At 72.9% G+C, this 343,269-nt stretch carries 320 protein-coding genes, 3 tRNA genes, 1 other RNA gene, 4 pseudogenes and 1 riboswitch (1 of these 329 running past the window's edge); of the genes and pseudogenes, 183 read left to right on the forward strand and 145 right to left on the reverse strand.

Features of this window, described 5'->3' with window-relative positions; genetic code table 11:
* Positions 1-131: the 3' portion of a vitamin B12-dependent ribonucleotide reductase gene (locus tag ACYVDA_RS04610; protein ID WP_460815384.1), read on the forward strand. Its footprint begins 2,803 nt before the window's first position; the window shows 131 of its 2,934 coding nt (coding positions 2,804-2,934); its start codon lies beyond the left edge, outside the window; the stop codon is at positions 129-131.
* Between the two features lie 109 nt (positions 132-240).
* On the opposite strand, the gene ACYVDA_RS04615 is transcribed toward ACYVDA_RS04610, so the two are convergent.
* From ACYVDA_RS04615 to ACYVDA_RS04630, 4 genes are read right to left on the reverse strand one after another with little or no spacing between them, the layout of a single operon-like run.
* Entirely contained in the window at positions 241-1,035 is a 795-nt protein-coding gene (locus tag ACYVDA_RS04615) for a hypothetical protein (protein WP_460815386.1), read from the reverse strand.
* Between the two features lies 1 nt (position 1,036).
* Complete coding sequence (locus tag ACYVDA_RS04620) at positions 1,037-2,212, reverse strand: hypothetical protein (RefSeq protein ID WP_460815387.1); 1,176 nt, start codon at positions 2,210-2,212, stop codon at positions 1,037-1,039.
* Positions 2,212-2,517, reverse strand: a complete 306-nt coding sequence (locus ACYVDA_RS04625; RefSeq protein WP_460815391.1) for a hypothetical protein — start codon at positions 2,515-2,517, stop codon at positions 2,212-2,214. Before ACYVDA_RS04625 ends, ACYVDA_RS04620 begins: the two co-directional genes overlap by 1 nt.
* Positions 2,514-2,792, reverse strand: a complete 279-nt coding sequence (locus ACYVDA_RS04630; RefSeq protein ID WP_460815393.1) for an SAV_915 family protein — start codon at positions 2,790-2,792, stop codon at positions 2,514-2,516. Before ACYVDA_RS04630 ends, ACYVDA_RS04625 begins: the two co-directional genes overlap by 4 nt.
* Before the next feature lie 194 nt (positions 2,793-2,986).
* Here ACYVDA_RS04630 and ACYVDA_RS04635 point away from each other — a divergent pair, with 194 nt between their 5' ends.
* Positions 2,987-3,766: a hypothetical protein gene (locus ACYVDA_RS04635; protein WP_460815395.1), complete on the forward strand. Its 780-nt coding sequence runs from the start codon at positions 2,987-2,989 to the stop codon at positions 3,764-3,766.
* Positions 3,767-3,775: 9 nt separating this feature from the next.
* Here the strand turns inward: ACYVDA_RS04635 and ACYVDA_RS04640 are convergent, their stop codons facing one another.
* Entirely contained in the window at positions 3,776-4,402 is a 627-nt protein-coding gene (locus ACYVDA_RS04640; protein WP_460815397.1) for a cupredoxin domain-containing protein, read from the reverse strand.
* 170 nt (positions 4,403-4,572) lie between these two features.
* On the opposite strand from ACYVDA_RS04640, the gene ACYVDA_RS04645 reads away from it, so the two are divergent.
* The gene (locus tag ACYVDA_RS04645; protein WP_460815399.1) at positions 4,573-4,779 is read left to right on the forward strand and encodes a hypothetical protein; all 207 of its coding nucleotides are present in this window, start codon (positions 4,573-4,575) and stop codon (positions 4,777-4,779) included.
* 80 nt (positions 4,780-4,859) lie between these two features.
* A complete protein-coding gene (locus tag ACYVDA_RS04650) occupies positions 4,860-5,759 on the forward strand; it encodes an alpha/beta fold hydrolase (RefSeq protein ID WP_460815401.1) in 900 nt (299 codons plus the stop codon).
* Between the two features lie 3 nt (positions 5,760-5,762).
* Here the strand turns inward: ACYVDA_RS04650 and ACYVDA_RS04655 are convergent, their stop codons facing one another.
* Genes ACYVDA_RS04655 through ACYVDA_RS04680 form a run of 6 tightly spaced genes read right to left on the reverse strand, consistent with a single transcriptional unit; the run spans position 5,763 to position 10,093 of the window.
* The gene (locus ACYVDA_RS04655) at positions 5,763-7,097 is read right to left on the reverse strand and encodes an FUSC family protein (protein ID WP_460815403.1); all 1,335 of its coding nucleotides are present in this window, start codon (positions 7,095-7,097) and stop codon (positions 5,763-5,765) included.
* A gap of 52 nt (positions 7,098-7,149) precedes the next feature.
* Complete coding sequence (locus ACYVDA_RS04660) at positions 7,150-7,407, reverse strand: hypothetical protein (protein ID WP_460815405.1); 258 nt, start codon at positions 7,405-7,407, stop codon at positions 7,150-7,152.
* Positions 7,404-7,706, reverse strand: coding sequence for a hypothetical protein (locus tag ACYVDA_RS04665; protein ID WP_460815409.1), 303 nt, complete (start codon positions 7,704-7,706; stop codon positions 7,404-7,406). Before ACYVDA_RS04665 ends, ACYVDA_RS04660 begins: the two co-directional genes overlap by 4 nt.
* Entirely contained in the window at positions 7,703-9,118 is a 1,416-nt protein-coding gene (locus tag ACYVDA_RS04670) for a hypothetical protein (protein ID WP_460815412.1), read from the reverse strand. The genes ACYVDA_RS04665 and ACYVDA_RS04670 overlap by 4 nt, the downstream gene beginning before the upstream one ends.
* On the reverse strand, positions 9,118-9,426 hold the full coding sequence (locus ACYVDA_RS04675) for a hypothetical protein (protein ID WP_460815414.1): 309 nt from the start codon (positions 9,424-9,426) through the stop codon (positions 9,118-9,120). The genes ACYVDA_RS04670 and ACYVDA_RS04675 overlap by 1 nt, the downstream gene beginning before the upstream one ends.
* A gap of 28 nt (positions 9,427-9,454) precedes the next feature.
* The gene (locus ACYVDA_RS04680; RefSeq protein ID WP_460815416.1) at positions 9,455-10,093 is read right to left on the reverse strand and encodes a hypothetical protein; all 639 of its coding nucleotides are present in this window, start codon (positions 10,091-10,093) and stop codon (positions 9,455-9,457) included.
* Positions 10,094-10,369: 276 nt separating this feature from the next.
* Between ACYVDA_RS04680 and ACYVDA_RS04685 the strand changes: the two genes are divergently transcribed.
* The 3 genes from ACYVDA_RS04685 (at position 10,370) to ACYVDA_RS04695 (ending at position 13,800) form a co-directional block, all read left to right on the forward strand.
* Positions 10,370-11,956 carry an amino acid permease gene (locus tag ACYVDA_RS04685; protein ID WP_460815418.1) on the forward strand — a complete coding sequence of 529 codons (1,587 nt, stop codon included), beginning with the start codon at positions 10,370-10,372 and terminating at the stop codon, positions 11,954-11,956.
* Positions 11,953-12,723 carry an SDR family NAD(P)-dependent oxidoreductase gene (locus ACYVDA_RS04690; protein WP_460815420.1) on the forward strand — a complete coding sequence of 257 codons (771 nt, stop codon included), beginning with the start codon at positions 11,953-11,955 and terminating at the stop codon, positions 12,721-12,723. Before ACYVDA_RS04685 ends, ACYVDA_RS04690 begins: the two co-directional genes overlap by 4 nt.
* Before the next feature lie 87 nt (positions 12,724-12,810).
* Complete coding sequence (locus ACYVDA_RS04695) at positions 12,811-13,800, forward strand: aldo/keto reductase (RefSeq protein WP_460815422.1); 990 nt, start codon at positions 12,811-12,813, stop codon at positions 13,798-13,800.
* A gap of 28 nt (positions 13,801-13,828) precedes the next feature.
* Here the strand turns inward: ACYVDA_RS04695 and ACYVDA_RS04700 are convergent, their stop codons facing one another.
* Together ACYVDA_RS04700 and ACYVDA_RS04705 are read right to left on the reverse strand one after the other, a co-directional pair.
* Positions 13,829-14,656, reverse strand: coding sequence for a formate/nitrite transporter family protein (locus tag ACYVDA_RS04700; protein WP_460815425.1), 828 nt, complete (start codon positions 14,654-14,656; stop codon positions 13,829-13,831).
* A gap of 83 nt (positions 14,657-14,739) precedes the next feature.
* Entirely contained in the window at positions 14,740-15,912 is a 1,173-nt protein-coding gene (locus ACYVDA_RS04705; RefSeq protein WP_460815428.1) for a glycoside hydrolase family 3 N-terminal domain-containing protein, read from the reverse strand.
* A gap of 223 nt (positions 15,913-16,135) precedes the next feature.
* On the opposite strand from ACYVDA_RS04705, the gene ACYVDA_RS04710 reads away from it, so the two are divergent.
* The 4 genes from ACYVDA_RS04710 to ACYVDA_RS04725 all read left to right on the forward strand — a co-directional run bounded on the left by ACYVDA_RS04710 (position 16,136) and on the right by ACYVDA_RS04725 (position 21,275).
* Positions 16,136-16,876, forward strand: coding sequence for a dihydrofolate reductase family protein (locus ACYVDA_RS04710; RefSeq protein ID WP_460816111.1), 741 nt, complete (start codon positions 16,136-16,138; stop codon positions 16,874-16,876).
* Positions 16,873-17,781, forward strand: a complete 909-nt coding sequence (locus tag ACYVDA_RS04715) for a dihydropteroate synthase (protein ID WP_460815430.1) — start codon at positions 16,873-16,875, stop codon at positions 17,779-17,781. Before ACYVDA_RS04710 ends, ACYVDA_RS04715 begins: the two co-directional genes overlap by 4 nt.
* A gap of 51 nt (positions 17,782-17,832) precedes the next feature.
* A complete protein-coding gene (locus tag ACYVDA_RS04720; RefSeq protein ID WP_460815432.1) occupies positions 17,833-20,208 on the forward strand; it encodes an SEC-C metal-binding domain-containing protein in 2,376 nt (791 codons plus the stop codon).
* Positions 20,209-20,318: 110 nt separating this feature from the next.
* Positions 20,319-21,275 carry a T3SS (YopN, CesT) and YbjN peptide-binding chaperone 1 gene (locus ACYVDA_RS04725; protein WP_460815434.1) on the forward strand — a complete coding sequence of 319 codons (957 nt, stop codon included), beginning with the start codon at positions 20,319-20,321 and terminating at the stop codon, positions 21,273-21,275.
* Positions 21,276-21,307: 32 nt separating this feature from the next.
* On the opposite strand, the gene ACYVDA_RS04730 is transcribed toward ACYVDA_RS04725, so the two are convergent.
* Positions 21,308-21,886, reverse strand: coding sequence for a hypothetical protein (locus ACYVDA_RS04730; RefSeq protein WP_460815436.1), 579 nt, complete (start codon positions 21,884-21,886; stop codon positions 21,308-21,310).
* A 98-nt stretch (positions 21,887-21,984) separates the two neighbouring features.
* Here ACYVDA_RS04730 and ACYVDA_RS04735 point away from each other — a divergent pair, with 98 nt between their 5' ends.
* A complete protein-coding gene (locus tag ACYVDA_RS04735) occupies positions 21,985-23,484 on the forward strand; it encodes a hypothetical protein (RefSeq protein WP_460815438.1) in 1,500 nt (499 codons plus the stop codon).
* A gap of 21 nt (positions 23,485-23,505) precedes the next feature.
* Here ACYVDA_RS04735 and ACYVDA_RS04740 read toward each other — a convergent pair whose 3' ends face one another.
* From ACYVDA_RS04740 to ACYVDA_RS04750, 3 genes are all read right to left on the reverse strand, one after another.
* Entirely contained in the window at positions 23,506-23,847 is a 342-nt protein-coding gene (locus ACYVDA_RS04740) for a transglycosylase family protein (protein WP_460815440.1), read from the reverse strand.
* 1 nt (position 23,848) lies between these two features.
* Positions 23,849-24,033: riboswitch (cyclic di-AMP (ydaO/yuaA leader) on the reverse strand.
* 80 nt (positions 24,034-24,113) lie between these two features.
* Positions 24,114-26,480, reverse strand: coding sequence for an MMPL family transporter (locus tag ACYVDA_RS04745; RefSeq protein ID WP_460815442.1), 2,367 nt, complete (start codon positions 26,478-26,480; stop codon positions 24,114-24,116).
* A gap of 61 nt (positions 26,481-26,541) precedes the next feature.
* Positions 26,542-27,156 carry a TetR/AcrR family transcriptional regulator gene (locus ACYVDA_RS04750; RefSeq protein ID WP_460815444.1) on the reverse strand — a complete coding sequence of 205 codons (615 nt, stop codon included), beginning with the start codon at positions 27,154-27,156 and terminating at the stop codon, positions 26,542-26,544.
* 117 nt (positions 27,157-27,273) lie between these two features.
* On the opposite strand from ACYVDA_RS04750, the gene malQ reads away from it, so the two are divergent.
* A complete protein-coding gene (malQ, locus tag ACYVDA_RS04755; RefSeq protein WP_460815446.1) occupies positions 27,274-28,686 on the forward strand; it encodes a 4-alpha-glucanotransferase in 1,413 nt (470 codons plus the stop codon).
* A gap of 18 nt (positions 28,687-28,704) precedes the next feature.
* Here the strand turns inward: malQ and cynS are convergent, their stop codons facing one another.
* Positions 28,705-29,139 (reverse strand): cyanase, encoded by a 435-nt coding sequence (gene cynS, locus ACYVDA_RS04760; protein WP_460815448.1) that lies wholly within the window; start codon positions 29,137-29,139, stop codon positions 28,705-28,707.
* 128 nt (positions 29,140-29,267) lie between these two features.
* Here cynS and ACYVDA_RS04765 point away from each other — a divergent pair, with 128 nt between their 5' ends.
* A complete protein-coding gene (locus ACYVDA_RS04765) occupies positions 29,268-30,605 on the forward strand; it encodes a threonine/serine exporter family protein (protein ID WP_460815450.1) in 1,338 nt (445 codons plus the stop codon).
* 274 nt (positions 30,606-30,879) lie between these two features.
* Here the strand turns inward: ACYVDA_RS04765 and ACYVDA_RS04770 are convergent, their stop codons facing one another.
* Complete coding sequence (locus ACYVDA_RS04770) at positions 30,880-31,677, reverse strand: matrixin family metalloprotease (RefSeq protein ID WP_460815452.1); 798 nt, start codon at positions 31,675-31,677, stop codon at positions 30,880-30,882.
* A gap of 154 nt (positions 31,678-31,831) precedes the next feature.
* Here ACYVDA_RS04770 and ACYVDA_RS04775 point away from each other — a divergent pair, with 154 nt between their 5' ends.
* Both ACYVDA_RS04775 and pcrA read left to right on the forward strand, forming a co-directional pair.
* Positions 31,832-34,480: a glucosidase family protein gene (locus ACYVDA_RS04775; protein ID WP_460815454.1), complete on the forward strand. Its 2,649-nt coding sequence runs from the start codon at positions 31,832-31,834 to the stop codon at positions 34,478-34,480.
* 77 nt (positions 34,481-34,557) lie between these two features.
* Positions 34,558-37,071 (forward strand): DNA helicase PcrA, encoded by a 2,514-nt coding sequence (gene pcrA, locus ACYVDA_RS04780; RefSeq protein ID WP_460815456.1) that lies wholly within the window; start codon positions 34,558-34,560, stop codon positions 37,069-37,071.
* Here the strand turns inward: pcrA and ACYVDA_RS04785 are convergent.
* Positions 37,068-37,916, reverse strand: a complete 849-nt coding sequence (locus ACYVDA_RS04785) for a M23 family metallopeptidase (protein ID WP_460815458.1) — start codon at positions 37,914-37,916, stop codon at positions 37,068-37,070. The two genes, pcrA and ACYVDA_RS04785, sit on opposite strands and share 4 nt — an antisense overlap.
* 105 nt (positions 37,917-38,021) lie before the next feature.
* Here ACYVDA_RS04785 and ACYVDA_RS04790 point away from each other — a divergent pair, with 105 nt between their 5' ends.
* Positions 38,022-38,408: a cobalamin B12-binding domain-containing protein gene (locus ACYVDA_RS04790; protein ID WP_460815460.1), complete on the forward strand. Its 387-nt coding sequence runs from the start codon at positions 38,022-38,024 to the stop codon at positions 38,406-38,408.
* A 90-nt stretch (positions 38,409-38,498) separates the two neighbouring features.
* Here ACYVDA_RS04790 and ACYVDA_RS04795 read toward each other — a convergent pair whose 3' ends face one another.
* Complete coding sequence (locus ACYVDA_RS04795) at positions 38,499-40,376, reverse strand: alpha/beta fold hydrolase (RefSeq protein ID WP_460815461.1); 1,878 nt, start codon at positions 40,374-40,376, stop codon at positions 38,499-38,501.
* 69 nt (positions 40,377-40,445) lie between these two features.
* Positions 40,446-41,363, reverse strand: a complete 918-nt coding sequence (locus tag ACYVDA_RS04800) for an alpha/beta fold hydrolase (protein WP_460815463.1) — start codon at positions 41,361-41,363, stop codon at positions 40,446-40,448.
* 128 nt (positions 41,364-41,491) lie between these two features.
* Between ACYVDA_RS04800 and sucC the strand changes: the two genes are divergently transcribed.
* Both sucC and sucD read left to right on the forward strand, forming a co-directional pair.
* Positions 41,492-42,652, forward strand: a complete 1,161-nt coding sequence (sucC, locus tag ACYVDA_RS04805) for an ADP-forming succinate--CoA ligase subunit beta (protein ID WP_460815465.1) — start codon at positions 41,492-41,494, stop codon at positions 42,650-42,652.
* A 16-nt stretch (positions 42,653-42,668) separates the two neighbouring features.
* Positions 42,669-43,565, forward strand: a complete 897-nt coding sequence (gene sucD / locus ACYVDA_RS04810; protein WP_460815467.1) for a succinate--CoA ligase subunit alpha — start codon at positions 42,669-42,671, stop codon at positions 43,563-43,565.
* 3 nt (positions 43,566-43,568) lie between these two features.
* On the opposite strand, the gene kynU is transcribed toward sucD, so the two are convergent.
* On the reverse strand, positions 43,569-44,771 hold the full coding sequence (kynU, locus tag ACYVDA_RS04815) for a kynureninase (protein WP_460815469.1): 1,203 nt from the start codon (positions 44,769-44,771) through the stop codon (positions 43,569-43,571).
* A gap of 84 nt (positions 44,772-44,855) precedes the next feature.
* On the opposite strand from kynU, the gene ACYVDA_RS04820 reads away from it, so the two are divergent.
* From ACYVDA_RS04820 to ACYVDA_RS04840, 5 genes are read left to right on the forward strand one after another with little or no spacing between them, the layout of a single operon-like run.
* The gene (locus ACYVDA_RS04820; RefSeq protein WP_460815471.1) at positions 44,856-46,214 is read left to right on the forward strand and encodes a cell division protein PerM; all 1,359 of its coding nucleotides are present in this window, start codon (positions 44,856-44,858) and stop codon (positions 46,212-46,214) included.
* A gap of 1 nt (position 46,215) precedes the next feature.
* Entirely contained in the window at positions 46,216-46,842 is a 627-nt protein-coding gene (gene purN, locus ACYVDA_RS04825; protein WP_460816113.1) for a phosphoribosylglycinamide formyltransferase, read from the forward strand.
* Entirely contained in the window at positions 46,839-48,428 is a 1,590-nt protein-coding gene (gene purH, locus ACYVDA_RS04830; RefSeq protein WP_460815472.1) for a bifunctional phosphoribosylaminoimidazolecarboxamide formyltransferase/IMP cyclohydrolase, read from the forward strand. Before purN ends, purH begins: the two co-directional genes overlap by 4 nt.
* 29 nt (positions 48,429-48,457) lie before the next feature.
* Positions 48,458-49,312, forward strand: a complete 855-nt coding sequence (locus ACYVDA_RS04835; protein WP_460815474.1) for a bifunctional methylenetetrahydrofolate dehydrogenase/methenyltetrahydrofolate cyclohydrolase — start codon at positions 48,458-48,460, stop codon at positions 49,310-49,312.
* Positions 49,309-49,638: a DUF3017 domain-containing protein gene (locus ACYVDA_RS04840; protein ID WP_460815476.1), complete on the forward strand. Its 330-nt coding sequence runs from the start codon at positions 49,309-49,311 to the stop codon at positions 49,636-49,638. The genes ACYVDA_RS04835 and ACYVDA_RS04840 overlap by 4 nt, the downstream gene beginning before the upstream one ends.
* A 10-nt stretch (positions 49,639-49,648) precedes the next feature.
* Here the strand turns inward: ACYVDA_RS04840 and ACYVDA_RS04845 are convergent, their stop codons facing one another.
* The 3 genes from ACYVDA_RS04845 to ACYVDA_RS04855 form a co-directional block, all read right to left on the reverse strand.
* A complete protein-coding gene (locus ACYVDA_RS04845; RefSeq protein ID WP_460815478.1) occupies positions 49,649-50,506 on the reverse strand; it encodes a PfkB family carbohydrate kinase in 858 nt (285 codons plus the stop codon).
* Complete coding sequence (locus tag ACYVDA_RS04850; RefSeq protein WP_460815480.1) at positions 50,503-51,498, reverse strand: nucleoside hydrolase; 996 nt, start codon at positions 51,496-51,498, stop codon at positions 50,503-50,505. The genes ACYVDA_RS04845 and ACYVDA_RS04850 overlap by 4 nt, the downstream gene beginning before the upstream one ends.
* Positions 51,499-51,652: 154 nt before the next feature.
* A complete protein-coding gene (locus ACYVDA_RS04855) occupies positions 51,653-52,642 on the reverse strand; it encodes a malate dehydrogenase (RefSeq protein WP_460815482.1) in 990 nt (329 codons plus the stop codon).
* Between the two features lie 93 nt (positions 52,643-52,735).
* Between ACYVDA_RS04855 and ACYVDA_RS04860 the strand changes: the two genes are divergently transcribed.
* The 3 genes from ACYVDA_RS04860 to ACYVDA_RS04870 all read left to right on the forward strand — a co-directional run bounded on the left by ACYVDA_RS04860 (position 52,736) and on the right by ACYVDA_RS04870 (position 57,257).
* The gene (locus tag ACYVDA_RS04860; protein ID WP_460815484.1) at positions 52,736-53,542 is read left to right on the forward strand and encodes a DUF1707 SHOCT-like domain-containing protein; all 807 of its coding nucleotides are present in this window, start codon (positions 52,736-52,738) and stop codon (positions 53,540-53,542) included.
* A 141-nt stretch (positions 53,543-53,683) separates the two neighbouring features.
* The gene (locus ACYVDA_RS04865; RefSeq protein WP_460815486.1) at positions 53,684-55,906 is read left to right on the forward strand and encodes an NADP-dependent isocitrate dehydrogenase; all 2,223 of its coding nucleotides are present in this window, start codon (positions 53,684-53,686) and stop codon (positions 55,904-55,906) included.
* A 76-nt stretch (positions 55,907-55,982) separates the two neighbouring features.
* Positions 55,983-57,257, forward strand: coding sequence for an MFS transporter (locus tag ACYVDA_RS04870; protein ID WP_460815487.1), 1,275 nt, complete (start codon positions 55,983-55,985; stop codon positions 57,255-57,257).
* On the opposite strand, the gene ACYVDA_RS04875 is transcribed toward ACYVDA_RS04870, so the two are convergent.
* Positions 57,244-58,374, reverse strand: coding sequence for a GNAT family N-acetyltransferase (locus ACYVDA_RS04875; protein ID WP_460815489.1), 1,131 nt, complete (start codon positions 58,372-58,374; stop codon positions 57,244-57,246). The two genes, ACYVDA_RS04870 and ACYVDA_RS04875, sit on opposite strands and share 14 nt — an antisense overlap.
* Before the next feature lie 115 nt (positions 58,375-58,489).
* Between ACYVDA_RS04875 and trpS the strand changes: the two genes are divergently transcribed.
* Both trpS and ACYVDA_RS04885 read left to right on the forward strand, forming a co-directional pair.
* Entirely contained in the window at positions 58,490-59,560 is a 1,071-nt protein-coding gene (gene trpS, locus ACYVDA_RS04880) for a tryptophan--tRNA ligase (RefSeq protein WP_460815491.1), read from the forward strand.
* Positions 59,561-59,590: 30 nt separating this feature from the next.
* Positions 59,591-60,103, forward strand: coding sequence for a 2'-5' RNA ligase family protein (locus tag ACYVDA_RS04885; RefSeq protein ID WP_460815493.1), 513 nt, complete (start codon positions 59,591-59,593; stop codon positions 60,101-60,103).
* Between the two features lie 297 nt (positions 60,104-60,400).
* Here ACYVDA_RS04885 and ACYVDA_RS04890 read toward each other — a convergent pair whose 3' ends face one another.
* The 6 genes from ACYVDA_RS04890 to ACYVDA_RS04915 all read right to left on the reverse strand — a co-directional run bounded on the left by ACYVDA_RS04890 (position 60,401) and on the right by ACYVDA_RS04915 (position 66,894).
* On the reverse strand, positions 60,401-61,144 hold the full coding sequence (locus ACYVDA_RS04890) for a succinate dehydrogenase/fumarate reductase iron-sulfur subunit (protein ID WP_460815495.1): 744 nt from the start codon (positions 61,142-61,144) through the stop codon (positions 60,401-60,403).
* On the reverse strand, positions 61,141-63,159 hold the full coding sequence (locus ACYVDA_RS04895) for a fumarate reductase/succinate dehydrogenase flavoprotein subunit (RefSeq protein ID WP_460815497.1): 2,019 nt from the start codon (positions 63,157-63,159) through the stop codon (positions 61,141-61,143). Before ACYVDA_RS04895 ends, ACYVDA_RS04890 begins: the two co-directional genes overlap by 4 nt.
* Positions 63,160-63,174: 15 nt before the next feature.
* Positions 63,175-63,876 carry a succinate dehydrogenase cytochrome b subunit gene (locus tag ACYVDA_RS04900; RefSeq protein ID WP_460815500.1) on the reverse strand — a complete coding sequence of 234 codons (702 nt, stop codon included), beginning with the start codon at positions 63,874-63,876 and terminating at the stop codon, positions 63,175-63,177.
* A gap of 96 nt (positions 63,877-63,972) precedes the next feature.
* Positions 63,973-65,106 carry a PP2C family protein-serine/threonine phosphatase gene (locus ACYVDA_RS04905; protein ID WP_460815502.1) on the reverse strand — a complete coding sequence of 378 codons (1,134 nt, stop codon included), beginning with the start codon at positions 65,104-65,106 and terminating at the stop codon, positions 63,973-63,975.
* Positions 65,107-65,213: 107 nt separating this feature from the next.
* A complete protein-coding gene (locus ACYVDA_RS04910; protein ID WP_460815505.1) occupies positions 65,214-66,164 on the reverse strand; it encodes a glycosyltransferase in 951 nt (316 codons plus the stop codon).
* A 148-nt stretch (positions 66,165-66,312) separates the two neighbouring features.
* Positions 66,313-66,894, reverse strand: a complete 582-nt coding sequence (locus ACYVDA_RS04915; RefSeq protein WP_460815507.1) for a GNAT family N-acetyltransferase — start codon at positions 66,892-66,894, stop codon at positions 66,313-66,315.
* A 132-nt stretch (positions 66,895-67,026) separates the two neighbouring features.
* Here ACYVDA_RS04915 and ACYVDA_RS04920 point away from each other — a divergent pair, with 132 nt between their 5' ends.
* From ACYVDA_RS04920 to ACYVDA_RS04960, 9 genes are all read left to right on the forward strand, one after another.
* Positions 67,027-68,793 carry a methylmalonyl-CoA mutase family protein gene (locus ACYVDA_RS04920; protein WP_460815509.1) on the forward strand — a complete coding sequence of 589 codons (1,767 nt, stop codon included), beginning with the start codon at positions 67,027-67,029 and terminating at the stop codon, positions 68,791-68,793.
* Positions 68,794-68,863: 70 nt separating this feature from the next.
* Complete coding sequence (scpA, locus tag ACYVDA_RS04925) at positions 68,864-71,056, forward strand: methylmalonyl-CoA mutase (protein ID WP_460815512.1); 2,193 nt, start codon at positions 68,864-68,866, stop codon at positions 71,054-71,056.
* A 4-nt stretch (positions 71,057-71,060) separates the two neighbouring features.
* The gene (gene meaB, locus ACYVDA_RS04930; RefSeq protein ID WP_460815515.1) at positions 71,061-72,128 is read left to right on the forward strand and encodes a methylmalonyl Co-A mutase-associated GTPase MeaB; all 1,068 of its coding nucleotides are present in this window, start codon (positions 71,061-71,063) and stop codon (positions 72,126-72,128) included.
* 10 nt (positions 72,129-72,138) lie between these two features.
* Positions 72,139-73,434, forward strand: coding sequence for an amidohydrolase (locus tag ACYVDA_RS04935; protein WP_460815517.1), 1,296 nt, complete (start codon positions 72,139-72,141; stop codon positions 73,432-73,434).
* A 105-nt stretch (positions 73,435-73,539) separates the two neighbouring features.
* Positions 73,540-74,643 carry a BMP family lipoprotein gene (locus ACYVDA_RS04940; RefSeq protein WP_460815520.1) on the forward strand — a complete coding sequence of 368 codons (1,104 nt, stop codon included), beginning with the start codon at positions 73,540-73,542 and terminating at the stop codon, positions 74,641-74,643.
* Between the two features lie 146 nt (positions 74,644-74,789).
* Positions 74,790-76,343 (forward strand): ABC transporter ATP-binding protein, encoded by a 1,554-nt coding sequence (locus ACYVDA_RS04945; RefSeq protein ID WP_460815523.1) that lies wholly within the window; start codon positions 74,790-74,792, stop codon positions 76,341-76,343.
* Positions 76,340-77,446 (forward strand): ABC transporter permease, encoded by a 1,107-nt coding sequence (locus ACYVDA_RS04950; RefSeq protein WP_460815526.1) that lies wholly within the window; start codon positions 76,340-76,342, stop codon positions 77,444-77,446. The genes ACYVDA_RS04945 and ACYVDA_RS04950 overlap by 4 nt, the downstream gene beginning before the upstream one ends.
* Positions 77,443-78,717, forward strand: a complete 1,275-nt coding sequence (locus ACYVDA_RS04955; protein WP_460815528.1) for an ABC transporter permease — start codon at positions 77,443-77,445, stop codon at positions 78,715-78,717. Before ACYVDA_RS04950 ends, ACYVDA_RS04955 begins: the two co-directional genes overlap by 4 nt.
* The gene (locus tag ACYVDA_RS04960; protein WP_460815531.1) at positions 78,714-79,115 is read left to right on the forward strand and encodes a cytidine deaminase; all 402 of its coding nucleotides are present in this window, start codon (positions 78,714-78,716) and stop codon (positions 79,113-79,115) included. Before ACYVDA_RS04955 ends, ACYVDA_RS04960 begins: the two co-directional genes overlap by 4 nt.
* A 30-nt stretch (positions 79,116-79,145) precedes the next feature.
* Here ACYVDA_RS04960 and ACYVDA_RS04965 read toward each other — a convergent pair whose 3' ends face one another.
* On the reverse strand, positions 79,146-79,709 hold the full coding sequence (locus ACYVDA_RS04965) for a hypothetical protein (RefSeq protein ID WP_460815535.1): 564 nt from the start codon (positions 79,707-79,709) through the stop codon (positions 79,146-79,148).
* Between the two features lie 158 nt (positions 79,710-79,867).
* Here ACYVDA_RS04965 and ACYVDA_RS04970 point away from each other — a divergent pair, with 158 nt between their 5' ends.
* A complete protein-coding gene (locus tag ACYVDA_RS04970; protein ID WP_460815537.1) occupies positions 79,868-81,052 on the forward strand; it encodes a cytochrome P450 in 1,185 nt (394 codons plus the stop codon).
* A 40-nt stretch (positions 81,053-81,092) separates the two neighbouring features.
* Positions 81,093-82,340: a glycosyltransferase gene (locus tag ACYVDA_RS04975; RefSeq protein WP_460815539.1), complete on the forward strand. Its 1,248-nt coding sequence runs from the start codon at positions 81,093-81,095 to the stop codon at positions 82,338-82,340.
* On the opposite strand, the gene ACYVDA_RS04980 is transcribed toward ACYVDA_RS04975, so the two are convergent.
* Positions 82,324-83,940 (reverse strand): serine/threonine-protein kinase, encoded by a 1,617-nt coding sequence (locus ACYVDA_RS04980; RefSeq protein ID WP_460815542.1) that lies wholly within the window; start codon positions 83,938-83,940, stop codon positions 82,324-82,326. The two genes, ACYVDA_RS04975 and ACYVDA_RS04980, sit on opposite strands and share 17 nt — an antisense overlap.
* A 285-nt stretch (positions 83,941-84,225) precedes the next feature.
* On the opposite strand from ACYVDA_RS04980, the gene ACYVDA_RS04985 reads away from it, so the two are divergent.
* Positions 84,226-85,512, forward strand: a complete 1,287-nt coding sequence (locus ACYVDA_RS04985) for a thymidine phosphorylase (RefSeq protein ID WP_460815544.1) — start codon at positions 84,226-84,228, stop codon at positions 85,510-85,512.
* Between the two features lie 40 nt (positions 85,513-85,552).
* On the opposite strand, the gene ACYVDA_RS04990 is transcribed toward ACYVDA_RS04985, so the two are convergent.
* Positions 85,553-85,867, reverse strand: a complete 315-nt coding sequence (locus ACYVDA_RS04990; protein ID WP_460815547.1) for an EthD family reductase — start codon at positions 85,865-85,867, stop codon at positions 85,553-85,555.
* A gap of 69 nt (positions 85,868-85,936) precedes the next feature.
* Positions 85,937-86,389 (reverse strand): MaoC family dehydratase, encoded by a 453-nt coding sequence (locus ACYVDA_RS04995; protein WP_460815549.1) that lies wholly within the window; start codon positions 86,387-86,389, stop codon positions 85,937-85,939.
* A gap of 67 nt (positions 86,390-86,456) precedes the next feature.
* Between ACYVDA_RS04995 and ACYVDA_RS05000 the strand changes: the two genes are divergently transcribed.
* The gene (locus ACYVDA_RS05000; RefSeq protein ID WP_460815551.1) at positions 86,457-87,569 is read left to right on the forward strand and encodes an adenosine deaminase; all 1,113 of its coding nucleotides are present in this window, start codon (positions 86,457-86,459) and stop codon (positions 87,567-87,569) included.
* A gap of 226 nt (positions 87,570-87,795) precedes the next feature.
* Positions 87,796-88,545 (forward strand): helix-turn-helix transcriptional regulator, encoded by a 750-nt coding sequence (locus ACYVDA_RS05005; RefSeq protein ID WP_460815553.1) that lies wholly within the window; start codon positions 87,796-87,798, stop codon positions 88,543-88,545.
* 81 nt (positions 88,546-88,626) lie between these two features.
* Here the strand turns inward: ACYVDA_RS05005 and ACYVDA_RS05010 are convergent, their stop codons facing one another.
* The 5 genes from ACYVDA_RS05010 to ACYVDA_RS05030 all read right to left on the reverse strand — a co-directional run bounded on the left by ACYVDA_RS05010 (position 88,627) and on the right by ACYVDA_RS05030 (position 93,067).
* Positions 88,627-89,250: an ATP-binding protein gene (locus tag ACYVDA_RS05010; RefSeq protein ID WP_460815555.1), complete on the reverse strand. Its 624-nt coding sequence runs from the start codon at positions 89,248-89,250 to the stop codon at positions 88,627-88,629.
* Positions 89,251-89,252: 2 nt separating this feature from the next.
* Positions 89,253-90,122 carry an aldehyde dehydrogenase family protein gene (locus ACYVDA_RS05015; RefSeq protein ID WP_460815557.1) on the reverse strand — a complete coding sequence of 290 codons (870 nt, stop codon included), beginning with the start codon at positions 90,120-90,122 and terminating at the stop codon, positions 89,253-89,255.
* 1 nt (position 90,123) lies between these two features.
* A complete protein-coding gene (locus ACYVDA_RS05020) occupies positions 90,124-91,560 on the reverse strand; it encodes an aldehyde dehydrogenase family protein (protein WP_460815559.1) in 1,437 nt (478 codons plus the stop codon).
* Complete coding sequence (deoC, locus tag ACYVDA_RS05025; RefSeq protein WP_460815562.1) at positions 91,560-92,540, reverse strand: deoxyribose-phosphate aldolase; 981 nt, start codon at positions 92,538-92,540, stop codon at positions 91,560-91,562. The genes ACYVDA_RS05020 and deoC overlap by 1 nt, the downstream gene beginning before the upstream one ends.
* Before the next feature lie 83 nt (positions 92,541-92,623).
* Positions 92,624-93,067 (reverse strand): OsmC family protein, encoded by a 444-nt coding sequence (locus ACYVDA_RS05030; RefSeq protein ID WP_460815565.1) that lies wholly within the window; start codon positions 93,065-93,067, stop codon positions 92,624-92,626.
* 130 nt (positions 93,068-93,197) lie between these two features.
* Here ACYVDA_RS05030 and ACYVDA_RS05035 point away from each other — a divergent pair, with 130 nt between their 5' ends.
* Positions 93,198-93,671 (forward strand): MarR family winged helix-turn-helix transcriptional regulator, encoded by a 474-nt coding sequence (locus ACYVDA_RS05035; RefSeq protein ID WP_460815567.1) that lies wholly within the window; start codon positions 93,198-93,200, stop codon positions 93,669-93,671.
* A 24-nt stretch (positions 93,672-93,695) separates the two neighbouring features.
* Positions 93,696-94,868 (forward strand): acyl-CoA dehydrogenase family protein, encoded by a 1,173-nt coding sequence (locus ACYVDA_RS05040; protein ID WP_460815570.1) that lies wholly within the window; start codon positions 93,696-93,698, stop codon positions 94,866-94,868.
* 7 nt (positions 94,869-94,875) lie between these two features.
* On the opposite strand, the gene ACYVDA_RS05045 is transcribed toward ACYVDA_RS05040, so the two are convergent.
* Complete coding sequence (locus ACYVDA_RS05045) at positions 94,876-97,395, reverse strand: hypothetical protein (RefSeq protein WP_460815572.1); 2,520 nt, start codon at positions 97,393-97,395, stop codon at positions 94,876-94,878.
* Entirely contained in the window at positions 97,392-98,393 is a 1,002-nt protein-coding gene (locus tag ACYVDA_RS05050; RefSeq protein WP_460815576.1) for a glycosyltransferase family 2 protein, read from the reverse strand. Before ACYVDA_RS05050 ends, ACYVDA_RS05045 begins: the two co-directional genes overlap by 4 nt.
* Before the next feature lie 170 nt (positions 98,394-98,563).
* On the opposite strand from ACYVDA_RS05050, the gene ACYVDA_RS05055 reads away from it, so the two are divergent.
* Complete coding sequence (locus ACYVDA_RS05055) at positions 98,564-99,076, forward strand: GtrA family protein (protein WP_460815578.1); 513 nt, start codon at positions 98,564-98,566, stop codon at positions 99,074-99,076.
* Here ACYVDA_RS05055 and ACYVDA_RS05060 read toward each other — a convergent pair.
* The 7 genes from ACYVDA_RS05060 to ACYVDA_RS05090 all read right to left on the reverse strand — a co-directional run bounded on the left by ACYVDA_RS05060 (position 99,063) and on the right by ACYVDA_RS05090 (position 106,765).
* Positions 99,063-100,661, reverse strand: a complete 1,599-nt coding sequence (locus tag ACYVDA_RS05060; protein WP_460815580.1) for a hypothetical protein — start codon at positions 100,659-100,661, stop codon at positions 99,063-99,065. The two genes, ACYVDA_RS05055 and ACYVDA_RS05060, sit on opposite strands and share 14 nt — an antisense overlap.
* Positions 100,661-101,413 carry an SDR family NAD(P)-dependent oxidoreductase gene (locus ACYVDA_RS05065; protein ID WP_460815583.1) on the reverse strand — a complete coding sequence of 251 codons (753 nt, stop codon included), beginning with the start codon at positions 101,411-101,413 and terminating at the stop codon, positions 100,661-100,663. The genes ACYVDA_RS05060 and ACYVDA_RS05065 overlap by 1 nt, the downstream gene beginning before the upstream one ends.
* Positions 101,410-102,729, reverse strand: coding sequence for an FAD-binding oxidoreductase (locus ACYVDA_RS05070; protein WP_460815586.1), 1,320 nt, complete (start codon positions 102,727-102,729; stop codon positions 101,410-101,412). Before ACYVDA_RS05070 ends, ACYVDA_RS05065 begins: the two co-directional genes overlap by 4 nt.
* On the reverse strand, positions 102,726-104,207 hold the full coding sequence (locus ACYVDA_RS05075; protein ID WP_460815589.1) for a UbiA family prenyltransferase: 1,482 nt from the start codon (positions 104,205-104,207) through the stop codon (positions 102,726-102,728). The genes ACYVDA_RS05070 and ACYVDA_RS05075 overlap by 4 nt, the downstream gene beginning before the upstream one ends.
* A gap of 120 nt (positions 104,208-104,327) precedes the next feature.
* Positions 104,328-104,933, reverse strand: coding sequence for a Maf family protein (locus tag ACYVDA_RS05080; RefSeq protein ID WP_460815593.1), 606 nt, complete (start codon positions 104,931-104,933; stop codon positions 104,328-104,330).
* 9 nt (positions 104,934-104,942) lie between these two features.
* Positions 104,943-105,173 (reverse strand): acyl-CoA carboxylase subunit epsilon, encoded by a 231-nt coding sequence (locus ACYVDA_RS05085; protein ID WP_460815594.1) that lies wholly within the window; start codon positions 105,171-105,173, stop codon positions 104,943-104,945.
* Entirely contained in the window at positions 105,173-106,765 is a 1,593-nt protein-coding gene (locus ACYVDA_RS05090) for an acyl-CoA carboxylase subunit beta (protein WP_460816115.1), read from the reverse strand. The genes ACYVDA_RS05085 and ACYVDA_RS05090 overlap by 1 nt, the downstream gene beginning before the upstream one ends.
* Before the next feature lie 141 nt (positions 106,766-106,906).
* Here ACYVDA_RS05090 and ACYVDA_RS05095 point away from each other — a divergent pair, with 141 nt between their 5' ends.
* Genes ACYVDA_RS05095 through purE form a run of 5 tightly spaced genes read left to right on the forward strand, consistent with a single transcriptional unit; the run spans position 106,907 to position 110,943 of the window.
* The gene (locus tag ACYVDA_RS05095; RefSeq protein ID WP_460815597.1) at positions 106,907-107,722 is read left to right on the forward strand and encodes a biotin--[acetyl-CoA-carboxylase] ligase; all 816 of its coding nucleotides are present in this window, start codon (positions 106,907-106,909) and stop codon (positions 107,720-107,722) included.
* A 7-nt stretch (positions 107,723-107,729) separates the two neighbouring features.
* Positions 107,730-108,269, forward strand: a complete 540-nt coding sequence (locus ACYVDA_RS05100) for a PH domain-containing protein (protein ID WP_460815599.1) — start codon at positions 107,730-107,732, stop codon at positions 108,267-108,269.
* Positions 108,256-109,215 carry an adenylate/guanylate cyclase domain-containing protein gene (locus ACYVDA_RS05105; protein WP_460815601.1) on the forward strand — a complete coding sequence of 320 codons (960 nt, stop codon included), beginning with the start codon at positions 108,256-108,258 and terminating at the stop codon, positions 109,213-109,215. The genes ACYVDA_RS05100 and ACYVDA_RS05105 overlap by 14 nt, the downstream gene beginning before the upstream one ends.
* A gap of 34 nt (positions 109,216-109,249) precedes the next feature.
* Positions 109,250-110,425 carry a 5-(carboxyamino)imidazole ribonucleotide synthase gene (locus ACYVDA_RS05110; RefSeq protein WP_460815604.1) on the forward strand — a complete coding sequence of 392 codons (1,176 nt, stop codon included), beginning with the start codon at positions 109,250-109,252 and terminating at the stop codon, positions 110,423-110,425.
* Between the two features lie 29 nt (positions 110,426-110,454).
* Complete coding sequence (gene purE / locus ACYVDA_RS05115; RefSeq protein WP_460816116.1) at positions 110,455-110,943, forward strand: 5-(carboxyamino)imidazole ribonucleotide mutase; 489 nt, start codon at positions 110,455-110,457, stop codon at positions 110,941-110,943.
* 13 nt (positions 110,944-110,956) lie between these two features.
* On the opposite strand, the gene arfB is transcribed toward purE, so the two are convergent.
* The 3 genes from arfB to ACYVDA_RS05130 form a co-directional block, all read right to left on the reverse strand.
* Positions 110,957-111,415: an alternative ribosome rescue aminoacyl-tRNA hydrolase ArfB gene (gene arfB, locus ACYVDA_RS05120; RefSeq protein WP_460815607.1), complete on the reverse strand. Its 459-nt coding sequence runs from the start codon at positions 111,413-111,415 to the stop codon at positions 110,957-110,959.
* Positions 111,412-111,828, reverse strand: a complete 417-nt coding sequence (locus ACYVDA_RS05125; RefSeq protein WP_460815610.1) for a CoA-binding protein — start codon at positions 111,826-111,828, stop codon at positions 111,412-111,414. Before ACYVDA_RS05125 ends, arfB begins: the two co-directional genes overlap by 4 nt.
* 394 nt (positions 111,829-112,222) lie before the next feature.
* Positions 112,223-113,560, reverse strand: a complete 1,338-nt coding sequence (locus tag ACYVDA_RS05130) for an MFS transporter (protein ID WP_460815612.1) — start codon at positions 113,558-113,560, stop codon at positions 112,223-112,225.
* Between the two features lie 101 nt (positions 113,561-113,661).
* Here ACYVDA_RS05130 and ACYVDA_RS05135 point away from each other — a divergent pair, with 101 nt between their 5' ends.
* Together ACYVDA_RS05135 and ACYVDA_RS05140 are read left to right on the forward strand one after the other, a co-directional pair.
* Positions 113,662-114,834 (forward strand): acyl-CoA dehydrogenase family protein, encoded by a 1,173-nt coding sequence (locus ACYVDA_RS05135; RefSeq protein ID WP_460815615.1) that lies wholly within the window; start codon positions 113,662-113,664, stop codon positions 114,832-114,834.
* Positions 114,835-114,920: 86 nt separating this feature from the next.
* Positions 114,921-115,382, forward strand: a complete 462-nt coding sequence (locus tag ACYVDA_RS05140; protein ID WP_460815617.1) for a PAS domain-containing protein — start codon at positions 114,921-114,923, stop codon at positions 115,380-115,382.
* Here the strand turns inward: ACYVDA_RS05140 and ACYVDA_RS05145 are convergent.
* On the reverse strand, positions 115,379-115,705 hold the full coding sequence (locus tag ACYVDA_RS05145; protein ID WP_460815619.1) for a hypothetical protein: 327 nt from the start codon (positions 115,703-115,705) through the stop codon (positions 115,379-115,381). The genes ACYVDA_RS05140 and ACYVDA_RS05145 overlap by 4 nt on opposite strands.
* 31 nt (positions 115,706-115,736) lie before the next feature.
* Positions 115,737-117,152, reverse strand: coding sequence for an NAD(P)/FAD-dependent oxidoreductase (locus tag ACYVDA_RS05150; RefSeq protein ID WP_460815620.1), 1,416 nt, complete (start codon positions 117,150-117,152; stop codon positions 115,737-115,739).
* Positions 117,153-117,240: 88 nt separating this feature from the next.
* Between ACYVDA_RS05150 and ACYVDA_RS05155 the strand changes: the two genes are divergently transcribed.
* Positions 117,241-117,579 (forward strand): TfoX/Sxy family protein, encoded by a 339-nt coding sequence (locus ACYVDA_RS05155; RefSeq protein WP_460815623.1) that lies wholly within the window; start codon positions 117,241-117,243, stop codon positions 117,577-117,579.
* A gap of 7 nt (positions 117,580-117,586) precedes the next feature.
* On the opposite strand, the gene ACYVDA_RS05160 is transcribed toward ACYVDA_RS05155, so the two are convergent.
* Together ACYVDA_RS05160 and ACYVDA_RS05165 are read right to left on the reverse strand one after the other, a co-directional pair.
* Complete coding sequence (locus tag ACYVDA_RS05160; protein ID WP_460815627.1) at positions 117,587-118,927, reverse strand: alpha-hydroxy-acid oxidizing protein; 1,341 nt, start codon at positions 118,925-118,927, stop codon at positions 117,587-117,589.
* A gap of 70 nt (positions 118,928-118,997) precedes the next feature.
* Positions 118,998-119,774, reverse strand: coding sequence for an ABC transporter permease (locus tag ACYVDA_RS05165; protein WP_460815629.1), 777 nt, complete (start codon positions 119,772-119,774; stop codon positions 118,998-119,000).
* Between the two features lie 59 nt (positions 119,775-119,833).
* Here ACYVDA_RS05165 and ACYVDA_RS05170 point away from each other — a divergent pair, with 59 nt between their 5' ends.
* The 3 genes from ACYVDA_RS05170 to ACYVDA_RS05180 all read left to right on the forward strand — a co-directional run bounded on the left by ACYVDA_RS05170 (position 119,834) and on the right by ACYVDA_RS05180 (position 123,180).
* Positions 119,834-120,730, forward strand: a complete 897-nt coding sequence (locus ACYVDA_RS05170) for a Gfo/Idh/MocA family protein (protein ID WP_460815631.1) — start codon at positions 119,834-119,836, stop codon at positions 120,728-120,730.
* A gap of 53 nt (positions 120,731-120,783) precedes the next feature.
* A complete protein-coding gene (locus tag ACYVDA_RS05175; protein WP_460815634.1) occupies positions 120,784-121,611 on the forward strand; it encodes an SGNH/GDSL hydrolase family protein in 828 nt (275 codons plus the stop codon).
* Between the two features lie 231 nt (positions 121,612-121,842).
* Positions 121,843-123,180 carry an HNH endonuclease signature motif containing protein gene (locus ACYVDA_RS05180; RefSeq protein ID WP_460815635.1) on the forward strand — a complete coding sequence of 446 codons (1,338 nt, stop codon included), beginning with the start codon at positions 121,843-121,845 and terminating at the stop codon, positions 123,178-123,180.
* 214 nt (positions 123,181-123,394) lie between these two features.
* On the opposite strand, the gene ppsA is transcribed toward ACYVDA_RS05180, so the two are convergent.
* Both ppsA and ACYVDA_RS05190 read right to left on the reverse strand, forming a co-directional pair.
* Positions 123,395-125,770: a phosphoenolpyruvate synthase gene (ppsA, locus tag ACYVDA_RS05185; protein WP_460815636.1), complete on the reverse strand. Its 2,376-nt coding sequence runs from the start codon at positions 125,768-125,770 to the stop codon at positions 123,395-123,397.
* Between the two features lie 27 nt (positions 125,771-125,797).
* On the reverse strand, positions 125,798-126,706 hold the full coding sequence (locus tag ACYVDA_RS05190; RefSeq protein WP_460815638.1) for a pyruvate, water dikinase regulatory protein: 909 nt from the start codon (positions 126,704-126,706) through the stop codon (positions 125,798-125,800).
* A gap of 143 nt (positions 126,707-126,849) precedes the next feature.
* Between ACYVDA_RS05190 and ACYVDA_RS05195 the strand changes: the two genes are divergently transcribed.
* Positions 126,850-127,221: a DUF427 domain-containing protein gene (locus ACYVDA_RS05195; RefSeq protein WP_460815642.1), complete on the forward strand. Its 372-nt coding sequence runs from the start codon at positions 126,850-126,852 to the stop codon at positions 127,219-127,221.
* A gap of 114 nt (positions 127,222-127,335) precedes the next feature.
* Positions 127,336-129,024, forward strand: coding sequence for a hypothetical protein (locus ACYVDA_RS05200; RefSeq protein WP_460815645.1), 1,689 nt, complete (start codon positions 127,336-127,338; stop codon positions 129,022-129,024).
* A 150-nt stretch (positions 129,025-129,174) separates the two neighbouring features.
* On the opposite strand, the gene ACYVDA_RS05205 is transcribed toward ACYVDA_RS05200, so the two are convergent.
* Together ACYVDA_RS05205 and ACYVDA_RS05210 are read right to left on the reverse strand one after the other, a co-directional pair.
* Complete coding sequence (locus ACYVDA_RS05205) at positions 129,175-130,014, reverse strand: FHA domain-containing protein (RefSeq protein WP_460815647.1); 840 nt, start codon at positions 130,012-130,014, stop codon at positions 129,175-129,177.
* 32 nt (positions 130,015-130,046) lie between these two features.
* Positions 130,047-130,274: a hypothetical protein gene (locus ACYVDA_RS05210; RefSeq protein ID WP_460815651.1), complete on the reverse strand. Its 228-nt coding sequence runs from the start codon at positions 130,272-130,274 to the stop codon at positions 130,047-130,049.
* A 60-nt stretch (positions 130,275-130,334) separates the two neighbouring features.
* Between ACYVDA_RS05210 and ACYVDA_RS05215 the strand changes: the two genes are divergently transcribed.
* Entirely contained in the window at positions 130,335-131,267 is a 933-nt protein-coding gene (locus ACYVDA_RS05215) for a DICT sensory domain-containing protein (protein WP_460815653.1), read from the forward strand.
* A 6-nt stretch (positions 131,268-131,273) separates the two neighbouring features.
* Here the strand turns inward: ACYVDA_RS05215 and ACYVDA_RS05220 are convergent, their stop codons facing one another.
* Positions 131,274-132,137, reverse strand: a complete 864-nt coding sequence (locus tag ACYVDA_RS05220; protein WP_460815655.1) for an SDR family oxidoreductase — start codon at positions 132,135-132,137, stop codon at positions 131,274-131,276.
* Positions 132,138-132,173: 36 nt separating this feature from the next.
* Between ACYVDA_RS05220 and npdG the strand changes: the two genes are divergently transcribed.
* Positions 132,174-132,929, forward strand: a complete 756-nt coding sequence (gene npdG / locus ACYVDA_RS05225; RefSeq protein WP_460815657.1) for an NADPH-dependent F420 reductase — start codon at positions 132,174-132,176, stop codon at positions 132,927-132,929.
* Positions 132,926-134,191, forward strand: a complete 1,266-nt coding sequence (locus ACYVDA_RS05230; RefSeq protein WP_460815659.1) for an acyl-CoA dehydrogenase family protein — start codon at positions 132,926-132,928, stop codon at positions 134,189-134,191. The genes npdG and ACYVDA_RS05230 overlap by 4 nt, the downstream gene beginning before the upstream one ends.
* Here the strand turns inward: ACYVDA_RS05230 and ACYVDA_RS05235 are convergent.
* From ACYVDA_RS05235 to ACYVDA_RS05255, 5 genes are read right to left on the reverse strand one after another with little or no spacing between them, the layout of a single operon-like run.
* Entirely contained in the window at positions 134,188-134,796 is a 609-nt protein-coding gene (locus ACYVDA_RS05235; RefSeq protein WP_460815662.1) for a rhomboid family intramembrane serine protease, read from the reverse strand. The genes ACYVDA_RS05230 and ACYVDA_RS05235 overlap by 4 nt on opposite strands.
* A gap of 22 nt (positions 134,797-134,818) precedes the next feature.
* The gene (locus ACYVDA_RS05240; protein ID WP_460815665.1) at positions 134,819-135,643 is read right to left on the reverse strand and encodes a glycosyltransferase family 2 protein; all 825 of its coding nucleotides are present in this window, start codon (positions 135,641-135,643) and stop codon (positions 134,819-134,821) included.
* On the reverse strand, positions 135,640-136,650 hold the full coding sequence (locus ACYVDA_RS05245) for a hypothetical protein (RefSeq protein WP_460815667.1): 1,011 nt from the start codon (positions 136,648-136,650) through the stop codon (positions 135,640-135,642). Before ACYVDA_RS05245 ends, ACYVDA_RS05240 begins: the two co-directional genes overlap by 4 nt.
* Positions 136,647-137,762, reverse strand: a complete 1,116-nt coding sequence (locus tag ACYVDA_RS05250) for a glycosyltransferase (protein WP_460815670.1) — start codon at positions 137,760-137,762, stop codon at positions 136,647-136,649. Before ACYVDA_RS05250 ends, ACYVDA_RS05245 begins: the two co-directional genes overlap by 4 nt.
* Positions 137,759-138,907 (reverse strand): glycosyltransferase, encoded by a 1,149-nt coding sequence (locus tag ACYVDA_RS05255; RefSeq protein WP_460815672.1) that lies wholly within the window; start codon positions 138,905-138,907, stop codon positions 137,759-137,761. The genes ACYVDA_RS05250 and ACYVDA_RS05255 overlap by 4 nt, the downstream gene beginning before the upstream one ends.
* Positions 138,908-139,004: 97 nt before the next feature.
* Here ACYVDA_RS05255 and ACYVDA_RS05260 point away from each other — a divergent pair, with 97 nt between their 5' ends.
* Positions 139,005-139,808: a dienelactone hydrolase family protein gene (locus tag ACYVDA_RS05260; RefSeq protein WP_460815675.1), complete on the forward strand. Its 804-nt coding sequence runs from the start codon at positions 139,005-139,007 to the stop codon at positions 139,806-139,808.
* A gap of 21 nt (positions 139,809-139,829) precedes the next feature.
* On the opposite strand, the gene ACYVDA_RS05265 is transcribed toward ACYVDA_RS05260, so the two are convergent.
* Positions 139,830-140,708: a crotonase/enoyl-CoA hydratase family protein gene (locus tag ACYVDA_RS05265; protein ID WP_460815677.1), complete on the reverse strand. Its 879-nt coding sequence runs from the start codon at positions 140,706-140,708 to the stop codon at positions 139,830-139,832.
* The gene (locus ACYVDA_RS05270; RefSeq protein ID WP_460815679.1) at positions 140,708-141,955 is read right to left on the reverse strand and encodes an LCP family protein; all 1,248 of its coding nucleotides are present in this window, start codon (positions 141,953-141,955) and stop codon (positions 140,708-140,710) included. The genes ACYVDA_RS05265 and ACYVDA_RS05270 overlap by 1 nt, the downstream gene beginning before the upstream one ends.
* Positions 141,956-142,063: 108 nt before the next feature.
* Here ACYVDA_RS05270 and ACYVDA_RS05275 point away from each other — a divergent pair, with 108 nt between their 5' ends.
* The 7 genes and pseudogenes from ACYVDA_RS05275 to ACYVDA_RS05305 all read left to right on the forward strand — a co-directional run.
* Positions 142,064-143,533, forward strand: a complete 1,470-nt coding sequence (locus ACYVDA_RS05275; RefSeq protein WP_460815682.1) for an LCP family protein — start codon at positions 142,064-142,066, stop codon at positions 143,531-143,533.
* A gap of 23 nt (positions 143,534-143,556) precedes the next feature.
* Complete coding sequence (locus ACYVDA_RS05280) at positions 143,557-145,431, forward strand: glycosyltransferase (protein ID WP_460815685.1); 1,875 nt, start codon at positions 143,557-143,559, stop codon at positions 145,429-145,431.
* A gap of 56 nt (positions 145,432-145,487) precedes the next feature.
* A complete protein-coding gene (gene glf, locus ACYVDA_RS05285) occupies positions 145,488-146,672 on the forward strand; it encodes a UDP-galactopyranose mutase (RefSeq protein WP_460815687.1) in 1,185 nt (394 codons plus the stop codon).
* On the forward strand, positions 146,665-148,677 hold the full coding sequence (locus ACYVDA_RS05290; RefSeq protein ID WP_460815690.1) for a glycosyltransferase: 2,013 nt from the start codon (positions 146,665-146,667) through the stop codon (positions 148,675-148,677). Before glf ends, ACYVDA_RS05290 begins: the two co-directional genes overlap by 8 nt.
* Before the next feature lie 5 nt (positions 148,678-148,682).
* Positions 148,683-149,693 carry an ABC transporter permease gene (locus ACYVDA_RS05295; protein WP_460815692.1) on the forward strand — a complete coding sequence of 337 codons (1,011 nt, stop codon included), beginning with the start codon at positions 148,683-148,685 and terminating at the stop codon, positions 149,691-149,693.
* Positions 149,693-150,487 carry an ABC transporter ATP-binding protein gene (locus ACYVDA_RS05300; RefSeq protein ID WP_460815694.1) on the forward strand — a complete coding sequence of 265 codons (795 nt, stop codon included), beginning with the start codon at positions 149,693-149,695 and terminating at the stop codon, positions 150,485-150,487. The genes ACYVDA_RS05295 and ACYVDA_RS05300 overlap by 1 nt, the downstream gene beginning before the upstream one ends.
* A 1,154-nt stretch (positions 150,488-151,641) precedes the next feature.
* A pseudogene (locus ACYVDA_RS05305) lies at positions 151,642-152,988 on the forward strand (FG-GAP-like repeat-containing protein); the annotation flags it as partial.
* A gap of 701 nt (positions 152,989-153,689) precedes the next feature.
* Here the strand turns inward: ACYVDA_RS05305 and cofD are convergent.
* Positions 153,690-154,451: a 2-phospho-L-lactate transferase gene (gene cofD / locus ACYVDA_RS05310; protein ID WP_460815697.1), complete on the reverse strand. Its 762-nt coding sequence runs from the start codon at positions 154,449-154,451 to the stop codon at positions 153,690-153,692.
* Positions 154,452-154,594: 143 nt separating this feature from the next.
* Between cofD and ACYVDA_RS05315 the strand changes: the two genes are divergently transcribed.
* Positions 154,595-154,852 carry a WhiB family transcriptional regulator gene (locus ACYVDA_RS05315; protein WP_460816119.1) on the forward strand — a complete coding sequence of 86 codons (258 nt, stop codon included), beginning with the start codon at positions 154,595-154,597 and terminating at the stop codon, positions 154,850-154,852.
* Positions 154,853-154,881: 29 nt separating this feature from the next.
* Here ACYVDA_RS05315 and ACYVDA_RS05320 read toward each other — a convergent pair whose 3' ends face one another.
* Positions 154,882-155,391, reverse strand: a complete 510-nt coding sequence (locus tag ACYVDA_RS05320; RefSeq protein WP_460815700.1) for a metallopeptidase family protein — start codon at positions 155,389-155,391, stop codon at positions 154,882-154,884.
* A 50-nt stretch (positions 155,392-155,441) separates the two neighbouring features.
* Between ACYVDA_RS05320 and ACYVDA_RS05325 the strand changes: the two genes are divergently transcribed.
* The 15 genes from ACYVDA_RS05325 to secA all read left to right on the forward strand — a co-directional run bounded on the left by ACYVDA_RS05325 (position 155,442) and on the right by secA (position 173,044).
* Positions 155,442-155,957 (forward strand): DUF3499 domain-containing protein, encoded by a 516-nt coding sequence (locus ACYVDA_RS05325; RefSeq protein WP_460815702.1) that lies wholly within the window; start codon positions 155,442-155,444, stop codon positions 155,955-155,957.
* 69 nt (positions 155,958-156,026) lie between these two features.
* Positions 156,027-157,403 (forward strand): phosphomannomutase/phosphoglucomutase, encoded by a 1,377-nt coding sequence (locus ACYVDA_RS05330; protein ID WP_460815704.1) that lies wholly within the window; start codon positions 156,027-156,029, stop codon positions 157,401-157,403.
* Entirely contained in the window at positions 157,400-157,570 is a 171-nt protein-coding gene (locus tag ACYVDA_RS05335; RefSeq protein WP_460815706.1) for a Trm112 family protein, read from the forward strand. Before ACYVDA_RS05330 ends, ACYVDA_RS05335 begins: the two co-directional genes overlap by 4 nt.
* Before the next feature lie 7 nt (positions 157,571-157,577).
* A complete protein-coding gene (locus ACYVDA_RS05340; protein ID WP_460815709.1) occupies positions 157,578-158,618 on the forward strand; it encodes a phosphoheptose isomerase family protein in 1,041 nt (346 codons plus the stop codon).
* A 50-nt stretch (positions 158,619-158,668) separates the two neighbouring features.
* The gene (locus tag ACYVDA_RS05345; RefSeq protein ID WP_460815713.1) at positions 158,669-159,643 is read left to right on the forward strand and encodes a cation diffusion facilitator family transporter; all 975 of its coding nucleotides are present in this window, start codon (positions 158,669-158,671) and stop codon (positions 159,641-159,643) included.
* A 124-nt stretch (positions 159,644-159,767) separates the two neighbouring features.
* The gene (gene ahcY / locus ACYVDA_RS05350) at positions 159,768-161,198 is read left to right on the forward strand and encodes an adenosylhomocysteinase (protein WP_460815715.1); all 1,431 of its coding nucleotides are present in this window, start codon (positions 159,768-159,770) and stop codon (positions 161,196-161,198) included.
* A gap of 16 nt (positions 161,199-161,214) precedes the next feature.
* On the forward strand, positions 161,215-161,934 hold the full coding sequence (gene mtrA, locus ACYVDA_RS05355) for an MtrAB system response regulator MtrA (protein ID WP_460815717.1): 720 nt from the start codon (positions 161,215-161,217) through the stop codon (positions 161,932-161,934).
* A gap of 37 nt (positions 161,935-161,971) precedes the next feature.
* Entirely contained in the window at positions 161,972-163,606 is a 1,635-nt protein-coding gene (gene mtrB, locus ACYVDA_RS05360; RefSeq protein WP_460815721.1) for an MtrAB system histidine kinase MtrB, read from the forward strand.
* Positions 163,603-165,390 (forward strand): LpqB family beta-propeller domain-containing protein, encoded by a 1,788-nt coding sequence (locus tag ACYVDA_RS05365; protein ID WP_460815723.1) that lies wholly within the window; start codon positions 163,603-163,605, stop codon positions 165,388-165,390. The genes mtrB and ACYVDA_RS05365 overlap by 4 nt, the downstream gene beginning before the upstream one ends.
* A 65-nt stretch (positions 165,391-165,455) precedes the next feature.
* Complete coding sequence (locus ACYVDA_RS05370; RefSeq protein WP_460815725.1) at positions 165,456-166,262, forward strand: ComF family protein; 807 nt, start codon at positions 165,456-165,458, stop codon at positions 166,260-166,262.
* Between the two features lie 214 nt (positions 166,263-166,476).
* Entirely contained in the window at positions 166,477-167,094 is a 618-nt protein-coding gene (gene hpf / locus ACYVDA_RS05375; RefSeq protein WP_460815727.1) for a ribosome hibernation-promoting factor, HPF/YfiA family, read from the forward strand.
* Between the two features lie 88 nt (positions 167,095-167,182).
* On the forward strand, positions 167,183-167,866 hold the full coding sequence (locus ACYVDA_RS05380) for a response regulator (RefSeq protein ID WP_460815729.1): 684 nt from the start codon (positions 167,183-167,185) through the stop codon (positions 167,864-167,866).
* Positions 167,863-169,095 (forward strand): winged helix-turn-helix domain-containing protein, encoded by a 1,233-nt coding sequence (locus ACYVDA_RS05385; protein WP_460815731.1) that lies wholly within the window; start codon positions 167,863-167,865, stop codon positions 169,093-169,095. The genes ACYVDA_RS05380 and ACYVDA_RS05385 overlap by 4 nt, the downstream gene beginning before the upstream one ends.
* 32 nt (positions 169,096-169,127) lie before the next feature.
* Positions 169,128-170,132, forward strand: a complete 1,005-nt coding sequence (locus ACYVDA_RS05390; protein ID WP_460815733.1) for a glycosyl hydrolase family 18 protein — start codon at positions 169,128-169,130, stop codon at positions 170,130-170,132.
* Between the two features lie 101 nt (positions 170,133-170,233).
* Positions 170,234-173,044 carry a preprotein translocase subunit SecA gene (secA, locus tag ACYVDA_RS05395; protein ID WP_460815735.1) on the forward strand — a complete coding sequence of 937 codons (2,811 nt, stop codon included), beginning with the start codon at positions 170,234-170,236 and terminating at the stop codon, positions 173,042-173,044.
* Positions 173,045-173,099: 55 nt separating this feature from the next.
* On the opposite strand, the gene ACYVDA_RS05400 is transcribed toward secA, so the two are convergent.
* Both ACYVDA_RS05400 and ACYVDA_RS05405 read right to left on the reverse strand, forming a co-directional pair.
* The gene (locus ACYVDA_RS05400) at positions 173,100-173,657 is read right to left on the reverse strand and encodes an Rv3235 family protein (RefSeq protein ID WP_460815737.1); all 558 of its coding nucleotides are present in this window, start codon (positions 173,655-173,657) and stop codon (positions 173,100-173,102) included.
* Between the two features lie 52 nt (positions 173,658-173,709).
* Entirely contained in the window at positions 173,710-174,675 is a 966-nt protein-coding gene (locus ACYVDA_RS05405) for a LysM peptidoglycan-binding domain-containing protein (protein ID WP_460815739.1), read from the reverse strand.
* A gap of 126 nt (positions 174,676-174,801) precedes the next feature.
* Between ACYVDA_RS05405 and ACYVDA_RS05410 the strand changes: the two genes are divergently transcribed.
* Positions 174,802-175,347, forward strand: coding sequence for a hypothetical protein (locus ACYVDA_RS05410; RefSeq protein ID WP_460815741.1), 546 nt, complete (start codon positions 174,802-174,804; stop codon positions 175,345-175,347).
* 29 nt (positions 175,348-175,376) lie between these two features.
* Here the strand turns inward: ACYVDA_RS05410 and ACYVDA_RS05415 are convergent, their stop codons facing one another.
* Positions 175,377-175,619, reverse strand: a complete 243-nt coding sequence (locus ACYVDA_RS05415) for a helix-turn-helix transcriptional regulator (protein WP_460815742.1) — start codon at positions 175,617-175,619, stop codon at positions 175,377-175,379.
* Between the two features lie 122 nt (positions 175,620-175,741).
* Here ACYVDA_RS05415 and ACYVDA_RS05420 point away from each other — a divergent pair, with 122 nt between their 5' ends.
* Both ACYVDA_RS05420 and ACYVDA_RS05425 read left to right on the forward strand, forming a co-directional pair.
* Positions 175,742-176,455: a CpaB family protein gene (locus tag ACYVDA_RS05420; RefSeq protein ID WP_460815744.1), complete on the forward strand. Its 714-nt coding sequence runs from the start codon at positions 175,742-175,744 to the stop codon at positions 176,453-176,455.
* Between the two features lie 2 nt (positions 176,456-176,457).
* A complete protein-coding gene (locus ACYVDA_RS05425) occupies positions 176,458-177,738 on the forward strand; it encodes an AAA family ATPase (RefSeq protein WP_460815746.1) in 1,281 nt (426 codons plus the stop codon).
* On the opposite strand, the gene ACYVDA_RS05430 is transcribed toward ACYVDA_RS05425, so the two are convergent.
* Entirely contained in the window at positions 177,722-179,095 is a 1,374-nt protein-coding gene (locus tag ACYVDA_RS05430) for a hypothetical protein (RefSeq protein WP_460815747.1), read from the reverse strand. The two genes, ACYVDA_RS05425 and ACYVDA_RS05430, sit on opposite strands and share 17 nt — an antisense overlap.
* Positions 179,096-179,488, reverse strand: coding sequence for a cupredoxin domain-containing protein (locus ACYVDA_RS05435; protein ID WP_460815749.1), 393 nt, complete (start codon positions 179,486-179,488; stop codon positions 179,096-179,098).
* A 60-nt stretch (positions 179,489-179,548) separates the two neighbouring features.
* Between ACYVDA_RS05435 and ACYVDA_RS05440 the strand changes: the two genes are divergently transcribed.
* The 4 genes from ACYVDA_RS05440 to ACYVDA_RS05455 are packed head-to-tail and all read left to right on the forward strand — an operon-like array spanning position 179,549 to position 183,219.
* Entirely contained in the window at positions 179,549-181,030 is a 1,482-nt protein-coding gene (locus ACYVDA_RS05440) for a WS/DGAT/MGAT family O-acyltransferase (protein WP_460815750.1), read from the forward strand.
* Positions 181,027-181,350 (forward strand): DUF6912 family protein, encoded by a 324-nt coding sequence (locus ACYVDA_RS05445; RefSeq protein WP_460815752.1) that lies wholly within the window; start codon positions 181,027-181,029, stop codon positions 181,348-181,350. Before ACYVDA_RS05440 ends, ACYVDA_RS05445 begins: the two co-directional genes overlap by 4 nt.
* 49 nt (positions 181,351-181,399) lie before the next feature.
* Entirely contained in the window at positions 181,400-183,031 is a 1,632-nt protein-coding gene (pruA, locus tag ACYVDA_RS05450; protein ID WP_460815754.1) for an L-glutamate gamma-semialdehyde dehydrogenase, read from the forward strand.
* A gap of 5 nt (positions 183,032-183,036) precedes the next feature.
* Positions 183,037-183,219 (forward strand): hypothetical protein, encoded by a 183-nt coding sequence (locus tag ACYVDA_RS05455; protein ID WP_460815756.1) that lies wholly within the window; start codon positions 183,037-183,039, stop codon positions 183,217-183,219.
* A gap of 25 nt (positions 183,220-183,244) precedes the next feature.
* Here ACYVDA_RS05455 and ACYVDA_RS05460 read toward each other — a convergent pair whose 3' ends face one another.
* Positions 183,245-183,730, reverse strand: a complete 486-nt coding sequence (locus ACYVDA_RS05460; protein ID WP_460815758.1) for a DUF2505 domain-containing protein — start codon at positions 183,728-183,730, stop codon at positions 183,245-183,247.
* A gap of 72 nt (positions 183,731-183,802) precedes the next feature.
* Here ACYVDA_RS05460 and ACYVDA_RS05465 point away from each other — a divergent pair, with 72 nt between their 5' ends.
* The 5 genes from ACYVDA_RS05465 (at position 183,803) to ACYVDA_RS05485 (ending at position 192,885) form a co-directional block, all read left to right on the forward strand.
* On the forward strand, positions 183,803-184,648 hold the full coding sequence (locus tag ACYVDA_RS05465; protein ID WP_460815760.1) for a tryptophan 2,3-dioxygenase family protein: 846 nt from the start codon (positions 183,803-183,805) through the stop codon (positions 184,646-184,648).
* A gap of 72 nt (positions 184,649-184,720) precedes the next feature.
* The gene (locus tag ACYVDA_RS05470) at positions 184,721-189,556 is read left to right on the forward strand and encodes an NAD-glutamate dehydrogenase (protein WP_460815762.1); all 4,836 of its coding nucleotides are present in this window, start codon (positions 184,721-184,723) and stop codon (positions 189,554-189,556) included.
* Between the two features lie 22 nt (positions 189,557-189,578).
* The gene (locus ACYVDA_RS05475) at positions 189,579-191,042 is read left to right on the forward strand and encodes an amidase (RefSeq protein WP_460815764.1); all 1,464 of its coding nucleotides are present in this window, start codon (positions 189,579-189,581) and stop codon (positions 191,040-191,042) included.
* On the forward strand, positions 191,039-191,953 hold the full coding sequence (locus tag ACYVDA_RS05480; protein ID WP_460815765.1) for an SDR family NAD(P)-dependent oxidoreductase: 915 nt from the start codon (positions 191,039-191,041) through the stop codon (positions 191,951-191,953). The genes ACYVDA_RS05475 and ACYVDA_RS05480 overlap by 4 nt, the downstream gene beginning before the upstream one ends.
* Before the next feature lie 83 nt (positions 191,954-192,036).
* Positions 192,037-192,885, forward strand: a complete 849-nt coding sequence (locus ACYVDA_RS05485; RefSeq protein WP_460815767.1) for a DNA-formamidopyrimidine glycosylase family protein — start codon at positions 192,037-192,039, stop codon at positions 192,883-192,885.
* Positions 192,886-192,892: 7 nt separating this feature from the next.
* On the opposite strand, the gene ACYVDA_RS05490 is transcribed toward ACYVDA_RS05485, so the two are convergent.
* The 3 genes from ACYVDA_RS05490 to ku form a co-directional block, all read right to left on the reverse strand.
* A complete protein-coding gene (locus tag ACYVDA_RS05490; protein ID WP_460815768.1) occupies positions 192,893-193,486 on the reverse strand; it encodes a class F sortase in 594 nt (197 codons plus the stop codon).
* A gap of 19 nt (positions 193,487-193,505) precedes the next feature.
* Positions 193,506-194,774: a hypothetical protein gene (locus tag ACYVDA_RS05495; protein WP_460815770.1), complete on the reverse strand. Its 1,269-nt coding sequence runs from the start codon at positions 194,772-194,774 to the stop codon at positions 193,506-193,508.
* A 110-nt stretch (positions 194,775-194,884) separates the two neighbouring features.
* Positions 194,885-195,829 (reverse strand): non-homologous end joining protein Ku, encoded by a 945-nt coding sequence (gene ku / locus ACYVDA_RS05500; protein WP_460815773.1) that lies wholly within the window; start codon positions 195,827-195,829, stop codon positions 194,885-194,887.
* Between the two features lie 179 nt (positions 195,830-196,008).
* Between ku and ligD (ACYVDA_RS05505) the strand changes: the two genes are divergently transcribed.
* From ligD (ACYVDA_RS05505) to ligD (ACYVDA_RS05515), 3 genes are read left to right on the forward strand one after another with little or no spacing between them, the layout of a single operon-like run.
* Entirely contained in the window at positions 196,009-196,947 is a 939-nt protein-coding gene (gene ligD / locus ACYVDA_RS05505; RefSeq protein WP_460816121.1) for a non-homologous end-joining DNA ligase, read from the forward strand.
* Positions 196,944-197,645, forward strand: a complete 702-nt coding sequence (locus ACYVDA_RS05510; RefSeq protein WP_460815776.1) for a L,D-transpeptidase family protein — start codon at positions 196,944-196,946, stop codon at positions 197,643-197,645. Before ligD (ACYVDA_RS05505) ends, ACYVDA_RS05510 begins: the two co-directional genes overlap by 4 nt.
* A 4-nt stretch (positions 197,646-197,649) precedes the next feature.
* Positions 197,650-198,561, forward strand: coding sequence for a non-homologous end-joining DNA ligase (gene ligD, locus ACYVDA_RS05515; protein WP_460815778.1), 912 nt, complete (start codon positions 197,650-197,652; stop codon positions 198,559-198,561).
* A 155-nt stretch (positions 198,562-198,716) separates the two neighbouring features.
* Here the strand turns inward: ligD (ACYVDA_RS05515) and ACYVDA_RS05520 are convergent, their stop codons facing one another.
* Positions 198,717-200,423, reverse strand: coding sequence for a serine/threonine-protein kinase (locus ACYVDA_RS05520; RefSeq protein WP_460815780.1), 1,707 nt, complete (start codon positions 200,421-200,423; stop codon positions 198,717-198,719).
* A gap of 285 nt (positions 200,424-200,708) precedes the next feature.
* On the opposite strand from ACYVDA_RS05520, the gene ACYVDA_RS05525 reads away from it, so the two are divergent.
* The 8 genes from ACYVDA_RS05525 to ACYVDA_RS05560 all read left to right on the forward strand — a co-directional run bounded on the left by ACYVDA_RS05525 (position 200,709) and on the right by ACYVDA_RS05560 (position 206,227).
* Positions 200,709-201,971, forward strand: a complete 1,263-nt coding sequence (locus ACYVDA_RS05525; protein ID WP_460815783.1) for a CpaF family protein — start codon at positions 200,709-200,711, stop codon at positions 201,969-201,971.
* A complete protein-coding gene (locus ACYVDA_RS05530) occupies positions 201,971-202,828 on the forward strand; it encodes a type II secretion system F family protein (protein WP_460815785.1) in 858 nt (285 codons plus the stop codon). Before ACYVDA_RS05525 ends, ACYVDA_RS05530 begins: the two co-directional genes overlap by 1 nt.
* Positions 202,825-203,751: a type II secretion system F family protein gene (locus tag ACYVDA_RS05535; protein WP_460815789.1), complete on the forward strand. Its 927-nt coding sequence runs from the start codon at positions 202,825-202,827 to the stop codon at positions 203,749-203,751. Before ACYVDA_RS05530 ends, ACYVDA_RS05535 begins: the two co-directional genes overlap by 4 nt.
* Positions 203,752-203,795: 44 nt before the next feature.
* A complete protein-coding gene (locus tag ACYVDA_RS05540; RefSeq protein ID WP_460815793.1) occupies positions 203,796-203,984 on the forward strand; it encodes a hypothetical protein in 189 nt (62 codons plus the stop codon).
* Complete coding sequence (locus ACYVDA_RS05545) at positions 203,959-204,366, forward strand: TadE/TadG family type IV pilus assembly protein (RefSeq protein WP_460815796.1); 408 nt, start codon at positions 203,959-203,961, stop codon at positions 204,364-204,366. The genes ACYVDA_RS05540 and ACYVDA_RS05545 overlap by 26 nt, the downstream gene beginning before the upstream one ends.
* Positions 204,363-204,815, forward strand: coding sequence for a hypothetical protein (locus ACYVDA_RS05550; protein WP_460815798.1), 453 nt, complete (start codon positions 204,363-204,365; stop codon positions 204,813-204,815). The genes ACYVDA_RS05545 and ACYVDA_RS05550 overlap by 4 nt, the downstream gene beginning before the upstream one ends.
* Entirely contained in the window at positions 204,812-205,240 is a 429-nt protein-coding gene (locus ACYVDA_RS05555; RefSeq protein ID WP_460815801.1) for a pilus assembly protein TadG-related protein, read from the forward strand. The genes ACYVDA_RS05550 and ACYVDA_RS05555 overlap by 4 nt, the downstream gene beginning before the upstream one ends.
* Before the next feature lie 243 nt (positions 205,241-205,483).
* Complete coding sequence (locus ACYVDA_RS05560; protein WP_460815803.1) at positions 205,484-206,227, forward strand: hypothetical protein; 744 nt, start codon at positions 205,484-205,486, stop codon at positions 206,225-206,227.
* 69 nt (positions 206,228-206,296) lie between these two features.
* Here ACYVDA_RS05560 and ACYVDA_RS05565 read toward each other — a convergent pair whose 3' ends face one another.
* Positions 206,297-207,091: an SDR family oxidoreductase gene (locus ACYVDA_RS05565; RefSeq protein WP_460815806.1), complete on the reverse strand. Its 795-nt coding sequence runs from the start codon at positions 207,089-207,091 to the stop codon at positions 206,297-206,299.
* A 132-nt stretch (positions 207,092-207,223) separates the two neighbouring features.
* Between ACYVDA_RS05565 and ACYVDA_RS05570 the strand changes: the two genes are divergently transcribed.
* Both ACYVDA_RS05570 and prfB read left to right on the forward strand, forming a co-directional pair.
* Complete coding sequence (locus tag ACYVDA_RS05570) at positions 207,224-207,511, forward strand: hypothetical protein (RefSeq protein ID WP_460815808.1); 288 nt, start codon at positions 207,224-207,226, stop codon at positions 207,509-207,511.
* An 11-nt stretch (positions 207,512-207,522) separates the two neighbouring features.
* The gene (gene prfB / locus ACYVDA_RS05575; protein ID WP_460815811.1) at positions 207,523-208,650 is read left to right on the forward strand and encodes a peptide chain release factor 2; all 1,128 of its coding nucleotides are present in this window, start codon (positions 207,523-207,525) and stop codon (positions 208,648-208,650) included.
* A gap of 3 nt (positions 208,651-208,653) precedes the next feature.
* On the opposite strand, the gene ACYVDA_RS05580 is transcribed toward prfB, so the two are convergent.
* Together ACYVDA_RS05580 and ACYVDA_RS05585 are read right to left on the reverse strand one after the other, a co-directional pair.
* The gene (locus tag ACYVDA_RS05580) at positions 208,654-208,983 is read right to left on the reverse strand and encodes a plasmid stabilization protein (RefSeq protein ID WP_460815813.1); all 330 of its coding nucleotides are present in this window, start codon (positions 208,981-208,983) and stop codon (positions 208,654-208,656) included.
* 49 nt (positions 208,984-209,032) lie between these two features.
* Positions 209,033-209,929 carry an MBL fold metallo-hydrolase gene (locus ACYVDA_RS05585; RefSeq protein ID WP_460815815.1) on the reverse strand — a complete coding sequence of 299 codons (897 nt, stop codon included), beginning with the start codon at positions 209,927-209,929 and terminating at the stop codon, positions 209,033-209,035.
* A gap of 120 nt (positions 209,930-210,049) precedes the next feature.
* Here ACYVDA_RS05585 and hrcA point away from each other — a divergent pair, with 120 nt between their 5' ends.
* The 3 genes from hrcA (at position 210,050) to ACYVDA_RS05600 (ending at position 213,075) form a co-directional block, all read left to right on the forward strand.
* The gene (gene hrcA / locus ACYVDA_RS05590; protein WP_460815818.1) at positions 210,050-211,072 is read left to right on the forward strand and encodes a heat-inducible transcriptional repressor HrcA; all 1,023 of its coding nucleotides are present in this window, start codon (positions 210,050-210,052) and stop codon (positions 211,070-211,072) included.
* 70 nt (positions 211,073-211,142) lie between these two features.
* Positions 211,143-212,321, forward strand: coding sequence for a molecular chaperone DnaJ (gene dnaJ / locus ACYVDA_RS05595; RefSeq protein ID WP_460815820.1), 1,179 nt, complete (start codon positions 211,143-211,145; stop codon positions 212,319-212,321).
* Positions 212,322-212,331: 10 nt separating this feature from the next.
* Positions 212,332-213,075: a 16S rRNA (uracil(1498)-N(3))-methyltransferase gene (locus ACYVDA_RS05600; protein WP_460815821.1), complete on the forward strand. Its 744-nt coding sequence runs from the start codon at positions 212,332-212,334 to the stop codon at positions 213,073-213,075.
* On the opposite strand, the gene ACYVDA_RS05605 is transcribed toward ACYVDA_RS05600, so the two are convergent.
* Positions 213,072-213,383: a hypothetical protein gene (locus ACYVDA_RS05605; RefSeq protein ID WP_460815824.1), complete on the reverse strand. Its 312-nt coding sequence runs from the start codon at positions 213,381-213,383 to the stop codon at positions 213,072-213,074. The two genes, ACYVDA_RS05600 and ACYVDA_RS05605, sit on opposite strands and share 4 nt — an antisense overlap.
* Before the next feature lie 50 nt (positions 213,384-213,433).
* Between ACYVDA_RS05605 and ACYVDA_RS05610 the strand changes: the two genes are divergently transcribed.
* The 15 genes from ACYVDA_RS05610 to ACYVDA_RS05680 all read left to right on the forward strand — a co-directional run bounded on the left by ACYVDA_RS05610 (position 213,434) and on the right by ACYVDA_RS05680 (position 227,804).
* Positions 213,434-213,808, forward strand: coding sequence for a histidine triad nucleotide-binding protein (locus tag ACYVDA_RS05610; RefSeq protein ID WP_460815828.1), 375 nt, complete (start codon positions 213,434-213,436; stop codon positions 213,806-213,808).
* 208 nt (positions 213,809-214,016) lie between these two features.
* Positions 214,017-214,955 (forward strand): PhoH family protein, encoded by a 939-nt coding sequence (locus tag ACYVDA_RS05615; protein WP_460816125.1) that lies wholly within the window; start codon positions 214,017-214,019, stop codon positions 214,953-214,955.
* The gene (ybeY, locus tag ACYVDA_RS05620; RefSeq protein ID WP_460815830.1) at positions 214,952-215,431 is read left to right on the forward strand and encodes an rRNA maturation RNase YbeY; all 480 of its coding nucleotides are present in this window, start codon (positions 214,952-214,954) and stop codon (positions 215,429-215,431) included. Before ACYVDA_RS05615 ends, ybeY begins: the two co-directional genes overlap by 4 nt.
* Positions 215,432-215,450: 19 nt before the next feature.
* The gene (locus tag ACYVDA_RS05625) at positions 215,451-216,731 is read left to right on the forward strand and encodes a hemolysin family protein (protein WP_460815833.1); all 1,281 of its coding nucleotides are present in this window, start codon (positions 215,451-215,453) and stop codon (positions 216,729-216,731) included.
* Between the two features lie 10 nt (positions 216,732-216,741).
* Positions 216,742-217,098, forward strand: a complete 357-nt coding sequence (locus tag ACYVDA_RS05630; RefSeq protein ID WP_460815835.1) for a cytidine deaminase — start codon at positions 216,742-216,744, stop codon at positions 217,096-217,098.
* A 52-nt stretch (positions 217,099-217,150) separates the two neighbouring features.
* Entirely contained in the window at positions 217,151-218,641 is a 1,491-nt protein-coding gene (locus ACYVDA_RS05635; protein ID WP_460815837.1) for an FAD-binding oxidoreductase, read from the forward strand.
* A complete protein-coding gene (locus ACYVDA_RS05640; RefSeq protein WP_460815840.1) occupies positions 218,638-219,933 on the forward strand; it encodes a class I SAM-dependent methyltransferase in 1,296 nt (431 codons plus the stop codon). The genes ACYVDA_RS05635 and ACYVDA_RS05640 overlap by 4 nt, the downstream gene beginning before the upstream one ends.
* An 88-nt stretch (positions 219,934-220,021) precedes the next feature.
* A complete protein-coding gene (locus ACYVDA_RS05645) occupies positions 220,022-220,801 on the forward strand; it encodes a siderophore-interacting protein (RefSeq protein ID WP_460815842.1) in 780 nt (259 codons plus the stop codon).
* The gene (gene era, locus ACYVDA_RS05650) at positions 220,801-221,727 is read left to right on the forward strand and encodes a GTPase Era (protein WP_460815844.1); all 927 of its coding nucleotides are present in this window, start codon (positions 220,801-220,803) and stop codon (positions 221,725-221,727) included. The genes ACYVDA_RS05645 and era overlap by 1 nt, the downstream gene beginning before the upstream one ends.
* Before the next feature lie 91 nt (positions 221,728-221,818).
* A complete protein-coding gene (locus ACYVDA_RS05655; protein ID WP_460815846.1) occupies positions 221,819-222,808 on the forward strand; it encodes an ABC transporter ATP-binding protein in 990 nt (329 codons plus the stop codon).
* Positions 222,805-223,611 carry an ABC transporter permease gene (locus tag ACYVDA_RS05660; protein WP_460815850.1) on the forward strand — a complete coding sequence of 269 codons (807 nt, stop codon included), beginning with the start codon at positions 222,805-222,807 and terminating at the stop codon, positions 223,609-223,611. The genes ACYVDA_RS05655 and ACYVDA_RS05660 overlap by 4 nt, the downstream gene beginning before the upstream one ends.
* A gap of 21 nt (positions 223,612-223,632) precedes the next feature.
* The gene (locus ACYVDA_RS05665; RefSeq protein ID WP_460815853.1) at positions 223,633-224,868 is read left to right on the forward strand and encodes a sensor histidine kinase; all 1,236 of its coding nucleotides are present in this window, start codon (positions 223,633-223,635) and stop codon (positions 224,866-224,868) included.
* The gene (locus tag ACYVDA_RS05670; RefSeq protein ID WP_460815856.1) at positions 224,865-225,479 is read left to right on the forward strand and encodes a response regulator; all 615 of its coding nucleotides are present in this window, start codon (positions 224,865-224,867) and stop codon (positions 225,477-225,479) included. Before ACYVDA_RS05665 ends, ACYVDA_RS05670 begins: the two co-directional genes overlap by 4 nt.
* A 68-nt stretch (positions 225,480-225,547) precedes the next feature.
* The gene (locus tag ACYVDA_RS05675) at positions 225,548-226,813 is read left to right on the forward strand and encodes a deoxyguanosinetriphosphate triphosphohydrolase (protein ID WP_460815858.1); all 1,266 of its coding nucleotides are present in this window, start codon (positions 225,548-225,550) and stop codon (positions 226,811-226,813) included.
* Positions 226,814-226,844: 31 nt separating this feature from the next.
* The gene (locus tag ACYVDA_RS05680) at positions 226,845-227,804 is read left to right on the forward strand and encodes a 2-hydroxyacid dehydrogenase (RefSeq protein WP_460815861.1); all 960 of its coding nucleotides are present in this window, start codon (positions 226,845-226,847) and stop codon (positions 227,802-227,804) included.
* Here ACYVDA_RS05680 and ACYVDA_RS05685 read toward each other — a convergent pair.
* From ACYVDA_RS05685 to ACYVDA_RS05705, 5 genes are all read right to left on the reverse strand, one after another.
* Positions 227,798-228,841 (reverse strand): YihY/virulence factor BrkB family protein, encoded by a 1,044-nt coding sequence (locus ACYVDA_RS05685; RefSeq protein ID WP_460815864.1) that lies wholly within the window; start codon positions 228,839-228,841, stop codon positions 227,798-227,800. The genes ACYVDA_RS05680 and ACYVDA_RS05685 overlap by 7 nt on opposite strands.
* Before the next feature lie 130 nt (positions 228,842-228,971).
* A complete protein-coding gene (locus ACYVDA_RS05690) occupies positions 228,972-229,310 on the reverse strand; it encodes a hypothetical protein (protein WP_460815865.1) in 339 nt (112 codons plus the stop codon).
* The gene (locus ACYVDA_RS05695; RefSeq protein ID WP_460815868.1) at positions 229,307-230,467 is read right to left on the reverse strand and encodes a YihY/virulence factor BrkB family protein; all 1,161 of its coding nucleotides are present in this window, start codon (positions 230,465-230,467) and stop codon (positions 229,307-229,309) included. Before ACYVDA_RS05695 ends, ACYVDA_RS05690 begins: the two co-directional genes overlap by 4 nt.
* The gene (locus ACYVDA_RS05700; RefSeq protein WP_460815869.1) at positions 230,464-230,700 is read right to left on the reverse strand and encodes a DUF3618 domain-containing protein; all 237 of its coding nucleotides are present in this window, start codon (positions 230,698-230,700) and stop codon (positions 230,464-230,466) included. The genes ACYVDA_RS05695 and ACYVDA_RS05700 overlap by 4 nt, the downstream gene beginning before the upstream one ends.
* Positions 230,697-231,110: a phage holin family protein gene (locus ACYVDA_RS05705; RefSeq protein WP_460815871.1), complete on the reverse strand. Its 414-nt coding sequence runs from the start codon at positions 231,108-231,110 to the stop codon at positions 230,697-230,699. Before ACYVDA_RS05705 ends, ACYVDA_RS05700 begins: the two co-directional genes overlap by 4 nt.
* A 127-nt stretch (positions 231,111-231,237) precedes the next feature.
* Here ACYVDA_RS05705 and dnaG point away from each other — a divergent pair, with 127 nt between their 5' ends.
* From dnaG to ACYVDA_RS05720, 3 genes are all read left to right on the forward strand, one after another.
* On the forward strand, positions 231,238-233,181 hold the full coding sequence (gene dnaG / locus ACYVDA_RS05710; RefSeq protein ID WP_460815873.1) for a DNA primase: 1,944 nt from the start codon (positions 231,238-231,240) through the stop codon (positions 233,179-233,181).
* Positions 233,178-233,729, forward strand: coding sequence for a hypothetical protein (locus ACYVDA_RS05715; RefSeq protein ID WP_460815876.1), 552 nt, complete (start codon positions 233,178-233,180; stop codon positions 233,727-233,729). Before dnaG ends, ACYVDA_RS05715 begins: the two co-directional genes overlap by 4 nt.
* A 38-nt stretch (positions 233,730-233,767) precedes the next feature.
* Positions 233,768-233,840: transfer RNA gene (locus ACYVDA_RS05720), tRNA-Asn, on the forward strand.
* Between the two features lie 65 nt (positions 233,841-233,905).
* On the opposite strand, the gene ACYVDA_RS05725 is transcribed toward ACYVDA_RS05720, so the two are convergent.
* From ACYVDA_RS05725 to ACYVDA_RS05735, 3 genes and pseudogenes are all read right to left on the reverse strand, one after another.
* A complete protein-coding gene (locus ACYVDA_RS05725) occupies positions 233,906-234,664 on the reverse strand; it encodes a PIG-L deacetylase family protein (RefSeq protein WP_460815878.1) in 759 nt (252 codons plus the stop codon).
* A gap of 9 nt (positions 234,665-234,673) precedes the next feature.
* Complete coding sequence (locus tag ACYVDA_RS05730) at positions 234,674-235,528, reverse strand: sensor histidine kinase (protein ID WP_460816127.1); 855 nt, start codon at positions 235,526-235,528, stop codon at positions 234,674-234,676.
* A pseudogene (locus ACYVDA_RS05735) lies at positions 235,447-235,815 on the reverse strand (PAS domain S-box protein); the annotation flags it as partial. The pseudogene ACYVDA_RS05735 and the gene ACYVDA_RS05730, both read right to left, overlap by 82 nt.
* Before the next feature lie 129 nt (positions 235,816-235,944).
* Between ACYVDA_RS05735 and ACYVDA_RS05740 the strand changes: the two are divergent.
* Entirely contained in the window at positions 235,945-237,642 is a 1,698-nt protein-coding gene (locus ACYVDA_RS05740; RefSeq protein WP_460815882.1) for a DEAD/DEAH box helicase, read from the forward strand.
* Between the two features lie 51 nt (positions 237,643-237,693).
* Here ACYVDA_RS05740 and ACYVDA_RS05745 read toward each other — a convergent pair.
* The 4 genes from ACYVDA_RS05745 to ACYVDA_RS05760 form a co-directional block, all read right to left on the reverse strand.
* A tRNA-Ile gene (locus ACYVDA_RS05745) sits at positions 237,694-237,767 on the reverse strand.
* 27 nt (positions 237,768-237,794) lie between these two features.
* Positions 237,795-238,580, reverse strand: coding sequence for an SDR family oxidoreductase (locus ACYVDA_RS05750; RefSeq protein WP_460815884.1), 786 nt, complete (start codon positions 238,578-238,580; stop codon positions 237,795-237,797).
* A gap of 113 nt (positions 238,581-238,693) precedes the next feature.
* The gene (locus ACYVDA_RS05755) at positions 238,694-240,835 is read right to left on the reverse strand and encodes a S9 family peptidase (RefSeq protein WP_460815886.1); all 2,142 of its coding nucleotides are present in this window, start codon (positions 240,833-240,835) and stop codon (positions 238,694-238,696) included.
* 32 nt (positions 240,836-240,867) lie between these two features.
* Positions 240,868-242,304, reverse strand: coding sequence for a CHAP domain-containing protein (locus ACYVDA_RS05760; RefSeq protein ID WP_460815889.1), 1,437 nt, complete (start codon positions 242,302-242,304; stop codon positions 240,868-240,870).
* A 140-nt stretch (positions 242,305-242,444) separates the two neighbouring features.
* Between ACYVDA_RS05760 and ACYVDA_RS05765 the strand changes: the two genes are divergently transcribed.
* From ACYVDA_RS05765 to ACYVDA_RS05775, 3 genes are read left to right on the forward strand one after another with little or no spacing between them, the layout of a single operon-like run.
* A complete protein-coding gene (locus ACYVDA_RS05765; RefSeq protein WP_460815891.1) occupies positions 242,445-243,254 on the forward strand; it encodes an HAD-IIA family hydrolase in 810 nt (269 codons plus the stop codon).
* On the forward strand, positions 243,251-244,534 hold the full coding sequence (locus tag ACYVDA_RS05770; protein WP_460815893.1) for an AGE family epimerase/isomerase: 1,284 nt from the start codon (positions 243,251-243,253) through the stop codon (positions 244,532-244,534). Before ACYVDA_RS05765 ends, ACYVDA_RS05770 begins: the two co-directional genes overlap by 4 nt.
* A gap of 39 nt (positions 244,535-244,573) precedes the next feature.
* The gene (locus ACYVDA_RS05775; protein WP_460815895.1) at positions 244,574-246,682 is read left to right on the forward strand and encodes an ATP-binding protein; all 2,109 of its coding nucleotides are present in this window, start codon (positions 244,574-244,576) and stop codon (positions 246,680-246,682) included.
* On the opposite strand, the gene ACYVDA_RS05780 is transcribed toward ACYVDA_RS05775, so the two are convergent.
* Together ACYVDA_RS05780 and ACYVDA_RS05785 are read right to left on the reverse strand one after the other, a co-directional pair.
* Entirely contained in the window at positions 246,679-247,725 is a 1,047-nt protein-coding gene (locus ACYVDA_RS05780) for a hemolysin family protein (protein ID WP_460815897.1), read from the reverse strand. The genes ACYVDA_RS05775 and ACYVDA_RS05780 overlap by 4 nt on opposite strands.
* A complete protein-coding gene (locus ACYVDA_RS05785) occupies positions 247,722-249,083 on the reverse strand; it encodes a hemolysin family protein (protein WP_460815899.1) in 1,362 nt (453 codons plus the stop codon). The genes ACYVDA_RS05780 and ACYVDA_RS05785 overlap by 4 nt, the downstream gene beginning before the upstream one ends.
* A 117-nt stretch (positions 249,084-249,200) precedes the next feature.
* Here ACYVDA_RS05785 and ACYVDA_RS05790 point away from each other — a divergent pair, with 117 nt between their 5' ends.
* Both ACYVDA_RS05790 and ACYVDA_RS05795 read left to right on the forward strand, forming a co-directional pair.
* Positions 249,201-250,106, forward strand: coding sequence for a PP2C family protein-serine/threonine phosphatase (locus tag ACYVDA_RS05790; protein WP_460816128.1), 906 nt, complete (start codon positions 249,201-249,203; stop codon positions 250,104-250,106).
* Between the two features lie 132 nt (positions 250,107-250,238).
* Entirely contained in the window at positions 250,239-250,742 is a 504-nt protein-coding gene (locus ACYVDA_RS05795; protein WP_460815901.1) for a DUF3145 domain-containing protein, read from the forward strand.
* A gap of 11 nt (positions 250,743-250,753) precedes the next feature.
* Here the strand turns inward: ACYVDA_RS05795 and ACYVDA_RS05800 are convergent, their stop codons facing one another.
* Positions 250,754-251,068, reverse strand: a complete 315-nt coding sequence (locus ACYVDA_RS05800) for a phosphopantetheine-binding protein (RefSeq protein ID WP_460815903.1) — start codon at positions 251,066-251,068, stop codon at positions 250,754-250,756.
* A 255-nt stretch (positions 251,069-251,323) separates the two neighbouring features.
* Here ACYVDA_RS05800 and ACYVDA_RS05805 point away from each other — a divergent pair, with 255 nt between their 5' ends.
* Positions 251,324-252,337, forward strand: coding sequence for an alpha/beta fold hydrolase (locus ACYVDA_RS05805; protein ID WP_460815905.1), 1,014 nt, complete (start codon positions 251,324-251,326; stop codon positions 252,335-252,337).
* 66 nt (positions 252,338-252,403) lie between these two features.
* Here ACYVDA_RS05805 and aceE read toward each other — a convergent pair whose 3' ends face one another.
* The 3 genes from aceE to ACYVDA_RS05820 form a co-directional block, all read right to left on the reverse strand.
* Positions 252,404-255,166 (reverse strand): pyruvate dehydrogenase (acetyl-transferring), homodimeric type, encoded by a 2,763-nt coding sequence (gene aceE, locus ACYVDA_RS05810; RefSeq protein WP_460816130.1) that lies wholly within the window; start codon positions 255,164-255,166, stop codon positions 252,404-252,406.
* A gap of 139 nt (positions 255,167-255,305) precedes the next feature.
* The gene (locus tag ACYVDA_RS05815) at positions 255,306-256,796 is read right to left on the reverse strand and encodes a flotillin family protein (RefSeq protein WP_460815907.1); all 1,491 of its coding nucleotides are present in this window, start codon (positions 256,794-256,796) and stop codon (positions 255,306-255,308) included.
* Positions 256,797-256,843: 47 nt separating this feature from the next.
* Positions 256,844-257,341 carry an NfeD family protein gene (locus tag ACYVDA_RS05820; RefSeq protein WP_460815909.1) on the reverse strand — a complete coding sequence of 166 codons (498 nt, stop codon included), beginning with the start codon at positions 257,339-257,341 and terminating at the stop codon, positions 256,844-256,846.
* 347 nt (positions 257,342-257,688) lie between these two features.
* Here ACYVDA_RS05820 and ACYVDA_RS05825 point away from each other — a divergent pair, with 347 nt between their 5' ends.
* The 7 genes from ACYVDA_RS05825 (at position 257,689) to ACYVDA_RS05855 (ending at position 261,710) form a co-directional block, all read left to right on the forward strand.
* Positions 257,689-258,108, forward strand: a complete 420-nt coding sequence (locus tag ACYVDA_RS05825; RefSeq protein ID WP_460815911.1) for a DUF3052 domain-containing protein — start codon at positions 257,689-257,691, stop codon at positions 258,106-258,108.
* A 27-nt stretch (positions 258,109-258,135) separates the two neighbouring features.
* The gene (locus ACYVDA_RS05830) at positions 258,136-259,824 is read left to right on the forward strand and encodes an AMP-binding protein (protein ID WP_460815913.1); all 1,689 of its coding nucleotides are present in this window, start codon (positions 258,136-258,138) and stop codon (positions 259,822-259,824) included.
* A gap of 37 nt (positions 259,825-259,861) precedes the next feature.
* Positions 259,862-260,371, forward strand: coding sequence for a peroxiredoxin (locus ACYVDA_RS05835; protein WP_460815915.1), 510 nt, complete (start codon positions 259,862-259,864; stop codon positions 260,369-260,371).
* 205 nt (positions 260,372-260,576) lie between these two features.
* Positions 260,577-260,651, forward strand: a tRNA-Val gene (locus ACYVDA_RS05840).
* A 97-nt stretch (positions 260,652-260,748) separates the two neighbouring features.
* Complete coding sequence (locus tag ACYVDA_RS05845; protein WP_460815917.1) at positions 260,749-261,051, forward strand: phage integrase N-terminal SAM-like domain-containing protein; 303 nt, start codon at positions 260,749-260,751, stop codon at positions 261,049-261,051.
* Between the two features lie 81 nt (positions 261,052-261,132).
* Positions 261,133-261,489, forward strand: a complete 357-nt coding sequence (locus ACYVDA_RS05850) for a hypothetical protein (protein WP_460815919.1) — start codon at positions 261,133-261,135, stop codon at positions 261,487-261,489.
* Between the two features lie 8 nt (positions 261,490-261,497).
* Complete coding sequence (locus ACYVDA_RS05855) at positions 261,498-261,710, forward strand: hypothetical protein (protein ID WP_460815922.1); 213 nt, start codon at positions 261,498-261,500, stop codon at positions 261,708-261,710.
* Here ACYVDA_RS05855 and ACYVDA_RS05860 read toward each other — a convergent pair.
* The 3 genes from ACYVDA_RS05860 to ACYVDA_RS05870 all read right to left on the reverse strand — a co-directional run bounded on the left by ACYVDA_RS05860 (position 261,707) and on the right by ACYVDA_RS05870 (position 263,198).
* A complete protein-coding gene (locus tag ACYVDA_RS05860; protein ID WP_460815924.1) occupies positions 261,707-262,051 on the reverse strand; it encodes a hypothetical protein in 345 nt (114 codons plus the stop codon). The two genes, ACYVDA_RS05855 and ACYVDA_RS05860, sit on opposite strands and share 4 nt — an antisense overlap.
* A 91-nt stretch (positions 262,052-262,142) precedes the next feature.
* Positions 262,143-262,331 (reverse strand): hypothetical protein, encoded by a 189-nt coding sequence (locus ACYVDA_RS05865; protein ID WP_460815926.1) that lies wholly within the window; start codon positions 262,329-262,331, stop codon positions 262,143-262,145.
* 240 nt (positions 262,332-262,571) lie between these two features.
* A complete protein-coding gene (locus tag ACYVDA_RS05870) occupies positions 262,572-263,198 on the reverse strand; it encodes a hypothetical protein (RefSeq protein ID WP_460815928.1) in 627 nt (208 codons plus the stop codon).
* A gap of 798 nt (positions 263,199-263,996) precedes the next feature.
* On the opposite strand from ACYVDA_RS05870, the gene ACYVDA_RS05875 reads away from it, so the two are divergent.
* From ACYVDA_RS05875 to ACYVDA_RS05885, 3 genes are all read left to right on the forward strand, one after another.
* On the forward strand, positions 263,997-265,526 hold the full coding sequence (locus ACYVDA_RS05875) for an AMP-binding protein (RefSeq protein ID WP_460815931.1): 1,530 nt from the start codon (positions 263,997-263,999) through the stop codon (positions 265,524-265,526).
* Positions 265,527-265,549: 23 nt separating this feature from the next.
* Complete coding sequence (locus ACYVDA_RS05880) at positions 265,550-266,392, forward strand: Nif3-like dinuclear metal center hexameric protein (protein WP_460815933.1); 843 nt, start codon at positions 265,550-265,552, stop codon at positions 266,390-266,392.
* 82 nt (positions 266,393-266,474) lie between these two features.
* On the forward strand, positions 266,475-267,242 hold the full coding sequence (locus tag ACYVDA_RS05885; protein ID WP_460815936.1) for a zinc ribbon domain-containing protein: 768 nt from the start codon (positions 266,475-266,477) through the stop codon (positions 267,240-267,242).
* A gap of 10 nt (positions 267,243-267,252) precedes the next feature.
* Here ACYVDA_RS05885 and yaaA read toward each other — a convergent pair whose 3' ends face one another.
* Positions 267,253-268,032 carry a peroxide stress protein YaaA gene (gene yaaA / locus ACYVDA_RS05890; RefSeq protein WP_460815938.1) on the reverse strand — a complete coding sequence of 260 codons (780 nt, stop codon included), beginning with the start codon at positions 268,030-268,032 and terminating at the stop codon, positions 267,253-267,255.
* Between the two features lie 107 nt (positions 268,033-268,139).
* Between yaaA and ACYVDA_RS05895 the strand changes: the two genes are divergently transcribed.
* Positions 268,140-269,603, forward strand: a complete 1,464-nt coding sequence (locus tag ACYVDA_RS05895; RefSeq protein ID WP_460815940.1) for an RNB domain-containing ribonuclease — start codon at positions 268,140-268,142, stop codon at positions 269,601-269,603.
* Between the two features lie 13 nt (positions 269,604-269,616).
* On the opposite strand, the gene ACYVDA_RS05900 is transcribed toward ACYVDA_RS05895, so the two are convergent.
* The gene (locus ACYVDA_RS05900; protein WP_460815942.1) at positions 269,617-271,485 is read right to left on the reverse strand and encodes a sensor histidine kinase; all 1,869 of its coding nucleotides are present in this window, start codon (positions 271,483-271,485) and stop codon (positions 269,617-269,619) included.
* Positions 271,486-271,616: 131 nt separating this feature from the next.
* Here ACYVDA_RS05900 and rnpB point away from each other — a divergent pair.
* Positions 271,617-271,998: RNase P RNA component class A (gene rnpB / locus ACYVDA_RS05905), an RNA gene on the forward strand.
* A gap of 31 nt (positions 271,999-272,029) precedes the next feature.
* Here rnpB and ACYVDA_RS05910 read toward each other — a convergent pair.
* The 4 genes from ACYVDA_RS05910 to map form a co-directional block, all read right to left on the reverse strand.
* A complete protein-coding gene (locus ACYVDA_RS05910) occupies positions 272,030-272,875 on the reverse strand; it encodes a transglutaminase family protein (protein WP_460815945.1) in 846 nt (281 codons plus the stop codon).
* The gene (locus ACYVDA_RS05915; protein WP_460815947.1) at positions 272,872-273,804 is read right to left on the reverse strand and encodes an alpha-E domain-containing protein; all 933 of its coding nucleotides are present in this window, start codon (positions 273,802-273,804) and stop codon (positions 272,872-272,874) included. Before ACYVDA_RS05915 ends, ACYVDA_RS05910 begins: the two co-directional genes overlap by 4 nt.
* Positions 273,798-275,384 (reverse strand): circularly permuted type 2 ATP-grasp protein, encoded by a 1,587-nt coding sequence (locus ACYVDA_RS05920; RefSeq protein ID WP_460816132.1) that lies wholly within the window; start codon positions 275,382-275,384, stop codon positions 273,798-273,800. Before ACYVDA_RS05920 ends, ACYVDA_RS05915 begins: the two co-directional genes overlap by 7 nt.
* Before the next feature lie 88 nt (positions 275,385-275,472).
* Positions 275,473-276,321, reverse strand: coding sequence for a type I methionyl aminopeptidase (gene map, locus ACYVDA_RS05925; RefSeq protein ID WP_460815951.1), 849 nt, complete (start codon positions 276,319-276,321; stop codon positions 275,473-275,475).
* 25 nt (positions 276,322-276,346) lie between these two features.
* On the opposite strand from map, the gene ACYVDA_RS05930 reads away from it, so the two are divergent.
* Complete coding sequence (locus ACYVDA_RS05930; RefSeq protein WP_460815953.1) at positions 276,347-276,532, forward strand: hypothetical protein; 186 nt, start codon at positions 276,347-276,349, stop codon at positions 276,530-276,532.
* A 27-nt stretch (positions 276,533-276,559) separates the two neighbouring features.
* Here the strand turns inward: ACYVDA_RS05930 and ACYVDA_RS05935 are convergent, their stop codons facing one another.
* Entirely contained in the window at positions 276,560-277,972 is a 1,413-nt protein-coding gene (locus tag ACYVDA_RS05935; protein WP_460815955.1) for a M15 family metallopeptidase, read from the reverse strand.
* 89 nt (positions 277,973-278,061) lie between these two features.
* On the opposite strand from ACYVDA_RS05935, the gene ACYVDA_RS05940 reads away from it, so the two are divergent.
* Entirely contained in the window at positions 278,062-278,322 is a 261-nt protein-coding gene (locus ACYVDA_RS05940; RefSeq protein WP_460815957.1) for a hypothetical protein, read from the forward strand.
* Between the two features lie 8 nt (positions 278,323-278,330).
* Here the strand turns inward: ACYVDA_RS05940 and ACYVDA_RS05945 are convergent, their stop codons facing one another.
* From ACYVDA_RS05945 to panB, 4 genes are all read right to left on the reverse strand, one after another.
* Positions 278,331-279,491, reverse strand: coding sequence for a PQQ-dependent sugar dehydrogenase (locus ACYVDA_RS05945; protein ID WP_460815959.1), 1,161 nt, complete (start codon positions 279,489-279,491; stop codon positions 278,331-278,333).
* Between the two features lie 40 nt (positions 279,492-279,531).
* Positions 279,532-280,836, reverse strand: a complete 1,305-nt coding sequence (locus tag ACYVDA_RS05950) for a DUF1501 domain-containing protein (protein WP_460815962.1) — start codon at positions 280,834-280,836, stop codon at positions 279,532-279,534.
* A gap of 8 nt (positions 280,837-280,844) precedes the next feature.
* The gene (locus ACYVDA_RS05955) at positions 280,845-282,581 is read right to left on the reverse strand and encodes a DUF1800 domain-containing protein (RefSeq protein WP_460815965.1); all 1,737 of its coding nucleotides are present in this window, start codon (positions 282,579-282,581) and stop codon (positions 280,845-280,847) included.
* A 129-nt stretch (positions 282,582-282,710) separates the two neighbouring features.
* Positions 282,711-283,568: a 3-methyl-2-oxobutanoate hydroxymethyltransferase gene (panB, locus tag ACYVDA_RS05960; RefSeq protein WP_460815968.1), complete on the reverse strand. Its 858-nt coding sequence runs from the start codon at positions 283,566-283,568 to the stop codon at positions 282,711-282,713.
* 106 nt (positions 283,569-283,674) lie between these two features.
* Here panB and ACYVDA_RS05965 point away from each other — a divergent pair, with 106 nt between their 5' ends.
* The 7 genes from ACYVDA_RS05965 (at position 283,675) to ACYVDA_RS05995 (ending at position 293,908) form a co-directional block, all read left to right on the forward strand.
* Complete coding sequence (locus ACYVDA_RS05965; protein ID WP_460815970.1) at positions 283,675-285,732, forward strand: NAD(+) synthase; 2,058 nt, start codon at positions 283,675-283,677, stop codon at positions 285,730-285,732.
* Positions 285,729-286,505, forward strand: coding sequence for a type 1 glutamine amidotransferase (locus ACYVDA_RS05970; RefSeq protein ID WP_460815972.1), 777 nt, complete (start codon positions 285,729-285,731; stop codon positions 286,503-286,505). The genes ACYVDA_RS05965 and ACYVDA_RS05970 overlap by 4 nt, the downstream gene beginning before the upstream one ends.
* Before the next feature lie 10 nt (positions 286,506-286,515).
* Positions 286,516-287,853, forward strand: coding sequence for a type I glutamate--ammonia ligase (gene glnA, locus ACYVDA_RS05975; protein WP_460815974.1), 1,338 nt, complete (start codon positions 286,516-286,518; stop codon positions 287,851-287,853).
* A 112-nt stretch (positions 287,854-287,965) separates the two neighbouring features.
* Positions 287,966-289,321, forward strand: coding sequence for a S41 family peptidase (locus tag ACYVDA_RS05980; RefSeq protein WP_460815978.1), 1,356 nt, complete (start codon positions 287,966-287,968; stop codon positions 289,319-289,321).
* Between the two features lie 160 nt (positions 289,322-289,481).
* A complete protein-coding gene (locus ACYVDA_RS05985) occupies positions 289,482-292,463 on the forward strand; it encodes a bifunctional [glutamine synthetase] adenylyltransferase/[glutamine synthetase]-adenylyl-L-tyrosine phosphorylase (protein ID WP_460815981.1) in 2,982 nt (993 codons plus the stop codon).
* A 44-nt stretch (positions 292,464-292,507) separates the two neighbouring features.
* A complete protein-coding gene (locus ACYVDA_RS05990) occupies positions 292,508-293,161 on the forward strand; it encodes a SatD family protein (RefSeq protein WP_460815985.1) in 654 nt (217 codons plus the stop codon).
* A gap of 12 nt (positions 293,162-293,173) precedes the next feature.
* Entirely contained in the window at positions 293,174-293,908 is a 735-nt protein-coding gene (locus tag ACYVDA_RS05995; RefSeq protein ID WP_460815987.1) for a hypothetical protein, read from the forward strand.
* A gap of 15 nt (positions 293,909-293,923) precedes the next feature.
* On the opposite strand, the gene ACYVDA_RS06000 is transcribed toward ACYVDA_RS05995, so the two are convergent.
* The 3 genes from ACYVDA_RS06000 to ACYVDA_RS06010 all read right to left on the reverse strand — a co-directional run bounded on the left by ACYVDA_RS06000 (position 293,924) and on the right by ACYVDA_RS06010 (position 296,703).
* On the reverse strand, positions 293,924-294,424 hold the full coding sequence (locus ACYVDA_RS06000) for a VOC family protein (protein WP_460815990.1): 501 nt from the start codon (positions 294,422-294,424) through the stop codon (positions 293,924-293,926).
* Positions 294,425-294,646: 222 nt separating this feature from the next.
* Positions 294,647-296,020 carry a sensor histidine kinase gene (locus ACYVDA_RS06005; protein WP_460815992.1) on the reverse strand — a complete coding sequence of 458 codons (1,374 nt, stop codon included), beginning with the start codon at positions 296,018-296,020 and terminating at the stop codon, positions 294,647-294,649.
* Positions 296,017-296,703 (reverse strand): response regulator transcription factor, encoded by a 687-nt coding sequence (locus ACYVDA_RS06010; protein WP_460815994.1) that lies wholly within the window; start codon positions 296,701-296,703, stop codon positions 296,017-296,019. Before ACYVDA_RS06010 ends, ACYVDA_RS06005 begins: the two co-directional genes overlap by 4 nt.
* Positions 296,704-296,879: 176 nt before the next feature.
* On the opposite strand from ACYVDA_RS06010, the gene ACYVDA_RS06015 reads away from it, so the two are divergent.
* Positions 296,880-297,413, forward strand: a complete 534-nt coding sequence (locus tag ACYVDA_RS06015; RefSeq protein ID WP_460815995.1) for a hypothetical protein — start codon at positions 296,880-296,882, stop codon at positions 297,411-297,413.
* A 39-nt stretch (positions 297,414-297,452) separates the two neighbouring features.
* Here the strand turns inward: ACYVDA_RS06015 and ACYVDA_RS06020 are convergent, their stop codons facing one another.
* Both ACYVDA_RS06020 and ACYVDA_RS06025 read right to left on the reverse strand, forming a co-directional pair.
* Complete coding sequence (locus tag ACYVDA_RS06020; protein WP_460815996.1) at positions 297,453-298,532, reverse strand: sulfite oxidase; 1,080 nt, start codon at positions 298,530-298,532, stop codon at positions 297,453-297,455.
* A gap of 29 nt (positions 298,533-298,561) precedes the next feature.
* Positions 298,562-299,563 (reverse strand): 5'-3' exonuclease H3TH domain-containing protein, encoded by a 1,002-nt coding sequence (locus ACYVDA_RS06025; RefSeq protein WP_460815998.1) that lies wholly within the window; start codon positions 299,561-299,563, stop codon positions 298,562-298,564.
* A gap of 191 nt (positions 299,564-299,754) precedes the next feature.
* Here ACYVDA_RS06025 and ACYVDA_RS06030 point away from each other — a divergent pair, with 191 nt between their 5' ends.
* Positions 299,755-300,636 (forward strand): serine protein kinase RIO, encoded by an 882-nt coding sequence (locus tag ACYVDA_RS06030; RefSeq protein WP_460816001.1) that lies wholly within the window; start codon positions 299,755-299,757, stop codon positions 300,634-300,636.
* A gap of 30 nt (positions 300,637-300,666) precedes the next feature.
* On the opposite strand, the gene ACYVDA_RS06035 is transcribed toward ACYVDA_RS06030, so the two are convergent.
* From ACYVDA_RS06035 to ACYVDA_RS06045, 3 genes are read right to left on the reverse strand one after another with little or no spacing between them, the layout of a single operon-like run.
* Positions 300,667-304,065: an error-prone DNA polymerase gene (locus tag ACYVDA_RS06035; protein WP_460816005.1), complete on the reverse strand. Its 3,399-nt coding sequence runs from the start codon at positions 304,063-304,065 to the stop codon at positions 300,667-300,669.
* A gap of 33 nt (positions 304,066-304,098) precedes the next feature.
* Positions 304,099-305,658: a DNA polymerase Y family protein gene (locus tag ACYVDA_RS06040; RefSeq protein ID WP_460816135.1), complete on the reverse strand. Its 1,560-nt coding sequence runs from the start codon at positions 305,656-305,658 to the stop codon at positions 304,099-304,101.
* Between the two features lie 8 nt (positions 305,659-305,666).
* The gene (locus ACYVDA_RS06045) at positions 305,667-306,344 is read right to left on the reverse strand and encodes a hypothetical protein (protein ID WP_460816008.1); all 678 of its coding nucleotides are present in this window, start codon (positions 306,342-306,344) and stop codon (positions 305,667-305,669) included.
* Between the two features lie 136 nt (positions 306,345-306,480).
* Between ACYVDA_RS06045 and ACYVDA_RS06050 the strand changes: the two genes are divergently transcribed.
* Positions 306,481-308,799, forward strand: a complete 2,319-nt coding sequence (locus tag ACYVDA_RS06050; RefSeq protein WP_460816011.1) for an acetyl-CoA hydrolase/transferase C-terminal domain-containing protein — start codon at positions 306,481-306,483, stop codon at positions 308,797-308,799.
* A 591-nt stretch (positions 308,800-309,390) separates the two neighbouring features.
* Here ACYVDA_RS06050 and ACYVDA_RS06055 read toward each other — a convergent pair.
* The 5 genes from ACYVDA_RS06055 to ACYVDA_RS06075 are packed head-to-tail and all read right to left on the reverse strand — an operon-like array spanning position 309,391 to position 313,339.
* Positions 309,391-309,906 (reverse strand): nuclear transport factor 2 family protein, encoded by a 516-nt coding sequence (locus ACYVDA_RS06055; RefSeq protein ID WP_347209135.1) that lies wholly within the window; start codon positions 309,904-309,906, stop codon positions 309,391-309,393.
* A 5-nt stretch (positions 309,907-309,911) separates the two neighbouring features.
* Positions 309,912-310,583 carry a CoA transferase subunit B gene (locus ACYVDA_RS06060; protein ID WP_460816015.1) on the reverse strand — a complete coding sequence of 224 codons (672 nt, stop codon included), beginning with the start codon at positions 310,581-310,583 and terminating at the stop codon, positions 309,912-309,914.
* 1 nt (position 310,584) lies between these two features.
* On the reverse strand, positions 310,585-311,355 hold the full coding sequence (locus ACYVDA_RS06065) for a CoA transferase subunit A (protein ID WP_460816018.1): 771 nt from the start codon (positions 311,353-311,355) through the stop codon (positions 310,585-310,587).
* The gene (gene pcaD, locus ACYVDA_RS06070; RefSeq protein ID WP_460816021.1) at positions 311,352-312,128 is read right to left on the reverse strand and encodes a 3-oxoadipate enol-lactonase; all 777 of its coding nucleotides are present in this window, start codon (positions 312,126-312,128) and stop codon (positions 311,352-311,354) included. Before pcaD ends, ACYVDA_RS06065 begins: the two co-directional genes overlap by 4 nt.
* On the reverse strand, positions 312,125-313,339 hold the full coding sequence (locus ACYVDA_RS06075; RefSeq protein ID WP_460816023.1) for an acetyl-CoA C-acetyltransferase: 1,215 nt from the start codon (positions 313,337-313,339) through the stop codon (positions 312,125-312,127). Before ACYVDA_RS06075 ends, pcaD begins: the two co-directional genes overlap by 4 nt.
* 78 nt (positions 313,340-313,417) lie before the next feature.
* On the opposite strand from ACYVDA_RS06075, the gene ACYVDA_RS06080 reads away from it, so the two are divergent.
* Entirely contained in the window at positions 313,418-314,302 is an 885-nt protein-coding gene (locus ACYVDA_RS06080; RefSeq protein WP_460816025.1) for a LysR family transcriptional regulator, read from the forward strand.
* On the opposite strand, the gene ACYVDA_RS06085 is transcribed toward ACYVDA_RS06080, so the two are convergent.
* Positions 314,296-315,123, reverse strand: coding sequence for an IclR family transcriptional regulator domain-containing protein (locus ACYVDA_RS06085; protein ID WP_460816027.1), 828 nt, complete (start codon positions 315,121-315,123; stop codon positions 314,296-314,298). The two genes, ACYVDA_RS06080 and ACYVDA_RS06085, sit on opposite strands and share 7 nt — an antisense overlap.
* A gap of 144 nt (positions 315,124-315,267) precedes the next feature.
* Between ACYVDA_RS06085 and ACYVDA_RS06090 the strand changes: the two genes are divergently transcribed.
* From ACYVDA_RS06090 to ACYVDA_RS06120, 7 genes are all read left to right on the forward strand, one after another.
* Positions 315,268-315,828 carry a flavin reductase family protein gene (locus ACYVDA_RS06090; RefSeq protein WP_460816029.1) on the forward strand — a complete coding sequence of 187 codons (561 nt, stop codon included), beginning with the start codon at positions 315,268-315,270 and terminating at the stop codon, positions 315,826-315,828.
* Between the two features lie 46 nt (positions 315,829-315,874).
* Positions 315,875-317,455, forward strand: coding sequence for a 4-hydroxyphenylacetate 3-hydroxylase family protein (locus tag ACYVDA_RS06095; RefSeq protein WP_460816032.1), 1,581 nt, complete (start codon positions 315,875-315,877; stop codon positions 317,453-317,455).
* 23 nt (positions 317,456-317,478) lie between these two features.
* Complete coding sequence (catA, locus tag ACYVDA_RS06100) at positions 317,479-318,330, forward strand: catechol 1,2-dioxygenase (protein ID WP_349804038.1); 852 nt, start codon at positions 317,479-317,481, stop codon at positions 318,328-318,330.
* A 71-nt stretch (positions 318,331-318,401) separates the two neighbouring features.
* Complete coding sequence (locus tag ACYVDA_RS06105) at positions 318,402-319,553, forward strand: muconate/chloromuconate family cycloisomerase (RefSeq protein WP_460816037.1); 1,152 nt, start codon at positions 318,402-318,404, stop codon at positions 319,551-319,553.
* 2 nt (positions 319,554-319,555) lie between these two features.
* The gene (gene catC / locus ACYVDA_RS06110; protein WP_347209108.1) at positions 319,556-319,837 is read left to right on the forward strand and encodes a muconolactone Delta-isomerase; all 282 of its coding nucleotides are present in this window, start codon (positions 319,556-319,558) and stop codon (positions 319,835-319,837) included.
* Positions 319,834-320,427 carry a hypothetical protein gene (locus ACYVDA_RS06115; RefSeq protein WP_347209107.1) on the forward strand — a complete coding sequence of 198 codons (594 nt, stop codon included), beginning with the start codon at positions 319,834-319,836 and terminating at the stop codon, positions 320,425-320,427. Before catC ends, ACYVDA_RS06115 begins: the two co-directional genes overlap by 4 nt.
* On the forward strand, positions 320,424-321,020 hold the full coding sequence (locus tag ACYVDA_RS06120; protein ID WP_460816040.1) for a flavin reductase family protein: 597 nt from the start codon (positions 320,424-320,426) through the stop codon (positions 321,018-321,020). Before ACYVDA_RS06115 ends, ACYVDA_RS06120 begins: the two co-directional genes overlap by 4 nt.
* A gap of 67 nt (positions 321,021-321,087) precedes the next feature.
* Here the strand turns inward: ACYVDA_RS06120 and ACYVDA_RS06125 are convergent, their stop codons facing one another.
* From ACYVDA_RS06125 to ACYVDA_RS06150, 6 genes are all read right to left on the reverse strand, one after another.
* The gene (locus ACYVDA_RS06125; RefSeq protein ID WP_460816043.1) at positions 321,088-322,278 is read right to left on the reverse strand and encodes a tyrosine-type recombinase/integrase; all 1,191 of its coding nucleotides are present in this window, start codon (positions 322,276-322,278) and stop codon (positions 321,088-321,090) included.
* Positions 322,265-322,456 (reverse strand): helix-turn-helix transcriptional regulator, encoded by a 192-nt coding sequence (locus tag ACYVDA_RS06130; protein WP_460816046.1) that lies wholly within the window; start codon positions 322,454-322,456, stop codon positions 322,265-322,267. The genes ACYVDA_RS06125 and ACYVDA_RS06130 overlap by 14 nt, the downstream gene beginning before the upstream one ends.
* 31 nt (positions 322,457-322,487) lie before the next feature.
* Positions 322,488-323,804, reverse strand: coding sequence for a hypothetical protein (locus ACYVDA_RS06135; protein WP_460816048.1), 1,317 nt, complete (start codon positions 323,802-323,804; stop codon positions 322,488-322,490).
* Positions 323,804-324,103 (reverse strand): hypothetical protein, encoded by a 300-nt coding sequence (locus tag ACYVDA_RS06140; protein WP_460816051.1) that lies wholly within the window; start codon positions 324,101-324,103, stop codon positions 323,804-323,806. The genes ACYVDA_RS06135 and ACYVDA_RS06140 overlap by 1 nt, the downstream gene beginning before the upstream one ends.
* A gap of 117 nt (positions 324,104-324,220) precedes the next feature.
* Positions 324,221-324,742: a hypothetical protein gene (locus ACYVDA_RS06145; RefSeq protein WP_460816053.1), complete on the reverse strand. Its 522-nt coding sequence runs from the start codon at positions 324,740-324,742 to the stop codon at positions 324,221-324,223.
* A gap of 19 nt (positions 324,743-324,761) precedes the next feature.
* Positions 324,762-325,361 carry a single-stranded DNA-binding protein gene (locus ACYVDA_RS06150; RefSeq protein WP_460816056.1) on the reverse strand — a complete coding sequence of 200 codons (600 nt, stop codon included), beginning with the start codon at positions 325,359-325,361 and terminating at the stop codon, positions 324,762-324,764.
* Positions 325,362-325,596: 235 nt separating this feature from the next.
* Here ACYVDA_RS06150 and ACYVDA_RS06155 point away from each other — a divergent pair.
* The 5 genes and pseudogenes from ACYVDA_RS06155 to istB all read left to right on the forward strand — a co-directional run.
* A pseudogene (locus tag ACYVDA_RS06155) lies at positions 325,597-326,435 on the forward strand (transposase); the annotation flags it as partial.
* Between the two features lie 122 nt (positions 326,436-326,557).
* Positions 326,558-327,568 (forward strand): IS481 family transposase, encoded by a 1,011-nt coding sequence (locus ACYVDA_RS06160; protein WP_460816058.1) that lies wholly within the window; start codon positions 326,558-326,560, stop codon positions 327,566-327,568.
* A 16-nt stretch (positions 327,569-327,584) separates the two neighbouring features.
* Positions 327,585-327,971, forward strand: a complete 387-nt coding sequence (locus ACYVDA_RS06165) for a Mu transposase domain-containing protein (protein ID WP_460816060.1) — start codon at positions 327,585-327,587, stop codon at positions 327,969-327,971.
* Between the two features lie 41 nt (positions 327,972-328,012).
* A complete protein-coding gene (locus ACYVDA_RS06170; RefSeq protein WP_460816062.1) occupies positions 328,013-328,171 on the forward strand; it encodes a hypothetical protein in 159 nt (52 codons plus the stop codon).
* Between the two features lie 105 nt (positions 328,172-328,276).
* A pseudogene (istB, locus tag ACYVDA_RS06175) lies at positions 328,277-329,053 on the forward strand (IS21-like element helper ATPase IstB).
* A gap of 385 nt (positions 329,054-329,438) precedes the next feature.
* Here the strand turns inward: istB and ACYVDA_RS06180 are convergent.
* On the reverse strand, positions 329,439-330,377 hold the full coding sequence (locus tag ACYVDA_RS06180; RefSeq protein WP_460816064.1) for an AraC family transcriptional regulator: 939 nt from the start codon (positions 330,375-330,377) through the stop codon (positions 329,439-329,441).
* A 138-nt stretch (positions 330,378-330,515) separates the two neighbouring features.
* Here ACYVDA_RS06180 and ACYVDA_RS06185 point away from each other — a divergent pair, with 138 nt between their 5' ends.
* The 5 genes from ACYVDA_RS06185 to ACYVDA_RS06205 all read left to right on the forward strand — a co-directional run bounded on the left by ACYVDA_RS06185 (position 330,516) and on the right by ACYVDA_RS06205 (position 335,063).
* Complete coding sequence (locus ACYVDA_RS06185) at positions 330,516-331,757, forward strand: cytochrome P450 (RefSeq protein ID WP_460816067.1); 1,242 nt, start codon at positions 330,516-330,518, stop codon at positions 331,755-331,757.
* A gap of 3 nt (positions 331,758-331,760) precedes the next feature.
* A complete protein-coding gene (locus ACYVDA_RS06190) occupies positions 331,761-332,819 on the forward strand; it encodes a 2Fe-2S iron-sulfur cluster-binding protein (RefSeq protein ID WP_460816069.1) in 1,059 nt (352 codons plus the stop codon).
* Between the two features lies 1 nt (position 332,820).
* Positions 332,821-333,117, forward strand: a complete 297-nt coding sequence (locus tag ACYVDA_RS06195; protein WP_349805675.1) for an EthD family reductase — start codon at positions 332,821-332,823, stop codon at positions 333,115-333,117.
* An 82-nt stretch (positions 333,118-333,199) separates the two neighbouring features.
* Positions 333,200-334,321, forward strand: a complete 1,122-nt coding sequence (locus ACYVDA_RS06200; protein ID WP_460816073.1) for an S-(hydroxymethyl)mycothiol dehydrogenase — start codon at positions 333,200-333,202, stop codon at positions 334,319-334,321.
* 61 nt (positions 334,322-334,382) lie between these two features.
* Positions 334,383-335,063, forward strand: a complete 681-nt coding sequence (locus ACYVDA_RS06205) for an MBL fold metallo-hydrolase (RefSeq protein ID WP_460816075.1) — start codon at positions 334,383-334,385, stop codon at positions 335,061-335,063.
* A gap of 142 nt (positions 335,064-335,205) precedes the next feature.
* On the opposite strand, the gene ACYVDA_RS06210 is transcribed toward ACYVDA_RS06205, so the two are convergent.
* Positions 335,206-336,519, reverse strand: coding sequence for an ISL3 family transposase (locus ACYVDA_RS06210; RefSeq protein WP_460816138.1), 1,314 nt, complete (start codon positions 336,517-336,519; stop codon positions 335,206-335,208).
* 674 nt (positions 336,520-337,193) lie between these two features.
* Complete coding sequence (locus ACYVDA_RS06215; RefSeq protein ID WP_460816078.1) at positions 337,194-337,505, reverse strand: putative quinol monooxygenase; 312 nt, start codon at positions 337,503-337,505, stop codon at positions 337,194-337,196.
* A gap of 108 nt (positions 337,506-337,613) precedes the next feature.
* Here ACYVDA_RS06215 and ACYVDA_RS06220 point away from each other — a divergent pair, with 108 nt between their 5' ends.
* Together ACYVDA_RS06220 and ACYVDA_RS06225 are read left to right on the forward strand one after the other, a co-directional pair.
* Positions 337,614-338,555: a GlxA family transcriptional regulator gene (locus tag ACYVDA_RS06220; RefSeq protein WP_003941078.1), complete on the forward strand. Its 942-nt coding sequence runs from the start codon at positions 337,614-337,616 to the stop codon at positions 338,553-338,555.
* A 559-nt stretch (positions 338,556-339,114) separates the two neighbouring features.
* Entirely contained in the window at positions 339,115-339,264 is a 150-nt protein-coding gene (locus tag ACYVDA_RS06225) for a hypothetical protein (RefSeq protein WP_460816080.1), read from the forward strand.
* Positions 339,265-339,306: 42 nt separating this feature from the next.
* On the opposite strand, the gene ACYVDA_RS06230 is transcribed toward ACYVDA_RS06225, so the two are convergent.
* From ACYVDA_RS06230 to ACYVDA_RS06245, 4 genes are all read right to left on the reverse strand, one after another.
* The gene (locus ACYVDA_RS06230; protein ID WP_460816081.1) at positions 339,307-340,458 is read right to left on the reverse strand and encodes a DUF262 domain-containing protein; all 1,152 of its coding nucleotides are present in this window, start codon (positions 340,456-340,458) and stop codon (positions 339,307-339,309) included.
* A gap of 3 nt (positions 340,459-340,461) precedes the next feature.
* Complete coding sequence (locus ACYVDA_RS06235) at positions 340,462-340,788, reverse strand: hypothetical protein (protein ID WP_460816085.1); 327 nt, start codon at positions 340,786-340,788, stop codon at positions 340,462-340,464.
* Positions 340,789-341,195: 407 nt separating this feature from the next.
* Positions 341,196-341,531 (reverse strand): hypothetical protein, encoded by a 336-nt coding sequence (locus ACYVDA_RS06240; RefSeq protein WP_460816087.1) that lies wholly within the window; start codon positions 341,529-341,531, stop codon positions 341,196-341,198.
* A gap of 293 nt (positions 341,532-341,824) precedes the next feature.
* Positions 341,825-342,667 carry a PIN domain-containing protein gene (locus ACYVDA_RS06245; RefSeq protein WP_460816089.1) on the reverse strand — a complete coding sequence of 281 codons (843 nt, stop codon included), beginning with the start codon at positions 342,665-342,667 and terminating at the stop codon, positions 341,825-341,827.
* Positions 342,668-343,269 lie beyond the last annotated feature (602 nt).

Here is a 343,269-nt window from a genome sequence, read left to right on the forward strand (position 1 = left end):
CCGAGCTGATGGAGAAGATCACCGGCAGCGCGATCGACTCCCCGCTGTGCATGACCTGCGGCACCAAGATGCGTCCCGCCGGCTCCTGCTACGTCTGCGAGGGCTGCGGCTCCACCAGCGGTTGCAGCTGACCGTCTGACGCTCGAACGCCGCCGGCCCGGTCCCTCCACACGAGGGGCCGGGCCGGCGGCGTTGGTGGTGCGGCGGCGTCCTCAGTGCGGGACGGACCTGGCAGGACTACTAGCGGCGCGGCCCGGCCGGCCACTGAGACCAGTCGGTGGAGACCGGTGTGCCGATCTGGGCCCGCAGGTCGGCGTCAGTGGCGCACAGGGCGATCACCCGGGCGAGCGACTCGGGGTGCACGGGCAGCTCCTCGGTGGGGATCGGGAGCACACCGGGGGGAGCGTCGGGGAGCTTGCGCCACCCCGGCCACCCGGAGGGCCGCGACGTGCCAGTCGTGCCCGTCCCGGTGACGGCGACGGGAGCGCCCGGGGTCATGGGCGGGACCGCGCCGCTCACGGCGCTCCAGGGGAGCTGCCAGCGGGCGCCGTAGCGCTCGGCGGCGATCCACTCGGGCGTCAGCTCGACCCGGGCGCTGCGCAGCCCGCGCGTCACGGGGACGAGGAGGTAGGCGAGCACGCCGAGGGCGATCACCACCAGCACGACCCCGGTCGTCGGGTTCCCGGAGCCGAAGGCGACGGCAGCACCGATCACCGTGCACGCCGCGACGAAGGCCATGGCGGCGACGGCGAGGACCAGCGTGGCGCGAGGAGCCGCCACCACCAGCATCGGCTGCCCGTCCGGACTCGAGCCGATCGTCGCGGTTCCCGGGGCCTGCGGCGAGGTCCTCCACCGCAGGACCTGCGTCGCGCCGGAGAGGAGGCCGAGGCCCAGGGCGAGCACCCCGAGGACCAGGACGGCGGAGGACCGGCCGATCGACCCGACGATCATGAAAGCGCCGATGAGCAGGAGGATCACGGCGCCCACCAGGGGCAGGATCCGGGGTCGGCCCGAGGAGAGTCTCGAATCGGTCACGTCAGTCAAAGAGACCACCGATGGCGCTGCCCACCGACTCGACACCGTCCACGATCGCACCGCCTGTGTCCTTGACCGCATCGACGCCGGCTGCTGCCGCGTCGCCGAGGTCTCCGCCCTCGAAGAGGTTGTCTACCATCCCGCTGGTGAAGATCCCGACGCCGGCGCCCACGATCGCACCGACCGCGGTCCCGACCACGGGCACCGGGATCAGCGTGCCGATCGCGGCACCGGCCGCGACCGAGGCGCCGAAGCCGAGTCCGCCGGAGACGGTGGCCTGCACGGGGTCCTTGCCGTTGTAGATGTCGTAGGCGATGCCCGCGACGGCCAGGACGCCGCCGGCCTTGAGCGGGATCGACTTGCTGCCCGCCTTGAGGTCGTCGGCCGACCTGATCAGGTCGTCCGCGTTCTGGCCCATCTTGGTGGCGTCGTCGAGGTCGGCGTACCACCTGGTCCTCCCGACCACCCCCGGGTCGGCGTTGCGCGCCCACTCGAGGTGCTGGGCGGAGAGCCCCTTGAAGTACTCGCCGGTGCCGCGCAGCGACGAGGCCTTGAACTCCATCACCCCGCCGGCGATGCCCCCGGAGATGTCGGAGGCGGTGAGCACCCACTGGGCGCCCTGGAGACCGCGGTACTTGTCGGTGATGGCCTTGCTGTGGCGCTCGTAGGCGTCCCAGATCTCCTTCACCCGGGTGCACGCGGTGTCGTACGCCGTGACGAGGACCTGGTGGTCGTCGTACGCCTTGAGGGCCGAGTTGTAGGTGTTGGCCTCCTCGATGGGCAGCTGAGTCCCCGGGGCGATGTACGCCGGCTTGGCCGGCCCCGGCCCCGGGTCGGTGATCGTGAAGCCGCTGACCGTCAGCCCGGCGGCGCTGGCCGTGGACCGCACGTCGGCCATGTCGTGCTGGGCCGTGCGCAGCTGGGCGCCGAACGTGCTCAGCGCCTGACCGGTGCTGGTGACCTCGCTGTGCAGCGCGGTCGTCTTGGTCGCCGAGGAGCGCATCGTCGCGGCGAACGCGGTGCCGGCGGCGCCGTCCCAGTCGGCCTCGGCGGTCGTGCGCGCCTTGGTGAGGGCGTCCACGGAGGAGTCGACCTTCGGGGCCAGGGTGGAGGTGAGCCAGGTCCCGGCCGCCTCCACGCTCGTGGGGTCGCCCTTGATCCCGGTGTCGAGGCCCATCAGTACGCCGCCCCGGCCGGCGGTCGGAACCCGGACGCCGCGCTCTCCTCGGCGGCGGTGTAGCTGGCGGCGTTGTCGCCGACCTTCTGCCCGGCGGCGTGCAGGCCCTCGGCCAGGCCCGCCGCCGACTCGGTCAGCGCGCCGATCAGGGCCGAGACGGGGCCGGTCATGTCGCCGGCGTCGACCGAGCCGGGGCTGGAGTCGCCGGTGCCGGCGACGTCGGTGGCAGCCGTCGTCAGGGCGGTGCGCGCCCGTCCGAGCGCCTGGTAGTCGACCCGCAGGTGGCTCCCGGCGCCGGCGCTCACGACGTCCCCCCGGCCGCGACCACGGGTCGCTGGTCGACGAGCAGGAGGTCGAACGGCACGTCGGCGTGGGCACGCTGCAGGTCGGCGATGGTGAGCAGCGCCCAGGGCGCGTCCGCGGCGTAGAACTCGGCGAGCCGGTCCAGGGCGGAGTAGGCGAAGACGGCCATCCGCCCGTCCGCCAGCGGCGTCATGGCGATGTGCGCGCGGCCGTCGTCACCGAACGGACTGGTCGGCACGTAGAGCACCGGCGGCAGGTTGGCGGGCATCTCGGACATCGTCACCGTCGCCTCTCGTCGGGAGCAGGACCGGCTCCGACGGGCGCCCGAGTCGGTGGGGAAGCCGCGACCGACCCCCTGGCGGCGATGCTATCGGGCGTGGCGCCGCACGGTCGGGCCCTTGGGCAACTACCGGTGGCGGCTCCTCGCCACCGGCCGGTCCTCGTGGTTGGACCCACCCGGACACTGGACCCATGCCGCGGATCCGCATCGTCGTGGGCCTCGCGGCGGTCCTGGGCCTCGTCGCGGTCCTCCTGGCGGTGTCGCGCTCGGAGGTCGGGGGCACCCTGGGGCGCATGACCGGGCTCGGCCCGGACTGCACCGTCACCGGTCTCCGCGGTGGTGAGGGCCGGGTCGTGAGCCTGACGCGCGACGCGGCCGAAGCGACCGCGACAGCCGCCGCTGCGGCGCGCACCGGGGACGGTCGCGCCCGAGCGTCCGTCCGCAGGGCTGCGGCCGGCAGCGGCGTGACGCTCACCGCGGCGGAGACCACGGTCGTGACCGACGCGCTCACCGGCCGCACCCGCGGTGCCCTGACCTGCGCGTCGCCCCGTACGCCGGGGGAGGAGCCCGACGCTCTCGACCGACGCGGGCTGACCGCGCGGGCCGCTCGGGTCCGGGCCGACCTGCTCGCCGCCTTCGGCCCGCAGCGTCTCGGCGGCTACGCCCCCGGCGGCGTCAGCACCGGCCACATGGAGGGCTCCGCCCACTACGAGGGCCGCGCGATCGACGTGTTCTACCGGCCGACGACGACGCCGACGCAGAAGCAGCGCGGCTGGGCGGTGGCGCAGTACCTCGTGGCCCACGCCGAGCGCCTCCGCGTGCGCACCGTCATCTACGACGCCCGGATCTGGTCGGCCTTTCGTGCCGCCCAGGGCTGGAGGACGTACGCCGTCGACACCACCGGCCGCCCCGCCGCGGTCGCCGACGTGCTCCTCCACCGGGACCACGTCCACGTCGACGTGGCCGACTAGTGACCGACCTCAGGTGACGACCAGCACCTGCCGCATCCCGTCGGCGTAGTGGTTCTCCAGGTTGCACACCAGCTCGTACTGGCCCGCCGGCAGGTCCACCGTCACCCACCCCGCCGAGCCCGCCGCGATGCCCTCGCCGTGCCCGGCCGCGCAGCTGCTCGAGGCCTCGGCGAGCGTGCCCGCCTCGTCGACCTTGCCGTCGCCTCCGACCTCGCGCTCTCCCGCGGCGCGGTCGGGCTCGAGGGGGAGTACGACGAGCTCGTGTACCCGCCAGCCGCGGTTGTACGCCACGAGCGTGATGGTGCCGTGGCGGACCATCATCGGCACCGCGCGCAGCATCATCTGGTCACCCGGCGGCGCCTGCCCGCCCATCATCTGTGCCATGCCCATGTCGCCGAGCATCACCGACACCGGCGTGCCCGGGACCGAGGTCGGGACCTCGCAGGTGGTCCGTGACCACCGGTAGCCACCCGCACCGTCGCCGGGCTCCATCATCGGGCCGGTCACCCCTCCACCGGGTGTCACCGTCGTCCCATCGTGCATCGGCATCGCGGTGGGCGACACCGAGCACGCCGCCAGGGAGAGGACGGCGAGGGAGAGGGAGGCGAGGAGAGCGCGGCGGCGGCGCGGGGGCATGCGTGCAGTCCACCTGGGACAGGGTCCTCGGGGGCAGGGCCGCCGGTCCCGACACGAGGTGCCCGCCGACCCGACGCTCCGTGTGTTCCGCTGCGCCCGTCCTGGTGCTAGACCTGACAGGGCCGACCGCCAGGCCGGCGTACGGACCGCTGGCGAGAGGGACGATCTGCATGGGTGACATCAGCGACAAGTTCGACAAGGCGTGGGAGACCAAGTCCATCTCCGAGCTGGCCGACGCCCCGGTGGCGGCGCTCGAGGGCGTCAGCGACTCCGACGCCGAGCACCTCCAGAGCGCGTTCGGCATCAAGACCGTGCGCGACCTCGGGACCAACAAGTACTTCCTCTGGGCCCAGGCCGTCTCCAAGCTCGCCGACTGACGGGTCCCGACATCACCGACGAGGGCGGCCGACCCAGGCCTCGCCTCCGCAGGCTGCGTCGAGTCGTCCTCGTCCTCGTCGTGCTGCTGGCCCTGCTGACGGTCGGCTCGCTGGTCTTCAACGCCGCCACCGACGGCCGCCGCAGTGCGCCGGCGGGGCTGCGGTTCGTCCAGGCCGGCGACGTGCGCACCCGCTACCTGCAGTGGGGGAGCAGTGGCTCACCGGTCGTGCTCGTGCACGGCTTCGTGGAGTCCGCCGACACCTGGCGGGCGGTGGGGGAGCGGCTGGCGGCCCGTGGGCACCGCGTCTTCGCGCTCGACCTGGACGGGTGGGGGTACAGCCAGCGGGTCGCGCCGTACGACGCCGCGCACCAGGCCACCCAGCTCCTCGCCTTCGTCCGGGCGCTGCACCTGCGTCGACCCGTGCTGGTCGGCCACTCCAGCGGAGCCGCGATCGTCGCCCTGGCCGCGCTGCGACGACCGTCGGTGGTGGGTGGGGTGGTGTTCCTCGACGGCGACGCGCTCGCCACCGGAGCCGGTGCGAAGTCGCCCCTGCGGCACCTGGTGGTCGAGCCGTACCGCACCACGCTGCTGCGCCTGGTGCTGAGCTCGGACTCGCTGATCCGGTCGGTCTACGGCTCGGCCTGCGGTGCCGGATGCCCCCGGCTCGACGCTCGCGGAGTCGACCAGTGGCGCCGGCCGCTCCAGGTGGTCGGTGCCGAGCAGGGACTGTGGGCGATGCTCGACGAGGGCGTCCCCGGCGTACCCCCATCCGAGCTGGCCCGCCTGCGCGACCTGCCGTTCCCCAAGCGGGTGGTCTTCGGCGGCGCCGACGACACGTTCGCCGCGTCGGCCCCGTTCACCACGGCCCGGCGGATCGGGGCGCCGGCCCCCACCGTGATCCCGGGGGCGGCTCACCTCACCCCGGTCAACAGTCCCGGGCAGGTGGCCGCGGCAGTCGACGCGCTCGGCGTGCGCTGAGCCTCAGAACTCCCCGCGGTGCGGCGGGTGGGGCCGGCGTACGTGCGGGGGCATCTGCAGCACCTGGGTCTCGTCGTCGGGGCCGGTGCCGGGCGGCGGCGGGGGAGGGGCGTCGTGGTGGGGCCAGTGGTGCGGCGGCAGCGGAGGGCGCTTGTGGGGGCGCAGGCGCAGCTGTCGGCGTACGCGCTGGTCCAGGTCGAGCTCGCGCAGCAGCCGCTTGACCGTGCTGCGCTGGGAGCTGCGCAGCTCGAGGACCTCCGTCGACGACGCCGAGGCGATCTCCTCGGCGAGCCGGTCCTTGGTGCGGTGCAGGTCGTCCAGGGCGGTGCGCACGCGGTCGACGTCGTGGCGCGACAGGTCGGTGCGGACCTGTCCCTCGTTGGCCACGAGATCGCCGAACGCGCCGATGCCGGCGGCCATCTCGCGCAGGGACTGGGCCAGTCGACGCAGCTCGGCGCTGCCCCCCGGCTCGGAGAGCCAGCTGCCGTCGGTGGCCTCGGCGAGGTCGCGCATCAGGCCGCGCAGGGAGACCGCGGAGTGCTCGAGCGCCTCGAGGCCCTGTCGCAGCCCGGGCTCGACGTGCGGCGTGCGCAGGCCGCGCAGGTTGAGCCGGCGGCCCTCCTCGGCCTGGAGCAGCGCGGCGCCGACCTGGGGGATGTCGTAGGTGATCTGGCGTGCCGCCCCCAGCCACCGGGCCGCCGCCGACCGCAGCCGGCTCGCCAACCGCTCGGGGTCCCCGTCGCCGGCGATGTCGTCCACCTCGGTGGCGGCGTCGTCGAGCATCGCGCGGATCCGGTTCGCGAGCCCGTCGATGGCCTCGCCGGCGTCGGCGACGGCGACCTTGGGCGGGAACAGCAACGTCATCAGCACCCCGCCCGCCGCGCCCACCAGCGTCTCGGCGATCCGCTGCCACGCGGCCGTCTCCGCGCCGATCGAGCCGACGCCGAGGACGAGCATCGCGCTGATCGCGACCTCGATCAGGTTGGAGCGGAGCCGGAGGTACTGCCCGATCGTGAGGGCGATCAGGATGAGCAGGCCCAGGCTCCACCAGCGCAGGGGGACGACGGCGGCGAAGCCGATCGCGAGCACGACCCCGGAGACGACGGCGACGACGCGGTCCAGGCCGCTGGCCAGCAGGGACATCGGGGTCACCTGGACCACGAGCATGGCGGTCAGCGGCGCGAGGAGCGGCTGGGTGCCGGGGAAGAGCAGGATCCCGACGACGTAGCTGGCCGTGGCCGCCACGGTGATCCGCGTCGACCACGCGACCCGCTCGCGGCCGTCTCGGCGTACGCGCTCCAGGTCGGCCGCGAGGACCCTCCGCCACCAGGTGTGCACGGGTCCATCATGGGACCGCCCGCGGACCTGGTCGAGCCCCGGACGGCGTGGCTCAGGACAGCGCGGAGGCGAGGCCCAGGGCCAGCAGGAGCAGCGGGAAGGTCAGGGCCGAGGCGACCAGGCCGATGCCGAGCTGCCGGGCCCGGCCGGGAAACGTCAGCAGGCCCAGGCCCACCACCGGTCCGCCGAGCCAGAAGGTGAAGGCGGCGGGCGCGGCCATCCCACCGACGGCGAAGGGCAGGGCCACCAGCAGGATCCCGAGAGCGGCGCCCACGGGGCTCAGAGGGCCGTGCAGTGCGCGTGCGTTCACGTGAGCAGCACCCACAGGCTCGGCAGGGCGCAGGCCAGGCCACCGGCCACGAGGCCGATCCCGAGTCCGCGTGCGTGCGCACCCGGGGCCCGGGTCAACCCGGCGCCGAGGAGCGCGATCACGACGGCCAGGCCCAGGCCGGCGGCGTACCCACCGGTCTCGGTCTCGCCGACCCCGGTCTTCCCCCCGACCAGCAGGAAGACCAGGACCCAGAGGGCGGGGACGACCGGCGTGACCCAGGTGGCGGCGGCCCAGGAGGTCGTGCGGACGACCGTCTCGGACGAGGTCGTGGTGCTCATACGTAGACACCCCCGGCCGGAGCCTCTTGACCGAAGGGGGGCCAGGGATCGATCTGGGTCGGGTCGCTGGTCCCGCCCAGCTGGACGCCGTGGCGGGGCGCGTACTCGTAGTAGGGACCCGAGATCGGACGTCCCAGCTGCCCGAACTGCTTGATGGCGTCCGAGTCGGGCCCGCTCCCCACGTCGTGGTGCTGGGGGAGCTCGAGCAGGGGGCCGAGCGACCCCTCGTTGTCGGCCGCGTCCTGGTCGAGCGTCGTCGTCGCGCCGCCGGCCGGGTCGTCGTGGTAGACCTCGAACGCCGGGTAGTCCCCGATGGAGCCGTCGAGGCCCCAGTCGGTGCCGTCCCCGCCGGGCGTGACGACGATGTCGCCCTTGACGGTGTGGGAGCCGGTGGGGTCGGGCGGGGAGAACGGGTTGGCCGCGTCGTACTCCACCCGCACCGCGCCCGTGGTCGTCTGCGACACCAGCACCTGCGGCGAGGCCACCCGGACCTCACCCTCGGTGTCGACCGACGGGTTCTGACGCGCCACGACCGTGCCGGTCTCGTAGTCGATGTAGAGCGACACCCGCGCCTGCTCGGGGTCGAAGTGCTCGTTGGGCCCCCGGTTGTCGCCGATGTCGTAGTTGGGCACGTTGAAGACCTCGTCGGAGGGGATGTAGAGCGCGAGCCGCACCAGCCCCTTGCCGGGCTGGGGGGTGATCCGGCCGACCTGGAGGACGGCGTCGGTGCCGGCGTTCTTGGGCTGGTAGGAGTGGGGGTCCAGCATCGCCGCCATGCTCCAGTCGGTGGTGCTCGTCGGCGGTCGGCCGTAGAAGGCGGTAAAGGCGGCCATCTGGTTGGCGTGCCGGTCGGCCTCGGTGGTCGGGCTGAACGGGAGCGTGCCGGCCTGGGCCAGCGTCCCGGTGCCGCCGTCGAAGGCACCGGTCCCGGCGGAGGTGAGCACGGACTGCAGGTCGTGGTCGGCCCGGTCGGCGCGGGTGAGGGCGTCGGTGATCTGCGTGGCGCACTCCACCAGGCGCGCGTGCAGGACCATGTCGGGGTCGCCCGAGGTGCTGCCGGGGTCGGAGACCACCACCTGGCCGCCGGTCTCGGTGACCTGCCACCCCTGCTGGCCCGCCAGGGCCCGGGCCGAGGCGAGGCTGGACTGAGCGGCCTGCACCTCGGAGGCGGCGGCGTCGAGCGCGTAGATGACCTGCGACAACGGTGCCGCCAGGTCGTTCAGGTCGTCGTGGATCGTGGTGAACCGCTGCCGCGCCCTGGTCGCGTCGTCGCTCTGCCAGTCGGCCGGTGGCTTGCCGCCGTCGATCTCGTCCTGGAGGGAGAGGATCGACGCGCGGTCGGTCGTGAGCAGGTCGGCGGCGGTGCTGAGGTCCGCGGGCTTCCACGAGGCAAGCTCGGAGATGCTGACCATCAGTACGCCGCTCCCCTCGGAACGGCGCGGCGGAAGTTGTCCGCCGCGGTGTTGTCGGTCGTGGCGTACGCCTCGGAGCAGGCCTCCATCGTCCGGGCGTACTCCGTCGCGTTCGTGTGCCAGGCGTCGAGATCGGTGCGCCAGCGGGTGCCGCAGCTCGAGGCGGCCCCGGCGCTGGACGACCCGGGCAGGGCCGTGGCGATGGTCGCGAGCCTGGTCTCGGGCTTCACCGGCACGATCTGCGCAGCTGCCGACTCCATCTGCGCCGACGCGCGCGTGACCGCGTTGTGGTCGATGCTGATCCCCACGAGACAACCCCCCGGTCGGTTCGAGCGCCTAGTGTTCCACGACCGGCTCGAGCGGCGTGGCATCTCGCATCGCCACCGGGTCCGACAGCCAGGACCAGCCGGTCGCGTCTCCCTCCGGGGAGTCCAGGTCGCCGAGCAGCCCCACGACGTTGCCGTCCACGGAGGCCAGCGCGGCGACGTCCCAGCGGTCCACGTCGTCCCACCGTGCGACCACCCGGAAGCGCTCGTCCTCCTCCACGGCCCACCGAGCTCGCGACTGGTCGACGGCCAGCGACGTCTGGACGCCGCCGGGAGCCGAAGCCGTCCACGAGCTCTGGGCGGACACGACGCGAGCCGTACGCCGTCCGCCGCGCCCCGGCGTCACCGTGCCGGGCAGCAGCCCGGTCTCCGTCGCGGCGACGAGCCCACCGGTCAGGAGGAGCGGCATGCCCCGGTCGAGCGCGATGGACATGTCGCCCAGCAGTGGCGCGCCGAGCCGCCACAGCTCACCCGGGTCGTCGTGCACCCAGACGGCCCCGACGCGGTGGAGGTCGCGCACCGTGAGGTCGAGCGCCACTGGCTCGTGGCCAGCGGCGCGCACAAGATCCGCGGCGGAGCCCGTCACTTCCTCGGGCTGCTCGAGCGGGACGTCGAAGCGGTCGGGGGTCCCCAGCAGTCCGATGCGCATCGGTGGAGGCTATCCCGAGGGCGCGACGTGGGCGGCGCAATCCGTCTTCGACGCTGGCGGGGCACCAGCGAGGTCGGGGCCAACAGCGGCTCGGCCACAGGCGCTCGCTGGCGAACTTCTATTCCGTAGCCAGAAGGGTCGATACCTGCGTGACGTCTGGGTTACCACCCGGCGTGTCAGGTGCGGACGGCGTACGCCGAGGAGGATCCTGCGCTCAGGTCGTCATCTCTCGGACCCACGGTGACGCAGCCCCCCGGCTCGAAAGGCACCCTCGCCATGGCTCGACAGGCACCGAAGAAGAACGCGCAGGAGCAGTACTCCGACACCGACCGGGACGACGACGTCAAGGCGCTGCACGGGATGGGCTACGCCCAGGAGCTCGAGCGCACGATGAGCAAGTTCTCCAACTTCGCGATCTCGTTCTCGATCATCTGCATCGTCTCCGGCGGCATCAACTCCCTGGGGCAGGCGACGGCCGGGGCCGGGGGAGCGGCGATCGGGATCGGGTGGCCGGTCGGTGTCGCGATCTCGGGCGTCTTCGCGCTGGGGCTGGCGCAGATCTCCTCGGCGTACCCGACGGCCGGCGGGCTCTACCACTGGGGCTCGATCCTGGGGAACCGGTTCACCGGCTGGCTCTCGGCCTGGCTCAACCTGCTCGGCCTGGTCACGGTGCTGGGCGCCATCAACATCGGCACCTACTACTTCCTCGTCGGTGCCTTCGGCGAGCGGGTCGGCTGGGACGACACCCTGACCAACCGGGTCCTCTTCATGGCCGTCATCACCGGCATCCAGGCGGCGATCAACCACTTCGGGATCCGGCTGACCGCCAAGCTCACCGACATCTCCGGCTACCTGATCTTCGCCACCGCGATCGCCCTGACGATCGCCTGCCTGGTCGCGGCGTCCGGGTTCCCGATCTCGCGGCTGTGGACCTTCCACGACTACACCGGCACCCCCGGCGCGAGCGGCGTCTGGCCGAACCACGTCGGCATCTTCATGGCGTTCCTGCTCGGCCTGCTGCTGCCCGTCTACACGATCACCGGGTACGACGCCTCCGCACACACCTCGGAGGAGACCGTGAAGGCCGCCCACAACGTGCCCCGCGGCATGGTGTCGTCGGTGTTCTGGTCGGGCCTGGGCGGCTGGATCATGCTGTCGTCGTTCGTGCTGATGATCCCCAACATGGACCAGGCCGCGAAGCAGGGCTTCAACGTCTTCTTCTGGGCCATGGACGCCCAGATGAACCACGGCGTGCGCGACGTGCTCTACGTCCTGATCTTCGTCTGCCAGTTCCTCTGCGGCCTGGCCACCGTCACCAGCGTCTCGCGGATGCTCTTCGCCTTCTCCCGCGACGGCGGCATCCCCGGAGCCTCGAAGATGCTGGCCACGGTCAGCCCCAAGCGCCGGGTGCCGGTCGCGGCGATCTGGACCTCCAGCGTGCTGGCCACGCTGTTCGTCTGGTTCACCTCGGCGATCACGATCAAGGGCACGCCGGCGTACAGCATCGTGGTGTCCTGCACCGTCATCTTCCTGTTCCTCTCCTTCACCCTGCCGATCGCGCTGGGCCTGCTCACCATCGGCGGGAACAAGTGGCCGCACATGGGTCCGTGGAACCTCGGCATCACGGCCTACCGCGTCGTCGCGGTGCTCTCGATCCTGGCCATGGCGCTGCTGCTGTTCATCGGCGTGCAGCCGCCCAACAACTACGCGCTGCCGATCACGATCGGGTTCATCGTGCTCGCGCTGGTCGTGTGGGTCGCCTTCGAGCGGCGGCGCTTCCAGGGCCCGCCGATGGGTGACGTCATCGCCGCCCGCGAGGCCGCGATCGAGGCGGCCGAGGAGCGGGTCGGGGGCGGATCGTGAGCGCGGGTCGCTTCGAGGGCAAGGTCGCGCTGGTCTCCGGGGGCGCGGGCGGCTGCGGCGCCGAGGCCGTGAAGCTGCTGGCCGAGCAGGGCGCGAGCGTCATCGTGGTCGACCGGCAGGAGGACCTCGGGCGGTCGCTGGTGGCCGAGGTCGAGGCCGCGGGCGGTCGCGCGTTCCTCGCGTTGGCCGACGTCAGCCAGCCCGACCAGGTCCGCGACGCGGTGGCGCGGGGGACCGAGGCGCTCGGCGTGCCGACGCTGCTGTTCAACCACGCCGGCACGCTGGTGGTGAAGCCGTTCCTGGAGACGACCCAGGAGGAGTACGACTTCCTGATGGACGTCAACGTGCGCTCCATGTTCGTGATGACCCAGGCCGTCCTGCCCGGGATGCTCGAGGCCGGCGGCGGCGCGATCGTGTGCACGTCGTCGATCTCGGCGGTCGCGGCGACCCCGGCCGAGGTGCTGTACGACGTCACCAAGGGCGCCGTCCACCAGTTCGCCCGCGCCATCGCCGTGGAGTTCCGAGACCGGGGAGTCCGCTGCAACGCGGTCTGCCCCGGCTTCATCGACACCCCGCACGGCCAGCGCGAGCTGGAGTGGCTCACCGCCGCCGGCGTCGACGTCTCGCCCGCCGCGATCAAGGAGCAGCAGGGCCGGATGTGCGAGCCGATCGAGGTGGCCAAGGCCGCGCTGTTCCTCCTCAGCGACGAGGCGTCCTTCGTCAACGGCGCGCAGCTGTTCGTCGACAACGGGTTCACGGCCGTCTGAGGCGCGGGGTCCCGTCGTCGAAACCCGCGGACGGGGTACGTGGGGACACAGTGGGCGACGACGTACGCCGAGGAGAGGACCGCCACGATGAGGACACGCACGCTGAGCCACGGCCTGGAGGTCTCGGCCCTGGGGCTGGGCTGCATGGGGATGAGCCACGGGCTCGGGCCGGCCGCGGACCACGCCCAGAGCATCGCGCTGATCCGTGGCGCGGTGGAGCAGGGCGTGACGCTGTTCGACACCGCCGAGGTCTACGGCCCCTTCACCAACGAGGAGCTGGTCGGCGAGGCGCTGGAGCCGGTGCGCGACCAGGTCGTGATCGCCACCAAGTTCGGCTTCGACGTCGACTCCGACGGCTGGCAGAAGCCCGGGCTCAACAGCCGGCCCGAGCACGTCCGTGAGGTGTGCGAGGCGTCGCTGCGGCGGCTGCGCACCGACGTGATCGACCTCTTCTACCAGCACCGGGTCGACCCCGACGTGCCGATCGAGGACGTCGCCGGCGCGGTCGCGGAGCTGGTCGCGGAGGGCAAGGTGCGCCACTTCGGGCTCTCGGAGGCGAGCGCGCAGACCATCCGCACGGCCCACGCGGTGCACCCGGTGACGGCGCTGCAGAGCGAGTACTCGCTGTTCTGGCGCGAGCCCGAGCAGTCCGTCCTGCCGACCCTGGAGGAGCTCGGGATCGGGTTCGTCACCTTCTCCCCGCTCGGTCGCGGCTTCCTCACCGGCGCGATCGACCCCAGCACGACCTTCGGCGAGGGCGACATCCGCGCCAACCTGCCGCGCTTCCAGATCGAGGCGCTCGAGGCCAACCAGGCGGTGGTCGAGGCGATCGGCGCCGTCGCCGACGGCAAGGACGCCACGAAGGGGCAGGTCGCGCTCGCGTGGTTGCTGGCGCAGAAGCCGTGGGTGGTGCCGATCCCGGGCACCACCAAGGCCCACCGGCTCACCGAGAACCTCGGCGCGGTCGACCTCGAGCTCACCAGTGCGGACCTGGCGGCGATCGACGAGGCGCTGGCGCGCGTCGAGGTCGTGGGGGAGCGCTACAACGAGGCGATGCAGGGGATGATCGACCGCTGAGGTCGGCGTACGCCGCGCGGACGCGGGCTCAGCCGGTCTGGCCCTCGTCGCGGCTCTCGGCGACGCGGTGGGGGACCCGGAGGAGCCGGAGGCCGGTCACGAGCACGAGCCCGCCGACCAGGTTGCCGGACGCGGACCACCCGAGCGCACCGAGCCAGTCGAGGTAGGTGTAGCCGGCCTGGCCCGTCAGCAGCCCGGTGAACATCAGGATCGAGTCGAGCACCGAGTGGAAGAGCTGGGCGCCCACGAGCACGAACGACATCATCACCGCGGCCACCAGGCGCACGCCGAGGTCGTCGGTCGCGTGCTGCATCCGGGTGAGCAGGGTGATCACGGCGCCCGCGAGGACGGCGAGGAAGAACGAGCGCCACGACACGCCCAGGTGGGCGTAGTGCGACCCGGACGTCACCGCCACCTCGTGCACGTCCGGGAGCGCGATGACGATCATCGCGGCCATGGCCCACCCCGCGACCAGGTTGGCCGCCAGGGTGACGGCCCACAGCCGGAGCAGCTGGGCCACCGTGCCGACCTTGCCGACCACGGCGATCACCGGCACCAGGAAGTTCTCGGTGAACAGCTCGCTGTTGGCCAGGAGCAGGGCCGCGAACCCGATCGTGAAGGCCAGCGAGGCCAGCAGCGGGTTGCCCGTCTCGGCCTTCACCACGAGGTACATCAGCACCCCCACGCCGACGTCGACCCCACCCAGCAGGCCGGTCGAGACCAGCGCCAGCAGCGGACGGTCGAGCCGGTCGTGGCCCTCCTCGACCAGCCGGTCGTAGGTCTCCTCCAGCTCCGGCTCCTCCCGAGCGCCCTTCGGGGCCGAGACGCGCCCGGAGCCTCCCGAGGAGCTGCTCACGCGGACAGCCGGACTCGACGCGGGGGAAGACGCATGCCTGCGACGCTAGCCGCAGCGGGACGCTGCGTGACCACCCCGTGGGGTCAGAGCAGGCCGTGGCGCTGCTTGAGCGTCAGCAGCCGCAGTGCGGAGGCGTCCACGCGGGCGCGGAAGGCGGGGTCCTGCTGGGCCCGGGCCAGGACGGCGCGGTACATCGCCGGCAGGGTCACCGGGTTCACCGTCAGCACCAGGTCACCGCCGGCGGCCAGGAAGCGCACTGCCCGGGTGCCGGGGCTCCACGGCGAGACCTGGTGGGCGTTGGCCAGGTCGTCGGAGACGACGACGCCGTCGAACCCGAGGTCGTGGCGGAGCACGCCGCCGATCACGGTCGGGGAGAAGACGGCCGGGTTCCGGGCGTCGATGCGCGCGTAGTACGCCAGGGACACCATCACCGCCGGCACACCGGCCTCGACCGCGGCCCGGAACGGCTGCAGGTAGGCGTCGCCGCGGGTGGTCACCCGGTCGGTCACCCCGCGGGTCGTGTCCGTGTTGGCCGTGACGCGCCCCAGGCCGGGGAAGTGCTTGACGGTCGGTACGACGCCCCGGCTCGCCAGCCCGCCAACCAGGGCCAGCCCGTGGGAGGAGACCCTGCCGGGGGTGAAGCCGAGCTCGCGCCGGAAGACCCCGATCGGCGGGTTGTGCGCGGCCGCACGGGCGCTCGGCACGGTGTCGAGCACCGGCGCGAGGTCCATGTTCACCCCGGCGGTCCGCAGCTGGCCGCCCCACGTCGCGGCGCTCGCCCGGAGGCGACCCGTGCTCCACCCGCCCTGGGTGAGCGCCGACGGGATCCGCGACAGGCCCGGACCCTGGAGCACCTGGACGAGACCGCCCTCCTGGTCGGTCGCCACCAGCAGCCCGACGCCGTCCGTCGCGGCACGGGTGGCCCGGGCCCGCACAGCGCGGCTGACCCGGGCCGGGACGCCGGTGCCGCCGTGGCTGCGCCCGGTGAGCATCACGTTGCCCACGTGCAGGGTCGAGATCTGGGACAGCACCTGCCGGTTCGCCGACGTCGCCGGGGTGCCGACCATGAACAGCTGCCCGACCCGTTGGGGCAGCGTCATCGCGTCCAGCACCGTCGCGGCGTCGCGGGTGACGCGGGCGGGGGACGCCGGCGGGGCGGCGTACGCCCCGGGGGCCGCGGCGGCCAGGGCCGCCGCGACGGTGAGGCCAGCGAGGAGGGTGACTGCGGCGAGCGGGCGGCGGGCGGGTCCGGTCACGGGACACCTGAGCTCTCGGGACGAGGGCCCCATCGGCCCCAGGAGCGGAACGTACCCCAGGCCGGAGGCTCCTGATCAGGGGATTCGGTCACGAGGTCGGGGGTCTCGACGACGGGCCGGGCGGCTCTGCTCGACCGGCGGATGGTCGGCTTCGCCCGTCGGGGTGAGGCGGACGGGGGGCGGGCCTGCTAACCGGGGTCTGACTATGTTGTCGGGCGTGGAGATGATCTTCGGCCCGAGGCGTGGCCCCGTGGAGTCCGGTGACCTGCCCGAGCACTACCCCTGGCCCGACCGCGGGGGGCGGGCCTGGGTGCGGGCCATGATGGTCGCGACCCTGGACGGGGCGGCCGCGGGCTCCGACGGGCTCAGCGGCTCGATCTCGGGCGACGCCGACGGCGAGGTGTTCGTCGCCGTACGCCGGTTCGCCGACGCCGTGCTGGTCGGGGGCGGGACGCTCAAGGCCGAGGAGTACGGTCCGCTGCGCTCCACCGACGAGGACGCCGCCCGGCGCCGCGAGGCCGGCCAGGCCGAGGCGCCCGTGATCGCCGTCGTCTCCGGCTCGCTGGAGCTGCCGCTGGGCGAGGACGGGTTCACCGGCTCGACCGTGCGGCCGCTGGTGTTCACCACCGCCGACCCCGACCCCGAGCGGCTCGCCGCGGTGCGCGAGCGCTGCGAGGTCGTGCAGGCGCCGGGCGACACCGTCGAGATCACGTGGGTGGTCGACCAGCTGGTCGAGCGCGGCCTGTGGCGGATCGTGTGCGAGGGCGGACCGTCCCTGCTGCGCAGCGCCGCCGACGCGGGCCTGATGGACGAGGCCGACCTGACCTTCTCCCCGATGCTGGTCGGCACCTCGGCCACCCCCCAGACCGACGTGCTGGGCGACCCGCGCCGCTTCGCCCTGGAGCACGTGCTGACGGCCGAGGACTTCCTGATGGGCCGCTACGTGCGCCGGGACGCGTCGTGATCGACCTCCGCACGCTGGCCGCGCTCGTCGAGGAGCACGGCGCCGACCTGGACCACGAGGTCGCGCCGTTCCTGCTGGGCGACCGCAGCCTGGACACCGACGCCCGTCCCGCGCTGATGGGGATCGTCAACCTCTCGCAGGACTCCTGGTACCGCGAGAGCGTCGCGGTCTCCCGCGAGCACGCCGTACGCCGGGGCCGGACGCTCGCCGCCCAGGGCGCCGACCTCGTCGACGTCGGGGCCGAGTCCAGCGACGCCTCCACCGACCGCGTCGCCGCGCAGCAGCAGACCGACCGGCTGGTGCCGGTGATCGAGGAGCTCGCCGCGCACGGTGTGGCGACCTCGGTGGAGAGCTACCACCCCTCGGTCGTCGAGGCCTGCCTGAAGGCCGGCTCCTCGGTGGTCAACCTGAGCGGGTCCGCGGACGACGAGGAGATGTTCGGCCTCGCGGAGCGGTACGGCGCCTCGGTGGTGATGTGCCACATCGTCGGCACCCACGCCCGCGACCTGCAGGACCCGACCGAGGTGCCCGTCGCCGACGACCAGTTCCCCGCCATGCTCGAGGGCTTCGGACGCCGTCTGGAGCACGCCCGCTCGGTCGGGGTGCCCAGCGTGGCCGTCGACCCCGGCATCGGCTTCGGCTTCTCCTGGCTGCCCGACCCGCTGGACCGGGCGCGCTACCAGTCCGCGGTCCTGCTGCAGACCTTCCGGCTGCGCTCCCTGGGGGCGCCGGTGTGCCACGCGCTGCCCAGCGCGATGGACATCTTCGGCGAGGAGGTGCGCACGGCCGAGGGCTTCTTCGCCGTGCTGGCCTCGCTCGGCCGCACCGGCATCTTCCGCACCCACGAGGTCCCACGGGTCTCCGCGGTGCTCGACGCGCTCGCGATCCTGCCCGTCCGGCTGTAGCCGGCCCCACCAGGCGTGCCCCCGCCGGGCGGGGCCGTTAGGTTGCCTCTCGTGAGCGAGGACATCGACCTGGCGGCGGCAGCCGAGCGGATCCGGCGCGACCAGGCCCGGGTCTGGCGCGACGCCATCGACGTGCTCGTGCAGATCGGCGCGGGCGTGATCGGCACCGCGCCGCCCGAGGAGGTGCTCCGCGTCGCCGAGGAGCAGCGCGCCCTGCTGCCCGCCGAGGTCCAGCAGCTCGAGCCGCTCGACGTGCTCACCTTCGTCGCCGGGCAGTCGCTCGGCGGGGCCGGCGTGGACGCGTCCTCGGGCGACCTCGCCCTGCCCGACTGGCTGGTGCTGATGTCGCTGCTGGTCCGCGAGGGGGCGGGCACCCCGTTCGACGCGGCCGGCTGGCTCGCGGAGCGGGCGGGCGTGGACAGCGGCACCGACGCCGCCGTGGTGGAGGCGGCGGTCGAGGTGCTGGGGCCGCTCTGGCGCGACCTGGGCCTGCTCGACGAGGAGCTGCGGCTCACCGAGGCGGGGCGCTGGGTGCTGCCGCACGCTCTGCTGGGGATCTGGGGCGCCCACGTCGACCAGCTCGAGGCCGACGCGGACGACCCGTCGGCCGCGGCCGACCCGCTGCCGGACGGGGTGGCGGACGCGGCCCTCGCGCTGCTCGCTCAGGAGCCGACGACCCTGGAGGACCTCGCCGACCGGCTCGAGGTCGACCCCGAGGTCCTGTGGGGCGGGCTGGTCTGGCGCCCGGAGGTCCTCGAGCTGGCGCACGGGGTGCTCGTGCACCTGCCGAGCGTCGTGGACGGCATGGTGCTGACGCGGAGGCTGACCGCGGCCGAGGTCGACCTCGGGGTGGTGGAGTGCCGCAGCGACCTCGGGCCGCTGGCCTACCTGGCGATGGACGGGATGCCGATGGTCGGCGGGGGCGAGGTCCGCTCGCAGACCCGCCGGGGGCCCGCGGACGAGGGGTTCCCGGCCGGGGCCTCGGAGGTGCTCCGCGGCCCGGACGGGTGGCTGGCCGGTCTCGCGGCCGGGGAGCTGGCGGCGTTCCGCCTCGTCGGCGACGCGCTCGAGGTGGGGCCGACCGACGCGGCCGACGACGCCGAGCTGACCGAGCGCCTGGTCGTCACGGCCGAGCGGCTCGCCCACGAGCGGCGCGACGACGACCCGGGGGTGGACTTCTTCGAGCTCGTGGTGGAGGTGCTGCACGAGACCCCCGGCAGCTTCCAGGAGCCCCACCCGCCCCTGACCGAGCTCCTGCGCGACCCGCGGCTCGCGGTGCACGACGACGGGATCGACCTGCCCGGGACGACGGTGGAGCCGGGCCCGGAGTGGCTCGAGGAGGACCAGCACCCGGCGTACGTCGCGTGGCGGGGGTTGCTCGCCGACGCCTTCGTCGCCCGCGACCTCGACGAGGAGCGCCTGACCGAGGTGGCCGGACAGCTGCACGGGACGCTGGCCGACGCGGTGGCCTCGGAGACCTCGGCCGACGTGGTCCGGGCCGCCCCCGTGGTCCAGGCGCTGCTGGTGCGGCACCCCGGCGCCGTCACCATCCACCTGGCGGCCCTGGTCGCCGAGGCCCGGGGCGACGGGTCGGCCTTCCGGACGCTGCTGGGCCAGGCCGTCGAGCAGGACCCGGGCCTCGTGGCGGCCCTGGCCGACCTCGGCGACGTGGCCGCGGTGGCGGGCGACGCGCGCGAGGCCCACCGTCTCTACCTGGCCGCCGGGGTCGATCCCCAGGCCCCCGAGCTGCTGGCTCTGCGCCCCGTGCTCGAGCCGCCGGAGGGGCCGGGCCGCAACCGGCCGTGCCCGTGCGGGTCGGGCCGCAAGTACAAGGCCTGCCACGGGCGCACCGACGCCCACCCGCTCCCGGTGCGCGGCGTCTGGCTGCTGGCGCGGGTCAAGACCTTCCTCCAGCGCGACCTCAACCGCCACGCCCTGGTCGACTGGGCCGTGACCCGGCTCGACGGGGGCGACGACGACGCCGACGAGCTCGAGGACCTGGTGGGCGATCCGCTCACCTGGGACCTCGCGGCGTTCGACGGCGGCGTGCTGCGACGGTTCCTGGACCTGCACGGCGCGTGGCTGGTCGACGACGAGCGCGAGCTGGCCGAGTCCTGGGCCTCCTCGCGACGCCGGCTGCTGGAGGTGCTCGAGGTGCGCGCCGGGGTCGGCGTACGGCTGGGGGACGGGGTGACCGGGGAGTCCCTCGAGGTCCCGGACCGCACCATGTCCCAGCACCTGCGGCGCGGCGACCTGCTGCTGGGTCGCCTGCTCGACGAGGGGGGCGGCGTCCTGCGGTTCTGGGACGACCCGGTCGGCGTGGACCGGCACGTCCACCAGCCGCTGCTGGCGCTGCTGCGCGAGGACGCCGACCCGCGCCTGGTCGCCGAGCTGATGACGCCGCACCGTCGGTCCCTGCTCGCCTGAGGGCGGTGCCACCGGGGGCGTGTCGGTGGGGCCGCCTAGGGTTGGACCCAGGTCGGGGCGCGACGCGCGAGGCGCGGGCGGTGGCCCCGGCCGGGGGAGGGGAGTGGCAGGTGAGCGAGACGTTCGAGGAGTCGGTCGAGCGGGCGTGGGGCCGGTTCGAGGCCGACCTCGGCGACCGCGTCCGAGCCGCCGCCGACGCCCAGGTCGCTGACTCCCGGGCCGCTGGCGCCCGGGCCACCGATGTCCAGCCCGTCACGGTCAGCGCCGAGTCCGCGGGCGAGTGCGAGCCCCACCTGCGCCTGGCGCTGTGGGACGACGAGATCGCCCTCGAGGTCGGCACGGACGTGTTCCTGGCCGACGACGACGACCTCGACGAGGTGCAGCGCGCCGGGCTGCTGGCCCTGGGCTGGTCGGCGCCCGACGGGGTCGACCACCCGACCTGGTGGTGCGACGTGGAGATCGGCGAGCTCGACGCGGTGCTGTCCCTGGTCACGAGCACGCTGCGCGGCGTCTTCGACGTCGTCGACCCCGCGTTCCTCGACGTCGCGCCGCGCCCCGTGCCGGCCGCCGTGGCCGAGGAGGACCACGACGACCTGGTGCTGGGCTTCCCCACGACGACCGGCGAGCTGGCCGCGCTGGTCACCCAGGTGCTCGAGGGGGCGTACGGCGACGGCATCGCGCGCGACGCCGACGGCGACTTCCCGATCTGGACCGGCACGGTGCCGGTGTGGATCACCGCGATGGGCCCCCGCCGGGCGCTGCGCTTCTTCAGCCACGTCGTCATCGAGGTCGGCAACCCGGCGCAGGCCCGGATCGAGGTCGAGATCCTCAACCGGCGCACGCCGCTGCTGAAGTTCCACCTGGCCGGCGACGTGCTGATCGCCTCCTACGAGCTGCCCGCCAGCCCCTTCATCGGACCCACGGTGATGGGCACGCTCGACGAGATCGCCGACATCCTCGACGACCTCGCCCAGGACCTGGCCGACCGGGTCGGGGGCCGGTTGTTCTTCGACGCCGTCCACGAGTCGCACGAGACCCACGAGGCGCACGAGGACGACGGGGCCTGAAGGGTCCCGACGCGCCCGACCGGGAAGGGGCGCTAGGAGGCGAAGTGGCCGCGGTAGTGGTCGCGGTACTGCTCGGCGACCAGGTCGAGCCGGTCCTCGGGGCGGCCCTGGAGCCGGCGTACGCGCAGACGGCCCGCCAGGCAGGACTCCTCGGAGTCGGTGGGGTCGTGCTCGTCGAGGGCCAGCAGGCCGATGTTGAACCAGCGCTCGGCCTCCTCCAGGCGCTCGGCCTGCTCCAGCACCTCGCCGACGACCTCGTGGAAGCTGCCGCGGACGTCGCCCGCGGCCGAGGCCTTGCGCAGCGTCTCGAGCAGGCTCTCGACCTCGTCGTCCAGCCCGAGGGACAGGAAGCAGCCGAGAAGCTCGGCGCGAGGATCGATGGTGACCTCGCCGGGCTCGGCGGCCGAGCGCTCCAGCCAGGTGCGGGCCGCCACCGGGTCGCCGGCCATCAGGGCCTTCTCACCGGCGAAGAACAGCGCCTCGGCGCGCCCGGGGGCGCCGGGCGGGAGGCCGGCCACCAGGTCCTCCACCGCCGTGAGGCAGGCGTCGGGCGGGAGCGTGGACTCCCACTCCTCGAGCTGGTCACAGACATCGTCGAAACTGCCGGTCACCGGGACATGGTGCAACAGATCGCGTCCGATTTCATCCTGCGTGAGGCCTCTCGGGGTTCGTGTCGAGTGTCCTCGAGGGGTTCGGGCACCATGAGGCCATGACGAACCCCGAGCAAGCCGACCGCCGCGGACTGGTCTTCCCGACCGACGCCGAGGGCCGCCGCAGCACCTCCTCCACCGGACGCGCGGTGGTTGCCGACGCGTTGCGCGGGGTGGACGCGACCGGCGCGCGGGCGGCCGAGCAGGCCACGGCGTGGCGCTCGGACTACCTGACGCACATGCGGCGCCTGGTCGAGGCGGGGCTGTCCTCGCCCGACGACGCCGTCACCATCGCCCGTGACGGGCTGGCCTCGCTCAACCGACGCATGCGGGTCGCCGACAAGGCCGGCGAGCACCCGCTCCCGGAGTGGCCGGAGGTGGCGGCCGGCGTCGCGGGCGACCTCGGCGCCGGCCCCGTCAGCGGCGTGGAGGTGATCGGCAACGGCGAGCCGGTGCGCGAGCTGGTGCTGCCCTACCGCGGCGAGCGGCTGCGCGGGCCCGGCGTACGCCGTCGGGTGGAGAAGTGGGTCGCCGCCGGCGTCGTGGAGCCGAGCGTCGGTGAGGCCGTGGAGGCCGTCCTGGACAACCCCGACTGGCTGCGGCTCGAGGGCCGCACCGTGGCCGTCCTCGGCGCGGGCTCCGAGATGGGCCCGCTGCCCGCGCTGATGCGGTGGGGTGCCCGGGTCGCGGCCGTCGACCTGGCCCGCCCCGACATCTGGCGGCGCACCCTCGAGCTGGCCAAGGACGGGGCCGGCAGCCTCGTGGCGCCGGTCGCCGGGGGCGCCTCCGGCCCGCTGGACGAGGTCGCCGGCGTCGACCTGCTCACCGCGGTGCCCGCCGTCGCGCGGTGGCTGGCCGAGCAGCCCGGCGAGCTCGTGGTCGGCAACTACGTCTACGCCGACGGCGCGGTCAACCTGCGGCTCTCCGCGGCCGTCGACGAGCTCACGACGCGGCTCCAGGACGCCCGCGACGACGTCGCGCTCGGGTTCCTGGCCACGCCGACCGACGTGTTCGCCGTGCCGGGGGAGGCCGTCGCCGCGTCCACGGCGGCGTACGAGGGTCGGGGGGCGCGGTCCAAGGTCGTCGGGCGCCCGCTGCGCACGCTGACCGGGGGCCGTCTCCTGCGTCGCCAGTACGTCGCCGGCAGCGACCCCGGCGTCAACGACTCCCTGGTCGCCCAGCAGGGCCCGAACTACGCCCTGGCCAAGCGGGTGCACCGCTGGCGCGCGACCGTGGCCCGCGCCGAGGGGTCGACGGTGTCGATGAACGTCGCCCCGCCGACGCGGACCCGCTCGGTGGTCAAGAACCGCGCGCTGGCCGCGGCGTACGCCGGGGCGCACCGGTTCGGCGTCGAGGTCTTCGACCCGTCCACCTCCAACGTGCTGATGGCCGCGCTGCTCGTGCACGACCTGCACACCGGCGGCGGCCCGCGCCACGAGCACCCCTGGCAGGACGAGGCGTACGCCGCGGCCCACGGGGGTCTGTGGCGCACGGCGTACGCCCCGCGGAGCGCGCTGGGCCTCGCCGCGGTGCTGGGGTACGGCGCGGCCCGGGGCTGAGCGGTCTGCTGGACCGAGGGGTCAGCGGACGCCGATGCGGCGCGAGCAGGAGGGCCAGGCGCCCCAGCCCTGGTTGTTCCTGATCCGGGTGGCGATCTTCACCTGCTGGTAGCGGGAGGCGGCGTGGGCGTCGCGGGCGTACCGCTTGCCGCCGTAGGCGCGCCAGGTGCCGCTGGAGATCTGGAGGCCGCCGTAGTAGCCGTTGTGGGTGTTGATGTGCCACCGGCCGCCGGACTCGCAGTTGGCCAGGCGCTGCCAGGTGCGCATGGTGGCCGCGTCGGCGGAGCCGGCGAAGGAGAGGGTGACCAGGACGGTGGTGACCAGGGCGACCGCGAGAGCGGACGCGAGGGTGCGCAGGCGCATGAGTGTTCCTCCGGGCGCCTGCGGGGTTAGCTGTCGGGTTCGGGCTGGAGTTGCCCGGCCACGTGTGTGGCCTCACCCCAGGACCGGCGCGGTGGGCGCTGGTCCGGTGGAACGTGGGTTCCCCGCTCCTGTCCGCGTGTGATCCGTGGGCCCCTCGCTCCGGACAGGATTGGGCGACGACGGGGGGCGCCCCGGTGCTCCGGGACGCCCCAGACCCTAGACGGGCCACGCGCCGGGCGGCAATGGCACACGCGTGCCATGTGGACCTAGGCGTGCGTGAGGTCGGGCTCGCGCTCGCCGGTGGGCTCGTCGTCGGGCTCGTCGGGCTCGTCGGACTCCTCGGTGGGGTCGGCGAGGTGGGTGCCGACGTACTCCGTCTGCAGGCGCTCGCCCTCGACGTCGACCGAGGGCAGCACCCGGTCCAGCCAGCGGGGGAGCCACCAGGCCTTGTCGCCCAGGAGGTACATCACCGCCGGGATCAGGGCCATCCGCACCACGAAGGCGTCGAAGAAGACCGCCGCGGCCAGTGCGAAGCCGATCGACTGGATCAGCGGGTCGGGCTGGAGGATGAAGGCGGCGAAGACCGAGATCATGATGGTCGCGGCCGCCACGACGACGCGGGCGCTGTTGCGGAACCCGTCGACCACGGCCTCGCGCGCCGACATCCCGTGCACGAACGCCTCGCGCATCCGGGTCACCAGGAACACCTGGTAGTCCATCGCCAGGCCGAACACGATGCCCATCACGATGATCGGCATGAAGCTCACCAGCGGCTGACCCTCGACCAGGCCGAGGTGGCCCTCCTGGAAGATCAGGACCGTGGCCCCGAGCGTGGCCAGGACCGAGAGCAGGAAGCCCAGCGTCGCGGTCAGCGGGACCAGGACCGAGCGGAACACCAGCATCAGCAGCAGGAACGCCAGGCCCACGATGATCAGCAGGTACGCCGGGAGCGCGTTGGTCAGCCGGTCGGAGACGTCGGTCTGGATCGCGACCACGCCGGTGACGCCGACGCTCGTGCCGGAGCGGGCCTCGATGCCCGACTGCCCCGACCGCAGCGTCGAGAGCAGGTCGGTGGTGGCCTGGGCGTCGGGTCCGGTGCGCGGAGTGACCAGCACCTGGGCGCCCGTGCCGGCCTGGTTCATGGCGATGACCTGCGCGTTGGTCACGCCCTTCTCCCGCGCGGCCCAGGAGACGACCTGGCCGATGGCCTTCGAGCGCTCGGCGCGCGAGCCGGCCTCGCGGGCGTCGACGACGACCAGCAGGGGAGCCTCGCGGCCGGGGCCGAAGGCGCTGGAGATCAGGTCGGAGGCCTGCCGCTGGGTGGTGCCCTGGGCGGCGGTGGAGTCGGTCGGCAGCGCCAGGTGCAGGTCCTTGGCGGGCACGGCCAGCGCGCCGAGGCCGACCACGACCAGCAGGAGCACGACGACCGGCGCGCGACCCACGAGCCGGGCCCAGCGGACGCCGTTGTTGAGCGCGAGCCCGTGGGCGTCGTGCTTGTCCTCGCGGCGGCGCACCCGGCCGGCGAAGGCCTTCTCGCCGAGCATGCCGAGCACGGCGGGCAGCAGGGTGAGGGCGACCAGCACGGCCATGAACACGGTGCCGGCGGCGGCCAGGCCCATGCTGGTCAGGAACGGGATGCCGACGACGCTGAGGGCGGCCAGCGCGATCAGGACGGTCAGGCCGGCGAACACCACGGCCGAGCCGGCGGTGCCGACCGCGCGGCCCACGGCCTCGGAGCGCTCGCGGCCCCGCCGCAGCTCGTTGCGGTAGCGGGCCAGGATGAACAGCGTGTAGTCGATCCCGACCGCCAGGCCGATCATCGTGGCCAGGATCGGGGTGGTGGTGCCGATCGTGGTGAAGGCCGTGGCGCCGGTGATGCCGAGGATGCCCAGCCCCACGCCCACCAGGGCGGAGAGGATCGGCAGGCCGGCGGCGACCAGCGAGCCGAAGGTGATCATCAGGACGACCAGGGCCACGCCGATGCCGACGAGCTCGCTGGTGCCGCCGGTCTCGGGCACGGCCTGCATGCCCGAGCCGTTGACCTGGGCGTCGAGGCCGGAGGCGCGGGCGTCGGCGAGGTCGGCGAGCAGGGTGTCGCGGGTGTACGTCGTGACGTCGGCCACGGACCCCACCGCGAAGGTCCACGTGATGGTGCCGGTCCGGCCGTCGGCGCTCAGCGGGAGCAGGGCCTTGGCGTTGGCCTGGGCGACCGGCTTCGGGGTGCCGCCCTTGACCGACTCGCTGACGGCGCGCTGGTACTGCGCGTCCGAGGCGCGCACCGGGTTGACCAGCCGCACGTCGCGCGGCATCTGGGTCAGCCGGGAGAGGTCGGCGACGAGCGCGTCGACCTTGGCGGCGTACTCCTTCTCGCGCAGGGTGTGCCCCTGGGGCGCCGCGACCACGACGGTGAGGCTGGCCTGGTCCTGGGCATCGGGGGTGCCGGGGAACAGCTCCTTCTGGAGGTCCTGGGCCTTGAGCGAGGGGATGCCGGGGATGGAGAAGCTGTCGACCATCGGCTTGGAGATCGACGTGGCGACCACCCCGATGCCGATCAGCGCGATCAGCCAGGCGGCGACGAAGACGGGCCAGCGGCGGAACGCGGTGCGGCCGAGGCGGTAGAGCAGGGTGGCCATGGGGGGCTCCAGGAGGTCAGGGAGGGGAGGCGCAGGGGGAGGGCGGGAGGCAGGGACGGGGTCAGCGGAGCAGGTCGCGGGCGGTGGCCAGCGAGTCGAGGAAGAGCGGGGCGAGGTCGGCGCCGTGGTCACCGGTCAGGAACCGGTCCATGGACAGGTGCAGGCAGGCGACGACGACGGCCAGGGCGACGTCGAAGCGCCCCCGGTCGTACGCCGACCCCTCGCGCTGCTGGACGAACTCCTGGCAGGACTCGACCAGCTCCTGGAGCCGTTGCAGCGCCAGGGCGAGCAGGCGGGGGTGGGCGTGCAGGGCCTCGCGACCCAGCGCGACCTGCTCGGGGGTCTCGGGGTTCTGCTGCAGGATCTCGACCACGAGGGTGGCCAGGTCGTCGACCAGGCTGCCGTGGGGGCCGCCGGCCACGAAGGTCTCGAAGAGCTCCGGGGTGGGGCTGGGGAACGGGCCGAGGACGGCGTCGTCCTTGCCGGGCACGTAGTTGAACAGGGTGCGCCGGGAGACGCCGGTCTCCTGGGCGAGGTCGTCCATCGTGAAGCCGTCCAGGCCGTGCTGGACGGTCAGGCGGCGGGCCACCTCGGTGATCCGCTGCGCGGTCTGCTGCCGCTTGGCCGTGCGCAGGTCGGGCGCGGCGTTCGGAGCCGTGGTTGCACTCTGGGTCACGAAGTGCAGTTTTGCACTCAGGTGGGCGTGAGTGCAAAAGGTCGGGTGGTGGTGTGCGTCACGCCCGGGTGGGCCGGCGCCCGCGGGGGCGGGTCGGTGAGCCCTAGGATCACGGGCATGTCTGAAGGCGCCGTCGGGTCCGGTCCGCTCCAGGTGCGTCGCGCGGGCGTCCTGCTCCACGTCACCTCGCTCCCCGAGGGTGACCTGGGTCCGGGGGCGCACGCGTTCGTGGACTTCCTGGCCGACGCCGGCGTGAGCGTCTGGCAGGTGCTGCCGCTGGTGCCGGTGCACGAGGACGAGGGGTCGCCGTACAACTCCCTCTCGGCGATGGCCGGCAACCCGCTGCTGATCAGCGCCGAGCTGCGCGACGAGGCGGGCCTGGGGTCGGTGGCCGAGCTCAGCGAGGAGCAGCGCACGCAGTTCGAGGTGTGGTGCGAGCAGCAGCCCTGGCTCGAGGAGTACGCCGAGTTCACCGTGCTGCGCGAGCTGGCCGGGCGCACCTCGTGGCTCACCTGGGAGCCCGGCCTGCGCGACCGCGACCCCGAGCGGGTCGCCGAGGTGCTCGCGCCGGTGGCCGACCGCGTCGAGGCGGTGCGCCTGGAGCAGTGGGTCTTCGCCGAGCAGTGGCTCTCGCTGACCACCCACGCCGCCGCGCGGGGCGTCCTGCTCTTCGGCGACCTGCCGATCTTCGTGGCCCCCGACAGCGCCGACGTCTGGGCGGCCCGGGAGCTCTTCCAGCTCGACGACCAGGGCCGGCCGACCGAGGTGACCGGGGTGCCGCCGGACTACTTCGCCGTGGACGGCCAGCGCTGGAACAACCCGCACTACGACTGGGAGGCCATGGCCGCCGACGGGTTCGCCTGGTGGCGCCGACGGATCGCCCGCCAGCGCGAGCTGTTCGACCTCGTGCGGATCGACCACTTCCGCGGGTTCGAGGCCGCCTGGCACGTCCCCGTCGACGCCCCCACCGCCAAGGACGGCCACTGGGTCACCGGGCCCGGCCACGCCGTGCTGGAGGCGCTGGTCGAGGCCGCCGGCCCCGGGACGCTCGTGGCCGAGGACCTCGGCGTGATCACCCCCGAGGTCGACCGGCTGCGCACCGACTTCGGCCTGCCGGGGATGAAGGTGCTCCAGTTCGCCTTCGACGGCGACGCCGAGAACCCCTACCTGCCCGAGCGCCACGGCGTGAACGCGGTCGTCTACACCGGCACCCACGACAACGACACCACGCTCGGCTGGTGGCGCTCGATCGACGAGGACACCCGGCGGCGCACCCGCGAGCACCTCCAGGACCCGACCGAGGAGATGCCGTGGGCGCTCGTGCGGCTCGCGACGGCCTCGACCGCGCAGCTGGCCGTCGTGCCCGCCCAGGACCTGCTCGGCCTGGGCAGCGAGGCCCGGATGAACACCCCCGGCGTGCGCGACGGCAACTGGGGCTGGCGGGCGCCGGCCGGCTCCTTCACCCCCGCGCTCGCCGAGCGGCTCCGGGGCCTGGTCGAGGACGCCGAGCGGGCGCCGCACCGGCGCTAGCGAGGGGCGCGCGGCGCCTCACCAGCGGTAGTCGAGGAACTTCCCGTCGAAGGTCACCACGACCCGGTCGCCGTCGGGGTCGGGCCGGCGCGAGACGTCGAGCCTGAAGTTGATGGCGCTCATGATGCCGTCGCCGAACTCCTCGTGGATCAGCTCCTTGATGGTCGGGCCGTAGACCTGGAGCGCCTCGTGGAAGCGGTAGATCGTCGGGTCGCCCAGCAGCTCGGGCTCGGCGGTCCGGTAGGGCTGGCGCTGCAGCCGGGCCACGTCGTCGGCCGTCAGGTCCAGCAGGGCGCCGGCCTTCTCGGCGAGCTCGGCCGGGACCGGGTGCTGGCCGAACAGGGCGGCCACGGTCCACTCCTTGGGTCGGCCGAGCGCCTCGGCGATCTCGGCCCAGGTGAGGCCGGCGGACTGCTTGGCGGCGAGCACGCGCTCGCGGAGGTCGGAGGTCATGGCTGCCACCGTAGGGCCGCCGTGTGACGGTCCGGTGACGCGGGCTCCCGACCGTCCGCGGGGTCCCCTGTGAATCGCCTCACCGCGCTCGCACGAGGGGCTGGGGGAGGCGGTCGCGGAGGCCCACAATGGCGGGCGTGACTGACGCCCGTGAGACCTACAAGGTCCTCGACCTCGCCCTGCGGATCGGGGAGATCCTGCTCTCCTCCGGCGCCGGGGCGGCGGACGTCACGGCGACCATGCTGGGCGTCACCCAGCACCTCGGGCTGCGCAACGCCGACGTCGACGTGACCTTCACGCTGCTGCGGATGAGCTACCAGAGCGACCCCGACGAGGTGCCGGTCCTGCTGACCCGCAACGTCGCGGTGCGCGACATCGACTACGACGACCTGACCCGCGTCCAGGAGCTGGTCGACGACGTCCTCACCGACCGCGTGGACGTCACCGAGGCGCGGGCCCGGGTGGCGCGGATCAACTCCACCGGCCACTGGCTGCCCCGGTGGGCGGTGACGCTGGGGTCCGGCGCCGTCGGCGGGGCGATCGCCCCGATCCTGGGCGGCGGCCTGGTGGTGACGGTGGTCGCCACGGTCGCCAGCGTCCTGATCACCCTGCTCATGCAGGTGCTGAGCCGCCAGCAGTGGCCGATGTTCTACCAGCAGGCGGCCGGCGGGCTGCTGGCCACGCTGCTCGCGCTCGGCACCGGCGCGCTCGAGCAGCAGCTGGACCTCGACGTGGACACCTCGCTGGTGATCACGGCGAGCATCGTGATGCTGCTCTCCGGGATCGGCTTCATGGGGGCCATCCAGGACGCGCTCAGCGGTTTCTACCTGACCTCGGGGGCACGGGTGATCGAGGCGCTGCTGGCCACCGCCGGGCTGATCGCGGGCGTCTCGGCCGGTCTGGCGATCGGCACCTCGTTCGGGGTCGACCTGGCCGGCGTGCGGCCGGGGGACAGCGGGCTGGGCGCCCCGCCGCTCGTGCTGGTCGGGGCGATCATCTCGGCCAGCGCGTTCGCGTTCTCCTGCTACGCCCCGTTGAGGGCGCTGCCGGCGGTGGCGATGAGCACGTTCCTGGGCCACCTGGCCTACCTCGGCGTGCAGAGCCCGACGCAGTCGATGCCGTGGGCCGCGGCCGGGGCGGCGGTCGTGATCGGGCTGGTGAGCTACACGATCGCCGGACGCGTCGGGGTGCCGCCGCTGGTCGTGGTGGTCCCGGCCCTGGTGCCGATGCTGCCGGGCCTGTCGATCTACCGCGGCCTGAGCTTCATGTCCCAGGGCGACAGCCAGGGCGTCGTGCAGCTCTCAGCGGCCGCGGCCACCACGATCGCCCTGGCGGCCGGCGTGATCCTGGGGGAGTACGTCGCCCAACCGCTCAAGCGCAACGCCCGCCGCCTCGAGACCCGGCTGGCCGGGCCCCGGATGGTGGGCGTCATGCACGGTCACCTCAGCCGCGGCGGCCGGGGCTGAGCACGTCGGGGGCGTTGAAGGCCCACAGGGTGTAGCTGTTCAGGGTGCTGGCGAAGCGTCGGATGGTGCTCATGGTGTCCTCCACGGGATCGATGTCATCGGTCGGTCGGGTGGATCGCATCGGATTGGAACGATCCAAGATTCACTGTGCCCAACGACGGTGACGCCGAGATGATGCCCCGATGACGTCCTGGTTTCGGGTGTGCCGTGTCACGAGACGGGCGTCACGCCGCAGCGGCGTCCGCGGGTGCGGCCGCTCGTGGCCGGGCCCTTCCTAGGAGCGGCAGGGACCCCGGCCGAGCGCGGCCAGCCCGCGGAGGTCGCCGGGGCCGAACGTCGTGCGACCGAGGTTCTGGGCGTGCATCAGCTCGCCGGTGTCCTCCACGTGGTCCAGGCCGACCACGTGGCCGAGCTCGTGCATCACGATCGCCCGGGCCTCGTCGTGCGCGTCGGGACGGTCGGCGATCTCCTCGAACGCGCCGGCGTCGAGGGTGACCTGGCCACCGACGTAGTGGCTCACCCCGCCGGGCACGCCCACCCGGGTGCTGCCGCCGAGGCCGGCCACCGGGCCCTTCAGCCCGGGCACCTCGGCGGGGGTGGCGAAGGCGACCAGCACGCGCGGGTCGCGCCCGCCCACCAGGCCGTCGCCGAGCGGGTTGCCGACCGCGCGGTCGGCGGGTCGGGCCGAGGTGCGGCCGTCGAGGACCAGCCGCAGCCCGGTGGCCCGGCGTACGGCGTCCACGGCCTCGGCCACCACCGCGTCCGTGCCGCCCGGGAGGTCGGGACCGCCGGCGGGGTTGAGCAGCACGTGCAGCGTGCGGCAGCGGTCGTAGGTCACCGGACGGTCCGGCGCCCCGGGCTGGTGGGCGATGAAGCGGAACGTGCCCGCGCCACCACCAGCGCCGCTGCCGGTGCCGGACCCGATGCCGGACGCCCCGGCACCGCTGGTCCAGGTCGAAAAGCCGCCGGGGGAGAGGCCCACGCGCCAGAACACCGCCGCCATGACCGCGAGCGCCACCGACACCACGACGACACCCCTCAGGGTGTCGCCGAACGAACGTCCCCGAGCCACCCGGCCGATGCTAGACGCGTCCGGTGACGTGATGTCCGGTTCGCACCGACTGCCGGGTTCTGCGGCCCCGGGACCGTCCCGTGCGGACGATGTGACGCAGGACACGCCGGGGCGGATGCGACGCGACGCGGGGCGCGGGGGGTCCGATGGGCACATGCGTCGTACCCGTCTCGGGAGCCTGCTGCTCGCCGCCACGTCCGTCCCCACCGTCCTGGCCACCGCCGTGACCGGCGTCGCCCCGGCGACCGCCGCCGGCTCGGCCGTCACGCCCCGGCCCCGAGCCGTCGCCGCCGACGACACCGGGGGACTGGCCACCTCACCCGAGCTGGCCACCAGCACCCGGCTGGCCGACCGCCGCAGCCTGGTGACGGGCGACCGGTTCTGGTCGATGGGCACCGAGGACGGCAGCTACCCCGCCACCGGGTTCCACACCCGCGGCGAGATGGGCGGGTTCTGGACGCCGCCGATCAAGCTGCTCGACGGGCTGTGGTTCAAGGCGGGCGGGGCCTGGCTGACCGCGCAGAGGTACACCAGCGGCTGGGGCTACTCCCGGATGGACCTCGGCACCCACGACGGCGTCGCGATCACCCGCACCGACGTGGCCCCCGACGGCCTGCGCGCCGGCCTGGTGGGCCTGCGCCTCGACAGCCCGACGGCCACCACCGTCCAGCTCGCCGTCGACGCCCACTCCGAGCTGATGAAGGCCTACCCCTGGGGCGAGACCACCCCCAGCCAGAAGACCTACAACCTCCCCGACACCGGCGCGGTCTCCGGCAAGGACCTGCTGTTCACCGAGCAGGGGACGCCGCCGGTGGCCAACGCCGAGCGGCACGACTACGCCGCGGTCGTCGGGTCCTCGCTGACCCCGACCGGCACCGAGCTCGGCCCCGACCACCGCGGGCCCCAGGGCGACGTGGTCTGCCCCGCCTCCGGGCCCGGCACCCCGACCCCGCCCGCGCGGTGCGACGACACGGCGTACGGCAAGGGGACCGGCGGCCAGCTGCAGTACGCCGTCAGCGTGCCGGCCGGCGGCACCACGGTGTGGTTCGCGGTCGGCGGGTCCGACCACGGCGTCGCCGACGCGCGTCGCCAGCGGGCCGCGGCGCTGGCCGACCCGGCCCGGCTGCTCGCCCGCAAGGTGGCCGCCCGGCGCGCGGTCGACTCCTCCACCCGGGTCAGCCTGCCCGGCGACAAGCTGCTCGAGCAGAGCGTCACCTGGAGCAAGCAGAACCTCGCCGACTCGGTGCAGGAGGCCCGTGACCTGCAGGTGCGGGTGACCAACGGCGGGACGGCGTACCCCCCGGCGCGCGGCAGCGTGGCCCGGGCCCGCTGGTTCGGCGCGGGCTTCCCCGACTACCCCTGGCTGTTCGCGACCGACGGCGAGTACACCGGGTTCGCGGCCGTCACCAGCGGCCAGTTCGCGGGCATCGAGAACCACCTGCGAGCCCTGCGCGACGTCTCGCTGGTCGCCAACGGACGCAGCGGCAAGGTCGTGCACGAGGTGACCCCCGACGGCCAGGTCTACTTCGGCGCCACCACCGACGCGGGCAACACCGACGAGACGGCCAAGTTCCCCTCGCTGGTGGACCTGGTGTGGCGCTGGACGGGCGACAACCGCTTCCGCGACCAGATGTACTCCTTCGCCAGGAGCAACCTGCGCTACGTGTTCGCCAAGCTCGACCAGGACGGCGACGGCTGGCCCGAGGGCCTCGGCAACGTCGAGCGCGACGGGATGGGCGAGGAGAAGCTCGACAACACCGTCTACACGATCCGTGGCCTGCGCGACCTGGCCGACCTCGCCGCCGGCAAGAACGACCGCGCCACCCGCCGCTGGGCGACCACCCGGGCGAAGCGGCTGGAGCGCCGCTTCGAGAAGGCCTGGTGGAACGGCCCCACGAGCAACCAGTACGCCGACTCGCTGGACGACCCGGGCAACAAGCAGGTCTTCCAGCGCCACTGGACCGGCGTGACCCCGGCCGAGGTCGAGCTGCACCGCCCGGGCCGCCCCGACGGGCCGCTGGCCTCGACCGCCCACGCCCGCGCGCTGCTCCAGGGCCGCGAGGGCCCCTGCTACACCGACACCTTCGGCCTGTTCCACACCGGGACGGGCGCGACCACCGCAGCCGGCGGCAACAAGGGGGCGACCTGTGACAGCGCGACCTCGAGCGTGCAGTCCGAGCGCTCGGTGTTCACGCTGAACTCCTCGATCATGGCCGCGGCCGAGTCGGCCCTGGGTCGCACCGCCGCCGACCAGGCCGGGCACTACACGACCGGCAACGCCCGCACCCAGCTCGACCCGTCGGTGTGGGAGCTCCCCGGCTCGATGCCCGAGATCGCGCCCTCGCCCGACTTCGGCGCCAACATCGACAAGCCGCTGACCGAGCGCTCGATGGTGGTCCAGGCCTGGGGCACCTACGGGATCCTGTGGCCGGTCGTCCACTACCAGCTCGGGGTCTCGCCCGACCTGGGTCGTGGTCGCCTCGCGGTGGTGCCGCAGGTCCCGACCGGACAGACCACGGTGTCGGGCAGCCACGTGCGGCTGGGCACCGGGCGCGGCGCCGGCTGGGTCGACGTCAGCGCCCAGCAGTCCACGACGACGCTGCGCACGACCGTGCGGCAGACCCGGCGCTGGCGGCTGCAGATCGGCGCGGTCCTCCCCGCCGGGGCCCGGGTGTCCTCGGTGCGCCTCGACGGCCGGCGCGCCCGCGCCTTCCGCGTGGTCAGCACCGCCCGCGGCCGCCAGGTGCTGGTCGACGGCGGCACCGGGCGCGGCACGACCCGGCTGGTGGTCCGGCTGCGCTGAGTCGGCCACCCGCCCGCGCCGCACCCGTGTGGAGCGGGGCCGGGGATGTCGGGGCCCGGACGTAGGGTTGGAGCCCTATGAGCATGCAGTTCCCCCTCCCCGGCCTCCCGACCCGCACCGACGACGGGCCCGGCGCCGGGACGGCTCCCGGGAGCGCCCGTGGAGGCGGCCGCGGGGACGGCGACGCCCCGCGTCCGCGTCGGGGTCAGCCGACGCGGGAGGACCTGCTCGACGGGCTCAACGAGCCCCAGCGGGCCGCGGTCGTGCACGAGGGTGCGCCGCTGCTCGTGGTGGCCGGCGCCGGGTCGGGCAAGACCCGGGTGCTGACCCGGCGGATCGCCTGGCTGATCACCGAGCGCCAGGCCCACCCCGGCTCGATCCTGGCGATCACCTTCACCAACAAGGCCGCCGCCGAGATGCGCGAGCGGGTGGCCGACCTGGTCGGGGGGCGCGCCAAGATCATGTGGGTCAGCACCTTCCACTCCTCGTGCGTGCGGATCCTGCGCAAGGAGGCCGACAAGCTCGGGTTCAAGTCGAGCTTCACCATCTACGACGCCGCGGACTCCAAGCGGCTGATGACCCTGGTGTGCAAGGACCTCGACCTCGACGTCAAGCGGTTCCCGCCCCGGGCGGTGCTCAACTGGGTCAGCAACGCCAAGAACGAGCTCCAGGACCCGGAGGACGCGGCGCGCGACACCCAGAACGCGCAGGAGGAGCAGTACGCCGCGGCGTACGCCGAGTACCAGCGTCGTCTGCGCCAGGCCAACGCCCTCGACTTCGACGACCTGCTGATGATGACCGTGCACCTGTTCCGGGCCTTCCCGGCCGTGCGCGAGGGCTGGCGCCGCCGCTTCCGCCACGTGCTGGTCGACGAGTACCAGGACACCAACCACGCGCAGTACGCCCTCATCCACGAGCTCTGCGCGCCCGACCGCGAGCAGCCGACCGCCACGCTGGCCGCCCAGGACGCCGTCGCGCCCGCGGAGCTGATGGTGGTCGGTGACGCCGACCAGTCGATCTACGCCTTCCGGGGCGCCAACATCCGCAACATCATGGACTTCGAACTCGACTTCCCCGACGCCTCGACGATCCTGCTGGAGCAGAACTACCGCTCCAGCCAGACCATCCTGACCGCCGCCAACGCGGTGATCAGCCGCAACGACAGCCGCAAGCCCAAGAACCTGTGGACCGACGCCGGCACCGGCGAGCGGATCGTGGGCTACGTCGGCGACGACGAGCACGACGAGGCCCGCTTCGTCGCCGAGGAGATCGACCGGCTCACCGACGCCGGCGACGCCCGCTCGGGCGACGTGGCGGTGTTCTACCGGACCAACGCCCAGTCGCGGGTCTTCGAGGAGATCTTCATCCGGGTCGGGCTGCCCTACAAGGTGGTCGGCGGGGTGCGCTTCTACGAGCGCCGCGAGGTGCGCGACGCGCTGGCCTACCTGCGGGTGCTGGTCAACCCGGCCGACTCGGTCTCGTTGCGGCGGATCCTCAACGTGCCCAAGCGCGGCATCGGCGACCGGGCCGAGGCCTGCGTCGAGTCGCTGGCCCAGCGCGACCGGCTCACCTTCTGGGAGGCGCTCCAGCGCGCGGAGCACGCGCCCGGCATCGCGACCCGGTCGCTGAAGATGATCACCGGCTTCGTGGAGATCATCGAGCAGCTCCAGTCCATGGTCGAGGCCGGCGAGCGGGTCGACGTCGTGCTCGAGCAGGCGCTCACCCGCAGCGGCTACCTCAAGGAGCTCGAGGACTCCGAGGACCCCCAGGACGACACCCGGGTGGAGAACCTCGCCGAGCTAGTCGCGGTCGCGCGGGAGTTCGCCGACGATCCGGTGCTCGGGCCCTCGGCCGATCCCGCGGACGCCGACGCCCCGGCCGACCCGCCCGGGCTGGTCGACTTCCTCGAGCGGGTCTCGCTGGTCGCGGACTCCGACCAGATCCCCGACGCCCCGGGCGAGGGCGAGGAGGGGGAGCCGGCCCCGTCACCGGGGATGGTCACGATGATGACCCTGCACACCGCCAAGGGCCTGGAGTTCCCGGTCGTCTTCCTGACCGGGCTGGAGGACGGCGTCTTCCCGCACCTGCGCTCTCTGGGGGACAAGGTGGAGCTCGAGGAGGAGCGCCGGCTGGCCTACGTCGGCCTGACCCGCGCCCGCGAGCGGCTCTACGTCTCCCGCGCGGTGGTCCGCTCGGCGTGGGGTGCCCCGTCGCACAACCCCGCCTCCCGCTTCCTCGACGAGCTGCCCGGCGACCTGGTCGACTGGCGCCGCACCGAGGCCGCGATGTCGTCGTGGAACCGCCCGTCGTACTCCGTGGGGGGCAGCTCCGGTGGCGGCTACTCCGGGGCCCGCGCGCCCCAGCGGCAGTTCGGCACGGCCGCGGCGCGTCGCGACGCGACCTCCAAGGCCAAGGCCGGCCGCGCGATCCCCTCGCTGGACCCGGGCGACCGCGTGCAGCACGACACCTTCGGCCTGGGCACGGTGGTGGCCCTGGAGGGGGCCGGCGACAGCTCGGTCGCCTCGATCGACTTCGGCAGCGACGGGGTCAAGCGGCTGCTGCTGCGCTACGCCCCGGTGGAGAAGCTCTAGGGCTGCAGGCCGTGGTGGACCAGCGCCTGGAACGGGTCGACCGGGTCACCGCCGCCGGGACGCACCTCGAGGTGCAGGTGGGGGCCGGTGACGTTGCCGGTGGCGCCGATCAGCCCGATGCGCTGGCCGGAGGTCACCTTCTGGCCGGGCTTGACCTGGATCGCGCTCTGGTGGCAGTAGTAGAGCTCGGTGCCGTCCTCGAGCGTCTCCACGGTGCGGTTGCCGTAGGCGCCGGCCCAGCCGGTCTGGGTGATGGTGCCGGGCGCCACGGCCACGATCGGGGTGCCGGTGGGGGCCGCGAAGTCGAGCCCCGTGTGGTTGTTGACCCAGCGTCCGCCGGCCTGGCCGAAGCGCGCGGTCAGGTGGTAGCCGCTGGTGGGCAGCACCCAGGCGTCGGTGGCCATCGTGGCGGCCTTCTCCTCCGCCGCACGGCCCAGCGACTTCAGCGCCGCGTTGGTCTCGGCGCCCTTGTCCTCGGCGGCCTTCTGCACGGGCTGGGCGGCGGCGTCGGACAGGGCCTGCCGCTCGGAGTCGCGGCTGACTGCCCGGCCCCGGTCGCCGACGACGTAGCCCACGGCGTCGGTGCCGTCGGATCCCACGGGGCCCAGCGAGCCGCTGCTCGTGACCGAGGAGGAGAGGGCGGCGCCCGGGCCCACCGGGGCGGCGCTTCCGGCGGCAGGTGTGCCGGGTGCCGACGACGTCACGACGGCGAGGACCGCGAGCCCGGCCAGGGTGCCGGCCAGCCCGACGGCCCGCACGGCTCGGGGCACCGGCAGCGACGAGCTCGGGCGCGGTCGGGGCGCAGCGTGGCGACCGCCACGTCGGGCGGCCCGGTGCTGGCTCATGCGTCGTCCTCGCTGCAGGTCGGTCGGTGCGGCCCATCGTAGGGGTCCCACGATGCAGGTTGTGGTGGTTGTCACCAGTCTGTGGACGAGCGGTAGCCTGCCCCCATGTTGCGCATCGTGGTGGCCAAGCCCGGACTCGACGGCCACGACCGCGGCGCCAAGGTGGTGGCCCGCGCCCTGCGCGACGCCGGTCACGAGGTCGTCTACACCGGCCTGCACCAGACGCCCCAGCAGATCGTCGAGACCGCGATCCAGGAGGACGCCGACCTGATCGGGCTCTCCGTCCTCTCCGGCGCCCACATGACGCTCTTCCGCACGCTCCTCGACCTGCTCCGCGAGCGCGACGCCGCCGACATCGTGGTCTTCGGCGGCGGCATCATCCCCGAGGAGGACGTCGCCCCCCTCGAGGAGATCGGCGTCGCCAAGATCTTCACCCCGGGCGCCACGACCGGCGAGATCACCGGCTGGGTCTCCGAGCGCTTCCCCGACTAGAGGTCACACGACGAGACCTGGTTTCGTGGAGGATCGCACCCACCTGGTGCGTGCGATCCTCCACGAAGTCGGGTGGACTCGGGGTGCGGGTCAGGAGCCCCCGCCGGGGGAGAAGCTCAGGCCGCCGACGACCGGGAGGGTGAGGCGGCCGGGGGCCGCGGCGGACGTGGTGACCGAGACCTCCTGGGGCGTGTCGTTGTTCGCGTAGGCGAGGTCGCCGGCGGCCAGCACGAGGCGGATCCGGTGGCCGGCGGCGAACCGCTGCGCGACGCCCGGCAGCTCGATGGTCACCGGCTTGGTCACGTCGTCGACGCGGACCGGGGAGATCAGCCGGTGCTGGAGCTTCTCGGTGCCGTCGGGGGCGACGTCGTACAGCTTGGCGAACAGGACGAGGTGCCCGGCGGGCCCCGAGGACTGGGCCGCGGCGGCGACCGGGGCGGAGATGTTCACCGTCAGGCGGGGGGAGCCGACGACCACGGTCGAGCGGGGGAGCACCGGGGTGGTCCACGCCGCGAAGGTGCCGGGGGTGTCGCGGACGTCCTGGTTGACGGTGCTGCCCTCCAGCCCGGATGTCTCGGAGTACGACGTGCCGAGCGGGGTGGCGGCGAAGGTGTCGGTGCCGTAAGCGACCGGGAAGCTCGAGGGCACCAGGGCGTCCTGCCCGGAGAGCAGCAGCGTGGTGTTCGGGGTGCCGGTGTAGACGCTGTTGGTGCCGGTGTAGGCCTTGTCGACGGCGCGCCCGGCGCCGGCGGCGCTGGTGTCGTAGGAGACCCAGTCGCGGAAGTACTCGAACTCGCGGCCGGTCGAGACGCGGCGGTCGCCCCGGACGTAGCGGTCCATCCAGGCGATCCAGCGCCGACCCTGGTGGCTGGCGTCGACCCCGCGGGAGAGGTCGAGGTCACCGGCCGCGGCCGGGCCCGAGTGGCCGCCGGAGAACCACGACATCTTCACCGGGGTGCCCTGCTTCTGCAGCGCCTTGTAGGTCGCGACGGCCTCCTGGAGGTTGAACAGGGTGTCGTGCTGGCCCTGGACGAGCAGCGTGGGCGCGCGCACCTTGGACACGTAGGAGGAGACCGAGGCGTGCCGGGCCAGCGCCAGGGTGGCGGGGTCGGGGTAGCCGGCGGTCTGGAGCTGCGCCGCGGAGAGGCAGGCCTGGTCGGCGAAGTTGGGGCAGCCGACGTTGCGGGTCGGGTCGGCGGGGGCGTACTGGAGACCGTCGGCGATGCCGATGCCGAAGAACAGCCCGACCCACTCCTTCTTGGCCACGCCGGGGGTGCGGTAGGTGACCCCGCGGGTGAAGCCGGTGTTGTTCGGCGCCAGGGAGTAGGAGAGGTCGTTCCAGGTGATCTCGGGGATGATCGCGTCGACGCGGCGGTCCTGCTCGGCGACCGCGAACTGGATCTGGCCGCCGTAGGAGCCGCCGATCATGCCGACCTTCGGGTCCGGGCCGTGCGAGGAGCGGTTGCGGGCGACGTAGTCGATGCGGCCCGTCCGGCCGGTCCCGTCGTCGCGGGTGTAGCTGCGGGTGCCGGCGAGCACGTCGACCAGCTGCTTGCCGGCGACACCGTCGTAGTCGGGGTCGTCGAGGGTGATCTTGCAGCCCGAGCCGCCGAAGCCGAGCCCGGAGTAGGAGATGACGACGTAGCCGGCCTTGGCGAACGCGCTCGCCCCGGCCGACTGGCCGGCGTCGTCCTTGGAGCCGCCGAACCCGTTGGTGGTCAGGATCGAGGGCGCCTTGTGGCGCGCGCTGACGCCGGCGGGCCGGTAGAGGTCGGCCTTGACCGTGCACGGCACGTCGCGGTTCGGCCCGACCTTGACGGCCACGGTGATCGCGGTCTTCGTGAACGACTGGTGGTGGGAGATCCGCGCTCCGGCCGGGCCGGCCGCGGCCGTGCTCGGTGCACCGGTCAGCAGGGCGGCGGGGAGGGCGAGGGACACGGCGGCGACGAGCGCTCCTGGGCGAGGCATGCGGTGATCAGACACCCACCACGTGGCGTCCGTCACAGGAATCGCGAGTCGTCCCGAGGGGTGGCCGCCTCAGGCGGTGGGCGCGGGGTGCCGGCGCACGTGCTCGGCGACCAGCGCGGCCAGCTCCGCGGGTCGCGCGCGCGGCACCCAGTGACCCTCGTCGAGCTCGATCCGGGTCAGGTCGCGGCATCGGGCCTCGAGGCCCTCGGTCGAGAGCGGCAGCACGAAGCCGTCGCGCTGCGCGACGACGAGCAGGACCGGCAGCGAGGTGCGCCAGCGCGGGGCGGGGCCGCGGAGCCGGCGTACGACGTTGGCGCGGTAGATCTCCAGCGCCGGCACCGCGTCGTGGGCCAGGCCCGGCCCCCACGGCAGCAGCGCCAGGGTGGGGTCGAGCCGGCGCAGCAGCGGCCGGAGCACGCGCTGCAGGCGGCGCCAGGTCAGCTCGGGCAGCCGGGGGAGCAGGAAGAACCAGACGTACCAGCTGTGCACGAGCTGCGGCAGCATCCGGCGTACGCCGCGCCAGCCCGCGGTCCGCGCCGCGAGGTGGTCCAGCGAGGGCCCGCTGACCGAGGTCCAGGTCAGCAGCCGCCCGGCCAGCCGGGCGTCACCGACGGCGGCGGCCGCGACCGCGTCCCAGCCGGCGATCGAGCCCCAGTCGTGCCCGACCAGGTGGACCGGGTCGCCCGCCGGCGTCGTGGCGTCGAGGACCGCGACCAGGTCGTCGACGTGGTGGTGCAGGCGGTAGTCCGCGCGGGCGGTCGGCCGGGTGGAGCGACCCGCGCCGCGGGAGTCGTAGGTGACGACGTGCCAGTCCGCGGGGAGCGCCGCGACCACCGGGTCCCACATCGTCTGGTCGTCGGGGAAGCCGTGCATCAGCACCACGTGGGTGCCGGCGTCGCGAGCGCCGTGCTCGCGCACCGCCAGCGTCACGGGGGTGGCGTCCGGCCCGGTCGGCACGGGCGTGACCTGCGTCTCTCCGGCCCTCACGTGGGGGACCTTACGTGGCCGACCGGCGCGTTCAGGTCTAGGGTCGGGCAGCGGACGAGCCTGGTGTCCCCACCAGTGAAGTTGCGCGTCCCTCTCTACCGACACACCACTAGAGGAGCGGTCGACCCGTGGACCTGATGGAGTACCAAGCGAAGGAGCTCTTCGCCAAGCACGGCGTACCGGTGACCGAGGGCATCGTCGCCACCACGCCCGAGGAGGCCCGCGCGGCCGCCGAGAAGCTGGGCGTCGTGGTCGTCAAGGCCCAGGTCAAGGCCGGAGGCCGCGGCAAGGCCGGCGGCGTGAAGCTGGCGAAGACCCCCGACGAGGCCTTCGAGCACGCGTCGAACATCCTCGGCATGGAGATCAAGGGCCTCACCGTCCACCGTGTCCTGATCGCGCCCGGCGCGAGCATCGAGGACGAGTACTACTTCTCGTTCCTGCTCGACCGCGCGAACCGCCGCTACCTGTGCATCGCCTCGGTCGAGGGCGGCGTGGAGATCGAGGAGGTCGCCAAGACCAACCCCGACGCCGTCAAGCAGATCGCGATCGACCCCGGCACCGGTGTCGACGAGGAGAAGGCGAAGGCCATCGTGGCCGAGGCCGGCTTCCCCGCCGAGCTCACCGACCAGGCCGTGCAGACGGTCCTGGCGCTGTGGAAGACCTTCGTCGAGGAGGACGCCACCCTCGTCGAGGTCAACCCGCTCGCCCGCCTGACCGGCGACAAGCTCGAGGCGCTCGACGGCAAGGTCTCGCTGGACGAGAACGCCGAGTTCCGCCACGAGGACCACGCCGCGTTCGAGGACAAGGACGCCGCGGACCCGCTCGAGGCCAAGGCCAAGGGCATGGGCCTGAACTACGTCAAGCTCGACGGCGAGGTCGGCATCATCGGCAACGGCGCGGGGCTGGTCATGTCGACCCTCGACGTCGTCGCGTACGCCGGTGAGAAGCACGGCTCGGTCAAGCCGGCCAACTTCCTGGACATCGGCGGCGGCGCGTCCGCCGAGGTGATGGCCAACGGCCTCGACGTGATCCTCAACGACCCGCAGGTCAAGAGCGTCTTCGTCAACGTCTTCGGCGGCATCACCTCCTGCGACGCCGTGGCCAACGGCATCGTCGGCGCGCTCGACATCCTCGGCGACGAGGCCAGCAAGCCCCTCGTGGTGCGTCTGGACGGCAACAACGTCGAGGAGGGCCGCCGGATCCTCGAGGAGAAGAACCACCCGCTGGTCACCCTCGTGGACACCATGGACGGCGCGGCCGACAAGGCCGCCGAGCTGGCGAACGCCTGAGGACGAGGAGAACACCATGTCGATCTTCCTGAACAAGGACTCCAAGGTCATCGTCCAGGGCATCACCGGCGGTGAGGGCACCAAGCACACCCGCCTGATGATGCGCTCGGGCACCCAGGTCGTGGGCGGCGTCAACGCCCGCAAGGCCGGCACCACGGTCACCCACGCGGACGCCGACGGCAACGACGTCGAGCTGCCCGTCTTCGGCTCGGTCGAGGAGGCCATGAAGGAGACCGGCGCCGACGTGTCGGTCGCCTTCGTCCCCCCGGCCTTCACCAAGGACGCCTGCATCGAGGCCATCGACGCCGGCATCGGCCTGCTCGTGGTCATCACCGAGGGCGTGCCCGTGCAGGACACCGCCGAGGTCTTCGCCTACCTCGAGGGCAAGTCCACCCGGATGATCGGGCCCAACTGCCCCGGCATCATCACCCCGGGTGAGGCCCTGGCCGGCATCACGCCCGCCACGATCGCCGGCTCCGGCCCGGTCGGGCTGGTCTCGAAGTCCGGCACGCTGACCTACCAGATGATGTTCGAGCTGCGCGACCACGGCTTCTCGACCGCCATCGGCATCGGCGGCGACCCGGTCATCGGCACCACGCACATCGACGCGCTCGAGGCCTTCGAGGCCGACCCCGACACCAAGGCGATCGTGATGATCGGCGAGATCGGTGGCGACGCGGAGGAGCGTGCGGCGGCGTACATCAAGGAGCACGTGACCAAGCCGGTCGTCGGCTACGTCGCGGGCTTCACCGCCCCCGAGGGCAAGACGATGGGCCACGCCGGCGCCATCGTGTCCTCGGGCGCCGGCACCGCCCAGGGCAAGAAGGACGCCCTCGAGGCCGCCGGGGTCAAGGTCGGCAAGACGCCGTCCGAGACCGCTCAGCTGATGCGCGACATCCTCAAGGACCTCTAGTCCCTAGGTGACCGCGTTGCGCGAGGAGTACGCCGGGTCGGCGTGCTCCTCGCGCTGCATCACGACCTCGAGCCGGTCCAGGGCCGTCTCCACGTCTGCCAGGGTGTTGTAGAGCGGCGCGAAGCCGAACCGGGCGATGTCGGGGTCGCGGAAGTCGCCGACCACGTCGCGCGCGATCAACGCCTGCACCACGCCGTACGCCGACGGGTGGCGCAGCGAGACCTGGGACCCGCGCCGCTCGTGCTCGCGCGGCGTGGCCAGCTCGAACACCCCGGGCAGCCGCTCGTCGACGCCGGCGATGAACGCGTCGGTCAGCTCCAGCGACCGCGTCCGCAGGTCGGTCATCGAGACCCCGTCGAAGGCCTCGAGCGAGGCCTCGAGCGCCGACAGCGCCAGCACCGGGGGAGTGCCCGAGGCGAAGGCCCCGACCCCCTCGCGCGGGGTGAAGTCGCGGGCCATCGCGAACGGCGTCGCGTGCCCCATCCAGCCCGTGATCGGCTGCCGCGCCGCGGCCTGGTGCCGCGGGGCGATCCACAGGTACGCCGGCGACCCCGGCCCGCCGTTGAGGTACTTGTAGGTGCAGCCCACCGCCATGTCGGCGCCGACGGCGGTCAGGTCGACCGGGACGGCGCCGGCGGAGTGGCACAGGTCCCACTGCACGAGCGCGCCACGCGCCTGGGCCTCGGCGGTGATCGCGGCCATGTCGAACATCGCGCCGGTGCGGAAGTCGACGTGGGTCAGCGAGAGCAGCGCGACGTCCTCGTCGACCGAGGCCAGCGGGTCGGCCGGGTCGCACCAGCGCAGCTCCAGGCCCATCATCTCGGCGACCCCGGCGGTCACGTAGCCGTCGGTGGGGAAGGTCGAGGGCTCCACGACCAGCACCCGGCGGTCGGGGCGCAGCCGGGCGGCGGCGACGGTGGTCTTGAACAGGCTCACCGAGGTGCTGTCGCCCAGGTGCAGGTCGGCGCCCTCGACCCCGATCAGGGGCGCGATCCGGCTCCCGATGCGCCCGACCAGCTCCATCCAGTGTGCGTCGTTCCAGGACCGGATCAGCCCCTGGCCCCACTCGCGACGCACCACGTCGGCCAGCCGGTCGGCCACGCCCGCGGGCAGGGCGCCCAGGGAGTTGCCGTCGAGGTAGACCAGCCCCTCGGGGAGGTCGAAGGTGGTGGGGGCGGCGGAGGCGGGTCCTGCGGGTCGGGTCACGAGACGAACCTAACCGCCCCCAACTGCCCGGGCCCTCCGCGAGTCTCCTCGGACCGGCGTGGGCGAGGGTTCAAGATGGTGGCGATGACCGACCTGCTGAGCCGTCCCGCGGAGTCCTCGCGCTCCTCCCGCCCCCGGGGGGAGCGCCGGCCCACCCGCGGCGGCCCCCTGCGACGTCTCGGCGCCCAGGTGCTCGGCCCGGCCCTCGGGCCCCTGCTCGGCCGCCCGTCCGACGACGTCCCGGAGCGGCCGCTGGTGCTCTCCGCGGCCCTGGCCGGCCTCGCCGCGGCCGTCGGCACGATGCTCGGCTGCATGCTGCTGGCCGTGGTGGGGTGGTACGCCGCCGACGCCGGCGCCCACGGCACCACCAACGACGCCCTGCGCGTCGGCGCCGACCTGTGGCTGGTCGGCCACGGCTCACGCCTGAGCCTGGGCGGGGTGCCCCTCGGCCTGGTCCCGCTGTCGCTGACCGCCCTCCTGGCCTTCGTGGTCTGGCGCTGCGCCCGACGAGCGGGCCGGACCTCCGAGCCGGCCCACGACGACCGCAGCGTGCTGGTCGCGGCGGGCGTGCTGACGGGGGTCCACCTCGTGGTCGCCGTCGTCACCTGCGTGGCGGTCACCTCCGACGCTGCCAGCCCCGGCCTGGGCCGCACGGTCATCGGCGCGCTGCTGGTCGCGGGCGTGCCCGGGCTCCTGGGTCTCGCGGCCGGCACCGATCGCCTCGGCCCGTGGGTCGACCGGGTGCCCGGCTGGATCCGCGCGGTCGCCAGCGGCGCCGCCTCCACCGTGCGGCTGCTCCTGCTCGCCGCCCTGCTGCTCGTGGTCGTCTCCCTGGTGCTGCACGCCGGCGACGTGACGCGGCTGTTCCAGCGGCTGGGGATGGGGGCCGGCGACGTGGTCGTCTACGCGGTCGCCTGCCTGGCGCTGGCCCCCAACGCCGTGCTGCTCGGCGCCTCCTACCTGCTCGGCCCCGGCTTCGCGGTCGGCACCGGCACGATCGTCTCCCCGGGCGCCGTCGCGCTCGGTCCGCTCCCGGCCTTCCCGCTGCTCGCGGCCCTGCCCTCCACCGGCCCGACGCCGTCCTGGCTGGTGGGGGTCCTCGCGGTCCCCGTGCTGGCCGCGGTGGTCGGCGCGGTGCGCTCCCAGCGGGCGTACGCCGTGACGGCCTACGACTCCGCCGCCCTGCGCGGCTTCGGCGGCGGGTTCGTCGCCGCGCTCGCGACCACGGTGCTGGTCGCGCTGGCCGGCGGCCCGATGGGCACCGGCCGGCTCGCCGACATCGGCGCCTCGGCCGGGGAGGTCCTGGTCGCCGCGGTGGCCTCGATGAGCCTGGCCGGTCTCGTCGCGGGCCTGGTCACCGCGTTCCTCCAGCGCCGGTCCGCGCGACGGGCGCCCGCACCCACTCCTGCTCCGGGTTCACGTCGCGGGGCGGGTTCTCGGTAGCCTGTCCCGCGTGCCAGCCCCCGCCCCTCGACTCGTCGTCCTGGTCTCCGGCGCCGGCACCAACCTCCAGGCCCTGCTCGACGCCGCCACCGACCCGGCGTACGCCGCCCAGGTGGTCGCCGTGGGCTCCGACCGCCCCGGTGTCGAGGGCCTCGCCCGGGCCGAGCACGCCGGGCTGCCCACCTTCGTGCACCGCCTGAAGGACCACGCGACCCGGGCCGACTGGGACGCCGCGCTGACCGAGGAGGTCGCGGCCCACGAGCCCGACCTGGTCGTCCTGGCCGGCTTCATGAAGCTGGTCGGGCCCGCGTTCCTCGCGCGGTTCGCCGGCCGCGTGGTCAACACCCACCCGGCCCTGTGCCCGTCGTTCCCGGGCACCACCGGACCCGCCGACGCCCTGGCGTACGGCGTGAAGGTCACCGGCGCCACCCTCTTCGTGGTCGACGCCGGGATGGACACCGGGCCGATCGTGGCCCAGACGGCCGTGCCGGTGGAGGACACCGACGACGTCGAGACCCTGCACGACCGGATCAAGGTCGCCGAGCGCCGGATGCTCGTCGACACCGTGGGCCGCCTGGCCCGCGAGGGATTCACCATCACCGACAGGAAGGTGCGGATCGGCGCATGACCGAGAGCACGCAGCCCACCCACCCCGACCGGATCGCGCTGAAGCGCGCGCTGGTCTCCGTCTACGACAAGGCCGGGCTCGAGGACCTCGTCCGCGGCCTGCACGACGCCGGGGTGGAGCTGGTCTCCACCGGCGGCTCGGCCAGGCTGATCGCCGACCTCGGCCTGCCGGTGACCAAGGTGGAGGACCTGACCGGGTTCCCCGAGTGCCTCGACGGCCGGGTCAAGACGCTGCACCCGCGGGTGCACGCCGGCATCCTGGCCGACCGCCGCCTGCCGACCCACGTGGCCCAGCTCGCCGACCTCGGCGTGGAGCCCTTCGACCTGGTGGTCTCCAACCTCTACCCCTTCACCCAGACCGTCGCCTCCGGCGCGAGCACGGACGAGTGCGTGGAGCAGATCGACATCGGCGGGCCCTCGATGGTCCGCGCCGCGGCCAAGAACCACCCCTCGGTCGCGATCGTCACCTCGCCCGCGCAGTACGCCGACGTGCTGACCGCCCTGGGCGAGGGCGGCTTCTCCTACGACCAGCGCAAGCGGCTGGCCGCCGAGGCCTTCGTGCACACCGCGTCGTACGACGTGGCCGTGGCGAGCTGGATGAGCAGCGTGCTGACCGACACCGGTGCCGACGAGGGCGGCGCCGGCTTCCCCGCCTGGATCGGCGGCGCCTGGGAGCGCGAGTCGGTCCTGCGCTACGGCGAGAACCCCCACCAGAGCGCCGCGATCTACCTCAGCAGCGAGGGCTCCGGGCTGGCCCAGGCCCAGCAGCTGCACGGCAAGGAGATGTCCTACAACAACTACGTCGACGCCGACGCGGCCCGGCGGGCGGCGTACGACTTCGACGAGCCGGCCGTGGCGATCATCAAGCACGCCAACCCCTGCGGCATCGCCGTCGGCAGGTCCGTCGCCCAGGCCCACCGCCGCGCCCACGAGTGCGACCCGGTCTCGGCCTTCGGCGGCGTGATCGCGGTCAACCGCCCGGTCTCGGTCGAGATGGCCCGCCAGGTGGCGGAGGTCTTCACCGAGGTGGTCGTCGCCCCGGCGTACGACGACGGCGCGGTGGAGGTCCTTGCACGCAAGAAGAACGTGCGCCTGCTGGTCGCCGAGCCGCTGCGGCGCGGCGGCGTCGAGATGCGCCCGATCTCCGGCGGCCTGCTGGTCCAGGAGCGCGACAACGTCGACGCCGACGGCGACGACCCGGCCTCGTGGACGCTCGCGACCGGCGAGGCGGGCTCGCCCGAGGTGCTCGCCGACCTGGCGTTCGCCTGGAAGGCCTGCCGGGCCGCCAAGTCCAACGCGATCCTGCTGGCCAAGGACGGTGCCTCGGTCGGCATCGGGATGGGCCAGGTCAACCGCGTCGACTCCTGCAAGCTGGCCGTCGACCGGGCGGGGGAGCGGGCCGCGGGCTCGGTCGCCGCCTCCGACGCGTTCTTCCCCTTCGAGGACGGTCCGCAGATCCTCCTCGACGCCGGCGTGGCCGCCATCGTGCAGCCCGGCGGCTCGGTGCGCGACGAGCTCACCATCGAGGCCGCGAAGAAGGCCGGCGTCACGATGTACTTCACCGGCACCCGCCACTTCGCGCACTGACGAGACCAGCGACCAGGAGGATCCACGACGTGACTGCACAGAGGCTGGACGGCACCGCCACCGCGAAGGCGATCAAGGGCGAGCTGAAGGCGCGCGTGGACGCGCTGCGCGAGCAGGGGATCACCCCCGGGCTCGGCACGATCCTGGTCGGCGACGACCCGGGCTCGACGTGGTACGTCAACGGCAAGCACAAGGACTGCGCCGAGGTCGGCATCGCCTCGATCCGCGAGGACCTCCCCGCCACGGCCACCCAGGACGAGGTCCTGGCCGCGGTGCGCCGGCTCAACGACGATCCCGCGTGCACGGCGTACATCGTCCAGCTGCCGCTCCCCCGAGGCATCGACGAGAACCTGGTCCTGGGCGAGATCGACCCGACCAAGGACGCCGACGGCCTGCACCCGACCAACCTCGGCTGGCTGGTGCTCGGCAAGGAGGCGCCGCTGCCGTGCACGCCCGCCGGCATCGTGGAGCTGCTGCGCCGCCACGACGTGGAGGTCGCGGGGGCCGAGGTCGTCGTGGTCGGCCGCGGCGTGACCGTGGGTCGCCCGCTCGGGCTGCTGCTGACGCGCCGCTCGGAGAACGCCACCGTCACCCTGTGCCACACCGGCACCCGCGACCTGGCCGCCCACGTGCGCCGGGCCGACGTCGTGGTCGCCGCCGCCGGCGTGCCCGGCATCATCCGCGGGGACATGGTCAAGGCCGGCGCGGCCGTGCTCGACGTCGGCGTCTCCCGGGTCGACGGCAAGATCGCCGGCGACGTGGCCGACGACGTCTGGGACGTGGCGGGCTGGGTCTCGCCCAACCCTGGCGGCGTGGGCCCGATGACCCGCGCGATGCTGCTGTCCAACGTCGTCGCCAACGCGGAGGGCCGGCTGTCCCGGTGAGCCCCGAGCTGCCCCCCGAGGCGCCGCCGCAGCCGCCCCTGGGGCCGCACCGGGTGCCCTCGACGTACGGCGGGCTGGTCTACCTTCTCGTCGTCGTCGCCAACGCGGTCGGGCTGGTCGTGGTCGCGCTCGGCGCCTGGCGCCGGGGCGTGACGGTCATGGGGGTGGCGCTGCTGGTCGGCGCGGTCGCCCGCCTGGTGCTGCCCGACCGCGACGCCGGCATGCTGCGCGTGCGCCGGCACCGCTGGATCGACGTGCTGATGCTCGGCGGGGTCGGCGCGGCGATGGTCTTCCTCGCCGTGGTGATCCCCGACCAGACCCCCTGAGGGACCAGCCCTACGCGAGCTCGGGGTCGGCCTGGGCCCCGTGGCGCTGGACGGCGTCGGCGCCGGCGGCGAGGGCGGCGTCGAGCGCCTCTGCGCGGTCGGCCCCGCGGGCCAGGGCCGCGGCGAGCGCACCGCAGAACGCGTCGCCCGCACCCGTGGTGTCCACGACCTGCTCGACGGCCGCCGCGGGCACGACCAGGTCGTCCCACCGGGCGCCCTCGGCCCCCAGGGTCACCAGGAGCGACCGGGCCCGCAGACCCGACCCGGCCAGCTGCGCGGCCTCGTGCTCGTTGGCCACCAGCGGGTCGGCCAGGGCGACCACGTCGGCCGGGAGGTCGGCGTACGGCGCGGTGTTGAGGACCACGCGCACCCCACGCTCCGCTGCCGCCCGGCACGCCCGGGCGACGAGGTCGAGCGGGACCTCCAGCTGCACCAGCAGCACGTCGTCCTCGCGCAGGTCGGCCACCAGGGCGTCCAGGGTCTCCCCGTCGAGGGTCGCGTTGGCGCCGGGCACGACGACGATCGTGTTCTCCGCGTCCTGCCCGACGACGATCAGCGCGGTGCCCGTCGGCGCCTGGTCCCGCACGCCGACCAGGTCGGTGCCGATCCCCAGCCCCTCGAGCCGCGCCAGGTAGGCCCGACCCCCGGCGTCCTCGCCGACGGCGCCGACCATCTGCACCGCCGCGCCGGCCGCGGCCGCGGCGACCGCCTGGTTGGCGCCCTTGCCGCCCGCCAGCCGGGACAGCCCGCCGCCCAGCACGGTCTCGCCGGGGGAGGGGTGCCGCTCGACCCGGGTGACCACGTCGACGTTGAGCGAGCCGAGCACGACCACGCGGCCGGCCTGGCCTCCCTGCGCCGGGGCGTTCACGGGGCCACCGTCGCGAGCCACAGGTCGGCGTACCTCTGGCCGTCGACCTCGAGCCCGACGTCGACCACCGCGCGGGCACGGCCGTGCGGGTCGTGCTCCACGCTGGTGGACCGCTCGCGCCGGTCCACGACCGTGCGGCCGCGCGACCACGTGCCGGCGAGCTCGACGCGCACGGGCAGCCGCTCGGTGCGCAGCCCGTCGGGGTCGATCACCGCGCAGACCGCGCCGGCGTCTCCGATGGTGGCCGAGGGCTCGGCGAACCGCTCGCACTGGAAGGCCACCAGGCGCCCGGCCAGCCCCGCGGGGCCGGAGTCGTGGTCGCGGGTGAGGGCGCGGGCCTGCTCGTGGGTCACCTGGGGACCGTAGAACACGTCCAGGCCGTACATCACCACCTCGATGCCCAGCTCGGCGCAGGCGTCGAGGGTGATGGCGGTGGCCTCGGGGTCGTGGAAGACGTTGAACTCCGCCGAGGCGGTGGCGTTGCCGACGTGGGCCGCCCCGCCCATGAACACGATCCGCCGCAGCCCCCGCGCCACCTCGGGGTGGGTGCGCAGGAGCAGCGCGACGTTGGTCATCGGGGCCAGCGGCACCAGCGTGACGGGGTCGCCGTCCTCGGCCGCCGCCAGCAGCACGTCGCGCAGCAGCTCCACGGCGTGCCGCGGGTCGGGGCTGCGCTCCGAGCGCGGCCAGTCCAGGTCGCCCATGCCGTCGTCACCGTGCACGTGGTGGGCGTTGACCGGCTCCTCGAGCAACGGCCGGGCCGCGCCGGCGGCGACCGGCACGTCCGCGCGGTCGCAGGTGTCGAGCACGGTCAGGGTGTTGCGCACGACGTCGGCGAGCGGGGCGTTGCCGCCCACGCACGTCACCGCGAGCAGGTCCACGCGCGGGTGCAGGGCCGCGAGAAGCAGCGCGCACGCGTCGTCGACGCCGGTGTCGACGTCGAGCACGAGCCGGACGCGGGGGCCCTCGGGCGGGGTCTGGTCTGGGCTCACGTGCTGCTCCGGTGGGGTCGTCGGGCACGAACGACCCCCGGGAAGGTTCGCCGGGGGTCGTTCGCGGCCGTGCGTGGGTCCTGCGTGGGTGCGGTCACCCGGGTCTCGACGACGGGCCTGGCGGCCCTGCTCGACCGACGGGTGGCCGCCGCTCTCAGATGAGCCCGAGCCCCTTGACGGCCTCGCGCTCGTCGGCCAGCTCCGCGGTGGAGGCGTCGATGCGCCCGCGGGAGAAGTCGTCGATCTCCAGGCCCTGGACGATCTCCCAGTCCCCGTCCTTGGTGGTGACGGGGAAGGAGGAGATCAGGCCCTCGGGGACGCCGTAGGAGCCGTCGGAGACGACCGCCATCGAGACCCAGTCGTTCTCGGCGGAGCCGGTCAGCCAGTCGCGGGCGGCGTCGATGGTGGCCGAGGCGGCCGAGGCGGCCGAGGAGGAGCCCCGGGCCTCGATGATCGCGGCGCCGCGCTTGGCGACGGTCGGGATGAAGTCGTTCTCCAGCCAGGCCTGGTCGCCCACGGTCTCGGCGGCGTTCCGGCCGGCGACCTCGGCGTGGAACAGGTCGGGGTACTGCGTGGCCGAGTGGTTGCCCCAGATCGTCATCTTGGTGATGTCGGTGACGGGGGCGCCGGTCTTCGCGGCCAGCTGCGAGATCGCCCGGTTGTGGTCCAGGCGGGTCAGCGCGGAGAAGCGCTCGGGGGCGATGTCGGGGGCGTTGGTCATCGCGATCAGCGCGTTGGTGTTGGCCGGGTTGCCGGTGACGCCGATGCGCACGTCGTCGGCGGCGACGGCGTTGAGGGCCTTGCCCTGGGCGGTGAAGATCGCGCCGTTGGCCTCGAGCAGGTCGCCGCGCTCCATGCCCGGGCCACGGGGACGGGCACCGACGAGCAGGGCCAGGTTGACGCCGTCGAAGATCTCGTTGGCGTCGGCGCCGATCTGCACGCCGGCCAGGGTCGGGAACGCGCAGTCGTCGAGCTCCATGACGACACCCTCGAGGGCCTTCAGGGCCGGCTCGATCTCGAGCAGGCGCAGCTCGACGGGGCGGTCGGGCCCCAGCAGCGCGCCGCTGGCGAGACGGAAGAGAAGGCTGTAGCCGATCTGACCGGCAGCACCGGTCACGGCGATCTTGAGGGGAGCAGGGCTCACGAGGACTCCTGGTTCGACGGCTGGGTAGGGCAAGGAGCCCCGACGCTAGCAACCCCGTGCCCTTCCTGGGCAGTGGGCCTACGCTGGGACGGCATGGACCCCGTCCACCCTCGTGACCTGCGGATCTCCGATGCCGACCGGCACCGGGTGGCCGAGCACCTGCGCGAGGCCGCCGGCGAGGGCCGGCTCGACCTCGAGGAGCTCGACGAGCGGCTGGAGGCGACGTACGCCGCCCGGACGTACGCCGACCTGGTCCCGCTCACCGAGGACCTCCCCGGGCACCGCGACCTGACGCCGGTCGACCGCCCGCGGCCCTCGCCGCTGCCACCGGGGCCCCCACCCGGTGGCCGGCCCGGTGGTCAGCCCGCGAGCCCCTTCCCGCCGCCGTCGCCCACGCTGGCCGACCTGCTGTCCTCCTTCTCCGCCGGTCCGCGCCACGCCCCGCCGGTCCCGTGGAGCGCGCCCGCGCCGGCGCGACCGGGTCCGGCCGGTCCGCCGCCCGGTCCCGCTCCCGGCGGGACGCTCGCGATCATGGGCGACGTGCGCCGCCGTGGTCCTTGGCAGGTGGGGGAGCGGCACCCGGTGCTGGCACTGATGGGCAGCGTGACCCTCGACCTGCGCGAGGCCGTCCTGCCGGCCCCTTCCGGCGAGGTCACCCTGGTCGTCACGGCGGTGATGGGCAGCGTGGTCGTCGTGGTCGAGCACGACACGGTCCTCGACGTGCAGGGCCTCGGCGTGATGGGCACGTTCGACGAGAGGACCAGCCGGAGGGACCGGGCCGACGCAGGTGCCGCGGTCGGTCCCGCCCCCACCGGCCCCGTCGTCCGGGTGCGCGGCGTGGCCCTCATGGGGAGCGTCGTCGTGCGTCGCAAGGGTCCGCGCGTCGGGCCTGACCGCTGACCCGGGCGCCCGTCCGGCCGTCCTGTTGTGCCTCGCCGCCACCGCTGAGAGGCTGGGCCGCGCGGACGGCCTGGGTTCCAGGGTCCGCGTGCGATATCTTGACGTGAAGATAAATCCGACGCGACGTCCAGGAGCTGTGCAGTGCCCGACTCGAAGATCATCTACACCCACACCGACGAGGCGCCGCTGCTGGCGACGTACTCGTTCCTCCCGATCATCGAGGCGTACGCCGCGAAGGCCGGCGCCGAGGTCGAGACCCGCGACATCTCCCTCGCCGGCCGCATCATCGCCCAGTTCGGCGACCGGCTTCCCGAGGACCAGCGGATCTCCGACGACCTGACCGAGCTCGGCGAGCTCGCGAAGACCCCCGAGGCCAACATCGTCAAGCTGCCCAACATCTCCGCCTCCGTGCCGCAGCTCAAGGCCGCGATCACCGAGCTGCAGGAGCAGGGCTTCGACCTCCCCGACTACCCCGACTCCCCGAGCACCGACGAGGAGAAGGACACCCGCGCCCGCTACGACAAGGTCAAGGGCAGCGCCGTCAACCCGGTCCTGCGCGAGGGCAACTCCGACCGCCGCGCGCCCGAGTCGGTCAAGGGCTACGCCCGCAAGCACCCCCACTCGATGGGCGCCTGGACCTCGGGGTCCAAGACCAACGTCGCCACGATGGACGCCGACGACTTCCGCCACAACGAGCTGTCGGTCGTGGTCGAGCAGGCCGGCTCGCTCAAGGTCGAGCTGGTCACCGACTCCGGCACCCAGGTGCTCAAGGAGTCGATCCCGGTCGAGGCCGGCGAGGTCGTCGACGCGACCTTCATGAGCGCCTCGGCCCTCCAGGACTTCCTGCGCGACCAGATCGCCCGCGCCAAGGCCGACGACGTGCTGTTCTCGGTCCACCTCAAGGCCACGATGATGAAGGTCTCGGACCCGATCATCTTCGGCCACGCGGTGCAGGCCTTCTTCCCGACCCTGTTCGCCGAGCAGGGCGAGGCGCTGCTCCAGCACGGCCTGGACCCCAAGAACGGCCTGGGCGGCATCCTGTCCGGCGCCGCGAAGGTCGGCGGCGACGTCGCGACCGACATCGAGGCCGCGGTGAAGAAGGACCTCGCCGAGGGCCCGAAGATGGCCATGGTCGACTCCGACAAGGGCATCACCAACCTGCACGTCCCCAGCGACGTGATCGTCGACGCGAGCATGCCCGCCATGATCCGCACCTCGGGCCACATGTGGGGCCCCGACGGCGGCGAGGCCGACACCCTGGCCGTCATCCCGGACTCCTCCTACGCCGGGATCTACCAGGTCGTCGTCGACGACTGCCGCGAGCACGGCGCCTACGACCCCGCCACGATGGGCTCGGTGCCCAACGTCGGGCTGATGGCCCGCGCGGCCGAGGAGTACGGCTCCCACGACAAGACCTTCGAGATCGCCGAGGCCGGCACCGTGCGCCTGGTCACCGAGGACGGCACGGTGCTCACCGAGCACGCCGTGCAGCCCGGTGACATCTGGCGCGCCTGCCAGACCAAGGACGTCCCGATCCAGGACTGGGTCAAGCTGGCCGTCACCCGCGCCCGCGCCACCGGCGCCCCGGCCATCTTCTGGCTCGACGAGTCCCGCGCCCACGACCGCAACCTGATCGAGAAGGTCAACGCCTACCTGCCCGACCACGACACCGACGGCCTGGACATCTCGATCCAGGCCCCCGTGGAGGCCATCAAGGTCTCGGTCGAGCGGATCCGCCGCGGCGAGGACACCATCTCGGTGACCGGCAACGTGCTGCGCGACTACCTGACCGACCTGTTCCCGATCCTCGAGCTCGGCACCAGCGCCAAGATGCTCTCGGTGGTCCCGCTGATCAACGGCGGCGGCCTGTTCGAGACCGGCGCCGGCGGCTCGGCGCCCAAGCACGTGCAGCAGCTGGTCAAGGAGAACTACCTGCGCTGGGACAGCCTGGGCGAGTTCCTGGCCCTGGCCGAGTCGTTCGCCAAGCTGGCCGAGCAGACCGGCAACCCGCGGGCCAAGGTCCTGGGCGAGGCGCTGGACAAGGCGACCGGCACGTTCCTGGACGAGAACAAGTCCCCGGGCCGCAAGCTGGGCTCGATCGACAACCGCGGCAGCCACTTCTACGTCGCGCTGTTCTGGGCCGAGGAGCTGGCGAAGCAGACCGACGACGCCGACCTCGCCTCCGCCTTCTCCGAGCTGGCGCAGACCCTGCGCGACAACGAGGAGAAGATCGCCGCCGAGCTGGTCGAGGTCCAGGGCTCGCCCGCCGACATCGGGGGCTACTACCGCCCCGACGCCGAGAAGGCCGCCCGGGTCATGCGGCCCTCGGCCACGCTCAACGAGGCCATCGCCTCGTTGGTCTGAGACTGACGTCACCACCCATCTGCGCATCTCACGCCGCTCGCGGGAACACGGGCGGCGTGAGTGCGTTGGGGGAGGGGTGAGCACCTCCGTCGACACCGCCCGTCCTGGCCCCCCGGCCAGCCCGCACGCTGCCGACCCGGCACCCCGGGGCCGCGTCCACCGCCGCAAGCACACCGGCTGGGCGCTGGCCGCGCTCGCGATGGGCGGCTTCGCGATCGGGACCACGGAGTTCGTCTCGATGGGTCTCCTGCCCCAGCTGGCCGCGGGCGTCGGCGTCTCCATCCCCACGGCCGGTCACGTCATCTCGGCGTACGCCCTGGGGGTGGTGGTGGGCGCGCCTCTCATCGCCGTCCTGGGGGCCAAGCTGCCCCGGCGCGGGCTGCTGGTCTCGCTGATGGCGGTGTTCCTGGTCGGCAACGCGGCCAGCGCCCTGGCCACGTCGTACACCTCCTTGACGCTGGCGCGGTTCTTCGCCGGCCTGCCGCACGGCGCCTACTTCGGCGTGGCCTCGCTGGTCGCCGCCGACCTGGTGTCCCCCGAGCGGCGCGGTCGTGCCGTCAGCCGCGTCATGCTGGGCCTGGCCGTGGCCAACGTCGCCGGCGTGCCCGCGGCGACCTTCCTGGGCCAGCACCTGGGCTGGCGCTCGGCGTACTGGATGGTGACGGTGCTGGCCGCGGCCACGATGGCGCTGGTGGTCACCCTGGTCCCGCACCGTGCCGCCGACCGCACGGCGACCGGGCGCAACGAGCTGAGGGCGTTCAGGGAGCCGCAGGTCCTGCTGACCCTGCTGGCCGGGGCCGTCGGCTTCGGCGGCATGTTCGCGATGTACACCTACATCGCGCCCACCGTCACCGACGTGGCCGGGCTGCCCGAGTCGCGGGTGCCGTTCTACGCCCTGGCCTTCGGCCTCGGCATGGTCGTCGGCACCCCGGTCGCGGGACGGCTGGCCGACTGGTCGGTGTTCCGCTCGATGATCGTCGGCACCGTGCTGACCGGTCTCTCGCTGGCGGTGTTCACCCAGACCTCGCAGTGGTTCGTCGCGGGCCTGGTCACCGTCTTCACGATCACCGTGGTCAGCTCCATCGTCGTGGTCGGGCTCCAGCTGCGGCTGATGCAGGTCGCCGGCGACGCCCAGACCATCGGCGCGGCGATGAACCACGCCTCGCTCAACATCGCCAACGCGCTGGGCGCCTGGCTGGGCGGACTGGTCGTCGCCGCCGGCTTCGGCTACACCGCCCCGGCGTGGGTCGGCGCGGGGCTCTCCGCCGTCGGGCTGGTCGTGATGCTGCTGTCGCTGGCCCTGCACCGCCGCACGCAGCGCGCGCGGCGGGCCGTCCTCAGCGCGTCCTGACCTCGGCGGCGAGCAGGTCGTAGCCGGCCAGGTCGTGCCGCCCGTCGCGCACGTTCGCCCCGCCGCGCTCGACGCCGGTGGGGACGAAGCCGTTGGCCTCGAGGACGTGACGTGAGGCGACGTTGTCGACCGCGGCGTACGCCGTGAGCCGCGGCAGGCCCAGCCCGCCGTCCTCGACCGGCACCACCGCGTGGCGCACCGCCAGGCGCACCGCCTCGGTCATCGCGCCGCGCCCCCGGGCGTCGGGGTGGGCCCAGTAGCCGACCTCGCAGTCCAGCCCCGGCCCGCGCCACATCAGCGAGATGACGCCGAGCAGGGCGTCGGAGGTCGGGTCGGCGAGCACCCAGTGCACCGCACGGCTCGCGGCGACGTCCTCCTCGCGGCGGCCGACGAACTGCTGCGCGAGCTCGGGGGTGTAGGGCTGCGGCAGCTGGCCGAGCCAGTACGCCGTGCGCTCGTCGGTGCACGCCTCGAGCACGCGGGCGGCGTCGTCGTCGCGGGTGCGCCGCAGCACCACCCGCTCGCCGACGATCCGCGGGACCTCGAGCCAGGGGCTGCGCGGGGCGAGGTCGACGCCGCGCGGCAGCGTGCCGACCCAGGTCTCGGCCAGCGGTCCGTCCGCCGCGGTGGGCAGCCAGCCCTCCAGCAGCCCGTCGCAGCTGAAGCCGACCTTCCAGGCCAGCCGGCGCGAGGGCCAGTTGCCGCGGCGCGACATCCACAGCACGCTCGCCAGGCCCTGCTCCTCGAAGCCCCAGGTGAGCAGCAGACGCAGGGCCCGCTCGAGGAGGCCGCGCCCGCGGGCCCAGGGGTGCGCGGCGTACGCCACCTCGGCGCGGGCGCCGCGCTGCGGCACCAGCGAGACGGTGCCGGCGAACCGGGGCCGCCCGTCGTCGTCGTCGGCCTCGACCACGAAGCACCACTCGCGGTCCTCCTGCCAGCCCTGCGCGACGTGCTCGAGCAGGAACCAGCGGGCGTGCTCGTCCGAGTAGTCCCGCGGCACCTCGGTCCAGGCCTGCACCAGCGGGTCGGCGACCTGCTCGACCGAGCCCGGGACGTCGGACTCCTGCGGCGCGCGGAGCGTGACGACGCCGTCGGACAGGCGGGGGATGGCGCGCACGGGGTGCCTCTCGGTCGGGCCGGGTGGGCGGATGGGAACAGCCATCGTCGCGTCCGTGCCCGCCGCGGGCAAACCGGTTTGAGGCGTGGCCAGGCCGGCTGAGACAATCGACGACATGTCCACGGTCGAGCAGTCCCAGCCCTCCGGCGCGCCCAGCACCCCCGCTCCCGGGGCGAGCGCCGCACGTCCCCGGGTCCTCTCGGGGATCCAGCCGACCAGCGACTCCTTCCACTTCGGCAACTACCTGGGTGCGCTGCGGCAGTGGGTCGACCTCCAGGACGAGCACGAGCCGTTCTTCTTCATCGCCGACCTGCACTCGCTGACCGTCGAGCAGGACCCCAAGGTGCTGCGCGAGCGGTTCGTTCGGTGCGCCGCCCAGCTGATCGCGATGGGGATCGACCCCGATCGGTCCTCGGTCTTCCTGCAGTCCCACGTGCCCGAGCACGCCCAGCTGGCCTGGGTGATGCAGTGCATCACCGGCTTCGGCGAGGCCCGTCGGATGACGCAGTTCAAGGACAAGTCCGCCAAGGGCGGCGAGAGCGCGGCCTCGGTCGGGCTGTTCACCTACCCGATCCTCCAGGCGGCCGACATCCTGCTCTACCGGCCGAAGTTCGTGCCGGTGGGGGAGGACCAGCGCCAGCACCTGGAGCTGACCCGCGACCTCGCCGGCCGGTTCAACCACCGCTTCAAGAAGACGTTCCCGCTGCCCGAGCCCTACATCCTGAAGTCCACCGGCCGGATCACCGACCTGCAGAACCCCGAGGCCAAGATGTCGAAGTCGGCCTCGAGCGCCGCCGGCCTCATCGACATGCTCGACGAGCCGAAGGTCTCGGCCAAGAAGATCCGCTCGGCGGTCACCGACAGCGAGGCCGAGGTGCGCTTCGACCTCGAGGCCAAGCCCGGCATCTCCAACCTGCTGACCATCTTCTCCGCGCTCACCGGGCGCGAGGTCGCCTCGCTGGAGCAGGAGTACGCCGGTCGCGGCTACGGCGACTTCAAGGGCGACCTGGCCGACGTCGTGGTCGACTTCGTGACGCCGTTCCGCACGCGCACCCTGGAGCTGCTCGACGACCGCGCCGAGATCGACGCCGTGCTCGCCCGGGGGGCCGAGCGGGCCCGCGAGGTGGCCTCCCGCACGCTGGCCGACGTCTACGACCGGGTCGGGTTGGTCCCCGCGCGGCCGTGACCGCATCGGCGTGCACCTAGGCTGGCGCGCGTGCCGACCATCGGAGTCTCCGTCGCCGTCCCCGAGCCGTGGGGGCGGCAGCTGCAGGACTACCGGATCGGCCTGGGTGACGAGCTCGCCCGGCACATCCCCACGCACATCACGCTGCTGCCGCCGCACGAGGTCGAGACCGACGAGATCGACGCGGTCGTGGCCCACCTGGCCGCGGTCGCCGAGCGGATGCCGGCGTACCGCGTCCACCTGCGCGGCACCGGCAGCTTCCGCCCGGTCTCGCCGGTCGTCTTCGTCGGCGTGGTCGACGGCATCAGCGGCTGCGAGCAGCTCGCCGCCCAGGTCCAGCGCGGCCCGCTGCGCATCGAGCGCGCGTTCCCCTACCACCCCCACGTGACGGTGGCCCACGAGCAGGCCGACGAGGTCCTGGACCAGGCCTTCGAGGGCCTCGCGGACTTCGACGCCGCCTTCGACGTCACCGCCATGTGGATGTACCTCCACGACGACGTGTCCGGCTGGCAACCCGCCCGCTCCTTCGACCTCCGCGGCTGAGCCGGCGGGATCCGGCCGGGCCGAGCGCCTGGGGTGTCCGCTGGTCGACCAGTGCGCCCCGCGCCCGTCGTCGAACCCCGTGCGTCGAGTGGAACACCAGCGTCGCGACCGGGCCCGATCCACGACGCTGCTGTTCCAGTCGACACCCCGAGCGCCACCTCAGGGTCGTACGCCGACCCCGCGGACGACCCTGGGGTGGCACTCGAGCAACCTGCAGCGACCGCGGGCACCCCGGGGACGACGACAGCGGAGGATCCCGGTCACCTGGTGACCGGGATCCTCCGCTGTCGGGTGCTGCTAGTGACCGTGCCGGATCGAGGTCCGGAGGTCCTTGTTGAGCTGGGAGATCACGTCGAGCGGGATGCCCTTGGGGCAGGCGGCCGTGCACTCGCCGATGTTGGTGCAGCCGCCGAAGCCCTCGTGGTCGTGCTGGGCGACCATGGCCGCGACGCGGGTGTCGCGCTCGGCCTGACCCTGGGGCAGCTCACCGAGGTGGGTGATCTTGGCGCCGAGGAACAGCGACGCCGAGCCGTTGGGGCACGCCGCGACGCAGGCGCCGCAGCCGATGCAGGTCGCCACGTCGAAGGCGCGGTCGGCCTGCTCCTTGGGGACCGGGGTCGCGTGGGCGTCGGGGGCGGCACCGGTGTTGACCGAGATGAAGCCACCCTGCTGGATGATCCGGTCGAACGCGCTGCGGTCGACGACGAGGTCCTTGAGCACCGGGAAGGGGTCGGCGCGCCAGGGCTCCACCGTGACGGTCTCGCCGTCCTTGAAGGAGCGCATGTGCAGCTGGCAGGTCGTGGTGACCTCCGGGCCGTGCGCCTCGCCGTTGATCATCAGGCCGCACATGCCGCAGATGCCCTCGCGACAGTCGGAGTCGAACGCGATCGGCTCCTCGCCGTCGGTGATGAGCTGCTCGTTGAGCACGTCGAGCATCTCCAGGAACGACATGTCCTCGGAGACCTCGTCGAGGTCGTAGGTGTGCATGGCTCCGTCGGAGGCACTGTCGGCCTGGCGCCAGATCTTGAGGGTGATCTTCACTTGTAGCTCCGCTGCTTCATCTCGACGAACTCGTAGGTCAGTTCTTCCTTGTGCAGGATCGGCTTCTCGCCCTCGCCCGCCCACTCCCAGGCCGCCACGTAGGCGTACTGGTCGTCGTGGCGCAGGGCCTCGCCGTCCTCGGTCTGCGACTCGGCCCGGAAGTGGCCGCCGCAGGACTCGCGACGGTTCAGGGCGTCGATGCACATCAGCTCGCCGAGCTCGAAGAAGTCGGCGACGCGTCCGGCGCGCTCCAGCGACTGGTTCAGGCCCTCGGCCGTGCCGAGCACCTTCACGTTGCGGTGGAAGTCGTCCTTGAGGCCGCGGATGAGGTCGATGGCCTTCTTCAGGCCGTCCTCGGTCCGCTCCATGCCGCAGTACTCCCACATGATGTTGCCGAGCTCGCGGTGGTAGGAGTCCACGCTGCGGGTGCCGTTGGCGTTCATGAAGGAGGCGATGCGCTCCTTGACGGTGTCGAGCGCGGCCACGACCTCGGGGTGCGACTCCTCGACCTTGTCGAAGGGGCTGTCGGCGAGGTAGTCGCGGATCGTGTTCGGCAGCACGAAGTAGCCGTCGGCCAGCCCCTGCATCAGGGCCGAGGCGCCGAGGCGGTTCGCGCCGTGGTCGGAGAAGTTCGCCTCGCCGGCCACGAACAGGCCCGGGATGGTGGACTGCAGGTCGTAGTCGACCCACAGGCCGCCCATCACGTAGTGGACGGCCGGGTAGATCCGCATCGGGACCTCGTACGGGTCCTCGCCGGTGATGCGGGCGTACATGTCGAAGAGGTTGCCGTACTTGCTCTCGATCGCCGGCCGACCCAGGCGGCCGATGGCCTCGGCGAAGTCGAGGTAGACGCCGCGGCGCACCCCGTCGACCTCGGGACCGACGCCGCGGCCCTCGTCGCACATGTTCTTGGCCTGCCGCGAGGCGATGTCGCGCGGGACCAGGTTGCCGAAGGAGGGGTAGATCCGCTCCAGGTAGTAGTCGCGGTCCTCCTCGGCGATCTCGCGCGGGTCCTTGTCGGCGTCCTTGGCGTCCTTGGGGACCCAGATGCGGCCGTCGTTGCGCAGCGACTCGCTCATCAGGGTCAGCTTGGACTGGTGGGTCCCGCTGACCGGGATGCAGGTCGGGTGGATCTGGGTGTAGCAGGGGTTGGCCATCAGGGCGCCCTTGCGGTGCGCGCGCCAGGTGGCCGTGACGTTGCTGCCCATGGCGTTGGTGGAGAGGAAGAAGACGTTGCCGTAGCCGCCGCTGGCCAGGACCACGACGTCGGCCAGGTGGGTCTCGAGCTCGCCGGTGACCAGGTCGCGCACGATGACGCCGCGGGCACGGCCCTCGACCATCACCAGCTCGAGCATCTCGTGGCGGGTGAACTCCTGCACGGTGCCGGCCGCGACCTGGCGCTCGAGCGCCTGGTAGGCGCCCAGGAGCAGCTGCTGACCGGTCTGGCCGCGGGCGTAGAAGGTGCGCGAGACCTGGACGCCGCCGAAGGAGCGGTTGTCGAGCAGGCCGCCGTACTCGCGGGCGAAGGGGACGCCCTGCGCGACGCACTGGTCGATGATGCTGCGGCTGACCTGGGCCAGGCGGAAGACGTTGGACTCCCGCGAGCGGTAGTCACCGCCCTTGATGGTGTCGTAGAACAGGCGGTAGACGGAGTCGCCGTCGCCCTTGTAGTTCTTGGCCGCGTTGATGCCGCCCTGGGCCGCGATCGAGTGGGCCCGGCGGGGCGAGTCCTGGTAGCAGAAGGACTTGACCTGGTAGCCGGCCTCACCGAGGGTCGCGGCGGCGGCGCCACCGGCGAGCCCGGTGCCGATCATGATGATCGAGACCTTGCGCCGGTTGGCGGGGTTGACGATCCGTGCCTCGAACTGGCGGGTGTCCCAGCGCTCCTCGAGCGGGCCCTGGGGGGCCTTGCGGTCGCGGACCGGGTCGCCGGGGATGTAGTAACCGGCGGCGTCGTCGGTGAGCTGGGGGTTGTCGGGGTTGCTCGGGTCGGCGTGAGCCGTGGTGTCTGTCATGGGAGTGGGAGCCCCTTACTTGGTGATGACGCCGGCGACGACGAAGATCGGCACGAGCGAGAAGCCGCCGGCGATGACGACGGCGACGACGAGACCGGCCCGCTTGGAGCGGGTCCGGGCCTGAGCGGTGTTGGTGAGACCGAGGGTCTGCATCGAGCTCCACACCCCGTGGTGCAGGTGCAGGCCGAGCGCGGCCATGGCGACCAGGTAGATCAGCGTGAGCCACCAGACCGAGAACGAGTCGACGAGCAGGTTGTAGGGGTCGTTGGTCGCGCCCCCGGTGACGTTGATCTTGCCGATGGTGAAGTTGAGCAGGTGCCACACGATGAAGATCAGCAGCGTCAGGCCGCCCCAGCGCATGAAGCGCGAGGAGATGCTCGAGTGCCGGTTCTTCTTCACGGCGTACTTGGTCGAGCGGGCGTTGCCCGCCCGTCGCCACAGCGCCACGGCGCAGTAGACGTGCACCACCAGGGAGAGGATCAGGACGAGCCGGATCACCCACAGGAGCCCGCTGCGGGGGAGCATCGGCTCACCCAGCGTGCGGAGGTGCTCCGCGTAGGTGTTGTAGGCGTCATGACCGGCGAAGGCCTTGAGGTTGCCGTACATGTGCAGGAGCACGAACGCGATGAAGACGATGCCACTGACGGCCATCATGAGCTTCAGGGCGATGGTCGATCGGGTCGACCTGCTGTTCTTGACGAGGGTCGCGGTTGCCACAACGGTCACCGTATCCCCCCGGGCGGTACGCCGGGGCCGGACCCGCTGTGACACATCTCGCTCCGGCGACCCCGCGCCGGGGCGACGGGGCCCGCCTCAGGAACGGTCGAGGATCAGCACGGCGCGGTCGTCGTCGCCGCGCCGGACCTGGCTGATGATCCGCCGGGCGGCACCGGCGAAGCCCGGCTCCACGGCGCGGGCGCCCACGTCGCGCAGCCACCGGATCCCGGTGTCGAGGTCGTGGTGGCGGCTCTCGACCACGCCGTCGGTGTAGAAGAGCAGGGCGTCACCGGGCGCCAGCACGCCGGAGGTGTGGTGCATCTCCGGCCGCGGGACGATGCCCAGCGCGGTGCCCCGGGCGCCGTCGAGCTCCCAGGTGCCGCGGTCGGCCGACCACAGCAGCGCCGGGGGGTGGCCGGCGCTGGTGAGGCTGTAGGCCCCGGTGTCGAGGTCGAGCGTCACGTGGGCGGCGGTCGCGAAGGCCTCGTCGCCGTGCTGGCGCAGCAGGAAGTCGTTGGCCGCCTCGAAGAGCCCCTGCGGGGGCAGCGCCCCGAGCAGTCCGCCGAGGGCGCCGCCGAACTGCAGCGCCCGCGAGGCCGCCCCCACGCCCTTGCCGCAGACGTCGACCAGGATCAGCTCCAGGCGCCGGACGTCGTCGTCGAGGCGGGCCACCAGGAAGTCACCGCCGTACCCGACCCCGCTGGCCGCGATCATCGCCGTCTGCGACCGCCACCCCTGCGGCAGTCCCGGGATCGTGCCCTGCGACTGCAGCCGGCGCTTGAGGTCGGTCAGCATGGCCTCGCTCACGGGCCCGGGCAGACCGCTCTGCTGACGGCTCGAGGCGAACAGGATCAGCAGCACCGAGACCGCGAGCGTCACCAGCGCCGAGACCCGCACCACCGTCAGCGGCGGGTCGAGCAGCATCGCGGCGACCGCGGCCAGGGTGGTCAGCCCGACGAGGACCAGGAGGGGGCGGTAGCGCAGCAGGAGCATCCCGAGCAGCAGCCAGAGGTAGTAGCTGGTCAGCGGCATCAGGTCGTAGCGGTGCATCGAGACCGCGAAGCACGCCGCCACCCCGACCAGGAGAACGGCCAGCGTCGCCAGCTGGCTCTGCCGGGTGCCGGTGCGCCAGGTGGCGACCGGGTCGGCGAGCCAGCGACGCAGCGCCAGGGCCGCGCGCGACGCCGCGCCCGACCCTGTCGGCCTCCCCGACCTCGTCCCTGCCCCCACGGCCGGCCCCCGTCCTCCGAGGTGACGACGCTAGCGGGTCCACCCCGTCGCCCGGGGGCACTTCGCCGGGAATGACCCGGATGTCCGTGGTGGGGGTGGCGTCCGGGTCAGTGGGCGAGCGGCACGGGCGCGGGCCTCGCGCCCGCCGCGGGGACGTAGTGGTCCTCGACCAGGTCCCGGACCGCGTCGTCCCAGCCCAGGTCCGCCACCGAGGGTCGGGCGGCGTCGGTCAGACGACGACGCAGGTCGGGGTCGGTGGCGACGCGGGCGACCGCACGGCCCAGGGCGCGCCCGCCCCGGTCGGTCGGCACCAGCAGGCCGTTGGCTCCGTCGCGCACGACCCCGGCCGCGCTGCCGCCGGCGAAGGCGACGACGGGGACCCCGCTCGCGAGGGCCTCGTGGACGGCGGGGGAGTAGACCTCGCGCTTGCGCGGCTGCACCAGCACGTCGAAGGAGGCCAGGCAGGTGGCGCGCTCCAGCGTGGTGGCGTGCGCGACCACCTTGGCACCGGCCGCGCGGAGGGTCTCCGCGCCCGGGCCGTCGCCGACGGCCACGAGCTTGAGGCCGGGCGTGCGGGCGAGGCCGGCCAGGCGGGCGACGACCTTGCGGCGCTCCAGCGGGCCGACGTACCCCACCACGGTCCGGCCGTCGCCGGGGACGCCCGTGCGCGCCCAGCGGTCGTGCAGGCGCTGGTCGCGCAGGCCGGGGTGGTGGTCCTCCAGGGACACCCCCGGCTGCCAGGCCCGGGGGTCCAGCACCAGCACCGGGACGTCGAGGCGGTCGGCGGCCTCGGCGGCCTTGAGCCCCAGGCGGTGCGGGTCCAGCAGGTGGCAGACGTCGGGCCGCGACAGCGCCATCGCCTCGCGCACCGCGGAGACCGGCGTCATCCGGCTGGCCCAGAACACCCGCGCGCCGTGGAAGGTCGACTGGCCGCGGCCGCCGGCGAAGACGACGACGTCGTGACCCGCGCCGGTCAGCCGGGTCACGACCTCGCGGGCGACCCGGGCGGACGGGTCGTCGCGCGGGACGAAGTGCTCGGTCACGAGTGCGATGCGCATGGGCCCACCCTCACGTCGCGCGATGACGGCGCGGTGTCGTCGACGCGAGCAGGAGGTGAACGGCGGTGCGGATCGCGCCTGGTCGGGACCCCCGGCGGGGCATGGTCGGAGCCCGGTCGGGACCCCGGGCGGGGCTGGTTCCGGGCGGTCAGCGCGGCGGCAGGACGACCTCGGGGACGAAGCCGTGCAGGCACACGTCGTGGCGTCGTGCGCCGCCGGGCGCGGCGTCGTCGCGGAGGGGGAGGTAGGAGCGGCGCACGCCCTCCTGCTCGAAGCCCGCGGCCAGCGCGGTGCGGCACGAGGCGGGGTTCTCCACGCTGTGGTCGAGCTGCACCCGGGCCTGGCGCGGGCCGGACTCGTCGGCGGTGAGCCACTGCGTGAAGGTGCGCAGGGCCCGGCCGGCCACGCCCTTGCCGCGGGCGTCGGGGTGGACGGCGTACCCGACGTCGACCACGCGCAGGAACGGCGCGACGCCGCGGCGCCAGGAGATCGAGCCCAGGAAGCGGTCGGGGTCCTCCAGCGCCGCGACGGTCAGCTCGCACGGCTCCAGGGCGTCGTACGCCGTGCGGGCCTGCGCCATCCGCTCGTCGAGGTCGTCGGCCGTGCGCGGCACGGTGACGCCCACCGGCATGCCGAAGGACAGCTGGTCGTGGTCGTGGTAGAGCTCGAGGCTGCGGGTCACGTCGCCCGCGCCCGGGACCCTCAGGACCAGCCCGTTCCCGGTGATCACCGCTCGCCCCCCGTCGTGGTCCCGGCACGCGCGGGCCCCGGCGCCAGGGTACGAGGTGTCCGTCCGGAGCCGGGGGTAAGAGGTAACTCACACCCGCTGGTCGCCCGGGGGGCCGGTCCCTATTGTTCGCCCATGACCTCCGACGCCCACCTCGCCCTGTCCCAGGGTCCGGAGCACGACGTCGCCGACTGGGAGGCCGCCGCCGCCGCCGTGCTGCGCAAGGCCCGCCGCCTCGGCGAGGACGCCCCCGACCACGACGCCTGGGCGCTGCTCGCCGGACGCACCCTGGACGGCCTGGAGGTCCCGCCGCTCGGCACCCCCGCGCTGGTCGCCGACCTGCCGGCCCCGGTCCGCCCCCCGGCCCGCGGCGCCGGGTGGGACGTGCGCGCGCTGCTCGCCGACCCGGACGCGAAGGCGGCCAACGAGGCCGCGCTCGCCGACCTGGAGAACGGCGTCACCTCGCTGCTCGTGCAGGCGGGCGACGCCGGCGTCGCCCTCGCCGACCTCCCGGTCGCCCTGGCCGGGGTGCTGCTCGACGTCGCCCCGGTGGTCCTGGACGCACCCGGCGACCCGCTCGCAGCCGCGCAGGCGTACGCCGACCTGGTCCGGGGCACCGCGCCGGCCCCCGGCACCAACCTCGGCGTCGACCCGGTCGCCGCCGCCGTGCGCGGCTTCGACGCCGTCCCCCTCGCCGGGACCGTGACCCGCGCGGCCGACCTGGCCCGCGAGCTGGGCTGCCGGGCGCTGGTCGTCGACGGCACCGCCGTGCACGACCTGGGCGCCTCCGACGTCCAGGAGCTCGGCTACGTGATGGCCGTCGGGGCGGCGTACCTCCGCGCGCTGGTCGCCTCGGGTCTCGACGTCGACGACGCCGCCGGCCTGGTGGAGTTCCGCCTGGCGGTCACCGACGAGCAGTTCCCGAGCATCGCCAAGCTCCGCGCCGTGCGGCGGCTGTGGGCGCGCGTCCTCGAGCTGAGCGGCGCCTCGGAGGGGAAGCGGCAGATGGTGCTGCACGCCGTCACCTCGCGCCCGATGATGACCAGGTACGACCCCTGGGTGAACATGCTGCGCACCTGCGTCGCCGCCTTCGCCGCCGGCGTGGGCGGGGCCGACGCGGTCACGGTGCTGCCCTTCGACGCCCGCCTCGGCCTGCCCGACGCGTTCAGCCGGCGGATCGCCCGCAACACCTCGGCGCTGCTGGTCGAGGAGTCCCACGTGGCCGCGGTCGCCGACCCGGCGGGCGGGTCGTTCGCGGTCGAGAAGCTCACCGACGACCTGGCCGTCGCCGGCTGGGCCGAGCTGGGGCGGATCGAGGAGGTCGGTGGGGTCGAGGCCGCGCTGGCCGACGGCTCCCTGCGCGCGCGGATCGACGAGGTGGTCGCCGAGCGCGACCGGCAGGTGGCTCGGCGCACGCGCCCCGTCACCGGCGTGACCGAGTTCCCGAACCTCGCCGAGACCCTCCCCGAGCGCCGCCCGTACGCCGAGGGCTCGCTGCCCGTGCGCGCCTGGGCCGAGCCCTTCGAGCAGCTGCGCGACGAGCCGGCCGAGCACCAGGTCTACCTGGCCACGCTGGGCACGGTCGCGGCGCACACCGCCCGCGCCACCTTCGCCACCAACCTGCTGGCCGCGGGCGGGATCGGCGTGGTCAACGCCGGACGCCACGACGACGCGGCGGCCGTCCTGGCCGACTACGACGGGCAGGCGGTGGTCTGCCTGGTCGGCCACGACCGCGACTACGCCGCCTGGGGCGCCGAGGTCGCCGACGGCCTCCGCGAGGCGGGCGCCCGCTGGGTCGTCCTGGCCGGCAAGCCGGTCGAGGGCGTGCACACCGACGACACCTGTGCCGTGGGGGTCGACGCGCTCGACTTCCTGCGACGGACGAGGGAGAAGCTGTCATGAGATCCACCCCACGAAACCGCGCGGGCGGCTCGCTGCGCTCGCACGACGCACGCTTCCGCGGGGGCCCCGCATGAGCGTTCCGGAGAGCTTCGCGGGGCTGCCGCTGGCCGGCGAGGTCGCCGCGGTCGAGCAGGTGCAGGGGGAGACCTGGGAGTCGCCCGAGGGGATCGGGATCCTGCCGGTCTACGGCCCCGAGCACCTCGAGGGCCTCGACGCCCTGGACACCTACCCCGGTCTCGCGCCCTTCCTGCGCGGGCCCTACCCGACGATGTACACCACCCAGCCCTGGACGGTGCGCCAGTACGCCGGGTTCTCGACCGCCGAGGAGTCCAACGCCTTCTACCGGCGCAACCTCGCGGCCGGTCAGAAGGGCCTCTCGGTCGCCTTCGACCTCGCGACCCACCGCGGCTACGACTCCGACCACCCGCGGGTCAAGGGCGACGTGGGGATGGCCGGCGTCGCGATCGACTCGATCTACGACGCCCGGCAGCTCTTCGACGGCATCCCGCTGGAGGAGATGTCGGTCTCGATGACCATGAACGGCGCCGTGCTGCCGGTGATGGCGCTCTACATCGCCGCCGCCGAGGAGCAGGGGGTGAAGCCGGAGCAGCTCACGGGGACGATCCAGAACGACATCCTCAAGGAGTTCATGGTCCGCAACACCTACATCTACCCGCCGCAGCCGAGCATGCGGATCATCAGCGACATCTTCGCCTACACCTCGCAGCGGATGCCCCGGTTCAACTCGATCTCGATCTCGGGCTACCACATCCAGGAGGCCGGGGCGACGGCCGACCTCGAGCTGGCCTACACCCTGGCCGACGGGGTGGAGTACATCCGCGCGGGCCTCGACGCCGGCCTGACCATCGACCAGTTCGCCCCGCGGCTCTCCTTCTTCTGGGCCATCGGGATGAACTTCTTCATGGAGGTCGCCAAGCTCCGCGCCGCCCGCGCGCTGTGGGCCCGCCTGGTCGCGCAGTTCGAGCCGCAGAACCCCAAGTCGCTCTCGCTGCGCACCCACAGCCAGACCTCCGGCTGGTCGCTGACCGCCCAGGACGTGTTCAACAACGTGCAGCGCACCTGCATCGAGGCGATGGCCGCGACCCAGGGCCACACGCAGTCGCTGCACACCAACGCCCTCGACGAGGCGATCGCGCTGCCGACCGACTTCTCGGCCCGGATCGCGCGCAACACCCAGCTGCTGCTCCAGCAGGAGTCCGGCACGACCGGGACGATCGACCCGTGGGGCGGCTCCTACTACGTCGAGCGGCTCACCCACGACCTCGCCGAGAAGGCCTGGGCCCACATCACCGAGGCCGAGGAGGCCGGCGGCATGGCCCGGGCGATCGAGGAGGGGCTGCCCAAGATGCGCATCGAGGAGGCCGCCGCGCGCACGCAGGCGCGGCTGGACTCCGGGGCCCAGAAGCTGATCGGCGTCAACACCTACCGCCTGGCCGACGAGGACCGTCTCGACGTGCTCCGGGTCGACAACGCCAGCGTCTACCGCCAGCAGCTCGACAAGCTGGAGCGGCTGCGCGCCGAGCGCTCGCAGGACGACGTGGACCGCGCCCTGGAGGCCCTGACCAAGGCCGCCGACGCGGGGGCCCAGCGCGGGTCGGAGGCGACCAGCGCGGGCGGCAACCTGCTGGCCCTGGCCGTCGAGGCCGCGCACGCCAAGGCCACGGTCGGGGAGATCTCCGAGGCGCTGGAGAAGGTCTACGGCCGGCACCAGGCCGTGATCCGTACGATCTCGGGGGTGTACAAGCGCGAGTCCACCCAGGACGGCCGGGTCAACGAGGCCGTCGAGGCGGTGCTCGCCGCGACCGAGCAGTTCGCCGAGGACGAGGGCCGCCGCCCGCGCATCCTGGTCGCCAAGATGGGCCAGGACGGCCACGACCGCGGCCAGAAGGTCATCGTGAGCGCGTTCGCCGACCTCGGCTTCGACGTCGACGTGGGGCCGCTGTTCTCGACCCCCGAGGAGGTCGCGCAGCAGGCGGTCGACGCCGACGTGCACGTGGTCGGGGTCAACTCGCTCGCCGCCGGCCACCTCACGCTGGTGCCCGAGCTCCAGGCCGCCCTGGCCGAGCTCGGTGCCGAGGACGTGATGGTCGTCGTGGGCGGTGTGATCCCGCCCGACGACGTCCCGACCCTCAAGGAGATGGGCGCCGCCGCGGTCTTCCCGCCCGGCACCGTCATCGCCGAGGCCGCGCTCGACCTCCTCCGCCAGCTCGCGGCGCAGCTGGGTCACCCGACGCGGGCCTGAGCGGGTGGTCTCCGCAGGCTCGAACGACCAGCAGCACCGCGGGCCGGACGTCGCGCGGCTGGTCGAGGGCGTGCTGGCCGGGCGACGGGCGTCGATCTCGCGGGCCATCACGCTGGTGGAGTCCTCGCGGGAGGACCACCGGCTGCTGGCGCGCGACCTGGTCGGCGAGCTCGCGGTGCGGGCGCGCACCGACACCGTGCGGGTCGGGATCTCCGGGGTCCCCGGGGTCGGCAAGTCGACCTTCATCGAGGCGCTCGGCGCCCACCTGACCGGTCAGGGGCTGCGCGTGGGTGTGCTCGCTGTCGACCCCTCCTCGGTGCGCACGGGCGGGTCGGTGCTCGGCGACAAGACCCGGATGGCGCGCCTGGCGACCGACCCCTCGGCGTACATCCGCCCCTCGCCGACCGCCGGCACCCTCGGCGGCGTCGCGCGGGCGACGACCCAGGCGATGATCGTGCTCGAGGCGGCCGGCTTCGACGTGGTGCTCGTGGAGACCGTCGGGGTCGGGCAGTCGGAGGTCACGGTCGCCGGGATGGTGGACACGTTCTGCTTCCTGACCCTGGCCCGCACCGGCGACCAGCTCCAGGGGATCAAGAAGGGGATCCTGGAGATCGCCGACGTGATCGCGGTCAACAAGGCCGACCCCGACCCCGAGGGCCCCGAGGGTCCCGAGGGCGGCGGCCGGGGCCGGGGGACCGACCGGCAGGCCGAGGCCCGGGTCGCCGCGCGCGAGCTGGCCGGGGCGCTGCGGCTGGTGCACTCCGGACAGGGCTGGGCCCCGCCGGTGCTCACCTGCTCGGCGCTGCACGGCGTCGGCGTGGACGAGGTCTGGGACCGCGTGCTGGCCCACCGCGACTCGATGGGCGCCGACGGCCTCGCCCGCAAGCGCGCCGAGCAGCAGCTCGAGTTCACCTGGGCGCTGGTGCGCGACGAGCTGGCCCAGCGCCTGCGGAGGTCGCCCGGCGTGCGGGCGATCCGCGAGGAGGTACGCCGGGAGCTGCTGTCCGGCGCGACCACCGCCCCGCTGGCCGCCGACCGGCTCCTGGCCGCCTACGACGAGGGTGAGCGATAGCCTTGCCCGAGTGACCTCCTCCGCCGTCCCCCCACCCGGTGCCCCGCAGGGTGCCGGGACGGCTCCGCAGGCGGCCGACCTCGTCGCCGCCGTGCAGTCCGGCGTCACCGGGCGCGAGGAGCTGCTCGTCGAGGTACGGCGCGACCTGCACGCCCACCCCGAGCTGTCGTGGCACGAGTCCCGCACGGCGCGGGTGGTGGCCAAGCACCTCGAGCACGCGGGTCTGACGGTCCGCCCGATGGAGCGCGGCGGTCTGCTGGTCGAGGTCGGCACCGGCCCCGGTCCCGTCGTCGCGCTGCGGGCCGACCTCGACGCGCTGCCGGTGGAGGACCGCACGGGCGACCCCTGGGCCAGCACCGTGCCGGGCGCCGCCCACGCCTGCGGCCACGATCTGCACACCACCGCGCTGCTGGGCGCCGGCCTGGCCCTGGCCGACGTCGCCGACCGGCTCCCGGGCCGCGTGCGGCTGGTCTTCCAGCCGGCCGAGGAGGTCATGCCCGGGGGAGCCCTGATGGCGATCTCCGCCGGAGCCTTGGACGGGGTGGACCGCATCTTCGGCCTGCACGCCGACCCCTCGATCGACGTCGGCACGGTCGGCCTGCGCGAGGGCCCGCTGACCGGTGCCGCCGACCAGCTCGACGTGGTCCTGACCGGTCGCGGCGGCCACACCAGCCGCCCCCACCTGACCCACGACCTCACCTTCGCCCTGGGCAAGCTGGTCACCGAGCTGCCCGCCGTGCTGTCCCGCCGCCTCGACCCGCGGGCCGGGGTCAGCATCGTGTGGGGCGTCGTGACCGCGGGCCAGGCCGTCAACGTCATCCCCAGCACCGGGCGCGCCGGCGGCACGGTGCGGATGCTCGACGTCGTGGCCTGGCGCGAGGCCGAGCGGTTGATCAGCGACACCGTGGCCCAGATCGTCGAGCCCTACGGCGTGGTGCCGACCATCCGCTACGTGCGCGGCGTGCCCCCGGTGGTCAACGAGCCCCGGTCGACCGCGCTGCTCGGGCGGGCCGTCGAGCAGGTCCTGGGTGTCGAGGGCCGCGTGGCCACGGCGCAGAGCCTGGGCGGCGAGGACTTCGCGTGGTACGTCGACGCCGTCCCCGGCGCGATGGCCCGGCTCGGGACGCGCACGCCGGGCGGGCCGACGTACGACCTCCACCAGGGGGACCTGCGCATCGACGAGCGCGCCGTCGGGGTCGGCGCGCGCCTTCTGGCGGTCGCGGCGGTCGAGGCGCTGCTGTCCCCGACCCCCCGGGCGAGCGGGCCCACCGGGGTCCAGGCGGACCCCGAGGTCACCGACGCGTAACGGTTCGCGCGCGCGACCCTGACCTGGTAGGTCGGCGCCTCCGGCTCGCTTAGGGTGCGGGCAGGACGTGCCGGCCAGGGGCACCCAGGAGACCGAGGAGGCATCTTGCGCAGGTCAGGCAAGATCGCGACAGCAGTGCTGGTGGGCGCCCTCGCGCTCGCCGGCTGCGGCAGCAGCAACGGCAAGACCGGGGGGAGCGGCTCGTCCGCCTCCAACGACGTCTGCAAGACCGCGAAGGGCAGCGGACCCAAGGTCGGCGTCGCCTACGACGTCGGCGGGCGCGGCGACCAGTCGTTCAACGACTCCGCCTACCAGGGCCTGGAGAAGGCCGTGAAGGACCTCAAGGCCACCTGCATCGAGGCCAAGGCCACCACCGACGACAACGACACCGTGCGGGCCGAGCGCCTGCGCACGCTCGCCGAGGGCGGCTACAACCCCGTCATCGCGGTGGGCTACCTCTACTCCCCGGCCGCGGCCAAGGTGGCGGCGGAGAACCCGAAGACCAAGTTCGCGGTCATCGACGGCTACGCCAGCACCATCCCCAAGACGCCGCTGAGCAACCTCTCCGACCTCAGCTTCGCCGCCAACGAGGGCTCCTACCTCGTCGGCGTCGCCGCCGGTCTGAAGACCAAGTCCAAGCACGTCGGCTTCGTCGGCGGCGTCCCCGGCCAGGTCATCGGCCCGTTCGAGGCCGGCTTCCGTGCCGGTGTCGCGTCGGTCGACCCCAAGATCAAGGTCGACGTCCAGTACCTCACCCAGGACTCCAACGACGCCCAGACGGCGTACGAGAACCCCACGGGCGGCAAGGACGCGGCCTCGGCCATGTTCGAGGGCGGGGCGGACATCGTCTTCCACGCCGCCGGCAAGTCGGGTCTCGGCGTGATCCAGGCGGCGACCGCCGCCGGGGCCGGCAAGTGGGCCATCGGCGTCGACAAGGATCAGTGGCTCTCGGCCCCCAAGTCGCAGCGCAGCCACATCCTGACCTCGGCCCTCAAGCGCATCGACACCTCGGTGTACGACGAGGTCAAGACGTTCGCGGACGGCAGCCTGAAGCCGGGCTTCGTTACCTACGACCTGAAGAACGACGGGGTCGGCTACGCCACCTCGGGCGGCTACGTCGACGACATCAAGTCCAAGCTCGACGCGGCGGCCGCGAAGATCAAGAGCGGCCAGATCAAGGTCCCCACGGACCCCAAGCAGGTCAAGTAGCACCCCAGCAGCACCGGGCCCCCGCACCGGGGACCACGACCGACGTCCGGGCGACGCGCTAGCGTGTCGCCCGGACGTCGGGTGCGTCCGGCGAGTCGTCAGGACGGACCCGCCCAGCAGTCACGCCCAGCAGTCAGGAGCCACCCGTGACCACGACCGTGGACCCGGCGGCGGGCTCGCCCGCGCCGTCCGAGAAGGCTGCCGCGATCGAGCTGCGCGGCATCGGCAAGCGCTTCCCCGGGGTCGTGGCCAACCACGACGTCGACGTCACCATCGCCGCCGGCACCATCCACGCGCTCGTGGGGGAGAACGGCGCCGGCAAGTCGACCCTGATGAAGATCCTGTACGGCGTGCAGAAGCCCGACGACGGCACCATCAGCGTCAACGGCACCCCGGTCACCTTCGCCACCCCCGCCGACGCGATCGCGCAGGGGATCGGCATGGTCTTCCAGCACTTCATGCTGGCCGACAACCTCACCGTCCTGGAGAACGTCACCCTGGGCGCGGAGAAGCTGCACGGGATCGGCGACGCCGCCCGCGAGGAGATCCTCCGGCTCTCGCAGCGCTACGGCTTCGACCTCGACCCCGACGAGCTGGTCGAGGAGCTCGGGGTCGGCGCCCGCCAGCGGGTGGAGATCCTCAAGGTCCTCTACCGCGGCGCGAGCATCATCATCCTCGACGAGCCCACGGCCGTGCTGGTGCCGCAGGAGGTCGACGCGCTGTTCGCGAACCTGCGCCAGCTCAAGGACCAGGGCTGCACGCTGGTCTTCATCTCCCACAAGCTCGACGAGGTGCTCGACGTCGCCGACGCCATCACCGTCATGCGCCGCGGCACCACCGTCGCGTCGGTCTCCCCGCGCGACGTCGACGCGCGTCAGCTGGCCGAGCTGATGGTGGGCAGCCAGCTGCCCTCCCCGAGCACCGAGGAGTCCACGGTCACCGACCGGGTGCTGCTCTCCGTGCGCGGCCTGGAGCTGCGCGACGCCGCCGGCCGCGCCGAGCTGGCCGACATCGACCTGGAGATCCACGCCGGTGAGGTGCTCGGGATCGCCGGCGTCGAGGGCAACGGCCAGGCCGAGCTGGTCGAGACCCTGATGGGCATGCGCCACGCCGCCGCCGGCACGGTCACGCTGGCGGGGGAGGACGTCTCCGGCTGGTCCACCCGGCGGCGCCGCGAGGCCGGCATCGGCTACGTCCCCGAGGACCGGCACCGCCACGGCGTGCTGCTGGACTCCCCGCTGTGGGAGAACCGCATCCTGGGCCACCAGACCCGTCCGCCGGCCGCCCGCCGCGGGTGGCTCAGCGTGCGCGGCTCGCGCCGCGACTCCCAGCGGATCGTGGAGGAGTACGACGTCCGCACGCCGGGCATCGACACCACGGCTCGCGCGCTCTCGGGCGGCAACCAGCAGAAGTTCATCGTGGGTCGCGAGATGAGCGGCGACCCCGTCCTGCTGATGGCCTCCCACCCGACCCGTGGCGTCGACGTCGGCGCCCAGGCCCAGATCTGGGGCCACGTCAAGGCCGCCCGCCGCGCCGGCCTGGCCGTGCTGCTGGTCTCGGCCGACCTCGACGAGCTGATCGGCCTCTCGGACACCATCCGGGTGCTGCTGCGGGGTCGCCTCGTGGGCACCTTCGACCCCCGCACGGTCACGCCCCAGGAGCTGGGCTCGGCCATGACCGGAGCAGGAGACGCGGAGTGAACGTCGTACGCCGGGTGCTGGTCGCCCTCGCCGGGCCGGTCCTGGCCCTCGTCGTCGCCGGGCTGGTCGCCACCCTGGTCCTCCTGGTCACCGGCGACGACGTCGGTGCCTTCTGGCGGGTGATGCTCTCGGTCCCCGAGCACCGCAACCTGGTCAGCATCGTGAACCAGACCGCGCTGCTCTACCTCTCCGGCGTGGCCGCGGCGATCGGCTTCCGGATGAACCTGTTCAACATCGGCGTCGAGGGCCAGTACCGCCTCGCCGGGCTCGCGGCCGGCGCCTTCGCCGGCCAGGCCTGGCTGCCCGGGGCGCTCAACACGGTCGGCGCGATCCTGGTCGCGATGCTGGTCGGCGCGGCCTGGGCCGGGATCGCCGGCGTGCTGCGCTCCTACCGCGGCGTCAGCGAGGTGATCTCCACGATCATGCTCAACGCGATCGCGGGCTCGCTGATCGGCTTCCTGATCCGCCGCATCGGGGTCAACAACGGCAACGCGACCAACACCCGCACGATGCCCGAGGGCACCCGCGTGGGCACCCTCAAGGTGTTCTCCGACAGCCCGACCGAGGTCTACGGGCTCTCGCTGCTGGCCGTCGTGGTCGGCGTGGGCTTCTGGGTCCTGCTCAACCGGACCCGCTTCGGCTTCGACCTGCGCGCCGCCGGCGCCTCGGAGAGCGCGGCGGTCGCCAGCGGCGTGGACGTCAAGAAGATGGTCGTGATCTCGATGCTGCTCTCGGGTGCGGTCGCGGCCCTGATCGGGCTGCCGGTGATGTTCTCCGACTCCTACAACTACGGGTCCTCGTTCCAGACCGGCCTGGGCTTCACCGGCATCGCCGTGGCGCTGCTGGGCCGCAACACCCCGGTCGGGATCGCCTTCGGCGCCCTGATCTTCGCGTTCCTGTCCCAGCAGGCCACCCTGCTCAACATCCTCGCCGGCGTCTCGCCCGACATCATCGAGGTGACCCAGGGCGTGATCGTGATCGCCGTGGTGATCGCCTACGAGGTCGTGCGTCGCTACCGGGCCCGGGCCGAGCAGGCCCAGGTGGCCGCCCAGCTGGACCGCGAACGACCCGCCGGTCCGGCGCGGCAGGAGGCGACGTCGTGAGCGCCGCCAGCACCGCGCACCCGGTGGCTCCCGCGACCGGCGGGCGCTCCTCGTCCGCGGAGCGACGCAGCCGCCGCCTGACCTTCTCCCTGCTCCTGCTCGGCGGCTTCGTGCTGCTGTGCCTGGTGCGGGTGATCAGCGGCGCCGACGAGCTGACCTCCTCGGGCACGCTGACGGTCACGCTGACCGCCCTGATGCCGATCGCGCTCGCCGGCCTGGGCGGGCTGTGGTCCGAACGTGCCGGCGTGGTCAACATCGGCCTCGAGGGCATGATGATCATGGGCACGCTGGGGGCCGGCTACTTCGGCTACCACTACGGCGTGGTCGCCGGCGTCCTCGGCGCGACCCTGCTGGGTGTGGTCGGTGGCGCGCTCCACGCGCTGGCCACCGTGGTCTTCGGGGTCGACCACGTGGTCTCCGGCGTCGCGATCAACATCATCGCCGCCGGCGTCTCGGGCTTCCTGGCCGAGCTGTGGTTCAGCGACCTCGACGGCGGCGGTCCGACCCAGTCGCCGCCGCTGCCCACGCCGTTCACGATCGACATCCCCTTCATCGCCGACCCGGCCAACACGCTCGAGGCCAAGCACTGGTTCCTGCTCTCCGACCTGGCCTCGGTGGTCGAGATGTTCACCCGCAACCTGTCCTCGCTGGTCGTCCTGGGCCTGCTGCTGTTCGTCGGCACCTGGTGGGTGCTCTGGCGCACCCGGTTCGGCCTGCGGCTGCGCTCGTGCGGTGAGTCCCCGGCGGCGGCGGAGTCGCTGGGCGTCAACGTCTACCGCTACAAGATCGTCGCGATCCTGATCTCGGGCGGGCTGGCCGGCTTCGGCGGCGCGCTGCTCTCGATGGTCTCCAGCTCCGGCTTCCAGGTCGGGCAGACCAACAACCGCGGCTACATCGGCCTGGCGGCGATGATCTTCGGCAACTGGCGCCCCGGCGGGCTGTTCATGGGCTCGACGCTGTTCGGCTACACCCAGGCGCTGCCGTTCCGCCAGGGCACGGTCTCGGTGCACGCGCTGCTGCTGTTCCTGGCCCTGCTGCTGATCGCCGTGGCGGTCTTCCAGGTCGTGCGGCGCCGCCTCGTGCAGGCCGTGGCCGCCGTGGTCTTCGGTGCGGCGTTCCTGGTCTGGTACCTGCTCACCGACGACATCCCCCGCGAGTTCACCACCATGGCGCCGTACGTCACGACGCTGCTGGTCCTCGCGCTGGCCTCCCAACGCCTGCGGATGCCGGCGGCCGACGGGCAGGTCTACCGCAAGGGCTCCGCCGGATGACCGACCAGGAGGGTTCGTTCGACTGGGACGCCCTGCGGGCCGTCGCGGACGAGGCGGCCACGCACGCCTACGCGCCGTACTCCCGCTTCGCCGTCGGCGCCGCCGCCCGGGTCGACGACGGCCGCACGGTGGCAGGCTGCAACGTCGAGAACGCGGCGTACGGCGTGGCCCTGTGCGCCGAGTGCGGCCTGGTCTCCCAGCTGCACCTCACCGGCGGCGGCCGGTTGACCCACTTCGTGTGCGTCAACGGCGGCGGCGCAGTGATCATGCCGTGCGGCCGGTGCCGCCAGCTCCTGTTCGAGAACGGCGGCCGCGAGCTGCTGCTGATGACGGTCTCCGGCGTGCGCCGGATGGACGAGGTGCTCCCGGATGCGTTCGGCCCCGACGACCTCGCGTAAGCGCGGCGTGCCGGGGCCGACGACGTCTGGTCAGTCGACCACCCGCACGCCCAGGTAGGACGGGATGTTCGCGGTGCGGTAGACCGTGCGCGAGCCCGGGTGGGCGCCGGTCCCGCCCCACCAGCTGTGGTCCTTGATCCTCGAGGTGACGTAGCCGTAGGTGCGCTGGCAGGTCACCCGCTGGTGCGGCCGCAGCCGCACCGACGCCCCGGCCGTGGAGGCCTGGGAGGCGGTCTGGCTGACCGACATGTGCAGCGTCAGGGAGGTCCCGGCGTCGACGAGTCCCTCGATGGTCACCTTGGCCTCGTAGCCCAGGTCGGCGCCCGCCGACATGCTGCGGCTGACGGTGCGGGTGAAGGAGCAGTGGGCCGTGATCGTGCGGGACGAGTTGTTGACCAGTGGCACGGCCTCGGCCACGGACAGGTGGCGGTACACCGTCGACCGCGTGAAGCAGCGGCCGGCCTCCATCCCGCTGCCGCGCTGGCAGCGGGTGGTCGACGCGGCGTCGGCGGCGGGGACCGAGGCCAGGGTGGTGGCGGTGACGAGGGCGGCGGTGAGCCCCCCGAGGGTGGTGAGGTGGCGTCGCTGGATCATGCTGTCTCCCGGTGGGTGGGGCGTACCGCGGAGCGGGGGCCCGAGAAGGTCGCGCGACGGACGTCGTGCGAGCTGGAAGAGAGCCAAGCACCACCGCGGCCGGGCGTCCACGAACCGGGCCGGGGTGGCGGCATCCCGACGAGTGAGGAGCAGACCACGTGACGACGGCGGGGCACGAGGGCGGACGACCGACCACGACGATCGACCTGACCTCGCCCGAGGTCGTGGCCGATCCCTACCCGTGGTTCGCGCGGGAGCGGGACCGGCTGGCCCCCTCGGGAGGGGTGGCCTGGCACGAGCCCAGCGGGACCTGGCTGGCGTTCACCCACGGCGCGGCCGGGGCGGTGCTGCGCGACCGGCGCCTGGGTCGGCTCTGGCGCGACCGCGAGCCCGCGGCCGCCCTGGAGCCGTTCAACCTGCTGCACCGCCACCAGATGATGGAGAACGAGCCGCCCGAGCACACCCGGCTGCGCCGGGCCGTGTCGGGGGCGTTCAACCGCGGCCACGTCGAGCGCCTGCGGCCCCGGGTCCGCGCGCTCGCGACCGACCTGCTCGGGGAGGTGGGCACGGGCCCCTTCGACGTCCTGGGGGCGTACGCCGAGCCGCTGCCCGTCCTGGTCATCGCCGAGCTGATCGGGCTCGAGGGCGGCGACGTGCCGTCCCTGCGCGCCTGGTCCCAGGCGATCGTGCGGATGTACGAGCCGGCCCCCTCGACCGAGGTGGTGGCCGCCGCGGTGACGGCCTCGCGGGAGTTCGCCGCCCTGGTCGAGGACCACGTGGCCCACCGGCGCACCCACCCGGGCGCCGACCTGACCACCGACCTGCTCTCCGCCGGCCTCAGCCCGACCGAGCTGGTCGCCGCGGTGGTGCTGCTGCTCAACGCCGGTCACGAGGCGTCGGTCAACGTGTTCGGCAACGGCCTGGTCTCGCTGCTGCGCTCGGGACGGGCCCCGGCCGCCGACCTCGCCCCCACCGTCGAGGAGATGCTCCGCTTCGACTCCGCGCTCCAGCTCTTCGAGCGCACCGCCACCACCGACGTCGAGGTCGGGGGAGTGGTGGTGGAGCAGGGGCAGCGCATCGCGGCCCTGCTGGGCTCGGCCAACCGCGACCCCGCGGTCTTCGCCGACGCCGACCGCTTCGACCCCGCCCGGGACCCCAACCCCCACCTCGCCTTCGGAGCGGGCCTGCACTTCTGCCTCGGCGCCCCGCTCGCGCGGATGGAGCTGGTCGAGTCCCTGGGCCTGCTGCTGGCGCGGTTCCCCGACCTGGCCCTGGCCGGTGACCCGGTCAGCCGCGGCACCTTCGTGCTGCGCGGCTTCCGCGAGGTGCTCGTCCGGGGGTGAGTCAGTGGCGGTTCAGGGCGTCGTCCTAGCGTCCCTGACGATGTCCACGTCGTCCTGTCCCGTGCACTTCCTGGTCCACTGCATCGATGCGGCCGACGGGGTGAGCCGGGCCGTGCTGACCCTGGCCGACGAGCTGTCGCGCACGCACCCGGTCGAGGTGATCTCGCTCTACCGGCGCGGCGGGGGCCCGGCCTTCCCGGTCTCGGACCGGGTCCGGGTGACCTACCTGCTCGGACGTCCTCCGCCACGCCCCGGCGGTGTCCCACGCCCGCTGGGTCGCCGGCCGCGGGGCGCGCTCGTCGAGCTGCTGGCCCGGCGCCGGTCCCGGATCGCGCACGGGCGCGGCTTCCCGGGGCAGAGCCTGCTCACCGACGTGGTCGTGGCGCGCAAGGTGCGCTCGGTGCGCTCGGGGGTGCTGGTCTCGACCCGTCCGGTCCTGCACCTCGCGGCGGTGCGGGCCGCCCGGCCCGGGGTGCGCACGATCGGCCAGGACCACCTCAACTACCTCTCGCGCCTGGAGGAGCGGGGGACGCTGGACTTCATCACCGAGGCCGGCCGCCGCGGCCTCGACGCGCTGGTGACCCTGACCCCCAGCGACGCGGTCGACTACGGGCAGCTCCTCGCCGGCACCTCCACGGTGGTGGTCCCGATCTGCAACCCGCTGGCCTGGCCGGTGCTCGACGCCTCGGTGACGCGGGCGCGCCAGGCCGACCGCGCCGGTCCGCGCGTCGTGGTGGCGGCCGGTCGCCTGGTGCACCGCAAGGGGATGGGGCGGCTGGTCCGCGCCTTCGCCCCGGTCGCCCGACGCCACCCCGACTGGGAGCTGCACATCCACGGCACCGGACCCCTGGAGCCGGTCGTGCGGCGCCGCATCGAGCGCGAGGGGCTGACCTCGCAGGTGCACCTCGAGGGCCACACCCGGGACCTGGCGAGTGCGTTCGCGCAGGCCGACGTGTTCGCCGCCGCCTCCCGGGTCGAGGGCTTCCCGATGGTGATGCTGGAGGCGATGAGCACCGGGCTCCCGCTGGTGGCGATGGACTGCCCCCGGGGCCCGTCCGACATCGTGCGCGACGGGCTCAACGGCCTCCTCGTCGGGCGTCGCGACCTCGCGGGCATGACGGCGGCGCTGGAGCGCCTGGTCACCGACGCCGACCTGCGCGCCCGCCTGGGCGAGCAGGCGCTGCGCGACGCCCGGGAGTACGCCGCCCCGCGGATCGCGGCCCGCTGGGAGGAGCTCCTCGCCCGGCTCGGGACCGACGAGGCGGCCGCGGTCAGCCGGCGGGGGTGAAGCCCTTGGAGGACTCGCCGTCGATGAGGTACTTCCCGCCGGTGTACTTCAGCTTCAGCACGGTCGGACCGGGGCCGTTGGCGAAGTTGTCGAAGCGCACCTGGTAGCTCACCGTCAGGTCGCTCGGGTTGGCCTGGATGCTGAGCACGCGGCCGTTGGACGCGGAGTCCCAGAACTGGCGGTACCTCGCGAAGCCGCCGCTCTGGCGCTGGAACTTCGGCGTCAGCAGCTGCCACGACCTGCTGGGGTCCTCGCCGGTCAGGCGGACGTAGTCGGAGATGAACGACTTCATGCCGGCGGCCGTCGGGCGGGTCGGCGTGGCCGAGGCGCTGGGGCTCGACGAGGCGCTGGCGCTGGCCGACGGGCTGGGGGACCCCGACGAGCCCGACGAGCCCGCCGAGCCCCCTGGGCCCCCGGACCCGCCGGAGGTGAGCAGCGCGTAGCCGCCGATCAGGAGCACCACGACCAGGGCCGCACCGGCGACCAGGGCACGGGTCGAGGGGCCCCGGGACCCGGCACGGGCCGACGCGGCACCCCCGGCGGCGGCGCGGTCGCGGGTGGCGCGACGCGGCGCACGTCCCCGGCCCGACCTGCCCGAGCCGCCGCCCGAGCCGGGCGGGGTGGGGGCGATCTGCACGGGCGGTTCGTCGGGGGCGTGGGCGGGGGTGTCGGCGGTGGTGTCGGCGCGCGCCGCGGCCGCTGCCGCCGCGGCGGCGGCTGCGGGGGCGATCGCCACGGTGGGCTCGTCGGTGGCCGCGCCCCGCGCCTCCGCCTCGGACCGGGTCGGCGTGGGGACCGCCGGTGCGTCCCGGCCGCGGCTGGCCAGGAAGTCGCGGACCTGCGGCATGGTCCACCGCAGCTCGGGGTCGCGCACCATCGTGGACTCGACCAGCGGGGTCATCCAGCCGGCGTCCTGGGGCCGCGGGGGCTCCTCGTTGACCATCCGGTAGAGCCCGCCCAGCACGTTGGCGCCCATGTCGTACGGCGGCCGGCCCTCGAGCAGGTGGAACAGCGTCGCCCCCAGGGACCAGACGTCGCTGGACTCCTCGCCGCGGCCGCCCGTGGCCACCTCGGGGGCGAGGTACGCCGGGGAGCCGGTCACCATCCCGGTCTGGGTGAGGGCGGCGTCGGTGGCGATCCGGGCGATCCCGAAGTCGGTGAGCTTGGCCCGGCCGACCCGGTCGACCAGGACGTTGGAGGGCTTGACGTCGCGGTGCACGATCCCCGAGGCGTGGGCGGCGGCCAGGGCGTCGGACACCTGCTGGAGCAGCGGCGCGGCCTCGTCGGGGGAGAGGTGGCCGCGCTCGCGCACCATCTGCGCGAGGGTCACCCCGTCGACGTACTCCATCACCAGCCAGCGGGTGTCGGTCTCGCGGTCGGTGACGACGTCGAAGACCGAGACGACGTGTGGGTGGTTCAGCCGCGCGCTGAGCCGGGCCTCGCGCTCGGCGCGGGCCAGGTCGGTCTGGTCGACCCCGGGCAGGAGGCCGATCCGCTTCAGCGCGACGGACCGTCCGAGCACCTCGTCGCGCGCCAGCCAGACCGCCCCGGTGCCGCCTCGTCCGACCTCGCGCTCGAGGGAGTACCTGCCTGCGATCACGGGTGCCTTCCGGGTCGGTCCTGGGGCTGACGGGTCGCCGTGGGGCGCGCGTGACGCCGCTCGGGACGGCCCCACCTTACGCAGTACGTCTGCCCGTCCGTGGACGCACGCGTGCCGGGTGAGCACCGCCGGGGCGGGCGGCGGGGCGAGCCAGGGCGGGTAGGTTCAGCGGGTCCGGCCCCCGACGAGGCCCCGAGGAGGCCCCGCAGAGCCCCCGACGAGCCCCCGACGAGCTCCCGACGATCCCAGGCCAGCCCAGCCCAGCGAACCCCACCGGAGGACACCGTGAGCGAGCACGACGCCGTCGAGGTCATCACCGCCAAGCGGGACGGCCACCGGCTCACCGACAGCCAGGTCGACTGGGTGGTGGCGGCGTACACCCGTGGCGAGGTGGCGGACGAGCAGATGTCGGCGCTGGCGATGGCGATCCTGCTCAACGGGATGGACCGCGCGGAGATCGCCCGGTGGACCGCGGCGATGATCGCCAGCGGCGAGCGGATGGACTTCTCCTCGCTCTCACGACCCACGGCCGACAAGCACTCCACCGGCGGCGTCGGCGACAAGATCACCCTGCCGCTCGCGCCCCTGGTCGCCGCCTGCGGCGTGGCCGTCCCACAGCTCTCGGGCCGGGGCCTGGGCCACACCGGCGGCACGCTGGACAAGCTGGAGGCGATCCCCGGCTGGCGGGCGTCGCTGTCCAACCAGGAGATCCTGGCCCAGCTCGAGGACGTCGGCGCCGTGGTGTGCGCCGCGGGCGCCGGCCTCGCCCCGGCCGACAAGAAGCTCTACGCCCTGCGCGACGTCACCGGCACCGTCGAGGCGGTCCCGCTGATCGCCTCCTCGATCATGAGCAAGAAGATCGCCGAGGGCACCGGGTCGCTGGTGCTCGACGTCAAGGTCGGCACCGGCGCCTTCATGAAGGACCTGGACCGGGCCCGCGAGCTGGCCTCGACGATGGTCGCGCTCGGGACCGACGCGGGCGTGCGGACGGTCGCGCTGCTCACCGACATGTCGACCCCGCTGGGGCTGACGGCGGGCAACGCCCTCGAGGTGCGCGAGTCCGTCGAGGTGCTGGCCGGCGGCGGGCCCGCCGACGTCGTCGAGCTGACCCTGGCGCTGGCGCAGGAGATGCTGGCCGGGGCCGGCCGCGGCGACGTCGACCCGGCGCAGGCGCTGGCCTCGGGGCGGGCGATGGACACCTGGCGGGCGATGGTCGCGGCCCAGGGCGGGGACCCGGACGCCGCGCTGCCCACCGCGCGCGAGACCCACGTCGTCGCGGCTCCCTCGACGGGCGTCCTCACCCGGCTCGACGCCCTCGCCGTCGGCACCGCCGCCTGGCGGCTGGGCGCCGGACGGGCGACCCAGGGCGCGAGCGTCCAGGCCGGCGCCGGGGTCGAGTGGCACGCCCGGCCCGGCGACCAGGTCGTCGAGGGCGCCCCGCTGCTGACGCTGCACACCGACGAGCCGGCCCGGTTCGACCGCGCGCTCGCCTCGCTGGAGGGGGCGTACGACGTGGCGCCGGCGGGGACGGCGCACGTCCCGGGGCCGCTGGTGATCGAGCGGCTCGCCTGACGGTCCTCGAGACTCTCCCGAGGAGGTCTGCGGACCTCGCTCAGACGTACGTCGTGACCTCGCCCGTCAGCATGCTGGCGCCGCCGGTGGCGAAGTTGGGGACGTCGGCCCCCGCGGCCTGGCCCTCGGGGCCGCCGAAGCCGGCCCGGAACGCGTCCCGGTCGGCGAAGGTCAGGACCGCGACCAGGTAGTGGTCGGCGGGGGAGCCGTCGGGGCCCGGATCGGCCTTGTGCGAGGTGTAGGAGAGCAGGCCGGGGATCTTGGCCGCGAGCGGGCCGTGCACCGTCGCGTAGTGCTCGTCGAACGCGGCGGGGTCGGTGGGGTGTCCGTAGACGACGGTGAGCTGGTAGGTCATGGGCCCACCTTCGTACGCCGTCCCCGCCGGCACAACTCCCCGGACGACCGGGCCTGACCGGCGCGGACCTCAGCCGAGCAGCAGGACGACGGTCTCCGCGACGCAGGCCGGCTTGTCCTGGCCCTCGATCTCGACCACGAACTTCATCGTCAGCTGCTTGCCGGCCGGGATGTCCGCGACGTCGCCGACGCTGACCTTGGCCCGGACCTTCGACCCGACCCGCACGGGGTTGGGGAAGCGGACCTTGTTGACGCCGTAGTTGAGCTTGGCGCCCGGGGTCTCCAGGGCGAAGACCTTGCTGCCCAACCACGGGATGAGCGACAGGGTGAGGTAGCCGTGGGCGATGGTGCCGCCGAACGGTCCCTCGGCGCTGCGCTCGACGTCGACGTGGATCCACTGGTGGTCCTCGGTGGCGTCGGCGAAGCGGTTGACCCGGTCCTGGTCGATCTCGACCCACTCGCTGGTCCCGATCTCCTCCCCGACGGCGGCCTGGATCTCCTCGAAGGTGCTGAACGTGCGCATCGGCGGCGCTCCTCGTGTGCTGTCAGGGGTGGTCAGGATCGGTCGGCGGGGGTGCTGGAATGGGTCTGTGACCCCCGCCACCGAACCTACCGCCCCGACCGCCGACCAGCTCAAGGCCGCCCCCAAGGTGCTGCTGCACGACCACCTCGACGGCGGCGTACGACCGGCCACCGTGCTGGAGATCGCCGCCGAGGTCGGTCACGAGCTGCCCGCGCACGACGCGGAGTCGCTCGGCCGCTGGTTCACCGAGTCCGCCGACAGCGGCTCGCTGGAGCGCTACCTGGAGACCTTCGTCCACACGGTGGCGGTGATGCAGCGGGCGCAGGACCTCACGCGGGTGGCGCGGGAGTGCGTGGAGGACCTCGCCGCCGACGGGGTGGTGTACGCCGAGGTGCGCTACGCCCCCGAGCAGCACCTGGAGGCCGGTCTCACGCTGGAGGAGGTCGTGCGCGCGGTCCAGGAGGGCTTCGACGCCGGCATGGCCGCCACCGGCACCGACGTGCGCCAGCTCCTGACCGCGATGCGCCACCAGGCCCGGTCGCGCGAGATCGCCGAGCTGGCCGTGACCCACCGCGACGACGGCGTGGCGGGCTTCGACATCGCCGGGGCCGAGGCGGGCTACCCGCCCACCCGGCACCTCGACGCCTTCGAGTACCTCCAGCGCGAGAACGCCCGCTTCACCATCCACGCCGGCGAGGCCTTCGGGCTGCCCTCGATCTGGCAGGCGATCCAGTGGTGCGGCGCCGACCGGCTCGGTCACGGCGTGCGGATCGTCGACGACATCGTGACCGGCGGCCCCGGTGACGCCGCGCAGCTGGGGCGGCTGGCGGCGTACGTCCGCGACACTCGGATCCCGCTCGAGCTCTGCCCGCACTCCAACGTGCAGACCGGAGCCGCCGACTCGATCGCGAGCCACCCGATCGGGCTGCTGGCCCGGCTCGGCTTCCGCGTCACCGTCAACACCGACAACCGGCTGATGAGCGGCACCTCGATGACTCGCGAGATGACCGCGCTGGTCGAGGAGTTCGGCTGGGGCCTGGCCGACCTCCAGTGGGTCACCGTCAACGCGGCGAAGTCCTCCTTCGCCCACTTCGACGACCGGCTGCGCCTGATCGAGGACGTCGTCAAACCCGGGTACGCCGCCCTCGGGCTGGAGCCCGGCACGTCCCGCCACCGCTGACCGCAGCTGAGGGGGGCCTCGTCTTCCTGGCTGAGACACGACACGCCCGGGCCTCCGGGGTGGCGGATGGCCGACACAGGCCCCTGTCGGCGCGACAAACCGCAGGTGAGTGCGAGATTTTTGTCCCACAGCACAGGCGGCGTCGGGCCTCCCATCGGGGGACGGGAGGTTCGGCGCCGGCTGTGCTCCTGGACACAGGAAGCCCGATCTCTGGCACCATCGCACCATGGACACCGCTCTCGACGCCGCCCTGGACGGGGAGAGTGCCGACGTCCGCCGGCTTCGCGCGCAGAGCGATGACATCGTTGACGCAGTGGTGCGGGCGGCTCGCGAGGGCCACGACCGGGTCCGGCGCGTCGTCGGTCTGCGCGAGCTCGTGGGGGTCCTTCGCCAGCTCGAGCCGTCGGCCGCGCTGGGCACGCGGGTGATCCAGCCGGCCTACGCTTACGACCCGGAGGACCCGGGGGTGCGCCTGACCCGCGAGGCCCGCCAGCGGGGCGTGATCACCCGCATCATCACGCGGCCCGCCACCGTGCGCACCCACCCCCTGCTGTCCTCGATCTTCCCCGAGACGCTGCTCGGCCCCTGCTTCCTGCGCTCGATGGTCGTGGACGGCCGCACGGCGCTGGTCGGCGGCCCCGACGACCTCGAGGGCAACCGCACGTCCTTCCTGACCACGCTGCCCGAGGTCGTCGAGGGCCTGGACGACCTGTGGGCGGCCACCGTCCCGCTGTGCCGCCCGATCCTGGAGCCCGGCCGCCGCCCGCCGCTGACCGAGCGCCAGCTCGACGTCGCCCGGCTGCTGTGCGTGGGCGAGAAGGACAAGGCCATCGCCCGGCTGCTCCAGCTCTCGGCCCGCACCGTCGAGCGCGAGGTCAGCGCGATCCTGGTCGCCCTGGGCGTCGGCAGCCGCACCGAGGCCGTCCTGGCCATGCGCGGCCGCGGCGTCAACGGCGGGGGCTACGCCGGCACCTGAGCCCGTGTCCCTCCTGCGATTGAGCAGGGTGCCGACGGGGCTGGCGGCCCTGCCCGACCGGCGGTGCGCCGGCCCGGCTGCTCAGAGCAGCGGGGCGAGGGCGGCGTACGCCTGGTCGGGGGTGAGGACGCGGCAGCCCTGGGCGCGGGCGGCGGCGACGACGTGGCGCTGCTCGCGCGCCAGGCGCAGACCGCGACGCACGAGGACCCACGGGGGCTTGCGGTGCTCGCGCAGGTCGCGGGACAGGCGGCGCCAGAAGGTCAGGGCCGGGTGCTGGGTGACGCAGACGGCCGCGGCCAGCACGTCGCGGTCGCGACAGGCGGCGACGACCTCGGGGGCGAAGATCCCCTCCGCGACGACGTACGCCGACCCGCCCACGTCGAGCAGCCGCCGACCCACGACCCGGCTGGTGGCGATGTCGTAGACCGGCACCTCGGTCCGGCCCTCGCCGCACAGCTCCTCGAGCGCGGCGAGCGCGGCCTCGAGGTTCCAGGAGCCGGGGGAGTCCCAGTCGACGATCCGCTCCCCGCCGGGGAGCGCGACCCAGGGCAGGGTCGGGTCGTCGCCCTCCTTGTAGAAGTCGTCCAGGCGCAGCTCGGGCAGCCCCAAGCGTCGGGCCAGCCGGGACTTGCCCGAGCCCGAGGGCCCGGCCAGGACGACCACCCGGGCGGGCCCGAAGGTGGGCTGGGGACGCGGTTCGGGCACGCCTAGATCCCGGTCGGGTGCCAGACGGTCCTGGTCTCGGTGAAGCGGGTCATCCGCTCCAGCGCCGGGGAGGCGCCCAGGTCCTCGACGCCGGCCCGGCGCACGCGCTTGAGGTTGATCGCGGCCTCGATCTCCAGGTTGCGGGCCAGCTCGGGGTCCTCGACCCCGGTCAGGTCCAGACCGTCGACGTCGAGGTGCGAGGCCAGCCACGGGGCGATCTCGGCGTGCGGCCCGGTGAGCAGGTTGACCACCCCGCCGGGGACGTCGGAGGTCGCCATCACCTCACCGAGCGTGATCGCGGTCAGGGGGTGCGGCTCGCTGGCCAGCACCACGCAGGTCCCGCCGGTGACGATCACGGGGGCGACCACGCTGACCAGGCCCAGGAGCGGGTCGGCGGGGGCCGCCACGGCCACGACGCCGGTCGGCACGGGGGCGGAGTGGTTGAGGTAGGGGCCGGCGACCGGGTTGGCGCCGCCGACGACCTGGGCGAGCTTGTCGGCCCACCCGGCGTACCAGACCAGGCGGTCGACGGAGGCGTCGACGGCCGTGCGGGCGCGGGCGGAGGTGAGTCCCTGGGCGGTGCGCAGCTCGGCCTCGAACTGGTCGCGGCGGCCCTCGAGCACCTCGGCGATGCGGTAGACCACCTGTCCCCGGTTGTACGCCGACCGCCCGGCCCACCCGGGGAAGGCCTTGCGGGCGGCCACGACGGCGTCGCGGGCGTCCTTGCGCGAGGCGTGCGAGGCGTTGGCCCAGAACCGGCCCTTGGCGTCGCGCACCTCGTAGCTGCGCCCGGACTCCGAGCGGGGGAAGGCCCCGCCCAGGTAGAGCTTCCAGGTCTTGCGCACCTCGGTGCGTCCGTCGGTGCCCGCCATCTCAGCGACCGCCCTTCAGGTAGGCCTCGAGCCCGTGGCGGCCGCCCTCGCGGCCGTAGCCGGACTCCTGGAACCCGCCGAACGGGCTGGTCGGGTCGAACAGGTTGAACGAGTTGGTCCACACCACGCCGGCCCGCAGCTGCGAGGCCGTCCACAGCGCGCGCGAGCCCTTGTCGGTCCACACCCCCGCCGAGAGCCCGTACGGCGTGTTGTTGGCCTTCGCGACCGCCTCGGCGGGCGTGCGGAAGGTCAGCACCGAGAGCACCGGCCCGAAGATCTCCTCGCGCGCGATCCGGTGGGCCTGGCTGACCCCGGTGAACAGCGTGGGGGCGAACCAGAAGCCGCGCTCGGGCAGCTCGCACGGAGCCGACCAGCGCTCGGAGCCCTCGGCCTCGCCGACCGCGACCAGCTCGGTGATCCGGTCCAGCTGGGCACGGGAGTTGATCGCGCCGACGTCGGTGTTCTTGTCCAGCGGGTCGCCCACCCGCAGGGTCGCCATCCGGGCCTTGAGCCGGTCGAGGAACTCCTCGGCGACCGACTCCTGGAGCAGCAGCCGCGAGCCGGCGCAGCAGACGTGGCCCTGGTTGAAGAAGATGCCGTCCACGACGCCCTCGACCGCCTGGTCGAGGGGGGCGTCGTCGTAGACGATGTTGGCGGCCTTGCCGCCCAGCTCGAGGGTGACCGACTTGCTCGTCCCCGCGACGGTGCGCGCGATCGAGCGGCCGACCTCGGTGGACCCGGTGAAGGCGACCTTGTCGACGTCCGGGTGCGCCACGAGCGCCTGCCCGGTGGCGCCGGCGCCGGTGACGATGTTGACCACGCCGGCGGGCAGGTCGGCCTGCTGGCAGATCTCGGCGAAGAGCAGCGCGGTGAGCGGGGTGGTCTCGGCCGGCTTGAGCACCACGGTGTTGCCGGTGGCGAGCGCCGGGGCGACCTTCCAGGCCAGCATCAGGAACGGGAAGTTCCACGGGATCACCTGACCGGCGACGCCGAGGGACTGCGGGTCCGGCCCGAGGCCGGCGTGGGAGAGCTTGTCGGCCCAGCCCGCGTAGTAGAAGAAGTGCGCGGCGGCCGTGGGCACGTCGACGTCGCGCGCCTCCTTGATCGGCTTGCCGTTGTCGAGGGTCTCCAGGACGGCGATCTCGCGGGCGCGCTCCTGGATGATCCGCGCGATCCGGAAGAGGTACTTGCCGCGCTCGGCGCCGCTCATCCGCGACCACACCCGGGTGTGGGCGCGCCGGGCGGCCTTGACGGCGGCGTTGACGTCGGCCTCGGTGGCCTCGGCGACCTCGCCCAGCACCTCCTCGGTGGCCGGCGAGATGGTCGGGAACGGCGTCCCGGACCCGGCGGTGAACTCGCCGTCCACGAACAGGCCGTAGGAGGACCGCAGGGTCACCACCGAGCGGGACTCGGGGGCGGGGGCGTAGTCGAGTGCCATCAGTCCACCGTCACGTGGTCGGGGCCGGAGTAGCGGCCGGTCGAGAGCTTGCTGCGCTGCATCAGCAGGTCGTCGAGCAGCGAGGAGGCGCCCAGGCGGAACCAGTCGGGGTCGAGCCAGTCGGGTCCGGCGACCTCGCTGACCACCACGAGGTGCTTGATCGCGTCCTTGGTCGTGCGGATGCCGCCGGCGGGCTTGACCCCGACCATCCGCCCGGTCGCGCGGCGGAAGTCGCGGACCGCCTCGAGCATCACCATCGTCACCGGGAGGGTGGCGGCCGGCTGCACCTTGCCGGTGGAGGTCTTGATGAAGTCCGCGCCGGCCATCATCGCCAGCCAGCTCGCGCGCCGGACGTTGTCGTAGGTCGCGAGCTCGCCGGTCTCCAGGATCACCTTGAGGTGGGCGTCGCCCTGCGGGTGACCGGCCGGCCGTGCGCAGGCCTGCTTGACGGCCACGATCTCGTCGTGGACCTCGCTGTAGCGGCCGGTCAGGAAGGCGCCGCGGTCGATCACCATGTCGATCTCGTCGGCACCGGCCGCGACGGCGTCGGCGACGTCGGCGAGCTTGACCGCGCGGGAGGCCCGTCCGCTGGGGAAGGCGGTCGCGACCGAGGCCACCTTGACGCCGGAGGTGCCGAGCGCCTCGCGCGCGGTGGCGACCAGGTCGGGGTAGACGCAGACGGCGGCCGTGGGCGGGCAGTCGCGGTCCATCGGGTCGGGCCGCTGCGCCTTGGCGGCGAGCGCGCGCACCTTGCCGGGGGTGTCGTTGCCCTCGAGGGTGGTCAGGTCGACCATCGAGATGGCGAGGTCGACGGCGTACGCCTTGGCGGTGGTCTTGACCGAGCGGGTGCCGAGGGAGGCCGCACGCCGGTCGGCACCGACCTGGTCCACGCCGGGCAGGCCGTGCAGGAATCGTCGCAACGAGGCTGCCGACGCTGCTGCGTCGGCCAACGAGTGCGACACCTGGTCCTGGGAAGTCACCGCGTGAGTGTAGGGACAGCACGACCCCGGTCGCACCTCACGTGCGCCGGGGTCGTGCTGGGGATCTCAGGGGATCGGTGGCCTCAGCCCTCGAGCGAGGCGTCGAGCGTGATCTCCACGCCGGTCAGGGCCTTGCTGACGGGGCAGGAGGCCTTGGCGTCCTGGGCGGCCTTCTCGAAGCCGGCGGCGTCGAGGCCCTCGACCTCGCCGGTCACGGTGAGCTTGATGCCGGTCAGCTTGAAGCCGCCGTTCTCCTTGTCCTGGCCGAGCGAGACGTCGGCGGAGACCTCGAGGGACTGCGGCGTGCCGCCGGCCTCGGCGATCAGGGCGGAGAACTGCATCGCGAAGCAGGCCGAGTGGGCCGCGGCGATGAGCTCCTCGGGGCTGGTGGTCCCACCGGCGTCGTCAGCCGCGCGCTTGGGGAAGGAGACGTCGTAGGTGCCGACCTTGGAGCTGCTGAGCTCGACCTGGCCCGAGCCGTCCTCGAGGGTGCCGTTCCAGGCGGTGCGAGCGGTGCGAGTGGGCATCGTGGTTCTCCTTGCGGTGGGGATCGGATGAGGTGTGCGACAAAATGTCTTGTGCACAAGATGACTGTAGGCACGCTAATCTGGTCGGGACAAGGGCGGATCACGACTTTTCTGCGACGAGGTGGTGGGCATGAGCGACGACGGTGCGGTGCGAGGGCTCGAGGAGCTGCTCTGCTTCGACCTGTACGCCGCCTCCCGCGCGGTCACGGCCCTCTACCGCCCGATGCTCGAGGAGCTCGGCCTGACCTACCCGCAGTACCTCGTGCTGGTCGCCCTGCGGCCCGGGGAGCCGCTCGGGGTGTCCGGGATCGCGGAGGCGCTGAGCCTGGACCACGGCACCCTGACCCCGCTGCTGCGGCGGATGGAGACGGCCGGCCTGGTGACCCGGACACGCAGCGCGGCCGACGAGCGGCGGGTCGAGATCGCGCTCACCGAGGCGGGGGCGGCGCTGCGGCTGCGGTTCGACGACGTGCAGTGCGTGGTGGCCGACGCCGTCGGGCTCGGGGTGCCGGAGTTCCGGGCCCTCCAGGACTCGCTGCACCGGCTGACCCGGTCGGTGCGGGCACGCGCCGAGGGGGAGCCGGTGGAGGTTAGCGCTCGTTAACTCCCCGTCGCTAGGATGCCCGGCATGACCTTCGAGCTCTCCGAGGACCACGAGTCGTTCCGTCGGGTCGTGCGCGACTTCGCCGAGAAGGAGATCGCGCCGCACGCCGCCCAGTGGGACCGCGACCACCACTTCCCGGTCGACGTCGTGCACCGGATGGGCGAGCTGGGGCTCTTCGGGCTCACCGCTCCGGAGGAGTACGGCGGGGCCGGCGAGGACGGCGACTTCACCAGCCTGTGCGTCGCCATCGAGGAGCTCGGTCGCGTCGACCAGTCGATGGGCATCACGCTCCAGGCCGGGGTGGGCCTGGGCATCAACCCGATCCTCGAGTACGGCACCACGGCGCAGAAGGAGCGGTTCCTGCCCGACCTGGTGGCCGGGACGGCGCTCGCGGGCTTCGGGCTGACCGAGCCCGGCGCCGGCTCCGACGCCGGGGCCACCCGCACCCGCGCCGAGCTCGACGCGGGGGAGTGGGTCGTCAACGGCTCCAAGCAGTTCATCACCAACTCGGGCTCCGAGATCACCAGCCTGGTCACGGTGACCGCGCGGACCGGGGAGCGCCCCGACGGCCGCCCCGAGATCTCCGCGATCATGCTGCCCAGCGGCACGCCCGGGTTCACCGCCGAGAAGGCCTACGACAAGCTCGGCTGGCACGCCTCGGACACCCACCCGCTCTCCTTCGACGACGCCCGTGTCCCCGAGGACCACCTGCTGGGCGAGCGCGGGCGCGGCTACGCGCAGTTCCTGGCCACCCTCGACGACGGCCGGGTCGCGATCTCGGCGCTCTCGGTCGGCTGCATCCAGGCCTGCCTGGAGATGGCCGTGGCGTACGCCGGGGAGCGGCAGACCTTCGGCGGCCCGATCGGGCGCAAGCAGGGCGTGGCCTTCCAGATCGCCGACCTCGAGGTGATGCTGCACGCCAGCCGGATGCTCACCTACCGCGCCGCCGCGCTGAAGGACCGCCGCGCCCCGATGAAGGAGTTCAAGCAGGCCGCCGCGGTCGCGAAGCTCTACACGACCGAGTCGGCCGTGACGGCGACCCGGATCGCCACCCAGGTCTTCGGCGGCTACGGCTTCATGGAGGAGTACCCCGTCGCCCGGTTCTACCGCGACGCCAAGGTCCTCGAGATCGGCGAGGGGACCTCGGAGGTCCAGCGGATGCTGATCGCGCGCGGGCTGGGCCTGCCGGTCGAGTAGGCCGTCCTCACCGCAGGCGCAGCACGACGTAGTCGCCCGAGCGGAAGGTCACGGTGGCCAGCTCCTCGAGGCGACCTAGCTGCGGCGTACGTCCTCGGGCGACGGCGGTGCGGTCGACGAGCAGCCAGTCGACGCCGTAGCGCCGGCGCAGCACCTCCAGGGCCGCGCGCGTGGGGACGTAGAACGCGCGCTGGTTCGCCGCCAGCCGCGGCGGGTCCCAGAACGGTGTCCTGTTCGAGTTGGTCAGCGGCGTCGAGGGCAGCCCGACCGTGGTCGGGGAGACGTAGGCCCAGCCCTCGACCAGGACGCGCCGCTCGCTGTAGCCGGACCGCCAGAAAGCGCGGTGGTCGCACCGCGGGAAGACGTCGCCGGGCGACGTGCAGTGCCCGTTGGTGGCGACGAGGTCGGTGGGCGCGGAGTGGCGGCGCAACCAACGCGCGGACTCGATGCCCCCGGGGCCGATCAGGGGCGGGGCAGTCGCGACGTCCGCGCGGTCGGTGGCCACCGCGTGGACGAGCGTCGGCGCCTCGGCCAGGACCACGACCGCTCCCGACCCGGCCACGGCGGCCGCCAGCAGCAGCGTCGCGCCCCCGACCGTCGGCCCGCGCAGGAGATCGCGCCGACGTGCGACCAGGCGCACCAGCAGGACCAGGACCAGCAGGCCGCCCCAGCCCTCGACGAGCGGCACCGCCACGGCCTCGAGCGTGTTGGCCGTGGTCGCGTGGGGGCCCGCGGGGTGGGTGGAGCCCGGGGCCACCGCGTGGACCACGAGCGTCCAGAGGGTGGCCAGCACCGCGGTCGCCGCCAGGGTGAGCACCTCTGCGCGCCGCAGCCGCCGCGGGAGCGCGGCCGCCAGCCCCGTGCCGGTCAGCAGGGGCGCGACCACCAGGACCGACCACGTGAAGTAGTGCTGCGAGAGCGCCACGTGGTCCAGGACCAGCGTCGCGCCCACCCCTGCGGCCAGGGTCGCGACCAGGAGCAGGGGGGTGGCCGACCGTGGTGCCTGCGGGCGTAGGTGACCGGTCGCGCCGAGAGCGGGCGCCGCCTTGGCCAGCAGGAACGAGACCGCGAGCACCACGACCACGAGGAGCGGCACGGTGCCCGCGGCCGTCGACAACCCCGACATCGACTCACCGGACCGCACCAGGGTGCGCAGCGGGTCGACCACCAGCGAGCGGTTGCCGCTGCCCCAGAACACCCGTCGGTCCACGGCGAGGGCGACCCCGGCCAGGACCAGCGCGAGGCACGCGCGCCACCAGCCGCCGACGACAGCCGACTCCCGAGGGCGGCGCCTCCGGCCGGGCCACGGGGCGCCGAGCAGCCGGAGCGTGCGCCAGCCCGCCACCACGGCCGTCCCGGCCAGCAGCGGCGGCAGCGAGCTGGACTTCGCCGCCCCCGCGGCGACCAGCACGACCAGCAGGCCGCCCCAGCCCGCGACGGCGCGAGCCCCGACCGGGGCCTCCTCGCGAGACCCGGTCACCAGGCGATCCAGCAGCAGCAGGGCCAGCAGGGTGAACGGCAGGGCGTAGACGAAGGTGGGGGACAGGAACGCACGGGCCGCGGTCTGCGGCCAGCCCGACGGCGCACTCGCCGGAGCCCACCCCAGGAAGCCCGGGGTGACCCCGAGGAACGCCACGGCCGCGGCGACACCGGCCCAGGCGGGCCGGGCCGGACGGGTCGCGCCCGGGGTCGCCGGCCTCGGGACGAGCCGGGAGGTCACCTCGGCCACCGCGAGCAGGGTCAGCACGAGCAGCAGGGCCGGGTCCAGTCCCCGGACGAGGAGGACGGGCTCGGTTCCGGTGACCCAGGAGGCGGCCGCGACGTGGACGTACCAGAGCCAGTGGTAGCCCAGGGGCGTGCCGAGGACGTACGGCACCTGGGGCGGCAGGTGGTGGCGCAGCTCGCCGACGAGCGCGAGGTGGTACTGCTCGTCGACGTAGGGCGCCCGGAGCGAGGCGAGCGTGTCGGGGTGCACCGACCACTGGTCCGCCGCGACCCGCACCACGACGTACGCCGCCATCAGCGCCAGCGCCCAGCCGGCACCGCTCCCGGGCCCACGACGGGCCGGGACCCGGGGGAGGGGCGTGGCGTCACCCCGGCGCGTCCGCAACCGCCACCCGAGGATCGCGAGGAGCACGACGGCGGGCCACGCCAGGATCGCGTGGGGGTGCCCCAGCGCGAGGACCACGGCGTACACCCCGGCCTCGGCCAGGAGCCCCACGACCGTGCCCAGGGCCAGCTCCCCGATCCGAGTGACCCGCTCGCGCGTGACCAGGCGGAGGAGCAGCGTTCCGGTGAGGGTGAGGTGGACCGCGACGTAGGCGCTGTAGCGGAGCAGGTCGCCGACGGGGTAGCCCCCGACCCGGTGGGCCAGGACCACCGCCAGCAGCCAGCAGAGCACCCCGGGGAACGCGTCCACGACGCCCTGGCGCACCCGGGCGCCTCGGGCACCTCCGCCGTCCCCAGGGGGCCGGGCCACCCCGGCCTGCGGCGCGTCGCGGGTGGGGCGCGCGGCGGTCGTCGTCACCGCCCGCGCACGCCCACCGCGAGCGCGGGCGCCGCCGTCGGCGGAGCAGCGGGTTCGTGGACGCAGGTCGCGTCCAGCGAGTCGTGGGCCACGAAGTACGCCGGGCGGCCCTGCAGGTGGGTGTACATCCGGCCGACGTACTCGCCCATGATCCCCAGGCTGACCAGCTGCACGGCGCCGACGCCGCACACGATCAGCACGGTGGAGGCCCAGCCCGCCACGGAGTCGCCGCGCACCAGGGCGGCCACGACGTACACCATCAGCAGCGCCGCGAGGACGCCCGAGAGCAGCCCGGCCAGGGTGGCGACCCGCAGGGGCACGACCGAGGAGCCGGTGACCGAGTCCAGGGAGAGCCGCACCATCGTCAGCAGGGGGTACTTCGAGGTGCCGGCGGCGCGGACCTCCCGCCGGTAGGGCACCCGACCGCTGGGGAACCCGAGCGCCGGGACGACGAAGCGCAGCACGCGAGCGTGGTCGGGCATCGTGTTGACCGCGTCGACCGTGGCGCGCGACATCAACCGGAAGTCACCGACGTCGCCCTCGGCCCCGGTCTGCGCGATCCGGCGGATCAGCGCGTAGAAGGCACGTGCCGACCAGCGCTTGAACCGCGAGTCGGTGGAGCGGTCGGCCCGCTCGCCGTAGACGACGTCGAGGGCGTCGCGACGGGCCAGCTCGAGCATCCGCGGGATGACCTCGGGCGGGTCCTGGAGGTCGGCGTCCAGGGTGACCACGAAGTCGCCGCGGCACCGGCGCAGCCCGGCCGAGAGGGCCGCCTGGTGACCGGCGTTGGCGCGCAGGCGCACCACCCGCAGCTCGCCCCAGGTGCGCCGGTGGCGCTCCAGCCCGGCTGCGGTGAGGTCGCGGCTGCCGTCATCGACCGCCACCACCTCGTACGCCGTGCCGAGGCCGTCGAGGACCGGCCGCAGCCGCTCGACCAGCAGGTCGAGCACCTCGGCCTCGTCGTACATCGGGATGACCACCGAGAGACCGACCTCCATGGAGGCAACCGACCACGGTGGCCGGACGGGGCCGGCAACACGGGTGGAACGTCGCGGGAACGCCCAGGGAACGCGCGCCCAACACGCTCGCCCCCGGTGCGCGACGGTGGCAGCAGCACGGGCTGGCGCGCCCTGGGGCCCGGCGCGGACGGCGCGGCTAGGCTGCGACCATGGCCTCACGACGGCGTCGTACGGGCGGTGAGGCGGCCAAGTTCTCCCTGGTCAACGCGGGAGCCACGGTCGTGGCCGTGGTGCTGTTCAACCTCGCGGTTCACGGCGTCCCGCGCCTCGCGACCCCGGGGCCGGCCAACCACCTGCCGGTCCTGGCCTGGCTCGGCGCCAACCTGGTCGGGATGGCGCTCAGCTTCTGGGGCAGCAGGCGGTGGGCCTTCGTGCACCGCCGTCCTTCCGGTCCGGCCGGGGGAGCCCTGCACTACACGCTGGTCAACGTGGCGTCCTTCGCCATCCCGATGACGTGCCTGTGGCTGAGCCGCAACGTGCTGGGCGAGGACTCCTGGGTGGCCGACAACCTGTCGAGCAACGTGGTGGGGGCGCTGCTGGGGATGGCGTTCCGGTTCTGGGCCTTCCGGCGCTTCGTCTTCAAGCGACGTCGTGCTCATTCCGCCGACCCCGACCCCGAGCCCGACCCCGACTCCGAGCCGGCGGGCCTCAGCGGTCGGTGAGCCGCTGCCACTCCTGCGGGCTGACGGGCATGCCCTGGTGGTAGAGGGCGTAGTAGCCCGTGCCCCGGATGGGGGTGTGCACCTTCCAGGTCTTGACCCCGGGCCCCGGGTCGCGGCGCTCGTAGTGCAGGCCGTACTCCGTGGGGATGCGCCGGTAGTCCTCGGGGCGGTAGAAGCGGTAGTTCTGCCCCATCAGCCACGACGAGGCGCGCTGCCGCTCGAGCGCCTGGCGCACGATGAAGCGTGAGTCGAAGCGGTCCACGAACTCGCAGCGGCAGTAGTAGAGGATCTCGCCGAACTCGCCGCCGCTGTGGATGGCCACCTTCGGCATCCGGGCCAGGTCGAGGCCCAGGGCGCGGTACTGCGGCGTGGTGGCCCAGTTGCCGATCACGGGTCCCTCGGAGAGCACGGGTCCCTGCCGGGCCACGCTCCGGCCCCAGAAGTACGCCGACGGCGCGGCCACCACGGCCGCGACGGCCACGGCCAGCACCACCCCGAGGACGCGACGAGACGCGCTCGGCGACCCGGCGAGGACCGCCAGCGCCCACGCCAGGGTGATGGTGGCCGAGGCGACGGTGAGGCCGTAGTACCAGAAGAAGGGCGGCACATCGAGGGCGATGAAGGCCAGGTAGTAGGCGAGGCCGGCCGCGGCGAGCGTGAGCGGCGGCAGCCACGGGACCCGGCGCCACCGTCCGAGCAGAGGAGCCGCGAGCACCGCCACGAGGCCGGCCCCCAGGACCCACAGCGCCGGTCGGACCCCGTCGGGGTAGACCCGGCCGAAGCGGTTCCACAACCCGCTCCAGAACGGCGAGACCCGGGCGAACCTCGACCCGCCCTTCATCGCGAGGGTGTCGGGGATCGCCGAGCCCAGGTGGACCCAGCTCCACGCGAACCACGGCAGGCAGACCACGGCGGCGATCACGCCGGTGACCAGCACCGAGCGCAGCAGCGGGCGGCGCACGGCCGGGGTCAGCAGCCAGACGACCGCCACGGGCACCACCAGGTCGGGCCGCAGGAGCACGGCCACGCCGGCGAGCACGCCGTACCGGACCGGCGCGCCCTCGCGGGCGGTGACCACGAGCCAGACCAGCACGGTGACGGCGAGCAGCGTCTCCATGCCGATCGTGCCCATCAGGAACGGGTCGGTGAACAGCAGCGGCACGCCCAGCCAGGCCAGCCGCGTGCCCACGCCCCAGCTGCGACCCAGCCGCAGCAGCCCCCAGGCGCACAGCGCCGGGTTGACCACGGCGACCACCCACAGCGCGCCGATCGGGTCCCGGGTCAGGTACGACAGGCCGCCGAGCAGGAGGGCGTTGAGCGGGGAGGTCATCGTGTTGGACGGCACGCCCGGCAGCAGGCCCCACTCGCCGCGCTCGAAGAGCCCGCGGGCGTAGCCCAGGGTGATGTAGGTGTCCTCCACCAGGGCGTCGTGCAGGGCGACCATGGTGACCAGGCCCAGCAGGGCCGCCAGCACGACGGGCCCGGCGGACGCCGGCGTCGGCCGGCCCAGGGAGCCCAGGGGGCGTCGCGAGCGGGTCGTCCCGGGCGACTCGAGGGTCCGAGCCGTCTCGGTGGCGGCGTCCACTAGATGTCCAGGTGGTCGAAGACGCGGTCGGGGATGCTGCGCACGACCGCCATCACCACGCGCCAGCGGGCGGGGGCGTAGACGACGCGGTCGCCGCGGGCCACGCCGTCGACGACCGCCTCGGCGACGTCGGCCACCGGGGCCAGCTTGGTCTTCCCGCCGGCGAGGTGGGCGGTCATGGGGGTCTCGGTCGGCCCGGGCTTGACCAGCACCACCTGCACCTGACCGCCCTGGGCCAGCCGGTGCTGCATGCCGCGAATGGCCGTGGTCACCATCGACTTGGCCGAGCCGTAGAGGTAGTTGGACCGGCGGCCGCGGTCGCCAGCGACAGACCCCAGGACGCAGAGGGTGCCGTGGTCGTCGGCGACCATGCGGGCGATGACCTGCTCGGCCAGGACGACCTGGTGCACGCCGTTGACCTCGAGCGCCTCGCGGGTCCGGTCCGGGGCCGACTGGAGGGCGACCTGGTCGGGCAGGGTGCCGAAGGCCACGAGGGCCACGTCGACCGGTCCCGCGGCGTGCAGCCGGTCCAGAAGCGCGTCCACCGCGCCGGCGTCGGCGACGTCGAGCACCTCGCAGGTCGCGGTCAGCTCGCCCCGGGCGCGCAGGTCGGCGGCGACGCGTTCGAGGCCCGCGGCGGTGCGGCCGACCAGGACCACCTCCCGGGCGCCGCGGGCGACCCAGAGCCGCAGGCAGGCCTGGGCGATGCCGGACGTGGCCCCGAAGACCACGATGCGCTTGACGTCCCTCATGCCAGTCCCAACCTCCGTGATTGCGTCGAGGAGAACACCCCGACCGCGCCGTACTTCTCGCGCACCGCCTCGAACTCCTCCCACCGCGGGTAGCCCGCGCGGAAGGTCGAGACGCTCATCCGCGCGTCCTTGCTGAGGTAGAGCCGCCCGCCCGCGGCCACGACGAGGTCGTCGAGGTCGTCCAGCAGCCCCAGGGCCGCCGGGGAGACCGGCAGGTCCAGGGCCAGGGTCAGGCCGGGCTGGGGGAAGGACAACAGGTTCTGGTTGCCCTCGCCCAGCGTCTTGAGCACCGCCAGCGGCGAGGCCAGACCGGCCCGGGTGACCCGGTCGAAGATCTGCCGGAACGGCTCGGACCCGGCGCTGGTGGGGAGCACGAACTGGTACTGCAGGAAGCCGGGCCGGCCGTAGACCCGGTTCCACGCCCGGACGCCGTCGAGGGGGTAGAAGAACGGCTCGTAGTCGACCAGGTGGTCGGTGACCGGCTTGCGCACCTTGCGGTAGTAGAGCGCGTTGAAGGCCGCCACCGTGTGGCGGTTCAGCGCCCAGGTCGGGGCGAAGACCGGGAAGGTGGGGCCGCCGTCGCGGCGGCTCCGGGGCTCGGGGTCGCCCGGGAAGTCGGCGTGCTCGCCGAGCATGAGCAGCGACCGCCCGAAGCGTCGGCCCCGGCTGACGCAGTCGATCCAGGCCACGGAGTACGTCGAGGACTCGTGCCGCACCAGGGCCTCGAGCACCTCGTCGAGGGAGCCGAGCCGCAGGACGCGCTCCTGCACGCTGCTGCACCGCACCGGGAGCAGGGTGAAGGTGACGCTCAGGACGACGCCGGTCAGTCCCATGCCGCCGCAGGTGGCGCGGAAGAGGTCGGCGTTCTCGGTGCGCGAGGCGGTCACGACCTCCCCGCTGCCGAGCAGCACCTGCAGGGAGACGACGTGGTCGGAGAAGCTGCCGGAGCCGTGGTGGTTCTTGCCGTGGACGTCGCTGGCGACCGCGCCCCCGACGGTGACGAACTTGGTGCCCGGGGTGACCGGGAGGAACCAGCCGCGGGGCACGTAGACCCGCAGGACCTCGGCGAGCGAGACCCCGGCCTCGCAGGTCAGGGTGCCGGTGGCCGGGTCGAAGTCGATGAGGTCGTCGAGCCCGAGGGTGCTGATCACGTGCTCGTTGAGCGCCGAGTCGCCGTAGCTGCGGGCCAGTCCCCGGGCCAGGACCGGACGCCCGTCGAGGGCCGCGGCGGCCTCGCCGGGGGAGGCGGGCCGGGTCGTGCGGGCCTCGACGGTGGGGTGGAGCCCCCAGCCGGTGATCGAGCGGACGTCGTTCACAGGGCGACCACCGTGGCGGCCACGAAGACCACGAGGACCAGGGCCCCGACCAGCAGGCTGGTGCGGTCGCGGACGGCGTACAGGATGGGGTCCTCGTTCATCTGGCCGCGGTGGGCCACCAGCCAGGCCCGGGAGATCCAGAACAGGATCAGCGGCACGCTGATCCACAAGATCTCCGGGGTGCGGTAGAGCGCGGCGGTGCGGACGTCGTTGACGTAGAGCGCCAGCACCACGGTCGCGGCGTACCCCGCGGTGACCCCCAGGGAGGTCATCACCTCGAGGTCCTCGTGGACGTAGCCGCGACCCCGCACGGCCCCCTGGGCGGGATCGGCGGAGAGGCGCACCCGGGTGAGCTCGCTGACCCGCTTGATGAAGGCCAGGCTGAGGAAGAAGAAGAAGGAGAAGGTCAGCAGCCAGAACGACAGCACCGCCGAGGTGGCCGTGGCGCCGGCCACGATGCGGGCGGTGTAGAGGATCGCCAGAGTGACGACGTCGACCACCACGCGCCGCTTGAGGTCGACGGTGTAGGCGAGGGTCAGCGCGAGGTAGCCGACCAGCGTGGCGGTGAACAGGGGCGGCAGCAGCAGCGCCGAGACCCCCAGCGACGTCACCATCAGCAGGGGCCAGACCAGCCACCCGGTCGCCAGGTCCAGGTCGCCCGAGGCGAAGGGCCGGCTCCGCTTGGTGGGGTGGTGCCGGTCGCTGGCCACGTCGGCGATGTCGTTGAAGAGGTAGACGCTGGAGGCGGTCAGGGAGAAGAGCACGAGCCCCAGCAGCGCCTGCGCCACGGCGCCCGGGCGGTCCACCAGGTGCCCGGCCAGCAGCGGCAGGAGCAGCAGGCCGTTCTTCACCCACTGGTGGGGCCGCATCGCGCGCAGCAGCGCGCTGGCACGGCTCCGGCCGCGGGGGGCGAAGACGCGGCGCACGTTGGGCACCGAGGCGAGCAGCCGCCGGTCGTCGGAGACCGCGTAGGCGTCGGTGGCCGCGGCCCAGACCTCGCGGTCGTCGGTGTGGTTGCCCACGTAGTCGAAGCCGCCGGCGCCGAACCGGGACACCAGCAGGTCGCGCTTGCTGGTCGCGCTCAGGTTGCGGTCGCCGCTGCTGGCCAGGACCTCGTCGAAGAGACCGAGGTGGTCCGCGACGGCGTCGGCCTGCGTCTCCAGGCTCGCCGTGGCCAGCACGACACGACGGCCCGTGGCCCGCTGCTCGGCGACGAACTCCAGCACCTCGGGGTGGTAGGGCAGGGACGCAGGCTCCAGGGTGTGCCGGGAGGCGAGCTCGCGCTTGAGCCGCAGCTTGCCGTCGGCCAGCCACCGCCCCACCTGGACCACGCGCCAGGGCTGCCGGGTCAGGTAGGCGCTGGCGGTCTCGTGCAGCAGGTCGGTGCGCAGCAGGGTCCCGTCGAGGTCCACGACCAGCGGCCGCAGCCGGGCGTCCGGGCGGGCCTCGTGACCCGCGGCGGCGAAGGCCTGGCTCACGCGCGTCCTCCTCGAGGGGTGCCCCGCCACGTGGTCGTGGCGCCCGAGGGCGGCTCCGAGGCTACCAACGCCGCGACCGGGTTCCCGCCTCGCCGCGCGACCGGGTCGCGGGGGTCCGGGTCAGGCCCGGGGGGCCCAGAAGTCGGTCCAGACGAACCCGAGCTCCTCGAACATCAGGCGCAGCAGGGGCAGGCTGATCCCGACGACGTTGTGGGGGTCGCCGGTCACCCCCGACACGAAGACGCCGCCCAGGCCGTCGAGGGTGAACGCCCCGGCGACGGCCAGCGGCTCCCCGGTCGCGACGTAGGCCTCGACCTCCTCGTCGGTGACGTGGGCGAAGCGCACCTGGGTGGCGGCCGAGCGCGCGATCCAGGTCTCCCGCTGGGTGTCGATGACGCAGTGGCCGGTGTGCAGGACCCCCGAGCGGCCGCGCATCTGCTTCCACCGGCGTACGGCCTCCTCGGGCGTGCCGGGCTTGCCGAGGATCTCCCCGTCCAGGGCCAGCACGGAGTCGCAGCCGACGACCAGCGCACGCTTCTGGGTCGCGGCCACCGCGATGGCCTTGAGCTGGGCCAGCTTCATCGTGTAGTCCGCCGGGCCGGTGACCGGCACGGCGCTCTCGTCGACGCCGCTGACGACGACCTCGGGGGACAGGCCGGCGTTGCGCAGGGTGGTCAGGCGGGCCGGCGACTGCGAGGCCAGGACGAGGCGGGGGACGGTGGGCACCGTGGGCTCCTAGCGGGCGCTCGCGCGCCAGGCGCCGGGGCCGTGGCGGTGGGCGGGACGCACGGCGCGGTGGTGGGCGCTCCACTCCGAGCGCGGGGCCGGGGGCACGTCGGCCGCCGCGGCCCCGGCGGCCAGGGCCGAGACGACCGTGACCAGGGCGGCCAGCTGCTCGGGGGTGGGGTCACCCTTCACGACGCGCAGGAGGGGCGTCTGCGGGGCGGTCTCGCTCGCGTCGGCCATCAGAGGGGGATGTTCCCGTGCTTCTTGGGCGGCAGGGTCTCGCGCTTGGTGGCGAGCAGGCGCAGCGCCCGGACGACCTCGACGCGGGTCTCGTGCGGGGTGATGACCGCGTCGACGTAGCCGCGCTCGGCGGCGACGTAGGGGTTGGCCAGGGTGTCCTCGTACTCCGTGATCAGCTCGGCGCGGCGGGCCTCGACCTGCTCGTCGGAGCCGCCGTCCTCGCTGATCTTCGCCAGCTCCTTGCGGTGCACGATGTTGGCCGCGCCCTGGGCGCCCATCACGGCGATCTGGGCGGTGGGCCACGCGAGGTTGACGTCGGCGCCGAGGTGCTTGGACCCCATCACGTCGTACGCCCCGCCGTAGGCCTTGCGGGTGATGATCGTGACCAGCGGGACGGTGGCCTCGGCGTAGGCGTAGATCAGCTTGGCGCCGCGCCGGATGATGCCGTTCCACTCCTGGTCGGTGCCCGGCAGGAAGCCCGGCACGTCGACGAAGGTCAGGACGGGGATGTTGAAGGCGTCGCAGGTGCGCACGAAGCGCGCGGCCTTCTCGGAGGCGTCGATGTCCAGGGTGCCGGCGAACTGCATCGGCTGGTTGGCCACGATGCCGACGCTGCGGCCCTCGACCCGGCCGTAGCCGATCACGATGTTGGGGGCGAAAAGCTCCATCACCTCGAGGAACTCGGCGTCGTCCAGGACGGTGGTGATGACGTCCTTGATGTCGTAGGGCTGGTTGGCGCCGTCGGGGATCAGGGTGTCGAGCGCGCGGTCCTCGTCGGTGGTCTCGAGGTCGGCCGGGGCGTCGAAGACGGGCGGGTCGTCGAGGTTGTTCTGGGGCAGGTAGGAGAGCAGCGCCTTGGTGTACTCCAGCGCGTCCTCCTCGTCGCTGCCCATGTAGTGGGCGTTGCCCGACTTGGTGTTGTGGGTGCGGGCGCCGCCGAGCTCCTCCATCGTGACGTCCTCGCCGGTGACGGTCTTGATCACGTCGGGGCCGGTGATGAACATGTTGGAGGTGCCGTCGACCATGATCGTGAAGTCGGTGACGGCCGGGGAGTAGACGTGGCCGCCGGCGCACGAGCCCATGATCAGGCTGATCTGGGGGATGACGCCGCTGGCGTGGACGTTGCGGCGGAAGATCTCGCCGTACAGGCCTAGGGAGACGACGCCCTCCTGGATGCGGGCGCCGGCACCCTCGTTGATGCCGATGATCGGGGAGCCGGTCTTGATGGCGAGGTCCATCACCTTGGTGATCTTCTCGCCGTAGACCTCGCCCAGCGAGCCGCCGAAGACGGTGAAGTCCTGGGAGAACACGCAGACCTGGCGGCCCTCGACGGTGCCGTAGCCGGTGATCACGCCGTCGCCGTAGGGGCGGTTCTTCTCCAGCCCGAACGCGACCGAGCGGTGCCGGGCCAGCTCGTCGAGCTCGACGAAGGACCCCTCGTCGAAGAGCATCTCGATGCGCTCGCGGGCGGTCTGCTTGCCCTTGGCGTGCTGCTTCTCCACGGCCTTGGCCGAGCCCGCGTGCACCGCCGCGTCGACCCGACGCTCCAGGTCGGCCAGCTTGCCGGCCGTGGTGTGGATGTCGATCTCCAGGTCAGAAGGGGGGACCTCGGTGCCGCCGGTCGCCTGGTGGTCCGGGGTCTTCTCTGCTGCGCTCACGAAACCTCGACGTCTCCTCGGGTGCGGTGCGGTGCGGTGTTCCCACCGCATCGTTCCTGCGTCAATGTAGTGGTCATGAGCGAGCACGAGGCAACGCGCCCATCCCTGGACCCGACCGCCGTGCCCACGACCGGCGGCTGGCGTGTCGAGGTCGTCGCCACCTCGCGCTCGACCAACGCCGACGTGGGCTCCCGCTTCGCCGCCGGCGAGGGGCAGGGCCTGGTCCTGGTCGCGGAGGACCAGACGGCCGGGCGCGGTCGGCTGGGTCGGGAGTGGATCACGCCGCCCCGCGCCTCCCTGACGGTGTCGTTCCTGGTCGTCCCCCCCGCCGAGGTCCCGGCCTCGCGCTGGAGCTGGCTGCCGCTGCTGACCGGGGTCGCCGCCGCGGACGCCGTACGCCGGGTGGCCGGGCTGCCCGTGGACCTGAAGTGGCCCAACGACCTGCTCGCCGAGGACGGCCGCAAGCTGGGCGGGATCCTGCTCGAGCGGGTGGAGCGCCCCTCCCCGCACGGACCGGAGGCCGCGGCCGTGGTGGGGATCGGGCTCAACTGCACCCAGGAGGTCGACGAGCTCGCCGTGCCGCAGGCGACCTCCCTGCTCGTGGCCGGGGCTCGGGACCCCGAGCGCACCGACCGGGCCCGTCTGCTCGGTGCGCTCGTCGAGGAGCTGGACGCCCGGCTCCGGGCGTGGACGGCGGGTGAGGACCTGCGCGACGCCTACCTGGAGCGCTGCGTCACGCCGGGCCAGGAGGTGACGGTGACCGTGCCGGGCGGCGAGCTGCGCGGTCGGGCCACCGACGTCGACGCCGAGGGCTGCCTCGTCGTGGAGACCGAGGCGGGGGAGCAGCACCTGGGCGCAGGTGACGTCGTGCACGTGCGTCCGGTGGCATGATCACGCTGTGGTGATCTCCCGGCGTCTTCTCAACGACGGCGAGCAGGTGGTGCTCAGCACCCGCACCCACGTCAAGGCGCTGGCCGTCCCGGTGGTGGTCCTGCTGGTCGTGGCCGGGGTGGCGGGCTTCGCCACGAGCCTGCCCGACGGCGCCCACGCCGGGCTGTGGCGGCTGGCGATCTGGGTGGTGGCGCTGCTGGTGCTGCTGCGCCTGGTGGTCGTGCCGTTCCTGCGCTGGTGGACCACGACGTACACCTTCACCGACCGGCGCCTGATCACCCGCACGGGTATCCTGAGCCGCAGCGGCCACGACGTGCCGATGAACCGGATCAGCGACATCTCCTACGAGAAGAGCCTCCTGGACCGGCTCTTCGGCTGCGGCACGCTGGTGGTCTCCGACGCGAGCGAGACCGGCCGGGTGGAGCTGCGCGACATCCCCCACGTGGAGGAGGCGCAGCTGGCGGTCAGCGAGGCGCTCTTCGCCGACCCCCGCCTGGCCGGGTCCGATCGCCGCGAGCGGCGGGAGCACGACGATGACGGCACCTGAGGACCTCGAGCGGGCGATCATGGGCGCGGTCGCGGACCTGACGGGCGCCGAGGTGGCCGCCCGGGCGGGCCTGTCGGTCAAGGAGGCGCAGCGGCTGTGGCGCGCCCTGGGCTTCGCCGAGGCCGGTGACGCCCCCGCGTTCAGCTCCGCCGACGCCGAGGCGCTGGACCGGGTCGCCTCGATGGGGCGCGAGGGTGCGCTGGACTTCGACACGCTGGTGCGGATGACCCGCGCGGTCGGCACGACCATGGACCGGCTCGCGGCCTGGGAGGTCGCGACGCTGGCCGGCGGCCTGGACCGCTCGGTGTCGGGGGACTCCCAGCGCGACGAGGCCCTGCGGCTGGTGCAGGCGATCGGGTCGGACTTCGAGGGCCTCGTCGTCTACGTGTGGCGCCGCCACCTGGCGGCGGCGATCGCCCGGGTGGAGAGCGTCGACGTCGCCGAGGAGCAGCTCGCCGAGGCCACCGTCGGGTTCGCCGACCTGGTCAGCTTCAGCGAGCTGACCAACAAGCTCGACGACGACGAGATCGGCAACCTCGTGGAGGTCTTCGAGACCCGCAGCCACGACGTCGTGGCCCGCCGGCGCGGTCGGATGGTCAAGACCCTGGGCGACTCGGTGCTGTTCATGGCCCCGACGCCGGCCGACGGGATGGAGATCGCCTGGGACATCGTCCGGGTGATCGGCGGCGACCCGCGGCTGCCCGACGTGCGTGCCGGGGTGGTCACCGGCTCGGTGGTGCTGCGGATGGGCGACGTCTACGGACCCGCGGTCAACCTCGCGGCCCGGCTGACCGGGGTGGCCCGACGCAACCGGGTCATCACCGACACCCACACCGCGGAGCGGCTGCCCACGCGTCGGTTCGAGACCCGCACGCTCCCGGCCCGGCCGGTGCGCGGCTTCGGCGACCTCCAGCCGGTCGCCGTGCGCCGCACGCAGTCGCGCTGAGGCGCCCGGTCGCGGGCTCGGTAGGCTCCGGCCCGTGTCCACGCCTCCACCCCCCGCACCTGTGCTCGCCCCCACCGTCGCCGTGATCGGCGGTGGTCAGCTGGCCCGGATGATGGCCGAGCCGGCCGCGGCCCTCGGCATCCCGTTGCGGCTGCTGGCCGAGGCCCCGGGCGTCAGCGCCGCCCAGGTCGTGCCCGACCACCTCGTGGGCGACTACACCGACCTGCCCACGCTCGAGCAGGTCACGCAGGGCTGCGCCGTGGTCACCTTCGACCACGAGCACGTGCCGACCGAGCACCTGCACGCGCTCGAGGCCTCGCTGCCCGTCCGACCCGGGCCCGAGGCGCTGGTGCACGCCCAGGACAAGGCCGTCATGCGGCAGCGGCTCGGCGACCTCGGCGTCCCGTGCCCGCGGAACGCCGTCGTCGCCGGCCCGGCCGACGTCGAGGCGTTCGGCCTGCCGTGCGTGCTGAAGACCACGCGCGGGGGCTACGACGGCAAGGGGGTGTGGTTCGTCGACACCGTCGAGGACTGCGCGGACGTCTTCGCCCAGGCCGCCGAGCAGGGCCGCACGATCCTGGCCGAGGAGCGGGTCGACTTCCGCCGCGAGCTCTCCGCCCTGGTGGCGCGGTCCCCCTCGGGCCAGGTCGCGGCCTGGCCGGTCGTGGCCTCGACCCAGCGCGACGGCATCTGCCACGAGGTGGTCGCCCCGGCCCCCGACCTCGACGAGGAGCTCGCGGTGCAGGCCCAGCAGGTCGCCATGCGCCTGGCCGGCGAGCTCGGCGTGACCGGCGTGCTGGCCGTCGAGCTGTTCGAGACCACGGACGGGCGGATCCTCGTCAACGAGCTGGCGATGCGCCCCCACAACACCGGCCACTGGACCCAGGACGGCGCGGTGACCAGCCAGTTCGAGAACCACCTGCGCGCCGTGCTCGACCTGCCGCTCGGCTCGCCCGCGCCGCGCGAGCGCTGGACGGTGATGGTCAACATCCTCGGCGGCGAGCGCGGCACCGGACGGCTCTACGACGGCTACCCGCACGCGATGGCGCGGGACCCGCGGCTGCGCGTCCACCTCTACGGCAAGGAGCTGCGGCCGGGCCGCAAGGTCGGCCACGTCAACGCCTACGGCGACGACCTCGAGGACTGCCTCGAGCGGGCGCGGCACGCCGCCGCCTGGTTCGCCGGGGACCTGGGGGAGGAGTCGGAGTGAGCAGCACGGGTGCACGCATCGGGATCGTGATGGGGTCGGACTCCGACTGGCCGACGATGAAGGCGGCCGGGGAGGCGTGCGCGGAGTTCGACGTCGCCTTCGAGGCCGACGTCGTCTCGGCGCACCGGATGCCCGACGAGATGCTGGCCTACGGCCGCGAGGCCGCCGACCGGGGGATCCAGGTGATCATCGCCGGCGCCGGCGGGGCCGCCCACCTGCCCGGCATGCTGGCCGCCGTCACGCCGCTGCCCGTGATCGGCGTGCCGGTCGCGCTGAAGTACCTCGACGGCATGGACTCCCTGCTCTCGATCGTGCAGATGCCCGCCGGGGTCCCGGTCGCCACCGTGGCGATCGGCAACGCCCGCAACGCCGGCCTGCTCGGCGTACGCATCCTGGCGGCGTCGGACCCCGACCTGCGGGCGCGGATGGTCGCCTTCCAGGCCGACCTGCGCGACGCCGCCCACGCCAAGGGCGCGGCCGTGCGCGACGCGGCGGCGCCTCGGCGCACGGGGTTCTAGGACCCACTCGCGCTCACTCGCCCCGGACGCGGCCGCGCATCGACTTGGTCTGCGACCGCTGCTTCTTGGCCTCGATCCGGCGGCGCTGCGACCCGCGGGTCGGCTTGGTCGGCACCCGGCGCAGGGGAGGCGGGCCCAGGGCCGTGCGGAGCCGGTCGGCGAGGCGTTCGCGAGCGGCTACCCGGTTGCGGTGCTGGGAGCGGTGCTCGCTCGCGGTGACCCGCACGACCGGGCCCAGGGCGGCCACGGCCCGGGACCGCTGGGCGTCGGTGAGCACCGAGCAGGAGGTCAGGTCCAGGACGACCTCGACCCGGCTGTCGGTGGTGTTGACCGACTGACCACCGGGACCCGAGGAGCGCGAGAACTGCTCCCGCAGGTCGGCCGCGGGCACCACGAGACCCTTCGGCAGCCCCGGCCCGGGCCGCAGCACGAGGTCGCGGACGTCGGACGGGAAGCCGGCGGCGGGACTCATCCGCCGCGCTTGCGCCACTCGATGGCAGGACAGGTGTCCATCACCATCGCGACGCCGGCCTCGCGGGTGCGCGCGAAGGCGTCCTCGTCGACGACGCCGAGCTGGAACCACACCCCGCGGGCGCCGACGGCCACCGCCTGGTCGGCGAACGGGCCGGCCTGCTCGGAGCGGCGGAAGACGTCCACGACGTCGACCGGGAAGGGCACGTCGGCGAGGGCGGCGTACCCCTGCTCGCCCAGGACGGTCGGCGCGTCCGGGTGGATCGGGACGATCCGCTTGCCGCGCTGCTGGAGCAGCGCCGCGATGGAGTACGCCGTGCGGCTCGGGTCGCCGGACAGCCCCACCACCGCCCAGGTCTCGCAGTCGTCCAGCATCAGGGACACCGCCGCCTCGTCCTGCCAGCTCTCGCTCATGCCCCGACCCTAGGCCGGGAGCCGCTGGCGGGGGCCGGTGGTGCAGGGTGGGTCGTGTGCTGGTGGCCGAGACGGGCAGGGTGACCCCGGCGCCCGCTGCCCTGCACGTCGAGCAGGTCGGGTGGGGCGTGGCGCGGCAGGTGGCGCGCGCCGTCGCGGACCGTCGCGGCGACCCCGACGGGCCACCCTCCTTGCTGGAGGACGTGGTGCGCCTGGCCGAGGCGCCGGGGTTCCTGGCCTACGCGGTGCTCGCGGGCCGCTCGGCCCTGGGCGTGGGCCTGGTCTCGCTGGCCGGCTCCGCGCCCGCGGTGGCGGCGTACGTCGGTGACGTCCTCGCCGACGGCGACCAGCCGGTGCGCGCGGCGATGGTGGTCCGCGCGCTCCACGACGCCGCTCAGGCGGGCTGCGCGCAGCTGGTCGTCGACGAGGCGGCGCTGGAGCCCGACGCGACCCCGTGGGAGGCGCTCGGCTTCGAGTCCGTGGACCGGGCCGCCACGGCGTCGGCGAGCAGCGTCAGCAGCGCCAGGACCCCCAGGACCGCGCCGACGACCAGGGGCGCCAGCACGCCGTAGGCGTCGGAGACCAGGCCGCCCGTGGCGGTGCCCAGGAGGATCCCCCCGGTCACCACGGTCGGCATCATCGCCATCACGGCGGGGGTGGCGCCGCCGATCGCCACGGTGCGGGCGGTGTGGGCCGAGTTCAGGCTGACCCCGCTCAGGCCCACGACCACCAGGGCGACCACGGCGACCGGGAGCGAGGAGGGCGCTAGGCGGAACCCGACCAGCCCGACGACCAGCACCACGAGGCCGGCGCCGACCACCCGCGACGGGCCGAGGTGGGTGACCCGGCCGACGACCCAGTTCCCGAGCACCGAGGCGAGTCCGTAGAGGGCCAGCAGCCACGGGACCCGCGACGCGGGCACCCCGGTGACGTCCTGGAGGATCGAGCTGAAGAAGCCGAAGGCGACCAGGGTGGCGCCGATGCCGAGCGCGGCGGTCGCGAAGGTGCCCCACAGCCGACGGTCCCGCAGGGACCCCAGCAGGACGCGCACCGGCTCGGGCGGCACCCCGGCCACGTTGGGCAGGGCGACGACGATGGCCAGCGCGGCCAGGAGCACGGCGACCGTGTCGGCGTGGAAGGCCGAGGCCCAGCTCAGGGACTGGCCGGCGAAGGTGGCCAGGGGCAGCCCGAGCGTCGTGCCGATCGTGACGCCGGCGAACACGGTCGCGGTGGCCCGGGGCTGTCCGCTGCCCGGCACCAGGCGCGTGACGGTGCCCAGCGCGACGGCGAAGTACGCCGACATCAGCAGCCCGCTGACCAGGCGCAGGCCCAGCATCACCGGCCACGGCGAGAGCACGCCTGCGGTCTGGGCGACGGCGAAGAGGACCAGCAGCGCGGGGAGCACCCGGCGCGGCCCGAAGCGCGACAGCGGCATGCCGACCAGCCAGGCCCCGAGCACCTGCCCGGCGGCGAACCCCGAGATCAGCATCGAGGCCGTCCCGAGGCTGACGCCGACGTCCCGGGAGATCTCCGGCAGCAGGCCGGCGGCCATGAACTCGCTGGTCACCATCGCGAAGATCCCGAGGGCGATCAGCCAGATCGCGCCCGGCACGCGCTCGCCGGTCGCCTCGTGCTGGGCCTCGTGCTGGGCCTCGAGTCGGGCCTCCGGCTGCTCGGCCCGTCCGTGGGTCGACCGGCCGGGGGAGAGGTCTGGGGCGACGGTCGTGTCCATGGGGTGCTCCAACACGGGCCCGGTGACATCGATTCCGTGACGGCGATTCCGTGACGGCGGGCACGTCCGGCGCCCGAGCACCACGTCCTAGGATCGGGGGCATGAGTGACTACCCGATGTACGCGCTGTCCGAGGAGCACCAGGCCATCCGCGAGGCGGTGCGCTCGCTGGCCGACGCCAAGATCGCGCCGTACGCCGCGGCGGTCGACGAGGAGGCCCGCTACCCGCAGGAGGCCCACGACGCCCTGCTGGCCGCCGACTTCCACGCCCCCCACGTCCCCGAGGAGTACGGCGGCGCCGGTGCCGACGCGCTCGCCACCGTCATCGTGATCGAGGAGGTGGCCCGCGCCTGCGTGAGCTCCTCGCTGATCCCCGCGGTCAACAAGCTCGGCTCGCTCCCGGTGATGATCGCCGGGTCGGAGGAGCTGAAGAAGAACTACCTGACCAAGCTGGCCGCCGGCGAGGGCGGCTTCTCCTACTGCCTCTCGGAGCCCGACGCGGGCTCCGACGCGGGCGGGATGAAGACCCGCGCGGTGCGCGACGGCGACGGCTGGGTGCTCGACGGCGTCAAGCGGTGGATCACCAACGCCGGCGAGTCCGAGTTCTACACCGTCATGGCCGTGACGGATGCGGAGAAGAAGACCCGCGGCGGGATCTCGGCGTTCGTGGTCGAGAAGGGCGACGAGGGCGTGTCCTTCGGCGCCCCGGAGAAGAAGCTCGGCATCAAGGGCTCCCCGACGCGCGAGGTCTACCTCGACAACGTCCGCATCCCCGCCGACCGGATGATCGGCGAGGAGGGCAGCGGCTTCGTCACCGCCATGAAGACCCTCGACCACACCCGGATCACCATCGCCGCGCAGGCCGTCGGCGTCGCCCAGGGGGCCCTCGACTACGCGCTGGAGTACGCCCAGGAGCGCCAGCAGTTCGGCAAGTCCATCGCGGAGTTCCAGGGCCTGCAGTTCCTGCTCGCCGACATGGGCATCAAGGTCGAGGCCGCCCGCCAGCTGACGTACGCCGCCGCCGGCCGCTCCGAGCGCGGCGACAAGGACCTCACCTTCTTCGGCGCCGCGTCCAAGACCTTCGCCTCCGACACCGCGATGCAGGTCACCACCGACGCCGTCCAGGTGCTCGGTGGCTACGGCTTCACCCGCGACTACCCGGTCGAGCGGATGATGCGCGACGCCAAGATCACCCAGATCTACGAGGGCACCAACCAGGTGCAGCGGATCGTCGCGGCCCGGCAGCTGCTCGCCGGGATCCAGAGCCGGCTGTGACCTGAGGCCCTGGACACCCCGACGGTCCGGGGAGCACCCTGGTCGAAGCCGGGCCCGACAGCACCCGGCGATCGGAGGTGGGACCGATGCCCGTCAGCGACCTGGGGCTGCACCCGGGGACGGCGCCGTCGTCCGTGGGGTGGGCGGAGTCCACGCCGGGGTTCGGGCGGTGGCTGCACGACTTCACCGACGGCACCTGGTCGTGGTCGGAGGAGATGATCGCGATGTACGACGCCGGGCTGAGCAACCCCGGCGACGTCGAGGCGGTCTTCGCCCGGCTCCACCCCGACGACAGCGGGCGGGTGCGCACCAGCCTGGAGCGGGCCATGCGCGACGGCACGCCGCTGCACGGGCAGTACCGCTTCCGCACCGACACCCGCGGCGAGCGCGTCTTCGCCTTCTTCGGCGACCCGATCCGGATCGGGCGCGACATGGTGGTCTCGCTGCGCGGCTACACCATCGACGTCACCGACCACGTGCACGCGATGGTCCACGGGATGGCGCGCGAGATCGCCGAGGACCTGCTGCACGAGCGCTCGGGGCGCTAGCGCTTCGGGGTCTCCGCGGCGTCACGGCGCTCCTGGAGGCGCTGCTGGGCGTCCACCAGGTAGGTCAGGCAGGGCGCCTCGGCCTCGGGGTGCCGCTCGACGAGGTGGAAGGTCCAGCGGTCCATCGCGGCGAGGTAGCCGTTGTCCTCGCCCGCGCGGTAGGTCGACCACGCGCTGGAACCCTTGGCGCCCTTCGTCGTGCACGTCCGGCAGCGGATCGTGTAGACGAAGCGCTGCTCGTCGTCGAGGGTGATCGCCGCGCGGGCGAGGTCACCCGCCTCGACCCCCGCCTTGCGCTCGCGCGCGGACCTGCTCGCCACCACGTCGGTCTCCTGTCCTGGGCCGCGGTGGAGCCTACGCGGTGCCGGCCGGCGCGAGCCCGGACAGCTCGGCCAGGCGCGCCACGCCGGGGCCCGACCAGCGGGCCAGCTCCTCGCGGGCGGTGTCCAGCGCGGGCGAGCCGGGGTGCTCGGGCGGGACCCGGGCGGGGTTGAGGGCGACCCGGTTCGCGAACGCCGCCACGTCGGGCTCGGCGCCGAACGCCGCCGCGTTGCGCATGCCCAGGACGTTCATCTGGGCCCACTGCACCAGGCTGTTGCCCAGCGAGGAGGGCGCGCAGATCGCGTTCTTGGCGGCGTCCTCGCCCGCGTCGCCGGGCCGGCCGGTGGTGCGGGTCGCCTCGACGTAGCCGACCAGGGCCGCGCCGAAGCACGGGAAGCCGGCGCGCACGGGTTGCAGGGTGATCACCTCGTCGGTCCAGATCGGGACGCGTGGCGGGTTCTTCAGGCCGTCGGCCGCGCAGTCGACGACCAGGGTCCCCGGCGCGAGGTCCACCGTCCCGTCGTCGAGCTCCATCCGGTCGCGGCGGACGGTGCGGATCCGCCCCCGGCGCACGACGTGGGCGACGGTGCGCAGCAGCTCCAGCTCCCACCGTCCCAGCGTCGGCGCCTTGGCCATCGACGGCCGCACGGCCGGGTCGAGCCGCATCATCGTCCCCGCCTCCTCCAGGCGCAGGAACAGCGTGTCGAGGTCGGGCGCGGAGGCGGCCTCGCGCATCATCCCGGCGACCATCGTGAGGTAGACGTCCGGATCGGGCTGCACGACGGCGCGGTCGAGCATCCACGGCTCGCGCGGGCGCACCCACGTGATCGCGTCGGGGTCGGTCCCGCGCCCCAGCAGCCGCACGACGGCGTCGGTGGCGGTCTTGCCGGAGCCGACCACGACGTACCGGCCCGGGTCGTCCTCCAGCCCCTCCAGCGCGTTCACCGGCACCACCCGCGCGCCCTCGGCCACCGCGAAGCGCGACGGGGTCTCGGAGGGCACCTCGGGGGCGAGGTAGCGGGCGTCGACCACCCGGCAGTGCGCCGGCACCTCGTACCGCTCGCCGGTCGCGAGGTCGGTGAAACCGCGCCCGCCGTCCCACTCGCAGCCGGTGAACAGCTCGACCCGACCGGGTCCGAGCATCCGCCGCTGCAGGACGTCGTCGTAGTAGTCGAGCACCTGCTGCTTGCCCGCCCGCTCGTGCAGCCCCGCCTCGGGACCCTCGGTCTGCACCTGGCCGCCGAGCACGGTGGAGGCGACGCCGTAGAAGGTCGAGGACTGGTGCAGCCGGACGAAGGGGTACGCCGCGCGCCAGTGGCCGCCGACCCCGTCGCGCCGGTCCACCATCACGACGTGGGCGTCGGAGTGGTCGACCAGCGCGTCGACGAAGCCCATCCCCATCGCCCCGGCCCCCACCACCAGGTGGTCGGCCTCGATCGTCCTCGTCACCGCGTCAGCCAAGCACGGGTGCCGCACGGGGCCAACCCCGGTCCAGCCCATCCTCGACGGGTGTCGGTGCCGCGTGCCACCGTGGCCCATGGCCTACGACGAGGTGCTCGCCGAGCGGGTCCGCGCGCTGCTGCCGGGCCAGGTGCGCGAGGGCGAGGAGCCGGGGGAGCGGCGCATGTTCGGGGGCCTCGCGTTCCTGGTCGGGGGCAGGATGGCGGTCGCGGTGAGCGGCCAGGGTGGCCTGATGGTCCGCGCGGAGCCGGGCACCGCCGAGGAGCTGCTCGCCCGCGACGGTGTCGCCCGTGTCGAGATGCGTGACCGCCCGGTGAGGGGCTGGGTGCTGGTGGCCCCCGACCTGCTCACGACCGACGCCGGCCTGCACCAGTGGGTCGGGGTCGGGCTCGACGCCGTCCGCGCGCTCGGCTGAACCGGGGTCAGCGCGCCTCGAGCAGCACGTCCCGGGTGATGCCGGCGATGCTCGCCGTGCCGACCAGGCCCATGGTCAGGTCGAGCTCGGCGACCACGTTCTCGACCACCTCGGCGACACCGCGGGCGCCGGCCAGCGCGAGGCCGAACAGGTGCGGGCGCCCCAGCAGGCAGGCGTCGGCCCCCAGCGCGAGCGCCACGAACACGTCGGCGCCGGTGCGGATGCCGCTGTCGAGCAGCACGGTGGGCTCGGGGCCCACCCGGTCGCGCACGGCCACCAGCGCCTCCAGCGAGGCGATCGAGTGGTCGACCTGGCGCCCGCCGTGGTTCGAGACCACGATCCCGTCCACGCCCGCCTCGAAGGCGCGCTCGGCGTCGTCGGGGTGCAGGATCCCCTTGAGCACGATCGGCAGCGACGTGCGCCCGCGCAGGGTGGCCAGGTGGTCCCAGGACAGCCCGGGGTTGGAGTAGATGTCGAGGAAGGTCTCCACGGCCGCCCGCGGCTCCTTCGAGCGCAGGTTGTCCAGGAAGCGGCCCGGGTAGGCGCGGGTGATGGAGACCAGGCTGCGGATCGCCTCCAGGGTGACCTCGACCTTCTCGGCCGGTCCCGCGGTGGCGACGCGACGGCGCACGATCTCGGTGAAGCGCGGGTCGGAGGTGTACTGCGCGATGCCCTGCCCGCGGGCGAACGGCAGCGACCCGAGGTCCAGGTCCTGCGGCCGCCAGCCCAGTGTCGTGGTGTCCAGGGTGACGACCAGCGCCTGCGCCCCGGCCCGCTCGGCGCGCTGGATCATGGAGTCCACCAGCGGCTCGTCGGTGGACCAGTAGAGCTGGTGCCAGAACGGCGTCCCACCCATCGCCTCGGCGGTCTCCTCGAGCGGGTTGCACCCCTGGCTGGAGAAGACGTACGACGTCCCCGCGGCGTGCGCGCCCTGGGCGATCTGGACGTCGCTGTCGGGGGTGATCATGGCGCCGGCGCCGACGGGGGCCAGCAGGACTGGGGAGCGCAGCGGCGTGCCGAGCACCGTCGTGGTCAGGTCGCGCGTCGTGGTGCCGTGCAGCATCCGCGGGACCACGCGCCACCGGTCGAACGCCTCCCGGTTGTGGCGCATCGTGGCTCCGCTGCCCGCGCCACCGGCAACGTAGGCCCACGCCTCGGGCGACATCGCCCGGTGGGCGCGCTCCTCGAGCAGCGCGGCGTCGACCGGCACGGCCGGGCGCCGACCCAGCACGCCGTCGCGGTAGACGGCCCCCTGCCGGGTGCGCCCCGGCCCGATCCCCGCGGCGGCCGGCTCGGCCGCGGCGACGGTGGGCGGAGGGGAGGTGGTGCGGTCCGTGGAGGCGGTCATGCCCGCGATTGTGCACCCGGGGGGTGGTCTCGACGACGAGCCGCCAGTCCGGTTCGACCCACGAGACACCTCAGGCGTGCGCGTCCACGACGTACGGCGTCCGCGCGACGACTGTCGCGACCACGATGGCCGTGGTGGTCATGGCCAGGGCGATGCCGCCGAGCACGACCAGCTGGAACTCCGCGGCCTGCAGCGGCGTGGCACCCCCGAAGAGGGCGCCGACGAACGCGCCCGGCAGCGTCACCAGCCCGGTGGAGCGGGCCTGGTCGAGGTTGGGGATCAGCGACTCCCGGACGGCCTCGCGCGAGATCGCGGCGTGGGCGGTCGAGGGGGTCGCTCCCAGCGCCAGCCAGCCCTCGACCTCGGCGGAGCGCGTGCGGGCGGCCCGCAGGAAGTTGCGGCCCGCCAGGGTGGCCGCGCTCATCGCGTTGCCGATCACGATGCCGCCGGTGGCCACGACGTACCTCGCCTCGAGCGAGGCCAGGCCCAGCCCGAAGACCACCACGAGCGCCACGACCGACCCACTGACCACGCCGAGGACCGCCGCCCGGCGCGCGTGCCACAGCCCGCTCAGGCGCCCGGTGGAGGTCCACGACGCGGTGCTGAGCATCAGCACGACGAACGCCGCCGCCGTCCACGGCACCGCCAGCACCCCGCGCAGGACCAGGGCGACCACCGACAGCTGCACGGCCGCTCGCAGGATCGAGGTGAGGGGGAGCAGCCGCAGCCCCGTGCCGTACGCCGATCCCAGCGCCACCGTGATCGCCGCCAGCACCAGCAGCCGACCGCCGAACCACGCCTCGTGCCAGGCCGTGGACTGCCACGCGGTGGACTGCCAGGCGGTCATGTCCCAAACCCTAGGCAGGCCCCCTACCGGCCCGCCCGCCGAGGTGCTTGGGTCGGCGCATGAGCATGCGCGTCGGTCTCGTCGGAGCCGGACCCTGGGCGGGGCTGTTCCACGCCCCGATGATCCGCGACAGTCCCCACACCACCCTCGAGGCCGTGTGGGCGCGGCGTCCCGAGGCGGCCGAGGAGCTGACCCGCGAGCACGGCGGCGAGGTCGCCGGGAGCTTCGAGGAGCTGCTGGAGCGGGTCGACGCGGTCGCGTTCGCCGTACCCCCCGACGTGCAGGGGCGCCTGGCCCCGCAGGCCGCCCGGGCCGGCAAGCACCTCGTGCTGGAGAAGCCCCTCGCGTTCACCCTCGAGGAGGCGGAGGAGATCGCGGACGCCGTCGACGAGGCCGGGGTGCGCACCGTGCTGATGCTGCGCAACCGCTTCACCACGACGGGTCGCGCGTTCGTCGAGGCCGCGAAGGGCGCGCGGACCACGGGCGCCCAGGCGTCGTTCGTGACCGGCGCGGCCCTGGAGGGGAGCCACTTCGCGACGCCGTGGCGGATCGAGCGCGGGGCCGTGTGGGACGTCGGGCCGCACGTGCTGGACCTGCTCGAGGCCGGGATGGGGCCGATCGAGGAGGTCACCGCGACCGGCGACCCGCTGCGCTGGGTCTCACTGGTCACGCGGCACGAGAGCGGCGCGCTGGGGCAGGTCTCGCTCTCGATCACCACCCCGCGGGCCGCCGACCTCCTCGAGGTGCGGGTCTGGAGCGAGACCGGCCCGATCCTGTTCGAGGGGGCCCGCTCCGACGCCGAGGAGGGCGTGGGGGACGCCCTGATGGAGGCGCTCGCGGTCGCCGTGACCAACGAGCAGGACGGAGCCGTCGACGTGCACAGCGGCCTGCGGGTGCACCGGCTCCTGGTCGACGTCGAGCAGCAGCTCGCGGCCCAGGGTGTCGCGGACAGGTAACGATCCGGGCTCGACCCCGCGCGTCCCCGGATCCCGTTGAGAGAGTGGGGTGCATGACGTCCGACATCTCGGGGCGGTCCGTCCACGCCCCCGTGCAGCCCTCCTCCGCGCACCGGGGGTCCCGGGCCCGCTCGGGCCTGGCCGCGGCGGTCGCGCTGGTGGCCCTCCTGGCGGCCGGCCTCGCCCTCGGTGCGGCGCCGGCCCAGGCGGCCACGAACGGCTCGATGGTCACGCTCGGCGACTCGGTGGCCTCGGGCATGCACTGCTCGTGCACCCCCTTCCCGCAGCAGTACGCCGCGCAGGTCGCCCGCAGCACCGGCCACCCGGTCACGATGCGCAACCTGGCCTTCCCCGGGGCGACCAGCGTCGACGTGCTGTCGCAGGTCGGGCAGTCCTCGGTGCAGTCGACCGTGCGCTCCTCGGCCACCGCGCTGGTGATGATCGGCGCCAACGACTTCGAGTACGCCTTCGAGGGCGTGCTCGCCCACCAGCGCCGCGCGTGGGTCGCCTTCCCGCGGGTGGCCAGGCGCGTGCAGGCCAACGTCACGACGATCGTCCAGACGCTCCAGCGGCTGCACCCCGGCATCCGGGTCGTCGTCGCGGACTACTGGAACGTGATGCGCGACGGCAAGGTCGGTCTGCGCACCTACGGTGCCTGGGGGGAGTCCAAGGCGGTGCAGGCCACGACGTACGCCAACCAGGGCCTGGCGCACGCCGCCAGCGCGACGGGCGCGACCTTGGTCTCGACGTACACCGCCTTCAAGGGCAGCCGCGGCACCGGCGACCCCACCGCGCTGCTCGCCTCCGACGGCGACCACCCGAACGCCCGCGGCCATGCGCTGATCGCCTCGGTGTTCCTCGCCGCCGCCCGCGTCGGCTGACCGGGAGCGCGCAACACCCCACACGCACGCCGAGGGGGCTCGTCCGCACGCCGAGGGGGCTCGTCTGCACGGCGAGGAGGCTCGTCTGCACGGCGAGGAGGCTCGTCTGCACGCCGAGGGGGCTCGTCTGGCGGAGGCGCTGGATGAGCCGTTCCACGGAACTGTCCGGATGCTGGAATCGAACACTTGTTCCCAGGCCGTACTGTCGGTGGTCGGTGCTGGGATGGACTCATGTCAGCGATCGCCCAGGCCTCCGACCTGCATCCCCTGCAGGCCGTGGCGTCGTGCCTGGACGCGGTCGACGCAGCTCTCAAGGACCTGCCCGGTGGTGCGCTGCCCAGCGCGGGAGCCGGGGCCGTCGAGGATTTGGTCGTCCAGGTGGCGCAGGCCGAGCGGCAGCTCCGTGAGCTGAGGCTGCGTCTCGCCCGCACCGCCGAGCAGTCACGGGCCCAGGAGGTGGACGGAGCGACGGGGGCCGATGCCTGGCTGGCACGGCTGACCGGCTCGACCCCGGCGGTCGTGCGGGGTGGGTTGCGTCTGGCGCGACTCCTGGAGGAGCGCTACCCGGCCGTGCAGCAGGCCTTCGCGGGCGGGCAGCTGGGGGAGTCCCACGCGCGGGTGATCGTGGCGGCGGCCGAGGACGTGCCCGCCGGGGTGAGCGAGGCCGATCGGCAGACCGCCGTGGCCGAGCTGGTGCGCGAGGCGGTGTCGCGCCGGCTCGGCGTGGACGCGCTGCGGCGCCGGTCGCGCCGGATGCTGGCCGTCGTCGACCCGCGTGCGGCCGACGAGCACCAGGCCACGATGCTCGCCGAGCAGGAGTCCCGCGCGGCGTCCGCGACCTGGCTGACGCTCCACGACAACGGCGACGGGTCCTGGGCCGGGCGCTTCGTCCTGCCCGACCTGCACGCCCACCTGCTGATGACGCGGTTGCAGCACCTCGGTGCGCCGCGTCGGCTCTCGCGCAACCGCGCGGGCGAGCGGGTGGTCGACGAGGCGGCCGGTGACGTCCCGGGCGCGAGCTGGAGCGAGTCGCTGGGCGCGGCCTTCTGCGAGCTGGTGGAGCACCTCCCGACCGAGGGCCTGAGCGGCCACGGTCGGGTCGGGGCCGTGATCGCCGTCCATCTCGACCACGAGCGGCTGCTCGACGGCCTCGGGGCGGCGCGGCTCGACAGTGGGGCCGAGATCTCGGCCGGGGAGGCCCGGAGACTGGCCTGCGGGGCCGGCATCCTCCCGATCGTGTACGCCGGCGGCTCGCTGCCGTTGGACCTCGGACGCACCTCGCGCCTGCACAGCAAGGCCCAGAGGCTGGCCCTGTCGGCCGTCCACGACACCTGCGCCGCCGAGGGCTGTCGTCGACCCTTCGCCTGGACCGAGATCCACCACCCCGAGGCGTGGGCCCGGGGCGGACGGACCGACCTGGCCAACGCGTTGCCGCTCTGCGGCTGGCACCACCGCCGCGCCCACGACACCCTCCACGAGCTGACGACCCTGGCCAGCGGCGAGGTGCGCTTCCGGCGACGACGCCCGCGGTCGACCTGGCCCGGCGACCCGGACCCGCCGGACGGGTGAGGGGCCGAGGACCCGTTCGTCCCGGCGCAAGGCCCACCCGGGCGTCCTGGTCGCCGGCCTGCGCGGCCTCGCGTCTCGGCTCGAGGAGGCGGGGGTCGAGGTCACCTGGGACGGGGAGTTCCCCGGTCACGACCGGTTCTACGCCCACGACCCGTTCGGCAACCGCCTGGAGTTCCTCGAGCCGCGCCCGGCCTGACGTCGGGAGCGGACCGGGTCAGTCCAGCTTCACCTTGGACAATGCCAGCCAGGTGTCGACGACGGTGTCGGGGTTGAGCGACATCGAGCCGATGCCCTGCTTGAGCAGCCACTCGGCGAGGTCGGGGTGGTCGCTGGGGCCCTGGCCGCAGATGCCGACGTACTTGCCGGCGTCGCGGCAGGCCTTGATCGCGCGCTCCAGCATGAACAGCACCGCCGGGTCGCGCTCGTCGAAGGAGCCGGCGACCAGGGAGGAGTCCCGGTCCAGGCCCAGGACCAGCTGGGTCATGTCGTTCGACCCGATCGAGAAGCCGTCGAAGTGCTCGAGGAACTCCTCGGCCAGGATCGCGTTGGAGGGCACCTCGCACATCATCACGACCTGCAGGTCGTTCTCGCCGCGCACCAGGCCGTGCTCGCCCAGCAGCCGGATGACGCCCTCGGCCTCGGCCACGGTGCGCACGAACGGGATCATGATCTTGACGTTGGTCAGGCCCATCTCGTCGCGCACGAACCTCAGCGCCTCGGCCTCCATGGCGAAGCACTCGGCGAACTCCTCGGAGAGGTACCGCGAGGCGCCGCGGTAGCCGATCATCGGGTTCTCCTCGTGGGGCTCGTAGAGCTCCCCTCCGACGAGGTTGGCGTACTCGTTGGACTTGAAGTCGCTCATCCGCACGATCACCGGCTCGGGGGCGAACGCCGCGGCCAGGATCGAGATGCCCTCGGTGACCCGCTGGACGAAGAAGTCGCGCGGGCTGGGGTAGGCCTTGACCGTCTCAGCGATCTCCGAGCGCAGCGGCTCCTCGAGCCGGTCGTGGTCGAGCAGCGCCTTGGGGTGGATGCCGATCTGGCGGTTGATGATGAACTCCAGCCGCGCCAGGCCGACACCGGCGTTGGGCAGCTGGGCGAAGGAGAACGCCTGCTCGGGGGTGCCGACGTTCATCATGATCTTGGTGGGGATCTCCGGCATCGCCGACAGCTCGGTCTCCTCGACGTCGAAGTCGAGCAGCCCCTCGTAGACCAGGCCGGTGTCGCCCTCGGCGCAGGAGACGGTGACCTCGCGGCCGTCGGTCAGCTCCTGCGTGCCCGACCCGGTCCCGACGACGGCCGGGATGCCGAGCTCGCGGGCGATGATCGCGGCGTGGCAGGTGCGGCCACCACGGTTGGTGACGATCGCGGAGGCGCGCTTCATGATCGGCTCCCAGTCGGGGTCGGTCATGTCGGCGACGAGCACCTCGCCCTCGACGAACTCGTGCATCTGCTCGATCGAGGTCATCACCCGGGCGGCGCCGGCGCCGATCTTCTGCCCGATGGCGCGGCCCTCGACCACGACCTCGCCGTCCTTGGCCCGCATCTTGAAGCGCTGCTGCACCCCGGCGCGCGACATCACGGTCTCGGGCCGCGCCTGGAGGATGTAGAGCTCGCCGTCGAGCCCGTCCTTGCCCCACTCGATGTCCATCGGGCGGCCGTAGTGCTCCTCGATGGTCAGCGCGTGCTTGGCCAGCGCCTGGACCTCGTCGTCGGTCAGGCTCAGCAGGCCGCGCTCGGCCTCGTCGGTGTCGACGAACTCGGTGGTCTTCCCGACGGCCGCGTCCTGGGTGTAGACCATCTTGATCGCCTTGGAGCCCACACCGCGCTTGAGCACCGCGGGACGCCCGGCGCGCAGGGCCGGCTTGTAGACGTAGAACTCGTCGGGGTTCACGGCGCCCTGCACCACCGCCTCGCCCAGGCCGTACGACGACGTCACGAACACCGCGTCGTCGAAGCCGGACTCGGTGTCCATTGTGAACATCACGCCGGAGGCGCCGATGTCGGAGCGCACCATCTGCTGCACGCCGGCCGAGAGAGCGACGGCGTCGTGGTCGAAGTCGTGGTGCACCCGGTAGGCGATCGCCCGGTCGTTGTAGAGCGAGGCGAACACCTCCCGGATCGCCTGGAGCACGCCGTCGATGCCGGTGATGTTGAGGAAGGTCTCCTGCTGGCCGGCGAAGGAGGCGTCGGGCAGGTCCTCCGCGGTGGCCGAGGACCGTACGGCGAAGGAGACGTCGTCGCGCCCCGCCACCAGCACGTCGTACGCCGCGCGGATGTCGGCCTCGAGGTCCTCGGGGAACTCCTGGGTGGCCACGGACTCGCGCAGGGAGCGTCCGACCTTGGCCAGCTCCTGGGTGTCGTCGGTGTCGAGCCCCTTGAGCGCCTGGGAGATCTCCTCGGCGAGCCCGGTGTCGCCGATGAAGCGGCGGAAGGCGTCGGCGGTCGTGGCGAAGCCGTCGGGCACGTTGACGCCGAGGGCGGACAAGTTGCCGACCATCTCGCCGAGCGAGGAGTTCTTGCCGCCGACCTGCTCGAGGTCGGACAGGCCGATCTCGGCGAACGGGCGGACGTTGGGTGAGTCGCTCATCGGGTCTCCTGGTGCTGGTGGGGCTGGCTAGCGGGACGGGGTGGTTGGGGGAGGGGCGGTGCCGCGGGCCGGGGGCCGCGCGACCGACGGGGGCAGCGGCTTCATCGTCTTGAGCCGCTGGAGGATGATCGTGGCGATCTCCTCCACCGACTTGGTGGAGGAGTCGACCACCGGCACCCGGTGGCGCTCGAACATGGCCGCGGTGCGCCGCAGCTCGAAGGTGCACTGCTCCAGGGAGGAGTAGCGGGAGTCGGGTCGACGCTCCTGCCGCACGGCCGAGAGCCGCTGGGGCGAGGTGATCAGCCCGAAGCAGCGGTCGCGCAGGGTCCGCACCGGCCGGGGGAGGTCGGTGACGTCGAGGTCCTCCTCGACGATCGGGTAGTTGGCCACGAACAGGCCGTGCTGGAGGGCGAGGTACATCGACGTCGGCGTCTTGCCGCAGCGCGACGGGGCCACCAGGATCACGTCGGCCTTCTCCAGGCCGCGCACGCTCTGGCCGTCGTCGTGCTCGATCGTGTACTCGATCGCCTGCATCCGGCTGTTGTAGCGCTGGATGTCGCCCACGCCGTGCAGCCGGGCGGGCAGGCGCACGCCGCGCACGCCCAGGACGGCCTCGACCGGCTGCATGTGCAGGTCGAAGAAGTCGATGATCGGGCACCGGGTGCGCTGCAGCTCGTGGCGGACCTCGTCGCTGGCCGCGGTGGTGAAGACCAAGGGGGTGCGGGGGCTCTGGTCCAGGACGCGGTCGAGTCGCGCGACCACGTCGCGGGCCTCCTGCACCGAGGAGATGAAGGGGATCACCGTGCGGTCGAAACGCTCGCCGGGGAACTGGATCAGCAGGGCGTTGCCCATCGTCTCCGCGCTGATGCCGGTGCTGTCGGAGAGGAAGAACACCGGCACCACGTCGGCAGCACCGGTCGTCCCGGGTCCGTCCACCACGACCTCCTCGCCCCGCCCGCCTGCGGTGAGCCTCGCACAGACCCCGACGTGTCGTCACCCGCCCCGGGCCCGTGAGATGCCGGGACGTGGTGGGGGCAGTCGGCGGGCATAGGGCCGCGCCCCGGGTGGTTGGACCAGGCATGAGCCGACACAAGCTGGAGCCCGACGCCTCCCACCCGATCACTGTGACCCCGACGCAGGGGCGCGTGCGCGTGCGGGTCGGCGAGACCGTCGTGGCCGACACCACCCGCTCCCTGACCCTGGCCGAGGCCAGCTACCCCGCGGCGTACTACGTGCCGCGCTCGGAGATCGACCCGGCGCTGCTGGCCCCGTCGGAGACCCAGACCTGGTGCCCCTACAAGGGCGAGGCGGCGTACGTCGACCTCGACCTGCCCACGGGCCGGGTCGCGGACGCGGCCTGGACCTACCCCCGGCCCCACGACGCCGTCGCCGAGATCGAGGGCCACCTGGCCTTCTACCCGGACAAGGTCGAGATCGAGCTGCTGGGCTGACCCGGCCGTCCGAGCCCCGGTCCGGGCGGCAGTTGTGCGGAACGCCTGAGCCGGACTCCGTCCCGGTATTACGATCTCCGGCAGATGGGGCTTTTCGGACACGACGAGGGACTTATGACGCACACGGCGGCCGGCCTGCGTGGTTCGCGTGCGCCCCGACGTCGCTCCGGTGGCGCCGGCCGGCCCGGTCGGGCGCGGTCGGTGCTCGCCCTGGCCGGGGGCCTGGCCGCGGCCCCGCTGCTGGCCGGCTGCGGCGGCGGGGGCGGTGCTCCGCGAGCGGCGGCCGTGCCGTCGCCGGGGTCCGCCGCGGTCGGTGCGGGAGCGACGAGCGGTGCGGGCGACCAGGGCGGCGCGGGTGCGGGCGACCCGGCGGCCCAGGCGGTCGGCCTCCCGGACGGGACCACGCTGAAGGTCACGGACTCGCGGCCGGGGACCCTGCCGCAGGAGTTCATCTCGTTCGTCTCCCCGGTCCTGACCCTGACCCCGGCGGGCCGGCTCGCGGCCCCCGTCGTGGTCCAGCTCCGCCTCGACAACGCCCTGCCGAGCGGCACGCCCGTGTTCGTGGCCCAGCGCGAGAACGCCGATGCGGCGTGGTCGTGGTCGGCGGGTCGGCTGACCTCGGACCTGCGCCACGTGGAGTTCACGACCTCCCGCCTGGGCCAGGTCGGTGCGGTCAGCGTCGACCTCGACCCGGTCCTGTCCGCGACCGAGGACCGCGTCCGCGAGGCCGTGACGGCCCGGGCGCCCTCCGAGGCGACGACGGGGGAGGGTGCGGCGGTCCGCGCCGCCGCCTGCGCGGGCGGCGCGGCCCTGAAGAAGGCCGGCTTCACCCTCGACCAGACCGCGGGGGCGTCGGTGTCGGGCTGCCTCGGCGTGCGCGACGGCAAGCCGGTGCTCGCGGTCACCAACACCCTGGGCTTCCCGGTGGGCCTGGCCCACCCCGGCGCCCCGCTCGTCGTCGGCAGCACGACGTCGGTGCCGGCCACCTGGCTGCCCTGGCAGGGCGTGCTCGGCGCCCGCTCGTCCTCGGGCGACACCGCGACCGTGCTCGCGCCGGGCGCCCGCGCGGCGTACGTCGTGGACCTGGCGCCCTCGGGGTCGGCCCGCCTCCAGACCACCGCGCCGCCGGCGGCGGCCTCCCTGCGGCTGCTGCGGGCGACCGTCGGGGCCCTGGGGGAGCGGCTCAGCCTGTTCGGCACCGGGAAGGTCGACGCGGACCAGACCCTGGCGGCCCTGGTCGCGGCGCCGACCTGCTCGCGTGCCGTCGACGCGGCCGAGGCGACCACCATCCTCTCCGACTGCCTCTCGGTGGACCGGCTCACGAGCGTGCTCGGCGACCGGGTGACCCTGCTGGGCCCCCTCCTGGACTCCGCGGACCTCTCGTCCTTCTTCACCCGCGAGCTCGCGGCGGCCCTGACCCGGGTGCAGGGCAGCGAGCAGCAGCGCCTCGTCGTGCGCCGCGCCGCGCCGGCCTTCCAGCGGCTGGCCGGGGTCTGGGTCGGGCCGGGTCGCACCCTGACCGTGTCGGCGGCCGGCGTGGTGACCGAGGCGGTGCGCACGCCGGACGGGCGCCCCCTGATCGACCTGACCTACCAGCTCAGCGACCCCGTCGACGCCGGGACCGGCGGCTCCGCGTCCGCCCGGCTGCTGCGCGTGCGGATCAGCGACCCGGCGCTCTTCACCGGTCGCCGCCCCGTGGCCGGCGACACCGGCACGCTGCGGCTGGCCGGGGGCGTGGTGACCCCGCCGTACGTCGCCACGACGTACTGCGGCCGGACCGCGCCGGCCGGGGCCTGCTCCTAGCACCGCCCGCCCGGCGGTCGTCCTCGTCGAGGGACGCCGACGCTCGGGTCGGTGGAGGCCCGGGCGGCACAGTGCCCGGACCTCCACCTCATCGGATCGCTCGACGGCCGGCAGGGACCGGCCGGATCGACCCGGGACTCGTCAGCGCCTCTACGTCGATCCGTGGTCGGACCGACGTGGGGGCTGAGGTCGCTGACGACCGACCTCGCCGCCGGCACGGCCCGCGTAGGGGCGACCGTGGTCGGCGTACTCCTCCCGGTAGAAGGAGAGGCAGTGCTCACCCAGCTCGATGCGCGAGCCGGTGCGCAGCACCTGGCGGACGACGGGCGCGCCGTGGACTCGGGCGCTCCCGTCGCGGGTCTGGAGGACGTACTCGTCGGAGTCGTCGTGCTGCACCGTCGCGTGCAGCTCGGCCAGGCCGGGCAGCACGACGTCGCAGGTCGGGTCCGACCCGATCGTGGTGTGCTCGCGGTCCAGCCACCACACGTCCTGCTCCTCACCGGGCCAGAACTGGTCCTTCTCCAGCGCCAGGCGGGGCGACCCGGTGCCGTGGTGGCCGTGGGTGGTGGTGGTGCGACGACGGCGGCGGGGGCCGAAGGTCGGCACCAGGGGGAACATCGTGGCCGGGGGCAGGGCCTCGGGGCCTGGGAGGACGGCCGGTACGTCGCCCGCGCGGCTGCGCAGCGAGGTCCACGCACCGCGCACCGAGCCGACCCGGATGCGGCGCGAGCCGGTCGCGCGGCGCTGCCACCACGGGGCGGTGACGTCGCCGACGGTCACCAGGTGCACGCCGTCGGCCACCACCCGGACCGCGATCCCGCGCTCGGCCAGGGTGCGGGCCACGGCGCGGATGCCCGCGGCGTCGCCGCGTCCGGCCAGGACCCCCGGGTCGGACACGTCGAAGGTGAGGCGGCTCCCGCTGCCGTGCAGGTGACCCTCGAGCCGCTGGCCTTCGGCCCCGGTCAGCGCTACCCGCAGGTCGGCCGACACGGTGGTCCGGGTCCTCCCGGCCCGTGCCGGGCTCACGGCTGCGAGGAGTCGGAGGTCGTGATGGTCAGGGTGCCGTCGACCTTCCACGTGGCGCGCGGGGCGTTGGGCCCGGTGTCGCGGGGGATCTCGACGGTCATGTCGGAGAAGGTGTAGTTGATGGCGGCTTCCCGTCCGGTCAGGAAGGTCCACATCCGCTGCCCGAGGTCCGTCCAGTCCAGGACGTCCCCGGTCCCGTCGACCGGCTGCGTTCCCTGTGTCATGACACGCCCTCATTTCTTCAACATTGACCTGAACGTTCTGTTGAGGTTTAGGATAACAGCATGGACACAACGGACTCCGCCGCGCAACCCGACCCGGCCTCGGCCCCGACCACGTCCGGGCACTCCGGGCAGGCGGGGCACGGGGGTCCGTCCCACGACGAGGTCACGGCCGACGACGCCTCCCTGACCATCGGGGAGCTCGCCGGTCGCACCGGTCTCGCGCCGGCGACGCTGCGGATGTGGGAGACGCGCCACGGCTTCCCGGCCCCGCAGCGCCTGGACAGCGGGCACCGCCGCTACACCGAGAACGACGTCGACGCGATCCGCACGGTGATCCGCCACAAGGACGCCGGCACCCGGCTCGAGCTGGCCATCGCCCGCGCGATGGCCGACGCCGAGCCGGCCGCCCCGTCGATCTACGCCTACCTGCGCCGCAAGTACCCCCACCTCGGCGTCCACCGCCTGAAGAAGTCCACGCTGCTCGCGCTGTCCTGGGCCATCGAGGACGAGTTCTGCGCCAAGGCCGACCGCGCCACGATCTACGGGGCGTTCCAGAAGGAGAACTACTTCCGCGCCGCGGAGCCGCGCTGGAACGAGCTCGCCCGGGTGTCGGCCGGTGCCACGGCGTTCGCGGCCTTCGAGGAGTCCGACGCCGACCACGCCCCGAAGCTCGTGCGCCTGCCCGAGGACGCCCCGATGCGCCGCGAGTGGGCGGTCGTGTGCGACGCCGTCGACCTCCCGGTCGTGCTCACCGCGTGGGAGCTGCCGGGCCAGGAGGACGTGCCGGACCGCAAGCGCCTCTTCGAGTCGATCTGGTCCGTCGACGGCGCGGCCGTCCACGACGCCGCCCGGGTCTGCGCCGCCGTCGCCGCCCAGAACGGCGTCGACGCCCCGGCCCCCAGCGACCCGATGCGCCCCACGGGCAGCGCCGACGTGGCCGCGGTCAACGCCCTCTTCAACCGGATGGTCGCCTACGTCGACCGCATCGGCTGAGCCTGCTCACCGTCGGGCGAGCAGCTCCGTCAGCGACATCGGCTCGCGGCCGGTGAGCCGGCGCACGTCGTCGGTGACGTGCTCCAGCTCGCCGGCGGCGATCGCGGTGTAGGTGCTCACCCAGGCGTCGTACTGCCACTGCTCGGCCTCCCACGCACGACGCGAGGCGTAGGCCTCCTCGACCGTCTCGTCGACGTAGCGGACCTCGCGACCCTGGTGGGCCCCGACGATCCGCGCGACGTCGGCGAAGGTGAGCGCCTCGGGCCCCGTCAGGTCGTACGTCGCGCCGACGTGCGCGCCCGGGTCGACCAGCACCTCGACGGCGCAGTCGGCGGCGTCGGCCCGGGCCACCGCGGCGACGCGGCCGGTGCCGGCCGGGCCCCGGATGTCCCCGCGCTCGTCGGCGAGGTCGCCGAGGAAGTCGAGGTAGAAGTTGTCGCGCAGGAAGGTGACGGCCATGCCGGACGCGCGCAGGTGCTCCTCGGTGGCCGCGTGGTCGCGCCCGAGGGTGAAGGTGCAGTCCGGCGCGGCGCCCACGAACGAGGTGTAGACGACGTGCTCGACCCCGGCGGCCTTGGCCGCGTCGACGAAGGTCCGGTGCTCGGTCAGCCGGTCGGCGCTCTCCGCCCCCGAGACCATCAGCAGCGTGCGCACGCCGGTCAGGGCCGCGGTGGCCGAGGCCAGGTCGGCGTACCCGGTGAACCCGACGGCGACCGCGCCCGGCAGGTCCGGCACCCGGCTCGGCGTGCGGGCCGGGAGGGTGAGCGGCACGCCGCGGGCGGCCAGGGCGCGGGCGACGTGACCGCCCAGGGCTCCGGTCGACCCGGTGACGGCCAGGGCGGGACGGGCGGCTCGGGTGTCGGGTGCCATGGGTTCGAGGCTACCGGGGTCACTAGGGTCGGGGTCATGACCGAGAACCCACCCTCCACCGTCCCGGGCCTGACCCCGGGCAGCGCAGCGGACGGCGCCCTGCCGGCGTCCCTGGCCAGCACCGTCGTCGCCGTCCTCGGCGGCACCGGCCCCCAGGGCCGCGGGCTCGCACGACGCTTCGCCGCGGCGGGCGTGCCGGTCGTGCTGGGCAGCCGCAGCGCGGAGCGCGCGCAGGAGGCGGCGGCCGAGCTGGACGGGCTCGCCGGCGCGGTCACCGGCCAGGACAACGCCGGCGCCGCGGCGGCCGGAGACGTCGTCGTGGTCGCGGTGCCCTGGGACGGCCACGCCCACCTGCTGAAGGACCTGGCGTCCGCCCTGGCCGGCAAGGTCGTCGTCGACTGCGTCAACCCGCTGGGCTTCGACAAGCGCGGCGCCTTCGTCCTCGAGGTCGAGGAGGGGTCGGCGGCCGAGCAGGCCGCGGCGCTGCTGCCCGGCTCCACCGTGGTCGGCGCCTTCCACAACGTCTCGGCCGTCAAGCTCGACGACCCCGACCTGGCCCCGGTCGACACCGACGTCCTCGTGCTCGGGGAGGGCGAGGACCGCGAGGCCTGCGACCTGGTCCAGGACCTCGCCGCCGTCATCCCCGGGGTCCGCGGGATCTACGGCGGGCGGCTGCGCAACGCCCACCAGGTGGAGTCCCTGACCGCCAACCTGATCGCGGTCAACCGCCGCTACAAGGCCCACGCGGGCATCCGCATCACCGACCTGCCCGACCAGGAGGAGCACCGATGAGCAACGAGCTGGGGTCGCGGTCGATGTACCCGGCGTACGCCGCCCCGTCCGCGAAGGCGGTCGAGCTGCACGCCGCGCTGGTGGACTTCATGCGCACCGAGGTGTTCCCCGGTGAGGCGGCGTACGACGACTTCCGCCACGCCGCCGGGCCCGAGGACCACACCGTCCCGCCGGTCGTGGAGGAGCTCAAGACCAAGGCCCGCGAGCGCGGCCTGTGGAACCTGTTCCTGCCCAGCGAGTCGGGCCTGACCCAGCTCGAGTACGCCCCGCTGGCCGAGCTGTCGGGCTGGAGCAACGAGCTCGCGCCCGAGGCCATGAACTGCCAGGCGCCCGACACCGGCAACATGGAGCTGCTGCACCTGATCGGCACCCCGGAGCAGCAGGACCGGTGGCTGCGGCCGCTGCTCGCGGGCGAGATCCGCTCGGCGTTCGCGATGACCGAGCCCGCGGTGGCCAGCTCCGACGCGACCAACATCGCGACCCGGATCGTGCGCGACGGCGACGAGTACGTCATCAACGGCACCAAGTGGTGGAGCAGCGGCGCGGCCGACCCGCGCTGCGAGCTGTTCATCGTGATGGGCAAGACCGACCCCGAGGCGGCCACGCACCGCCAGCAGTCGATGGTGATCGTGCCGCGCGACACCCCCGGCGTCACGGTCGGCCGCTCCTACCCGGTCTTCGGGCGCCAGGACCAGCACGGCCACACGGTCGTGGAGCTGGTCGACGTCCGGGTGCCGGTGAGCAACGTGCTGGGCGAGGAGGGCGGCGGGTTCGCCGCAGCCCAGGCGCGCCTCGGCCCGGGCCGGATCCACCACGTGATGCGGGCACTGGGCGCGGGGGAGCGTGCGCTGGCGATGATGGTCCAGCGCACCCAGGACCGGGTCGCCTTCGGCAAGCCGCTGGCCGAGCAGTCCGCGGTGCGCGAGCGGATCGCGGAGTCGCGGATCGAGCTGGAGATGGCGCGGGCGCTGTGCCACAAGGCCGCCCACGTGATCGACACGGCCGGCAACAAGGACGCCCGTCACCTGATCGCGGCGGCCAAGGTCGCGGTGCCGCGCGCGGTGAACTCCGTCATCGACCGGGCGATCCAGGTCCACGGCGGCGCCGGCATCTCCGACGCCACGCCGCTGGCGATGATGTACGGCTGGCACCGCGCGATGCGGATCTTCGACGGCCCCGACGAGGTCCACCTGGGCTCACTGGCGCGCGCCGAGCTCGGGGCCGCGCCGATGTTCGACCTGCCCCGGCCGCACTTCGGCTAGCGCAGGACGTCGTACGCCGACCGGCGGCGCCGCAGCCAGAACGCGGCTGCGGCACCGCCGAGGAACCCGAACAGGTGGGACTGCCAGGAGACGTAGAGCGTCCCGGGCAGCACGCCCGCCATGGTGCCGCCGTAGACGATCAGCACCATCACGCTCACGGTGATCGCCCCCGGGCTGCGCTCGACCAGGCCGCGCAGCAGCAGGAAGCCGAGCAGCCCGAAGATGACGCCGCTGGCGCCGACCACGACGCTGCCGGGCGTGCCGAAGGCCCAGGCGCCGAGCCCGCTGGACAGGGTCGTGATCGCGATCAGCGCGAGGAAGCGGCCCAGGGTCACCGCGGCGTACGCCACGACGCCGAGGACCGCGAGCACCACGGAGTTCGAGACCAGGTGGGCGAAGCCCGCGTGCAGGAACGGCGAGACCGGGATCCCCTCGAGACCGTCGAGGGTGTGCGGACGGATGCCGTAGGCGTCCAGACGGCCCCCGGTCGCGGAGTCCACCAGCTCGAGCACCCACATCACGGCCAGGACGGTGCCGACCACCGCGATCCCGGCGGGCACGCGCGCCGACCAGCTGCGCGACCGGTCCTCCTGGAGCATCGACATGGCCCCATGCTGCCCGGGCCGGTCAAGTGCCGGTCGAGATCCACCCGTCCCCGACCCGCCGCACCAGCCCGCGCTCCTCGAAGGCCTCGAGCCAGCCGAGCATCGGCCAGCGCCCCCAGCGGGAGGCGAACAGCGCGCCGTTGCGCAGCACGTCGTCGAGGTGCTGCACCGGGGGCGAGGTGGTCGGGTGGTGCTGGTGGTAGGCGCGGGCCGACCCCACCCAGCCCAGGTCGACCCCCGCGGCCACGCACGCCTGCGCGAAGTCGGTGTCCTCGCCGCCGTAGCCGGAGTAGCCCTCGTGGAAGCCGCCCGTCCGCTCCCACGCGCGGCGGTGCAGCGCGAAGGACAGCGACCAGAACAGGTCGGGCTCGGCGCCGGTGAGCAGCTCGCCGGGAGCCGGGGCCGGCCGGGCGGGGTGGGGTGCGTCGAGGAGCTCGGGCCGCGCCAGTGCGGCCTCGTCGAGGCCGGCGGGCAGGTAGGTCACCGGGCCCGACCAGACGGTGTCGTCGTGCGCGCCGGCCGTGTCGGCGTACGCCGTGACCAGGTCGCGCCCGGCCAGGCAGTCCACGTCGAGGAACACCAGCACCTCGCACCCCAGGTCGAGCGCGGCGCGGGCGCCGGCGTTGCGTGCGGCCGCGAGCGGCAGCCGCGCCGGGTCGGCCGGGAGGGGCACCACGTGGGCGCCGGGGGGAGCGGGCAGGTCGGGGTCGTCCATGGCCACGACGACCACCTCGTCGGGCACGCGTGACCCCCGCGCCAGCGACTCCTGCTGCCGCCGCAGGTGGGTGTGCCGGCCGTGGGCGATGGTCACGGTCGCGACCGCGGGGCGCGTACGCCGGGTGCTCACCGCAGCGCCTCCTCGACCACGGCCGCGAACCGCTCGGCCCCGCGCCCGTCGGACCACCGCGACCAGTCGTCACCCTCCAGCTGGCGAGCGCGCTCGAGCAGGTGGCTCCAGCCGTCCTCGGGCAGCCGGTCCACGACGACGGCCGGCAGCCCGGCGGCGGCGAGCACGCCGGCCGTGGTGGCCTGCTCGGCGTGCGGCCGGTCGGCGGCGACGACGACGGCAGGTGTCCGGCAGGAGGCGATCTCGGCCAGGGAGTTCTGACCGGCGTTGGCCACGACGACGTCGCTGTCGCGCAGGACCGCGACCGGGTCCTCGACCCAGCCGCCACCGCCGCCGAGCTCGGTCCACGCCCACTCCGGGGCGAGCCGGGCCAGCGCGTCCCCGGTCAGGTCGGTCAGGGCCCCGCCGCCGCGGCCCTGGAGGACCGCCACGCGGGGCCGGCCGGGTCGCCGGGCGGGACGAGGGTCCAGGACGGGCACCCGGGACACCGCGCCGACGGCGTGCACGCGGGCCGCGACGTCCGCGGGCAGGCCCGGCAGCATCCCGGGCAGCCCCTCGGGCCAGCACGCCACCACCGCGGTGGACAGGCGCAGGCCCAGCAGGTGGGCGGGGTCGGTGCGCTCACCGGGCAGGACCACGGAGACGACCGGCACCCCGTGCAGCCGCACCAGCGCGGCGGCCTCGACCGAGACGTCGACGACGACCAGGTCGGGGCGCGTGGTCACGAGCCAGGCCGACAGCGCGGCCGCGCGGTCGGCGATGCCCGGGTCGCCCAGGGGCACCCAGTGGAGCGCGCCCCCCGCGGTCGGGTCCACGGGCCGGTCCGGACCGCCGGCGGCGGCGTCGTCGGGGGGCAGCTGCTGCCACGGGCCCGGCCAGTCCGCCGGGCGGGGGAGCGTCGACAGCCCGGTGACCTCGAGCCCGGAGCGGGCGTGCAGCAGCGCCGCCACCGTCTGCGCGCGGTGCAGGTGACCGCGGCCCTGGTGGTGGACGTACCAGCCGATCACGCGGCGCCCACGCGCTCCGAGGCCATGTCGCGGTAGAGCCACTCGTAGCGCTCGACCATCAGCTCGTGGGAGAAGTGCGACACCGCGCGGTCGCGCACGGCGTCGCGGTCCAGGCGGGCCGCGCGGCGCATGGCCAGGCCGAGCGCGCGGGTGTCGCCCGGGGTGACGAGGACCCCGCTGGCGCCGTCGACGATCTCGCTCAGGGCGCCGTTGTCGTAGCCCGCGACCGGGGTCCCGCAGGCCATCGCCTCGACGGCCACCAGACCGAACGGCTCGTCCCACCGCGGGCTCACCACGGCCACGGCCGCGGAGCGCACGAGGTGGCGCAGCCGTCGGCCCTGGAGGTGCCCGAGGTAGCGGGCGTCGCGCCCGAGCAGGGGAGCCACGGCCGAGCGGAAGTACGCCGGGTCGTGGATCGGCCCGGCCAGGTCGATCGCCATCCCGGCGCGTCGGGCCGCCAGGACCGCCTCGTGCGGGGCCTTCTCGGGGACCACCCGCCCGGTCCACACCGCGCGCCCGGTCGGCGCGGGGCCGCCCGACCTGGCGGTCAGCGGGCGCCACAGCGAGGTGTCCACGCCGTTGGGGAGCGTGACGGCGTCCACGGCGTGCCGCCAGGAGCGGGCCACCGAGTCGCTGACCGCCGCGAAGCGTGCCGTGGGGGCCGCGAAGGCCATCGCCGACTCCAGCCACGGCAGCGGCGGGGTGTGCAGGGTGGTGACCACGGGTGCGGCCAGCAGGTCGCTCATCGCCACCGGGAGGTGGTGGAGGCTGTTGTTGTGGACCACGTCGAAGGGGCCGTGCCGTCCGCGGGCGATGCCGAGCACGAGGTCGAGGTAGGCGTGGTGCTCGGCCATCCACTCCTCGGGCGGGCTGCCGACGTCGGCGCGCGCGGTCGGGCTGGCGCTGAAGGCGGCCACGGGCAGGGCGGTGGCGCCCAGGGCCGGGTCGGAGCCGGCGGCCGCGAACAGGCTCACCCGGTGGCCGCGACGGATCAGGGCCGTGGCGAGGCCGTGGGTGTGGGCCTCCAGGCCGCCCATGAACGGCTCCGCGACGGGGAACCGCGACGACGCGACGAGACAGATCCGCAAGGAGGTCCGCAGGGGGGCGCTCAACGCGCGACCCCGGCGACGCCGGTCACCTGGGCGTAGACCCTGCGGTGGGCCGCGGCGACGTCGGCGCGCTGCGCACGACGCTCGGCCACGGTGAGCGGCGCGGGGCGACCGGCGTCGTGGGCGTCGTGCAGGGCGCTCTCCAGGGAGGCGGCCACGAAGTCGTGCTCGTCGAGCACGAACGGGTGCACCGGGCCCTGGTCGGCGTGGTGCCCGCACGTGGGCGCGAGGACCGCCGTGCCGAGGTCGCGGCACGCCTCCAGCCAGCCCGAGTGGGTGCCCCACCGGTAGGGCAGCACCGAGACGTCGAGCGAGCGCAGGTAGTCCCACAGCTGGGCGTCGGTGAGGAAGTCGTGGACGACCAGCTCGAGGTCACCGGCGTCGTGGGCCTCGTGCAGCGCCCGCGACAGGGGGGCGTCGTGGCGCGCGCCGCCGGGGAGCAGCACGTCGCGGTGCCCGTTGACCTGGAGCACGCCGCCGAGGTCGCGGGTGGTGCGCACGAGCGTCGGCAGCAGCACGGCCGGGTCGGCGTTGGGTCGCAGGCTCTTCACGTGCAGCCCCACCCGGAAGGGGCCCTCGGGCCGCGGCTGGTCGGCGTACCGCTCCATCGTGTCGAGCTCGACGACGTGGGGGTGCGGCACGACCTCGGGCCGCCGGCCGAAGCGACGGTGGGTCTCCTCCGCGGCGCCCGGCGTGAGCGTGAGCACGGCGTCGGCGTGGCGCAGCAGCACCGCGAGCTGGGCGTCGTGCTGCTCCCGGGTCGGGTGGTGGGGGTTGCGCAGGTCGTGGACGGTGTGGACCAGGGCGGCCCCGCGGGCGTGGACGGCGCGGGCCACCTGCTCCAGGCGCCCGGGGGTCCAGGAGTCGAAGCCGAACTGCACGTGCATCACGTCGAAGTCGTGCGCCTCGACCCAGCCGGGGTCGAGCATGGCCGGGGGCCACCACCGGTCCTCCGCGGTCCGACCGGGGTCCTCGGGGTGGGGGTCGGGCAGGCGCACGACGCGGTGGGCGTCGACCGGCTGCTCGTCGGCGACGTGACGGACGTAGACGTGGGAGGACGGCACCGAGGCCACGACGGTGGTGACCGTCGAGGTGGTCCGCGGCGCGGCTCCGGGGTCGCGGGTGGCGACCGGGGACGAGAACTCCATCTGCGTGCAGTACCCGGCCTGCTCGGTCGCAACCGACCCCTGGGGGTGAACCGGGGGTGACGTGGGCGACCTACGCCGACCTCCTACGGTGGGCAGCATGACCGACACCGAGACCGCCGAGACCCCCGCGACGCCCCAGACGACCCCGACGATCGAGACGATCGAGGTCGCCGTGGCCGGCAACACCGCCGAGGCCTACGTCGCCCGCCCGTCCTCGGCGACCGGCGACCAGCACCCCGGTGTGCTGTTCTTCATGGACGCCATCGGCCTGCGCCCCCAGATCGCGACGATGGTCCAGCGGATCGCCGACTGGGGCTACGTCGTGCTGGCCCCCAACGTCTTCCACCGCGACGGTCGGGCCGCCGACGTCGCCCCGCAGGCCGACCTCACCCGGCCCGGGGAGCGGGAGAAGTTCTTCGCCGAGGCGATGCCGCGCGTGGGTCACCTGACCTCGGACCTCGCCGAGGACGACATCCCGCGCTACCTGGAGGCCCTGCGGGGCCTGGAGGGCGTGTCCGCGGGCCCGGTCGGGACGACCGGCTACTGCATGGGCGCCCGCCTGGCGATCCGCGCCGCCAACCTCGACCCGCAGGTGGCCGCGGTGGGCGGCTTCCACGGCGGCGGCCTGGCCACCGACGAGCCCGACAGCCCCCACCGCGGACTCGGCTCGGCGCGGGCGGAGTTCGTCCTCGGCCACGCCGACCGCGACCGGTCGATGCCGCCCGAGGCGGTCGCCGAGCTGGGACGCACGCTGGCCGAGCACGGCCTGACCGCGTCCAACGAGGTCTACCCCGGCGCCGTGCACGGCTACACGATGGCCGACACCTCGATGTACGACGAGGCGGCCGCCGAGCGCCACTTCACCGAGCTCGAGGCGCTGTACGCCCGCACGCTGCGCTGAGCACCGGGACCTGCCCGGGTCTCACCAGAGGTCGGGCAGGTCCCGCGCGCTCGAGGTGAACTCCGGGTCGCGCTTGCCCAGGAAGGCCGCCACGCCCTCCTTGCCGTCGCCGGTGCTGGCGTGCCACATCGCGAGGCTGTCGGCGCGGTGCGCCTCGAGCGGGTGGTCGGCCCCGCTGCCGTGCAGGAGCAGGCGCTTGGCCAGGCCCAGCGCGGCCGGCGAGCGCCCGACCACGAACGAGCGGGCCAGCTCGAGCGCGGCCGGCACCAGGTCGTCGGGCTCGTGGACCGAGCGGAGCAGCCGGCCCTCGAGCGCCTGCTCGGCGGTGAGCACGTCGGCGGCGTACACCCACTCCAGGGCCTGCTGCAGGCCCACCAGACGCGGCAGGAACCAGCTCGACGCGGCCTCGGGGACGATCCCGAGGCGGCCGAAGACGAAGCCGATCCGGGCCCTGGTCGAGGCCATCCGGATGTCCATCGCCAGCGTCATCGTGGCGCCGATGCCGACGGCCGCGCCGTTGATCGCGGCGATCACCGGCTTGGGCAGGTCGTGGATCGCGAGCGTGACCTTGCCGCCGGTGTCGCGCACGCCGCTGTGGAACGGCTCCTCGGTGAGGTGCTCGCGCAGGTCGGCCGGCGTGGGGGTGACCGACTCGTCGAGGCCGAAGACGTTGCCCTCGGCCGAGAGGTCCATCCCGGCGCAGAACGCCCGGCCGGAGCCGGTCACGACCACCGCGCGCACGGCGTCGTCCTCGGCCGCGGCGCGGAAGAACGCCTCGAGCTCGCGCGCCATCGTGACGGTGAAGGAGTTCAGGGCGTCGGGACGGTCCAGGGTCAGCAGCGCGACCCCGTCCTGGTCCACGTCGACCGAGAGGGTCTCGTACGTCGTGTCGCTGATCACTAGTTGGTCACTCCAGGCAGTCCGGTGGGGGTGCACAGGCGCTTGGGGATGTCGCCGGTGCGGTCGGTCTTGACGTACTTCAGCAGCTCCAGGGCGCGGGTGCGGTCCCAGTGGATGACCTGGTCGGCGATGGGCATGCCGCAGGTCAGCCCGCTGGTGCCGTTGACGCGGGTCATCGCCAGGCCGAACTTCGCGAGCGTGACCGGGCCGGTGCCCTGGCTGACCACGATCGAGGAGGTGGCGGCGTCGTTGACGGCCCAGTAGCGGAACGGGTTGACGAAGGTCCAGGGCGACTTGACCTCGGCCCCGATCGCGCTGACGACCTCGCGCTGGTGGCGGGCGCGGTCGAGGTCGCCGTACCGGCTGACGTGGCGCGAGCGGGAGTAGCCCAGCGCGGTGACCCCGTCGACCTGCTGGCACCCCTTGCGGATGCGCAGGTTGGCGCGCGGGTCGACCATCCGCTGGGTCGGGCAGATCGTGATGCCGCCGACCGCGTCGACGGCGTTGACGAAGCCGCCGAAGCCGATCTCGACGTAGTCGTCGATGCGCACGCCGGTGCTCTGCTCCAGCGTCCGCACGAGCAGCTTGGGGCCGCCGTAGGCGAACGCGGAGTTGATCTTGCCGGTGCCGTGCCCGGGGATGGGGACCAGGGAGTCCCGGGGGATGGAGAGCAGCATGCTCGGGCCGTTGCCGGTGTGCAGCAGGATGATCGAGTCGGTGCGCTGACCGACGTCGCCGACGCCGCCGGTGCCGAGCCGCTTGTTCTCCGCGGCGCTGAGGCCCTTGCGGCTGTCGGAGCCCACCAGGAGGTACGTCGTCCCGGGCTGCTCGGCGGGTCGGGCGCCCGCCGGGGTGATGTCGACCTTGTCGATCTTGCCCACCGCCCAGACCGGCACCGCGACCAGGTAGGCGATCCAGGCCACGAGCAGGAGCAGCACGAGCCGCAGGACGGGCGGGCGCCGTCGCCGGCGGGTCCGCGAGGAGCCCCGGGGCGGACCAGCAGGCGGTCGCTCCTGCGGCTGCCGGGGGCGCTCGTACGGCGCCGCGGCCGGGCGTGGCTGCTGGTCCGCGGAGGGTCGCTGCATCCGGGGGAGGACCTGGGTGGGCTCGGGGTCGTCGCTGCCGCGACGGTCCGGACCGCCTGAGCCGCCTGAGCCGCCTGTGCCCCCGGGGCCGCCGGGGCCGTAGAGCCACCCGTAGTCGGGTCCCTGGTCCGGGCCGCCGCCGGCACCACCGCGTTCAGGCATGGCGCAGACGGTACAGCGGGCCCCGGCGCGTCGGCGGCGCCTGTGACGCGTGGTGCCGGTGATACTGGGGCCCGCAGTCACCCTCGAGCACCCCTGAGGTCTTCCCCCATGGCGCATGTCCCCCCGGTCGAGCCCCCCCAGCGGACGCTGCGCACCCAGCGCAACCCGGGCTTCGCCCGCGCCGTGACCCTGATGCTGATGACCCTGGTCCTGCCGGGGTCCGCGCAGCTGGCGGCCGGCAGCAAGCGGGTGGGCCGGATCGCCCTGCGGACCTACCTGGGCCTCGTCGCGCTGGTGGTCGCGGTGCTCCTGCTGGGGCTGATGGTCAACTCCTTCGTGTTCTGGCTGCTGACCAAGACCGTGGTGCTGGGCCTGGTCCGGTTCGTGCTGATGGCCCTGGCGGTCGGTTGGGCCTACCTGTTCGTGGACGCCTGGCGCCTGGGCGACCCCCTGCGGCTGCGCCAGAAGCAGCGGCTGGCCGTGGTCGGCATCAACGGGGTGCTGTGCTTCAGCGTCGCGGGCTCCCTGCTCTTCGCCTCCCACGTGGTCGGGGTCCAGAAGGACTTCATGAGCGCGATGTTCGCCGACGGGGCCGCCAGCGGTGCCACCCACGGGCGCTACAACGTCCTGCTGCTGGGCGGTGACTCCGGGGCCGACCGGTGGGGTCTGCGCCCCGACAGCCTCTCGGTGGCCAGCATCGACGCCGACACCGGTCAGACCGTGCTCTTCGGGCTGCCGCGCAACATGCTGAACTTCCCCTTCCCCAAGGGCTCGATCATGGGGGAGCAGTTCCCCGACGGCTACGACTGCGGCGGCGCGTGCGAGCTGAACTCGCTGGCCACCTGGGCCGGGGACCACAAGCCGCTCTTCAAGGGCGTCGCCAACCCCGCGGTCGAGGCCACCAAGGAGGGCGTCGAGGGCGTCACCGGGCTGAAGATCAACTACTACGCCATGGTGAACCTCCAGGGCTTCCAGAACCTCGTCGACGCCGTCGGCGGCGTCGAGCTCAACGTCCGCGACCGGATCCCGATCGGCGGCATCGGGGCCCCGATCTCCGGCTACGTCGAGCCCGGCAAGCGCCGTCTCAACGGCTTCCAGACGCTGTGGTTCGCCCGGTCCCGCGTCGCCGCCGACGACTACTCCCGGATGGCGCGGCAGAAGTGCGTCATGAACGCGATGCTGCACCAGCTCAGCCCCCAGACGGTCGTGCTGAAGTTCGAGGACATCGCCAAGGCGAGTGAGTCCCTGATCTCCACCGACCTCCCGCGCGGCGAGGTCGACCGCTTCATGGAGCTGGCCCTGAAGTCGCGGCAGCACCCGGTCCGCACGGTGTCCTTCGTCCCGCCGATGGTCGACACCAGCCACCCCGACATCGCCAAGATCCACGCGACGGTCCAGCGGGCCATCAGCCGCTCGGGGGGCGCCGGCAAGCCGCGTCCCACGGCGACCGCCGGCGGCACCACGCCGGCCCCTGCTCCCAAGGCGACCACCACGACCACCATGACCGGCGGCTCCCTGGGCAACATGCGCGACGGGTACGCCGCCAACCAGTCCGACGACCTCTCCTCCTCCTGCTGATCCCGGCACGTAGGGTGCCCGACGTGTCAGAACCGACCGGGCCGAGCGCGCCCCCGGCGGGCCCCGCGGACCGCGGGGCCCGGGTCGTCGCGGTCGTGGTGACCTGGAACCGACGGGTGCTGCTCCAGGAGTCACTGGCCGCGCTGGCGGCCCAGGACCACCCCCCGGTCGCCGTGGTGGTGGTCGACAACGCCTCCGACGACGGCACGGACCAGGTGCTGGCGGCGCTGACGGCCCCGAGCGACCCGTCCGGCCCGTCCGGTGCCGGCGCTGGCGGGAACCTCGACGTGGTCACCCTGACCCGCAACACCGGCGGGGCCGGCGGGTTCGCCGTCGGGGTCGAGCAGGCCCTGACCCACGACCCGGACCTGGTCTGGCTGCTCGACGACGACACCGTCCCCACGCCCACGGCCCTCTCGGCCCTGGTCGCGGCCTGGACCGAGCACGATCCCGGGGGCCGGCGGCCCGCGGTGCTGGCCAGCCGGGTGGTGTGGACCGACGGGCGCGACCACCCGATGAACACCCCGCGCCCCAAGCCCGGGGCGACGCGGGCCGAGCGGCGCGCGGCCGCCCGGGTCGGGGCGGTGCCGATCCGCTCGGCCAGCTTCGTCTCGATCGTGTGCGACGCCGCCACGGTGCGGGCCCGCGGTCTGCCGCTGGCGGACTACTTCTTGTGGAACGACGACTTCGAGTACACCACCCGCCTGCTGCGGGGTCGGGCCGGTCTCCACGTGCCGGCGAGCGTGGTGGTCCACAAGACCCGCGTCTTCGGCTCCACCGACGCCGACCCGGGGGAGCGGTTCTACTACGAGGTGCGCAACAAGGTCTGGCTGTTCACCCGGTCCCACGGCCTGCGCGCGGACGAGAAGGTGCTCTACGGCGGCGCGACGCTGCGGCGCTGGGTCCGCACCTGGGCCGGGTCCGCGGACCGCCCCACCCTGCGCCGCGGGTTGGTCACCGGGCTGCGCGACGGCGCCCGTCGGCCCCCGCGCCCCAACGCCACCGTGCTCCAGGAGGCGGGGTGGTCGCCGCGCACCGGCCGCGACCGCCGACTGCCCGCGGGCCAGCCGTTCTCGCTGCTGGTCAGCACCTGGGCGGGCGACTCGCCGCACCACCTGTGCGACGCGTTCCGCTCCACCGTGCACGACCAGACCCGCCGGCCCGCCCAGGTGGTACTGGTGCAGGACGGGCCCGTCCCGGTCGAGCTGGCCGAGGAGATCGCCGGCCTGGTCCGCGAGAGCCCCGTCCCGGTCACCCACGTCGAGATGCCCGCCAACGTGGGCCTGGGGCCGGCGCTGGACGCCGGCCTGGCCGCGTGCGAGCACGAGGTGGTGGCCCGGATGGACGCCGACGACCTCAGCGTCCCCGACCGGTTCGAGCGGCAGCTGCCGTTCATCGAGGCCGGCGCCGACATCGTGGGGTCCGGGCTGTGGGAGTTCGGGGAGTCCGTCGAGGACGTCGTGGGCCGTCGTACGCCGCCGACCGACCCCGACGAGATCCGCCGCGTGATCCGCTTCCGCGACCCCTTCAACCACCCCACCGTGGTCTACCGGCGCAGTGCCGTCCTGGCCGCCGGCGGCTACACGGACATGGCCCTGATGGAGGACTACCTGCTGTTCACGCGGATGGTCGCCGGGGGAGCGGTGCCGGCGAACATCGCCGAGCCGCTGGTCCACTACCGGGTCGGCGAGGGCGCCTACGCCCGTCGCGGCGGGCTCGCCCTGCTGCGCTCGGAGCTCGCGCTCCAGGGCCGGTTCCGCCGCCTGGGCCTGACCACCCGGCGCCAGTACGCGCGCAACGTCGCCGTCCGCGGGGGCTACCGGCTGGTGCCCGTGGGCGTGAGAAAGGTCGCCTACCGGCGCCTGTTGGCGAACCGATCCGGCGCGGCTCGCGGTTAGGATCGGTCGGGGCCGGAGTGGCCCTGCCCTGTCTCCTGCCCGGAAATGAGTCCTCGTTGAACGACGCGAACGCACCCGACCTGGTGATCGTGGGGTCCGGCTTCTTCGGGCTCACCCTGGCCGAGCGCGCCGCCACCGAGCTGGGCCTCCGGGTCCTGGTCCTCGAGCGGCGTGACCACCTCGGTGGCAACGCCTACTCCGAGTTCGACGAGGAGACCGGGATCGAGGTGCACAAGTACGGCACCCACCTGTTCCACACCTCCAACACCCGCGTGTGGGAGTACGTCAACCGGTTCACCGCGTTCACGAACTACCAGCACCGCGTGTTCGCCAAGTACCAGGGGCAGGTCTACTCCTTCCCGATGAACCTCGGGCTGATCAACCAGTTCTTCGGCCGCAGCCACACCCCCGACGAGGCCCGCGCCCTGATCGCGGAGCAGGCCAGCGAGATCGACACCGCCGAGGCGCGCAACCTCGAGGAGAAGGCGATCAGCCTGATCGGGCGCCCGCTCTACGAGGCGTTCGTCAAGGGCTACACCGCCAAGCAGTGGCAGACCGACCCCACGCAGCTGAGCGCGGACATCATCACCCGGCTGCCGGTCCGCTACACCTTCGACAACCGCTACTTCAACGACACCTACGAGGGCCTGCCCGTCGACGGCTACACCGCCTGGCTGACCCGGATGGCCGACCACCCGGGCATCGAGGTGCGCACGGGCGTGGACTTCCTCGACGTCCGGGACGAGTACGCCGGGAAGGTGCCGGTCGTCTACACCGGCCCGGTCGACGAGTACTTCGGCAACTCCGAGGGGCGCCTGTCGTGGCGCACCATCGACCTGGAGGCCGAGACCCTCGACGTCGACGACTTCCAGGGGACGGGGGTCGTCAACGCCAACGACGAGGACCTCCCCTTCACCCGCACGCTGGAGTTCAAGCACCTGCACCCCGAGCGCACCTACCTGCCGGGCAAGACGATCGTCGTGCACGAGTACTCCCGCTTCGCCGAGGAGGGCGACGAGCCCTACTACCCGGTCAACACCGCCGAGGACCGCGAGAAGCTCAAGCGCTACCGCGAGCTGGCCAAGGCCGAGCCGATGGTGCTCTTCGGCGGCCGCCTGGGCACCTACCAGTACCTCGACATGCACATGGCCATCGGCTCCGCCCTGTCGATGTTCGACAACAAGATCCGGCCCCACTTCGCCGAGGGCGCCGCGCTGACCTCCGGAGGCGTCGATGAGTGAGACCACGCAGATGGACCACCAGGACGCCGCGGTGCACCGGCGCGTCCTCCAGCGGGTGGTCTTCCCGACCTCGCGCGACACCGACGTCCTCCCGCTGTACGTCGACCCGGACCGCCCCCAGCTCGACACCAACACCACCGGTCTGACCGCGAAGCAGAAGAGCCGGATCCCCCCGGCCATGCCCAACGCCGAGGTCCAGCCCGACCCGCATGCCGTGGTCTCGCGTCGCAGCTACCGCGTCGAGGCCAACGACCGGGTCTCCCTCGGCACCTACTTCAACGCCTTCCCGGCCAGCTACTGGCGCCGGTGGACCGTGGTCGAGACCGTGCGCCTCGAGGTCACCGTCACCGGGGCCGGCTCCCGGGTGATCGTCTACCGCTCGATGCCCGACGGCCGCGCCCAGCGGGTGGACGACCAGCAGGTCGACGGCGAGGGCTCCCAGAGCTTCACCTTCGACCTGTCGCTGGCCACCTTCGCCGACGGCGGGTGGTACTGGTTCGACCTGATCGCCGGCGACGGGGGAGTCCTCCTCGACGAGGCCGCCTGGACCAGCGAGGTCCCCGCGGACCGCGTGCAGCCGGGCACGGTCACCATCGGCATCACCACGATGAACCGGCCCGACTTCTGCTCCGAGCTGCTGACCCAGATCGGCGAGGACGCCGACGTGCGCGAGGTCCTCGACGAGGTGGTGCTCGCCGAGCAGGGCACCCAGAAGGTCGCGGACGACCCGGGCTTCCCGGCCGCGCTGGAGGCGCTGGGCGAGCGCCTGCGGATCATCGAGCAGGGCAACCTCGGCGGGTCCGGCGGCTACGCCCGCGCCCAGCTGGAGACGCTGCGGGCCGACCGGTCGACGTACATGATGTGCATGGACGACGACGTGGTCTGCGAGCCCGAGAGCATCGTGCGCGCGGTCACGTTCGGCGACCTGTGCCGCCGGCCCACGATCGTGGGCGGCCACATGTTCAGCCTCTACGCCAAGTCGCGGCTGCACAGCTTCGGCGAGATCGTGCAGCGCTACCGCTTCTGGTGGCAGTCGCCGCAGTCGGTCAACAACGACTGGGACTTCGGCGAGCGCAACCTGCGCTCCAGCCGCTGGCTGCACCGCCGCATCGACGTGGACTTCAACGGCTGGTTCATGTGCCTGATCCCGACCCGGGTGCTGCGCGACATCGGCCTGAGCCTGCCGCTGTTCATCAAGTGGGACGACTCGGAGTACGGCCTGCGCGCCCAGGCGGCCGGCTACCCGACCGTCACCCTGCCCGGTGCGGCCGTGTGGCACGTGCCGTGGACCGACAAGAACGACGCGGTCGACTGGCAGTCCTACTTCCACCAGCGCAACCGGTTCGTCGCGGCGCTCCTGCACTCGCCGTACGAGCACGGTGGGCGGATGGTGCTGGAGAGCTTCAACCACCAGGTCAAGCACCTGTTCGCGATGGAGTACTCCACCGCGGAGCTGCGCCACCAGGCGCTCGAGGACGTCCTGGCGGGGCCGCAGCAGCTCCACGAGGAGCTCGGCACGAAGCTGCCGCAGCTGCGCGCCCTGCGCGTGCAGCACGTCGACGCGCAGACCTCCGCCGACCCCGAGGCGTTCCCCCCGGCCCGCCTGGCCAAGCCGCCCAAGAAGGGCCAGGACCCGACGGAGGCCAAGGGCAAGGTCGGCTTCATCGCGGCGGCCCTGTCCAGCGGCGTGCGTCAGCTGCTGCCCAAGCGGCCGCTGGCCGACGAGTTCCCCGAGGCCCGCCTGGCCGCCCTGGACGCGCCCTGGTGGATCGTGTCGCAGTTCGACTCGGCCGTGGTCTCCATGCCCGACGGTGGCAGCGCGGCCTGGCGCCACCGCGACCCCGAGCAGTTCCGGAACCTGATGAGGCGCACGGTCGAGATGCACCAACGGCTGCACCGCGAGTGGCCGCGACTGGCCCAGCAGTACCGTGAGCAGCTGGGGGACATCACCTCGCCACAGGTGTGGGAGAAGACCTTCGAGGCCTCAGCACGGGAGCAGCAGTGAAAGCCATGAAGCGCGAGACCGTCCAGGTGCCCAGCCGGGCCAAGCCCGCCCCGGCCGACCCGCGCAAGCGCGCGCGGCGGCTGCTGGCCAACCACGCCGACTCGATGCCGGTCGTCGAGGCCAGCGGCGAGCGTCAGCAGCGCGACGTCCAGGCCGAGCTGATCGACCCGGCGCCGGTCGGCGGCCTGATGGAGGTCTTCCAGCAGCGCTACGTCCTCAAGCTGCTCGTGCAGCGCCAGCTCGCGGCCATGTACGCCGCCTCGGTGCTGGGGCTGCTGTGGTCCTACGTCCAGCCCGCGATGCGCTTCGGCGTCTACTACATCGTGATGGGTGTGATCATCAACCTGCACCGGGGGACGCCGTACTTCGCGCTCCACCTGTTCGCGGGCATGGTCGCCGTGCACTACTTCGGGGAGACCTGGAACGGCGGCACGCGCTCGATCTGGAACAACAAGGGCCTGGTCCAGAAGATGCGGATGCCGCGCGAGCTGTTCCCGGTCTCCGCGGCCGTCGTGGCGGCGTACCACACCATCCCGCAGGTGCTGGTGCTGCTGATCTGCTGCCTGTTCGTCGGGTGGCACCTGACCTTCTCCGCGGTGGCCGCCGGCGCGCTCGGCGTCGCGATCCTGGTGACGTTCTCGATGGCGCTGGCGCTGTTCTTCTCCGCCATCAACGTCTTCTACCGCGACTTCCAGAACATCGTGGCCACGATCTTGACCTTCATGCACTTCCTGGTCCCGATGATGTACCCGTTCGAGAAGGTGTGGGAGCTGGGCCTGAACCACCCGTGGGTCTACCAGGTCTACATGGCCAACCCGGTCACCCAGGCGGTGATCCTGCTCCAGCGGATGTTCTGGTACCCCCTGATCGAGGACAAGTCCACGATCACCGGTCGCAGCTTCCCGCCCGACCTCTACGAGCGCGGCCTGATCACCTTCGTGGTGTGCGCGCTGCTGCTGTGGCTCTCGCAGCGCTTCTTCACCAAGGCCGAGGCGAAGTTCCCGGAGCGGCTCTGATGACGGTCTCCATCCAGGTCGACCACGTGACCAAGACGTTCACCATGCAGTACAACCGCACCCTGAAGCAGATCGCCGTCGCGGCGGCCCGCCGTTTGCCCAACAGCGAGACCTTCCAGGCCGTCAACGACGTGTCCTTCGAGGTCGAGCAGGGGGAGTCGGTGGGCCTGATGGGGCTCAACGGCTCCGGCAAGAGCACGCTGCTCAAGGTGATCAACGGCGTCATGCGCCCCGACTCCGGCCAGGTCCGCACCCGCGGTCGCGTCGCCGGCCTGATCGCCACCGGCGCCGGCTTCCACCCGCAGATGACCGGTCGGGAGAACCTCTACCTCAACGCCGCGATCCTCGGCATGAGCGAGAACGAGACCAACGGCAAGTTCGAGGAGATCGTGGAGTTCGCCGGCATCGGCAAGTTCCTCGACATCCCGGTCTCGCACTACTCCTCGGGGATGTACGCCCGGCTCGGCTTCTCGATCGCCGTGCACGTCGACGCCGACGTGTTCCTGGCCGACGAGGTGCTGGCGGTGGGGGACCGGCCGTTCAAGAAGAAGTGCATGGCCAAGATGCAGGAGATCCGGGCCCAGGGCACCACGATCTTCTACGTCAGCCACGCCACGGCCTCGGTCAAGGCGATGTGCGACCGGGTCCTGGTGCTCGAGTCCGGCCACCTCAACTACGACTCCAAGATGGTCGAGGGCGGCAGCGTCGACGGCGGCATCCGCTACCTGCAGTACGACGACGACGAGGGCACCGACGAGGCCACGGCCGACGAGGAGATCGGCGCCGACGTCTAGGGCTCCGACCTGCAGCATTGCGTGAATTCACGTAAACGACACCGGTGGAATTCGAAAGAATGACACCGGTGTCGTTTATCAATTACAGGTTTGTAATTCGGTCATTTCGCTGGACGGGGCATATGTAACTGGTGTGAAACTTGGTACTCGTGTGAATTACTTCCCGCCTCACTCGGAGTGCCTTGATGCGTTTCAGCCGTGCCCGCTACGTCACCCTGTGCCAGCAGTCGCTGGTCACGGGTGCCGTTCTCGTCGTGGGCATCTCCGCCGCCGGCGTGAAGACCCTGGACATCGTCCCGACCCCCGGCGTCGACACCAGCGCCACCGGTGTGACCGGTGCGCTCGGAGCCCGCTCGCCCCAGTCCGGCCAGGCGCCGCTCGGGGCGGCCCCGGTGCCCGCCGCGCCGACGTCGACCGCCCCGACGCCCTCCGCCCCGGCGCCCGCGAGCACCGGCCCCGCGGCCCGGGTCGACGTCGCCCCCGTGACCCCGAAGGTGCGCGAGGTCTCCGTCGCGCCGCTCCCGGCCGCCCGGCGTACGCCGTCACCCAGCGCCCGGTCGCACCCGGCCCCGTCGAGCCGCACCGCCCCGCACACCCTGGTGGCCCGCTCGGCACCCCAGCGCGTGACCGGCTACGCCACCGTCGGCGTCACCTGGAAGCAGAGCGCGGAGGCCTACCCGGGCCAGTCGCTGCTGGTCCAGGTCCGGACCCGGCAGGACCACACCGCCTGGTCGGGGTGGAGCACCCTGTCCCACGACGAGGAGGACGGCCCCGACGCCGGCTCGGCCGACCTGGGGCCGCACTCGCGTCCCGGCACCGACGCGCTGGTCGTCGGCTCCGTCGACCAGGTGCAGATGCGCGCCGAGACCACCGACGGGAGCATCCCGCCCGACCTGAAGCTCGCCGTCATCGACCCGGGCACGGGCCGCACGCGAGCCGCCGCCCCGACCCAGCCCGGATCGACTCAGCCCGGATCTGCGCAGGACGGCTCGGCCCCGACCGGCGCCGGCACCAGCCAGCCCTCGAGCCAGCCCGGGTCACCGTCCGCCACCCCCTCGGCCGCGCAGCCGGCCGCCTCGGGTGACACCGCCGCCCCCGCCGCCGACACGGTGGCGCTCAGCGCGGTGACCCGGGCCGCTCGACGCGCGGTCCCGATGCCGCGGATCTACACCCGCGCGGAGTGGGGCGCCAACGAGAGCCTGCGCGACCAGTCGAGCCCGGGCTACGGCACCGTCGAGGCCGGCTTCATCCACCACACGGTCAACGCCAACAACTACACCGCCGACCAGGTGCCCGCCCTGCTGCGCGGCATCTACGCGTACCACACCCAGTCGCGCGGCTGGCGCGACATCGGCTACAACTACCTCGTCGACCGCTTCGGCCGGATCTGGGAGGGTCGCTGGGGCGGGATCACCAAGGCCGTCATCGGGGCGCACACCCTGGGCTACAACGAGGTCTCCTTCGCGATGTCGGCCATCGGCAACTACGACATCACCGCGCCCTCGCAGGCGGTCCTGGACGCCTACGCCCGGCTCTACGCCTGGAAGCTGTCGCTCTACGGCATCCGCGCCGACGCCACGCACCTGTGGGTCAAGGACCGCTACCTCAACGCCATCAACGGCCACCGCGACGTCGGCCAGACCGCGTGCCCGGGCCAGTACCTCTACGCCAAGATCCCCTACATCCGGACCCTGGCGCAGAAGTACCAGGACGGCGCGCCGGTGACCTCGGTCCCCACCCCGACCCCGACTCCCACCCCGACCCCGACGCCCGCCCCCACCGCGACGTCGCCCATGACCTCGCCCACGCAGAAGCCGATCGCCTGGTCGGCGCAGAGCACGGGCATCGCCTTCCCCAAGGTCAGCAGCCTCACCGGCACCACCCACCCCGACCTGGTGCTGCAGCGCACCTCTGACGGGCTGGTCCGGGTCGTGCCGATGGGCGGACAGGTCGGTTACACCGCTCCGGTGACGACCCCGGCGCACTGGTCGACGATGAACCTGGTCAGCGCGGTCGGCGACGTCACCGGCGACGGCAGGGGCGACGTGCTCGCCCGGCTGGCCAAGGACGGCAGCACCCGCGTCTACGTCGGCGACGGGCAGGGCCACGTGGCCGTCCCCGGGACCAACGCCACCAGCGCCTTCCGCACGGCCACCGCGGTCGTGGCGGCCGGCGACTGGAACCGCGACGGTCGCGCCGACGTGCTGATGAGCGACACCGCCGGGAAGCTGTGGCTGGTCCCGGGCAAGGGGGCCGGGCTGTTCGGCACGCCCCGGCTGCTCAGCTCGCGCTGGAGCGGTGTCCGCTCGACGGCGGTGGCCGGTGACCTGACCGGTGACGGTCGCCCCGACGTCGCCGCCCTGGGCCGCGACGGGTGGCTCACGGTCTACCCCTCGACCAGCACCGGTGCGCTCGGCGCCGGCACCCGGGTCCGCGACATGGGCCCGAAGGTGGCCTCGATCGCCGGCGGTGCCGGTGACCTGACCGGCGACGGCACCGGCGACCTGGTGATCCGTTCCACCAGCGGCGACAGCGCGATCCTCAGCGGTGCCGGCGGGGGCCGGTTCGGCGACGTCCTGGGCTGGTTCCAGGGCACGGTGGGCCTCACCTCCCTGACGGCCGCCCCGGTGGCCGGGTCCGCCCAGGCCGACCTCGTGGGGGTCGCCGCCGGCGGTGACGACCTCGTGGTGCTGCCGCACAACGGCCTGCGCAACCTGCTTCCCGCACGGGCGAGCACCCTCAAGGTGCCGGGTGCCACCCAGGTGATGGGCGTGGGCGACTGGAACGGCGACGGCAACGGCGACCTGATCACCCGGGAGGCCTCCGGCGGCACCCTGGTGTTCCGGGCCGGTCGCGGCGACGGCTCCTTCGCGGCGCCGGTGACGATGGCCACCGGCTGGAAGACCTTCACCTACCTGGCCCCGGTCGGGGACGTGACGGGCGACCGACGCCCCGACCTGGCCGGGCGGACCGCCACGGGCGCGATGCGGGTGTTCCCCGGCAACGGGGCCCACGGGTTCCTGGCCCCCCGATCGGTCCCGGCGTCGCTGCGGACGTTCAACCAGATCGGCTCCGGCAGCTGGTCCCCGGCCTCCGCCGAGGAAGTTGCCCCAGTGGGGACCCGAGGACGGGGGAGCGTCCTTGTAGGGGATCTTGGTGCCGGGGTTGAGGTGCTGGTTGTTGCCGGTGGCCTTCTCCTTCTTCACCGGCTCGCACTTCGCCGCGGAGGCGGAGACGCCGAGCGAGGCCAGGCTGGCGCCCTCGGCCTTGGCGTCGGCGGTGCGGGCGGCACCAGGACCAGGTCGGTCTCGGTCAGCGCCTCGACGACGCCCGGACCCGGGGTGGCCTCGTCCAGGCCGATCACCACCACGCCGTGGGCGGGGACCTCGGCGCGGTGACGCACCCAGTACTCCTGGAAGTGCACCGCGCGCCGCTCCCCGTCGTGGGGGTCGTCGATGACGACGTGGGTCTCGACGCGGTCGTCGGTCATCGGCAGCAGCGTGACGCCCGGCTCCCAGCGCCGGCACAGGGCCGCGGTCACGGCGCTGAGCGGGTAGCCGGCGTCGAGCATCTGCGTGCGCACCAGGTGGGTGGCGATGTCGCGGTCACCCAGGCCGAACCACGTCGGCTCCACGCCGTACGCCGCGAGCTCCTCGCCCGCGTGCCAGGTCTCGTCCCGGCGACCCCAGCCGCGCTCGGGGTCGATGCCGTCGCCGAGGGTGTACATGACCGTGTCCAGGTCGGGGCAGACCTTGAGGCCGTGCACCCACAGGTCGTCCGCGGTGTTGGCCACGACGGTGACCTCGGTGTCGGATCCGGTGCGGCGCACGAGCTCCAGGACACCCCGCAGGAAGCGGGCGCCGCCGACGCCGCCCGAGAGGACCGTCACACGGGCGGGGAGGTGGGTGCGGGACAGCGGCCCGGGGACTCGCGCCGTCATCTGCGCAAACGCATCGTTCGACATGGGCGCCAGTGTCCACCAGGTCCGGCCAATACCACCGTTCGGCTTGACGGGAGCGGTACGACAGGCATGTAATCACACCAGTGTGATGAGCAACTCGGTCCGTCAGGATCGCAGGGTCGAAGAGGGGCAACCACGTGCGCGAACTGTACTTACTCGATGACATCGGGACCATCGACGGGGAGGGTCCGGGGTGGCAGGAGCGCGGACTCTGCGCCCAGACCGACCCGGAGGCGTTCTTCCCCGAGAAGGGCGGCTCGACCAGGGAGGCGAAGAAGGTCTGCCTCACCTGCGACGTGCGCCAGGACTGCCTGGAGTACGCCCTCGAGAACGACGAGCGCTTCGGGATCTGGGGCGGGCTGTCGGAGCGGGAGCGTCGCAAGCTCAAGAAGCGCGCCGTCTGACCGACCGCCGGTGAGCAGGTCCGCCTCGGCTACTCCTCGTAGTCTGGGTGGACGTCCTCGGCGGGCACGCCGAGGAACTCCGCGAGCTGCTCGACCACCACGGTGAGGACCAGCGCCTCGAGGTCGAGCGTGGTCTCCGCGCGGTGCTCGATCGGACGGCGGTAGAGCACCAGCCGCGCCGGCGTCGTCGCCGTGCCGGCCACCAGGGCGGCGAGCGGGACGCACGGTGACAGCCACGTCTGCGGCAGCACCGGGATGTCCTCCACGGCGAGCTCGAGGTCGGCCAGCTCGTCGGGCCAGTGCGGCTCGATGTCGGCCAGCACCTCCAGCGCCACCCGGTCGAACCGCTCGCGCCGCGAGAGGTGGGCCGGGACCCGGCCGTGCGGACCGTCGGGTCCGAAGGCCGGCCCCCGCATGCCGCGACCGCGTCGGTCGCGGTCGACGCCCCGGCGACGCCCGGGTGCCGCCTCGTGCCGGGTCTCCGGACGGTCGGCGGACGCGGTGGTGAGCAGCGGGTGGTCCTCGGGTCGCTCGTTCACGACCGCGAGCCTACGGTCCGCGAGCCCGGGAGAGCTGTAGCGTCGCGGCCGTGGGTCTCCTCCGTCGTTGTTCGCGCACCGCGTGCGGTCGTCCTGCGACGACGACCCTCACCTACGTCTACGCCGACCAGACGGCCGTGGTCGGCCCGCTCGCGTCGTACGCCGAGCCGCACGCCTACGACCTGTGCGACCTGCACAGCGAGCGCCTCTCCGCCCCGCGCGGCTGGGAGGTCCTCCGGCTCGCCGCCGACCGGGACCCCGGCCCCACCTCCGACGACCTGCTCGCGCTGGCCGACGCGGTGCGCGAGGCCGCCCAACCCCGACCGGACCAGCCCCGGACGGACCAGCCCCGGACGGCGCAGCCCGAGGGACGCGGTCCCGCCCGTCAGCCGGTCGGTCAGGCCGGTGCCTCGGCCGCGGGTCCGGCGCGACGCTCGCCCCGTCCGGCGTACGACGACCCGCCGGGCCTGATCGACCGCTCGGACGCGTCCGAGGAGGCGCCCGCCACCGCCTCCGGCGAGGGAGTCCGGCGCGGCCATCTCAGGTCCCTGCGCAGCCTGGACTGACTCCGGACCGACTCGGGACTGACTCCGGGCCCACCGGGTGGGCCGCCGGATCCCGCTAGGGTCCTGTCCATGTCCGACCAGTCGACCACCGACGCCGCCAGCCTCTCCGCGACCTTCAAGGCCTACGACGTCCGCGGCACCGTCCCGGACCAGGTGGACGAGGTGCTCGCCCGCGCCGTGGGCAACGCCTTCGTCCAGGTCACCGGGGCCGCCGACGTCGTGGTGGGCCACGACATGCGGCCGTCCTCGCCCGGCATGGCGCGCGCGTTCGCCGAGGGTGCGGCCACCGCCGGCGCCGGCGTGACGCTGATCGGCCTGGCCAGCACCGACCAGCTCTACTTCGCCTCGGGCCACCTGGGCCGACCGGGCGCGATGTTCACCGCCAGCCACAACCCGGCGCAGTACAACGGGATCAAGATGTGCCGTGCCCAGGCCGCGCCGGTCGGGATGGAGACCGGCCTGGCCGAGATCCGCGACCTGGTGGCGGCGGGCACGGTGCACACCGCGCCGACCCCCGGCGAGATCGTGGAGCGCGACGTGCTCGCCGACTACGCCGCCCACCTGCTCGGCCTCGCGCCCGTGCAGGGGCGCCGGCTCAAGGTCGTCGTCGACGCCGGCAACGGCATGGCCGGGCACACCGCCCCCACCGTCCTGGGCCAGGTCGCGGTCGACGTGGACGCGATGTACTTCGAGCTCGACGGCACCTTCCCCAACCACGAGGCCAACCCGATCGAGCCGGCCAACCTGGTCGACCTCCAGGCCCGCGTGCGTGAGGTCGGGGCCGACATCGGACTGGCCTTCGACGGCGACGCCGACCGCTGCTTCCTGGTGGACGAGCGCGGCGAGCTGGTCAGCCCCAGCACGCTGACCGGCCTGATCGCCGCGCGCGAGCTGGCCAAGGAGCCGGGCGCGGTGATCATCCACAACCTGATCACCTCGCGCGGCGTCCCCGAGATCGTGCGTGAGCTGGGCGGTGAGCCGGTGCGCACGCGGGTCGGGCACTCCTTCATCAAGGCCCGGATGGCCGAGACCGGCGCGATCTTCGGTGGCGAGCACTCGGGCCACTTCTACTTCCGCGACTTCTGGCGCGCCGACTCCGGGATGCTGGCCGCGCTGCACGCCCTGGCCGCGCTGGCCGAGTCCGACCAGCCGCTCTCGCAGGTGCTGGCGCCGTACGCCCGCCACGTCGCGAGCGGGGAGATCAACTCCGAGGTCGCCGACCAGGCGGCGATCGTCGCCGAGCTCGAGCAGGACTGGGGGAGCCGCCCCGGGGTCGAGGTCGACCACCTCGACGGCCTGACGGTGAGCCACGAGGACTGGTGGTTCAATGTCCGGGCGTCGAACACCGAGCCCCTGCTGCGCCTGAACGCCGAGGGACGCGACGACGCGACCATGACCCAGGTGCGTGACGACGTGCTCGCCGTGATCCGAAGGAGCGACCGATGAACCTCGACAGCAACCTGCTCGACGTGGTCGTGTGCCCCGCGTGCCGCTCGTCCCTGGCCGTGGACGAGGCGGCCAGCGAGCTGGTCTGCGCCGGGTGCGGTCTGGCCTACCCCGTGCGCGACGACATCCCGGTCCTGCTGGTCACCGAGGCCCGCAAGCCGGCCTGAGCCCACCATGACGTTCGACGACGGTCTGCTCGACGACCCGGTCGCGCTCGAGCGCGCCGACGCGCTGCTGCGCCCCATCGCCGAGAGCGGTGCCCGCGTGCGCCGCGAGGCCTCGGCCGCGGCCGAGGCGGTCGCCGAGGCCAGCACCCGGCTCGCCGACCAGCCCCGCGCCGTCGTGGCGGCCGGTCCCGACTCGCGCCTGCTGCGCGCCGTGCTGGAGCCGGTGTGCCCGGTGCCGTTCGTGGCCTGGCCCGGCGCCGGCCTCCCCGGCTGGGCCGGCAGCCTGGACCTCGTGGTCGTGCTCGCGCCCCAGGGCGACGACGTCGCGACCGCGGCCGCCGTGGCCGAGGCCGTGCGCCGCGGGTGCCAGCTGGTGGTCGCGGCCCCCGAGCACTCCCTGGTCGCCGAGCACGCCGCCGGCCGCTACACCACGCTGCTCCCGACCCAGACCGGCGACCAGCTCGCCGTCGCCGTGAGCGTGCTGGACCTGCTCGACCGGGCGCACCTGGGGCCGGCGACCGATCCCGCCGCCGTCGCCGACGCGCTCGACGAGGTCGCCGTGGCCTGCAGCCCGCACCGCGACATCGCGGTCAACCCGGCCAAGATCCTGGCCATCGGCATCGGCGAGGACAACCCGGTCCTGTGGGGCGGCACCGTCCTCGCCGCCCGCGCCGGTCGCCGGGTCGCGGAGTACCTCCGCCGCGTCACCGGGCGCACCGCCCTGGCCGCCGACGCCGAGCACCTGCTGCCGGTGCTGGAGGCCACCGCGCCGGCCGACGTGTTCGCCGACCCCTTCGCCGACCCGTACGCCGACGGCGCGACCGCCGAGCGCCGTCCGGTGCTGGTCCTGCTCGACGACGGGGCCGACGAGCCGGCCGCGCAGCACACCCGGGCCCGGCTCGTCGAGGCGGCGGAGTCCCGCGGCGTCAGGGTCGAGAGGGTCTCGTGCGCCACCGGCGCGGCCGACGGCGACGTCGCCCGCTACGCCGCGCTGCTCGCGACCGGGACCTACGCCGCGGCGTACCTCCGGGTGGGCCTGGACGGCTGACCCCTCCGGGCCGGTCGTGACCGGCGCCGGGTGCCGATAGCCTGCGCCGCATGGCTCACGAAGGTGGCACCAAGGCGGTCCTGGCCGCGTTGCTGGCCAACACCGGCATCGCGGCGACCAAGTTCCTCGCGTTCGCACTCACCCAGTCGTCCTCGATGCTGGCCGAGGCCATCCACTCGGTGGCGGACTCGGGCAACCAGCTCCTGCTGCTGCTGGGGGGACGCAAGGCGCGCAAGGGGGCGACGCCGGAGCACCCCTTCGGCTACGGCCGCGAGCGCTACATCTACGGCTTCATCGTCAGCATCGTGCTGTTCAGCGTCGGTGGCCTGTTCGCGCTCTACGAGGCGTACCACAAGTTCCACGAGGTGCAGCTGCACCCGGGTGACCTGGGCGAGCTCGACGGCCGCTGGTGGTGGGTGCCGCTGGTGGTGCTCGGCGCGGCCATCGTGATGGAGGGGTTCAGCTTCCGCACCGCCGTCCGCGAGGCCGGCAAGGAGCGCGGCCAGCTCTCCCTGGTCAGCTACGTGCGGCGGGCCAAGGCCCCGGAGCTGCCCGTGATCCTGCTCGAGGACTTCGCGGCCCTGACCGGCCTGGCCTTCGCGCTGCTCGGCGTCGGCCTGACTCTGATCACCGAGAACCCGTACTTCGACGTGGCCGGCACGGCGCTGATCGGCCTGCTGCTGGTGGCCGTCGCGGTGGTGCTCGCCCTGGAGACCAAGAGCCTGCTGCTGGGCGAGGCCGCGACCCCCGAGGCGCAGCGCCGGGTCCACGACGCGCTCGTGGGCACCGACGGCATCGACGGGGTCATCCACATGAAGACCATGCACCTGGGGCCGGAGGAGCTGCTCGTGGCGGCGAAGATCGCGGTCACCGCCACCGACTCGGCCGCCGACGTCGCCCGGGCCATCGACGCCGCCGAGGAGGCGGTCCGGGCCGCGGAGCCCTCGGCGCGCGTGATCTACCTCGAGCCCGACCTGCAGCGCGGTCCCACGCCCGTCGGACCCGCCACGACGCCTGCGACGTGAACTTCCGGGGCACACCACCTAGACTGGGGGGTGCGCCTTTCGCACGAGATCGTGGTCAGACGCCGCGCTGTCCACCCGCGCGCCCACGAACCCGCTCGTCACTCCACTACTGAAGGAACTCTTCATGGACTTCAAGGTCGCTGATCTGACCCTGGCCGACTACGGCCGCACCGAGATCGAGCTCGCCGAGCACGAGATGCCCGGCCTGATGGCCATGCGCACGCGCTACGGCACCGACAAGCCGCTCGCCGGCGCCCGCATCGCCGGCTCGCTGCACATGACCACCCAGACCGCGGTGCTCATCGAGACCCTCGTCGACCTCGGCGCCGAGGTCCGCTGGGCCTCGTGCAACATCTTCTCCACCCAGGACCACGCCGCCGCGGCGGTCGTCGTCGGTCGTGAGGGCACCCCGGAGGACCCCCAGGGCGTCCCCGTCTTCGCCTGGAAGGGCGAGACCCTGGAGGAGTACTGGGAGTGCACCCAGCGGATCCTGGACTGGCCCGGCGACGCGCTTCCCAACATGATCCTCGACGACGGCGGTGACGCCACGATGCTGGTGCACCTCGGCGTCCAGGCCGAGAAGACCGGCACCGCGCCCGACCCCGCCACCGCGGGCAGCACCGAGCAGCGCATCGTGTTCGAGGTGCTGAACGCCCAGCTCGCCGCGAGCAAGGACCACTGGGGCCCGATCGCCAACTCGATCAAGGGCGTTACCGAGGAGACCACCACCGGCGTGCACCGTCTCTACGAGATGATGCGCGACGGCTCGCTGCTCTTCCCGGCGATCAACGTCAACGACTCGGTCACCAAGTCGAAGTTCGACAACAAGTACGGCTGCCGCCACTCGCTCATCGACGGCCTCAACCGCGCCACCGACGTCCTGATCGGCGGCAAGGTCGCCGTCGTCGCCGGCTACGGCGACGTGGGCAAGGGCTGCGCCGAGTCGCTGCGCGGCCAGGGTGCCCGCGTCATCGTCACCGAGATCGACCCGATCTGCGCGCTCCAGGCGGCCATGGACGGCTACCAGGTCGACGTGCTCGAGAACGTCCTTCCGTACGCCGACATCATCATCACCTCGACCGGCAACAAGGACGTCGTGACGATCGACCACATGAAGGCGATGAAGCACAACGCGATCATCGGCAACATCGGTCACTTCGACAACGAGATCGACATGGCCGGCCTCGAGGCCGACGGCGTGGCGGTCCGCAAGAACGTCAAGCCGCAGGTCGACCTGTGGACGTTCCCCGACGGCAAGGCCATCATCGTGCTCTCCGAGGGCCGCCTGATGAACCTGGGCAACGCCACTGGCCACCCCTCCTTCGTGATGTCGAACTCCTTCACCAACCAGGTGCTCGCACAGATCGAGATCTTCACCAAGACCGAGGAGTACCCCACCGGCGTCTACGTGCTGCCCAAGCACCTCGACGAGGAGGTCGCCCGGCTGCACCTGGACGCCCTCGGGGTCAAGCTGACCACGCTGAGCGACGCGCAGGCCGCCTACCTGGGGATCCCCGCCGAGGGCCCCTACAAGTCCGAGCACTACCGCTACTGAGTCGCGGTCTCTCTCCGTGCCGCAGGCAGAGTCGGGCGATCGGCCCCGGGTCCTCGTCGTCGACGACGACGCGGCCCTGGCCGAGATGCTCACGCTCGTCCTGCGCACGGAGGGGTTCGCCAGCCTGATCGTCACCCGCGGTGACGAGGCGCTGACGGCGTTCCGGTCCTTCCGGCCCGACGTCGTCCTGCTCGACCTGATGCTGCCCGGCAAGGGCGGCATCGAGGTGTGCCGTGAGATCCGCACCGAGTCCGGTGTGCCGATCGTCATGCTCACCGCCAAGAGCGACACCGTCGACGTGGTCGTCGGCCTCGAGTCCGGGGCCGACGACTACGTCGCGAAGCCGTTCAAGCCCAAGGAGCTCGTCGCCCGCATCCGCGCGCGGGTCCGGCGCTTCGAGGTCCCCACGCCCGAGGACCTCCAGATCGGCGACCTGGTCATCGACGTCGCCGGCCACGAGGTGTCGCGGCACGGCGTCGCCATCGGGCTGACCCCCCTCGAGTTCGACCTGCTGGTCTGCCTGGCCCAGAACCCGCGCAAGGTGTTCACCCGCGAGGTGCTGCTCGAGCAGGTCTGGGGCTACCGCCACGCGGCCGACACCCGGCTGGTCAACGTGCACGTCCAGCGGCTGCGCGCCAAGATCGAGGCCGACCCCGAGAACCCCACCATCGTGGTGACCGTCCGCGGCGTCGGCTACAAGGCGGGCACCGCCGGTGAGCCAGTCGTCACCGCCTGAGCCCGGCCCGGCGGCGAGCGGGCGGGCTCGCCGGGTCGTGACGCAGCTGCGTCGCGGTCCCGCCGAGGCGCTCGGCTTCTGGCGCCGGTCCCTGCGCACCCGCGTGGTCACCGCCATCGTGGTGCTGACCGCCCTGGTCGTCGGCTCGGCCGGGTGGATGGTGATGCGCCAGATCACCGACGGCCTGGTCAAGGGGCGGGTGGAGGCCTCCATCGCCGAGGCGCGCACCGAGACCGCCACCGCGCGGGAGCGGCTCGGGTCCGCCGGCGGCAACGACTTCGACCCCGACAGCCAGCTCCGGCTGCTGGTGGAGAACCTGGTCGCCCGGGGCGAGGTCAAGGGCTTCGAGGTCGTGGTGGTCGGCCCCGTCGAGGGCGGGGCGGCCGCGGAGGGCGGCGTACGAACCACCCCGGCCGTGGACCCCGCGAGCGTCCCGGCGAACCTGCGCCGCTCGGTCGTCGGTGGGGAGGAGAACGGCCTGTCGTGGACCTACACCCGGATCCGCTACGAGCCGACCGGCGCGTCGTCGGCGGCGCGCGCGTCGCAGCCGGGTGTCGCCGTGGGCTCCACGGTGGTGCTGCCCTCCGACGGGGGCAGCTACGCCCTCTACTACCTGTTCCCGATGGGGGAGGAGCAGCGCACGCTGGTGCTGCTCCGCCAGGTCCTGCTGTACGCCGGCCTGCTGCTGCTCGTGATGATCGCCGGCGTGGCCCTGCTGGTCACCCGCCAGGTGATCACGCCCGTGCGCCTGGCCCGCCGGGTCGCCGAGCGGATCGCCTCGGGACGCCTGGAGGAGCGGATGCACGTCTCGGGCGAGGACGACATCGCCCGGCTGGCCTCGTCGTTCAACCAGATGGCCGAGGCGCTGCAGTCGCAGATCCGCAAGCTCACCGAGCTCAGCCGCGTGCAGCGCACCTTCGTCTCCGACGTCTCCCACGAGCTGCGCACCCCCCTGACCACGGTGCGGATGGCCGGTGACGTGCTGCACGACGCGCGGGCCGACTTCGACCCCGTCACCGCCCGCGCGGCCGAGCTGCTGCAGAAGGAGCTCGACCGGTTCGAGAGCCTGCTGGCCGACCTGCTGGAGATCAGCAGGTTCGACGCCGGTGCCGCCGTCCTCGAGCTCGACGACGTCAACCTCGGCGACATCGCCCAGCGGGTGGTCAACGCGACCGCGCCGATGGCCCGCCAGCGCGGGGTGCGGGTGCGGGTGGTCGACGAGGGCGCGTTCCTCGCCGAGGCCGACGCCCGCCGGGTCGAGCGGGTGCTGCGCAACCTGGTCACCAACGCCATCGACCACGCCGACGGCACCGACGTGGTGCTGCGGCTGGCCAGCGACGCGGGCGCCACCGCCCTGACGGTGCGCGACCGCGGCGTCGGCCTGGAGCCGGGCCAGTCGGCGATGGTCTTCAACCGGTTCTGGCGCGGCGACCCGGCCCGGGCCCGCACGACCGGCGGCACCGGGCTCGGCCTGGCCATCGCCCGGGAGGACGCGCGGCTCCACGGGGGCTGGCTGCAGGCGTGGGGGACCCCCGGCGGCGGCGCGCAGTTCCGGCTGACCCTGCCCCGTCGGGCGGGCGACCCGTTGACCCACAGCCCGCTGCCGCTGGTCCCCGAGGACCTGCGCGAGCGCGGCCCCCGCGCCCCGTCCGTGCCGGAGGAGGTCTCGTGAGCGCGCGACCCCGGACGGTGGTCCCGCTGACCTGGCTGCTGGCCCTGGTCGTGCTCGTCGCCGGGTGCAGCGCGCTGCCCGAGGCCGGGCCGGTCCACCGCCAGCGCGCCGACGAGACCACGCTGCCCCGCGACGCGCCGTACTTCAACCCGCCGGGGCCCGCCCAGGACGCCGATCCCTCCGCGATCGTCTCGGGCTTCATGCTGGCGATGCAGGCCAACCCGCTGAGCACCTCGGTGGCCCGCCAGTTCCTCTCCACCCAGGCGCGCACGACCTGGCAGCCCAACCGCCAGACGTTGGTCTACGAGGCCTTCAGCGTGGACACCACGGCCGACGGCACCGACGTGCGCCTGGCCGACACCCGGCGGCTCGACGCCCGGGGCGGGTGGGTCGGCGACCGCCCGGGCCGCACGCAGCGGCTGCGCCTGGACCTGGTCTCCGAGCGCGGGCAGTGGCGCATCGACAACCCGCCCGACGCCCTCGTCGTGCCGACGTCCTTCTTCGACCGCACGTTCGCGCGCTTCGACCTCTACTTCTTCGACCAGACCGGCCGGGCGCTGCTGCCCGACCCGGTCTTCATCCCGCGCGGCGAGCAGTCCGCGACCAACCTGGCGCGCGGGCTGCTGGCCGGGCCGGGGCCCGGCCTGGCCGACGTGACCCGCAGCGCCCTGCCCGCGGGCACGGGGCTCGACCTGTCGGTGGTGGTCACCGAGAGCGGGATCGCCGAGGTGCCGCTCTCGCGCGAGGTGCTCCAGCTCGACCCCGGGGAGCTCTCCCGGGCCGTGGACCAGCTGGCCCGGACGCTCGGCCAGGTGCCCGGCATCCTGCGCGTCCGGCTGACCGTGGGCGGCACGCCCGTGCCGCTGCCGGGCGGTCGGGTCGACGCACCCGTCACCGTCGGGCGGCAGTACGACGCGGCCGGGCCCGCCGGCTCCCGGGCCCTGTGGGGCCTGCGGGGCGGTCGGGTGGACGACCTCTCGGGCGGCGACCGGACGGTGCCGGGGCCGCTGGGACGCGGCGGCTACGCGCTGCGCAGCCTGGCGGTGGGCTCGGTGCCCCGCACGGACCAGGCGGACGGGCAGCGCGAGGGTGGTGCCACGCGCACCGTCGCCGCGGTCTCCCAGGACGGTCGTGCGGTCTTCGTCGCCCCGGCCGAGGACGGGGCCCCGGGCCGGGTGCGCCAGGTGGTGGTGGACGGCACCGACGTGCTGCGGCCCTCCTACGACGTGTTCGGCGACCTGTGGCTCGTCGATCGCACCAGCCGCGGGGCGCGGGTGCTCGTGGTCAGTGGCGGGCGGGTGCGCGAGGTCCGGGTGCCCGGCGTGACCGGGGCCGACGTGGTGGCCTTCTCGGTGGCCCGCGACGGCGCCCGGATGGCCGTGGCGTACGCCGGCAGCCCGGCGCCCGCGGTCCGCGTCACCGACCTGCTGCGCACCGACGAGGGGGCGGTCTCCGGGGCGGGGCGCTCGCACACCATCGTGGTCGGGGACGGACCCCGCATCGTCGACCTGGGGTGGCGCGACCCGGCGACCCTGGCGGTGCTGCTGCGCCCGACGGCGGAGACCAGCGTGGTCGACCTGGTGCCCTACGACGGCTCGCCGCTGCCGGCCACGGTCACGGTGCCCAGCACCTTCCGCGGCGCCGCGCAGTCGCTGGTGGTCTCCCCGGACGGCGCCACGCCGCTGCGCCTGGTCACGCCCGACCAGCGCCTGTTCACGCTCAGCTCCGGCGGCACCTGGCCCCGCACGACCACGCGCGTGGTCGCCGCGGCGTACGCCGACTGAGGCGTCCGTCCACAGCCGCACCGAGGGCCGTTGGCCGGGAGCCGGTCGGGTCGCACCCTGGGGGCGTGCGCGACGACTGGCTCGACCTGGTCCACGGCGGTGAGTGCGTGGGGTGCGCGGCGCCGGGCCGCTCCCTGTGCCGGGCCTGCGCGGCCCAGCTGCCCGACCGGGCCCGCGAGGTGCGGCCCACGCCGTGCCCCGAGGGACTGGTGCGCTGCTTCGCCGCCGGGGAGTACGCCGACCTGCTGCGCGCCGCCGTCGTCGCCCACAAGGAGCACGCGGCGTACGCCCTGCTGGGGCCGCTGGCCGCGGCGCTGGCCCTGGCCGCCGCGCCGACGCTGGACCCTGTGGGCACCACGCTGCTGGTGCCGGTCCCGTCGCGGGCGGGGGTGGTCCGCGGACGGGGCCACGACCCGGTCCTGCGGATGACGCGCCGGGCCGCGCGCTCGCTGCGGCGCACGTCGCCGTCGACGGCGCGGATCGCCGTGCGCGAGATGCTCGAGCAGCACGGCGCGGTCGCCGACCAGGCCGGGCTGGACACCGCGGCGAGGGCCGGCAACCGGCGGGGCTCGATGGTCGTGCGCGCCCCGGCGCGGGCCGCCCTGGCGCGGGCCGGGGGTGTGGTGAGCGTGGTCGTGTGCGACGACGTCCTCACCACCGGCGCCACGGTCCGCGAGGCGCAGCGCGCCCTCGAGGACGCCGGCGTGGTCGTGCGGGCGGTGGCCGTCGTGGCCGCGACCCGGCGACGCCGGCCACCGGCCCTCGGTGCCGGCACCGGTCCGGCGTCCGACCCCGCGTCAGGACCCGGGTCCCGGCCGCGCGGGACCGGCCCACCCGTCCGTGCCCTACCGCTTTGCCCGGGGGCGGACTAGCGTCTGGTCATGGAGAGCGTCCGGGCCTGCGAGGCACACGGAGTGGCCCGGCTCCAGGACGTCCGTGATGGCGTCGCGCGCTCCACACCCACGACCCGCTCGACCGGGAACCCCCGGACCCGAGCGGGTCTGTCGCGCCCCCGCACGTCTCGGGCGACGGGGGTCTCCGGGTAGCCAGGATCGCAGGATCAGTCGCACACACTGGAGGTCAAAGGTGGATGTCGTGGTCAGCAGCCGTCACTGCGAGGTGTCGGACCGGTTCCGGGAGCACGTCGAGGACAAGCTCGCCCGCTTGGAGAAGCACGACCACCGGATCATCCGGGTGGACGTGCTGGTGGAGAAGGAACCCCGTGCTCGCGAGCCCGAACGGGCCGTGCGCCTGGAGCTGACCGCGCGGTCCAAGGGACCCGTGGTGCGCGCAGAGGCCTGCGCCGAGGACAAGATGGCCGCGCTCGACCTCGCGGTGGACAAGATGGCGTCGCAGATGCGGCGTGCCGCCGACCGGCGCAAGGTCCACCGCGGCCAGCACACGCCGGAGTCGGTGGCCAGCGCGATGGCCCGCAGCCGTCCGCCGACGGCCGCGGCGGCCGAGGGCGACGACGTCGCCGTCGAGCGCCGCGTCGGGCCGGTGACGGTGACCGGCGACGGTCCGCTGGTGGTGCGCGAGAAGACGCACACCGCCTCGCCGATGACGTGCGAGCAGGCGCTCTACGAGATGGAGCTGGTGGGGCACGACTTCTACCTGTTCGTGGACAAGGAGAGCGAGCGGCCCTCGGTGGTCTACCGGCGCCGCGGCTACGACTACGGCGTGATCGCGCTCGACCTCACCTAGGGGTCGACGTGCCGTTCTCGGGGTCGCCGCGCCGTGCGGCGACCCCGAGGCGGCTCCGCGCGCGGCCGGTTGCTGACATGATGGGCAGATGGGCACAGAGCAGACTGCCGGGGCGGACGACGCCGTTCGTGTCGTCGTCGTCGACGACCAGGAGCTCTTCCGCCGGGGGCTGGTCATGCTCCTGGGTGTCGAGCCCGACCTGGAGGTCGTCGGCGAGGCTGGTGACGGCATCAGCGCCACCGAGCTCGTGGTCGCCACCGTCCCCGACGTGGTGCTGCTCGACGTGCGCATGCCCAAGCGGTCCGGGCTGCAGGCGTGCATCGAGATCAAGGAGCAGGTCCCGAGCGTCAAGATCATCATGCTCACCGTCAGCGACGAGGAGGGCGACCTCTACGAGTCGGTGAAGAACGGCGCCTCGGGCTACCTGCTCAAGGACTCCTCCATCGACGAGGTCGCCCAGGCCGTGCGGGTCGTGGCCGAGGGGCAGTCGCTGATCAGCCCGGCGATGGCGGTCAAGCTGATCGACGAGTTCAAGGAGATGGCGCGCGCGGACCGCGAGCAGGTCCCCACCCCGCGCCTGACCGACCGCGAGCTCGAGGTCCTGCGCCTGGTCGCCAAGGGCATGAACAACCGCGACGCCGCCAAGGAGCTGTTCATCTCCGAGAACACCGTGAAGAACCACGTGCGCAACATCTTGGAGAAGCTGCAGCTGCACTCGCGCATGGAGGCCGTCATGTACGCCGTGCGCGAGAAGCTCCTCGACATCCCGTGACCGCGGCCGCAGGCGGGCGCTCGCTCTCCCTGGCCCAGGCCCGACGCGTGGCCCTGGCCGCCCAGGGGTTCCGCGACCCGCGCCACGCCGTCCCGACCATGCGGACCTTCACGCGCACCCTGGAGCGCACCGGCCTCCTCCAGGTCGACTCGGTCAACGTGCTCCAGCGCGCCCACTACGTGCCGCTGTTCTCGCGGATGGGTCCCTACGACACCGACCTCCTGCGCCGGGCGGCCGAGCAGCGGCCCCGCCGCGTGGTCGAGTACTGGGCCCACGTCCAGGCGCTGATGCCGGTCGAGCTGTGGCCGGTGATGCAGCACCGGATGGAGGAGTTCCGCGACAGCCCCCGCTGGGGGGAGTGGCAGCGCCGCAACCACGAGGTGGTCGCCCGGGTCCTGGCCGAGGTCGGGCAGGGGGGCGCGGCCACCGCCCGCATGCTCGACGACGGCGCCCCGCGCTCGCGCGAGCACTGGGGGTGGAACTGGTCGGAGGCCCGCAAGGCCCTGGACTACCTGTTCGTGTCGGGCCAGCTGGCGATCGCGGGCCGCACCCCGTCGTTCGAGCCGGTCTACGACCTGCCCGAGCGGGTGCTGCCGCCGGCCGTCCTCGCGCTGCCGACGCCCACCCGCGAGGAGGCCGTCGTCGAGCTCGTGCGCCGCGCCGCCCGCAGCCACGGGGTGGCCACCCTGCGCGACCTCACCGACTACTACCGGCTCCAGATGCAGCGGGGCGCCGGCCAGGCCGCGGCCGGCCGGGCGGTCGAGCAGCTGGTCGAGGCCGGCGAGCTGGAGCCGGTGCGGGTGCAGGGCTGGGACCGCCCGGCGTACCTCCACCGGGAGGCGGCGCTGCCGCGCACCGTGCGCGCCCGGGCCCTGCTGAGCCCCTTCGACCCGCTGGTCTGGGAACGCGAGCGCACCGAGAAGCTGTTCGGGTTCCACTACCGGATCGAGATCTACGTGCCCGCGGCGCAGCGACGCCACGGCTACTACGTGCTGCCGTTCCTGCTCGGCGACCGGATCGTGGGCCGGGTCGACCTCAAGGCCGACCGGGCGACCGGCACGCTCCGCGTCCAGGCGTCGTACGCCGAGGAGGCGGCGCCCCCGGACACCGCCCACGAGCTCGCCGAGGAGCTGCGCGACCTCGCCCGGTGGCTCGACCTGGACGAGATCGTCGTCGCCGACCGCGGCGACCTCGCCCCGGCCCTCGCCGCCGAGATCGCCTCCACCTGACGCCCGACGTCGCCGGGTGAGAGCCTGCCCCCGTGCCGAACCGCCCCGCCGCGACCCTGCTGACCGCCCTGCTGCTCGCGGTCGCCACCGCCGCCTGCGCGGTCGGGCCGGCCCCCACGGCCGGGCTGGTGCGCGACACCGCGGCCCGCAGCCCGGTCGTCACCGGCTACGCCCTCGCGGGGGACGCGGCGCCGGCGACCATCACCCGCGACGGGGATCTGGTCGACACGGTCGGCGTCGACGGCGTGGTGCTGCTCGCCCCCGACCGGGTCTCGGCCGTGGACGCCGACGCCCAGGCCCTGCGCGACGCGGCCCACCGGGCCGGGCGCACGGCGGTCCTCCTGGTCTCGAACCACAGCGACGGCCTCGGCGACTTCGACGAGCGGCTGGCCCACCGCGTGCTCGCCTCGGCGAGCCACCGGCGCGCGGTCGCGCGCGCGCTGGCCCGCCGGGCCGCGGGGTTCGACGGCGTGCAGCTCGACCTGGAGGCGCTGGCGCCCCGCGACCGCAGCGGGCTGACCGCCCTCACCCGTGCCGTGCGCCGGGCGCTGCCCGCGCGGACGCGGCTGTCGATGGCGGTGTCGGCCAGCGACGACGCAGCCGGCTACCGGGCGGGCGGCTACGACCTCCCCGCCCTGGCGCGGGTGCTCGACGTGGTGGTCCTGATGAGCTACGACCAGCACGGACCGTGGTCGCAGGTCGGGCCGGTCGGGGCCCTGCCGTGGGTGCGGGGGCAGCTGCGCACCTTCCTGCGCCTGGTCCCGCGCTCGAAGGTGGACCTGGGCGCCGCGGCGTACGGCTACCAGTGGGGTGGCGGCCCCTCCGAGCTCTCCGTCCCGCGCGCCCGTGAGCTGGCCGGCTCCGCCGCGCGCTGGGACGCGACCGCGGGGGAGTGGACGGCCGCGCTGCCGGGGGGCCGCACGCTGTGGTGGGACGACGCGCGGTCGGTGGACCTGCGGCGACGGCTCGCGGCGCAGTCGGGGCTGCACGGCCTGGCCGTCTGGCAGCTGGGCACCTCGGGCGCCCTCACCCCCTGAGGTCGAAACCAACGCGGGCGCCCGAACGTTACGATGGAGGACGGCCCCGCCTCGTGGCGACGAGCCGCCCCACCTGCACCCACCCCCAGGGAGAAGTCCGCGTGTCGATCATCGACAAGGTCCTGCGCATCGGCGAGGGCAAGATCCTGCGCCAGCTCGAGGCCATCGCCAAGGCCGTCAACGCCATCGAGGACGACTTCGTCGCGATGAGCGACGAGGAGCTCCAGGGCATGACCGTCGAGCTGAAGAAGCGGCTGGACGACGGCGAGAGCCTCGACGACCTGATGCCGGAGGCGTTCGCGACGGTGCGCGAGGCGGCCAAGCGGGTCCTGGGCCAGCGCCCCTACGACGTCCAGATCATGGGCGGCGCCGCGCTGCACCTCGGCAACATCGCGGAGATGAAGACCGGTGAGGGCAAGACCCTGGTCTCCACGCTCCCGGCCTACCTCAACGCGCTGACGGGCAAGGGCGTCCACGTCGTCACCGTCAACGACTACCTCGCCAAGTACCAGATGGAGTGGATGGGCCGCATCCACCGCTTCCTCGGGCTGACCATCGGCGTGATCCTGCCGGACATGAGCCCCGAGGAGCGTCGAGAGGCCTACGGCTGCGACGTCACCTACGCCACCAACAACGAGCTGGGCTTCGACTACCTGCGCGACAACATGGCCACCTCGCTCGACGAGCTGGTCCAGCGCACCCCGCACTTCGCGATCGTCGACGAGGTCGACTCGATCCTCATCGACGAGGCCCGGACGCCGCTGATCATCTCCGGCCCCACCCAGGACGAGGTGGAGTGGTACGCCGAGTTCGCCAAGGTCGCGCGTCGCCTGGACAAGGACACCGACTACGAGGTCGACGAGAAGAAGCGCACCATCTCGATCCTCGAGCCCGGCATCACCAAGGTCGAGGACTACCTCGGCATCGAGAACCTCTACGAGTCGGCCAACACCCCGCTGATCTCGTTCCTGAACAACTCGATCAAGGCCAAGGAGCTGTTCCGCAACGACAAGGAGTACGTCGTCCTGGACGACGAGGTCCTCATCGTCGACGAGCACACCGGCCGGATCCTCTCGGGCCGCCGCTACAACGACGGCCTGCACCAGGCGATCGAGGCCAAGGAGGCCGTGACCGTGCGGGAGGAGTACCAGACCCTCGCGACGATCACGCTCCAGAACTTCTTCCGCCTCTACGAGAAGCTCTCCGGCATGACCGGCACGGCCATGACCGAGGCCAGCGAGTTCGACAAGATCTACAAGCTCGGCGTCGTCCCGATCCCCACCAACAAGCCGATGTCGCGCATCGACCAGCGCGACCTGGTCTACCGCACCGAGGAGGCCAAGTTCCTCGCGGTCGTGGAGGACATCGCCGAGCGGCACCAGAAGGGCCAGCCGGTCCTGGTGGGCACCACCTCGGTGGAGAAGTCCGAGCTGCTCTCGGGCCTGCTGCGCAAGAAGGGCGTCCCGCACTCGGTGCTGAACGCCAAGCAGCACGCCGACGAGGCCAAGGTCGTCGCCCTGGCCGGCCACAAGGGCGCGGTCACCGTGGCCACCAACATGGCCGGTCGCGGCACCGACATCATGCTCGGCGGCTCGACCGAGTTCCTCGCCGACCAGGAGCTGCGCAGCCGCGGCATCGACCCGGTCGAGCACGAGGAGGAGTACAACGCCGCCTGGCCCGCGACCCTGGAGACGATCACCGCGCAGGTCAAGGCCGAGCACGACGCCGTCAAGGAGGCCGGCGGCCTCTACGTCCTGGGCACCGAGCGCCACGAGTCGCGCCGCATCGACAACCAGCTGCGTGGTCGCTCCGGCCGTCAGGGCGACCCGGGCGAGTCCCGGTTCTACCTCTCGCTGGGGGACGAGCTCATGCGGCTGTTCAAGTCCGACTGGGTCGAGCGCGTCCTGGTGGCGCTCAAGGTCCCCGACGACGTGCCGATCGAGAACAAGTCGGTCACCAAGTCCATCGCCTCGGCCCAGGCCCAGGTGGAGGCCCAGAACTTCGAGTCGCGCAAGAACGTCCTCAAGTACGACGACGTGATGTCGCGCCAGCGCGAGGTCATCTACGCCGAGCGTCGTCGGGTGCTCGAGGGCGCCGACCTGCACGACCAGGTCGTCGAGATGATCGACGACGTCGTCACGGCGTACGTCGTGGCCTCGACCGAGGGCTTCCCCGAGCAGTGGGACCTCGACGCCCTGTGGGCCGCGCTCAAGACCGTCTACCCGGTCTCGCTGCGGGCCTCCGAGCTCGAGCGCGAGGCCGGTGGCCGCGACGGCCTCGACCGCGACACGCTGCTCGACGACCTCAAGGCCGACGCCCAGAAGGCCTACCAGGCCCGGGAGGCCGAGGTCGGGTCGGAGGTCATGCGCGAGCTCGAGCGCCAGGTCATGCTCTCGGTGCTGGACCGCAAGTGGCGCGAGCACCTCTACGAGATGGACTACCTGCGCGAGGGCATCGGGCTGCGGGCCTACTCCCAGCGCGACCCGCTGGTGGAGTACCAGCGCGAGGGCTTCGACATGTTCAACGCCATGAAGGAGGGCATCCGCGAGGAGACCGTGGGCTTCCTGTTCAACCTCGAGGTCGAGGTCGACGAGGAGGCCGGGGACGAGGACGCGGACGGCGCCGAGGGCGACACCCTGCTCGCGGCGGACCACGACCACGCCGGTCACGACCACGTGCACATCCGGGCCAAGGGCCTGGGCGAGACGCGGCCCCCGGCGCAGCTGACCTACACCGCCCCCAGCGAGGACGGCGAGGCCGAGGTCGTCGCCGCCCCCGCGACGGGCCAGGTCGACGCCTACGCCGGGATCAGCCGCAACTCCGAGTGCCCCTGCGGCTCGGGCAAGAAGTACAAGAAGTGCCACGGCGCCCCGGGCGGGCCCACCGGCCTCACCGCGCGCGCCAACGGCTGAGCAGGACCGCGGCGCCCGGCACCCGCCGGGCCGCTGCGGTCCGCGGCCGTGGGCCTCAGCCGAACTGGAGGGCCACGCAGCACCAGCGGTCCTCCACCAGCTCGATGCGCACGGCGAGCGCGCGCGACCGCTCCCCGTGACGCACGTGGACGCTCATCTCGGCCGCCGCGGGCGAGGGGCAGAACAGGTGCACGCTGCGGACCTGGCTGCGCACGCGGCGCACCCGGCGGTCGCCCGGCGTGGTCCGGTTGAGCAGGGCGCACCGGCGCTGGAGGTCGGCGTACACGCTCTCGCTGGTCCAGCGCAGCAGCTGCGAGGGCCCGCGGTCGCCCCCGACCACCTCCACGACCGCGTGGGCGAACCGGTGGGCGAAGGCCTCCAGCTCCGCCCGCTGACCGGGCACGACGCGCAGGTCCGCGCCCCGGTGGCTGCGCACCGAGGTCCCGAAGTCGAGCGCGAGCGTGCCCTGCACGCTGCCGTGGCCAGGTCCTGCGGCCGGCCCGGTGGTGGACCCGGTGGTGGACCCGGTGGTGAACCCGGTGGTGGACCCGGTCGGGCGTGGCAGCGTGACGGTCGAGCGGAACGTGGTCGGTCGGTGCAGCTGGGCGGTCATGGCGTCTCCTCGCAGGCGGTCGGTCGGGTGGAGCCGGGGTCGTGGGCTGGCGTCAGAGCCGTCGCGGCACCGCCAGTCGCTGCCCCGGTCTGAGCAGGTCGGGGTCCGGGCCGATCAGCCGGTGGTTCAGCGCGTGCAGGCGCCTCACGGCCGCCGCCACCTCGGCCCGGGACGCCCCCGGTGGCAGCCGCCGGGCGGCGAGGTCCCACAGGCAGTCACCGGGGCGCACGACGACGTGGGTCACGGTCGCCGCCTCGGTGCTCGACGCTGCGCGGGCAGGGCCGGTCGGCCCGCCGGTGGGCGCCGTCCCCGCGGCTGACCCGCCCCCGGCCTCCCCGGGCGAGACCGGGCGGGCCGCCCCGTCGGAGGGCGCGGACGTCGGGCTCGACGGTCCGGTGGGGGACGCTGGCCGCGTCGGGGACGGCGACGGCGACGAGGACGGCGACCCGGGGGTCGTGGACGGGGCCGCTGGCCGGGTCGAGGAGGACGACGGGGTCGGAACGGGCAGCGGCGCAGCCTCGATCGCCGGACGCGAGGGCAGCGGTAGCCCGTCGGGACCGGCAGCCCCGTTCGACCCGTCCGACCCATTCCCTCCGCCCCACTCGTCCGCACCGTTCGGACCGGGCGCACCGGGGACGACGGTCCCCACGATCCCGGTGGTCGTGCTCCCGGCCGGTGCTGCGGCAGCGGTGGTGGTGGTGGTGGTGACGGCCGCGGTGGCGAGTCCGGCGGTGGCCGGGACCCCGACCAGGGTGGCGCCGAGCAGGGACAGCACGAGCCGGCGGACCCAGGCCGGGGCCGCCACCCAGGTCAGCGCGCGGGTGCGCCCGCCGGAGACCAGCTCGACGCCGGCCGCCACCACGATCAGCAGGGCCCACACGGCGCACCCCAGCAGCACCCAGCGAGCGCCGCTGACCACGAGGGCGTCGAAGTCGGCAGGCCCGCCGGCCCCGGGGTGGGGCGGTAGTGACGGGCGTGGCTGCAGCGTCGTCGTGGGGGAGGTCCGTGCCGAGATCATGAGCCCCGATGCTTTCGTTTGCGTGCGTTTGCATCAGACAACGCCCGTTGGAGGTGCCTGTCAAACACCCGTCCACAGGGCAGATGACGCTGTTTCGTGAGCTGGACCACCGGGCACAGTCGTCCCATGTCGTCCTGGGAGCGCTCCCTGCTCGCGCTGCTCGACGACCTCGAGCAGCAGGCCGAGGGGCTGCACCTGGTCGAGCGCGACCTCGAGGTGGCCGACCGCGTCGAGGCGGAGTACGCCGCCGTGACGCTGGCGGGTCGCTGGCACGCCTCGGTGGGTCACGCGGTGCGCCTGCGCCTGCTGGGCGACCTCCAGGTCCACGGTGTCCTGGCCCGGGTGGGCCACGACTGGCTCCTGGTGCGGGACGGCGCGACCGAGTGGGTGGTGCCGATGGGGGCGGTCTTCTCCGCGGCGGGTCTCTCGACCCGGGCCGCGGCCGAGGAGACGTGGTCGGTGCTCGACCGGCTCGGCCTGCGCAGCGTGCTGCGTGGCCTGGCCCGGTCCTCGGCCGAGTGCGTCGCGAACGCCGCCGACGGCCACCAGGTCACCGGACGGGTCGGACGGGTGGGAGCCGACTTCGTCGAGCTGCGGGTCGGCGAGGGCACGGTGCACGTCGTCCCGACCCGGGCGCTGTCAGCGCTGCAGAGTCGTGGGGGCGTCGCGTGACGGCGCGGCGGGCCGGCCGGCGGTGCGGCTCAGTCGCGGGGGGCGGTGCTGCCCTCGACGAAGGGGTGCTCGCGCACGAAGGCGTCGGCGTCGGCGTACGCCCGCTGGATGTAGGCCTCGAGCTCGGAGGCCTCCACCCGCCACTGGCCGCGGCCCCCGATCTTGATCGCCTTCAGCTCCTGACGACGCACCAGCGCGTAGACCTGCGCTCCCGAGATGTTGAGCACCTCCGCCACGTCGGCGAGCTGCAAGAACCTCGGGGTCGCGTTCATGCGGGCCACTGTGCCACCAGCCTCGTGCGGTGGCGAGCAGACACCCCCGTCCGCCTGTGGACGGCCCCGTTCGCGCCCGTCCTGCACCCCGCGCCCCCTGTCCCGAGAGGATCACGCACCTGATGGCTCGCTCCACCGGCACCACCGACCGCACGACGACGGCCGACTCCGGGTCGCACCCGGGCCCCTCGGCCCCACCGAGGCCGCCGAGCGCGACCCGCGCCCGCCGACCCGGGTGGCGCAACCCGCGGCTGCTGCTCGGGCTGGTCCTGGTCGCGGGATCGGTGGTCCTGGGGGCGCGGCTGATGGCCTCGGCCGACGACACCGTCGGGGTCTGGGCGGTGGCCCGCGACCTCCCGGCCGGGGCGACGGTGACCGGCGCGGACCTGCAGCGCCGGCAGGTGCGCTTCCCGGACGCCGCGACGGCCGACGCCTACCTCTCGAGTGCCGATGCCGTCCCGGCCGGGGCGACGCTGAACCGGCCCGTCGCCCGCGGCGAGCTGCTGCCGCGGTCGACCTTCGCCCGCGAGGCCGGCACCGACCTCGTCGAGGTGCCGCTCAGCGTGGCCGAGGACGACCTGCCCGCCACCGTCCGGCAGGGCTCCGTCGTCGACGTCTGGGTGACCCCGGAGGTCGCCACGGGCTCGGGCGCGGTGCGGGCCACGCGGGTCCTCACCGACGTCACGGTGGTGGCGGTCCCGCGGGCCGCCGACTCCCTGGCCCCCCGCTCGACGCGCCAGGTCATCGTCGGCGTCTCCGCCGACCGGGCCGCGAGCCTGGGCGCTGCGCTCGGCGGCATCTCCGACGGCCGCGTCGTCGTCGCCCGGAAGGGATGACCGTGGCGGCCACGACCGTGCTGCTCACCGCCGGTGGGGACGCCTGGGAGGCCGACGCCATGCGGGTGCTGGCCGCCCACGGCGTCGTGGTCCTCAAGCGCTGCGTCGACCTCCACGACCTCCTCGCCAGCGCCGCGACGGGTCAGGCCGACGTGGCGGTGGTCTCAGGTCGGCTGCCGGGTCTCGACGCCGACGCGGTGATGCACTTGCTGCGCGACGACGTCCGCTGCGTCGCCGTCGGTGGTGACCCCGAGGCGATGGCGCGGATCGGCGTGGTGGGCACCGTGTCCGCGGGGTCGTCCGGGTCGTCCGCGTCGCCCGCGTCGCCCGCGTCGCCCGCGTCGCCCGGGTCGCCTGGGTCGACGGCCGTGGGTCCCGAGGACCTGCAGGCCCTGCCCGAGCTGGTCGTCTCCGCCGGGTCCCGGGAGCTGGTGGTGGACCCCGAGCCCGAGGACGTCTCGGCCCTCGCGCCCGTCGGCGCACCCGGTCGCGTGGTCGTGGTGCACGGGCCGGCGGGGGCGCCGGGCCGGACCACGGTGGCCCTCGGGCTGGCCGCCCTGCACGCGCAGGCGGGCGACCCGACGGTGCTGGTCGACGCCGACCCGCACGGCGGTGCCGTCGCCCAGCACCTGGGGATCCTCGACGAGGTCTCCGGCCTGCTGGCCGCGGCCCGGCTGGTCAACGCCGGCGGGCTGGACGCCGCCGCGTTCGCGCGGTGCCGCCGCGTCGTGGGGGAGCGGTTCGACGTCCTGACCGGGTTGCCCCGCCCCGACCGCTGGGTCGAGGCCCGCCCGGGCGTGCTGGACGCGGTCCTGGAGCGGGCCGCCGAGGTCGGCGACGTGGTCGTCGACTCCGGGTTCAGCCTCGAGGACGACACCGAGCTGGGGCGTCCGGTCTCGCGCAACCAGCTCACCCTGGACGCGGTGGCCCTGGCCGACCACGTCGTCGTGGTGGGGACCGCCGAGCCCACCGGCCTGGCCCGGCTCGCCCGGACGCTGGTGGAGCTGCGCGAGAGCTCGGGGGTGCCGGTGACGGTGGTGGTCAACCGGATGCGCGACTCCCTGGGCTGGGGGCGTCGCGACATCGTCGGCATGGTCGAGGGCTACGTGCGCCCGACCGGTGTGCACTTTCTGCCCGAGGACCGGCCCGCCACCGACCGGGCGCTGGTCGCCGGGCGGGCGCTGACCGAGACCGGCGACTCCGGGCTGCGACGGGCCCTGGTCGGGGTGCACGACCACCTCTTCGGGGTCCTCGGGCGTGACGTGCTCAGAAGCCACCCATGAGCAGGTAGAGCCCGGTCGCGGTGTAGGCGACCATCACCACGAGCAGGCCCAACTGCCCGGTGACCTGGTGGCGCCGCGGGAGCAGGGCCAGGGCCCGGTCGTGGGCCGCCACGACGCCCACCACGTGGCCCACGACGATGGCCAGCACCTTGACCACGGCCAGCAGGGTCGGGTGGAAGGAGAGCCAGTAGCTGATGCTCCAGTCGGCCGTCCCCAGGAGGTCGTCGCCCCGCACGAGGGGGTCGCTGAGCTGCATCAGGGTGCGCTGGCCCTGCTCGACGAAGTAGGACAGGTAGTGGGCGGTGATGTAGCCGACGATGATCGGCACCACCGAGTGGGCCAGCAGCAGCGGCAGCTGCCCACGGCGTACGCCGGTCCCGGCACCGTCGTCGGTGCCCACCCCGGTGGCCACCGAGGCGAGGGTGAACGAGATCCCGACCACGAGGCAGAACACGACCAGGGCGACGGAGTCGACGAGCACCGGGCTCAGTCCGACCCGGTCGACGAACCCCTGCCAGGCGACGGTGTCCTTGTAGCTGTCGAAGGCCGTGGACCCGAACAGCACCGCGACCACCGCGAGCAGCCCGGGCCGGGCCGGGGTGGTGGCCAGGTGGGCCAGGGGGCTGCGCCAGACCAGGCGACCCTCGGACCGGCTCCACGGCGACAGCCGCGCGACCAGCGAGGAGTAGACCTCGAAGGGGTCGGCGCGCGCGAACCAGGTGTCGCCGAAGAGGGCGCCGCCGACGAGCATCACGGCCAGGTACGCCGCGAGCCAGATCCGCACCGAGGCCACGAACCCGCTCTGCTCGTTGACCAGCTCCTCCCAGACGAACGCGAAGAGCCCGACCGCCCCCGGCCACAGCCCGAGGCGCTCGGGGAGCACCAGGACGCCGCGGGCGGGGTCGCCGCCGGTGGCCCGCGCGATCAGCAGGTGCAGCGTGCGCACCGGGCTCACGGCCCTCACGACCGGCCCCAGCAGCAACGAGGCGGGGACCAGCCCGACCCAGACCAGGACGTAGAAGGTCCCGAGCACGGGGTTGGTGACCAGGTCCGGCCCCCACACCAGCGGCCAGACCAGGTAGGCGGCCACCACCAGCCCGAGCACGCGCAGACCCCACGCCAGCACGGGGCTCTCCAGCACCCGGGCCAGCCCGGTCGGGACCGGGCGGCCCGGTCGCGGGGGGTCGTAGCGCGGCGCGCGCCAGGCCAGCGCGAGCACGCAGAACGACACCACCAGGGCGGCGGTGGCCGCGGAGACGGCCAGGCCCAGCGGGATCGGGAGGTCCTTGGCGCCCCCGATGCCGTGCATCGGGACCAGGCCGGCGACCAGGGTGGGCACCGACAGCGGCTCGGTCACTCAGCGGACCTCGAGCTGCACGACCAGCTTGTCCAGGGTGTGCGACTCCACGTCGACGACCCCCCGGCTGTCCAGGGTGATGGTCTCGTCGGTGGTCCCGGCGGTGTACTCGAACTCGTGCTCGGGCGAGCTGTGCACGTGGATCTCGCCCTTGGCGTCGGCCGTCACGTGGAAGGTCAGCTTGGCCCCGGCCTTGACCCGCACCTGGGCGCCCTGGGGCGTGATCTTCCCGTTCTTGACGGTGATGTCGATGGTCGGGGTTCCGTCCGCGCCGGGGGTCGCGGTCGCGGTGCCCGAGGAGCCGGTGCTGCTCGAGCCGCTCGAGCCGCCGCAGCCGGCGAGGGATCCCGCGGCCAGGAGGGTCGCGGTGATCAGGACGGACGTGCGGCGCATCGGATTCCTCCAGGAGGTGGTACGGACGTACGGCGGCCTGCGAGCCTCTGCCAGAATCCCATGAGCCCCAAGCAGGAGCGACGAGAGGTGGTGGTGTCGGTGACCGAGCGTCTGCGCTCCAGCGACCTCGCGCTGCTGGCCGACGAGTCGCCGCAGACCCCGATGCACAATATCACCCTGGAGGTCTTCGACCCGGGCGACTCGGGCTTCGACCACGACGCGCTGCTGGCCCACATCGACGACCGGATCGCCTTCGTGCCGCGCTACCGCCAGCGCCTGCGCCGGGTGCCGGGCCGGCTGGCCAACCCGGTCTGGGTCGACGACGAGAACTTCGACCTCAGCTACCACGTGCGCCGCTCCGCCCTGCCCCGTCCGGGCACGATGGAGCAGCTGCGCGAGCTCACCGAGCGGATCATGTCGCGCCGGCTCGACCCCGACCGTCCCCTGTGGGAGATCTACTTCGTCGAGGGTCTCGAGCACGGCCGGGTCGCCTTGCTGAGCAAGTCCCACCAGGTCCTGGTCGACGGCATCTCGACGGTCGACCTGGGGCAGGTCCTGCTCGACGTCGACCCGGGCCCGCGTCGGCTCGTCCACGAGGGCTGGGTCGCCGGGCACGAGCCGACCCCGGCCGCGCTGGCCCTGGGCGCCGTCACCGAGACCGTCCGCCACCCCGGCGTCGGCGTGGTCACGCTGCGCGGCAACGCCGAGTCGCTGGGGCGGTCCCTCGGCGGAGTGGTCGGCCGGGCGCGCTCGGTCGCGGCCGACCTGGCCCGCCGCCGGCCGGTCCCCGACTCGCCGTTCAACGTCGAGCCCTCGGCCCAGCGCCGGCTGGTGTGTGTGCGCACCTCGCTCAAGGACTACCGCAAGGTGCGCCGGGTCCACGGCGGCACGGTCAACGACGTCATCCTGGCCACCCTGGCCGGCGCGATCCGGGCCTGGCTGATGACCCGGGCGGAGCACGTCGGGGCCGGTCGACGGCTGCGGGCGCTGGTGCCGATGAGCGTCATCGACGAGGAGATGGAGCCCACCTCGCTGGGCTCCCAGGTGGTGGGTCACCTGGTCGACCTGCCCATCGGCGAGGGGTCGCCGGTCGTGCGGCTGCACCAGGTCTCCTACGCGCTGCGCGCCCACAGCGAGACCGGCCGGGCGGTGGCCGCGGACCGGATCGCCGGCGTCGCCGGCTTCGCCCCCACGACGTTCCACGCCCTGGGCTCCCGGGTCGCCGGGCGCTCGGCGCGCGGCAACGTCAACCTGGTGGTGACCAACGTGCCGGGCCCGCAGTTCCCGATGTTCCTGGCCGGCGCCCAGATGACCGAGACCTACCCCGTCCCGCCCCTGCTGCACGGCTTCTCCCTCTCGGTCGGCGTGACCTCCTACGACGGCGCCGTCTACTACGGCATCACCGCCGACCGCGACGCCCTGCCCGACATCGAGGTGCTGGGCCAGTGCGTGCGCGAGGCGCTCGACGAGCTGGTCGACAGCGCCAGCGACTCCCGGCCGCGCGCTCCCCGCGGGCTCCCCGCCCCGGAGGACCGGTCGTGAGGATCTACGTGCCGCTGACCCTCGAGGCCCTGGCCACCCTGGTCGGGACGGGCGAGCTGTCGGCGTACGACGAGCCCTTCGTGGCGCCGGGCGAGGACGAGGAGTCGCAGTACGCCGCCCTGGAGGCCGCCGCCGACGCGTCCGCGCAGGCCCAGCCGTCCGGTGCCCGCCGAGTCGTGCTGGTCGCCGAGGTGGACCAGGAGGGCGACCCCGTGCCGCTCCGCCGGGTGCTGGCCGTGCACGCCGACGTCGAGGGCGCCCGCCTCGGTGACGACCTCGCCTGGTTCGCCACCCAGGAGATCCCCGACCTGCTGGCCTGAGGCCCGCCTGCGTTTTCACCCCGCGCCCGTGATCTGAGACGATCGCGGCATGGACGCCATCACCCTGCCTCCGGCTCCCGTGAACGAGCCCAACCGGCACTACGCCCCCGGCAGCACCGAGCGCACCGAGGTCGAGGCCGCGCTGGCCCACCTCGCCGCGGCCGGCCCCCTCGACCTGACCGCCACCATCGGTGGCGAGAAGCGGATGGGCGGTGGCGCCGAGATCCAGGTCGTCCAGCCGCACGCCCACGCCAAGGTCCTGGGCGTGCTGAAGAACTCCACCCGCGCCGACGCCACGGCGGCCGTCGCGGCCGCGTCCGCCGCCGCGCCCGCCTGGCGCGCGATGTCCTTCGACGACCGCGCCTCGATCATCCTCAAGGCCGCCGACCTGCTGGCCGGCCCCTGGCGGGCCCGGCTCAACGCCGCGACCATGCTCGGCCAGTCCAAGACCGTCTTCCAGGCCGAGATCGACGCCGCCTGCGAGCTGATCGACTTCTGGCGCTTCAACGTCCACTACGCCCGCCAGATCCTCACCGACCAGCCGATCGCCAACAGCCCCGGCATCTGGAACCGCACCGACCACCGGCCGCTCGAGGGCTTCGTCTACGCGATCACGCCCTTCAACTTCACCGCGATCGCCGGCAACCTGCCCACCGCGCCCGCCCTGATGGGCAACACCGTGGTCTGGAAGCCCTCGCCGACCCAGCAGCTGGCCGCGCACCTGACCATGGAGCTGCTGGAGGAGGCCGGCATGCCGCCCGGCGTCATCAACATGCTCCCCGGCGACGGGCTCGAGGTCTCCGACGTCGTCCTGGCCCACCCCGACCTGGCCGGCATCCACTTCACCGGCTCGACCCCGACCTTCCAGCACCTGTGGGGCACCGTCGGTCAGAACCTGACCGGCTACCGCACCTACCCGCGCATCGTGGGGGAGACCGGTGGCAAGGACTTCATCGTGGCCCACCCCTCGGCCGACGTCGACGTGCTGCGCGTGGCGATGATCCGCGGCGCCTTCGAGTTCCAGGGCCAGAAGTGCTCGGCGGCCTCGCGTGCCTACGTGCCGCGCTCGGTGTGGGGTCGGCTCAAGGACCAGCTCGTCGCGGAGACCGAGAACCTGACCATGGGGGACGTCACCGACCTGTCGCACTTCATGGGTGCGGTCATCGACGACCGCGCGTTCGCCAAGCACGACAAGGCGATCTCGCGGGCCCGGCACTCCTCCAAGCTGCACGTGCTGGCCGGCGGGACCACCGACGACTCGATCGGCTACTTCGTGCGGCCCACGATCGTCGAGGCCGACGACCCGACCGACGCGATGTTCGCCGACGAGTACTTCGGCCCGATCCTGGCCGTGCACGTCTACGACGACGACCGGTTCGAGACCGTGGTGGACCAGATGGAGTCGTTCGCGCCGTACGCCCTGACCGGTGCGGTGATCTCCCAGGACCGCCAGGCGGTGGCCTGGGCCAGCGAGCGCCTGCGCTTCGCGGCCGGCAACTTCTACGTCAACGACAAGCCCACCGGGGCGGTCGTGGGCCAGCAGCCGTTCGGCGGCGGGCGGGCCTCGGGCACCAACGACAAGGCGGGCGCGGCCGTGAACCTGCTGCGCTGGACCTCGCCGCGCTCGATCAAGGAGACCTTCGCTCCGCCGAAGGACCACCGCTACCCGCACATGGGGTGACCCCGGTGACGGGGGCCGTTCCCACGCTGCCGGTGCTCCCGCACCACCTCGGCGCGCTCCACCCCGTGGAGCAGGTGCTCACGCTCGTGCTCGCGCTGGGGCCGCTGGTGCTGCTCGCGATCACGGTCCTGGTGAGCCGTCGCCGTCACGCTCGTGACGGCGACGGCCCCCGGGCGGACCAGGGCTGAGCCACGGCAGGGCCCCGAGCGGGTCCTAGCGGGCGAGCCACTCCTGGCCGACCTTGTGCTCGGTGCGCAGGGCCTTGCCCAGCATGTCGGCCACCAGGCCCTCGATCTTGCCGCCGACCAGGGGGATGTTGACCTTGACGTCGAGGTTGACGGTCTCGGTGGTGCCCTCGGGGTCCTCGGTCAGGTGGATGGTGCCGACCATCTCGCCCGGCTTGCCGGGGATCTCGACGCGGAGGTCGCCCTTCTCGGCGCGGGTCCAGTCCTCGTGCTGCACGATGTGGATCTCGTCGCCGACGAACTTCTTGGCGAAGCCCGGGATGCCCTGGGCGGCCTGGACCTGGTCGATCTCGACGGTCATGCCGGGGGCGCCCTCGGCGTCGATGGTCACGGTGCGTCGCAGCACGTGCTGGCGGTCGCAGACCTCCTCGCGGAAGGCGGGGTCGGCCAGCATGTCGTGGACCTGCTGGAGCGTGGCCCCGTCGTAGCGGAGCTCCTCGGTGATCTTCTTCATGCGCCGCATCATGGCCCATCCGGCTCCTCGCCGTGGCGAGACCCCGCGGTCGTCCCGCACTAGGGTCGGCGCATGGGTGAAGAGACGTTCGTGGCCTTCGGCGAGGAGGGCGCGCGCGAGCGGCCCCAGCTGACCTACGGCAGCTACCTGCGCCTGCCGGACCTGCTGTCGGCCCAGCACCTGGAGTCCGACCCGCCGGCCCACGACGAGCTGCTGTTCATCACCATCCACCAGGTCTACGAGCTGTGGTTCCAGCAGCTGCTGCACGAGGTGGTCGCCGTCCGTGACGCGCTGCTGGCGGGCGACGGGGGCGACCGGGGTGACGGGGGCGACGCCGGTGGGCGGCTGTGGTGGGCGCGTCACCTGATGAACCGGGTGCACGTGATCGAGCGGGTGCTGGTGCAGCAGGTCGACGTGCTGGAGACGATGACGCCGCAGGACTTCGCGGAGTTCCGGGCGCGGCTGGCCCCGGCGAGCGGCTTCCAGTCGGTGCAGTTCCGCGAGCTGGAGTTCGTCTCCGGCGCCAAGGACGCCGGCTACCTGGACCGGTTCCGCGGGCTGACGCCGGCCGAGGAGACCGGGCTGCGCCGGCGGCTGGAGGAGCCGACGCTGTGGGACGGGTTCCTGGCCGCGATGGCGTCGCGGGGCCTGGCCGTCGAGGACGACGCGGCGGTCACGGCCTCCCTGTGCGAGGTCGCCCACGACCGGGCCCGGCACGGCGACCTGTGGGCCGTGGCCGAGGCGCTGGTCCTCCACGACGAGCTGGCCGCGGCCTGGCGGGCGCGGCACGTCGTGATGGTCGAGCGGATGATCGGCACCAAGACCGGCACGGGCGGCTCCACCGGGGCGACGTACCTCCGCACCCGGGTGCCCCTGCGCTACTACCCGCTGCTGTGGGACCTGCGCTCGGTGCTGTAGTTCTCGGGTGCGAGACCCTCGCTCCGCCGTGGGACGTTGTCGCCGCCGGTGCGCGGGCCTAACGTCGGGCAGGTGACGACGTCGGAGGAGAACAAGTCCGAGCTGCTCGAGCGCCTGGCCGGCCTGGCCCGGGAGCGGGGGGAGCGGCACGGCGCGGTCGCGGTCGACGTGCCGACCGTGCTGCGCGACTTCTACCGCCACGTCGCGGCCGAGGACCTCCTCGAGCGCGACGACCGCGACCTGTTCGGCGCCGTGATGGCCCAGCTGCGGCTGGCCGCCGAGCGGCCGCAGGGCAAGGCGGTCGTGCGGGTCTTCACCCCCAGCGTGTCGGTCAACGGCTGGTCGGCGGGGGGCCACACGGTGGTCGAGGTGGTCACCGACGACATGCCCTTCCTGGTCGACTCGGTGTCGATGGCCCTGGCCGAGGAGCACCACGACCTCCACCTGGTCGTGCACCCCCAGCTCGTGGTGCGCCGCGCCATGGACGGCACGCTGCAGGAGGTCCTCGACGACCGGACCAGCACCGAGGCGCACGACGTCGCTCGCGAGTCCTGGATGCACCTGGAGATCGACCGGGTCGCCGAGGAGGACCTGCCGGTCGTGCGCGAGCGGCTGGAGAAGGTGCTGCTCGACGTGCGCGACGCCGTCGAGGACTGGGCCCGGATGCACGCCCAGGTCGACGCCCTGGTCGCCGAGCTCGAGCAGGACCCGCCCGTCGGGGTGCCCACCGAGGAGGTCGCCCAGGGGCGCGAGCTGCTGCGCTGGCTGGGGGAGGACCACTTCACCTTCCTGGGCTACCGGGAGTACGCCCTCGGTGAGCCCGGCGGCCCCGGCAGCCCCGAGGAGCTGCACGCGGTCACCGGCACCGGCTTCGGCATCCTGCGCGCGGACCCCACGTCGCCGCGCGTGCTGCCCGACGCGGTCGCCGCGCGAGCCCGCGAGCCCCGGCTGCTGGTGCTGGCCAAGGCCAACTCGCGCGCCACCGTGCACCGCCCGGTCCACCTCGACTACGTCGGGGTCAAGAAGTTCGACGCCGAGGGGCGCGTGACCGGCGAGCGCCGCTTCCTCGGCCTGTTCTCCTCGGCGGCCTACACCGAGTCGGTGCGCCGGATCCCGGTGCTGCGCGAGAAGGCCGCGGCCGTGCTGGAGGCCAGTGACCTCGACGAGACCAGCCACGCCGGCAAGGCGCTGATGGACGTGCTCGAGACCTACCCGCGCGACGAGCTGTTCCAGACCCCGGTCTCCGAGCTGGTCCCGATCGCGGCGCAGGTGATGCACACCCGCGAGCGCCGCCAGCTGCGGCTGTTCGTGCGGCGCGACGACTACGGCCGCTACCTCTCGTGCCTGGTCTACCTCCCGCGCGACCGCTACAACACCACGGTGCGCGAGCGCCTCTCCGCGATCCTGCGCGAGCGCCTGGGCGGGCAGAGCGTGGAGTACACCGCCCACGTCGGCGACTCCTTCGCCGCCCGGCTGCACTTCGTGGTGCGCCCGGGGCCGGGGGAGACGATCGGGGTGCCCGACACCGACGACCTCGAGCGCCGGTGCGCCGAGGCCGCGCGGTCGTGGCGCGACGACTTCGGCGCCGCCGTCGTGTCGACGTACGGCGAGGAGGCCGGCGGCCGCCTGGTGCGCACCTACACCCAGTCCTTCCCGGAGGCCTACAAGGAGGACTACCCGCCGGCCACCGGGGCCGTCGACGTCGGCCGGCTGGACCGCATCGAGGGCGACGAGGGGCTGGCGCTCCAGCTCTACGAGGACGTGGCCGCCGCGCCCGGCGAGGCCCGCCTGAAGATGTTCCGGGTCGGCCCGCCGCTGTCGCTGTCGCGGGTGCTGCCGATCCTGTCCACGACCGGCATGGAGGTCGTCGACGAGCGCCCCTACTCCCTCGAGGGGCTGCCCCGGGAGTCCTACGTCTACGACTTCGGCCTGCGCTACCCCCGGGCCCTGCCCGACGACGTGCGCGGCCTGGTGCAGGACACCATCGCGGCCACCTGGGACGGGCGCAACGAGAGCGACGGCTTCAACGCCCTGGTCCTGGCCGCGGGCCTGACCTGGCGCCAGGTCGGCGTCCTGCGCGCCTACGCGAAGTACATGCGCCAGGGCGGCACCCCCTTCGCCCAGGACTACATCGAGAACGCGCTGATCGGCAACGTCGAGATCACCCGCCACCTGGTGCAGCTGTTCGAGGCGCGGTTCGACCCGGGCCGCTCGGGCGACCTGCCGGCCGACGGCGAGTCCCGCACGGCCAAGTGCGCCGAGCTCGAGGAGCGGGTCCTGCGCGGCCTGGACGCCGTGACCAGCCTGGACCAGGACAGGATCCTGCGCTCCTACCTGACCCACGTGCTGGCCACGCTGCGCACCAGCTTCTTCGTCACCGGTCCCGACGGCGGCCCGCTGGACCGGCTCTCGCTCAAGCTCGACCCCTCGGCGATCCCGGACCTGCCGGCCCCGCGGCCCAAGTTCGAGATCTTCGTCTACTCCCCGCGCGTGGAGGGGGTGCACCTGCGCTTCGGCGCGGTCGCGCGCGGCGGGCTGCGCTGGTCGGACCGTCGCGACGACTTCCGCACCGAGGTGCTCGGGCTGGTCAAGGCCCAGATGGTCAAGAACACCGTGATCGTCCCGGTTGGCGCCAAGGGCGGCTTCTTCGCCAAGGACCTGCCCGATCCCAGCGACCGCGAGGCGTGGCTGGCCGAGGGGATCGCCTGCTACACCACCTTCATCTCCGGGCTCCTCGACGTGACCGACAACCTGGTGGACGCAGGTCAGGGCCGCACGGTGGTCCCGCCGGCGCGGGTGGTGCGCCACGACGACGACGACCCCTACCTGGTGGTCGCCGCCGACAAGGGCACGGCGACCTTCAGCGACATCGCGAACGGCGTCTCGCGCGACTACGGCTTCTGGCTGGGCGACGCCTTCGCCTCGGGCGGCTCGGTGGGCTACGACCACAAGGCGATGGGCATCACCGCCCGCGGCGCCTGGGTCTCGGTGCGCCGCCACTTCCGCGAGCGCGGCATCGACTGCCAGGCCGAGGACTTCACCTGCGTCGGCGTCGGGGACATGTCCGGCGACGTGTTCGGCAACGGGATGCTCTGCTCGGAGCACATCCGCCTGGTCGCGGCCTTCGACCACCGCGACATCTTCCTGGACCCCACGCCCGACGCCGCGACGTCGTACGCCGAGCGACGCCGGCTCTTCGACCTGCCGCGCTCCTCCTGGGCCGACTACGACACCAGCCTGGTCAGCGAGGGCGGCGGTGTCTTCCCGCGCAGCGCGAAGTCGATCCCGGTCCACGCGGCCGTCCGCGAGGCCCTGGGCCTGGCCGACGACGTGGTGCGGATGACGCCCGCCGAGCTGATGCGCGCCATCTTGCTGGCGCCGGTCGACCTGCTGTGGAACGGCGGCATCGGCACCTACGTGAAGTCCGAGGGGGAGACCCACGCCGACGCCGGCGACAAGGCCAACGACGCCATCCGCGTCGACGGCCACCAGCTGCGGGCCCGCTGCGTGGGCGAGGGCGGCAACCTGGGCCTGACCCAGCTCGGTCGCATCGAGTACGCCCGCCGCGGCTGCGAGGGCCACGGGGGCCGGATCAACACCGACTTCATCGACAACTCCGCCGGCGTCGACACCTCCGACCACGAGGTCAACATCAAGATCCTGCTCGACCGGGTCGTGGCCGACGGCGACATGACCGGCAAGCAGCGCAACGAGCTGCTGGCCTCGATGACCGACGAGGTCGGGGCGCTGGTGCTGGCCGACAACTACGAGCAGAACCTCGCCCTGGCCAACGCCAGCGCGCTCGCCCCGGCGCTGCTGCACGTCCACGAGGACTGGATGCGGAGCCTGGAGCGCAGCGGACTGCTCGACCGCGAGCTCGAGGGCCTGCCGTCGCGGCGCGAGGTCGCCCGGCGTCGCGACCGCCAGCAGGGGCTGAGCACGCCCGAGCTCGCGGTGCTGATGTCCTACACCAAGATCGTGCTGGCCGACGACCTGCTGACCAGCGACCTGGCCGACGACCCGTTCCTGCGCGGCGACCTGTTCTCCTACTTCCCCCTGCCGATGCGCCAGGACTACCGCGGGCAGATGGAGGAGCACCAGCTGCGCCGGGAGATCGTGGTCACCCAGATCGTCAACCAGCTCGTCAACCACGCCGGCATCACCTACTTCCACCGGCTGGCCGGGGAGACCTCGGCGACCACGGCCGAGCTGACCAAGGCCAACTTCGTGGCCCGCGAGATCTACGGCGCCGACCGGCTCTCGCGCGAGATCGCCTCCTTCGACAACCGGCTGGAGGCGTCGGTGCAGACCCACATGCGCCTGGAGAGCCGCACCCTGGTCGAGCGGGCCTCGCGCTGGCTGCTCAACAGTCGCCGGATCAACGCCGACACCGAGGCCATGGTCGACACCTTCGAGGTGACGGTGGAGAAGGTCGTGGCCCGGCTGCCCGAGCTGCTGGTCGGCAGCGAGCTGGCCGCCTTCGAGAAGCGGCGCGACGCCCTGGTCGAGCAGGACGTGCCCGAGGAGCTGGCCGTGCGCGTGGCGCTGTGCCCCCCGGCGTACGCCGTGCTGGGGGTGGTCGAGACCGCCGCCCGCGACCAGCGCGACCCCGAGGAGGTCGCCCGCGTGCACTTCGAGGTCGGCGAGCGGCTGGGCCTGCCCCTGCTGGTGTCGCGGATCCTAGGCCTGCCGCGGGAGGACCGGTGGCAGACCATGGCCCGGGCCGCGCTGCGCGACGACCTGCACGCCGTGCACGCCCAGCTCACCGCGCGCGAGCTCGACGGCCACCCGGCCACCGAGAAGGACACCGCCACGGCCGTGCACACGCTGCGCGAGATCTGCTCGGAGAGCGACAGTGACCTGGCCCGGCTCTCCGTGGCGCTGCGGGTGGTGCGGGCGCTGCTCTAGGGGGCTCCACTAGCCTGCGCGCATGACCGCACCCCCGACGGACGAGCAGCCCGAGACCGAGCCCGCCCCGCACCCTCACCTGGCCGACCTCGACGTGGCCGAGATCGTGCGTCGCACCACCGCGGGCGAGCTGACCTCGGTCGAGGTCGTCGAGGCGTGCCTGGACCGGATCATGGAGCGGGATCCCGCGCTGAACGCCTTCTCGCTGGTGCTGGCCGACGAGGCCCGCGCGGAGGCCGGACGCCGCGACGCCGCGCTGGCCGCCGGGGAGACCCCCGGCCCGCTGCACGGCGTGCCGGTGGCGGTCAAGGAGGAGCTGGCCGTGGCTGGCTGCGTGACCACCTTCGGCGGCCGTGCCAACGTGACCCCGGCCGAGGCCGACGCCGAGGTCGTGCGCCGGCTGCGCGAGGCCGGCGCCGTGATCATCGGCAAGACCCGGATGCCGGAGTTCGGCCAGTGGCCGTTCACCGAGTCCCGGGCCGGCAGCTACACCCGCAACCCCTGGGACCCCTCCCGCACGCCGGGCGGCTCCAGCGGCGGCACGGCCGTGGCCGTGGCCGCGGGCATGGTGCCGGTCGGCCTGGGCGGCGACGGGGGCGGCTCGATCCGGATCCCGTCGGCCTGCTGCGGGCTGTTCGGCCTCAAGCCGTCGCGCGGGCGCACCTCCTCGGCCCCGTTGGGCCACCTGTGGGTGGCGCTGGGGACCAACGGGCCGCTGGCCCGCACGGTGCTCGACTCCGCGCTGGTCTACGACGCGATCCGCGGCAACGTGCCCGGTGACCGGTTCACCGCCCCGGACCCGGCGACCTCGTTCACCGACGCGGCGGGCGCCGCGCCCGGACGGCTGCGGATCGGGTGGTCCACCAAGCCCGTGAGCAAGGGGGTGCGACCCCACCCCGAGCACGTCGAGGCCGTGCGCGCCACCGCCCGGCTCCTGGAGGAGCTGGGCCACGAGGTGCGCGAGGTCGACCCGCACTACCCCGACCCGACGCCGGCGTTCGTGCCGCAGTTCTTCGCCGGCATCCGCGAGGAGGCCGACGCCGTCGAGCACCCCGACCGGCTCGAGCCGCGCACGCGCGAGGTCTACCGGCTCGGTGCCTGGGTGCGTCCGGCCGTGGTGAGGTGGGCGCTGCGGGCCGGCGAGCGGCTGGCGACGAAGGCCGACCGGGTCTTCGAGGACGTCGACGTCCTGCTGACCCCGACCATCGCGCCGCGGCCCCGCACGGTCGGGGCCCTGGACCGCGGTGGCGCGGTGGCGCTGGCGGCCCGGTCGATGCCGATGATCGCCTACACCGCGCTGTGGAACGTCACCGGTCACCCGGCCGCGTCCGTGCCCGCCGGGACCGGCACCGACGGCCTGCCGCTCGCGGTCCAGCTGGTCGGTCGACGCCTCGACGAGGTCACCCTGCTCTCGCTCTCGGCCCAGCTCGAGCGGGCCCGGCCCTGGGCGATGCCGACGCTCGGCGCCGACGGCACCCCGGCGTGACGTCGCTGCTGCTCACCCCGGCGGCGCTGCTGCGGCGCCACGTCGTCGCGCCGGTCGCCCGGGCCGCGGGACGTCCGCTGCCCAGTCCGTTGGCGGGACGGGTCGTGCTGGTCACCGGCGCCTCCTCGGGGGTCGGCGAGGCCACCGCCCTGGCCGTGGCCGCCCGGGGCGCCCGGGTCGTCTGCGTGGCTCGCCGCCAGCGCGAGCTGGACCGGGTCGTCGACGCGATCACCCTCGCGGGCGGTCGGGCCGTCGGCCTGGCCTGCGACCTGACCGACGCCGGCGCGGCGGCCGCGCTGGTGGAGCGGGTGCAGGCCGAGCACGGCCCGGTGGACTACCTGGTCAACAACGCCGGGCGGTCGATCCGCCGGTCGCTGGCGCTGTCCTACGACCGGGTGCACGACGTCGAGCGCACGATGGCGATCAACTACGTCGCTCCCGTGCGGCTGACCCTCGCGTTGCTGCCCGCGATGCGCGCGCAGGGGTTCGGGCACGTGGTCAACGTGGTGACCTGGGGGGTCCAGCTCAAGGCGCCCAAGTTCTCGGCGTACATCGCCTCCAAGACGGCCCTGGACACCTGGTCGCGGATCGCCGGACGGGAGACCTGGGCCGACGGGGTGACCTTCACCAACCTGCGCCTGGACCTGGTGCGGACCGACATGATCGTGGCCACCGACGCCTACCGACGTGCTCCGGCCAAGACCCCCGAGCAGGCGGCCGCGCTGGTGGTGCGCGCGCTGGAGGACCGCCCGCTGACGGTCTCGACCGTCGCCGGCCGCGTCGGCGAGGTGCTCAACCTGGTGGCCCCGCGTGCGATGGACGCCGTCATGGCCGGGCTCGCGGCGCGGGTGCCGGACTCGCGGGCGGCCCGCGCCCACGTCGAGGACCGGCGACCGGCCCGCGACCGCTGAGGGTGGCGCCGGGCACGACCGGTGCGGCCCGGCTGTCCCGGCTCGACCGTCCCGGCTTGACCGGCTCGGCTTGACTGGGCCGCGTGCCCGAGGGTGACTCCGTCCACAAGCTCGCGCGCCGGCTCGACCGGTCGCTGCTGGGCCGCACCGTCGTCCGCTCCGACCTGCGGGTGCCCCGCCTCGCGACGCGCGACCTGGCCGGGCGGACCGTCGAGGAGCACGTCACGCACGGCAAGCACCTGATGACCAGGCTGGGCGACGGGGCCGGCGGGAGCGTCACCCTGCACAGCCACCTGCTGATGGACGGCTCGTGGAGCGTGACGGGGCCGGGCAAGCAGCTGCCGCGCCGGTTGATGCCCGAGGTGCGGGTGGTGCTGGAGCTCGACGACGGCCACACGGCGTACGGGCTGAACCTGCACCAGCTCGACCTGGTCGCCACCGCCGAGGAGCACCGCCTCGTCGGCCACCTGGGTCCGGACCCGCTGCGCGAGGACTGGGACCACGCCGAGGCCGTACGCCGACTGGCCGGTGACCCGACGCGGCCCCTGGTGTCGGCGCTGCTCGACCAGACCCTGGTGGCCGGCTTCGGCAACCTGTGGGCCAACGAGCTGGCCTTCCTGGTCGGCCGCAGCCCGTGGACCCCGGTCGGGGAGGTCGACGTGGACGCGCTGGTCCGGCTGGCCGCGCGGGCGCTGCGGCACTCGGCGCTGGTGCCGGGGGCCTACCAGGTCACGACGGGCACGAGCCGGCGCCGGGAGGACCACTGGGTCTCCGGGCGCAACCGGCGGCCCTGCCTGCGCTGCGGCACGACGGTGCAGATGGTGCCGGAGATCGGCAACGACCCCGACAACCGACGCACCTGGTGGTGCCCGAGCTGCCAGCCCGGTCCGGGGCCGGAGGGCCGGCGGAGCCGGGACCGCGCCACGACCTGAGCTCGGGTCAGACCCGGACCCCCAGCGGTCGCGCGAAGACGACGGTGTTGGAGGTGTAGTCGTGCCCGGTCCAGCCGGTGCACGTGATCAGGACGAGCCGGTTGACGGCGCGACCCTGGGCGAAGAGCCGGGTGGAGCGCGCGGCCAGCTGGGCCTTGGTCAGCGTCATCACGCGGGTGGTGCGGTAGACCATCGTGCCGCGCCGCGTGACCACCCGGACGACCTGCCCGGGCTTCAGCGTCCCGAGCCGGTCCATCACGCCACCGCCGGTGTGCACGGTGTGGCCGGTCATCACGGTCTGGCCGCGCCGGGCGCCGGGGCGGGCGCTGCGCTGCCACCAGCCCACCTCGGTCGGGTCGGCCGGGGGATCCAGGACGGCCGAGGGGGAGACCTCGATCGGCAGGACCGTCGCCCTCAGCTTCAGGGCCGGGACCACGATCCGCACGGGAGCGGCCGGGGCCGACATCGGCTCGAAGTCGGCCGTCCTCGCGGGCGCCGAGGACCCGGGCAGCAGGACGCCCGCGACCACCAGCAGGGCGGCCAGCACCAGCACGACCGGCCCGAAGGTCCCGCTGCCGCTCTCGTCCGACTCCGTCGACACGGTGCTCGACCCGCCCGCTCTAGGAGGCCAGCAGGCGGCGCCGGAGCACGGCGCCACCGGCGAGGAGCGAGAGCAGGCCCACGGCGCCGAGGGCGACGCGGTCGAACGGCTCCCGGGTCGCCGAGGCCGGCGCGCCGGGTGCCGTGGCGAGGCCGGAGGAGACGGCCGTGGGCAGCGGGGCCGCCTTCTTCGCCGGCGCCGGGGGAGCGGCGGCCGGGGCCACGCGGCCCGAGGGGCCGCACTCGACGTGGCCGATGGCGAGGTGGGCCAGGTCCGAGCCGGTGACCGGGGCCGTCGCCGGCAGGACCGAGGCGTCCAGGGCCGTGACCTGGATCGAGTCGGCGGTCGGGCGCACCTGCTTGTTCAAGGTGAGGTCGAGGACGTTCTTCTCCAGGGGAGCCAGCTGGCCGTCGGCCTGCTTCACGACGTTGTCGACGATCTGCTTCTGGATCGCGTCGGTCAGGCCGGTCAACGGGGTGGCCGACCCGTTCAGCGAGGTGGTGAGGTCGGTGCGCAGCGTCCCGAGCACCAGGGTCGCCACCGAGCTGAGGCTGGTGGTCAGGTGCGTGTTGGGAGCGGGGCGGGCCGGCAGGTCCGCCAGGGTGGTCGACTGGCCGGCCAGGCTCAGCGACACCTTGGTGTCGACGAGGTCGGCCGACCCGCTGGCGGTGCCGGGGCCCGCGGTGCAGCGGCCCTCGACGGCCCCGAGGGTCGCGGTGAGGCCGGCGTTGCCGAGCTGGGCCTGAGCGCTGGCCAGGGCCTTCTGGACCGCGGCGTTCACGGGCTGGACCAGGGCCTTGAGCACGGGGTCGGTCGCGGTGTTGAGCGGTGCCAGCGCCGAGTCCGAGGCGGCGAGCTTGATGCCGCTGAGGTCCAGCGAGCCCAGGGTGGCCTGGAGCGGCGTACCGGGGGAGAGGCAGCGCGAGGAGCCGATCTGGGCGACCGACCCGCCGTTGCCGGCCAGGCCGGCGCAGGCGGCCGAGGTGCGGTCGGTGCGGGCCGTGGCCTCCTGGGCCAGGACGCCGCCGTTGAGGACCGACTGCCCGGTGAGGACGCCGATCGGCGGGCGCGAGGTGCCGGAGGTGGACTCGCGCGAGCCGTCGTTGGTGGCGGCGTACGTCCCGCTGCCACCGCCGCTGCCGGCCACCGTGACGGTGGCCGCGCTGGCGTTCGCCCGCGACACGACGGTGGCGCCGACCGCGGGGGCCAGGCTGAGGGCGGTCAGGGCCGCGGCGCCGGTGAGGGCGGCGGCGGTGCGGACGTGGGGGCGCAGGCGTGAGCGGGACACGTGGGTTTCCTCCCGGGGAGCGACCGCGAGGTCGCCGACCACGTGCGCCGGGCCCGGCGCACGTCTGCTCAACGGGCGGGCGGGCCGGGGGTTACGGCGTGCGGCGTGCGTCAGCTGGCCTTCTTGGCCGCCGCCTTCTTCGGGGTGGCCTTGGCTGCGGACTTCTTCGCCGTGGCCTTCTTGGTCGCGGCCTTCTTCGTGGCGGTCTTCCCGGCCGCGGGCTTCTCGCCCGACCCCTCCGACTCATCGGCCTCGTCGGCTTCCGCCGTCGGCTTCTCCCCACGAGCGGTCCGGGCGGCGTCGACGCTGCGCTGGAGGGCTGCGAGCAGGTCCACGACCTCGCCGGAGGTCTTGGTCGACGTGGGCGTGCGGGTCACCTCGCCACCCTCGACCTTGGCCTTGACCAGGGCCGCGAGGGCCTCGCGGTAGTCGTCCTCGTAGTCGCCGGCGTCGAAGTCCCCGGCGAGGGTCTCCACCAGCATCTGGGCCATCTTCACCTCGGCGGGCTTGGCCTCGCTGGTGTCGACCGAGCCGAAGTCGGGGGAGCGGATCTCGTCGGGCCACATCATCGTCTGCATCACGATCACGTCGTCGCGCACGCGCAGCACGGCCAGCGACGTGCGGTTGCGCAGGGACACCGTCACCAGGGCCATCCGGTCGGCGGCCTCGAGCGCCTCGCGCAGCAGGGCGTACGGCTTGGCGCCGGTCTTCTCGGGCTCGAGGTAGTAGCTCTTCTCGAACAGCATCGGGTCGATCTGCTCGCTGGGCACGAACTTCTCGACGCTGATCTCCCGGCTGGACTCCATCGGCAGCGAGGCCATGTCGTCGTCGGTGAGGATGACCATCTCGCCGTCCTCGGTCTCGTAGCCCTTGGCGATGTCGGCGTACTCCACCTCCTCGCCGTCGATGCTGCACACCCGCTGGTACTTGATCCGGCCGCCGTCCTTGGCGTGCACCTGGCGGAACGTGACGTCCTTGCTCTCCGTCGCGGAGTACAGCTTGACCGGGACGCTGACGAGGCCGAAGGAGACGGCGCCCTTCCAGATGGCTCGCATGGGACCAGGATGCCCGTCGGGGAGGGGGGTGCGCCACCGCGCATGCAAATCGGGGTTGGAGACGCTCCACAAGCCCTGCGCCGGCCCCGGACCGTCCACAGCCTCCGCGAAGACGTACGCCGGGGCGCGGGTCGCCCGGTCCTGTGCGCGCTCGGTGCCACACTGAGGCGGTGCTGCCGATGCTCGCGACCAAGGGGGACCACGTGCCCACCGGCACGGGGTGGGCGCACGAGGTCAAGTGGGACGGCATGCGCGTGCTCGTCGACGTCCACGACGGCCACGTGCGGGCGCACTCGCGCAACGAGAACGACGTCACGGTCTCCTTCCCCGAGCTGCTCGGGCTGGCCGACGTGCTCGACGACGCCCTGCTCGACGGCGAGGTGGTCGCGCTGGGCGCGGGCGTGCCGTCGTTCGCCGCGCTGGCCGACCGGATGCACGTGCGCGACGCCGCCCGCGCCCGCCGGTTGGCCGAGCGCAACCCGGTGACCCTGATCGTCTTCGACCTGCTGCGCCTCGACGGCGAGGACCTGCGGGACCAGCCGTTGTCGGAGCGGCGGGCACGGCTCGAGGCGCTGGGGCTCGCCGACGTCGCCTGGCAGGTCCCCCCGACGTACGCCGACGGGCAGGTCCTGCTCGACGCGGCGGCGCAGCAGGGCCTCGAGGGCGTGGTGAGCAAGCGTCTCTCCTCGCGCTACCGGCCCGGGCTGCGCAGCCGCGACTGGCTGAAGTTCCCGATCCGCCCGACCGGGTCCTACGTGGTCGGTGGCTTCCGCCACGAGACCGGGAGCGACCACCGGCTGGGGGCCCTGCTCGTGGGCGAGCCGACCGCCGACGGGCTGGTGTTCCGCGGACGGGTCGGCAGCGGCGTGGGCGGCAAGGCCGGGCGTCTGCTCGGCGACCTGCTCGCGCCGCACGTGCTCGACAGCTCGCCGTTCACCGAGGAGCTGCCGCGCCTGGATCGCGTGGGCACGACCTGGGTCGACCCCGTGGTCGTCGTCGACGTCCAGTACCTCACCCTCACCGGCGAGGGTCGCCTGCGCCAGCCCGCCTACCGCGGGGTCCGCAGCGACCTGACCCCCTCCGACCTGTCCGCCACCACCTCGGGAGACCCCGGATGAGCCGACCACCCCTCCGCCACCTCGCTGTCCTGCTCGCGGCCGTGGGGCTGCTCCTGACCGCGCTCACCGCACCCGCGTCCGCCGCCACCCGCGTCGTGCTCGGCGGCGTCGCGGTCTCGCTGCCCGCCGGCTCGACCCAGGTCGTGACCGTGAACCACACCCGCTCCTGGCACGCGACGGTGGTGCTGTGGCAGAAGGGGGCGTCCGGTTGGCGGTCGGTGGCCCGGGCCGGCGACGGCCGCACCGGCTACGGCGGCCTGGTCGCGGGCTCGCAGCGCCGCCAGGGGACCGGCACCACGCCGCTGGGCACCTACGCGCTGCCCAGCACCTTCGGCACCCACGCCGCGACCGGACGTCTGCCGCACCACCGCACGACCGGCGACGACTGGTGGGTGGAGGACAACGCCTCGGCCTCCTACAACCGGATGCGCACGAAGTCCCAGGGCGGCTTCCGGTGGTGGCTGACCAGCGGCCCGAACACCTCCGAGCGCCTGGCCGACTACCCCGTCCAGTACGAGTACGCCGTGGTCACCGGCTTCAACGCCGCCCAGGTCCGCTACCGCGGCGCGGGGATCTTCCTGCACGTCAACGGACGTGGCGCGACCGCCGGCTGCGTCTCGGCGCCGCGCTGGTTCCTGCGCACCGTGGTCGGCCGGCTCGACCCGGCCCGACACCCGGTGATCGCGATCGGGCGCTGACGCCGTGCCCCCCCAGCAGCGCACCGAGACCCCGGTCGAGGTCGACGGCCACCGCCTGACGCTGGTCAACCTGGACAAGGTGATGTACCCCGCCACCGGCACCACCAAGGGCGAGGTGCTGCACTACTACGCCCAGGTCGCGCCGGTCCTGCTGCCGCACCTCGCCGACCGGGCCGTCACCCGGATCCGCTGGCCGCACGGCACCGGCGACGCGTCCTTCTTCGAGAAGAACGCCCCCGCGGGCACGCCAACGTGGGTGCGCACGGTCGCGGTGTCCACGACGGGCTCGCGGGCGGGCACCGGCGACGAGACCACCCTGCACTTCCCGGTCGTCCAGGACCTGGCCACGCTGACCTGGCTGGTCAACCTGGCGGCGCTCGAGCTGCACGTGCACCAGTGGACGGTCACGCGCACCGGCCGCCCCCGCAACCCGAACCGGCTGGTGGTCGACCTCGACCCCGGCGAGCCGGCGGGGCTGGGGGAGTGCGCGCAGGTCGCGCTGCTGGTGCGCGAGCAGCTGGCGGCCCTGGGGCTGGAGGGCGTGCCGGTGACGAGCGGGTCCAAGGGCCTGCACGTGTACGCCGCCCTCGACGGCAGCCGCACCACCGATGCGGTGCGCGACCTGGCCAAGCAGCTCGCCGAGGAGCTGGAGTCGGCGCACCCGAAGCTGGTCGTGTCGCAGATGACGAAGGCCAGGCGGGGCGGCAAGGTGTTCCTCGACTGGTCGCAGAACACCGGCTCGAAGACCACCATCTCGCCGTACTCCCTGCGCGGGCGCGACCGTCCGACCGTCGCCGCGCCACGGACGTGGGCCGAGGTCGAGGAGGGCGCCGAGGATCCGCTGGCCTTGGAGCACCTGAGGTTCGAGGAGGTCCTCGAGCGGGTGCAGGACCAGGGCGACCTGTTCACGGCCTAGCCCGGTCCGCCCCCTGCTCGAGGACCACGCGTCCGAGAGGGTCCGCCACCCCCGGGACACGGCGGACACGACCCTCACCATGCCCGGCCCGGCCACCGGTCAAACCTCGTTGCGAGACCCGCGCGTTCCAGAACGTGGGCGTGAGGACGTCGCGCTCAGCCCGCGGGCACGTCGGAGTCGAGCAGGTAGCCCCCGCGTCCGTCGGGGACGAGTCGCTCGCGCTTGCGCTCGGTGCTGGTGCCCCCGCTGGTCGTGCGGTAGACCAGCGTGACATCCACCGTGCTCGAGCTGGCCCGCACGTTCGCCGAGCGCACCTCGACCGAGCGGATGGTGCGCCAGAACCCGTCGTACGCCCCGCGGCCCTGGGCCTTCTCGCCCGGTCCGAGCATCGCCCAGCCTCGGTCGGTGCCGCCGGGGGCGGCGGCGTAGTAGGCCCGCACGAACTTCTCCTCGGCCGCCGCCGAGCCGGCCGCGGCCGACGAGGTCGTGGACGCCGACACGCTGCTCGACGCCCTGGTGGAGGGGGTGGCGGAGGAGCTCGCCGAGCGGCCGGGGGAGCGCGACACGCTCGGGCTGGGCGACGGGGTCTCGCTCCGGCCCGCCTGGGCACCCGAGCCGGTGTCGGGCCGGGTGAGGACCCAGGCCAGGGCCGCGAGCAGCAGCACCGCGAGCACACCGGCCACCACGAGGAGGACGGGCGGGCGTCGGGCCGCACGCAGAGGTCCCCCTCCACCGGGAGGCGCGGTCCGCTCCGGCGGGGGCGCCGCGGTGCCTCCCGCACCGGCCGGATGCCGGTGCGGCGGCCCGGGTGAGGCGGGGTCGGCCGAGACCGCGACCAGGGGGGCTGCGTCGGCTGCGGGCGGGGGCGGAGGCATCCGTCCGGGCGACACTGCCCGGGTCGCCACGTCGGAGCCGTCCACCGTGTCGGTCGGCGCGACGGGTCCGGCGCTGGCCGCGGTGTCGGTCCCGCGGTGGGCCTGGGTCGGGACGTCGGTGGCCGGGTCGGGGTCGCTGGCGAGCCGCAGCTCGCGGGTCGGGAGGATCCCGGAGTCCCCGTCGGGCCGGTTGGCCAGCTCCTCGAGCCGCCGGCTGGCATCGGCCATCGACCCGCGGGCTTCGGGGTCCGGGTCGAGCATGGTCTGCAGCACCGGGGCCAGGAAGCCGGCCCGCTCGGGTGGGCGCCGGCGCCCCGAGGCGATGTCGTGCAGGACGGTGATCGGGTTCGGGTGCTGCTCGACGAGGGGCTGACCCTCGACGGCGGCGTACAGCGTGGCGCCGAGGGCCCACACGTCGTCGGCCAGACCGGGCTCGCCGCCGCGCGCCAGCTCGGGGGAGAAGTACGTCGGGGTGCCGGTGAGGAATCCCGACTGGGTCAGGGCCGGGTCCCCGTGGGTCCGAGCGATGCCGAAGTCGCTGATCTTGGCCACGCCGTCGTCGCGGACCAGGACGTTGCCCGGCTTGACGTCGCGGTGGCTGGTGCCGGCGGCGTGGGCGGCGGCGAGCCCGTCGGCGACCTGGGCCCCGATGCGGGCGACGACGCGCGGGTCCAGCGCCCCGTCCTCGCGGATGATCTGGGACAGCGACCGCCCGGGCACGTGCTCCATGACCAGCCAGATGTGGTCGTCCTGCTCGATCACGTCGAAGACGGTGACCACGTTGCGGTGGTTGAGCCCCGCCGAGGAGCGGGCCTCGCGGAAGGCGCGGGCGGCGTCGGTGACGGACTGGTCCGGGAGCAGCCCGACCTGCTTGACGGCGACCTCGCGGTGCAGGCGTTCGTCCAGGCACAGCCACACCGTGCCCATGCCGCCCTTGCCCGCGGAGGCGAGGACGCGGTAGCGCCCGCCGATCAGCTCCGGCTCCATCCGACCTCCCCCAAGCTCGCGGCCGCGTGCGGTTCCGGGGAGAGTACTCGCGCGCCGCCGTCCCGCTCCACGCCGAGGGGCGCGCGCCCCTCGCCGGTGGGGCGGTCCAGGCGCGGACGTGCCTGGTGCGTTCCGAGACGCGCGCGTTCTGTTTGGCCGCACGGGTGTGACCGGTGCACAGCCCCGTGACCTGCAGTGACGCGTGTGGCGCGGGTCGTGGGACGGTCGTCCACAGGTCGGGAAGTCGTGGTTTACCTCACTCGGGGGTCGGGCAACGCTGCTGCCATGTCCGTGGAACTCTCGGGAGTCCCGGTCGGTGCCGTCGACCTCGTCGGCGAGCTCGACCAGCAGGTGCGCTCCGTCGTGCGCCGTGAGGGGGTCGACCCCCAGCTCGACGTGCTGCGCGTGCGACGCATCGCCGAGCAGGTCGTCCGCGCCCACGACGACCGCAGCCTGACCGGCGCCGTCGCGCCCGTGCCCGACCCGGTCGCGGTGGTCGGCGAGCTGGTCGCGCGGGTGTCGGGGTTCGGTCCGCTCCAGCCGCTGCTCGACGACGAGACCGTGGAGGAGGTGTGGATCAACGAGCCGAGCCGGGTGTTCGTGGCCCGGAACGGCCGCCACGAGCTCACCAACGTGATCCTCACCCGCCAGGACGTGCAGGAGCTGGTGGAGCGGATGCTGAAGTCCAGCGGTCGCCGGATCGACCTGTCCCAGCCGTTCGTGGACGCGATGCTGCCCCAGGGTCACCGCCTGCACGTCGTGCTGGAGGGGATCAGCCGGGACTTCGCAGCGGTCAACATCCGCAAGTTCGTGCTGCGGGCGGCGCGATTGGGCGACCTGGTGCGGCTGGGGTCGCTGACCACCACCGCGGCCCGGTTCCTGGAGGCGGCGGTCCTGGCCGGGCAGAACATCCTGGTCGCCGGCAGCACGCAGGCGGGCAAGACGACGATGCTGAACTGCCTGGCCGCCGCCATCCCGGGCGGGGACCGGGTGGTGTCGGCCGAGGAGGTCTTCGAGCTGCGCTTCGGGCACCCGGACTGGGTCGCCCTGCAGACCCGGCAGGTCGGGCTCGAGGGGACCGGCGAGGTGACCCTGCGCGACCTGGTGCGCGAGACGCTGCGGATGCGGCCGACCCGGATCATCGTGGGGGAGGTGCGCTCGGCCGAGAGCCTCGACCTGTTGCTGGCGCTGAACGCCGGACTCCCCGGGCTCGCGACCCTGCACGCCAACAGCGCCCGCGAGGCGCTGGTGAAGCTCTGCACCCTGCCGCTGCTCGCGGGGGAGAACATCTCGGCCCGCTTCGTGGTGCCGACGGTGGCGAGCTCGGTCGACCTGGTCGTCCACCTGGGCATCGACCGGCACGGCACCCGGCGGGTCAACGAGATCGTCGCCGTCCCGGGCCGCTCCGAGCACGACGTGGTCGAGACCGAGCCCGTCTTCGTGCGCACCGGCGGGGAGCTGGTCGCCACCGGGGGGCTGCCGACCCGGTTGGACACCTTCGAGCGGGTCGGGATCGACGTGCACCGGATCCTCCAGGGGACCGACTGATGGGCGCCGTGCTGGGCCTGGCCCTCGGCGTCGGGCTGCTCCTGGTCTGGTCCTCGACCTGGCCCCCGGTCACGCCGCGGTCGGAGGGGCCGACCGGGTCGGCGCGCCTGCAGCCGCTGCTGCGCAACGCCGGGCTCGGCGAGGTCAGCCCCGCGGGCTTCCTGGTCGTCTGCGCGGTCACGGCCTTCGTGTCCACCACGGCCGTGCTGGTCGCCTCGCGCACCCTGCCGGTCGCGCTGGTCTTCGGGGCGATGGGCGCCTGGATGCCGGTCGCGGTGGTCCAGGGACGGGCCCGGCGCCGGCAGCGGGAGTTCGCCGAGGTGTGGCCCGAGGCCGTCGACAACCTGGCCTCGGCGGTCCGGGCCGGTCTCTCGCTGCCCGAGGCGTTGTCGGGCCTCGCCGACCGGGGCCCGGAGCCGCTGCGCGAGTCGTTCGCCGGGTTCGCCCTGGACTACCAGGTCGGCGGCCGGTTCTCCGACGCGCTGGACCGGCTCAAGGAGCGGCTGTCGGACCCTGTGGGCGACCGGGTCGTGGAGAGCCTGCGCGTGGCGCGCGAGGTCGGGGGCGGCGACCTCGGCCGCCTGCTGCGCAGCCTGTCGGGGTTCCTGCGCGAGGACGCCCGGACCCGGTCCGAGCTGCAGGCCCGGCAGGCCTGGACGGTCAACGGCGCCCGTCTCGCCGTCGCGGCTCCGTGGCTGGTCCTCCTCCTGCTCTGCTTCCAGCCGGACGTGATCCACCGCTACTCCTCGGGCGCCGGCGTCGTCGTGCTCGTCGGGGGAGCCACGATGTGCGCGGTGGCCTACCGGCTGATGGTGCGGATCGGGCGGCTGCCCACCGAACGACGGATCATGTCGTGAGCCCGGCGGTGGGTGGCCTGCTCGGGGCGGCGCTCGGGACCGGCCTGTGGCTGGTGGTCTCGGCGCTGCTCGCGGCTCGGCGTACGCCGTTGGAGGTGCGGGTCCTGCCCTACCTGCGCGACCTGCCGCGGCCGGCCTCCCTGCCGGCCCCCGTGACCTCGGGCAACGCCTTCAGTGCCGTCTTCGGGCCCCCGCTGGCCACCGCCGCCGCGGCCGTGGAGCGCGTGCTCGGCGGTGCCGCATCCGTGCGCCGTCGCCTCCAGCGCGCCGGCCTGGAGACCGACGTCGCGCAGTTCCGCGTCGAGCAGGTCGTCTGGGGCCTGGTGGCCTTCACCGTCGTGGCCGTCCCGTCGGCGCTGATCGCCCTCAGCTCGCCGCAGCGGACGGTCCCGCTGCTCGTCTTCAGCGTGATCGCCTTCGTCCTCGGGGTCCTCGTGCGCGAGAACCGCCTCACCGCCCAGGTCGTGCGCCGGGAGCGCGCCATCCTCCAGGAGTTCCCGACCGTCGCGGAGCTGCTCGCGCTCTCCGTGGCCGCGGGCGAGAGCCCGGTCGCCGCGCTGGACCGGGTCGTGCGCCGCACCCACGGCGAGCTGTCCGCGGAGCTGGCCGGCGTGCTCGCCCAGGTCCGCACCGGCACCCCGATCACCCGCGCGTTCGACGAGCTGGCCTCGCGCTCGGGCCTGACCGTGGTCTCCCGCTTCGCCGAGGGCATCGCGATCGCGGTGGAGCGCGGCACCCCGCTGGCCGACGTGCTGCACGCCCAGGCCGGCGACGTCCGCGAGGCCGGCCGGCGCGCGCTGATCGAGTCCGGAGCCCGCAGGGAGGTCGCGATGATGGTCCCCGTCGTGTTCCTCGTGCTCCCGGTGGTCGTGGTCTTCGCGTTCTGGCCCGGCCTGGTCGGCCTGGACCTGGTCGTCCCGTGACGGCCCCCCACCCGTTCCACCACCCACACCACGAGGAGACATCCATGCGACAGCTGCCCTCCACCACCCGCCTCTGGGTGCGTCTGACCCTGCCCCGCGACGAGCGTGGCGACGTGCCCGGCTGGGTTCTGATCACCGTCATGACCGCGGGCCTCGTGGCCGGCCTCTGGGCCATCGCCGGCGCCCAGCTCGGCACCATGCTGCGCAGTGCGCTGTCCTCGGTCTCGGGCTGAGACCGGGCGCGACGAGCACGGTGCGGCCGTCGTCGACTTCGTGCTGGTCTCGCTGGTCCTGGTGCCCCTCGTGCTCGGCCTGCTGCAGGTCGGGCTGGTCCTGCACGTGCGCAACACCTTGACGGCCGCCGCCACGGAGGGTGCCCGCTACGGCGCGACCGTCGACCGCAGCCCGGCCGACGGGGCGCGGCGCACCCGCGAGCAGGTCGACCGGGCGCTGGCGTCCCGGTTCGCCCGGGGCGTCACCGCCGGCACGACCGACGTGGGCGGCGTCCCGACCGTGGTGGTCCGGGTGCACGCCGTCGTCCCGCCGCTCGGGCTGTGGGGTCCCGGGGTCAGCCTCGACGTGGCCGGCCACGGGGTGCAGGAGGCGGCGCGGTGAGGCGACCTGCCCGGCGGCCGCGGCCCCAGGACGGCAGCGCGATCGTGGAGTTCGTCTGGCTCGCGATCCTGCTGCTGGTCCCGCTGCTCTACATCGTCCTGGCTGCGTTCGACGTCCAGCGGTCGGCGTACGCCGCCTCGGCCGCGGCCCGCTCCGCCGGCCGCGCCTTCGTGACCGCGCCCGACCAGGCCTCGGGCTACGCCCGGGCGCAGGCCGCCGTCCGGCTGGCGTACGCCGACCAGCGGATCGACCGCGCCCCCTCGGTCACGATCACCTGTCGGCCGCGGCCGCGAGCGTGCCTGACCCCGGGGTCCGTGGTGCGCGCGCGGGTCGAGTCCTCGGTCGACCTCCCGCTGATGCCGGCCGCCCTGGGGAGCAACACCCCGCGCATCGAGGTCGACTCCGAGCACCAGGCGCCGTACGGCACCTTCCGCGAGGCCCGGCCGTGAGGCGGGACGAGCGCGGGTCGGTGACGCCGCTGATCATCGGCTTCGCGGTCGTGGTCGCGCTGCTGGTCGGGGTCGTGGTCGACGCCTCGTCGGCGTACCTCACGCGTCAGGGGCTGGACTCCGCCGCCGACGCGGCCGCCCTGGCCGCGACCGACGGGCTCCAGGGCGAGCAGGTCTACACCCACGGGCTGGGCGAGCGCGCCGAGATCGATCCGGCGACGGCGCGGGCGTTCGTGGCGGCGTACGTCGCCGGCAGCGGGGTACGCCGACGCTTCCCCGGCCTGGACTACAGCGTGCGGACGACGGGGCGCACCGTCGTGGTGCGCCTGGTCGCACCGACCCGGTTGCCGCTGCACGTGCCCGGGGTGGGCAGCCGGGTGGTGGTCAGCGGCACCGCGGCGTCCGTCGTCGTGGTCTCGGACTGAGGGAGAGCTGCAGCGGCACCGGGTCGACGGTCCGCAGGATCCGCCGAGGCGTCTGACGGGGGCCTGACCGGGTCACGGGCGCGGACAGCAGGTGTCCACGCCACGGTCTTGCCACCCCTGGGGGTGGGGAGGAGTGTCGGCAGCAGGCGCCTCCTCCCGTCGCCGGTCGGCCGGCCGACGACGGGGATCACCTCCTGCCCCGGTGCGCCCGCACCGTGGTTCCCCTCGCCCCCGGAGTGATCCATGTCCCTGCCTGCCCCCTCCTCCCGCCCGTCCAGCCGCCGCCGTGTCGGCGCCGCCGCCGCAGCCCTGGTCGCCCTCACCGGCGGCGTCGTCGCCACGTCCACGATCGGCAGCGCCTCCGCTGCCGGTCCCGCGTCGGCCGGTCGCGCCAGCGCGGCCGCCGCCGCGACCATGGCCCCCGGCCGCGGCGAGGACGACTTCGGCATGACCCGCGCGTTCTTCCGCGGCCACCGCGTCGGCTTCACCTACAGCCACGGCTTCTATTGCGACACCTCGGTCGCCTCCAAGGCCACGTCCCGGTGCGAGGCCGGCGAGAAGTGGAAGAAGGCCCCCAGCGCCGACCACGACCCGCTGTTCATCACCGTGCCGCTCGGGTTCAAGCCCAGCAAGATGGTCGACTGCCCCGCCGGCCTGACCTGCGTCGACCACCCGATGACGATCGACCTGAGCCGGCTGGAGAAGGCCCTCAAGCCGCTCTACCCGCAGTACACCGACGCCCAGCTCACCGAGGCCCTGGGCAACACCCCGACGCCCGAGCACGACCACTTCATCACCACCCGCAACGGCGGCAAGCGCGAGTGGTGGGACGTCTACGTCGTGGGCGTCACCAGCAGGACCGTCTACAACCGGATCCACCGCCACGAGTCCTACGCCTACATCCGGCACCTGATCGCCGAGAAGAACAAGGCGGTCGTCGGCCCGATCCCGACCAACCTGTTCCTGTTCTTCTCCGTCCAGCGCTAGCAGCACGGACGCCGACGGGCGGCCGACCACCTCGGTCGACCGCCCGTCGGCGCACGCGTTCGGGGAACCTCAGTGGCCCACGATGCGCTTGTTGACCACGCGGGTCAGCCACGCGGGGGAGAAGCGCGAGCCCAGGGTGAGGGCGGTGGTCTGGAACCCGACCGGGAAGTGCACCTGGTGGATCAGGCGGCGGGCCTTGGCCGGCTCGACCGCCTCGAGGATCTTGTCGGCGACGTCCTGGGGGCCCAGGCGGATGCCGAGGCTGTCGGTGGAGCCGGTGCGGATGTTCGCGGTCATCGCGGTCTCCACGAACAGCGGCCAGATCGCGACGACGCGGATGTCGTGGGAGGCCCACTCGATGTCGAGGGCCTCGGTCAGGCCGCGCACGAAGAACTTGGTGGCGCTGTAGTTGGCCAGGTCGGCCTGCCCGTAGATCGCCGAGGCCGAGGACAGGTTCACGATCGTCGCGCCCGGCGTCGCCTTCAGGTGGGGGTACGCCGCGTGGCAGCCGTTGACGACACCCTTGACGTTGATCTCGATCTCCTGGTGGTGCCGGGCTACGTCGATGTCCTCGAAGGAGCCGGCCAGCAGGATGCCCGCGTTGTTGACCAGCACGTCCAGGCGCCCGCCGGTGTGCTCGGTGAAGGAGGTGACGGCCTTCTCGAAGGCCTCCGCGTCGGTCACGTCGAGGCGACCGGTGACGACGTCGCCGGCGAGGGGGCGCGCCTCCTGCTCCAGGGAGGCCAGGCCGTCCTCGTCGATGTCGTAGGCACCGACGGTCCAGCCGAGCTTGGCGAAGCTCAGGGCGGTGTGGCGACCGATGCCGGCCGCGCCTCCGGTGATGAAGACCGTGCGTGCACTCATCTGGGCTGCTCTCCTCGAGGGGTTCGGGGTGTGGAAGGCCCAACGTAGGGGCTTCCGGAGCGTCACGGGCAGGTGTCCACCGTCACGCGCGAGAGTCGAACACGTGTTCGAACTGGTGGCATGATGGGCCGCGTGCGCGGAGGCTACGGGAGCAGCGACCACGGCACCCTGGCCGAGCGGGCGGCGCGGAGCCGGGGGGCCGACGTGCCGTCCGCCCCGACCGCACCGGGGCCGGTGGTCGACTCGCCGAGCCCGGCGCGGCACTGCCGCGTCGACGGCGAGCCCGCCCTGCTGGTCGAGTGGTGCCGCACCGAGCGGGGGTGGGAGGGGCGGGTGGTCTCGGTGGCCTGGGTCGACGACGACGGGTGGGCGACGGTGGCCCGCTGGCTGCCGGCGTCGAGGATCGAGCCCGTCCCGTAGCCTTGCTCCTTGTGGCAGCCACCGACTTCGACAGCGAGATCAAGCAGCTCCAGGCGACGATGAAGACCATCGGCTCCGTCCTGGACATCGACGGCATGCACCGGGAGATCGCCGACCTGGGCAACATGGTGGCCGCGCCCGACCTGTGGGACGACCAGGCCAACGCCCAGAAGATCACCGGGCGGCTCAGCCACCTGCAGGGCACCGTCGACCGCTTCACCAGCCTGACCGGCCGCATCGAGGACCTCGGCGTCCTGGTCGAGCTGGGCCAGGAGGAGGGCGACGCGGAGTCGATGGAGGAGGCCGAGTGCGAGCTGGTCCGGCTGCACAAGTCGGTCGAGCAGCTCGAGGTCCGCACCCTGCTCTCGGGGGAGTACGACGAGCGCGAGGCGCTGGTCAGCATCCGCTCGGGCGCCGGCGGCGTCGACGCGGCCGACTTCGCCGAGATGCTGATGCGGATGTACACCCGCTGGGCCGAGCGCCAGGGCTACAACGTCGAGGTCTTCGACACCTCCTACGCCGAGGAGGCCGGCCTGAAGTCGGCCACCTTCGCCATCCACGCGCCGTACGCCTACGGCACGCTCAGCGTCGAGTCCGGCACCCACCGTCTGGTGCGGATCAGCCCGTTCGACAACCAGGGGCGGCGCCAGACCAGCTTCGCCGCCGTCGAGGTCGTGCCCGTGCTGGAGCAGACCGACGAGATCGAGGTCCCCGACGAGGAGATCCGCGTCGACGTCTACCGCTCCGGTGGCCCCGGTGGTCAGTCGGTCAACACCACCGACTCGGCCGTGCGCCTGACCCACCTGCCCACCGGCACGGTCGTGTCCTGCCAGAACGAGAAGAGCCAGCTGCAGAACAAGGCCAGTGCGATGGTCGTGCTCAAGGCCAAGCTGCTCGCGCGCAAGAAGGCCGAGGAGAAGGCCCACCTCGACGGCCTGCGCGGCGACGTCCAGGCCAGCTGGGGCGACCAGATGCGCAACTACGTCCTGAACCCCTACCAGGTGGTCAAGGACCTGCGCACCGGCTTCGAGGTCGGCAACCCCGGCCCGGTCTTCGACGGCGAGATCGACGGGTTCCTGGAGGCCGGCATCCGCTGGCGTCGGGGCTCCGACGCCGCCGAGGCCAACCAGGCCGGCTGACCCTCAGTCCTCCAGGGCCTTCTCTAGCTCGGCCTTGCTCATCGAGGACCGGCCCTCGATGCCTCGGCGCTTCGCCTCGGCGTACAGCTGGTCCTTGGTGCGCCCGCCCTCGCCGGAGTGCGAGCGCAGGCCGCCGCGGCGGCCCGAGGAGATGTCCTCGGTCGAGGTCCTGGAGGCCTGCTCGGACTCCCCGGCGCGGGCCCGCTCCTTGTTGACCGTGCGGGCGGCGATCTCCTCGGCGAGGTCCTCGTCCTTGCCGCGCTCGGTGAGCCCCTCCTTGATGTGCTCGTACTGCCGCTCGCGCTTCTTGCTCCAACCCTGCTGCGGGGCCATGGCCGCTCCTCGTGACGTCGGGGCCCGGCCAGTACCCAGCGGCGCGGGCTCAGATCAGCGGCAGCCGCTTCTGGGAGCGGGGCAGCTGCTCGTACCCACGGCGTACGGCGTGCGCCAGCGCCTCGCGCGGGTAGGGCCACTGCCCCTCCTCGAGCGCCCGGGAGACCGGGATCCCGCGTCCGGCCAGGTCGCGGACCGTTTCGGCCACCACGCCGATCGCCGCGCGCTGCTCGTACATGTAGTCCTTCCCGACGGGGGCGCCGTGGCCCGGGACGACCACGGTGGCCGGACCGACCAGCTCCAGGACCAGGTCGAGCGAGAGCGGCCACTCCATCGGCCAGCAGTCCTCGCCCCAGGCGGGCGTGCCCGACTCCTCGACGAGGTCGCCGGCCAGCAGCACGTCGGCGTCCTCGACCCGCAGCACGACGTCGCCGTCGGTGTGGCCGCGGCCGGGGTGGACCAGCTCGACCACGCGGTCGCCGAGGTCGACGGTGGTGACCGAGGAGAAGGTGCGGTCGGCCACGACCTCGGCGACGTCGGCCAGCTCGTGCATCCGCTCGTCGGGGTCCGCCGCGGCCGACGCGCGCACCTGCGCGGCGTGGGCGGGCAGGGCGGCGGCCGCGGCGTCGTGGGAGACCACCGGAGCGAGACCCAGGACGTCGAGCACGGCGCGGGTGCCCAGGGTGTGGTCGAAGTGCACGTGGGTCTGCACGATCCCCAGCAGCGGCGCGCCGAGCAGCCGACGGGCCTCCTGGGCGACCTCGCGCGCGACCCGGGGCGAGGCGTGCGTGTCGACGACCAGCAGCCCCTCCGAGCCGGCGACGACGGTCACGTTGACGTCGAACCAGTCGACGCGGGCGACCAGGACGCGGTCCGCGACCTCGACGAAGCGGGGCGTGGTCCCAGGTCCGTGGCCGGGGGTGGAGGACGAGGTGGGGGAGGGCACCCTCGCAGGCTAGTGGCCCCGCCACGAGGGCCTAGTATCCTTGGCACTCGTGGGTCCCGAGTGCCAGCGGACCCAGATCGGACCCGGACCGGGACTCGAGGACCACAGGCTGGAGGCGGGATGCAGGAGGCGCGCAGGCTCGCGGTGCTGCGGGCGATCGTGGAGGACTACGTCACCACGCGCGAGCCGGTCGGGAGCAGGGCGCTGGTCGAGCGCCACGGGCTCGGCGTCTCCCCGGCCACGGTGCGCAACGACATGGCCGCGCTGGAGGAGGAGGGGCTGATCGCCCAGCCGCACACCAGCGCGGGCCGCATCCCCACCGACAAGGGCTACCGCCTCTTCGTCGACCGGCTGACCCAGGTCAAGCCGATGAGCTCCGCCGAGCGGCGCGCCATCTCCACCTTCCTCGAGGGCGCCCACGACCTCGACGACGTGATCCAGCGCTCGGTGCGGCTGCTCGCCCAGCTCACCCAGCAGGTCGCGATCGTGCAGTACCCCAGCCTGGCCCGCTCGACGGTCCGCCACGTCGAGCTGGTCCAGCTCGCCGCCGGCCGCGTCCTGCTCGTGCTGATCCTCTCCACCGGTCGCGTCGAGCAGCGCGTGGTCGAGCTGCCCACCGAGGTGGCGCCCGACGACCTCGCCGACCTGCGGTCGCGGATGCTGCTGGCCGCGGTCGGCCAGACCATCACCGAGGCGGCCACGGCGCTGGGCGACCTGACCGAGCAGGTGCCCCCGGACCGGCGTACGCACGTCGCGGTCCTCGCGGCCGCCCTCGTCGAGGCGATGTCCAACGAGAGCCGCACCGAGCGGGTCGTGGTCGGCGGCACCGCCAACCTCGCGCGCTTCGGCGACGGCTTCGACCGCTCGATCAAGCCGATGCTCGAGGCGCTCGAGGAGCACGTGGTGCTGCTCAAGCTGCTGGGCGAGGCCACCTCGCCCGACTCCGTCACCGTGCGGATCGGCCACGAGGGCCCCTACCAGGAGCTGGCCACGACCTCGGTGGTCGCCGCCGGCTACGGCCCCGGCGAGGAGGCCGTGGCCGCGCTCGGCGTGGTCGGCCCGACCCGGATGGACTACCCCGGCTCGATGGCCGCGGTGCGCGCGGTCGCGCGCTACGTCTCCACCATCCTCGACCAGGCGTGACCCGGCACCCTCGCGGCCGCCGGACCCCGCACCCCCCTTCGACGAACCCGCAAGCGATCAAGGACGACACGTGAGCCAGGACCTGTACGCCATCCTCGGGGTCTCCCGCGAGGCCGAGCCCGACGAGATCAAGAAGGCCTACCGCCGTCTCGCCCGGCAGCTGCACCCCGACGTCAACCCCGACCCCGAGACCCAGGAGCGCTTCAAGGAGGTCTCCATGGCCTACGAGGTGCTCTCCGACGCCGAGAAGCGCCGGATGTACGACCTCGGCGGCGACCCCTTCGGTCGCGGCGGCGGTGGCGGCGGGGCCGGCCAGGGCGCGGGCTTCTCCTTCACCGACATCATGGACGCCTTCTTCGGCGGTGCCGGCGGCCAGGGCGGGGGAGGACAGGGCCGCGGCCCGCGTCCGCGCACCCGTCGCGGCCAGGACGCGCTGGTGCGCCTCGAGGTCGAGCTGGCCGAGGCCGCCTTCGGCGTCACCCGGGAGCTGCGCGTCGACACCGCCGTGCTGTGCACGACCTGCCAGGGCGGGGGAGCGGCGCCCGGGTCGCGCCCGGTGACCTGCGAGACCTGCCACGGTCGCGGCGAGGTCCAGCAGGTGCAGCGCTCGTTCCTCGGCGAGGTCCGCACCCTGCGTCCGTGCGCCGCCTGCCGGGGCTACGGCGAGATCATCCCCGAGCCGTGCCGCGAGTGCTCCGGCGACGGTCGCGTGCGCGCGCGCCGCGACATCACCGTCAAGATCCCCGCCGGCGTCGACACCGGCACCCGCGTCCAGCTCGCGAGCGAGGGCGAGGTCGGTCCCGGTGGCGGCCCGGCCGGCGACCTGTACGTCGAGATCCACGTCGCCCCCCACGAGGTCTTCCACCGCGACGGCACCGACCTGCGCTGCCACGTGACCGTCCCGATGACCGCCGCGGCCCTGGGCACCCGGATTCAGCTGCCGACGCTCGAGGCCGACGTGGCCGAGGCCGACAGCGACATGGAGCTGTGGCTCGACGTCGACATCCGCCCCGGCACCCAGTCGGGCACCGAGCAGGTCCTGCGCGGCCGCGGCGTGCCACACCTGCGCTCGCAGGTGCGCGGCGACCTGGTCGTGACCATCGACGTGGAGACCCCCGGGCGCCTGGACGGCCGCCAGGAGGAGCTCCTGCGCGAGCTGGCCGCCCTGCGCCACGAGGAGTCGCCCGACGGCACCATCCAGACGCCGCACAAGGGCGTCTTCGGTCGGCTGCGCGACGCCTTCAAGTGAGCCCCCGCCGATGAGCCTGCCGGTCTTCCTCGGGCCGGTCACCGACGTCGCCGTCGGCGGCACGGTGGTGGTCGAGGGAGACGAGGCCCGCCACGCCGTCGTCGTGCGCCGCACGGCCGTCGGCGAGCAGGTCGTGCTCGCCGACGGGGCCGGGACGGCCGCGACCTGCACGGTCACCGCGACCACGAAGTCGACCCTGACCGCGACGGTGGTCCAGGTGCGCCACGACCCGCGCCCGGCCCCGCAGGTGACCGTCGTGCAGGCGATCCCCAAGGGCGAGCGGGCCGAGCTGGCCGTGGAGGTGCTCACCGAGGTCGGCGTGGACCGGGTCGTGCCGTGGTCGGCCGCGCGCTGCGTCGGGGTCTGGCGCGGCGAGCGGGCCGCCAAGTCGCTGGCCAAGTGGCGCGCCACCGCCCGCGAGGCCGGGAAGCAGTCGCGGCGGTCCTGGCTGCCCGAGGTGACCGCGATGGCCTCCACCGCCGAGGTGGCCGACCTGCTGGGCGCCGCCGACCTCGGCGTCGTGCTCCACGAGGAGGCCACCACACCGGTGGCGGACCTCCCGGTCGCGGCCGCGGCCTCGATCGTGGTGGTGGTCGGCCCCGAGGGCGGGATCACCCCCGAGGAGCTGACGGCGTACGCCGCGGTCGGCGGGCACGTGCACCTGGTGCGGACCGGGACGTCGGTGCTGCGGACGTCCACGGCCGGGGTGGCCGCGGTCGCCGCGCTGCTCTCGCGCACCCCGCGCTGGGACTAGGCGACCGGCCCTCCCGGCTGCTCGGGCACCGCGGCGCCCAGGAAGTCGAGCACGACCTCGGCGGGCATCTCGCAGGGCCGCAGCTCGGTGCGGGTCCCCACGCGGTAGAGGTTCGCGCTCACCACCCCCGGCCCGTCCGCCGCCCGTCCGCCCAGCGCCTCGGCGTACACCCGGTGGACGCGGCCGTCGACGCTGCTGGTGCGGCTCACGCCCCAGGCCCGGCCGGCGTACGTCGCCCGCGACCAGCCCGCCGGGAAGCGCGACAGCAGCTCGAGCGCGTCGGCCCGGCCGGTCTCGGGTGTCCCCACGCGGCCAGCCTAGGCAGTCGGGGGAGCCCGGGATCGGGCATGCTGGGCCCATGAGCGCCGACTGCCTGTTCTGCACGATCGTGGCCGGGGGGATCCCCGCCGACGTCGTCCACGAGACCGCGACCACGCTGGCCTTCCGCGACGTGAACCCCCAGGCCCCCACCCACGTCCTGGTGATCCCGCGCAGCCACGTGGCCAACGCCGCCGAGCTGGCGCAGGCCGAGCCGGAGACGCTGGTGCAGCTGTTCGACGCCGCCCGGGAGATCGCGGCGGCCGAGGGGATCGCGCCGGCGGAGGGGGCCGACGGGTCGGCCGACCGGGGCTACCGGCTGGTGTTCAACACCGGCGCGCAGGCCCACCAAACCGTCTTCCACGCCCACCTGCACGTGCTCGGCGGGCGCTCGATGACCTGGCCGCCCGGCTGAGCGGTGGGAATCGAGGATGCCCGCTGTCGGTTGACTCCCGTAGCATCGACCAGCAGGACACTCCCGACAGAAGGGCCGCCCGCCTCGGGCATCCATGACTGAGACCTCCCGCAGCAAGAACCTCCGCGCCACCTCCGACCAGACCCAGCCGACCGAGCAGGCCCCGCCGCCGGCGCGCCACGTCGTGACGGTCCCCAACAGCATCAACATGGTCTCGCTGCTCGGCCCCGCCGACGCGCACCTGGCGATGATGGAGAAGGCCTTCGGCTGCGACCTGCACGTGCGCGGCAACGAGATCACCCTGTCCGGTGACCAGGGCGAGATCGCCTTGGCCGAGCGCGTCCTGGACGAGCTGGTCACGATCATCCGCACCGGCCAGGGGATCACCAGCGAGACGGTCGAGCGGGTCGTGGGCATGCTGCGCGCCGAGACCTCCGAGCGCCCCGCCGACGTGCTGAGCCTCAACATCTTGTCCAACCGCGGCCGCACGATCCGTCCCAAGACCGTGAACCAGAAGCGCTACGTCGACGCGATCGACAAGCACACGATCGTCTTCGGCATCGGCCCGGCCGGCACCGGCAAGACCTACCTGGCGATGGCCAAGGCGGTCCAGGCGCTCCAGGCCAAGAAGGTCAACCGGATCATCCTGACCCGTCCCGCGGTCGAGGCCGGCGAGCGCCTGGGCTTCCTGCCCGGCACGCTGAGCGAGAAGATCGACCCCTACCTGCGTCCGCTGTACGACGCCCTGCACGACATGCTCGACCCCGAGACCGTCCCCAAGCTGCTGGCCTCGAACACCATCGAGGTCGCGCCCCTGGCCTACATGCGCGGCCGCACGCTCAACGACGCGTTCATCATCCTCGACGAGGCGCAGAACACCTCGCCCGAGCAGATGAAGATGTTCCTGACCCGGCTCGGCTTCGGCTCCAAGATCGTGGTCACCGGCGACGTCACCCAGGTCGACCTGCCCGGCGGGGTGAAGAGCGGCCTGCGCGTGGTCGAGCACATCCTCGAGGGCATCGACGACGTGTCCTTCAACCGGCTCACCGCCCACGACGTGGTGCGCCACCGCCTGGTCGGCAAGATCGTGGCCGCCTACGACGAGTTCGACGCCCGTGGCGTCGAGGCCCAGGAGCGGCACCGGTGAGCATCGAGATCCAGAACGAGTCCGGCGTCGAGGTCGACGAGCGCCGCACCCAGCGCCTGGCCCGGTTCGTGATGGACCGCATGCGCGTGCACGCCCAGGCCGAGCTGAGCGTCTCGATCGTGGACACCGCCACGATCGCGGAGCTCAACGCGAAGTGGATGGACAAGGAGGGCCCCACCGACGTGCTGGCCTTCCCCATGGACGAGCTGCGCCCCGGGCTGGTCAACGAGGAGCCCGAGGAGGGCGTCCTGGGCGACCTCGTGCTGTGCCCCGAGGTGGCCGCCGAGCAGGGCGCAGCGGCCGGGCACGGCACCACCGCCGAGCTCGACCTGCTCACCACCCACGGGATCCTGCACCTGCTGGGCTACGACCACGCCGAGCCCGAGGAGCACCGCGAGATGTTCGGGCTCCAGGACGAGCTGCTCGCCGCGTGGCGCGAGCACGAGTCGGCCCGCGCGGCCGACGCCGCCCCGTGAGCCGGCCGGCCCCTCGGCGGTGAACCCCCACTCTCCCGGCCTGGTGCTGGTCACGGTCCTGCTGGTCGTGGTCGCCGGGGTGCTGACCTCGGTCGAGGCGGCGCTGTCGGGCTTCTCGCGCGCCCGCGCGCTGGAGCTGGCCCACGAGGAGCGACCGGGCGCCGTACGCCTGCTGCGGCTGCTGGACGACCCGCCGCGCTCGCTCAACGCCGTGCTGTTCACCCGGATGCTGGCCGAGGTGGCCGCGGTCGTGCTGGCCACGGCGATGCTCGTGGCGGCCCTCGGCCCGGGGAGCTGGTCCGGCGTGCTGGTGGCGACCCTGGTGATGTTCCTGGTGCTGTTCGTGGTCATCGGGGTGGCGCCGCGGACCCTGGGGCGCCAGCACGCCGAGGCCGTCTCGCTGGTGGTCGCCGGCCCCGTCCTGGTCGCCGCCCGCGTGCTGGGCCCGGTGGCGCGCCTGCTGATCGTCCTGGGCAACGCGCTCACTCCCGGGCGGGGGTACGCCGAGGGCCCGTTCTCCTCCGAGGCCGAGCTGCGCGAGATGGTCGACCTGGCCGAGGCCTCGAGCCTGATCGAGTCCGGCGAGAGCAAGATGATCCACTCGGTCTTCGAGCTGGGCGACACCTCGGTGCGCGAGGTGATGGTGCCGCGCACCGACGTGGTCTACATCGAGCAGGGCCGCACCCTGCGCCAGGCGATGTCGCTGTTCCTGCGCAGCGGCTTCTCCCGGCTGCCGGTCACCGGCGAGGGTCTCGACGACATCCTGGGCTTCGCCTACCTCAAGGACATCAGCCGCCGGGTCTTCGACCGCCAGGCCGCCGAGACCACCGAGACGGTCGAGTCGATCATGCGCCCCGTCATCCACGCGCCCGACTCCAAGCCGGTCGACGACCTCCTGCGCGAGATGCAGGCCCAGCGCCGCCACATCGCGGTGGTCGTCGACGAGTACGGCGGCACCGCCGGCATCGTGACCATCGAGGACATCCTGGAGGAGATCGTCGGGGAGATCGCCGACGAGTTCGACAACCAGGAGGTCCCGGTCCAGCAGCTGCCCGACGGGTCGACGCGGGTCTCGGCCCGCTTCCCGGTCGACGACCTCGACGAGGTGGTCGGCGTCGTGGTCGAGGACGACGAGGTCGAGTCGGTGGCGGGCCTGATGGCCAAGCACCTGGGCAAGGTGCCGATCCCCGGCTCCCAGGTCGAGGTGGCCGGGCTGCTGCTGACGGCCGAGGAGACCAAGGGTCGGCGCAAGCGGGTCGGCACGGTCCTGATCACGCCGGTCGACCCCGCCCGGGCCTAGGATCTCGGCCGTGGATGCAGCGCTCTCAGCAGAGGACCAGAAGCTCGTCGTGCTCGCCCGGGCCACCCGCGCCCGCACCGGCGCCGCCCAGGGGGCCGCCCTGCGCGACCTCGACGGCCGCACCTACGCCGGCGCGACCGTCCGCCTGCCCTCGCTCGAGGTCTCCGCGGTCGGTGTCGTGGTCGCGATGGCGCTCTCGAGCGGCTCCCAGGGCGCCGAGGCGCTGGTCGTGCTGGGCGACCCGGACGGCAGCGACGCGGGGGACATCGAGGCCGACCTGTCCGTCCTGCGCGACTTCGCCGGCCCCGGGGTGCCCGTGCACCGGGGCAGCGCCGCCGGCGCTGTGCGCGACGTCACCTCGACCTGAGGGACCCCTGTCCCTGGTCGGTGGCATCATCGGGAATGCAGGATGTGGGATTGTGGTTGCTGCGGGCAACCACGATCGCAAGGGGTGGATCACCGTCATCGCTCATGACCAACCAGACCAGCTCGACCGGACCCGGCACACCGACGCCGTCGCCCGGTTGAAGGCGTCCTACGACGCCCTTCCGCCCGGCAGCCGTGTGCGCCTGGCGAAGAAGACCTCCAACCTGTTCCGGCCGCGCGAGGCCGCGACCGCCGGCCTCGACGTCTCCGGGTTGACCGGGGTGATCAGCGTCGACACCGACCCGGTCACCGGCCGCAGCACGGCCGACGTGCAGGGGATGTGCACCTACGAGGACCTCGTGGCCGCCACGCTGCCCCACGGGCTGATCCCGCTGGTCGTGCCGCAGCTGCGCACCATCACCCTGGGCGGCGCCGTGACCGGCCTGGGCATCGAGTCCACGTCGTTCCGCAACGGCCTGCCGCACGAGTCCGTCCTGGAGATGGACGTGTTCACCGGCGCCGGCGAGGTGGTCACCGCCACGGCGACCAACGAGCACGCCGACCTGTTCGCGACCTTCCCCAACTCCTACGGCTCGCTGGGCTACGCCACCCGGCTGCGGATCGAGCTGGAGCCGGTGCAGAGCCACGTCGCCCTGCGCCACGTGCGCTTCACCGACCACGCCGCGCTCAGCGACGCGATCGCCGAGATCGCCCGCACGGGGGAGTGGGCCGGGGAGCGGGTCGACGCCGTCGACGGCACCGCCTTCGAGCCCGGCCGCGCCGTCCTGACCTTGGCGCGCTGGACCTCCGAGCCCGACGGTCCCGCCTCGGACTACACCGGCCAGCAGGTCTACTGGCGCTCGGTCGAGCAGCGCGACGCCGACGTCCTGACGATGCTGGACTACCTGTGGCGCTGGGACACCGACTGGTTCTGGTGCTCCCAGGCCTTCGGCGCCCAGAACCCCTGGGTCCGCCGGATCTGGCCCCGCCGCCTGCGGCGCTCCGACACCTACCACCGCCTGGTCGGGCTGGACCAGCGCTTCGACGTGGTCAACCGGCTCGACCGCCGCGCCGGACGCCCGATGCGCGAGCGGGTGGTGCAGGACGTCGAGGTGCCCGTGGAGCGGCTCGGCGAGTTCCTGGACTGGTTCGACGCCGAGGTCGGCATGCGTCCGGTCTGGCTGTGCCCGCTGCGGCTGCGCCCCCCGGGCAGCGGTGGCGCCGTCGTCCCGGCGTACGACGCCTCGACGCCCGACCAGCCCTGGCCGTCGTACCCCCTCCGGGCCGGCAGCACCTACGTCAACGTCGGCTTCTGGGGCGCGGTCCCGGTCGGCCCCGAGGCGCCCCAGGGCCCGCTGAACCGGGCCGTGGAGGCGCGGGTCGCCGAGCTCGACGGCCACAAGTCGCTCTACAGCGAGTCGTTCTACGACCGCGAGACCTTCGACCGTCTCTACGACGGACCCAACCTGGCCCGGGTCAAGGGCCGCTACGACCCCGACGACCGATTCTCCACCCTCTACGACAAGGCGGTGCGTTCACGATGACCCTGACCGACAGCTTCACCGGCACCAGGCTCAGCCTGGCCGAGGTGTTCGAGACCCTCCTGAAGGGACCCGCGCCGGTCCGCTTCACGGCGTACGACGGGAGCGCCTACGGCCCGGTCGACGCGCCGTACGGGCTCCACCTGAAGAACGAGCGCGGCCTGGCCTACCTGGTCACCGCCCCTGGCGACCTCGGGATGGCCCGCGCCTACGTCTCCGGCGACCTCGACGTCGTCGGCGTGCACCCGGGCGACCCCTACGAGGCGATGGTCGTGCTGCTGCGCGCCATGCGCTTCCGTCGACCCACCCCCGCCCAGGCCGTGCAGCTGCTGCGCTCGGTCGGCCTGTCCCAGATCCTCCCGCCGCCCCCGCCGCCGCAGGAGCACCTGCCGCGCTGGCGCCGGATGATGGAGGGCCTGCGCCACAGCCCCGAGCGCGACGGCAAGGTGATCGAGCACCACTACGACGTCTCCAACCGCTTCTACGAGCTGGTCCTGGGCCCGTCGATGACCTACACGTGCGCCCTCTACCCGACCGGGGAGGAGACACTCGAGCAGGCCCAGTTCGCCAAGTACGACCTGGTCGCCCGCAAGCTCAACCTGCAGGAGGGCCAGCGCCTGCTCGACGTCGGCTGCGGCTGGGGCGGCATGGTCCGCCACGCCGCCCGCGAGTACGGCGTCAAGGCGCTCGGCGTCACGCTGTCGCGCGAGCAGGCCGAGTGGGCCCAGCAGGCCATCAAGGAGGAGGGGCTGGACCACCTCGCCGAGGTGCGCCACCTGGACTACCGCGCCGTCGAGGAGACCGGCTTCGACGCGGTCAGCTCGATCGGGCTCACCGAGCACATCGGCGTGGACAACTACGCGTCGTACTTCACCTTCCTCAAGGGCAAGCTCAAGCCCGGCGGGCGGCTGCTCAACCACTCGATCACCCGCCACGACAACCGGCCCACCAGCACCGGTGCCTTCATCGACCGCTACGTCTTCCCCGACGGCGAGCTGACCGGGTCGGGCCGGATGATCAGCGAGGCGCAGGACGCGGGCCTGGAGGTCCAGCACGAGGAGAACCTGCGCGTGCACTACGCCCGGACCCTCGGCGGCTGGGGCGCCAACCTGCGCGAGCACTGGGACGAGGCCATCGCCGAGGTGGGCGAGGGCACGGCCCGCGTGTGGGGTCTCTACATGGCCGGCTCCCGGATGGGCTTCGAGCGCAACGAGATCCAGCTCCACCAGATCCTGGCCACCAACACCGAGGACGACGGCACCAGCCACTTCCCGCTGCGGCCCGACTGGCTCTGAGAGCGCGCGGGTCCGCCCGCGTGCGGTCCCTGCGGCCCCACCCGCACCGGGTGGGGCCGCAGGGTCGCGGGGCGACTACCCTCGTGCGGTGACGACCCGGACCTCCTCCACCACCGCCGTGGTGCGCGAGCGCACGATCCTCACGCCCCACCTGGTGCGGCTGGTCCTGGACGTGGACGACGCCTTCGCGAGCACCGGGATCCCCGACGAGTGGGTCGCGCTGACCGTGCCCGGCCAGTTCCAGACCCGCTACTACACCGTCCGCCACCTCGAGGGCACCCGCCTGACGATCGACGTCGTGGTGCACGCCGAGGGCCTGGTCACCGGCTGGGCCCAGACCGACTGCGTCGGCGACGTGGTCGGTCTCGGCGCGCCCAAGGGATCCTTCGTGGTCCCCGAGGACGCCACCTGGGTGGTGCTGGCCGGCGACCTCACCGCGCTGCCCGCGATGGCCCGCATCGCGGCGTCCCTCGACCTGCCGGTGCACGTGCACGCCGAGGTGCCCGACGGTCCGGTGGCCGACTACCTCCCGGTGCCGGCCGACCAGGTCACCTGGCACGCCGCCGAGCCGGGCGGCAGCGACCTGGCCGCGGTGGTGCGCGGCCTCACCTGGCCCGACGGGCCGGGCTACTTCTGGATGGCGGGGGAGTCGGCGCAGATGCGCGACGTACGCCGTCACGTGCGCCGCGAGCTGGGCTGGGACACCCGCCACCACGAGGCGATGGGCTACTGGAGCTCCAGCCGCGGGCGCCAGGTCCGCCGCGTCGACCCGGGGCCGGTCTACGCCCGGGGCAAGGCCGCCGGCCGCAGCGACGAGCAGATCTGGGCCGACTACGACGACGCCCGCACCACCTCCGAGGAGACCTGATGGACACCGAAGCAGCCCACCGGTCCGGCTTCGCCTGCTTCGTCGGGCGGCCCAACGCCGGCAAGTCGACCCTGACCAACGCGGTGGTCGGCACCAAGGTGGCGATCACCTCCTCCAAGCCGCAGACCACCCGCACGGTCGTGCGCGGCATCGTGCACCGGCCCGACGCCCAGCTGATCCTGGTCGACACCCCCGGCCTGCACCGGCCGCGCACCCTGCTCGGCGAGCGGCTCAACGACCTCGTGGTCACCACGTGGGCCGAGGTCGACGTGGTCGCGGTCTGCTTCCCCGCCGACCAGAAGCCCGGACCGGGCGACCGCTTCCTGGTCACCGAGCTGGCCAAGGTCAAGAAGACGATCAAGTTCGCGATCGCCACCAAGTCCGACCTGGTCACCCCCGACCAGCTGGCCCAGCACCTGATGGCCATCGACGCCCTGGGTCGCGAGACCGGCACCGAGTGGGCCGAGATCGTGCCGGTCTCGGCCAAGAACGGCGACCAGGTGCAGCTCCTGGCCGACCTGCTGGTGGCCCGCCTGCCCGAGGGGCCGGCGCTCTACCCCGACGGGGAGCTCACCGACACCCCCGAGGAGATCCTCGTCGCCGAGCTGATCCGCGAGGCCGCCCTGGAGGGCGTGCGCGACGAGCTGCCGCACTCGATCGCCGTGGTCGTGGAGGAGATGGCGCTGAAGGAGGACCGGCCCGCCGACAAGCCGCTGCTCGTCGTCCACGCCAACCTCTTCGTCGAGCGCGACAGCCAGAAGGGCATCGTGATCGGGCACAAGGGGTCGCGGCTGCGCGACGTCGGGAAGGACGCCCGCACCCAGATCCAGGCTCTCCTCGGCATGCCGGTCTACCTCGACCTGCACGTCAAGATCGCCAAGGAGTGGCAGCGCGACCCCAAGCAGCTGCGTCGCCTGGGGTTCTGACCCTCGTCCGCAGGCGCCCCTGACATCTGTCACGGGGGAGTCGTGACGCCCGCCGTGGTCGCCCGGCCCGCCCGCGGGCCAGGCTGGGGCCATGACGACGACCCCCCTCCCCGCCGTGCGTCTGACCGGGGTGACCAAGGACTTCGGCGACGTGCACGCCGTGCGCGGCATCGACCTGGAGATCCACCCCGGCGAGACGGTGGCCTTCCTGGGCCCCAACGGCGCCGGCAAGACCTCGACCATCGACCTGGTGCTGGGCCTGTCCGAGCCCACGACCGGCTCGGTCCAGGTCTTCGGGATGCCCCCGCGCGAGGCGATCGCCCGTGGCTTGGTCGCGGCCGTGATGCAGACCGGCGGGCTCCTGAAGGACCTCACGGTCGCCGAGACCGTGCGCTACACCGCGAGCCTCTTCGCCGACACCCGCCCGGTGGCCGAGGTGCTGGCCAGCGCCGGGATCAGCGACCTCGCCCGGCGGAAGGTCGGGTCGTGCTCGGGCGGTGAGCAGCAGCGGCTGCGGTTCGCGATGGCGCTCCTCTCCGACCCCGCGCTGCTGCTCCTCGACGAGCCCACGACCGGCATGGACGTCGCCGGCCGTCGCGACTTCTGGAGCGCGATCCGCACCGACGCCGAGCGCGGCCGGGCGGTGCTGTTCGCCACCCACTACCTCGAGGAGGCCGACCAGTACGCCAACCGCGTGGTCCTGGTCGCCCAGGGCCGTGTGGTGGCCGACGGCACCGGCAGCCAGATCAAGGCGCTGGCCTCGGGCCGGCTGGTCCGCACCACCCTCGCTGAGGCCGGGCCGGAGGAGGAGCGCCGACGCCTGCAGGAGCTGCGCGACCTCGGCGGGGTCGCCTCCGTCGAGCGGCGCGGCGACCAGCTGCTCGTGCACGCCTCGGACAGTGACGCCGTCGCCCGCTTCCTGCTCACCCGCACCGACGCCCGCGACCTCGAGATCACCGCCCGCGGGCTCGAGGAGGCGTTCCTGAGCCTGACCGGGAACGCCGAGCCGGCACCGGGGCCCGTCCTGAACCCCACGTCCGCCACCCCACCCGAGACCAGCCGCACCGGAGCGCACCGATGAGCCGCCACGCCCCCACCTCGAACCCCGTCTCCATCGACCTCGACCGCCGGCGCGCGCCGCGCTGGGGTGGGCTCAACCGGGTCCTGCTCGGCATCGAGCTGCGCCGGGTCCTGCGCAACCGCCGCACCCTGGTGTTCGCGCTGGTGCTGCCCGCCGCGCTGTTCTTCGTCTTCGGGTCCGGCGGTGGTGGCGCCGAGCGCGTCGGGGACGGCAACGTGTCGGCGTACGTGATGGTCTCGATGGCGCTGTACGGCGGCGCCCTGATCGCCGCCTCGACCGGCTCCGGCGTCGCGCTGGAGCGTGCCCAGGGGTGGTCGCGGCAGCTGCGCCTGACCCCGCTCCACCCGGCTGTCTACGTCGCGGTCAAGGCGCTGGTCGCCCTGGTGACCGGGGCGCTGGCGATCACGGTCGTCAACGTGATCGGCGCGGTCCAGGGCGCTCCGAGCATGCCGCTGGGGACGTGGCTGGCGTGCGGGGTGCTCACGCTGGTGTGCACGGGGACGTTCGCGGCGCTCGGGGTCTTCGTGGGCTACCTGGTGCCCGGGGAGAACGCGATGCAGGTGCTCGGGCCCGGTCTGGCGCTGCTGTCGTTCCTGGGCGGGCTGTTCATCCCGCTCTCGAACTACAGCCCCGTCGTGCGCGACATCGCCTACTGGACCCCCATGTACGGCGTCGCCGAGGTCGCCCGCGCGCCCCTGACCCACGAGCTGCCCTGGTACGCGGTCGTCAACGCCGTGGCCTGGCTCAGCCTGTTCGTCGCCGGGGCCGCGTGGCGCCTGAGCCGCGACACCGCACGGGTCTGACCCGGTCGTAGGTTGACCTCCGTGAGCACGAGCCCCGGCACGCCGACCGCCGCGAGCCCCGCCGCGCCGACGGCCACGTCACCGGCCGGTGCCCCGCCGGCCGAGCTGGCCGGGCCCCTGGGGCGGCGCGGTCCGTGGTTCGCCTCGATCTGGCTCTTCTTCCTGGCCCAGCCCCTGATGGACGGCTGGCGGCAACGCGACACGGTGGCCGGGGTCGTCGGGCTGGTCGCCACCGTCGTCTTCGCCGTCGTCTACCTCCACCTGTGGCTGGGCATCCGACGGCTGCGCCACCAGCACCAGCACCCCCGCCTCGACGCCCGGTCCGCGACCGAGCTCGCGGCGCTGGTGACCCTGGGCGTGGTGATGACGCTGACCCTGGGCCAGGACGGGACGGCGGCCACGGTCTACGTCGCGGTGATGGCGGTGGTCGTGCTGCGCACCGCCCCCGCGGCGGTCGTGGTGGTGCTGATCGCGCTCGGCCTCGTGGTCAGCGGTGCGACGGTGCCGGGGTGGACCAGCGGGGTCGGGCTGGCGCTCTCGGTGGGGGCCGCGTCGATCGCGATGTACGGCATCACCCAGATGCTGCGCCGCAACCTGGCCCTGCTCCAGGCGCAGCGGGAGAACGCCGCCCTCGCCGTCGAGAACGAGCGCACCCGCTTCGCCCGCGACCTGCACGACATCCTCGGGCACTCCCTGACCGTGATCACGGTCAAGGCCGAGCTGGCGGGACGGCTGCTGGACCGGGCGATCGAGCCGGGCCCCACGGAGGAGCCCGACACCTCGGCGGCCCAGGTCGCGCGGGCCCGCACCGAGCTGGCCGACCTCGAGCGCCTGTCCCGCGACGCCCTCGCCGACGTGCGTCGCGCCGTGGCCGGCTACCGCGACCTGAGCCTCCCGGGCTCGCTGGCGCAGGCCCGAGCGGCGCTGGCCGCGGCCGAGATCGAGGCCGACCTGCCGCAGTCGACCGACGCGGTGCCGACCCACCTGCGCGAGGTGTTCGCCTGGGCCGTGCGCGAGGGCGTCACCAACGTGATCCGCCACAGCGGGGCCACCCGGTGCCGGGTCGTGCTCGAGGCCGGCCGCGTCGAGGTCCTCGACGACGGCCGCGGCGCCCCGGTGCTCGACGGCACGGCCCCCGACGCGACGCTGCCGGGGCACGGTCTCGTGGGCCTGCGCGAGCGGGCCGGCGCCGTGGGGGCCACCGTGGTGACCCGGACGTTGGACCCCGGCTTCGCGATGGCGGTGGTGGCCTCGTGAGCGAGCGGATCCGGCTGCTGCTGGCCGACGACCAGGCCCTGGTGCGCGGGGCCCTGTCGGCGCTGCTCGGCCTGGAGCCCGACCTCGAGGTCGTCGCCGAGGTGGGGTCGGGCGACGCGGTCCTCGACGCCGTGCGCCGGCACCGTCCCGACGTCGCGCTGCTCGACGTGGAGATGCCCGGGCTCGACGGCATCTCCGCGGCCGCGCTGGTGCGCGCAGAGCACCCCGCCACCCGGGTGCTGATCGTGACGACCTTCGGCCGGCCGGGCTTCCTGCACCGCGCCATGCGCTCGGGGGCGAGCGGGTTCGTGGTCAAGGACACGCCGGCCGCCCAGCTCGCGGACGCCGTGCGCCGGGTCCACGCCGGGCTCCGGGTGGTCGACCCGACCCTGGCCACCGACAGCCTGGTCGCGGGCCAGTCACCGCTGAGCACCCGGGAGACCGAGGTCCTGCGCGCCGCGCGCGACGGGGCCTCCGCCGCGACCCTCGCCGGTCGCCTGTACCTCTCGGAGGGGACCGTGCGCAACCACCTCTCGGCCGCCATCGGCAAGACCGGGGCGGGCAACCGGGCCGAGGCGCTGCGGATCGCGGAGGACAACGGCTGGCTCTGAGGCCTCGGTGTCGCAGAGTCCGCGACCGGGGACCGCGCGCGACCTCGGCGGCCGGTAGCGTCGCCGACGTGACCCGCCCCGAGGACCTGTACGGCGACGAGGCCCGCGAGCGCCTGGTCGACGAGCCGGTCAAGCGGGTCACCGCACCGCTGCGCACCGCCTTCGAGCGCGACCGGGCCCGGGTGGTGCACAGCGCCTCCCTGCGCCGGCTGGCCGCCAAGACCCAGGTGCTGGGGCCCGGCTCCGACGACGTCGCCCGCACCCGGTTGACCCACAGCCTCGAGGTCGCGCAGATCGCCCGTGACCTCGCCCACCCGCTCGGCTGCCACCCCGACCTCGCCGAGACTGCCGCGCTCGCCCACGACCTGGGCCACCCGCCCTTCGGCCACGACGGCGAGGCCGTGCTCGACGAGATGGCCGGCTCCTGCGGGGGCTTCGAGGGCAACGCCCAGACGTTGCGCATCCTGACCCGGCTGGAGGCGAAGTCGGTCGACGCCACGGGGCGTCCGGTGGGCCTCAACCTCACGCGGGCGACGTTGGACGCGTGCACCAAGTACCCCTGGCGGCGCGGTGCCCCGGGCACCAAGTTCGGCGTCTACGAGGACGACCGGCCGGTCTTCGACTGGCTACGCGCCGGGGTGGAGGGCGGCCGGCAGTGCGTGGAGGCCCAGGTCATGGACGTGGCCGACGACGTCGCCTACTCCGTGCACGACCTCGAGGACGGCATCGTCGCCGGCCGCATCGACCTGCGGCTCCTCGACGACCCCGAGCAGCGTGCGCTGACCTGGTCGACGACGCGGGAGTGGTACCTCCCCGAGGTGGCCGACGACGAGCTCGACGAGGCGCTGGCGCGGCTCCGGGCGGTCGGCTCGTGGCCGGCCCCGACGGCGTACGACGCCACCCGCTCGGCGCAGGCCGCCCTGAAGAACCTGACCAGCGACCTGATCGGGATCTTCTGCGGCCAGGTGCACCGGGCCACGGTCGACGCCCACGGCGACCGGCCGCTGGTGCGCCACGACGCCGACCTGGTCGTGCCCCCGGGCACCGCGGTGGAGATCGCGGTGCTGAAGGGGATCGCGGCGCACTTCGTGATGCGTGCCCCCGACCGGGTGGCGCTGATGGACCGTCAGCGCACGCTGCTGGCCGAGCTGGTCGAGGCCCTGCTCGACCGGGGCCGCGACGGCCTGGAGCCGGCGCTGCGCGAGGACTTCGACGAGGCGGGCGACGACGCGGCCCGCACGCGGGTGGTGCTGGACCAGGTGGCCAGCCTGACCGACGCCTCCGCCGTGGCCCGCCACGCGGAGCTGGTCGGCCCACACGGGGCCTCGTCGTGAGTGGACGGCCCGGGCGCGCCACACTGGTGCCATGAGCGACCCCCTCGTCTGGCTGCCCTTCGACCCCGCCGAGCTGACGGAGCTGCCTGGGACCGGCGAGCTGCCGACCGGGCTGCGCTACGAGCACGTCGACCCCGAGGTCACCGGTGACGCCGACCGGTGGTCCGAGCTCCCCGCGAGCCTGGAGGAGGTCGCCTTCCAGGTCATGCACTACCGGTTCAGCCGGCCCGACGGCGAGCTCCTGGCGCGGATGCCCCGGCTGGAGGTCGTCCAGACCCAGACCGCGGGCGTCGAGCACGTGCGCGGCTACGTCCCGGACGGCGTCCTGCTGTGCAACGGCCGCGGCATCCACGACACCGCCACGGCCGAGCTGGCGCTGACGCTGGCCCTGGCCAGCCAGCGGGACCTGCCCGACCACGCCCGGGCCCAGGCCGAGGGCCGGTGGGCCCCCCGGACGGGTCGCTCGCTGGCGGACACGACGGTCCTGATCGTGGGCTACGGCCAGATCGGCGAGGCCATCGAGGCCCGGCTGCGACCCTTCGAGGTCAGCGAGGTGCTCCGGGTCGCCCGCAGCGCCCGCGAGGGGGTCAGCGCGATCGAGGACCTGCCCGACCTGCTGCCGCGGGCCAACGTGGTGGTCGTGGTCGTACCGGGCACCGCGGAGACGCGCTCGCTCTTCGACGCGGCGATGCTGGCCCGGATGCGCGACGACGCGCTGCTGGTCAACGTCGCCCGCGGCCCGGTGGTCGACACCGAGGCGCTGCTGGCCGAGCTCACCTCCGGCCGCCTGCGGGCCGCCCTGGACGTGACCGACCCCGAGCCCCTGCCCGAGGGCCACCCGCTCTGGACCGCCCCGGGCCTGCTGCTGACGCCGCACGTGGGCGGCGCCAGCACGGCGATGCGCCCGCGCGCCCTGCGGCTCGTGCGCGAGCAGCTCCAGCGCTTCGCGGCCGGCGAGCCGGTCCTCAACGTGGTGACCGGCGACTACTGAGTCGTGCGGGGGGTCTCGACGGTCGTCTCGTCCGTCGCGCCGGTGCCGTCCGCTGCCTCGTCGTCGGCACGGTTCTTCGGGCTCTCCCCGAACTCCACGTTGATCGTCTCGAAGCCCTTGAGCCGCTGGGCCTGGGCCTGGCGGGCGTAGGTGTGCTCGTCGGCCGGCGTCAGGTCGACGTTGTCGGTGAACGGCGTGAGGAGGGCCCGGGGCCAGAGGTGGTCCCGTCGCACCACGTTGAGCTCCATGCAGAACACCACGATCATGCTGGCCAGGTAGAGGTACGCCAGCAGGCCGAGGACGACGGCGAAGACCGCGTTGGTCGCCGAGGCGTTCTTGATGACGCCGGCCACGTAGCTGTAGCCGAACGACTGCAGCACCTGGAACAGCACGGCCGCGAGCACCGCCCCGGGCAGCAGGTCGCGCGTGGCCACCTTGTGGTTCGGGGCGATCCAGAACGCGGTCACGAAGACCCCGGTGAGCAGGGCCGTGCTGCCCAGGAAGGTCGCCATCCGACCGACCAGGTTGTCGCTGAGGACCACGGTCATCGCCGCGGAGCCGACGACGATGGCCACCAGCCCCAGGCCGACCGAGGCGATCAGCACCAGGGACCGCGCCCGGGCCAGGAACGGGTTCGGGCGGCTGTTGCGCGGCACGGCCCACACCGTGTTGCCGGCGTGCTGGAGGGCCTGGGCGACCCCGAGGGCGCCGTACAGCGCACCGAGGATCCCGATCACGATGCCGGTCGCGCCGCTGCCCAGAGAGGCCGGGGCCTTGAGCTGCTTGCCGACGACCGGGAACTCGCCCAGCGCGGAGTTGAGCAGGTAGTCCTGCCAGGCCGGGTGACCCACGAGCAGCACGCTGAGCGCGGCGGTGGCCAGGAGCAGCAGCGGCAGCAGCGAGACGAACGCGTAGTAGGTCAGCAGCGCGGCCAGGTAGTTGCCCATGTCGTCGAAGAACTTGTAGAACACCGCGAGCGGGAAGCCGACGCGCGGGTAGCGGCGTTGCCAGCGGTCGAGACGGTCGGTGATCGACATGTGGGGCCTGTCGGTGCGTGCGGGAGGCCCGCGGGGGAGGGACGGGGAAAACGCTACCGGGCGACGCGACCTGTTCAGGTCGCGCCGCCCGGCAGCGGTGGGTGCTCTTGGTCTCGGTCGAGACCTCAGGTCAGGGCAGGTCGCCCTGGGGGCCCGTCTCGTCCTGGAAGTGCAGGCTCTCGGGGTTGAGCTTGTCGTCGCCGATCGAGCGGTCGGGGGTCGAGCTGCCCGAGGGGGCCGCCTCCTTGGCCTTGTCGGCGGCGGCGCCGGCCGCCTGGGCGACCTTGTCCTTGACGACCGGAGCCTTCTCGCGGGCCAGGTCGGTGGCCTGGTGGGCCTTCTCCTGCACCCGCGGGTCGTTCTTGACCTGGTTGAACTGGTCGCGCAGCTGCTCGTAGCGACCGCGTCCCGCCTTGGCGCCCAGCACGTAGCCGACGCCTCCGGCGATGAGTACCAGCAGCTTCTTCATGATGTCTCCTCCTGCTCCGTGACGGAGCGTTCGTCCTGCGCGCGGTCCCCGGACTGGGACCGCGCGTCGTCGTGCGCCTGCGTGCGAGCCGCGTCGCGGCGGATCTTGCGCCCGAAGGCGGCGTCCTTCTCGCGGGTCTTGCGGGCCTTTTTGATGTTGCGCTCGTCGCGGGGCGGGAGCTGGAGGTCCTCCTCGGCCGGGAGGCCCGCCTGGAGCTGACGCCCCCGCTCGAGCTCGGAGTCCAGCTCGGCGCCGAACAGCAGCGCCAGGTTGGTGATCCAGAGGAACAGCAGCCCGACCACGACGCTCGCGATGGGCCCGTAGGTCTTGCTGTAGCTGGCGAAGGTGGCCAGGTAGATCCCGAACAGCGCCGAGGCGACCAGCCAGATCCCGATGGCGGTCGCCGCACCCACCGAGATCCAGCGGAACTTGGGCTGCTGGATGTTGGGGGTGACGTAGTAGAGCAGGCCCACCACGACGACCACGATGGCCAGCAGGAGGGGCCACTTGACGATCGAGAACACCAGCACGGCCGTGCTGCCCAGGCCGACCACGTTGCCGACCGAGGTCAGCACCGGGCCCGACAGGGCCAGCATCAGCAGGGCGACGGCGACCAGGACCACGGCCACCAGGGTCAGCAGCAGCATCACCGGGCGCAGCTTCCAGAAGGGGCGACCCTCCTCGATCTCGTAGATCCGGTTCATCGCCCGGCTGAAGGCCCCGACGTAGCCGGAGGCCGACCACAGCGCGGCCAGGATGCCGATGGCCACGCCGATGCTGGCACCGCCGGACGTCGCGACCGAGTCCAGGAACGTGTAGAGCGGTTGGCGCACCTGGTCGGAGACCAGGGGCTTCAGCACGTCCTTGACGGTGTTCACCGTGCTGGCGCCCTGCCCCACGACGCCGACGGTCGAGATCAGCGCGATGATTGCCGGGAAGATCGCCAGGACGGAGTAGTAGGTCAGGGCCGCAGCGAGGTCGGTGCACTGGTCCTCGGTGAACTCGTGCAGGGTCTTGCGCGCGACGTAGAACCACGACCGCTTGTGCAGGTCGGTGGGGGAGTCGGGCTTGCGACCGTCCTCCGGGTGCGCCTTCCCACCGTCGTCGGTCCCGCCCGGCGCGCTGCTCTCCTGCGTGGAGGGGTGTCGGGTGCTCATCGGCGCCTGCGCCACCAGACCAGGAGGGCCACGACGACCACGACGCCGACGGCCGCGCCCGCCACCTCGGGGCGCGGCTTGCCCTCGTCGGTGGTGGCCCGGTCGCGCACGTCGGCGACCTTCTGCTTGGTCTGGGCCTTCACGTCGAGCTTGTGGCCGAGCTGGTCCACCGTGCTGGCCAGCTGCTCGCGCTGCCGCTCGATGTCGGCCTGGATGTCCTCGGGGGTGCTCATGCGCGCTGTCCCTTCACGGTGGCGATGTCGTCCTTGAGGCCGGCCTGGGCCCGCTCGGGGGCCAGGGGCGTGGCCTGGGCGACCTTCTTCTTGCCCATCATGGCGAGGATCCCGGCGATCGCGAAGAGCACCACGGTCACGATCAGGGCGGCCAGCCACAGGGGCAGGACCAGGTCGAGGGCGATCACGATGGTGGCGAGCAGGGTGCCGAAGCCGAAGAACGCCATCAGGCCGGCCCCGCTGAACATGCCGATGCCGAGACCGGCCCGCTTGCCCTTCTCCGCCATCTCGGCCTGGGCCAGGCGCAGCTCGGAACGGATCAGCTCGGGGACCTGCGTGGTGAGGTCGTTGACGAGGGCGCCCAGGGTCGGGTCGGACCCGGGCGTGGGTCGCACAGTCGGTTCGGTCATGGGGGTTCCGTAGCCGATCCGGGGGCCTTCAAACCCCCCCGGAGGGGTGGTGGCGCTCCCCGTGAGCCCTCCCCGGGCGGTCGACGGCGGCTGCCGGGCGTCGTACGCCGGTCGTAGACTCCGCGGCGTGGCAGGCCGGATCAAGGACGAGGACATCGCGGAGGTCCGCGAGCGGGCCCGGATCGACGACGTCGTCTCCGACTACGTGACGCTGCGCAACGCTGGCGGCGGGTCGATGAAGGGCCTGTGCCCCTTCCACGACGAGAAGTCGCCGTCCTTCCACGTGACCCCGTCGCGGGGGTTCTACCACTGCTTCGGCTGCGGGGTCGGCGGTGACGTCATCAACTTCGTGATGGAGATGGACGGCCTTGGCTTCTCCGAGACCGTGGAGCGCCTGGCCGACAAGGTCGGGGTGCAGCTGCGCTACGAGGAGGGCGGCCCCACCCGCCCCAAGGGCGGGCCCCAGCGCCCCCGGCTCGTGGAGGCGAACAAGGTCACCCAGGAGTGGTACGCCGAGCAGCTCGCCACCCCCGAGGGCCTCACCGCCCGCCAGTTCCTGGACTCGCGGGGCTTCGACGCCGACGCGGCCGCCCACTTCGGCGTCGGCTTCTCACCGCGCGGGGGCGAGGACCTGGTCCGCCTGCTGCGCGGCAAGGGGTTCACCGAGGAGGAGGTGGTGGCCAGCGGCCTGATCGGCTCGGGCCGCGGCCTCTACGACCGCTTCCGGGGGCGGCTGATGTGGCCGATCCGCGACTCCAGCGGCGACACGATCGGCTTCGGGGCACGTCGGATCTTCGACGACGACCGCATCGAGGCGAAGTACCTCAACACCCCCGAGACCGCGATCTACAAGAAGTCCCAGGTGCTCTACGGGATCGACCTGGCGCGGCGCGAGATCGCCCGGGGCAGCCAGGCCGTGATCGTCGAGGGTTACACCGACGTCATGGCCTGCCACCTCGCCGGGGTGAGGACCGCGGTCGCGACCTGCGGCACCGCCTTCGGCGACGACCACGCCCGGGTGATCCGTCGGCTCCTGCAGGACCACGACGAGTTCCGCGGCGAGGTGATCTTCACCTTCGACGGCGACGACGCCGGCCAGAAGGCGGCGCTGCGAGCCTTCGAGGGCGACCAGATCTTCGCCGGCCAGACCTACGTGGCCGTCGAGCCGACCGGGATGGACCCCTGCGACCTGCGCCTGGCCGCGGGCGACGCCGGGGTCCGCGAGCTGGTCGCGCGCCGGGTCCCGCTCTACCGCTTCGTGCTGGCCAACGTGGTGCAGCGCTACGACCTCGACCGCGCCGACGGCCGCATCGACGCGATGCGCGAGGCGGCCAAGCTGGTGACCAGCATCCGCGACCGCTCGAAGGTCGACGCGTTCGCCCGCGAGCTCGCCGGCATGATCGGCATCGAGCCGACCGACGTGCAGCGCGAGGTCAAGCGGGCCGCCGCGCGCGGCCCCGAGCAGCCGTCGCGTCCGGCTCGCGCCGCCACCCCGGCGTCCCGCGACGGTGGCCCGGGGGACCGGGGCGGGAACGCTGCCGCCGGTGGCGCGCAGGGTCGGCCCACCGCACCCCGCCCGCCGGCCGCGCAGCTGCCCGACCCGCGCGACCCGCGGTTGATGCTGGAGCGCGAGACCCTGAAGCTGCTCGTGCAGCACCCGCAGGTCGCCGGTCACCGTGCCGCCGAGCTGGACGCGTCCGACTTCACCCACGGCGCCTACCGCGCGCTGTGGGCCACGATGGGCGAGGTCGGGCCGCTGACCGAGGCCGACGCCCAGTGGGCCAGCCGCCTGCGCGAGCAGCAGCGCGACGACCGGCTCAAGGTGCTGGTGAGCGCCCTGGCCACCGAGCCGCTGCACTCGGAGAAGGAGCCCGACGACGCCTACGTCGGGCAGCACGTCTACCGCCTGCGCGAGCTGACCACGCTGCGTCGCATCGCCGACGTGAAGTCCCGGCTCCAGCGCACCAACCCGGTCACCGAGGCGGGGGACTACAACAAGATGTTCGGCGAGCTGATCGCCCTGGAGCAACACCGTCGCAGCCTGCGCGAGAAGGCGCTGGAGAGCCAGTGAGGCTCGTGCCCCGCCGACCCTCGCCCGTGCCCGCAGCGGTGCTGGCCGTCGCCGACCTGCCGCGCGGGGAGCAGGTCCTCGCCTCCGGCCTGGCCGGCGACGGCACCTGGCTGCTGGGGACCCGGCGGCGCCTGCTGCTGGTGGGCGCGGACGCCGGCGCCCCGGTGACCGCCCTGCCCTGGGAGGAGGTCGAGGACGCCGCGTGGGACCGCGAGGCGGCCCGCCTGCGCGTCACCGCGATCGGGGCGTACGCCGCCCCCCGCCCGACGTGGTCCTTCGACCTCGAGGACCCCGAGCGCCTCCTCCAGCTGGTCCGCGAGCGGGTCACCGCCAGCGTCGTGCTCCAGCGGCGGGTCCCGGTGCGCGAGGGACGGGGCCTGACCGTGATCGGGCGGCGCAACCCGGCCGGTGGGCCGGTGGCCTGGATGCACTCCTACGACGCCGGCCTGGACCCCGCCGACCCCGAGGTGGTGGTGGTCGCGGACCTCGCGCTGGCCCAGGCACGGGCCGAGGCCGGCGAGACGAGCCTTCCGGCCGACCCGATTTAGCGTTGCCGGGAGTCCGTTGCTAATCTTTGCGGGCGCGATCCCCTGTAGCTCAATTGGCAGAGCATTCGACTGTTAATCGGAGGGTTGTTGGTTCGAGTCCAACCGGGGGAGCACAGCAGTCGAAGGCCCTGATCCAGTGCGGATCAGGGCCTTCGGCGTACGCCCCGGAGGACCGCTCAGTCGCCCCAGCCCATCGAGAACACCTCGAACGGCGCGGCGAACGTCGTCCCGAGCCGCTGGCCGGCGGGCCGGGCCATCCCCTCGAGGAACTCGCGGGGGTCCCAGCCCTCCCACCCCAGTCCGTCGATGTACGCCGCGTGGGCCTCGAGCGAGGCCACCCCGGCGTCGAAGGTGGCGGTCGTGTCGACGGCGTGGGTCGCCTCGGGGGAGCCGAACGCCCACACCTCGCGCACCCCGCCCCACGGCTCGAGGTCGCCGCCCTGGCCGGTGAGCTGCTCGCCGAAGACCCAGCGGTTGCCGGCGTCGCGCACGGCGTCGAGCACCGCTCGCCCCGCGGCGATGTGGTCGGCCTGGTTGAGCGCCCGGCCCCCGAAGGTGTCGCGGAAGTTCGCCGTCACGACGACCTCGGGCCGGTGGCGTCGCACGGTCGCCGCGATCGCGCGCCGCAGGTCCACGCCGTACTCCAGGACACCGTCGGGGAGCCCGAGGAAGTCCACGGTGTCGACGCCCACGACCCGGGCGGACTCGACCTGCTCGGCCTCGCGGACGGTGCGGCACTCCTCGGGGTGCAGGCCGTCGATGCCGGCCTCGCCGCTGGTGACCATCACGTAGCCCACCCACTTGCCCTGCCCGGTCCACCGCGCCACCGCGGCCGCGGCGCCGAACTCGAGGTCGTCGGGGTGGGCCACGATGCACAGGGCGCGTGCCCAGGACTCGTCGAGCGGTGCCAGGGGCGGGGGAGCGGTCTCGGTCACCGCTCGAACCTACGCCGCGTGGACCCCGGGGGCCATGCCGTCGCGGGCGAGCGTGAAGCAGAACCGGCTGCCCTCGCCCGACGCGGTGTCCTCCACCCAGATGCGACCGCCGTGGCGCTCCACCGTGCGCCGGCAGGTGGCCAGCCCGATGCCGTGCCCGCCCGTGGTGCCGGAGGCGCGCTGGAACATCGCGAAGACCTGCTCGCGCTGGCCCACCGCGATCCCCGCGCCGTTGTCCTCGACGGTGACCATCCAGTCGTCCGGGCGCGCGACCACCCGCACCAGGACGTGCGGGGTGCGGTCGGGGTGGCGGTACTTCACGGCGTTCTGCACCAGGTTCTGCAGGACCTGGCGCAGCCCCGGGCCGTCGCCCACGACGTCCGCGGCTCCGTCCTCGAGCTCGACCACCGCGCCGGCCTGCTCGAGCAGGCCGCCGAGGTCGACGCGGACGTCCTCGACCAGGGCCCGGGTGGACACCGGCCGGCGGGTCGCCTGGTGCCCGGAGCGGGCGAGCACCAGCAGCGAGGAGACCAGCTCCGACATCCGCTCCGAGGCCAGGTGCACCCGCTCGAGCCAGTCGCGGCCGCGCTCGTCCAGCGCGTCGGCGTACTCCGCGGACAGGAGGTCGCCGTAGCCCGCGATGGTGGCCAGCGGGGCCTGGAGGTCGTGGCTGGCCATCGCGGCGAATGCCTCGAGGTCCTCGTTGGAGCGGGCCAGCGCCTCGGTGCGCGAGCGGAGGTCGGCGTTATCGCCGCGATCCGCGCGGCGGCGGCGACCTCGTCGTTGCGGTCGATGATGTGGGCCACGTAGTGCAGCGGTCGGCCGGGGCCGTCGCTGACCAGGCCGACCGAGAGGTCGATCCAGACCACGTGGCCGTCGCGGTGGAAGTAGCGCTTGCGCAGCCGGTAGCTGGGGATCAGCCCCTCGGTGAGCTGCTGGAGCAGCTCCAGGTCCCCGGCCAGGTCCTCGGGGTGCGTGATCTCCTGGAAGGTCAGGGCCACCAGCTCGTCGGTCGAGTAGCCGAGCATGGTCGCGAGGGCCTCGTTGACGCGGCTGAAGCGGCCCTCCAGCGTGACCAGGGCGATCCCTACGGGCGCGTTGTCGATCGTGAGGCGCCAGCGCTCCTCGGCGGCGGCAAGGGTCGGCAGCATCCCAGGATAGGTCGAGGGCGTCGTCGCGTCCCGGGTCCGAGGACCTCGACGGCGGCGGGGGTGAGGGGGTGGGCAACGGCACAGCGCCACGAATAGGTCATACTCCGCCCTCGCCACTACGCTTGGCCGGTGAGTGAGAGCATCGAGAACGACGTCCCCCGCTTCGACGAGCTGGGGCTGGACCCCCGCATCGAGAAGGTCCTCAAGGACGTCGGCTACGAGACGCCCTCCCCGATCCAGGCCGAGGCGATCCCGCCGCTGCTGGCCGGTCAGCACGTCGTGGGCCTGGCCCAGACCGGCACCGGCAAGACCGCGGCGTTCGCGCTGCCGATCCTGTCCCGCCTCGACCTGACCCAGAACAGCCCGCAGGTGCTGGTCCTGGCCCCGACCCGTGAGCTCGCGCTCCAGGTCTCGGAGGCCTTCGGTCGCTACGCCGCCCACATCAAGGGCCTCCACGTGCTGCCCGTCTACGGCGGCCAGGGGTACGGCGTGCAGCTCTCCGCCCTGCGCCGTGGCGTGCACGTCGTCGTCGGCACCCCCGGTCGCGTCATGGACCACCTGGAGAAGGGCACGCTCGACCTGAGCCACCTGCGCTTCGTGGTCCTCGACGAGGCCGACGAGATGCTCAACATGGGCTTCGCCGAGGACGTCGAGACGATCCTGGCCCGTACGCCCGAGAGCAAGCAGCTGGCGCTGTTCAGCGCGACGATGCCCAACCAGATCCGTCGGATCATCAAGAAGTACGCCCCCGGCGCCACCGAGGTCACGGTCAAGTCCAGCTCGGGCACGGCCACCAACGTCACCCAGCGCTACCTCAAGGTTGCGCACCCCCAGAAGCTCGACGCCCTCACGCGCATCCTCGAGGTCGAGAACTTCGACGGCATGATCATCTTCGTCCGCACCAAGCACCAGACCGAGGAGCTCGCCGAGCGCCTGCGCGCCCGTGGGTTCGGGGCGTCGGCCCTGAACGGCGACGTCGCCCAGGTGCAGCGCGAGCGCACCATCGAGCAGCTGCGCAAGGGCAAGCTCGACATCCTGGTCGCCACCGACGTCGCGGCCCGCGGCCTCGACGTCGACCGGATCAGCCACGTGATCAACCACGACATCCCCACCGACACCGAGTCCTACGTCCACCGCATCGGCCGCACCGGCCGCGCCGGGCGCAGCGGCGACGCGATCTCGTTCGTGACCCCGCGGGAGACCTACCTGCTCAAGTCCATCGAGAAGGCCAACCGCACCACGCTGACGCAGATGAAGCTCCCGACGGTCGAGGACGTCAACGCCAACCGCGTCGCGAAGTTCACCGAGGCGATCACCGGCGCGCTGGAGGACCCGCAGCTGGGCACCTTCCGCGAGATGATCGAGGCCTACGAGAAGAACAACGACGTGCCGGTCGAGGACATCGCCGCCGCCATCGCCGTGCTGGCCCAGGACGGCGAGCCGCTGCTGCTCGAGGACATGCCCGAGCCCCCGGCCCACCACCACGAGAAGCGGGAGCGCCGCGAGCCCAGCGGCAACCTGGTGCGCTGGCGGATCGCGGTCGGCAAGCGCCACCGCGTCGAGCCCCGCCAGATCGTCGGCGCGCTGGCCAACGAGGGCGGGCTCAAGCGCTCGGACTTCGGTCGCATCGACATCAAGCCCGGCTTCTCGCTGGTCGAGCTGCCCCGCGACCTGAGCCGCGACACCCTGGACAAGCTGGCCGAGACCCGGATCTCCGGGGTGCTGATCGACCTCCAGCTCGACAAGGGTCCCGCCCCCCGCTCGGGCCCCCCGCGCCACGACGGCCCCTCGTCGTACGCCGGCAAGAAGCCCCGCCACAAGGGCTGACCCCGCTCCGCCGGTCGAGCAGGGCCACCGGGCCGGTCGTCGAGACCTCGGTAGGGCGGGTGGGGCTCGAACCCACGACCCAAGGATTATGAGTCCTCTGCTCTGACCGGCTGAGCTACCGCCCCGTGGAGGGGCGAGCGTAGCGGTCGGGCTCAGACCACGATCGGGGTGGTCGCGCCGTCCATGGACAGGATCGCGCCGTTGACGTACGACGCCCGCGCCGAGGCCAGCCAGACCACGGCGTCGGCGATCTCCTCGGGCTCGGCGAGCCGGCCCAGGGGAGCAGCCCCCACCTGCTGGGCCATCGCCTCGTCCTCGCTGACGCCGGACTGGCGGGCCTGGGCCTTGACGCCCTCGGTGAGCCGCTCGGTCAGGGTGCCGGCGGGGTTGACGGCGTTGACCCGCAGCCCGCTCGGTCCGTAGGCGTTGGCCAGCCCGGCCGTGGCCAGCATCAGCGCGGCGTTGGCGGCGCCCCCGGCCAGGTGGGTGGGGGCGGCGAGCTTGCCGCCGAAGCCGATCACGTTGACGACGGAGCCGGAGCCGCGCTCGGCCATCCGCTTCACGACCGGGTCGATGACGTGGACGTAGGTGAAGAACTTGGCCTGCATCGCCCGTTGCCACGCCCCGGCGTCGAGCTCGGCGAACGGCACCCGCTTGGCCGCCCCGGCGCTGGTGACCAGGACGTCGACCGGTCCGTCCGCGTCCTCGACCGCCGCGACGACCGCCAGGGCGGCGTCGGGGTCGGTGAGGTCGGCGGCGTACGTCGTCACGCGGTCGCCGGCGTCCAGGGTCGCGGCCGCCCGGTCGAGGTTGTCCTGGCCGCGCGAGACCAGCGCCACGCGGGCTCCCTCGGCCAGGAAGCCGGCGGCGCAGGCCAGCCCGATCCCCTTGCTGCCACCGGTCACGAGCACGAGCTTGCCGTCCAGTCCGAGGTCCATGCGCCGAGTGTAGGAACCGGGTGTGCGCGGATCCCCCGGTCGGCAGGCTCGGGCGTGCGCGGATCCCCCGGTCGGCGGGTGGGTTGGGGGTGGGGTGGGGTGAGGTGGTGGGGTCAGGCCAGGCCGAGGCGGTCCAGGATCCAGGCCAGGGTGAAGGCGCGGTCCTTCCAGGCCTGGTAGCGGCCCGACACCCCGCCGTGCCCGGCGGCCATCTCGGTGCGCAGCAGCACGTCGGGGCGGCGGTCCTCGGCGGTGGAGCGCAGCTTGGCGACCCACTTGGCCGGCTCGACGTAGAGCACCCGGGTGTCGTTGAGCGAGGTCTCGGCCAGGATCGGGGGGTAGGCCTGCTCCGTCACGTTGTCGTACGGCGCGTAGGCGGCGATGTAGTCGTAGACCTCGGGGTCGGCCTCGGGGTTGCCCCACTCGTCGTACTCCGTGACCGTCAGCGGCAGCGACGCGTCGAGCATGGTGGTCAGGTTGTCCACGAACGGCACCCCGGCCACGACGCCGGCGAACAGCTCGGGCGCCTGGTTGGCCACCGCCCCCATCAGCAGGCCGCCGGCGCTGGCGCCCTCGGCGACGAGCGAGGAGGACCACCCCGCGTCCCGCAGGTGGTGGGCGCAGGCGACGAAGTCGGTGAAGGTGTTCTGCTTGCGCAGGATCTTGCCGTCGTCGTACCACCGCCGGCCGAGCTCGCCGCCGCCCCGCACGTGCGCGATCGCGAACGCCGCGCCCCGGTCGAGCAGCGAGAGCCGGGAGATCGAGAACCCGGGGTCCATCGAGGCCTCGTAGGAGCCGTAGCCGTAGAGCAGCGTCGGGACCGGGCCGCGCTCGCGGGCGTCGCGGCGCACCACCAGCGAGATCGGGACCTGCTCGCCGTCGGGGGCGGTCGCCCAGAGCCGGTGCTCCTCGTGGTCCTCGACGGAGAACCCGCCCAGCACCGGCGTACGCCGCAGCAGCGTCAGCGAGCGCGTGGCCACGTCGAAGTCGTAGACCGACGCGGGCACGGCCAGGGAGCCGAAGCCGAGCCGGACCACGGGGGTCTCGAACTCGGAGTTGCGTCCCAGCCCGACGGTGTAGACCTCCTGCTCGAAGGGGATCACGAAGTCCTCGGCGACCCCGGTGCCGTCCAGGGTGAGCACGCGCAGCCGGGACAGGCCCTCGCTGCGCTGGCTGACCACGAGGTGGGTGGCGAAGGCGTCGACGTCCTCGATGCGGGTCGCGGGGTCGTGGGGGATCAGCGGCTCCCACGCGGCGACGGGCGTGGGGTCGACCGGGGAGGTCGAGACGCCGAAGTCGGGGCCCTCGGCGTTGTGGGTGATCACGAACCGGTCCTCGCCGCCGATCACGGCGTGCTCGAGGGCGTAGTCGAGGTCGGTGGTGCGCGGCACGAAGACGCGCAGGCCGAGCTCGGGACGCTCGCCGTCGAGCACCTGGTACTCGGCCGTGGTCTTGGAGTGGGAGACGACCACCAGGAAGCGGTGGGACCGGGTGTGGCCCACGCCGACGCGGAACCGCTCGTCGGTCTCGTGGTGCACCACCTCGTCCGCGTCCTGGTCGGTGCCCAGGACGTGGCGCCAGACCTTGTCCGCGCGCCACGCGTCGTCGACGGTGACGTAGTAGAAGGCCGACCCGTCGGGGGCCCAGGTCACGCCGCCGCCGGTGCCGGTGAGGTGGTCGTCCAGCAGCTCGCCCGTGCGGAGGTCCTTGACGCGCACGTCGTAGCGCTCGTCGCCGACGACGTCGGTGGCCCAGGCCAGCAGGTGCTCGTCGCGGCTGACCGAGACCCCGCCCAGGGAGAAGAACTCGTGCCCCTCGGCCAGGGCGTCGAGGTCGAGCAGGACCTCCTCGCCGTCCAGGGCCGGCTCGTCGGGGGAGGTCTGCGCCGGGGTCGGCGGGGTCCAGTCGGCCTGGTCGCCCACCGGGGCGCGGCAGGAGGCGCCGTACTCGCGACCCTCGAAGGAGCGGCCGTAGTACCAGTGCCCGCCGCGCCGGGCCGGCACCGAGAGGTCGTTCTCCTGGGTGCGGCCGCGGATCTCCTCCACCAGGGTCTCGCGCAGGTCCGCGAGGTGGGCGGTGGAGGCCTGGGTCCAGGCGTTCTCCGCCTCGAGCAGCCCGCGCACCTCGGGGTCGTCCTTGGCGCGCAACCACTCGAAGTCGTCGTGGCGCTCGCGGCCGTGCAGGACCCGGGTCGTGCGGCGGGACGGGGCGAGCGGAGGCTGCGAGGGACGGGAGGACGAGGAGGGGTCGGTCACCGGGCGAGCCTAGTGCGGCCCCCTGCGCCGCCTCAGCGCACGCTGAGGTTGCGCAGCAGCTCCGAGCCCCAGACGCTGGGCGAGGTCAGGAAGCGGAACCGGTAGCGGTGGGTGCCGGTGGTGTCGGGCACCACGGCGGTGGCGCGGCCGGCGACGACCGGGACCCTGGCGAGCACGCGGTTGCGGCTGCGCACCACGAACGTGCCCGTGGCGACGACGCCGTCCACGCGGCTGACGCTGGCCTGCACCCGCAGCGACCGGACGCCGGCCACGACGGTGACCGCGATCCGCGAGCTGGTGCGGACCAGTGCCGAGGCGGGCGTGGTCAGGGTCAGGGGCTGGAAGCCCGAGCGGGTCAGGCGCACGGTCGCGGACAGGCGGTGGCCCAGGTCGGCCGTCCCGAGGGTCAGGTCGCGGCCGCTCGCGCCGGGGACCACCTGGCCGTCGCGACTCCAGGTCACCGAGGTGGTGGTGCCCGGGTCCACGGCCGGCACGGTGAGGTGCAGCCTGCTCCCGGGGGCGGTCGTGCCGCTCAGCTGCGGGGTCCCGCTGACCCGCTGGACGCCGCTGCTCAGCGGCACGGTCGCGGCCGAGACGCGCGACACCGGGGCCAGGCCCGACCCGGTGGCGGTGACCCGCACCGAGACCACGTGCCCCACCCGCTTCGCGGCCGGGATGAAGTAGCTGCGGTCGGAGCCGGGCACCGGGGTGCCGTCGACGAGCCAGCTGTAGGTGACCCCGGTGGGAGCCGGGCTCCAGGTGCCGGTCGTGGCCCGCAGGGTGCTGCCGACCGCGGGGGTGCCGCTGATCACGGGCGCGGTCAGGCTGGTCCGCGAGGTGGGGGCCGGCGCCGGGGTCGGCGACGGGGTCGGGGTGGGCGTCGGCGCGGGTGCCGGGGTGCTCGTGCTCCGGTCGGTGAAGTGCACGAAGCCGCTGGGCCAGCCGCTCGAGGTCCGGGTCACCCGGGTCCAGGAGAAGTCGCCGTTCCAGCTGTCCTGGGAGACCACGATCTCGTCGGGGGAGATGACCTGCTCGACGTACGCCACGTGGCCGGCCGAGCCGGCGGGCTTGACCCCGGCCCGCCACCAGGCGACGGCGCCGACCGCGGGCGTGCCGTCGGTGATCCGGCTCATCGCCGTGCCCCAGTTGGTGGCGTTGCCGCTGCCCGACCAGGGACGGACGTTCGGCATGCCCGCCTTGATCATCCGGTAGGCGACGTAGTTGGTGCAGTTGTGACCGGAGTACATGTTCCAGTACATCGTCCGGTTGGCCGTGGAGTAGCCCGCGTTGCCCATGGCCAGCATCGAGCAGCCGACGTAGCCGGTGCACAGGGTGCTGACCGAGGCGGTGGCCGGTGGAGCGGCGACCACGCCGACCGTGACACCGGTCGCCACCGCGGCGACCAGACCGGTCGCGGCGCGGAGCGACCGTCGGGAGCGCGTGGGGCGGAGACCTGAGTTCGAGGACACCTGTGGGAGTGTAGTGACGAGAGTGTGCGCGAGTTCACTAAAGTCCGATTCGTCAACTCGACACGCCGTACCGCCCGCCTGAATTACATCGGCGTGATCTCCCGCATCGTGAGACACCGGGGTCCGGGCGGCGTGGAACGATGGGCCCCATGGAGACCGTGCGACCGATCGAGACCTGGCTCACCGACATGGACGGCGTGCTGGTCCACGAGGAGGACCCGATCCCGGGTGCCGCCGAGTTCGTGGAGGCCCTGAAGACCTCGGGCAAGAGGTTCCTGGTGCTGACCAACAACTCGATCTTCACCCCGCGGGACCTGCGCGCGCGGCTGCTGGGCAGCGGCATCGACGTGCCCGAGCAGGCGATCTGGACCTCGGCCCTGGCCACCGCGGACTTCCTCTCCGACCAGCGGCCGCACGGCACGGCGTACGTCGTGGGGGAGTCGGGGATGACCAACGCCCTGCACGACATCGGCTACGTGATGACCGACCGCGACCCCGACTACGTCGTGCTGGGGGAGACCCGCACCTACTCCTTCGAGGCGATCACCCGGGCGATCCGGCTGACCGAGGCCGGGGCGCGCTTCATCGCCACCAACCCCGACGTGAGCGGCCCCAGCCCGCAGGGCACCCTGCCGGCGACCGGGTCGGTGGCCGCCCTGATCACCGCCGCCACCGGGCGGCAGCCGTACTACATCGGCAAGCCCAACCCCCTGATGATGCGCAGCGCGCTGAACCGGCTGGAGGCGCACTCGGAGACCACCGTGATGATCGGGGACCGGATGGACACCGACATCATCAGCGGCCTCGAGGCCGGCATCCGCACGGTCCTGGTCACGACGGGGTCCACCAGCCCGGAGATGATCGACACCTTCCCCTACCGACCGACCCGCGTCGTGGACTCGATCGCGGACCTGGTCGAGCTGGCCTCGCAGGACGCGGGGGAGATGTGAGCGCCCCCCAGACCGCCCCCGCCTGGCGGCACCGCCCGGACCACCGCGACTGGCTCGCCCAGCAGCTGCGTCGCCAGCTCGCCTTCGCCAGCGCCTTCCCGCACCCCGACGGCGGCGCCGGGTGGCTCGACGGCGACGGCGACCTCGACCTGTCGCGGCCGGTGCACACCTACGTGACCGCCCGGATGGCCCACGTGTTCTGCCTGGGCTCGCTGGCCGGGGTGCCCGGGTGCGGACCGCTGGCCGACCAGGCCCTGGAGGCGCTGGGGGAGTCCGGCCGCCTGCGCGACGCCGAGCACGGCGGCTGGTTCGCCTCCGCCGGCCCCGGCGAGGAGCGCGACGAGAGCAAGCAGGGCTACACCCACGGCTTCGTGCTGCTCGCGGCCAGCTCCGCGCTGGTGGCGGGTCGGCCCGGGGCCCGCGAGCTCCTCGACGCGGCCACCGCGGTGCTCGAGGACCGCTTCCTCACCCCCCAGGGCCTGTACGCCGACCTCTGGGACCGCTCCTGGACGACCCTGGACCCCTACCGCGGGGTCAACGCCAACATGCACGCCGTCGAGGCCTGCCTGGCCGCGGCCGACGCGACCGGTGACCGGGGCTTCCTGGACCGCGCCCTGGTGATCACCACCCGGGTCGTGCACGAGTGGGCCCGCGACCAGCAGTGGCGGGTGCCCGAGCACTTCGACGCCGACTGGACCCCGCTGCCCGAGCACCACCGGGACCAGGCCGACCACCCGTTCCAGCCCTTCGGCGCCACCGTCGGTCACGGCCTGGAGTGGGCGCGCCTGGTGGTGCAGCTGCGCGGCTCCCTCGGACCGGACGCCCCGGAGTGGATGCTCCCCGCGGCCCGATCGCTCTTCGACCGGGCGGTGAGCGACGGCTGGAGCACCGACGGGGGCGAGGGGTTCGTCTACACCACCGACTGGGAGGGCGTGCCGGTCGTGCGGGAGCGGATGCACTGGGTGCTGGCCGAGGGCCTGTGCGCGGCGGCGGCTCTGCACGACGTCACGGGCGACGCGGCGTACGACGAGCTCTACCGCACCTGGTGGGACCACGCCGCCACCTGGTGGGTCGACCCGCAGGACGGCTCGTGGCAGCACCAGCGCACCCCCGACCTCGCCCCGGCCGACTCGGTCTGGGCCGGCCGTCCCGACACCTACCACTCCCTCCACGCCGTCCTGCTGCCCCGGCTGCCCCCGGCGCCGGGGGCAGCCCGGGCGCTGTCCGGGGGCTTGGTGGATGTGGGCAACCGCCTGCCCGCCGGGGGTGTCATCCGCTAGCGTGCCGGTCTGCCGGGTCGTCGCCGACGGGAGCTACGCGTGCAGGTCGTGCCAGTGGGGGCCGTCGGGTCCACCTCACCGGTGCGTCGTCGTGCGCTGGGAATGCTGGTGCTCGGCACCGTCGCCTTCGTGCTGGCCGGGCTGCTCGGTCGGGCCACCGTGGTCGACGGCAGCACCCTGACCCTGGTGTGGCCCGCGACCGGCGTGGCCATGCTGATGACCGGCGCCTGCGCGCGCCGTGACCGGCCGCTGGCCCTGCTGCTGGTCGGGGTGGCCGCCTACGTGCTCAACGTGCTCACCGGCGTCGGGTCGACCACGAGCCTGGCCTTCGTGCTCTCCAACGTCGCCCAGGCCCTGGTCGGCGGTCTGCTCCTGCAGCGCACCGCGTCGGGGCTGCTGGGAGGTCCGGCCCCGGGCGGGGTCGCCCAGGCGCGGGTCCGCGACGTGGGCGGGGTCCTGGTGAGCTCGGTGGTGGGGTCGCTGGCCGGCGCCGGTCTCGGAGCGCTCGGCCTGCACGCGCTCCAGGGGTCCTGGTCCTGGGCCGACACGGCCGTGTGGTGGGGCCGCAACAGCGCCGGCGCTGTCGTGGTGCTGCTGACGGTGCTGCTCCTGTCCTCCCAGCCCCGGCACGTCGAGGAGGCGGCCCCCGGGCGACCGGCCCGGGCCGAGGCCGACCGACGCGGGCCGGTGGCGCACCTCGCCGAGCCGCTCGCGCTCGCGGTTCTGACCGTCGTGCTCTACCTGGCGATCTTCGTCCTCCTGCCCGCGGCGCCCCTGGCCTTCCCGCTGCTGCTGCCCACGGTGTGGGTGGGGCTGCGGTTCAGCCCGCTGGTGGTGGCCCTGCACGGCGCCGCGGTCAGCGTGTTCGTGACCGTCCTGACCGTCGCCGGCCGAGGGCCCTTCGCGGAGGGGCGGTCCTGGCACCAGGAGGCCCTGGTCTCGCAGAGCTTCCTGGTGCTCGTGGTCGGCCTGGGCCTGGTGCTCGCGCTCGGGCGGGCCGAGCGCACGGCCCTGACCCTCACCCTGGCCCGGGCCCAGGTCCGCTCCGAGGCCCAGGCCCTGATGCTCAGCGCGGTCATCGACTCGATGCACGACGGGCTGACGGTGGTCGACCGTGCGGGCCAGGTGCTGATGCGCAACGAGGCCGGCGCCCGGATGGCCGGGGCCAGCAGCGTGGGGGACACCTCGGTGAGCGCCTACGCCATGCACGGGTCCGACGGCCACGCCCTGGAGGCCCACGAGCTCCCGCAGGCGCGCGTGTTCGAGACCGACGGCTCGTTCACCCAGGAGGTGGCGCTGCGCTACGTCGACCGCTCACCGACCCGCACGCTCTCGATCAGCGGTCGTCGGCTGCCCGCGGAGGACGAGACCGACCTCGAGCGGGCGGTGCTCGTCTACCACGACGTCACCGCCGACCGGAGCCAACGCAGCTCGCTGGAGTCCTTCGCCGGGGTGGTCGCCCACGACCTCCGGGGGCCGCTGAGCGTGCTGGACGGGTGGAGCGAGCTGCTGGCCCTCGACCTCGGGGAGGCGGGTGACGGGCCGGAGACGGTCCCCACCGACCTCGTCCGACCCAAGGTCGCGCGCATCCAGCAGGCCGTCGTGACGATGCAGCACCTGATCGAGGACCTCCTCGACTCCTCGACCACGCGTGACCGGGCGCTGCGCGAGCGGCTGGTCGACCTCACGGCCGTCGCCCGCGACGTGGCCGACCAGCGCGGCACCGTGGCGACCGGCGTCGTGCCGCGGATCCGCGTCGAGCCGATGCCCCCGGCGTACGCCGACCCGGGGCTGGTGCGCCAGCTCCTGGACAACCTGGTCTCCAACGCCGTCAAGTACGTCAACCCCGGCGAGGTCCCCGACGTCGTCCTCTCCGCGCGCGCCGTCGGACGCTGGGTCGAGGTGAGCGTCACCGACCACGGCATCGGCATCCCGCTGTCCCAGCGCGAGGCGGTCTTCGAGGCCTTCCACCGCGCGCCCACCCGGGCGTCGTACGACGGCCACGGGATCGGGCTCGCGGTGTGTCGCCGGATCGTCGAGCGCCACGGCGGCACCATCGCGATCACCGACCCGCCCGAGAGCACGGGGACCCGCTTCGTGCTGACCCTGCCTGCCCCGCCCGGGACCGGAGGGTCGCCGGAGTCCTAGTGCCCCTCGGCGTGGGCCGCGTCGCGGATCTCGCCGACCAGCTCCTCGATCACGTCCTCCAGGGTCGCCACGCCGATCACCTCGCCGGCCTCGTCGACGACCCGCGCCATGTGCGCCCCCTGCACCTGCAGCGTCTGCAGGGCGTGGACCAGCGTGTCCGAGGCGCGTACGCCGGCGAACGGGCGGATCCACTTGTCCTCGACCACCCGGGCCCGCCCCTGGGGATCGCTCTGGAGCACGTCCTTGATGTGGAGGTAGCCGACCAGCTCGCGGTCGGCGCCGACCACCGGGAAGCGGGAGTAGCCGGTGCGGGCGCAGACGACCTCCACGTCGGTGGCGCGGGCGCCCCGCTCGACGGTCTCGACCTGGGGCAGCGGCAGCATCACGTCGGCCACCGTGCGCGAGGTGAAGCCCAGGGCTCCCGAGAGGCGCTCGTACTCGCCCTGCTCGAGCATCCCCTCGTCGTGGGACTCGTCCACCATCGCCTCCACCTCCTCGAGGGTGAAGGTCGAGGCGCGCTCGCTGAGCGGCTCCACGCGGAAGAGCCGCACCACGGCGTTGGCCAGGGCGTCGAGCCCGTAGACCACCGGCTTGAGGACCGTCACGAAGGCCACCATCGGGGGGCCGAGCACCATCGCGGCCCGCTCCGGGCCGGCCAGGGCGATGTTCTTGGGCACCATCTCGCCCAGCACCACGTGCAGGTAGACCACGCACAGCATCGCGACCGTGAACGCCGCCGGGTGCAGCCACGACTCGGGCAACCCCACCGCGTGGGCGACGGGCTCGAGCAGGTGCGCCAGCGCCGGCTCGGCCACCGCGCCCAGGCCGAGCGAGCAGACCGTGACGCCGAACTGGCAGGCCGCGATCATCTGCGAGAGACCCTCCATGGCGCGCAGCGTCGTGCGCGCGACCCGGGAGCCCTCGGCGGCCAGGGGCTCCACCTTGGTGCGCCGGGCCGAGACCAGGGCGAACTCCGCGCCGACGAAGAAGGCGTTGCCCAGCAGCAGGACCAGGCCCAGCCACAGGGCCGAGGAGGTGCTCACGCGTCACCGCCGGTGTCGGGCAGCAGTCGCTTGATGCTGATCCGGTCCACGCGCAGGCCGTCCATGTGCTCCACCCGGAGCACGACGTGCTCCTGCACGGGCTCCTCGTCGTCGTCCTCGGGCACGTGCACGGGGAGCGGCACCAGCACCCGGTCGCCCCGCTCGGGGATCCGGCCGAGCTCGCGCACGAGCAGCCCCGCGACGGTGTCGTAGGCGTCGTCCTCGGGCAGGTCCAGCCCGGTCGCCTCGAGCACCTCGTCGGGGCGCAGCAGGCCGGAGAGGATCCACGACCCGTCGGGTCGACGGCGGGCCCGGGAGCCGTAGCGGTCGTGCTCGTCGGCGATGTCACCGACGATCTCCTCCACGACGTCCTCCAGGGTGACCACGCCGGCGGTGCCGCCGTACTCGTCGGAGACGATCGCCATCTGGAAGCCCTCGCCGCGCAGCAGCGAGAGCAGCGGGTCCAGCCGCAGCGACTCCGGCACCACGGTGGCCGGCACCATCACCTCGCGGGTCAGGGTGTGCGCCCGCTCGGAGCGCGGCACGGCCACCGCCTGCTTGACGTGCACCGACCCGACCACGTTGTCCGAGGAGCCCTTGACCACGGGGAACTTGGAGAACCCGGTCGCCCCGGACAGCTCGATCACCGCGCTCACCGGGTCGGTCGCGTCGATGCAGGCCATCTGGACGCGCGGCGTCATGATCTCGGCCGCGGTGCGGGGTCCGAACGCCACGGACCGCTGCACCAGGTGGGCGGTCTCGTTGTCCAGGGTGCCCTGCAGGGCGCTGCGACCGGCCAGCGAGGCCAGCTCGTCGGAGCTGCGCGCCGAGCGCAGCTCCTCCTGCGGCTCCACGCCCAGGGCCCGGACCAGGGCGTTGGCCGAGCCGTTGAGGAGCTTGATCGGCCAGGTCATCGCGGTGGTGAAGGCCCGGATCAGGCGCTGGGTGCGACGCGCGATCGGCAGCGGGAGCGCGATCGCCAGCTTCTTGGGCACCAGCTCGCCGAAGATCATCGTCGCGATCGTGGCCAGGACCAGGCCGAGGGTCACCGAGACGCCCGGCACGGCCGAGTCCGGCAGGCCCACGGCGGCCAGCGGGCCCTCGAGGAGGGTGGCGATGGCCGGCTCGGCCAGGAAGCCGATCACCAGGTTCGTCAGCGTGACGCCCACCTGCGCCCCGGAGAGCTGCGTCGAGAGCGACCGCAGCGCCGTGCGGACCCCCTGCGCCTGGCGGTCACCGGCCTCGGCGGCCCGCTCGACGGCGGCCCGGTCGACCGCGACGAAGGAGTACTCCGCCGCCCCGAAGACCCCGCAGGCGAGCACGAGACCCACCGAGATCAGGAGCAGCAGCCATTCCATGCGGGCCATTGTTGCGTGCCCGACCGGGCGGCGGTGGAACAGGGGACGCCACCGGAGGAACCGTGAGAGGCTCCTACCGCCGCTTCGGTCGCGATGACACGGCAGGGGGTGACGACGATGCTGCGCTTCTCCGGTGTCGCGCGCTCGCACAACGGCCTGGTCCGCAGCGGCAACGAGGACTCCGGGTACGCCGGCCCGACGCTGCTCCTGGTGGCCGACGGCGTGGGCGGCGCGGCGGCCGGCGAGGTGGCCTCGGCGACCGTGGCCCACGCCATCTCCTCGCTCGCCCTGGCCGCGCTGGCCGACCCCGAGGCCTCCGCCGAGCCGGTCGGCCTGCTGGCGCGGGGGGTGGACCTGGCGCAACGGCTGCTGACCGTCGGCGTACGCCGCGACCGGCGCCGGGCCGGCATGGCCACCACCCTGACCGCCGTGGCCACCGACGGGTCCCGCTGCGCCCTGGCCCACGTGGGGGACTCGCGCGGCTACGTCTTCAGCGGCGGCGAGCTGACCCGGGTCACCCGGGACGACACCTTCGTCCAGCGCATGGTCGACGACGGCACCCTCCGGCCCGACGAGGTGACCTCGCACCCGTGGCGCAACATCGTCGTGCGGAGCCTGGGCGGCGACCTCGACCCCGACTCCATCGTCCCGCCCGAGCGGGCCACGATCACCCAGCTCCGCCTGACGCCGGGGGACCGGGTGCTGCTGGCCAGCGACGGGCTGAGCGACCTGGTGGCCGAGGACCGCATCGAGCACGTCCTGTCCACCCAGCACGACGACGCGGCCGTGGAGTCGCTGGTGGACGCCGCTCTCCAGGCCGGCGGGCGCGACAACATCACCTGCCTGCTCGCGACGGTCGTCGAGGCGGGAGCCGGTGACGAGGGGGAGGCCGGCGCCGACGTGATGCGCCTGGGTGTCCTGGTCGGCGCCGTGCGGAACCCCGACCTGGTGATCACCGACGCGGAGGTCGAGCACGACCACGTCGCGCCCCGGCTGTCCGATTCAGGCGTTTCCCTGGCGTAGTCCCGGCTCGTGGGTCACAATGGGCCCACAAGTCAACACGCGCACCATCGACGGTCATCGGACCACCGACCGCTTCACGACGAGCCCGCTGGGGAAGGCGCAGCTCGCGCCGGAGCTAGAGGAGGTTCCGTCATGACCCGACCCGCGACCCGTGGCGTGCTCTACGTCCACTCGGCGCCCTCCGCGCTGTGCCCGCACGTCGAGTGGGCCGCCGGGGGTGTCCTCGGCATGCCCCCGCACGTGGAGTGGACGCCGCAGCCGGCGCAGGCCGGCACCTACCGCACGGAGTACTCCTGGGCGGGCGAGGCCGGCACCGCCGCGGCGATCACCTCGGCGCTGCGCGGCTGGAACCACCTGCGCTTCGAGGTCACCGAGGACGCCACCGCCTCGACCGAGGGGGCGCGCTTCTCCTCCACCCCCACGCTCGGCGTCTTCCACGCCGTCACGGGCCTGCACGGCGACCTGATGATCCCCGAGGACCGGCTCAAGGCCGCCGTCGTCAAGGCCGCCCTGGGCGAGACCACGCTCGAGCTCGAGGTCGACAAGCTGCTGGGCAAGCCGTGGGACGACGAGCTGGAGACCTTCCGCCACGCCGGCGAGGGCGTCCCCGTCCGCTGGCTCCACCAGGTCGTCTGAGCCGAGCCTCGCTAGCCGCGCCACCAGCGGCGCGGGCGGGGAGCCGGCCCCCGGTCGACCCCGACCAGGTGGTCGACGAGGTCCTCGACCCGCACGAACCGCACCGTGTCCTCCTCCACGATGCGGACGCCGAAGCGGCGGCTCGCGCCCTCCAGCAGCTCCACCATGGACAGGGAGTCGACCCGCAGGTCCTCCACCCAGCGCTGCTCCGGCGACAGCGGCACTGGCCGCGCCGGCGCGCCTCCGGTGATCCGCCCGAGCAGCTCGCCCAGGCCGAGCAGGACCGTCTCGCGGTCGTCCGCGAGCGGGGGCGTCGGCGTGGTCACGGGGGCGACCCTAGCCCGTCGCCGGACCGCCCCGCGAGGCCCGAATCCCCCACCAGGGCAGGGGAATCTCCGAATTCGAGGCTCCAGATGACCACATGTCGGTGAGGAGTGCCGCGGATCGGGCCCGCGTCTGCTTCACTCAGGGTCCGGACGTGCTGGGCCGCTCACCCGCCCCCGCCGTCCCTCTCGGACCGCTCGACCCGTGCACCACCGGTGCGCGACCCCTGACTGCCGACCGCTGGGAGCGCCCACCTCATGGACACGACACCCGGCACGGAGCTGTCGCTCGAGCCCCAACGCCTGACCATCCACGGCCACGAGCGGGTCTTCGTCAAGGCCGGCCAGGGCCCCGTCCTCCTGCTGCTCCACGGCCTGGGCTGCGACCACACGACCTGGCGGCCCGTGATCGCCGACCTCGCCAAGCACTACACGGTGATCGCCCCCGACCTGCTCGGTCACGGCGCCAGCGCCAAGCCCCGCGCGGACTACAGCGTCGGCGGCTACGCCAACGGCATGCGCGACCTGCTGACCGTGCTCAACATCGACAAGGTCACCGTCGTGGGCCACAGCTTCGGCGGCGGGGTGGCGATGCAGTTCGCCTACCAGTTCCCCGAGCGCACCGAGCGGATGATCCTGGTCGCCTCGGGCGGCTTCGGCCCCGAGGTCACCCCGATGATCCGCGCCGTCACGCTGCCCGGCTTCCACCAGGCGATGGGCCTGGCGACGCTGCCCGTCGTGCGCCACCTCGGCAAGGCGGGCCTGCGGGCGCTGTCGCGCACCGGGATGTCCGCGACGCGCGACCTGGCCGAGGTGGCGGAGATCTACGAGTCCTTCCGCGACCCCCGCGCCCGCGCGGCCATCGCCCACGTGGTGCGCTCCTGCGTCGATACCAAGGGCCAGATCGTCACCATGGTCGACCGGGCCTACCTGACCCAGGCGATGCCGATGCTGGTGGTGTGGGGCACCGACGACCACGTCATCCCCGCGAGCCACGCCGAGAACGCGGCCCGGATCGCCCCCGGCGCCGTGGTCGAGATCCTGCCCAACAGCGGGCACTTCCCCCACAAGGACCACCCGGACCGCTTCGTGAAGCTGGTCGGGGACTTCATCAAGGCGACCCAGCCCGCGTCGTACCACCGTGGTCGCTGGCGCTCGCTGCTCCGCAACGGACCGGCCCTGCCGGCCAACCGCGCCGAGGCCGGCGAGGCCCCCCTGCCTCCCGTGGCCCAGCTCCCCGGCCGTCGTGGCCGCCGCGCCGTCGCCGGCTGAGGCGGGACTTCGGAGGCCGTACTTTTCCCCGGTGAACCGGGGAAACGTCACGCCTCCGTACGCCGATCAGGCGTCGCCGCCCTCCTGGGCCACGTCGGCGACGGCGGTCGGGTCGTCGATGCGGTACTTGGTGAACGCCTCGGCGACCACCTCGGGCTTGACCTCGCCGCGCTGGGCCAGGGCCCGCAGCGACGCCACGACCACGCTCTCGGCGTCGACCTGGAAGAACCGGCGCGCGGCCGGGCGGGTGTCGGCGAAGCCGAAGCCGTCGGTGCCGAGCACGTGGAAGTCCTCGGGCACCCAGTGGGCGATCTGCAGCGGCACCGCGCGCATGTAGTCGCTGACCGCGACCACCGGGCCCAGGGCACCCTCGAGCTTGGTGGTGACGTAGGCCTCGCGGCCCTTCTCCTCCGGGTGGTTCAGCGACCATCGCTCGGCCTCGACGGCGTCGCGGGCCAGCTCGTTCCACGAGGTCACCGACCAGATGTCGGCGGCCACGCCCCAGTCCTCGGCCAGCAGCTGCTGGGCCTTCTGGATCCACGGGAAGCCGATGCCGGAGGCGAGCAGCTGCACGTGCGGCGCCTCGCTCCCGGACTCGCCGCCCGAGACCTCGGGGGCGTCGGCGAACTTGTAGATCCCCTTGAGCAGGCCCTCGAGGTCGAGGTCCGCGGGCTCGGCGGGCTGGGCGACGGGCTCGTTGTAGACGGTCATGTAGAAGATGACGTCCTCGCCGTGCGGGTGCTCCTCGCTCGAGGTGTACATCCGGCGCAGGCCGTCCTGCATGATGTGCGCGACCTCGTACGCCGTGGCCGGGTCGTAGTGCACGACGGCCGGGTTGGTCGCGGCCAGCAGCGGGGAGTGGCCGTCGGCGTGCTGGAGGCCCTCACCGGTCAGCGTGGTGCGACCGGCGGTCGCGCCGATCAGGAACCCGCGGGCCAGCTGGTCGGCCATCGCCCAGATCGAGTCGCCGGTGCGCTGGAACCCGAACATCGAGTAGAAGATGTAGAACGGGATCATCACCTCGCCGTGGGTGCTGTACGCCGACCCGGCGGCCGTCGCCGACGCCATCGCGCCGGCCTCGGAGATGCCCTCGTGGAGCAGCTGGCCGGCCTTGTCCTCGCGCCACTTCAGCACCATCTTGCGGTCGACCGACTCGTAGCGCTGGCCGAACGGGTTGTAGACCTTGGCGCTGGGGAACATCGAGTCCATGCCGAAGGTGCGGTACTCGTCAGGGGCGATCGGCACGATCCGGTGCCCGATCTCCTTGTCCTTCATCCAGTCGCGCAGCAGCCGCACGACCGCCATGGTGGTGGCGATCTTGCCCTTGCCCGAGCCCTGCTTGAGCTCCTTGTAGCTGTCGTCGCCGGGGACCTTGAGCTCCTTGGCCCGGATGACGCGGCGGGGGATGGAGCCGCCGAGCTGCTGGCGGCGGTCCATCATGTACTGGATCTCGTCGGAGTCCTTGCCGGGGTGGAAGAACGGCGCGGTCCCCGTCGCCTCGTACGCCGACGTCAGCTCCTTGTCGCTCATCGGCAGGTAGAGCCGGTCGCGGAACTTCTTGAGGTCGTCGAGCTTGAGCTTCTTCATCTGGTGGCTGGCGTTCTTGCCCTCCAGACCCTCGATGGTCCACCCCTTCACGGTGTGGGCCAGGATCACCGTCGGCTGCCCGGCGTGCTTGGAGGCGGCGTCGAAGGCGGCGTACACCTTGCGGTAGTCGTGCCCGCCGCGGGGCAGCTTGGCGATCTGCTTGTCGCTCATGTGCTCGACCATCTTCTTCAGGCGCGGGTCGCGGCCGAAGAAGTGCTCGCGGTTGTAGGCGCCGTCCTCGACCGAGAAGGTCTGGAACTGCCCGTCCGGGGTGCTGTTCATCGCGTTGACCAGGACGCCGTCGACGTCGCGGGCGAGCAGCTCGTCCCACTCGCGGCCCCAGATCACCTTGATGACGTTCCAGCCGGCGCCGCGGAAGTTGGCCTCGAGCTCCTGGATGATCTTGCCGTTGCCGGTGACGGGACCGTCGAGCTGCTGGAGGTTGCAGTTGATGACCCAGGTGAGGTTGTCCAGCTCCTCGCGCGCGGCGACCCGCAGGGCGCCCAGCGACTCGGGCTCGGCCATCTCGCCGTCGCCCAGGAAGGCCCAGACGTTCTGCTGCGAGGTGTCCTTGACGCCGCGGTGCATCAGGTAGCGGTTGAACCGGGCCTGGTAGATCGAGTTGATCGCGGTCAGGCCCATGGAGACCGTGGGGAACTCCCAGAACTCCGGCATCAGGCGCGGGTGGGGGTACGACGACAGCCCCTTGCCGGGACCGTGCTGGACCTCCTGGCGGAAGCGGAGCAGCTGCTCCTCGGTGAGGCGACCCTCGAGGTAGGCGCGGGCGTAGACGCCGGGGGCGGCGTGACCCTGGATGTAGACCTGGTCGCCGCCGCCGGGGGCGTCCTTGCCCTTGAAGAAGTGGTTGAAGCCGACCTCGTAGAGCGAGGCCGACGACTGGTACGTCGCGATGTGCCCGCCGACCTCGAGGCCGGGGCGGTTCGCGTCGGACACGGTGACCGCGGCGTTCCAGCGGATGAACGCGCGGATGCGGCGCTCGGTCTCCTCGTCGCCGGGGAACCACGGCTCGCGCTCGGGGGTGATGGTGTTGATGTAGTCGGTGCTGCGCAGGCCGGGTACGCCGACCGAGGCCTCGCGGGCCCGCTCCAGCAGCCGCAGCATCACGTAGCGGGCGCGGTCGCGGCCGCGGTCGTCGAGCATCGCGTCGAAGGAGTCGATCCAGTCCTGGGTCTCCTCCGGATCGATGTCCGGCAGCTGGGTCGGGAGCCCCTCGTGGATCACGGCGGCGCGGGGCTGCCCTGTCTGGGACGCCTGCGGGGTGGGGGCCTGGGCCGGCACGGCCTCTTGCTCGGCCTTCGCGGAAGCCTTGTCTGAGTCGCTCACGGGCTCAACTCTGCCACCGTCCTGCGCAGGTGAGAATTTACTCACGGGTAGGTCCGGCCACCGCGCCGTCCACGGTCCGCTTGATCAACCCCTCGAGGTCGAGACCGGTCGTGGTGCGGAGCATGGACAGCGTCTGCACCACGTTGTCGGTGACCTGCTTGGGCAGCGCGCCGGCGCCGTCGGTGGACAGGACCGTGAGCTGGTCGATCGCGGCCATCGGGGCGGCGACCTCCTTGGCGATCCGGGGCAGCACCTCGATCAGCATCTGCAGCACCGCGGCCTCGTTGTAGTTGGCGAACGCCTCGGCGCGCTTCTCCATCGCCTCCGCCTCGGCCTGGCCGATGGCCAGGGTGGCGGCGGCCTGGGCCTCGCCCTCCGCGCGGGTCGCCTCGGCCTCGGCGACGCGGCGTGACCGCTCGGCCTCGCCGCGCCGCTGTCCCTCGACGGCCTCGGCCTCGGCCAGGGCGGTGCGCTGGGACTTCTCGGCCTCACCCGACAGGCGGGCCTCCTCGGCGCGGGCCTGGGCCGCGGCGATCGAGGCGGCCTTGCGGGCCTCGGCGCCGGCGATCTCGGCGGTCCGGTTGGCCTCGGCCTCCTGCTCGACCTTGTAGCGGGCGGCGTCGGCGGGCTTGCGCACCTGGGTCTCGAGCTGGCGCTCGGTCAGCGCCGCCTGGCGCACGGCGACCTTCTCCTGCTCGAGCAGGATCGCCTGGTCGCGGTCGGCCTGGCGCAGGGGCCCGGCGGCGGCCGCCTGGGCGGAGGCGGCGTCGGTCTCGGCCTTGATCTCGGCCTGCTTCAGCGCCAGGGTCCGCTGGGAGATCGCGATCTCCTCCTCGGCCTTGATCCGCGCCTGCTCGGCGGCCTGGCGGGCGTTGGCCTCGGCGATGGAGGCCGCCTGGCCGATCCGGGCGGCCTCGGGCCGGCCGAGGTCGGCGAGGTAGCTGCCGTCGTCGGTGACGTCCTGGATCTGGAAGGTGTCCAGGATCAGTCCCTGGCCGGTCAGGGAGTTCTCCGACTCGTCGGCGACGCGCTGGGCGAAGGCGGCGCGGTCGCGGATGATCTGCTCGACCGTCAGGCCTCCGACGATGGAGCGCAGCGCACCGGCCAGCACCTCCTGGGTGAAGGGCTCGACGTCCTGCTGCTGGGACAGGAAGCGCTGCGCGGCCAGCCGGATCTGGTCGGCGTTGCCGCCGACCTTGACGATCGCGACGCCCTCGACGTTGAGCTTGATGCCCTGCCCGGAGACCGCCCCGCGGATCTGCACTGAGATCCGGCGGCTGGAGAGGTCCATCGTCGCGAGCTTCTGCACGAACGGCACCACGAAGGTGCCGCCGCCCAGGATGACCTTCTGCCCCGACAGGTCCGTCGAGAGCGCGCCCGTCTCGGGGTTGAGCACCGCCTTGCCCTTGCGCCCGGTGACGATGAACGCCTGGTTGGGCCCGGCGACCTTGTAGCGGCTGGTGATCAGCAGCACCAGGAGCAGCAGCAGCACGACGAAGCCGAGGAGCGGGGGCAGGTAACCGGGCACGGGTGGCCTTTCGGTGGGTGGGGATCGGTGCAGGTGGTCGGAGCGGGCTAGAGCGGCGCGACGGTGACGGCGGTGGGGGAGAGCACCGAGGTGACGTGCACCGGGGTTCCGGCGGCCATCGGCAGGTCGGCCCGGGCGTTGAGGCGTACGACGTGCCCGCCCACCAGCACCTGCACGGTCCCGTAGCCCTCCTCGGGCACCGCGCTCACGACGCGACCCTCGCGGCCCAGGACGTCGTCGGCCACGAGCGTCCCGTCGCTGCCGGAGTCGCGGACCACGCGGGTGAGCCAGGCGGCGAGCCAGCCCAGCGCGACGCCGGCGACCGCGCCGACGCCGAGCGAGACCCCCAGGGGCGCGCCGAGCGCCTGGGCCAGGGCGGCGCCGAACCCGAGGGCCGAGACGAAGCCGCCCAGGACCGCGCTGGAGAAGGCGTCGCCGACCAGGGCGTCCAGGGAGCCCAGGACGCCCTCGAAGAGGTCGCCGACCACCAGCGAGACGGCCAGCAGGAGCAGCCCGGCGACACCGAGCACGAGGAACACCGTCATCGCGCGCCCCCCAGCGTCCCGGCCCGTCGTGTGCCGGCGGGCCGTGCCGGCCCCGGGTGCCGACCACCCGGACCGGGAGCGTAGCGGTCGACGGTGCCGCCCGTCCCCGGTCCCGTGGCGGCGGCGGAGGCGGGTTCCCGCCTGCCCCGCCGGGCGGCCCCGCCGGCTCCGCCGGAGGTCACAGGGCGGTGACGGATGCTGGACGCTCGCGGGTCGGGCTTGCGTCGTACGGCGTAACCCGGTGGACTACGGGCACGGTGGTCCCTCGCAGCAGCGGGGGACCTGGGGGCCGACGGCCCCGAGAGCACGACACATCGCACGTGAGACGACTTGATGGAGGCGGACAGGTGAGCCCGAGCGCAGGCGGCGCGGACGTCCAGCTGGGAGACCGGCTGGGATTGAAGGCCGGCATGGTCGTGCAGGAGCTCGGCTGGGACGACGACGTCGACGACGACGTACGACGCGCCCTCGAGGACGCGATCGACTCCGACCTCGTCGACGGCGAGCACGGCGACGTCGTGGACGCGGTGTGGCTGTGGTGGCGCGACGGCGACGGCGACCTCGTCGACACCCTCGTGGACGCCCTGACCGACCTGGTCCGGGGCGGTGCGATCTGGCTGGTGAGCCCCAAGGTGGGTCGTCCCGGCGCCGTGGATCCCTCCGACGTGGCCGAATCTGCGCCGATCGCGGGACTTTCCACCACGACGACCGTTCCTGTAGGTGAAGACTGGACGGGCACGAGGCTCGTCGCACCCAAGAGTCGCTGACCCACTGCCGCAGGAGGCCCCCGACCGATGTTCCGCCAGCTCACCACGCAGGCCCTTCGTCAAGCTCGTCTCGTCAAGGTGATGGCGGAGTCCGGGGTGATCCGGCCCTACGGCCCGACCACGCTGGCCGGCATCGGCAAGGCGCTCTACACCCGAGGCATCGGGTTCGCGGGCGGCATCCAGGCGCTCGCCGTCCGGTCCCCCGACGAGGTCGGGCTGATCGACGAGCTCGGCGAGCTCACCTGGTCCCAGATCGACGACCGGGCCACCCGCCTGGCGCACGGGCTCAAGGAGCTCGGCGTGGGGGAGGGCGACAGCGTCGCGGTCCTGTGCCGCAACCACCGCTACTTCGTCGACGTCTCGACGGCCCTGTCGAAGCTCGGCGCGGACATCCTCTACCTCAACACCGCGTTCTCGGCGCCGCAGCTCGGCGAGGTCTGCGAGCGCGAGAAGCCCGCGGCGATCGTCTTCGACGAGGAGTTCACCGAGCTGGTGGACAAGTCCGGCATCGAGGTCACCCGCGTCCTGGGCTGGCACGACGGCGACGCGGGGGACAGCACCCTGGTCGAGGACCTCGTGAAGTCGGGCAGCACCAAGCCGCTCCCGGTGCCCGAGCACACCACCCGCCCGGTGATCCTGACCTCCGGCACGACCGGGACGCCCAAGGGCGCTCCCCGGGGCGAGTCGGGCCTGGACGGCGCGGTGGCGCTGCTCTCGAAGATGCCGCTCAAGACCGGCGGGACGACGTACATCGCGGCGCCGCTGTTCCACACCTGGGGCTGGGCGCACCTCAACCTGGCGATGCTGCTCGGCTCCACCCTGGTGCTCACCCGCAAGTTCGACCCGGCCGGCGCGCTGAAGACCGTGCGGGAGCACGACTGCGACGCGATGGTCGTGATCCCGGTGATGATGCAGCGGATCATGAAGCTCCCGGAGGAGGACCGCCAGGGCGACTTCTCCACCCTCCGCGTGGTCGCGGCGTCCGGCTCGGCGCTTCCCGGCGACCTCGCCACCGACTGGATGGACGCCTTCGGGGAGAACCTTTACAACACCTACGGCTCGACCGAGGTCGCCTGGGCCACGATCGCCCAGCCGCGCGACATGCGTGAGGCGCCCGGGACGGCCGGCAAGCCGCCGTACAACACCGTGGTGAAGATCTACGACGAGGACGGCCAGGAGGTCGCCGCGGGCGAGTCGGGCCGGATCTTCGTCGGCAACACCATGCTCTTCGGCGGCTACACCGGTGACACCGACGAGAAGAAGGACATGATCGACGGCCTGATGTCCTCGGGCGACGTGGGTCGCTTCGACGAGGAGGGACGCCTGTTCGTCGAGGGCCGCGACGACGAGATGATCGTCTCCGGCGGCGAGAACGTCTTCCCCAAGGAGGTCGAGGACTGCCTCTCGCGCCACGAGAACGTCTCCGACGTCGCGGCCATCGGTGTCGACGACGAGGACTTCGGCAAGCGGCTGCGGGCCTTCGTGGTCAAGGACGGCGACGTCGACGAGGACACCCTCAAGGGCCACGTCAAGGAGAACCTCGCGCGCTACAAGGTGCCGCGCGAGATCGTCTTCCTCGACGAGCTGCCGCGCAACGCGACCGGCAAGGTGCTCAAGAAGGACCTCAAGGACTACGACGAGGACGGCAACCCGGGCGCCGGCTCCGACGACTCCGGGTCCGACGACGAGGCCTCGGGGAGCGACGGCGAGGACTGATGTCGTACGGCCTCGCGCGGGCTGTCACCATGGCGGCATGAGCTCGATCATCGCCGGCCGCGCGGACGCGGTCACCCGCTGCCTGGCGGGACCGTCGATCGGCGAGCGCGCTCCCGACTTCACCCTGCGCGACCAGCACGGCGCCGAGGTGACGCTGTCCGAGGTGGCCCGGGGCAAGGCCGCCCTGGTGGTCTTCTACCCGTTCGCGTTCAGCGGCGTGTGCACCGGCGAGCTGCTCGGCTTCCGGGACCGGCTCGGGGACTTCGAGACCGCCACCTCGACCCTGGTGGCGATCAGCTGCGACCCGCTCTACGCCCAGCGGGCGCTGGCCGACCGGGACGCCCTGTTCTTCCCGCTGCTGAGCGACTTCTGGCCCCACGGCGCGGTCGCCTCGGCGTACGGCGTGTTCGACGACCGCACCGGGAGCGCCACCCGCTCGTCGTTCGTCCTCGACCGCGAGGGCGTGGTGCGGTGGTCGGTGCACAACGAGCTGATGGAGGCGCGCGACCTCGACCAGCACGCCCGGGCCCTCGCCGAGCACGCCTGATGTAGTCCTTTGGGACTATTTCGTGTTCAACTGCTTGATTGGCGGGTTTCCGCCAGCCATACTTCTCATGTCGCGCCGCTGGTGACCCGAGACGCCAGCGGCGCGACTTTCACGTCCGGGGTCGGTGCCGGGGTCCGACGGTGCTTGGTCGCCCCGACCCACCTCCCGTAGTCTGTGCCCGCCCGTGAGCCTCGCTCCGGGTCCGGGGCGTATAGCTCAGCGGTAGAGCCCCTCGCTTACAACGAGGTGGTCGGGGGTTCGATCCCCTCTGCGCCCACCAGTAGGTCTCTGACCTGCGGTTTCGTCGTCTTGTCGGTGCTGCCGTCGAACATCGGTTCGATGCACAACGCTCACAGACCACCTAACGGAGCCAGCCCGTGACGAAGCTGCACCCCCTCATCGACTCCTGGACCCTCGCCCTGGAGTCCGAGAACAAGTCCCCCCGCACCATCGAGGGCTACCTCGAGTCCATGCGGCTCTTCGACCGATGGCTCAACCAGCACCACCCCGACCTCATGCCCGACCAGATCACCGCCACCCACATCCGCACCTGGCTCGTCGAACTCGCCCACACCGGCCGCCGCCCCACCGTGAAGACCCGGTGGGGCGGCCTCAAGCAGTTCTTCACCTGGTGCCTCACCGAAGCAGAGATCGACACCGACCCCATGGGCGCGATGTAGGCCCCGATGGTGCCGCCCATCCCCGTCGGGCTGGACCGCGCAGTCGGGGCGGTTGGCGGGGGAGTAGACAATAACGGAGGGGTGGGCCGTGAGCGCGAGGCTGCCACCCGGGGCGACAGTTCGGCTGCGCTGTCGGTCGTGATGCATTTCGACTTGCGTAGAGTGCCCGGCGTGCCGTCGCTGTGGGTTGCCGAGCTGTACGCCAGCGACCGCACCAAGGAGAAGATCCTGAACTCTCACCACATCGCCTACGACGACGTTCGGGACGTCCTGGTGTGCCAGCCTGGGCTTGCGTGCTGGTGGGACGAGCATCCCGAGCGTGGGTGGCGGGCGCTGACCGAACAAGCAATAACGGGCAAAACGTGCTTAATCGTTCTGTACCCTGTTGAAAGTCCCCTCGGCGACGAGTGGGCGCTCGGCAGTTGCTACGAGGCGTAGCATCAACGATGAAGGGGCAGGAGACCATGATGAACCGTGAAGAGGCACTCGAGTTCTTCGAAGAGGACGAGAACCCGGCCGACGTGCGAGCCGCCTTCGAAACTGCTCGCGACCGTGCATCTGCTGAGGCGTTCCAGCTCACCGCCTCCACCGTGACGTACTCGCGGGTCACCTTTCGCCCGAGCTCCGCTCTGGCAATCGACGAATTGGCCTCGATCTAGCTGCCAAAGCCGCGGCGCGTGGCCTCGATGTCGGCGCTGCGGATACCGAGGCCGATACGCCGGATTCGGCAGCCCAGCAGCTGGCAGTTGATCATCACGATCGCGCCAGACACCATGTGCCGCTCCGGAGGGATCTCCCAGATCAATGTGTCCGCGTCCGGGATGCCGTCGAATGTGCAGTCCTTCATGACGCCGTCGCCGAGCATCACCAGTACAGCTGGTCCCTCAAGGATGCAATTTTCGAAGATGACGTCTCGGATTACGTCGTCGACCACGGCTAGGTCAGGGATCCGCAGGGTCTGGTTCCTGTAGTGGCGATCGCCTGGATGCATCGTGGTCACCGGCACAGACTAGTCACCGCGCCCCCCTGCCGGGGCGGCCACCGTCGGAGCGGTGGCAACGTGCTCGAGCGTGTCACCGGGTGTCGATAGGTCAGATGCGCTTGGTCTTGGTGCCTAGGCGCCCGGCCTCGATGAGGGTCAGCTGGTCCTGGCGGATCCACCACCGGCGGCCGACCCCGGTGGCGGGGAGCAGGTCGCGGTGGATGCGCGCGAGTACGGCCTTGTCGGTGCGGCCCAGCTGGCGGGCGGCTTCGCGGTAGGTGACCCAGTCGTCGTCCACGGCCTGGCCGGGGTGACGGTGTGCACGGCGTTGACGGTGTAGTCGCCCAGGCGGGTGACCGCGCCCCGGAAGAAGATCGGGAAGCCGATGTGGCGGATCTGGGGGCTCGCGGCGCCGGGCTCGGGTTGTGGAGCCCCGCGCAAGACGTCGTCGACTGGGTCCTCGCGCAGCTCGCCGAGGCGTCGGCATGAGCGGCAGATGGTTAACCAGCTTAGCCGTACTGAACCCAACCCCGTGCGGTTAGAGGTTCCCCTGCTCAATGGCCTTCGACACATGGGGGCCGATCTGCTTCACGATCTCGCTGATGCTCGACGTCATCACCGCGTTGGCCAACTTGCCACCCAGACCCCGGAATTTTTCCTGCGCGTCAGAGCCTTCGGCCTCGGCCTCGGCTCGGGTAAACAGAGCCCCGCCGAGTTGCAGCGCAACGTCGCGGACAGCCTCGGGGCCGTACTTGTCCAAGTGATCGAGCAGGAAGATCGCACGCTTGACCAGGCCCAGCATGTACGCCTTGGCCTCGAGCGGGAGGGCGTCGTCCTCTGCGATCGTCCTGGCCGCGTCTTCCAGAGTGTCACGAAGCGACTGCACCTCGTCCTCACCGATTGACAAGGCTTCCCGGCCAGCGACCACCGACGCGAATGCCCGCAGCATGTTCAGGTGGGTGTCCTCAATCGCAGGCCGGGCCCGGTTCTCGACGGTGTCCCACGGCGTAGTCGCGAAACCGACGCCGGCGTACCAATATGGCAGGGAATCACGAAAGACTTCTACAGAGACGCCTCGCATTTCGAGTTGATCGATCGTCTCGTCGACCTGCCTGACAAGGTTGAGGGCGTGCGTGTGCACACGCCATGCGTTCAGGTCATCCATGCCCCCAAACCCATGAGCGGACTGGGCATAAGTGTTTGGAGGCACTCGCAGGGTTCGCAACAGGCTGGCCAACAACTCGGCAATGTTTTGAGTCACCCGAGTGATCCCTTCGTGCGGTCGACAGTGCGGCTTGAACGTAGTCGACACCACCGAGACCGCGAGGTTGTTCGACCGTGACCACGAATCCCCGGAAGTCGTCCGCTCGCGAGTTCGGCCACCGCTACCGGTCACCGTCAGCCCCGATGGCCGGGTTCTGGTCGTGCGCAAGGGCCTACAGTTACTCCCTCCCGACGTCGCGACCGCGGTCCGCGACTGGCCCCACGCCCACGGCCTAGACGAGAACGAGATCCCCATCGGCTGCCCATCATCCGCCTCGCCCCGTGGGGGCCCATCAGGTCCGCGAGATGCAGCGCCTTCGCGCCACCCGTGCCGCGTACCGGTCCGCGATCGCGCGGCAGTTCCCGGTCTGAGACAGGCGCCCCAAGGCGACCATGCACAATGCGTAACGCGGCATCATTTACGACGAGGTGGTCGGGGCTTCGACCCCCTCTGCGCCCACTCCCTGACCGGTGCGGTCGGAGGGAGGACATGGTGGAGGCCTTCGCGCAGGTGCTGCGGGTCGGCGGGCGCCTGGGTGCGCACATCTCGCCGAGATCGACGGCTGAGTCCGCGTTCGCGCCCCATCCCCGGCCGTGCCCGGGCCGGCGGGGGCGCGGCCCTGGCGCGAGCAGCGAGGATGTCGTCGCGCGGCGGGGCTCGCTAGGGTGCACCCAACCCCGAGTGAAGGAGGTCACACCCGTGATCGTGCCGTTCTCCGTCAACGACTTCCTGGACCGGGCGCTCGCCGTCTACCGCGACCGCACCGGCGTGGTCGACGAGCCGCAGCAGCCGGCGACCTCGCTCGGGGAGGTGACCTACGCCCGGATGGGGGAGCTGGCGCGGGCCCAGGCCGCCAAGCTCGACGAGCTCGGCATCGGGGTGGGGGACCGGGTCGCCTACGTCTCGCACAACAGCGCGCGGCTGCTCACCTCGTTCTTCGGTGTCATCGGCAGCGGACGCGTCCTGGTCCCGATCAACTTCCGGCTCTCGGTGGCCGAGATCTCCTACATCGTGGAGCACTCCGGAGCCCGGGTGCTGTACGTCGACCCCGAGCTCACCGAGGTCCTCGAGCAGGTCGAGTGCGAGCACGTCTTCGTGATCGGGGACGACCGGGACATGTACCTCGAGGGCGTCGAGCCCGTGGCGTGGGAGCCTGACGAGAACGCCACCGCGACGATCAACTACACCTCCGGCACCACCGCGCGGCCCAAGGGCGTGCAGATCACCCACCGCAACATCTGGACCAACGCGGTCACCTTCGGGCTGCACGCCGGGGTCACCGACCGCGACGTCTACCTGCACACGCTGCCGATGTTCCACGCCAACGGCTGGGGCTGGCCGTTCGTGGCCACCGGCGTCGGGGCGGCCCACGTGGTGATCCGCAAGATCGACGGCGCCGAGATCCTGCGCCGGGTGGAGCGCCACGGCGTGACCGTGATGTGCGCGGCCCCGGCGGTGGTCGCCTCGGTCCTGGAGGCCGCCGAGAGCTGGGAGGGCGAGATCCCCGGCCGCGACCGGGTGCGGATCATCGTCGCGGGCGCACCGCCGCCCACCCGCACCGTGGCCCGCGTGGAGGAGGAGCTGGGCTGGGAGTTCATCCAGATCTACGGCCTCACCGAGACCTCCCCGCTGCTCACCGTCAACCGCACCCGCTCCGAGTGGGACGACCTGGACCCCCAGGAGCGGGCGACGCGCCTGGTGCGCGCCGGCCAGCCGGCCCTGGGTGCCACCCTGCGGGTCTCGGAGTCCGGCGAGGTGCTCGCCCGCTCCAACACCGTCCTGGCCGGCTACTGGGAGCAGCCGGAGGAGACCGCGGCGGCGCTGGCCGACGGCTGGTTCCACACCGGGGACGGCGGCGTCGTGGGCGACGACGGCTACCTGACCATCTCGGACCGCAAGAAGGACGTGATCATCACCGGGGGCGAGAACGTCTCCTCAATCGAGGTCGAGGACGCGATCTTCTCCCACCCCGACGTCGCCGAGGTCGCCGTGATCGGCGTACCCGACGACAAGTGGGGGGAGACCATCAAGGCGCTCGTGGTGCGCACCGAGGGCTCGGAGCTCACCGAGGCCGAGCTCATCGACTACGTCAAGGGCAAGGTCGCGCGCTACAAGGCGCCCTCCTCGGTGGAGTTCCGCGAGGTGCTCGCGCGCACGGCGACCGGCAAGCTGCAGAAGTTCAAGCTGCGCCAGCCCTACTGGGCCGATCGCGACCGCCAGGTCAACTGACGGCGTGGACTAGCCTCCGGGGCATGCCGACCCTGGGAGACGTGACCGCGCTGCTCGAGGAGTGGTACCCGCCGGAGCACGCCGACGACTGGGACGCCGTCGGTCTGGTCTGCGGCGACCCGGCCGAGGAGGTGCGTCGCGTCCACCTCGCGGTCGACCCGACGTGCGCCACCGTGTCGGAGGCCCTGGAGGCCGGGGCGCAGCTCCTGGTGACCCACCACCCGCTCCTGCTCAAGGGCGTCCACGGGGTGCCGACGACCGGCCCGAAGGGACGGCTGGTCCACGACCTCGTTCGCGGCGGGTGCGCGCTCCTCGCCGCGCACACCAACGCCGACTCACCCGTCGGTGGCGTCTCGGAGTCGCTGGCGCTCGCGCTGGGGCTCGTCGACGTGCGCCCCCTGGAGCCGGACGCTGACGTCGCCCGGGGGGAGCCCGACCGCGGCTCGGGACGGGTGGGGCGCCTCGAGCGATCCGTCACCCTGCGGGAGTTCGCCGAGCACGTCGGACGGGTCCTGCCCGCCAGCGCCCACGGCGTGCGCGTCGCGGGCGACCCCGACCAGCGCGTCGAGCGCGTCGGCCTGTGCGGCGGTGCCGGCGACTTCCTGCTCGACCGCGCCCGGGCGGAGGGGGTCGACGTCTACCTGACCTCCGACCTGCGTCACCACCCCGCCTCGGAGCTGCGGGAGCACGCCGCGGTCGCCCGACCCGGCGAGGCCGGAGCGCCCGCCCTGGTCGACGTCGCGCACTGGGCCGCCGAGAGCACCTGGCTGCCGGTGCTCCGGCGTCGTCTGGAGGACGCGTGGGGAGATACGGTGGAGGTCCACGTGAGCACGATCGTCACCGATCCGTGGACCTTCCGGGTGTAGCCACCCCCGTCCCGGACCATCCCCGCGCCACCCCGTCCGTCCGGGCCCACCGCCCGGCCCCGCGTCTCGTAGGAGTCCCCTGGTGAAAGCCGACCCGTCCGTCCAGATGCAGCTGCTGGAGGTCCAGGAGCTCGACTCGCGCATCGACTCCCTGAACCACCGCCTCGGCTCGATCCCCGAGACCGCGGCCCGCCGGGAGCTGGCGGCACGACGCACGGTGGTGCAGAACCAGGTCCGCGACCTGCGGATCGAGGTCGACGACCTCACGCGGGAGCAGAAGCGCGCCGACGCCGACGTCGAGCAGGTCAAGACCCGGCGCACCCGCGACCAGGGGATGGTCGACCGCGGCGAGGTCAAGGACCCCAAGGCGCTCGAGCGGATGGTGGGCGAGCTGGAGTCGCTGAACCGCCGGATCTCCTCCCTCGAGGACGTCGAGATCGAGGTCATGGAGAAGCTGGAGTCGACCGAGGCGGCGCTGCGGGAGCGCTCCGACGAGCTCGCCGCCCTCGACGAGCAGGACGCCGGGCTGGCCTCCGCGCTGGAGCAGAAGGCCGGCGACCTCCAGACCGAGCTGGAGACCGTGCAGGCCGACCGGTTCGCCGCGGCCCAGGGCCTGCCCGAGGACCTGGTCGCCCTCTACGAGCGGCTGCGCGCCCACAAGGGCGGCGTCGGCGCCGCGGCCCTGCGGCGCCGCGAGTGCGGCGGCTGCCGCCTCACCCTGAACGCCTCGGACCTGGGCGCGATCACCAAGCGTCCCGAGGACGACGTGGTGCGGTGCGAGGAGTGCGACCGGATCCTGGTGCGCACCCCCGAGTCGGGCCTGCGCCCCGGCGTCGAGATCCCCAACTAGGCCGCGCGGCTCACAGGTCCTCGACGACGACGTCGAGGGCCACGCCGTGGCGTCCGGCGCCGGCCTCCTCCACGGTCCACCCGAGGTCGCGCCACGCCTCCGCCAGCGCGGTCGGCGTGCGCGGCGCGACGCCGTGCTCGAGCAGCGCCCGGGTCAGGCGGCCCTTGGTGGCCTTGTTGAAGTGGCTGACCACCGTGCGCCGGTCACCGACCTGCTGGAGGACGCGGACGGCGGCCACCCGGGGCGCGAGGTCGACCGACGGGCGCCAGAACGCGGCGTACGTCGAGGAGCGCAGGTCCACGACCAGGCCGGAGCCGGCCGCCTCGACGACCACGGGGTCCAGGGCCGCCCGCCAGTGGCCGGACACGGTCCCCAGCCCCGGCAGGGCGGTGTCGCCGGAGAGCCGGTAGGAGGGGATCCGGTCCCCGGGTCGCACCAGCCCGAGCAGGGACGACTGCACCGCGAGCCACCGCGAGGCCCGGCGCCGGGCCGCCGCGTCCAGGCCCGCCACGTCGAGGTGGTCGTAGAGGACGCCGGTGTAGACGACGTCCGCCCGGGCCGTGGGCAGCGCGGTGAGCCGGGCGTCGCGTGCGACGGCGTCGGCCTGCGAGGGCCCGAGACCCAGGACCCGCGCGGCCTCCTCGGGCCTGTCGCGCGCCAGCGCCTCCAGGGTCGAGACGACGTCGCGGCGCGGTGCCGTCAGCTCGGGGAAGGCGAGTGTCTCGAGGTCCAACGGCTTGCCCCGACGGGGGACCGACTTGCCCTCCGAGGGCGGCAGCAGGATCAGCACCGGGTCACCCTAGAGGCCGCAGTGACGCGGCCGCCGCGCCCCGTCGGCCACCGGCCCTAGGGTGAGCCCAGGCGCGGGACGTCCCGCGCCGGGCGGAGGAGGACGACGTGGGATCTCGGGTGCTCAAGGTCGGGGCGATCGACGACGGGGTGGCCGCGAGCGACCTCGCCCGCGGGATCACCGCCATCCAGGCCGAGCTCGAGGTGAGCCCGGACTTCCCACCCGAGGTGCTGGCCGCCGCCGAGCAGGCTGCGGCCTCGCCCCGGCTGCCCGACCTCGACCGGACCTCGCTGGAGCTGGTGACCATCGACCCGGTGGGGTCGATGGATCTCGACCAGGCGATGCACCTCGAGCGCGACGGCACGGGCTACGTCGTGCACTACGCGATCGCCGACGTCGCGGCCTTCGTGACGGCCGGGGACCCGGTCGACCTCGAGGCCCACCGGCGCGGGGAGTCCCTGTACGGCGCCGACAGCCTGGTGCCGCTGCACCCGAAGGTGCTCAGCGCCGGCGCCGCCTCCCTGCTGCCCGACCAGCTGCGCCCGGCGTTCCTCTGGACGATCACGCTCGACGCCGCCGGGGCGACCACCTCGGCCACGGTCGAGCGGGCCCGGGTGCGCTCGCGCGCCCGCCTGGACTACGCGGCCGTCGACGCGGGCCTGGCGGCCGGGGCCTCGACCGGCACACCGGCGGCCGTCGGGGGTGGCACGCTCACGCTGCTGCGCGAGGTGGGCGAGCTCCGGATCGCCCAGGAGGCGGCCCGGGGCGGGGTGTCGCTGCCCATGCCGGCCCAGGAGGTGGGGATCCAGGACGGGCGCGCCCGGCTGGAGTACCGCGCGATGCTCCCCGTCGAGTCGTGGAACGCCCAGATCTCGCTGCTGACCGGGTTCGCCGCGGCCGCGATGATGATCGAGCACCGGGTCGGCGTGCTGCGCACGCTCCCGCCGGCCCCCGACGGCGCGGTGGACCGGCTGCGGCGCACGGCGCGGGCGCTGGGGATCGACTGGCCGGCCGAGGTGGGCCACGCCGACCTCATCCGCACGCTCGACCCGACCAGGCCGGCCGACGCGGCGATGGTGGTCGCGGCGACCACGCTGCTGCGCGGAGCGGCGTACGCCGCGTTCGACGGCGAGCTCCCCGACCAGCTCGAGCACGCGGCGCTCGCCTCGCCGTACGCCCACGTGACGGCGCCGCTGCGACGCCTGGTGGACCGCTTCGGCCTGGAGGTCTGCGCCGCGATCTGCGCGGGCACCCCGGTGCCGTCGTGGGCGCGCGAGGCGCTGCCGCAGCTGCCGGCGGAGATGCAGGCCTCGGGTCGGCGGGCGGGCGCCTACGAGCGGGCCGTCCTGGACCTGGTCGAGGCCATGACGCTCCAGCGGCGGGTCGGGGAGAGCTTCGAGGCGGTGGTCCTGGAGGCCCAGGAGGACGGCCGGCGCGGGACCGTGATGCTGCGCGATCCCGCGGTGGAGGCGTCCGTGCGCTCCCGGTCGAAGCTCCCGGTGGGGGAGAGCGCGACGGTCGTGCTGCGCGAGGCCGACCCGACGACCCGCCGGGTCCGCTTCGAGCTCTGAGCAGGAGGCCGGGTCAGACCGCCCGTGCGGGTCGCGCGGCCCGCTGCTCGTCCTGCACCGATCGCGGCGGGGGGATCACGGCCGCACCACGGGCCGCCTCGGCGGCCGGCAGCGTCACCGAGAAGGTGCTGCCCGACCCCAGCTCGGAGACCACCTCGATGCTGCCCCCGTGCCGCTCCACGATCCGCTTGACGATGACCAGGCCGAGGCCCGTGCCGGGCTGCTCGACGGCCGCGGGGTTGGTGGAGCGGAAGAACTCGGTGAACAGCTGCGCCCGGTCGGACTCGGAGATCCCCAGGCCCTGGTCGCGGACCTCGAGGACCACCTGGTCGCCGGCCGTGCGGACGGCGAGCTCGACCCGACGGCCCGGCGGGGTGTACTTGACGGCGTTGCTGACCAGGTTCACCACGACGGTGTCGAGGTCGGCGGGCTCGCCCAGCACCAGGGCGGGGCCGACGGCGGGCACGACGCCGACGTCGAGGGACTTGGCCTGCGAGGAGACGGCCGTCAGCGCGAGGGCGTCGTCGACCAGGGTGCGCAGGTCCACCACGACGGGGCGGAACGGCTGCTGGGCCTCCCCGACGCGACGCAGCATCAGGAGGTCCTCGATCACCCGGGACATCCGACGCGACGCCCGGTCGATCGCGGTCAGGGACTCCAGCGCCTCCTCGGAGATGTCGACGTCGCCGGTGCGCAGCATCTCCAGGTGCCCGGCGACGGTGGTCAGGGGGCTCTTGAGCTCGTGGGAGACCGTGGCGATCAGCTGGCTCTTGTAGCTGTCCAGCGCCTGGAGCTCGGTGACCAGCGCGTGCTCACGCTCGAAGGTGCGGGCGTTGAGGGTGGCGCGGCCGAGGTCGTGCCCGATGTCGAGCAGGGCGTCGCACTCCACCGAGGTCCAGGCGCGACCGGCGTCGCTGCGCATCAGGACCAGGCTGCCCATCACCTCCGGGCCCGCGCCCAGGGGCACGAAGACCAGCGAGGCCATCCCCATGCCCTCCACGAGGGACACGACGTGGTCGAAGTGCCGGCGGGCCATGCGCCGCGGCAGCGGCAGGCCGCGTCCGACGGTCATCACCGCCTGCTCGTGCCAGCAGAAGGCGGCCGCGCGCTCGGCGAAGGCGACGATCTCCGGGGGCAGGCTGGCGCTGAGGTCGTCGGGCAGGAACACCGCCTGCGAGGTCTCGGCGTCGCGGACCGTCTTGATCCACACGCGCTCGGCCCCGAAGCCCTCGAGCAGGGTGCGCTCGCTGGCCTCCAGCAGACCGGCCAGGCTGAGCTGGGCGCTGGTGGTGCGGACGATGGACTTCACGGTCTCAGCCATCGCCACCTGGGCGGCGAGCGCCTCGCGCTCGACCGCGGACAGGACCGACCGGGAGGCCAGCCCGGCGAACCGCTGGAGCACCTGGCGGCGCTCGGGTCCGGGGCGCCGTCCGTCCACCGGCTCGTCGATGGCCAGGGTGCCGCGCAGGACCCCCTGCTCGTCGTGCAGCGGGGCGACCAGCATGTCCTCGGGGTGCCAGGCGTCAGGGGCGTCGCTCGGGGTGCCCTCGGGGACGATCCAGCCGTCGCCCTCCTCGGCGGCGGTGGCGATCTCGTGGGGGACGAAGCGCAGGGTGCCCCAGTGCTCGGCGCGGTCGAGCTCGCTCGTCATCAGGTGCACGGGCAGCCGCGAGCCGATCTCCTCGGGCCGTCCGGTGTCGACGACGAGGACCAGGTCCTCACCTCGGCGGATGCGGATCGCGGCAGCCGCGAAGCCGGCCACGGCGACCACGCCGTCGGCGATCAGCTGCAGGTTCTCGGTCAGCGCGTCGGGCAGGCGAAGGCCGACCACGCTGTCGGGACGAGGTGCGGGCAGCACGCCGTCGCCTGTCGGTGCGTTCATGGATGTCCCCTCCGAGATCAACGGTAGGCGCGAGGACCGACAGGCGTGGCGGAACCCCATGAAAATGGTCATAACGGACCGTTCTGGCGGCGATTCGCCAGGGCTGCGTGCCCTATCCTGGGTCGAGCGGACGGGCTGGCCGGGCGACCGCGTCGGGGAGCGATCCCCGTCGAGGAAGGTCCGGGCTCCACAGGACGAGGTGGTGGGCAACACCCACCCGGGGCGACCCGCGGGATCAGTGCCACAGAGAACAGACCGCCCTCCCGGCCCAGCCGGGGAGGCAAGGGTGAAACGGTGGTGCAAGAGACCACCAGCGCGGCGGGTGACCGTCGCGGCTCGGCAAACCCCACCTGGAGCAAGACCGAACAGCGAGTGCTCGAGGGTGGTCCGCCCGAGCTCGCGGGTAGGTCGCTGGAGGTGGTCGGCAACGGCCACCCGAGATGGATGGTCGCCAACCGGGGCGTCGTGAGGCGCCCCGGCGAACAGAACCCGGCCTACGAGCCAGCCCGTCCGCACCCGGGGCCCCTCATGCGCAGCAGCGTTCCTACTGCAGGCGCGTGACCTGCACGTCGACGAACATCCGCGAGGTGCCGGAGCCGGAGAAGATCCCGGCCAGCGGCTTGACGTCGTTGTAGTCGCGCCCGGTCGCGGTGATCACGTGCCGGTCGCCGGGCTCGGTGTCGTTGGTCGGGTCGAACCCGCGCCACCCCTCGTCCCACCACTCGATCCACGCGTGCGACTCGCCCTTGGCCGACTCCCCGATCGCGGGGTCGACGCGCGGGTGCAGGTAGCCCGAGACGTAGCGCGTGGGGATGCCGACCGAGCGCATGGCGCCGATCGCGATGTGCGCCATGTCCTGGCACACGCCGCTGCGCGAGGTCCAGGAGTGGGCCGCGAACGCGTCGACGCTGGTGGAGCCGGAGACGTACTTGACCTCGCGGTGGACCAGCGCGCAGATCTCGCGCGCCGCCTCGCCCGGCACCTCGCTGGCGGCGGCGATGTCGCGGGCCGCCGCGACGAGGTCGTCGGTCGGGCGCACCCGGTCGGAGAGCGAGAGGTACTCCGTGTGGGTGTCGGCGGTGCGGAAGTCGCGCAGCTGCTCCCAGGTGAGCACGGCCGGGCCCGCCGGGCTGCGGTCGGTCTGCACCGTGGCGGTCGCGGTGACCGTCAACGAGGTGTGCGGGTCGAGGACCTCGAACGCCGTGACCTGGGAGCCCCAGTAGTCGCGGTAGGTGTAGGTCCACGGGGTCGGGGAGACCTCCACGCGGGAGTGCACCACGATCTGGCCCGGCTGGGTCTGCGGCGTCAGGCGCGCCTCGTTGAACGAGGTGTTGGCCCGGCCGGCGTACTCGAAACCGGTGGTGTGCGCGATGCGCAGCTGCATGCTCATGAACGGACTCCGTGCCACTCGGTCGCCTCGGCCCCGGCGAAGTAGCGCCGGGTGATCGCGTCGGTCGCCAGCGCGCAGGTGCGCTGCAGGCGCTCCATCTCCGCGGGGAGCTCGGAGACGAAGTCGCTCAGGGAGCGGTACTCCAGCTCCGCGCGGGTGCGGCCCAGCAGGCGCTGGGCCTCGTTCTGCACGCCGGCGCGGGTGCCACCGGACTCCAGGCTCTCCAGGCAGCGCTCGGCGCGGCTCAGGCCGAAGACCACCGAGCGCGGGAACAGCCGGTCCAGGAGCAGGAACTCCGCGGCCCCCCGCTCGGTCTCCAGGCCCTTGTAGGTGCGCAGGAACGCCTCGTAGGCGCCGCAGGCCCGCAGCGAGGTGCCCCAGGCCGACCCCGAGGTCAGGGCGGCGGTGGCCACCAGCCGCGAGGTCATGTCGGCCCGCTCGATGGAGCGGCCCAGCACCAGGAACTGGTAGCCCTCGTCGCGGGTCATCGTGGCCTCGGCGATGCCGTTGACCTGGGCCGCACGGTCGCGCACCCAACGGAAGGCGACCGGCGGACGCATGGAGCGGAAGTGCCCCGAGGGGACCGCCCGATAGGTCGTGTTGAGCGCCTCCCACATCGAGGTCGAGAGGGTCTCGCGCGCCCGTCTCGCGCTCTCGCGCGCGGCGGCCAGGGTCGCCGCGATCGACGCGTTCGACCCGGTGTCGTAGGCCAGGACCCGCAGCACGTGCTGGGTGTTCATCGGGGAGTCGGCGGCGACGTCGACGTCGACGCCCATGATCGAGAGCAGGGTGCGGCAGGTCGCCTCCTCGTCGACACCTGGGTCCTCGAGGATCAGCTGGGTCTGCACGTCGAGGATGCGCGCGGTGTCCTCCGCCCGCTCGACGTAGCGCCCGATCCAGAACAGCGACTCCGCGATCCGGCTCAGCACGACGCCACCTGCTTCCCGCTCGAGACCTGGTCCTGCTGCTGTTGCTGCTGCTGGTCGTGCTGGCTGGAGAACGAGTCCAGCGCGGGGCCGACGTCCTGCGGCGTGGAGTGGACCTCGACCCGCTGCGGCTCGGTGCGCTGCACCTGGCGGTGGTGCCCGGCCAGGACCCAGGTGTCCTTGGACCCGCCGCCGCGCGAGGAGTTCACGATCAGCTCGCCCTCGCCCAGGGCGACCCGGGTGAGGCCACCGGGGAGCACCCAGACGCGGTTGCCGTCGTTGACCGCGAAGGGCCGCAGGTCGACGTGGCGCGGACGCATCATGCCGTCGACGTACGTCGGCACGGTGCTCAGCTGGATCACCGGCTGGGCGATCCAGCTGCGGGGGTCCTCCACTACCTTGGTGCGCAGCTCGTCGAGCTCGGCGCGGGTGGCCTGGGGGCCGATCACGATGCCCTTACCGCCCGAGCCGTCGACCGGCTTGAGGACCAGCTCGTCGAGGCGGTCCATGACCTCCTCGCGGTGGTCGGCGTCGCCCAGGCGCCAGGTGTCGACGTTCTTGAGCACCGGCTCCTCGCCCAGGTAGTAGCGCACCAGGTCGGGCAGGTAGGTGTAGATCAGCTTGTCGTCGGCGACCCCGTTGCCCACGGCGTTGGCGATGGTGACGTTGCCGGCACGGGCGGCGTTGAGCAGGCCCGAGCAGCCGAGCAGCGAGGTGCTGCGGAAGTGCACCGGGTCGAGGAACTCGTCGTCCACGCGCCGGTAGATCACGTGCACCGGCTCCAGGCCCTGGGTCGTGCGCATCATCACCCGGCCGCGACGGCACTCCAGGTCGCGACCCTCGACCAGCTCGACGCCCATCGTGCGGGCGAGCAGCGCGTGCTCGAAGTAGGCGCCGTTGAAGACACCCGGGGTGAGCACCACGACGTTGGGGTCGGTGACACCGGCCGGGGCGGCCGCGCGCAGGGCCGTGAGCAGCTTCTGGGGGTAGCCGGCGACGGGGCGGATCCGGTGCTGGGCGAAGGTCTCGGGCAGGGCGGCGGCGATGGCGCGGCGGTTGGTCATCACGTACGACACCCCCGAGGGGACCCGCACGTTGTCCTCCAGCACGCGGAACTCGCCCTGGTCGTCGCGGATCAGGTCGATCCCGCTGACGTGAATGCGCACCCCGTTGGGCGGCTCGATCCCGGCGGCGGCGCGGTGGAAGTGACTCGAGGTGGTGACGACGTGACGGGGCACGATGCCGTCCTGGAGGACCTGCCCGGCGTCGTACACGTCGGCCAGGAAGCGCTCGAGCGTCGCGACCCGCTGCTGCACGCCGGCCTCGACGGTGGCCCACTGGTCCATCTCGATCACCCGGGGGAGGACGTCGAGCGGGAAGGCCCGCTCCTCGCCGCCGATGTCGAAGGTGACGCCCTGGTCCAGGTAGCTGGACTGCAGGGCCTCCACCCGGCTCTGCAGCTCCGCCTGGCCCATCTCCTGCAGGCCGGGCTGGAGCTGGCTGTACGGCGTGCGCAGGGCCGTGCCCGGGGCGTACATCTCGTCGTACGCCGCGCCCATGCCGGATTCGTAGTCCTCGAACATGCTGGTCACGGTCGCGACCCTAGCGAGGTCACGTGTCCGATGTGTGACAGGTGCGAGGTTCGGACGAGATGACCGCACCCTCGGGCCCTCAGGCCAGCGTCAGCACCTCGGCGCCGGTCTCGGTGACCAGCAGGGTGTGCTCGAACTGCGCGCTGACGCGGCGGTCGCGGGTGACCACGGTCCAGCCGTCGTCCCACATCTCCCACTCGTGGGTGCCCAGGTTGAGCATCGGCTCGATGGTGAAGGTCATGCCCGGCCGGATCACGTCGTCGTAGTGCGGCTCGTCGTAGTGGGGGACCACCAGCCCGGAGTGGAACGAGGTGCCGATGCCGTGGCCGGTGAACTCCCGCACGACGCCGTAGCCGTAGCGCTTCGCGTAGGACTCGATCACCCGGCCGATCACGCTGATCTGGCGGCCGGGGCGCACGGCGTTGATCGCGCGTCGCAGCGCCTCGCGGGTGCGGTCGACCAGGTCGACGACCTCGGGGGGCGTGCCGGGGGTGAGGAAGGTGGCGTTGGTGTCGCCGTGCACGCCGTCGAGGAAGGCGGTGATGTCGATGTTCACGATGTCGCCGTCCTGGACCACCGTGCTGTCGGGGATGCCGTGGCAGACCACCTCGTTGACGCTGGCGCACAGCGACTTGGGGAAGCCCTTGTAGCCCAGCGTCGAGGGGTAGGCGCCGTGGTCGCAGAGGAACTCGTGGCCGATCCGGTCCAGCTCGTCGGTGGTGACGCCGGGGACCACGTGGGAGCCCACCAGCTCGCGCGCCTGCGCGGCCAGGGTGCTGGCCGCCCGCATCCGCGCGATGGTCTCGGCGTCCTTGACCTCGGAGCCGGTGAAGGGGGCCGGCGCGGGACGGTCGACGTACTCCGGGCGCGGGATCGACGCGGGCACCGGTCGGCGGGGCGAGATCGTTCCGGGGACTAGGGCGGTCACGGCGTGAAGTGTAGTTTCAGGCCGCATGAGCGAGTTCTGGTACTGCCTCAAGCACAAGTCGGTCGAGGGTCACGACGGTTGCAAGAACGCCGACCGCCTCGGGCCCTACGCCAGCGAGGCGGAGGCCTCCCGCGCGCTGGACAAGGTCGCCGAGCGCAACCAGGAGTGGGACGACGACCCGAAGTGGCACGACGACCAGCAGGAGGACTGACCGTCCCCTGCCGGTGGGGCGCCCCGCTCAGCCGGAGAAGCCCCCGAAGGTGACGACCGGGGTGCCGCGACCGTCGACGTGCTGGCTGTCGCCCGTGCCGTAGGTCCAGCGGAAGCCGTGCCGGGCCCAGATGCGGACCACCGGGTGCGAGCTCGACCGCCAGGCCATCCGCGGGTCGCTGCGGGTGGCCCACCACGAGTTCGGGACCAGCCCGGTGGCCGAGCGGTAGGGGTTCTCCCAGGTGTTCAGGTCGATGGCCCGGCCCCGCGCGTGCGGGCTCAGGACGCCCGGCTTGTTGACCACGCTGCGGCAGTTGAACCCCGAGGTGTTGTCGGCGCCCATCGAGGCGTAGTCGTTGGCGCCGTGGAGCTTGGCGCTCCACCCGAAGCGGTCCTCGCGGTACATTCGGCGGATCGGGTAGCGACCGGCGTACATCTCCTTCAGGGCGGCGCCGGCCCGGCCCGCGGCAGCGGTGGCCAGCACCATCTCGCCGCGGTAGCGGTAGCCGTCGAAGCCCCAGTAGTTCACGCGCAGCAGGCGCAGCCCGGAGCGACCCACGGGGCAGCCGCGGTGCCAGGTGCGCCCGACCATCGTGCGCCACACCGAGGTCGGGACGGTGGTGATCACGACGTGGGCCCCGGCGCCCGAGGCGCGCCCCTGGGGAGGGGTGTACGCCGGGCGGGGCGCGGCGGCGGGGTAGCTCACCGGGGGAGCGGGCGGCAGGTTGTCGATCGACTCGGTGCCCGAGGTCGCGGCCTCCCACCAGGACCCGGCCGCTCCGGTGGCGCGCCAGCGGGAGTCCGAGCGCGGCGTGACCACGAGCGAGGCGACGCCGGCGGCGCTGGTCCGCACGCGGGCGTACGTCGTCCACGCCCCCGAGCCGAGCCGGCGCGAGACGGTGACCAGGCCCGCGACGGGGGTGGAGTCCGAGGCCGTCCAGGCCAAGCGCAGGGTGACGCTGCGCTCGTCGACGACCGTGGCCGGCGCGCTCAGCGACAGGGTCGAGGCCAGCACCTGGCCGGTGGCCGCGACGACGTCGGAGACCAGCGTGGGGTGGGCCGGGTCGCTCTGCACCGCGCGCCAGGAGTGCGCGCCGGCCGGGACCACGGCGCTCAGCCGGGCATGTCCCGTGCTGTCGGTGCGCCCGGTGGCCACCGTCGTCCAGGCGGTGTCGTCGAGCCGCTGCAGGGTGACCGCCGTGTCGGGCACCGGCGCCGAGGCGGTGTCGGTGAGGGCAGCGGTGAACGTCGCCGCGAGCCCTGCCTTCGGCGACGCCGGGGCGGTGAGCACGAGGTGGGGCCCGTCGGTGGCACCGGCGGACGCCGCGTCGGCGCTCGAGAGCGGGGCGGCGACCAGGAGCTGCCCGGCCAGCAGCAGCACGAGGAGCGGCCACCACGGACGGGTGCCGGACGTGCGGGACGCGCGAGGGACGAGCGGCATCGGGGCCTCCGAGGGACGGCGGCCGCACCGAGCGACCGCACCACGAGTCACGCTAACGCTCACCGGCACCAGCGCGTAGCCTTTCGCGCGTGCCCAAGCAGACCGTCTCCCCCTGGGGCTTCGTCGGCTACTCCGGCTTGGCCTGCGTGCTGTTCCTGATGGTGGCCACGATCGTGGTCGTCCCGTGGTGGGTCTCGGTGCTGTTCCTGCTCACCTGGCTGGTGCTGCTCGTCCTGGCCGGCCGCTGGTTCCTGCCGCACCCGGGTCGGGTGGTCTGGCTGGCCGTCGTGGGCTTCCTGGTGTGGGCGCCGGTGGTCTCGGTGGGCTCCCGCGCCTGGGGCTGGAGCTAGCCCGTCGGTCAGCCCGTCGGGGCGACCCGCAGCAGCCGGTCCCGGCCGCCGCCGTTGGAGGTGGTGACGAGCAGGTCGCCGTCGGGGAGGGCGGTGACCGAGCGCAGCCGGCCGTAGGCGCGCAGCTCCGCGGGGGTGCGCGTGCCGCGCAGGACGCCCTGGGCGTCGAAGGTCATGAAGACCACCCGCTGCGCCTTCAGCGCCGCCACGGCCAGCGTCCCGGCGTAGGCGCCCCAGCGCGCCTGGGTCGGCACCCAGGTGCCGCCCGAGGTGGCCAGGGTGGGGTAGCCGGAGCGCCAGCGGGCACTGCGCTGCGCGCCCGGGAGCCGGTGGTCGGTCATCGGTCGCTTCTCGTTGTAGCCCGGCACGGGGTTGTAGCCGTAGTCGCTGCCCGGACGGAGCAGGTTGACCTCGTCGTCGCGCGTGGTGCCCTGCTCGACCGACCACAGGCTGCCGTCCGCGCGCTGGGCCAGGCCCTGGACGTTGCGGTGGCCGTAGGTCAGGACGTAGCGCTGGCGGGAGTCGCGGGCGTGGATCCACGGGTTGGTGGGCCACGGACGTCCGGTCATCCGGTCCAGGCGCAGGGTCTTGCCACCCAGGGAGCGCTTGTTGCGCGGGTTGGTCCCGACCGCGGCGTCACCGGTTCCCACGAGCAGGGCGCCGTTGCGCGCGACGAGCAGCCGGCAGCCGCCGTGACGTCCGCTCCTGGCCGGCAGCCCCGCCAGCAGGGTGCCGGCGGGGACGGCGGTCGAGGAGTCCTCGGACAGGGTCCAGGCCCGGACCGTGACCTGGTGGCCGCCGGTGCGGTAACCGCCCTGGCAGGAGTAGAAGCGTCGGTTGGTCCCGAAGGCGGGGTCGACCGCGAGGCCCATCAACCCGGTCTCGCCGCTGGCCCACACCGAGCTCGCCGGGAACTGCACCGGACGCAGCGTGCCCGCATCCCACAGCAGCAGCCGCTTGGTGGTGCGCTCGTCGAGCAGCAGTCGCCCGTCGGGCAGGGGCTGGACGTCCCAGGGGATGTCCAGGCCCGAGGCCAGGGTCGTCACGGTGAGGCGGGGAGCCTGCGCGGTCGTCGCGGCCGGCGCCCTGCTCAGCGAGCTGGCCGCCCCGGCCGGCACCAGGAGGGTGGCGGTGAGCAGGGCGGTGAGCACGGTCCGAGGTCGCAGCACCGCTCCAGGCTAGTCGCGCAGGCCCCGGAGGGGACCAGGCTCAGGCCATGAAACCGAGCGGTGCGTAGGACAGGCCCGGGAAGAGTCCGGGGATGCTGCGGTCGGGGAACCGCTTGGCGACGATCTCGCCGAGCACGTTGCGGTAGTCGGTGGTGACCTTGAGGTCGCCGTCGGACAGCGAGGCGGAGTCCAGCCCGGGCCAGCGTCCGTAGTACTTCCCGCCCTTCACCCCGGCGCCGGCGACCAGCATCATGTTGCCCCAGCCGTGGTCGAAGCCCTGGCTGCTGTTCTCCTGCACGCGGCGCCCGAACTCCGAGATCGTCACGACGGTGACGCGCGAGCGCAGGCTGCCCAGGTCGGTCAGGAACGCGGCCAGCGACTGGGCCAGGCCGTCGACGTTGCTCTGCATCGAGCCCCAGCCGAGCGTGCCGTAGCCGGTGTGGAAGTCCCACATGCCGGCGTCGATGGCGATCACATCGGTGCCGACGTCGGCCCGGATCAGCTTCGCGGCGCTCTTGAGCGGGTCTGAGAAGGGCGAGGCGTTCCAGACCGTGGGGTACGCCGTGGTCCCGGCGGGCGCCGCGGCGATGGCGGTGCCGGCCCCCTTGGAGACGTTGACCGCCTCGGTGGTGCCCGAGGCCATCGGACCGGTCGCGCCCTTCCAGGCGCTGGCCAGCGAGGCGTACCGCTGGGTGGCGTAGGTCGTCTCGGTGGCCGAGACCTTGAGCCCGTCGAGGGAGGCCGCGGCCAGCAGCGGGCGCGGCCCCGAGAGGGCGGTGGTGGGGAAGGACTGGCCGAGCTGGACGGCGTCGGTGACCGAGGACGTCGCGCCGAGGCCCACCATCCGGTTGATCCAGCCGGTGCGGGCGCTGGAGCCGGGGTCGGCGTCCTCGACCTCCTCGATCGCGGCGAAGTGCGAGCGGTTGGCGACCGGCAGCCCGACCGCCTGGACGGCCGCGAGCTCCCCGGAAGCCCAGAACGGGGCCAGCGGCGCCATCTTCGGGTGCAGGCCGAACATCGAGTCGGCGCAGACGACCGAGGACTTCGCCACCGCGGTGGTCGGGCGGGCGGCGTAGTAGCCGGGGTCGCCGTGGGGCACCACGACGCCGAGGCCGTCGATGCCGCCGCGCAGGCTGAGCACGACCAGGGTGCCGCTGCCCGGAGTGCCCGCGAACGTCGCCTGCATCATCGACTCGCCGAACATCTGGGTCAGGGCCATGGTGCCGCCCAGGGCGGCCGCGCCCTTGAGCACCGAGCGTCGCGACGTGGCGTAGCCGGAGCAGCAGGAGGCGAGTCGGCTCGGGCCGCCCGGGGCGGCGCCGGTCGTGTCTCGGGGGTCGGTCATCGTCTGCCTCACGAGGTCATGTGGTCGGGGGTGTCGAGCAGGGCGATGGTCAGTCGCGGGAACAGCCAGCGCACGATCGCGTGCGTGGCGCTGACCGAGGCCGACGCGGCCTGGCCGGTGCCCTGGGTGACGGCGTCGACCAGCCGCTGGTCCGCGGGCCGCCCCAGCCAGCGTCGGGACAGGTGGTCCACCAGGGCGTCGAGCCGGATCGTGGGGGTGGGCAGCCAGCCGACCGGCGGGCTGTACGCCGCTCCCTTGGGCCACCAGCCGCCCGCGTGGTTGTAGTGCATCGAGAACGAGGCGAACACCCGGGACGCCGAGGACCAGGCCTCGCCGGTCACCGGGGGACCGTCGGGGCGGGGCCAGGTGAAGAGCTGGGGGCCGCCCATGGACCACTGCGCGCCGTGCGTGTAGTGGTCGCCGGTGTTGTCGTCGTTGACGTCGACCTCCAGGACCCGGGCGGTGGCGACCAGGTCCGCGACCGGGGTGCGCACCTTGGCGCCCGCCGACCCGGCGAACTCCGGGTGGGTGGCCAGCGCGGTGAGCGCGGCGGCGATGCTGGTCCCGTTCGCGAGGTACGCCGAGGCGATCGCGTCGAGCAGACCGGCCGACGGGGAGTCGGACACGAAGTAGAGGGCCAGCTTGCGGGCCAGGTTGCGGGCGGTCGCCGGGTGGTTCGCGAGGTACTTCAGGTAGGCCACGGTCGCGGCCTGGCCGTCGGAGCTCGCGTTGGCGTGGGTGAAGCCCAGCACCTGCACCGGCCCGGTCGTGTGGGCCGCGGTCTTGTAGTAGGCCTCGTAGCTCTCGCCCCAGTCGACGGTGTAGCCCGAGAGCAGCTTGGCCGAGTCCTTGACCATCGCCTCGGTGTAGCCGGCGTCGCGACCGACGGTGTGGATCTCGAGCAGCTCGCGGCCCTGGTTCTCGTTGGGGATGCCGCGGATCGACTTCCAGTTGTCGAGGTAGAGCCGCATCGCCGGGTGCAGGGAGCACTCGCGCAGGAGGTCCTCGAAGGTGCCCAGGGCGTTGGCACGGATCGTGGCGTCGTAGTCGAAGCGGTGGATCCAGGCCTTGTCGTGGCCCACGGGGATGTTGAGGTTGGTGGCCCAGAAGTCGGTCATCGTCTCGAGCAGGGACCGCTCGGAGTAGATCCGGCGCAGGATGCTCCAGTTGCCGAGGTCCAGGCCGTACTCCCAGCCGCCCTTGGTCTGGTTGACCTGGGTGGCCCACTTGTCGGCCGCCGAGCGCCACAGCGGCTGGAACCAGCCGTCGATCGCGGCGACCTTGGGGTGCTCGGCCAGCCGGGTGGGCTGGAGCTGCACGGCCAGCCACTGCTCGGGGGTGCCCACGGCGCGCAGGCCGGCCAGGGCGTGCTGGGAGAAGCCGTTGCCGAACCGGTTCAGGAACAATCGCTCGCGGGCCGAGGGGGTCAGCGTCGCCGCCATCGCCGGGGTCGCCGGGACGGGGTACTGCTCGCCGGGGGCGGGGGTCTGCACCGGCGTCTGGGTGGGTGCCTGGGTCGGTGCCGGCGCCGTGGTGCTCGTGGGCGCCGGCGCGCTCGTCGGGGTCGGCTGGCTGGTCGGGGTCGGCGCGGGGGTCGGCTTGGGCGTCGCCGTCGGAGCCGGGGTGGGCTTCGGGGTCGGCTTGGGTGTCGGCTTGGGTGTCGGGGTCGGCGTGGGCCGGACGACCTTGACCGGGGCGCGGCGCTTCTTGCGGCGCTTCTTGCGGCGGGCGACGACCTCAGCCATGGGGACCTCACCGGGTCGAGCCGGGCGGACCCCGGCTGGTGAAGACGATTCTGACCCGACAGGGCGGACTTACGTCACGAAATGAGCAAATGCGTCATAAACGGACAGATCAGACACGGTCTGTCCGGGTCAGAAGGTGTGCTCCGGGCCCGGGAAGGTCTGGCCGCGGACGTCGTCGGCGTACGCCCGGGCGCCGTCGAGCAGGACGGTGCGCAGGTCGGCGTACTGCTTGACGAAGCGGGCCATCCGGCCGCCCCGCAGCCCGAAGGCGTCCTGCCAGACGAGGACCTGCCCGTCGCACCCGGCACCCGCGCCGATCCCGATGGTCGGGATCTCCAGCTCGGCCGTGACCTCGGCCGCCACGTCGCCGGGCACCATCTCCATCACCACGGCGAAGGCGCCGGCCTCCTGGACCGCGCGGGCGTCGGCGAGCACGCGCTCGGCGGCCTCGCCGCGGCCCTGCACGCGGTACCCGCCCAGGGTGTGCTCGCTCTGGGGCGTGAACCCGATGTGGGCCATCACCGGCACGCCGCCCCGGGTCAGCAGCTCGATCTGCGGGGCCACCTCTCGTCCGCCCTCGAGCTTGACCGCGTGGGCGCCGCCCTCCTTCATGAACCGGACGGCGGTGTCGTAGGCCTGCTCCGGCGAGCGCTGGTAGGAGCCGAACGGCAGGTCGCCGACCACCAGGGCGTGCGCCGCCGACCGCGACACCGCGCGGGTCAGCGGCAGCAGCTCCTCGACCGTGACGGGCAGCGAGGTGGCGTTGCCGTAGACGTTGTTGGAGGCGCTGTCGCCCACGAGCAGCACCTCGATGCCGGCCTCGTCGAAGACCTCCGCGGTGTACATGTCGTACGCCGTCAGCATCGCGAACCGCTCGCCGCGCTGCTTGAGCTCGCGCAGGTGGTGGGTGCGGACCCGCTTGCGGGGCGTGGCGCTCGGTGCGGTCGACCCGGCGCCGGTGCCGTAGGGGGCGGTCTCTTCGGTCATGGGGGAGACGCTAGACCCGCGCGCCGGTGGTGCGCCCGGCCGCGGGTCTGTGGGCCTGGTCACGCCGGTGCGCCCCGGGCAGGACCGTCTCTGCGAGACTGCGGGCGTGGACTTCTCCTCGGCCTACGCCCAGGGCTTCGCCCGGATCGCCGCCTGCACGGTGCCGGTCGCGATCGCCGACCCGGCCGCCAACGCCGCCACCGTGCTCGCCGAGGCGAGGGCCTGCCACGACGAGGGTGTCGCGGTCGCGCTGTTCCCCGAGCTGTGCCTGAGCGGCTACTCGATCGAGGACCTGCTGCTCGCCGACGTCCTGCTCGACGCCGTGGTCGCGGCGATCGCCACCCTGGTCGAGGCCAGCCGCGACCTCACCCCGGTGCTGGTCGTGGGGGCCCCGCTGCGCGGGCGCAGCCGCCTCCACAACTGCGCCGTCGTGATCCACCGCGGCCGCGTCCTCGGGGTGGCCCCCAAGGTGCACCTGCCGAACTACCGCGAGTTCTACGAGAAGCGGCACTTCGCCTCCGGGTCCCCGTTCCACTCCGGGCGAACCCTGCGCCTGCTCGGGCAGGACGTCCCCTTCGGCCACGACCTGGTCTTCGAGGCCACCGACGTGCCGGGCCTCGCGGTCCACGCCGAGGTCTGCGAGGACATGTGGGTGCCGGTGCCCCCGAGCGCCCACGCCGCGCTCGCCGGGGCCACCGTCCTGCTCAACCTCTCCGGCTCGCCGATCACGGTGGCGCGGGCCGAGGACCGCCGGCTGCTGGTCCGGTCGGCGAGCGCGCGCTGCCTGGCGGCGTACGCCTATGCCGCGGCCGGGGAGGGGGAGTCCTCGACCGACCTGTCCTGGGACGGCCAGACGATGGTCTACGAGCTCGGCGACCTGCTGGGGGAGACCGAGCGGTTCCCCGCGGGCCCGCGCCGCACCGTGGTCGACGTCGACCTCGACCGGATCCGCCGCGAGCGGCTCCAGCAGGGCTCCTTCGACGACAACCTGGCCACCTCCGGGGCCCGGGGGGAGCCCACCCGGGTCCCCTTCACGCTGGACCCGCCCGCCGGCGACATCGGGCTGCGGCGCAAGGTCGACCGGTTCCCGTTCGTCCCCGACGACCCGGCTCGCCTGGCCCAGGACTGCTACGAGGCCTACAACATTCAGGTCTCCGGCCTGGAGCAGCGGCTGCGCGCCATCGGCGGCCCGAAGGTCGTCATCGGCGTCTCGGGCGGTCTGGACTCCACCCACGCGCTGATCGTCGCGGCCAAGGCGATGGACCGGCTGGGGCGGCCCCGCAGGGACATCCTGGCCTTCACGATGCCCGGGTTCGCCACCGGCGAGACCACCCGCTCCTACGCCACGCGGCTCTCGGAGTCGCTCGGCGTGACCTTCGAGGAGCTCGACATCCGGCCCGCCGCGCGCCAGCTCCTGGCCGACATGGGACACCCCTTCGGCGCCGGCGAGGAGGTCTACGACGTCACCTTCGAGAACGTCCAGGCCGGCCTGCGCACCGACTACCTGTTCCGGCTGGCCAACCAGCGCGGCGGGATCGTGCTGGGCACCGGCGACCTCTCCGAGCTCGCGCTGGGCTGGTGCACCTACGGCGTGGGCGACCAGATGTCGCACTACGCGGTCAACACCGGCGTGCCCAAGACGCTCATCCAGCACCTGATCCGCTGGGTCGCCGACAGCGACCAGCTCGGCGCCGACGGCGCCCCGACCGAGGAGGTCAACGAGCTGCTCCGGGCGATCCTCGACCTCGAGATCACCCCCGAGCTGGTCCCGACCCGCGAGGGCGAGCAGCCGCAGTCGACCGAGACCTCGGTGGGTCCCTACGCGCTCCAGGACTTCACGCTGTGGCACGTGCTGCGCCACGGGTCGCGCCCCAGCCGGATCGCCTTCCTGGCCGAGCACGCCTGGCGCGACGTCGACGCCGGCGAGTGGCCCCCGGGCTACCCCGAGGACCGTCGCGTCGCCTTCGGGCGGGCCGAGGTCCGCCGGTGGCTCGAGGTGTTCGTGCGCCGGTTCTTCTCCAGCCAGTTCAAGCGGTCCGCGCTGCCCAACGGCCCGAAGGTCAGCCCCGGCGGCACGATGTCGCCGCGCGGGGACTGGCGGATGCCCTCGGACGCGGGCCCGGCCGCCTGGCTGGCCGACCTCGACCGGGTGCCGCGGGAGTGAGCGACCCGTCCGTGCCCCGGCCGCCGCGGGTCCTGGTGGTCGAGCACGAGGCCGGAGCCCCCGCCGGGCTGCTGGGCACCTGGTTGGTCGAGGCCGGTGCCCTGCTCGACGTACGCCGTCCGTACGCCGGGGACGCGCTGCCCGCCGACCTCACCGGCCACGACGTGCTCCTCGTCCTCGGCGGCTCGATGGGCGCCCACGACGACGCCGACCACCCGTGGCTCACGCCCACCAAGCAGCTGCTGCGGGAGGCCGCCGCGACCGGGGTGAGCGCCCTGGGGATCTGCCTGGGCCACCAGCTCGCCGCGGCGGCGCTCGGGGGTCGCTCGGACCCGGACCCGGCCGGCCAGCAGCTCGGCCTGCTCGACGTCGGGTGGACCGCGGCCGCGGCCGACGACGCCCTGCTCGGGCCGCTGACGCGCACCGCGCGGGTGGGGCTGCACTGGAACGGTGACGTCGTGGAGCCGGCCCCCGCCGGCACGGTCGTGCTGGCCCGGTCCGCCGGTGGACGCCTCCAGGCCGCGCGCTTCGCCCCCACCGTCCGGGGCCTCCAGCTGCACCCCGAGGTCGACGAGGGCATCGTCGCGACCTGGGCGGCCGAGGAGGAGCACCCGGATCGCTTCGCCGCCGTCGTGACGCAGGTCGCCGCCGCCCGCGACGAGCTGGCCTCGGCCTGGCGACCGCTGGCGGCGGCCCTCCTCGCGACGACCCACCAGGGGCCGCCGGGGACTGCGTCACCCACTGGGTCACCGGTCGGGTCCCCGACGCCCTAGGCTCGGCGTCATGGGAAAGCAGGAAGACTTCGTCCTTCGCGCGCTCGAGGAGCGGGACGTCCGGTTCGTGCGGCTGTGGTTCACCGACGTGCTGGGCTACCTGAAGTCGGTCTCGGTCGCGCCGGCCGAGCTCGAGGGCGCGTTCGCCGAGGGGATCGGCTTCGACGGCTCCGCGATCGAGGGCTTCGCCCGGGTCACCGAGGCCGACATGCTGGCCCACCCGGACCCCTCGACGTTCCAGCTGCTGCCGTGGCGGGGCGAGGGCTCGTCGGTGGCCCGGATGTTCTGCGACATCATGATGCCGGACGGCTCCCCGTCGTACGCCGACCCGCGCTACGTCCTCAAGCGCACCCTCCAGAAGGCAGCCGAGAAGGGCTTCACCTTCTACACCCACCCCGAGATCGAGTTCTACCTCTTCCAGGGGCGGCCCGGCGCCGGTGAGGACCCGATCCCGGTCGACCGCAGCGGCTACTTCGACCACACCGCGCAGTCCCGCGGCGCCGACTTCCGCCGCGAGGCGATCAGCATGCTGGAGTCGATGGGCATCTCGGTGGAGTTCAGCCACCACGAGGGCGGCCCGGGCCAGCAGGAGATCGACCTGAGGTACGCCGACGCGCTGTCCACCGCCGACAACATCATGACCTTCCGCACCGTGGTGCGCGAGGTGGCGCTGAGCCAGGGCATCTGGGCCAGCTTCATGCCCAAGCCGTTCACCACCCACCCCGGCTCGGGCATGCACACCCACGTCTCGCTGTTCGAGGGCGACGAGAACGCGTTCTTCGAGGCGGGCGCGGAGTACCAGCTGTCCAAGACCGCCCGCCACTTCATCGCCGGGATCCTGCGCCACGCCGCGGAGATCACGGCCGTCACCAACCAGTGGGTGAACTCCTACAAGCGGCTGATCGGCGGCACCGAGGCCCCGTCGTACATCTGCTGGGGCCACAACAACCGCTCCGCGATGGTGCGGGTGCCGATGTACAAGCCCAACAAGGCCCAGTCCACCCGCATCGAGCTGCGCAGCATCGACGCCGCCTGCAACCCCTACCTCGCCTACGCGGTCGTCCTGGCCGCCGGCATGAAGGGGCTGGAGGAGGAGTACGAGCTCCCGCGCGAGGCCGAGGACAACGTCTGGTCGCTCAACGACCGCGAGCGTCGCGCCCTGGGCCTCGAGCAGCTCCCGCGCAACCTCTTCGAGGCCATCCGGGTCGCCGAGGACTCCGAGCTGCTCGCCGAGACCCTGGGCGAGCACGTCTACGAGTTCTTCCTCCGCAACAAGCGTGCGGAGTGGGAGGAGTACCGCGGCCAGGTCTCCGCCTTCGAGCGCGACCGGATGCTCCCGGTCATCTGACCGTCGAGGGGGCTCATCTGGTGGCCGAGGGGGCTCATCTGGTGGCCGAAGAGGCTCGTGTGGTGGCCGAGGGGGCTCATCTGCACGCCGAGACGGCGCACCTGGTGGCCCGGTGACGCTGGACGGCCTCGACCGGTCGCGCCCGTTCGTGGTCGCGACGGGCGGGGCTGCCGATCCGTCGCTGGTGGCCCTCCTGAGGGCCGAGCCCGCCGAGCTGGAGGCCGTCCTCGGGGTCGGCGTCGAGCTCGCCGAGCGGGTCCCGGACGGGCGGTCGGGGTGGGAGGTCGTGGTGGACCCCGCCGCGGACGTGACCGAGCTGCGCTGGGACACCCCGAGGCAACGACTCACTGCCCTCCTGCCCGATCCGGCGCGGCACGGGGTCGCGGTGAACCTGCTGCACACCCTGGCCCACGCGCCCGGGACCACCGCCCGCGACGACGACGCGACGACCCCGGCCGAGGTGCTCGACCGGGTCGAGGCCGAGGTGCTGCACGTCTGGCCCTCCTTCGACCTGCGCGCCGTCGATCGCGAGCGCTGGGCCGCGGCCCGTCCCGACCCCGACCAGAGCGACGAGGGGTTCGTGCTCGCGCTGCAGCGCTGGGTCGCAGGGCTCGGCGACGCCCACACGGCGGTGCACCGGCTGCCGCGCCCCACCCACCACCCGGCGTACGCCGGTGCACTCACCTCGCGCGGCCTGGAGCTCACCGGCGTGCCCGAGGACTCCGACGCCGCACGTGCGGGCGTCGGGCCCGGGTGGGTCGTCGAGGTCGACGACCCGGCACGGTGGCTGTCGACGACGGGGGCGACCCCGCACATGCACGCCCGCGCGGCCGCCCGGCGGTTCCTGGCGATGGCCGGCCCGACCCGCCCCCTCGTCGCCACTGGGCCCGGCGGGCAGCGACGGCGCTGGACCGAGCACGTCCGGGAGCGCCCCGACGTCGAGCTCGACGAGGACCGGGCCCGGGTCCGGCTGGCAGGCTTCGGGCCGGGCACCCCGGACCGGGTGGCGTGGGCCCTGGACCGGCTGGCCGGACGGTGCGAGGTGACCCTCGACCTGCGCGGGAACGCGGGCGGCCGGCTGCTGTCGGCCACGGAGATCCGCGCGATGCTGCTGCACGAGCCGGTCGTGGTCGGGACCATCCGGTTCACCGACGGCCGCGGCGGCCTGGCCGACCCCGTCGAGGTGCGCGCCGAGCCGGGGGAGCGCACCTGGCCCGGGCGGGTGCGCCTGCTGGTCGACGCGATGACCTACTCCGCCGCCGAGGACCTGGTCTGGGGGCTCCAGGGACTGCCGCACGTGCGGGTCGAGGGCAGTCGCACCGGCGGCGGCAGCGGCCGGCCGCACACCCGCCGGCTCCGGGCCGACCTCGCCCTCACGGTCAGCACCGCCCTGACCCTGGACGGGAGCGGACGCTGCCTCGAGGGCGCCGGCTGGTCGCCGGACGCCCGGTGGTCCACCGGTCGCTAGCACCCTCGGCTGCCAGATGCGCCCCCTCGGCCGCCAGATGAGCCCCCTCGCGCGCCAGATGGGCCCCCTCGGCTGCCAGATGCGCCCCCTCGCGCGCCAGATGGGCCCCCTCGGCCGCCAGACGAGCCCCCTCGGCGGGAGGGCGCGGTAGGTTCCGGGCGTGGTCGCGCGTGCGGAGAACTCGACGGGTCGGTTGGCGCGGCTGGGCTTCGAGGAGCCCGAGCGGGCCCAGCAGCTGCTCGCCGACCTCGGCGACGTGGCCACGCCCCTGGTGCCGCTGCTGGCGCGCAGCGCCGACCCCGACCTCGCGCTGACGTCGCTGGCCTCCCTGGTGCACGCCGCCGACGACCGGGACCGCCTGCTGCGCGAGGTGGCCGACGACGAGGGCACCTCGATGCGGCTGCTCAGCGTGCTGGGCGCGAGCCAGGCGCTGGGGGAGCACCTGCGCCGCCACCCCGAGCACTGGCGCGAGCTGTGCGACCCGACCCTGGGCTCGACGAGGCCGTCGGCCGCCGCCATGCGGGCGGGCCTGCTGGGCGTGGTCGGGGCGGACCCGGACGCCCGGCTCCCCGTGGCCGGGCTCGAGCACGCCGCCTCGATGGACGCCCTGCGGGTGGAGTACCGGCGGCTGCTGCTGCGCCTGGCCGCCCGCGACCTGGCCCACCACCTCGGGGTCGACGACGCGGCCGCCGAGCTCGCGGACCTCGCCGCCGGCACGCTCGAGGCGGCGCTGGCCGTAGCCCGCGCCAGGGTCGGCCCGGCGTCGGCCACCTGCCGCCTCGCGGTCATCGCGATGGGCAAGTGCGGCGGCCACGAGCTCAACTACGTCAGCGACGTCGACGTCGTGTTCGTGGCCGAGACCGTCGAGGGCGAGTCCGACCAGGCGGCGATGCGGGCGGCCACCCAGCTGGCCTCGACGATGATGCAGGTCTGCTCCGACCACACCCGCGAGGGGACGATCTGGCCGGTCGACGCCAACCTGCGCCCCGAGGGCTCCTCCGGTCCGCTGGTGCGCACCCTCGCCAGCCACGAGGGCTACTACGGCCGCTGGGCCAAGACCTGGGAGTTCCAGGCCCTGCTCAAGGCCCGCCCGGTCGCCGGTGACGCCGAGCTCGGGGCGGCGTACGCCGAGCTGGTCGGCCCGCTCGTCTGGTCCGCCGCCGAGCGGGACGGGTTCGTCGAGGAGGTCCAGGCGATGCGTCGCCGGGTGGTCGCGCACATCCCCGCGGCCCAGACCGAGCGCCAGCTCAAGCTCGGGTCCGGTGGCCTGCGCGACGTCGAGTTCGCGGTGCAGCTGCTGCAGATGGTGCACGGCCGCACCGACGAGGAGATCCGCTCCCCGACCACGCTGAGCGCCCTGGCCCGCCTCACCGAGCGCGGCTACGTCGGGCGCGAGGACGGCCGGTCGCTGCACGACGCCTACGCGTTCCTGCGCACCCTCGAGCACCGGATCCAGCTCTTCGGCCTGCGGCGCACCCACGAGATGCCCACCGACGAGGCGTCGCTGCGTCGCCTGGGCCGGTCGCTGGGCTACCAGCGCGACCCGGTGCGCGAGCTGGACCAGCAGTGGGCCTTCCACCGGCGCGAGGTGCGCCGGCTGCACGAGAAGCTCTTCTACCGCCCGCTGCTCTCGGCCGTGGCCCAGATCAGCGGCGAGGAGGCGCGGCTCAGCCCCGAGGCCGCCCGCGCCCGCCTGGCGGCCCTGGGCTACCTGGACCCCAAGGCGGCGCTGCGGCACCTGGAGGCGCTGACCTCCGGGGTGACCCGTCGGGCGCAGATCCAGCGCACCCTGCTGCCGGTGATGCTGCAGTGGTTCGCCGACGCCCCGGACCCCGACGCCGGGCTGTTCGGCTTCCGGACGATCTCCGAGGCGCTCGGGACGACGCCGTGGTACCTCCGCCTCCTGCGCGACGAGGGCGAGGCCGCCCAGCGGATGGCGCAGGTGCTGGCCACCAGCCGCTACGCCACCGGCCTGCTGCGCCGGGAGCCCCAGGCCGTGGCGATCCTGGGCGAGCAGGAGCGGCTGGAGCCGCTGGGTCGCCAAGTCGTGCAGGCCGAGATGGTGTCCGCGGCCGAGCGGCGGGGGAGCGTGGAGGAGGCGGTGACCGCCGTGCGCGCCGTACGCCGGCGTGAGCTGCTGCGGATCTCGGTGGCCGACCTGTGCGTGCCGTTCGGCGTCGCCGAGGTCGGCTACGCCCTGACCGACGTCACCAGCGCGACCCTGGAGGCCACCCTCCAGGTGGTCCTGCGGTCGGTGTCGGCGGCGCGCGGGGTCGAGGTCCCCACCCGGATGGCGGTCGTGGCCATGGGCCGCTACGGGGGTCACGAGCTGGGCTACGGCAGCGACGCCGACGTGATGTTCGTGCACGACCCGCTGCCCGGCGCGGACCCGCAGGTGGCGGCGTCGGTGGCCTCGACGGTCGCCAACGAGGTGCGCCGGCTGCTCAGCGCCCACGGCCGCGACCCGGCCCTGGAGATCGACACCGACCTGCGCCCCGAGGGCAAGCAGGGGCCGCCGGTCCGCACGCTGCAGTCGTACGCCGCCTACTACGGCAAGTGGTCGGCGGTCTGGGAGGCCCAGGCGCTGCTGCGGGCCGACCCCGTCGTGGGCGACCCGGACCTGCGGGCGGCCTTCGCCGCCCTGATCGACCCCCTGCGCTTCCCCGCGCAGGGGCTGTCACAGGACGACGTCGTGGAGGTACGCCGCATCAAGGCGCGCGTGGACACCGAGCGGCTGCCCCGGGGGGCCGATCCCTCGACGCACTTCAAGCTCGGCCGCGGAGGTCTGGCCGACGTCGAGTGGACCGTGCAGCTGCTGCAGATGCGCCACGCCGGCGCGGTCGAGGCGCTCCAGACCACGCGGACGCTCGAGGCGCTCGAGGCGGCCGTCGAGCACGACCTCCTGGCCCGCGAGGACGCCGACGGGCTGGGGGAGGCCTGGCGCTTCGCCAGCCGGGCCCGCAACGCCACGATCCAGGTGCGCGGCAAGGCGGCCGACCAGCTCCCCCGGGACGCCCGGGAGCGGGCCGCCGTCGCCGCGGTGCTCCAGTACCCCCCGGGGGAGTCCGACGCGATGGTCAACGACTACCTGCGCGCCGCCCGGCGGGCCCGTGGGATCGTGGACCGGATCTTCTGGGAGTGACGCTCACCTGCTTCAAATGACGAATATGAAGCTATGATCTTCAGATGCCAGAGGTGAAGCAGGTGGTCGCCACCCTGATCGGGGACGTCGTCGGCTCGCGACGCAGTGCCGATCGTGGCCAGCTGCACGCCGCGCTGGCCGAGACCGTGGCGGCGGGCAACGAGGCGCTGTCGCCGGTGTCCCCCCTCCGGGTCACGATCGGCGACGAGTACCAGGGGACCTTCACCTCGGTCGGGGCGGCGCTGCACGCGGCCCTGTGGCTGCGGCTGCGGCTGCTCGCGGTCGCCGACGTGCGCCACGGCGTCGGGTGGGGTGCGGTCGAGGTGCTCGCCGAGGAGCCCCGGGTCGAGGACGGTCCGGGCTGGTGGGCGGCCAGGTCCGCCATCGAGGAGGCCAAGGCGGCGGCGGAGCGTCCGGCGACCCGGACCCTGCGCACCGCCTACCACCGCGGCGAGGAGGGCGGCCCCGACCCTCGCGTGGTCAACGCGGCGCTGGTGTGTCGGGACCAGGTGCTTGGGTCTGTGGACGGACGCAGCGCTGCTCGCACGCTGCGGCTCCTGCGTGGCTCGTTGGACGGCCTCGGCCAGCACGAGCTGGCCGCGCAGGAGGGGATCTCCGCCTCGGCGGTGTCCCAGCGCTTCCGACGCGACGGTCTCGGGGCGGTGCTCGCCGCCGAGGAGCTGATGAGAGGGATCTGAGATGGGTGCTCGATGACGTGGGTGGCGCTGCTGCTGCTGGGGGTCGCGGTGACCGACCTGGTCCGGGCCGTCCGGCCGGCACCGGTCCTCGAGGAGTGCCTGGGCGCCAGCGTGGCGGTCTGGCTGGGGCTGCTGGCCGGCCTCACCGGGCCACGTGACCTCGTGGCCCTGGCCGTCATCGCCGCCGTGGTCGTCGCGTGGGGTCAGACGGTGCGTCGCGCGCTGGACTCGGGGCCGGCCTGGTGGCCGTTGACGACGCTGGCGGTGGCGCTCGTCCTGGCGCTCCTGGTCTCGGGGTGGGCCGGCACCGCCGACGGCCTGGTGGGCGCCTGGCTCGACCACACCCGGGTGCCCTCGTTGCGCGGGGTCTCCGCCGACCGGGTGCTGCTGGTGACCGGGGTGCTCGGGGCCAACCTGGCCACGGGCAACGTCCTGGTCCACCTGGTGCTCGCTGCCACGGGCACGGTCAGCCCGGCGGTCCACCGCACGGCCGCCGACCCCGAGGAGCAGCTCAAGGGCGGGCGGCTGCTGGGTCCGATGGAGCGGCTGTTCATCGTCGGCCTGGCCCTGGCGGGGGAGTGGACGGCCGCCAGCATCGTGGTGGCCGCCAAGGGGTTGCTCCGGTGGCCCGAGCTGCAGTCGCGGCGGGAGCAGGGGCTGATCCATCAGCTGACGGAGTACTTCCTGGTGGGCAGCTTCGTCAGCTGGCTGGTCGCGCTGGGCTCGCTGGCGCTGCTGGCCCGCTGAGGGACCCGGTCGTCCTCAGAGGACGTGCTGGCCGTACATCTCGCCGAGCGGGTCGGCGATCAGCTCGATGCGCGCGCCGTCGGGGTCGCGGAAGTAGACCGAGACGCCGCTGTGCACCTCGTGCTCGACCCCGGCCTCCTGCAGCCGGCCGACCAGCGCCTCCCAGCGCTCGGGGTCGACCGAGATGGCGCAGTGGTGCAGACCCCCCAGCACCTCGGCGTACGGGCCGACGTCGAGGCCGGGGAAGTCGAAGAACGCCAGCAGGTTGTCGTGCCCGATGTCGAAGAAGAAGTGCGAGGAGCCGGGGTAGTCCCGGTTCTCGATCAGCTCGGTGAGCGGGAAGCCCAGGACGTCCTGGTAGAAGCGGATCGTGCGCTCGACGTCGCCGCTGATCAGGGCGGTGTGGTGGAGACCGCGGGCGGTCGAGGCCGGCCGCTCGTCGGCGGGCCGCAGGTGCGCGTCGCGGATCCGGTCGCGCCGGGCGGCCAGGTCGTCGGGCGTGGGCTGGTCGGTCATCGTGCGTCCCCCTCGTCGCACCGGCCCCAGGCCGATGAAGGTTCAACCTTCTCACGGGCCGTCGCGGGCGACAACGGTGGTCCGCGCCGAGGGGACGTCCGGGCAGACGAACAGCCAGGCAGAGTCTCGGGTCTCGGCCTGGCTGTTCGAGTGAAACGTACCCCACCGGTGGTCACGTCCGCTGGGGAACGTTCGCGAACCGGGAGATATGGGTCGGCTGGGCTAGTCCGGTACGACGGCCGGGAGCTCGAGGGTGAAGCGGCTGCCGTGCCCGGGCTCGGACCGCACCACCAGTCGGCCGTGGTGGGCGTGCGCGACGGCCTCCACGACGGCCAGCCCGAGCCCGCTCCCGCCCCGGCGCCGGCTGCGCGAGGGGTCGACCCGGTAGAAGCGCTCGGTCAGGTGGGGCACGTGCTCGGGCGCGATCCCGGGACCGGTGTCGGCCACCGTCACCGCGACCAGGTCCCCCCGGCGTACGCCGTCGAGGTGGATCGAGGCGGACCCCGGGGTGTGCTGCACCGCGTTGCCCACCAGCGAGACGATCGCCTGCCGCAGCAGGTCCGGGTCGGCCGGCACCTGGGTCCCGGGCTCGACGTGCACGCCCACCTCGCGCTCGGGCTGGACCACCCTCAGGTCGGCGGCGACGTCGTGCAGGACCCGCTCGAGGTCGACCGGCCGCAGGTCCCCGGGAGCGACCCGTGCCTGCGTCGAGAGCACCAGCAGCTGCTCCACCAGCCGGCCCATCCGACCGGCCTCCTCGTGGATCCGGCGCAGCGCGTCGTCGGGCGCCACGGCGACCGCGCCCGGTGCGCCCGCGCGGTCGCCGGCGCCACCCGCGGCCGCGGAGTAGCCGACGATGGTCGTGAGCGGGGTGCGCAGCTCGTGGGAGGCGTCGGCCACGAAGCGCGCCATCTGCTCGTTGGCCGCGAGGGTGGTCGCCACCATCACGTCCAGCGCCTGGCCCAGCCGGGCGACCTCCGTGCCGGGCGGACCGACGTGGTCGATGCGCCGCAGCCGACCGGCGGAGACCTCGTCGGCGGCCGTCGTCAGTTCCGCGATCGGCCGCAGGCCCAGGCGCTGCACCCACCACACCAGCAGCCCGGCCACGGCGCCGACCAGCAGCCCCGCCAGGGCGAGGGCCAGCCCCAGCCGGGCCACCAGGGCGTCGGTCCTGGTCGTCGGCACGGCCAGCACCATCCGACCGCCGTTGGGCAGGTCCACCGACAGCATCCGAGCGCGAGCCGCGCTCCCGCTCGTGGTGGCCACGGTCCGGGGGACGTCGGACGGGCCCACCCCGCCGGAGAGGTCGGGCACCAGGTCGGGGTCGTCGACCGGGGCCAGCAGCGTGGTCAGCCGGCCGCGGCGGTCGACCCGCCCGACGTACACGTCGGTGGGGGCCTGGACCCGGGGGAGACCGAGGTCGGCCCGGCGGGCCAGGTTCAGCAGGGGGCCGGGCGCGCCGGCGAGGTCGCGCAGCTGGGCGTCGACCTGGCGGACGACCTCGGCGCGCTGCACCGCGAGCACCACGACCCCACCGACCAGCAGGGTGGCGGTGAGCAGGGCCAGCGCGAGCTCCAGCCGACGCCGCAGCGTCACGTCGGCTCCCGCACGGCGTACCCGACCCCGCGCACGGTGTGGATCAGCCGGGGGTCCTGGGTGTCGACCTTGCGGCGCAGCGAGCTGACGAAGGACTCGATGATCGCCGACTCCCCGGCGAAGTCGTACTCCCACACCCGGTCGAGGATCTGCGCCCGGGTCACGACGCGCCCCACGTTGAGCATCAGGCACTGCAGCAACGTGAACTCCGTGGGCGTCAGGTGCTGCTCCTGGCCACCGCGCCAGACGCGGTGCGCGTCCTCGTCGAGGACCAGGTCGGCGACGCTCAACCGGCCCCGTGGACCTCCGCCCGGCCCGTGCCGGCGCAGCACGGCCGCGACCCGGGCCACCAGCTCCTCCAGCGCGAACGGCTTGGTCAGGTAGTCGTCGCCCCCCGCCGTCAGACCCTCCACGCGGTCGACCGTGGCCGAGCGTGCCGAGAGCAGGATCACCGGCGCGGTGCTGCCCGAGGCGCGCAGCCGGCGCATGACCTCGAGCCCGTCGTGGTCGGGGAGCATCACGTCGAGGACCAGCACGTCGGGCGGCGTGCGGGCGGCCAGCTCGAGGGCCTGCCGACCGGTCGAGGCGGTGCTCACCTCGTAGCCGGCGAACCGGAGCGCCGAGGCCACGAGGTAGGAGATGTTCTCCTCGTCGTCGACCACCAGCACGTGCGCACCACCCACGGGTCGACCCTGCCACGGCGTCCCCAGACGCTCCTGAGGACTTCCTGGAGATCTCCTGGACACCGGCGCCGTTCCTCCAGCAGATCTGCGGGTGCTCCTGGGTCGGTCTGCAGGGGACCGGAGCAGGCTCGTCCTGCAGCCAGGACCGTCCGGCTGCCGTCCCCCTGGAGGAACCCGTGCCCCTGCTCGTGCCCGCCGTGGCCGCCCTCGCGCTCAGCGCGGTCGCCGTCACCGGCGTCAACCAGCTCACCCCGACCGCCGACCACAGCTCCTCGACCGCCGGCAGCGCCGCAGCGCGCAAGCACGCGGACGCCGTGCCCGGTGGTCGTCTCGTCCGTCACTGGTACGCCGGCCTCGACACCACGCAGAAGACCTGTCTCGCGCGCCACGACGTCACCACCCACCCCGGCCCGGCGACCGCCGCCGACCGGCTGGCCCTGCTCCGCCAGGTGTCCGCGGCAGCGAAGGCCTGCGACGTCGCGTTCCCCCAGGCCGCGCGGGCGGAGCGTCGCCTGGCCTTCTGGGTCTCGCTCAGCGCCGAGCAGCGCGCCTGCCTGCAGAAGGCGAGCGTCGAGCGACCCATCGGGCCCGCCACCGCGGCGCAGCGCAAGGCCGAGCGGCAGCAGCTGCGTCGGGAGGCGGCCGCCTGCGGCGTCACCCTGCCCCGGCACCGCGCGGCGCGGGGGGCCGGCGCGACCACGGCAGGCTGAGCGCCGGTGCGGTGACCGGCACCCGCCTGCGGGTGCCGGTCACCCCTGCGCGTGGAGCCGCACGTGGGGCCGGGCGTTGTTGACGTAGCCCTTGGGGTTCCACAGGCCGGCCTCGTCCTCGGGCTGCGTGGCCGCCGAGGAGTCCCAGGCGCGCACGACGACCTCGTGCTCGCCCGGGGCCAGGTCGAGCTCGGCGCGCCACTGCCGCCACGCCCACGGACCGAGGTCCTCGAGCAGCTCGGCCTGGGCCCACGACGCGCCGCCGTCGCAGGAGACGTCGACCCGGGCCACCGAGCGGTCGCCGCCGGCGAAGGCGTGGCCGCGCAGCTCGACCACTCCGGCGGCCACCCGGTCGCCGCCGCGGTGCGAGGTCACGTCGGAGTTCAGCGCCACCAGCCCCAGCGGCGTGCCGGCGCCGGGGCCCGGCGTGCCGTCCTCGGGCAGCAGCCGGTAGACCACGTGCTGGAAGAAGCCCGGCCACGCGGTCGCGCGCAGCTCGACCTCGTCCAGCCACTTCACGCTCCGGGCGCCGATGTAGCCCGGGACCACCAGTCGCAGCGGCGCGCCGTGCACGGGCGGGAGCGGCTCGCCGTTCATGCCCCAGGCGAGCAGGACCTCGTGGCGCCACGCCTTGTCCAGCGGGATCGAGCCGCCGAAGCGCTGCTCGGGCTCCGCCTCGGGGCAGGTGTCGGCCCCGACGAGCCCGACGTGGCGGGCCTCCTCGTCCGGACCCGCCAGGGCCAGCACGTCCGCCAGCCGTACGCCGGTCCAGGTCGCGGTCCCCGTCGCGCCGGGACCCCAGGGGGCCTCGCCCGGGATGTCGCGCACGGCCACCAGGCCGGCCCGACGGTTGCCGGCGCACTGCAGGGTCGCGGTGACCGTGTGCTCCTCGAACGCCTCGCGCAGGGTGGTCAGCGACAGCTCCAGCTCTCGACGCACGGCGCCGTGCACCCGCAGCCGCCACGCCGCCGGGTCGAGGTCGGGCACCTCCCCGTGCGAGCGGACGTAGAACGCGTCGTTGGGGGTCACCGGGTCGGCCAGCGCGGCCAGGCTGCTCTCGGCGTTGAACGGCTGCTGCTCGTGCACGGTCATGTCGTCGCGGGTGCCGTGGCGGTCCATGGCGGCAGGCTACGTCGCGCCCGGGCCGGTCACGCCGTCGAGGCGGGGTCGCCGGTCAGGACGCGGACGGCCAGGTCGGTGGTGGCCTCGACGTTGAAGAAGCCCGCGACCCGGGTGACCCGGTCGATGTCGAGGGGCAGCAGCCCCGGTGTGCCCGGGCGGTCCGGGGTGAGGCCGAGGTCGAGGTCGGCGTGGCCCGACATCAGCTCGACGTTGAAGTCGTAGCGCTCGCGGGCGCCGGGCGCGCTGAGTCGGCGTACGACGCCGGCGCCGAGGCGTCGACCCCCGGTCTCGGCGGCCTGGGCGTCGAGCGCGGCCACCAGCGAGCGGCCCTCGTCGTGCTCGACGTCGGCCCAGACGCACCTCATGTCGCCGGCGACGTCCAGCAGCGCGACCGCGGCCTTCTCGCCGATGCCCGTGACGCCGGGGAGGTTGTCGCTGGCGTCCCCGCGCAGCGCCGCGAACGCGAGGTAGTTCGTGGCGTCGACGGCGTACATCAGGCGGAGCCGGGTGGGGTCCAGCAGCGGCGAGCCCGCGATCCCGCCGTCGATCAGGCGCAGGACGCGGGTGTGCGGGCCGATGTGGGCGAACGCGTCGCGGTCGGAGGTCACGATGACGCAGTCCCAGCCGTGGCGAGCCGCCCAGGCGGCCCCGGAGGCGCTGACGTCGTCGGCCTCCAGGCCCTCCGGCGTCAGGGTGGCCAGCCCGAGCGCCCCCAGGAGGGCGCCGGCCCGCTCCAGCTGCTCCACGAGCTCGGGGTGCTTGGGCGCCCGGCCGGCCTTGTAGAGCGGGTAGCGCTCGCGCCGGCGCGAGGCGGTGCGGTCGTCGAGGCCGAACAGCACGGCGTCGGGGGCGAAGCGGTCGATGCACTCCAGGATCTGGCGGAGCATGCCGTGCAGCGCCCAGACCGGGCGTCCCGAGCGGTCCAGGATCCGGGTGTGCGCCCGGGCGTGGTGGTTGCGGTGCAGCAACGAGGGGGCGTCGACGACCAGGAGGAGTCGGCGTGGCCGGGCGTCGTCGGGAGGGGTCATCGAGATCGCGCCCAGCCTACGTCCCACGCGCCGGGGCGGACGAAAACCCGTTGCCGACCGCGCCCCCGCACCGCCACCCTGGGACCGAGCCACCGGAGGTGCCGGTGCCCGGACGAGAGGAGGTGGTCCGACCATGACCGTCGTCGGCCTGCCCCTCGCCACCCTCTCGAGCCTCCGGAGCACCCACCGCCATGCCGCACCAGGACGCGTTCCCACCCGCTGACCCACCGACCCCGTCCCCCCTCGACGAACTCGACCCGGGGTTCGTCTTCGACTTCACCGCCTACGACGAGATCGAGGGCACCGGTCGACGCTGGTCGACCTGGTCCTCGGTCGACGCGCTCAGTCGCGGACCCGAGCCGCGACCCGACTGGGTCGTGACCTCCCAGGGCGCCGTCGACACCGACCTCGGCATCCTCAAGACCGGCAAGGAGGGCGACGTCTTCCTGCTCGAGCGGGCCGACCCGCACGAGCCCGAGCAGGGGGTGGTGATGGCCGCGAAGCGCTACCGCGGGGAGGAGCACCGGGACTTCCACCCCTCCGGCGACTACACCGCCGGTCGCCGGACCCGCAACACCCGCGACGCCCGGGCGCTGGCCCGCAAGTCCCAGCACGGCCGCGCGGTCGCGGCCGGTCAGTGGGCCTGGGCGGAGTGGGAGGCCCTGGTCCGGCTGCACGGACTCGGGCTGCCGGTGCCCTACCCGGTGCAGATCGACGGCACCGAGATCCTGATGGAGTGGATCCAGGTGGACGGCGCGAGCGCACCGCGGCTGGCGCAGACCCGTCCCGACCCCGCCCTGCTCCGGTCCTACTTCGACCAGCTGGTGCACGTGCTGGCCGAGCTGGTCCGGCACGGGCTCGTGCACGGTGACCTGTCGGCGTACAACGTGCTGGCCGCCGGCCCGCGACTGGTCGTCATCGACCTGCCGCAGGTGGTGGACCTGGTGGGCAACCCGGCGGGTCCGGACTTCCTGCTGCGCGACTGCACCAACGTGTGCCGGTGGTTCCGGGCGCGCGGGCTCGCGGTCGACGAGCACGAGCTCTTCGGCGAGCTGATGGCCCACGCGTTCTGAGCCGGCCCGGGGACGGCACGCCCCGCGACGTCAGCGGAAGTCGCGCGAGGACGCGCGGGCCTGGAGCGCCGCCCCGGCACCCGGGACGACGACGTCGAGGCCCTCCACCCGGTCGGCCAGGAGGTTGACCACCCCCTCGTTGCGCTCCAGGCGGCCGCGGACCACCACGGCGACCCGGTTGCGCGCGGCCTGCCGGTGGACCTTCATCACCCCGATCGAGCAGACCACGTTGAGCATCCCGGTCTCGTCCTCGAGGTTGAGGAAGGTGACGCCCATGGCGGTCCCGGGCCGCTGGCGGTGGGTGACCAGCCCGGCCACGTGCACCCGGCGGCCCGACTCCGTGGTGGCGAGGTCGGCGATCGAGCGGACACCGGCGCGACGGAGCTCCTCGCGCAGGTGCTCGACCGGGTGCCGCTCGGGGGAGACCCCGGTGGCCCAGAGGTCGGCCAGGGTGATCTCGGGCTCGCTGAGACCGGGCAGCGTGGGCGCGGCGGGGGCCGGCGTGGTGCCGGGCAGGTGGTCGGCGGTCTCGGAGAAGCCGGCCGCCCAGAGGGCCTCGCGCCGGTCGAGCCCCCAGGCGTCGAAGGCCCCGGCCGTGGCCAGCGCCTCGAGCTGGGTCGAGGTCAGCCCGGCGCGCCGGGACAGGTCGGTGACGCCGGTGAAGGGGGCGTCCTCGCGGGCGGCGACGATGCGTCGGGCCACGTCCGCGCCGATGCCGCGCACCGAGTCCAGTCCCATCCGCACGGCGAGCCCGCCGTCGCGCCGGTGGGCGGGCACCGGGTCGGGCGTGCCTGGCACCCACTCGACGCGCTCGAAGCGTGGCTGGCGGCACGCGTCGAGCCCGGTCGCGACCGGGTCCTGTCCCTCCTGCGTCGGTTCGAGGTCGGCCTGGGCCTGGGAGCGGGTGACGTCGGGCCGGCGTACGTCGACCCCGTGGCGCCGCGCGTCGCCCACCAGCGACTGGGGGGAGTAGAACCCCATCGGCTGGTTGCGCAGCAGACCGGCCAGGAAGGCCGCCGGGTAGTGCAGCTTGAACCACGAGGAGGCGTAGACGAGCAGCGCGAAGGACAGTGCGTGCGACTCGGCGAAGCCGAAGTTGGCGAACGACAGGATCTTGACGTAGATCGAGTCGGCCAGGTCCCCGGTGATGCCGCGACGCTCCATGCCGGCGTACAGCGTGTGCTTGACCGACTCGATGCGCTCGACCCCGCGCTTGGACCCCATCGCCCGCCGCAGCAGGTCGGCGTCGTCGCGGCTGCAGTCGCCCAGCGCCACCGCCATCGCCATCAGCTGCTCCTGGAACAGCGGCACCCCCTTGGTCCGCTCCAGGACCGGGACGAGCTCGGGGTGGTCGTAGGTGATCGGCTCCTGCCCGGTCGCCCGCCGGACGTAGGGGTGCACCGCGCCGCCCTGGATCGGGCCGGGGCGGATCAGCGCGATCTCGATGGCGAGGTCGTAGAACTCGCGGGGGCGCAACCGTGGCAACGTGCCGATCTGCGCGCGGCTCTCGACCTGGAAGACCCCGATCGAGTCCGCCCGGCAGAGCATGTCGTAGACCGCCGGCTCCTCCTTGGGCATCGTCGCGAGGGTCCACCTCTCGCCCAGGTGCTCCTCGGTCAGCCGCATGGTGTGGTCCAGGGCCCCGAGCATGCCCAGGCCGAGCAGGTCGAACTTGACCAGGCCCATCGACTCGCACGCGTCCTTGTCCCACTGCAGCACCGTCCGGTTGTCCATCCGGGCCCGCTCGATGGGGCAGACCTCGCCGATGGGTCGCTCGGTGAGCACCATCCCGCCGGAGTGGATGCCCAGGTGGCGCGGTGCCCCCATCAGCTCCTCGGCCAGGGCCACCACCTGCGGCGGCACGTCGTGGGCCTCGGGATCGCCCGCATCCCCGGTGACCACGGCCTTCCAGCCGTCGATCTGCTTGGACCAGGCGTCCTGCTGCCCCTGGGAGAAGCCCAGCGCCTTGGCGGCGTCGCGCACCGCCATCCGGGGCTGGTAGGCGATCACGTTGGCCACCTGCGCCGCGTTGTGCCGCCCGTAGGTCTCGTAGACCCACTGGATCACCTCCTCGCGCCGGTCGGAGTCGAAGTCGACGTCGATGTCGGGCTCCTCGTCGCGGTGGGCGGAGATGAACCGCTCGAAGGGCAGGCGGTAGAAGACGGCGTCGACGGCGGTGATGCCGAGGGCGTAGCAGACCGCGGAGCTGGCAGCCGAGCCCCGCCCCTGGCACAGGATGCCGCGACCCCGCGCGAACGCGACGATGTCGTGGACGATCACGAAGTAGCCGGCGAAGTCCTTCTCGGCGACGACCAGCAGCTCGTGCTCGATTCGCTCGCGGGCCTCCTGCTCGTGAGGCTCGCCCGCGTAGCGCTCGGCGAAGCCGCGCTCGGCGAGCACCCGCAGCCACGAGTCGGCGGTGTGGCCGGCGGGGATCTGCCGCTTGGGCAGGGCGGGGGAGGCCTTGCGCAGGTCGAAGGCCAGCTCGTCGGCCAGCGACACGCTCCGCGCGACCGCGCCGGGGTGGGCCGCCAGCGCGGCGGCCGTCTCGGCGCCGCTGCGGAGGTGGGCCGACCCCGACAGGTCGAGCCAGCCGTCGAGCTCGGCGAGGCTGCGACGGGCCCGCACGGCCGCGACCGCCGAGGCCACCCGGTGGCGCTGGGGCGTGGCGTGGTGGGCGTTGCCGGCCGCGACGACGTCGAGGCCGTGGACCTCGGCGAGCCGGGCGAGCACGGCGTTCGTCGGTCCGGCCCCGGGGCGGGGCGAGAGCTCGACGAGCACGTTCTCCAGGCCGAACAGCGCCGTCAGCCGGTCCAGGGCCAGGGCGGCCGCCTCCTCGCCGCCGGTCTCGAGCGCTTGGCGCACGGCGCCCTTGCGGCAGCCGGTGAGCACGACCCAGTGCCCGCGTCCGCGCGCGGCCAGCTCCTCGAGGTCGTAGTCCGGGCGCCCCTTCTCGTCCCCCCGCAGGTGGGCGTCGGTCATCGCCGCGGCGAGCCGGTGGTAGCCCTCGACGCCGCGGGCCAGCACCAGCAGGTGGCTCCCCTCGGGGTCGGGCACGCCGTTCTGCGGTCCGGTGAGGCCGAGGGACAGCTCGGCGCCGTACACCGTCGGCAGGTCGTACGCCGCCGCGGCCTCCGCCAGCGCGGGGGCACCGTAGAAGCCGTCGTGGTCGGTGATCGCGAGCGCGTGCAGCCCCAGGCGCACGGCCTCCTCGACGAGCGCGGCCGGGGAGCTCGCGCCGTCGAGGAAGCTGAAGTGACTGTGGCAGTGCAGCTCGGCGTACGGCGTGACGCCCGCCGGCCGCTCGACCGACGGGTCGGCCGTCGGGGCGCGCTTGCGTCGCGAGACCGGGGCGTCGTCGGCCCCCGGGAGCCCGCTCAGGCGCCGCTCGAGCTCCGCCCAGTGCATGGCCGGGTTGTTCCAGCCCATCAGTGCCTCCTGCGACGCGCCACGGGGGCGGGGTCAGTCATACGCGGCCTCCAGGGACCAGCCGTCGGGGCTGCGCAGCAGCAGCCAGGCGCGGCCGTCGGCGCCCACGACCTGGAAGCGGGCCGACAGCCCGGCGCCGCCCGACCACCACGCCTCGTCGGTGGGCCACGGCCCGGCCCACGCGTGCACGGGCTGCCACGGCAGCCGGCTCCCCCCGACCCGGAAGCGGGCGGGCTCGCCGGTCACGACCCCACGATCGGTGACGCGCACGTCCTGGTCGGCCCGGTCGACGACCTCGGCCTGCGGGGGGTCGGCGAAGACCCGCACGGGCGCCGGGCCCGGCACCCGGCCCGGCCAGGGCCGGTCGAGCGGTCGCAGGTCGACGGCGCGCTCGCCCCACGGGACCAGGGCCTGCCGGGCGCCGGGGCTGCGTCCGCCCTGGAGCACGGGGCGCACGACCGCGTCGAACCCGATCATCCCCTGGACCCGGGCCACCCCGCGCTCGACCAGGTCGTCCGACGCGCTGCCCCAGAGCGTCTCGCCGTGGGCGGCGGCGGGCTCGACGACCTCGGGCACGAACCGGATCCGCTCCACGGGCGCGCGCACCCCGCCGGAGTCCTTCCGGGCGCGCAGCGAGCCGCCCACCTCCGCCGACTGGAGCTGCCAGTGCACCCGGTCGACCAGGTCGCGGGCACCGAAGTGGCGGGGGTGCATCCACACGCGCGAGGAGCAGACCACACCGTCGGACTCGGCCTCCACGCGCACCCCGGTGGCGACCAGCTGGCGCGTGGTCAGCTGGTGGACGAACCGCTCGGCGGTGGTGCGGACGCTGAAGGTGATCGCCTCGACCGAGTCGAGCGGCGGCTCGAACGCGACCTCCGCGTCGAGCTCGGGCGGAGGGGTGCGCGCGGCGAAGAGGGCCTGGTCCTCGCCCCGAGCCCGGCGGCGCACCGCGGCGCCGTACGCGCCCAGCCGGTGACCCACGGCCTCGCCCGGCAGGTCGGCCAGGCCCCCGAGCGAGCTGATGCCCAGGCGCCGCAGCAGGCTGACCAGCTCGCGTCCCTGGGCGCCGTCGTCGGCCAGGACGGCGACGGGCAGCCCGCGCAGGAAGTCGGGGGACCGGCCGGGCGGCACGACCGTCCACGACTGCGCGTCGGCGGTGCGGGCGGCCTGCTCGGCGGTGAAGAGGTCGTCGGCGACGCCGAGGCGCACGTCGCGCACCCCGCACCCGACCAGCGCCTCGGTCACGGTCGCCGCCGCGTAGGTCTCGTTGCCGTACCACCGGTCCGGCGCGCGCACGGCGAGCAGTCCGGGCCGCAGGGCCGCCACGCCGGGGCGCAGCTCCTCCACCGTGGCCAGGACGGGCTCGAACGCGCGCGCGTCGCGGTCGGGGTTGGCGGGCAGCACCAGCAGCTCGGGGCAGGCTGCCTGGGCGTCGCGACGGCGTTGCCCCCGACGGACGCCCTCCCGGCGGGCGGGGGTGTTGCAGACCTCGACCAGGTTGGCGTGGAGCACGGCGGCGGGGGAGCGCAGGGGTGCCCCGGCCTCCTCCAGCGCGGCGACCACCGACCAGTCGGGGCACCACACGACCATGACGCGCACTAGGCCCAGCCGATCGCCGGTCGGACCTCCGGGGCCTCGACCCCAGGGCGGTCCAGGACCTCGATCCCCGGCCACCCCAGGTCCACCCGGCGCGGTGGCCGCGCACCGCGGTGCACGAGCACCCCGGTGCGGCGCTGTTCCAGCTGGCCGTCGCCGGTGCCCGGGCCCGCCCAGGCGGTCTCCACCGTGCTCAACCGGGCCTCGACCCGGGGCCAGCGACCGTGCACGACGAGCACCGACGAGCGGTGACGCAGGCGGGAGTCCAGGACGGCCGCGTTCTTCTCGCTGACCGAGGCCGGGGGACGCAGCACCACCACGCGCAGCACGTCGACCAGGGCGGCGGTGACCTCGAGCCAGTGCTCGCCCAGGTCGGGGACGAGCACGGTGCGCGACAGCTCGATGCCGAGCGCGGCGGCCGCCTCGGCGCCGAAGTCGGGGTAGCCCGCGAAGCCGACCCAGGAGCCCGCTTGCGAGGCACCCGCCGCCGCGGCGAGGGCCAGGGAGACGCTGTCCACGGCGTACGTCGACCCCGCGTGCAGGGGCAGCACGTCCGTGAGACCGGGCAGCACGGGCACCGGGTCCTTGGCGGGTCGCCGCTCCAGCGCGGCCACCCGCTCCCGGAGCTGCTCCAGCACCGGCCGACCCGGGTCGAGCTGGGCGGACCGGGAGGACGACATGGGCCTAGCATCGAACATGTGTTCGAACTTCGTCAAGCCGTTCCAGCACACCCGCCCCGCCGGGTCAGCGATCCGGCTGACGTGGTGACCGAGGAGGTGCCATGGTGTCGACGACCGGCCCCGAAGGAGACCTGCCGTGACGGCACCCGTGCACCGGCCCGTGGTGCTCGACGACGTGGACGCCTGCGTCGACGCGATCATCGAGCGTGTCGGCACCGACCTCCGGGTCGGTCTGCCGCTGGGGCTGGGCAAGCCTCCCGAGCTCGTCAACGCCCTCTTCCAGCGCGCGAAGGCCGACCCCTCCCTCCGCCTGACCCTGCTGACGGCGCTGTCGCTCGAGGTCCCGGTGCCCGCACCCGGGCTGGAGACGGCCTTCCTGCAGCCGCTGCTCGACCGCGTCTTCGCGGGCGTCGTCGAGCTCGACTACGCCCGGGCGGTCACGGCCGGGGAGCTGCCGCCCAACGTGCGGGTGCTGGAGTTCTACTTCCGGCCCGGGAGCCGGCTGCACGACCCCGGTGCGCAGCGCGACTACATCTCGACCAACTACACCTTCGCCGCCCGCGACCTGATGGAGCAGGGCTGCAACGTGGCCATGCAGGCCGTGGCCAAGCGCGAGGGGCGTGAAGGCCCCGGGGGCCCCGGGGGCTCAGACGGCGTCCGCTACAGCCTGTCGTGCAACCCCGACACCAGCATCGAGCTGCTGGGCCTGATGCGCGCGGCCGAGGCGGCCGGGGAGCGTCGGATCGCGGTGGTGGGGGTCGTCAACCAGCAGCTGCCGTACATGGGCAACGACGCCGAGGTCGGACCGGAGTCGTTCGACCTCGTCGTGGACCACCCGCGCTACTCCACGGCGCTGTTCTCCACGCCCAAGCAGCCGGTGACGACACCGGACTACGCGATCGGCCTGCACGCCTCGGCCCTGGTGCGCGACGGCGGCACGCTGCAGATCGGCATCGGCGCCCTGGGCGACGCGATCGTGCAGTCGCTCGCCCTCCGCCACCGCGACAACGCCGCCTACCGGTCGGTGCTCGAGCGCACCGGGGTGCTGGCCCACCACGGCGACCTGGTGAGCCGGGTCGGCGGCACGGGGCCCTTCGAGCGGGGGCTGTACGGCGCCAGCGAGATGTTCGTCGACGGCTTCTGGCACCTGATGCGCGCCGGGGTCCTCACCCGCGCGGTCTACGACTTCTGGGCCCTCCAGGAGCTCGTCACCGACGGCACGTACGACCCCACCCGGGCACCGACCCTGGAGACGCTGGAGGCCCTCGAGGCCCGGGGCGTGCGCATACTGCGCACCCGGGACTTCGACATCCTGAAGCGCCACGGGTTCTTCGCCGACGCCACCACCTACGACGCCGGGTACGTGGTCACCCCCGGCGGGGAGCGCGTCGTCGCCAACCTCGCCGACCCGCACTCCCGACAGGTCCTGGCGCAGGAGTGCCTCGGCACGTCGGGGCTGGTCCGCGGGATCGTGCTGCACGGCGGGTTCTTCCTCGGCCCGCGCGACTTCTACCAGGGCCTGCGCGACATGACCCCGGAGGAGCGCGACACCATCTGCATGACCGGCGTCGACAAGGTCAACCAGCTCGACGCCGACCCGGCGCTCTACACCGCCCAGCGGCACGACGCGCGCTTCGTCAACACCGGCATGCTGGCCACGCTCGGCGGCGCCGTGGCCTCCGACGGGCTCGAGGACGGGCGGGTGGTCTCCGGCGTCGGCGGGCAGTTCAACTTCGTCACGATGGCCCACCAGCTGAGCACCGGTCGGTCGATCCTGATGGTGCGGGCCGCCCGTCAGGCGGCGGACGGCTCGGCGACCAGCAACATCGTCTCCGCCTACGGGCACACGACGATCCCGCGCCACCTGCGGGACATCTTGATCACCGAGTACGGCATCGCGGACCTGCGGGCCCAGACCGACAGCGAGGTCGCCAAGCGCACCCTCGCCGTGGCGGACTCCCGCTTCCAGCAGCAGCTGCTCGACGAGGCCATGGACTCCGGACGGATCGAGCGCAGCTACGAGATCCCCGAGGCGCACCGGCACAACACCCCCGAGGAGCTGGACCGCCGGCTCTCACCCGCCCGGGACCTGCTGCCGCCGTTCCCCTTCGGCACCGACATGACCCCGCTGGAGCAGACCCTCGCGACCGCGCTCCAGGAGGTCAAGAGCCGCTCCGCCCGCCTCTCCCGCGTGGAGCTCGTGCTCACCGCGATCCGGAGCACGGCGTCCCGCGCGGGACGGACCCCGTCGGTGCACTCGGCGCTGGACGCGGTCAAGGCCCTGGCGTCGGGCGCCGAGGGGGCGCCGGCCTCGCAACGGGTCCTGCGCCTGCTCACCGCGGGCGAGCAGGTGCCGGAGCACGTGACGCCGTACCTCGAGCGCCTCCAGCTGGTGCACCCCACCTCGGTCGAGGACGCGGTCGCCCGCGCCCTGCTCATCGACGAGCTGACCTGACCCCGGACGCACGAGGAGCCCCGGGGGGCAGATCCCCGGGGCTCCTCGGTGCTCCTGAGCCGGTCGGCTCAGATGTCGTAGTAGTGAATACATCACGGCGCTGACCTGCGGAAACACCGTCTACGAGAGCTCATGGGGTGCATTGGGTACGCACTCGGATGGGCTCCCGTTCTCTGCCTGCAGATCATCGGAACCTCACTGAGATGTCCCTAGGTGGCTCAGGACGGCGAGGCGGCAGATCCTAGGTTGGGCCATCTTGTGTGTTGCCGGTGCTTCCGGTGGCGTCCGGCTCCCTGACGGCCGACACTCAGGCACCGCCGATTGCGCCACGCGCTGCGACCTTGTCCCTGGTCAGCTGGTCAGCTGGTCGGCTTCGGCGGCGATCTGCCGAAGTTGCCCACAGCGGGCCAAGCACGGTGAGTACCTGGTGCAGCACGCCTACCTCCTGAGCGGGTTGCGGGCCACGGCCACGGAATTGCCTACGAGTCGAAACCGCCATGCAGGCCCGAATGAACGAGCAGACCGAGCACCGCCGTCCGATCCTCGGCTGACGAGCACGATCGGTGTTGAGCGCCGACGGTGGATCGATGTTCAGCTCCCCTCGGGAACCGGTGGCAAGCGATCAATGGTCCGCTGGTCGGCCGCGACCCGGGCGGGCTCCCAGTCGAATCGGCCGGGCGACCACCCCGCCTCGACGCGAGACCAGAAGAAGAACGACACACGCCTCTCCTCGAACCGCCATCGCCCGTCCTCGCAGCGGCGCATCGCGTCGGCGTACCGGCCAGCTGCGATGTGGGGCTGACCCTCGACGACACAGGGCTGGTCGAGCCAGGTCTGGCCGGTCGCGACGTCTGCGTCGAGCTCGATCGTCTCGTTGCTGCTGAAGTGCCACCACTCGCGCAGCGGCCCGTCGCGCAGGCCTGCGAAGAAGGCGCGTAGATCGGCGTGCCCGCGGACAGTGGAGAGTCCGATGAAGGCGCCGTCGTGGGTGAAGAGTTCGATGAGGTCGTCCCAGCGCCCGTCATCGAGGTACTGGCAGTACTTCGCCCGAAGCTGCCCGATCTCGTGCAGGTCCTCCAGGCGGCGTACGCGCGCTTCGAGGTCCATCGGGCTCACACCGCCACCGGTGTCGTCGAGATGATCGGCGCGTCGGTGACCGCGACGAGTTCGTCGAGCGTCACGCCCGGCGCCAGCTCCACCAACTCGAACGCATCATGGGCGACGTCGAGCACGGCCAGGTCGGTGATGATCCGGTCGACCACGCGGCATCCGCTGAGGGGGAGCGTGCACTCGCGAAGCAACTTGGGGGCGCCGGACTTCGTCACGTGTTCCATGAGTACGACGACGCGCGCGGCTCCGGTGACCAGGTCCATCGCACCGCCCATTCCTTTCACCATGGAGCCCGGAACCATCCAGTTGGCGAGGTCGCCCGCGGTCGAGACCTGCATGCCGCCGAGGACGGCTACGTCGATGTGGCCGCCCCTGATCATTGCGAAACTGGCGGCCGAGTCGAAGAACGACGCTCCTGGCAGCACGGTCACGGTCTGCTTGCCGGCGTTGATCAGGTCGGGGTTCACCTCGTCGTCGTACGGGAAGGGGCCGACGCCGAGGATCCCGTTCTCCGCATGGAGGGTCACCGACGAACCGGGCGGAAGGTGATCGGGGATCTGGGTCGGCAGCCCGATGCCGAGGTTCACGTAGGAGCCCTCCTCGAGTTCGAGGGCCGCTCGGGCAACCATCTGGTCGCGAGACCAGCCGTGCGGCTCGGTCTTGTTCGGGGCCATGTCAGTTCACCCTCTCGCGGGTCGTCCGCTTCTCGATGTCCTTGTGAGCGGCCTGTTCGGCGGTGAGTTCGACGACGCGCTGGACGAAGACGCCCTGCAGGTGGACGTCGTCGGGACGCAGCTCGCCGACGTCGACGACCCGCTCAGCCTCGACGATGGTGAGGCGCCCGGCCATCGCGGCCGGCGGGTTGAAGTTGCGGGCCGAGGCGTTGAAGGCACAGTTACCGGCTCGATCGGCGATGGCCGCGCGGACCAATGCGACGTCGGTGACGATGGCCTCCTCGAGCACCATCTCGCGGCTGTGGAAGGTCCGCACCTCCTTGGGCGGCGACGCCAACGCGACGGTGCCGTCGGGGTGGTGGCGCCACGGCAGACCGCCCTCGGCCACCATCGTGCCGACGCCGGTCGGGGTGAAGAACGCGCCGATGCCGGCACCACCGGCGCGTAGCCGTTCGGCCAGAGTGCCCTGCGGAGTCAGCTCGACGGTGAGCTCGCCGGAGAGGTACTGACGGGCGAACTCCTTGTTCTCCCCGACGTACGACGCGATGACCCGGCTGATCCGGCCCTGCTCGAGCAGCAGCCCGAGACCTGCGCCGTCGACGCCACAGTTGTTGGACACGATGGTCAGGTCATCGGCGCCCTGCTCCAGCAGCGCCTCGATCAGGAACCACGGGATGCCGACGAGTCCGAAGCCTCCGACGGCGAGGCTGGCGCCGCTGGGGATGTCGGCGACCGCGTCGGCCGCGCTGGCGACCACCTTGCTGAGGCTCATGGCCGCTCCCGGGTCAGGTGCTCGATGATCGCCGGGTTGATGGTCCCGGGCTGCTGGGCGTTGGCGAGATGCGCCGCATCCGGTACGACGAGCAGGTGTCCGTCGAGCACGTGCTCAGCGATCTCGGCCAGGTGCGGGGGAGGAGTGGCAGGGTCGTCGGCCCCCGCGATGGCGAGCGTCGCGGCGCTGATCGAGGGCAGGTCGTGTCGAAGGTCCATCGACGCGATCACCTCGCAGCAGGAGGCGTAGCCCTCGGCCGGCGTCGCGGCGACCATCGCCTCGCTGGACTTCTTGAGGTCGGGGTCGGAGGCCAGCAGGGCGGGCGTGAACCACCGGGCGACCACGGCCTCCGCCACGGCGTTCGTGCCGTCCGAGCGAACGAGTCCGGCGCGGTCGTGCCACGCCGAGGACGGTTCGAGATGGGCGCCGGTGCACAGCAGCACCAGGCGGTCCACCCGGTCGGGCTCGCGCGCCGCGAGGCGCATTCCGGTCATCCCGCCGAGCGAGAGCCCGACGAAGTGAGCGCGCTCGACCCCGAGGTCGTCGAGCAGGGCGACCACGTCGTCCACCACGTCGTCGATGTCGTACGGGCCCTCGGGGACAGGGGATCCGCCGTGGCCGCGGGTGTCGTAGCGCACCACCCGGAAGTGGCCCTCGAGGTCCTCGAGGTTCGCGTCCCACATCGCCATCGTCGAGCCCAGCGAGTTGGAGAGCACGACGACGGGTCCGTCCTCGCGGCCGGTCACGACCCGGTGCACGGAGACGGCGGTCATCGGACTGCCTCGAAGACCGCGGCCAGTCCCTGCCCGCCGCCGATGCACATCGTCTCGAGACCGAAGCGGGCTTCGCGCCGGCGCATCTCGTGGGTGAGGGTGGCCAGGACTCGCGCACCGGTGGCGCCCACGGGGTGGCCCAGGGAGATCCCGGAGCCGTTCGGGTTCAGCCGATCGTCGAGTGGGTCGACCTTCCACTCGCGCAGGCAGGCCAGCACCTGGGCCGCGAAGGCCTCGTTGAGCTCGATGACGTCGATCTCGTCGAGCGTCAGTCCGGCACGTTCCAGCGCGGCGTCTGTTGCGGGGACGGGGCCGATGCCCATCACTTCCGGGCCGACACCGGCAACCGCCCAGGACCGCAGTGCCAGCAGGGGGTCGAGGCCGAGGCGCTCCGCCTCGTCGATCGTGGTGACCACGCACATCGCCGCACCGTCGTTCTGGCCGCTCGCATTGCCGGCCGTCACCGTCGAGGACGGGTCGAGGGCCAGTCGTACCGGCGTCAGTGCGGCGAGCTGGTCGAGGGTCGTCCCGGCCCGGGGGTGCTCGTCGCGGTCGATCACGAGGTCGGGCTTGCCGCGCCCGCCGGGCACCGTGATCGGCACCAGTTCGTCGGCGAAGCGGCCTGCGTCCTGGGCGGCGGCAGCACGGTGCTGGCTGCGCAACGAGAGCTCGTCCTGCTCCTCGCGGGAGATGTCGTACTGCCTGCGGAGGTTCTCGGCCGTCTCCAGCATGCCGCCGGGCACCGGGTGGTTTCGCCCGCCGGCGGTCTCGCGGGCTCGCACCAGACGATCCATCAGGTTGATGTCCCCACTGCGGACGCCGGTGCGAAGCCCGGTGGCGTAGTGCTCGACCTGCGACATCGACTCGGCCCCTCCGGCGACGACGACCTTGGCCGATCCGGTCGCGACCATGCCGGCGGCGTACAGGACCGCCTGCAGGCCCGAACCGCACCGGCGGTCGATCTGGATGCCAGGTACGCCGGTGCCGAGGCCGGCGTCGAGCGCCGCGGTCCGCCCGATCGCCGGTGCCTCGCCGCTCGGGTAGCACTGGCCGAGGATGACGTCATCAACGTCGCCCTCGGTCAGCCCGGTCCGGCGCACCAGCTCGGTGAGGATCGCAGCAGCCAGGTCGCTGGCGGGCAGGGTGGAGAGTGCGCCGGCATGCCGGCCCACGGGGGTCCGGAGCGGGGAGCAGATCACGACATCGGTCATGACTGTCACGCTAGGTGGAGTGAACGATATGGAGAAGTATCCATTTCGGCTTGATTGAAACTCTGCAAGTATGGGCTGGTGGAACTCCGACATCTGCGGTACTTCGTCGCGGTCGCCGAGCTGAAGCACTTCGGCCGGGCCGCCGCGCGGTTGCACATGGCCCAGCCGCCGTTGTCCCAGCAGGTGCGTCAGCTCGAGGCGGAGCTTGGGGTGGAGCTGTTGCACCGCACCACGCGCCGGGTCGACCTGACCGACGCAGGCGTGGCGTTCCTGCAGCGGGCGCGCGAGGTCCTCGCTGCGGTCGATGCCGCCAGCGCCGAGGCGCAACGGATCGGCGCCGGGCTCGAAGGCCGGCTCGTGGTCGGCTGTGTCGGGTCGGCGACGTACAGCCTGCTGCCGAGCCTGGCCCGCGCCCTGCGCGAGGAGTTGCCGGCCGTCGACTTCAGCTTCCGCGGCGAGATGCTGGTGCCGGGCCAAGCGACCGCGTTGCTCGCCGGAGCGATCGATCTGGCCCTGCTCAGGCCGCCCGTGGATGAGTCTGGACTTGTGGTGACGTCGCTACGTATGGAGGGCCTGATCGTCGCGCTGCCGGACGGACATCGCCTCGCCGAACGCAAGCGCGTGCGCGCGATCGACCTCAAGGACGAGGACTTCATCGTGCACGCCGGTCAGGGGCGATCGGTGATGAACGGGCTGGTGCTCGGCCTGTGTCGTGACGCGGGTTTCGCGCCGCGCATCCGACAGGAGGTGGGGGAGACGTCCACCTTGGTCACTTTCGTCGCGGCCGGCCTGGGCGTCGCGATCGTGCCCGAGCCGGTCTCCGCGCTCGGGGTCGCCGGAGCGACGTACCGGCCACTCACCGGAGGCGTCAAGGTCGAGCTGTCGGCTGCCACGCGTGAGGGCGACGAGTCACCTGTGCTCGCGCGCGCGCTGGAGCTGCTGGTCGCGCTCACTCATCAGTAGAAGCCGTCGCGGGAATTGGGCGCCAGAGTCTGGCGGGTGGTCGGCGTCGCGGCGAGGTCGCGACGGATCGCGTCGGAGGTCTCGAGCATCAGTGGCACCACCTCGGCGACGATGCGTTCGGCCGTGATGCGGCCCACCGTGCTCGAGTAGGCCAGCGCGGCGACGACGTCACCGTGCGCGTCCCAGACCGGGACGGAGGCCGACAGCAGTCCGTCCTCGAGCTCGGACTCGACCACCGCATAGCCCTGACGGCGTACGTCGTGCAGGGACTGGCGGAAGGTCACCGAGTCGGTGATGGTCTTCTCCGCCAACCTGGGCAGGCCTGCGTCGATCACGGCCGCGACCTGGTCGGCCGGAGCCCAGGCCGAGAGGACGCGCCCCATCGAGGTCGCGTGCGCCGGGACCCGGCTGCCGACGTCGACGGCGATGCTCAGCACGCGGCGGACCTGAACCCGCGCGACGTAGACGACATCGATCCCGTCGAGCTGGGCCAGCGATGCCGACTCCTGGGTGGCCTCGGCCAGGCGCAGCAGGTGCGGCTGGGCGATCTCGACGATGCCGTGGGTCGCGGCGAAGTGCTGCCCGATCGTCAACACGCGCGGGGTCAGGGACCAGCGCGTCCCGGTGCCGACGACGTACCCCAGGTGCTGCAGGGTCAACAGGATCCGGCGTACGGCGGGACGTGAGTAGCGGGTCCTCGCGGCGATCTCCGCCAGCGTCGGGTTCGGCAGTTCGGCGTCGAAGGTCAGCAAGACGGCGAAGCCGCGCTCGATGCTCTGGATGATGTCGCGCTCGTTGACGTCGACCGGTTGCTGACTCATATCCCTGACCTCCCAATGGGGTGGAACTGGGTATCGGTGGGGGCCTTAACCCCCGTTGACTCGGGGTGTGACGAGGAGCACTGTCTGTTGTGAACGCAAAGCGTGCAGACAGTACGCACAGCGTACATCACGGAGGTGGGTGACATGGGGCCACGGGAGCTCAGGGACGCGTTCGGGCAGTTCGCCACGGGAGTCACCGTGGTGACCTGCACCAACGAGGAGGGCGAACCTCACGGCGCCACGGTCAATGCCTTCACCGCCGTCTCGCTCGACCCGCCGCTGGCCCAGGTCACTCTCGGCCGGACCTCCAGGGCCTGCCAGTTCCTGGACGGGCGACCGTTCGCGATCAACGTGCTGGCCGCCGACCAGCTCGACGTGGCGTGGCACTTCGCCGGCCGACCGGCCGCCGAGACCCCCGCCTGGGCGGTGGGACACACCGCCCCCGTGCTCGAAGGAACCGCCGCGACGATCTCGTGCCGGCCCTGGCGCACCTACGACGGTGGGGACCACCTCATCGTCATCGGCGAGGTCGAGGAGGTGCGGATCCCCGGACGGGACCCGCTGCTCTTCCACGGCGGAGTCTTCCGCCACCTCAGCCCGCTCGAGATCGGCGTCGCCTGGAACGGGTCGATCGACAACCCCGACCACGGCTGGTTCGACGCCACCGCGCAGTTCACCCCGCTCGGCAACGCCACCCGCGTCTGAGCTGACCCCGCAACTCACCGCATCCCCATGCACCGAAGGGAACATCATGACCGCCACCCAGGAACGCAAGCTCAGCACCGTCGAGGAGGGACTCAACGAGGTCCGGCCGATGACCGGTGACGAGTACATCGAGTCGATCCGCGACGACCGGGAGATCTGGATCTACGGCGAGCGCGTCAAGGACGTCACCGAGCACCCGGCCTTCCGCAACCCGGTGCGGATGACGGCCCGGCTCTACGACGCTCTCCACGAGGACGCCGTGAAGGGCACGGGCGTGCTGACGGTGCCGACCGACACCGGCAACGGGGGGTTCACCCACCCGTTCTTCCGGGCGCCGCACAGCTCCGCGGACCTGGTGCAGGACAAGAACGCGATCGAGGCCTGGGCACGTCAATCGTGGGGGTGGATGGGCCGCAGCCCCGACTACAAGGCCAGCTTCCTGGGCACGCTCGGCGGCAACAGCGAGTTCTACCAGCCGTTCGAGGACAACGCGAAGCGCTGGTACAAGGAGAGCCAGGAGCGCCTCCTGTACTGGAACCACGCGATCATCAACCCGCCGGTCGACCGCAACCTGCCCCCGGACGAGGCGGGCGAGGTGTTCATGCGCGTGGAGAAGGAGACCGACGCCGGTCTCATCGTCTCCGGCGCCAAGGTGGTGGCCACGGGCTCGGCGATCACCAACTACAACTTCATCGCGCACTACGGACTCCCGATCAAGAAGAAGGAGTACGCGATCGTCTGCACCGTGCCGATGGACGCCCCGGGCGTCAAGCTCATCTGCCGACCGTCGTACACGATGGCCGCCGACGTGATGGGCAGCCCGTTCGACTACCCGCTGTCGAGCCGGATGGACGAGAACGACACGATCTTCGTCTTCGACAAGGTGCTGGTGCCGTGGGAGAACGTGTTCGCGTACGGCGACCCGGAGAAGATCAACGGCTTCTTCCCGCAGTCCGGTTTCATCCCCCGGTTCACCTTCCACGGCTGCATCCGGCTCTCGGTGAAGCTGGACTTCATCGCGGGCCTGTTGCTCAAGGCGCTGGAGGCGACGGGCAGCAAGGACTTCCGCGGCGTGCAGACCCGTGTCGGTGAGGTCATCGGCTACCGCAACACGTTCCGGGCCCTGGCTGACGCGATGGCCCTGAACCCCGACGAAGGCCCGAACGGGACCGTGCTGCCGAAGCTCGACTACGGCCTGGTCTACCGCCAGCTCATGATCGAGGCCTATCCCCGGGTGAAGGAGATCATCATGCAGGACGTCGCGTCCGGCCTGATCTACCTCAACTCCAACGCCGTGGACTTCAAGACCCCCGAGATCCGTCCCTACCTGGACAAGTACGTCCGCGGTTCCAACGGGTACGACGCGGTCGACCGCGTCAAGGTGATGAAGGCCCTCTGGGACGCCGTCGGCTCCGAGTTCGGCGGCCGTCACGAGCTCTACGAGCGCAACTACTCGGGCAACCACGAGAACGTGAAAGCCGAGATCCTCTTCGCCGCCGAGGCGCAGGGAGAGACCGACGCGATGAAGGGCTTCGCCGAGTCAATGATGGCGGAGTACGACCTCGACGGCTGGACCGTGCCCGACCTGATCAACCCGACCGACGTCAGCCGCATCCTCAACCGGTGACTGAAGAATCCAAGGAGAGCACCATGACCACCACGCAGGAATCACCCACCGCGGCCGGCTCGGGCGCCAACGCGAGCGAGAACTTCAAGGCATCCGCCTCCAGCCAGGAGATCGCCGACACCCCTCCGGAGCGCGTCGCCGCGATCGTCACCGACGTCCTCAAGGGCGTGCACGACGCGATCGCCAAGCACGACGTCTCGTACCCGGAGTTCCAGGCCGCGAAGGCGTGGCTGATGGCCGTCGGTGAAGGCGGCGAATGGCCGCTGTTCATGGACGTGTTCGTCGAGCACGCCGTCGAGGCCCAGGTCGCGGCTTCGCAGCAGGGCACCAAGGGCTCGATCCTCGGCCCCTACTTCCTGCCCGACCAGGTGAGGCTCGGCTCGACCTGCAAGCTGCCCCGACGCGATGACGAGAAGGGCACCCCGCTCGTGCTGAGCGGACAGGTGCGCGACCTGGACGGTACGCCGCTCGGTGGCGCCGAGGTGGACATCTGGCACGCCGACGCCGACGGCTACTACTCGGGCTTCGCGCCGCACGTCCCCGAGGGCAACCTGCGGGGTGTCGTGGTCACCGATGACGAGGGCCGGTTCGCGATCGAGACGGTGCAGCCCGCGCCGTATCAGATCCCGACCGACGGCCCGACTGGTCAGCTGATCGGCGCCGCGGGGTGGCACCCGTGGCGTCCGGCCCACCTCCACATCCAGGTGCGCGCCGAGGGCCACCGGCCGATCACGACCCAGCTCTACTTCGCCGGTGGCGAGTGGCTGGACTCCGATGTCGCCGAGGCGACCAAGCCCGAGCTGATCATCGACCCGCAGGACGACGGCACCGGCATCCGCCGGTCGACGTACGACTTCGTGCTCGAGTCCGCCTGACCCACGTCTCCGCCTGCGGGACTGACACCTCGGTCCCGCAGGCGGTCTCCAGCTCCATGAAAGGCAGCCCCATGTCCGTCTCCCACGACGATCTGCGGATCGAGCGCGTCGAGACCGTCATCATCGACGTGCCCCTCAAGCGGCCGCACAAGTTCGCCCGCGTCACCATGGATGCGCAGCCCGTGCTGCTGGCCTTCGTGCACACCCGGGCCGGTGTCGTCGGGGTCGGCGAGGGCGTCGTCCCCGGTGGACCCTGGTGGGGCGGTGAGTCGGTGGAGTCCATGAAGGTCACCATCGACACGTACGTCGCTCCGCTGCTCATAGGTCGTCGGGTCGACGACATCGAGGCGATCTGGCGCGACGTCTCCGACCGTGTGAACGCCAACCTCTATGCCAAGACCGCGGTCGAGGTTGCCCTGCACGACGCCTGGGCGCGCAGCCTCGGCGTACCCGTGCACACGTTGCTCGGCGGTATGGCCCGGACCAGCATCGACGTCACCTGGGCGCTCGGCGCCGAGCCGGAGGAGGTCGTCGTCGACGAGGCGTTGGCCAAGCTGCACGCCGGTGAGCACAGCTCCTTCAAGCTGAAGATGGGCGCACTCGAGCCTGAGGAGGACACTCGTCGGGTCTGTGCGATCGCCGAGAAGCTGGCCGGTTCTGCCGGCGTACGCGTCGACCTGAACGCGCGGTGGGACCTCAACACCTCACTCACCTACCTGCCCCGTCTGGCAGCCGCGGGCGTCGAGCTGATCGAGCAGCCGGTGCCAGGTGAGCAGGTTGAGGCGCTTGGCGAGATCAACGCGCGGCTCCCAATCCCTGTGATGGCTGATGAAAGTCTCCGTACGCCGGTCGACGCCCTCCGTCTCGTGCGGCTCCGGGCCGCCGACGTCTGGTCGATGAAGACCACCAAGGTCGGTGGTCTTCGCCGGTCCCGCGACATCGTCGCGGTCGCCGCGGCTGCCGACATCCCGTGCCACGGGGGCACCTCGATCGAGACAGGCATCGGCACCGCCGCATCGCTGCACCTGGCGTGTGCTGCCCCGGGAGTTACCTGGGGGAGCGAACTGTTCGGGCCGCTGCTCTTCGCCGAGGAGATCCTCCAGACCCCGTTGAGGTACGCCGGTGGCCGGTTGCACTTGCCGGAAGGTCCGGGGCTCGGCGTGGACCTTGACTTCAACGCCGTGGCAGCGTTGCGTCGTACCCACCTGATCAGAGGGGAATGAACATGTTGTTCCACGTGAGGATGGACGTCGCCATCCCGCACGACCTCGACCCCGAAGTGCGTGCCGACCTGGTCGCCCGGGAGAAGGCCCGCGCCCTCGACCTGCAGGCGTCCGGCGTCTGGCCGGAGCTCTGGCGGATCGTCGGGGAGTACGCCAATGTCAGCATCTTCGACGTCGAGTCGAACGATGCCCTGCACGACCTTCTCGCCAGCCTGCCGCTCTTCCCCTTCATGAGCATCCAGGTCACCCCGCTCGCCACCCACCCGTCGAAGCTGGGCGCATGATGACGGGGCAGGTGTTCCAGGGCTGGCCCGTGGAGCCCCTGGCCGGTTCGGTGGTGACCATGGGCGTCTTCGACGGGTTCCACCGCGGACATGTGGCGCTCGTGGACGCGGCTCGCGTAAGCGGTCGGAAGTGGGCACTCCCCCCGGTCCTGGTGACCTTCTTCCCGCACCCCCTCGCGGTCGTTGCTCCGGACCGCGTTCCGCGACAGTTGCTGAGCATCGACGACCGAGTGGATCTCGCGCTGTCGCTCGGTGTGGCCGCTGTTGTCGTGCTGCCCTTCACGAACGAGCTGGCGGCCGTGTCGGCGGAGGAATTCGTGGCCAACGGCCTGGTCGGGCGCCTGGGTGTGCGCGACCTCGTCGTGGGTGACAACTTCCGTTGTGGGCAAGGCGGCAAGGGCGACGTCGCCTTCCTTCGCCGGGCCGGCGAGGCCCACGGCTTCGGCGTCCATCCGGTCGGCCTGGTGCGCGACGGCGACACGGCGTGCTCGTCGACCGAGGTACGCCGCTGCCTCGAGTACGGCGACGTCGCCGGCGCCGAACGGCTGCTCGGTCGACGCGACCACCGGATCTTGGCGGCGGCGCGGTGACGTCGACCAGACGGGTCTTCGTCCCGGGCGACGAAGATGTCGACGCCTATCGGCTACTCACGGCACTCGTGGTGCCCCGGCCGATTGCCTGGGTTTCGACGGTGTCCCGCGACGGTGTCGGCAACCTCGCTCCCCACTCGTTCTTCACGGTGGCATGCGCCCGGCCGCCGATAATCCAATTCACCTCCGTCGGCAACAAGGACACCCTGCGCAACGTCGAGGCCACGGGCCAGTTCGTGGTCAGCATGGCCAGCCTCCCGATGCTCGCACTCATCAACGGATCCAGCGCGCCGTTCGAGCCCGAGGTCCACGAAGCGGCAGCGGTGGGCGTGAAGATGGAACCGAGTGAGCGAGTGTCGCCCGCCCGAGTCGCCGACTCACCGGCGTCACTCGAGTGCACCCTCCACTCGACCATCGAACTCGGTGATTCGACCGTTGTCTTCGGGAATGTCGTCACGATCACCGTCCGCACCGAGGTGCTCGAGGACAGCCACCCCGCATTCGGTCGGTTGCAGCCACTGTCACGGCTGGGTCGCAACGAGTGGGGACTCCCGCCAGAGACGGTCGCCATCGACCGCCCGGGGGTCAACTGACGACGTCATCGCACGTGCATGTCGTGGAAGTGGTAGGGGTGCAGTGGGTACGCACAGCGGAGCGGCATCACGGCTCACTACCGTCGGCGCCGTCCTCGGGGTCGAGCTCGACAGCGTCGCCCGCCAGCATCCCGTCGATCGCGGTCTTCGTTCGCTCGGCCGACGACGGCATCAGATGAGTATAGGTCCGGAGTGTGAATCCCGGATCGGCGTGGCCTAGGTACTCGCTGAGAGCCAAGATCGACTCGCCTGAGTCGAGCGAAGTGCTCGCGTAGAAGTGCCTCAATGCGTGACAGCCGTTCTGCCGCTTGGCCTCCAACCCCGCCCGTTTGAGCGCGGGACGCCAGACCGAAGGGTTGAAGTAGTTCCGGTTGAGCGCACCGGTCTCGCGCGTGAAGAGCAGCAGGTCGACGGTGCGTGGCTTTCCGTCCGTGCGATCCCAGGGCAAGGTCACCGAGCGGGGAGGAAAGCGCGTCACGTGCTGGTTGATCCGCTCCAACACACCATCGGGAAGAGGAACCGTCCGGACCTTCCGTCCCTTCGGGAGCCCGAAGATCAGGCGGTTTCCGCCAAGGACCTTCACCTGACGATTGATCTCGACCTCGCCCGTGTTGAGATCGATGTCGCCCAGCGAGAGCCCGAAGATCTCGCCCTGGCGCAAGCCCAAGCCGACGCCGAGGTCGATGACCAGCTGGTAGCGCTCGGGCAGTTGCTTCCGAACAGCCATCGCCTGTTCACGGGTCCACGGTTTCGGCTTTCTGGGGTCCGACCTCGGACGCTTGACCGAAGGTGCCTTGCATGGGTTGCGGGGGATCAGACCGTCGTCGACTGCCGCAGTGAAGACGGAGGAGACGTTGGCGTAGATGACCTTCTGGTAGTTGCCCGAGAGGCCAGTGAGTGTTCGCAGCCACCCCTGGATCGTCGACGGTTGGAAGTCCGCCAGATTCCGAGAGCCGAGAGTCGGGATCACGTGCAGTCGGAAACGAAGCTCGACCATCTCGACGGTGCTTTGCTCGAAGGTCTGAGCCGCAAGCCACTTCGCGGCGTACTCGTCGAACGGAACCTTGCCGGCGTCCGGATCGAAGTAGTGGCCGCGAACCAGGTCTGCCGACACGTTCGCCTTGAATCTGTCTGCGTCGACCTTCCGTGGGAAGGACTTCGCCCTCGCGCGCCCGCCGGGCTCGCGCCACCGCACGCGATAGGTGGTCTGCTGCTTGCCGTTGGCGTCCTTGCGGACGCGACGCTCAACCCACGCCATCGTGATCGACCCCGTGTTCCTGGAGCCACGACCGCACGATCGCGGGGTCGTAGCGGAGGTGACGGCCGACGCGGTAGGCGTCCGGTCCGCAGCGTCGGTGCCGCCACTGGTACAGCGTCGAGACGGGGATCCCGAGGAACTCGGCCACCTCGTCAGCCGAGAGCAGGCGCTCCAGCACGGTGCGCGACCGGGAGACGGTCGGGCGGGGATTAGATGTTCGGGACATCGACAGCCCCTCCTCTGGTCGGTCGGTGGATCAGTGCGGAGTGCAGGTCGACTCGCGTCGGTCCCGGGGTGGACATCAGCGCTTCGTCCTTGGGGCGCAGCCGCTCTCGGACGGTCTTCACGACTTCGAGATCCTTCGCCGAGGTGACCGGAACGAAGCGTTCACGGACCGGGCGTACCAGTTGCCCGCCCCCGCCAACAAGGCGCGGAAGCGTGACGCGCTTGACGAAGGCCCCCTGCTCGACTCCGTCTTCGATGACGTCGGCGATGCGGTGGTCGAGACGGTTGAATAGCAACTGGAATCCGGAGAGAACCCGTGGCTCGACGATCGTGTGGTGGGGGAGCGCTTTCAGCCGCGCGACGGCATTCGCGCCTTCGCTCACGGCCAGGCCGCCCTTTCCGAGAAGCCCGCCGATCTCGCGTAGCTCCTTCTGGATGACGGCGTAGGTCTCGGCGCGTTCTGCCCATCGCCCGGCGAGGCGGTCGTCGATCCGGGCGGCGTACGGCGCGAGGTGCGCGGAAACCAGGCGTTGGGAGTCCACGATCAGGCGGAGGTTGGGCGCGTTGGGCACGGACTTTATCCGGATCACGAGGTTGTGCTGCGCCTGCAGTACGCCGAGGATCCCTGGACGCACCGGGCCGGTGATGACCTTCGTCTTCGGTCGCCAGCCGAGGTGATCGACCGTGTAGTCAGGTTGGCCGAGGTTCACGTCGAGGGCCGCAGCCAGCGATGCCCAGCCGAGACGAGCGCTCTGGGCAAGCGGCTCCCAACCGGGTGTGTTCTTGTACCGCTGGTCGAGGACGACCAGTGCTTGGGTCAGCGCGGCAACGTCGCCGATGAGAGCCTGAGCCTGAGGCGCGGTCATCTGCGCGGACACCTGCTCGCTGGTGTCGTGTTCAGCGAGGGCCGCTGCGCGGGCGGCGAGGCGCCATCGGTCCACCATTGGGTTGGCGTTGGGCGTAGCCAGAGCATCCGTCGACGCCGGGGGCGCGCTCGACTGCTGTCTTGCGATGTCGATCGCCCGCGCCAATTGGCTGGCTGCGGTCAGATGGGAGCCGCGTGAGCCGGCTGCCCGGAACGGATTCGGCTGTGCCAGCGGCATGTTGGAGAAGGCCAATGGGCTGGCGGCGCGGATGGCCTGGCCGAGCCAAACGATGACACTTTGGCGGAAGGTCCGGATCAGACCACCGAGTTCCTCGCGCTCCTCGGCTGTCGTGCCTACCAGCCGTTGCTGGATGCGGTGCTGCCGCAGAAGGGCCGCGAACTCTGCGCGCATAGCCGCGCCGGTCTCCCCGTACATCAGGTGCCGTCCAAGGCGTACGCGTCATCGAGCATCGCGGTGATGAGCTCGACTGTGAGCGGGTCGACGCCGCACTGCTCCAGTTCCTCGAGCGCTGACGTCGCGACGGCGAGCAGAATGGCGCGGTCCTCGGTCAGCTCTTCGGTGTCGGCCGATGGGCATTCGTCCCCGTGGATGCGATCGAGTTCGACGAGAGCGTGCTCATATGCCGACGAGGCGTCGATCGTCGAGGCCCGATCGGAGAGCGCAGCGAGGTAGGAACGGGCTTGCGCCAATGTCTGTGCGTGGGGGAGAAGCACGATCAACTCCTTTCCTGGGTGGAATGCCACCGTCGCCATTTCGTCAAGTCGGGTCCCTGGAGGTCGCGAAGCCTGTGGAATGAAGGTGCGCGGTAGTGCCCATGAGGCGGATCCGGCTCAGGCGAGCACGGACCGCCTGGCCACGGCCTCGGCGGCCTTCCGCCTCAGCACATCGGCGCGGACGACCTCCTCGGAGTCGCGCCGGCGGTCGGCGATGGAGATCTCGCCGCCGAGTTCCACGCCTTTCTCGCCGGGCCAGACGGTCTGGCGGGTGGGGCGATCGCGGTCAAGGCGCGTACCGCAGATCGCGACCCAGTCCCGCAGCCGATTGCGTGCGTCCGCGAAGTCACGCATCCATGCGATCGGCGCCGACGGACTCGCTGTCTCGTGGTAGCAACTGAGCCAGTGGGTGTGCAGGGCGGAGAGCTCCCAGACGAGCTCGTCGTGGCGATGCCAGTGCGGCGGAACGATCGACGGCGGCAGCCCGAAGGTGACCTTCAGCCAGGTCACCCAGGCGTCTAGGTCACGCCACGCGCGGTCGGCGTCCTCGGAGACGAGGAGATTCCAGTTGATCGACTCCGGCGGACGCTCGAGAAGGTCGGTGACGCCGCGGTAGTCGGCGTCGGCCTCGTCGTACATGCCCATGACCGACGGCCGCTCAGATCGCGATGGGCGGAGGCTCGGGCACCGGTGTCAGCGAGCGCTCCGGTGCGGCGTGTCGGCCGCGCTGCACGAGGTAGTCGGTCTTGTTGACGTTGTGGCCGATCTTCCTGGCGACGAACTCTTCCTTGATGAGGCTGGCGCCGTCGCGGCTCTCGACCTCGTACTCGTGGACGTAGCCGCTCGCGACGAACGAGTCGCCCTTGCGGAACTGCGCGTAGGTCTCGCGGGCCGTGCTCTCGAACGCGACCATGTCGTGGAACGTCGGGTCGAGCTTGGTGAAGCTCCCGTCGACCTCCTTGCGCCACCGCTCGACGCCGACGCGCAACCGGCAGCACTCGGCGCCCTGCTTGGTGAAGTGGAGTTCCGGCGCGGATGCGACGAAGCCCACCAGGCTCATCTGGGTGGGGATGGACATTCTGGCTCCTGAGTTGGGCAGCCCATCGTGCGAGCTGCGGTCAAGAGCTAGGTGCGAGCGCGACGACAAGACTGTGGGAGCGGAGCCCACATTCGCGGCGATGTGCAGGCGCTCCGCCGCGTGCCCGAAGTGGCGGGTCTCAGCCACGGCGGCGAAGTAGCGGAGGTGGCGCAGTTCCACGGTCGCTCCTCAGGTCGGTGGGCATGATCGTCGTCACAAGACTGTCGACGGCCACGAGAAACTGCCCGGAGACGGCCACGAAACTGCCCGCTGGCGGACATGAGAACTGCCCGCTGACGGTCATGGGATCTGCCCGACACGACGTCGTCTGCCTCGCCGCGGTCCGCGGTTGAGGCCCCTCCCTCGGGTGCGATGAGCGGTGCTGAAGCGCCTATCGCCCCGAGGAAGGGACACAGTGAAGTCTGCCGAGGAGATCATGAAAATCTTGGATGCCTACGACCTGACCGGGTCGTTGCGTGATGCCGGCGAGCTGGCCGGCTGCTCGCACCACACCGTCAAGCACTACGTCGAGCGGCGCGCTGCTGCTGGCGAGCTGGACAAGTCGGCCGCTCGGCCGCAGCTGATTGATGAGTACCTGCCCAAGGTCGAGGAGTGGGTCGAACGCTCCCAGGGCAAGGTCCGCGCCGACAAGGCCCACGAGAGGCTCCTCGCGCTGGGCTACACCGGTTCGGAGCACACCACCCGCCGCGCGGTCGCGAGGGTCAAGAAGTCCTACCGGGCCGGCCATGTGCGGGTGCACCGGCCCTGGATCACCGAGCCGGGGATGTGGCTGCAGTACGACTACGGCGACGGTCCGGTCATCGATGGCGTCGAGACGGTGCTGTTCGTCGCCTGGTTGGCGTGGTCGAGGTTTCGGGTCGTGTTGCCGATCCGCGACAAGACCATGCCGAGCGTGTTCGCCGCCCTGGACGTCACGTTCCGACGACTCGGTGGAGTGCCGACCTACGTGCTGACCGACAACGAGAAGACCGTCACCGTTGAGCACATCGCCGGTATCGCGGTCCGTAACCCGCAACTGGTGGTCGCCGAGCACTACTCGGTCGTGGTGCACACGTGTGTCCCTGCCGATCCGGCGTCCAAGGCGGCACCGAGTCGTCGGTGAAGATCAGCAAGGCCGACCTGGTCCCCAAGGACACCAACCTGCGCGAGGCCTACGCGAGCTTCAGCGAGCTCGAGGCCGCCTGCATGGAGTTCCGCGAGAAGGTCAACACCCGTGCCCACCGGATCACTAGATGTGATGTCCAGGCACGTTGGTCGAGATCGTGCGACGAGACGATCTGAGTCCATAGACGGGTGAAGACCTCCCGATGTGGAGTGGAGCTACCTAGGAACCGCTCCACCACCAGGAGGCCTTCATGTCCCACGCTACCCATTCCAACGCAGCCCTGACCCCGGTCGCACGGCTCAAGATCGCCCGGCTGATCGTCGACCAGGGTTGGCCGGTCGCCCGGGCTGCTGAGCGGTTCGATGTGTCCTGGAAGACGGCGAACAAATGGGCCGAGCGGTATCACCTCGAGGGCCTGGCCGGCATGGAGGACCGTTCTTCGCGGCCACACCACCGACCCAATCTGACCCCGGCACCGATGGTCCGCCAGATTGTGCATCTGCGGTGGAAGCAGCGCTTGGGGCCGGTTGAGATCGGTGACCAGCTCGGCATCGCGTCCTCGACCGTGCACGCGGTGCTCGTGCGGTGTGGGCTGAACCGTCTGAGTCACATCGACCGGGTCACCGGTGAGCCGATCCGACGCTACGAACACCCCCACGCCGGGTCGTTGATCCACGTCGACGTCAAGAAGCTCGGCAAGGTCCCCGACGGCGGGGGGTGGCGTTTCGTGGGCCGCCAGCAAGGTGAGAAGAACCGATCAGCAACCGTCGCGCGCACAGGCCAGGCCCGAAACAAGTGGCGCAACCCCGTGATCGGAACCTGCTACCTGCACACCGTGATCGATGACCACTCCCGGGTGGCCTACGTCGAGGCTCACGAGGACGAAACCAAGGAGACCGCGACCGAGGTCCTCAAGAACGCCGTCGCCTGGTTCGCGCAGCGCGGGGTCACCGTCGAGCGGGTCCTCAGTGACAACGGCAGCTGCTACAAGTCGAACCTGTGGCGCGAAACCTGTACCGGACTGGGCATCACCGCCAAGAAGACCCGGCCCTACCGACCCCAGACCAACGGCAAGATCGAACGCTTCCACCGCACCCTGGCCGAGGGGTGGGCCTTCAAGAAGCTCTACAGCTCCGAGTCAGCCCGGCTCGCAGCTCTGCCAGCATGGATCCACCACTACAACCACCACCGGCCCCACTCCGCCATCGGCAAAGCAGCACCCATCACCAGATTGGACAACCTGGCTGGGCATCACAACTAGACGACCACCGGTCGAGATGCTCGCGCAGGAACGTGCCCGGTTGCACCCGGTCCCGATGGTGCCGCACACGGTCGCGTTCGGCACCACACGGGTGGTGCCGGCGAACACGCCGATGGTGACGTTCGAGTCGGGCCAGTACTCGGTCCCACACCAGCTGCTCGGTGCGACGGTGTGGGTGCGCACCCAGGGCGTCGGCGTCGACGAGCAGGTTGTCATCGTCCACGTCGGTGAGGACGGGCCACTCGAGGTCGCCCGCCATCACCGCGCGACACCTGGCACGCCACGCATCAACGATTACCACTTCGGACCTCAGCCCGAGGGGCCGCTGGATCGTCGACCACGAGCGAAGAACCAGCGGAAGCCGAGTTCCTCGACCTGGGCGAGGGCGCCCGACTGTGGCTGATCGAGGCCGCCGCAGCAGGCACCACCAAGATGCGAGTCAAGATGAGTGAAGCCCTCGCGCTGGCGAAGCTGTTCGACCCCGTCGAGGTCGACTGGGCACTCGGCCACGCCGCCGTCCACGGCCGGTTCGCCGAGGCCGACCTGTCCTCGATCCTGGATCACCGCCACGGTCGAGGAGCCCCGACACCCCGGCGTCGATGAACACCGGGCCAGCGAGGACCGCTCGCTCACCCAAGGCACCAGCGCCTGGGCGCAACTCGGTCAACGAGCCAGCCAGGCCGTCGAGGACGACAGCGAGGCAGCTCGATGACGACCAGGACAACTACAGCGCCGCCACTTCCCGCCGACTTGGAGGAGCTGTTGCGCCGGCTGCGGCTGCCGCATCCGTCGCCACGCACCCGAGGTCGTCGCGACCGCGAAGGCCCAACGTTGGGAACCCGCCGAGGTGCTCAAGGCGCTGTTCGCCGAAGAGGTCGCCGGCCGGGAACGCTCCGCACTGGCGACCCGCCGGGCGGCTGCGGGGTTCCCGACCGGGAAGACCTTCGATGCTTGGCAACCAGAGGCGTCCTCGATCCCGGCACCCACCCAGCAGGCGCTACGCACCCTGGAATGGGTCCACCGACCCGAGAACCTCGTGGTCGCGGGCCATCCGGGACCGGGAAGACGTTCCTACTCGAAGCCCTCGGCCAACAAGCCGTCGAACAAGGACTGAAGGTCGCCTGGTTCACCCTGGAAGACCTCGGCGTCATGCTGCGCCGGCACCGCGCCGACGACACCGTCACCAAGGCCATCGCCCGGATCCTGCGAGCAGACGTCGTTGTCGTTGACGACATTGGCCTGCTACCGGTGGCCGCGGACGCCGCCGAAGGGCTCTACCGACTCGTCGACGCCGCCTACGATAAGCGCTCGGTCGCGATCAGCTCGAACCTGCACCCATCCGGATTCGACGAACTGATGCCCAAGACACTGGCCACCGCCACCGTCGACAGGCTGCTCCACCACGCCCACGTCTGCCAGACGAGCGGCGACTCTGTGCGCCTCACCCAGGCACTCGCCGGCCAAGGAGTGAGCCCGTTGAGCTGACCGAGCTGAGCCGGTGGTGGCCGCAGGCCCCTTGGGCAGATCCCATGGCCTCCACCGGGCAGATCTCGTGACCGTCAGCGGGCAGGTTTCATGTCCGCCACTGGGCAGTTCCTACTGGCCCTTGACACAAGACAGCGAAGTGCTTCACCCTAAGCCGAATTATTGAGAAGACACAAACACTTCTTCAGGTCTGACTGAGCGCTGTGAGCGATTAGTTAGAACAACAGGCTGGACCAGGTCACGGCTCGTAGCGACCGCCAAGTGCCGGCGTGGGACGGCCTATCCCGGGGCTGTCGAAGGCTTACATGCCCAAGGGGGCGGTTTGCCTTTGGGCGCAGTCACGCCGGCCAGTACGTGCCGTACCGGCGCGCGACCTGAGCCTTCACTAGCGGCGAGCCGTCGCAGGTGCGACGCCGTAGCGACGACGGAACGCAGCCGCGAAGCGGCTCGCAGAAGAGAACCCCCACCGCGCGGCGACGTCACTGACACTCAGGTTCGGAAGGTTGATGAGATCGGCGTGCGCGCGCTGGAGGCGTACGTCGAGGAGGTATTGCGTGGGCGTGCATCCCACGGAGGCTTGGAAGCCTTCCTGGAGCCGTCTCACGCTGGTGCCGGCGACCTCGGCCATGTCAGCAGCAGTCCAAGGGCGGGCAGGATCGTCGTGCACCTGCTGGATCAGCAACTTGATGGCGCGTGGCTGAGCGCGTGCGCCCAAACGGTCGTGACCGCACGCCTCAACGAGCCCGGCGACGATCGTGCCGGCCAACTGGTGGCGCACCAAGTCGCTGTCGGCGAACAGGTCGGGGTCCCGAAGGTGGGTCGCGAGACCGGCAACGAGGTTGCGCCAAGCGCGACCGTGGCCGTGCTCGAGGTGCATCTGATCGGGAAGGAGGTTCTTCACGGTGGCTCGGTCGGGCCCGAGCAGACGTTCGACCTCGACCTCTAGCCACGAGCTGTCGAACTTGACTCCGAGAACGGTGCACGTGGCGTCCCAATGAGTGATGAGCGACGGCGTGTCGGGACGAAACACGGTGCCTTGGCCGGCCACAGATGTCACGACTCCGTGCCGGCCGGAACTTTCGAGGTGGCCTGTGATCGGCATGTTCACCTCGTAGGAACTTGGGTAGTCACACTCGATGGCGACATCGGCACCCCACCCGACGTGCCCGATGAGGACCGGGCCCAGATCGAGGGTGCGCAGCGTGAGTCGAGGTTCGTGACTGCCGCCGAGCTGCCGCAACTCGTGAGGGAAGTATGCCTCGGCGACGACGCGAGAGGCAAGGGCCCAGTCCCGGGGGGCCACTCGCCGGGCCGACTCACGCATGTGATGGACGGTACCTGAGACGCCCGTCACAAAGAAGGCGCGCAATCGGTGTCGGAATCGCGTGATCGGCGTCGCGCGGCGGCTGTGACGGACGTAACTTCGCGCCGTGGACATGCCGTCCAGACCGAGGAGGAGCCGATGACCAACACCCAGCAGCCCGTATCGACCGACAGTGCTGACCTGTCCTGGATCGATGACATCACGATGACAGCGCTCGAGCGCAACCCCTACCCGAGTTACGAGCGGTTGCGGCGGGAGGCGCCACTGGCATTCGTGCCCGTTCTCGGTACGTACGTCGCCTCCACGGCCGAGATCTGTCGCGAGATCGCCATGAGCGAGGAGTTCGAGGCTGTGATCACTCCGGCTGGGGGTCGCACGTTCGGTCACCCCGCCATCATTGGGGTGAACGGCGACATCCACGCCGACCTTCGCGGCATGGTCGAGCCCCAGCTCCAGCCCGTCGAGGTGGACAAGTTCGTCGACGACTTGGTTCGGCCGATCGCACGCCGCTACCTCGAGGCCTTTGAGGACAACGGCCGCGCCGAACTCGTGGCGGACTACTGCGAGCCAGTCAGTGTGCGGTCCCTCGGAGACCTCCTCGGGCTGCAGTCGGTCTCGTCCGATCAGCTCCGCGACTGGTTCCACAAGCTCAGCAACTCCTTCACCAATGCCGGGGTCGACGAGAACGGTGAGTTCACGGACCCCGAGCGGTTCGCTAAGGGCGACCAGGCCAAGGAAGAGATCCGTGCCATCGTCGACCCGCTCATCGACGAGTGGATCGAGAACCCCGCGGACACCGCGATCTCCCACTGGCTGCACGACGGGATGCCGGCCGGTGAGACCCGCGAGCGTGACTACATCTACCCCACGATCTACGTCTATCTGCTCGGCGCCATGCAGGAGCCAGGTCACGGGCTTGCCTCGACCCTCGTCGGCCTGTTCAGCCGGCCCGAGCAGATGGAGGAGGTCGTGGACGAGCCGAACCTCATCCCTCGCGCCATCTCGGAGGGTATGCGCTGGACCTCGCCGATCTGGTCCGCCACAGCCCGGATCACGAAGAACCCTGTACAGGTTGCCGGTGTGAATCTTCCGGCCCAGACGCCGGTGATCCTCTCGTACGGCGCCGCCAACCACGACACCGGCAAGTACGACGCGCCCACCGACTTTGACCTTCACCGGCCACCCCTGCCGCACCTGGCCTTCGGCGCCGGCAACCATGCCTGCGCCGGCATCTACTACGCCAACCAGGTCATGCGGATCGCGATGGAGGAACTCTTGGAGGCCATCCCCAACCTGGAGCGCGACGAGTCTGAGGACGTTGAGTTCTGGGGCTGGGGGTTCCGCGGTCCGACGAGCCTGACCTGCACCTGGGAGGTGTGAGGAGTGCCGTCGACGTCGACTGCGGGAAGTGTCAGCGTCGGGGGGAAGCGGGTCGAGTGCGACGAGGATCAGTCGATTCTAGAAGCCTTCCTGCGGGCTGGCGTGTGGATGCCCAACTCGTGCAACCAAGGCACCTGCGGCACCTGCAAGCTCGCCGTTCTGTCGGGTGAGGTCGACCACCGTGACTCACCACTGGAGACGCTCAGCGAGGACGAGCGAGCGGCGGGCTTGGCTCTCGCCTGCCAGGCACGACCGTGCGGTGACGCCGAAGTGGCCCTGCGTGGCGACATGGCCAACCGGGCGACGCATCCGCTCAAGGACCTGAGCGCAACCGTCGTGGGGATCGAAGACATTGCGCGTGACACCCGCCGAATCCTGCTCGGCCTCGATGAGCCGCTCGCGTTCAGCGCTGGCCAGTACGTCGAGCTCGTCGTGCCGGGGTCGGGTGAGCGACGGCAGTACTCGATGGCCAACACGGCGAGCGAGGACAAGGTTCTCGAACTTCACGTACGACGTGTCCCCGACGGCGTCGCTAGTGACAAGTGGCTCTTCGGGTCCGTCGCGGTCGGCGACCGCGTGGAGGCGGTTGGACCCTTGGGCGACTTCCACGTCGTGGACGAGTCCGACGACGGTGGCGAGCCGATGGCGCTCATCGGCGGTGGGACCGGACTGGCGCCGTTGGTGGCCATCGTGCGGACCGCGCTCGCGCGGCATCCGGACCGCCAGATCCTGCTCTACCACGGTGTCCGAGGCCAGGCGGACCTCTACGACGTCGACCAACTCGACGCCCTCGCTGCAAAGCACCCGGGGTTCACCTTCGTGCCAGTCCTCTCGGACGAGCCCGATCCCGAGCGACGCAGTGGCTTTCCCACCGACGCGTTTGTCGAGGACGTATCTGCGGCGAAGGGATGGTCGGGGTGGCTGTGCGGTCCGCCGCCGATGGTCGAAGCGGGCGTGAAGGCGTTCAAGAGGCGCCGCATGGCTCCGCGACTCATTCACCGGGAGAAGTTCACACCTGCCGACGCACTCACACCAGCACCACCTACTAACGAGGAAGCCTGACATGCCCACCCTGACTGTCCTGTATGGACCCCCGACCGACCCGGAAGCGTTCCGTCGCCACTACGAGGACGTTCATGTCCCGCTCGCACGTGCTCTCCCGGGCGCGACTGACCTGGTCTACTCACTCAACGTGGAGACCTTGGTCGGTGACAACCCTGTTTCCGCGTCCTTTCACGCGACGTTTGCGACACGCCAAGGCCTGGACGACGCACTGGCATCCCCTGAAGGGCAGGCCGCTCAGGCCGACGTTCCCAACTTCGCCACTGGGGGCGTGACCATCCTCGTCGAGGACGACTGATCCGAGAGCATCACAACCCAACGTGACACACGCCGGCGCCAACCTGGACGTCCGATGTCACGAAAACCAGGAATGAGAACGCATGCCGCAGCAGGTCAAGGCCGTCGTCGCGCTCGCCAAGGGCGAGCCGGTGCAACTCACCACCATCAACATTCCGGACCCCGGTCCGGGGGAGGCGGTGGTCAAGGTTCAGGCCTGCGGGGTCTGCCACACCGACCTGCATTACCGCGAGGGCGGGATCAACGACGAGTTCCCGTTCCTGCTGGGTCACGAGGCCGCGGGAGTCGTGGAGTCCGTGGGTGCGGGCGTGACCGGTCTGGAGCCGGGGGACTTCGTGGTCCTGAACTGGCGCGCGGTGTGCGGGAGCTGTCGTGCGTGTGACCGGGGTGAGCCGTGGTACTGCTTCGCGACCCACAATGCGACGCAGAAGATGATTTTGGCCGAGGGCTACCTGGCCGGCACCGAGCTGTCGCCGGCGTTGGGGATCTGTGCGTTCGCGGAGAAGACCTTGGTCGCGGCCGGCCAGTGCACCAAGGTCGACCCGGCGGCCCGTGCCGCCGCCGTTGGCCTGCTCGGCTGCGGCGTGATGGCCGGCCTCGGTGCCGCCATCAACACCGGCAACGTCCGACGCGGCTCCACGGTCGCCGTCATCGGCTGCGGAGGCGTGGGCGCGGCTGCGATCGCCGGCGCCGCGCTCGCCGGTGCGGCCAAGATCATCGCCGTCGACATCGACGACAAGAAGCTCGAGACCGCCAAGAAGATGGGCGCGACCCACACGGTGAACTCCTCGCAGGTCGACGCGGTGCAGGCGATCCGGTCGCTGACCCCGCCGCCGGACAGCACCGGACACGAGGGTGGCGCCGACGTCGTCATCGACGCCGTCGGCCGTCCGGAGACGTGGAAGCAGGCGTTCTACGCCCGCGACCTGGCCGGCACAGTGGTCCTGGTCGGAGTGCCGACGCCCGACATGACGATCCCCGAGATCCCGCTGATCGACGTGTTCGGTCGCGGCGGGTCGTTGAAGTCGTCGTGGTACGGCGACTGCCTGCCCTCGCGTGACTTCCCGATGCTGGTCGACCTCTACCAGCAGGGCCGGCTCGACCTCGACGCGTTCGTGACCGAGGAGATCGGCATCGACAGCGTCGAGGCTGCCTTCGACAAGATGCACGGCGGCGACGTGCTTCGCTCGGTCGTGGTCCTGTGAGCACCCCACGACGTTCTGCTCCTCCGCTGTGCTCCTCCGCACAACGCCGCAGGGACCCCGCATGAACGCGCGAGTGGACCACGCCCTCGTCTCCGGCACCTTCAGGCTCGACGGCGAGACCCACGACGTCGACAACAACGTCTGGGTCATCGGTGACGACGAGCAGTGCATCGTCATCGACGCACCGCACGACGTCGACGCGATCATGAAGGTCGTCGCCGGCCGGGCGGTGAAGGCGATCGTGTGCACGCACGCGCACGACGACCACGTGCGCGTCGCGCCGGCGCTGCGCGAGGCCACCGGTGCGCCGATCCTGCTGCACCCCAACGACAGGCCGCTGTGGGAGCTGACCCACGGTGGCGACGAGGAGGGGGCCGAACTGTGGGACGTCGACCTGTCCGACGGGCAGACGCTCACGATCGGCGGAGCTGCGATGACGGTGATCCACACGCCCGGCCACGCACCGGGTGCGGTGTGCCTCTACGTCCATGACTTGGGCTGCGTCTTCACCGGCGACACCCTGTTCAAGGGCGGTCCGGGCGCGACCGGACGTTCCTACAGCGACTCCGACCTGATCAAGAGCTCGATCCGTCGCCGGCTCTTCGAGCTCCCGGACGAGACGGTCGTGCACACCGGTCATGGGCCCGACACCACCATCGCAGCCGAGCGCGGACCAATGGTGCTTGCGTCGCAAGCGCGAGTGCGCGTGCCCCGCCTTCCGGGGGAGGAGAGCATCCCATGAGGCCCGTCTCGGTCGGGGCGACACCTTCTTCCTTGGCCTAGCCGCCGCTATCGGCCGCACCACCGTGCCCCGAGATCGTCATCCACCCGAAGGGAACCACCAGTGAGCATCGACCAGTCCGCAACCGCCGCCGCAACCGGGCTCATCCCAATCGGGGGTGTAGGAGTTGGGGTCTGAAGCCGCCGGTCTCGAGCAGGCTTCGGGCGATGTAGTTGGTCAGGTTGCGGAACCCGAGCGCGGAGCCGCGCAGGTGTTCGAGCCGTCCGTTGAGCGCCTCGGTCGGCCCGTTGCTGGTGCCGGGTCGTTCGAAGTAGGCGAGCACGTCAGCGGCTCGCTTCTTCAGGGTCCGGCCCAGGGTGGTGAGCTCGGTGAGCACCTTGGGGACGCCGGCGCTGAGGTCGGTGATCAGCGTCTCCATGAGCTCGCGGCCACGTTGCCGGTCCTCGTGGCGATAGGCGGCGATCATGCGCTGGTAGACACCCCAGGTCGCCTCGACCTCGACGTGAGCGTCATCAAGGAACAGCGTGCGTAGCCTGTCGCTCTGCTTGTCGGTGAGCAGGTCCGCGCCGGTGTGCAGCGTGCGCCGCGACTTGTAGAGCGGGTCGTCCCTGAACCCACGGTGCCCGTGGATCGCGAGTTGGACCCGGCGCCGGCACCTGTCGAGGGCGTCACCGGCCAGGCGCACGACGTGGAAGGGATCCATCACCGTGACCGCGTCCGGGATCTCCTCTGCAGCGGCGGTCTTGCCAGGACCGAGACTCCACCGACCCGGTGGTGACCCGGTGAAGCCGTCCATCGCGACCACCTCGACCGCGTCACGGAAGGCGTCGTCGCGGTCGGCGAGCCAGGTCTTGAACGCCGCCTTCGACCGGCCCTCGACCATGTCCAGCAGCCTTGCTGGGCCGGCGCCATCGCAGACCGGGGTGAGGTCGATGATCACGGTGACGTACTTGTCGCCACGCCTGGGGTGGCGCCAGACGTGCTCATCGACGCCAATGACCTTCACGCCCTCAAACCGCGTGGGGTCGTTGATCAGCAGCCGCTTGCCTTCAGCCAGGACCGCGTTGTTGGCGGTGTCCCACGCGACCCCGAGTCCCTCGGCGACACGGGCGACGGTGAGGTGTGCGACCACGATCCCTTCCAGCGCCCACCGCAGCCCGGTGCGCGAGAGCTTCGCGCGTGGCTCCGCCGCGGCGCTGGTGTCTTGGCGCCACACGTGTCCGCAGTCGGCACAGCGGTAGCGGCGCACTACAACTTCCAGCACGGTCGGTCGCCAGCCCAGCGGCTCGTGGGCCAACCACCGGATCACGGTGTCACGAGCAGCGCCTTCGCTGCCGCACCGTCGGCACCACTGATCTGGTTCCACCACGCGGCACGCGAGGACCGCACGATCCGGTTCAAGTCGTTGTCCGGTCACGCTCAGACAGAGGCCGTCGAGTCGAGCGAAGGCGGTCATGTCAGGGCGGCCGAAGCCGGCCGGCGGGGTAGCGTCGGACACGTCGAGGTCTTTCGGATGGATGGCGTAGGAACCTCCGTCGTCGGGAGACCTCGACGTCTATCTGCGGACCGGCGCGCCCGGCCGACCTACACCGTCATCTGAGAAGACCCCTGAAACGTCTTCGACGACGACGGGACCGGCGAGGAGGAGGGCGCAGTGAACTAAAGGAATGGAGCTTGCTCGGCTTCGACGCCGCCGCAAGCTCCGGTGAAACGGTCGGTACTGGTCGGTCGTCGTCGGTCACCACCGGATGGCGGCGTCCCCCACGCTCGGCGTTTGCGCAGGTCAGCGGCTCGTTCGCCCAGTGGGCGCATCAAGCGATAGACGCAAAGCCGACGTGATTAGGTCGTCGGTTCGATTCTGACAGGCGGCTCCGGCGAACAGCCCCTGACCTGCGGAAACGCAGGGCAGGGGCGGTTCGGTTCTGGTGGTCGCGCGATGCGCTGGCCTCACGGCTCTGCCCGACACCGACGTCGCTCTCCTCTGCGACGGACCCTTCGCCGGCTGAGCGCTCGCGGCCGGCATCCTGTCCGTGTGCCGATAGGCCTCGCACCGCTCGGCAACGCAGCGTGGCGTTGCGTCGCGACCTGGCGACGGCTCGGCGGGGCGCGATCGTCTCGTGCGTTGGCGGACTACGGGAGCTTGGACGCGAGGACGTCGGCCGCCAGGATCTCGGGTGCTGCGCCGAGGAGGTGCTGGTTGGCCATCAGGGCTGCGACGATGGCGCCGTTGGCGTGGGCGTCGCGAGCGGCCTCGTCGAGGAATGCATCGAAGATCCAGAAGGTGTCGGCGTGGGTCCTGACCGCGAACCAGACAATCGTTCCTACTTCTTCGTTGGCGAGCGCGACAGCGCCGACGAGCAGATCGGCGAGCGCGTCGTGCTGTCCATCGGCCGCGACGATCTTGGCGACGAAGGCATACGGAAGTGATGCGGGTGTGGACACGAGGGGTTCTCCTAGATGTCGAGGTTTCTTGGTGAAGCGAGTTCAGCGTATGACGAGCAATGCCATGTGAGAAGTGGCGTATACGGCAGTATTGCTATTGTTCGCGCCATGCGTATCGGACTGATCGCGATCGACGGCTGCTTCGGTTCGGCTGTCGCGTCGGTCATCGACATCGTGCGGGTGGCCGACGGAGCCCGCGGCGATGTCGACCCGCGGATCGACCCGATCGAACTCGCCATCCTCGGACCGAAACGGAGAGTGACCACGACGGCATCGATGACCCTGTCGGTGGACCACCCGCTGTCGGAGTCCGCAGAGTTCGACGTGGTCGTCGTCCCTGCGCTTGGAACCCTCACGGCCGCCGCTACCAACGACGCCCTCCAGAGCCGAGATGCTCGTTCGGTCATCGCCTCGCTCGGGCGCCTCGACGACGCGACCACCCGGATCGCCGCGGCGTGCACCGGCGTGTTCGCTGTCGCCGAGACCGGACGGATGCATCATCGGCGGGCGACGACCAGCTGGTTCCTGGGGCCGGAGTTCCTGAAGCGCTATCCGACCGTCGCCCTCGATCTCGACACCATGGTCGTGGTCGACGGGAACCTCGTCACCGCCGGCGCCGCGTTCGCCCACATCGACCTCGCGCTCTCACTCGTGCGATCGATCAGCCCCGACCTGGCCCAACATGTCGCCAAGCTCCTCATCATCGACGAGCGTCCGTCGCAGGCGGCCTTCGTCGCCTACGAACATCTCCGGCACGAGGACCCGATCGTCGTCGAGTTCGAACGCTTCGTGCGCGCCCGCCTGGACGAACCGTTCAACGTCGCCTTCGTCGCGCAGTCGCTCGGCACCAGCCGGCGCACCCTCGAACGACGAGTCCGTGCGGCGCTCAACCTCACTCCGCTCGGCTTCGTCCAACGGCTTCGCATCGAACGAGCTCGGCACCTCTCAGCAACCACGGACCTTACCTCCGCCGAGATCGCGCTACGGGTCGGCTACGCGAACGCCGAGACTCTGCGCTCCCTCCTGCGTAGGGAGCGACGCCGTTCCTGACCTATCGCCATGCCTGTAGCCGGTGTCCTAGTGCTCGACTGGAACCACCTCTCAGCACGTCGCGTCGACGCTCCTGCGTTGCCCCTGGACGACCCACTCGACACGCCCGCAGCACAGGCCAGGTGACGTGTCCCGGCTTCCCGGACGGTCGGGGTTGGGTGGCTGTGATGTCGCTGCGTTCTCGTCGAGGGGGTCAGCAGACTCGATCAGGGTCGATTGGGATGAGACGCGAAGGCGGTCAGGTCAGGGCGGCCGAAGCCGGCCGGCGGGGTAGCGTCGGTCACGTCGAGGTCTTTCGGATGGATGGCGTAGGAACCTCCATCGTCGGGAGACCTCGACGTCTATCTGCGGACCGACGCGCCCGGCCGACCTACATCCCATCTGGGAAGAGCCCTATTGATGTTCGTGTTCGATCGCCCAATCGATGTGAACGTCGCGTGGGACGACGAGGGCCTCCCAACCGCACTCCACGTTTTTGTTCGGGGCAACGAAGGGGACATCGGATCGGTCCACCACTTCCCGATGAGTCCTGGAACTTGTTGGCATTTGCGCCCCCATAGTGAAGGATCTCGGCCCCTACACGCGGAACGACGCCTCTCGGATCGAAGCGCAAGACGTTCTGGCGATGAACGACGACGAGTTGATCGGTGCACTGCAACAGGCGCTCGGCAAGGTCCGCATCTTTAACATGATGGGAGGCGACGACTGACCGCCTCCCAGCGTGCCAACTCGTTTGGCGGTGACTGGGTTCCTACTCCTCTATTGGTCCGGGCCAAGTCTTGATGATCCGTTCAACCATCACAGCGCTGCGTTTCCGGATGTCATCTGGTCGCCAGTGGTGCTTCCGCGTGATCTCCTTGGTCATCTGGAGGCCGGATCCGTGCTTGGCGAGAATTGCCTTCTTGTCCACGAAGCTCTTATTACCCATCTGCGAGTTCCTCCCGGAGCGTGCCAGCGTCAGGTTTCCGAGTGTGTTGACCAAGCCGGAGTAGAGGAGGTCAGCGTTTTCGCCGGGGCCTGCTCCGCTCTTCACCTCGGCGCGCCAGGCGGCGGTTGGCGTCTGCGGCATCACATGCTCCACTGTGAAGTCGTCGGCCAACACGTACTCGCCACCGGCGAGTTCAAGCTCCAACCAGGTAAGGATGAGTGTCTTCTGGAACGCCTTGCCGTGGTTGTAAAACGCCTTCGTCCCCACTTCGCGGCGAAGTTCGTCATCCGTGGCCCAGTGCTTGCCTTCGCCGGAGAGATAGCGCCTGAGGGCAACGTCAACGGGTTCCTCGCTCTCCCTCATCTGCTGCGGAGCATTGAGAAGCACCCGGTTCATGTTGTCCGTTGCCCGGCCGATCACGACCCGTCGCACGAAGTAGCTCTCTAGATACTGCATCGCCCGCGCAACCTCGGCGCTCTTGGCATGGCCGTGCTCGCGCTCCTCAAGAAAGAACATCAGGACTGGCCAGACCGTGGTCGTCTTCCACTCCTTCAAACGCTCCAGCCGGTTGCGCACGAGCTTGCTCTGTTCCCTCTCGGGCCGGAGTATCCGATCCCACAACGCACCCGCCTGCACGATGTCGTCGACCGCCCGTTTGAGGCCGGCGTTCGTAACTTTGTGCAACTTCTTCTGCTGCTCGACGTATGTCTGTCGCTGCGTGATCGCCGGGCGATCTCGAACCAGATCCAACCAGAAGAGCTGGGTCAACTCGTCCGCTGAGAACTTCTCCTCCAGTGGCCGCCACGTGTACTCGTGAAAGTCCTCTGCACTTGAACTCAACCGCATAAAGACGTAGTTCCGAATGAGATCAGCTTGGGTGAGTGGCTGACCGCGGTTGTTGAGGGACGCGAAGATTCTGTGGACGTTATCGCTGTCGTCAGCCACTACCGAAACGCACTCGAGGCCGTCCAGCACCGCTCACACCACTTCTGCCGCCGTCACTCCTTCGACGTTCTCGTCATCTCCCTGCTGCATCGACGCCAACCGCTTGAGAAAGTAGTCGTAGGCCTTCGACGCCTCATGTCCTGGTTCGAGTTCCTGGCGGTGCACGACCCGGGAGAACGCGTTTTGGTCGAACTGTGTCGGCAGCAACTTGAGGCGTTTCAATGGTCCGCCGGTCCCAGATGCCACAAGAAGGCATCGGTCGATGCGGGCACGCAGAGCCGCTGGTAGCCGCGACTCGCCATCGCGTAACGCGCAGAGGAGCAAGCTAGTCGTCAGGAGCCGCTGCTGCCCGTCGATCACCAGTCTGGCGTCGGGGGCTCCGTGCGGGGTGGGCGCTAGGAACCGAGAAAGTGCCGCTCGCCCGAATCTCCCTTTCGGTCGAGCGCAAGGTGGAGAACGTCATCCCACAGAGCCGTCCACGCGTCCCGCTTCCAGGCGTAACGACGTTGATACAGCGGCACTCGTAGTTGGTACTTGCCGGCGAGGACCGCAGCAACTCTGGTCTGGTTTGCGGAGACCATGCATGTCCCTTCTGAACTTCGACTGGCATACCCGGCTCGGTTTGCCTGCGGCCCGAGCCTAGAGGTGACGGCCTTCGCCGCCGTGCTCATCGCACCTTCTGTTGAGTCCAAAATGCGCCTGTGTCGCCTGTGTCGCCTGTGTCGCCTGGTCGACTGGTTCGGGTGCCGGTGTTACTCGAGATCGGGTTACAGCGTCGATCGATACTGCATGTCGAGTGGGGGCCAGGTGGTGACCACCTGGCTGACCTGGTCGGGCCAGGAGTAGCTTGTTACGCAATTGGGTTCGCAGAGGCCTGTTGCGACCACCGCGCGGAGAAACGCCCGCGCGTACTCAAGCGGACCGACGATCGTCGTGTTCTCGTCGTCGAAGAGGCTGAAGTAGTCGCGGCCAGTCAGCGACGCTAGCTCTGTGCGATCGCGCGGCGGAGAATCCAGGTCCAGTGTCGGCCGGTGGCACCTCTCGAAGCCGGTCTCGTAGACGTATGCAGCCGCAGCGATCCGGTCGTCGCTGTCGCGCCACACGCTGACACCCAGGGCAGTTCACCCGTGCCGGTCGGGGAGTAGCGGTCGACGTAGTCCCAGCCGGTGATGCTCTGAGCAAGGAAGACCGAGGGGTCGACGTGACGGAAGCGGTCGGGAGTGCGCAGCAACTTGCTCGGCGTCGGCAAACGAGGCGTTGCTGTAGAGGGTGCGACGATGGGTGTGCTCTCCGATCGGCACGTCGGGCCGGAAGTAGCGACCGGCGGCCGTCTGCAACATGAGTTGGCCGCGAAGCGCCTGTGCCGTCTGCTCTTTGCGCTTCTTCTTACCTGCCATCAGTCGAAACCGTCCGTCTGGACCTGTTCCCTGGGTTCGACGAGCTTGAGGACGTCGAGGTCAGCCACACGGCCCCTGGTTGCGTGGCCGGTGTCGTAGGTCAGGAGCGTGACATCGCGCCCCGAAGTGATCTTCACCGCAACCGCACGATCGACGATCTCATCGTCGTTGATCGGGAGCCGCGTGTGACGAGAAGGGTCCAGGAGAATCTCCAAGGTGACCTCCCCACGTGGAATCTCGCCCCGGTTCAATGGCGTGAAGTCCGCCTCGGTCAGCCGACCGCGTTGTCCGCGGCCTGCGACGCGGTCGAGCACAGCGAGCGCATACGCAGCCCTCCACCGGCGCTGCTGCTGGCCTGCCTTCTTCAACGAGTCGAGCTCGTCGACCACAACCATTGGGACTATCAGTCGCACCGGAATCTCGCGACACTCCAAGAGCCGGGAGAAGTCGGTGTCCTCGATCTTGGTGGCGTGGTTGATGAAGAAGCTCGTGTCCGGGACGACCAGCTTGCCACCCTGATCCCATCGGTTGATGGCGTCAGCGAATGCTGTGACCGCTTTATCGAGGGCCGCGATGCGCGCGTCGAGCTCCGAGTCGATGAGCACCCGTCCGGTCGGCGGGTTTGTGCAGATGAGCATGTGTCGCGGCGTTCGTACCAGCCGCGCGATGTCGGCGTCATGTACCTGCGTCCGCAGGAGCCGCTCGGCCTCGCTTGCCCAGTTCATGTATGTCTGCCACTGGTCAGCCGTAGAATTCTGAAGGTTCTTGGCCTGGTCACGTATCGACCCGAGGTCGCGAAGCAGGTTTACACGGTCGGCACCAGGCAGGGGACTGATCAGCATGTGCGCAGTCTTCCGAAGGCTGGGCATGTGCACGACAAGTTTCTGAGTCGTTGGCCCAGCGGGTCTTGCCGGGAGCAGTTGGAGCCGCCACTCCGGGGTCGCCTATATCGGCCTCCGCCCGATCGTGACAATCTGCGCACAGGCGCGCGGCTCGCGACGCGGAGCCCGCGACAACTGCAGCGTCGGTGCGTGGGCGTGGTCGCCCAGTTTCGGCTCAGGCCGCTCTCGGCCCTCCCTGAGCGCCCACCCTTGGTCGTCCTTCGGGATTGCCGATGCTGGGGGCTGTCTTCCCGCCCAAACCACCCTTGGGCCGCACTGGGGCCGCAGTCGAACGAAAAGCGGCCCCTGACGCTGGAAGACTTCGGAAGACGTTTCCCAGGTCAGGGGCCGTTCGGGCACCTGTACGCGGCCGTCAGGCGACGCGGGATCAGATGTCGTCGCAGAGTTGAGCCTTGGTGGGCGCAGCCGAGCCAGTTGTCGGCAACGCTCGAAAATGAGGCCGATCCGACGCTCGAAAACGAGGCCACCGGTTCGTGTCTTCTAGTCTGCCGTGTCTTGGGTTCTGATGCTGGGCAGAGTGTCGATCCCGCGGTTGCGTAGCC

This window comes from Nocardioides korecus (assembly GCF_054778395.1).

Excerpts from the sequence above, each read along its gene's own strand:
- ACYVDA_RS05215 (WP_460815653.1), top strand. The coding sequence starts at position 130,335 with ATGGACACAACGGACTCCGCCGCGCAACCCGACCCGGCCTCGGCCCCG.
- ACYVDA_RS05275 (WP_460815682.1), top strand. The coding sequence starts at position 142,064 with ATGGCGCATGTCCCCCCGGTCGAGCCCCCCCAGCGGACGCTGCGCACC.
- ACYVDA_RS05055 (WP_460815578.1), top strand. The coding sequence starts at position 98,564 with ATGGCCTCACGACGGCGTCGTACGGGCGGTGAGGCGGCCAAGTTCTCC.
- ACYVDA_RS04740 (WP_460815440.1), bottom strand. The coding sequence starts at position 23,847 with ATGCGCCTGCGCACCCTCGCGTCCGCTCTCGCGGTCGCCCTGGTCACC.
- ACYVDA_RS05460 (WP_460815758.1), bottom strand. The coding sequence starts at position 183,730 with ATGAAGAAGATCACCGAGGAGCTCCGCTACGACGGGGCCACGCTCCAG.
- ACYVDA_RS04910 (WP_460815505.1), bottom strand. The coding sequence starts at position 66,164 with ATGCGCATCGCACTCGTGACCGAGCACTTCGTCCCGCGCGACGACCCG.
- ACYVDA_RS05580 (WP_460815813.1), bottom strand. The coding sequence starts at position 208,983 with ATGGCCCCGCAGCAGGGTTGGAGCAAGAAGCGCGAGCGGCAGTACGAG.
- ACYVDA_RS05030 (WP_460815565.1), bottom strand. The coding sequence starts at position 93,067 with ATGCCCACTCGCACCGCTCGCACCGCCTGGAACGGCACCCTCGAGGAC.
- ACYVDA_RS05600 (WP_460815821.1), top strand. The coding sequence starts at position 212,332 with ATGAGCCTGCCGGTCTTCCTCGGGCCGGTCACCGACGTCGCCGTCGGC.
- ACYVDA_RS04645 (WP_460815399.1), top strand. The coding sequence starts at position 4,573 with ATGGGTGACATCAGCGACAAGTTCGACAAGGCGTGGGAGACCAAGTCC.
- ACYVDA_RS05640 (WP_460815840.1), top strand. The coding sequence starts at position 218,638 with ATGACCCTGACCGACAGCTTCACCGGCACCAGGCTCAGCCTGGCCGAG.
- ACYVDA_RS05785 (WP_460815899.1), bottom strand. The coding sequence starts at position 249,083 with ATGGAATGGCTGCTGCTCCTGATCTCGGTGGGTCTCGTGCTCGCCTGC.
- ACYVDA_RS04965 (WP_460815535.1), bottom strand. The coding sequence starts at position 79,709 with ATGATCCAGCGACGCCACCTCACCACCCTCGGGGGGCTCACCGCCGCC.
- ACYVDA_RS05680 (WP_460815861.1), top strand. The coding sequence starts at position 226,845 with ATGAGCGACCCCCTCGTCTGGCTGCCCTTCGACCCCGCCGAGCTGACG.
- ACYVDA_RS06170 (WP_460816062.1), top strand. The coding sequence starts at position 328,013 with ATGAGTGAAGCCCTCGCGCTGGCGAAGCTGTTCGACCCCGTCGAGGTC.
- ACYVDA_RS05660 (WP_460815850.1), top strand. The coding sequence starts at position 222,805 with ATGAGCCGCCACGCCCCCACCTCGAACCCCGTCTCCATCGACCTCGAC.
- panB (WP_460815968.1), bottom strand. The coding sequence starts at position 283,568 with ATGACCGAAGAGACCGCCCCCTACGGCACCGGCGCCGGGTCGACCGCA.
- ACYVDA_RS06180 (WP_460816064.1), bottom strand. The coding sequence starts at position 330,377 with ATGCGTGAGTCGGCCCGGCGAGTGGCCCCCCGGGACTGGGCCCTTGCC.
- npdG (WP_460815657.1), top strand. The coding sequence starts at position 132,174 with ATGACCGAGAACCCACCCTCCACCGTCCCGGGCCTGACCCCGGGCAGC.
- trpS (WP_460815491.1), top strand. The coding sequence starts at position 58,490 with ATGTCCACGGTCGAGCAGTCCCAGCCCTCCGGCGCGCCCAGCACCCCC.
- ACYVDA_RS05105 (WP_460815601.1), top strand. The coding sequence starts at position 108,256 with ATGACGGCACCTGAGGACCTCGAGCGGGCGATCATGGGCGCGGTCGCG.
- ACYVDA_RS05465 (WP_460815760.1), top strand. The coding sequence starts at position 183,803 with ATGGGTGAAGAGACGTTCGTGGCCTTCGGCGAGGAGGGCGCGCGCGAG.
- ppsA (WP_460815636.1), bottom strand. The coding sequence starts at position 125,770 with ATGAGCGACTCACCCAACGTCCGCCCGTTCGCCGAGATCGGCCTGTCC.
- ACYVDA_RS04895 (WP_460815497.1), bottom strand. The coding sequence starts at position 63,159 with ATGACAGACACCACGGCTCACGCCGACCCGAGCAACCCCGACAACCCC.
- ACYVDA_RS05920 (WP_460816132.1), bottom strand. The coding sequence starts at position 275,384 with ATGTTCGAGGACTACGAATCCGGCATGGGCGCGGCGTACGACGAGATG.
- ACYVDA_RS06245 (WP_460816089.1), bottom strand. The coding sequence starts at position 342,667 with ATGCTGATCAGTCCCCTGCCTGGTGCCGACCGTGTAAACCTGCTTCGC.
- ACYVDA_RS06135 (WP_460816048.1), bottom strand. The coding sequence starts at position 323,804 with ATGTACGGGGAGACCGGCGCGGCTATGCGCGCAGAGTTCGCGGCCCTT.
- ACYVDA_RS04620 (WP_460815387.1), bottom strand. The coding sequence starts at position 2,212 with ATGGGCCTCGACACCGGGATCAAGGGCGACCCCACGAGCGTGGAGGCG.
- ACYVDA_RS05050 (WP_460815576.1), bottom strand. The coding sequence starts at position 98,393 with ATGGAGGTCGGTCTCTCGGTGGTCATCCCGATGTACGACGAGGCCGAG.
- hrcA (WP_460815818.1), top strand. The coding sequence starts at position 210,050 with ATGCAGGAGGCGCGCAGGCTCGCGGTGCTGCGGGCGATCGTGGAGGAC.
- ACYVDA_RS05290 (WP_460815690.1), top strand. The coding sequence starts at position 146,665 with ATGAGTGAGACCACGCAGATGGACCACCAGGACGCCGCGGTGCACCGG.
- ACYVDA_RS06220 (WP_003941078.1), top strand. The coding sequence starts at position 337,614 with ATGCGTATCGGACTGATCGCGATCGACGGCTGCTTCGGTTCGGCTGTC.
- ACYVDA_RS05195 (WP_460815642.1), top strand. The coding sequence starts at position 126,850 with ATGAGCCGACACAAGCTGGAGCCCGACGCCTCCCACCCGATCACTGTG.
- ACYVDA_RS05415 (WP_460815742.1), bottom strand. The coding sequence starts at position 175,619 with ATGAACGCGACCCCGAGGTTCTTGCAGCTCGCCGACGTGGCGGAGGTG.
- ACYVDA_RS05300 (WP_460815694.1), top strand. The coding sequence starts at position 149,693 with ATGACGGTCTCCATCCAGGTCGACCACGTGACCAAGACGTTCACCATG.
- ACYVDA_RS05040 (WP_460815570.1), top strand. The coding sequence starts at position 93,696 with ATGACCTTCGAGCTCTCCGAGGACCACGAGTCGTTCCGTCGGGTCGTG.
- ACYVDA_RS05655 (WP_460815846.1), top strand. The coding sequence starts at position 221,819 with ATGACGACGACCCCCCTCCCCGCCGTGCGTCTGACCGGGGTGACCAAG.
- sucD (WP_460815467.1), top strand. The coding sequence starts at position 42,669 with ATGTCGATCTTCCTGAACAAGGACTCCAAGGTCATCGTCCAGGGCATC.
- ACYVDA_RS05615 (WP_460816125.1), top strand. The coding sequence starts at position 214,017 with ATGGTCTCGCTGCTCGGCCCCGCCGACGCGCACCTGGCGATGATGGAG.
- ACYVDA_RS05420 (WP_460815744.1), top strand. The coding sequence starts at position 175,742 with ATGGCTCGCTCCACCGGCACCACCGACCGCACGACGACGGCCGACTCC.
- ACYVDA_RS05095 (WP_460815597.1), top strand. The coding sequence starts at position 106,907 with ATGAGCGAGCACGAGGCAACGCGCCCATCCCTGGACCCGACCGCCGTG.
- ACYVDA_RS05065 (WP_460815583.1), bottom strand. The coding sequence starts at position 101,413 with ATGAGGGACGTCAAGCGCATCGTGGTCTTCGGGGCCACGTCCGGCATC.
- ACYVDA_RS05530 (WP_460815785.1), top strand. The coding sequence starts at position 201,971 with ATGGGCGCCGTGCTGGGCCTGGCCCTCGGCGTCGGGCTGCTCCTGGTC.
- ACYVDA_RS05560 (WP_460815803.1), top strand. The coding sequence starts at position 205,484 with ATGTCCCTGCCTGCCCCCTCCTCCCGCCCGTCCAGCCGCCGCCGTGTC.
- ACYVDA_RS04630 (WP_460815393.1), bottom strand. The coding sequence starts at position 2,792 with ATGTCCGAGATGCCCGCCAACCTGCCGCCGGTGCTCTACGTGCCGACC.
- ACYVDA_RS05705 (WP_460815871.1), bottom strand. The coding sequence starts at position 231,110 with ATGACCGAACCGACTGTGCGACCCACGCCCGGGTCCGACCCGACCCTG.
- ACYVDA_RS04995 (WP_460815549.1), bottom strand. The coding sequence starts at position 86,389 with ATGCGCACGTTCAGCACCTTCGAGGAGATCCAGGCCGCCGTCGGGGAG.
- ACYVDA_RS05180 (WP_460815635.1), top strand. The coding sequence starts at position 121,843 with ATGTCAGCGATCGCCCAGGCCTCCGACCTGCATCCCCTGCAGGCCGTG.
- ACYVDA_RS06125 (WP_460816043.1), bottom strand. The coding sequence starts at position 322,278 with ATGGCGTGGGTTGAGCGTCGCGTCCGCAAGGACGCCAACGGCAAGCAG.
- ACYVDA_RS04635 (WP_460815395.1), top strand. The coding sequence starts at position 2,987 with ATGCCGCGGATCCGCATCGTCGTGGGCCTCGCGGCGGTCCTGGGCCTC.
- ACYVDA_RS05900 (WP_460815942.1), bottom strand. The coding sequence starts at position 271,485 with ATGAACGCACCGACAGGCGACGGCGTGCTGCCCGCACCTCGTCCCGAC.
- ACYVDA_RS06195 (WP_349805675.1), top strand. The coding sequence starts at position 332,821 with ATGCCCACCCTGACTGTCCTGTATGGACCCCCGACCGACCCGGAAGCG.
- ACYVDA_RS05210 (WP_460815651.1), bottom strand. The coding sequence starts at position 130,274 with ATGACACAGGGAACGCAGCCGGTCGACGGGACCGGGGACGTCCTGGAC.
- ACYVDA_RS04795 (WP_460815461.1), bottom strand. The coding sequence starts at position 40,376 with ATGCCTCGCCCAGGAGCGCTCGTCGCCGCCGTGTCCCTCGCCCTCCCC.
- ACYVDA_RS04735 (WP_460815438.1), top strand. The coding sequence starts at position 21,985 with ATGACGAACCCCGAGCAAGCCGACCGCCGCGGACTGGTCTTCCCGACC.
- ACYVDA_RS05935 (WP_460815955.1), bottom strand. The coding sequence starts at position 277,972 with ATGCCGCTCGTCCCTCGCGCGTCCCGCACGTCCGGCACCCGTCCGTGG.
- ACYVDA_RS05610 (WP_460815828.1), top strand. The coding sequence starts at position 213,434 with ATGAGCGCCGACTGCCTGTTCTGCACGATCGTGGCCGGGGGGATCCCC.
- ACYVDA_RS05695 (WP_460815868.1), bottom strand. The coding sequence starts at position 230,467 with ATGAGCACCCGACACCCCTCCACGCAGGAGAGCAGCGCGCCGGGCGGG.
- ACYVDA_RS05820 (WP_460815909.1), bottom strand. The coding sequence starts at position 257,341 with ATGACGGTGTTCCTCGTGCTCGGTGTCGCCGGGCTGCTCCTGCTGGCC.
- ACYVDA_RS05805 (WP_460815905.1), top strand. The coding sequence starts at position 251,324 with ATGGACACGACACCCGGCACGGAGCTGTCGCTCGAGCCCCAACGCCTG.
- ACYVDA_RS06065 (WP_460816018.1), bottom strand. The coding sequence starts at position 311,355 with ATGAGCCTCAGCAAGGTGGTCGCCAGCGCGGCCGACGCGGTCGCCGAC.
- ACYVDA_RS05870 (WP_460815928.1), bottom strand. The coding sequence starts at position 263,198 with ATGGATGACCTGAACGCATGGCGTGTGCACACGCACGCCCTCAACCTT.
- glnA (WP_460815974.1), top strand. The coding sequence starts at position 286,516 with ATGGGAAAGCAGGAAGACTTCGTCCTTCGCGCGCTCGAGGAGCGGGAC.
- ACYVDA_RS04920 (WP_460815509.1), top strand. The coding sequence starts at position 67,027 with ATGACCTCCGACGCCCACCTCGCCCTGTCCCAGGGTCCGGAGCACGAC.
- ACYVDA_RS05270 (WP_460815679.1), bottom strand. The coding sequence starts at position 141,955 with ATGCCTGAACGCGGTGGTGCCGGCGGCGGCCCGGACCAGGGACCCGAC.
- pruA (WP_460815754.1), top strand. The coding sequence starts at position 181,400 with ATGGACGCCATCACCCTGCCTCCGGCTCCCGTGAACGAGCCCAACCGG.
- ACYVDA_RS05015 (WP_460815557.1), bottom strand. The coding sequence starts at position 90,122 with ATGGCGGGCACCGACGGACGCACCGAGGTGCGCAAGACCTGGAAGCTC.
- ACYVDA_RS05175 (WP_460815634.1), top strand. The coding sequence starts at position 120,784 with ATGACGTCCGACATCTCGGGGCGGTCCGTCCACGCCCCCGTGCAGCCC.
- ACYVDA_RS05765 (WP_460815891.1), top strand. The coding sequence starts at position 242,445 with ATGGGCCCCATGGAGACCGTGCGACCGATCGAGACCTGGCTCACCGAC.
- ACYVDA_RS06055 (WP_347209135.1), bottom strand. The coding sequence starts at position 309,906 with ATGGACCTCGAAGCGCGCGTACGCCGCCTGGAGGACCTGCACGAGATC.
- ACYVDA_RS06085 (WP_460816027.1), bottom strand. The coding sequence starts at position 315,123 with ATGAGTCAGCAACCGGTCGACGTCAACGAGCGCGACATCATCCAGAGC.
- ACYVDA_RS04960 (WP_460815531.1), top strand. The coding sequence starts at position 78,714 with ATGACCGACCAGGAGGGTTCGTTCGACTGGGACGCCCTGCGGGCCGTC.
- ACYVDA_RS05830 (WP_460815913.1), top strand. The coding sequence starts at position 258,136 with ATGTTCCGCCAGCTCACCACGCAGGCCCTTCGTCAAGCTCGTCTCGTC.
- ACYVDA_RS04790 (WP_460815460.1), top strand. The coding sequence starts at position 38,022 with ATGTTGCGCATCGTGGTGGCCAAGCCCGGACTCGACGGCCACGACCGC.
- ACYVDA_RS06075 (WP_460816023.1), bottom strand. The coding sequence starts at position 313,339 with ATGACCGATGTCGTGATCTGCTCCCCGCTCCGGACCCCCGTGGGCCGG.
- ACYVDA_RS05435 (WP_460815749.1), bottom strand. The coding sequence starts at position 179,488 with ATGCGCCGCACGTCCGTCCTGATCACCGCGACCCTCCTGGCCGCGGGA.
- ACYVDA_RS05335 (WP_460815706.1), top strand. The coding sequence starts at position 157,400 with ATGAACCTCGACAGCAACCTGCTCGACGTGGTCGTGTGCCCCGCGTGC.
- ACYVDA_RS05525 (WP_460815783.1), top strand. The coding sequence starts at position 200,709 with ATGTCCGTGGAACTCTCGGGAGTCCCGGTCGGTGCCGTCGACCTCGTC.
- purH (WP_460815472.1), top strand. The coding sequence starts at position 46,839 with ATGACCGAGAGCACGCAGCCCACCCACCCCGACCGGATCGCGCTGAAG.
- ACYVDA_RS05685 (WP_460815864.1), bottom strand. The coding sequence starts at position 228,841 with ATGTCGATCACCGACCGTCTCGACCGCTGGCAACGCCGCTACCCGCGC.
- ACYVDA_RS05295 (WP_460815692.1), top strand. The coding sequence starts at position 148,683 with ATGAAGCGCGAGACCGTCCAGGTGCCCAGCCGGGCCAAGCCCGCCCCG.
- ACYVDA_RS05790 (WP_460816128.1), top strand. The coding sequence starts at position 249,201 with ATGCTGCGCTTCTCCGGTGTCGCGCGCTCGCACAACGGCCTGGTCCGC.
- ACYVDA_RS06165 (WP_460816060.1), top strand. The coding sequence starts at position 327,585 with ATGCTCGCGCAGGAACGTGCCCGGTTGCACCCGGTCCCGATGGTGCCG.
- ACYVDA_RS05565 (WP_460815806.1), bottom strand. The coding sequence starts at position 207,091 with ATGAGTGCACGCACGGTCTTCATCACCGGAGGCGCGGCCGGCATCGGT.
- ACYVDA_RS05200 (WP_460815645.1), top strand. The coding sequence starts at position 127,336 with ATGACGCACACGGCGGCCGGCCTGCGTGGTTCGCGTGCGCCCCGACGT.
- ACYVDA_RS05005 (WP_460815553.1), top strand. The coding sequence starts at position 87,796 with ATGGACACCGCTCTCGACGCCGCCCTGGACGGGGAGAGTGCCGACGTC.
- ACYVDA_RS05520 (WP_460815780.1), bottom strand. The coding sequence starts at position 200,423 with ATGGAGCCGGAGCTGATCGGCGGGCGCTACCGCGTCCTCGCCTCCGCG.
- ACYVDA_RS06145 (WP_460816053.1), bottom strand. The coding sequence starts at position 324,742 with ATGTACGACGAGGCCGACGCCGACTACCGCGGCGTCACCGACCTTCTC.
- ACYVDA_RS06210 (WP_460816138.1), bottom strand. The coding sequence starts at position 336,519 with ATGACCGCCTTCGCTCGACTCGACGGCCTCTGTCTGAGCGTGACCGGA.
- ACYVDA_RS04710 (WP_460816111.1), top strand. The coding sequence starts at position 16,136 with ATGATCTTCGGCCCGAGGCGTGGCCCCGTGGAGTCCGGTGACCTGCCC.
- ACYVDA_RS04820 (WP_460815471.1), top strand. The coding sequence starts at position 44,856 with ATGACCGACCTGCTGAGCCGTCCCGCGGAGTCCTCGCGCTCCTCCCGC.
- ACYVDA_RS06105 (WP_460816037.1), top strand. The coding sequence starts at position 318,402 with ATGTCCGTCTCCCACGACGATCTGCGGATCGAGCGCGTCGAGACCGTC.
- ACYVDA_RS05440 (WP_460815750.1), top strand. The coding sequence starts at position 179,549 with ATGAGCCCCAAGCAGGAGCGACGAGAGGTGGTGGTGTCGGTGACCGAG.
- ACYVDA_RS06020 (WP_460815996.1), bottom strand. The coding sequence starts at position 298,532 with ATGGACCGCCACGGCACCCGCGACGACATGACCGTGCACGAGCAGCAG.
- ACYVDA_RS06035 (WP_460816005.1), bottom strand. The coding sequence starts at position 304,065 with ATGGGCTGGAACAACCCGGCCATGCACTGGGCGGAGCTCGAGCGGCGC.
- ACYVDA_RS06090 (WP_460816029.1), top strand. The coding sequence starts at position 315,268 with ATGGGGCCACGGGAGCTCAGGGACGCGTTCGGGCAGTTCGCCACGGGA.
- ACYVDA_RS05910 (WP_460815945.1), bottom strand. The coding sequence starts at position 272,875 with ATGAGCATGCAGCTGCGCATCGCGCACACCACCGGTTTCGAGTACGCC.
- ACYVDA_RS04775 (WP_460815454.1), top strand. The coding sequence starts at position 31,832 with ATGCGTCGTACCCGTCTCGGGAGCCTGCTGCTCGCCGCCACGTCCGTC.
- ACYVDA_RS04685 (WP_460815418.1), top strand. The coding sequence starts at position 10,370 with ATGGCTCGACAGGCACCGAAGAAGAACGCGCAGGAGCAGTACTCCGAC.
- ACYVDA_RS05345 (WP_460815713.1), top strand. The coding sequence starts at position 158,669 with ATGGCTCACGAAGGTGGCACCAAGGCGGTCCTGGCCGCGTTGCTGGCC.
- ACYVDA_RS05750 (WP_460815884.1), bottom strand. The coding sequence starts at position 238,580 with ATGGACCTCGGACTGGACGGCAAGCTCGTGCTCGTGACCGGTGGCAGC.
- ACYVDA_RS05690 (WP_460815865.1), bottom strand. The coding sequence starts at position 229,310 with ATGAAGAAGCTGCTGGTACTCATCGCCGGAGGCGTCGGCTACGTGCTG.
- ku (WP_460815773.1), bottom strand. The coding sequence starts at position 195,829 with ATGCGAGCCATCTGGAAGGGCGCCGTCTCCTTCGGCCTCGTCAGCGTC.
- ACYVDA_RS05955 (WP_460815965.1), bottom strand. The coding sequence starts at position 282,581 with ATGGCTGAGGTCGTCGCCCGCCGCAAGAAGCGCCGCAAGAAGCGCCGC.
- ACYVDA_RS05230 (WP_460815659.1), top strand. The coding sequence starts at position 132,926 with ATGAGCAACGAGCTGGGGTCGCGGTCGATGTACCCGGCGTACGCCGCC.
- pcaD (WP_460816021.1), bottom strand. The coding sequence starts at position 312,128 with ATGACCGCCGTCTCCGTGCACCGGGTCGTGACCGGCCGCGAGGACGGA.
- ACYVDA_RS05235 (WP_460815662.1), bottom strand. The coding sequence starts at position 134,796 with ATGTCGATGCTCCAGGAGGACCGGTCGCGCAGCTGGTCGGCGCGCGTG.
- era (WP_460815844.1), top strand. The coding sequence starts at position 220,801 with ATGGACACCGAAGCAGCCCACCGGTCCGGCTTCGCCTGCTTCGTCGGG.
- ACYVDA_RS05795 (WP_460815901.1), top strand. The coding sequence starts at position 250,239 with ATGACCCGACCCGCGACCCGTGGCGTGCTCTACGTCCACTCGGCGCCC.
- ACYVDA_RS04670 (WP_460815412.1), bottom strand. The coding sequence starts at position 9,118 with ATGGTCAGCATCTCCGAGCTTGCCTCGTGGAAGCCCGCGGACCTCAGC.
- ACYVDA_RS05130 (WP_460815612.1), bottom strand. The coding sequence starts at position 113,560 with ATGGACACGACCGTCGCCCCAGACCTCTCCCCCGGCCGGTCGACCCAC.
- purE (WP_460816116.1), top strand. The coding sequence starts at position 110,455 with ATGGGGTCGGACTCCGACTGGCCGACGATGAAGGCGGCCGGGGAGGCG.
- ACYVDA_RS05255 (WP_460815672.1), bottom strand. The coding sequence starts at position 138,907 with ATGGAGTTCTCGTCCCCGGTCGCCACCCGCGACCCCGGAGCCGCGCCG.
- ACYVDA_RS06205 (WP_460816075.1), top strand. The coding sequence starts at position 334,383 with ATGAACGCGCGAGTGGACCACGCCCTCGTCTCCGGCACCTTCAGGCTC.
- ACYVDA_RS05125 (WP_460815610.1), bottom strand. The coding sequence starts at position 111,828 with ATGAGCGAGAGCTGGCAGGACGAGGCGGCGGTGTCCCTGATGCTGGAC.
- ACYVDA_RS05160 (WP_460815627.1), bottom strand. The coding sequence starts at position 118,927 with ATGACCGCCTCCACGGACCGCACCACCTCCCCTCCGCCCACCGTCGCC.
- malQ (WP_460815446.1), top strand. The coding sequence starts at position 27,274 with ATGTCTGAAGGCGCCGTCGGGTCCGGTCCGCTCCAGGTGCGTCGCGCG.
- ACYVDA_RS06040 (WP_460816135.1), bottom strand. The coding sequence starts at position 305,658 with ATGGTCGTGTGGTGCCCCGACTGGTCGGTGGTCGCCGCGCTGGAGGAG.
- ACYVDA_RS05135 (WP_460815615.1), top strand. The coding sequence starts at position 113,662 with ATGAGTGACTACCCGATGTACGCGCTGTCCGAGGAGCACCAGGCCATC.
- ACYVDA_RS06030 (WP_460816001.1), top strand. The coding sequence starts at position 299,755 with ATGCCGCACCAGGACGCGTTCCCACCCGCTGACCCACCGACCCCGTCC.
- ACYVDA_RS04680 (WP_460815416.1), bottom strand. The coding sequence starts at position 10,093 with ATGCGCATCGGACTGCTGGGGACCCCCGACCGCTTCGACGTCCCGCTC.
- ACYVDA_RS05380 (WP_460815729.1), top strand. The coding sequence starts at position 167,183 with ATGGGCACAGAGCAGACTGCCGGGGCGGACGACGCCGTTCGTGTCGTC.
- ACYVDA_RS05165 (WP_460815629.1), bottom strand. The coding sequence starts at position 119,774 with ATGACCGCCTGGCAGTCCACCGCGTGGCAGTCCACGGCCTGGCACGAG.
- ACYVDA_RS06160 (WP_460816058.1), top strand. The coding sequence starts at position 326,558 with ATGTCCCACGCTACCCATTCCAACGCAGCCCTGACCCCGGTCGCACGG.
- ACYVDA_RS04640 (WP_460815397.1), bottom strand. The coding sequence starts at position 4,402 with ATGCCCCCGCGCCGCCGCCGCGCTCTCCTCGCCTCCCTCTCCCTCGCC.
- ACYVDA_RS04745 (WP_460815442.1), bottom strand. The coding sequence starts at position 26,480 with ATGGCCACCCTGCTCTACCGCCTCGGCCGCACCGCGTTCCGCCGCTGG.
- ACYVDA_RS05020 (WP_460815559.1), bottom strand. The coding sequence starts at position 91,560 with ATGGCACTCGACTACGCCCCCGCCCCCGAGTCCCGCTCGGTGGTGACC.
- ACYVDA_RS05950 (WP_460815962.1), bottom strand. The coding sequence starts at position 280,836 with ATGACCGACCCCCGAGACACGACCGGCGCCGCCCCGGGCGGCCCGAGC.
- ACYVDA_RS04785 (WP_460815458.1), bottom strand. The coding sequence starts at position 37,916 with ATGAGCCAGCACCGGGCCGCCCGACGTGGCGGTCGCCACGCTGCGCCC.
- ACYVDA_RS06200 (WP_460816073.1), top strand. The coding sequence starts at position 333,200 with ATGCCGCAGCAGGTCAAGGCCGTCGTCGCGCTCGCCAAGGGCGAGCCG.
- ACYVDA_RS04860 (WP_460815484.1), top strand. The coding sequence starts at position 52,736 with ATGGACCCCGTCCACCCTCGTGACCTGCGGATCTCCGATGCCGACCGG.
- pcrA (WP_460815456.1), top strand. The coding sequence starts at position 34,558 with ATGAGCATGCAGTTCCCCCTCCCCGGCCTCCCGACCCGCACCGACGAC.
- ACYVDA_RS05510 (WP_460815776.1), top strand. The coding sequence starts at position 196,944 with ATGAGCCGACCACCCCTCCGCCACCTCGCTGTCCTGCTCGCGGCCGTG.
- cynS (WP_460815448.1), bottom strand. The coding sequence starts at position 29,139 with ATGACCTCCGACCTCCGCGAGCGCGTGCTCGCCGCCAAGCAGTCCGCC.
- ACYVDA_RS05930 (WP_460815953.1), top strand. The coding sequence starts at position 276,347 with ATGAGCGAGTTCTGGTACTGCCTCAAGCACAAGTCGGTCGAGGGTCAC.
- cofD (WP_460815697.1), bottom strand. The coding sequence starts at position 154,451 with ATGTCGAACGATGCGTTTGCGCAGATGACGGCGCGAGTCCCCGGGCCG.
- catC (WP_347209108.1), top strand. The coding sequence starts at position 319,556 with ATGTTGTTCCACGTGAGGATGGACGTCGCCATCCCGCACGACCTCGAC.
- ACYVDA_RS05155 (WP_460815623.1), top strand. The coding sequence starts at position 117,241 with ATGGCCTACGACGAGGTGCTCGCCGAGCGGGTCCGCGCGCTGCTGCCG.
- ACYVDA_RS06095 (WP_460816032.1), top strand. The coding sequence starts at position 315,875 with ATGACCGCCACCCAGGAACGCAAGCTCAGCACCGTCGAGGAGGGACTC.
- ACYVDA_RS06115 (WP_347209107.1), top strand. The coding sequence starts at position 319,834 with ATGATGACGGGGCAGGTGTTCCAGGGCTGGCCCGTGGAGCCCCTGGCC.
- ACYVDA_RS05700 (WP_460815869.1), bottom strand. The coding sequence starts at position 230,700 with ATGAGCACCCCCGAGGACATCCAGGCCGACATCGAGCGGCAGCGCGAG.
- ACYVDA_RS04765 (WP_460815450.1), top strand. The coding sequence starts at position 29,268 with ATGGCGGGCGTGACTGACGCCCGTGAGACCTACAAGGTCCTCGACCTC.
- ahcY (WP_460815715.1), top strand. The coding sequence starts at position 159,768 with ATGGACTTCAAGGTCGCTGATCTGACCCTGGCCGACTACGGCCGCACC.
- ACYVDA_RS05170 (WP_460815631.1), top strand. The coding sequence starts at position 119,834 with ATGAGCATGCGCGTCGGTCTCGTCGGAGCCGGACCCTGGGCGGGGCTG.
- ACYVDA_RS04990 (WP_460815547.1), bottom strand. The coding sequence starts at position 85,867 with ATGACCTACCAGCTCACCGTCGTCTACGGACACCCCACCGACCCCGCC.
- ACYVDA_RS05330 (WP_460815704.1), top strand. The coding sequence starts at position 156,027 with ATGTCCGACCAGTCGACCACCGACGCCGCCAGCCTCTCCGCGACCTTC.
- ACYVDA_RS06025 (WP_460815998.1), bottom strand. The coding sequence starts at position 299,563 with ATGACCCCTCCCGACGACGCCCGGCCACGCCGACTCCTCCTGGTCGTC.
- ACYVDA_RS06060 (WP_460816015.1), bottom strand. The coding sequence starts at position 310,583 with ATGGCCCCGAACAAGACCGAGCCGCACGGCTGGTCTCGCGACCAGATG.
- ACYVDA_RS05405 (WP_460815739.1), bottom strand. The coding sequence starts at position 174,675 with ATGATCTCGGCACGGACCTCCCCCACGACGACGCTGCAGCCACGCCCG.
- ACYVDA_RS05085 (WP_460815594.1), bottom strand. The coding sequence starts at position 105,173 with ATGGCCGACGCGAGCGAGACCGCCCCGCAGACGCCCCTCCTGCGCGTC.
- ACYVDA_RS04975 (WP_460815539.1), top strand. The coding sequence starts at position 81,093 with ATGTCCACGTCGTCCTGTCCCGTGCACTTCCTGGTCCACTGCATCGAT.
- ACYVDA_RS05855 (WP_460815922.1), top strand. The coding sequence starts at position 261,498 with ATGAAGGGGCAGGAGACCATGATGAACCGTGAAGAGGCACTCGAGTTC.
- ligD (WP_460816121.1), top strand. The coding sequence starts at position 196,009 with ATGCTCGCGACCAAGGGGGACCACGTGCCCACCGGCACGGGGTGGGCG.
- ACYVDA_RS05880 (WP_460815933.1), top strand. The coding sequence starts at position 265,550 with ATGCCGACCCTGGGAGACGTGACCGCGCTGCTCGAGGAGTGGTACCCG.
- ACYVDA_RS05340 (WP_460815709.1), top strand. The coding sequence starts at position 157,578 with ATGACGTTCGACGACGGTCTGCTCGACGACCCGGTCGCGCTCGAGCGC.
- ACYVDA_RS05035 (WP_460815567.1), top strand. The coding sequence starts at position 93,198 with ATGAGCGACGACGGTGCGGTGCGAGGGCTCGAGGAGCTGCTCTGCTTC.
- ACYVDA_RS05835 (WP_460815915.1), top strand. The coding sequence starts at position 259,862 with ATGAGCTCGATCATCGCCGGCCGCGCGGACGCGGTCACCCGCTGCCTG.
- ACYVDA_RS05220 (WP_460815655.1), bottom strand. The coding sequence starts at position 132,137 with ATGGCACCCGACACCCGAGCCGCCCGTCCCGCCCTGGCCGTCACCGGG.
- ACYVDA_RS05995 (WP_460815987.1), top strand. The coding sequence starts at position 293,174 with ATGACGTGGGTGGCGCTGCTGCTGCTGGGGGTCGCGGTGACCGACCTG.
- catA (WP_349804038.1), top strand. The coding sequence starts at position 317,479 with ATGACCACCACGCAGGAATCACCCACCGCGGCCGGCTCGGGCGCCAAC.
- ACYVDA_RS05410 (WP_460815741.1), top strand. The coding sequence starts at position 174,802 with ATGTCGTCCTGGGAGCGCTCCCTGCTCGCGCTGCTCGACGACCTCGAG.
- ACYVDA_RS05260 (WP_460815675.1), top strand. The coding sequence starts at position 139,005 with ATGACCGACACCGAGACCGCCGAGACCCCCGCGACGCCCCAGACGACC.
- ACYVDA_RS04665 (WP_460815409.1), bottom strand. The coding sequence starts at position 7,706 with ATGAGCACCACGACCTCGTCCGAGACGGTCGTCCGCACGACCTCCTGG.
- ACYVDA_RS04695 (WP_460815422.1), top strand. The coding sequence starts at position 12,811 with ATGAGGACACGCACGCTGAGCCACGGCCTGGAGGTCTCGGCCCTGGGG.
- ACYVDA_RS06000 (WP_460815990.1), bottom strand. The coding sequence starts at position 294,424 with ATGACCGACCAGCCCACGCCCGACGACCTGGCCGCCCGGCGCGACCGG.
- ACYVDA_RS06045 (WP_460816008.1), bottom strand. The coding sequence starts at position 306,344 with ATGTCGTCCTCCCGGTCCGCCCAGCTCGACCCGGGTCGGCCGGTGCTG.
- ACYVDA_RS05990 (WP_460815985.1), top strand. The coding sequence starts at position 292,508 with ATGCCAGAGGTGAAGCAGGTGGTCGCCACCCTGATCGGGGACGTCGTC.
- ACYVDA_RS05400 (WP_460815737.1), bottom strand. The coding sequence starts at position 173,657 with ATGACCGCCCAGCTGCACCGACCGACCACGTTCCGCTCGACCGTCACG.
- ACYVDA_RS05475 (WP_460815764.1), top strand. The coding sequence starts at position 189,579 with ATGACCGCACCCCCGACGGACGAGCAGCCCGAGACCGAGCCCGCCCCG.
- scpA (WP_460815512.1), top strand. The coding sequence starts at position 68,864 with ATGAGCGTTCCGGAGAGCTTCGCGGGGCTGCCGCTGGCCGGCGAGGTC.
- ACYVDA_RS05540 (WP_460815793.1), top strand. The coding sequence starts at position 203,796 with ATGCGACAGCTGCCCTCCACCACCCGCCTCTGGGTGCGTCTGACCCTG.
- arfB (WP_460815607.1), bottom strand. The coding sequence starts at position 111,415 with ATGAGTCCCGCCGCCGGCTTCCCGTCCGACGTCCGCGACCTCGTGCTG.
- ACYVDA_RS05140 (WP_460815617.1), top strand. The coding sequence starts at position 114,921 with ATGCCCGTCAGCGACCTGGGGCTGCACCCGGGGACGGCGCCGTCGTCC.
- ACYVDA_RS06185 (WP_460816067.1), top strand. The coding sequence starts at position 330,516 with ATGACCAACACCCAGCAGCCCGTATCGACCGACAGTGCTGACCTGTCC.